Annotated in this window: 389 protein-coding genes, 1 tRNA gene, 12 pseudogenes and 1 riboswitch (2 of these 403 running past the window's edge); of the genes and pseudogenes, 211 read left to right on the top strand and 191 right to left on the bottom strand. The window is 60.0% G+C overall.

The window, feature by feature from the left end:
* Together mltF and LJ360_RS02225 are read right to left on the bottom strand one after the other, a co-directional pair.
* On the bottom strand, positions 1–245 hold the beginning of the coding sequence (gene mltF / locus LJ360_RS02230) for a membrane-bound lytic murein transglycosylase MltF (RefSeq protein ID WP_264995118.1). 1,141 nt of this gene lie to the left of the window's left edge; 245 of the gene's 1,386 nt are visible here — the first part of the coding sequence; the start codon lies at positions 243–245; its stop codon lies off the left edge, out of view.
* Between the two features lie 210 nt (positions 246–455).
* Positions 456–794 (bottom strand): thioredoxin family protein, encoded by a 339-nt coding sequence (locus LJ360_RS02225; protein WP_264995117.1) that lies wholly within the window; start codon positions 792–794, stop codon positions 456–458.
* Between the two features lie 119 nt (positions 795–913).
* Here LJ360_RS02225 and LJ360_RS02220 point away from each other — a divergent pair, with 119 nt between their 5' ends.
* The 11 genes and pseudogenes from LJ360_RS02220 to LJ360_RS02170 all read left to right on the top strand — a co-directional run bounded on the left by LJ360_RS02220 (position 914) and on the right by LJ360_RS02170 (position 12,384).
* The gene (locus LJ360_RS02220; protein ID WP_264995116.1) at positions 914–1,357 is read left to right on the top strand and encodes a hypothetical protein; all 444 of its coding nucleotides are present in this window, start codon (positions 914–916) and stop codon (positions 1,355–1,357) included.
* 171 nt (positions 1,358–1,528) lie between these two features.
* On the top strand, positions 1,529–1,921 hold the full coding sequence (locus tag LJ360_RS02215) for a globin (protein ID WP_264995115.1): 393 nt from the start codon (positions 1,529–1,531) through the stop codon (positions 1,919–1,921).
* A gap of 235 nt (positions 1,922–2,156) precedes the next feature.
* Positions 2,157–4,505 carry an EAL domain-containing protein gene (locus tag LJ360_RS02210; RefSeq protein WP_264995114.1) on the top strand — a complete coding sequence of 783 codons (2,349 nt, stop codon included), beginning with the start codon at positions 2,157–2,159 and terminating at the stop codon, positions 4,503–4,505.
* Positions 4,506–4,519: 14 nt separating this feature from the next.
* On the top strand, positions 4,520–5,623 hold the full coding sequence (locus LJ360_RS02205) for a PilT/PilU family type 4a pilus ATPase (protein WP_264995113.1): 1,104 nt from the start codon (positions 4,520–4,522) through the stop codon (positions 5,621–5,623).
* A gap of 87 nt (positions 5,624–5,710) precedes the next feature.
* Positions 5,711–6,442 carry a transporter substrate-binding domain-containing protein gene (locus tag LJ360_RS02200; RefSeq protein ID WP_264995112.1) on the top strand — a complete coding sequence of 244 codons (732 nt, stop codon included), beginning with the start codon at positions 5,711–5,713 and terminating at the stop codon, positions 6,440–6,442.
* A 258-nt stretch (positions 6,443–6,700) separates the two neighbouring features.
* Complete coding sequence (locus tag LJ360_RS02195; RefSeq protein ID WP_264995111.1) at positions 6,701–7,462, top strand: SDR family oxidoreductase; 762 nt, start codon at positions 6,701–6,703, stop codon at positions 7,460–7,462.
* A gap of 291 nt (positions 7,463–7,753) precedes the next feature.
* Complete coding sequence (locus tag LJ360_RS02190) at positions 7,754–8,497, top strand: ABC transporter ATP-binding protein (RefSeq protein ID WP_413774412.1); 744 nt, start codon at positions 7,754–7,756, stop codon at positions 8,495–8,497.
* Positions 8,487–9,206 (top strand): ABC transporter ATP-binding protein, encoded by a 720-nt coding sequence (locus LJ360_RS02185; protein ID WP_091848817.1) that lies wholly within the window; start codon positions 8,487–8,489, stop codon positions 9,204–9,206. Before LJ360_RS02190 ends, LJ360_RS02185 begins: the two co-directional genes overlap by 11 nt.
* A gap of 68 nt (positions 9,207–9,274) precedes the next feature.
* Positions 9,275–10,494 (top strand): annotated as a pseudogene (locus tag LJ360_RS02180) (ABC transporter substrate-binding protein).
* Positions 10,495–10,544: 50 nt separating this feature from the next.
* Positions 10,545–11,435: a branched-chain amino acid ABC transporter permease gene (locus tag LJ360_RS02175; protein WP_264995982.1), complete on the top strand. Its 891-nt coding sequence runs from the start codon at positions 10,545–10,547 to the stop codon at positions 11,433–11,435.
* 4 nt (positions 11,436–11,439) lie between these two features.
* Positions 11,440–12,384, top strand: a complete 945-nt coding sequence (locus LJ360_RS02170) for a branched-chain amino acid ABC transporter permease (RefSeq protein WP_091848820.1) — start codon at positions 11,440–11,442, stop codon at positions 12,382–12,384.
* A 12-nt stretch (positions 12,385–12,396) separates the two neighbouring features.
* On the opposite strand, the gene LJ360_RS02165 is transcribed toward LJ360_RS02170, so the two are convergent.
* Together LJ360_RS02165 and LJ360_RS02160 are read right to left on the bottom strand one after the other, a co-directional pair.
* Positions 12,397–13,404 carry an Ldh family oxidoreductase gene (locus tag LJ360_RS02165; protein ID WP_264995109.1) on the bottom strand — a complete coding sequence of 336 codons (1,008 nt, stop codon included), beginning with the start codon at positions 13,402–13,404 and terminating at the stop codon, positions 12,397–12,399.
* A 103-nt stretch (positions 13,405–13,507) separates the two neighbouring features.
* Positions 13,508–15,006, bottom strand: a pseudogene (locus LJ360_RS02160) (putative bifunctional diguanylate cyclase/phosphodiesterase); the annotation flags it as partial.
* 317 nt (positions 15,007–15,323) lie between these two features.
* Between LJ360_RS02160 and LJ360_RS02155 the strand changes: the two are divergent.
* Positions 15,324–16,070, top strand: a complete 747-nt coding sequence (locus LJ360_RS02155) for an SDR family oxidoreductase (protein ID WP_264995108.1) — start codon at positions 15,324–15,326, stop codon at positions 16,068–16,070.
* Between the two features lie 55 nt (positions 16,071–16,125).
* Here the strand turns inward: LJ360_RS02155 and LJ360_RS02150 are convergent, their stop codons facing one another.
* The 3 genes from LJ360_RS02150 to LJ360_RS02140 all read right to left on the bottom strand — a co-directional run bounded on the left by LJ360_RS02150 (position 16,126) and on the right by LJ360_RS02140 (position 20,111).
* On the bottom strand, positions 16,126–16,992 hold the full coding sequence (locus LJ360_RS02150) for an ABC transporter substrate-binding protein (protein WP_264995107.1): 867 nt from the start codon (positions 16,990–16,992) through the stop codon (positions 16,126–16,128).
* A gap of 29 nt (positions 16,993–17,021) precedes the next feature.
* Positions 17,022–19,067, bottom strand: coding sequence for a TonB-dependent receptor domain-containing protein (locus LJ360_RS02145; RefSeq protein ID WP_264995106.1), 2,046 nt, complete (start codon positions 19,065–19,067; stop codon positions 17,022–17,024).
* A gap of 93 nt (positions 19,068–19,160) precedes the next feature.
* The gene (locus LJ360_RS02140; protein ID WP_091848825.1) at positions 19,161–20,111 is read right to left on the bottom strand and encodes a LysR family transcriptional regulator; all 951 of its coding nucleotides are present in this window, start codon (positions 20,109–20,111) and stop codon (positions 19,161–19,163) included.
* A gap of 146 nt (positions 20,112–20,257) precedes the next feature.
* On the opposite strand from LJ360_RS02140, the gene LJ360_RS02135 reads away from it, so the two are divergent.
* The 6 genes from LJ360_RS02135 (at position 20,258) to nfsA (ending at position 26,540) form a co-directional block, all read left to right on the top strand.
* The gene (locus LJ360_RS02135) at positions 20,258–21,205 is read left to right on the top strand and encodes an ABC transporter substrate-binding protein (protein WP_091848826.1); all 948 of its coding nucleotides are present in this window, start codon (positions 20,258–20,260) and stop codon (positions 21,203–21,205) included.
* On the top strand, positions 21,205–22,227 hold the full coding sequence (locus LJ360_RS02130) for a FecCD family ABC transporter permease (RefSeq protein ID WP_091848827.1): 1,023 nt from the start codon (positions 21,205–21,207) through the stop codon (positions 22,225–22,227). Before LJ360_RS02135 ends, LJ360_RS02130 begins: the two co-directional genes overlap by 1 nt.
* A gap of 7 nt (positions 22,228–22,234) precedes the next feature.
* The gene (locus LJ360_RS02125; RefSeq protein WP_264995105.1) at positions 22,235–23,236 is read left to right on the top strand and encodes a FecCD family ABC transporter permease; all 1,002 of its coding nucleotides are present in this window, start codon (positions 22,235–22,237) and stop codon (positions 23,234–23,236) included.
* The gene (locus LJ360_RS02120) at positions 23,233–24,057 is read left to right on the top strand and encodes an ABC transporter ATP-binding protein (RefSeq protein WP_091848829.1); all 825 of its coding nucleotides are present in this window, start codon (positions 23,233–23,235) and stop codon (positions 24,055–24,057) included. Before LJ360_RS02125 ends, LJ360_RS02120 begins: the two co-directional genes overlap by 4 nt.
* A 100-nt stretch (positions 24,058–24,157) precedes the next feature.
* Positions 24,158–25,726 (top strand): hypothetical protein, encoded by a 1,569-nt coding sequence (locus tag LJ360_RS02115; RefSeq protein ID WP_264995104.1) that lies wholly within the window; start codon positions 24,158–24,160, stop codon positions 25,724–25,726.
* An 82-nt stretch (positions 25,727–25,808) separates the two neighbouring features.
* The gene (gene nfsA / locus LJ360_RS02110; RefSeq protein ID WP_091848831.1) at positions 25,809–26,540 is read left to right on the top strand and encodes an oxygen-insensitive NADPH nitroreductase; all 732 of its coding nucleotides are present in this window, start codon (positions 25,809–25,811) and stop codon (positions 26,538–26,540) included.
* Positions 26,541–26,639: 99 nt separating this feature from the next.
* Here the strand turns inward: nfsA and LJ360_RS02105 are convergent, their stop codons facing one another.
* Entirely contained in the window at positions 26,640–28,274 is a 1,635-nt protein-coding gene (locus tag LJ360_RS02105; RefSeq protein WP_091848832.1) for a long-chain-fatty-acid--CoA ligase, read from the bottom strand.
* Positions 28,275–28,511: 237 nt separating this feature from the next.
* Between LJ360_RS02105 and LJ360_RS02100 the strand changes: the two genes are divergently transcribed.
* A complete protein-coding gene (locus LJ360_RS02100; protein WP_264995103.1) occupies positions 28,512–29,477 on the top strand; it encodes an SLAC1 anion channel family protein in 966 nt (321 codons plus the stop codon).
* A gap of 19 nt (positions 29,478–29,496) precedes the next feature.
* Here LJ360_RS02100 and LJ360_RS02095 read toward each other — a convergent pair whose 3' ends face one another.
* The 4 genes from LJ360_RS02095 to LJ360_RS02080 form a co-directional block, all read right to left on the bottom strand.
* A complete protein-coding gene (locus LJ360_RS02095) occupies positions 29,497–30,222 on the bottom strand; it encodes an HNH endonuclease family protein (RefSeq protein WP_091848834.1) in 726 nt (241 codons plus the stop codon).
* Positions 30,223–30,335: 113 nt separating this feature from the next.
* A complete protein-coding gene (locus LJ360_RS02090; protein ID WP_091848835.1) occupies positions 30,336–32,588 on the bottom strand; it encodes an ATP-dependent DNA helicase in 2,253 nt (750 codons plus the stop codon).
* Positions 32,585–34,303: a VRR-NUC domain-containing protein gene (locus tag LJ360_RS02085; protein WP_091848836.1), complete on the bottom strand. Its 1,719-nt coding sequence runs from the start codon at positions 34,301–34,303 to the stop codon at positions 32,585–32,587. Before LJ360_RS02085 ends, LJ360_RS02090 begins: the two co-directional genes overlap by 4 nt.
* 94 nt (positions 34,304–34,397) lie before the next feature.
* The gene (locus LJ360_RS02080; protein ID WP_091848837.1) at positions 34,398–34,832 is read right to left on the bottom strand and encodes a DUF4864 domain-containing protein; all 435 of its coding nucleotides are present in this window, start codon (positions 34,830–34,832) and stop codon (positions 34,398–34,400) included.
* Positions 34,833–35,046: 214 nt separating this feature from the next.
* Between LJ360_RS02080 and recC the strand changes: the two genes are divergently transcribed.
* The 3 genes and pseudogenes from recC (at position 35,047) to recD (ending at position 44,562) form a co-directional block, all read left to right on the top strand.
* Positions 35,047–38,637, top strand: coding sequence for an exodeoxyribonuclease V subunit gamma (recC, locus tag LJ360_RS02075; protein WP_091848838.1), 3,591 nt, complete (start codon positions 35,047–35,049; stop codon positions 38,635–38,637).
* Positions 38,634–42,325, top strand: a pseudogene (gene recB, locus LJ360_RS02070) (exodeoxyribonuclease V subunit beta). The gene recC and the pseudogene recB overlap by 4 nt, the downstream one beginning before the upstream one ends.
* A complete protein-coding gene (recD, locus tag LJ360_RS02065) occupies positions 42,322–44,562 on the top strand; it encodes an exodeoxyribonuclease V subunit alpha (RefSeq protein ID WP_091848840.1) in 2,241 nt (746 codons plus the stop codon). Before recB ends, recD begins: the two are co-directional and overlap by 4 nt.
* A 123-nt stretch (positions 44,563–44,685) precedes the next feature.
* On the opposite strand, the gene LJ360_RS02060 is transcribed toward recD, so the two are convergent.
* Together LJ360_RS02060 and amt are read right to left on the bottom strand one after the other, a co-directional pair.
* On the bottom strand, positions 44,686–45,270 hold the full coding sequence (locus LJ360_RS02060; protein ID WP_264995981.1) for an EAL domain-containing protein: 585 nt from the start codon (positions 45,268–45,270) through the stop codon (positions 44,686–44,688).
* A complete protein-coding gene (gene amt, locus LJ360_RS02055; RefSeq protein WP_264995102.1) occupies positions 45,165–48,092 on the bottom strand; it encodes an ammonium transporter in 2,928 nt (975 codons plus the stop codon). The genes LJ360_RS02060 and amt overlap by 106 nt, the downstream gene beginning before the upstream one ends.
* Before the next feature lie 362 nt (positions 48,093–48,454).
* Between amt and LJ360_RS02050 the strand changes: the two genes are divergently transcribed.
* A complete protein-coding gene (locus LJ360_RS02050) occupies positions 48,455–49,342 on the top strand; it encodes an SDR family NAD(P)-dependent oxidoreductase (RefSeq protein ID WP_091848841.1) in 888 nt (295 codons plus the stop codon).
* Positions 49,343–49,372: 30 nt separating this feature from the next.
* Here LJ360_RS02050 and LJ360_RS02045 read toward each other — a convergent pair whose 3' ends face one another.
* Positions 49,373–49,990, bottom strand: coding sequence for a TetR/AcrR family transcriptional regulator (locus LJ360_RS02045; RefSeq protein WP_091848842.1), 618 nt, complete (start codon positions 49,988–49,990; stop codon positions 49,373–49,375).
* Positions 49,991–50,111: 121 nt separating this feature from the next.
* On the opposite strand from LJ360_RS02045, the gene LJ360_RS02040 reads away from it, so the two are divergent.
* The 8 genes from LJ360_RS02040 (at position 50,112) to LJ360_RS02005 (ending at position 60,930) form a co-directional block, all read left to right on the top strand.
* Positions 50,112–53,333: a bifunctional cytochrome P450/NADPH--P450 reductase gene (locus LJ360_RS02040; RefSeq protein ID WP_091848843.1), complete on the top strand. Its 3,222-nt coding sequence runs from the start codon at positions 50,112–50,114 to the stop codon at positions 53,331–53,333.
* A 124-nt stretch (positions 53,334–53,457) separates the two neighbouring features.
* Entirely contained in the window at positions 53,458–54,357 is a 900-nt protein-coding gene (locus LJ360_RS02035) for a chemotaxis protein (protein WP_091848844.1), read from the top strand.
* Between the two features lie 122 nt (positions 54,358–54,479).
* Positions 54,480–55,478 carry a glycosyl transferase family 90 gene (locus LJ360_RS02030; protein WP_091848845.1) on the top strand — a complete coding sequence of 333 codons (999 nt, stop codon included), beginning with the start codon at positions 54,480–54,482 and terminating at the stop codon, positions 55,476–55,478.
* A 112-nt stretch (positions 55,479–55,590) separates the two neighbouring features.
* Positions 55,591–56,529: a GGDEF domain-containing protein gene (locus LJ360_RS02025; protein WP_091848846.1), complete on the top strand. Its 939-nt coding sequence runs from the start codon at positions 55,591–55,593 to the stop codon at positions 56,527–56,529.
* Between the two features lie 84 nt (positions 56,530–56,613).
* Complete coding sequence (locus LJ360_RS02020; RefSeq protein WP_091848847.1) at positions 56,614–57,255, top strand: MBL fold metallo-hydrolase; 642 nt, start codon at positions 56,614–56,616, stop codon at positions 57,253–57,255.
* A 4-nt stretch (positions 57,256–57,259) separates the two neighbouring features.
* The gene (locus LJ360_RS02015) at positions 57,260–57,565 is read left to right on the top strand and encodes a SelT/SelW/SelH family protein (protein ID WP_091848848.1); all 306 of its coding nucleotides are present in this window, start codon (positions 57,260–57,262) and stop codon (positions 57,563–57,565) included.
* Positions 57,566–57,677: 112 nt separating this feature from the next.
* Complete coding sequence (locus LJ360_RS02010; protein WP_091848849.1) at positions 57,678–59,315, top strand: methyl-accepting chemotaxis protein; 1,638 nt, start codon at positions 57,678–57,680, stop codon at positions 59,313–59,315.
* Between the two features lie 202 nt (positions 59,316–59,517).
* Positions 59,518–60,930 (top strand): alanine/glycine:cation symporter family protein, encoded by a 1,413-nt coding sequence (locus tag LJ360_RS02005; protein ID WP_091848850.1) that lies wholly within the window; start codon positions 59,518–59,520, stop codon positions 60,928–60,930.
* A 37-nt stretch (positions 60,931–60,967) separates the two neighbouring features.
* Here LJ360_RS02005 and LJ360_RS02000 read toward each other — a convergent pair whose 3' ends face one another.
* Entirely contained in the window at positions 60,968–61,372 is a 405-nt protein-coding gene (locus tag LJ360_RS02000; RefSeq protein ID WP_091848851.1) for a PilZ domain-containing protein, read from the bottom strand.
* Between the two features lie 266 nt (positions 61,373–61,638).
* Here LJ360_RS02000 and LJ360_RS01995 point away from each other — a divergent pair, with 266 nt between their 5' ends.
* The 9 genes from LJ360_RS01995 (at position 61,639) to LJ360_RS01955 (ending at position 71,768) form a co-directional block, all read left to right on the top strand.
* Positions 61,639–62,427 carry an enoyl-CoA hydratase gene (locus tag LJ360_RS01995; RefSeq protein WP_091848852.1) on the top strand — a complete coding sequence of 263 codons (789 nt, stop codon included), beginning with the start codon at positions 61,639–61,641 and terminating at the stop codon, positions 62,425–62,427.
* A 67-nt stretch (positions 62,428–62,494) separates the two neighbouring features.
* Positions 62,495–63,874 (top strand): DHA2 family efflux MFS transporter permease subunit, encoded by a 1,380-nt coding sequence (locus tag LJ360_RS01990; protein WP_264995101.1) that lies wholly within the window; start codon positions 62,495–62,497, stop codon positions 63,872–63,874.
* Between the two features lie 110 nt (positions 63,875–63,984).
* Complete coding sequence (locus LJ360_RS01985) at positions 63,985–65,538, top strand: class I adenylate-forming enzyme family protein (RefSeq protein ID WP_091848854.1); 1,554 nt, start codon at positions 63,985–63,987, stop codon at positions 65,536–65,538.
* 69 nt (positions 65,539–65,607) lie between these two features.
* Positions 65,608–66,591 carry an MBL fold metallo-hydrolase gene (locus LJ360_RS01980; RefSeq protein WP_091848855.1) on the top strand — a complete coding sequence of 328 codons (984 nt, stop codon included), beginning with the start codon at positions 65,608–65,610 and terminating at the stop codon, positions 66,589–66,591.
* Between the two features lie 132 nt (positions 66,592–66,723).
* Complete coding sequence (locus LJ360_RS01975) at positions 66,724–67,806, top strand: TRAP transporter substrate-binding protein (protein WP_091848856.1); 1,083 nt, start codon at positions 66,724–66,726, stop codon at positions 67,804–67,806.
* A 198-nt stretch (positions 67,807–68,004) separates the two neighbouring features.
* On the top strand, positions 68,005–68,553 hold the full coding sequence (locus LJ360_RS01970; protein ID WP_091848857.1) for a TRAP transporter small permease subunit: 549 nt from the start codon (positions 68,005–68,007) through the stop codon (positions 68,551–68,553).
* Positions 68,550–69,851 carry a TRAP transporter large permease gene (locus tag LJ360_RS01965; RefSeq protein WP_091848858.1) on the top strand — a complete coding sequence of 434 codons (1,302 nt, stop codon included), beginning with the start codon at positions 68,550–68,552 and terminating at the stop codon, positions 69,849–69,851. Before LJ360_RS01970 ends, LJ360_RS01965 begins: the two co-directional genes overlap by 4 nt.
* A gap of 177 nt (positions 69,852–70,028) precedes the next feature.
* Positions 70,029–70,811, top strand: a complete 783-nt coding sequence (locus LJ360_RS01960; RefSeq protein ID WP_091848859.1) for an SDR family NAD(P)-dependent oxidoreductase — start codon at positions 70,029–70,031, stop codon at positions 70,809–70,811.
* A gap of 21 nt (positions 70,812–70,832) precedes the next feature.
* On the top strand, positions 70,833–71,768 hold the full coding sequence (locus LJ360_RS01955; protein ID WP_264995100.1) for a ketopantoate reductase family protein: 936 nt from the start codon (positions 70,833–70,835) through the stop codon (positions 71,766–71,768).
* Between the two features lie 162 nt (positions 71,769–71,930).
* Here LJ360_RS01955 and LJ360_RS01950 read toward each other — a convergent pair whose 3' ends face one another.
* Both LJ360_RS01950 and LJ360_RS01945 read right to left on the bottom strand, forming a co-directional pair.
* Positions 71,931–72,734 carry an SDR family NAD(P)-dependent oxidoreductase gene (locus LJ360_RS01950; RefSeq protein ID WP_264995099.1) on the bottom strand — a complete coding sequence of 268 codons (804 nt, stop codon included), beginning with the start codon at positions 72,732–72,734 and terminating at the stop codon, positions 71,931–71,933.
* Positions 72,735–73,188: 454 nt separating this feature from the next.
* On the bottom strand, positions 73,189–74,442 hold the full coding sequence (locus LJ360_RS01945; protein ID WP_264994805.1) for an IS256 family transposase: 1,254 nt from the start codon (positions 74,440–74,442) through the stop codon (positions 73,189–73,191).
* Here LJ360_RS01945 and LJ360_RS01940 point away from each other — a divergent pair.
* A complete protein-coding gene (locus LJ360_RS01940) occupies positions 74,441–75,190 on the top strand; it encodes a PEP-CTERM sorting domain-containing protein (protein WP_264995098.1) in 750 nt (249 codons plus the stop codon). The genes LJ360_RS01945 and LJ360_RS01940 overlap by 2 nt on opposite strands.
* Before the next feature lie 100 nt (positions 75,191–75,290).
* On the opposite strand, the gene LJ360_RS01935 is transcribed toward LJ360_RS01940, so the two are convergent.
* Complete coding sequence (locus LJ360_RS01935) at positions 75,291–76,364, bottom strand: TRAP transporter substrate-binding protein (RefSeq protein WP_264995097.1); 1,074 nt, start codon at positions 76,362–76,364, stop codon at positions 75,291–75,293.
* A 119-nt stretch (positions 76,365–76,483) separates the two neighbouring features.
* On the opposite strand from LJ360_RS01935, the gene LJ360_RS01930 reads away from it, so the two are divergent.
* Complete coding sequence (locus LJ360_RS01930) at positions 76,484–77,860, top strand: CHAD domain-containing protein (protein WP_264995096.1); 1,377 nt, start codon at positions 76,484–76,486, stop codon at positions 77,858–77,860.
* Between the two features lie 16 nt (positions 77,861–77,876).
* Here LJ360_RS01930 and LJ360_RS01925 read toward each other — a convergent pair whose 3' ends face one another.
* Positions 77,877–78,077, bottom strand: coding sequence for a hypothetical protein (locus LJ360_RS01925; protein ID WP_264995095.1), 201 nt, complete (start codon positions 78,075–78,077; stop codon positions 77,877–77,879).
* Positions 78,078–78,259: 182 nt separating this feature from the next.
* Between LJ360_RS01925 and LJ360_RS01920 the strand changes: the two genes are divergently transcribed.
* A complete protein-coding gene (locus LJ360_RS01920; protein WP_264995094.1) occupies positions 78,260–78,652 on the top strand; it encodes a thiol-disulfide oxidoreductase DCC family protein in 393 nt (130 codons plus the stop codon).
* A gap of 106 nt (positions 78,653–78,758) precedes the next feature.
* Positions 78,759–79,439 carry a type 1 glutamine amidotransferase domain-containing protein gene (locus tag LJ360_RS01915; RefSeq protein WP_264995093.1) on the top strand — a complete coding sequence of 227 codons (681 nt, stop codon included), beginning with the start codon at positions 78,759–78,761 and terminating at the stop codon, positions 79,437–79,439.
* On the opposite strand, the gene LJ360_RS01910 is transcribed toward LJ360_RS01915, so the two are convergent.
* Both LJ360_RS01910 and LJ360_RS01905 read right to left on the bottom strand, forming a co-directional pair.
* Positions 79,440–79,670, bottom strand: a complete 231-nt coding sequence (locus LJ360_RS01910; RefSeq protein WP_091848868.1) for a DUF3565 domain-containing protein — start codon at positions 79,668–79,670, stop codon at positions 79,440–79,442.
* 54 nt (positions 79,671–79,724) lie between these two features.
* Positions 79,725–80,180: a YchJ family protein gene (locus LJ360_RS01905; RefSeq protein WP_264995092.1), complete on the bottom strand. Its 456-nt coding sequence runs from the start codon at positions 80,178–80,180 to the stop codon at positions 79,725–79,727.
* Positions 80,181–80,312: 132 nt separating this feature from the next.
* Between LJ360_RS01905 and LJ360_RS01900 the strand changes: the two genes are divergently transcribed.
* Positions 80,313–81,056, top strand: a complete 744-nt coding sequence (locus LJ360_RS01900) for a sulfite exporter TauE/SafE family protein (RefSeq protein WP_264995091.1) — start codon at positions 80,313–80,315, stop codon at positions 81,054–81,056.
* 5 nt (positions 81,057–81,061) lie between these two features.
* Here the strand turns inward: LJ360_RS01900 and LJ360_RS01895 are convergent, their stop codons facing one another.
* The 5 genes from LJ360_RS01895 to LJ360_RS01875 form a co-directional block, all read right to left on the bottom strand.
* Positions 81,062–81,964, bottom strand: coding sequence for an acyltransferase (locus LJ360_RS01895; RefSeq protein WP_413774389.1), 903 nt, complete (start codon positions 81,962–81,964; stop codon positions 81,062–81,064).
* 26 nt (positions 81,965–81,990) lie between these two features.
* Positions 81,991–82,449, bottom strand: a complete 459-nt coding sequence (locus LJ360_RS01890) for an ATPase (RefSeq protein ID WP_091848871.1) — start codon at positions 82,447–82,449, stop codon at positions 81,991–81,993.
* A gap of 87 nt (positions 82,450–82,536) precedes the next feature.
* Positions 82,537–83,634 carry a lipocalin-like domain-containing protein gene (locus LJ360_RS01885; protein WP_264995090.1) on the bottom strand — a complete coding sequence of 366 codons (1,098 nt, stop codon included), beginning with the start codon at positions 83,632–83,634 and terminating at the stop codon, positions 82,537–82,539.
* Positions 83,631–85,865, bottom strand: coding sequence for an FtsX-like permease family protein (locus LJ360_RS01880; RefSeq protein ID WP_264995089.1), 2,235 nt, complete (start codon positions 85,863–85,865; stop codon positions 83,631–83,633). The genes LJ360_RS01885 and LJ360_RS01880 overlap by 4 nt, the downstream gene beginning before the upstream one ends.
* Positions 85,866–85,868: 3 nt before the next feature.
* Positions 85,869–86,519 (bottom strand): ABC transporter ATP-binding protein, encoded by a 651-nt coding sequence (locus tag LJ360_RS01875; RefSeq protein WP_413774388.1) that lies wholly within the window; start codon positions 86,517–86,519, stop codon positions 85,869–85,871.
* 155 nt (positions 86,520–86,674) lie between these two features.
* On the opposite strand from LJ360_RS01875, the gene LJ360_RS01870 reads away from it, so the two are divergent.
* Complete coding sequence (locus tag LJ360_RS01870) at positions 86,675–87,148, top strand: DUF6231 family protein (RefSeq protein ID WP_091848874.1); 474 nt, start codon at positions 86,675–86,677, stop codon at positions 87,146–87,148.
* A 12-nt stretch (positions 87,149–87,160) separates the two neighbouring features.
* Here the strand turns inward: LJ360_RS01870 and LJ360_RS01865 are convergent, their stop codons facing one another.
* Entirely contained in the window at positions 87,161–87,616 is a 456-nt protein-coding gene (locus LJ360_RS01865; RefSeq protein ID WP_264995088.1) for an META domain-containing protein, read from the bottom strand.
* Between the two features lie 240 nt (positions 87,617–87,856).
* Between LJ360_RS01865 and LJ360_RS01860 the strand changes: the two genes are divergently transcribed.
* The 4 genes from LJ360_RS01860 (at position 87,857) to LJ360_RS01845 (ending at position 91,415) form a co-directional block, all read left to right on the top strand.
* Positions 87,857–89,185 carry an FAD-dependent oxidoreductase gene (locus tag LJ360_RS01860; RefSeq protein ID WP_264995087.1) on the top strand — a complete coding sequence of 443 codons (1,329 nt, stop codon included), beginning with the start codon at positions 87,857–87,859 and terminating at the stop codon, positions 89,183–89,185.
* An 11-nt stretch (positions 89,186–89,196) separates the two neighbouring features.
* Positions 89,197–89,532 carry a DUF5368 family protein gene (locus LJ360_RS01855; RefSeq protein ID WP_264995086.1) on the top strand — a complete coding sequence of 112 codons (336 nt, stop codon included), beginning with the start codon at positions 89,197–89,199 and terminating at the stop codon, positions 89,530–89,532.
* A gap of 126 nt (positions 89,533–89,658) precedes the next feature.
* Positions 89,659–90,069 (top strand): YkvA family protein, encoded by a 411-nt coding sequence (locus LJ360_RS01850; protein WP_264995979.1) that lies wholly within the window; start codon positions 89,659–89,661, stop codon positions 90,067–90,069.
* A gap of 98 nt (positions 90,070–90,167) precedes the next feature.
* Complete coding sequence (locus tag LJ360_RS01845) at positions 90,168–91,415, top strand: acyl-CoA dehydrogenase family protein (protein ID WP_091848878.1); 1,248 nt, start codon at positions 90,168–90,170, stop codon at positions 91,413–91,415.
* 39 nt (positions 91,416–91,454) lie between these two features.
* Here LJ360_RS01845 and LJ360_RS01840 read toward each other — a convergent pair whose 3' ends face one another.
* On the bottom strand, positions 91,455–93,437 hold the full coding sequence (locus tag LJ360_RS01840; RefSeq protein ID WP_264995085.1) for an acetoacetate--CoA ligase: 1,983 nt from the start codon (positions 93,435–93,437) through the stop codon (positions 91,455–91,457).
* 332 nt (positions 93,438–93,769) lie between these two features.
* On the opposite strand from LJ360_RS01840, the gene LJ360_RS01835 reads away from it, so the two are divergent.
* The 14 genes and pseudogenes from LJ360_RS01835 to LJ360_RS01770 all read left to right on the top strand — a co-directional run bounded on the left by LJ360_RS01835 (position 93,770) and on the right by LJ360_RS01770 (position 107,689).
* Positions 93,770–95,029: a branched-chain amino acid ABC transporter substrate-binding protein gene (locus tag LJ360_RS01835; protein ID WP_264995084.1), complete on the top strand. Its 1,260-nt coding sequence runs from the start codon at positions 93,770–93,772 to the stop codon at positions 95,027–95,029.
* 71 nt (positions 95,030–95,100) lie between these two features.
* Complete coding sequence (locus LJ360_RS01830; RefSeq protein WP_264995083.1) at positions 95,101–96,045, top strand: branched-chain amino acid ABC transporter permease; 945 nt, start codon at positions 95,101–95,103, stop codon at positions 96,043–96,045.
* A 35-nt stretch (positions 96,046–96,080) separates the two neighbouring features.
* Positions 96,081–96,464 (top strand): ABC transporter permease subunit, encoded by a 384-nt coding sequence (locus LJ360_RS01825; RefSeq protein ID WP_264995082.1) that lies wholly within the window; start codon positions 96,081–96,083, stop codon positions 96,462–96,464.
* Positions 96,401–97,351, top strand: coding sequence for a branched-chain amino acid ABC transporter permease (locus LJ360_RS01820; protein ID WP_320108798.1), 951 nt, complete (start codon positions 96,401–96,403; stop codon positions 97,349–97,351). The genes LJ360_RS01825 and LJ360_RS01820 overlap by 64 nt, the downstream gene beginning before the upstream one ends.
* Positions 97,348–98,103 carry an ABC transporter ATP-binding protein gene (locus tag LJ360_RS01815; protein ID WP_264995081.1) on the top strand — a complete coding sequence of 252 codons (756 nt, stop codon included), beginning with the start codon at positions 97,348–97,350 and terminating at the stop codon, positions 98,101–98,103. The genes LJ360_RS01820 and LJ360_RS01815 overlap by 4 nt, the downstream gene beginning before the upstream one ends.
* Complete coding sequence (locus LJ360_RS01810; RefSeq protein WP_264995080.1) at positions 98,103–98,801, top strand: ABC transporter ATP-binding protein; 699 nt, start codon at positions 98,103–98,105, stop codon at positions 98,799–98,801. Before LJ360_RS01815 ends, LJ360_RS01810 begins: the two co-directional genes overlap by 1 nt.
* Before the next feature lie 54 nt (positions 98,802–98,855).
* Positions 98,856–100,655, top strand: a complete 1,800-nt coding sequence (locus LJ360_RS01805) for an acyl-CoA dehydrogenase (protein WP_264995079.1) — start codon at positions 98,856–98,858, stop codon at positions 100,653–100,655.
* Positions 100,656–100,923: 268 nt separating this feature from the next.
* Positions 100,924–102,231, top strand: a pseudogene (locus LJ360_RS01800) (3-hydroxyacyl-CoA dehydrogenase NAD-binding domain-containing protein); the annotation flags it as partial.
* A 485-nt stretch (positions 102,232–102,716) separates the two neighbouring features.
* Complete coding sequence (locus tag LJ360_RS01795; protein WP_264995078.1) at positions 102,717–103,901, top strand: acetyl-CoA C-acyltransferase; 1,185 nt, start codon at positions 102,717–102,719, stop codon at positions 103,899–103,901.
* A complete protein-coding gene (locus LJ360_RS01790; protein ID WP_091848888.1) occupies positions 103,901–104,680 on the top strand; it encodes an SDR family NAD(P)-dependent oxidoreductase in 780 nt (259 codons plus the stop codon). The genes LJ360_RS01795 and LJ360_RS01790 overlap by 1 nt, the downstream gene beginning before the upstream one ends.
* A gap of 138 nt (positions 104,681–104,818) precedes the next feature.
* Positions 104,819–105,400, top strand: a pseudogene (locus LJ360_RS01785) (AI-2E family transporter); the annotation flags it as partial.
* A 77-nt stretch (positions 105,401–105,477) separates the two neighbouring features.
* The gene (locus LJ360_RS01780; RefSeq protein WP_320108780.1) at positions 105,478–105,969 is read left to right on the top strand and encodes an AI-2E family transporter; all 492 of its coding nucleotides are present in this window, start codon (positions 105,478–105,480) and stop codon (positions 105,967–105,969) included.
* 43 nt (positions 105,970–106,012) lie between these two features.
* Entirely contained in the window at positions 106,013–107,113 is a 1,101-nt protein-coding gene (locus LJ360_RS01775) for a GGDEF domain-containing protein (RefSeq protein WP_245742454.1), read from the top strand.
* Between the two features lie 120 nt (positions 107,114–107,233).
* Complete coding sequence (locus LJ360_RS01770) at positions 107,234–107,689, top strand: potassium channel family protein (protein WP_091848890.1); 456 nt, start codon at positions 107,234–107,236, stop codon at positions 107,687–107,689.
* 40 nt (positions 107,690–107,729) lie between these two features.
* On the opposite strand, the gene LJ360_RS01765 is transcribed toward LJ360_RS01770, so the two are convergent.
* Genes LJ360_RS01765 through LJ360_RS01755 form a run of 3 tightly spaced genes read right to left on the bottom strand, consistent with a single transcriptional unit; the run spans position 107,730 to position 112,879 of the window.
* On the bottom strand, positions 107,730–108,491 hold the full coding sequence (locus LJ360_RS01765; protein WP_091848891.1) for a ParA family protein: 762 nt from the start codon (positions 108,489–108,491) through the stop codon (positions 107,730–107,732).
* An 18-nt stretch (positions 108,492–108,509) separates the two neighbouring features.
* The gene (locus tag LJ360_RS01760; RefSeq protein WP_264995076.1) at positions 108,510–111,641 is read right to left on the bottom strand and encodes an efflux RND transporter permease subunit; all 3,132 of its coding nucleotides are present in this window, start codon (positions 111,639–111,641) and stop codon (positions 108,510–108,512) included.
* Positions 111,638–112,879 carry an efflux RND transporter periplasmic adaptor subunit gene (locus tag LJ360_RS01755; protein ID WP_264995075.1) on the bottom strand — a complete coding sequence of 414 codons (1,242 nt, stop codon included), beginning with the start codon at positions 112,877–112,879 and terminating at the stop codon, positions 111,638–111,640. The genes LJ360_RS01760 and LJ360_RS01755 overlap by 4 nt, the downstream gene beginning before the upstream one ends.
* A gap of 392 nt (positions 112,880–113,271) precedes the next feature.
* Here LJ360_RS01755 and LJ360_RS01750 point away from each other — a divergent pair, with 392 nt between their 5' ends.
* From LJ360_RS01750 to LJ360_RS01740, 3 genes are read left to right on the top strand one after another with little or no spacing between them, the layout of a single operon-like run.
* Entirely contained in the window at positions 113,272–114,336 is a 1,065-nt protein-coding gene (locus LJ360_RS01750; protein ID WP_091848894.1) for an HlyD family secretion protein, read from the top strand.
* Between the two features lie 12 nt (positions 114,337–114,348).
* Positions 114,349–117,096, top strand: coding sequence for a ribosome-associated ATPase/putative transporter RbbA (gene rbbA / locus LJ360_RS01745; RefSeq protein ID WP_264995074.1), 2,748 nt, complete (start codon positions 114,349–114,351; stop codon positions 117,094–117,096).
* 2 nt (positions 117,097–117,098) lie between these two features.
* On the top strand, positions 117,099–118,220 hold the full coding sequence (locus LJ360_RS01740; protein WP_091848896.1) for an ABC transporter permease: 1,122 nt from the start codon (positions 117,099–117,101) through the stop codon (positions 118,218–118,220).
* 2 nt (positions 118,221–118,222) lie between these two features.
* Here LJ360_RS01740 and LJ360_RS01735 read toward each other — a convergent pair whose 3' ends face one another.
* From LJ360_RS01735 to LJ360_RS01715, 5 genes are all read right to left on the bottom strand, one after another.
* Positions 118,223–118,564, bottom strand: coding sequence for a zinc ribbon domain-containing protein YjdM (locus LJ360_RS01735; RefSeq protein ID WP_091848897.1), 342 nt, complete (start codon positions 118,562–118,564; stop codon positions 118,223–118,225).
* Positions 118,565–118,738: 174 nt separating this feature from the next.
* Positions 118,739–119,509, bottom strand: coding sequence for an ABC transporter ATP-binding protein (locus LJ360_RS01730; RefSeq protein ID WP_091848898.1), 771 nt, complete (start codon positions 119,507–119,509; stop codon positions 118,739–118,741).
* Positions 119,509–120,423: an iron ABC transporter permease gene (locus tag LJ360_RS01725; RefSeq protein ID WP_320108797.1), complete on the bottom strand. Its 915-nt coding sequence runs from the start codon at positions 120,421–120,423 to the stop codon at positions 119,509–119,511. Before LJ360_RS01725 ends, LJ360_RS01730 begins: the two co-directional genes overlap by 1 nt.
* A 46-nt stretch (positions 120,424–120,469) precedes the next feature.
* Positions 120,470–121,363 carry a cobalamin-binding protein gene (locus LJ360_RS01720; protein ID WP_264995073.1) on the bottom strand — a complete coding sequence of 298 codons (894 nt, stop codon included), beginning with the start codon at positions 121,361–121,363 and terminating at the stop codon, positions 120,470–120,472.
* A gap of 27 nt (positions 121,364–121,390) precedes the next feature.
* The gene (locus LJ360_RS01715; protein WP_264995072.1) at positions 121,391–123,085 is read right to left on the bottom strand and encodes a TonB-dependent receptor plug domain-containing protein; all 1,695 of its coding nucleotides are present in this window, start codon (positions 123,083–123,085) and stop codon (positions 121,391–121,393) included.
* 228 nt (positions 123,086–123,313) lie between these two features.
* Positions 123,314–123,531, bottom strand: a riboswitch (cobalamin riboswitch).
* Between the two features lie 129 nt (positions 123,532–123,660).
* Between LJ360_RS01715 and LJ360_RS01710 the strand changes: the two genes are divergently transcribed.
* The gene (locus LJ360_RS01710) at positions 123,661–125,532 is read left to right on the top strand and encodes a putative nucleotidyltransferase substrate binding domain-containing protein (RefSeq protein WP_264995071.1); all 1,872 of its coding nucleotides are present in this window, start codon (positions 123,661–123,663) and stop codon (positions 125,530–125,532) included.
* Between the two features lie 34 nt (positions 125,533–125,566).
* The gene (locus LJ360_RS01705) at positions 125,567–126,301 is read left to right on the top strand and encodes a 3'-5' exonuclease (RefSeq protein WP_264995070.1); all 735 of its coding nucleotides are present in this window, start codon (positions 125,567–125,569) and stop codon (positions 126,299–126,301) included.
* 1 nt (position 126,302) lies between these two features.
* Here the strand turns inward: LJ360_RS01705 and msrA are convergent, their stop codons facing one another.
* From msrA to LJ360_RS01680, 5 genes are all read right to left on the bottom strand, one after another.
* The gene (msrA, locus tag LJ360_RS01700) at positions 126,303–127,469 is read right to left on the bottom strand and encodes a peptide-methionine (S)-S-oxide reductase MsrA (RefSeq protein WP_091848904.1); all 1,167 of its coding nucleotides are present in this window, start codon (positions 127,467–127,469) and stop codon (positions 126,303–126,305) included.
* Positions 127,470–127,737: 268 nt separating this feature from the next.
* Positions 127,738–128,634: an SMP-30/gluconolactonase/LRE family protein gene (locus LJ360_RS01695; protein ID WP_091848905.1), complete on the bottom strand. Its 897-nt coding sequence runs from the start codon at positions 128,632–128,634 to the stop codon at positions 127,738–127,740.
* 12 nt (positions 128,635–128,646) lie between these two features.
* Positions 128,647–129,621: an NAD(P)H-dependent flavin oxidoreductase gene (locus tag LJ360_RS01690; protein ID WP_264995069.1), complete on the bottom strand. Its 975-nt coding sequence runs from the start codon at positions 129,619–129,621 to the stop codon at positions 128,647–128,649.
* A 143-nt stretch (positions 129,622–129,764) separates the two neighbouring features.
* A complete protein-coding gene (locus LJ360_RS01685) occupies positions 129,765–131,510 on the bottom strand; it encodes a carboxylesterase/lipase family protein (protein WP_264995068.1) in 1,746 nt (581 codons plus the stop codon).
* A gap of 216 nt (positions 131,511–131,726) precedes the next feature.
* Positions 131,727–133,109, bottom strand: coding sequence for a DUF1329 domain-containing protein (locus LJ360_RS01680; protein WP_264995067.1), 1,383 nt, complete (start codon positions 133,107–133,109; stop codon positions 131,727–131,729).
* A gap of 394 nt (positions 133,110–133,503) precedes the next feature.
* On the opposite strand from LJ360_RS01680, the gene LJ360_RS01675 reads away from it, so the two are divergent.
* Complete coding sequence (locus tag LJ360_RS01675) at positions 133,504–135,189, top strand: methyl-accepting chemotaxis protein (RefSeq protein WP_264995066.1); 1,686 nt, start codon at positions 133,504–133,506, stop codon at positions 135,187–135,189.
* A 48-nt stretch (positions 135,190–135,237) separates the two neighbouring features.
* Here the strand turns inward: LJ360_RS01675 and LJ360_RS01670 are convergent, their stop codons facing one another.
* Positions 135,238–136,833, bottom strand: a complete 1,596-nt coding sequence (locus LJ360_RS01670) for a diguanylate cyclase (protein WP_264995065.1) — start codon at positions 136,831–136,833, stop codon at positions 135,238–135,240.
* A 226-nt stretch (positions 136,834–137,059) separates the two neighbouring features.
* On the opposite strand from LJ360_RS01670, the gene LJ360_RS01665 reads away from it, so the two are divergent.
* Positions 137,060–137,683: a QsdR family transcriptional regulator gene (locus LJ360_RS01665; protein WP_245742457.1), complete on the top strand. Its 624-nt coding sequence runs from the start codon at positions 137,060–137,062 to the stop codon at positions 137,681–137,683.
* Positions 137,684–137,902: 219 nt separating this feature from the next.
* Here the strand turns inward: LJ360_RS01665 and LJ360_RS01660 are convergent, their stop codons facing one another.
* The 10 genes from LJ360_RS01660 to LJ360_RS01615 all read right to left on the bottom strand — a co-directional run bounded on the left by LJ360_RS01660 (position 137,903) and on the right by LJ360_RS01615 (position 150,532).
* The gene (locus LJ360_RS01660) at positions 137,903–138,658 is read right to left on the bottom strand and encodes an SDR family NAD(P)-dependent oxidoreductase (protein ID WP_264995064.1); all 756 of its coding nucleotides are present in this window, start codon (positions 138,656–138,658) and stop codon (positions 137,903–137,905) included.
* 367 nt (positions 138,659–139,025) lie between these two features.
* Positions 139,026–140,188, bottom strand: a protein-coding gene (locus LJ360_RS01655) for an IS3 family transposase (protein ID WP_264995063.1) whose coding sequence is annotated in 2 segments (ribosomal slippage) — positions 139,026–139,939 and positions 139,939–140,188 — 1,164 coding nt in all. Because the reading frame shifts where the segments join, the coding sequence is not laid out codon by codon here.
* 43 nt (positions 140,189–140,231) lie between these two features.
* On the bottom strand, positions 140,232–140,636 hold the full coding sequence (locus LJ360_RS01650; RefSeq protein ID WP_413774443.1) for a hotdog fold thioesterase: 405 nt from the start codon (positions 140,634–140,636) through the stop codon (positions 140,232–140,234).
* 139 nt (positions 140,637–140,775) lie between these two features.
* Positions 140,776–142,191, bottom strand: a complete 1,416-nt coding sequence (locus LJ360_RS01645) for an aldehyde dehydrogenase family protein (protein WP_264995061.1) — start codon at positions 142,189–142,191, stop codon at positions 140,776–140,778.
* Between the two features lie 50 nt (positions 142,192–142,241).
* Positions 142,242–143,351: a Zn-dependent alcohol dehydrogenase gene (locus LJ360_RS01640; RefSeq protein WP_264995060.1), complete on the bottom strand. Its 1,110-nt coding sequence runs from the start codon at positions 143,349–143,351 to the stop codon at positions 142,242–142,244.
* Positions 143,352–143,404: 53 nt separating this feature from the next.
* Positions 143,405–145,207 carry an acyl-CoA dehydrogenase gene (locus LJ360_RS01635; RefSeq protein WP_264995059.1) on the bottom strand — a complete coding sequence of 601 codons (1,803 nt, stop codon included), beginning with the start codon at positions 145,205–145,207 and terminating at the stop codon, positions 143,405–143,407.
* A 297-nt stretch (positions 145,208–145,504) separates the two neighbouring features.
* Positions 145,505–146,689 carry an acetyl-CoA C-acyltransferase gene (locus LJ360_RS01630; protein WP_264995058.1) on the bottom strand — a complete coding sequence of 395 codons (1,185 nt, stop codon included), beginning with the start codon at positions 146,687–146,689 and terminating at the stop codon, positions 145,505–145,507.
* A gap of 239 nt (positions 146,690–146,928) precedes the next feature.
* Positions 146,929–149,025, bottom strand: coding sequence for a 3-hydroxyacyl-CoA dehydrogenase NAD-binding domain-containing protein (locus tag LJ360_RS01625; protein WP_264995057.1), 2,097 nt, complete (start codon positions 149,023–149,025; stop codon positions 146,929–146,931).
* 224 nt (positions 149,026–149,249) lie between these two features.
* Positions 149,250–150,044: an IclR family transcriptional regulator gene (locus LJ360_RS01620; RefSeq protein ID WP_264996081.1), complete on the bottom strand. Its 795-nt coding sequence runs from the start codon at positions 150,042–150,044 to the stop codon at positions 149,250–149,252.
* A 230-nt stretch (positions 150,045–150,274) separates the two neighbouring features.
* Complete coding sequence (locus LJ360_RS01615; RefSeq protein WP_264995056.1) at positions 150,275–150,532, bottom strand: hypothetical protein; 258 nt, start codon at positions 150,530–150,532, stop codon at positions 150,275–150,277.
* A 475-nt stretch (positions 150,533–151,007) separates the two neighbouring features.
* Between LJ360_RS01615 and LJ360_RS01610 the strand changes: the two genes are divergently transcribed.
* Both LJ360_RS01610 and LJ360_RS01605 read left to right on the top strand, forming a co-directional pair.
* Complete coding sequence (locus LJ360_RS01610; RefSeq protein ID WP_264995055.1) at positions 151,008–152,318, top strand: hypothetical protein; 1,311 nt, start codon at positions 151,008–151,010, stop codon at positions 152,316–152,318.
* A gap of 118 nt (positions 152,319–152,436) precedes the next feature.
* Positions 152,437–153,285, top strand: a complete 849-nt coding sequence (locus tag LJ360_RS01605) for a hypothetical protein (RefSeq protein ID WP_264995054.1) — start codon at positions 152,437–152,439, stop codon at positions 153,283–153,285.
* A 118-nt stretch (positions 153,286–153,403) separates the two neighbouring features.
* Here the strand turns inward: LJ360_RS01605 and LJ360_RS01600 are convergent, their stop codons facing one another.
* From LJ360_RS01600 to LJ360_RS01590, 3 genes are all read right to left on the bottom strand, one after another.
* A complete protein-coding gene (locus LJ360_RS01600; protein ID WP_264995053.1) occupies positions 153,404–156,691 on the bottom strand; it encodes an acetyl-CoA carboxylase family protein in 3,288 nt (1,095 codons plus the stop codon).
* Between the two features lie 61 nt (positions 156,692–156,752).
* Positions 156,753–158,462 (bottom strand): AMP-binding protein, encoded by a 1,710-nt coding sequence (locus LJ360_RS01595; RefSeq protein ID WP_264995052.1) that lies wholly within the window; start codon positions 158,460–158,462, stop codon positions 156,753–156,755.
* Positions 158,463–158,508: 46 nt separating this feature from the next.
* Positions 158,509–161,808, bottom strand: coding sequence for a carboxyl transferase domain-containing protein (locus tag LJ360_RS01590; protein WP_264995051.1), 3,300 nt, complete (start codon positions 161,806–161,808; stop codon positions 158,509–158,511).
* A gap of 239 nt (positions 161,809–162,047) precedes the next feature.
* Here LJ360_RS01590 and LJ360_RS01585 point away from each other — a divergent pair, with 239 nt between their 5' ends.
* The 8 genes from LJ360_RS01585 (at position 162,048) to LJ360_RS01550 (ending at position 171,752) form a co-directional block, all read left to right on the top strand.
* Positions 162,048–162,689: a TetR/AcrR family transcriptional regulator gene (locus LJ360_RS01585; RefSeq protein ID WP_177185983.1), complete on the top strand. Its 642-nt coding sequence runs from the start codon at positions 162,048–162,050 to the stop codon at positions 162,687–162,689.
* Between the two features lie 80 nt (positions 162,690–162,769).
* Complete coding sequence (locus tag LJ360_RS01580; RefSeq protein ID WP_091848924.1) at positions 162,770–163,843, top strand: ABC transporter ATP-binding protein; 1,074 nt, start codon at positions 162,770–162,772, stop codon at positions 163,841–163,843.
* The gene (locus LJ360_RS01575) at positions 163,843–164,856 is read left to right on the top strand and encodes an ABC transporter ATP-binding protein (protein WP_091848925.1); all 1,014 of its coding nucleotides are present in this window, start codon (positions 163,843–163,845) and stop codon (positions 164,854–164,856) included. Before LJ360_RS01580 ends, LJ360_RS01575 begins: the two co-directional genes overlap by 1 nt.
* Before the next feature lie 54 nt (positions 164,857–164,910).
* The gene (locus LJ360_RS01570; RefSeq protein WP_091848926.1) at positions 164,911–166,494 is read left to right on the top strand and encodes an ABC transporter substrate-binding protein; all 1,584 of its coding nucleotides are present in this window, start codon (positions 164,911–164,913) and stop codon (positions 166,492–166,494) included.
* Between the two features lie 103 nt (positions 166,495–166,597).
* On the top strand, positions 166,598–167,533 hold the full coding sequence (locus tag LJ360_RS01565) for an ABC transporter permease (protein WP_218144763.1): 936 nt from the start codon (positions 166,598–166,600) through the stop codon (positions 167,531–167,533).
* Positions 167,530–168,408 (top strand): ABC transporter permease, encoded by an 879-nt coding sequence (locus LJ360_RS01560; RefSeq protein WP_091848928.1) that lies wholly within the window; start codon positions 167,530–167,532, stop codon positions 168,406–168,408. Before LJ360_RS01565 ends, LJ360_RS01560 begins: the two co-directional genes overlap by 4 nt.
* 106 nt (positions 168,409–168,514) lie before the next feature.
* Complete coding sequence (locus LJ360_RS01555; protein ID WP_264995050.1) at positions 168,515–170,092, top strand: AMP-binding protein; 1,578 nt, start codon at positions 168,515–168,517, stop codon at positions 170,090–170,092.
* Positions 170,031–171,752, top strand: coding sequence for an AMP-binding protein (locus tag LJ360_RS01550; RefSeq protein WP_264995049.1), 1,722 nt, complete (start codon positions 170,031–170,033; stop codon positions 171,750–171,752). The genes LJ360_RS01555 and LJ360_RS01550 overlap by 62 nt, the downstream gene beginning before the upstream one ends.
* Positions 171,753–171,977: 225 nt before the next feature.
* Here the strand turns inward: LJ360_RS01550 and LJ360_RS01545 are convergent, their stop codons facing one another.
* From LJ360_RS01545 to LJ360_RS01500, 10 genes are all read right to left on the bottom strand, one after another.
* The gene (locus LJ360_RS01545) at positions 171,978–173,114 is read right to left on the bottom strand and encodes an acyl-CoA dehydrogenase family protein (protein ID WP_264995048.1); all 1,137 of its coding nucleotides are present in this window, start codon (positions 173,112–173,114) and stop codon (positions 171,978–171,980) included.
* A gap of 11 nt (positions 173,115–173,125) precedes the next feature.
* The gene (locus LJ360_RS01540; RefSeq protein WP_264995047.1) at positions 173,126–174,334 is read right to left on the bottom strand and encodes an acyl-CoA dehydrogenase family protein; all 1,209 of its coding nucleotides are present in this window, start codon (positions 174,332–174,334) and stop codon (positions 173,126–173,128) included.
* Between the two features lie 192 nt (positions 174,335–174,526).
* Positions 174,527–175,675, bottom strand: a complete 1,149-nt coding sequence (locus LJ360_RS01535; protein WP_264995046.1) for a C4-dicarboxylate TRAP transporter substrate-binding protein — start codon at positions 175,673–175,675, stop codon at positions 174,527–174,529.
* A 144-nt stretch (positions 175,676–175,819) separates the two neighbouring features.
* The gene (locus tag LJ360_RS01530; protein ID WP_091848932.1) at positions 175,820–177,373 is read right to left on the bottom strand and encodes a long-chain-fatty-acid--CoA ligase; all 1,554 of its coding nucleotides are present in this window, start codon (positions 177,371–177,373) and stop codon (positions 175,820–175,822) included.
* Positions 177,374–177,565: 192 nt separating this feature from the next.
* On the bottom strand, positions 177,566–178,720 hold the full coding sequence (locus LJ360_RS01525) for a C4-dicarboxylate TRAP transporter substrate-binding protein (RefSeq protein WP_264995045.1): 1,155 nt from the start codon (positions 178,718–178,720) through the stop codon (positions 177,566–177,568).
* Positions 178,721–178,908: 188 nt separating this feature from the next.
* On the bottom strand, positions 178,909–179,625 hold the full coding sequence (locus LJ360_RS01520; protein WP_264995044.1) for an acyl-CoA dehydrogenase: 717 nt from the start codon (positions 179,623–179,625) through the stop codon (positions 178,909–178,911).
* Positions 179,626–179,639: 14 nt separating this feature from the next.
* The gene (locus LJ360_RS01515) at positions 179,640–180,185 is read right to left on the bottom strand and encodes an acyl-CoA dehydrogenase family protein (protein WP_264995043.1); all 546 of its coding nucleotides are present in this window, start codon (positions 180,183–180,185) and stop codon (positions 179,640–179,642) included.
* Positions 180,186–180,215: 30 nt separating this feature from the next.
* Entirely contained in the window at positions 180,216–180,635 is a 420-nt protein-coding gene (locus LJ360_RS01510; protein WP_091848935.1) for a DUF6285 domain-containing protein, read from the bottom strand.
* 61 nt (positions 180,636–180,696) lie between these two features.
* The gene (locus LJ360_RS01505) at positions 180,697–181,725 is read right to left on the bottom strand and encodes a phosphotransferase family protein (protein ID WP_264995042.1); all 1,029 of its coding nucleotides are present in this window, start codon (positions 181,723–181,725) and stop codon (positions 180,697–180,699) included.
* 57 nt (positions 181,726–181,782) lie between these two features.
* Complete coding sequence (locus tag LJ360_RS01500; RefSeq protein WP_264995041.1) at positions 181,783–182,550, bottom strand: enoyl-CoA hydratase/isomerase family protein; 768 nt, start codon at positions 182,548–182,550, stop codon at positions 181,783–181,785.
* Positions 182,551–182,717: 167 nt separating this feature from the next.
* On the opposite strand from LJ360_RS01500, the gene LJ360_RS01495 reads away from it, so the two are divergent.
* Both LJ360_RS01495 and LJ360_RS01490 read left to right on the top strand, forming a co-directional pair.
* A complete protein-coding gene (locus LJ360_RS01495) occupies positions 182,718–183,521 on the top strand; it encodes an SDR family oxidoreductase (protein WP_264995040.1) in 804 nt (267 codons plus the stop codon).
* A 9-nt stretch (positions 183,522–183,530) separates the two neighbouring features.
* Positions 183,531–184,406: a crotonase/enoyl-CoA hydratase family protein gene (locus tag LJ360_RS01490; RefSeq protein ID WP_091848938.1), complete on the top strand. Its 876-nt coding sequence runs from the start codon at positions 183,531–183,533 to the stop codon at positions 184,404–184,406.
* 374 nt (positions 184,407–184,780) lie between these two features.
* On the opposite strand, the gene LJ360_RS01485 is transcribed toward LJ360_RS01490, so the two are convergent.
* From LJ360_RS01485 to LJ360_RS01460, 6 genes are all read right to left on the bottom strand, one after another.
* Positions 184,781–185,806 carry an NADP-dependent oxidoreductase gene (locus LJ360_RS01485; RefSeq protein WP_264995039.1) on the bottom strand — a complete coding sequence of 342 codons (1,026 nt, stop codon included), beginning with the start codon at positions 185,804–185,806 and terminating at the stop codon, positions 184,781–184,783.
* A gap of 271 nt (positions 185,807–186,077) precedes the next feature.
* Positions 186,078–187,283 (bottom strand): branched-chain amino acid ABC transporter permease, encoded by a 1,206-nt coding sequence (locus tag LJ360_RS01480; RefSeq protein WP_264995038.1) that lies wholly within the window; start codon positions 187,281–187,283, stop codon positions 186,078–186,080.
* Positions 187,284–187,295: 12 nt separating this feature from the next.
* Positions 187,296–188,381 carry a branched-chain amino acid ABC transporter permease gene (locus LJ360_RS01475; RefSeq protein WP_218144765.1) on the bottom strand — a complete coding sequence of 362 codons (1,086 nt, stop codon included), beginning with the start codon at positions 188,379–188,381 and terminating at the stop codon, positions 187,296–187,298.
* A complete protein-coding gene (locus LJ360_RS01470; protein WP_091848941.1) occupies positions 188,378–189,103 on the bottom strand; it encodes an ABC transporter ATP-binding protein in 726 nt (241 codons plus the stop codon). Before LJ360_RS01470 ends, LJ360_RS01475 begins: the two co-directional genes overlap by 4 nt.
* Positions 189,096–189,884, bottom strand: coding sequence for an ABC transporter ATP-binding protein (locus LJ360_RS01465; protein ID WP_091848942.1), 789 nt, complete (start codon positions 189,882–189,884; stop codon positions 189,096–189,098). Before LJ360_RS01465 ends, LJ360_RS01470 begins: the two co-directional genes overlap by 8 nt.
* 71 nt (positions 189,885–189,955) lie before the next feature.
* On the bottom strand, positions 189,956–191,161 hold the full coding sequence (locus LJ360_RS01460; protein ID WP_264995037.1) for a substrate-binding domain-containing protein: 1,206 nt from the start codon (positions 191,159–191,161) through the stop codon (positions 189,956–189,958).
* A gap of 357 nt (positions 191,162–191,518) precedes the next feature.
* On the opposite strand from LJ360_RS01460, the gene LJ360_RS01455 reads away from it, so the two are divergent.
* Genes LJ360_RS01455 through LJ360_RS01430 form a run of 6 tightly spaced genes read left to right on the top strand, consistent with a single transcriptional unit; the run spans position 191,519 to position 196,177 of the window.
* A complete protein-coding gene (locus LJ360_RS01455; protein WP_091848944.1) occupies positions 191,519–192,163 on the top strand; it encodes a TetR/AcrR family transcriptional regulator in 645 nt (214 codons plus the stop codon).
* A complete protein-coding gene (locus LJ360_RS01450; RefSeq protein WP_264995036.1) occupies positions 192,160–192,936 on the top strand; it encodes an enoyl-CoA hydratase/isomerase family protein in 777 nt (258 codons plus the stop codon). Before LJ360_RS01455 ends, LJ360_RS01450 begins: the two co-directional genes overlap by 4 nt.
* A complete protein-coding gene (locus LJ360_RS01445; protein ID WP_264995035.1) occupies positions 192,933–194,447 on the top strand; it encodes an acyl-CoA synthetase in 1,515 nt (504 codons plus the stop codon). The genes LJ360_RS01450 and LJ360_RS01445 overlap by 4 nt, the downstream gene beginning before the upstream one ends.
* A gap of 3 nt (positions 194,448–194,450) precedes the next feature.
* A complete protein-coding gene (locus tag LJ360_RS01440; protein ID WP_091848947.1) occupies positions 194,451–194,846 on the top strand; it encodes a MaoC family dehydratase in 396 nt (131 codons plus the stop codon).
* Positions 194,843–195,217, top strand: coding sequence for a hypothetical protein (locus LJ360_RS01435; RefSeq protein WP_091848948.1), 375 nt, complete (start codon positions 194,843–194,845; stop codon positions 195,215–195,217). Before LJ360_RS01440 ends, LJ360_RS01435 begins: the two co-directional genes overlap by 4 nt.
* Positions 195,218–195,241: 24 nt before the next feature.
* The gene (locus LJ360_RS01430) at positions 195,242–196,177 is read left to right on the top strand and encodes an alpha/beta hydrolase (RefSeq protein WP_091848949.1); all 936 of its coding nucleotides are present in this window, start codon (positions 195,242–195,244) and stop codon (positions 196,175–196,177) included.
* Between the two features lie 238 nt (positions 196,178–196,415).
* Here LJ360_RS01430 and LJ360_RS01425 read toward each other — a convergent pair whose 3' ends face one another.
* The 4 genes from LJ360_RS01425 to LJ360_RS01410 all read right to left on the bottom strand — a co-directional run bounded on the left by LJ360_RS01425 (position 196,416) and on the right by LJ360_RS01410 (position 200,490).
* A complete protein-coding gene (locus tag LJ360_RS01425) occupies positions 196,416–197,720 on the bottom strand; it encodes a TRAP transporter large permease (RefSeq protein WP_264995034.1) in 1,305 nt (434 codons plus the stop codon).
* A gap of 15 nt (positions 197,721–197,735) precedes the next feature.
* On the bottom strand, positions 197,736–198,275 hold the full coding sequence (locus LJ360_RS01420) for a TRAP transporter small permease (RefSeq protein ID WP_091848951.1): 540 nt from the start codon (positions 198,273–198,275) through the stop codon (positions 197,736–197,738).
* Positions 198,276–198,367: 92 nt separating this feature from the next.
* Positions 198,368–199,552 (bottom strand): acetyl-CoA C-acetyltransferase, encoded by a 1,185-nt coding sequence (locus tag LJ360_RS01415; RefSeq protein ID WP_264995033.1) that lies wholly within the window; start codon positions 199,550–199,552, stop codon positions 198,368–198,370.
* 155 nt (positions 199,553–199,707) lie between these two features.
* Positions 199,708–200,490: an SDR family NAD(P)-dependent oxidoreductase gene (locus LJ360_RS01410; RefSeq protein WP_091848953.1), complete on the bottom strand. Its 783-nt coding sequence runs from the start codon at positions 200,488–200,490 to the stop codon at positions 199,708–199,710.
* 327 nt (positions 200,491–200,817) lie between these two features.
* Between LJ360_RS01410 and LJ360_RS01405 the strand changes: the two genes are divergently transcribed.
* Positions 200,818–203,529 carry a LuxR C-terminal-related transcriptional regulator gene (locus tag LJ360_RS01405; RefSeq protein WP_264995032.1) on the top strand — a complete coding sequence of 904 codons (2,712 nt, stop codon included), beginning with the start codon at positions 200,818–200,820 and terminating at the stop codon, positions 203,527–203,529.
* A 448-nt stretch (positions 203,530–203,977) separates the two neighbouring features.
* On the opposite strand, the gene LJ360_RS01400 is transcribed toward LJ360_RS01405, so the two are convergent.
* The 4 genes from LJ360_RS01400 to LJ360_RS01385 all read right to left on the bottom strand — a co-directional run bounded on the left by LJ360_RS01400 (position 203,978) and on the right by LJ360_RS01385 (position 208,519).
* Positions 203,978–205,126 (bottom strand): acyl-CoA dehydrogenase family protein, encoded by a 1,149-nt coding sequence (locus LJ360_RS01400; RefSeq protein WP_091848955.1) that lies wholly within the window; start codon positions 205,124–205,126, stop codon positions 203,978–203,980.
* A 27-nt stretch (positions 205,127–205,153) separates the two neighbouring features.
* Positions 205,154–206,269, bottom strand: a complete 1,116-nt coding sequence (locus LJ360_RS01395; protein ID WP_091848956.1) for a CaiB/BaiF CoA transferase family protein — start codon at positions 206,267–206,269, stop codon at positions 205,154–205,156.
* 78 nt (positions 206,270–206,347) lie between these two features.
* The gene (locus LJ360_RS01390) at positions 206,348–207,514 is read right to left on the bottom strand and encodes a C4-dicarboxylate TRAP transporter substrate-binding protein (protein ID WP_264995031.1); all 1,167 of its coding nucleotides are present in this window, start codon (positions 207,512–207,514) and stop codon (positions 206,348–206,350) included.
* Between the two features lie 150 nt (positions 207,515–207,664).
* A complete protein-coding gene (locus LJ360_RS01385) occupies positions 207,665–208,519 on the bottom strand; it encodes an acyl-CoA thioesterase (RefSeq protein WP_091848958.1) in 855 nt (284 codons plus the stop codon).
* A gap of 166 nt (positions 208,520–208,685) precedes the next feature.
* On the opposite strand from LJ360_RS01385, the gene LJ360_RS01380 reads away from it, so the two are divergent.
* From LJ360_RS01380 to LJ360_RS01360, 5 genes are all read left to right on the top strand, one after another.
* Positions 208,686–209,372 (top strand): nitroreductase, encoded by a 687-nt coding sequence (locus tag LJ360_RS01380; RefSeq protein WP_091848959.1) that lies wholly within the window; start codon positions 208,686–208,688, stop codon positions 209,370–209,372.
* A 109-nt stretch (positions 209,373–209,481) separates the two neighbouring features.
* Positions 209,482–210,774: a 3-hydroxyacyl-CoA dehydrogenase NAD-binding domain-containing protein gene (locus LJ360_RS01375; protein ID WP_177185984.1), complete on the top strand. Its 1,293-nt coding sequence runs from the start codon at positions 209,482–209,484 to the stop codon at positions 210,772–210,774.
* Between the two features lie 14 nt (positions 210,775–210,788).
* Entirely contained in the window at positions 210,789–211,580 is a 792-nt protein-coding gene (locus tag LJ360_RS01370; protein ID WP_091848961.1) for an enoyl-CoA hydratase-related protein, read from the top strand.
* 88 nt (positions 211,581–211,668) lie between these two features.
* A complete protein-coding gene (locus LJ360_RS01365) occupies positions 211,669–212,943 on the top strand; it encodes an acyl-CoA dehydrogenase family protein (protein WP_091848962.1) in 1,275 nt (424 codons plus the stop codon).
* A gap of 3 nt (positions 212,944–212,946) precedes the next feature.
* On the top strand, positions 212,947–213,726 hold the full coding sequence (locus LJ360_RS01360; RefSeq protein ID WP_091848963.1) for an SDR family NAD(P)-dependent oxidoreductase: 780 nt from the start codon (positions 212,947–212,949) through the stop codon (positions 213,724–213,726).
* Between the two features lie 224 nt (positions 213,727–213,950).
* Here the strand turns inward: LJ360_RS01360 and LJ360_RS01355 are convergent.
* A pseudogene (locus LJ360_RS01355) lies at positions 213,951–214,687 on the bottom strand (SDR family NAD(P)-dependent oxidoreductase).
* A gap of 151 nt (positions 214,688–214,838) precedes the next feature.
* On the opposite strand from LJ360_RS01355, the gene LJ360_RS01350 reads away from it, so the two are divergent.
* Positions 214,839–216,404 (top strand): AMP-binding protein, encoded by a 1,566-nt coding sequence (locus LJ360_RS01350; RefSeq protein ID WP_264995029.1) that lies wholly within the window; start codon positions 214,839–214,841, stop codon positions 216,402–216,404.
* Positions 216,405–216,497: 93 nt separating this feature from the next.
* Here the strand turns inward: LJ360_RS01350 and LJ360_RS01345 are convergent, their stop codons facing one another.
* Positions 216,498–217,718: an acyl-CoA dehydrogenase family protein gene (locus LJ360_RS01345; protein ID WP_264995028.1), complete on the bottom strand. Its 1,221-nt coding sequence runs from the start codon at positions 217,716–217,718 to the stop codon at positions 216,498–216,500.
* Between the two features lie 81 nt (positions 217,719–217,799).
* Complete coding sequence (locus LJ360_RS01340) at positions 217,800–218,837, bottom strand: phosphotransferase family protein (protein WP_264995027.1); 1,038 nt, start codon at positions 218,835–218,837, stop codon at positions 217,800–217,802.
* 313 nt (positions 218,838–219,150) lie between these two features.
* Between LJ360_RS01340 and LJ360_RS01335 the strand changes: the two genes are divergently transcribed.
* From LJ360_RS01335 to LJ360_RS01290, 10 genes are all read left to right on the top strand, one after another.
* The gene (locus LJ360_RS01335; RefSeq protein WP_264995026.1) at positions 219,151–220,686 is read left to right on the top strand and encodes a class I adenylate-forming enzyme family protein; all 1,536 of its coding nucleotides are present in this window, start codon (positions 219,151–219,153) and stop codon (positions 220,684–220,686) included.
* Positions 220,687–220,706: 20 nt separating this feature from the next.
* Entirely contained in the window at positions 220,707–221,879 is a 1,173-nt protein-coding gene (locus tag LJ360_RS01330; protein WP_264995025.1) for an iron-containing alcohol dehydrogenase, read from the top strand.
* A gap of 84 nt (positions 221,880–221,963) precedes the next feature.
* Complete coding sequence (locus tag LJ360_RS01325) at positions 221,964–223,202, top strand: ABC transporter substrate-binding protein (RefSeq protein ID WP_264995024.1); 1,239 nt, start codon at positions 221,964–221,966, stop codon at positions 223,200–223,202.
* A gap of 123 nt (positions 223,203–223,325) precedes the next feature.
* Positions 223,326–224,195: a branched-chain amino acid ABC transporter permease gene (locus tag LJ360_RS01320; RefSeq protein ID WP_264995023.1), complete on the top strand. Its 870-nt coding sequence runs from the start codon at positions 223,326–223,328 to the stop codon at positions 224,193–224,195.
* Positions 224,196–224,197: 2 nt separating this feature from the next.
* Positions 224,198–225,202 (top strand): branched-chain amino acid ABC transporter permease, encoded by a 1,005-nt coding sequence (locus LJ360_RS01315; protein WP_264995022.1) that lies wholly within the window; start codon positions 224,198–224,200, stop codon positions 225,200–225,202.
* Positions 225,189–225,962, top strand: a complete 774-nt coding sequence (locus LJ360_RS01310; protein WP_264995021.1) for an ABC transporter ATP-binding protein — start codon at positions 225,189–225,191, stop codon at positions 225,960–225,962. The genes LJ360_RS01315 and LJ360_RS01310 overlap by 14 nt, the downstream gene beginning before the upstream one ends.
* Entirely contained in the window at positions 225,949–226,653 is a 705-nt protein-coding gene (locus LJ360_RS01305) for an ABC transporter ATP-binding protein (protein WP_264995020.1), read from the top strand. The genes LJ360_RS01310 and LJ360_RS01305 overlap by 14 nt, the downstream gene beginning before the upstream one ends.
* Before the next feature lie 223 nt (positions 226,654–226,876).
* The gene (locus tag LJ360_RS01300; RefSeq protein ID WP_264995019.1) at positions 226,877–227,944 is read left to right on the top strand and encodes a BtrH N-terminal domain-containing protein; all 1,068 of its coding nucleotides are present in this window, start codon (positions 226,877–226,879) and stop codon (positions 227,942–227,944) included.
* Between the two features lie 26 nt (positions 227,945–227,970).
* Positions 227,971–228,399 (top strand): PaaI family thioesterase, encoded by a 429-nt coding sequence (locus LJ360_RS01295; RefSeq protein ID WP_091848966.1) that lies wholly within the window; start codon positions 227,971–227,973, stop codon positions 228,397–228,399.
* 310 nt (positions 228,400–228,709) lie between these two features.
* Positions 228,710–229,021, top strand: a complete 312-nt coding sequence (locus LJ360_RS01290) for a GIY-YIG nuclease family protein (protein WP_264995018.1) — start codon at positions 228,710–228,712, stop codon at positions 229,019–229,021.
* Between the two features lie 296 nt (positions 229,022–229,317).
* Here LJ360_RS01290 and LJ360_RS01285 read toward each other — a convergent pair whose 3' ends face one another.
* Together LJ360_RS01285 and LJ360_RS01280 are read right to left on the bottom strand one after the other, a co-directional pair.
* Entirely contained in the window at positions 229,318–230,358 is a 1,041-nt protein-coding gene (locus LJ360_RS01285) for a phosphotransferase family protein (protein ID WP_264995017.1), read from the bottom strand.
* A gap of 15 nt (positions 230,359–230,373) precedes the next feature.
* Positions 230,374–231,552, bottom strand: coding sequence for an acyl-CoA dehydrogenase family protein (locus tag LJ360_RS01280; protein WP_264995016.1), 1,179 nt, complete (start codon positions 231,550–231,552; stop codon positions 230,374–230,376).
* A 162-nt stretch (positions 231,553–231,714) separates the two neighbouring features.
* Between LJ360_RS01280 and LJ360_RS01275 the strand changes: the two genes are divergently transcribed.
* The 4 genes from LJ360_RS01275 (at position 231,715) to LJ360_RS01260 (ending at position 236,881) form a co-directional block, all read left to right on the top strand.
* The gene (locus LJ360_RS01275) at positions 231,715–232,653 is read left to right on the top strand and encodes an NAD(P)H-dependent flavin oxidoreductase (RefSeq protein WP_264995015.1); all 939 of its coding nucleotides are present in this window, start codon (positions 231,715–231,717) and stop codon (positions 232,651–232,653) included.
* A gap of 284 nt (positions 232,654–232,937) precedes the next feature.
* Entirely contained in the window at positions 232,938–234,089 is a 1,152-nt protein-coding gene (locus tag LJ360_RS01270; RefSeq protein WP_264995014.1) for a C4-dicarboxylate TRAP transporter substrate-binding protein, read from the top strand.
* Positions 234,090–234,127: 38 nt separating this feature from the next.
* Positions 234,128–235,684 carry a long-chain-fatty-acid--CoA ligase gene (locus LJ360_RS01265; RefSeq protein WP_264995013.1) on the top strand — a complete coding sequence of 519 codons (1,557 nt, stop codon included), beginning with the start codon at positions 234,128–234,130 and terminating at the stop codon, positions 235,682–235,684.
* Positions 235,685–235,723: 39 nt separating this feature from the next.
* Entirely contained in the window at positions 235,724–236,881 is a 1,158-nt protein-coding gene (locus LJ360_RS01260; protein WP_264995012.1) for a C4-dicarboxylate TRAP transporter substrate-binding protein, read from the top strand.
* Between the two features lie 65 nt (positions 236,882–236,946).
* Here LJ360_RS01260 and LJ360_RS01255 read toward each other — a convergent pair whose 3' ends face one another.
* The gene (locus LJ360_RS01255) at positions 236,947–238,566 is read right to left on the bottom strand and encodes a class I adenylate-forming enzyme family protein (protein ID WP_264995011.1); all 1,620 of its coding nucleotides are present in this window, start codon (positions 238,564–238,566) and stop codon (positions 236,947–236,949) included.
* 75 nt (positions 238,567–238,641) lie between these two features.
* A complete protein-coding gene (locus LJ360_RS01250) occupies positions 238,642–239,802 on the bottom strand; it encodes a C4-dicarboxylate TRAP transporter substrate-binding protein (RefSeq protein WP_264995010.1) in 1,161 nt (386 codons plus the stop codon).
* Between the two features lie 254 nt (positions 239,803–240,056).
* Here LJ360_RS01250 and LJ360_RS01245 point away from each other — a divergent pair, with 254 nt between their 5' ends.
* From LJ360_RS01245 to LJ360_RS01230, 4 genes are all read left to right on the top strand, one after another.
* Complete coding sequence (locus LJ360_RS01245) at positions 240,057–241,694, top strand: long-chain-fatty-acid--CoA ligase (protein ID WP_091851485.1); 1,638 nt, start codon at positions 240,057–240,059, stop codon at positions 241,692–241,694.
* Positions 241,695–241,776: 82 nt separating this feature from the next.
* A complete protein-coding gene (locus tag LJ360_RS01240; RefSeq protein WP_264995009.1) occupies positions 241,777–242,232 on the top strand; it encodes a MaoC family dehydratase N-terminal domain-containing protein in 456 nt (151 codons plus the stop codon).
* Positions 242,233–242,237: 5 nt separating this feature from the next.
* A complete protein-coding gene (locus tag LJ360_RS01235) occupies positions 242,238–242,663 on the top strand; it encodes a MaoC family dehydratase (protein WP_264995008.1) in 426 nt (141 codons plus the stop codon).
* 43 nt (positions 242,664–242,706) lie between these two features.
* Entirely contained in the window at positions 242,707–244,302 is a 1,596-nt protein-coding gene (locus LJ360_RS01230) for a class I adenylate-forming enzyme family protein (RefSeq protein ID WP_264995007.1), read from the top strand.
* Positions 244,303–244,606: 304 nt separating this feature from the next.
* Here LJ360_RS01230 and LJ360_RS01225 read toward each other — a convergent pair whose 3' ends face one another.
* Genes LJ360_RS01225 through LJ360_RS01200 form a run of 6 tightly spaced genes read right to left on the bottom strand, consistent with a single transcriptional unit; the run spans position 244,607 to position 251,227 of the window.
* The gene (locus LJ360_RS01225) at positions 244,607–246,409 is read right to left on the bottom strand and encodes an AMP-dependent synthetase/ligase (protein ID WP_091851498.1); all 1,803 of its coding nucleotides are present in this window, start codon (positions 246,407–246,409) and stop codon (positions 244,607–244,609) included.
* On the bottom strand, positions 246,406–247,215 hold the full coding sequence (locus LJ360_RS01220) for an ABC transporter ATP-binding protein (protein WP_264995006.1): 810 nt from the start codon (positions 247,213–247,215) through the stop codon (positions 246,406–246,408). Before LJ360_RS01220 ends, LJ360_RS01225 begins: the two co-directional genes overlap by 4 nt.
* A gap of 7 nt (positions 247,216–247,222) precedes the next feature.
* Positions 247,223–248,431, bottom strand: a complete 1,209-nt coding sequence (locus LJ360_RS01215) for an ABC transporter substrate-binding protein (protein ID WP_264995005.1) — start codon at positions 248,429–248,431, stop codon at positions 247,223–247,225.
* Between the two features lie 60 nt (positions 248,432–248,491).
* Positions 248,492–249,535, bottom strand: coding sequence for a branched-chain amino acid ABC transporter permease (locus tag LJ360_RS01210; RefSeq protein WP_091851507.1), 1,044 nt, complete (start codon positions 249,533–249,535; stop codon positions 248,492–248,494).
* A 1-nt stretch (position 249,536) separates the two neighbouring features.
* Positions 249,537–250,415, bottom strand: a complete 879-nt coding sequence (locus LJ360_RS01205) for a branched-chain amino acid ABC transporter permease (RefSeq protein WP_091851510.1) — start codon at positions 250,413–250,415, stop codon at positions 249,537–249,539.
* The gene (locus LJ360_RS01200; RefSeq protein ID WP_264995004.1) at positions 250,415–251,227 is read right to left on the bottom strand and encodes an ABC transporter ATP-binding protein; all 813 of its coding nucleotides are present in this window, start codon (positions 251,225–251,227) and stop codon (positions 250,415–250,417) included. The genes LJ360_RS01205 and LJ360_RS01200 overlap by 1 nt, the downstream gene beginning before the upstream one ends.
* Before the next feature lie 359 nt (positions 251,228–251,586).
* Between LJ360_RS01200 and LJ360_RS01195 the strand changes: the two genes are divergently transcribed.
* From LJ360_RS01195 to LJ360_RS01175, 5 genes and pseudogenes are all read left to right on the top strand, one after another.
* Positions 251,587–252,660: a phosphotransferase family protein gene (locus tag LJ360_RS01195; protein WP_218144803.1), complete on the top strand. Its 1,074-nt coding sequence runs from the start codon at positions 251,587–251,589 to the stop codon at positions 252,658–252,660.
* Positions 252,661–252,786: 126 nt separating this feature from the next.
* The gene (locus LJ360_RS01190; RefSeq protein ID WP_264995003.1) at positions 252,787–253,884 is read left to right on the top strand and encodes a hypothetical protein; all 1,098 of its coding nucleotides are present in this window, start codon (positions 252,787–252,789) and stop codon (positions 253,882–253,884) included.
* A gap of 72 nt (positions 253,885–253,956) precedes the next feature.
* The gene (locus LJ360_RS01185) at positions 253,957–255,270 is read left to right on the top strand and encodes a TRAP transporter large permease (protein ID WP_264995002.1); all 1,314 of its coding nucleotides are present in this window, start codon (positions 253,957–253,959) and stop codon (positions 255,268–255,270) included.
* 9 nt (positions 255,271–255,279) lie between these two features.
* Positions 255,280–255,813, top strand: a complete 534-nt coding sequence (locus LJ360_RS01180; RefSeq protein ID WP_264995001.1) for a TRAP transporter small permease — start codon at positions 255,280–255,282, stop codon at positions 255,811–255,813.
* A 26-nt stretch (positions 255,814–255,839) separates the two neighbouring features.
* Positions 255,840–256,980, top strand: a pseudogene (locus LJ360_RS01175) (acetyl-CoA C-acyltransferase).
* 60 nt (positions 256,981–257,040) lie between these two features.
* Here LJ360_RS01175 and LJ360_RS01170 read toward each other — a convergent pair.
* The 10 genes from LJ360_RS01170 to LJ360_RS01125 all read right to left on the bottom strand — a co-directional run bounded on the left by LJ360_RS01170 (position 257,041) and on the right by LJ360_RS01125 (position 267,304).
* Complete coding sequence (locus LJ360_RS01170) at positions 257,041–257,319, bottom strand: hypothetical protein (RefSeq protein ID WP_264995000.1); 279 nt, start codon at positions 257,317–257,319, stop codon at positions 257,041–257,043.
* A gap of 256 nt (positions 257,320–257,575) precedes the next feature.
* Positions 257,576–258,781: a hypothetical protein gene (locus tag LJ360_RS01165; protein ID WP_264994999.1), complete on the bottom strand. Its 1,206-nt coding sequence runs from the start codon at positions 258,779–258,781 to the stop codon at positions 257,576–257,578.
* Positions 258,782–259,059: 278 nt separating this feature from the next.
* The gene (locus LJ360_RS01160; RefSeq protein ID WP_091851529.1) at positions 259,060–259,884 is read right to left on the bottom strand and encodes a crotonase/enoyl-CoA hydratase family protein; all 825 of its coding nucleotides are present in this window, start codon (positions 259,882–259,884) and stop codon (positions 259,060–259,062) included.
* A 29-nt stretch (positions 259,885–259,913) separates the two neighbouring features.
* Positions 259,914–260,801, bottom strand: a complete 888-nt coding sequence (locus tag LJ360_RS01155) for an SDR family oxidoreductase (protein ID WP_091851533.1) — start codon at positions 260,799–260,801, stop codon at positions 259,914–259,916.
* Complete coding sequence (locus LJ360_RS01150) at positions 260,798–261,613, bottom strand: enoyl-CoA hydratase/isomerase family protein (RefSeq protein ID WP_091851536.1); 816 nt, start codon at positions 261,611–261,613, stop codon at positions 260,798–260,800. The genes LJ360_RS01155 and LJ360_RS01150 overlap by 4 nt, the downstream gene beginning before the upstream one ends.
* A 193-nt stretch (positions 261,614–261,806) precedes the next feature.
* Positions 261,807–262,955 (bottom strand): acyl-CoA dehydrogenase, encoded by a 1,149-nt coding sequence (locus tag LJ360_RS01145; protein WP_264994998.1) that lies wholly within the window; start codon positions 262,953–262,955, stop codon positions 261,807–261,809.
* Positions 262,956–263,023: 68 nt separating this feature from the next.
* Positions 263,024–264,076, bottom strand: coding sequence for an enoyl-CoA hydratase/isomerase family protein (locus tag LJ360_RS01140; RefSeq protein ID WP_264994997.1), 1,053 nt, complete (start codon positions 264,074–264,076; stop codon positions 263,024–263,026).
* Positions 264,073–264,966 carry a 3-hydroxyisobutyrate dehydrogenase gene (gene mmsB / locus LJ360_RS01135; protein WP_264994996.1) on the bottom strand — a complete coding sequence of 298 codons (894 nt, stop codon included), beginning with the start codon at positions 264,964–264,966 and terminating at the stop codon, positions 264,073–264,075. The genes LJ360_RS01140 and mmsB overlap by 4 nt, the downstream gene beginning before the upstream one ends.
* Before the next feature lie 42 nt (positions 264,967–265,008).
* Positions 265,009–265,782 carry an enoyl-CoA hydratase gene (locus LJ360_RS01130; RefSeq protein ID WP_091851548.1) on the bottom strand — a complete coding sequence of 258 codons (774 nt, stop codon included), beginning with the start codon at positions 265,780–265,782 and terminating at the stop codon, positions 265,009–265,011.
* Positions 265,783–265,798: 16 nt separating this feature from the next.
* Positions 265,799–267,304: a CoA-acylating methylmalonate-semialdehyde dehydrogenase gene (locus tag LJ360_RS01125; protein ID WP_091851551.1), complete on the bottom strand. Its 1,506-nt coding sequence runs from the start codon at positions 267,302–267,304 to the stop codon at positions 265,799–265,801.
* Between the two features lie 146 nt (positions 267,305–267,450).
* Here LJ360_RS01125 and LJ360_RS01120 point away from each other — a divergent pair, with 146 nt between their 5' ends.
* A complete protein-coding gene (locus LJ360_RS01120; RefSeq protein WP_264994995.1) occupies positions 267,451–268,362 on the top strand; it encodes a LysR family transcriptional regulator in 912 nt (303 codons plus the stop codon).
* Positions 268,363–268,407: 45 nt separating this feature from the next.
* On the opposite strand, the gene LJ360_RS01115 is transcribed toward LJ360_RS01120, so the two are convergent.
* Both LJ360_RS01115 and LJ360_RS01110 read right to left on the bottom strand, forming a co-directional pair.
* A complete protein-coding gene (locus LJ360_RS01115) occupies positions 268,408–269,577 on the bottom strand; it encodes a lipase family protein (protein WP_264994994.1) in 1,170 nt (389 codons plus the stop codon).
* Between the two features lie 2 nt (positions 269,578–269,579).
* The gene (locus LJ360_RS01110) at positions 269,580–270,116 is read right to left on the bottom strand and encodes a DUF6795 domain-containing protein (RefSeq protein ID WP_245742572.1); all 537 of its coding nucleotides are present in this window, start codon (positions 270,114–270,116) and stop codon (positions 269,580–269,582) included.
* A 348-nt stretch (positions 270,117–270,464) separates the two neighbouring features.
* Here LJ360_RS01110 and LJ360_RS01105 point away from each other — a divergent pair, with 348 nt between their 5' ends.
* A complete protein-coding gene (locus LJ360_RS01105) occupies positions 270,465–271,787 on the top strand; it encodes a lipopolysaccharide biosynthesis protein (protein ID WP_264994993.1) in 1,323 nt (440 codons plus the stop codon).
* A 6-nt stretch (positions 271,788–271,793) separates the two neighbouring features.
* On the opposite strand, the gene LJ360_RS01100 is transcribed toward LJ360_RS01105, so the two are convergent.
* On the bottom strand, positions 271,794–273,125 hold the full coding sequence (locus LJ360_RS01100; RefSeq protein WP_091851562.1) for a hypothetical protein: 1,332 nt from the start codon (positions 273,123–273,125) through the stop codon (positions 271,794–271,796).
* Between the two features lie 255 nt (positions 273,126–273,380).
* Between LJ360_RS01100 and LJ360_RS01095 the strand changes: the two genes are divergently transcribed.
* The 5 genes from LJ360_RS01095 to LJ360_RS01075 all read left to right on the top strand — a co-directional run bounded on the left by LJ360_RS01095 (position 273,381) and on the right by LJ360_RS01075 (position 279,603).
* Positions 273,381–274,586: a 3-oxoadipyl-CoA thiolase gene (locus tag LJ360_RS01095; RefSeq protein ID WP_091851565.1), complete on the top strand. Its 1,206-nt coding sequence runs from the start codon at positions 273,381–273,383 to the stop codon at positions 274,584–274,586.
* Positions 274,587–274,694: 108 nt separating this feature from the next.
* The gene (locus LJ360_RS01090) at positions 274,695–275,864 is read left to right on the top strand and encodes an acyl-CoA dehydrogenase (protein WP_091851567.1); all 1,170 of its coding nucleotides are present in this window, start codon (positions 274,695–274,697) and stop codon (positions 275,862–275,864) included.
* Between the two features lie 415 nt (positions 275,865–276,279).
* The gene (locus LJ360_RS01085; protein ID WP_091851570.1) at positions 276,280–277,476 is read left to right on the top strand and encodes an acyl-CoA dehydrogenase family protein; all 1,197 of its coding nucleotides are present in this window, start codon (positions 276,280–276,282) and stop codon (positions 277,474–277,476) included.
* Between the two features lie 10 nt (positions 277,477–277,486).
* Positions 277,487–278,629 carry an acyl-CoA dehydrogenase family protein gene (locus LJ360_RS01080; protein ID WP_264994992.1) on the top strand — a complete coding sequence of 381 codons (1,143 nt, stop codon included), beginning with the start codon at positions 277,487–277,489 and terminating at the stop codon, positions 278,627–278,629.
* A gap of 206 nt (positions 278,630–278,835) precedes the next feature.
* On the top strand, positions 278,836–279,603 hold the full coding sequence (locus tag LJ360_RS01075) for a class II aldolase/adducin family protein (protein ID WP_264994991.1): 768 nt from the start codon (positions 278,836–278,838) through the stop codon (positions 279,601–279,603).
* 71 nt (positions 279,604–279,674) lie between these two features.
* On the opposite strand, the gene LJ360_RS01070 is transcribed toward LJ360_RS01075, so the two are convergent.
* Complete coding sequence (locus tag LJ360_RS01070) at positions 279,675–280,415, bottom strand: enoyl-CoA hydratase-related protein (protein WP_091851576.1); 741 nt, start codon at positions 280,413–280,415, stop codon at positions 279,675–279,677.
* A gap of 103 nt (positions 280,416–280,518) precedes the next feature.
* Here LJ360_RS01070 and LJ360_RS01065 point away from each other — a divergent pair, with 103 nt between their 5' ends.
* The 5 genes from LJ360_RS01065 to LJ360_RS01045 all read left to right on the top strand — a co-directional run bounded on the left by LJ360_RS01065 (position 280,519) and on the right by LJ360_RS01045 (position 287,360).
* The gene (locus LJ360_RS01065) at positions 280,519–281,973 is read left to right on the top strand and encodes an amidase family protein (RefSeq protein ID WP_264994990.1); all 1,455 of its coding nucleotides are present in this window, start codon (positions 280,519–280,521) and stop codon (positions 281,971–281,973) included.
* Positions 281,974–282,232: 259 nt separating this feature from the next.
* The gene (gene dctP, locus LJ360_RS01060) at positions 282,233–283,273 is read left to right on the top strand and encodes a TRAP transporter substrate-binding protein DctP (RefSeq protein ID WP_264994989.1); all 1,041 of its coding nucleotides are present in this window, start codon (positions 282,233–282,235) and stop codon (positions 283,271–283,273) included.
* A gap of 81 nt (positions 283,274–283,354) precedes the next feature.
* Positions 283,355–283,909 (top strand): TRAP transporter small permease subunit, encoded by a 555-nt coding sequence (locus LJ360_RS01055; protein ID WP_264994988.1) that lies wholly within the window; start codon positions 283,355–283,357, stop codon positions 283,907–283,909.
* Positions 283,906–285,216 (top strand): TRAP transporter large permease, encoded by a 1,311-nt coding sequence (locus tag LJ360_RS01050; protein ID WP_264994987.1) that lies wholly within the window; start codon positions 283,906–283,908, stop codon positions 285,214–285,216. The genes LJ360_RS01055 and LJ360_RS01050 overlap by 4 nt, the downstream gene beginning before the upstream one ends.
* 281 nt (positions 285,217–285,497) lie before the next feature.
* On the top strand, positions 285,498–287,360 hold the full coding sequence (locus tag LJ360_RS01045) for a methyl-accepting chemotaxis protein (protein WP_091851589.1): 1,863 nt from the start codon (positions 285,498–285,500) through the stop codon (positions 287,358–287,360).
* Positions 287,361–287,904: 544 nt separating this feature from the next.
* Here the strand turns inward: LJ360_RS01045 and LJ360_RS01040 are convergent.
* From LJ360_RS01040 to LJ360_RS01030, 3 genes are all read right to left on the bottom strand, one after another.
* Positions 287,905–289,278: a sodium-dependent transporter gene (locus LJ360_RS01040; protein WP_264994986.1), complete on the bottom strand. Its 1,374-nt coding sequence runs from the start codon at positions 289,276–289,278 to the stop codon at positions 287,905–287,907.
* Positions 289,279–289,517: 239 nt separating this feature from the next.
* Positions 289,518–291,089: a PAS domain-containing methyl-accepting chemotaxis protein gene (locus LJ360_RS01035; protein ID WP_264994985.1), complete on the bottom strand. Its 1,572-nt coding sequence runs from the start codon at positions 291,087–291,089 to the stop codon at positions 289,518–289,520.
* A 179-nt stretch (positions 291,090–291,268) separates the two neighbouring features.
* On the bottom strand, positions 291,269–292,141 hold the full coding sequence (locus LJ360_RS01030) for an EamA family transporter (RefSeq protein WP_264994984.1): 873 nt from the start codon (positions 292,139–292,141) through the stop codon (positions 291,269–291,271).
* Positions 292,142–292,212: 71 nt separating this feature from the next.
* Here LJ360_RS01030 and LJ360_RS01025 point away from each other — a divergent pair.
* From LJ360_RS01025 to modC, 4 genes and pseudogenes are all read left to right on the top strand, one after another.
* Positions 292,213–292,680, top strand: a pseudogene (locus LJ360_RS01025) (DUF1415 domain-containing protein); the annotation flags it as partial.
* A gap of 184 nt (positions 292,681–292,864) precedes the next feature.
* Positions 292,865–293,611: a molybdate ABC transporter substrate-binding protein gene (gene modA, locus LJ360_RS01020; protein WP_320108779.1), complete on the top strand. Its 747-nt coding sequence runs from the start codon at positions 292,865–292,867 to the stop codon at positions 293,609–293,611.
* 6 nt (positions 293,612–293,617) lie between these two features.
* Positions 293,618–294,304, top strand: coding sequence for a molybdate ABC transporter permease subunit (modB, locus tag LJ360_RS01015; RefSeq protein ID WP_264994982.1), 687 nt, complete (start codon positions 293,618–293,620; stop codon positions 294,302–294,304).
* A complete protein-coding gene (modC, locus tag LJ360_RS01010; RefSeq protein ID WP_264994981.1) occupies positions 294,301–295,383 on the top strand; it encodes a molybdenum ABC transporter ATP-binding protein in 1,083 nt (360 codons plus the stop codon). The genes modB and modC overlap by 4 nt, the downstream gene beginning before the upstream one ends.
* 53 nt (positions 295,384–295,436) lie before the next feature.
* Here modC and LJ360_RS01005 read toward each other — a convergent pair whose 3' ends face one another.
* Together LJ360_RS01005 and LJ360_RS01000 are read right to left on the bottom strand one after the other, a co-directional pair.
* The gene (locus LJ360_RS01005; RefSeq protein WP_264994980.1) at positions 295,437–296,837 is read right to left on the bottom strand and encodes a DUF4397 domain-containing protein; all 1,401 of its coding nucleotides are present in this window, start codon (positions 296,835–296,837) and stop codon (positions 295,437–295,439) included.
* A 276-nt stretch (positions 296,838–297,113) separates the two neighbouring features.
* A complete protein-coding gene (locus LJ360_RS01000) occupies positions 297,114–297,377 on the bottom strand; it encodes a DUF2798 domain-containing protein (RefSeq protein WP_245742576.1) in 264 nt (87 codons plus the stop codon).
* A gap of 179 nt (positions 297,378–297,556) precedes the next feature.
* Between LJ360_RS01000 and LJ360_RS00995 the strand changes: the two genes are divergently transcribed.
* From LJ360_RS00995 to LJ360_RS00975, 5 genes are all read left to right on the top strand, one after another.
* Positions 297,557–298,420: a DUF6279 family lipoprotein gene (locus tag LJ360_RS00995; protein ID WP_264994979.1), complete on the top strand. Its 864-nt coding sequence runs from the start codon at positions 297,557–297,559 to the stop codon at positions 298,418–298,420.
* 126 nt (positions 298,421–298,546) lie between these two features.
* A complete protein-coding gene (locus LJ360_RS00990; RefSeq protein WP_264994978.1) occupies positions 298,547–299,956 on the top strand; it encodes an MATE family efflux transporter in 1,410 nt (469 codons plus the stop codon).
* Between the two features lie 82 nt (positions 299,957–300,038).
* Positions 300,039–300,800, top strand: coding sequence for a hypothetical protein (locus LJ360_RS00985; protein WP_091851638.1), 762 nt, complete (start codon positions 300,039–300,041; stop codon positions 300,798–300,800).
* Between the two features lie 67 nt (positions 300,801–300,867).
* Entirely contained in the window at positions 300,868–301,302 is a 435-nt protein-coding gene (locus tag LJ360_RS00980; protein WP_091851641.1) for a hypothetical protein, read from the top strand.
* 18 nt (positions 301,303–301,320) lie between these two features.
* Positions 301,321–301,689: a hypothetical protein gene (locus LJ360_RS00975; protein WP_091851644.1), complete on the top strand. Its 369-nt coding sequence runs from the start codon at positions 301,321–301,323 to the stop codon at positions 301,687–301,689.
* Positions 301,690–301,764: 75 nt separating this feature from the next.
* On the opposite strand, the gene LJ360_RS00970 is transcribed toward LJ360_RS00975, so the two are convergent.
* From LJ360_RS00970 to LJ360_RS00960, 3 genes are all read right to left on the bottom strand, one after another.
* Complete coding sequence (locus tag LJ360_RS00970; protein ID WP_091851647.1) at positions 301,765–302,022, bottom strand: type I restriction-modification system subunit M; 258 nt, start codon at positions 302,020–302,022, stop codon at positions 301,765–301,767.
* Between the two features lie 391 nt (positions 302,023–302,413).
* The gene (locus LJ360_RS00965) at positions 302,414–303,715 is read right to left on the bottom strand and encodes an IS1380-like element ISMaq3 family transposase (RefSeq protein WP_011784498.1); all 1,302 of its coding nucleotides are present in this window, start codon (positions 303,713–303,715) and stop codon (positions 302,414–302,416) included.
* A gap of 263 nt (positions 303,716–303,978) precedes the next feature.
* Complete coding sequence (locus LJ360_RS00960; RefSeq protein ID WP_264994977.1) at positions 303,979–304,608, bottom strand: HPP family protein; 630 nt, start codon at positions 304,606–304,608, stop codon at positions 303,979–303,981.
* Between the two features lie 193 nt (positions 304,609–304,801).
* Between LJ360_RS00960 and LJ360_RS00955 the strand changes: the two genes are divergently transcribed.
* The 3 genes from LJ360_RS00955 (at position 304,802) to LJ360_RS00945 (ending at position 307,445) form a co-directional block, all read left to right on the top strand.
* The gene (locus LJ360_RS00955) at positions 304,802–305,245 is read left to right on the top strand and encodes an acyl-CoA thioesterase (RefSeq protein ID WP_091851653.1); all 444 of its coding nucleotides are present in this window, start codon (positions 304,802–304,804) and stop codon (positions 305,243–305,245) included.
* A complete protein-coding gene (locus tag LJ360_RS00950) occupies positions 305,232–306,389 on the top strand; it encodes an HD-GYP domain-containing protein (RefSeq protein WP_264994976.1) in 1,158 nt (385 codons plus the stop codon). The genes LJ360_RS00955 and LJ360_RS00950 overlap by 14 nt, the downstream gene beginning before the upstream one ends.
* A 90-nt stretch (positions 306,390–306,479) precedes the next feature.
* Complete coding sequence (locus LJ360_RS00945) at positions 306,480–307,445, top strand: NAD(P)H-quinone oxidoreductase (protein ID WP_264994975.1); 966 nt, start codon at positions 306,480–306,482, stop codon at positions 307,443–307,445.
* A gap of 40 nt (positions 307,446–307,485) precedes the next feature.
* Here LJ360_RS00945 and fghA read toward each other — a convergent pair whose 3' ends face one another.
* Together fghA and LJ360_RS00935 are read right to left on the bottom strand one after the other, a co-directional pair.
* Positions 307,486–308,340: an S-formylglutathione hydrolase gene (fghA, locus tag LJ360_RS00940; protein WP_264994974.1), complete on the bottom strand. Its 855-nt coding sequence runs from the start codon at positions 308,338–308,340 to the stop codon at positions 307,486–307,488.
* Between the two features lie 65 nt (positions 308,341–308,405).
* On the bottom strand, positions 308,406–308,834 hold the full coding sequence (locus LJ360_RS00935) for a CBS domain-containing protein (protein WP_091851849.1): 429 nt from the start codon (positions 308,832–308,834) through the stop codon (positions 308,406–308,408).
* A 276-nt stretch (positions 308,835–309,110) separates the two neighbouring features.
* Here LJ360_RS00935 and LJ360_RS00930 point away from each other — a divergent pair, with 276 nt between their 5' ends.
* The gene (locus tag LJ360_RS00930) at positions 309,111–310,469 is read left to right on the top strand and encodes an alanine/glycine:cation symporter family protein (protein ID WP_264994973.1); all 1,359 of its coding nucleotides are present in this window, start codon (positions 309,111–309,113) and stop codon (positions 310,467–310,469) included.
* A 204-nt stretch (positions 310,470–310,673) separates the two neighbouring features.
* Positions 310,674–311,326: pseudogene (locus LJ360_RS00925) on the top strand (peroxiredoxin).
* A 112-nt stretch (positions 311,327–311,438) separates the two neighbouring features.
* On the opposite strand, the gene LJ360_RS00920 reads toward LJ360_RS00925, so the two are convergent.
* The 3 genes from LJ360_RS00920 to LJ360_RS00910 all read right to left on the bottom strand — a co-directional run bounded on the left by LJ360_RS00920 (position 311,439) and on the right by LJ360_RS00910 (position 314,173).
* Entirely contained in the window at positions 311,439–312,221 is a 783-nt protein-coding gene (locus tag LJ360_RS00920) for a MetQ/NlpA family ABC transporter substrate-binding protein (RefSeq protein ID WP_264994972.1), read from the bottom strand.
* A 279-nt stretch (positions 312,222–312,500) separates the two neighbouring features.
* Positions 312,501–313,166, bottom strand: coding sequence for a methionine ABC transporter permease (locus LJ360_RS00915; protein WP_264996080.1), 666 nt, complete (start codon positions 313,164–313,166; stop codon positions 312,501–312,503).
* Positions 313,166–314,173, bottom strand: coding sequence for a methionine ABC transporter ATP-binding protein (locus LJ360_RS00910; RefSeq protein ID WP_091851673.1), 1,008 nt, complete (start codon positions 314,171–314,173; stop codon positions 313,166–313,168). The genes LJ360_RS00915 and LJ360_RS00910 overlap by 1 nt, the downstream gene beginning before the upstream one ends.
* Before the next feature lie 236 nt (positions 314,174–314,409).
* Here LJ360_RS00910 and LJ360_RS00905 point away from each other — a divergent pair, with 236 nt between their 5' ends.
* The gene (locus tag LJ360_RS00905; protein WP_264994971.1) at positions 314,410–315,792 is read left to right on the top strand and encodes an HDOD domain-containing protein; all 1,383 of its coding nucleotides are present in this window, start codon (positions 314,410–314,412) and stop codon (positions 315,790–315,792) included.
* Between the two features lie 45 nt (positions 315,793–315,837).
* Here the strand turns inward: LJ360_RS00905 and LJ360_RS00900 are convergent, their stop codons facing one another.
* The 3 genes from LJ360_RS00900 to LJ360_RS00895 form a co-directional block, all read right to left on the bottom strand.
* On the bottom strand, positions 315,838–316,431 hold the full coding sequence (locus tag LJ360_RS00900; RefSeq protein WP_091851679.1) for a hypothetical protein: 594 nt from the start codon (positions 316,429–316,431) through the stop codon (positions 315,838–315,840).
* A 157-nt stretch (positions 316,432–316,588) separates the two neighbouring features.
* A complete protein-coding gene (locus LJ360_RS19940) occupies positions 316,589–316,852 on the bottom strand; it encodes an amidase family protein (protein ID WP_413774387.1) in 264 nt (87 codons plus the stop codon).
* Complete coding sequence (locus LJ360_RS00895) at positions 316,852–318,081, bottom strand: amidase (protein WP_413774386.1); 1,230 nt, start codon at positions 318,079–318,081, stop codon at positions 316,852–316,854. The genes LJ360_RS19940 and LJ360_RS00895 overlap by 1 nt, the downstream gene beginning before the upstream one ends.
* A gap of 165 nt (positions 318,082–318,246) precedes the next feature.
* Between LJ360_RS00895 and LJ360_RS00890 the strand changes: the two genes are divergently transcribed.
* From LJ360_RS00890 to LJ360_RS00880, 3 genes are all read left to right on the top strand, one after another.
* Positions 318,247–319,368, top strand: coding sequence for a lytic transglycosylase domain-containing protein (locus LJ360_RS00890; protein ID WP_264994970.1), 1,122 nt, complete (start codon positions 318,247–318,249; stop codon positions 319,366–319,368).
* Positions 319,369–319,378: 10 nt separating this feature from the next.
* Complete coding sequence (locus tag LJ360_RS00885; protein WP_091851686.1) at positions 319,379–320,149, top strand: sulfite exporter TauE/SafE family protein; 771 nt, start codon at positions 319,379–319,381, stop codon at positions 320,147–320,149.
* 116 nt (positions 320,150–320,265) lie between these two features.
* Positions 320,266–320,556, top strand: coding sequence for a ferritin-like domain-containing protein (locus tag LJ360_RS00880; protein ID WP_091851689.1), 291 nt, complete (start codon positions 320,266–320,268; stop codon positions 320,554–320,556).
* 65 nt (positions 320,557–320,621) lie between these two features.
* On the opposite strand, the gene LJ360_RS00875 is transcribed toward LJ360_RS00880, so the two are convergent.
* On the bottom strand, positions 320,622–322,586 hold the full coding sequence (locus tag LJ360_RS00875) for a diguanylate cyclase (RefSeq protein ID WP_264994969.1): 1,965 nt from the start codon (positions 322,584–322,586) through the stop codon (positions 320,622–320,624).
* A gap of 193 nt (positions 322,587–322,779) precedes the next feature.
* Here LJ360_RS00875 and LJ360_RS00870 point away from each other — a divergent pair, with 193 nt between their 5' ends.
* The 5 genes from LJ360_RS00870 to LJ360_RS00850 are packed head-to-tail and all read left to right on the top strand — an operon-like array spanning position 322,780 to position 325,829.
* Positions 322,780–323,532, top strand: coding sequence for a MotA/TolQ/ExbB proton channel family protein (locus LJ360_RS00870; RefSeq protein WP_264994968.1), 753 nt, complete (start codon positions 322,780–322,782; stop codon positions 323,530–323,532).
* Positions 323,519–323,929 (top strand): ExbD/TolR family protein, encoded by a 411-nt coding sequence (locus tag LJ360_RS00865; protein ID WP_091851698.1) that lies wholly within the window; start codon positions 323,519–323,521, stop codon positions 323,927–323,929. The genes LJ360_RS00870 and LJ360_RS00865 overlap by 14 nt, the downstream gene beginning before the upstream one ends.
* Positions 323,926–324,339: an ExbD/TolR family protein gene (locus LJ360_RS00860; RefSeq protein WP_091851701.1), complete on the top strand. Its 414-nt coding sequence runs from the start codon at positions 323,926–323,928 to the stop codon at positions 324,337–324,339. The genes LJ360_RS00865 and LJ360_RS00860 overlap by 4 nt, the downstream gene beginning before the upstream one ends.
* Positions 324,336–325,115, top strand: a complete 780-nt coding sequence (locus LJ360_RS00855; protein ID WP_264994967.1) for an energy transducer TonB — start codon at positions 324,336–324,338, stop codon at positions 325,113–325,115. Before LJ360_RS00860 ends, LJ360_RS00855 begins: the two co-directional genes overlap by 4 nt.
* Positions 325,116–325,139: 24 nt before the next feature.
* Positions 325,140–325,829 (top strand): hypothetical protein, encoded by a 690-nt coding sequence (locus LJ360_RS00850; RefSeq protein ID WP_264994966.1) that lies wholly within the window; start codon positions 325,140–325,142, stop codon positions 325,827–325,829.
* A 211-nt stretch (positions 325,830–326,040) separates the two neighbouring features.
* Here LJ360_RS00850 and LJ360_RS00845 read toward each other — a convergent pair whose 3' ends face one another.
* Complete coding sequence (locus LJ360_RS00845) at positions 326,041–328,737, bottom strand: nitrate reductase (protein WP_264994965.1); 2,697 nt, start codon at positions 328,735–328,737, stop codon at positions 326,041–326,043.
* A gap of 494 nt (positions 328,738–329,231) precedes the next feature.
* On the opposite strand from LJ360_RS00845, the gene LJ360_RS00840 reads away from it, so the two are divergent.
* The 5 genes from LJ360_RS00840 (at position 329,232) to nirB (ending at position 336,759) form a co-directional block, all read left to right on the top strand.
* A complete protein-coding gene (locus tag LJ360_RS00840; RefSeq protein WP_264994964.1) occupies positions 329,232–330,587 on the top strand; it encodes a CmpA/NrtA family ABC transporter substrate-binding protein in 1,356 nt (451 codons plus the stop codon).
* A gap of 26 nt (positions 330,588–330,613) precedes the next feature.
* Positions 330,614–331,609 carry an ABC transporter permease gene (locus tag LJ360_RS00835; protein WP_091851713.1) on the top strand — a complete coding sequence of 332 codons (996 nt, stop codon included), beginning with the start codon at positions 330,614–330,616 and terminating at the stop codon, positions 331,607–331,609.
* Between the two features lie 202 nt (positions 331,610–331,811).
* Entirely contained in the window at positions 331,812–332,645 is an 834-nt protein-coding gene (locus LJ360_RS00830) for an ABC transporter ATP-binding protein (protein ID WP_413774442.1), read from the top strand.
* A 343-nt stretch (positions 332,646–332,988) separates the two neighbouring features.
* Positions 332,989–334,209, top strand: coding sequence for an NAD(P)/FAD-dependent oxidoreductase (locus tag LJ360_RS00825; RefSeq protein ID WP_091851716.1), 1,221 nt, complete (start codon positions 332,989–332,991; stop codon positions 334,207–334,209).
* 36 nt (positions 334,210–334,245) lie between these two features.
* Positions 334,246–336,759: a nitrite reductase large subunit NirB gene (gene nirB, locus LJ360_RS00820; protein WP_264994963.1), complete on the top strand. Its 2,514-nt coding sequence runs from the start codon at positions 334,246–334,248 to the stop codon at positions 336,757–336,759.
* Between the two features lie 151 nt (positions 336,760–336,910).
* Here nirB and LJ360_RS00815 read toward each other — a convergent pair whose 3' ends face one another.
* On the bottom strand, positions 336,911–337,216 hold the full coding sequence (locus tag LJ360_RS00815) for a hypothetical protein (protein WP_264994962.1): 306 nt from the start codon (positions 337,214–337,216) through the stop codon (positions 336,911–336,913).
* Positions 337,217–337,328: 112 nt separating this feature from the next.
* On the opposite strand from LJ360_RS00815, the gene nirD reads away from it, so the two are divergent.
* On the top strand, positions 337,329–337,697 hold the full coding sequence (nirD, locus tag LJ360_RS00810; RefSeq protein WP_091851723.1) for a nitrite reductase small subunit NirD: 369 nt from the start codon (positions 337,329–337,331) through the stop codon (positions 337,695–337,697).
* 409 nt (positions 337,698–338,106) lie between these two features.
* Positions 338,107–339,213 carry a GGDEF domain-containing protein gene (locus LJ360_RS00805; protein WP_091851725.1) on the top strand — a complete coding sequence of 369 codons (1,107 nt, stop codon included), beginning with the start codon at positions 338,107–338,109 and terminating at the stop codon, positions 339,211–339,213.
* 47 nt (positions 339,214–339,260) lie between these two features.
* Here LJ360_RS00805 and yfbR read toward each other — a convergent pair whose 3' ends face one another.
* Both yfbR and LJ360_RS00795 read right to left on the bottom strand, forming a co-directional pair.
* Positions 339,261–339,860, bottom strand: coding sequence for a 5'-deoxynucleotidase (yfbR, locus tag LJ360_RS00800; RefSeq protein WP_091851727.1), 600 nt, complete (start codon positions 339,858–339,860; stop codon positions 339,261–339,263).
* Entirely contained in the window at positions 339,857–342,577 is a 2,721-nt protein-coding gene (locus tag LJ360_RS00795) for a DUF748 domain-containing protein (protein ID WP_264994961.1), read from the bottom strand. The genes yfbR and LJ360_RS00795 overlap by 4 nt, the downstream gene beginning before the upstream one ends.
* 93 nt (positions 342,578–342,670) lie before the next feature.
* On the opposite strand from LJ360_RS00795, the gene pdxH reads away from it, so the two are divergent.
* The 5 genes from pdxH to LJ360_RS00770 all read left to right on the top strand — a co-directional run bounded on the left by pdxH (position 342,671) and on the right by LJ360_RS00770 (position 345,491).
* Positions 342,671–343,306 (top strand): pyridoxamine 5'-phosphate oxidase, encoded by a 636-nt coding sequence (gene pdxH, locus LJ360_RS00790; protein WP_091851733.1) that lies wholly within the window; start codon positions 342,671–342,673, stop codon positions 343,304–343,306.
* The gene (locus tag LJ360_RS00785) at positions 343,275–344,039 is read left to right on the top strand and encodes a 4'-phosphopantetheinyl transferase family protein (protein ID WP_264994960.1); all 765 of its coding nucleotides are present in this window, start codon (positions 343,275–343,277) and stop codon (positions 344,037–344,039) included. Before pdxH ends, LJ360_RS00785 begins: the two co-directional genes overlap by 32 nt.
* A 20-nt stretch (positions 344,040–344,059) precedes the next feature.
* Positions 344,060–344,671, top strand: coding sequence for a DNA-3-methyladenine glycosylase I (locus tag LJ360_RS00780; protein ID WP_264994959.1), 612 nt, complete (start codon positions 344,060–344,062; stop codon positions 344,669–344,671).
* A gap of 68 nt (positions 344,672–344,739) precedes the next feature.
* Positions 344,740–345,045, top strand: coding sequence for a DUF6482 family protein (locus tag LJ360_RS00775; protein ID WP_091851739.1), 306 nt, complete (start codon positions 344,740–344,742; stop codon positions 345,043–345,045).
* The gene (locus LJ360_RS00770; protein ID WP_264994958.1) at positions 345,042–345,491 is read left to right on the top strand and encodes a DUF3429 domain-containing protein; all 450 of its coding nucleotides are present in this window, start codon (positions 345,042–345,044) and stop codon (positions 345,489–345,491) included. Before LJ360_RS00775 ends, LJ360_RS00770 begins: the two co-directional genes overlap by 4 nt.
* Here the strand turns inward: LJ360_RS00770 and LJ360_RS00765 are convergent.
* The 13 genes and pseudogenes from LJ360_RS00765 to LJ360_RS00705 all read right to left on the bottom strand — a co-directional run bounded on the left by LJ360_RS00765 (position 345,463) and on the right by LJ360_RS00705 (position 364,298).
* On the bottom strand, positions 345,463–346,446 hold the full coding sequence (locus LJ360_RS00765) for an RNA polymerase sigma factor RpoD/SigA (protein ID WP_264994957.1): 984 nt from the start codon (positions 346,444–346,446) through the stop codon (positions 345,463–345,465). The genes LJ360_RS00770 and LJ360_RS00765 overlap by 29 nt on opposite strands.
* Before the next feature lie 272 nt (positions 346,447–346,718).
* The gene (locus tag LJ360_RS00760) at positions 346,719–348,161 is read right to left on the bottom strand and encodes an aspartate kinase (protein ID WP_091851747.1); all 1,443 of its coding nucleotides are present in this window, start codon (positions 348,159–348,161) and stop codon (positions 346,719–346,721) included.
* A 128-nt stretch (positions 348,162–348,289) separates the two neighbouring features.
* A complete protein-coding gene (gene ectB / locus LJ360_RS00755) occupies positions 348,290–349,558 on the bottom strand; it encodes a diaminobutyrate--2-oxoglutarate transaminase (protein ID WP_091851750.1) in 1,269 nt (422 codons plus the stop codon).
* A gap of 156 nt (positions 349,559–349,714) precedes the next feature.
* Positions 349,715–350,230: a diaminobutyrate acetyltransferase gene (gene ectA, locus LJ360_RS00750; RefSeq protein WP_091851753.1), complete on the bottom strand. Its 516-nt coding sequence runs from the start codon at positions 350,228–350,230 to the stop codon at positions 349,715–349,717.
* Positions 350,231–350,362: 132 nt separating this feature from the next.
* Positions 350,363–351,328, bottom strand: a complete 966-nt coding sequence (locus LJ360_RS00745; RefSeq protein WP_264994956.1) for a hypothetical protein — start codon at positions 351,326–351,328, stop codon at positions 350,363–350,365.
* Positions 351,325–352,734, bottom strand: a complete 1,410-nt coding sequence (locus tag LJ360_RS00740; protein ID WP_091851759.1) for a sodium:solute symporter family transporter — start codon at positions 352,732–352,734, stop codon at positions 351,325–351,327. The genes LJ360_RS00745 and LJ360_RS00740 overlap by 4 nt, the downstream gene beginning before the upstream one ends.
* Positions 352,735–352,967: 233 nt before the next feature.
* A complete protein-coding gene (locus LJ360_RS00735) occupies positions 352,968–353,903 on the bottom strand; it encodes a radical SAM protein (RefSeq protein WP_264994955.1) in 936 nt (311 codons plus the stop codon).
* A 69-nt stretch (positions 353,904–353,972) separates the two neighbouring features.
* A pseudogene (locus LJ360_RS00730) lies at positions 353,973–356,170 on the bottom strand (FAD-dependent oxidoreductase).
* A gap of 225 nt (positions 356,171–356,395) precedes the next feature.
* Positions 356,396–359,461 (bottom strand): efflux RND transporter permease subunit, encoded by a 3,066-nt coding sequence (locus tag LJ360_RS00725; protein ID WP_264994954.1) that lies wholly within the window; start codon positions 359,459–359,461, stop codon positions 356,396–356,398.
* Complete coding sequence (locus LJ360_RS00720; protein WP_091851771.1) at positions 359,458–360,573, bottom strand: efflux RND transporter periplasmic adaptor subunit; 1,116 nt, start codon at positions 360,571–360,573, stop codon at positions 359,458–359,460. Before LJ360_RS00720 ends, LJ360_RS00725 begins: the two co-directional genes overlap by 4 nt.
* A 204-nt stretch (positions 360,574–360,777) precedes the next feature.
* Positions 360,778–361,629, bottom strand: a complete 852-nt coding sequence (locus LJ360_RS00715) for a universal stress protein (RefSeq protein ID WP_264996079.1) — start codon at positions 361,627–361,629, stop codon at positions 360,778–360,780.
* A gap of 76 nt (positions 361,630–361,705) precedes the next feature.
* Positions 361,706–363,193, bottom strand: a complete 1,488-nt coding sequence (locus LJ360_RS00710) for a SulP family inorganic anion transporter (RefSeq protein ID WP_264994953.1) — start codon at positions 363,191–363,193, stop codon at positions 361,706–361,708.
* A 259-nt stretch (positions 363,194–363,452) separates the two neighbouring features.
* On the bottom strand, positions 363,453–364,298 hold the full coding sequence (locus LJ360_RS00705) for a UDP-2,3-diacylglucosamine diphosphatase (RefSeq protein WP_264994952.1): 846 nt from the start codon (positions 364,296–364,298) through the stop codon (positions 363,453–363,455).
* A 212-nt stretch (positions 364,299–364,510) separates the two neighbouring features.
* Here LJ360_RS00705 and LJ360_RS00700 point away from each other — a divergent pair, with 212 nt between their 5' ends.
* The 3 genes from LJ360_RS00700 to LJ360_RS00690 are packed head-to-tail and all read left to right on the top strand — an operon-like array spanning position 364,511 to position 366,898.
* Positions 364,511–365,464, top strand: coding sequence for a sulfurtransferase (locus LJ360_RS00700; protein WP_264994951.1), 954 nt, complete (start codon positions 364,511–364,513; stop codon positions 365,462–365,464).
* A gap of 10 nt (positions 365,465–365,474) precedes the next feature.
* A complete protein-coding gene (locus LJ360_RS00695) occupies positions 365,475–366,686 on the top strand; it encodes a YeeE/YedE family protein (RefSeq protein ID WP_264994950.1) in 1,212 nt (403 codons plus the stop codon).
* Positions 366,687–366,703: 17 nt separating this feature from the next.
* Complete coding sequence (locus tag LJ360_RS00690; protein WP_264994949.1) at positions 366,704–366,898, top strand: hypothetical protein; 195 nt, start codon at positions 366,704–366,706, stop codon at positions 366,896–366,898.
* A 6-nt stretch (positions 366,899–366,904) separates the two neighbouring features.
* Here the strand turns inward: LJ360_RS00690 and LJ360_RS00685 are convergent, their stop codons facing one another.
* From LJ360_RS00685 to LJ360_RS00675, 3 genes are read right to left on the bottom strand one after another with little or no spacing between them, the layout of a single operon-like run.
* Entirely contained in the window at positions 366,905–368,080 is a 1,176-nt protein-coding gene (locus tag LJ360_RS00685; protein ID WP_264994948.1) for an ADP-ribosylglycohydrolase family protein, read from the bottom strand.
* Positions 368,081–368,128: 48 nt separating this feature from the next.
* Positions 368,129–368,992 carry a sterol desaturase family protein gene (locus LJ360_RS00680; RefSeq protein ID WP_264994947.1) on the bottom strand — a complete coding sequence of 288 codons (864 nt, stop codon included), beginning with the start codon at positions 368,990–368,992 and terminating at the stop codon, positions 368,129–368,131.
* A 14-nt stretch (positions 368,993–369,006) separates the two neighbouring features.
* On the bottom strand, positions 369,007–369,663 hold the full coding sequence (locus LJ360_RS00675; protein ID WP_264994946.1) for an ArsR/SmtB family transcription factor: 657 nt from the start codon (positions 369,661–369,663) through the stop codon (positions 369,007–369,009).
* A gap of 162 nt (positions 369,664–369,825) precedes the next feature.
* Between LJ360_RS00675 and LJ360_RS00670 the strand changes: the two genes are divergently transcribed.
* Positions 369,826–371,043 carry an MFS transporter gene (locus LJ360_RS00670; RefSeq protein ID WP_264994945.1) on the top strand — a complete coding sequence of 406 codons (1,218 nt, stop codon included), beginning with the start codon at positions 369,826–369,828 and terminating at the stop codon, positions 371,041–371,043.
* Between the two features lie 100 nt (positions 371,044–371,143).
* Here LJ360_RS00670 and LJ360_RS00665 read toward each other — a convergent pair whose 3' ends face one another.
* Positions 371,144–371,935 carry a YiiX/YebB-like N1pC/P60 family cysteine hydrolase gene (locus LJ360_RS00665; RefSeq protein ID WP_091851803.1) on the bottom strand — a complete coding sequence of 264 codons (792 nt, stop codon included), beginning with the start codon at positions 371,933–371,935 and terminating at the stop codon, positions 371,144–371,146.
* A gap of 264 nt (positions 371,936–372,199) precedes the next feature.
* Between LJ360_RS00665 and LJ360_RS00660 the strand changes: the two genes are divergently transcribed.
* The gene (locus tag LJ360_RS00660; protein ID WP_264994944.1) at positions 372,200–372,823 is read left to right on the top strand and encodes an RNA polymerase sigma factor; all 624 of its coding nucleotides are present in this window, start codon (positions 372,200–372,202) and stop codon (positions 372,821–372,823) included.
* Positions 372,817–373,050 carry a zf-HC2 domain-containing protein gene (locus tag LJ360_RS00655; RefSeq protein ID WP_264994943.1) on the top strand — a complete coding sequence of 78 codons (234 nt, stop codon included), beginning with the start codon at positions 372,817–372,819 and terminating at the stop codon, positions 373,048–373,050. Before LJ360_RS00660 ends, LJ360_RS00655 begins: the two co-directional genes overlap by 7 nt.
* An 87-nt stretch (positions 373,051–373,137) precedes the next feature.
* Here the strand turns inward: LJ360_RS00655 and LJ360_RS00650 are convergent, their stop codons facing one another.
* From LJ360_RS00650 to LJ360_RS00640, 3 genes and pseudogenes are all read right to left on the bottom strand, one after another.
* Entirely contained in the window at positions 373,138–373,761 is a 624-nt protein-coding gene (locus tag LJ360_RS00650) for a YbhB/YbcL family Raf kinase inhibitor-like protein (RefSeq protein WP_091851812.1), read from the bottom strand.
* 87 nt (positions 373,762–373,848) lie between these two features.
* Entirely contained in the window at positions 373,849–374,526 is a 678-nt protein-coding gene (locus LJ360_RS00645) for a TVP38/TMEM64 family protein (RefSeq protein ID WP_245742582.1), read from the bottom strand.
* A 163-nt stretch (positions 374,527–374,689) separates the two neighbouring features.
* Positions 374,690–375,248, bottom strand: a pseudogene (locus tag LJ360_RS00640) (carboxymuconolactone decarboxylase family protein).
* Positions 375,249–375,356: 108 nt separating this feature from the next.
* Here LJ360_RS00640 and LJ360_RS00635 point away from each other — a divergent pair.
* The 3 genes from LJ360_RS00635 (at position 375,357) to LJ360_RS00625 (ending at position 379,167) form a co-directional block, all read left to right on the top strand.
* Complete coding sequence (locus LJ360_RS00635; RefSeq protein WP_264994942.1) at positions 375,357–375,968, top strand: TetR/AcrR family transcriptional regulator; 612 nt, start codon at positions 375,357–375,359, stop codon at positions 375,966–375,968.
* A 33-nt stretch (positions 375,969–376,001) separates the two neighbouring features.
* Complete coding sequence (gene ilvD / locus LJ360_RS00630; RefSeq protein ID WP_264994941.1) at positions 376,002–377,678, top strand: dihydroxy-acid dehydratase; 1,677 nt, start codon at positions 376,002–376,004, stop codon at positions 377,676–377,678.
* Between the two features lie 181 nt (positions 377,679–377,859).
* Positions 377,860–379,167: an NAD(P)/FAD-dependent oxidoreductase gene (locus tag LJ360_RS00625; RefSeq protein WP_264994940.1), complete on the top strand. Its 1,308-nt coding sequence runs from the start codon at positions 377,860–377,862 to the stop codon at positions 379,165–379,167.
* 61 nt (positions 379,168–379,228) lie between these two features.
* Here the strand turns inward: LJ360_RS00625 and LJ360_RS00620 are convergent.
* A tRNA-Gly gene (locus LJ360_RS00620) sits at positions 379,229–379,302 on the bottom strand.
* A gap of 139 nt (positions 379,303–379,441) precedes the next feature.
* Here LJ360_RS00620 and LJ360_RS00615 point away from each other — a divergent pair.
* From LJ360_RS00615 to LJ360_RS00605, 3 genes are all read left to right on the top strand, one after another.
* On the top strand, positions 379,442–381,157 hold the full coding sequence (locus tag LJ360_RS00615) for a potassium/proton antiporter (RefSeq protein WP_264994939.1): 1,716 nt from the start codon (positions 379,442–379,444) through the stop codon (positions 381,155–381,157).
* A 238-nt stretch (positions 381,158–381,395) separates the two neighbouring features.
* Positions 381,396–381,854, top strand: a complete 459-nt coding sequence (locus tag LJ360_RS00610) for a L,D-transpeptidase family protein (RefSeq protein WP_413774441.1) — start codon at positions 381,396–381,398, stop codon at positions 381,852–381,854.
* A 224-nt stretch (positions 381,855–382,078) separates the two neighbouring features.
* Positions 382,079–382,360: an Lpp/OprI family alanine-zipper lipoprotein gene (locus tag LJ360_RS00605; RefSeq protein WP_091851828.1), complete on the top strand. Its 282-nt coding sequence runs from the start codon at positions 382,079–382,081 to the stop codon at positions 382,358–382,360.
* A 71-nt stretch (positions 382,361–382,431) separates the two neighbouring features.
* Here LJ360_RS00605 and LJ360_RS00600 read toward each other — a convergent pair whose 3' ends face one another.
* The 6 genes from LJ360_RS00600 to LJ360_RS00575 form a co-directional block, all read right to left on the bottom strand.
* Positions 382,432–383,247, bottom strand: a complete 816-nt coding sequence (locus tag LJ360_RS00600) for a slipin family protein (RefSeq protein WP_177186111.1) — start codon at positions 383,245–383,247, stop codon at positions 382,432–382,434.
* Complete coding sequence (locus LJ360_RS00595) at positions 383,244–384,689, bottom strand: NfeD family protein (protein ID WP_264994938.1); 1,446 nt, start codon at positions 384,687–384,689, stop codon at positions 383,244–383,246. The genes LJ360_RS00600 and LJ360_RS00595 overlap by 4 nt, the downstream gene beginning before the upstream one ends.
* 75 nt (positions 384,690–384,764) lie before the next feature.
* Complete coding sequence (locus tag LJ360_RS00590) at positions 384,765–385,913, bottom strand: L,D-transpeptidase family protein (RefSeq protein ID WP_245742724.1); 1,149 nt, start codon at positions 385,911–385,913, stop codon at positions 384,765–384,767.
* A gap of 103 nt (positions 385,914–386,016) precedes the next feature.
* On the bottom strand, positions 386,017–386,586 hold the full coding sequence (locus LJ360_RS00585; protein ID WP_413774440.1) for a TMEM165/GDT1 family protein: 570 nt from the start codon (positions 386,584–386,586) through the stop codon (positions 386,017–386,019).
* Positions 386,587–386,854: 268 nt separating this feature from the next.
* Positions 386,855–387,298 (bottom strand): MarR family transcriptional regulator, encoded by a 444-nt coding sequence (locus LJ360_RS00580; RefSeq protein WP_091855094.1) that lies wholly within the window; start codon positions 387,296–387,298, stop codon positions 386,855–386,857.
* A gap of 108 nt (positions 387,299–387,406) precedes the next feature.
* Positions 387,407–388,687, bottom strand: coding sequence for an MFS transporter (locus LJ360_RS00575; protein ID WP_091855092.1), 1,281 nt, complete (start codon positions 388,685–388,687; stop codon positions 387,407–387,409).
* A 311-nt stretch (positions 388,688–388,998) separates the two neighbouring features.
* Here LJ360_RS00575 and LJ360_RS00570 point away from each other — a divergent pair, with 311 nt between their 5' ends.
* Together LJ360_RS00570 and LJ360_RS00565 are read left to right on the top strand one after the other, a co-directional pair.
* Complete coding sequence (locus tag LJ360_RS00570; protein WP_091855090.1) at positions 388,999–389,910, top strand: WYL domain-containing protein; 912 nt, start codon at positions 388,999–389,001, stop codon at positions 389,908–389,910.
* Positions 389,911–389,959: 49 nt separating this feature from the next.
* Positions 389,960–391,702, top strand: coding sequence for an ExeM/NucH family extracellular endonuclease (locus LJ360_RS00565; protein WP_264994936.1), 1,743 nt, complete (start codon positions 389,960–389,962; stop codon positions 391,700–391,702).
* 17 nt (positions 391,703–391,719) lie between these two features.
* Here LJ360_RS00565 and queE read toward each other — a convergent pair whose 3' ends face one another.
* Entirely contained in the window at positions 391,720–392,397 is a 678-nt protein-coding gene (gene queE, locus LJ360_RS00560; RefSeq protein ID WP_091855086.1) for a 7-carboxy-7-deazaguanine synthase, read from the bottom strand.
* Positions 392,397–393,062 carry a 7-cyano-7-deazaguanine synthase QueC gene (gene queC, locus LJ360_RS00555; RefSeq protein WP_264994935.1) on the bottom strand — a complete coding sequence of 222 codons (666 nt, stop codon included), beginning with the start codon at positions 393,060–393,062 and terminating at the stop codon, positions 392,397–392,399. The genes queE and queC overlap by 1 nt, the downstream gene beginning before the upstream one ends.
* Positions 393,063–393,264: 202 nt before the next feature.
* Here queC and LJ360_RS00550 point away from each other — a divergent pair, with 202 nt between their 5' ends.
* The 3 genes from LJ360_RS00550 (at position 393,265) to LJ360_RS00540 (ending at position 394,997) form a co-directional block, all read left to right on the top strand.
* Positions 393,265–393,792, top strand: a complete 528-nt coding sequence (locus tag LJ360_RS00550; protein ID WP_091855101.1) for a hypothetical protein — start codon at positions 393,265–393,267, stop codon at positions 393,790–393,792.
* A 531-nt stretch (positions 393,793–394,323) separates the two neighbouring features.
* The gene (locus tag LJ360_RS00545) at positions 394,324–394,596 is read left to right on the top strand and encodes a hypothetical protein (RefSeq protein WP_091855082.1); all 273 of its coding nucleotides are present in this window, start codon (positions 394,324–394,326) and stop codon (positions 394,594–394,596) included.
* Positions 394,597–394,652: 56 nt separating this feature from the next.
* Positions 394,653–394,997, top strand: coding sequence for a hypothetical protein (locus LJ360_RS00540; RefSeq protein WP_091855080.1), 345 nt, complete (start codon positions 394,653–394,655; stop codon positions 394,995–394,997).
* Here LJ360_RS00540 and LJ360_RS00535 read toward each other — a convergent pair.
* Positions 394,983–396,569 carry a sensor domain-containing diguanylate cyclase gene (locus LJ360_RS00535; RefSeq protein ID WP_264994934.1) on the bottom strand — a complete coding sequence of 529 codons (1,587 nt, stop codon included), beginning with the start codon at positions 396,567–396,569 and terminating at the stop codon, positions 394,983–394,985. The genes LJ360_RS00540 and LJ360_RS00535 overlap by 15 nt on opposite strands.
* 229 nt (positions 396,570–396,798) lie before the next feature.
* Here LJ360_RS00535 and LJ360_RS00530 point away from each other — a divergent pair, with 229 nt between their 5' ends.
* On the top strand, positions 396,799–398,100 hold the full coding sequence (locus tag LJ360_RS00530; RefSeq protein WP_264994933.1) for an MFS transporter: 1,302 nt from the start codon (positions 396,799–396,801) through the stop codon (positions 398,098–398,100).
* Between the two features lie 57 nt (positions 398,101–398,157).
* Positions 398,158–398,625, top strand: a complete 468-nt coding sequence (ybaK, locus tag LJ360_RS00525; RefSeq protein WP_264994932.1) for a Cys-tRNA(Pro) deacylase — start codon at positions 398,158–398,160, stop codon at positions 398,623–398,625.
* A gap of 354 nt (positions 398,626–398,979) precedes the next feature.
* On the opposite strand, the gene LJ360_RS00520 is transcribed toward ybaK, so the two are convergent.
* From LJ360_RS00520 to LJ360_RS00500, 5 genes are all read right to left on the bottom strand, one after another.
* Positions 398,980–401,229: an NADP-dependent isocitrate dehydrogenase gene (locus LJ360_RS00520; protein WP_264994931.1), complete on the bottom strand. Its 2,250-nt coding sequence runs from the start codon at positions 401,227–401,229 to the stop codon at positions 398,980–398,982.
* A gap of 303 nt (positions 401,230–401,532) precedes the next feature.
* Positions 401,533–403,527 (bottom strand): acetoacetate--CoA ligase, encoded by a 1,995-nt coding sequence (locus tag LJ360_RS00515; protein WP_264994930.1) that lies wholly within the window; start codon positions 403,525–403,527, stop codon positions 401,533–401,535.
* 13 nt (positions 403,528–403,540) lie between these two features.
* Positions 403,541–404,320 carry a 3-hydroxybutyrate dehydrogenase gene (locus LJ360_RS00510; protein ID WP_264994929.1) on the bottom strand — a complete coding sequence of 260 codons (780 nt, stop codon included), beginning with the start codon at positions 404,318–404,320 and terminating at the stop codon, positions 403,541–403,543.
* Between the two features lie 150 nt (positions 404,321–404,470).
* On the bottom strand, positions 404,471–405,943 hold the full coding sequence (locus LJ360_RS00505; RefSeq protein ID WP_264994928.1) for a sigma-54 interaction domain-containing protein: 1,473 nt from the start codon (positions 405,941–405,943) through the stop codon (positions 404,471–404,473).
* A gap of 91 nt (positions 405,944–406,034) precedes the next feature.
* The gene (locus LJ360_RS00500; protein ID WP_264994927.1) at positions 406,035–406,397 is read right to left on the bottom strand and encodes a DUF6164 family protein; all 363 of its coding nucleotides are present in this window, start codon (positions 406,395–406,397) and stop codon (positions 406,035–406,037) included.
* Positions 406,398–406,480: 83 nt separating this feature from the next.
* Between LJ360_RS00500 and LJ360_RS00495 the strand changes: the two genes are divergently transcribed.
* The 4 genes from LJ360_RS00495 (at position 406,481) to LJ360_RS00480 (ending at position 410,986) form a co-directional block, all read left to right on the top strand.
* Entirely contained in the window at positions 406,481–407,860 is a 1,380-nt protein-coding gene (locus tag LJ360_RS00495) for a DUF2868 domain-containing protein (RefSeq protein WP_264994926.1), read from the top strand.
* Positions 407,847–409,301, top strand: a complete 1,455-nt coding sequence (locus LJ360_RS00490; RefSeq protein ID WP_264994925.1) for a GTPase/DUF3482 domain-containing protein — start codon at positions 407,847–407,849, stop codon at positions 409,299–409,301. Before LJ360_RS00495 ends, LJ360_RS00490 begins: the two co-directional genes overlap by 14 nt.
* A gap of 75 nt (positions 409,302–409,376) precedes the next feature.
* The gene (locus LJ360_RS00485; RefSeq protein ID WP_091850611.1) at positions 409,377–409,772 is read left to right on the top strand and encodes an ectoine synthase; all 396 of its coding nucleotides are present in this window, start codon (positions 409,377–409,379) and stop codon (positions 409,770–409,772) included.
* Between the two features lie 11 nt (positions 409,773–409,783).
* Entirely contained in the window at positions 409,784–410,986 is a 1,203-nt protein-coding gene (locus LJ360_RS00480; RefSeq protein ID WP_264994924.1) for a CynX/NimT family MFS transporter, read from the top strand.
* A gap of 7 nt (positions 410,987–410,993) precedes the next feature.
* Here the strand turns inward: LJ360_RS00480 and LJ360_RS00475 are convergent, their stop codons facing one another.
* The 3 genes from LJ360_RS00475 to LJ360_RS00465 form a co-directional block, all read right to left on the bottom strand.
* A complete protein-coding gene (locus tag LJ360_RS00475) occupies positions 410,994–412,598 on the bottom strand; it encodes a Na/Pi cotransporter family protein (RefSeq protein WP_264994923.1) in 1,605 nt (534 codons plus the stop codon).
* Between the two features lie 187 nt (positions 412,599–412,785).
* Positions 412,786–413,961 carry a type III PLP-dependent enzyme gene (locus LJ360_RS00470; protein WP_091850617.1) on the bottom strand — a complete coding sequence of 392 codons (1,176 nt, stop codon included), beginning with the start codon at positions 413,959–413,961 and terminating at the stop codon, positions 412,786–412,788.
* Between the two features lie 139 nt (positions 413,962–414,100).
* Positions 414,101–414,910, bottom strand: coding sequence for an ATP-grasp domain-containing protein (locus LJ360_RS00465; RefSeq protein ID WP_264994922.1), 810 nt, complete (start codon positions 414,908–414,910; stop codon positions 414,101–414,103).
* A 148-nt stretch (positions 414,911–415,058) separates the two neighbouring features.
* Here LJ360_RS00465 and LJ360_RS00460 point away from each other — a divergent pair, with 148 nt between their 5' ends.
* Positions 415,059–415,427, top strand: coding sequence for a DUF6746 family protein (locus tag LJ360_RS00460; protein WP_091850621.1), 369 nt, complete (start codon positions 415,059–415,061; stop codon positions 415,425–415,427).
* 389 nt (positions 415,428–415,816) lie between these two features.
* On the opposite strand, the gene LJ360_RS00455 is transcribed toward LJ360_RS00460, so the two are convergent.
* Entirely contained in the window at positions 415,817–416,791 is a 975-nt protein-coding gene (locus tag LJ360_RS00455) for an AraC family transcriptional regulator (RefSeq protein ID WP_264994921.1), read from the bottom strand.
* A 98-nt stretch (positions 416,792–416,889) separates the two neighbouring features.
* On the opposite strand from LJ360_RS00455, the gene LJ360_RS00450 reads away from it, so the two are divergent.
* The 6 genes from LJ360_RS00450 to LJ360_RS00425 all read left to right on the top strand — a co-directional run bounded on the left by LJ360_RS00450 (position 416,890) and on the right by LJ360_RS00425 (position 422,149).
* Positions 416,890–418,191, top strand: coding sequence for a flavin-containing monooxygenase (locus LJ360_RS00450; RefSeq protein WP_264994920.1), 1,302 nt, complete (start codon positions 416,890–416,892; stop codon positions 418,189–418,191).
* A 6-nt stretch (positions 418,192–418,197) separates the two neighbouring features.
* A complete protein-coding gene (locus tag LJ360_RS00445) occupies positions 418,198–419,100 on the top strand; it encodes a bile acid:sodium symporter family protein (RefSeq protein ID WP_091850627.1) in 903 nt (300 codons plus the stop codon).
* 5 nt (positions 419,101–419,105) lie between these two features.
* Positions 419,106–420,047: an SDR family oxidoreductase gene (locus tag LJ360_RS00440; protein ID WP_264994919.1), complete on the top strand. Its 942-nt coding sequence runs from the start codon at positions 419,106–419,108 to the stop codon at positions 420,045–420,047.
* The gene (locus LJ360_RS00435) at positions 420,044–420,877 is read left to right on the top strand and encodes an SDR family oxidoreductase (protein WP_264994918.1); all 834 of its coding nucleotides are present in this window, start codon (positions 420,044–420,046) and stop codon (positions 420,875–420,877) included. The genes LJ360_RS00440 and LJ360_RS00435 overlap by 4 nt, the downstream gene beginning before the upstream one ends.
* Positions 420,874–421,605: a sulfite exporter TauE/SafE family protein gene (locus tag LJ360_RS00430; protein ID WP_264994917.1), complete on the top strand. Its 732-nt coding sequence runs from the start codon at positions 420,874–420,876 to the stop codon at positions 421,603–421,605. Before LJ360_RS00435 ends, LJ360_RS00430 begins: the two co-directional genes overlap by 4 nt.
* A gap of 136 nt (positions 421,606–421,741) precedes the next feature.
* On the top strand, positions 421,742–422,149 hold the full coding sequence (locus LJ360_RS00425) for a CBS domain-containing protein (RefSeq protein ID WP_091850635.1): 408 nt from the start codon (positions 421,742–421,744) through the stop codon (positions 422,147–422,149).
* Positions 422,150–422,292: 143 nt separating this feature from the next.
* Here LJ360_RS00425 and LJ360_RS00420 read toward each other — a convergent pair whose 3' ends face one another.
* From LJ360_RS00420 to LJ360_RS00370, 11 genes and pseudogenes are all read right to left on the bottom strand, one after another.
* Positions 422,293–423,021, bottom strand: coding sequence for a hypothetical protein (locus LJ360_RS00420; protein ID WP_264994916.1), 729 nt, complete (start codon positions 423,019–423,021; stop codon positions 422,293–422,295).
* A 7-nt stretch (positions 423,022–423,028) separates the two neighbouring features.
* Positions 423,029–423,490, bottom strand: coding sequence for a DUF5675 family protein (locus LJ360_RS00415; RefSeq protein ID WP_264994915.1), 462 nt, complete (start codon positions 423,488–423,490; stop codon positions 423,029–423,031).
* 296 nt (positions 423,491–423,786) lie between these two features.
* Entirely contained in the window at positions 423,787–424,497 is a 711-nt protein-coding gene (locus LJ360_RS00410; RefSeq protein ID WP_264994914.1) for an aspartate/glutamate racemase family protein, read from the bottom strand.
* A gap of 74 nt (positions 424,498–424,571) precedes the next feature.
* Positions 424,572–427,054 (bottom strand): annotated as a pseudogene (gene hrpB, locus LJ360_RS00405) (ATP-dependent helicase HrpB).
* Between the two features lie 36 nt (positions 427,055–427,090).
* Positions 427,091–428,293: a YbfB/YjiJ family MFS transporter gene (locus LJ360_RS00400; protein ID WP_264994913.1), complete on the bottom strand. Its 1,203-nt coding sequence runs from the start codon at positions 428,291–428,293 to the stop codon at positions 427,091–427,093.
* 35 nt (positions 428,294–428,328) lie between these two features.
* On the bottom strand, positions 428,329–428,628 hold the full coding sequence (locus LJ360_RS00395; protein ID WP_091850642.1) for a putative quinol monooxygenase: 300 nt from the start codon (positions 428,626–428,628) through the stop codon (positions 428,329–428,331).
* Positions 428,629–428,679: 51 nt separating this feature from the next.
* Positions 428,680–429,342, bottom strand: coding sequence for an SCO family protein (locus tag LJ360_RS00390; protein WP_091850644.1), 663 nt, complete (start codon positions 429,340–429,342; stop codon positions 428,680–428,682).
* Between the two features lie 51 nt (positions 429,343–429,393).
* Positions 429,394–430,305, bottom strand: a complete 912-nt coding sequence (gene cyoE / locus LJ360_RS00385; RefSeq protein WP_264994912.1) for a heme o synthase — start codon at positions 430,303–430,305, stop codon at positions 429,394–429,396.
* Complete coding sequence (locus tag LJ360_RS00380) at positions 430,302–431,351, bottom strand: COX15/CtaA family protein (protein WP_264996078.1); 1,050 nt, start codon at positions 431,349–431,351, stop codon at positions 430,302–430,304. Before LJ360_RS00380 ends, cyoE begins: the two co-directional genes overlap by 4 nt.
* A gap of 104 nt (positions 431,352–431,455) precedes the next feature.
* Complete coding sequence (locus tag LJ360_RS00375; protein WP_091850650.1) at positions 431,456–432,091, bottom strand: hypothetical protein; 636 nt, start codon at positions 432,089–432,091, stop codon at positions 431,456–431,458.
* Positions 432,092–432,817, bottom strand: coding sequence for an SURF1 family protein (locus LJ360_RS00370; protein WP_091850652.1), 726 nt, complete (start codon positions 432,815–432,817; stop codon positions 432,092–432,094).
* 74 nt (positions 432,818–432,891) lie between these two features.
* On the opposite strand from LJ360_RS00370, the gene LJ360_RS00365 reads away from it, so the two are divergent.
* Positions 432,892–433,104: a twin transmembrane helix small protein gene (locus LJ360_RS00365; RefSeq protein WP_091850654.1), complete on the top strand. Its 213-nt coding sequence runs from the start codon at positions 432,892–432,894 to the stop codon at positions 433,102–433,104.
* A 64-nt stretch (positions 433,105–433,168) separates the two neighbouring features.
* On the opposite strand, the gene LJ360_RS00360 is transcribed toward LJ360_RS00365, so the two are convergent.
* From LJ360_RS00360 to coxB, 3 genes are all read right to left on the bottom strand, one after another.
* Positions 433,169–434,056 carry a cytochrome c oxidase subunit 3 gene (locus LJ360_RS00360; RefSeq protein WP_091850656.1) on the bottom strand — a complete coding sequence of 296 codons (888 nt, stop codon included), beginning with the start codon at positions 434,054–434,056 and terminating at the stop codon, positions 433,169–433,171.
* A 114-nt stretch (positions 434,057–434,170) separates the two neighbouring features.
* Entirely contained in the window at positions 434,171–435,757 is a 1,587-nt protein-coding gene (ctaD, locus tag LJ360_RS00355) for a cytochrome c oxidase subunit I (RefSeq protein ID WP_091850658.1), read from the bottom strand.
* A gap of 92 nt (positions 435,758–435,849) precedes the next feature.
* Positions 435,850–436,989 carry a cytochrome c oxidase subunit II gene (gene coxB / locus LJ360_RS00350; RefSeq protein ID WP_091851005.1) on the bottom strand — a complete coding sequence of 380 codons (1,140 nt, stop codon included), beginning with the start codon at positions 436,987–436,989 and terminating at the stop codon, positions 435,850–435,852.
* Positions 436,990–437,314: 325 nt separating this feature from the next.
* Between coxB and LJ360_RS00345 the strand changes: the two genes are divergently transcribed.
* The 5 genes from LJ360_RS00345 (at position 437,315) to LJ360_RS00325 (ending at position 441,693) form a co-directional block, all read left to right on the top strand.
* The gene (locus LJ360_RS00345; protein ID WP_264994911.1) at positions 437,315–438,655 is read left to right on the top strand and encodes an MATE family efflux transporter; all 1,341 of its coding nucleotides are present in this window, start codon (positions 437,315–437,317) and stop codon (positions 438,653–438,655) included.
* Between the two features lie 105 nt (positions 438,656–438,760).
* The gene (locus LJ360_RS00340) at positions 438,761–439,402 is read left to right on the top strand and encodes a hypothetical protein (protein ID WP_091850662.1); all 642 of its coding nucleotides are present in this window, start codon (positions 438,761–438,763) and stop codon (positions 439,400–439,402) included.
* Between the two features lie 196 nt (positions 439,403–439,598).
* Positions 439,599–439,982, top strand: a complete 384-nt coding sequence (locus tag LJ360_RS00335) for a DoxX family protein (RefSeq protein ID WP_091850664.1) — start codon at positions 439,599–439,601, stop codon at positions 439,980–439,982.
* Positions 439,983–439,991: 9 nt separating this feature from the next.
* Positions 439,992–440,210 carry a DUF1653 domain-containing protein gene (locus LJ360_RS00330; protein ID WP_091850666.1) on the top strand — a complete coding sequence of 73 codons (219 nt, stop codon included), beginning with the start codon at positions 439,992–439,994 and terminating at the stop codon, positions 440,208–440,210.
* A gap of 148 nt (positions 440,211–440,358) precedes the next feature.
* Complete coding sequence (locus LJ360_RS00325; protein WP_264994910.1) at positions 440,359–441,693, top strand: Na+/H+ antiporter family protein; 1,335 nt, start codon at positions 440,359–440,361, stop codon at positions 441,691–441,693.
* A 298-nt stretch (positions 441,694–441,991) separates the two neighbouring features.
* On the opposite strand, the gene LJ360_RS00320 is transcribed toward LJ360_RS00325, so the two are convergent.
* Both LJ360_RS00320 and prlC read right to left on the bottom strand, forming a co-directional pair.
* A complete protein-coding gene (locus tag LJ360_RS00320) occupies positions 441,992–442,246 on the bottom strand; it encodes a YheV family putative zinc ribbon protein (RefSeq protein WP_091850670.1) in 255 nt (84 codons plus the stop codon).
* Between the two features lie 12 nt (positions 442,247–442,258).
* The gene (prlC, locus tag LJ360_RS00315; RefSeq protein WP_264994909.1) at positions 442,259–444,310 is read right to left on the bottom strand and encodes an oligopeptidase A; all 2,052 of its coding nucleotides are present in this window, start codon (positions 444,308–444,310) and stop codon (positions 442,259–442,261) included.
* Between the two features lie 289 nt (positions 444,311–444,599).
* Here prlC and LJ360_RS00310 point away from each other — a divergent pair, with 289 nt between their 5' ends.
* Entirely contained in the window at positions 444,600–445,139 is a 540-nt protein-coding gene (locus LJ360_RS00310) for a gamma carbonic anhydrase family protein (protein WP_264994908.1), read from the top strand.
* Positions 445,140–445,478: 339 nt separating this feature from the next.
* Positions 445,479–445,934, top strand: a complete 456-nt coding sequence (locus tag LJ360_RS00305) for an Hsp20/alpha crystallin family protein (RefSeq protein WP_091850676.1) — start codon at positions 445,479–445,481, stop codon at positions 445,932–445,934.
* A 39-nt stretch (positions 445,935–445,973) separates the two neighbouring features.
* Here LJ360_RS00305 and LJ360_RS00300 read toward each other — a convergent pair whose 3' ends face one another.
* From LJ360_RS00300 to LJ360_RS00265, 8 genes are all read right to left on the bottom strand, one after another.
* Complete coding sequence (locus tag LJ360_RS00300) at positions 445,974–446,291, bottom strand: PA4642 family protein (protein WP_091850678.1); 318 nt, start codon at positions 446,289–446,291, stop codon at positions 445,974–445,976.
* 108 nt (positions 446,292–446,399) lie between these two features.
* Positions 446,400–447,239, bottom strand: a complete 840-nt coding sequence (locus LJ360_RS00295) for a flagellar motor protein MotB (protein WP_091850680.1) — start codon at positions 447,237–447,239, stop codon at positions 446,400–446,402.
* A 3-nt stretch (positions 447,240–447,242) separates the two neighbouring features.
* Complete coding sequence (locus LJ360_RS00290; protein WP_091850682.1) at positions 447,243–448,016, bottom strand: MotA/TolQ/ExbB proton channel family protein; 774 nt, start codon at positions 448,014–448,016, stop codon at positions 447,243–447,245.
* A gap of 110 nt (positions 448,017–448,126) precedes the next feature.
* Entirely contained in the window at positions 448,127–448,954 is an 828-nt protein-coding gene (gene aroE, locus LJ360_RS00285; RefSeq protein ID WP_264994907.1) for a shikimate dehydrogenase, read from the bottom strand.
* Positions 448,944–449,879 carry an oxygen-dependent coproporphyrinogen oxidase gene (gene hemF, locus LJ360_RS00280; protein WP_413774385.1) on the bottom strand — a complete coding sequence of 312 codons (936 nt, stop codon included), beginning with the start codon at positions 449,877–449,879 and terminating at the stop codon, positions 448,944–448,946. Before hemF ends, aroE begins: the two co-directional genes overlap by 11 nt.
* Positions 449,880–449,887: 8 nt before the next feature.
* Complete coding sequence (locus tag LJ360_RS00275) at positions 449,888–450,463, bottom strand: L-threonylcarbamoyladenylate synthase (RefSeq protein WP_091850686.1); 576 nt, start codon at positions 450,461–450,463, stop codon at positions 449,888–449,890.
* 44 nt (positions 450,464–450,507) lie between these two features.
* Positions 450,508–451,719 carry a DNA-processing protein DprA gene (gene dprA / locus LJ360_RS00270; RefSeq protein ID WP_264994906.1) on the bottom strand — a complete coding sequence of 404 codons (1,212 nt, stop codon included), beginning with the start codon at positions 451,717–451,719 and terminating at the stop codon, positions 450,508–450,510.
* 80 nt (positions 451,720–451,799) lie between these two features.
* Complete coding sequence (locus tag LJ360_RS00265) at positions 451,800–452,816, bottom strand: LysM peptidoglycan-binding domain-containing protein (protein WP_091850690.1); 1,017 nt, start codon at positions 452,814–452,816, stop codon at positions 451,800–451,802.
* Positions 452,817–453,162: 346 nt separating this feature from the next.
* On the opposite strand from LJ360_RS00265, the gene def reads away from it, so the two are divergent.
* From def to glyS, 7 genes are all read left to right on the top strand, one after another.
* The gene (gene def / locus LJ360_RS00260) at positions 453,163–453,669 is read left to right on the top strand and encodes a peptide deformylase (RefSeq protein ID WP_091850692.1); all 507 of its coding nucleotides are present in this window, start codon (positions 453,163–453,165) and stop codon (positions 453,667–453,669) included.
* A gap of 92 nt (positions 453,670–453,761) precedes the next feature.
* Positions 453,762–454,697 carry a methionyl-tRNA formyltransferase gene (gene fmt / locus LJ360_RS00255; RefSeq protein WP_264994905.1) on the top strand — a complete coding sequence of 312 codons (936 nt, stop codon included), beginning with the start codon at positions 453,762–453,764 and terminating at the stop codon, positions 454,695–454,697.
* A complete protein-coding gene (gene rsmB, locus LJ360_RS00250) occupies positions 454,697–456,007 on the top strand; it encodes a 16S rRNA (cytosine(967)-C(5))-methyltransferase RsmB (protein ID WP_264994904.1) in 1,311 nt (436 codons plus the stop codon). Before fmt ends, rsmB begins: the two co-directional genes overlap by 1 nt.
* Positions 456,004–457,377: a Trk system potassium transporter TrkA gene (trkA, locus tag LJ360_RS00245; RefSeq protein WP_091850698.1), complete on the top strand. Its 1,374-nt coding sequence runs from the start codon at positions 456,004–456,006 to the stop codon at positions 457,375–457,377. The genes rsmB and trkA overlap by 4 nt, the downstream gene beginning before the upstream one ends.
* A gap of 40 nt (positions 457,378–457,417) precedes the next feature.
* On the top strand, positions 457,418–458,866 hold the full coding sequence (locus LJ360_RS00240) for a TrkH family potassium uptake protein (RefSeq protein WP_091850700.1): 1,449 nt from the start codon (positions 457,418–457,420) through the stop codon (positions 458,864–458,866).
* 132 nt (positions 458,867–458,998) lie between these two features.
* A complete protein-coding gene (gene glyQ / locus LJ360_RS00235; protein WP_091851011.1) occupies positions 458,999–459,991 on the top strand; it encodes a glycine--tRNA ligase subunit alpha in 993 nt (330 codons plus the stop codon).
* 2 nt (positions 459,992–459,993) lie between these two features.
* Positions 459,994–461,373 carry the 5' portion of a glycine--tRNA ligase subunit beta gene (gene glyS, locus LJ360_RS00230; RefSeq protein ID WP_264994903.1) on the top strand. Its footprint extends 699 nt past the window's final position, so 1,380 of the gene's 2,079 nt are visible here — the first part of the coding sequence; it begins with the start codon at positions 459,994–459,996; its stop codon lies beyond the right edge, outside the window.

Raw genomic sequence — 461,373 nt, 5'->3', positions numbered from 1 at the left:
TCGACCTGCCAGCCGCGGGCTTGGGCGTACTCACTGACAAGCGTGAACTCAGGACCGACGGGGTTTTCATGTCGGTCCAGGTAGTAAGTGGTAGAGCCGTTACGTGTGGCGACATTCAATACGCCAGTATCAAACGGTGAGGCCAACGCCTCCGATTTGTGCGTTACTTCCGTAGCGGATTCGCTGCAGCCAGCAACGGCGAAAGAGAGTGCCAGAATAGTGGAAACAAATAGCCGGACAACCATGAACTACCCTTTGATCGGCTTTCTAGAATGATAACCTCCCTGGATTTACTTCCTTTGCGGCAAATCAGATTCATCACCATCCCCGACGTTCTGTATCAGTGGTGCCTGTTGACACCCGACCATTGTGGACAGCCTGCTTTACCAGGCCAGGCGCAGTGGCAAGAATCAGGTCGCGGCGGGCGCGCACGGGGACATCGGCTGATACCCCGGTCAACCTTCGGCCGAGAAGAGCATTTCATAAGGCCGCTCAATGGCCTGGCGCACGGCCGCCAGGGAAAAAGCCCGGACAAACCTGTCAAATGGCTGTCCCTCGAACCACAACTGCACCACCGGCAATGAAAATACCCGCTGAGCAGCACATGGCGGGCCTGCCGCCTCACAGTCAATCCAGACCATGGCAAGGTGTGGAAAGTCAGCCCTGGCCATCTCCATCAATCGTGGTTTGATGGCCTGGCATACGCCACAGTGGCTGCCGCCAAACAGCACCATAACGGCGGATTGCGCCGCAATCAGCTCATTCAGTTCAGATTCCGTGGCAATTTGACGCACCCGGTCCCCCCAGCGATGAAAGTTGCTCCTGGGCGTGACTTTATCACAGAGACTAAATCCGTCCGGCTCCTATAGTAATCATGGAAGTTCGATAAACCCGAGAAGCAAGGAGACGACCGATGCCGAAATTCCTGAAACTATTCCTTACTGCAGCACTGTTTGCCGGCGCGATTGCCGGCGCCCAGGCCGATAATCACAAGGGAGCCATAGACGAGGTGCTGGTCATTCTGTCCAGCGATTCCCTGCAGACCCAGGGTATGGCGATGGTGCTGTCCAATACCATGGCCGAAAAAGGTGCCAGGGTGAATGTCCTGCTGTGTGATGAGGCCGGGGACCTCGCCCTGAAAGCCTATGAGGACGATACCCTCAAGCCGAAGGACGTCACTCCAGGCCAGATGCTCCGTGGGCTCCTGAAGCAGGGTGGCACAGCCAACGTCTGTGCGCTGTATCTGCCCAACAGCGAGTACACGAAGGATGACCTGATCGACGGCGTTGGCGTAGCCACGCCACCGCAAAGGGCGGATCAGATGCTGAACCCGAAGATGCGTACCTTCAGCTTCTGAGCCCGTGCCGCTATGGGACACTAAGGGTTGCTGACCGACTTTGCGGAAGCCCCCAGGTCGGTCAGCGCTCACATATCTGCCTGCCCACTGAACTTTCGGATCTCACCTACACTTCCCCATACTTTGTATGGTTATAATGCGCGCCCTCATTATTCGACCTGCGGACCCAATATGAACGCGACAGACTCAGTGTTTCAGAGCTATGGCCGGTGTTGCCGTAACGAACAGTTTTTCAAGGATTTTTACAGTTTTTTCATGGACAGCTCTGACGAGATTCGCCAGCGCTTCGTGAACACCGACATGGCCGCCCAGCGCCACCTGCTTCGTAACGGCATCATGCAGCTGATTCTGGTGGCCCGTGGCATGTCGGACCGAAAACTGCGTGCCCTGGGAGAAAGCCATAACCGTCATAACTTCAACATCAATCCTGCGTGGTACACGCTATGGCTGAATGCCCTGATGAAGGCAGTCAACAAGCACGATCCGGAATTCAGCCGCGAACTCGACACCCAGTGGCGGGAAGTGCTCCACCCCGGTATAGAGCTGATCCGGGGGGCTTACTGAGCCTTGCATCCGCGGTTGCTGGTGAGAGTTTGCCTGAAACCGGATGCCCAGTGTGTCTGGCTGAAGCCTGGCAGGCCAGACTCCCCCTCGAAGGAAGATCGCAAATCAATGTAATGCCAACAAAAACTTCCGGGTTGACTGGCATTTGGCGATCAGCCGTCAATAATGAAGGCAGGCATCGGATTCAGTCTGACCCGGGTTCGCACTCTGATGCCGGCCCGACCCAGGAGTAATCGTGAAGTTATCGAGGACTGAACAACGCCGCCTGGAAGCCATAAGGCGCCTGGGCATTCTGGATACGCCCCCAGAAGAGCGCTTCGAGCGTCTGACCCGTATTGCCCAGCGTTTCTATCGTGTCCCCACCGCCTTGTTCACCGTGGTGGACGAGGAGCGCCAATGGTTCAAGTCCAGGCAAGGCCTGGAAGTCGATGAGACACCACGCTCCATAGCCTTCTGTGACCACGCCATCAAGCGCGATACGGTTTTTATCGTGGAGGATGCGACCAAAGATCCCAGATTCCGCCATAACCCCCTGGTTACGGGTGAAGACCACATCCGCTTCTATGCCGGCATGCCGGTGCGGGAACCCAGCGGTTACAAAATTGGCACCCTGTGCATCATCGACACAGAGCCCCGCAAGGTGCCCGAGTTTGAACTGGACGTGCTGCGCAGCCTGGCCAGCCTGATCGAAGACGAAATCGAGCGGGCCTACCTGTCGGTGCACAGGGAAGAGTACGTGTCCCTGTCACAACTGACCCGGGCCATCCACCGGGCCCAGAATATATTCCTTACCCACGATGACGAAACCGCCGCCTTCGAGCTGATGCTCAGCGACCTGTTGGCCCTGACCGGCAGCCAGTTCGGTTTTATCGGCGAGGTCTTGCAACGGGACAATGGCGATCGCTTCCTCAAGGTTGGCGCTATCACAAACATTGCCTGGAGCGCCGAAACGGAAGCCCTCTACCAGGAGGTGAAGCGCCGGGGCATGGTGTTTGACAACCCCCATAACCTGATCGGCGCCTCGCTGGAAAGCGGACAGATGGTACTCTCCAACGACTTTACCAGTGACCCCCGGCGAGGCGGGCTACCGGAGGGGCACCCGCAAATCACCACCTATCTGGGTATCCCTATTTTTGCCGGTCACAGCCTCATTGGCCTGGTTGGACTGGCCAATCGCGCTGGCGGCTATTCCGAAGCGCTGGCCGACGAGCTCGACCCCCTGCTGCAGACAGTCGGTCAGCTGATCGAGCGGAAACAGCTTTACCGGGAGAAACTTGAGCACAAGCAAAGCCTGGAACGTGCCGCCAACTACGATGCCCTGACAGGACTGCCCAACCGGCGCCGACTGACTGAAATCTTTGAGGAAGAGCTGGTGGAGGCCGATCGACGCAACGGGCTGGTCTCGGTCTGTTTTATCGACCTCGATGGCTTCAAGGAGATCAACGATGAGTTCGGCCACGCGGTGGGCGATATAGTCCTCAGGGTCGTTGCCGAACGACTGCAGGAGTCCGTGCGTGAACACGACATCATCGCCCGGCTCGGTGGTGACGAGTTCGTGGCAATTCTTCGGGATGTCAATGAGGACAAGGTTTACCACCGCATCCTCGAATCGGTGCGCCAGCCTGTCAGTCATCGCCAGCATAACCTGCAGCTGTCCTGCAGCATGGGCGTTACCGTCTACCCGGAAGACAACGCCGACCCGGACCTGTTGCTACGGCATGCTGACCAGGCCATGTACGCGGCCAAGGAATCCGGCAAGAACCAGTATCACCGGTTTGACCTGGATACCCATGTGTCGCGCAAGGAGAAGCTGAGAATCCTGGACCAGGTTCCCCAGGCACTGGAGGACAGCCAGCTTGAGCTCTTCCTGCAACCCAGGATGGACTTGCAGAGTAACACCGTGGCGGGCTTTGAAGCGCTGATTCGCTGGCAGCATCCAACACAGGGCCTGCTTGGGCCGATCGAATTCCTGCCCTACCTGGAATACACCGAGTATGCCGATGCCATCGGGCGCTTCGTCATGAAGGACGCGATCAACAAGCTCCGGCATTGGCACCAGGCTGGCCTGCCCTGGTCCATCAGCATCAACCTGAGCCCGTCCCATTTCCTCAGTTCCGGTTTCGAGGAAGACCTTGCGGAGGCACTGGATGGCTGCGACGAAACGATCCGGGGCAAGCTGATTCTCGAGCTGCTGGAAACCACGGCGCTGGACGATTCGGACACCGTCATCAAACGACTGCAGGCGTGCCGCTCCATAGGGGTAGACCTGGCCCTGGATGATTTTGGCACCGGTTACTCCTCCCTCGACTACTTCCGCCGCCTGCCGGTTCAGGAAATCAAGATCGACCGGTCCTTTGTCACGGACATGCTCAGCGATGAAGAGGACCAGATGGTCGTGGGGGCCATCATTGACCTGTCAGAAAACTTTCACCGGCGGGTGGTGGCTGAAGGGATTGAAGATGCAGACACCCGCGATCGCCTGCTGGAAATGGGCTGCCACGTGGCCCAGGGGTATTTCTGGGCCAGGCCGATGCCAGCGGATGAAGCAATGGCATGGGCGAAACGTTTCACCAGAGAAAAGTGAGCACGGACATTTGTATGGAATTACCAGCCTACCTGAAAGTCATGGCCGACAAGGGCGCCTCGGACCTTTACCTGTCCACCGGTGCGCCGGTGATGATGAAGATCGAAGGCAAAACCGGCCCCGTCACCCAGAAGCCCCTGCCTGCCGGTTCCGTCAAGGAGCTGGCCTACTCGGTTATGAGTGACCGCCAGCGGGCGGAATTCGAAAAGAACCTGGAGCTGGATATGGCTGTCGGTATCAGCCAGGTGGGCCGCTTTCGGCTCAACGTCTTCTGGCAGCGGGGTGAGGTAGCGATGGTCGTGCGCCACCTGAAGACGAATATCCCGTCCATCGAATCCCTGGGGCTGCCCCGGGTGCTGGAGCAGCTGATCATGCAACCTCGTGGGCTGATACTGGTCGTGGGCGCCACGGGTTCAGGCAAGTCCACGACCCTGGCATCCATGATCGACTACCGTAACACCCACCGCTCAGGGCACATCCTGACCATCGAGGACCCGATCGAGTACACCCATCACCATAAGCAAAGCGTGGTGAACCAGCGGGAAGTCGGTACCGACACCCTGTCCTACGGTGAAGCCCTGCGCCGAGCCATGCGGGAAGCACCGGACGTGATCATGATCGGCGAGATCCGTGACCGGGAAACCATGAAGCACGCCCTCACCTACGCCGAAACTGGCCACCTGTGCCTGGCTACACTGCACGCCAGTAACGTCAACCAGACCATGCGTCGCATCGTCAATTTCTTCCCGGAGCACGCCCACCGGGAGCTGCTGATGGACCTGAGCATGCACCTGCAAGCCGTCGTATCGCAGCGTCTGCTCAAGACCCTTGACGGCAAACGGGCCGCGGCAGTGGAAGTGATGCTTGCCAGCCCCTACATCCGGGAACTGATCAACAAGGGTGAACTGGAGGGCATCGGCGAAATCATGGAGAAGAGCCCGGAACAGGGCATGCAAACGTTCGACCACGCCATCCTGGAACTCTACCGCCAGGGCCGGATTAGCCGCGAGGAAGCCCTCGCCAACGCGGACTCCCGCCATAATCTGGAGGTCAGGATCCGCCTCGAACAGGGCGGCCTGGACTCCGGCAACGATCAGTTCAGTATTGACCCGTCCTGACGCCTCCGGAAAGACCCTGCATAATCTATGGTAATAAAGTGTTAATGTCCCTAAGCTGAATGCTGTATTTTCCGGGAGGCCACATCGTTGTCGAAACTCAGGATCTGGCTGATCATTATTGCCTTGGGCGCATGGACGCCTTCGCAGGCGCTTGCCCAGACCCTGAGTGTCGCGGTACCCAGAATCCAGCATTTGCTGACCGCCGACAATTCCGGTATCTACCAGCAAGTCATGGCGCTGGCGTTAGAGGGTTCAGGAATCGCGCTGGACCAGAAATTTCTGCCCTACCGACGGGCGCTACGGGAATTCGAGCTGGGTGAGGTTGACTGCATTTACTCGTTCACCGGTATCCTGCAAAGCAGGCTTGGCGTAGATAAGGTCATTTACACCTACCCCTTGGGGACGTTCCGTTTTTATCTCTTCACGGAGCCTGGCACGGCCATCATGACCTCTATTCCTGACACATTCGGTAAGACGATCGGCGGTATTATAGGCCACGACGTTTACCTGAAACCCTTCATGGAACAGGGAATGGTCATAGATTGGGTGCGCACAGAGGCGCAACTCGTCGAAATGCTCGAACTTGGCCGACTTGATGCCATCGTGGCCGCCCTGCCGGATATACAGCCCTTTACCAACCAGCTGGCCTACGCCGCAGACCAGCCGCTTCTGGAGGACTTCGACCGACTGAACTGCCACAACACCGAACAAAACCGCACCGCGATCAGAACCATCTCGGAAAAGCTGCGCCGACTGCACGGGCAGGGTCGCTACGAGGAGGTAGCCGGCGACTATTATTTGCCGTTCAGTCACCCCTGATGCCAGAAATCGGGAAGCCCCCCCGGTTGATGAACCCGGCTCCCGGGCCCGGCAACCCACTCATCGCCTCCATCATCGTTTTCTGCAAAGCCCCAAAATCGAGTCAAGTTCTGACAACCAGGCTCTCCAGGTAAACACAGAACGGGACGATTCCAGCAGGCAGGTGGTAACATCGACCGCTGTTCATAACGGCGTGCAGTCAATAAACACGGGGCACCTCCCGGACAAGAACGCTTATCACAATAAAAGGAGAGCACTATGGATATTCAGAATCGCATCGTGGTCGTCACCGGCGCCGCCGGCGGCATTGGCAAGGCCCTCGCCCTTCGTTTCGCGAAGGCCGGCGCAAAGACTGTCGTCTGTGCCGACCTGGACCAACAGGGCGCGGAAGCCACCGCGGCAGAGATCAACGGCGTGGCCCGGAAGGTCAACGTCGCCTCGGAAGAGGAGATCAAGGCCCTGATCGATGAGGTGGAAACGGAGCACGGCCCCATTGACCTGTTCTGCTCCAACGCCGGCATCATGGTACCGGGTGGCCCGGAAGCCTCCAACGATGACTGGCAGAAGATCTGGGATGTAAACGTCATGTCCCACGTCTTTGCCGCCCGCCATCTGGCACCGAGGATGAAACAGCGTGGTTTCGGTTATTTCCTGAATACCGCCTCCGCCGCCGGCCTGCTCTCCCAGGTCGGATCCGCACCCTACGCGGTCACCAAGCACGCGGCCGTGGCACTGGCCGAATGGCTGGCGTTCACCTACGGCGATGACGGCATCAAGGTATCGGTACTCTGTCCCCAGGCGGTACGGTCAGCCATGACCAAGGGCCACGAGGAAGGTGTTGCCAGCATTGATGGCATGCTGGAGCCGGAGCCGGTGGCCGATGCCTGCCTCAAGGCCATCGAGGAAGAGACCTTCCTGGTACTGCCCCACCCGCAGGTACTGAACTACTTCCGCAACAAGGCGGAGAACTATGACCGCTGGATCGGCGGCATGAAGAAGCTCAATCGCGCCTACAAGTAAGTTTCCGGAACACGTCCGCCGCCAGGGCCAGCCCCTGGCGGTGGCCCCCGCACCCTGCACCTTCCTGCCCCGCTGACACCTCAAAAGACACTTTTGCGCTGAATGAAAACTTCAGGTCATCAACTTGACAACCCAGTCAGGTTCCATCTTTACTAGAACAGGTTCAAGGCCGGCCGTCACAAACTGCAGTGATTCAAAGCAGTGGCCAGATAATAACAAGAACCCGTCGTCACACCGGCGGGCGAGACAGGGTGACGATCCGTGAGCGAAAACCAGCCTACCTCATCCGTGATTCTGGAAACCCGGGGCCTGACCAAGGACTTCAGGGGTTTCAAGGCGATCGAGGACGTCAATGTCAAGGTGCAGACCGGGCACATCCATGCCCTGATCGGTCCCAACGGTGCGGGCAAGACAACGTTCTTCAATCTGCTGACCAAGTTCCTCAAGCCGACCTCGGGCAAGATCCTCTACGACGGCGATGACATTACCAACCATCGCCCGGCGGACATTGCCCAGCATGGCCTTATCCGCTCGTTCCAGATCTCGGCAGTGTTCCCGCACCTGTCTGCCCGGGAGAACGTCCGCATCGCCCTCCAGCGCAAGCTGGGCATTTCCTATAAATTCTGGCGCTCTATCAGGGTGCTTGACCAGCTCAATGAGGAGGCCCAGCACCTGCTGGAGCAGGTGGACCTGGGTGCGTTCGGCGACACCAAGGCCGTGGAGCTGGCCTATGGACGTAAACGGGCGCTGGAGATCGCCACCACCATCGCCCTGAAGCCCCGACTAATGCTGCTGGACGAGCCTACCCAGGGCATGAGCGCAGAGGATGTACACACCGTTACCGACCTGATCCGGGAGGTGGTCAAGGACCGCACCATCGTGATGGTCGAGCACAACCTCAACGTGGTCTCTACCCTGGCGGACCGTATCACCGTGCTCAACCGGGGCCGGGTGCTGGCCGAAGGGGATTACGACACCGTCTCCACCAACCCTGCCGTGATGGAAGCCTATATGGGGACCACCGATGCCGCCTGAGAACGCCCGCGAACTGCTCAAGATCGAGAACCTCCACGCCTGGTATGGCGAGTCCCACATCCTCCACGGCCTGGACCTGACCGTGCACGAGGGTGAAGTCATTACCTTGCTGGGACGCAACGGCTCCGGCCGCAGCACCACCCTCAAGGCCATTCTCGGGCTGGTGGGCAAACGCACCGGGTCCATCCGGGTCAATGGTACTGAACTGATCAACCTGCCCACCCACCAGATTGCCCGGGTCGGCAAACTCGGTTACTGCCCCGAGGAGCGGGGTATCTACGCCTCCCTCAATGTGGACGAAAACCTTGTTCTGCCACCGGTGATTGCCGAGGGCGGCCTGTCCGTCGACGAGATCTACCAGATGTTCCCCAACCTGGAGGAACGTCGTAAAAGCCAGGGCTCCAAGCTCTCCGGGGGCGAACAGCAGATGCTGGCTATCGCCCGCATCCTGCGCACCGGGGCCACCCTGCTATTACTGGACGAGATCACCGAGGGGCTGGCGCCGGTCATCCTGAAGGCCCTGGACGATGTCATCCGCAAGCTGCGGGCCAAGGGTTTTACCATCATCCTGGTGGAGCAGAATTTCCGCTTTGCCGCGCCCCTCGCGGACCGCCACTACGTCATCGAGCACGGTCGCGTGGTCGAGCAGATCGCCGCCGAGGAGCTGGAAGCCAAACAGGACCAGTTGAACAGGCACCTGAGTGTCTGATCAAGGGTGAGGACCGGTGTCCCGCCCGGGACACCTCCCCACCAAATACAACAAGAAGGGGAAACAACATGCTCAAGAACTGGAAGACAGGTATCACCACCGTAGCGGCTGCCGCTGCGGTTTCACTACCCATGGCCGCCAGCGCGGAGCTGTCCGACGATGTGCTGAAGATCGGCGTCCTCAGTGACATGTCCGGTGTCTACAAGACACTGGAAGGTCCCGGCGCGGTCATCGCGGCGGAAATGGCTGTCGAGGATTTCGGCGGTTCCATCATGGGCAAACCCATCGAGATCGTCTCCGCAGACCACCAGAACAAGGCGGATATTGCCGCGAGCACGGCGCGCGAGTGGATTGATGCAGACAACGTGGACATGCTCACCGCACTGGATAACTCCTCCGTCGCCCTGGCAGTGCAGGGGCTGGCGGCCGAGCGCAAGGTAATCACCCTGAACACCGGCGCCGGCACGACTGCCCTCACCGAGGAACAGTGCACCCCCTACGGCATCCACTATGTCTATGACACCCACGCCCTGCCGGTGGGTACAGCCACCGCCATGGTCAAGAACGGCGGCGAGAAATGGTTCTTCCTGACCGCGGACTATGCCTTCGGCCATTCCCTGCGGGACAACACGGCGCCGTGGTGGAGAATCTGGGCGGGGAAGTCGTCGGGAGCATCCAGCACCCGTTGTCCACCAATGACTTCTCGTCCTACCTGTTACAGGCACAGTCGTCCGGCGCCCAGGTGATTGGCCTGGCCAACGCGGGCCAGGACACGGTAAATGCCATCAAACAGGCCAATCAGTTCCAGATCGTACAGGGCGGGCAGAAGCTGGCCGGCATGCTGGTGTTTATCACCGACGTGCACAGCATGGGCCTGGACATTGCCCAGGGCCTGCAGTTCACCACCGCCTTCGTATGGAACCAGGACGAAGAGGCCCTGGAATGGTCTAACCGCTTCTACGAGCGCCACGGCGCCATGCCCACCATGGTGCAGGCCGGGGTCTACTCCGCCGTCAGCAACTACCTGAAAGCCGTGGATGAGGTTGGCTCCGACGACAGCGACGCCGTTCGGGCAAAACTGGGTGAGATGGAACTGAACGACTTCTTCGTGAAGGGCGGCAAGATTGCACCCAACGGCTCCATGCTGCACGACATGTACCTGGTGGAGGTGAAGTCACCGGACGAGTCCGAAAGCGAATGGGACTTGCTGAACGTGGTTTCCCGCATTCCGGCAGACCAGGCCTACATTTCCATGGAAGACACCAAGTGCAGCCTGGTTAACAAATAACCTTACGCATCATTCGCCAATAACAAGAAAAGGGGATAACCGACGTGTCGATGCAGGTCATCCTGGCCCAGGCACTGCTTGGGCTGAACGTAGGTGTGTTCTACGCCATGCTGAGCCTTGGCCTGGCGGTGATATTCGGGCTGCTGAATATCATCAACTTCGCCCACGGCGCCATGTACATGCTGGGGGCGTTCATCGCACTGATCGGTTATTCCTACCTGGAACAATGGTTCGGCATCAGCCTGCAGATCGGCTTCTGGGGGTCGCTGATCGTGGCGCCCCTGGTGGTCGGCCTATTGGGCATTATCATCGAGCGCACCATGCTCAAACGCCTGGCCGACCTTGACCATATCTACGGGCTGCTGCTGACCTTTGGTATCACCCTGATTATGCAAGGGCTTTTCGCGAATTATTTCAATGTTTCCGGCACTCCCTATCCGGGCCAGCCGGAAGTGCTGGGCGGCGTGCTCAACCTGGGGTTCATGTTCTTCCCCACCTACCGCATGTTCGCCATCGTCTTTTCCCTGGTGGTGTGCTTTGCCACCTGGTATGTGATTGAACATACCCGCCTCGGCTCACGCTTGCGGGCGGGCGTGGAAAACCCGCAACTGACCCAGGCCTTCGGCCTCAACGTGCCGCTGATGGTAACGCTGACGTTTGGCTTTGGCGCCGCCCTGGCAGGGCTGGCAGGGGTGCTGGCGGCACCCATCTACTCGGTCAGCCCACTGATGGGCGCTGACCTGATCATCGTGGTGTTCGCGGTGGTGGTGATCGGCGGTATGGGCTCGATTATGGGGGCCATACTCTCCGGCCTGGCCCTGGGTCTGGTGGAGGGCCTGACCAAGGTGTTCTACCCGCCGGCGGCCAATACCGTGATTTTCTTCCTGATGGTGCTGGTGCTGCTGTTCCGCCCGGCCGGTCTGTTTGGCAAGGAGAAGTAACCCCATGATGAATAAAGTCCTGTTTGCCATCATGCTGGTCGCGGGCCTGGTTGCGCCCTTCCTGGCCTACCCGGTGTTCGTCATGGACCTGCTGTGCTTCGCCCTGTTCGCCTGCGCCTTTAACCTGCTGCTGGGCTATGCCGGGCTGCTGTCGTTCGGACATGCGGCCTTCTTCGGTGGTGCTGCCTATATCGCCGGTCATGCCCTGAAGGTATGGGGATTCCCGCCCTTGCTGGGTATTCTCGCCGGTACCGGCTTTGCCTTCCTGATCGGAACCGTTTTCGGCTTCCTGGCGATCCGCCGCCAGGGCATCTACTTCGCCATGGTCACCCTGGCCCTCGCCCAGATCATCTACTTCCTGTGCCTGCAGCTGCCCTTCACGGGTGGCGAGAACGGACTGCAGGGCATTCCCCGGGGCGAGCTGCTCGGGTTTATCGACCTGGGGAACGAGATAACCATGTATTACCTGGTGTTCGCCATCTTCCTGGTCGGTTTCGGCATTATCTATCGGGCCATCCATTCGCCCTTCGGTGAGGTACTGCAGGCCATCCGGGAGAACGAGTCCCGCGCCCTCTCCCTGGGCTACGACGTGGACCGCTTCAAGCTGCTGGCCTTCGTGCTGTCGGCCACCATGGCAGGCCTGGCAGGTTCCACCAAGGCACTGGTGTTCCAGTTTGCCTCGCTGACGTCGGCCCATTGGCAGACCTCCGGCGAGGTGGTTCTGATGACCCTGGTAGGCGGGATGGGCACGGTATTCGGACCGGTGCTTGGCGCCATCACCGTCGCTACCCTCACCCATGAGCTGGGCTCCTTCGGCTCCTGGGTCCAGGTGATACTGGGGACCATTTTCGTGGTGGTGGTGCTGGTGTTCCGCAGGGGCATTATTGGTGAGATCCACCATTTTGTGGAGCAACGCAAGGCAGCCCGGGCTTCCGCTGACAATGACTGAGGAGCCTCCTCCTCAGTCGAGCAACCCTTTCAGGTACGCCAGGTCAGCAGCGGTGATGGCCACACCCAGTCGTTGTGACTCGGCCCGCTGCCGGTAACGCCGGTCTCCGGGCTGGCGCGTCTGACCCGCACCTACCATTGCCTGTACCAGGGTCTCCGTCCTGTCGGCAAAGTTGCTGCCTGCACCACGGGCCGGATCAATAACGATCAGCAACTCCCCTGTCCAGGGGGTTTTGGCACCAGGGTGACCAGACCAGTCGAACTCGAAGGAAAAGTTGCCCCCGGTGAGCGCGGCTGCCATCAGTTCCACCATCATGGACAGGGCTGAACCCTTGTAGCCACCGAACGGTAGCAGGGCGCCCCCATCAAGGATCTTTTCGGGGTCGCAGGTAGGCTGACCGTCGGCGTCCACCCCGTAGCCTTCAGGCAGGGTCTTACCCTCCTTCGCCGCAATCTGCACATCGCCGTGGGCAATGGCACTGGTAGCCAGGTCGAACACCAGCGGGTCATGGCCGGTGCGGGGGGCGGCGAAGCTGATGGGGTTGGTGCCGAACAACGGCTTGCGGCCACCGGCAGGCACCACACAGGCCATGCTGTTGACCAGTGCCAGCGCCACCAGGCCCTGCCGGGCGAAGGGTTCCACGTCGGGCCAGAGCGCCGCAAAATGGTGGGAGTTACGGATCGCCATCAGCGCGATGCCGTTTTGCCGCACCTTTTCCAGCAACAGCTCCCGTCCCGCCTCAAGGGCGGGCTGGGCAAAGCCATTGCCAGCGTCCACCGCGACAAACCCCGGCGCACAATCCTCGACAACCGGCTGTGCATGGCCATCCACCCAACCGCTAGCCAGTGTCGACAGATAGCCCGGCATCCGGAAAACACCGTGGCTGTCTGAGCCGTCCCGCTGGGCGCTGGCGCAATTTCGGGCAAGCACATCGGCAGCGGTTTCAGAGGTGCCGTGTCGGCGAAAGACCTGGGTCAGCAAGGACACCAGTTCATCAAAGGGAATGCGTTCCTGGGACATGGCCTGACTCCTGCAGATTCCGGGATCCGTTAACCATGCGTTGATTACTGGTCTCTGTCAAAACCCTGATATGGCGATTAGAAGAACCCGAGACCCGCGCCGCTCAGGCAACCGACTCCAGCCGGTGGAAATGTTCAAGGAACCCCGGCAGATCTTCCGCAGGCATGGGGCGACCAAGGTGGTAACCCTGTACCATGTCGCATCCCGCAACCTTGAGATGCACCACCTGGTCCCGCGTCTCCACACCCTCCGCCACCACTTTCAGCGCCATGCGCTTGGCCAGGATAATGGTGGATGACACGATCGGGCTGTCGTCGTGGCTGTTGCAGATCGTGGAGATCAGGCTGCGGTCAATCTTCAGCTTGTCCACCGGTACGGCTTCCAGGTGGGCAAACCCCGCGTATCCGGTACCGAAATCGTCCAGCGCCAGGCGAATACCGGCCTTGCTGAGCTCGTGCAGATGGACGACCGCTTGTTTGTCCAGCATGGCGGTTTCGGTGATTTCCATCTCCAGCATACCGGGCGAGACCTGGCAGGCTTCCAGGATCTCCGCGACCTGCCCCGGGAATTCCGGCCGGCCAGCTGATGGGGCGATACATTCACAGCCACTGGCACCGGCTCCAGGCCTGCTTTCCGCCACTGGCCCACTTGTTCGCAAGCCAGGCGAATCACCTCCAGCCCCAGCGGTATCACAAACCCGCTGCTTTCCGCCAGGCCAATAAACCGGTCCGGATACAGCAGGCCAAACTCCGGGTGCTGCCACCGGACCAGGGCTTCCACGCTGGTCACCCGCATGGTTTCCAGGTCCACCTGGGGCTGGTAGTGGAGAACGAACTCCCGGTTGCCGAGTCCGTCAGCAAAGGACTGCTCCAACAGAAAGCTTTCCACGTCCTTGCGGTTCAGGGACTGATCAAAGAAACGGTATTGGCCCCGTCCGGCCTGCTTGGCCGAATACATGGCTGCGTCAGCGCCCTGGATCAGGTCTTCCAGGGACTGGCCATCCCTCGGACAGATTGCGATACCAATACTGGGACTGTTGTTGATCTCCACGCCATCCAGCTCGTAGGTGGAGGACAGCTTCTGGCTGAGGCCGACGACCCAGCTTTCTATGGAACCCTCCGTCTGATCCCCCGCCAGCATGACCACGAACTCGTCGCCGCCGAACCGGGCGGCCAGGTCTTCCTTGCCCAGTGACCGCTGTATCCTGCCGGCCACGGCCTGCAGCAACTGGTCCCCGACCTGGTGACCCAGTGAGTCGTTGATAGCCTTGAAACGGTCCAGGTCGATAAAGATCAGTGCACTCAGCCTCCGTTGACGCCGTTGCTCCGTCAGCAGGCTGTTCGCCAGATCGATAAACTGGCGCCGGTTAAGCAGGCCGCTGAGGTGGTCGATGGCCGCTGCCCGGCTGCTGCGGGCATGCTCGGTTTCCAGCCGTTCGATCAGTTCCGCATTGGCTTTCTGGGAGGCCTGCAGGGCCTGGAACGCCGCCTGTTGACTGCTCAGGGATCGCTTGAGCCAGAAGGTGATGGCGGTGACCAGCAGGGTCATAAGCAAATTGAGAATCAGCTGACGGAACTGCAACGCCTGCAACGGTGCAACGATTCCCGGTATATCACGGGTAGTCAGCTCAATGTAGGCAGGGTCCTGGCGAAGACTGAGCACCTGATAAAGGAACGACGACCAGATAAAGCCGACAATCAGGACACCCAGAAGAATGGTAGCGTAGCGAACATGGTTCGTAGGCGGCGGCTGGATTGGGGCCATGACTCTTGTCTCACTGAAAACCAGGCTGGAGAAAACACAACACACCCTCCAATGGCCATAATCCCGTTCCGGCGTTGGAACATTGACGCCGAGTGGCAAGACTACGCAAGCTGCATGTCATTCACGTGACAGGTCTTTGATAAAGGAAGGTTTCAATGCGCAAGAACATTCTGATTACCGGCGCCAGCACCGGCCTGGGTGAGGGCATGGCGAGGGCCTGGGCGGCACAGGGCTGCAACCTGGCCCTGTGCGCCCGCCGGACAGACAGGCTGGAGCAGTTGCAGGCCGAGTTACTGGAAAAGCACCCGGGCATACAGGTAACCGTGCGCCCACTGGATGTCTGCGATTACGACCGGGTATTTGACGTATTCCGGGAATTCCGGGATGAGCTGGGCACCCTGGACCGGGTAATCGTGAACGCGGGTATGGGCAGCAAGGCCGCCATCGGCCATGGTGATTTCGCCTCTAACCGGCAGGCGGCGGAGACCAACTTTGTTGCCGCCATCGCTCAGTGCGAAGCGGCCATGGAAATCTTCCGTGAACAGAACAGTGGGCACCTGGTGCTGATGTCGTCGGTCAGTGGCGTGCGGGGTTTCCGTGGACCGTTCAATGTCTATGCGGCCACCAAGGCTGCCGTGGCGTCCCTGGCAGAGGGACTGCAACTGGACACCCTGGGCACGCCCATCAATGTCACCAACATACTGCCCGGTTACATCCTTACCGATATCAACCGGGACGTGAAGAACGCCCCCTTCCGGGTGGACCTGGAGACTGGTGTGCGGGCACTGGTCAAGGCCATCGACAGTGAGAAGCGCCGGGCGTACGTGCCCTGGTGGCCATGGACACCGTTGAGCTACCTGCTAAAGGCCATGCCGTTCCGGCTGTTTGCCAGGACCATGTAATACCGGGAGAACAAACTGACTGACCGGGCGTTACGGTCCCGGCCAGTCACAGCGGCTATCGGAGCGCGTCGACGACTTCCTCCACCTGCAATCGCACACTCTGCAGCCCGCCACCGGAGAGGTACCACAGCTCCGGTGACAGCACGGTCACGTCGATCGTCCCGCCACCAGCAGCGTCCAGGTCACGGCGCAGCTGGTCGACGTCCAGCGGCTCGTCCCCAATAGCCGCACTGCGGTCGACCACGAACAGATGAGACGGCGCCATGGTTGCAAGGTTTGCCGGCGTGACCGGTGTGAATACCCGCGTACCCCGGGTCACACTCTCCACGCCTTCGGGAACCCGGGGCGCTTCCAGGTTCAGCAACTGGAACACCACCGGCTCGTCCCGCAGGGAGAACTTGCCCTGGTTGTGGGTTACAACAGCGACGGGGTCACTACCGGCCAGCCCATCCCGCTGTTCTTCCACGAACCGCCACAACTGATCCAGCTTCTCACCGGCTTCATCCAGTTGGCCATAAAGGGTCGCCAGCCCAAGCACCCGGATCTGAACTGCTTCGCGGTAGTCATCCCCCAGCAGGGAAACATCCTGTACCTGGGTGATGGCCTGCAACTCCTCCAGGCTCTCCGCCTGGCGGCCAGTGACCAATACCATATCCGGAGCCAACTCACGTACCACAGCCAGGTCCGGGGTTTTGAGGTTACCCGCATCCGGTCGACCGGCCGAAAGCCCGCTCAGGTACTCGGGCAACCCGGTTTGCGGAATCGCCACGATTTTTTCGTCGAACCCCAGGGCCACCAGGGTATCGGTGGCGCCGTGGTCAAAGCTGATCACATCCGGCCCGACGGGTTCCTGGCTCAACGAGGCGCAGCCCGTGAGAAAGGCGGTGCCCAGGGCAGCCGCAACAAATGATTTGATGGTCATATCCATGCTCTCCAATCCATATTTTCCAGTCAGAAGTCGACGGTCAGGCCGACATTAATACGCCGCCCGTCCAGTACGACGCCATAGGTGTCATTGGTCACTTCCTTGTCCGCCACGTTGTACAGGCCAGCCTTTACCCGGGCGCTGTCGTTAAGGGCGTAGACCATGCCCACATCGACGAAGGTGTAGTCGGGGGTGCCGTCGGCCATGCTGGTCCGGCTCAGGTAATCCGAAGTTTCGCCCCGGTAGTTCCCGTCCAGCCAGAGGTTCAGGCGCTCGGTCGTCTGCCAGTCCAGTCCGGCGTTCGCCATGTGTTTGGGAATCTTGTTAAGGGGCTCACCCTCGAAGTCACCCGACTTCTGCTCTGAGTCTGTGTAGGTATAGCTGGAACTGAACGTCAGGGTTGGCGTAATGCCGTAGTCAAGGGACAGTTCGACCCCCTGCATGGACGCTTTGTCGATGTTGTCCCGGGTGCTCAGGAAAAGATAGTTGTTGCCCTGGTAGGGGCACTGCCAAGTGGACGGATCGTCACGATCACCGCCCGGGTTACAGAAACGGTCCTCTGCGATCTTGTCGTCGAACTCGGTGTAGAACACCATGGCGCTGGCATCAAGGTCAGTCGCCAGGCTGTTAAACACAAAGCCGGCTTCATAGCTGACGCTGGTTTCCGGCTCCAGGTCCTCGTTGCCAATAATCAGTGCCCGGGGGTGCGGCGCAGGTGAACCACCGCCCCCGGTGCCCCGCCCAAAGCCTTCCGTAGCCTCCGGCAGGCTGGGCTGCTTGTAGCCTGTGGAAACGCCGCCCTTGAAGGTCCACTCCGGTGTCAGCCGATAGTTCGCGTAGACCCGGGGCGTCCAGTGCCCACCAAAGAGCTCGTCGTCGTTATAGCGAACGCCGGTGGTAATGCTCAGGTCATCCAGCACACCCCACTCCACCTCGGCGAACAGGGCGGCAATCCAGCGGTCAACGCTGCGGGTGGCGGTTGGAATACCCGTTCCCAGCAGACCGTTGGTTTCATCGGTCAGGTCTTCGTATTTGTACTGGCCGCCAAAGGTGACGATGTGGCGGCCCATCAGCCAGGTACCCTGGCTGTTGAGCGTGGTGATTTCCTCCTTTTTCTCCAGATCCTGCACACGCTCGGACTCATCCCTCTGCAGGTAACTGTCCAGGGTCAGGTTACCGTAGGTTCCACGGTGACCCAGCACATACACCTCCTTCTGGTATTCATAGGTACTGGCCTCGTTGGGGTTACCGCTGCTATCCGCCTCTGCGATACTCACGCCCGGGTTATGGGTGAACTCCAGTTCCGCCCGGTTATAGCCCAGCTCGATTTCGTTGTTGTCATCCGGCGTGAAAATCAGCGTGGCGCCGCCCTGGCGCCGGTCGCTGTCCGGCGTACTTTCTGCGTTGTCGTCACCACCGATGTAGTGACTTTCATCGGTTCCCTGCCAGGAGCCATTCACCTGGAGTCCGAGCAATCCCGGAATCAATCCGCCGCTGCTGTACAGGCTGACCTGCCGGGCATCCTCGTTTATATCATTCAGGGACTTGGTGTATTCGGTAGTGATAGACCCACTCCAATCGTCCGTCGCCTTTTTGGTGATGATGTTGATGACACCGCCCATGGCCTCTGATCCGTAGAGGGACGACATGGGGCCACGAATCACCTCAATGCGCTCGATAGCGGATACCGGTGGCAACGCGATCTGCTTCCCCCCGTCCTGGCCATTGGTGTTGATGTTGCGGCCTGCAGAAACCGGGCGACCGTCCACCAGGTAGAGTGTGTAGCCCTCGGTCATGCCCCGGATGGTTATATCCTGCGCATTGCCGCCACCGTTCACGAAAACACCTGGAATGTTCTTTACCGCATCGGTGATATCCGAATAGGACCGCTTACGCAGTTCCTCTCCGGGAATCACCGAAATACTGGCCGGCGCGTCGGAAATGTTCTGCTCAAAGCCAGAAGCAGTAACAACGATTTCCCCAAGTTCCAGGGGTGAGGACTGGGCCAGCAACGGCGAACCCCAGGTTGCCAGGGCAACTGAGGACGCCAGGAGGGTCACGGGACGACGCATGTAATTCTCCTTTGTGTTCAAGAGTGCAGCAAAAAACTCGCATTTAATGCGAATAAATATCATTTGCGACGGACATTAACACAAAGGCAATATTTATTGCGCGGAATGATATGTTCCGGATTCCGGAACGATCCGGGAGGTTCCGCTGGCCAGGCGCCATTCCGGTGGAACCGACGCCCTCAGGTGCTGGATAAACATCCGGCTACGGCGGGGCAGGATGCCGTGGGGGTAAAGCAATGATACCGGCAGGACCGGCCCATGCCATTCGGGCATGCACAGTTCGAACTGACGCGGGTGCGCGTCCAGCCGACGATCCGCAAGCCAGTGGGGCATCAGCCCGACGCCTCTGCCTGCAGCAATGGCATCGCCCTGCACACAATACTGGTCCACGCTGAACCGACCTGTCCGGCAACGTATTGTCCAGGGACCATTGACCGGATGATTCAACTCGACGCCCTGCTCATCGCCCCCCAACATATCAATCCAGGTGTGCTGGTCCAGCTCGGACGGCGATTGAGGGCAACCCCGGCTGGTGAAGTAAGACGGACTCCCATAGACACCCTGCGTCAGGTGCCCGAGCACGTCACAGCGGAAATTACCTTCCGGTACCGAACCCAGCCAGACACACACAGCGTCCGTCATCGCCTCCGGTGGTTGCTGCTGGGTCCGGATACTGACCTCCAGGCCCTCATGCTCTCCCATAAACCTGTCCACAACCCCGGCGAACCATCCCCGCACGAAGGCTTCATGGCAGCGTAGCTCCAGCACGCCGGTCACCCCTTCCCTCAGCTCGTCCAGCGCCTCATGCCCCTGGGATACCAGTGCCAGGATCTCGTGGCTGTACCGGTAGAACAGCCGGCCGGCGTCATTGGGGTAGATTCGCCGGGACTGGCGAAGCAGCAGCGGCTGACCGACCGCTTCCTCGAGCTGGCGGATGCGGCGACTGAGCGTCGACTTGGGCAGGTCAAGCTCCCGACAACTGGCGGTCAGGCTGCCGGTGCGGACAACAGAGGCGAAAGCCTCCAGTTCCCTGAGGTCGTACATTTCGCAATCGTTCCATTTTGTGCAACAGGTCGTGCCAATCTAGCACCTTTCAATATTTAATGTGAATCATTATCATTAAAAGAGTTGCTTGCTATATACTCTTGAGCGCATCGCAGGCCACCCGTCGTGGCCACTACGGAGAAACCATGCAGACATCCCTTATTCATCGCGTCCGTCAGGGGCTGGCGGCTGGCCTGGCCATGCTGGCGATCAGCCAGAACGCCCTGGCCGAGACCCGCACCATCGAAACCCTCTACGGAGACGTCATTGTTGAAGGCCAGCCGGAGCGCGTGGTAACCCTCTACGAAGGCGCGCTGGACTCGGCCATTGCCGTTGGCGTGCAGCCCGTGGGTGCCATCATTACCCGGGGCGGCCAGCATGTGGCGGGCTATATCCGGGAAGCGGCCGGCGATATCGCAATCGTGGGTGCACCGGGGGAGACCAACCTGGAAGCCGTCCTGGCCTTGCAGCCGGACCTGATCCTGGCCACCCGACAGACCAGCAGGGACCAGTACGAACTGCTGTCGCAGATGGCACCCACCATCGTGCTGGATGTGCCAATGTTCCGGCAGGACACCTGGAAGCAGGAATTGGCCGGCTTCGCCCGAGCCCTTGGCCGGGAGGGCCAGGCTAACGACGTCATTGCCCGGGTTGGGCAACGTGCGAAAGAAGTCCGCAAAAAGGTGACCGGCAGCATACCGGAGCAACAGCGCGATACCGCCCTGGTCCGCTGGATGCCCCAGGGTCCGCTGGTGATGTCAGAAAACCTCTTCTCCGCCACCGTGCTGGCCTCGGCAGGGTTCGAGGTCGAGGATGGTGATATCGTCAAGGAAGGTCGCCCCCACAGCCAGCCCCTGAGCCAGGAAAACCTGTCGCTCATGGACCAGGAGTGGATCTTCCTGGCCACCATTAATGACGACGGTCGCGAAGCCCTGGACGCCGCCCGCCAGTCACCCGCCTTCAAGCGCCTGAAGGCCCACAGCGATGACCGGGTGGTACCGGTGGACGGCCACCTATGGACCAGTGCGTCCGGCCCGCTGGCCGCCCTGGCCATTCTTGATGACATAGAGAACGCGCTGTCGCAGCAACCCTGATGACCGATTACGCCTGTCAGCGCACGCCTGAATCCCGTGCCCTTGTGCCGCCACTGCCTGTGGCGGTTTTTTTCGCTCTTGCCGCGGCAATGGCCAGCCTGTTGTGGGGCGCCGGCCCAGTTGGCCCGCTGGAAGCCTGGCAGGTACTCACGGGGAGCGGCGGTGACGAAGCCCGCTTCGTGGTCATGGAACTCCGACTGCCCAGGATGGCCACGGCGATGGCAACCGGCCTGGCCCTGGCAGTGGCCGGCGCCCTGCTACAGGCCCTGACCCGGAATCCGCTGGCTGAGCCAGGGCTGCTTGGGGTCAGTGGCGGAAGCGCCTTTGCGGTCACCCTCGCCATTTTGCTAGGGGCCAGTTCCGCCACCATGACCACCCTTGTTGCCCAGGCCGGCGCCCTGGCCGGGTGCTCCCTGGTGATGCTGGCTACCCGGTCCCGCGGGCTGGCAGCTGACCCGGTGCGCCTGGTGCTGGCCGGGGCCACGGTAACCGGCCTGCTGTTATCACTGACCTCAGTGATGATGCTGGCCGACCAGCGGGCCGCCGACGAAATCCGCTTCTGGATTACCGGCAGTATCGCCGGCACCTCGTTAGCCGACCTGGTTGCCGTTCTGCCGTCCATGGCGCTAGCGGGTGTTCTCGTCGTGATCGTGGCATCGCCGCTGGCGGCCCTGTCACTGGGCGAGCGTGCCGCCATGGGGCTGGGGCACCGCCCCGGGCGGATCCGCGCGCTGGTCGTCGTTTCAGTGGCATTACTGGTGGGAGGGGCCACCGCCCTGGCAGGACCGCTGGTCTTTGCCGGGCTGGTGGTACCGTTCATTGCCCGCGCCTTGGCCGGGCCGGATATTCGCAAAACCCTGAGGCTGTGCCTGCCCATTGGCCCGGGCATGATCCTGGTGGCCGATACCCTGGCCCGGGTCATCGGTGCGCCGGCGGAGCTCCCCCTCGGGGTCATTACCGCCATGCTGGGCGCCCCGGTACTGCTGATCATCGTGCGCTCCGGGCGCATACCCACCCTGTGAGGCTGTTATGTCAGAACTGCTGATACAGCACCGGAACATTGCTGCCAACCTGGTCCTGGCCGCCACTCTTTCACTGGCCATGGCCATGGCCCTGGCGCTGGGAACGGTCAGCGTTCCCCTGGACGGTCTGTGGGATGCATTGCTCGGACAAGGCAACGCCATGCACCGGTTCGTGGTTCAGGAACTGCGCCTGCCACGGGTGCTTGCCGGTGCCCTGACCGGCGCCGCGTTTGCCCTGGCCGGCTGCCTGATGCAGACCGTGGCCCGCAACCGGCTGGCCACCCCCGGCATTATCGGCATTGATAACGCCGCCACTGCATTCGCCGTTGCTTCCGTGGTGGGCACCGGTATCAGCCTCGCCCCTTCCGCCATGGCCCTTGGCGGGGCAGCAACCGCTACCGCACTGGCCTTTGGCCTGGCGGGGGCCAACGGCACCCGGGGTTATCGGTTTATTATCGCCGGTCTTGGTATCGGCGCCATTGCGGGCGCCACTACCCAGGTGATGCTCAGCCGGGTGGCCATTGATGCGGCCAACGCCGCCTTCCCCTGGACCGTGGGTAGCCTGAACGCCCGATCGGCGACAGCGGTATCTGTGCTCGCTGTTGGCCTGGTAACGGGCTGGATTGCGGCCCTGTTGCTGGGCCCGTCGCTGAATACCCTACAGTTCTCTGACCCGGTAGCCATTAACCTGGGCACGCAACTGAAGCGGGTGCGCACCCTGAGCCTGGCCTGTGCGGTGCTGCTCACCGGGCTGGCAGTGGCCGTAGCCGGCCCGGTGGGTATGATAGCCCTGCTGGCACCGGAGCTGGCCCGGGCCCTGTCCCGTCCCGGCAGGGTGCCGCTGACCGCCTCGGCCCTGGCCGGTGCCGGTTTCATGGTCACCGCTGACCTGGCCGGCAGGTTGCTGCTGGCGCCCCTGGAACTGCCTGTAGGCCTGATTACCGCTATCGTGGGCGCACCCTACCTGATCTTGATACTTGTAAAACCGTCCTCACGGAGCCTGACATGAGCCAGCCCCATGCCCTCCCGGCTAACGACCATTCCGAGCAGCCAGGCCTGGCAGTACAGGCGCTATCCCTTGCCCACGGACGCCACCCGGTGATCGATGCCCTGGACCTGGAACTGCCACCGGGAAAGGTCACCGCCATCGTCGGCCCCAACGGTTGCGGCAAGTCCACCCTGCTCAACGGCCTCGCCCGGGTGCACGCTCCCGCCGGGGGTGCGGTGCTGCTGGATGGCAGGGATATCCACACCCTGCCCAGCCGGGAGGTGGCGCGCCAACTGGCCCTGTTACCCCAGGACAACACCGCGCCGGAGGGCCTCACTGTTACTGACCTGATCCGCTTCGGCCGCCAGCCCCACCAGGGCTTTCTCAGGCGATGGACGGAACAGGACCAGGCGATCCTTGACCAGGCACTGGCTGCAGCAGATCTGGACGACCTGGCCGACCGTCCGCTGGATACCCTCTCCGGCGGGCAACGCCAGCGAGCCTGGATTGCCATGAGTATCGCCCAGCAAACACCGTTGCTGTTGCTGGACGAACCCACCTCGGCCCTGGACCTGGGCCACCAGATCGAAGTTTTCGAACTGATCCGCCAACTCGCCGGCCAGGGCAAGACCATTGCCATGGTGGTCCACGACCTGGTGAGCGCCTGTCGCTACGCCGATCACCTGGTGGCCATGGCCGATGGTCAAATCCTGGCCCGGGGTGCGCCCTCTGACATCCTCGACCCGGCCCTGATCCACCACCTGTATGGGGTCCACTGCGACATCCTGCAGGACCCGGCGGACGGCACCCCGGTGCTGGTAAACCTTCGCAAGTCATTATAAAAACGGATAATTACGGAAGGCGGTCGTCCGGGCTTGTCATCAAGCTGTAATCGCCCGGAGTTATAAATGCGGCCACATTTATTTCTCCGGAGATGCAGTAATGTCCGCCAACGCTTCCCTGCTTGTTGAACAACTCTGGCAACTCAAACGCCTGGTGGACCGGGGCGAGTGCGCCGACATTCAGTTTGTTCACCTGAACAACCTGTTGCGGGAACCCAACTATCGCGCCGACGTGCTGCGCCGGGCGGAGGCCTCCGGCTCCGAGAAAGTCCGTAAACTGGTCGGATCCATCCGCGACCAGGACTCCGGGATGCCCCTGATGGCCAATACCGGCCCGCAGTACATACCGGAGGCGGTCAAGTCAACACCACGCAAACGCCGTCACCTGATATGGCTGGCGCCGCTGGTGGCTGCTGGTGCTGCGGTATCGGTCGGGTTTACCGCACTGGAACCACAAACCATCCGGATCAGCGAAAACATCACCGCCCCGGCCACCTGGGAAGGCGGCAAGACCTACGTACTCGAAGACATAGTGTTCGTGGATAACACCACCCTGACCATCGAAGCCGGCGCCACCATCCTGGGTGAAAACGGCTCCGCGCTGATCGTAACCCGGGACAGCCAGCTGTTTTCCCGGGGCCGGCCAGGCCAGCCAGTGGTGTTCACCAGTGCCCGGCCAGAAGGTGCACGTAGCCGCGGTGACTGGGGCGGCGTGGTTCTGCTGGGTAATGCCCCGGTCAACCAGCCCTCCGCCCAGATCGAGGGTATACCCGCCAGCGATCAGCGGGGAAGTTTCGGTGGTCCCGACGCAACCGATAGCTGCGGGGTGGTGGAATACACCCGCATCGAGTTCGCAGGCTTCGAGGTCTACCAGAACAATGAACTCAACGGCCTGACCCTGGGTGGCTGCGGCAGCAATACCATCGTGCGCCATGTGCAGGTTCACCGTGCGCTGGATGACGGTATCGAGATGTTTGGCGGCACCGTGGACCTGAAGCACATCCTGGTGTCCGGCGCTGCAGACGACAGCATTGACTGGGACTGGGGCTGGCGGGGCCGGGTGCAGTTCGCGGTTATCCAGCAGCACGCCGATGTGGGCGACAACGCCTTTGAAGGGGACAATAACGGCGACCAGCACGAGACCACGCCCCGTTCAGAACCGGTATTCTACAACGTCACCCTTGCCGGTACCGGACATGGTGCGAAAGCCCATCGCGGCATGGTGCTGCGGGAAGGCACCGGCGGCCACTTCCACAACATGATCATCGACAGCTATGCCATGGAAGCCGTGGACACCCGGGATGAAGTCCGCGCCCTTGCCGCCGGAAAACAGCTCGTTTTCAGCGATAACATCATTGCCACCACCGGCACTATGGGCAGCCGTCAAGCGGAACAGGGAGCAGACGACGATGATTACGGCTTTGACGAAGAGGCCTGGCTCAGGAGCCCGGAGAACCGCAACCACCTCAGCATCAGCAGCGCCCTGCATCCGGCGGCTCGGCACCTGACCGCACCGGACTTCCGGCCCCGTATTCCCAGCCGGGACATGCCCGCCACTGCACCGCCCAAGAGCGAGTTCTTCGATGAGTCGGCCACCTTCTCTGGCGCCATCAACCCGAAGAACCCCGGCAGTTGGCTGGAGGGCTGGACCGCGTTCCCGGAATCCTGACCGGGAAAATTGTGTAGAATGCTCTCTTTTCGGTGACAGGACGTACACCCGTACACTCACGATCTGAAACCAGAGAGATACCATGAACGAGGTTATCGATTTACTGAAATCACACCGCTCGATCCGCAAGTTCACCGAGCAGAAGATTCCGCAGGAGACGTTCCTGGAGCTGATCCGTGCCGGTCAGAGTGCAGCCACGTCCAACCACGTGCAGGCCTATTCCATCATCCACGTGACCAGTCCGGAGAAGCGGGCGAAGATTGCCGAGCTGGCCGGCGGCCAGAAATACGTGGAAACCTGTTCCCACTTCCTGGTGTTCTGCGCCGATATGAAGCGCCCCACGGACTCCGCCGAGCGGGCCGGCGCCGAGGTCATCCGCGGCATGACCGAGCAGTTCCTAGTGGCCAGTGTGGATACCGCCCTGATGGCCCAGAATGTCGTAGTGGCCGCAGAATCCGAAGGCCTGGGCATCTGCTACATTGGCGGCATCCGTAACAACCCCGCCGAAATCAGCGATCTGCTGAAACTGCCTGAGCACGTCTACCCGGTGTTCGGTCTGTGCCTGGGCTACCCGGACCAGGACCCGGAGGTGAAACCCCGGCTGCCGGTGGAAAGTATCCTGATGGAAGACGAATACCGTGAAGACGCCGCCTCGGTGGACGGTTTCGATGATGTGATGCGCACCTACTATGGCGCACGCACCGGCGGCACCAAGGACACCAACTGGTCCGAGCAACTGAGCCCGTTGTTCAATGCCAAGCTGCGCCCACACATGCGGGAATTCCTGGTCAAGCGGGGCTTTGAACTGAAGTAAGCCGGCGTTCACCGCCAACAAAAAAGAGCCGCCGGGGTGACCCGAGGGCTCTTTTTGTGTTCAAGGCCCTGGCGAGACCTCGGGCCCCGCCATCCCGCCTTACTCGGTGGGCAGTTTATAGTCCTTGAAGTTCTCCCGCAGCTTGGCCTTCTGCAGCTTGCCGGTGGCACCGTGGGGCAGTTCGTCCACGAACACCACGTCGTCCGGCAACCACCACTTGGCCACCCGTTCCTCGAGGAACTGGAGCACCTCTTCCTTGGTGACTTCCGCGTCGGGTTCTTTCACTGCCACCAGCAGCGGGCGCTCCTGCCACTTCTCGTGGCGGATACCGATCACAGCCGCCTCTGCCAGCTTGGGATGGGCGATGGCTTCGTTTTCCAGGTCGATGGAGCTGATCCACTCGCCACCGGACTTGATCACATCTTTCACCCGATCCACGATTTCCATAAAGCCATCCGGCGAGATAACCGACACGTCGCCGGTATGGAACCAGCCGTCCGCATCGATGGCCTTCTTCGTGGCTTCCTCGTTTTCGTAGTAACCACTGATCACGGCGTTACCGCGAACCAGCAGCTCACCCTGGGACTCGCCGTCATGGGGCAGGTCGTTGCCTTCGGCGTCAACAATCTTCATTTCCACACCGAACATCAGACGGCCCTGGGTACCACGGAGTTTCAGTTCCTTCTCCCAGTCGCCACCACGCTGGCTCGGCCGCGGCGTGGCCACGGTGCCCAGCGGACTCATCTCGGTCATGCCCCAGCCCTGGATAGCCTCGACGTTATGCTTCTCCTTGAACTCCTGGATCATGGCCTTGGGCAGGGCCGAACCACCGATCAGGGTGCGTTTAAGGGTGCTGAAGGTCTCGCCCTTCTGGCGCTTGTGGGCCAGCAGCCCCAGCCATACGGTGGGTACGCCCCAGGCGTCAGTGACCTTCTCGTCCTCGATCAGGTTGGACAGGTTCTCACCGTCCAGTGCCGGCCCCGGGAACACCAGCTTCACGCCGGCGATCAGGCCAAAGTAGGGTGTGCCCCAGGCGTTGACGTGGAACATCGGTACCACCGGCAGGATGGTGGAGTTCTCGTCGATGGGCACCCCGGAAATGCTCAGCACAAAAAGGGCGTGGAGCACGTTGGAGCGATGGCTGTAGAGTACGCCTTTGGGGTTGCCTGTGGTGCCGGAGGTGTAGCACAGGGACGAGGCGGTGTTCTCGTCAAACTCCGGCCACTCGAACTGATCGGACTCGCCCTTGATCAGGGTCTCGTAGCAGTAAACCCGCGGCAGGCTGGTTTCCGGCATGTTGGCTTCATCGGTCATCACCACAAAGCCCTCCACATCCGGGAAGTGCTCGTAGAGCTTTTCCAGCAGCGGCAGGAAGGTCAGGTCCACGAAGATGAACTTGTCTTTCGCGTGGTTGACGATGTAGATCAGCTGGTCTGCCGGCAGGCGCGGGTTCATGGTGTGGCAAATGGCGCCCATACCGGAGCTGGCGTAATACACCTCCAGGTGCCGGTAGTTGTTCCAGGCGATGGTGCCAATCCGGTCTTCCTCGCTGGCACCCAGCTTTTTGAGGGCGTTGGCCAGCTGGCGGGTGCGCTGGGCCATCTCCGGATAGGTGTAGCGATGGATGCCTCCCTCGGTGGTACGGGAAACAATTTCCTGGTCCGGGTAGTTACCGGCAGCAAACTCCAGGATCTGGGAAATGAGCAGGGGGCGATTCATCATCAAGCCGTGCATGGCTTTTCTCCTTTATTCTTGTGCTCTGAGGGTGAATGTTATTACGGGCTGTTGTTATCGGTACGGATACGATATAGCGGTGGATTGGATGGAGGCAACCCGGATAATTGATTTTCTCAGCCATTGATGAACTTTTGGCCAACATCCAGGCTGGCAAGGTGACTTTGTCACTGTGTGCCCGTACCAGAGCGGCTATCTTTGAGGAAGGTAAACATTTCGAACAGAGGTAAGCGTCGTATGGAACAGGTGCACCCATCCAGGTTACAGAACTTTCCCATCTCGTGGTTTGCCATGGTGATGGGCCTCAGTGGTTTCACCATCGCCTGGCACCGGGCCGAAACCATCCTGGAACTGCCCTGGGGAATCAGCCCTGCACTGCTGGTCGTCACCATCGGGATTTTCGCCCTGCTGAGCCTGGCTTACCTGGCCAAGGCCCTCCGGTACTGGCCCCAGGTCAAGGGCGAGTTCGGGCACCCCATCAAGCTGAACTTCTTTCCCACCATTTCCATCGGGCTGATCCTGGTCAGCATTGCACTGCTCCCCTACAGTGAAGGGATATCGCTGGTGATATGGGCCCTGGGCACGGCCCTGCACCTGGCATTCACGCTCTACGTGCTGTCGGCCTGGATTCACCACACCCACTTTGAAATCAACCATATGAACCCGGCGTGGTTCATTCCCATTGTGGGTAACATCCTGGTGCCGATTGCCGGGGTGCACCACGCCTCGCCGGAGATCTCCTGGTTCTTCTTCAGTATCGGCCTGGTGTTCTGGCTGGTGTTACTGACCATCATCTTCTATCGGATGTTTTTCCATAACCCGCTGCCCGGAAAGCTGCTGCCAACACTGTTTATCCTGATCGCACCGCCGGCGGTGGGTTTCATTTCCTGGGTCCAGCTCACCGGGGCCCTGGACAGCTTCGCAAGGATTCTCTACTACACCGCGGCCTTCCTGACGCTGATGCTGCTGACCCAGGTACAACGGTTCCTGAAGCTGGAATTCTTCCTGTCCTGGTGGGCCTATTCGTTCCCTATGGCCGCTATCACCATCGCCACACTGCTGATGTATGCGCAGCTGCAGCTGCCATTCTTCCGCGGCCTGGCCATGGTTCTGCTTGGGTTGCTGTCGCTGCTGATCGCGGTACTGCTGTATCGCACCGGCATGGCAGTGGCACGGCGCGAGATCTGTATTGAGGAAGGATAGGACTCTTTCGAATCGGGCCTCAGCGTGAGGCCCGGATTCCACACTGCGCAACCTGACGACGCAGGTTATCCATTTCGCGGCTGGACGGCGCAAGCTTGTAAACCTTTACGATCCGCAGGAACCTGGCCACGTACTGGCAGCGGCCCGCAGGTGGCACCCACTGGTCCGGGCCCCGGGCGCCCTTGCTGCGATTGAGGCTGGCCTCCACCGGCATCAGGTTCACCGGATCATTGGCAAAGGCTTCACGGCGATCCCGGGACCAGTCACTGGCACCCCGCTCCCAGGCCCAGGCCAGCGGCACCACGTGATCGATATCCACGTCACCCGCGTTCTGCAGCACATTACCGGTGAACGGTGAAATCCAGCGGCCGGTGACCACCCGGCAACGGCGTTCGTCAGCAAACCGCACCCGGGTGGCGGAGGTGGCAATCAACGCCTCGGCCCGGCTGTCCTGGCAGTCGCCGTCCCGGTCGTCCCAGCCATGGCCGAACTCACTGCGCTGGTAACCCTTGCTGACCGGCTCGTTCCCCGACCGGCTGATGCCATCGGGCAAACGGCCACCCGCCGCCAGGCAGGCGTCGACATCCGGGTATGGGGTGAAGTCCCTGGTGCGTTCGTACCACGGGCTGTGTGGGGGATGACACAGGCCCGAGGAGGACTGCTTGATGGTGGCGACTGCATCCGCTGCCGGGATCAGCCCCAACAGGAATACCGCCACCAGGCTTCGACAACGAACTGAAACCATGGAGTTCCCAGATACAACAGGTAATTCGGAGGGCTAGCGGAGGGCAGCCCTCATCCTGGCGGGCATTCTACGGACGTGTTCGCCAGTCGTCACCTTACCGAACGCATTCTGTATCAGGTTTCAAACCACCAACCCGGAAGCATGGCCCGGTTGGCCGGCTGCAGGAAGCGGTCATCGATCAGCCAGATCACACCCTGGTCCTCCGGTGTGCGTATTACCCGCCCCGCCGCCTGGGCCACCTTCTGCAAGCCCGGGATGCGATAGGTGTAGTCGTACCCGGCGCCGAAGCGCTGCTCCAGCCGGTCCTTCAGGATGTCGTGCCACGGATCGAACGGTGGCAGCCCCAGGGTCGCCACGAAAGCGCCGATCAACTGATCCCCGGGCAGGTCGATGCCCTCGCTGAACACCCCACCGAGTACCGCAAAGGCGACCGCTGGCCGGGGCGACTGGAAACCCGCCAGGAAGTCCTGCCGCGCATGCTGGTCCATTCCGGGCAACTGCCGGCGCTGGGGCACGTCTGGCGCCTCGGTGGCCAGGGCATCCGCCACCTGCTTGAGGTAATCAAAGCTGCTGAAGAACGCCAGGTAGTGTCCAGGACGCTCGCGGAACTGCCGGGCAATCAGCGCTGCAATGGGGGAAAGGGATGCCTGCCGGTCCGGCTTGCGGGTGCTGATATGGGGCGTGAATTGCACCTGTAACTGATCCGCCCGGAACGGACTTGGCAGGGACGTGAAACGGGTATCCTCCGGCAGGCCCAGCAGGTCCCGATGGTAGACACCCGGCGTGAGGGTGGCGGAGAACAGCAGCACGGACGCCAGGCTGGCAAACCGCGGGGCGAGGTAATCTGCCGGCACCAGGTTCTGGATGGTGACACTGGCGCGCCCCCTGCCCGACCGGTGGAATTCGCACAGGGAGTGGTCGCCAAACTGCTCCGCCAGTTTCAGGAAGGCCACGCTTTCAAACAACAGTTCCTGCAGCGACAGGTCCGGTGGGTTGTCCGCCAGGTAGTCGGTAAGCCCCGATATCAAGCCCTGCAGGGCCGGGAGAAGACGGATCGGTAACTGCTCCAGGAAAACCGGCTGGGCACCGGCACCCTCCTGCTCCCGCACCAGCTCCTGCCAGGCCCGGGCGACGCGGTTCAGCGGACCTTTCAGAACCTTCGGGGCCCCTCGCTTCACCCGTAACAGCCGCTGCTGGTCCAGCCGCACCGAATACATGCCCCGGGCCCGGTCCACCAGGTTATGGGCCTCATCCACCAGCAGGCTGGCCCGCCACTGATTCTGCTGCACCAGGGCATGGAGCAGGGCTGACTGGTCAAACATCCGGTTAACGTCGGCAACAACCACATCGCACCAGCGGGCCATTTCCTGGGCCAGGAAATACGGGCAGATATCATGGCCAGCCGCGATGGTGGCCAGTCGTTCCCGGGTCAGGGGTTCGCGCACCTGTACTGCCTCTGCACGGGCCTCCGGCAGACGGTCGAAAAAGCCCCTTGCCAGGGGGCAGGAATCGCCGTGGCAGGCCTTGTCCGGGTGTTCGCAGGCATCGTCTTTCGAGACGAGCTCCAGGGTACGCAGGGGCCAGTGACCCGGTTCCTGCTGGGCCGCCCGCAAGGCTTTCACGGCGGACACCGCCAGCTGCCGGGCGGTATTGCGACAGGTGAGGTAGAACAGCCGGTCCTGCTTTGCCGTTGGCAGGGCCATCAGCGCCGGGAACAGGGTCCCCAGGGTCTTGCCCAGTCCGGTGGGTGCTTCCAGCAACAGGCGACGGGATTGCACGGCATTGCGGTAGACGGTCTCCGCCAGCTGCCGCTGCCCGGCGCGGAAATCCGGGAAGGGAAAGCGCAGGCTGGCCAGGTGCTCGTCCCGTTGCTCGCGGTGACGCTCCTCCTGCTCGGCCCAGTCCCTGAAGGCGTTGCACAGGGCTTCCAGCTCCTGCCAGAGTTCCTCTGCCGTGGCGGTTTCCGTAACTGCCGACTCCTTGTCCCGGACCGTATCGTAATAGACCAGTGACAGCTCGAGCTTTTGGCGGCCCTCCTGGCGACAAAGTAACGCCCCATAAGCCCGCAACTGCGCCCGGTGAAGGGCACGCTGGTGCTCCCGAATGCGCGACAGGTCACCCCGGTGGGTCTTGATCTCCTCCAGCAACCCCTTGTGCAGGTTGTAGAGGTCCGCGCGACCGGAGAGTTGCAAACCCTGGCACTCACCGGTCAGCAGGTACTCACTCTCGTAGCCATACCCTCGCCGGGCCTGCACTGACTGATGACCGGCGATACCCTCCTCCGCCGTGGGGGCCGGTGTATAGCGGAAATCCAGGTCGCCCTTGCGGGCCGCAAATTCACAAAGAGTACGTACGGCGACTTTCATAGGGAGGGATCGAGGACAGACTCAGAGGCGTCCTGCCAGCGCACGTAGCAAACCCGTGCGGCAATGCCCTGCTGCGCGAAGAAGGCCAGCCACCGGCGCTGATGATCCTGTAGCCGGTCGCCGGGACCTTTAACTTCAATCATCTCGTAGCGCTGACCAGGGTCTTTCTCGTGCGGCATAAAGCGGATCAGGTCCGGGAAGCCACTGCGATGTTCCTTCAGGTTATTCAGAAGGCGGCGGAACAGCGCTTGCAGATGACGGGCCGGCATGCAGTCAAGGGCCAGTTCCAGCAGGTCGCCGGTCACCACGTGCCAGTTCACGAAGGGATTGGCCAGGCCCTGCTTGCGTTGGTAGGTATCGACAATCATCCGCCTGTAGCCATCGCCCTCAAGGTTTGCCAGGGCCGTATCAAGCAACTCCCGGCGCCGGGGCACGAAATCCTCCCGGGTCAGGTCCGCCGGCCCCACATGGAAAGGGTGAAAGAAGGCTCCGGGCACCGGCGCGAAGATCACATCCCAGCACAGCAACCCGAACAGGGCATTGATCAGGGTATTTTCTACATAGAATACCGGCTGGTGATCCTGCCAAAGATGCTGCTGTACGGCCAGCTCTACCGGGGCGCCGGTGAAGGGTACTGTTATAAGGAACTCGTCAGGGGCCGGCGCTTGCGCCATGGTTGGCATCGGCTCGCCCACCTTGCGGGCCAGCCGTTTCAGGATTCGCGCCAGGCCCTGGACTTCGGCGTCGCTGAGTTCCCCGGTTTGCCACTGGTCAGCGATGGTCCAGGCTTCCTCAAACCGTTTCATTCGCTCCAGCAGACGTAACTGCTTGAGCCGGGCTTCCCGGTGACCGCTTTGTGTCAGCGCTGCCAGGGCCAGCTCCCGGTTGCCCTGGCGCTCCGCCTGGCGGCCAAGCTCCAGCAACAGCCGGTCCCGGCGACTGGTGAGCCAGGAGTTTTCCGTGGCTGCAGGCACCTGCAGCCACACATCCTCAGCGGCCCGGCCCTCATCCAGCCACTCACGGCAGTGATGCATGGTGAGGTAGCAATCCACGTCTTCCCGCCGCTGGAATGCCCGGGATTCCGGTGTGAAGGGCACCTCTTCGTATTGCTGGTAGCCCAACTCAACCAGTACAAAGTCCGACCAGCTCTGACGCAGGTTGCCAAAGAACATCAGGCGGATGCGGTCAAACAGGGCCATATGCCCCAGCCGCACCAGGTCGTTGCCCTGCTCCGGCAGCCAGTCGGCGAGGTCAATCTCGTCCAGGTGGTCCGCCAGTAACGCCTTCATACGCCCCTTGGGCATGGCAGGGGAATGGCCGAGATCCGTCAGCCGGTCTGCCAGGGCCGGGCGCAACTCCGCCAGGGTGAACAGGCGAAACAACTCATCGATGGTGACCCACTCTACTGATTTCACCCAGCCCGTTGACAGCAGCTCGGCCAGGCCCACCGACTCCGGTTCCGGCAGCTCGGGATAACGCAATTTGCCAGCCCGGAAAAGCTCGCCCGTACGCATCACCATGCGGGTCAGCAAGGCCCGGGCCGACACCGAAAGCCGGCCGAATCCGTCCAGGCGCCCGCGTTCTTCAGCGGTCAGCAGGTCGCCATGGTGATGGCGTACCCAGTTCACCACGGTTTCCATGTTTTCCAGGTAGTACAGGGGATTATCCAGGTCCGCTGCCCGCAGGCGCTGACCGGGAGATTCAGAGGGGCTCATCGATGACGGGAACGACCTGTAGGGAATGGCATCAATCAACAACTCTACGACGGACGGAGGCCCGCCTCAAGCTGAACACCGGGCCTGTAATACTTCAGATACCCATATCGACCGGCAGCAGCCGGACACCGCCCACTTTCCAGCCTTGTTCCACAGGCACCATCCGGTAATAGGCGTCCCAAAGGCGACCCTCGGGGCCCTGCAGGCGAACGACCTGGATATCGAAGTGATCATGGGGCACCCGCTGCCGAAAGCGGATCGCGGTCGCACGGTGGACCGGGGGGTAGACCAGCCGCACCATCCGCAGGAAGGTTTCCGGCGAGCGGAAGCGGCGCTGTATGCCCTCAGATGCCTGTTCCCAGGCGGCAAGCTCATCATCGTTGGCAAAGGCTTCGATCTGGGTGAGGATCACATCCTGGATGGCATCGTCCGCTTCATCGGCCAGGGGTGACACGGAGATCACCGCCAGTAGCCCGGTCAACACCAACAGGACTGGCAGTCCAACCCGCGCGCGCTGTCGTTTGTCCATCAGGTGACCCTCCGCTTTGGATCGTTTACGGATGTACGCGCAGTGCCCCTGACCGGATGGCAAGAATGAACACTTTTTGACCAATTATAGACCGGAACTTACCGTCGTATGCGACCGGGGTTGTCGCGCGGGCCATGGACAATCACATCGGCAATCCGCTGCCAGTTGCGGTAACCTTTGTGGCAGCATTCCGAACCACCCGACCGGGAGTACCATGACCGATCACGCCAGCATCCAGCCAGGCTTCCATGCCATTCACGCCAACCACCTGGAAGACCTGCGCCGGGCCGTGGTTTACCTGTGTCGGCAGACTCCCATGCCGCCGCTGGAGAACGAAACCTTCCTGGTCCAGAGTAACGGCATCGCCCAGTGGCTGAAGCTGGCACTGGCGGAGAAGGCCACCAAGGACGGCACCGACGGCGGCCTCGGCATTGCGGCCGGCATGGACTTCCTGTTCCCGGCCCGTTTTATCTGGCAGGCCTACCGGGCCGTGTTGCCGGAGGGCGAGGTACCGGAAACCTCGCCCTTCGACAAGCGCCGGCTGGTCTGGCGCCTCTACCGGCTGCTGCCGGAACTGGTCAGCGACGATGACGCCTTCCTGCCCCTGGGCCGGTTCCTGGAAGGCAGCGACCCGGACCTGCGGGCGTTCCAGCTGGCGGAGAAGGTGGCGGATCTGTTCGACCAGTACCAGGTATTCCGGGCCGACTGGCTCAGCGCCTGGGAGCAGGGCCGGGAAATCATGATCACCGCCCGCGGAGAAGAAAAGCCGCTGGATGCGGAAACCCTATGGCAGCCACGACTCTGGCAGGCCCTGGTGCAGGATGTGGACGCGCTGTCCCACACCAGCCGCTCCCGTATTCACACCCGCTTTATGGATCTGGGCCAGCAGTCGTCCGAGCTGTCGAATCCGCATCGTCTACCGAAGCGCATCGTGGTGTTCGGGGTCTCATCCCTGCCCCGCCAGGCGCTGGAAGCGCTCCATGTGCTCAGCCGCTTCAGCCAGGTGGTGCTGTGTGTTCACAACCCCAGCCAGTACTACTGGGCGGACATTATCAGCGACCGCGACCTGCTCAACGCCCAGCGCCGCCGGGGCCGCCTGCACCCCACCCTGTCCGCGGCCGACCCGGACCAGTTGCATCAGCACGCCAACCCGTTGCTGGCCGCCTGGGGAAAGCAGGGCCGGGACTATATCCGGCTGCTGGACGAGTTCGATAACCCGGAGGAGTATGGCGAGCGCTTCCGCACCCCGGATAACCGGATCGACATCTTCTCCGACCACGGCGCCCCGGAAGCTCCTCAACTACTGCATCAGTTGCAGAACGACATCTACAACCTGACACCGCTGCAGGAAATCCGTGCACAGCAGCGGACCCTGAACCCGGCCACGGACCGCTCCCTGGCCTTCCACGATGCCCACAGCCCCCAGCGGGAGGTGGAGATCCTCCACGACCAGCTGCTGGCCGCCTTCAACGCCGATACGTCCCTGCGCCCCCGCGACGTGATCGTGATGGTGCCGGACATCAACGTCTACGCGCCCCATATCCAGGCGGTGTTTGGCCGCCATGCCCCCGGCAACACCCGGCACATTCCCTTTACCATTTCCGACCAGGGCCAGCGTCACCATGAGCCGGTGCTGATTGCCCTGGAAACGCTGATGGGACTGCCCCGCAGCCGCTTTGCCGTCAGCGAGATCCTCAGCCTGCTGGAAGTGCCCGGCATCCGCCAGCGCTTTGGCATCACCGAAGAGGACATCCCCCTGGCCCGGCGCTGGGTGGAAGGCGCCAACATCCGCTGGGGCCTGCATCGCCAGCAGCGTGAAAGCCTGGAGCTGCCCGGAGACCTGGCCCGCAACACCTGGCAGTCCGGGCTTCGCGCCATGCTGCTGGGTTACGGCATGGGGGACGACGAACCCTGGTCCGGTGTGGAGCCCTACGCCGAGGTCGGCGGCCTTCAGGCAGACCTGGCCGGGCGGCTGTCCGACTTTGTGGGGCAGCTGGAGAATCTCTGGCAGGAACTGCTGACGCCCCGCACCCCGGAACAGTGGGAAGCCCTGTTCTCCGATATGCTGGGACATTTCTTCCAGGACCTCGAAGGCCACGACCTGTTGTTGCTCAACCGCTTCCGGCGGCACCTGGAACAGTGGCTGGACGACGCCCTGGCCGCCGGCCTCGCCGAGACACAGCTACCCCTCAATATCGTCAAGGACGTGCTGCTGGAAGGCCTTGACGAAAGTGGCCTGAACCAGCGTTTCCTGGCTGGCAAGGTCAACTTTGCCACCCTGATGCCCATGCGGGCCATTCCCTTCCGGGTGGTGTGCCTGCTGGGCATGAACGACGGTGACTACCCCCGTTCCCGGCCTCCGGTGGATTTCGACCTGATGGCCAACGACTACCGCCCGGGGGATCGCTCCCGGCGGGAAGACGACCGCTACCTGTTCCTGGAGGCCCTGCTGTCCGCCCGGGAGCAACTCTACATCAGCTGGGTGGGCCGCAGTATCCGGGACGACTCCGAGCGGCCACCATCGGTACTTGTCAGCCAGCTGCAGGACCACCTGGACAGTCTCTGGCGGGTCGAAGGTAAGCTGGACAAACCAGTGACGGCTGCCCTCACCACCTGCCATCCGCTACAGCCATTCAGCCGGTCCTATTTCCCACAGGCCAACGGCCAGCAACCGGAACCGGACAGCCCGCCCCGCCCGCTGGCCGAGATCCTGCGGGAGCGGAACCTGTTCACCTACGAGCAGGAGTGGCGGAGCGCCCATGGCATCGAAGCCACCGACACTACGGATGACAGCGCCCTGTCCTGGCAGCCACCGGAGGAACCCCTGACCTTCGCGGAACTGGCCAACTTCCTCAAGCGGCCGGTGGAAACCTTCTTCCAGCGCCGGTTGCAGGTGCGCTTTGAAGGCGTCGAAGACGACGATACCGACAACGAGAATTTCGACCTGGACGGCCTGGATCGCTGGCGTCTGGACCAGGAACTGATCAGCGAGGCCGTCCTCAAGTCCGGCGATGAGCAGGAACTGCACCAGCGCATCCAAACCACCCTGGACCGCATGGCCCGTCGTGGCGACCTGGGCATGGGGCTGACCGAACACCGCTTGCGGGAAGACCTGGCAGAACGACTGCCGGACCTCCACCAGCGCTACCAGCACGCCTTGCTGGAATGGCCGGAAGCGCTGCCGGAGCCGGTCACCTTCCAGCACGGTTTCAGCAATGCCACGGGCTCGGTGGAAGTGCTCGATCTGATCGACGGTTTGCGCCGCAACCCGGAAGGCCAGCTATGCCGGCTGGTGGTCTCCCGTTCCAGCCTGCTATCCGGTTCCGGTAGCCAGAAGAAAGTCCGCTACGCCAACCTGATGGCGGACTGGGTGGTCCACCTGGCCGGCCAGCTCACGGACCAACCCTTCCAGACCCTGATACTGGGCAAGGAGGAAGGCCGAGGCTTTACCTTCGCACCCCTGCCCGCGGAACAGGCCCGCCAGCACCTGGACGCTATCCTTGCCGGCTGGATGCAGGCCACCACCCGCGCGCTGCCGCTGCATTGCGAAGCGGCCTTCGCCTGGATCTACAGCTTCTACCAGAGCAAGAAATACCGGGGCGACCACGACAAGGCCATCGAAGACGCCAGTACCGCTTTCGACACCGCCCTCGGACGGGACCCGGGTTATCTTCGCCGGGCCTTTGACGCCCCGGAAGCACTGGTCAACGAGGCCTTTGAAGGCCTGCTGCACCAGCTCTACCTGCCCCTGTGGGAAGCCGAGCAGGGCAAGTCCGCCAGTGAACAGATCGAGGGCCAGTCATGACCCGTAGCGCCACCCTTAACCCCCTTGCCCTGCCCCTGAACGGCAGCACCCTGATCGAGGCCAGCGCCGGCACCGGCAAGACCTTTACCATTGCCATTCTCTATGTGCGCCTGGTGCTGGGCCATGGTCAGCCGGAGGGCAGCCCCCTCGGCAAGGGGATTGATCCCCCCAACCTGCTGGTGGTCACCTTCACCGAGGCCGCCACCAAGGAATTGCGGGACCGGATCCGTGCGCGGCTGACCCAGGCGGCAGAGGTGTTTTCCGACAACCCGGATGACCCCAACCCGCCCGCCGAGACCGCCCTGATCTACCAATGCGGGACCAGGATTACCCGGATCCGGCCACCTGGCCTGAATGCCGCAAGCGTCTGTTGCTGGCGGCGGAATGGATGGACGAGGCCGCCGTGTCCACCATCCACGGCTGGTGTAACCGCATGCTCAGCGAGCATGCCTTCGACAGCGGCAGCCTGTTCCGGATCAGCCTGGAGACGGATCAGAGCGAACTGCTGGATGAGGTGGTACGGGACTACTGGCGAACCTTCGCCTATCCGCTCCCTGCAGAGCTGATGGAGGAACTGCTGGATCACTGGAAGACCCCGTCGGACCTCCGCAAGGCCGTGCGCAACCTGCTGTCTGAAAAACCACCCGCGCCCTCCGGCAACATCCATAATGCCATCGACGCCGCCGTCCGCGAACGGAAGGAGGGAGCGGACGCCCTCAAGTCCCTGCCATGGAGCCAGTGGCAAACCGAAGTGGAAGACCTGCTCAAGGGTCTGGGCAAGAACCTCAATGGCAACAGCCGCAACGCCATGCTCAGGGCCTGGCCTAACCTGCTGCAATGGGCCGGGGACGACACCCTGCTGCCGGAAGGACTGGAGAAGGCGGGGTTTCAGAACCAGACTCCGGAGGGCCTTGCCAGCAAGGTAAAAGGCGAGGTACCCCACCACCCGGCCTTTGACGCCATTGCCGAACTGATGGACTTCAGCACCAACCTGCCCAATGCCCGAGCTGACATCCTGCGCCACGCCAGCGGCTGGATCGGTACCCGACTGGAAGCGGAAAAACAGCAACGGGCCGAGATGGGCTTCGATGATCTGCTGACCCGCCTGGATGAGGCGCTCAACGGCCCCCGTGGTCCGCAACTGGCGGCCACCATCCGTCGCCAGTTCCCGGTCGCGCTGATCGACGAATTCCAGGACACAGACCCGGTGCAGTACCGCATCTTCGACCGTATCTACCGGGTTGCCGACAACGACCCGGCCACCTGCCTGCTGATGATCGGTGACCCCAAGCAGGCCATCTATGGCTTCCGGGGGGCGGATATCTACACCTACCTGGAGGCCCGCCAGGGCGTTCAGGACCGCACCTGGACCCTGGGCCGCAACTTTCGCTCCTCCGACGCCATGGTGGCGGCGGTGAACCGGGTGTTCCAGCACGGCGACCAGCAGGCCCGGGACGGTGCCTTCCTGTTCGGCAAGGGTGACAACACGCCACTGCCCTTCCAGCCGGTGGCGGCCAACGGCACCAAACGCCAGTGGACGGTTAACGGTCAGGCTCGGCCCAGTCTCACCCTCTGGACCCTGGAGAGCGACGAAGAAAACAAACAGGGTGAGGCGATCACCCTCGCCAAGGGCCGCGCCACCGAACAGGTGGCCGACACCTGCGCCAGCGAGGTGGCAAAACTGCTGACGGCCGGTCAGCAGGGCCAGGCCGGGTTCGCCAAAGTGGAAGACCCGGCGGACGTGCAGCCGGTGCAGCCGGGAGACATCGCCATCCTGGTGAACAATCGCAACGAGGCCGCCGCCGTACGGGATGCCCTGCGCCAACGCCGGATCCGCAGCGTGTACCTGTCGGACCGGGACTCGGTACTCACTTCCCCGGAAGCGGCGGAAATCCTGTGCTGGCTCAAGGCCTTTGCCGAACCCCGGCAACTGCCCCTGGCCCGCACGGCCCTGTCGACGCCAACCCTGGCCCTGCCCTGGCACTACCTCGACCAGCTACTGACCGACGAGATTGCCCTTGAGCGGGAAATCGACCGCTTTATTGGCTATCACCAGCAGTGGCAAAGCCAGGGCATACTGCCCACCCTGCGCCGCTTCCTGATGGATTTCGAGGTGCCTGGCCGGCTGCTGCAACGGCCCGACGGGGAGCGACGCCTCACCGATATCCTGCACATTGCCGAGCTGCTGCAGCAGGACAGCCTGCAACTGGATGGCGAGCACGCCCTGGTGCACCACTACACCCAGGTCCTGCGGGCCGCCGATGAGGAGGACGAACACCGCACACTGCGCCTGGAAAGCGATGCGGGGCTGGTGAAGGTGATCACCGTGCACAAGTCCAAGGGTCTGGAATACCCACTGGTGTTCCTGCCTTTCGGCACCGCCTTCCGGGCCGAGAACGAGAAACAGGCCTTCGTACGCTACCACGACAATCAGGGGCGCCTGGTCACCATCTTCGATCCGGAGCCAGAGGATGTCGCCCGGGCTGACCGGGAACGGCTGGGAGAGGATATCCGCAAGCTTTACGTGGCCCTGACCCGCGCCCGCCACGCCACCTGGGTGGGTGCTGCGGCCATTCCGGACTGGCACAAGAGCGGGCTGGGATACCTGCTTGACGGTGTGGGCGAAGCCGACGGCGAACTGACCCGCTGCCTGCAGGCCCTGGCCGGGGACGAAGCCGCTATCACCGTCACTCCACTCCCGGCAGCCGAGGCCCTGGAATACCAGGAACCGGCACCGGAAAGCCTGGGCCCGGCACTGGTCTCCCACCGGCAGGCCCGGGAGGACTGGTGGATCGCCAGTTACTCCTCCATCGAGTACACCGCGCTCTCCGGCACGGGTATCGCCTTTGTGGACGAGGCGGAGAACGCCGAGGCCCAGAACCTGATGGAAGAAAGTCGCCAGCAGGAAGGCGAAGACACCTATCGCCCGGCCGCCACCGGGCCCCACCAGTTCCCCAGGGGCGCCGGGCCCGGCACCTTCCTGCACGAGGTTCTGGAGTGGTGCACCGGCCAGGGTATGGCTACCGTTGCCGCCAACCCGGACCGGCTACGGGACCAGCTTGCCCGCCGCTGCCGGGTGAGGGGCTGGGGTGACTGGGTGGAGCCGCTCACCGACTGGCTGGTGAAGGTGCTGACGACGCCCCTCCCCCTGGACCGTGATGGCGAGCAGACCGCCACCCTCGCCGAACTCACAAATCCTCGCCCTGAGCTGGAGTTCTGGTTCGAGAGCCGCAACGTCCCGACCGGCCGACTGGATGACCTGGTCACCAACCAGACCCTGAACGGCGCTGATCGCCCCCGGGTGGAGAAGCAACAGTTCAATGGCATGATCAAGGGTTTTATTGACCTGGTATTCGAGCATCAGGGGCGCTATTACGTGCTGGACTACAAGTCCAACACCCTGGGTGACGACGACCTGGCCTACACCCGCCAGGCCATGGGGGAAGCCATCCTGGAGAAGCGCTACGACCTGCAATATGTGCTCTACCTGCTGGCCCTGCACCGACTGCTCAAGGCCCGGCTGCCGGGCTACGACTATGACATCCATATGGGCGGCGCGGTCTACCTGTTTCTGCGGGGTATCGACGGCCCCGCCAGCGGTGCCTTCGCCGACAAGCCACCGAAGGACCTGGTCGAGACCCTGGACGCCCTGTTCGACGGCGACCTCAGCCGGGAGGTAGCAGCATGAGCCGCAAACAGAACCACGACCAGCAGTTCTCGCTGGACCTGAACGAAGCGCCTGCCAGCGAAGTACAACAGGCTTCGCGAGCCGCTGATGTGTCGCCGGCACCAGTGGATGCGGCAACGCCCTTCTCGGGGCTCGCTCAGATGGAAGAGCTGCTGACACAGTGGCAGGAAGCCGGCTGGGTCCGCCCCCTGGACCGGGAATTCGCCAGGCTGATTCGCACCCTTTGCCAGGAGCAGGGGGAGCAGCCGGAACCCTTGCTGATCCTGCTGGCGGCCCTTGCGTCACACCAGGTGGGCCGCGGCCATGTGTGTGTCCATCTGAACACCCTGCTGGAAGAGCCCGCCCGCACCCTGGCCCTGCCCCCGGAGGAGGCCGCCGGCACCGGGCCAGAGCCAACGCCCTTGCCCACCCCCGCGGACCTGATGGCCCGTTTTGCCCCAGAGGATTGTTACCAGGTACTGGAGAACTCCCTTGCCGTCAGCGACGGCAGCCAGTCCACGCCGCTGGTGCTGGACAGCGGCCGCCTCTACCTGCGTCGGTTCTGGCGCTATGAACAACGTATTGCCGAAAGCATCCGCCAACGCCTGGAGCAGCCGTCAGACCTGGACGACCCCGCCTTACCGCAGGGCGAGACGCTTCGCCAGGCTCTGGGCGAACTGTTCCGGCCCCAGCCCGAAGTGGACTACCAGAAGCTGGCCTGCGCCCTGGCCGCCCGCAACCGCTTTGCGGTCATCACCGGCGGACCGGGCACAGGCAAGACCACCACCGTGGTGAACCTGCTGGCCGCACTGCAAGCTGTCGCCGGCACCAGCCCACAGCGTCAGGCCCGAAAATACCGTATACGCCTCGCCGCACCCACCGGCAAGGCCGCTGCACGACTGAACGAATCCATCGGCGGTGCGGTCAGTCGCCTGCCGCTGGCAGCGTTACCAGGCAATGTGCAACAGGCCGATATTCCCACCCGGGTCACCACCCTGCACCGGCTGCTGGGCAGCCGCCCGGACTCCCGGCAGTTCCGCCATCACCGGGACAATCCGCTACTGGTGGATATACTGGTCATAGACGAAGCCTCCATGGTAGATGTGGACCTGATGGCCTCGGTGATGGATGCCCTGCCCGCCAGCGCCCATCTCATCCTGCTGGGGGACAAGGATCAACTGGCGTCAGTAGACGCCGGTGCGGTTCTGGGGGAACTCTGCCGACGCGCCCTGGCCGCTCACTACACCCCTGAGACGGCGGAATGGTTGGCCGCCCTGACCGGCGACCGCGTACCGGAAACGCTGGTGGACAATGCCGGCCAGCCCATGGACCAGGCCGTGGCCATGCTCCGCAAGAGCTACCGGTTCACCGAGGACAGCGGCATCCGCCAACTGGCCCAGGCGGTCAACTCCAACACACTGCACAGAAACACCCTGGCCGGCCTGGGTCGGGGTGAATTCAACGACGTGACCATGCTGCCCTGCGGCCCGACCCCGGAAGATACCCGGGCACTGATCTGCCGGCACGCGCTCACCGGTAGCCCGGAAGCCTTCAGCAACCAGGGACTCGGTCGCACCCTGAACGGTCAGGCACTGCCACCGCCAGTGGGCTACCAGCACTATCTCAACCTGATGCAGGACCACGACCTGGACGCCGACAGCCTCCGGGAGGACTGGGACCAGCTCGCCCGGCAGGTACTGTCGGCTTTCGGCGACTTCCAGGTGCTCTGCGCCCTGCGTCAGGGCCCCTGGGGTGTGGAAGGCCTGAATGACCTGATCGCCCGCGAACTGACCGCACGCGGCCTGATTCCGAAAGCCGAGGGCTGGTACCGGGGACGACCTGTGTTGGTGACCGGCAACGACTACAACCTGGGCCTGATGAACGGCGACATCGGCATCACCTTCAGCCTGCCCTGGGGCCAGCACGAAAACGGTCAGCCCTGCGAGACACTCCGGGTCGCCTTCCCTGCCAGCGATGGCAGTAACGACATCCGCTGGATCTCCCCCAGCCGTCTTCAGCACCTGGAAACCGTGTTTGCCATGACCGTCCACAAGTCACAGGGCTCGGAGTTCAACCACACGTGCCTGATCCTGCCAGACCGCCTCAGCCCGGTAATGACCCGGGAGCTGGTCTACACCGGCATCACCCGCGCCCGCAACTGGTTCAGTCTGATCGCCGGAGACGAAACGGTGCTGCTGGAGAGTGTGGCGCAACAGGTGGTGCGGGCTTCGGGGCTGGCGGAGAGACTGTGGTGCTGAACTGGACGGCTTTACCCTCTGCAGGGGGTAAACGCGGCTTTATCCCCTGCAGAGGATAACTGTGAGAACCATACCAGCGGTCCTAACCGCATCAATACTTTGACTTCCCGGGCCCATAGCTGCCTACCGGGGCATCATGCGCACTTCAACCTGCTCGCTAAGGGGTCTGGGCTTACCAAGGTGGAAGCCCTGGGCGTAGTCCACTCCCAGCTGCCTGAGCTCGTCGACGATGGCCTGGTTTTCGACGAACTCCGCCACGGTTTTCAGGCCCATTTCCTGGGCAATGTTGTTAATCGATGCCACCATGACCCGGGCGGTGGAATCGACGCAGATATCGCGGACAAAGCTGCCGTCCACCTTTACATAATCCACCGGCAGATTTTTCAGGTAGCCGAAGGAGGAGACGCCTGAGCCGAAATCATCCAGAGCAAAGGCACACCCAATGGCCTTGAGGCTGCGCATAAACTCAAGCGCCCGGCTGAGATTGGCGATAGCGTTGGTTTCGGTAATCTCGAAACACAAAGACTGAGGCGGCACCCGCTCCCGTTTTATCCGTTCGTGGACGAATCCCAGAAAATCCTCGTCGGTTAGCGAATCGGCGGTTAAATTGATGCTGTAGTGGCCGGGATTGCCACCACACCGGCGGGCATGGTCACCGATCCAGGCAAGGGTATTGGCGACCACCCACCGGTCGATGGCACAGGCCACGTTGTAGCGTTCGGCTGCCGGCATGAAGGCCCCGGGGGCACGATCCGACCCTGTTCATCGAGCATCCTCACCAGCACCTCGAATCGTTTCTGGCTTTCCGGTGGCGAGTTCAGTGACTGGATGGGCTGTACGAACAAACGTAACCGGTCATCGTCCAGGGCCTGCCTTATGCGGTTAACCCACTGCATCTCACCCTGGCGTTCCAGAAGCGCCTTATCATCGGTCTGGAAGACATGCACCCGATTGCGGCCGCTCTCCTTGGCGGCATAGCAGGCAGCGTCTGACGCCCTGAGCAATTCGGTAAGACCGTAGCCCTGGCCATCAATAGGCACCAGACCGATACTGACACCCACGGCGAAGGTACGGTCTTCCCAAGAAAACCGGAAGTTTTCCACCAGTTCCCGCACACTGTCCGCCATGGCCTGGGCTTCCTGGATACCGCAGTTCATCAAGATAATGCCGAACTCGTCACCGCCCAGCCGGGCCAGCACATCGGTATCACGAACCCGGACCCGAAACAGGGCCGCCAACTGTCGCAAAAGTTCATCGCCGGCGATATGCCCGCAGGTATCATTGACCACCTTGAACTGGTCGAGATCGAGGTAACAAAGAACATGGCAACTGCCGTGCTCGTCCGTATCCCGCAGGGAGTTGGAGAGACGCCGCTCGAACTCGGCCCGGTTGATCAGGCCGGTTAGGGCATCGTGGGCCGCCTGGTGCTGGAGTTCGCGGGCCAGCTCCCGGGTGACCGAGATATCGATAAAGGTCAGCACCACCCCCATCAGTACCCCCTCCTCATCACGGATCGGCGCCGCCGATTCCTGAACGGGCACCAGCACCCCATCCGCACGACGCAGGGCCCGATGGCGGGCACCGGCACTGGACGGCTGACGCCAGGGTTTGCGTAACACCGCGCGAACCGGGTCTGGCAAACGCTCCCCGCTGGCTTCATCCTCCAGCCGGAAAACATCGCTGACCGGGTGCCCCACGCCCTCGGACACCGAGAGACCGGTCAATTGCTGGGCTACCGGGTTCATATAGGTCACCAGACCGGTACGGTCAGTGGTAATGACGCCATCGCCAATGGACGCAAGGGTGACCTGGGCCAGAGTCTTCTCCCGATGCAGTTGCTCTTCCACCCGCTTACGCTCGGTAATATCCCGGATCATCCCTGTGTAGAGCACCCGGGCCTCCTCGGCGTCGCGGCTGACCGTCAGTTCCGCCAGGAAATGGGAGCCGTCCCAGCGTCGACACACCACCTCTCGACGGACCTCACCACCAGGCACAGGCAGCATGGCCGCCGGGTCCCAGTGACCCGGGTCCAGCAGGCGGGAAAAATGCACCGGGGCCGACTCCGACGGCAGGGCAAACAGGCGCTGTGAACCGGGGTTATAACTGGTCAGCAGCCCCTGTCCGTCAAAGGTCACAATACCGTCACGGATCTCCCGCACGATGGATTGGGTCTTTTCGACCGCCGCCCCCAGGGCGCGGATCACTCGGTTGTACTGGCTGGCGATCTGGCCCACCTCGGTAAAAGGCTCCACCGGCACCTCACCCTTGAACCCGCCAGCCTGAACATCCCCCTCCATGGCTTCCAGCAATTCGATCAGCTCGGTACGGGTGCCATGCTCGGAGATATTCAGGCCCAGTCGCTCTGCCTCAGCCTCTACCCGCAGTGGCCACCACCGGTTAATGAGCCGCAGGAAAACCCAGGCAACGCCAAAACTCCAGAGGCCACAGACCACAACGCCTTCGACCTGAACCAGCAATTGCTCACCAAAACCCAGGCCGGTACCCAACCGCCCGGGATCACCAAACAGCGCGACCGCCAGCGTGCCCCATATTCCGGCCGCCAGGTGAACCGGGATCGCGGCCACGGCATCATCAATCCGCAACCTTAGTAACAGGTCTCCCGCCAACAGCATTACCACTCCGCCCACAGCGCCGATGACCAGAGCGTCCAGGGCGGAAATGACGTGGGCCGATGCCGTTACCGCCACCAACCCCGCCAACAATCCGTTCATTGGCAGGACCACGTCCGTGTTGCCCCGCAGCGCCCAGCTCACCAGCAGCACCGCCAAAACGCCTGAGATGCCTCCCAGCAACGTATTAACGACAATGCCCGGAACGGTGTCGTCTGCGCCAAGGGTGCTACCACCGTTAAAGCCGAACCAGCCAAAGAACAGCAGCAGTGCACCCAACATGGCCAGTGGCAGGTTGGAGCCGGGAATGGCATGGCCATATTTTCCTGTCCCCTCGAAGCGCCCGATGCGTGGTCCGATCAGCAACAGCACCGCAAGCGCAACCCAGCCCCCCACACTGTGCACCACCGTGGCACCGGCGAAATCCACAAACCCCTGCCCGGCCAGCCAACCGGCACCCGTTCCCAGGACGCCTGCCCAGGCCCAGTGACCAAATACCGGATAAATCAGCCCTGCCACAAGCGCCCCCACCATCACATAGGCCGCAAACCGCAAACGCTCGGCGGTAGCACCAGAGATGACGGTGACTGCGGTAGCACAGAACATGGCCTGGAACAGGAAAAACGCGGACAGCCAGGCCTCTTGCTGGCCCACGGGAGGCAGAAAGTGGGTGGTACCGGCCCAGCCGCCGTGGCTGAGCCCGAACATGACACCGAACCCAAACAACCAGTACAGCATGACGGCCAGGGCAAAGTCGGTCATGTTCTTCATGGCAACATTGATGGCGTTCTTGCTGCGGATCAGTCCGGATTCCAGGCACAGGAAACCCAGCTGCATGTTGAACACCAGGGCAGCGCATACCACCAGCCAGAGCACATCAAACAGGGACTTCTCACTCATGTTTTTCTCTTTAGCCGTCGGTGCTGATCCATGACGGCAAGGTCACCGACCACTACCAATCGACGAAGGTTTAGCCATCCCTGGTCGGTACTTCCTTAACCGTCAGGTTGCTAAGCAGGAAGTGCGCCATTCCCGGTGCTGCCCCGGGAACGCCACTGCAGCGGGGGCCAGAGCGCAACACAATGCATGCCTTTACCTCGCCATACGCACCTTTATGGCGCAAATTGGCACCGCCCTGTAAAAGTGCACCATTTTGTTCCATTGCCACGGGCATCACGGAAAAGGGCAGCAACGAAACAACCCCTGTATACTCACTGCTCTCTCGAGAACCCGAACCCTATAAAGATGCAGGAGACTCCGATATGACCATCCGACTGAACGACCAGGTTGCCATTGTTACCGGTGCCGGCGGCGGGCTGGGCCGTTGCCATGCGCTGGCGCTGGCAGCCCGTGGTGCGAAGGTTGTTGTTAACGACCTCGGTGCCGAGCCGGCCGAGGCGGTTGCCGAAGAAATCCGGGCGGCCGGGGGCGAAGCCGTCAGCCACGCCTGTTCCGTGTCCGATTACGATGCGGTGGAAGCCATGGTCAGCAAGGTCATGGACCAGTGGGGCCGGGTGGACATCCTGGTGAACAACGCCGGCATCCTGCGGGACAAGACTTTCGCCAAGATGGAACTGGACGATTTCACAACGGTGCTGGACGTCCACCTGATGGGGTCGGTGAACTGCACCAAGGCGGTGTGGGAAATCATGCGTAACCAGCAGTACGGCCGTATTGTAATGACTACGTCGTCTTCCGGACTGTTCGGCAACTTTGGCCAGTCCAACTATGGTGCCGCCAAGCTGGCGCTGGTGGGCCTGATGCAGACCCTGAGCCTGGAAGGCCACAAGTACAACATCCGGGTGAACTCCCTGGCACCCACAGCGGCTACCCAGATGACCGAAGGTCTGATGCCTGCGGAAGTGCTGGAAAAGCTGAAGCCGGAGACCGTCTCTCCGGGCGTGGTCTTCCTGTGCTCCGAGGACGCCCCCAGCCGCACTATCCTGGCCGCTGGGGCCGGCTCCTTCGAGACCGCCCATATCACCCTGACCAAGGGTGTCTACATTGGTGACGATGAGGATGCCGCCGATCAGATCGCGGCCCACTTCGCGCAAATCTCTGACCGCACCGGCGACCAGGTGCCTGGCATGGGCAGCGCCCAGGGCCAGCAGGAGATCAGCAACCTGATTGCCAGCCAGCAGAAAGGCTGACCACACACGTTACTGATCAGGGATTCCTGGTCAGTGGCGTCCTTCCGAAACCAGGCTTTCAATCCCCGCCAGCATCATCTCGATACTGAACTGTGCATCCGTGTCACTCGTGCCATGGGCCGACGCTTCGTTTACGGGTTCCGGTTCACCGTACAGGGGGCGTAACCGCAGGCCATTGGCCGCCACATTGGCCATACCAATACCGAACGTATAGAGCGCGCTGGTAGCTCGAGGCATATCCTGTTCCGCCACGCCGGCCTTGTGCAGTGCCCGCTGGATATAGTGAAAAATCTCCCGCTCCCGTTCGGTCCCCCAGGGGCTGGTGATCATGGGTGGAAACACCCGTGGATAGCGCTGGGCCAGCTGATGAAATCCCTGCCCCAACTGCCGCAAGGCTTCCTTCCAGTCCGCCGGCATCGGCTCCGGCAAAACCAGTTCTTCCTGGACCGTCTGGAACACCCCCTGCAACAGCGCCTGCTTGTTCTCCACGTGATGATAGAGAGACATGGCGTCCACCCCCAGCGCCCCAGCCAGCTTGCGCATGCTCAGGTCATCGGCGCCGTTTTCCTCAATCAGCGCCAGGGCTGCGCGATAGATTCGCTCCGGGCTCAGGGGTTGTCGTCGTTGCCGGGGGCTGGTGCGTGGCATCACAGGTTTCCTTGCTACATATTGATCGGTTCAATGATGCCCGGATCGTCGGTGATTGACCAGCCTTACAGTGTAGGGTAGATTTTTATCAACCCTACACTGTAAGGCAACAATAACGACCATGAGCCATAACCCGGGCGCCTCCAGCCAGACCCAGCCAGAACAGAACCTGCAGCCTTTCCCCCACCCGCCACGACTGCCGTTGCTGGGTAACCTGCTGCAGATCCCCAAAGACCATATGGCCCAGTACTTCCTGGAGGTCTCCCGGGATTTCGATGGCATTTTCGAGATGGATTTTGCCGGCACCAAAATTCCCTTCGCCTTCTCGGCGGACCTGGTTGAGGAACTCTGCGACGAGACCCGCTTCCGCAAGGTGATCCGCCCGCCACTGTCACTGCTACGGGATATCGTTGGCGATGGCCTGTTCACCGCCAAAAGTGACGAGGCCGCCTGGGGCAAGGCCCATCGCATCCTGATGCCGGCCTTCAGCCAGCGGTCCATGAAGGGCTATTTCGAGGCCATGCGGGAAGTGGCCGAGCAACTGTGCAATCACTGGCAGGCCCATGAGGGCGAAGACCTGCTGGTGGCGGATGATATGACCCGGCTGACCCTGGATACCATCTCCCTGGCTGGCTTCAACTATCGCTTCGACTCCTTCCAGTCCCGGGACCTGCATCCGTTCCTGGGGTCCATGGTGCGGGTACTCGCCGCCAATATGGCCAAGCTGACCCGTTTGCCGATGCTCGAGCGCTTCCGCAAGGACCCGCCGGACTACCTGGCCGATATCGATACCATGAACGAACTGGTGGACGAGGTGATCCGCCAGCGCCGTGAAAACCCCACCGACAGCAATGACCTGCTCAACCTGATGCTGACGGCGGAAGACCCGGAGACCGGCGAGCCCCTGGACGACCTGAACATCCGCCACCAGGTGCTCACCTTCCTGGTCGCCGGCCATGAAACCACCAGCGGGCTGCTGACCTTTACGCTCTACTTCCTGCTGCGCAACCCCCATGTGCTGGCCCGGGCCTATGCCGAAGTGGACCGGGTACTGCCCGGCGACACGGCTCCGGAGTACCGCCACCTGGCACAACTGGACGTGATTGAACGGGTGCTCAAAGAGTCCCTGCGCATGTGGCCCACCGCGCCGGCCTTCATGGTGGCGTCCTACGAGGATGAAGTGATCGGCGGCCGATACCGGCTGCCCCGCAACCAGGGCATCTCCATTCACCTGCCGTCCCTGCACCGGGACCCGAAGGTGTGGGACAACCCGGATGTGTTCGATATCGACCGCTTCCTGCCGGAAAACGAGGCGAAGATCCACCCCCACGGCTACAAGCCCTTCGGCAATGGCCAGCGGGCCTGCATCGGGCGGCAGTTTGCCCTGACCGAGGCCAAGCTGGCCCTGGCCATGATCCTGCAGCGCTTTGCCCTCTATGATCCCCACGATTACCGGCTGGATATCAAGGAAACCCTGACCCTCAAGCCCGATCACTTCTATCTGCGGTTGCGCCGCCGCAAGGAACATGACCGGCTGGTGACCCATACCGCCAGTTTCGCAGTGAGCGAAGCCACTACACCGGAACACCACGGGGTCAGCGGCGAAGGCGAGCCCTTCACCGTTGCCTGGGGTTCCGCCCTGGGCACCGCCCGGGACATCGCCGAGGAGCTGGCCAACCGGGCCGGTGACCTGGACTTCGACGCCCGCAGCGTGCCCCTGGACGAGCTGTCGGAGAACCTCCCAGAAAGCGGAATACTGGTGGTGGTCACCGCCACCTACAACGGGTATGCACCGGACAGTGCCAGGGCCTTCGAGGCCCTGCTGGATGAAAAGGGCCTTTCCGGGATAAAACGCCCGGGGCTGCGCTTTGCGGTCCTGGGTTGTGGTAACACCCAGTGGGTCAACTACCAGGCCTTCCCCCGTCGGGTGGATGATGCCCTGGCAACCACGGGCGCCACCCGCCTGCTGGAACGGGGTGCTGCTGACGGTAACGGCGACTTTGACGGGGCGGTCGAGGACTGGCTCGGCGACTTCTGGCAGACACTGGGAGAGTCGTCACAGCGCGATCCGGCCAGCATTGCCCGGCCCATCACCTTGGTGGACAGCCGCAATACCCGTGCTCAAGTGCTACCCGCGCGGGCGCAATGGCTGACTGTCATCCATAACCGTGAACTGGTAAAAGACGCGGATGCACTCCCGGACTTCACCGGCACCCGGACCCGGGCTTCGACCAGGGACATCCTGCTGGAGCTGCCGGAGGGCATGGACTACCAGACCGGGGACCACCTCGCTGTCTACCCCACCAACCGGGAGGACCTGGTCAACCGGGCCTGCCGACGCCTCCACGTAACGCCCTCGGAGCTGGTCCAGACCGACAACCAGCACTGCCCCGCTCACCTGCCCACAGGCACCACCCTGAGCGTCGGCCAATTACTCGGCCAGTTCCTGGAGCTGCAGGAGCCCGCCAGCCGCAGGGATCTTCGGGTGCTGGCCGCTCACAGCCCCTGCCCCCATACCCGGGAATCACTGACGCAATTGGCCGAGAACAACGATCGCTATCACCAGCAGATCCATGACCAGCGCCAGTCGGTTCTGGACCTGCTGGAACACTATCCGGCGGTGGAGCTGCCGCTGGAGGTCTTCGCCGCCCTGTGCCCGCCGCTGCGGCCCCGACTCTATTCCATTTCTTCCAGCGCCCTGACCCACCCGGGGCAAATACGCCTGACGGTAGGCACCGTCGCCGCGCCAGCCTGGTCCGGCCGCGGAGAATACCGGGGCGTGGCCACCAGCCTGCTGAAAGACCTGGACCCCGGCGATGAGGTTCTGGCGGAGATCCGCACGCCAACCCCGCCCTTCTCTCCGGTGGCCGATCCGGCGCAACCCATGATCCTGGTCGGCGCCGGCACCGGTCTTGCCCCCTTCCGGGCCTTCCTTGAGGAACGGAACCTGCAACGTCAACAGGGACAGGGCGTGGCCAGCAACCGCCTGTTTCCGGGCTGCCGCCACCCGGACCACGACCGCCTGTATGCCGACGAAATGGACCACTGGCAGGATCAGGGGGTCGTCACAATCTACCCGGCATACTCGGCGCTCGCGAACTACCCGCACCGCCACGTGCAGGACGCCCTCTGGGCGCAACGGGAAGAAGTCTGGCAATTGCTGGAAAGCGGCGCCCCGGTGTATGTCTGCGGCGACGGCGCCCGAATGGCGCCTGCGGTTCGGGACTGCCTGATCCGTATTGCCGAAGCCTGCGGCAGCCGATCCCGGGAGGAAGCCTCCCGGTGGCTGCAGGACCTGATGCAGAACGGCCGCTACCACCAGGATATTTTCGGTACCGGCTAAAGATTCCCGGTCCGGGACCGACAACCTGAGGACGTACAAACGGAAACAAAGGTAGCCTGCAGTGTTACACCGCAATCAGCTACCCTGTTACGTCCAAAAGATGGCTGAAACCACCGGAAGTGCCATGACTGAAGCCAGCGCCGTACCCCAGAAACTCCTGCTGTTCCGACTCGCCGGTAACCGCCTGTCGGCCCTTGGCACCCTGAAGATCCGGGAGATCATGCCGATCCAGCGGCTGACCCAGATCCCCCACAGTCATCCGGCGGTTATGGGCACCATGAACTTCCGGGGTTCCGCGGTGCCGGTGATCGACATGGCCGCTGCCGTGGGCTACCCGGCCCTGGATGCCGAGGCCCGCAAGACCGCCTCGATCATCGTCACCGATATCCAGCGCCAGGAAATCGGCTTCCTGGTGCGCAGCGTGGACCGCATTGTCGAGGCCAACTGGAAGCAGGTTCAGGCGCCACCGCGGGCCCTGGGCGACCAGGCGTTTATCACCGGCCTGCTGCAGATCGACAACGACCTGGTACAGCTGATGGACGTGGAGTTGCTGCTGGCCCGGGTATACCCGGAATCCATGCGCGCCAACCCCACCCAGCTCACCGACCTGGAACGGGAAACCCTCCGGGAGCAGCGCATCCTGGTGGTGGACGATTCCCAGGTGGCACGGCGCCAGCTCGCCGACGCCCTGGACCGGGAAAACATCCCCTACGAAGTCACCGGTAACGGCCAGACCGCTCTGGACCGAATCACCGAGGGCAACCGGGACCAGAACCCGGTCACCATCCTGGTCAGCGATATCGAGATGCCGGGCATGGACGGCTATGAACTCACCTTCCACCTGCGTGATGACCGCTCCATGCATCAGCCCTACATCATCCTTCACACATCACTGAACAGTGAGATGAGCGTCAGCTACGCGCAGCAGGTCGGCGCCAATGAAGCACTCACCAAGTTTGATGCGGAAGAGCTGCTGCACGCCATGTTGCGCGGCGCCAGTCATTCAGCAGTGGTTAGCGAGTAAGGTTGAGCAGTCGCACCTGTTGGGTCTTTCCTGAACTTTTGATGACAGTCAGCTGAGACACAGGCCTGTAACGTTCGTCGTGTGCAATAGGCACCTATCGGGGCAACCCATGGGACACGACGATGTTCAGCAAACTGTCAAAGCAGCTCCACAAGGCCAGCTTTTATAGCCGCAACCAGCTTCGATCGCTGGTACCACGGGAAATCTGGCAGGCACGTCGCCGGGCATTGCTTGCCTGGTACAGCCGTATGGACCCGCAAAAACGGGCCGACATTGACGCACGTGTCAGCTATTACAATCGCCTTGAGCGCCCGGTCTTCCCGTCAGGCCAGTGGGAAGCAATCAACCGCTTCAGCAGCAGGAACAAGAGCAGCGCCTACTGTGCCGACTTTCAGCACCTGATACGCCACTTCCCTGGCCACCTCCTGGTCAACTACCGGTTTGGTGATATCACCGAGTTTCAGCAAGAACCCACCCTGGTCAAAAGCCGGCCGGTGACCTCACCCAGGCTCAACGAAAACAGTCTGCTGCTGAAGCTGAATTCTGTCCGCCACTATCGTTTCTGTAAGGACCCGATCGCCTTCCGGGACAAGCAACCCAGGGCAGTCTGGCGTGGCAAGTCCAACCGGGAGCACCGCATCGACTTTGCCCGGCGGTTCATGGATCACCCCCGATGCAACATAGGCTGCACGCGACACAAGGAGCCCGCGCCCCAACCCTGGCACAAGCCGTTCATGTCGATACCCGAGCAACTGGGTTACCAGTTTATCGTCAGCGTGGAAGGCATTGATGTCGCAACCAACCTCAAGTGGATCATGGCATCCAACTCCCTGTGTCTGATGCGCCGGCCACGCTACGAAACCTGGTTCATGGAGGGCACCCTGGTCCCCGGCTATCACTATGTGGAACTCCGTGACGATCACTCCGACCTCCCGGACAAGATCGATTACTATTATCGCCACCCGGACGAGGCCGAGGCCATCATTGCCAACGCCCAGCGACACGTGGCCCGCTTCAGGGACCGGGGTATTGAGGACCTGGTCGGCTTACTGGTCATGGAGCGCCTGTTTCAACTGTCCGGCCAGGTTGGGCCTGCCCGCCTCCCGATAGCGGCAGGCTGATCCAGGCGCCCCGCTGAAAAACCCTGTTATAGACATAAAACATACATATCGGCCTGATCAAAAATGGTACACTTCGTCCCGCACTATCAATATTACCGACGAATCCTTTGCCATGACCCTGCCAACACCAGACCCTGCTGATGCAGCGCGCCCCGAAGATATCAGCTACCAGGCCATAGCCACTGTGCTCAACAGTCTCGACGCCCTCGTGTACGTGGCGGACATGCAAACCCATGACCTGATTTTCTTTAATGACTACGGCAGGAACTACTGGGGTGCTCCGGGGGGCAGGAAGTGTTGGCAGGTACTGCAGAAAGGTCAGACCGGGCCTTGCAGTTTCTGCACTAACCCGCAGCTGGTAGACGACGATGGCAACCCGACCGGACCGCTGGTCTGGGAGTTCCAGAACACCGCCAACAAACACTGGTATCAGTGCCGGGACCAGGCCATTCGATGGATCGACGGGCGCCTGGTCCGCATGGAAATCGCCACCGACATTACTGACCGCAAGGAAATGGAGCAGGCCCTGAAGGCAGCCAAGGCAGAGGCGGAAAAGCTCGCGGATACCGACGAGCTTACCGGCCTGAACAACCGCCGGGCCTTCTTCAACCTGAGCAACCAGGTCATAAGCCAGGCACTGCGAACGGGGGAGCCGGTCGCTGTCATCATGTTTGACCTGGACCACTTCAAGCAAGTGAATGATCGCTGGGGCCATGCTGCTGGTGACACCGTCCTTCGTGGCATGGCAGCCACTGCCCAACGGACAGTGCGGGACTCGGACATCCTGGCCAGGCTCGGTGGTGAGGAGTTTGCCATTCTGTTACCCGCCACGGACCTGCCCAAGGCACGCTACCTGGCCCAGCGTCTGCAACAGGCGTTCAGCAGCCAGATTTTCCCTGTCGCTGACGGCACGGTCCGCTGCACGGCGAGTTTCGGAATTGCGGCCTCCACGGCCCGGGAAATCACCCTTGATGACCTGCTCCGGCAAGCAGACAAAGCACTTTTCAGGGCCAAGGAAGCCGGCCGGAACCGTGTCGACAGCCGCTGCTGAGAGCGAGCTTTTACCACCCTTCCACAAGCCGATATACTCCTGCCAACCAAGCCACACTCGTCAAATCTGATCCGGGGCCAGCCCATGAAAGTCCGCGTTATTCCCGTTACTCCCTTCCAGCAAAACTGCACCCTGCTCTGGTGTGAAGATTCCGGCAAGGGTGTGGTCATTGATCCAGGTGGCGACATGGACCAGATCATGGCGGTGGTTAACGAGGAAGGCATCGGGCTTGAGAAAATCCTGGTCACCCATGGCCATATCGACCATGCCGGCGGCGTGGCGGCTTTGATGGCACAGACCGGCTTGCCGGTTGAAGGCCCCCACAGGGATGACGAGTTCTGGATTGAAGGCCTGCCCATGCAGAGCCAGCGCTTTGGCTTCGCCCACGCCGACCGCTTTACGCCGACCCGCTGGCTGGAGGACGGCGACCGGGTCACCTTTGGCGACCAGGAGCTGGAAGTGCTGCACTGCCCTGGACACACACCCGGCCACGTGGTTTTCTTCCACCGGCCTACCGGCTTTGCCCAGGTAGGAGACGTACTGTTCAACGGTTCCATCGGCCGCACCGACTTCCCGAAAGGGGATTACCAGCAGTTGATCCATTCGATCCGGGACAAGCTGTTTCCCCTTGGAGATGAGGTGAAATTTGTCCCCGGGCACGGCCCCATGTCCACCTTCGGCCACGAGCGCGAGACCAACCCGTTCGTTTCTGACCACCGGGGGTGAAACCATGTCAGAAGAAAGCCGTCATCGCGTCGATATCCACTACTGCACCGGCTGCCGCTGGCTGCTGCGCTCCGCGTGGATGGCCCAGGAACTGCTGACCACCTTCGAGGATGAGATCAACGAACTGACCCTTCACCCGGGCTCCGGTGGTATCTTCGAGGTATGGGTGGACGACGCCCGCATCTGGTCCCGTAAAGAAATGGGCGGCTTCCCCGAAATTACCCGGCTTAAACAACTGGTACGAGACCAGGTCTCCCCGGAACGCTCACTCGGGCACAGTGATCGGAAACCTTCGGGCAACGTCCCTTAACCTTCTGATACAAAAACAGACATAGATCAACCCCTGAACAGTTTCCAAAACAACTCTTCCGGTTATACTTCTCGAACAATTATTAAAAAATATACAGAACCGGAGTAAGCCAATGGCTATCGGTAACGCACTGGGTTTTCGTACCAAGATTGCCCTCCCCTTTGTCATAACTGCCATCGCCGTCATTGTTCTCGGCGTTCTCAGTGTTATCACCGCCCGCAACCTGGTATCGGATACCGATTTCCTGGCGGAGAACCTGCTACCCGCGTCCAGTGAGGTCCTTAACGGCGACCGGGACCTGTACCAGGCCCTGGTGGCCCAGAATGGCTATATCCGCGCCCGGGAAAGCAACGCGGCCGCTGAAGACCTGCTGGCAGCGTTCCATGAAAATGCCGATCAGGCACGGGATCGTATCCATGCTGCCCAGGAACGGCTTACAGGCACGGGAATCGATGCCGAAATGGAAGGTTTTGACGCTACCTTCGAGCAATGGCGAACCTCAGCGGAAACCGCCCTCGAGCGCGCAAGGATCGGCGATACCTACGGTGGACGCGAGCTGATCCGCGAAGAAACTGGTGAACTGTTCGAAGCGGTCCGGGGTTACTTCGACCGCACCGGCCAACTGGCCGACGAGCTGGCCAAGACGCGCGCCGCTGAAGCCTCTGGAGAGGCGAACCAGGCGGTTGTCATCACCATCGTTGTCACCCTGGCAGCGCTGATAATTGCCGTAGTGGTTTTCCTCGCAGTCATGAAACTGATTATTGCCTCCATCCGCACCCTGCGTGCACAACTGGACAATATCGCCCAGGGCGAAGGCGACCTGACCCAGCGGGTGCCGGTGGAAAACAACGATGACCTGGGCCAGCTGGCGGAATCCTTCAATGCCGTGCTGGCCAATCTGCAAGGCATGGTCAGCAATATCCAGCAGCTGTCAGAGCAACTCTCCAGTGGCGCCAACCAGCTTGAGCAATCAGCGGCGGATAACCGGGATGGCGTCTCCCGGCAGACCGAGTCGATCAATATGGTGGCCACTGCCATCAATGAAATGCAGAGTGCGGTCGAAGAGGTAGCTGGTAACGCCTCCCGTGCGGCCGAAGTCACCCGTACCGCTCAGGGCAACGCAAGCAAGGGTGGTGAAATTGTTGAGCAGTCGGCTCAGCAGGTTCGCCGGCTTGCCCAGCAAATCAGTAAAGCGGTGGAGGTCATTCGCAAGCTGTCGGCGGATTCCGATAACATCACATCGGTACTGGACGTGATCCGGGGTATTGCGGAACAGACCAACCTGTTGGCGCTGAACGCGGCCATCGAAGCGGCCAGGGCCGGCGAGCAGGGGCGCGGTTTTGCGGTGGTTGCCGACGAAGTGAGGACCCTGGCCCAGCGCACGCAGCAGTCCACTGAAAACATCCAGGGTATGATCACGGCTCTCCAGTCAGGGGTATCCGACATCGTCTCGGTGATGGAAACCGGCAGTGACCAGGCGCAAGCTACTGAAAAGCTGGCCGCCGACGCCGAAACCGAGCTGGCCTCGATCCTCCAGGCCATGAGCGATATTACCGACGTCAACTCCAGCGTGGCCTCTGCCACCGAGGAGCAGACCCAGGTCATTGACGAGATCAACCGGAACATCACCGACATCAATGACCTGGCCAATGAGAGTGATACCCGCTCAGCGGACCTTAATTCACTCAGTGAGTCCATGGCCGGCTACGCCCGCCAATTGACAGACCAGGTGGGCCGCTTCCGGGTCTGAAGAACCCGGCATTTCCTTACCACAACGGACCTCACTGCCCCGGCATCAGCACCTGCGCCGGGGCAGTCACTCTATTGCCCCATCGCCTTGCCCAACCTGTCCTGAACGTCACATTTGTGGTTCAGTGGTATCGGGCACCAGCCCGATAACAGCTGCTACACTTGCTCCCGACTCACTGTTTTCTTTCCGGAGCATCCGCGCTATGACCGCCATTGTGGACTTCCTGAACAACATCCTCTGGGGCTACGTTCTGGTCTACGGCCTGCTGGCTGTAGGCGTGTTCTATACCATTCGCCTGGGCTTTCTGCAGTTCATCAACTTCAACGAGATGATCCGGGCGATCCGGGGCTCCCGGGAAAGCGATGTGCACGGCATTTCACCCTTCCAGGCACTGTGCACCAGCCTGGCCTCCCGGGTGGGCACCGGCAACCTCGCCGGTGTGGCGGTGGCCCTCTACCTGGGGGGCGCCGGTGCCATCTTCTGGATGTGGATGGTGGCGCTGGTGGGTATGGCCACCGGTTATGCGGAAAGCACCCTTGCCCAACTCTACAAGGTCCGGGACGGCAAGGGGCAGTACCGTGGTGGACCTTCCGTGTATATCAGTAAGGGCCTGAACGCACCCTGGGCAGCGGTTATCTTTGCCATCTGCCTGATCCTGTCTTTCGGGCTTGTATTCAACGCCGTGCAGGCCAATTCCATCGCAGACGCCATGCAGGGCGCCTTTGGTATCCCGAAACTGTGGATGGGTATTGCAGTGGCCATCTTCGCAGGCATTGTCATTTTTGGCGGGCTTCGGTCCATTGTCCGGTTTGCCGAATTCGTGGTGCCCTTCATGGCCGGGGCCTATGTTCTGGTCGCCCTGGGCATCATGGCCTGGAATATCACCGAAGTGCCGGGCGTCCTGGTGGCCATCGTAAAAAGCGCCTTCGGCCTTGAAGAGGCCGTCGGTGGTGCGACCGGCTCCATTACCGCAGCCATGCTCAACGGCATAAAACGGGGCCTTTTCTCTAACGAGGCAGGTATGGGCAGCGCTCCCAATATCGCGGCAACTGCCACACCCGCCCCGCATCATCCCTCATCCCAGGGACTGGTACAGGCCTTTGGCGTGTTCATCGATACCATTGTGATTTGTACCGCGACGGCGGTGATGATCCTGCTGTCAGGTGTCATGGGGCCAGATTCGGAGCTGACCGGAACCCGGCTCACCCAGGCCGCCATGGAAGCTCACATCGGCGAAGCCGGGGGTTACTTCATCGCCATCGCCATCCTGTTCTTCGCCTTCACCTCCATCGTGGCCAACTATACCTATGCAGAAAACGCAGTGGTTTACCTTGGGGGAGGAAACAACCTGGGTATCGGCCTGTTGAGGATAGCAGCACTGGCCATGGTGGTTTGGGGTGGTTACGAGGCTGTGGTGACGGTATTCAACACCGCCGACGCCTCCATGGGGCTGATGGCCGCCATAAACCTGGTTGCCATCGTGTTGCTGTCGGGCACGGTGGTGAAGTTGACGAAGGATTACCTCGCCCAGCGCAAAGCCGGAGAAGTCCCACATTTCAAGTCAAGGGATTACCCGGAACTGCACGAGAAGATCGACAGCAACATCTGGCACTGACCGTTCACTGCCGGGTGCGGGAAAGGGCCTGCGCCCGTCACACTGCCCTGCGATCCTCACGGTGGCGGAAGATGCGGGTACTCAGCTCCTTGTAGCGCTTTACGATGCCTTCAATCTGATCAAGGCTTCGGCGGGTGGCATCCGGGTTGTCGTCGCTGAAGCGGGCACCGTAGATACGTCGTTCCGAGAGGTCACGCACATTGGCCACAGAGGCAGAGGCCTTTTCCACGACAAAGTCACCGGTTTCGGTGGTCAGTCGCAGGCTCATCTGGAAACTTTCTCCCTGGGCCAGCGGCACATCACCGGTAAAAGCAACGCCCCGCTCAGTGACGTCCAGCACCCGTACCGTCAGCCAGTCACGGCCAAATAGCCCTCGCTTGATGCCCACCCGGGCGCTGACCCGGATCGATGGTAAACGCTGCCGGCTCCGACGTTCCTGCATACTGCCCCCTTACTGCACTTGTCGTTATTTCGGGACCTTTTCACTGAGTGTCTCAATTTATCAGAGTCCCGGGCGGGTTAAACCGGGTAATCACGGATACAGGTCACGAATTACGACATTACTTCCCGGGGGCGCCGTAAACCGGGAAACCGTTCCGCAGTCGCATTCCTGACTTTGCGAACGGCCCCACAAGTGGCAAACTGATCCGCTTAGCATCGTAACGAATACGCAACAACCCAATAACAAACCACACAAGGAACGACACGATGAGTAATTCCGTGCTTCTGGAAAAACACGATAACGGCGTCGCCGTGGTGACCCTCAACCGTCCGGATGCCATGAACGCCCTGTCCGGAGAGCTGCGCGAGCGCCTGTACGATGTCATGCAGGAAGTACGGGGCGACGACAGCATCCGCGCCGTAGTGCTCACCGGCGCCGGGCAGAGAGCCTTTACCGCCGGACTCGACCTGAAAGAGCTGGGCTCTGACACCAGTGGCATGAACGCGGCTACCGACCAGAACCCCCGATCCAACCCGGTGACCGCCATCCGCAGCTGCGGCAAGCCGGTGGTCGGCGCCATCAACGGCGTTGCCATCACCGGGGGCTTCGAGGTTGCCCTGGCCTGCGACATCCTGATCGCCTCTGAAAACGCCCGCTTTGCCGACACCCACGCCCTGGTCGGCATCATGCCGGGCTGGGGACTGTCCCAGAAACTGCAACGCATCATCGGCCAGTCCCGGGCCAAGGAACTGTCTTTCACCGGACGTTTCCTGAATGCTGAGACGGCCTGCCAATGGGGCCTGGTGAACCGGGTGGTCGCGGCGGACAAGCTGATGGATGAGGCCCTGGCGCTGGCGGATGACATTACCGTAGTAGAGCCGCCTTTCCTGGCCAAGTACCGCCACCTGATTGAACATGGTGCCAACCTGTCCATGGACGACGCCCTTAACTACGAAACCCTGTTCTCCTCCATCGAGAACGACAAGGTCACCCCGGACGATATCGAACGTCGCCGCCTGGCTGTGATGGAACGTGGCCGCGCCCGCAAGGGGTAACGTGGCCCATGCCGACCTCTATGGAACAGCTTCAGGAGCGCTACGGACAGCGCTATAATGGTGGGTGATGATCACGGTCATGACCGGCACCATGACCATGTCGTTGTCATCTACCATCGTAAACGTAGCCTTGCCGGACATCATGGCAACCTTCTCGGTCAGCCACACGATGGGGCAGTGGCTGGTCACTGCCTTCCTTGCCAGCATGGCCATTGGCATGCTGCTCAATGTGTGGATGGTGGACCGGTTTGGTCCCCGTACCACCTATATGGGCGCACTGGTCGTGTTCGTGGTAGCCGCCATAGCTGGCGGCCTGGCCATGAATTTCGGCATGTTGGTCGTGGTGAGGGTACTGCAGGGCCTTATCGCCGGTATGGTACAGCCCCTGGCTATGTTGATGCTCTATGCGGTATTCCCCGTTAACCAGCGGGGCCAGGCCATGGGGCTGTATGCCATGGGCGTGGTACTCGGGCCCACCGTCGGCCCGGTGGTGGGTGGCGTGCTGGTGGACTGGTGGTCCTGGCGTGCGGTATTCCTGGTGGTACTGCCCTTCTGTATCGCCGCCTTCTGGCTTGGCAGCACCTTCCTGTCGCGGCCGTCCAGTGCCCCCCCGGTGCACCGTCGCCTTGACGGCGTTGGTCTGCTGTTGCTCACCGGTTGGATGGTAGCGCTGTTGTGGGGACTGTCGGAAGGCCCTCACCTGGGCTGGGGCAGCCTGCCGGTCACCCTGGGATTGCTTGCTGCCGCTGCCCTGTTTGCAGGGTTCACGCTGCACCAGTTACGCAGCCGGTCACCCCTGCTGGCCCTGCGCATCTTCCGTCATACTGGCTTTACGCCCGCCTTCCTGGTCGCCATGCTGACCGGTGCCGGCCTCTTTGGCTCGGTGTATCTGCTGCCCATGCTGGTGCAGACGGCTATGGGGGAGTCCGCCTCAGCGGCTGGCATGTTGCTGATGCCCGCCGGCCTGGCGATGGCTTTCTCCTTTCCGATTATTGGCCGGCTCACTGACCGGGTACTGCCCAAGCTGCTGGTGGCAGTCGGCCTGGTGCTGTTTGCCCTGTCCAGCATCGTGCTGAGCGAGGCACGGGCCGATATGTCACTGGTACTGATTGCGATGATGGCCGCACTGGGCCGGGTCGGGCTGGCCATGACCATGCCCCCGGTGGTGATCGGTGCGGTGAGCATCGTGCCCCAGAACATGATCAACCAGGCCACCGGCCTGATCAGCTTTGCCCGTCAGTTCGGCGGCTCACTGGGGGTCAGCCTGTCCGCCATACTGCTGCAGGAAAATACGCTGTGGACGGCTTCGCTCGGCGTACCCGAAGCCTTCCCCGGCTACCAGGATGCCTTCGCCCTCATGGCGCTGCTCTATCTGATCGGGCTCTACCCCATGGCCCGGATGCAATCACCACCGGCAGAGGACCGCAAACGGCCGCAACCTGCCTGACAGATGTCAGGAAAGGTTCCGTCCCCGTGAGACTTTGTTGTAAGGTGACCCTACGCTCCAAGAGAAACGCCTCGACAATTCGTCTCATCAATAACGAAGGAACAATAATAATGATCCTCACTGATTTGCCGGAACAGAGCCTCGAACGCTTTGGCGAATACACCATGCTGTACGCCGGCGAGCGGGAAGTCACCAACCTGGAACTCCAGGACAGCGCCAACCGGCTGGCCAATGGCCTGCATAACCTGGGCGTCAAACCCGGTGACCGGGTGGTGGTGTGCATGCCCAACAGCCCGGAGGTCTTCATCGCCTACCAGGCAGTACTCCGCGCTGGCGCCATCGTACTGCCAGTGATGTTTGTGCTTCATCCGCGGGAGATCGGCTTTATCCTGCAGGCCTCCGGCGCCAGCGCCGTGATCACCAGCCAGGCCATTCTGCCGTCTATCGAGCAGGCAACTTCCGGCATGGAGACACCACCGAAACTGGTGGTGGCGGGCATCGCCCAGAACCAACCGAGTCCCAACGCCGGCATACCCTGTAACAGCCTGTGCTCACTGATGGCCGCTGCCGACCCGGAAATCGAGCTACCGCCGATCAAGGAAGACGACGTCGCCGTTATCCTGTTTACCTCCGGCACTACCGGGCAGCCCAAGGGGGTGATGCTCACCCACCGTAACCTCTACAGCAATGCAGCTTCCGCCGTGCAACTGGCCGAGGAAGCCGGCGACGAACCCGGTACCACCATTGGCGTGCTGCCACTGGCGCACATCTATGGTTTTACCATGGCCAACACCCTGTTCCTGCGTGGTAGCAGCGTGGTTATCCTGCCCAAATTCGACGTGCGGGAAGTGTTCGAGGCTGTCCAGAAACACAAGGTAACGGCATTCAGTGCGGTTCCGGCCATGATCTACGCCCTGACAACCGCTCCGGAAGCCGAGGAATACGACCTCACCTCGCTGGAATCGGTCGGTTCCGGGTCCGCGCCCCTGCCGGTGTCGCTGATCGAAGCATTCCGCAAGCGCTTTAACGCCGAGATCTATGAAGGCTATGGCCTGTCCGAAGCCGCGCCCACCGTTTCCGCCCACCGCAAGGGCGAGCCCGTCAAGGCCGGCTCGGTCGGCCGCGCCTTCCCCGGTGTGGAACTGCGCATTGCTGACGAACTGGGCAACCCGCTGGCCGTCGGTGAAGTGGGTGAACTGCTGGTGCGGGGCGAGAATATTACCCCCGGCTATTACAACAACGAGGAAGCCACCCGGGCTGCCCTGAAAGATGGCTGGCTGCATACCGGTGACGTAGCCCGGCTGGACGAAGACGGCTACCTTTACATTGTCGATCGCAAGAAGGACCTGATTCTTCGGGGCGGTTTCAACATCTACCCCCGGGACCTGGAAGAGCTGATTTCCCGTCATCCCGCCGTGGCCGAAGTGGCAGTCGTAGGTGTTCCGTCGGAGCGTATGGGTGAGGAAGTCGTGGCCGTAGTCGTTCGCAATCCGGACACCGACATCACCGAGGAGGAACTGCTCGCCTTCTGCCAGGAGCGACTGGCCAAGTACAAAACGCCCCGCAAGGTGGTCTTCATGGAGGCCATGCCCCGCAACGGTGTTGGCAAGATCCTGAAGAAATCCCTGCGAGAGCAGGTTGCGGAACAGGTGGAGATCGATTAAACCGTAACGACACCACCCCGGCCACCAAAAGGCCGGGGTTCAATAATAAAGAACAAGAAGCGGATTCCCATGAGCGCTGAAGCCCCTACGATTATCCCCTTTAGCCATGGCATCTACGCCATTGATACCGAATTTGCCGGCAGCCAGATGATGGATGCCAGTCATCTGATCGTCGACAGCGGCGAAGCCGCGTTTGTGGACGTGGGCAGCAACTTTTCCATTCCCATCCTGCTGGCCGCCCTCGACAAACTGAATATTGCCCGGAACCAGGTGCGCTACGTCTGTATTACCCACGTCCACCTGGACCATGCCGGCGGTGCCGGGCAAATCATGCGGGACCTGCCGGGGGCCACCCTGGTGGTCCATCCCCGGGGTGCCAGGCACATGATTGATCCCAGCGCCCTGTACGAAGGGGCGCGCCAGGTCTATGGCACCGAAACCATGAAAAAACACTACGGTGAACTGATACCGGTTCCTGCTGAGCGCATCCTGGAAGTCCACGACGGCGACACCCTGCCACTGGGCCAGCGCACCCTGACCTTCCTCGACACCCCGGGCCATGCCCTGCATCACTACTGCATCCACGACAGTGAAGCCGGCGCCGTGTTTTCCGGGGATACCTTCGGCATCTCCTACCGGTCACTGGATACAGACAAAGGTCCCTTCATGTTTCCGGCGGCCACGCCGGTGCAGTTCGACCCGGACAAGGCCCACGAATCCGTGGACCGGCTGTGTGCCCTCAAACCCCGTGCCATTTACCTCACCCACTTCAGTGAGGTGACTGCCATTGACGACCTGGCCGCCCAGCTCCATGGCGACCTGGATGCCTATGCGGCCATCGGACGCAAGTACCGGGCCGAGGAGCCGGACATCCAGGGCATCCGCGCCGACCTCAAGGCACTGTTTGCCCGCAGGCTGGCCGAACACGGCTGCAACCTTGATGACGAGGGACTCGAGCAGGCCCTGGGCATGGATATCACCCTCAATACCCAGGGGGTTGCCGTGTGGTCAGCCAAGCAATTCAGAACGTCCACGTCTACGACCAAAGTCTAGGTAGCATATTGAATTAATTCACCCTTCACCTAATCCATGCTACGTTTACCGCGTAAGAATGCAGGTCCCGACCCTGTCGCCGGGACCAAACGTTCGCCATCCTGAACAACAACAAACAGAGGAACGCGCATCATGAAACGTCGTTCATTGTTCAAACGCGCCGCCGCGGCGGTAGCGCTGTCTGCTCTCATGGCCTCTCCGCTGGCCAGCGCCCAGGAAAAATTCACCCTCCGCCTCGCTGAAACCTGGGGCCCGAACTTTCCCATCTTCGGTGAAGCCACCAAGAGTATGGCCAAGATGGCCGAGGAAATGTCAGACGGGCGCCTGCGGATCCGTATCGATTCCGCCAACAAGCACAAGGCCCCGCTGGGCGTCTTTGATATGGTCAAGGCCGGCCAGTACGACATGGGCCACTCTGCCTCCTACTACTGGAAAGGCAAGGTACCCAATACCCTGTTCTTCACCAGCATGCCCTTCGGCATGACCGCCCAGGAACAGTACGCCTGGTTCTACTACGGTGACGGCATGGAGCTGATGCAGGAAGTCTACGAGCCCCACAATATGCTGTCCTTCCCCGGCGGTAACACCGGCATCCAGATGGGTGGCTGGTTCCGTAACGAGATCAACTCCCTGGAAGACCTGGAAGGCCTGAAAATGCGCATTCCCGGCTTTGCGGGTGAAGTGTTCGCGGAAGTGGGCGTCAACCCCACCAACATTCCGCCGGGCGAGCTGTACACCGCCCTGGAACGTGGCACCATCGACGCGGTGGAGTGGGTCGGACCGGCCCTGGACCTGCGTCTCGGGTTCCAGCAAATTGCTGACTACTACTACACCGGCTGGCATGAACCAGCCACCGAGCTGCAGTTCCTGGTCAACAAGGACGTCTGGGAAAAACTGCCCAAAGACCTCCAGCAGATTCTCCGGGTGGCCATGCGCACCGCGGCCTACGACATGATGATTCAGTCCGTGCACGAAAATGCCAAGGCCTGGGCCTCTATCCAGGAGGAACACCCGAACGTGAAGGTGAAGAACTTCCCGGATGAGGTGTTCCAGGCCATGGTCGAAGCCAACAAGAAGCTCCTGCGCGAAGCCGCAGAGGGTGACGAGCTGGCCGCGAAAATCATCGAGTCCCAGGAGAAGTATCTGAAGGACGCCCGCGCCTACATCGACATCGCCGACCGTGCCTACCTGAACAACATGGCTGAAGTCGAGTAAACAGACCGATAAGGCAGGCACAGGTTGTCATGCCCGACGCCGGAGTCTCCCAGCGAGACTCCGGCGTTGTTATCTGTGGGGGAAGTTTGTGAAAAAGACACCGCGTTCGCGTAAACTACCGGCGTTTTTTCCACAGGCCTGCCCCAAAACCGGAACCTGAAGCCGGGTGGCCGTATTCCCGGAGCACGAGGATTCATCATGCGATGGCTCAGACTGATTGATAACGGGCTAGGACGCATAGCTTACATGTGTGGCTGGATTGCCAGTGTGGCGTTCATTCTGCTGACATTGAACGTTTTCTACGACGTGGTCGCGCGCTACGCCTTCAACAATGTCTCCATTGGTATGCAGGAGATGGAATGGCACCTGTATTCGGTGGTATTTCTGATGGGTATTCCCTATGCCCTGCGCACCGACGGCCACGTCCGCGTGGATGTGCTGTACACCAAATGGAGCGAAACCTTCAAGGCCTGGGTCAACCTGGTGGGCGCGCTCCTGCTGGTCATCCCTTTCGCGGCCTTTATAGCCTGGCTGGGTATCGACTTCGCCGTCGAGTCCTACAACCTGGGCGAAAGCAGTGGTGATCCCGGAGGCCTGCCCCACCGATGGATCATCAAGAGCCTGATTTCCTTTTCATCCTTCTTTACCGCCATCGCGGGTATCAACATGGTGACCTACGCCATTCGCGTGCTGAAACGCGATGCCCACTATGAGAACAGCGAACACAGCGCCGGAGGTCTCGCATGATCGGTATTATTATGTTCGGCGTGTGCTTGCTGATGCTGCTGTGGGGTTTCCCGGTAGCGTTCACCTTTGGCGGTGTAGCACTGCTGTTTGGCCTGATCGCCGAGGGCCCCAGCCTGTTCGCGTTCATGCCCTACCGCATCATGAGCATCATGACCAACACCACGCTCATGGCGGTCCCCCTGTTTATCTTCATGGGCCTGGTGCTGCAACGGACCAAGCTGGCAGAGCAGTTGCTGGAGTCCATGGGCAAGTTGTTTGGCGGTGTACGCGGCGGCCTTGCCATTTCAACCATCCTGGTCGGTGCATTGCTTGCCGCCTCTACCGGCGTGGTCGGCGCGAGCGTGGTAGCCATGGGGCTGATCTCCCTGCCGGTCATGCTTCACCACGGCTACAAGACCGAGCTGGCCACCGGCACCATCTGCGCCTCCGGCACCCTGGGACAGATTATCCCCCCCTCAATCATCCTGATTATCCTCGGGGATGTGATGGGGCTGCCGGTAGGCGACCTGTTCAAGGCCGCCGTGGTGCCCGGGCTGATACTGATCGGTCTCTACGTGGCCTACATTCTGATCATGTCCTTCCTCAAACCGGAAATCGCCCCTGCCATGCCCCGGGATGAAAACCAGTCCAGGGCCCAGGAGGTGCGTAAAGCTCTGCTGGCGGTTATCCCGCCCCTGGCCCTGATCATCGTGGTACTGGGCTCCATCTTTGCCGGGGTGGCCACGCCAACCGAATCTTCTGCCCTTGGGGGCGTGGGTGCGGTTATCCTGGCACTGCTGTACCGCCAGTTCTCCTGGCAGATTATCTGGGATTCGGCGAAGGATACGGTCAAGGTCACCGCCATGGTGTTCGCCATCCTGGTGGGCGCCACGGCCTTCTCCATGGTGTTCAGCTACACCGGCGGCGACTACCTGCTGGAAGAATGGATGCTGGCGCTCCCCGGCGAAAAATGGGGCTTCCTGATCCTGTCGATGCTGATCATCCTGTTCCTGGGCTTCTTCATCGACTTCGTGGAAATCTCGTTTATCGTGGTGCCTATCCTGGCGCCGATTGCGGAACTGCTTGGCATCAACATGCTGTGGTTCGCCATCCTGATCGCCATGAACCTGCAGACCAGCTTCCTGACGCCTCCGTTCGGGTTCAGCCTGTTCTACCTGAAGGGCGTGGCACCACCAGGGGTAGCCACTACCCAGATCTACCGGGGCGTGGTGCCGTTCATCCTGATCCAGATCGCAGTGGTCATTACGCTGTTGGTGTTGCCCGAATGGTTCGGGCTGAGCGCGACCTCCGGATACTGATCAATGTGCGTTCAAGGGGTCGGCACATGCCGGCCCCTTTTTTTTGCCTGCAACCCTATCCAACCTTCGCAATGATTGATGTGTTCCGCAGAACGAGAGAAGATACCGTTTTCAGCATTCACGGATGAACCCTGCTGCCCCTCTATTCAAACCAACAAACACAAAAAGGGACATGCCATGAAACTCAAAGATTCCGTCGCCATCGTAACCGGCTCATCGTCCGGCATCGGCGCTGCCATTGCCCGCCTGTTTGCGGAGCACGGCTGCCATGTGGTGATCAACTACAGCAATAACGAGGACGGCGCCCGTGCCGTTGCCTCTGACTGTGAACAGCACGGCGTACAAACCCTCGTCTGCAAGGCCAATGTGGCCGAAGATGCCGATTGCAGGACCCTGGTGGATGCCACCCTGGAGAAGTTCGGCCGGGTGGATATCCTCATCAACAACGCCGGCACCACCAAGTTCTGCGACCACAACAACCTGGACGGCCTGGACAAGCAGGACTTCCTCGATCTTTACGCTGTTAACACCGTGGGCGCCTATCAGATGACCCGGGCCGCGGAAAAAGCGCTGCGCGCCAATGGTTCCGGCCACATCATCAACATGGCTTCCATCGCCGGCCTGGCAGGCATCGGCAGCTCCATTGCCTACGCTGCTTCCAAGGGCGCGCTGGTCACCATGACCCGTTCCCTGGCCCGGGTGATGGGACCGGAAGTCAGGGTAAACGCCGTATGCCCGGGCTTTGTTCAGGGTGAGTGGCTGAAAAAGGGTCTTGGCGAGGATAAATACAACGCCCTGCTGGAGAAAACAAAGGGCGCCGCGCCCCTGCACGACGCCGCCTCACCGGAAACCGTGGCGGACGTCTGCCTGGGTCTGATCATCGGCGGTGACCTGACCACAGGCGAAACCATTCTGATCGACGGCGGCGCGCACCTGGGTGCAGCCCCGGTCCGTCGATAAAACCAGGGAGCAAGCAATTCCATGAGTGACAAACCCAGCATCCTGATCGTTGGCGCCGGCGCTATTGGCAGTTTTTACGGTGCCATCCTCAAGAAGGCCGGCTGCAAGGTCAGCACGGTCCTGCGGTCGGAATACGACGCCGTGAAGGCCAACGGCATCCGCATCTCCAGCCCCCTGGGGGACCTGTCCTACCGGCCGGATCACGTTTATCGTGACGGCGACAGGCCGGAAGAAACTCCCGATTACCTGATTCTCTGTGTGAAGGTGCTGCCCGGTGTGGATCGCGCGGCGCTGGTCCGTCCATGGATGGGCGCCAATACCCGCCTGGTACTGATCGAAAACGGCCTGGATATCGAGCGGGAACTGGCGGACGCCTACCCGGACAACCCCATTATCAGCTGCCTGGCGTTTATCGCCGCCAGCCGCACCGAGCCCGGGGTGGTCGAACACAAGGCCTATGGCAAACTGGTGATGGGCCGCTACCCGGAAGGCATCGACGAAAACTGCCGCGAGCTGTCCCAGTTGTTTATCGACGGCGGTATCAACATCGACCTGACCGAGCAGGTGGTGGGAGAACGATGGCGCAAATGCCTGTGGAACACACCCTTCAACCCGCTCTCCGTCATCGCCAACGGTGCGGATACCCGGACCATCCTGGACACCGAGGGCGGCGAACAGCTGATCCGCTCCATGATCCGGGAAGTGATGAACGTGGCCGAGGCCGAGGGCTACCCCATGGATGACGATGTGATCGAGCAGAACATCGAAGGCACCCGCAAGATGCCCCCCTACAAGAACAGCATGGCCCTGGACTACCTCAACGGACGCCCCATCGAACGGGATGCGGTTCTGGGCAACGTCGTGGCGATTGCCGAACGCCACGGTATTCCGGTGCCTCACCTGAATACCGTGCTGGTTACGCTGAAGATGCGGGCTCGCCTGGAGAACCGGGACTGACCGGGGAACCAGAGCGAGCTCGCGTCGGGATGTATCACCTGCTTCCACCTAGGGAACCTGGCTAACCAGTTCCTGGGCTCTAAGTGCTGCGAGACGTAGTGTCGGTTTTTTTTACATACTCTCCGGGAGGGCTCCGTCCCTCCCTTTTACTTTCAGAAACGGTCAGCCGGATTTTTCGTTGAACATGGAAATCCGGCCACCGTCTACCACCAGGTCGTGGCTGTTAATAAACGAGCCCTCGTCGCTGGCCAGGAATACCGCGGCATTGGCAATATCCAGCGCCAGCCCCGCCCGGGGAAGCGGCGTTGCCTTCGCCAGGTTCTTTTCAAGCTTTTCCATCTTGGCCTGATTTTCCTCGTCACTCAGCGTGTTAGCCCTTTCCGAACCGCCCCAGAAGATCGGCGTTGCCACCGCCCCGGGAGAGATCGCGTTCACCCGGATGCCCTCAGGCCCCAACTCTACACCAGCCAGCCTCGTCAGGTGACTGACCGCCGCCTTGGCACCGGAATACAGGTAGCCACCCTGACCCAGACGGTGGGCTGCAATACTGGAGTTGTTGATAATGCAGCCGGAGCCCTGCCCCCGCATCACCCGGGCGGCATGTTTGATGCCGAAAACCACGCTGCCGGTGAGCAGGCGCATGATATGGCTAAACTCCTCCTCGGTGACCGAATCGAGCGTCGTGCGGTCACCCGCTCCGGCGTTGTTGAACAGACAATCCAGCCGTCCGAACTGCTCAACGGTGCGGTCCACCAACACCTCGATATCGCGCTCATTCATGACGTCAGCTTTCATGAAAACCGCGTTTTCGCCCAGCGCATCAGCCAGCTTCTCGCCTTTCTCAACGCTGCGACCCGCAATCACAACCCGGGCACCCTCTTCCACAAAGCGGCGGGCCGTGGCCTCACCGATACCGCTGGTACCACCGGTGATGACAGCGACTTTGCCGTCCAGGCGTTTACTCATGTGCGTCCTCCTTTTTACCAAGTTTATGAACCGGCACAGGATGTCCCGCGCTCAACGATTGAAACACTACCTCAATAGTTGGTGATCCACACCTAATAAGCTGCAACATTACCGGACAACATTGCACCTAAGTACCCCTCCACCTGATAAGTTTATTCCTAAGACCGGCTCTGCCGCACTTCACCACCTACGTCGAAGCAGGCTTACATTGGGCCATGCACCATTCAAAAAATGCGACCTATGGACGAATTTATATCTACCACCCAAGGCTAGTTTTATGTCAGTAATTTTTACAGTTATAGATCTTTTGGTGCACCTGATATCGCTAATCCATTGCCAAAAGGTATTTTTTCCGATTTGGCACATTTAATGCTTAAAATAACCCAAAGCGCTCATCACAGGCGCCGTGCTAAATTCGGGAGAAAGAGTTATTGTCAAATCTGGTGTATGACCATCAGGCAGCGTTCCTGTCAGATTGATCTTCCACCTGTATTCCATCCTGAAACTGCACGTTGTCCACGACCAGCTTCAGTTGGTCGAACCCCTTGATCCGCTTCCAGCGCTTTTGGGCGGACTGTAGCAGTTTGAACACCATCGATAACGTGGTGTCGCGGTTGCCGCAAGAGCGGCTTCGCTTGGTTCTCAGTCGCACTGTGGCGAAAGTGGATTCAATCGGATTGGTCGTCCGTAAGTGAATCCAGTGAATCGCCGGAAAATCGTAGAAGGCCAGCAGCTCGTCACGATCCTTCTCCAGGTTTTCCATGGCCTTTGGGTACTTGTCCCGGAACCGCCTCAAGGTGCTATCGAACGCCTTGTGAGCGCTGTCTCGCGTCTCGGCCAGATAGATCTCGTGCAGTGCCGATTTCACCTTTGGCTGCACGGACTTGGGCAGTTTGTCCAGCACGTTAGCCGTCTTGTGGACCCAGCACCGCTGGTGCCGGGTGTCCGGAAACACCTTGCTCAGGGCCTTCCAGAAGCCCAGTGCGCCGTCGCCAACAGCTAGCTTGGGCGAAGGCTCCAGGCCTCTTTCCCGTATGTCCGTGAGCAGCTCTCGCCAGCTGGCTTCGGACTCCCGGTGGCCATCCTCGACCGCAACCAGCTCCTTGTGGCCGTGCTCGGTCACGCCGATGATCACCAGCAGGCAGAGCCGGTCATCCAGGCGGACGTTGCTGTACACGCCGTCCGCCCACCAGTAGACGTAACGCTTCTGGCTCAGGTCTCGTCGCTGCCAGTCCTTGTGCTCATCAAGCCACTTCGCCTTGAGCCGAGACACTGTGTTGGCCGACAGGCCATTGGCTTGTTCACCAACCAGCGCACTCAGGGCCTCCTGGAAATCACCAGAGGAAACACCTCGCAGGTAGAGCCAGGGAATCAGTTCCTCCAGGCTCCGGGCGCGCTTCAGGTACGGTGGCAGCAGGTGGCTGTTGAAGCGAATGCCAGAGCCACTGCGATCCCGGACCTTGGGAACCTGCACTTCCACGTCACCGACGCCTGTCTGGACGGTGCGCTTGGGAAGGTGCCCATTACGCACCACTGCCTTGCGACCATCAGGTGCCTTAATGTCCTCATATTGCCTCAACAGACTCTCCAGCTCTGTCTCGACAGCCTGTGCAATCAGGTCCCGGGCACCCTGCCGGATCAACTCGTGCAACGGATCGTTGCTGGCTACCTCTGGTTGTGAAAGAGCATGCAGGTTAGACTTGGGCATGGCGTATCATTCCTCTGTTGGTTGTGATCTTGGCGGTGATCAACCAACAGGATACGCCACCCCTTCAGCCTGCTTCCATACACCAGAAATCACCATAACTCCGGGAGAAAGGGATGAATACTACAAAATTTTTCAGGCTTTCTGCGTCGCCGGGGCGTTCATCTTCTCGCCAATGGTCTCAGCCGGCATCATTGTGCAAGAAGGAGTCGCAGGTGGCAGTGGAGATGTCGACAACCTGCTTTCCAACGCCTGCTCCGGCAACATTACGGGACCTGCGCTGACCGTTCAGGGCTGTCTGAACAATAATCATGACATTTTCGTCGACCTAACCAGTGACGAGAACCTTTTTATATCGGGTGGGCAGGCTTCGCTTGTGGCTGAAGACGGCGGGTTCAGTTTTCTCGATATCGCGCTGAGCACTGAAGGGTATACCTTCGGCAAACTCCAGTTGAACATTGACGCCAGTGATGATGGTTTTGTCTATTTTACGGGAGATCCAGGTGGAGACAGTGACTCCTTTGAGCTATCCAAAAATGGACAGAACAAGTTCACCATTACCGGCGAAAATTTCAACTCAGTTTCCTTTTTTACTGATGTTGACAGCCTCTCTGTAGACCTCGTCGCTGACCTGAAGCAGATTCGTCTCGGAGGAATTGAAGTACCTGTGCCTGAGCCCGGCTCGCTGGCCCTTCTCGGACTTGGCCTGATCGGCCTGCGGTTTGCCCGTCGGCGCAGCAAGGCTTCCTGAGCCTCGGGAGCAACCTGCAAAAACAACAAACCCCGCTCAAGGCGGGGTTTGTTGTTTCAGGGAACCGGTCAGCTGGCCGGTTCCCGAAAGGTACCCAGACTTACTCGACGTCCGAGTTGTTCAGGTACGCCCGGTCAGAGATGTTGGTCCAGGGGCGAATCTGCTCCATGTACTCACGCTGGGAATCAACGATCTTCTTGGTGAGCGGGTCTTTCTCGGCCATTTCGGCCAGCAGCTTCTTGGTAGACGCACGCAGCGCTTCCATGACTTCATCCGGGAAGGTACGGAACTTCACGTTCGGGTACTCTTCCTGGATGCTGCTCCAGGCCTTGCCGCTTTCGTGCATGGTCTGGATGTACATGTCATAGGCGGCGGTGCGCATGGCGACCCGGAGCACTTCCTGCAGGTCTTCCGGCAGCTTGTTCCAGGTGTCCTTGTTGATGAGCCACTGCAGTTCTGCAGACGGCTCCTGCCAGCCACCGTAATAGTAGTCAGCAATCTGGTGGAAGCCCATGGGCAGGTCCAGTGCCGGGCCGACCCACTCCAGTGCGTCGATGGTGCCACGCTCCAGGGCGGTGAACAGCTCACCTGGCGGGATGTTGGTGACGGCAACGCCGATATCGGACATGACTTCACCGGCAAAGCCAGGCGTGCGCATTTTCAGGCCCTGCAGGTCTTCCAGAGACTCGATCTCTTCACGGAACCAGCCGCCCATCTGGACACCGGTATTACCCCCGGGGAAGGACAGCATGTTGTGCTGGCCATAGACTTCCTGGGCAAGGTCAAAACCTTCACCGTAGTAGAACCAGGCGTACTGTTCCGGTGCGGTCATGCCGAAGGGTACGGTGGTGAAGAACATGCTGTTGGGGATCTTGCCCTTGTAGTAGTAGGACGCGGTGTGGCCGATGTCGTATTGACCCGCCTTCACCATGTCGAAGATACCAAAAGGCGCCTTGTGCTTGTTGGAGGAGTCGATGCGGATCTTGATACGACCCTCGGACATCTTTTCAACCATGGCCTTCAGGCTACGGTTGGTATCCCCCAGAATCGGGTAGTTGGGTCCCCAGGTTTCCGCCAGTTTCAGCGTATAGGTTTCCTCGGCGACAGCCTGGCTTCCGGCAAAGGAGAGGCCCAGAAGCAGCGCTGCTGCCGTCAGCTTGGAGCGTAATGTCATAATAGTTACTTCCAGCAGTGATTTTATTATAGGTTGATTGAGCAACCGGTCCTTCAGGCAGACCGGTATGACCGGGTAATGATAGCCTCCCCGGACGGCCAATGCACATGGGGAAGTCCATGAAACACCTGTTCCTGATCCGACATGGCAAATCCAGCTGGAGCGATGCATCGCTGAGCGACCTGGATCGTCCCCTCAACACTCGGGGCCAGCGCCAGCTCAATGCCATGGCCCGCCCGCTCAAGGCAATGGGCGCACTGGACGGCGAGGTGCATGTCAGCCAGGCCTGCCGTGCCCGACAGACCATCGAGGGCCTGCTGGACCTGCTGGCTGAGCCGCAGCTGATTGGCCGGGTTCACTTTGACCCGGATCTCTACACCTTTCGCTATAAAAGGCTATTGCGGTGGATCCGGCACCTGCCCGGAGAACCAGAGAACCTGACCATCATCGGACACAACCCGGCCCTTTCAGACCTGGCAACCCGGCTCACGGGGCAAGAGACACCGGATATGGCCACCGGGTCCGTCCTGCACCTGGAGCTGCCCATTGACAGCTGGGCAAAGGTCGGGAAAGGGCAGTCCAGGGTTGTGGCCTACCTGCCTCCGAAACTGGCCAGCTATGAGCTGTTCCAGCGCAAGGCCTCGCCACCCCCGGACAAGGGCCGGGATCTGCGAAAGCAGCTACCCGCAATGTTGCACCATTTGCTGGAGCGACTACGGGCTACGCAACCGGGAGTGGTGGCAGGCGTCGACCCGGAGTTCCTGCACCAGTCCCGTATCGCCCTGCGAAGAAGTCGGGCCATCACTGAAGCGGTTTCCACCATCACCGGTGATGAATACCTGAAAAAAGCACTGCATCCCTTGAAATCCATGGCCCGCCAGACCAGTACCTTGCGGGATCTGGACGTGTTCCTGATGGAGCTTGAGGCCCGCTCCCTGGAAGATCGGCGATTACGCCAGTCCCTGCGGGCATCCGGCGCAGGGGCTTTTTTCAGGCAGTGGCAAGCCGAGTGTCAGCGGCAACTGTGCGAGCAGCTCGAGGGGAAGAACTGGCGCAAGGCCCTCGCAGCCTGGGAAACGGCTATCAATGGGAAGACGCTTTCACGCCCGCTGAAAAAGCTGACATCCAGGGCCATTCACGACACTGTCAGTGGACGGGCCGCAGTCTGCCACCAACTCTTCTCCCGCCTGGCGCCTGAGTCGCCGGACGAGCCTTTCCACGAACTACGCAAGGCCCTCAAGCGACTTCGGTACCTGGCAGAACTGGATACTCAGAGCTACCGGAGACTGCTTGACGAACTCAGGGAGCAACAGAAACTCTACGGACGGTTCCAGGATCGCCACGTCCAGCTGACCCTGCTAGACAACCTCGCTGACAACCGCAGGGACCATCAATTGCCACCGGCGCTGGCAGAAATGGCAGCAGCTCTGGATCGGGACAAAAAAAATGCCCGGGCAATCATCCTTGCCCGCCCACCAGAACTGAAGCTGGCCTGACCCCGGCAAGGGCGGCTCACACCAGCCACCACAAGAGCACCGTACCGAGGCCGACCAGCCCGGCAGCCAACAGCAACCAGGCACCCCACCCCGGGGTGACGCCACCGTCATTACTGCGGGCCCGCATGATCGTCGCCCAGGTATGGTCACCGGCAAAGGTGACATCCGTATCCTGCATACCTGGTGCCCAGGTGCACTCCTTTTCCTTATGCTTCATAAAGCTCTCCCTGAAAACCGGCCATCAAGACTGGTTCGACAGCTTACTGGTATGCGCGTACCAGCACCAACGGCTGGCACGGAACCAGCGCACAGCAAGGTGATCTGACGACCACGGCGATCGTAAGTTTGTGCAGACCACATCCACGACACCGCACATCCGAACGAGGGCAAACCGCCACCATGGATATCCTGTTCTACGACGGCCAATGCCCGTTGTGCCGAAAGGAAATTGAAACCCTGAAGCGACTGGAACAAGGTGGCCTGGGGTTCGTCGACATTCACCACCAACCGGATGATGGCCCCTTGGCCCCCGGTAAAGAGGCCCTGCTTCGACGCTTGCATCTGGTAAGCCGCCAGGGCGAGTGGTTCACGGGACTGGACGCGACCGTGCGGGCCTGGTCCCACACTTCCGTGGGCTGGCTCTTCCGCCCGCTGGCCTGGCCCCTTTTACGTCCCCTGGCCCGGCGTTGCTATGAACGGTGGGCAGACAGGCGCTATGACCAACGATATGCCTGCTACCGTTGCAACGATACGACGACCGAAACGGTTACAACGGAGCAACCGGGGTTGTAATCCGACCCCGGCATACCAACCCTTGGTAAGACGCAGTAAATGATTACGGCGACGCCAGTCGAACCGAAGCGTCACCACATTTCGCTCTCACACGGGAGGCAAGCACATGAAGGTTCTGATGGTACTGACATCCCACAGCGCAATGGGAGACACCGGACACAAGACCGGCTTCTGGCTGGAGGAATTCACTGCGCCCTACTATGTTTTCCGTGACGCCGGGGCCGACATCACCCTCGCCTCACCCAAGGGAGGACAGCCTCCGGTGGACCCCAACAGCGAGGCAGAAGACGCACTCACTGACAGCACCCGCCGGTTCAGCGAGGACGAACAGGGGCGCCAGGCCCTGGCAAGCACCAAAAAGCTCAGCGACGTCAACGTGCATGAATTTGACGCGGTATTCTACCCGGGCGGCCACGGCCCGCTGTGGGACCTGGCTGAAGATGGCGACTCCATCCGCCTGCTGGAAGACGCCAACAAGGCCGGCAAGGTCATTGGCGCGGTCTGCCATGCGCCCGCCATTTTCCGACACCCGGAATCCCCCAACGGCGACTGGTTTGTCCGTGGGCGGGGCGTGACCGGCTTCAGCAACAGCGAAGAGGAAGCCGTGGGCCTCACCAGTGTGGTGCCCTTCCTGGTGGAAGACATGCTCAAGGAAAAGGGCGGCCACTACAGCCGCGGTGACGACTGGGCTCCCCACATCGTGGTGGATGGCAACCTGATCACCGGCCAGAACCCGGCCTCCTCCGAGGGCGCAGCCAAGGCCGTACTCCAGGCCCTGGAAGACTGATCAGTCTGACGGGCTTTCTGCAGGGGGGCGCTCGTCCGCTGGCGCGCCCTCCTCGCACTTCACGCAGTTCAGCCTGAACCCCAGCATCCCCCGTCGCCCTTCCTCGGTGACCACCCAGGGCCGATTCACCCAGGGGGGTTGATGGCGCACATGCTGATTGTGGCCGCAAGCCAGCTGGGCCACCCAGTGACCCTCTTCATCACAGTGGTAACCGGTAATCGGCTGTTTCATCAAAGCCCCTTTCCGAATGCGCCCTGGTTTGTCATCACAGGCTGTCAGGCAGCCTTACCTTTTCAGGCAACAAGCCTTGAACTTGCGACCACTGCCACAGGGGCAGCGGTCATTGCGGCCGGGTTCGAGGCGACCCTCACGGGTCTCACCACTGACGTAAAGCCAGCGGCCATCCTCGCGAACAAAGTCTGACGCTTCCTCCAGATAGCCGAAACCACCCGGTAGCCGGTAGACCGCCCGGAAATGCACCTGCCCGCTGTCCCCCTGCTCACCGGAGGACAAGACCTGGAGGCTTTTCCAGTCCGGCGAATCGTCCAGCGGCAAAGACGCGGGCCGGGTATCCGGATGCCAGGTGGTCAGCAGATAGTTCGTGAGCTTCAGGACGAAGGCGCTATAACGGGAGCGCATCAGCGCCTCCGGCGTGGGAGCCGCTTCGCCCTGATGGTATCGCCGGCAGCAGTCCCGATAGGGGCGGCCGCTACCACAGGGGCATTCTGGCGTCTCAGGCATAAAGAGCTCCTCTTCCTCCGGTCACAGGCCTATCCGCTGACGGTTGTCGTGATGGGCCAATAGCTACCTATTTTGCCGTGTGTTATAACTGCCTGCTTTCTCATGCTAACCGTCGCAAGGACAGGCCCTGCCGTGCCAGCCGATATCACGATCTACCATATCCTCCTGGCCAACCTGGTGATCCTGGCCGGTTCCTGTCTGCAAGGAGTGGCCGGGTACGGTATCGGCACACTGGCGGCACCACTGCTGTTCCTGATTTCGCCGGCCTTCATACCCGCACCACTGACGCTCAATGCCGGCATACTCACGATCCTGATGCTGATGCGCAACCGCACCGCCCTGCAAGTGCGGGAGGTGCGCTACGCCATCGGCGGCGGCCTGGCCGGCGCAGCACTGGCCGGTGGCACCCTGCTGGTGATCACCGCCCAGGGCTTTGAACTGATATTTGGCACCCTGATCCTGCTGGCCGTGGTTCTCAGCGTAGCCGGGCTGAAACCCCGGCTTAATCCCCGCAACAGCATTATTGCCGGCCTGGCTTCCACCTATATGGGCACCATCACCGCCGTAGGCGGGCCACCGATCGCGATGATCTACCAGAACGAGAAGGGACCGATGGTGCGGGCCAACCTGTCCGCCTTCTTCCTGTTTGCCAATGTGTTTGTGCTGGCCACCCTGATCGTTTCCGGCTACCTGGGGATGACTGAATTGTGGCTGTTCGTGGCCACCATGCCGGGCGTTTTCATCGGCTTCTGGCTGTCCGCTGGCCTGGTTAACCGACTGCCCTTCGAGGCCCTGCGGCCCATTATCCTGGGCGTCGCGGCCATTGCCGGACTGGCAGCCCTCATACGGGGCCTGATCAACCTGAACCTCGGCTAATGGTGTCAGCGGGTCGTTACTTCCCGGCGAAGCTGCTCGATACGCTCGTCTTTCTCGGCCCAGAGCTGGCTGACCCATGCCTGGAAGGTCTCCCGGAAGGCCGGGTCATTGGCGTAGTCGCCGACAAACAGGTCGGCGGGTACCGTACGTCGCCGGATATCCACCACCACCCGCGATACCTGGCCACTGATCAGATGCCAGAAACCGGGGATGCGCCCCTCCGGATACATGATGGTGACGTCAAGAAGGGCGTGCATCTGGTCCCCCAGTGCAGCCATCACAAAGGCGACGCCGCCGGATTTTGGCTTGAGCAGGTGCCGGTAAGGTGATCCCTGTTGCCGGTGCTTGGCGGGGGTGAACCGGGTGCCTTCCAGGAAGTTCACTACCGTGACCGGCAGGTTATGGAATTTCTCGCAGGCCTGGCGGGTGATTTCCAGGTCCTTGCCCCGATCCTCCGGGTGCCTTGCCAGGTGCGCCTTGCTGTAGCGCTTCATGAAGGGGTAATCCAGGGCCCAGAAAGCCAGTCCGATCAGCGGAACCCAGATCAGTTCCTTCTTGAGGAAAAACTTGAAAAAAGGTGTCTGGCGGTTGAATGCCTCTACCAGTGCCGGTATATCCACCCACGACTGGTGATTGCAGATCACCAGGTAGGGCTGATCCCGGCCCAGGTCTACATCACTGCGAATATCCCAGACGGTCGGCGTCAGCAGGCGGAACAGCCATTTCAGCCCTTCCGCCCAGGTTTCTGCAATCCACATCACCCCCAGGGAACAAACCCGCTGCAGCGGCTTTAACGGCAGCAGGGCCTTGATCAGCCCCATGACCAGCATGGGGCCAATGCCGATCAGGGTAATCAGCAGAACCAGCAGGCAAAAGCTTGTTGCCCGGACAAGATGCAAAGCAAACACGTACCACCACCCCGCCTGGCCGGCCCTCAGATATCCTGGCTGTTGGAAACCTGGCGGGCCAGGCGCATGGCCTCGTGCTCTTCCATCTCCTTGAGGGAATCCATCAGTTCCTTGGCTTCTGCGATTTCCGCCTTGCCCGCCAGGCTGTCATACAGGTCGATCACCTGGTCATGGAACGCGAAGATTTCACGGGCAATTTCATCGAAAGACAGGGAAGCAAAGTGGGTATCGGCCGGATCCGTTACCTTGACCGGCTTATGTTTCATGTAATCGTATAAACGGGTTTTCAGGGCCTTGGGGTCTGCCTGACGTTCAAATTCTTCAGTAATCCGCACAAGCTCCTGCTCGTGGTCGGCCAGGTAGGTCAGCAGCGCGCTTGCCTGATCATTGGCATTACCGGCAGCACTCTCCCGCAGGCTGCGGGAGAGAAAACTGTGCATATCACGAACCCAGTCGACCAGGTCTTCAAACGTCTTGATTTCCATAGGCTTCCCTTTTTATGAGATCAGCAACTTTTGGTCTTGCTATACAGGAATCCTACCTCACCATCCCGGTTTCATCCATCAATGCAGTCATTCTGCCGACTCGCCATAGCCGGTCAGCTCCATGTAGCCACTGCCGTCAACGGAGCCTGAAACCGATACCGGGCTCTCCCAGTATGGGTACAGGCCGTCGTTCCAATAGGTCCCCGGGGGTGCGCTTACCCTGAGGGATAAGCCCATGGCCGGGATATCCAGCTGCCAGGCCACGGGCACGCGGCCCGGTTTTATATCCCGGTAATCCAGTGCAGCGAGCTCGATCTCATCCGTGCCCAGGGAGTGAGCCTCTCCCTGTGGATCGACCCAGGTACCAGAGCGGAAGGCGCCGTCACCGTCACCCACCTGGAACACCATCAGCCGGCTGCCGTCGTCCAGGCGCAGGGCAAACCAGTCCCAGCCCCGCTGGTCGGACCGCAGGAACTGACTGCTCCACTCCCGGTCCAGCCAGCCCAGACCGGCGACCTTGTAACTGCGCCCATCCAGGACCACTTCACCCTGGATGGCGATATCCGTCAGGCTGAAGTACATGGAACCCTGCCCGTCCGGGGTCTTGGCACTGAAGCCCTGTTCACCATGGCGCACGACCTGCTGCCCCGGGATCAAAACAAGGTCATAGGACCAACCGTCACCCGAAGCGGAGAGTTGCCATCTCCCTGCTGCCATTTCGCTCAGCTGCCAATGGTCCAGCCAGACCTGCAGGGGCGCCGTCGTGGCGCCTGCCTGGCCAATGTCGCCACGTGCAAACCGCTCATCAAACCAGTGTTGTCCATCAAATGAAACGGCACCGTGGGCCATCCAGGCTGACTGCAGCGGCCAAAGCGTGGCATCGGGGGCTGGTGCGCCTGGCGGGCGGGGTTCCAGGCCTTGCCGGAACTGGGTCCACTGCAGTCCCAGCGGGAGGCCCTCGGCGGTTTCCAGGTTGGCGGTCAGGTACCACCATTCAATGCGGTAGTCGGGGTGAGCACCCCAGTCTTCCGGCAGGCTGATGTGGTCCCCCGGGCCGGGCTGACGGAACCCGTGTTCCTGTCCTTCATCCGCCAGGCCCGCGAAACCGGCGTCAGACGGTTCATCAGAACAGCCGGCAATGGCCAGCAAGGCCAATAAACCAATAAACAGATGGACGGCTTTCATCGCTCCCCCCCGTTGCCCAGGGCTGGCGCAATACCGGTCGCCGGCCGACGCAGCCAGAATGCCCCGGCAATCATCAACGCAGCCAGCGCCAGCAAAGCCATCAACTCCAGCCAGAAACCGGGATAAATCGCCATGGGCAACGACCAGCCAAACGCCAACGGGTTAATGCGCTGTACCAACACCCAGGTCAGCGCGATACCCACCGGGACGGCGGCGGCCCAGATCGAAACCATAAGCTCGGCAGCCAGGGTCAGGATTACCCGAAACCACGATTTGCCAGCCAGTCCCCAGACAACAAGCAACTGGTAATACCATTGCCGTGACCCCAGCACCACCCAGCCGGTCAGCAGCAGGGCCACCGCCGCAAGCCCGAGGGTCAGGTAACTGATGGCACGGGTTAAGGCAAAGGTCTGGCGGAAGATCCGGTTGGCGAGCTGATGTACGGTTTCATTGTTACGCACCTGCAGGGTGTCCACCTGCCAGGCATGTTGCAGCGAGGCCAGCAGTTCCTCCCGACGGCTGTTGGCGCTTCCTTCTGGAAGGGTCACCGTGAGTGATTGGAAGGCGGGCGCGAAGTCCTGCGGAAGGTGCTCCACATCCATCATCACCTCACCCGCCGGGCGACCATAATCGGCGTAGATCCCGGCCACGCTGACCTCCCGGGTTTGTTCGCCGAACCCCAGGATCAGCCGGCTGCCAGGTGTGAGGCCCTTGCGCCGGGCGAGTTGCTCGTTCACCAGTACAGCTCCCCTGCCTACTGCCAGCCAGGGCGAGTTCACGCCCTCAATCAGGGACCAGTTCTGCACGAGTGAGGAACGACTGTCAGTGGCCATCAGGTCAAGGCTGCTGCTCGTATCAGCTCCGGCCAGGATCACCTGCCCGCGTAGGACAGGATGCCAGTTTGCGACCAGCTCCCGTTGCGACAATACCGGGACAACGTCCACGATCGCTTTGCCGTCGGGGACTTCCACAAACAGATCCCCGGCCAGGCGCTGGTCAAGCCACTGGTTGAAGGTGCCCTCGAACGTATGCACCAGGGCATGAACGGCGATGACAGTGCCGGCGGCGAGCTGTAACGCGACCAGCGGCAGCGCCAGGCGCCGGATGAGCACACTCAGTTCACGGCGACGCCAGAGGCGCAGGGGTGCCATGTCACGGTGCGGAGCTGCCAGTCGTTGCAACAACCCGGGAGTAACCAGGCCCGCCCCGAGCAACAGCAATGCCGTGGCCAAAAACGCTGACACCAGGGAGCCGGCCACCAGTACTGTGACGGCGCCGGCGATCAGTGCACCAAGCGCCAGGGGCACCTGAAAACGGACCATGCCGGTCTGGCCACGCCCTCCCTTGAACAGGTCAAGACCGCACCAGAACACCACCAGGGCCATCACCGCCACCGTAACCAGAAAGCCGGTCACTGAGTGGGGGGTTGCCAACAGTGCGGTATCGAAAAGGTTGGCCATGGCGGAACCAAACCCGGAACCCAGGACCTCGGCCAGCAACAGCCCCAGTCCGTAACCGGGCACCGCCCCCAGTACGGCGAGGATACTGAGCTCCAGTAACAGGTAACGACGCAACCGGCGGCGCTGCACACCGTATCGCTCCAGCTGCTGCAACCCGTGCCGGCGCTGGTCGAGGCCCAGCGTGTAGACACTGCGAATCAACAATGCCGAAACGAGTACGACCAGCACCGCCAGGGCATTCAGGTTCAGCAGGAAGCTGTCCGCCAGTTCACCCGTATCCAGCGCTGCAGGATCGACCTGACGCTGCCAGCCTTCGGGGAGGTGACCGATCTCTGTGGCCAAGTACAGCCGCAATACCGAAGGACGGTCCTTCGCCAGTCGGGCAGCCTCTGAGATATCCACGAAGGGTTTGCCGTCCAGCACAGGACCGGACCCTGATGGGGCAGCTTCAGCGCAGCTCATGGCCAGCGGATCCACCCCTATTACGCGGGCACCACCACTATCGGAGGCGACTTCGAGCCAGGGCACCACGCAGAGGCCGTTCCGGCGCAAGTCGGCGAAGTCCTGTACCGATACGGCTTTACCATCCTGCCGCACCAGCACTTGCTGCCCGGCCAGCTGGCGATCTCCCGCTGCCATGCTGTCCCGAGCCTGGCTTGTCAGCGTCCAGACGCCAGACCAAAGGGCTGTGGCAAGGGTGAGAATCGCCCACAACGCCAATAACTGCAGGGGATGGCGACGGTAATGACTGAGCATGGCCCCCAGCAACATGGCTCAGGCCCCGCTCGCCAGGTCCAGGTGCTGGTCACAGCACGCTGCCAGCGAGAGGTCATGGGTGGCAAGTACCAGGGTGCAGCCGCTGTGCCGCTGCCACCGGAACAACTCATCGGCCACGGCACTGGCTGTATGACGGTCCAGGCTTCCTGTGGGCTCATCTGCCAGGATCAGGTCCGGCGCCATGGCAAACACCATCGCCAGCGCCGCGCGTTGCCGCTGCCCACCGGAGACCTGGTCCGGATACCGCTGCCCCAGCCCTTGCAGCCCCAGTCGCTCCAGCCAGTCGCGTACCGGACCAAAGGACTGGCCGGCCAGGTCGGCACGCAGGCGTACATTCTCTTCCAGGGTAAGGGCCGGCATCAGGTTGCTGTCCTGGAACACCACTCCGATCCTGCTCCGGCGCAGGTCCGCCCAGTCATCCGGGCCTAGGAGGCCGGCGGGCTCACCCAGCAATGCAAGCTGCCCAGCATCCGCTGAATCGAGCCCGCACAGGATGTTCAGCAGGGTGCTCTTGCCTGAACCCGACGGACCGGTCAGGGCAAGCGAACCACCCTGCTCCACGGTAAAAGTCAGTCCCTCGAAAACCGGCACCCGGCCTGCAGCTGTCCGGTACGACTTGTGGAGATCTGTTACCTCAATCGCCTTCACAATCCACTCCTTCAAGCGGGTACTGGAGCCCCCCTGGCCGTTGGACTCAGGCTATAACGGGATTCAATGATGACCGGGGCGCCTGGCCCAGGGGAGGCTGAACCCGGTCCGGGGGCGTATGATGACAGATCACAGCCACCGGGGAGGACACTGACATGAATACACAGGCCATCTTCGAGTCTGTCATCCGGGACGCCCGGCCCTCGACGCTGCTGGTCACTGGCGGTGCCGCTGAAGCGGCTGCCAGGGGATGGCAGTCGTCGGCCAGCGACGTGCGAATTCATGTTCTGGACACGGGCCAGGGTGAGTTGGCCGGCCCCGGTGCAGAACCCCACGACCTCGCCCTGGTAGCCGATACGCTGGAGTCCATGGACCGGACTACGGGAACGCAGTTACTGGGCCAGCTACGCAACCTGGGTAACCGTCAGATTGCTGTGCTTGTGTCGAATACCAGCGAATGGAGATTGACCGACCTCGTTGCCCTGGGTTTTACCCGCCAGGCTGGTGGCGATGGGCGAAGCAGTCATAGCCTGTACACCTACAATATCGACACCTACAACCACAAGCGGGACTGGAACAACCCGAAATACTGGGCCAATCCGGAAATGTGGGACAAGGCGCGGTGGTAACGCCCACAGCCCTCAAGGCAACGCAACCGCCTCGAAACGGGCCAGCCCATGGCCCTGCTCATCCAGCAACTTGAGCACCTTGCCTTCCAGGAACACCCCGGCTGTATCGGCAAATACGTCGTACAGAACAGACTCATTGTTATCATCCGGGCAAGCCATGCGGGTGCTGGCCATGGAATCGAACAGCAGGTTGGCACCGGTTACTGTGTACTCACCCACAAAACGGTTGCAGCCGCTGAAGCCGTTAACCCTGCCATCATCCCGGAAAATCATGTGGGGCTCGCCCTGTTGCCCCTGCGGGACGTTCACCGCGTTGCCCCGAAGCTCCACAAGCTTCCAGTAGGTATTGGTCAGGGGCGCTGTAGGCACTGGCCCGCCCTGCTGTGATCCGGGTCCGGAAGCACAGGCAGCCAGCACCGCCAGGCAACCGAGCACGATAATCCGGCCAGCTACGCTCATTCCTTTCATGTTTGCTATCCCTCCTGAGTCTGCGGCCCGGGCCGCCCTTTCGAAAACGCCATCATACCAGTGCCGGCGGGAAACCGTCCGTAGCCCACATGACAATCCCGAAAATCAGCACACCAGCCCGCGGCATAGTGTCGCACAGGGCAGGATAAGCCTGTACGCAAGGAGGTCATACCCATAAAATTAAACCTATAAGCATATAACTAAAAATTACAAGAGAATCTCCCCTAAGGAGGACTTGCCATGTCCCGAAACCAGGTTTCATCCCACGACCTCAGCCGACGCCGCTTCCTCCAACTTGGTGCCGGCGCTGGCACTGCAGCCCTGCTGACGTCTACCGGCCTGCAAGGGCAAACCGTCAATACCCGCGCCCATGTGGTGATCATCGGCGCCGGTGCCGGTGGTATGGCCGTCGCCAACCGGCTGTCTGACCGTCTGCGCGGTGGCAGGATTACCGTGGTGGAAGCCCGTGAGGTCCACCACTATCAGCCCGGCTGGACCCTGGTGGCATCCGGGGTATGGAACCCGGACAAGACCACCCGCCCCAACAGCCAGTTCATGCCGCCCAACGTTGACTGGATTCGCTCCAGCGCAGCCGCCTTCGACCCGGATAACCGCACCGTCGACCTGGCCAATGGTGACCGGCTCAGCTACGACTACCTGGTGGTGGCTACTGGCATCCAGCTTAACTACGAACAGATCGAGGGCATGTCCGCCGACCTGGTTGGGCAACACGGTATCGGTAGTGTCTATGCCAGCCTGGAGGGAGCCACCCGCACCCGCGATGTGATTGACCAGTGGATCGCCACCGGCGGCGGCCAGGGCATTTTCACCCACGCCCCGACCCCGGTGAAGTGCGCCGGCGCCCCCCTGAAAATGACCTTCACCACCCTGTCGCGACTGGAAGCCTCCGGTAAGCGGGACAGCTTCGACGTGGACTTCTTTGCTCCAGGTGGCGGCCTGTTCAGCCAGCCGTGGGTCAACGATTTCGTCAAGCAGCGCTTTGATGAGCAGGGCGTCCAGCGGCATCACTTCCATACCCTGACCGCTATCAGCCCGCAGGATCAGCAGGCCACATTCACCCAGCAGGATGGCAGCAGCATCACCCGGGATTACGACTTCATCCATGTGGTGCCGCCTATGAGCGCGCCGGATGCAGTGCGCAACAGTGACCTGATTGCCAAGGAGGGCAAGTTCACCGGCAACTGGCTCGACGTTGATATCTACACGCTCCAGCACAACCGTTACCCGGAAGTGTTCGGCATCGGCGATGTTATTGGCGCCCCGCTCAACAAGACGGCCGCCAGCGTGAAGGCCCAGGCACCCATCGTGACCGAGAACCTGTTAGCGGCCATGCAGGGCAAACCCCTGCCCCGCAAGCACAATGGCTACACCTCGTGCCCGCTGATCACCAGTATCGGCAAGGCCATGTTGGTGGAGTTCGGCTACGACCTGGAGTTCCTGCCGTCGTTTCCCTTCATTGACCCGAAGGAAGAGTCCTGGGTGACCTGGACCCTCAAGGACAAAATGCTGCAGCCGGCCTACTACGCCGTTCTGGAAGGCCAGGCCTGAGGAGTGACATCATGACCATTGCCAGCATTCTCACCATTGTTCAGTATGCCCTTGCCCCCTACCTGTGGCTGATCGTCCTGGCCGCTGTGGCACTGCTGGGGGCCCAGGTGATCGCCCGTCTGGGCGGCTATCGTTACCTTCGACACAAAAGTGCCGTCGCCAACGGGCTCGCCCTCGTTGCCGGCCTGTCAGGTCTGGCCTGGATACCCGCATTTACCCACTCGCAACTGGCCTACGTTGCCACGACCTTTGACTGGGTCGTGATGATCGCCGCGATTATCGGCGTCGCCATTTTTGCCCTGTTGGTGTTCCATCCCCTCAGCTATCTGCTGCGCGCCCGTCACTGACGGGGCCAGCGGTCGTATTCCCCTGTGGCAGCCAGGTGCTAGAATCATCGGACAGCCCCCTGACCGACCAGCAAGGCTGAGCGGTGGGGGGCAACCGACATGAATTCCAGCAAACACGAGGATGCCATGGCAGCCATCAGCCAGGAGCGCGCCCGGGAGGAACTTGACCGGGAAAGCAGCAAGGTAAACCGGGACGACATCGAAACCCTGCTGGAACGGCAGAAAAAGATCGAGGCCAAGGTGCAGGCCGGGGGCAAGCTTGAGCGGTTTTCCACGGATATCCGCCTGATGTTTTCGCTGCTACGGGATTACTGGAACGGCCGGTACAGACAGATTCCCTGGAAAAGCGTGGCGGCCATAGCCGGCGCCCTGCTCTATGTACTGAACCCCCTTGACCTGATTCCCGATGTGCTGATCGGCTTTGGGCTGCTGGACGATGCCGGCGTGGTGGCCCTGTGCCTGAAAATGGTGGAATCGGACCTGCACCGCTACGCTGCCTGGAAGGAGTTGGACGCCGAGGCGGCTGCCCGCGCCTGAAAGCCGGTTTGATGTGCATCAACGTCCTGACCGGCGCCATGGCGTAGGGTGAACGCACATCAGTGTCAGCCATCGTCCAACAATTATCAGGGCCCGCCATGGATTTTGATTATTCGGAAGACGCCCGCCAGGTCCAGGACCTGATGCGGCGATTCATGAAAAAACACGTACTGCCCCGCAACAGCGACTGGTTGCGCAGCGCCGAGGACGGCGTCTATCCGCTGGATATTATCGAGCCCATCAAGGCCCAGGCCCGGGAAGACGGCCTCTGGAACCTGTTTCTGCCAGAGCTGAAAGAACACGAACCGGGCACCCCCATGTCCAACCTCGACTACGCCCCACTGGCCGAAATCATGGGCCGGCTGCCATGGGCCGCCGAACTATTCAACTGCAGCGCCCCGGACACCGGCAATATGGAACTGCTGCACCGGTTCGCGACCGATGAGCAGTACGAGACCTGGCTGAAACCCCAGCTGGACGGCACCATTCGCTCCTGTTTCGCCATGAGCGAGCCGGACACGGCCTCCTCCGACGCCACCAATATCAGCACGACCATCCGGCGCGATGGTGACGAGTATGTGGTGGATGGCCGTAAATGGTTCATTACCGGCGCCAATCACCCCAACTGCCGCTTTGCAATCGTACTGGGCCGTTGCGATGACGGCCCCGGTGACAGCCGCCACCACGAGCACTCCATGGTCATCGTGCCCATGGACGCCCCCGGCCTTGAGGTTGTCCGCAACATTCCCATCATGCAGCACCACTCCCCAGAGGGACATTGCGAGATCGCCTTCCGCAACGTGCGGGTACCGGCGAAGAACCTGCTGGGCAAACCCGGCGAAGGCTTTGCCATGGCCCAGGCACGCCTGGGACCCGGCCGGGTGCATCACTGCATGCGTACCATCGGGCAGTGTGAACTGGCACTGGAAATGATGACTGAGCGAGCGCTGGAGCGCCGCACCTTCGGCAAGTTCCTCAGTGAGTTCGAAAACGTGCGGGACTGGATTGCGGAGTCACGACTGGAAATCGACCAGGCCCGCCTGTTGGTGTTACAGGCGGCCTGGAAGATGGATCAGTACGGCAACCAGGCAGCGAGAGTGGACGTATCCGCCATCAAACTGGTGGCCGCGCGCCTTCAGACCCGTGTCGTGGACCGGGCGATGCAGGTGTTCGGTGCCATGGGCCTGACACCAGACACACCCCTCGCCTACCTGTGGACCTGGGGAAGGGCCCTGCGCTTCCTCGACGGCCCGGATGAGGTGCACCTGCGCACTGTGGCCCGGGCTGAAATCGAGAAGGCCAAGGAGCACCGGGGCTCAACGGCGGCTTACTACAACCTCCGCTGAGCCTCTGATGCCCTGTCAGGGGATCGCTGCCAGTCAGCCTCACTCTGCTGGCGCTGTTCCCCTTTCCTCGGCAAAGCGGATGTAGAAATCCAGGCTGCCCGGGTTAGCCATGGCATCCGGACTCGCCACCTGGGACAGGGGCTTGCCGAGCAACAGCTTGCGGATGGGCAGCTCCATTTTCTTGCCGGTCAGCGTGTAGGGAATCTCCGCTGTCGGGATGATCTCATTGGGCACGTGACGGGCTGACAGGTTGTCCCGGATGGCCGCGCGGATTCGCCCTTTCAGGTCATCGTCCAGGGTGACACCTTCACGTAACACCACAAACAGTGGCATGTAGGACTCCCGACCCAGGTATTCCAGGTCAACAATCAGCGAATCCATCACTTCCGGAATCTCTTCCACCACCCGGTAGATTTCACCGGTGCCCATACGCACGCCCTGGCGGTTGATGGTGGTGTCCGAACGGCCATAGATGATGGCGCCACCCCGTGGCGTAATGCGAATCCAGTCACCGTGACGCCAGATCCCCGGATAGGTATCGAAGTAGCTGTCATGATAGCGATGGCCACCTTCATCACCCCAGAAGTAGAGGGGCATGGAAGGCATGGGCTTGGTGACAACCAGCTCACCCACCTCGTCTTCCAGCGGCTTGCCGTCTTCATCAAAGGCATACACGGCTGTACCCAGGGTGCGACACTGCATCTCACCGGCATAGACCGGCATAATCGGGTTACAGCCCACGTAGAAGGCGGCGACGTCGGTACCACCGCTGATGGGTGCCACCAGCACGTTGTTACCGATCTCGTTCATGATCCACTTGTAACCTTCATCCGGCAGCGGCGAGCCGGTGGAGCCGACAGAGTGAATTCCACTGAGATCCGCATACTCCCGCGGGTGAATCTCTGCCTTCTTGCAGTTGAGGAAGTACGCAGCACCGGCGCCGAAGAAGGTTACGCCCGCCTCCCCGGCAAATCGCCACAGGGTACCCAGATCCGGATAGCCGGGATTGCCGTCGTAGATGCAGATGGTGGATCCCAGCAGCAAGCCGCCGATCTGGGCATTCCACATGATCCAGCCCGTCGTGGTGAACCACAGGTACCGGTCATCCGGCTGCAGGTCCATGTGCAGGCCCTGACCCTGCAACCCTTCCAGCAGGGCGCCGCCATGGCTGTGCACAATGGGCTTGGGCATGCCGGTGGTACCGGAGGAATAAACCACCCACAGAGGATGGTCAAAGGGCAGCTGCTCGAAGCTCATGGGCTCGTCATGGGCCAGCATATCCGGCCAGGCCACACTGTTATCCAGGGCGGCCCCGGCGTCCAGGTAAGGCAACAGCACCACCTGCTCCAGGGTGGGCAATTCCTCCCGCAGCTGCTTCACAACATCCATGCGACTGAAATCCTTGCCGCCATAGCGATAGCCGTCTACCGCAATCATGACCTTGGGATCGATCTGACGGAACCGGTCAATCACGCTACGGGTGCCCATATCCGGCGAGCAGCTCGACCAGATGGCACCGATGCTGGCACAGGCATAGAAGGCGACAACCGTTTCAGGAATATTCGGCAGATAGGCCACCACTCGATCGCCGGACTTTACACCCATCTGGCGCAGGGCATGGGCGAAGGAAGCGACCTGTTTCTTGAGATCACCCCAGGATAGCTCCTGCAGCTCACGGATCTCGGAGCGGGATATGATCGCGGGGCGCCCGGGTTCATCTTCATGGTAACGGAAGGCCTGCTCGATCATGTTCATTCGTGCGCCGTCAAACCAGGTAGCTCCCGGCATCCTGTAGTCGCTGAGCACGCTGGAGTAGGGCGCGGAATGGCGGATATCGAAATAGTCCCAGAAGGCAGCCCAGAACTCTTCCAGGTGATCCACTGACCACTGCCAGAGCGAATTATAGTTATCGAAGGTCAGGCCTTTGTTGTCCGTCAACCACTGCATAAAATCATGCATGCGGCTACGTTCGATACGGGCCTGGTCGGGTTGCCAGAGGCATTCGGGGGTCTGGTCTGTCATGGCTATCTCCATTGTTGTTGGTTATCGTGAGCTTGCCCGGGGCACAGGTTGCTTTCATCTCACTGTGATTTTCTGGCGTCGCCGGCTACAGTAAAAATCCGGTAAACGCGAATTTACCGGTTGAACTGATTGAGTAAATCAACTATACCTTTGATTCGAGGGGCAAAACGCAACTGCCTGAATCGTTCACCAATTTCAGGAGGTATTTTCATAGTAAAAAATAATGAAAGTCCAGATTGAATAGAACAAGCGCTCGCTATACAGTCTGAACCACTCAGAAACAAATACAAGAAGACAGCTGCCGTGTTGGCAGCGAATATCAGGAGAAAATCATGCTACGAAACAAGAAGACCGGACTGTTCACCGGCACCATGATCGGCCTTTCCATGGCCATTTCATCCATCACCTACGCCCAGGAAGGTCCGATCCGGATCTCCTACATTGAACCGCTCTCCGGCCCCTTCGCCAACGTGGGTGACGCCGGCCTTAAGCACTTCCGGTTCACTGCAGAAAAAATGAACGCGGAAGGCGGCATCCTGGGCCGCGATATCGAAATCGTTGCCATGGATAACAAGCAGAGCCCCTCTGAGTCAGTACAGCTGGTTCAGCGGTCCATCGATGAAGGCATCAACTTTGTCACCCAGGGCAACGGCTCCAACGTGGCCGGCGCCATGATCGAGGCGGTGGATCGCAACAACCGCCGTAACGAAGACAACAAGGTGCTTTACTTGAACTACGCCGCGGTGGACCCGGCCCTCACCAATGAGCGCTGCAGCTTCTACCACTTCCGCTTTGACGCCAACAGCGCCATCAAACTGGAAGCACTGTCCAACTACATGAAGACCCGTGACGATGAGGTCGACAAGATCTTCCTGATCAACCAGGACTACTCTCACGGCCAGTTCATCTCCAAGCGTATGAAGGAGCTGGTGGACGAGAAGGGCATCGACGCAGAAATCGTCGGTGACGTACTGCACCCCATCGCCCAGGTTCGCGACTTCTCTCCGTACATCTCCCGCATCCAGCAGTCCGGTGCCGATACCGTGGTATCCGGCAACTGGGGTAACGACCTGTCCCTTCTGGTCCGCGCCATTGACAGCGCCGGCCTGGACGTAAACATCTACACCTACTACGGCGGTGGCCTGGGTACTCCGGCAGCCGTTGGTCCCCGTGGTGAAGGTATCCTTTACCAGATCACCGAATGGCATGCAGACGTTAACGTCGATGAAGGCCTGACCGAGTACGAGAAGTGGTTCCAGGAGTTCAAGGAGCGCTACCCGGAAATCGACTGGTACTATCACCGCGTCTATAACCAGATGCAGATGCTGAAAGCGGCCATCGAGGAAGTGGGCAACGCCGAGGATGTCGATGCCATTGCCAAAGCCCTGGAAGGCATGGAATTCGAGTCCCAGACCGGCACTATCACCATGCGCGCCCAGGACCACCAGATCCTGCAGCCCATGTACATGTCTGTGATGGATACCAACGCCAAGTACGATGCTGACAACTCAGGCGTCGGCTTCCGCACCGTAGCCAACATCCCTGTTGAACAGGCCACGGACGAAACTTCCTGCAACATGAGACGTCCATAACCCCCAGCCATACTCCGGTGGCGCAATGCCACCGGAGCTTTTCAGAAAAATAAACCAGGATTCGTCTCACCATGCTCGAAACCATCGCTTATTCGATATTCAATGGCGTGCTCTACGGTACGCTGCTGTTCATGATGTCCAGCGGCCTGACCCTGATCTTCGGGATGATGGGTGTCTTGAACTTTGCTCATGCCAGCTTCTATATGCTGGGTGCCTATTTCGCCTATACCTTTGGCCTGGGAACCGGCTTCTGGGTGGCGCTGTTCCTCGCCCCGATTGCCGTCGGCGCCATGGGCGCCCTGGTTGAACGCTATGGCCTGCGCCGCGTTCACCAATACGGCCATGTGCCGGAACTGCTGTTCACCTTCGGCCTCGCCTATGTGATCGAGGAACTGGTGGCACTTTTCTGGGGTACGGTACCGGTTCCCTACAAGGCCCCTGCTGCCCTGAACACCACGGCATTTACCATGTTCGGCCTGGACTATTCCTGGTTCAAGGTATTCATCCTGCTGGTCGCTATCGCCATGTTCGTGGGCCTCTGGGTTCTCATCAAGAAAACCCGTGCTGGCCTGATCATCCAGGGCGCCCTGTCCCGCCCGGATATGGTTGGCGCACTGGGTCATAACGTACCCATGGTCTTTACCCTCGTTTTCGCCTTTGGCTGTGCACTGGCTGGCCTCGGCGGCGTCGTCGGTGGCATTCACTTTGTTACCGACCCCGGCATGGCGTTCATGATGGGCCCGATCGTCTTCGTTGTGGTGGTGCTTGGTGGTCTGGGCTCGGTTCCCGGGGCACTGGTCGCCTCGCTGATCATCGGCATCCTGCAGACCTTCTTCCTGTCCGTGAACTTCTCGCTGGCCGAAAGCATTGGCTCCCTCGGTATCGAGAATTCCGGCTTCTTCGGTGTGCTCTGGCATATGGAAGCCACCCGGATTGCTCCCGTACTTCCATTCCTGCTGCTGGTACTGACCCTGATTTTCAGACCCCGTGGCCTGTTCGGGAAGCGTGAAGCATGACAACCACAACAACAACGCAACAGGAAACCAAATCTATGGCTACCAATACCGCAGCAGGAAGCAACAACCTGCTGAAGTTATGGCCCTGGGTGGTCGTACCGCTTGTGGCGATCGTGCTGCCCTTCATCTTTGACTCGGGCCATGCCATCAACCTGCTCAGCCATATGGGCGTGGCGATCATCTTCGCCCTGTCCTATAACATGCTACTGGGCAATACCGGCCTGCTGTCCTTCGGGCACGCGGTCTACTATGGTCTGGGCGCCTACGTGGCCATGCACCTGCTGCGCAGCATCAACGATGCGGGCGGCGAAGGCCTGCCCATTGAACTGCTGCCCGTCGTGGGTGCGGCGCCGGCCTGTTCTTCGGCATCATCTTCGGCACTTTCTCGGTTCGCCGTGCCGGTGTCGTATTCGCGATGATTACCCTGGGCCTGGGCGCCCTGGTGCATTCCAGCTCGCTGATGTTCACCGACTTCTTCGGTGGTGAAGCAGGCCTGTTTGGTGATCGTACCTACGCGCCTTCCCTGCTCGGTGTCGATTACGCCTCAAGCCGTAACGTCTACTTCCTGGTGGTGGCGTGGGCCCTGATTGCTGCCATCCTGATCTACCTGCTCAGGAAAACTCCCCTGGGCTGGATGGCCAACGCCGTACGGGATAACCCGGAGCGTGCCCAGTTCGTGGGCTACGACCCTACCATTGTGCGCTTTATCCAGTTTGCCTTGTCGGCAGCGTTTGCAGGCCTTGCGGGTGGCCTTTTCGTGATCACCGACGAGATCGTCAACGACGAAGCTGTCAACGCGCTCACATCAGGTGCTGTATTGCTGGGCACCTATATCGGTGGCATCGGCTACTTCATCGGCCCGATCGTGGGTGGCACGCTGGTGACCTTCCTTGAGAGCTCCCTCTCCGCCTACACCGAGGCCTGGGTACTGTATTTCGGCCTGATGTTCATCGCCATCGTCATGTTTGCTCCGATGGGCCTTGTAGGTATCGTCCATACCCAGTACCTCAACTGGAAAGCGGGCGGCTGGAAAGGCAACACCGGTGCCCGGCTGTATATCCTGCTGACCGGCCTGGTAGGCATATTTGGACTGGTCTGCGTGATCGAGCTGGCCTACCACTACTTCCGTAGCTGGGATCCGAGCGCTCCCTTCGCCCTGATGGGTGTCACCGTTGATGCAACCAACGCCCTGCCCTGGCTGGTGTCCTTTGGTATCGCCATCATCGGTTTCGGGCTGATGCTGTTCCACGGCAACCCGATGCTCAAGCGTAAACTCGGCGCCAAGTCAGACGGAGGTAAGGCATGACTACCCGTAACGCACTCGAACTCAAGGGCGTAAAGAAGAACTTCGGGCGCGCCGAGATCATCCGCGGTCTGAACCTCGAGGTTCATGAACACGAACGCCACGTAATCATCGGCCCCAATGGTGCCGGCAAGTCCACCATGTTCAACCTGATCAGTGGACGGATGAAGGTTTCCGACGGCTCTATCAAGCTGTTCGGTAACGATATTCACAACCTGCCGGCCCACAAGGTCAACCGCATGGGCCTGAGCCGCAGCTTCCAGGTGACCAACCTGTTCCAGAACATGACGGTTATGCAGAACCTGCGTTGCTCGCTGCTCTGGTCGGAAGGTCATAAATACGCCTTCTGGAAGAGCGTCATGGGCCAGCAGGCGGTGACGGATCGGGCCTACGAACTGGCCGAGCGCCTGAACCTGACCGAGCAGGCCGAGATTCCGGCGTCCCTGCTCACCTACGCCCAGCAACGGTCACTGGAGATCGGCTGTACTGTCGCTTCCGGTGCCAAGGTGATCCTGCTGGATGAGCCCACAGCGGGCATGAGCCGTACCGAAGCCAACGATGTCATTCAGCTGATCCAGCGTATGACCGGCGAAAACACCCTGGTGGTGGTAGAGCACGACCTGAGCGTGGTCTTCGAACTGGCAGACCGCATTTCCGTACTGGTGTATGGCGAAATCATCGCCACCGGCACCCCGGAAGAAATCCGCAACAACGCGGCCGTTCAGGAAGCCTATCTCGGTACGGAGGTCCACTGATGCTCAAGATCCAGGATTTACACGCCTACTATGGCAAGAGCCACGTGCTTCGTGGCGCCAACATGACCGTCAACCGGGGGGAGATCGTCAGCCTGCTGGGCCGTAACGGCGTTGGCCGTTCCACCCTGTGCAAGGCAGTGATGGGCCTGGTGCCGCCGGTGGGGCATATCGAGTTCGATGGCAAGACCATCAGTGGCAAGCAATCCCATGAGATTGCCCACGCCGGCATTGGCTATGTTCCCGAAGACCGGGCGATTTTCCCGGGCCTCTCGGTGGTACAGAACCTCGAACTGGGTATGAAGAAAAAGGGGCAGACCGGTGAGAAGTGGACCCTCGACAAGGTTTACGAGTGGTTCCCCCGCCTGAAGGAACGAGAGCATACCCCGGCCGAGGTGCTGTCCGGCGGTGAGCAGCAGATGCTCAGCATGTTCCGCGCCCTGATGGGCGACCCCCAGTGCATACTTGTGGACGAACCCACAGAAGGCCTGGCGCCAAAGGTGGTAGCCGACGTGGCCGCCATCCTCAAACAGATGGCAGACGATGGTATTGCTGTGCTACTGGTGGAGCAGAAGCTGTCCATCGCCCTGGACATTGCCGACCGCATCTACATCATGGGTGACGGGAACATTGTCTACGAAGGCACACCTGAAGAACTGAAAAACAACGCTGAAATCCGCAAAGAATGGCTGGAGGTCTAGGAAGCAGCCCACCCGGAGCAACTCGCCCCGGGTGGGCCGCCCCGGAAACTGTCAATGGCAAAACTGCTTAACGATCGCGATCTCGAATTCCAACTCTACGAAGTCCTCGACACCGAATCCCTGCTGCAACGGCCCCGCTACGCGGAGCATGACCGTGCCATTTTCGATGCCACGCTCAACACCGCACGGGATATCGCTGCCGAGTATTTCGCGCCCCACAATCAAAAGGGTGATGCCAACGAACCCACGTTCGACGGCGAAAAGGTTACCCTGATTCCGGAAACCCAGCCGGCCTGGAATGCCTTCGCCGAAGCCGGTTTCCTGGCATCCCACCACGACTTCGACGACGGCGGCTCACAGCTGCCGGAAGTGGTGCTGCGGGCCAGCATGGCCTATTTCAACGCCGCCAACGTCTCCAGCACCGCCTACTCGTTTCTCACCATCGGCGCCGCCAACCTGCTCAAGAGCTTTGGCAGCGACGAGCTGAAAGGCAAGTACCTGCCGTCCATGCTCGATGGCCGTTACAGCGGCACCATGGCACTGACCGAGCCAGGCCAGGGCTCTGCCCTCGGCGATCTGCGCACCATGGCGAAGCCGGCCGATGACGGCAGCTATCGCCTGTTCGGCAACAAGATGTACATCTCCGGCGGTGACCATGAGCTGACCGACAACATCGTCCACATGGTACTGGCCCGCATCGAGGGCGCACCAGCCGGTGTTCGCGGCATCTCCCTGTTCCTGGTACCCAAGTTCCACGTCAACGACGACGGCACCCGGGGCGACCGCAACGATGTCGCACTTGCTGGCCTGCTGCACAAGATGGGCTACCGGAACACCACGTCCACCGTACTGAACTTTGGCGAGAAAGACGGTGCCGTCGGCTACCTGGTGGGCGAGCCCCACAAGGGCCTGGGCTACATGTTCCAGATGATGAACGAAGCCCGCATTGGTGTCGGGCTGGGCGCTGCCGCCATGGGTTACCAGAGCTACCTGGAAGCCCTGGACTACGCCCGCGACCGCCCACAGGGCCGCCTGCCCGGCAACAAGAACCCGGACGCACCCCAGGTCAAGATCGTCGAACACGCGGACGTGCGCCGCATGCTGATGATGCAGAAGGCCTACGCCGAAGGCAGCCTGGCCCTGTGCCTCTACGCCAGTACACTGGTGGAAGACGCCCACACCGCAAAAGATGAAAGCGAACGCAAAGCTGCCGCTGAACTGCTTGACCTGATCACCCCCATGGTCAAGACCTGGCCGTCCAAGTACGGAGTCATCGCCTCGGACCTCGGCATCCAGGTTCTCGGTGGCGCCGGCTATACCCGGGAATACCCGCTTGAGCAGCTTTACCGGGACAACCGCCTGAACCCCATCCACGAGGGTACGGAAGGCATCCAGGGCATCGACCTGCTGGGTCGCAAACTGGGACCGAAGGGCGGTGACGGCTACGCCGAATTCCAGCGTCGCATCCAGGCAACGCTGGATGAAGCCGCCAACCTGGACACCTGCGGGCCACTGGCCAGCCAGCTGACACAAGCACTGGACACCCTGAAATCGGTAACCTCTGACCTTCAGAAGCAACTGGCGGCCGACCCGGACCACGGCCTGTCCAACGCCACCATGTACCTGGACATGTTTGGCAAGGTACTGGTGGGCTGGATCTGGCTCAAGCAGGCCATGGCGGCCGAGAAGGCCCTCGCTGCCGGCGCATCCGGTTCGGAGGAGCAGTTCTACCAGGGCAAGGTCCATGCGGCCCGCTATTTCATGAACTGGGAACTGGCTCCGCTCGACGGCTACGCCCGGCTACTGGCTAACGGTAACCGCGACAACCTGGATATGCAGAACGACTGGTTCTGATGTTCGCCAGATTTTGAGTTTGCCTTCCGGAGCCTGATCATGCCCCAAGGCGGTTACCCGAAAGCCTGAAGCAAGGTGGCGGGTGTGGCTTTCCGGGACCTTCAAAAACATGGACGTTTTTGAAGAGCCTACATGGATGTATTCACGGCGTGTCCCGGAAAGCCATGCCCGCCGGCTTGCCTTCCCCGAAATCCCGATATTCAAACTCCAAACTACGCCACTGGAGCAGTAAGCAATGACAAGCCCCCAAGACCACTACACCCCGGAACAACAGCAAGCCCTGGACCATGTAAAACAGGCCGAGAAAGTCGCGAGCGACATCCCCGGCATCAGCCCGGATATCCAGTTGCGCCCCATCAAGAAAGTGGCCGTTATCGGCGCCGGTACCATGGGCGGCGGCATTGCCATGAACTATGCCAATGCCGGCATCCCGGTAGTAATGCTGGAGCTCAAGCAGGAAGCCCTGGACAAGGGCCTGGACATCATCCGCAAGAACTACCAGCGCACCGTCAGCAAGGGCAAACTCAGCCAGGACGAAATGGACCAGCGCATGGCCCTGCTCTCCGGCACCCTCAGCTACGATGACCTGGGCGATGTTGACCTGGTGATCGAGGCTGTCTTCGAGAGCATGAACGTCAAACGGCAGGTGTTCGGCACCCTCGACAAGGTCTGCAAGCCCGGCGCCATCCTGGCCTCCAACACCTCCACCCTGGACGTGGACGAGATCGCCGCCGCCACCAACCGCCCCCAGGACGTGATCGGCCTGCACTTCTTCAGCCCGGCCAACGTCATGCGACTGCTGGAGATCGTTCGGGGTGAGAAAACGGCGGACGATGTGCTGGCCACCTGCCTGGATATGGCGAAGACCATCAAAAAGGTCGCGGTGGTTTCCGGGGTATGCTTCGGCTTTATCGGCAACCGCATGCTCGAGCCTTACGCCCGTGAAGCCCACCGCCTGGTACTGGAAGGCGCCACCCCGGCCCAGGTGGACGGTGTGATGACCTCTACCGGCCTGGCCATGGGTGTACTGTCCATGTACGACCTGGCCGGTATCGACGTGGGCTACCTGGTACGGGAATCCCGCCGGGATGAAATCAGCCAGGACCCGGGCTACTGCAAACTGGCGGACGAGCTCTATCACCTGGGCCGTTACGGTCAGAAGACCGGTCGCGGGTTCTATATCTATGAAGACCGTGAAAAGAAAGAAGATCCCGAGGTCCTCGAGCTGGCCCAGAAGATCGCCGCTGACCTGGGCATTGAGCGCCGGGAAATCAGCAACGAGGAAATCCATGATCGCTGTCTGTACATGCTGATCAACGAGGGTATCCAGATTCTGGACGAGGGCATTGCCCTGCGCAGTGGTGACATCGACCTGGTTTGGATCAACGGCTACGGTTTCCCGGCCTGGCTGGGTGGTCCCATGCATTACGCCGAGCAGATCGGGTTGGAGAAGATCCTGGACACGATCCGCCACTATCGCGATACCCTGGGTGATTACGGCACAATGTGGTTTGAGCCGGCGCCGCTGTTGGAAAAGCTGGTTGCGGAAGGTAAGACAAAGATCGAAAAAGTCTGAAGCTGAAAAGCGATCTGGCAGGGTAACCAAAAAAGTTTTAAAGGCGGACAGCACGGAGTTCACACGGACTTCCGGTGGGGGTACTTCCGCAGCAGGGCCAGGGATGGCCCGGTGCAAGGTCGGTCCAGGACGGACCGTGAATTGCAGCGGAGGAAGTACCCCCACCGGAAGGCCAGGCACCTCATTCACAGTCTGGGTGAGCATGCCTGGAACCGCTGATCAAGCCGGAACTGATTTGCTGAATTCACGAGGGACAAGGTAGTCCGTCGCTCGCCCGCCGGGACAGGCTTTCTCCGCTGCAATTCACGGTCCGTCCTGGACCGACCTTGCTCCGCGCCATCCATGGCGCTGCTGCGAAAGCCTGTCCCGCAGGTCGATCGACTCCGTGCGGGGCCCTGGCCTACTGCGTGAACGCTGAAAACAAAACCTGACCCGGATTTAACGGAGCCAGGAAAGAAAATTTTTTACACCAAGAGGAAGAGATCATGAGAGAAGCAGTCATTGTATCCACCGCACGTACCCCAATTGGCAAAGCATTCCGGGGACTGTTCAACAACACCAAGTCACCCACCATGGCCTCCTTCGCCATCAAGGCTGCCGTTGAGCGCGCCAAGGTTGACCCGGCAGAGATCGAAGACCTGGTGATGGGTACCGCTATGCAAGGCGGCACTGCCGGTATGAACCTGGGACGCCTGGCAGCATTGGCCTCAGGGCTCCCCCTGAACGTCAGCGGCATGACCATCGATCGTCAGTGCGCCTCTGGCCTGATGGCAATCGCGACCGCCGCCAAGCAGATCATGTATGACGGCCAGGACGTCGCCATTGGCGCCGGACACGAGAACATTTCCCTGGTTCAGCAGAAGAACTTCGAGTGGATGGCCAGCGAGCGTGACGAGACCGTCATCAAACATGCGGCTCACGCCTACATGCCCATGCTGGAAACCGCGGAGAACGTGGCCAAGGTCTACGGCATCAGCCGTGAGGCCCAGGACGAATATGCGCTTCAGTCCCAGCAGCGCACCGCTGTCGCCCAGGAAAAGGGCCTGTACGATGACGAAATTGTACCGGTCACCACCACAAAGGCGGTGATGAACAAGGAAACCAAGGAAGTCACCTACGAAGAAGCCACCCTCGACAAGGACGAAGGCAACCGTCCGTCCACACAGCTGGAAGGCCTGGCAGGCCTCAACCCGGTCATCGAAGGCGGCTGCATCACTGCCGGCAACGCCAGCCAGCTCTCCGATGGCGCCAGCGCCTGCGTGCTGATGGACTCCAAGCTGGCCGAACAGCGTGGCCTGCAGCCCCTGGGTGCCTACCGTGGCATGGCCGTCGCGGGCCTCAAGCCCGAAGAAATGGGTATCGGCCCGGTCTACGCCGTACCCAAGCTGCTCAAGCAACATGGCCTGAAAGTGGACGATATCGGCCTGTGGGAGCTGAACGAAGCCTTCGCCGTACAGGTGCTGTACTGCCGCGACAAGCTGGGTATCCCCGATGAGCGCCTGAACGTCAACGGTGGCGCCATCTCCATCGGTCATCCCTACGGCATGAGTGGTGCCCGGATGGTAGGTCACGCGCTGCTGGAAGGTAAGCGTCGTGGCGTCAAATACGTGGTCGTTACCATGTGTGTCGGCGGCGGTATGGGCGCAGCTGGTCTGTTCGAGGTGCTGTAATGAGCCATCCCCTTGATGCATTCTCGCTCAAGGGCAAAACCGTCATGGTCACTGGTGCTTCCAGTGGCCTTGGCGCACACTTTGCCCGTATCTGCAGCCAGGTAGGCGCCCGTGTTGTCATCGGCGCTCGCAGGGTAGAAAAACTCAATCAGCTCGCTGACGACATTCGTGGCAATGGTGGCGATGTCCTCGCCGTTGCCATGGATGTTACCTCCCGCGACAGCGTCGAAGCCGCCTTCGACGCCGCCGAGGAAGCCTTCGGCGTGGTGGACGTGGTACTCAACAACGCCGGTGTCGGCGGTGCCGCCCGGGCGCTGGAAATCAGCGAAGAGGACTGGCGTTTCATGCTGGGTACCAACCTTGATGGCGTCTGGCGTGTCGCACAGTGCGCCGGCCAGCGCATGGCGAAGGCCGGCAAGTCCGGCAGCATCGTCAATATCGCGTCGATTCTTGGCCTCCGTGTGGGCAAGGGGCTGAGCCACTATGCCACCTCCAAGGCGGCCGTGGTGCAGCTCACCAAGTCTCTCGGTATGGAACTGGCCCGCTACAAAATCCGGGTCAATGCTATCGCACCGGGTTACTTCCGCACCGAGATCAACGAAGACTTCTTCGACACCGACCAGGGTCAGGAGTTTATTCAGAAAGGCGTACCCATGCGCCGTCTCGGCCAGCTCGACGAGCTTAACGGCGCCATGCTGTTGCTCGCCAGTGATGCCGGTCAGTTCATGACTGGCTCTGTGGTCACAGTGGATGGCGGCCACGTGGTCAACCCGCTGTAACCCATTCCGGCCACCTTCCGGTGGCCGGCCCTCTCCTGCCAACCTTACGAAAGCATTAATCTCCTGCCGGTTTGCTGTACCCCCGGGCAACCCGTTGCCATCATGTAGGGACGGATCACCCACCAGAGCAGGGATGGAATGCAGAGTCATCCAGGAAACACCCCGCCATCCGGCGACGATCAGAAAGGCAGGTCCGTTGCGGCCAATGCCATCAACTTCGCCCACATCGCCCCCGTGCTTATTGCCGGCATGGGCTTGATCGTTTTCCTCGACTGGGCGCAGGACGTACTGTTGCCACTGGTAGCAGGCATCATGATCAGCTATGCCCTGGACCCGGTGGTCTCGTCACTGGACCGTCTGCGTATTCCCCGCCCGATTAGCGCCGCACTGGTACTCAGTAGCCTGCTGGCGATCCTCGCCCTGGCGGCCATGCCCTTGCAGAGCGAAGCCATGAAAATGCTGGAGCGCATCCCGGCCGCCGTTCAGCAATTCGAGCGGGAGAGCAGCCGCCAGCCCAAATCTGAAGGGTTGATGGAGAAAGCCCAGGAGGCAGCCAAGGAGATCGAGGAATCAGCGTCCAAATCCAGGGAGGAGCAACGCAGCCGTGTACAGGCGACAGCCGTGCGTGTCGTTGAAGAGCCCTTTAACCTCAGGGACTACCTTATGGAGCGCGCGGCGGGCGGAACCATGATGGTTACCCAGCTGTTCTCCGTGCTGTTCCTCGTCTACTTCGTACTCGCTATCGGCAAGCTCTACAAGCGCAAGATCGTACGCATGTCCGGTCCGGATTTCACAGCATGCGCAAGGTTGCTCGCATGCTCAATGAGTTCCACTACCAGATGCGCCGGTTCATCTTCGTCATGTTCCTGGGCGCGGTGTTCGTTGGTGTTCTCACCTGGCTGGCATTCATGTTCATTGGCGTTGAACAGTCCCTTCTGTGGGGTGTCCTGGCAGGTATTGCCAGTGCCATCCCCTATCTGGGTCCGTTTCTGGTCTTTATCGGTTCCGGTGCAGCAGCCTTTATCCAGTTCGGTTCCATGGATATGGCGATTGCCGTGTCAGGGGCATCACTGGTGATTACCAGTATCCAGGGCTACCTGCTGACGCCATGGCTCACCAGCCAGGTATCCAGTCTCAACGCCGTAGTCATCTTCATCGGCCTTCTGTTCTGGGGCTGGCTGTGGGGCCCCGTGGGGCTGATTCTGGCCACGCCGATCCTGATGATGACCAAGACACTGTGCGACCATGTGAAGAATCTGCAGGGGCTGGGGGAGTTGCTCGGAAAATAACCGGTGAGAGTATTCTAACGACAGGTAATATGTGATCAAATTCATGCACAAAAATTACCGGATCGCAGAGCCCATGGACGCCCACCCGGATACTCTCACACAGCTGGCCCGCCCCCACCGCAAGGCAGTACTGGTCGCCCTGCTCTGGATCACCATCAGCGGGGGCATTCTTTTCGGCTTCCTCAATGCCATGAAAGGCACCTGGGCCCTGGCCGGCGTGGAATGGGGTATGGGTCTCTACTCAGCTGTCCTGCTGTACTACGCCCACCGGACCCGGCACCTGGAGCGGTGGATACTGGCGTATATCTTCCCCTTCTTCACTGCCATGATGATCGCCCTCGCCACACCAACGGCCAGCGTGACCATATTCGGCTGGGTACTACTGATCCCGCTGGTGAGTCACCTTCTGCTGGGTCGCCGTGCAGGCCTGGCCATCTCCCTGCTGTTTATCGTCGTCGCCGCCATTATCTTCCTGTGGAGGTTCATGGATGACACGGCCGTCATGGATGCTCGCTCGGTTGCCAACATGATTGTCCTGACGGCATGCATCACGGTGTTTTCCCATGTTTACGAAGTCAGCCGTGAGCGCAGTGAGACCCAGTTGCTGCATATGGCGCAGACCGACTTCCTCACCGGGTTGCCCAACCGGTCCCGTATCAAGATGTTCTTCGAACGGGAAAAAAGCCGTGCGGTGCGTGAGGGGCAGCCATTGTCACTGCTGGTCATCGACCTGGACCACTTCAAGCAGGTGAATGACCACCATGGCCATGAGGCGGGTGACCGCGCCCTGATCTTCTTTGCCGACCTGCTTCGCCGTCGCCTGCGGACCACCGACCTTGCAGGCCGGCTGGGCGGTGAGGAGTTTGGCGTCATCCTGGTTAACACCGCCACGGTCACAGCCAGCCAGGTGGCAGAAGAACTTCGGCAGGCCCTGGCCACAGCCAATATCGAACACTCCGGTGAAGCCATACCCTTATCACTGAGCGTCGGCGTTGCCGAACTGGGGGTGGATGGTGAAACTCTCCAGGACCTGCTGGCGGTTGGCGACAGCCGCCTTTACCAGGCCAAGGAACAGGGGCGTAACCGGGTAGTGCCCCCACCAGTGACCAGCCGGGCAGCAGCATCATCTCAGTCTGATCGCTGACCGGAAGGCGTCGGTTGGTGCCGACAATCCGCCCGGACAGGCAGACACCAGCACCGTGACCAGCTAACATTACCCCTATTGGTATTGCCCTCAATTCATAAACAGAGATAGTGCCTGCGGATGGAGCTTGCTGACCACGCCAGCCTGATCAACGTGACGCTGTTAAACAGCTTGATTGTGGTCGCCGTAGTGCTTATTCATCATGAGAGCCTGGTCCGGCTCAGCGGGATACTGGAAAGCCTTCACCACACCCGCACACGACACTTCCGGCTCATAGTGGCGGTGTTCGGAATACTGATTGCCCACACGGTCCAGGTCTGGCTGTTCGCGAGTGTGTACTACTTCATGCACCACGCCAAGGGATGGGGCGAACTTGCCGGAAACTTCTCCGGAGCATTTATCGATGCCGTGTACTTCTCCTACACCACCTTTACCACGTTGGGCTTTGGCGACATCGAGCCGCTGGGGGCACTGAGGTATCTCACCGGGATCGAAGCATTGGCCGGGCTGGTACTAATCACCTGGAGCGCCTCTTTCCTCTACATGGAAATGCAGCGGTACTGGCCTACCCGATAGTAGCATCTCGCATGGTAGACGGTGCCGTGCAAATACCGGCTCAAAGGTTGAGGGACCGTTTTCCCTTGCTGAAACTACGCCACAGGAGCCGGTACGCCAGCGCCGCCGGTGAGCGGGGCGCAAACCAGTGGACGGGCTGGCGCAGTTCACCCATGCGTTCCACGTCACTGGCATAGGGAATGTAACCCGGCATCAGTTGTTCCAGTTCTTTGGGGGGCTGCTCCAGCAGTTGCCGGTGAAGCCTTTTACGGCGGTCGACCATGGTCCAGAACGGATAGAACTTGCGTCGATCGACCTTCTTGTCGGCAATGAAAGCCTGCATCTGGTGCCAGCTGTTGAGTGACAGCCAGGTGGGCACCAGTGGAACCAGCACCCGGTCCGAGACCCGGAATACCTGTTCCGCCAGCCGCGACAGGGAAGGCGGGCAGTCCAGGACGACCAGGCCGTAATCCTCCCCCAGGGGCTCCAGCCAGTCCGCCAGGGTGTTGCGGTCGCCGTGCTTTTCCAGTTGCAGGTCAATATTGCGGAAACTGACGTCCGCGGGGATCAGGTCCAGGTTATCAATCCCGGTCGGCACAATGGTCTTGCCGATCGGCGTCTTGCCCTTCACCAGCTTGCCCGCCTTGGGCACACGGGCGTCGCCGTCACCGGTGTTACCGAAATACCAGCTGACCGCTCCCTGGGGGTCCAGGTCCCAGAGCAGGGTGGGAATTCCGGACTCCGCAGCCAGGGCGGCAATGTTGGAGGCAGCGGCTGTTTTACCGACACCACCCTTGAGATTATGAAACGCAATGATCTTCACTGACCGAGCCTCGTCCGTTCAGGTTTCTGGCCCTTCGACCTGCCTGGTTGGGGCTCGCCACTCGTGAAACTGCTCCAGCAGTGACAGAAGGGCGGGAATAACAACCAGCACCAGCACGGTTGCCAATGCGAGACCGAAGGTGATCGACGCCGCCATGGGTATCAGGAACTGGGCCTGCAGGGACGTCTCGAACATCAGCGGCAACAGACCGCCGATGGTAGTAAGAGAGGTCAGTATAACGGCCCTTACCCTTTGTACCACCGCTTCGTTCAGTGCTTCATTAACCGCAAGCCCCTTCCGTCGCTCTGCCTGGTAGAAAGACACCAGGATAATGGCATTGTTCACCACGATACCGGACAGGCCGAACAGGCCGAACAGGGACAGCACCGTCAGCTTCAGCCCCATCAGCCAGTGCCCCAGCATTGCACCAATCAGGGCAAAGGGAATAATCGCCATGACAATCAGCGGCGTGGTCCAGGAGGCGAATACCCACACCAGCACCACGTACATCAGCGCCAGGCCGGCAATAGCGCCAACTTTCATGTCATTCAGGGTCTGTCGCTGGTCCGCCGAGCGCCCCTCAAAGCTGTACCGGACGCCCCAGGTGTCCGCCAGTTCCGGCAAGGTGTGGGTACGCAGGGACTCCAACACCTGGCCGGCGGTGGTTTCCGCCGGGTCCAGCTGGGCCGTCACTTCCACCGCCAGCTGGCCGTCGGCATGGCGCAGCGCATCAAAGCCCTGGCGGGGGCTGAGGGTGATCACCTGTTCCAGCGGCACGAAGCGACCATCAGGGAGGCGGATGGTCAGCCGTGACAGGGTGCTGACCCGCTCGCGTTGCTCCCGGGGTAACTGGACCCGGACCTCGATCTCGTCCCGGTCATCCTGGTAGATCTGCACCACCCGGCCATCAAAGGCCGCCCGCAACTGTCGCCCAACATCCAGGGTGGTCAGCCCGAGGCTCTCACCCCGGGGCGAGACTTCGTAGATCAGCTGCTGCCGCCCCCAGGGCAGGTCGTCCTCGGAATCCAGCACACCCGGCAGGGAGCGCATCGCTGCGGCGAGAGACTCTGCTGCCCGCTTCAGATTAACGGTATCAGCACCGGTAAGGCGGACATTCACATCCCGGCCCGGCGGACCCGCCTGCCGTTCGGTAATGGTCAGGTTCTCCATGCCCGGGGGTAGCTGGATCCGCTCTCGCCATGCCCGTACGAACCGGGCATTGCGGACGGTGCGATCGTCCGGGTCGACCAGCTCCAGCATCATGGAACCCACATCGTCACCGGAGCGGGCGGTACCGTCACCGGACTGGGCACTGCCATGGGTAGTGACCGCATGCAGGATCAGGTTACCCCCCAGGGCTTCCTCGGTTTCATTGAGGGTTTCTTCCAGGTGGGCAAGGAAGCGGTCCACGGTCTCCCGGTCGGTACCGGCGACGAAATTGGCATTGGCATAGAGCACGCTTGGCTCAGGCGTCGGAAAGAAACTGAAGCCGATTCGGTCCCCCGCCCACAGGCCGAAAGTGCCTGCGGTCAAAGTGAACAGGCTCGCCAACACGATGGAACGGTGCGCCAGTGTCCAGCGGGAGAGCCTCCGGCAGGGCCCCTGGCGGAACGCCTCGAAACGCCGGTCGAACCCCTGCCTGATCCGTTCCAGCCCCCCAACCCGGGCGTCCGGTTTACCCGGGGTAAAGGCATGGCGGAGATGGGCCGGCAGCACGATAAAGCACTCAAGCAGGGAGGCCACCAGCACACAGATCATCACAACGGGTATGTCTCCCAGGATGTTGCCAATCACACCGCTGACCACCAGTAACGGCATGAACGCCGCCACCGTGGTCAGGGAAGAGGCCACCACCGGCCACACCATGCGCTTGGCAGCCCCCTCGGACGCATAGGCGGACTGCTCCCCCATGCGGGCATGGGCATCGGCGTCCTCTCCCACCACGATGGCGTCATCGACGATGACACCCAGGGCCATGATCAGGGCGAACAGCGACATCATGTTGATGGAGCCGCCATACAGCCAGAGCGCACCCAGTGCCGCCATGAAAGCCGTGGGAATACCCACTGCCACCCACAGGGCAACCCGCCCCGGCAGGAACAGGTACAGCAATATCAGCACCAATACCAACCCGCCCAGGCCGTTACTGGTCAGGAGCGAGATCCGCTGGTCGATCAGCTCCCAGGTCTGGTCATAGACTTCCAGCGACACCGTCGAGGGCAACCGGGGCCGGGTTTCGGCCATCCAGTTTTCCAGTACCTCCGCAGCCCGTAGGGAATGTCCCTGCTCGGTCCTTAGCAGGCGCAGCTCCACGGCAGGCTTGCCGTCCCGGGTCAGGGTCACCTGCTGGTCCCGGGCTTCCTGGCGGATAACGGCAATATCCCCCAGGCGGATTCGCTCCCGGTTGCCGGCGATGATCGAAAGGTCGGCAAAGTCCTCCGGGGAGCGCCCCTGGCTGGTTGCCCGCAGCTCCCGGGTAGCATCCTGCTGCCCCATCAGTCCGGCGGGCAGGTCCCGTGACTGGGCCTGAACCCGATCAGCAATGTCATCCAGCGACAACCCCAGGGCCTGCAACCGCTCCACCGGCACATCGATGCTCATCTGCACGTCCGGCAGGCCGGTGATCTCGATGCGGTCGATGCCGGCCCGCAGCAACTCGTCCTCATAGCGGTAGGCCAGACGACGCAGTTCCTCCGGCGCCAGGTCACCGTAGATCAGCAGACGGGCTACTGGTTCATAGCGGCCAACCCGGCTGACCCGGGGCGTCTCGGCATCTGCCGGCAGGTTACTGAACTCCTCCACCTGCTGGCGTACATCATCCACAGCCTGGATGGGCTCGGTGCCTTCCTCGAACTCCAGGGTGATACTGGCCACCCCCTGGGCAGAGGTTGACGTCATCTTTTTCAGGCCGTTGATACTCCGGAAGCGCTGCTCCAGGGGGTCTGTAATGCCCTGCTCGATGTCTTCCGCCGCAGCCCCGCTCCAGACCACCTGGACATTGACGATATCCAGGGCAAAGGTGGGAAAGAACTGGATGTTCATGCGCATCAGCCCCAGGGCGCCGGCCAGCAGCATGAGGATCATCACCAGGTTGGCGGCAACCCGGTGGTGCACAAAGAAGCCGATAATTCCCTTGCGGCGACGGCTCATTCAGTCTCTGCTCCCGGTGCTTCCGCCACGGTGACTTTCAGGCCCTCGATGGCATTGGGCAGGTGAGTGGTGATTATGAGGTCACCCTCCTGCAACCGTTCGCTACGCACCAGGGCGTCGTAATAGCCACCTTCCCTGAGGGCTTCGCCCACCTGCTCGACCGGCACCCGGTGCATACGACCTTCTTCGGTCATCACATACAGGCTGTCGCTTCCATACAGGGCGCTGTAAGGCACAGCCACCGCCGAATCTACCGCCGGACGAAGCACCACCAGGGGCACCATGTCGCCTGGTCGGAGGCCAGACTGGTCTTCCCGGAGGCGGAAAATACCCAATGGCCCCCGGGGATCGCTCTCGCCCGCGAAGCCGGTCAGTGCCAACCGGTAACGTTGGTCTTCAGAAGTTGCTTGCACTGGCTGGCCGCCCTCCAACGACTTCTCCAGCGCCTGCGCAAACCGGGCAGGAATACGGGCGCGCACTTCCAGGGCCCGGGGCTGGTAGAGGGACAACAGCGGCGAATTGGCGGTCACCCGGTCGCCCACAGCCACTTCAACCCGTGCTACCACACCATCGAAAAGGGCCGTTGCGGTGGCCCGCTCAGCATCCCGCCGGGCCGCCGCCAGGGCTGCCTCGGCACGTTGCAACCTGGCTTCCAGGCTGTCCAGCCGGGCCGGGTGCTCTGCCAGGTTCTGCTCCCGCAGGGTAACCGCCAGCTCTGCTTGCTCCATGGCGTCCCGGGCAGTGTCCAAATCCCGCTGGGAAGCCAGGTTGCTACCCTGCAGCGACCGGGTACGTTCAAGTTGCCGGCGGGCGTTTTCACGAATGGCCTGTTCCCGAGCCAGCGCCTTGCGGTCGGTTTCCACCCGGATCTGCTCACTGCGTATCTGGGCTCGCAGGTCAGCCACTTCCGCCTCCGCCTGCTGCAATACCGGTTCCACGTCAGCGGGATCCAGGGCCACAAGCAGGTCACCCCTGGCAACACGGCTTCCCTCACTGACCGGTCGTTCCGCTATCCGGCCCGAAACCGGTGCAGTAACAGTCATCAGGTCGGGAGCCGCCACCTCGCCATAGACCGGCAGCGCCGGCTGCCAGGCGTCAAACTCGGCTTCCATCACCTGCACAGGCCAGGAGCGTTCGGTCTGACCGGCGGGCTCAGGCTCCGGACGGGTCAGCTTGAGCAACTGGAAAATGGCGATACCGGCAATGATGATAAACAGGGGGATCAGGCGTCTGATCATGGACAGGCACTCGTTGGAAAAGCGATTGCACCAGGAGACAGGTACCCGGTGCCTATTACGAACTGCACAGTATAGGTCAGCGGGCTTTAATGGAGGACAGGGGCACCTTGACCCGCATCATAAAAAAAGCCCTGAACGGAAAATCCGCGCAGGGCTGAATCGGTTATGCCCGCTCTGTGGATACGGACAACCGCCATTACCGGGTCAGTATATAACCTTCGCCGGCCCCGGGAATGAGGCAGAACGTCGCAGGCCAGCGGCGATAGTTGCGCCGGTAAACAAATGATCCCGGACAGAAACCTGGCGGGTTCCGCTGGCATTACAGGGTATAGCGCCCTTAAGCTTGGCATAATGGTTTTCGAACCCTCGACCAATCACACACGGACTGCGTTATGTCGGCAAAGAAATGGCTCCCCTGGATCCTGGTGGCATTACTGGCAATTGCCGCAACCTGGGCCTGGAACCAATACCGTCCCGGCGAATTGCCGGACTACGTCGTCAGTGGCAATGGCCGCATTGAAGCTACGGAAATCGACATTGCCACCCGGTCCGGTGGACGATTGCTGGAGGTGATGGTCCGGGAAGGTGACTTTGTTGATGCCGGACAGTTACTTGCGCGAGTCGATACCGAAAGCCTGCAGGCCTCACTGGCGGAAGCGCAGGCCCAGGTCCAGCAAGCCCGGCATTCCGAAATGGCCGCCGAAGCCCTGGTGTCACAAAGGGAAAGTGAAAAAGCGGCCAGCCTGTCCGTGGTGGCGCAGCGCCAGACTGAGCTGAACTCCGCCCGCAATCGCCTGAAGCGCTCCCAAGCCCTCGCTGACCGCGGCTCCATCTCCACCCAACAGCTGGAGGATGACCAGGCCGCCGTAGCCGGCGCTACAGCCGCCCTGAATGCGGCAAAGGCCCAGGTCTCCTCCATGGATGCCGCGATCGCCGCAGCCAAGGCACAGGTAGTCCAGGCGCAGTCCCTGATCAGGGCAACCGAAGCGACCGTGGAAAGACTGCAGGTAGAGATCGACGACGCGGACCTCAAGGCACCCCGTGCCGGCCGCGTACAGTACCGGGTTGCGGAACCCGGTGAGGTGCTGGCCCCCGGGGGCCGCGTGCTGAACATGATCGACATCAGCGAGGTGTTCATGACCTTCTACCTGCCGACCACCGCTGTCGGGCGGGTGGCCCTGGGCACAGAGGTGCGGCTGGTACTGGATGCCGCACAGGATGTCATCGTACCGGCCAGGATTTCCTTTGTGGCGAGCGAGGCCCAGTTCACACCAAAGACCGTCGAGACCCAGAGCGAGCGGCTCAAGTTGATGTTCCGGGTGAAGGCCAGCATTGATCCGGCACTTCTCAAAAAATACGCCCGTCAGGTGAAGACCGGGCTGCCCGGCATGGCTTACCTGCGGCTGGATGAGTCCCGGGACTGGCCAGCGGAGCTCCAGATGCCACAAGTGCAATAACCGGTGAGCCCCATGAATGGCCGCACGGACGCCCGACCCGCTCCAGTGATCCGGCTTGACGAAGTCACCCTCCACTACCGCAAGCACCCTGCCCTGCAGGACATCACCCTTGAGGTCCCAGGCGGCTGCATGGTGGGGCTGATCGGGCCGGATGGTGTCGGAAAGTCCAGTCTGCTGTCCCTGATTGCCGGCGCCCGCGCGATCCAGCAGGGCTCGATCCATGTGCTTGGCGGTGAGATGGCGGACGCCCGCCACCGCAGGCTCACGGGTCCGCGGATCGCCTACATGCCCCAGGGGCTTGGCAAAAACCTCTACGCCACCCTGTCGGTTCAGGAGAACCTGGATTTCTTTGCCCGGTTGTTCGGCCATGAGCGGCAGGAGCGCGACCAGCGCGTCAATGAACTCCTTGCTGCCACCGGCCTGCTGGAATTCCGTGACCGGCCCGCCGGCAAGCTGTCCGGCGGCATGAAGCAGAAGCTGGGGCTGTGCTGTGCATTGATCCATGACCCGGACCTTCTGATACTGGACGAGCCCACCACCGGGGTCGACCCGCTCTCCCGCTCCCAGTTCTGGGCACTGGTGGAACGGGTGCGAAGCCGCCGCCCGGGCATGAGCGTGGTCATTGCCACTGCCTACATGGAAGAGGCCGAGCGCTTTGACTGGCTGGTCGCCATGGACGAAGGCCGGGTACTGGCCACAGGGACCGCAGAGGCACTGCGGGAGCGCACCGATACAGACACGCTGGAAGCGGCATTTATCCGCCTGCTGCCGGAAGAGAAAAGCCGCAAACACCAGGCAGTCACCATCCCGCCACGCACCAATGGAGCGGACGGACAACCCGATATCGCCATCGAGGCCGAAGGGCTGACCATGCGATTTGGCGACTTTGTGGCGGTGCAGGGCGTTAACCTGCGGGTGGAGCGGGGCGAGATCTTCGGCTTCCTGGGCTCCAACGGTTGCGGCAAGACCACCACCATGAAAATGCTGACGGGCCTGTTGCCAGCGTCGGAAGGCAATGCCCGACTGTTCGGGCACCCGGTGGATGCCACGGACCTGGATACCCGCCGCCGGGTGGGCTATATGTCCCAGTCCTTTTCCCTGTACTCGGAGCTGACCGTACGCCAGAACCTGGAGTTACACGCCAGGCTGTTTCACCTGCCACCGGGCAGCATTCCCTCCCGTGTTGCGGAAATGCTGGCGCGTTTTGGCCTCGAGGGTGTAGAGGACGAACTTCCCTCCGCCCTGCCCCTGGGGGTCCGGCAGAGGCTGTCCCTGGCGGTGGCAGTGATCCATCGCCCCGAGCTGCTGATACTGGATGAACCCACCTCCGGGGTGGACCCCATCGCCCGCGACCAGTTCTGGCAACTGCTGATCGACCTGTCCCGGGAAGACAGGGTAACCATCTTTATCTCCACCCATTTCATGAACGAAGCGGAGCGCTGTGACCGGGTCTCGCTGATGCATGCCGGCCAGGTCCTGGCCAGCGACACACCCACCGCCCTCAGGGAAACCAGGGGCGCAGAAACCCTCAACGATGCCTTCGTTGCCTGGCTGGAAGAGGCCGCCGGCAAGGCTGATGAAAGCGTGGCTCCGCCAGTGGCCAGGGGCAATGAAAACGGCAGGACACCCGGACGCTTCAGCCTGCTGCGCCTGTTCAGCTACAGCCGCCGGGAAAGCCTGGAACTGCAGCGTGATCCGATCCGCGCAACCCTGGCCTTACTGGGATCGGTAATCCTGTTGGTGATCATGGGTTACGGCATCAGCATGGATGTGGAAGACATCCGCTTTGCCGTGCTGGACCGGGACCAGACCAGCACCAGTCGCCAGTACCTGCTGAACCTCAGTGGCTCAAACTACTTTATCGAGCGCCCCCCGATTACCGACTACGGTGAACTGGACCGGCGCATGCGCAGCGGTGAACTGGAACTCGCTCTGGAGATACCGCCGGGATTCGCCCGTGACCTGCAACATGGCCGCCCGGTTGCCATGGGTGCCTGGGTGGACGGCGCCATGCCCAGCCGGGCAGAAACCGTAGCCGGCTATCTGCAGGCGCTGCATGGCGGCTGGTTGCAGGAGCAAATGCGTTTCCAGTCCACACCCGTCAGTCAGTCTCTCTCCATCAATGTCGAAACCCGTTACCGCTACAACCCTGACGTCGCCAGCCTGGTGGCCATCGTGCCCACGGTCATCCCGCTGTTGCTGATGATGATTCCCGCCATGCTGACGGCCCTGAGCGTAGTACGGGAAAAAGAGCTGGGCTCCATTATCAACTTCTACGTTACACCGGTGACGCAGCTGGAGTTCCTGTTGGGCAAGCAGATCCCCTACATCGCACTGGCCATGGCGAACTTCCTGCTGCTCACCGCACTGGCGGTTTTCGCCTTTGGCGTTCCCTTCAAGGGCAGTTACCTCGCCTATGTAACCGCCGCCCTGCTCTATGTAATGGCCGCCACCGGCCTGGGGCTGCTGGTGTCCAGCTTTATGCGCAGTCAGACGGCAGCCATCTTCGGCACCACCATAATCACCCTGATACCTGCTGTGACCTTTTCCGGTATGACGACACCTGTATCGGCGCTGGAGGGTATTCCCCGGGTAATTGGTGAGATCTATCCCACCTCCCACTTCCTGACCATCAGCAGTGGCACTTTTTCCAAGGCGCTGGGCTTTGCCGACCTGTCCGGCTCGTTCTGGCCGCTGGCGTTGTCCGTTCCCGTCATCCTGGGTCTCAGCCTGATAGCCCTGAAGAAGCAGGAGCACTGACCGTGGAACAACTGGGCAACATCTTTCACCTGACCATCAAGGAATGGCGCAGCCTGGGCCGGGACCGGATCATGCTCGCGCTGATCCTGTTCGCTTTCAGCGTCAACATCTACATCAGCAGTGCCAGCATCCCCGAAACCCTGCACATGGCACCGATTGCCATCGTCGATGAGGACCGCTCCCCCCTGTCGATTCGCATGACGGGGGCTTTCTACCCACCCTGGTTCCTTCCCCCGGCCAGTATCGAGCAGCGCCAGATCGATCCGTTGATGGACGCCGGCGACTATACGTTTGTACTGGATATCCCTCCCGGCATGCAGCGGGATCTGCTCGCCGGCAACCAGCCCACTGTGCAACTCAACGTGGATGCCACCAAGCTGACCCAGGCATTTCTCGGAGCAGGCTATATCCAGGCGATTCTCTCTGATGAAACCCGGGCGTTTGTACAGGGAGACCGCAGCGTCACGTCTCCCGTGGAACTGGAGATCCGCAACCGCTTCAACCCGGCCCTTAGCCAGAGCTGGTTTGGTGCGGTGATCGAACTGATCGACAACATCACCATGTTGTCGATCATCCTCACCGGCGCGGCCCTGATCCGGGAACGGGAACACGGCACCATCGAACACCTGCTGGTGATGCCGCTGCGGCCGGTGGAGATCATGGTAGCCAAGGTGGTGGCTATGGGGCTGGTGGTACTGCTCGCTTCCAGTACCTCCCTGGCACTGGTGGTAAAAGGATGGATGCAGGTGCCTGTTGAGGGGTCAACACTGCTCTTCGTTCTGGTGGCGGCCCTGCATCTGTTTGCCACCACCTCCATGGGAATCTTCCTGGCAACGGTGGCCCGGTCCATGCCACAGCTGGGGATGCTGATCATTCTGGTGCTGATCCCCCTGCAACTGCTTTCCGGCGGCGCGACGCCTTTCGAAAACATGCCTGCCTTCATCCAGGTCATCATGCAGCTGGCACCCACCACCCACTTCATCAGCCTGGCCCAGGCCATCCTCTTCCGGGGGGCGGGGCTGGCCATCATCTGGCCATCCCTGCTTGCCCTGTTGGTGATCGGCGGGGTGTTCTTTGCCCTGTCGTTGCGGCGTTTCCGCAAGAGTATTGCCACAATGGCCTGATATCAGGCCTTCTTGACGAACTCGGACTTCAGCTTCATCGGGCCGATGCCGTCGATCTTGCAATCGATATCATGGTCGCCGTCTACCAGGCGGATGTTCTTGACCTTGGTACCAACCTTGACCACCAGCGAGGAACCCTTCACCTTCAGGTCCTTGATAACGGTCACCGTATCACCATCCGCCAGTGGGTTGCCGTTGGCGTCGCTGACGGAAAGCCCGCCAGATACTTCGGACGGCTCGCCACCGGCTTTCCATTCATGCCCACACTCCGGGCAGACAAGGAACTCACCATCTTCATAGGTGAATTCGGACTGGCATTCAGGACAACTCGGTAAAGTGCTCACGATAAGCCTCGCTCTGTGGAAGGTCACAAGCGCTGGATGAGACAGACGGGACACTAGACGCCTGGCCACTCAGTACCCAACACTTCAAGGGGCGGGCATTATAGCGTATGGAGACAACTCAATGGGGGGCACACCCCACATGGGTGCCTGGGGACTGTGGGTTGCCTCCCTGAACTACCCCTTTGCCGGCACAAAAACCGGCGCACCGTCGGCTTCCACGGTGATCAGTTTCTGGTTATACAGGCTCTCCAGGGCAGACGGGACCAGCATCTGGCTGGCATGGCCCCAGCAGGCCTCACCATTCGGAAAGAGTAACAGAAGGTGGTCGCACCAGCGGGCGGCCAGGTTCAGGTCATGCAGGCACATGAAAATGGCCCGGCCGGCCTCGGCCTGCTGCTTCAGCAACTGCATGACGGCAACCTGGTGGTGAAGATCCAGGTGGTTGGTGGGTTCATCCAGCAACCAGGTATCCGGGTTCTGGGTCAGTACCGTGGCGATGGCTACCCGCTGGCGCTCACCTCCTGAAAGCGTGCTGACCAGCCGATCCTTCAGGTGAACCACATCCAGGGCCTTTAGCGCTGCCTCAGCGCGGTTCAGGTCATCGCCGCTTTCCATCTGCCAGAGGGACAGCCACGGATGGCGTCCGATCAGGGCGGTTTCCAGTACGGTGGCCGGAAAGCCATCCTGCCGGTCCTGGAACACCAGGCCCAGCTGTTGGGCCACGCTGCGCCGACGCACCTCCGTAAGCGGGTACTCACCCAGGCGAACCTCACCCTCCCGCGGCAGCCGCAGGCCCGCCAGCGTATGCAGCAAGGTGGTTTTGCCGGCACCATTCGGCCCCAGCACACCCCACACCTGGCCCGCTTCAACCGTCAGGTTCAGCGGGGAACCACCCGTCCGCCCCGGAATGTCGATCACCAGCTGACGAGCCTGCAAGGTGTCCATCAGCGACTCCGGTACAGCAGATAGAGGAACGTGGGCACGCCCAGCAACGCCGTAATGACACCGACTGGCAGTTGTTCGGGGGAAATCACCACCCGGGCCAGGGTATCTGCCAGTACCAGCAGGGCGCCGCCGCCCAGGGCGCAGGCAGGCAGGATAATGCGCTGATCATTGCCCAGCACCAATCGGAGCATATGGGGCACCACCAGCCCGACGAAGCCGATGCTGCCAGCGGTGGTAACCGCAGTAGCGGTCAGCAGGCTGGCGCCAATGTAGATGGTCCATTCCATGGGGCGCACGTTTACCCCCAGGGCAGCGGCCTGCAAAGGCCCCCGGGCGAGCACATTCAGACTGCGGCCCGCAGGTATAACCAGAAGGCAGGCGAGTACCAGAAGCACAAAGGCCGGCCAGGGGGACCCCGCATAAGCCACGTCTCCCATCAGCCAGTAGAGCATGCCCGGCAGCTCACGGGTCGGAGCGAGCGCCAGCAACAGGGTAATAATTGCGCCCCAGCCCGCCGCCACAACCACGCCGGTCAGTAACAGCCGGGTGGGCGTCCAGCTTCCGGTACCGTGGGCCAGGCCGAAAACCATTAGCGTTGACAACAGGGCGCCACCAAAGGCGGAAGCGGTGACAATAACGCCGGCCACCCCCGCGAGCATACTCAGCAAGGCACCCACCGCTGCGCCGCCGGACAGCCCCAGCACATAGGGATCTGCCAGCGGGTTACGCAGCAATACCTGCATCAGCGCGCCGGCAACCGCAAGCAGGCCGCCGGTAGCGAAGGCGGCAAGGGTTCGGGGCAGGCGCAGTTCCAGTACCAGCGTCCGATTCAGTTCGCTGCCGCTACCCGTGAGAGCCGCCAGGGTATCCGCCAGCGACAGGCCGGCGCTGCCCACGCTGACCGATAACACCATGGCGCCCAGCCCTGCCAGGGCCAGCAGTGCCAGGGGGCGAAAGGCGTCAAAGGCGGGCACGGGCCTGCTCCAACAGGTCGCACAACTCACGGGTGCCATCCAGCATGCGGAAGGTGGCTCGCTGCAGCAGGTCCGGGGAAACCTGGAAGAGATTGTCACTGGCCACTGCCGTCAGCGAGGGATAGTCCCGCCAGCGTTGTAGCCAGCCCTGTTCGGTATCGCCACGGCCGGCGGTAACGATTACTTCCGGGTCCACCATCAGCAGCGTCTCCACCGATATGCGGGGGACGAGGCGGGGCAGGTCACCGAACACGTTGGTGCCACCACAAAGCTGTATGGCCCTGCTGATCAGTTCATCGCCATTAATGGTCATCAGCGGCTGGTCCCACACCTGGTAGAACACCCGCACGGGCCTGGCCGTTTCATACTGCGATTCGATGGCCCTGATACCTGCCAGAAATTCCCCGGCACGCTGTTCTGCCAGCGGCTGGTGGCCGGTAAGCAGACCCAGCGCCTTCACAGTGGCGGCGATATCCTCGAACGTTCTGGGCGCCAGCCAGAACACGGGGATACCCAGCTCTGCCAGGCGGTCCAGCTGAACCCTGGAGTTTCCGTCGGTCCAGCCAATCACCAGATCTGGCTCGAGGGTCAGGATGGCTTCCAGGTCTACCCGCTTACTGTCGCCTACCCGGGGCAGCTCCCTCGCTTCAGGCGGATAGTCGCTCCAGGCGCCGGCACCCACCAGTTGGTCGCCAGCGCCAGCGGAATAAACCAGCTCGGTTGCACCGGGCGACAGGGATACAATCCGGACGGCCCGCTCCGACAGGCAGACCTCCCGTCCAAGGGCATCAACCGCACATAGTCCACCCGCCTTGCTGCCTGCTGCCAGCATAAGCAGTAACAGAAAACCAGCTATCGAGCTTAAGCGCCACGATAGCATTACCGGGTCACCTGTCTGGACCGGGACTTACTGAAGGAAATCATAACGTACTGACAGCATTGCGGTCCTGCCGGTGCTGATGAAATATTGATCACCACTGTACTGTGCCAGACGATGCTCCTCATCGAGTACATTATCCACCGTCAACTTGACCGACCACTGATCTGCCAGACTCACGCCAGCACGAAGATCCCAGTTGCCATACCCCGGGATACGCTTACGCTCGTAACTGTACCGGTGACTCTCCGCCCGAAGGGTCGTGCCGACGTACCAATCGTCGAAATGACGGTCGACATCAAGCCTGACGGTCTGCTCCGGTCGCCGGATCAGTGTGCTGCCGTCTTCCCTGTCTTCATAATCTCCAGCACTGGCACCAGCGCGCACAGTCCAATCGCTATTCTGCCAGCCCGCTGAAACTTCAATACCCCGAAGCCGCGCCTCCTTGACATTCAGAGAACGAAACTGGGTATTGTCGAAGATGATAAGCTGATCTACATCACTCTGGTAAAGGGCGACATCCCAAAACCAGTTTCCATAGTTACCTTCCATACCGATTTCGTAGCTGGTTGACTCTTCTGGCTCCAGGTCCGGATTACCGCCCCAGGCTGGTGGGGCGTACAGATCCAGAAAGGTTGGTACCTTGAAAGCTGTGCCAACACTGGCACGTAGCCGATGGCTGGAATCAATCCGGTAGCCGTAGGATGCGCCCCATGTCTCATGGGTGCCAAACGCATCATTGTCGTCACTGCGAGCACTCAGATGAAGCTCTGTTGGGCCGAAATTGAACAAGGCCTGACCAAAATAGGCATCGTTGCCGCGTTTGTCTTCGGTGAAAGACTGGGTCGAATCCAGCCGATCGGTCATGGTTTCTGCGCCAAGCACAAACTCATGCGTGCCAACCGTAAACCAGTTTTCCAGGCGAGATGTACGGGTGTTGGTATTGTATTCACCCGGGAAGGCACTCACATCATCCAGTTCATCCCTCGCATCAGAGAACTGCAGGCTTGTCCGCCAGTGGTCGGTAAGCGGAAAGTCGACGCCCACGCCTGCCACCTGGAACAAATAATCGTTGTACCCTCCTTCATACTCTGAGCGACCTTCGGCGCCAAGATAGGTCATATAAGCGCGAACGCCATTGGAAAACTCGTAACTTGCATTGAAGCTACCGGAGGTATTGTCGTAGGACTTGTCGTCTCCATTCTCCACCACCGGGGCGCCATCTGTCCGGAACCGGTTAATACCGACACCAAGAGAACTGTTTTCCTCGACGGAGGAAAGTCCAAGGGTGTAGTTCTGGGTGTCCAGGTTCCCGGCGCCGACCTCAACCCACCCTTTGGAACCCTCACTCTCTGGCGCGGTGTATGCCTGAACTACCCCACCCATTGCATCTGCACCGTAAAGACTGCTCCGACTACCCCTGACGATTTCCACCCGGTTGATCAGTTGAGGTGGCAGGTAGTGCCAGGCTGGTGAGCCAGATGTTACTGAACGAATACGAATACCGTTAACCAGCAAAACCGTCCCGTCAGACTCGTGCCCACGAATAAGTACCGTCGCATTTTTGCCGAGAGAGCCGTTTGCAGAGATGGCTATGCCGGGGCGCGAAACAATGACATCCTGGAAGTCTTTAGGTTGCTGCCGGCGTATTTCGGCTTCTTCAATCGTGGTAACAGACGAGAGACTTTCACCAACCGTTTTCGGACCCAGGGTGGCGGTCACCACGATAGGATCCATTGGCCGGGTATCGGTCTCTGACTGGGCAAAGGCATTCAGGGAAGGGGCGAGCAGGGACGCGCCTGCTACGAAAACGGGAACCTTGAGCATCATACTACTCCACAAACCGCGCGCACCCGCACGGGTTCAAGACATGCATTACGGAGTAGTCAGCGGGGCAGGCAGGACGGAGAGCGGAAAGATGCCGGGAGTCGCCTACCCGAGCCGCCCTCCGCAACTCCGGGTGTGTTCCCAGGCCGGTCTCCGGGCTTTTGAGCGAACCGCGGTGCGGTTACGGGCAACCGCCTTCCCACGACAATGCGCAGTGGCGGATTGGTTACCCTTATCTCAATTACCGTTGCGGGGGCAGCGTCGGACTGGCCCGAAGGCGCACCGACTTCCCGTTTCATCCCGCGCCATACTGGCAGCAGGACACCTGAAAACAGGGCGCAAGGCTAGCAACACCCCTTGTGGTGGTCAATGTAATTCATCAAGTGTTGCAGGCCACCCGTTCGCGAACCGCCTTGCTGCCCTGCTATATTGCAGTGGTTACCCTCAATGACACCATAGCAACAGGGCGGCCCATGCAAGCGGAACTGATCGACATCCGTAACCACTTACAGCAGCACGCACCCTTCGATGAACTGCCGGATGAGGCGCTGGACCGGGTGGCCGGCAGTATCGAGATTGCCTATTTCCAGGGCGGGGAAAAAATCCTGGAGCTGGGCCAGAAGAATACCGACCTGCATTATATCCGCAGCGGTGCGGCAGAACTCTACCGACGCTCCGGGGAGCTGTACAACCGGCTCGGCGAGGGCGAAATCTTCGGCCAGATCGGTCTTTTGATGGGTCGCCAGGTGCGCTTTCCTGCCACAGCCCTGGAGGACACCCTCATCTACCTGATCCCGTACCCGGTGTTTCAGGACCTGTTCGATAACCATGATGTCTTTGCCGACTTCGTGGAGGTAGAGGACAAGAGCCGCCTGCGCCAGGCCGTCACCCGATCGGACCAGGTCAACGACTCGATGACGGCGAAGGTCTCCCGGCTGATCTCTCGCCAACCGGTAACCGCCCCCTCCACCGTGCGCCTGCAGGAGGCCGCCCGCATCATGACCGATAACCGGGTATCGTCCCTGCTGCTGGTTGAGGGCAGCGGGGACGACGAGGGCAACCTGGTGGGTATCATCACCGATCGTGATCTGCGCACCCGGGCCGTGGCCGACGCCCTGCCGTCGGAAACCCCGGTGGCCGATATCATGTCACCGGATCTGATCACCATCCGGCCCGATGCGCTGGTGTTCGAGGCCATGTTGCAAATGCTGCACAACAATGTGCACCACCTGCCGGTCATCGAAAAGGGCAAGCCCCGGGGTGTGGTGGCCCTGTCCGATATCGTCAAGTATGAATCCCAGAACAGCCTGTACGTGGTCAGCAACATTCACCGCCAGCCCGATGTGAAAGGCCTCAAGGCCATCAGCCAGGAAGTCCGCAACAGCTTTATCCGGATGGTAAACGAAGACGCCAATTCCCACATGATCGGCAGTGCCATGGCCGGTATCGGCCGCAGCTTTACCCAGCGACTTCTGGAGCTTGGAGAGGAGAAACTTGGCCCGCCACCGGTGCCCTACTGTTTCCTCGCCCTGGGGTCCATGGCCCGGGATGAGCAGCTTATTGTCACCGACCAGGATAACGCCATGGTACTGGATGACAGTTTCGACCCGGCTGAGCACGACGCCTACTTCCTCGCCCTGGCAAAGTTCGTCAGCGATGGCCTGGCCGAATGCGGCTATGCCTACTGCACCGGCGATATCATGGCGACCAACCCCAAGTGGCGGCAGCCCCTGAAAGTCTGGAAGGACTATTTCACCGACTGGATCGATAATCCCAAGGCGGAAGCCCTGCTCAACAGTAATATCTTCTTTGACCTGGACGGGGTGTACGGTGAGGAGCGCTACGCCGAAGCCCTCAAGGAGCTGATCGCAGAAAAAGCACAGAACAGTCAGCGATTCCTGGCCATGCTGGCCCGCAATGCCCTCAATCGAACGCCACCCCTGGGCTTCTTCCGCCAGTTTGTGATGGAGGAAGATGGCAAACAGCAGAAAACCTTCAACCTGAAGCGTCGGGGTACGGCGCCGGTATCCGACCTGATTCGGGTGCATGCATTGGCCTGTGGATCCCGGGCCCAGAATTCCTTTGACCGGCTGCGGGACATTGGCAAGACCCGCTTACTGCCGGAAGACGGCGTGGGCAACCTGAGGGATGCCATGGAGTTTATCGCTATCGTCCGTATCCGCCACCAGGCCCTGGCCATGGAAGACGGGCGCGAACCGGACAACAACGTGCGCCCGGAAGATCTGTCCCCCTTCGAGCGCAGCCACCTGAAAGACGCCTTCCAGGTCGTCAGCCAGGCCCAGAAGTTCCTGCGCTATCGTTACAACGCCCAGATTCCCCGGTAGTCCCCGTGATAACAACGTTGTACACAGGAGAGCCATGAGCACCAGACGTAGAGCATCCGGTGACGGCCATCGGCCAACCGGCGACTGGCCAGATAGAATGTCGTCACTGGCAAGGGAAACCAGTGACCCGCGCCTGAGGACCTTCTATGAGGCCTTCTCCATCACGCCCGACACCACCGTGGAAGAGGTCCCGATGGTCGCCATGGACTTCGAAACCACCGGGCTGGACCCGAACCAGCACTCCATCGTCAGTATCGGCCTGGTGCCCTTCACGTTCCGACGAATTCGCCTGGCCGAGGCCCGTCATTGGGTAGTGCGTCCGCAGTTGCCACTGCACCAGACGTCGGTCACCATCCATGGCATCACCCATACCGATATCCAGGAGGCACCAGATTTGGGGGATATCCTGGATGAGTTATTGCCGGCCCTGGCCGGCCGTATTCCGGTCGTTCACTACCGGGCCATAGAGCGGCCGTTCCTTGATGTGGCATTGCGGTGGCGTCTGAAGGAAGGGATAGACTTCCCGGTGATCGACACCATGGCCATCGAAGCCCACCTTCACCCGGACCGGAACCCCACCCGCTGGCAGCGGTTATGGGGCAAGAAGCCGGTGTCCATCCGCCTGGCGGACAGCCGGCTGCGCTATAACCTGCCCCACTACCCGGGCCATAATGCGCTGATTGATGCCATCGGCACGGCGGAGCTGCTGCAGGCACAGATTCGCCATCATTTTGGCCCGGATACGCCGATTCGGGATCTCTGGCTGTAAATCAGTCCTCCCGGACCTTTTCAATGTAATCCCCGTAGCCGGCTGCTTCCATCTGGTCCAGGGGGATAAACGCCATGGCCGCCGAATTCATGCAGTAGCGCAGGCCCGTGGGCTCCGGACCATCGTTGAATACGTGCCCCAGGTGCGAGTCGGCATAGCGGCTGCGAATCTCGGTGCGGGTCATCCACAGCTTGTTGTCTTCCCGCTCCACCACCGCCTCCGGGTTGATGGGACGGGTAAAGCTGGGCCAGCCGGTGCCTGATTTGTACATATCCCGTGACGAAAACAGGGGCTCACCCGAGACGATATCCACATAGAGACCTGGCTCCTTGTTATCCCAGTACTCATTATTGAACGCCCTTTCGGTACCGTCTTCCCGGGCCACCTCGTACTGGAGGTCGGTGAGTTCAGCCCGCAGCGTCGCCTCATCCGGCATCCGGAAACTCTCCGGATCGAAGCCGGGGCCAGCCACGATGCGGTCAGTCACCGAACTGGTGGTGCCAGCCGCCTGGCCCTGGCGATCCGGCCGGAACTGTGAGAAATCCAGCTCTTGGTCTTCACCCCAGACCTTGTCAATAAACTGGAAACGGCCGCTGTTGAAGGTGTAGACCTTGTAGCGGATGGGGTTCTTCTCGTAGTAGTCCTGGTGGTATCCCTCGGCGTCCCAGAACTTGTCCAGGGGCACGATTTCGATCACAACCGGGCCGTCGTAGCGGCCGGAATCCGCCAGCGCCTGCCTTGAGGCTTCGGCGATTTCCCTTTGCGCGTCGTCATGATAGAAAATCGCCGGGCGGTACTGCTGCCCCCGGTCCACGAACTGGCCGTTGGCATCCGTTGGATCCATAAAGCGCCAGAAACCTTCCACCAGGCCCTCGTAGGTGATCTCTTCCGGATCGTAATACACCTGGACTGCCTCGGTATGACCGGTACGGCCTGAGGACACCTGCTCATAGGTGGGTGAAGGCTCATCCCCCCCGGCGTACCCGGAGACAGCTTCGACCACACCTGGAATCTTTTCGAACCCTGCTTCCACACACCAGAAGCAGCCGCCGGCAAAGGTCGCTACGGCGAGACCCGGGTTTTCCGGTGCGTAGGCGGACTGCTCGGGCTCATTCTGGGCGACGGCCACTGCCCACAGGCCCAACGCACCTGTGATTAACAGCGCCATCCATCCTGTTCGTTTTTTCAAAACACTATCCCCTTTGCCACATCGGTCAACAAACCGCCGTGCCCTGGCAGCACCAGGGGATTCAAGCGGCCTTTCAGGCTTTGAGGGGTAACGGCCCAATGGGTTCCCCTCGAGTGAATGCCACGCCGGCTGGCGTGGAGAAGTCTGGGAAGGTATACGAACGAGCGCACTGGATAGTGCATAGGGGAAGGCCGAAAACCGGCTCCCGGGCCGTTGCAGCCCGGGAACCTGGCACCTGAATGACAGGTCAGGGGTTTCCAGCGTGAGGAACCGCCACCCGGGCGGTGTACAGGGTGGCCTCGTTGGCCTGTTTGCGACGTTTCGCGGAGGAGTCCGGCGCACAGCACATCAGCAAGGTGCGGCCATCGGTATCACCCAGCATGCAGGCGAACACGCCCTGGCCTTCCGGGGCCTTGATCTCGTCGGTGATCTCGCCGCCTTCAGCCACGCGGATACAGCGCTGGTTGAAGGCATCGGCAATCCAGATCTGCCCTTCAGCGTCCAGACAGCAGCCGTCGGGGCCGATGCTGAGCTGTTTCAGCATATCGGCACGGGGGCCGGGCGCTGGCCTCGGGCCGAACTCGGCCCAGTCCCGGCGGTCATAGAGTTCGCCGTCGTCCGCGATGGTGAAAGCGGTCATGCGGTTGCCGAAGGTTTCGCCCACCACCAGGGTTTTCTGGTCCGGTGTAATCACCATGCCGTTGGGGAAGTACAGGTCTTCCGCCGCGACACTGAGCTTGCCTTCCGGGTCAATACGCATGAGCTTGGCCGGCTGCAGGTCGGCCCCTTCCATCAGGTCGAAGCCGAAATTGCCCACCCAGACATTGCCGTCATTGGCTGCCACCAGGTCATTTACATGCCCTGTTGCGTAGCCTGACAGGTCAGCATACACGCTGGTCTCACCCTCGGGTGAACGACGCATGACCTTGCGATCCACCATCGACACGTAGACCAGGGAACCGTCCGGCAACCAACCCAGACCGGATGACTGCTCCGGCGCATCCAGTACCTTTTCCACCAGGCCGTCGGTGGTAACCGTGTAAACACCGTGGCGGTAGAAGTCGGACACCCACCAGCGGTCATCTCGCCAGCGGGGGCCTTCGAAGAAACTGCCACCATCAGTAAGAAGGTTCAGTTCTGCCATGGTTGTGTCTCCTCAGAGAGCGCCCATCAGGCGATCACGAATGATGCTTTCCGCCTCGCCCATGATGCGGTTGATCAGCTCTTCACAGGATGGCACATCGTGGATCAGTCCGGCCACCATGCCGCAACTCCAGGCGGCCTCGTCCATCTTGCCCTCGTGCAGCACCATCTTGCCCTTGGCACCGGTGACCAGGTGACGGATGTCGTCGATCTGGGTGTCTGCGCCCTTCTCTTTCTCGATCCGCAGGATCTCATCCACCGCGGCGTTCTTCATCACCCGTTCGGTATTGCGCAGCGGGCGCATCACCAGCCGGGTCTGGAGCTCGTCGGCTTCCACGATGGTCTGCTTTACCGTGTCATGGACCGGGGCATCCTTGGTAGCCAGGAAGCGGGTACCCATATTCATGCCGTCCGCGCCCAGGGCCATGGCCGCCACCAGGCTACGTCCGTCAGCCATACCACCGGATGCCACGAACGGAATATCCAGCTCCTCGGCCGCCCGGGGCAGCAGGATGAAGTTGGGAACGTCATCCTCACCCGGGTGACCGCCACATTCAAAGCCATCGACGCTGACAGCGTCGCAACCGATCTTCTGGGCCTTGAGGGCATGGCGCACCGAGGTGCACTTGTGAATCACCTTGATACCGGCGTCCTTGAGGGCCGGCATGTACTTCTCCGGGCTGCGACCGGCGGTTTCCACGACCTTTACACCACCGTCGATAATGGCCTGGATGTACTCGGGATAGGGGGGTTCCTGGAACGACGGCAGGAAGGTGAGGTTCACGCCGAAGGGCTTGTCGGTCATCTCCTTGCAGCGGGCGATTTCCTTCGCCAGGTCTTCCGGGGTGGGCTGGGTCAGCGCAGTGATAATGCCCAGGCCGCCCGCGTTGGAAACGGCGGCTGCCAGCTCTGCATAACCAACCCAGTGCATACCACCCTGGATGATCGGGTGCTCGATACCAAACAGTTCAGTGATTCTTGTCTTCATGGAACTCCCCTGATGAATATCAGTGTTGTTTATCGAAATGGCGTTCCATTATTCATCAGGGAAAAGGGATTTACAAAGGCGGTGGCGATTCAGTGCAGGAACCCATGAGACGCCACCCTGCCACACCCCTGGCTGACCTGTTATCAGGTCCCGTCCGTTGCCAGAGGAGGATCCGCCCAATAGGCACAGTTGTGGACATCCGCCGCCACCTCTACAGCTATCAGGGCTTCCGATGCAGGCATATTTGGCGACAGCTCCATGAGCTGTTTTCCGGTGCCGAAGTCCGGCCAGGCTGCGGTGCCATCCGCAGAGCTGGGGTCGCCATAGCGAGCAAACTGCACCCAGTGGTCGATCATCCGCTCCGACAGCGCAAGCTGCTGATCGTTGGCGCCACGGGCTTGCATTGTCGCTTCACTGTTGAGCACATACTGGATTTCCAGCGCATGGGCGGCGCCCAGGTCAAAGCTCAGCATCGGCGTTAGTTCAGGACCAAACAGGCTGGGTGCCTCTTGATCGGTGAACCAGTAACCATAGGTTGGAACGTCCTGATCCGCCAGGCTTTCGGCCTGGTCCAGCTGATTGCAGGCAAAGCGCCAGGATGTCTGGATGGACGCCAGCGCCAGGCTGAACCGGTCGGGATCATCGGGATCAGTGACTACCGGTGTGCTGAGAGGCCCACTGCCATCGGCAACCAGGTAGTCAGCCGCAACCTGGCCAGCATCGAGTTCCCTGGGATCAGACGCGAGCAGAATGCCGACTTCAGCCTCGTACTCTTGCGGTGTATCCACCGGGTCCGGTGCGCCCGCCAGTACCGCTGAAATCTCGTCCAGCGCCAGGAACAACCGTCCCTCATTGAGGTTGTTGCCGGTCATTACAGGGATGCCTTGCGGGAAGGACGCGCCCCCGACCTGGCTCAATGCTGACTGAATGGAGTAAGGCAGCATCCCCTGCCCCCAGGTTGGGTTGAACCACATGTCCCCCTGCACTTCGAGGATCCCGGCAGTGGTCACTGCTTCGTCACGCAGACACGCGGCGACGTCGGCGGCATCAGTGCAGCCCAGCGCTGCAACGACCGGCGCACCGATGAAGGCCTCGCCATACTCCTGAGGGATCTGGGTAGGCTGGTAGGCCCCACTTTGCACAATGGCCTTGTGAAACAGTCCTTCAGAACCAGTACCAGCCCCTGCTGAAACCAGTTGTGACAACACGCTGTGACCACCGGCTGACTCACCGAAGATGGTGACGTTACCGGCATCACCACCGAAGGCATCAATATTGTCCTGAACCCACTTTAATGCCAGTTGCTGATCCAGCAGGCCGAACTGGCCGTTACCTTCCGGCAACCCCGCCGCCGGCAGGAAACCCAGCACTCCCAGCCGGTAGTTCATGGTTACCACGACGACACCCTGCTCCACCAGCCGGGACGGTTCATAGGATGCTCCTCCGGAGCCGGTGATAAAGGCACCACCATGGATCCAGACCATGACCGGATGATCCTCTCCCTCGGTGGGTGTGTACACGTTCAGGAAGAGACAGTCCTCTTCCAGGCTGTCGGTAAAACCATTAAATGCGCTGCCGCCCTGGGGGCAACTGTTACCGAACTCACTGGCATCAAGCACCCCTTCCCAGCCCTCGGCTGGCCTGGGTGGTGCAAATCGCAGCTCTCCTACCGGTGGTTTCGCGTAAGGGATACCCCTGAATGCAAGCACGCCGTCCAGCTCAGTGCCCTCTACCTGGCCCAGCTGGGTCTGGCGCACATTGGACGGCAATTCAGCGCTGGCATCATCGTCAGAGTCCGAGGACGAGCCGCCACAGCCAGCCAGCAGGGTGGCCGCCAGCACGGTTGTCATCGACATGCGCCAGAAATGGTGATGCGGAAGGACATTCATGGTTGTTCTGCCTTGTCTGTTGTTGTCGTTATCCGGCGGGCTTCATAGCGGGACGCCAGAGGCGTTTTCGGCAAGGCAGATCCAAGGACCAACCCGTCGAAAACCTGTACACAGATTAAGGGCAGCTGGGGATACCTGTCTGGCGCCCCGGGGAAGAACTATGGGAAAGAAAGGTGTGTCGTGTCACTTCCATGTGACACACTTTCATGAATCGTCTCAGTAGTCGGAAAGACGACGTCGCAGGGTAAAGGGTGAGAAGTAGCGTTTGCCGGGGAATTCGTTCTTGAAGGTACGGGTACCTTCCGACTCATTGATCAGGCCAGTGGCATGGTAGATGCCTTTCGACAGGTCATGGTAAACCTCAAGGTCTGCCCACACCCCCGGCATATCATAGAAGTTCTTCAGCATGGCCATGGTAACCCGGTACAGGTTGCCCTGATCGTCGTATTGATCAACCAGCGCTATGTTCCAGCTGTCCTCGTCAGTATAGAACACCCGCTTGTGGTATAGATGGCGGGCATCTTCCCGCAGATTCGCTTCCACAACGTGGACACGGTGCAACTCCCAACGCATCAGGTCAGAGTTAAGGTGCTGCTTGTCCAGCACGTCATCGTAGGTGTACTTGTCGCTGGTGATCTCGAAATTGTTGTAGGGAATCAGCATTTCCTTCAGCCCTTTATACTCCCAGTTGTACCGGTCGAGGGCGCCGTTGAAGGTATCCGTGTCATCCACCGTGCGCAGATTACCCGCAGAGGCAATAGGGGCATCGTAACCAAGGCTGGGGGCACGGCGGACTTCGCCAGCGCTGAATCCCCAGGCCTTACGGGGTTCTTTTACCTGGTCGAGCGTCTCATGCACCAGGATACCACCGCCGGCATACTGCTCCGGCGCAATAACCGTGGACAGGTAGTAGTTAACAATGTTGTCCAGGTCTTCCGGAGAACCGCCTTCCTTGTTCCAGTTGAAGAAGACCTCCTGGCGCATGGTGACCCCACGATACTGGCCGTTCACCACGACGACTTCGGTGTACTCACGCTCGGCCCAGCGCCCCCGCCAACGGGTAAGGTGATTCCACATGGCCTGCATGGCCTTCTCTTCGCTGGTGCCGTGAAGAATCGGGAAAGGGTGTCCGCCAAAGGCATTCTGCACACCGTTACCACCATCTATCAGGCTCGCTCTCACAGCGTTCTTGCGGGTGTTCTCTGCGATGTGGTCCGGCGCTGTATGGGTACGCCGGGTGGGGAAGACCCTGAGCCGGAAAGTCTCTGGGTAGGCTTCCATCATTGCCACGACACCATCCGCCAGTACCTCACGATATTCAGCCACATTTGCGGCGGTCACCTCGTACCGGGGCTCATCGTCAGGATAAGGGTTAACGTGGTGGTCCCCCGTGCCCTCGTAACCATCCGGCCTGGTGGTGTCACCACCCGTCCAGCGGGGAATGGTGCCTGCCGAGTTACCGGAACGAACAGCACCAAACGGCGTCAGGCTATTGCCCAGCCGATTCGCCTCGGCCTGCGATACGGCAGCCTGGGTGAATGACGCACTGGTGAGGGCCAGCAGTGAAACACATAAGGCGGGGATCAGTTTTTTTTGCATAGTCTCGTACATCAGGGCCGACCATCTTATTGTTTTGACTGCCTGGCAGAACTCCGGAAGTCGGAATGCCTGCCGCGTGGATCTTCTGGGCATAATGGAATTTCGTCTCATTCTTTACCATTTACCGGGAGCTTGCCACCCCGGGACCGGCGGGTCGTGAATGGCCACTCAATCTTTGGTGAAAGGTCACATTGATTTAACGGATTTTTACAATTCCGCACCAGATTTCCGGCGCTCCCGGACGAAGCCCTCAAGCTGTAACCTCATCGGCCGTTAATAAGGGCATGACGAGAGTCCGGTTACATTTCGGAACGGCATTCCTTCCGCACATCCGGATAATTCGCAACCAACCTGTCTTGACCCGATGTCTTTTCCGATTGTCTGGAGTTTTACCATGAAACTGATGGAGCGACTGCGCATCCGTTCACGTCTGCTGATTGCTGTGCTGGTGCCGGTGCTGGTTACCGCCGGCGTGATCGCCTGGATTACCGCGAGCCAGCTTAAACAGAGTGGCGAACAGGAGGTGGAACGACTCAGGGAAAACCTGATCGAAGCCCACAAGGAAGGCCTCAAACACATCGTGCAGGCCGCCAGGAACGCTATTGAAGCAGATTACTCCAACCCGTCCCTGAGTGAAGAGGAAGCCAAGACGCGCGTCCGGAACACCATCCGTTCCATAGGCTACGGCAACAACAACTACATCTTTGCCTACACCCACGACTCCTTCAACCTGGCCTTCAGGCCCAAGCCGTCGGCGGAGGGGTACGTAAAAGACAGTACACCGGAAACCAAGGCCCTGCTGCGCAACCTCTTTGATGCCGGCAAGTCCGGAGATGGTTTTCATGCCTACGAATGGAAGAATCCCGCAAGTGGCAATGTTGAGCCGAAGCTTTCCTACTCGGTTCACCTTGAGAAATGGAACTGGGTCATCGGCTCGGGCATCTATGTAACCAGTGTCGACCAGACCATTGCTGCCGCCCGCGCCGAAATCGAAGCACAGATCGACAGCGCTTTGCTGAGCATTTTTGCCATCACCCTGGTTATTGTCATTCTGGCGGTCACTTTCGGGGCATTCATGGGCCGCAGCGTCACCGTTCCCCTCAACCGGGTCACTCGCACCATGGAAGATATTGCCAGGGGCGAAGGTGACCTCACCCGCCGACTTCCGGCTGAGGGCAACGATGAGCTGGCCGACCTTGGGACCCAGTTCAACGCCTTCGTAGCCAAGATTCATACCACCATTCGCGAGGTGGGAGACACCACCGACCAGGTGGCCTCAGCGGCGGAAGAGCTGAGCCGGGTGGCGGAAGAAACCCGCGCCTCGGTGCAGACACAGGGCTCCGAGACCGACCAGATAGCCTCGGCCATCAACGAAATGGCCGCCACCATCCACCAGATCTCCAGGAACGCTAACGAGGTCCAGAGTGCCGGGGCAGACGCAGACCGACTGGCGAAGGACGGTGGCCAGACCATGGCGGGCTCCCAGCAGTCGGTCAACGAGCTGTCACGGAACATCCTGCAAAGCGCCGAAGCCATCGAAGCACTGGCCTCCCGCAGCGACGAAATCCAGAAGGTACTGGACGTGATCCACGAGGTCACCGACCAGACCAACCTGCTGGCCCTGAACGCCGCTATCGAAGCTGCCCGCGCCGGTGAGCATGGCCGTGGCTTTGCGGTGGTGGCCGACGAGGTGCGCCAGCTGGCCAAGCGCAGCGGTGAGTCCGCAGGCCAGATCCGCGAGATGATTGAGGGCTTCATTAACGAATCCCGCAGCGCGGTAGAGCGGATGCGTTCATCCCAGGGACTGTCCGAGGAGACCGTAGAGCGGATCAACCATGCCAGCTCGGCCCTCAATACCATCGAGCAATCCGTGGAACATATCCACGACCAGGTAACCCAGATCGCCACGGCCGCCGAGCAGCAAAGCCAGGTGGCCGAAGAGATCAACCAGAACGTGGTACGCATAGTGGAAGCAGCCCAGAACAGCGACACCGGTGTTACCCAGACCAACGAAGCCAGCCAGGAGCTGGCACGCCTGGGCGAGCGGTTAAGGGAGCTGGTCTCTCAGTTCAGGGTATAGGTTCCCGGCTTTTTAACCGGTACTGTGGGGAGTCTGCGCGGCAAGCACTCAGGCAGACTCCCCGCTCTCCAGGTTGCCGTCGTCCGCAGTTGCAATAACGACCCGGTCCCGACCTTGCTCCTTGGCCTGGTAGAGTGCCCGGTCGGCCATCCTGAACAGGGTTTCCCGGTCTGACGCGTGGCCCGGGACGCAGGCGAGTCCTGCGGAGAATGTCAGCCGCACTGGCCCTCCCGGACTGAAGTCCATGTCCGAGAACGCACTCCTGAGGCGCCCTACCACCTCCAGGGCACTTTGCGGATCGATCCCCGGCAATACGAGCACAAATTCCTCACCACCGAAACGGGCCGCTACATCCTGCTTGCGGCTTCCGTCCTGCAGCAACTTCGCCAGGGCCACGAGGATGCGATCGCCCACATCGTGCCCCCAATCATCGTTCACCCGCTTGAAGTGGTCCAGGTCCATGATGCAGAAAGTTAGTGGTCGCTGCTCCCGTAAGGCCCGGGGAATTTCGCGCTCCAGCACCTCATCCAGCCAGCGTCGGTTGTAGAGCCCTGTCAGCGGATCGCGGATGGACTCTTCTTTGAGGGCGTTACGCAACTCCTCGATGCGTTCAAGTTTTTCCCGCAGATCGGCTTCGGTCCGCTTGAGTTCGGTGACGTCCCGGAAGACATAGACAATACCCCGCAGCTTTCCCGTTCCAGTACGAAAAAGGTTGCGCTGGACGCTGAGGATGCGGCCGTTGGCCTCAAGTTCGGGGGTGAACTGATGCCCCTGCAGTAAACCGGGAACCAGCTCACCGACCATCTCGCCCCTGAGCAGCCGGCGGCCATCTGACTCAAAGAACTGCCGGGCAGCGGGGTTTCGGTCCACCAGGCGGCCGCGGGCATCAGCAACCAGCACACCATCGGCCATATGTTCAAACACCAGCGAGCGAGCAATGGGCATGACATCCAGGAAGCCCTGCTTGCGGATGTTCAGCAGCATCAACACCGCCGTCACCAGGAACCCGAAGGGGCTGATATCCAGCCCCTGCAGAGGCTCGGGAAGGGCGCGCAATATGGTCAGGATATTGGCGAGGGAAGAAACCATCCCCCCGAACAGCAACAACGCGGCCTGTTTACGGTATGACCGGGACTGGATGATAAAGCGGATCAGCAGCACATAGGCTGCAAGGGTGACTACGTAGGAATAGAGGGCATGCAACCAGAAAGCCGGCCCGCCCCTGAAGGGCTGACCACTGTCTGAGGTAAAGCCTGCCAGGAACCAGTCATGGAAGGTGCCGTCCGTCAGGGCAACCAGGACGACCAGAACAGGTTCCACTGCGAGCAAGGTTATCAGGCTGGCACTGATACGCTCTTTTACGCCGGTGTACAGCAATACGAACACCAGGAAAGATGCCGGCAAGAGCACAACGCCGATAAACATCAGACGAAACCAGAACAGGGGCAAGGCGCCCGGCTCCGGAGCTAGCCCGGGGGCGGAAGAATGGAGCAGTTCCAGGGCATAGCACAGGGTCCACCAACTGACGCCTGCCATCATCACCGCAACAGCCCTGGCCGTCGGCGCATCCCGCCGTACCCAGGCGTAGCGAGCAAGCAAAAGCGTGACCAGGCAGGAGACGAACAGCGCCGCAATAAACAGCATCAACGGGCTCCGGATTTCAGTTTGCTAAATTGGTTATTGTTTTTATCGCCAATATGTTGGAAAGTCGTACCCATTCTCGAGACGTTACCGGGGAAGGTATCGTCCATTTATAGAGCGCTGGCTCTATTCCAACAGACTCACGTAGTCTATGAAACAAAAACAATGTCAAAAAAGGTAGCGACAAGGATGCTTTTAGTACCTTTTTAGTTCCAGAAGTGAGACCCCTGTGGCAGTTACCCATTCTCCATTGCAGCGTGAACTGCAGAAAACCCGTAAACGCTCCTCCGGGGCAACGCCTGCTGACGCTTTCAGTCGCGCCCGCCGCATCTGGCTGAAGGGCGATCGCCTGCACCTGGCTGACCTGGCAGAGGATCTCGGGATCGGGCGAGCCACCCTCTTTCGCTGGGTAGGCAACAAGGATCTGTTACTGGGGGATATTCTCTGGTCCCTGTATGCCCCGATCAGGGCTTCGGTGGTGGCATCTACCCCCGGCACCGGGGTGGATTTCGTTGTTGAGGTGTACCGGCGGATTACCATCGAACTGGTGAGTGCCAAGCCTCTGCGGGACTTTATCAAGCAGGACCCGGAGCATGCGTTGCGGGTGCTGACCTCTTCGGCCTCTACCATGCACAGTCGGGTGGTGGAAGCGAACACGCTGATGATCCAGGACCAGATTGACAAGGGATACCTGAAGAAGCCGCCTATGCGGGTGGAGAGTTTGTCGTACTTTATGGTGCGGCTGGCGGAGTCCTGCCTGTATTCCGATGTGATTATCGGGCGGGAGCCCAACATCGAGGAGGTGGAGGAGGCCTGCCTGGCGGTGAAGATTTTGCTTGGCGGGAAGCCTTAGCCCTGGTCCGGGTCCCGGTAATGATCTCCAGATGCCGGGTCTGCTGGTTTTGGAACATACGCCCGCAGGCCGAGAGGGCTTTCCGGCCCACGGGCGCCCCAACAATTCAGTAGTCCTCGAGCGAATCGATAAGCTAGCCCACAAACTCTCCCTTCCACTTGTGCAAGACCTCAGGTTAAGCACTCTGGCCTGGCGTATTGAGTGGCAGGCATTGGACAGTCACATATTTGACCGGTGCTGTGCCCCGTCTACCGGAATGCAGGCGCCGGTTACCCAGCTGGCCGCGTCAGAGGCCAGGAAGACAGCGACGTTGGCCACCTCCTGCGGTTTGCCGAAACGGCCCCAGGGGATGCGGTCGAGGGTACTCTGGTAGCGAGGAGAATTTGCTTTCTCGGCCTTGTCCCAGACACCACCGGGGAACTTGATGGAACCGGGGGCTATGCTGTTGACGCGGATGCCGTCCGGGCCGTGGTCTACCGCCAGGGACTTGGCGTAGCTGATCAGCGCGGCCTTGGTGGCAGCGTAGGGCTGGGTGGTGCCCACTTCGATGCCGGAGATGGAGGACAGGATGATGATGTTGCCGCTGCCGGCTTCTTTCATCCAGGGCAGCACCTTGTCCACGGCGCGTACGGTGGACATCAGGTCAAGGGTGACGTTCGCGTCCCAGGCTTTCAGGTCGTTACCGGCGCCAAGCGCGGAGACGTTGCTGACCAGGATATCCACGCTGCCCAACTCTTGGCGGGCACTGTCCAGGAACCCGTCAAGACTGGCCTTGTCGCCTACATCGCAGGCTTCCCGGTAGCCTTTTACACCCAGCGCTTCGATTTCTTTCAGAGTGTCATCCAGCGGACCTTCGCTGCGGGCGCAGATGGCCACGTTGACGCCCTCGGCAGCCAGCTCCAGGGCGATAGAGCGGCCGATACCTTTGCTGCCGCCGGTTACGACGGCGTTCTTGCCTTTCAGTCCAAGTTGCATGGGGATAGCTCCTTTATTGTATTTATTTGCCACGGAATCCACGGCCCTTCGACAGGCTCAGGGCGAACGCAAAAACACGGACAAAACAAAAGATAAAGACACTATTGGCCACGAAAACCACGAAAACCACGAAAACCACGAAAACCACGAAACTTAAAGCCAAAGACAGTCTCTCCAGTAACCATTTTCCTTTTTTCTATGGCTTAGTGACTAAGTTATCTTCTCTTTCCGTCTTCTTTCGTGGGTTTCGTGGATTTCGTGGCTGAAAATCTTTTCATCTTTTCTTTCCGTGCCCCCCGCTCGCCCTGAGCCTGTCGAAGGGCCGTGGCTAACCCTTAAAGATTAATAACTGTAGTGGTCAAGTGTTTTAGGCCACCGTCTTTTGAGTTTTCCAGTAGGCCTTCTCTGCCACATTCGGCGGCAATCCACCGTTGTGTTTGTGCGGTCTCAGTGCGCTGTAATATCCGATCATATAGTCCGTGACCGATTGCTTCGCCGAGGCAAAGCATGGATATCCGATTTCCGGCACCCATTCTGTTTTCAGACTCCGGAAGAAGCGCTCTGTCGGGGCGTTATCCCAGCAATTCCCTCGTCGGCTGAGGCTTTGTCTCATTTGATAACTCCAGAGCAGCTGCCGGAACCTCAGGCTGGTGTATTGGCACCCCTGATCCGAATGGAACAAGACTCCTGATGGCTTCCCACGGGATTCATACGCAATCGTCAGAGCCTTCTTCACCAGGTCCGTATTCGGCGACAGGGATATGGCCCACCCCACCGGTTTACGGGAGAACAGATCGATCACAACAGCCAGATAAGCCCAGCGCGCACCAGTCCACAGATAGGTTATGTCTCCAGTCCATACTTGATTGGGCCCCTCTACGTCGAACTCCCTGTCAAGAAGATTCGGAATATCCAGGTGCGGCTGATCGGCCTTCTTGTAAACGTGGCTTGGCGGCTGCGTACTGACCAGTCCCAGCTGCTTCATCCGTCGGCTGGCACGGTAACGGCTCAGCGGTATTCCGGCCTGTGTCACCATGCTGGCAATCGTCCGTGCCCCGGCTGAACCATTGCTGGTCTCGTGGGCCTCAATAACCTGCTCCTGGAGCGCTTGCTCAGCGTCACAGGGCGTTCTATCCCGGTCACGCCATGCCCGGTAGCTGCTGCGATGCACCCCAAACACCTGACACAGGCGCTGCACCGCATAGCTCTCTTCAAGTCGCTCGATTATCGAGAATTGCTCAGGGAGTCCGACATCAAGAGAGCGGTAGCCTTTTTTAAGATTTCCTTTTCTTCCTCCGACCGACGAAGGCGGCGCTTCAGTTCCTGAATCTCACGCTGCTCTGTGGTCAGGGCCTCGCCTCTGGGTGCTTTGCCTGCCCGTTCGGAACGAAGTTTACGGACCCAATACTCCATGGTGGATTTACCGACACCCATGGCATCGCAGGCAGCTTTCACCGTGTATCCTTGGTCGACCACCAACTGGGCAGCCTCCAAACGGAATTCCGGACTGAAGTTTCTAGTTTTCGCCATCGTCTTCACCTGATTCATTATGTGAGTGATCATACACTCAAAATCAGGTGGCCAGATTCACTATGCCACTACAAACCGCCATGGTGATGCGAGATACGCACACCAGCTTACCATCCTCGGTCTCGATACGGATTTCCCACACCTGGGTGGATCCGCCGGTGTGCAGTGGCCGCGCGGTGCCGTGAACCCAGCCCGACTTTACCGAGCGGATGTGGTTGGCGTTGATTTCCAGGCCGACACCGGCGGTGCCGTCTTTTTTCAGGCAGTGGTTGGTGGCCACACTGCCCAGGGTTTCGGCCAGTACCACCGAAGCGCCACCATGCAGGATGCCATAGGGCTGCACAGTGCGGGTGTCCACCGGCATCCGGGCGCTGATGTAGTCGTCACCCACCCCGGTAAACTCGATACCCATGTTGTCCACAGCGGTGTTCTTTACTCGCTCCTGCATGCCTTCGATGGTTGGGGTAATTGTCCAGATACTGCTCACGAATGGTTCCTCTTCAGTCCTGTAAACCAAAAGCGGGCATTCCCTGTGGGATATGCCCGCTTTCGTTAGCCTTCTATATTTACCTTATCGGTATCAGCCATTACAACTGCAAAGCCCGAACCTCGAGGAACTCTTCCAGGCCCCACTTGCCAAACTCGCGGCCGATGCCGGAGTGACCGAAGCCGCCGAAGGGCGCCAGCGGGTTGAAGGCACCGCCGTTAACAAACACCTGGCCGGTGCGCATCTTGCCGGCGACTTTCTTCGCCTTTTCCTGGTCGCCGGAGAAGACCGCACCGGACAGACCATAGGCTGTGCCATTGGCGATGCGGATGGCTTCTTCCTCGGTCTCGTAGGGGATCACGCACAGTACCGGCCCGAAGATTTCTTCCTGGGCGATGCGGCTGTTCGGATCCACATTGCCGAACACGGTTGGCTTGACGAAGTAGCCGTTCTCCAGCCCTTCAGGGGCCTCGGCACCGCCGGCCACCAGGGTGGCGCCTTCTTCGATACCCAGCTTGATGTACCCACGCACCTTGTCACGCTGATCGGCGGAGGCCAGCGGGCCGAGGCGGGTATTCTCGTCCAGGGGATCACCCAGCTTGACGCCGTTGGCAATGGCACCAGCGATTTCACAGGCCTGGTCGTGCTGATCCTTGTGCACCAGCAGGCGTGTCAGCGCGGTACAGGTCTGGCCGCTGTTCTGCAGGCAGTTCATGAAGGAGCCCTTCACGGAAGCCTCCAGGTCGGCGTCCGGCAGGATGATGGATGCGGACTTGCCGCCCATTTCCAGGGCGATGCGCTTGAAGTCGTCCGCCGCCGCGTGGGCAATCAGGTGACCAGTGCGGGTCGAGCCGGTGAAGGACACCATACGCACTTTCGGGTGCTTGATCAGGGTATCGCCCACTTCCTGGCCCAGGCCACAGACCATGTTGAACACGCCCTTGGGCAGGTCGGTACCGTCCAGGATTTCTGCCAGGATAAAGGCGCTTTGCGGGGACACTTCACTGGGCTTTAGTACGATGGTGCAGCCAGCGGCCAGGGCCGGGACCACTTTCAGGATGACCTGGTGAAGCGGATAGTTCCATGGGGTGATACAGCCAACCACACCCACCGGCGCGTACTGAACCTCGGAGTTCCCGGACTGCTCGGTGAACGGGTAGTCCGGCAGCATGTCCAGGTAGGTCTCGGTGACCTTGATGGGCATACCAGCCTGGATGATGCCAGCCAGCTTGATGGGCATGCCCACTTCCCGGGCTACGACCTGGGCAATTTCCGGGGCACGTTCTTTCAGGCCGGCATGCAGCTGTTTGATGACGTCAATGCGCTTCTCCAGCGGGGTTTCACTCCAGCTGTCGAAAGCCGCGTCGGCGGCGTCGATGGCCTGCTCCATGGCGGCACGATCGGAAGACGGCACCTTGGCAATGACGTCGCCGTTGGTTCCTTCGTGGACGTCGATGGTGTCGCCGGACCAGTCAACCCACTGGCCGTTGATGTAGTTCTTGCTCAGATTGTTCATGGTAATGCTCCTTTCGGGAGTCGATTTGTTGGATTCCCTGGCCTCAGCCATTATTCGAAAACGATCACGCCACGGGCGTTCTTGCCGGCAATCATGTCTTCGAAGGCCTGCGGCGCCTCGTCAATGCTGTAGGTCTGGGTGATCAGCTCATCCAGCTTCAGGCGATTGGCCTTGTACAGGTTCAGGATCTTCGGGAAGTCGTACTGGGGCCGTGCGGAACCCAGCCAGCTACCCTTGAGTGTGCGCTCATCCGCCGGCAGGGCAAAGGTGCTGATGGAGGTCTTGTCCTTCATATCGGCAACACCGACCACTACCACGGTACCGGCCCGGCCCAGGGCCTTGTAGGCCTGCTCGACCACCTTGCCGTTGCCGACGCACTCGAAGGCATAGTCTACGCCACCGGCGGTCATTTTCTTGATGGCCTTGCTGACGTCTTCCACTTCGTTGATGTTGATGGTGTGCGTCGCGCCGAATTCCTTCGCCATCTCCAGCTTGGCCTCGTTGGTGTCCACGGCGATGACCATTTCAGCACCAGCAGTCACACAGCCCTGAATGGCATTCAGACCGACACCACCAATACCGAATACCGCAGCACGTGAGCCTGGCTCCAGTTGGGCAGTATTGAACACCGAACCCACACCGGTAATGACGGCGCAGCCCACCAGCGCAGCACTGGGCAGGGGCACACCTTCGTCGATCTTGACGCAGTTGTCCTCGTGCAGGGTGGCGTATTCCGCCATCACGCCGCAGGCGCCGAACACATACAGGTCTTCGTCGTCCTTGCCATGGGTGCGAACCGTACCGTCCGGCAGGGTCACCATGGACTTCTTCGCATTCTCGCAAAGCACCGGGCGGCCGCGCACACAGTTGCGGCACTTGCCGCACATGGTGATGAAGGTGGTCACCACGTAGTCACCTTCCTTGAGACCGGTTACGCCCTCGCCTACTTCAACGACAACGCCCGCCCCTTCATGACCAACCACCAGGGGTGGCGGATACTGGATCTTGCCGGTGGTGGCGGAATGGTCACTGTGGCAGACACCACAGGCTGCAACCTTGATGGTGACTTCGCCCCGCTTGGGGCCATCTACGGTGATGGTTTCCACCTGAACAGGTTTGCCCCATTCACGGCAGACCACTGCTTTTGCCTGACGGCTCATGGTGTATCTCTCCTGGTATCGATTGTTGTGTAGTTTCGGTCTCGAGCGGTTTATCAGAAGCCCTCGGCTTCAATCTCCAGGGCGGTGGCGTCGACCTCCCTGAGTAATTGCGTCAGCCCCTGTACCCGGGGCAGTTCATAGCGGCTGAAGAAGTCACAGGCTTTCAGCTTGCCCTCGTAGAAAGCAGCGGGCTGGGGACCGCCTGCGGCGAGGCCCTTTGTCGCCGCCAGCGCCTGGCGGAGCCACAGCCAGCCCACTACGGTGTGCCCGAAGGCCTCAAGATACAACGAGGCATTGGCCAGCGCACGCTCTACCTGACCTTCCTGCTTTACCGCCTGGATGCAGTCGGTGGCCTCTTTCAGGGCTTCCACGGTGTCTGCCAGGCGACGAGCGTTGTCCGCCAGCTTCGGATCACTACTTGCTTCCTCCACCGTTGCGGCGATACGACGCAGCAACTCCTGATAATATCGGCCGCCGGCCATGGAAACCTTGCGTCCCAGCAAGTCCATACCCTGGATGCCGTGGGTACCCTCGTGAATGGGGTTCAGGCGGTTGTCACGATAGAACTGCTCCACCGGATACTCACGGGTATAGCCGTAGCCACCGTGCACCTGGATGGCGAGGCTGTTGGCTTCCAGGCAAAACTGGGACGGCCAGGACTTGATCAGCGGCGTCAGCAGGTCGAGCAACCCTGCGGCCATTTCCCGTTCTTCGTCAGTCTGCGCCACCTTCTTTTCGTCCACCAGGCGGGCGCCCTGCAGGGCCAGGGACAGGCCGCCTTCCACGTAGGCCTTCATGGTCAGCAGCATGCGGCGGATGTCCGCGTGCTCAATCAGTGGCACCTGGGGTGACTGCGGGTCCTTGTTGCCCACCGGGCGGCCCTGGCGACGTTCCCTTGCGTATTCCAGGGCGTGGAGGTAACCGGTGTAGCCCAGCATGACTGAGCCCAGGCCAACGCCAATGCGGGCCTCGTTCATCATGTGAAACATGGCGGCCAGGCCGTTATGGGGCTCGCCCACCAGGTAGCCAACCGCACCCTCTTGCTCACCAAAGTTGAGCATGGTGGAGGTGGTGCCCCGGTAACCCATCTTGTGAATCAGGCCGGCCAGGGCAACGTCGTTGCGCTCGCCCAGGGAGCCGTCGTCGTTCACCAGGAACTTCGGCACGATAAACAGGGAGATGCCTTTTACGCCCGGGGGCGCATCTGGCAGACGTGCCAGTACCATATGAACAATGTTATCGCTCAGCTCATGGTCACCGGCGGAAATAAAGATCTTGTTGCCCTTGAGGCGATAGCTGCCATCACCGGCCGGCTCGGCCCGGGTGCGCAAATCCCCCAGGGAGGAGCCGGAATGGGGCTCGGTCAGGCACATGGTTCCGAAGAAACGCCCGCTGAGCATGGGTTCGGCATAACGGGTCTTCTGCTCCTCACTGCCCTGCGTCAGGATCAGGTTGGCGGCCGCGATGGTCAGGCCCGCGTAGGCCTGGGTGCCCACATTGGCGCCCTTGAGCAAGCCCACACACATCTGGCCCACAGCGCTGGGCAGTTGCATGCCACCCCGCTCATAATCCTGGCTGGCTGCCAGCAGGCCGGTTTCCCGCAGTACGTCCAGGGCTTTCTTCACTTCCGGACGCATCACCACCCGCCCGTTCTCGAAAATGGGCTCCTCCTCGTCCACCAGCCGGGCATGGGGAGCAAACTCCTCTGCCGCCACCTTCAGCGCCAGGTCCAGGGCCGCCTGCAGGGTTTCGCGGTTGTGGTCAGCGTAGCGGTCGTACTTGAGGAAGTCGTCGACCTGGTGTAGTTCAAACAGCTGGAATTCGAGATCGCGGGTGTTGATGATGTTCTGTTGCACGCGGGTATGCCTTTCTGAAATAACTGATTTGCCAAGGAATCCACGCAAAACACGGAAGGAAAAGATGAAGAGCTTTTTTAGCCACGAAACCCACGAAAGAACACGAAAAAATGATCACTGATAAAGTGATCTTTGGTTTTCAAATTTCGTGGGTTTCGTGGATTTCGTGGCAAGTTCTCTTTTTTTGTCTTTTCCGTGTTGTTCCGTTCGCCCTGAGCATGTCGAAGGGCCGTGGATTCCGTGGCTAAAACCAAAAAGGGGGCGAACTCTCGCCCGCCCCCTCCTGATTCCGCCTGTTTATACCACTTCAAACAGGCCGGCTGCGCCCTGGCCGCCGCCGATGCACATGGTGACCACCACGTACTTGGCGCCACGGCGCTTACCCTCAATGAGGGCATGGCCGGTCAGGCGTGAGCCGGTCACACCGTAGGGGTGACCCACGGCGATGGAGCCGCCGTTCACGTTGAGCTTCTCCATGGGGATGCCCAGACGGTCGCGACAGTACACAACCTGGGAGGCGAAGGCTTCGTTCAGTTCCCACAGGTCGATGTCGTCCATGGTCAGGCCGTTACGCTCCAGCAGGCGCGGGATGGCGAAGACCGGGCCGATACCCATCTCGTCAGGCTCGCAACCGGCAACGGCGAAGCCACGGAAGATACCCATCGGTTCGATGTTGTTCTTCTCGGCGTAGGTGCTGTTCATTACGGTGCACACAGAGGCGCCGTCAGACAGCTGGGAGGCGTTGCCGGCGGTGACGAAGTTGCCTTCACCACGTACCGGGTCCAGGCCCTGCAGCCCTTCAATGGTAGTGTTCGGACGGTTGCACTCGTCCTTGTCCAGGGTGACCTGCTTTTCGCTGACCTTTCCGGTTTCCTTGTTTTTCACCAGCATGGTGGCGTCGTAGGGAACGATCTCGTCAGCAAACTTGCCGGCTTCCTGACCCGCAGCGGTGCGCTGCTGGGAGATCAGGGCGTACTCGTCCTGGGCTTCACGGCTGACGTTGTAGCGCTGGGCTACGATGTCAGCGGTCTCGATCATGGACAGGTACAGCTCCGGCTTGTTCTTCATCAGCCACTCGTTGGTGGCGTGGAACTGGTTCAGCTTGTCGTTCTGCACCAGGGAGATGGACTCCACACCACCCGCGACGATCGCCGGAACCTTCTCGGACACAACACGCTGGGACGCAATGGCGATGGACTGCAGGCCGGAGGAGCAGAAGCGGTTGATGGACAGGCCAGCGGTGGTCACCGGCAGGCCGGCACGGATAGCTGCCAGGCGGGCCATGTTCTTGCCCTGGGCACCTTCGTGGAAGGTGGCGCCGAGGATCACGTCCTCAACGATGTTCGGATCAATACCCGCGCGCTCGACGGCGTGCTTGATCACGTGACCAGCGATATCAACGCTGTGGGTGTTGTTCAGGGCGCCCCGGTAGGACTTGCCCAGACCGGTACGGGCGGTGGAGACGATAACTGCATCAGACATTCGAGTGTCCTCTTGAACTTGAGTTGGCTGCGGACGAGGCTCTTCACGGGAGCTGGAGGGCGTATACCAGATCCAGCGCCCTGCATTCCCTCTCCCCAACGAGGGAGAGGGCCAGGGTGAGGGGGAGCACCCGAAGGGTGCCGGAATTCAAGTCCAGGCGTTTGCCTGCTTCCCCTCACCCCCAACCCCTCTCCCGCCAGGGGAGAGGGGAGGTAACGCCGCAGCGGATCGATAAAGGTTTACAGGTCGCCGAACTTCTTGCCTTCAGCAACCAGCTTTTCCAGAAGCGGAGACGGCTCCCACTGCTTGCCGCCAACTTCCTTTTGGTACTTCTTGATGGCATCCAGGATCTTGTCCAGGCCGATCTGGTCAGCCCAGAACATGGGGCCACCACGGTAGGCCGGGAAGCCGTAGCCGTAGATCCAGGTAATGTCGATATCCAGGGAGCGATCGGCAATGCCCTCGTCCAGGATCTTGGCGCCTTCGTTGATCATCACATACATGCAGCGCTCCAGGATTTCCTGGTCAGACACCTCACGGGGCGTGATGCCCTGTTCCTTGCGGAACTCGGCGATGAGCTTGTCGGTTTCCGGATCCGGAATCGGCTTGCGGTTGCCTTCTTCGTACTTGTAGGTACCGGCGCCGGTCTTCTGGCCCAGACGGCCCTGCTCGGCCAGCTTGTCCATCCAGCTCGGCGGGACATCCTCGCCAGCCTTGCGACGCTCTTCACGGATGCTGTAGCCGATATCGATACCGGCCAGGTCACCCATGGCAAACTGACCCATGGGGAAGCCAAGGTCAGTCAGTACCTTGTCCACCTGCTGCGGGGTGGCACCATCGTTCACCAGGGCCATGGCTTCGGCACCACGCTTGTGCAGCATGCGGTTGCCCACGAAGCCGTGGCAGTTGCCAACCAGTACGCCCACCTTCTTGATGCGCTTGGCCAGGTTCATGGCCGTGGCCTTGACGTCGTCAGCGGTTTTCTCACCACGGACGATTTCCAACAGCTTCATGACGTTGGCCGGGCTGAAGAAGTGCAGGCCGATCACGTCTTCCGGACGCTTGGTGGCAGAGGCAATCTCGTCGATGTCCAGGGTAGAGGTGTTGGAGGCCAGGATGGCGCCCGGCTTACACTTCTCATCCAGCTGACTGAAGATGCTCTTCTTGATATCCATGCGCTCGAACACGGCTTCGATCACCAGGTCGACGTCTGCAAAGTCGTCATAGGTGAGGGTGCCGTTGATCAGGCTCATACGCTCTTCCACCTGCTCCATGGTGAGGCGGCCTTTCTTGGCGGTGTTCTCGTAGTTCTTGCGGATGATGGCCAGGCCCTTGTCCAGGGCTTCCTGCTTCACTTCCGCGATGGTGACGGGAATGCCGACGTTGGCGAAGTTCATGGCGATACCTCCGCCCATGGTGCCAGCACCGATAACACCGACCTTCTTGATGTCACGGATCGGGGTGTCTTTCGGCAGGCCCGGAACCTTGGAAACTTCACGCTCGGCAAAGAAGGCGTGGATCAGCCCGGCGCGCTGGTCGGATTCCATCAGATCTCCGAACAGTTCACGTTCGCGCTTCATGCCTTCCTCAAAAGAGGAGGAAGTAAACGCTGCTTCAACTGCGTCGGTGCACTTGAATGGTGCCAGCAGGCCACGGGCCTTCTTCTTCAGGCCTTCACGGAACTTGTCGAAGACATCGCTGCCCTTCTCCGCTTCCAGCTTGTCGGTCAGCTCGCTCACGCGACGTACCGGCTTGCCTTCATCAATCACTTTCTGGGCAAATGCCAGGCCAGCCGCCTTCACGTCCTCGCTGCCGGCCACTTCATCAACAATACCGGCCGCCTGGGCATCTTTGGCCGCAACAAAATCGCCAGTGGTAATCATTTCCAGTGCCTTCTGGGCACCGGTCAGGCGCGGCAGGCGCTGGGTACCACCAGCACCGGGCAGCAGGCCCAGCTTCACTTCCGGCAGACCAACCTTGGCACTGGGTACCGCTACGCGGTAATGACAGCCCAGGGCCACTTCCAGGCCACCGCCCAGGGCAGTGCCATGAATGGCGGCAACAACCGGTTTGTCAGAGGCTTCGATAAAGTTGACCACTTCCGGCAGCCCGGGCTCCTGCATGGGCTTGCCGAATTCACGGATATCAGCGCCGGCCATGAAGGTACGACCTTCGGCCATGATCAGGAGGGCCTTGGCGTCCGCATCATCCTGACCCTGTTGTACGGCGTTCTGGATACCGGAGCGAACCGCGTGCCCCAGGGCATTCACCGGCGGGTAGTTGACGGTGATAACGCCGATGGCGCCTTCGCGGTTATAGGTTACGACGTCGGACATAGATCCTCCTTGCGCAAACATGGAATGGAGTTTTATTCAGCGAAACAGACCGGTGATTTAATACAAGTTTGCGGAATGTTTCAACCTTGGACTGGCTGAACATCGACCAGATTGTGTTTGGGGAGATTGATTGTACGCCTGATGGAGCGGGAGGGGAAAACCCGGGAATCCGGGGATCAGTGCAAGGCGCCCCAGCCCCTGGGGCGCCTTGCCACTTGCAGGGCTTAAACCCCGAGCGACTCAATATCACTCGCCAGCATCGCCAGCTGATGGGCAATGGAACTGCGCAGCTTGTCACCAGACACCAGGTAGGACGGCGCCGCACAGGTCAGCGCCATGGTGGTGCCATCCTGCAGACGCACCGGCACCCCGGCAGCATTGATATTGCGGTCCCATTCACCAAGGGACAGGCAGAAGCCATGCTCCCGGTAATCCTCCAATGCCTGGTCCAGGCCCTTCTTCTTTTCCGGCCAGCCTTCCGGACCGTATTTCTCGGCCAGGGCTTCCATCAGGATCTTGCGGCCGTCCTCGGTCAGGGAGGAGCAGTAGGCCCTTCCTGCAGCGGTCGTCGCCATGGGAAGCTTGAGGCCGATTTCCATGCGCAGCAGGGAAGCCTCCGGGGGCATGCGGTTCTCTACATAGATCATATGCAGACGATCCCGGCAGGTCAGGCCGACCGACATATTATTACGGCGGGCGAACTCGTCCATGTAAGGCTTGGCCAGCTGGCGCACCTTCAGGTTGGAGACGTAGGCATAGCCCAGGGCCAGCACGCCGGAACTGAGCTGGTACTTTTCCAGCACCGGGTTGTAGCTCAGGTAGCCAAGCTTGGTGAGGGTATAGGTCATACGGGAGACAGTGGGCTTGGGGAGCCCGGTCAGCCGTGCGATGTCCTGATTGCCCAGGATCACAGAACCCTGACTGAAAGCCCGCAGTACATCCAGGCCCCGGGACAGGGCTTCGACAAACTTGCGGTCTTTCTCGGGCTTGTCCGGGGAATCGGCGGACGCTTCGACCAGATCTGCTTTTGTTTTAGTGCTCAAGGTCATAGTTTCCGGTGCCTCAAAAAGCCCCGTGACAGCCACCGGCACGCACCGGGTTGTGGCAATGCCCACAGGGCAACTCAGAAATAGATGAAAAAGTCAGAAACCCGCGCATTTTACTTGTGGGTTTTCGTCCCGACCATGGCCTGTTCCGAATTTGTTTCAAAAAACCTGCCAAACCGGAACGCGTTGCGAAACTAAAGCCATCACCCCGCCATTAAACGCAACCTGCGGAACACAGCCCACAAGAAAAATATTTTTTCGGTACGAAGTTCTGCTTTGCGGAACAGCTTAGTCAATTCCGAAACAAGTTGCCAACCAGAATTGAATAGGCCTGACACCGTGCGTCCCCGGGCAAACCGCGCCATGACCGGAGACGCGGGGAACGACGCACCAATTTGCGACTCCTGCCCCGAACCATTGCAGGCAAAGCCTGCCAATCCAGCCATTTCACTGTGCAGCACAAAATCATTACAAATCCTGTAAAAAAGTCACCGAGGCTATTGCATGACAAAAAATTTATTCCTACTATCCGGGAGACTGCTAAATGGAAGGCGTCCTGACTGAGCGGCTGGTGACAGGCTGCGGTCGGAGCAGAGAACAAAAAAAGCACCATGGAAGTGTGATTCTCATCAGACACACGAAAAAAAGTGTGATCCTGTCCCACCAAGGCCCTTGCCTTTGTTGGATTCTCTGCTAAGACTGTACTTGATCATTCGCCCATAACCGCCTTGATAGAATTGCAAAATGCATTCAGCCAGGGTGGCAGTCGACCAGAATAACTGCAGGCTTTATACGGCCTGGCATCAACTGGCCACAGGGATAACAACCGGAGGTTTGATCAGGCAGCAAGGAATAATCACAAGCAAAAACAAGCAGTAAAAGCGTCACTGAGTCCAACAATCGAGTCGATTAGACATAAAAAAAGGGTTTAAAACCATGGCACAACAAAGCAAGATCACTTCCCGCCCGCTGACCAAGGCACTGGGAACCGCTTCCATCCTGGGCATGGCAATCGCCGGCGCTAACTTCGCGAATGCCCTGCAAACTGATTTTGGTGTTACGTATCAGGCTGATGCCTTTGCGATCAGTTCAGACGCCTACGAAGATGCTGGCGCGTCATCCTCCACTGACAACGGCTTCGCCAACCTCCTGCGCGTGAAGGCTGATTTCAAGGACGAGAACACCGGCATTTCTATTCATACCAGCACCGAACTCGCGTCTGACCGCTGGAGCGGTGACGGCAAAAGCCTTCCCAGCGGCACCGCAAGCAGTGAGTCATACACAGGCAATGCCAACGAAGACGTGACCCTTGACCTGGGTTATGTTCAGGTACCCTTCTCCAACGGCACCATCCTGCGCGTGGGCCGCCAGGCGGCTAACTGGAGTAACTGCTTCCTGACCTGCGACGACCGTCGTGATCGTATCCTCACCCTGACACCCACCAGCCTGGGTACCGTCATCGCCCTGTATGACCGTCGTAGCGATACGGCCTCTTTCGCTAACCGTGACAACGGTGACCAGGTAGCCTTGGGTCTTGTGACCAAAGCCGCCGACTTCAACGTTGGTCTTCTTTATGTGCACTGGCTGCAGAACACCGCAACTCCGGGCGGCTACCCGCTGCAGGGCACCCATCTGTTCTCCCCATACATCAGCGGCATGATTGGCGACGCAGTCAAACTGGACGTCGGTGTTAACTACTTCGACGGCAACGAAGTCGACCTGGGCGATGGCCGGATCTACGCCGACGCCAGCTTCGGCACCTACGTGCGTGGTGGCTTTGATCTCGGCGCCATGAACCTCCAGGTTCAGTGGGCAGGCACCCAGGATGGCGGTTTCATCGTTCCGGGCTTTGACACCTTCTCCAGCCTGATCAACAACAACCCGGATTCCACCCAGAACCCGACCAGCCTGTATCGTATGGGTGGTCAGTCTGGCCTGGAAGACCACGAAGAGAACCTGTTCATCGCCAAGGCTACCTTTGACGTCACTCCGCGCATGAGCCTGCACGGTTCTGTGGGTACACTGCAGATCGACAACGGTACTGATGACGATGACTCCATGATCTATGACCTGGGTGCCAGCTACAAGCTGAACGAATCCGTCACCACCTCTGCTACCTGGGGCATGGTCACTGAGAATGACGTTGCTACAACTACTGGCAACGGCCTCGTTCCGGCTGCTGGCGGTGTTGCTTTCGCCGATGACGACCTGATGGCCGCCAAGGTATCACTGAACGTAGCGTTCTGAGACCGCTGTTGACCAGGTAATTTAGCGACCCTCGGGCGGTCAGGGCATTGCCCTGACCCGCCCTTTTTGTTTTTATGTCAGTAATATTCGAAGCAATTTTCCGCAAAGGTTCTTCAACATGATAAAGAAATGCCGCGCGTCACTCGGGATATGGTTAACAGCGGTGCTCGCCACTGGTTGTGTTACCTCAGAACAGGCCCAGCGTCAGATAGAAGCTGTAGACTCGGAAGCCGGCCTGAATCGGACCAAGAGCGAGTGGACCACTCCGTTCTGGGAAAAGGGCAGCGGCGATGCTGATGAGTCTGGTCAAGAGGTATCTTCATCGTCTGTCCAGGCGGCACCCGCTGCCGGCCAGCTTCGTACCAACCTGGCCATTATCGGCGCCTCCGATTCGCTCTACCGGGAGCTGGATAACACCGCGGCAGACTATGGCTACCGCCTGATCCCCAGGCCAGAACTGCAAGACGCGCTATCCAAGACCCCGGCCTGTGAAGACACCACTTCCGAAGCCTGTGCCGAAGCCCTGGCCGCTTACCCTGGCGCACGCATGGTGGTCACGATTGAACGTAGCAGCTCCGTCACCGTCACCGTCACCGATGCTGCCAGTAACGCCCGCTGGGGCGCTACTGAGCTGACCTCCGGCAAGCAAGGCGAGGAACTGCTGGAACTGGTTTCGCAGCGCGCGGACATCGCGCCGTGGGCCATGAAAGCCTTCCGCGCGGATGATGGCCGCCTTTACCTCTCGGCCGGTCGCGCCAATGGCCTGGAAACCGGTGACGAACTGGCCATCCACGAGCCAGGCACCCTGGTCCGCGCGCCCAATGGCCAGCCCATCACCTGGCGTGTAGGCGAGCGTGTGGGAACGGTACGTATCGGAGAACTGTTCGGCAGCGACCTGGCCGCCCTGGTACCCCTAGCGGGCCAGCGTCCAACTCCAGAGCATGACCTGATTTTACTCGACAACTAACCCAACCGGATTCGTTCATTAGAGCCTGGCATCAGATCACCTGACGGCACCCTGGCAAATAACTGATTGCCCGGGTGCCGTCAAAACCTGGAGCCAGAGATCCGGTGTGCAATTCGTTTTATGGACGCAACCCGAATGCTGGCTTCCCCAGCTGTTTTGGTAGCGTGCGATAAGCGTCCTCGACCCAATCGCAGAGCAGTATGCGACTCTCCCTGGGATCGATCATATTCTGCACGCCAAAGCTCTCGGCTGTGCGCAACGGCGAGGCAATCTTTTCCATTTCCTGACTGATGCGCTCCAGTTCCTGCTCCCGATTTTCCGCCTGATTCAACTGTGCACTGAAGGCTGCCTCAATACCGCCCCGTGACGGCAATGAACCCCAGGTACCCGACGGCCAGGACCAGCTGGGTGAAGCCCGATGGCGGTTCACCATACCCGCACCGCCCACACCGAATATTCTGCGTAGAATCAGTTCTGCCTGGGGCACGCGAGCCTGGTAGATGGCAGATATAGCCCTCACTCCGTGGCGTATTGTGCCTCTGCGCTCCGCCGCAGAACCGATGGAAACGCCACCCTGATCCGTCAGGCTGACAATAGGCAGGTGGAACGTGTCACAGAGATCCACCAGACGAGTAACAGCCTGAGCGCCCTCTACGGTCATAGTGACACCCTTGAGCGGATTCGTTGCCAGTACACCTACCGGATAACCATTCAGCCGGGCCAGAGCGGTAACCGTCGAGCCTCCATATTCAGAGTAAGTGAAGATAGATCCCTGATCGAAGATGGCTTCCAGAATCGCATGGATGTCATAAGGTTTTCTGGAATTCCGGGGTATGGCGTTGAGCAGTTGCTCTTCGCGCCGCTCTATCGGGTCACTGCAAACCTGTCTGGGGGGCAGTTCGTCCACATTGCGTGGCAGGTAGGAGAGAAACTTCCGAATAACGTCGAAGGCTTCCTGCTCTGTTTCTACAAGACGTTCAACCACTCCGCTCTCAGCATGGATTCCAACCCCACCAAGCTCTTCCAGGGAAAGGTCCTCACCAGTGCTACCTTTTACAACGGGTGGACCTGCAGTAAACGCCTGGCCGATGCCCCGCACCATCACAGCAAGGTGCGACATGGCAAGCCTGGCGGCGCCAAGCCCCACGGTTGGTCCGACGGCTGCAGCGACCACTGGTACCAGGGAGAGGTTGTCGACTACGGCATCCCAGCCAGGATTGATGGGAACGTAATGAAAGCCATGCTTCAGCGCCATCTTGACGCTGCCACCGCCGGAGGCACCATCAAGCAAACGGACAACTGGCAGACGCATATCCCTGGCATAGTTTTCCAGGAATATCTGCTTGCCATGAATCGCGGCATCCCCGGAACTCGCCCGCAAGGTGAAGTCATCAATGCCGAGGGTTACCTTTCTTCCGTCAAGGCGAGCTGTGCCACCGATAAAGTTAGCGGGTTGTACGTTGATCAGATTGCCCTGCTCATCGTATTCAGCAAACCCTGTCAGTGCACCGACCTCCGAAAACGAGCCCTCGTCGACCAATGCCTGGACTCGTTCACGGGCGGTGAGCTTGCCTTTAGCTTTTTGCTTACTGACTTTGTCCTTGCCGCCCATCTGTTGCGCCATGGTCAGGCGCTGCTGGATTTCTTCAACTTCGACACCCCAGCCTGCGTCTTTTTCGCCAAACGGTAAAGCGGAAGCTTTAATACTGTCGCCAGTTGATGAGTCTGCGTCATCGGGCTCAATAATGGCGAGTATGTCATTTTCCTTGATGACATCACCAACCCTGGCCGTCACTGCATTAACCCGGCCGCTGTATGCCGCCCGGACAGACTGCTCCATCTTCATAGCCTCGATCACCACGAGCGGCTGGCCCTGTTGGACAAGGTCACCGACCTCCACATCGACTGTTACGACCATACCCTCCATGGGTGCATGGAGTGCTTCATCAGGATCGTAACCCATCGGGAGAGCTGAGGGCGCCTGACTACTGTGAGACTTGTCGTAACCCGCGCCTTCTGCTGCAGGGGGTGTAAGCGGTGAAAAGGTGCCAATTGCTGCCTGGATGTCCGACTGATGGGTTTCAATAAAGGAAGTGTTGTACTCCCCCTGAAGAAACGTTGGATGACCCAGAATTGCCCCGAGAAGCGGAATATTCGTAGGCAAGCCGGTGATGTGGAATTCGCGCAGGGCACCGGTGAGGGTTCCGGTAGCGGATAGAAAGCTCTCCCCCCGCGCAATCACTTTAGCGATCAACGAATCGTATCGGTGACTGGTCTTGTAACCCGCATAACCAAAGGTGTCGACACGTACACCGGGCCCTGAGGGCGGAATAAACCCGGTAATCAGCCCGGATCTGGGCATACTTGTTCCGTTTTCCATGAACTCTTCCAGGTTGACCCGGGCCTGGATTGCAAAGCCCTTGGCTTGCGGCGCCGATACCAAACCCAGGTCTGAAAGGGACCTCCCTGCAGCAATTCTGATTTGCGTCTGAACCAGGTCGACCCCGGTGATCTCCTCCGTAACTGTATGCTCAACCTGCAGACGAGGGTTTGCCTCCATAAACCAGAAGCCTTCGTCGGACACCAAAAACTCAAAGGTGCCGATGTTTTCGTAACGGGCGTGAGACGCCATTGTCTGTGCGGCTTCCAGTATCTGTTCACGCATCGACTGAGGCAGCACCGGGCTTGGCGCGATTTCCAGCAATTTCTGGTGACGCCTTTGCACCGTACAGTCCCGCTCCCAGAGGTGGGTAACTTTTCCAGACCCGTCACCGACAATCTGCACCTCGATATGGCGCGCGTTATGGAGCAGCCTTTCAACATAGAGGTCACCATTACCAAAGGCTTGCTCTGCCTCGGACCGACAACGCTGGTAGGCCTCATCGAGGTCATCCAGTGACCTCACGACTCTCATGCCCCGGCCACCACCGCCAGCCAGGGCTTTCAACATTACTGCGCCACCATTTTCCTGGGCGAACGCCCTGGCCTGCTCCAGAGACGTCGGCTCTGACGTGCCCGGCATAACCGGCACCCCAAGATCAGAAGCCAGCTTCAGCGCTTGCACCTTACTGCCGAACAAGTCCAGGGTTTCTGGCCGAGGACCGATAAAACGGATGCCCCCATCCTCACAACGTCTTGCAAAATCACCGTTTTCACTGAGGAACCCGTAACCAGGATGGATGGCCCAGCATTCATTGTCCTGGGCAGCAGAAACCATGGCCCCGATATCGAGATAAGCAGCCGCACCCTCCCCGGGCAGTTCGCAGGCATCATCAGCGTAGCTGACATGCAGGGCTTCGGAATCATCAGGCGCATACACTGCGAGCGTCTGAAATCCTAACTGACGGGCCGCCCGAATGATCCGGATGGCAATCTCGCCACGATTGGCGATCAGAATCTTCTCCATTATTTATTTCACCTTTATCTTGTTATCGGTCTTCAGGCAACCTGCAGGACTGTTCCGGCCCTCAACGAGCCTGAGATTCAGTAAGCATCTGCTTCAGCTTGTACTTCTCTATTTTGTTCGTCGGTGTCACTGGTAGCGCATCCACAATCCGGACGTGGCGAGGACGCATATATTTCGGCATGTTCTCAGTAGCAAAGGCAGCAATATCGCTCTCTGTACAGGTGCCAGCTTCCTTGAGCTCGATGAACACCGCGATATCATCTTCATTACCTTCCTGGGCCGGCACCGGTACGGCCGCAACGGCCCGAACGTCCGGATGATCCACAAGCAGGGATTCCACCTCATAGGAAGAAACATTTTCACCTCGCACCCGGAAATAGCCCCCCATTCGGTCAACAAACCGGAAGGTGCCATCGTTCTCTTCAACCACGGCATCGCCGGTATGAAACCAGAGATTTCGCCAGGCTTTGAGGGTGGCCTCAGGTTTGTTCAGATACTGTTGAAGCAGCAGCCCGGGGAATCGTGGTCGGAACGCCAGCTGACCAACCTGGCCTGGAGAGAGGCGATTGTCATCCTCGTCCAGAATGGCAACATCCACCAACGGCGATGGCCTGCCCATAAAACCCGGCGGCAGGGTGGTTTCACCGCTGACAACCAGTCGCCCTGATGCTTCGGCGGACGCCCTGAGCTCGGCCTTCGCCAAGCCTTTATAGAGTTCAGGTGGTGTACCTGCCTGGTCACCAAACTGGTCGATAATGGCCATAAAACCGGCCCCCGACTCCGTCTGACCGAATCCACAGGTGACAAAGTCAAACCCGAACCGTTTGGCGACCTCGTGGTGGTTCGCCGGGAGCGGCTGCATGTGCACCTTATTGAGGGTGTTATTACGGTCGCCTTCCGAGGGCGGTGCGGACATCAGCCATGGGATCATGACATCCAGGAGAATTCCGGCGCTTGCACCGCACTCGCGGATCCGGGACCAGAACTCCGAGGGACTGAACCGGTTCCACATGCCCACGGTGTTACCCTTCCAGACCGCTTTTACCAGGAGCGCGTAGGCTCCACCAACGTGATACATCGGTAAATCGCAATACACCACATCCTCTGATGTCCATTGGCTGCGCCCCGCAAAGGCGTACTGATTGATCCAGCGGAAAGGCAGCAAAACGCCCTTGGCGGGCCCGGTCGTTCCGGATGTATAGATAATGGTCGCCGGATCAAATGGACCAAGCTCAGGATCAGCCAGTGATACGTCGGACGTCGCCAGGGTATCCAGCCGATGAACCGCTGAGTTTGGCAACCCCACACCAGACTCACTGGTCTCGCCGGAGGAGTCCGGACCGATTACGACATGGTCCGGCGTAATGTCTGGACCGATTTTGTCCAGTTCCGGCCCAAAGGACGGGTCAGTAATCAGGACAGGAGCCGCGGTATCGTTGATCTGATAGCTGAGCAGCTTGCCCCTGAGGTTGAAGTTGATCGGCGCGTAGATGGCCCCGACCTGCCAACAGGCAAACATTGAAATCGCGGCGAGTAATGAATTACTGGTGAGTACACTTACCGGCTGACCCCGTCCGATGCCGAGGGAAACCAGCCCACGGGCGATCTCCTCGCTCCGGTCATGCATCTCCCTGAACGTCAGCTTTTCGCCCGTTTCCCCGTAGTGGATAAATACCTTGTCGCCGTTTTCAGAGGCATGCCGTTTCAACTGATAGAGCGGCACATCCCCTTCCGATACCATCTGATCAAAGATTTCTTGTGGCTGCTTCATGCTGGTCTTCCTTTTGTTGTTGTTACTCTCAGCGTTTCTGACGACGTTACCAGGTGTCTACCATCGGGCGTCGGCGTCCGATGCGTGGACCAGGTTTCCTGACCGATTTGAGGCCACGAAGGATCCAGTTGCGGGTCTCGGCTGGATCAATAACCGCATCAATCTCCAGGGAGACCGCCATACTCAGGGCCTTACCCTTCTCGTACTGTTCCGCCACCAGCTTCTCGAACATGGCTTTCTGCGCGGCCTCATCACCGGCATTGGCAATTTCATTGCGATAGCCAAGGCGAACGGCACCTTCGAGCCCCATCCCGCCAAATTCACCGGTGGGCCAGGCCACGTTGAAGAAAGGCGCATGGAAAGAACCTGCTGTCATGCCCATGGCACCCAGGCCATAACCTTTGCGAAGAACAATGGAAAGCACGGGAACCTGGAGGCTGGCAGCGGTTACGAACATCCGGGTGGTATGACGAACCAGGCCGGTTTTCTCAGCCTCGGGACCGACCATGAACCCCGGCGTATCACACAGACTGACCAGCGGCACATCATAGGCATCACAAAGCTGCATGAAGCGGGAGGCCTTATCAGCTCCATTCGCACAGATTGCTCCGCCCAGATGGCGTGGATCGTTGGCAATCAGACCAACCGGGCGCCCCTCGATACGAGCGAAGGCCGTTACCATACCTGGTGTAAACTCCGGCCGGAGTTCAAGGTAGCTGTCGGTATCGACCAACGTACGAATCAATGACCGGATGTCGTAGGAGCGCAGCCTGTTCTCCGGAATACTGGATCGAAGCAGCCGCTGATCTGCACAGGTCCACTCCGGCAGCTTGCCCTGGAAGTAAGACATGATCTGGCGGGCGACCTGCGCGGCCTCCCGCTCGTCCTCGACCAGGCAATCCACAACGCCATTGGCAACCTGTACCGACATGGGGCCGACCTCTTCTGCCGAATAGACGCCGAGCCCCCCGCCCTCGATCATGGCTGGGCCGGCCATCCCCAGGCTGGCGTTCCTGGTTGCAATCAACAGGTCGCTGGAGCCAGCAAATACGGCGTTCCCCGCAAAACAACGACCAGAAACAATCCCGATACGAGGTGCCAGTGCGGTTAACCTTGCGTACTGCAGGAAGCTGGGCTGATCGAGGCCGGCCACCTTGGTGCCGTTATCCGTATCGCCTGGTCGCCCGCCCCCCCCTTCGGCAAAAAATATGACCGGTAGCTGCTGCTCTTCGGCCACCTGTAACACACGGTCCGTTTTCTTGTGGTTCATGGTCCCCTGAGTGCCAGCCAGCACGGTGTAATCGTAGGCCAGTACAGCACACCGGGCCTGGTCTTCATCGAACATTTCACCATTCACTGCACCCACACCGGCCACCAGGCCGTCAGCCGGGGTCGAGCGAATCAGGTCCTCGACTGAACGCCGGCGCCGCTGAGCGGCAAAGGTCAGGGCCCCGTACTCCATGAAGCTGCCTGAGTCGCAGATGTTGTCGATGTTTTCGCGCGCAGTGAGCATGCCCAGCTTGTGACGCTTGGCAACGGCATCCGGTCGCGCCTTGTCCAGTGTCAGGTCGTGACGCTCCATGGCTTCAGCCAGATCCGGACGAATGTAATCAAAGTCGATTTTCTGCTCAGTTATCTCTTCGTCCAGGTCCGTTTCGCCAGGCTCAATAAAGGCGACGGCCTGCCCTTCATTGACGTAGTCACCCTCAGCCAAGGGCAACCGCCGGATAAGGCCAGCTGTCGGCGACTTTATTTCATGCTCCATCTTCATTGCTTCAAGGATCGCCAGAGTCTGTCCTTTGGACACGAGTTCACCTTCAGCCACCAACGTGGTTACCAGCTGGCCTTGCATGGGAGCGGAGGCAGGCTCGCTCCCTTCCGGAACGTGTTGCCGAACAGCGGATTTGTTCGTGTCTTTGGAGGCTTCGGAAGTACGGAACAACTGTGGATGGCCCTGCCCTGCCTCGGCGACAAGGTCCGCCATATGATCATCAACGAAGCGTGTGTATATCCGGTTTTCAGCAACGTCCTCGCGACTCAGGAGCGCCTGCAGAAAAGAGGCGTTCGTCTTCACGCCCTCAACCCGGAACTGACAAAGGGCGCGGTAGGCCTTACGGACGGCCTGCCGATAGTTCCCCGCTCTCGTGTGAACGATCAGCTTTGCTAACAGTGAGTCAAAGTGCGGGCTGGTGGTGTACCCCCGATACCCGAAGGTGTCGACACGAATACCTGGCCCGGAAGGTGGCTCGAACGTCTCAAGGGTGCCGCCACTGGGGCGGGTGGAGCCATCAGCATCCATGGATTCCATGTTTACCCGGCACTGAATCGCGTAGCCTTTCGGGTCAGGTATTTCAGCCTGCGAAAGATTGAGTTCTGCCAGGCTGGCACCACCCAGCACCGCGATCTGTGACTGGACAAGGTCAACACCAGTAATTTCTTCGGTGATCGTATGCTCTACCTGAAGCCGGGGATTCGCTTCTATAAAGAAAAAGTCCCGGCCATTTTCATCCACCAGGAATTCAAAGGTACCCAGTCCGGCATAGTTAACATGTCGCGCCATTCGCAATGCCGCATCCAGAAGCCTTTCTCGGGTGGCAACTGCTAATGTCGGGCTTGGGGCGACTTCGACGAGTTTCTGGTTACGACGCTGCAGGCTGCACTCCCTTTCCCATAGGTGAACCGCGTTACCGCGTCCATCTCCGAGTACCTGAACTTCAATATGCCTGGCCGTTCGGACCAGGCGCTCAACGTAAAGCCCCTCGTTCCCGAATGCAGCTTTGGCTTCGCGGGCACATGCCCGGTAGGCCTCTTCCAGGTTTTCGCCTGGCAACACAATCCGCATACCACGACCGCCACCACCGGAAATGGCCTTGATAACCACCGCCACATCACTGCCAAGGCTCGCTGCAAACTCGCGAGTATCGTTTAATGAAGTACGGCCCTTGGTACCAGGGACGACGGGCACGTCACAGTGCTCTGCAAGCGCTCGCGCAGCCGCCTTGTCACCCAGCTCTTCCAGCGTAGCGGGATCAGGTCCAATAAAGGTGATGTTGTGTCGGCCACACTGTCTTGCCAGTTCGGCATTCTCACTGAGGAAGCCATAACCCGGGTGCAGGGCATCCGCCGATATCTCCCTCGCGGCCTGAATAATCGCGTCGATATCCAGATAAGCGCGAGCGCCTTTTCCGGGCAAGCATACTGTGTAGTCCGCATGGGCAAGGTGGAGGGAATCCCGGTCATCCTCGGAATAGATGGCCACGGTTTCCAGCCCCATCTCAGAGGCGGCCCGGGCAATCCGGATAGCAATTTCACCACGATTGGCAATCAGCAGTTTTTTGAACTTCACAGGATGACCTCTTCCGATTATTGGCTTTGTTATCAGATCGGCAGCCAAGGCCAGGCAAACCAGACGCCTCTCCCCGCTTCGCTGGTATTATTGAGGTGATTCACTTGACGCCCAGCGGAACAGCTACCATTCTCTCACTTACTTACACGTCAGTCAGTTTTATCCAAAAAAAACTGACTTGCAAGTAAGTCAGTAATTGGCAATGATAAGGGATGCCGAGAACCGCTAACGGAGAATTCATGCCAGCAACTGTCACGTCCCCTGCACCATCACGCGCTAAAGCGAGCGACACCCGGGCACGCATCCTGGAGGTCGCCAGGCGCCTGTTCATCACCCGGGGGGTCGATGCAGTCAGTTACGGCGATATTGCAAAGGAAGTCGGTTCAACCCGCGCAAACCTGCATTACCACTTCGGCAATAAGGCCGAACTGGTCAAGGAGGTATTTGCAGACACCTTTGAGGAAGTACGCCAAAAGCTCGAAGGCATTTGGCTGAAGCCCGGGCTCTCACTGGAGGACCGGATTGACCTTTTATTCGAAGACGCCCGGGATCGGTTTCACGAATTCAACCAACCAGGTGACGAACGAACTCCCTGGAGCCTTTCCTCCCGTGCTCGATTTGATTTCAGCTCGGTGGACACGGAAGTGGTTGAAGGTATTGGTGAAATGTCCCGCTTCTTTGAAGAATGCGTGACACACGGCGTAAAGATTGCCATTGGTGCCGGCGAGTACCGAACCGACACCCCGGTAAAGGATGTGGTTCTGATGATTACCCCACTATGGTATTTCGGTTCACCGATTACCCAGTTCTCGGGAATCAAAAGACTGAAAAACCACTACGCAGCGACGAAGAGAACGATAAAGGCTGCCTACGGTGCCTGAGTGATCTGACCGCTCACTCGACACTACTCTACGAAACAAGAACAAACAGCCCGGACTGGATTCGGGTGCGTGGAGGAAACATGTTAGTTGCATCGAACGAGCAGGCTTCGGGCTTCGATGCCCGGCCTGCGGGATCGCCGGCGGAGGCCGGGCAATCCACCAATGCTAGTGTGACGCCCATTCTCGATGTGCGTGGTTTGAGCATTTCTTTCCGGGGCCGTGACGGAATCACCCATGTGACCCGCGACGTCTCCTTTACTGTCGCCCCCGGCGAGCGGGTCGGCGTCGTCGGAGAGAGCGGCTGCGGCAAGTCGGTTACCGGCCTTTCCCTACTCCGCCTGTTACCCGAGCGCACAGCGATCATCGACGGAGAAATCCGGTTTGATGGCCGTGACCTTATGTCCATGCGCCCCAAAGAAGTCCGTGCCATCCGGGGTCGCGACATCAGCATGATATTCCAGGAGCCGATGACTGCGCTGGATCCTGTATTCACTGTTGGGCAGCAACTTGTCGAGACGCTTCGCACGCACTACCCGGTACCCCCGGCAGAAGCCAGGGAGCGTGCCATCCAGGCACTGAAGGATGTCGGGATACCTTCGCCCGAAACCCGGGTGGACGAGTACCCCCACCAGTTCTCCGGCGGGATGCGCCAGCGAGTCATGATCGCGATGGCGCTGATCTGCAAGCCAAAACTGATTATCGCGGATGAGCCCACCACGGCGCTGGACGTTACGGTACAGGCGCAGATCATCGATCTGCTGACGGAACTGAGCGAAAACACCGGCGCCGCCTTGCTGTTCATTACACACGACCTCGGTGTTGTGGCTGAAACCTGCAGCCGGATGATCACCATGTATGCCGGCGAGGTCGTCGAGACCTCCCCCGTGGACGACGTACTCCGGCGCCCGGGCCACCCTTACACGTCCGGCCTCTTGCGTTCACTCCCCCGGCTCAGCGACCGTGGCGGAAGACTTCCGTTCATCCCCGGTCGGGTCCCCTCACCGAACGCCATGCCTGAGGGGTGCCGCTTTCAGGCTCGATGCCCGCACGCCAGTGAGGGTTGTGAGCGATACCAGACCATGACGGAAATCGATCGGCAACGACACGCCCGATGTCACAAGGCAACGCAGCTGAAACTCGAGGGGGCGGTCTAATGGGTGTCACTGTCAGTCAGTCCACGGGGCCGAACACCGACAATATCGTGACGGTCGACAACCTGAAGATTCATTTTCCGCTCAAGGGCGGACAAACCGTTAAAGCGGTGGATGGAGTGAGCTTCCAGATACGCTCCGGTGAAACGCTGGGGATTATCGGAGAGTCCGGTTCGGGAAAATCCACGGTGGGTCGAGCGCTCGTTGGTCTTTTGAAGCCCACAGACGGCACCCTACGCTATGGGGAGACCGATATTTCCGAGTTATCGGCCAACGAGTACAAGCGACTTCGCAAAAACTACCAGATCATCTTCCAGGACCCCCATGCAGCTCTGAACCCCCGCATGACCATTCTGCAGAGCCTGGTTGAGCCCATGGAGATCCAGAACGAAGGCACCCGTGAATCCCGGCGCAAAACGGCGCTGGCCTCACTTGAGCGGGCGGGCCTGGCTCCTGAAATAGCCCTTCGTTATCCCCACGAGCTGTCCGGGGGACAAAAGCAACGCATTAATATTGCGCGAGCGCTGACCGTCCACCCCCAGTTCATCGTTTGTGACGAAGTAGTGGCAGCGTTGGACGTGTCAGTACGCGGCTCGATACTAAACCTTTTTGCGGATCTGCAAGAAGAGCTGGGCCTGACCTACGCGTTTATTACCCACGACATCTCAGTGGTCGCCCATGTCAGCCAACGGGTGGGAGTCATGTACCTTGGCAACATGATGGAGCTGGGGCCCACTGACACCGTCATCGAAAAGCCGCTACACCCTTACACCCAGGCATTGTTGTCGGCTGAGCCCCGCCCGGTACCCAGCGATATGCGAGAAGACAGGCGCATCCATTTGCAGGGAGAAATACCAAGCCCGGTCTCCCCACCCAGCGGCTGCCGCTTCCGTACCCGTTGTCCGTTCGCCACCGACAGGTGCCAGACAGACGTTCCTGAATGGCGTGAAATCGCTCCCGAACATTGGGTCGCGTGCCACTACGCCAAACTGGAAGGCCTTGAGCAAGAAGTGTGACAACGAAAGCAGTTCACAGAACCCACAGAACAATCACAAAAAGGGAGTACCCCTATGCGAAGTAAAGACAAATCCGTAGTTGCAAAAGGTAATGGTTTTACACTTGGGCGCCGGGAATTCCTGGGGCTGATGGCGGGAACCGCTGCCGTTGCCAGCATGGCGGGCCCCTCGGCCTTGCTCGCGAAAGTTAAAGACAATGGGGGGACGCTCCGTGTCGGCGCCGCGGCCAATCCTTCCAGCATGGATCCCGCTACCGGCGGGTCCGGGTCCGATCACGTCTTTTTGTTCCCGGTCTTTGCCACGCTGGTCGATTGGGAGTACGACACTCTCAAGGCGATTCCCGGCCTCGCAAAAAGCTGGGAGTATCCGGACCCACAAACGCTCGTCCTGAACATCCGCGAGGGGGTCACCTTCCATGACGGTACAACCCTCGACGCCGAAGCGGTGAAGTTCAACCTTGATCGCAACCGCACCGATCCCCGTTCCAATATTCGCGCAGACCTGGCCTCCGTAGAAAGTGTCGAAGTCAGTGCGCCTTACCAGGTCAAACTGAACCTCAAGGCACCCGACACCTCACTGCCGCTGGTTCTTTCGGACCGGGCCGGAATGATGGTCTCACCGAGCGCCATTAAGAAATTTGGCGAAGACTCTGATCGCAACCCTGTCGGTGCCGGTCCGATGAAATTCGTCGAATGGAACGATGGGGACAGCATTACCCTTGAGCGCAACCCTGATTACTGGAAAAACGAGCGCCCCCTGGTAGACGGCATTACTTTCCGGATCATCACAGACAGCTCTACGCGCCTGCGATCGGTCATGTCCGGGCAAAACGACCTGGCGTACCAGCTTGAGGGGCGCCAAAAGCCATTGATTGAGCGTGGCGGATCCGTCGAAGGCGTATCAGGCTCGACGGTTTATTGTTTCCAGATCTACCTGAACCATTCCAAAGGTCCGCTGAGCAACGTGAAGGTACGCCAGGCGCTCAACTACGCTATTGACCGAGAAGCCCTGGTCAGGGCCTCAATGCATGGTGCAGGCGAGCCAGCTTATATGAACCTGCCATCTTCGCATTGGGCCTATGATGCCGACGTGGCGAAACTCTATCCCTACGATCCCGATAAAGCCCGCCAGTTGCTGACTGAGGCCGGGTACCCCGACGGAATCGACCTGGATATGCGCGGTTACAACGATCAGGGATCGGTTCAACGACAGGAAATCCTTATGGCCATGCTCAAGGACGTGGGAATCCGAGGCCGCTTCAAGACCGGAACTATCTCGGATATGTCTGCCGCGTACTTTGCCCGGGGTGAAGGTGACTTCCTGGTCTCCGCCTGGACCGGTCGTCCGGACCCCTCATTGACCTATGCGCTGCTGTATGCCGGTGATTCGTACTTCAATGCTGGCAAGGTAGAACCGCCAGAAGGGTTGATGGATGCTATCCGTGCCTCCCGCAGCACCAATGATATTGAGGAACGGAAGAAAGCCTTCTCTACCGTACAGCGCATCGTCATGGAGAACGCGCTGGTTGTTCCCCTCGCCTTCCGCCAGGACATCATGGCGCACACGGACAAGGTCAATAACCTGCAGACCAATTTGCTTGGTAAGCCCAAGTTCGAACACGTTTATCTGGAAAGCTAACAAGTGTGATCGGTCAGGGTAAGCGGCATTGCCCCCCTTACTCTGACCGCTATCTACTCTTTTTCACGTCGGACTGATTATGATGTCTCGGACCAAACAGCTTATGCTGCTGAATCGCTTGGTACAGGCGATTCCCATCATGATTCTCGCCACCTTCCTGGTGTTTTCGTTATTGCAACTGGTACCAGGTGACGTTGCGATCACCATCGCTGGCGAAAATGCCAGTGAGAAGCGAATTCAGGAAATTCGTGAGCTTTACGGCCTGAATCAGCCGTTTCTTGTCCAATATGGAAACTGGTTGGTTAACGCAGTACAAGGCGATTTCGGTGAGTCGCTGCTTAGCGGCGAACCCGTGCTCGAAACCATATCGCGGGTATTTCCCAACACACTGTTCATAGTGGCTTATGCCGTACTTCTCTCAGTTGTTATTGGTGTACCCCTTGGCATTATGGCGTCAAGTCGTCCGAACTCGAAGCTGGATGGCGCCATTATGGGCGCGTCTTCCCTTGGTGTGGCCGTCCCCAACTTCTGGCTGGGTATGGTCCTGGTTTCCCTGTTCGCGCTGACCTGGAACTGGTTCCCCGCAACAGGTTTTACAAGCCCAGGCGAGAGTTTTACCTCCGCCATCTGGTTTGCCACCTTGCCTGCTATCGCACTTTGCACCAACGGTATTGCCGAAGTTGCCCGCCAACTGCGGAGCTCCCTGGTTGAGATTCATAGCTCGCAGCATGTCCGTACGTTACACGCCAAGGGCTTATCGCCTGGCGCCATTCTCTGGAAACACGGTCTCAAGAACGTCAGCGTAAACCTGCTGACCGTTATCAGCCTGCTATTTAACAAAGCCCTGGCAGCGACAGTGGTCGTTGAAACCGTATTTGCCATTCCCGGAATGGGAAACACCATCGTAAAAGCGGTGCTGGAAGGCGACTTCCCTGTGGTTCAGGGTGCGGTGCTGGCCATGGTCATCACCGTCATCCTGGTAAACCTCGTGACTGACCTGCTCTACACGGTTCTGGACCCAAGGATTCAACAGGTATGACGACACAAGCCCTTGAAATGTCAATCAGAGAAGATTCTCTGTTCAGCAAGTTTGGCCAGTGGTGCCGGCGGGACAAGCGGGGAGTGGTTAGCCTGCTGGTACTGACGATCATCATTGGGATCGCAATCTTCGCACCCTGGATTGCTCCGTACTCCCCGACAGAGCAGGACTTCAGCAAAATGCTGATGGCGCCCAGCGCAGAGCATTGGCTTGGCACTGATGATCTGGGGCGTGACGTACTCAGCCGTCTTATCCATGGCACATCCAAATCAGTGTATGCCGCGTTTCTGGCCGTGGGGGTAGCCTTGCTGATTGGCGTACCTATTGGCCTGCTGGCCGGCTTTCTCGGCGGCTGGGTCGATGTCGGTATCAGCCGTGTCATCGATACCTTGCTTTCGTTCCCGGCTATTGTCTTGGCTGTGGCTGTCACCGGGGCCATGGGTATAGGCCTGACGAACGCGATGATCTCGGTGGGCATCGTATTCTCACCTCACCTGGCCCGACTGATAAGGGCGAGGACACTGGTCATCCGTGAAGAACTGTATGTAGATGCAGCCAGATGCTTTGGTGCGTCGACCACCCGTCTATTGGTCAAACATGTGACGCCAAACGCCATTCAGCCGGTGATTGTTCAGTGCACGCTACTCCTGGCGGTCGCCCTTCTCGCCGAAGCCAGCCTCAGCTTCCTGGGCCTCGGTGTCCAGCCCCCCGATCCAAGCTGGGGCCAGATGCTTGCCCGCGCCTATATGTATATGGAAATCACGCCTGAACAAATGTACGCCCCGGGCTTGATGATCATGATCACCGCGCTGACCTTCAATACGCTGGGAGAATCCCTGAGGGTAGCACTCGATCCAACCATGAAAGGCCTTTGATCCTGAATAAATCCCACAATAACAAGGAGCAAAAACGATGAGTCTCCCGAACGCCCACTTTGCCGACGCTGCCAATGAAATTACCTATCGCAACGGTGCCCGGCCGATGCACGATTACCTGCTTCTGAATGCGAAAGAGGCACCAGACCAGGCCGCGTATATTTTCTATGGCCGCGAAGTCCCCTGGAGGGAATTGGCAGACTCAACCAGGAGGCTTGCCGGATTCCTGCGAGAGAAGGGCATTGGCAAGGGAGATCATGTCGGACTCTATCTCCAGAACTGTCCACAATACGTGATCGCTCATTACGCCATTCAGATGCTGGGGGCGGTCATTACACCCCTTAATCCCCAGTACAAAACTGCCGAAGTCGAATACCAGCTTGATAACGCCGAGGCCAAGGCTGTTATTTGCGGAACTGACCTGTATCCCATGGTTGAGGCTGTCAGAGACAAGCTGTCTCAGCTGAAACTGGTCATCACTACCCGCTATGCAGATTACCTGCCCGGCTTGCCGACTCTTTCGGTTCCTGATGACCTGACACAGGCGCCTGCGACCCCTGAGAACACATTTGACCTGGTGTCCGCCATTGATGAAACTCAGCCGATCAATGAGCCCGAACCTGTCGATTTCGACAATGACATTGCCCTGATGACGTTTACCTCTGGCACCACCGGCCGCCCTAAAGGCGCCATGTTGCCGGTTGGTGCCGCGACGTTCAAAACAGCTGCGCTATTCCAGTCCAATGGGCTGGAGCAGGGTAGCACTTCTCTCGCAATCGCCCCTTTCTGCCACATAGCCGGTATGTGTCTAGGTGTCTATGCGGGCGTCTATGGCCGCTGGACAACCATTATCTTGCCAAGATTCGATCCGGAGACCACCGTCCAGGCCCTCGAGAAGTATAAAGTCGATATGTGGTACAGCATCGCCCCGATGAACCGGGCGATCCTCAGCTTGCCGAACGTTCAGTCCCGCGATCTGAGCTCCCTGCGATTTAACCCGGCCACGAGCTTCGGCATTCCCGTTACCGAAAGCCTCGCCGAGGAATGGAAAGCACTCACCGGTTGCCAGATGCACGAAGCGTCATACGGTTTGAGCGAAACTCACACCATGGACACCTACATGCCCCGTGACGCTATCGTCTGGGGTAGCTGTGGTCGGCCTATGCCGGGAAATGACATCCGCATTGTCGACATTGAAACCGGAAAAGAACAGCCACCAGGCCAGTCTGGCGAAATTGCAGTCGGCAACCCCTACGTATTCAAGGGCTATTGGCAGCGCCCCGATGCGACCAATGAAACCCTGAAAAACGGATGGGTCTTCACCGGCGATGTGGGTCACTTCGATCAAAACGGTTACCTGTTCTTCACCGGTCGGATCAAGGAGATGATCAAATGCTCCGGGTACAGCGTTTTTCCGGAAGACGTTGAAGCCCTGATGTTGAACCACCCGGCCATTGCCCAGTCTGCCGCGATCGGAGTGCCTGATGAGAACCGGGGTGAAACCGTGAAGCTCTTCGTGGTCCTCAAGCCCGACTATGACGGCAAGGTCTCGGAGCACGACATCATCGATTGGGCCAAAGACAACATGGCAGCCTACAAATACCCCAGATACGTCGAATTCCGTGATTCTCTGCCCGCCACAGGTGCCGGTAAGGTGCTGCGACGTCTGCTTAAAGATGAATAAAGGACCCGCTATGAACACCAAGAACACGGATTACTGGCCCCCCGGGCTTCCCCGGGAGGTTTCCTATCTCAATGGCGAGAAGCCCATTCATGAATATCTGTTCGATAACGAGCGGGATATTCCGGATAGACCAGCGTATATCTTTTACGGCAGGGCGGTGACCTGGAAAGAGTTAGGTCAGTCAACGCGAAAACTGGCAGCTTTCCTCAAGGAAAAAGGGGTTAGCAAAGGAGACCGGGTCGGCCTGTATATGCAGAACTGCCCCCAGTATCCCATTGCGCACTATGCGATTCAGATGATCGGTTCCATCGTTTCCCCACTGAACCCCCAATACAAGGATGCGGAAGTCGAGTATCAGCTTGGCAATGCTGAAGCCCGTGCTGTCATCGCTGGCGCTGACTTGCTTGCCACCGTCCAGCGGGTTCAGTCAAGTGTGCCCAGCCTTGAAGTCGTCGTATGTACAGCCTATGCGGACTACCTTCCAGAGAGCCCGACCCTGGACGTGCCCGCTTTTCTGAAAGAGCGACCCTCGGTCGCTAATGGCGCGGTCGATCTATCGCAGATACTGGCCGAGTACCAACCTCTGGAAGAACCGGAGCCAGTCGACCTTTGGAATGACATTTCTCTGATGACATTTACATCCGGCACAACCGGCCGGCCAAAAGGTGCCATGCTGAGTTTCGGAAGCGCTCTCTACAAGACCGCCGCCTCCATGATGGCAAACAAGGTCGAACCTGACGGGTGCTCGTTAGCCGTGGCGCCGTTCTGTCACATTGCTGGCATGAATTCCGGCGTTTACATGCCGGTCTACACACGCAGGACAACGGTTATTCTGCCCCGGTTCGATCCGGAAACGGTGGTGCGGGCGTTTGAGGTTTACCGTTGCGACATGTGGTACAGCATTGCCCCAATGCTGCGTGCAATTCTCGATATGCCCGGTATCGAACAACGGAACCTGCGATGCATCCGCAATAACCCGGCAACAAGCTTTGGCATTCCGGTAACAGAGAAGTTGGCCGAAGAATGGAAAGCACTAACCGGTGCCCAGATCCATGAAGCTGCCTTTGGTCTGAGCGAAACCCATACATCTGACACTTTCATGCCAAAAGAAAGAATCAAGTGGGGCAGTTGCGGTATACCGATGCCAGAGAACGAGATCCGTATCCTGGACCTCGAGTCGGAAGAGCCTTTACCCAAGGGACAGAGCGGTCAGATCGTAATTCGTAACAAAGGTGTTTTCAAAGGCTATTGGAAACGACCGGATGCGACGGCCGAAACGCTGCGCGATGGCTGGGTCCATACCGGGGACGTTGGCTATTTTGACGAAGACGGCTACCTGTTCTTCACGGGCCGAATCAAGGAAATGATCAAATGTTCCGGGTATAGCGTGTTCCCGGAAGATGTCGAGGCACTGATGCTTCGTCACCCCACGGTCACCCAATGCGCAGCCATTGGGGTCCCTGATGAAAAGCGAGGAGAAACGGTAAAGCTCGTTGCGGTGCTCCATCCCGACCATAAGGGACAGGTGACCGAACAGGAGTTAATCGACTGGGCCCGGGAGAATATGGCGGCCTACAAGTACCCTCGCATCATCGAGTTTCGGGACTCCCTGCCGGCTACGGGTGCCGGAAAGCTCTTAAGGAGACTTTTGAAGGATTAATGTGACCACTTTGACCTGACCGCCCTGGTACCCGACACCGGAGCATGACCTGATTCTTATCGAAGATTGATCCGGACTTATTGTCCTGTTTGCTGCAAACGCCCGGGCCGGATATCCCCTTCCGAAACGAGAACCCTGTTCTCTGACTGGTTCGGAAGGGGATATCCGGCCCGGACTTTCATAACAAGGGGACAGACCTCGCCAGACGACAAGATTGCGTTCTGCTCAGGCCGCATGCTCCCGCCACAACCGCTTCCGGTGCCACTCGGCATTACCCAGTTGCAGCTCTATAGACGTCAGTCGCTTGAAATAGTGACCGATATCCAGCTCGTCGGTCATACCGATACCGCCATGAAGCTGAATGGCCTGCTGGCCCACATAGCGGGCGGCCTGGCCCAGGCGGGCCTTGAGTTTTGAGGCGAGGATGGCCTGCTGGTGACCGTCGGCCCCTGTCCAGCGCTGGGAGGTCTGGGTCAGCAGGTTCGCCAGACTGGTGGTTTCGATATACATCTCTGCCATGCGGTGCTGCAGCACCTGGAACTCTGCCAGGGCGACGCCAAACTGTTTGCGGGTGCGGGTATAGGCGACGGTTTTCTTCACCAGGGTTTCCATAATGCCCACCGCTTCCGCCGCCAGCATCAGCAGGCTTTCACTGTGCACCTGCAGGATAAGGGTGGCGGCTTCACCCTCGTCAGTCAGGCGCTGGGCAGCACTGACCGCCACCCCGTCAAATCGTATGTTGGCACCCTGATGACCGTCAATCATCGGATACCCGGTGACGTCCACACCCGGCGAGTCCAACTCCACCAGGAACAGGTCGATACCCTCGTGGTCGGTATAATCGCCTTCGCTGCGGGCAGACACGAGCACGTGGCTGGCTGTCAGACTGTGCATGACGGCGATTTTTTCACCACTGAGGCGATAACCGCTACCATCAGGTTCGGCACGGGCTGCCACTGCCAGGGGGTTGCCCCGGCTCTGAGGTTCTTCGCAGGCAAACACTGCCTGGCGGGCGCCAGAGATAATGCCTGCTAATAACTCAGCACCCTCGCCTTTCGCTTCAGCAAGCGCCAGCAGGCGTGCCGCCGCCAGCACGCCCAGGTAGGGTTCCGTCACCAGGCCCCGGCCGAAGCCTTTCATCACGCCCAGGGTGTCGGTGTTGTCACCGCCCAGGCCGCCCTGTTCTTCAGCAAACGGAATAGCCAGCCATCCCATCTCGGCAAAGGTCTGCCAATGACTCGGGGATTGCCCCTGATGCTCCTTCAGATTGCGTTTGCGGTCGTCGAAGGTGTACTCCCCCTGTACGAACCGGTTGACGCTGTCCTCCAGCATGGAGCGGGTTTCCTGGTTGAGGGTACTCATGGTCCGTCTCCTTACCGCAACAGGGTCTTGGCGATGATATTGCGCTGAATTTCGTTACTGCCACCAAAGATAGAGGCGGCACGGTTGTTCAGGTACTTGGGCATCAGGGTTACAGCATCGTCGTCACCGATGGGTTCCACGCCACTGGCCACGGTCAGGGCGGCGAGCTGCAGTGCGAGTGACGGGGTTCCCGCCACATCGATGGCCAGTTCGGTGATGCGCTGGATGGTCTCCATGGAGGTAATCTTGATCATGGAACTCATGGGGCCGGATTCCGGCGAGCCTTTCTCCATGGCTGCAAACACTTCCTCGGTAGCCTCCAGGGTGTCCACCTCCAGGTGCAGCCGGACGTAGCGGTCCTGGAATACCGGGTCATCCGCCAGGAAGCCGCCGAAGCCGTCACCGGTGCGGCCAGCCAGCCGACGGATGGTGGCCAGTTCATGACGGAAGGTGGTGGCAAAGGAGGTTCCACCACCCCGCTCGTGCTCCAGCAGGTATTTGGCCACGGACCAGCCGTCATTCTCCTCCCCGAGACAGCAATCCACCGGAACCCGGACGTTGGTAAAGAACACGTCGCACTGCTCCGGTACACCATCAAGGCCGATGATGGGCCGGATCTCGATGCCCGGGTCGGTCAGGTCCTCGATGAGGAAAAAGCTGATGCCCTGTTGCGGCTTGCCAGCACCACCGGTTCGCACCAGCAGGAACAGGCGATTGGCGTGGTAAGCGTAGGTTGTCCAGGTCTTGGAACCATTAATGACGTAGTGATCCCCGTCTCGCTCAGCCCGGCATTTCAGGGACGCCAGGTCGGAACCGGCATTGGGTTCGGAGTACCCCTGGGCCCAGAAATTCTCACCGGACAGGATGCCCGGCAAGTGCTTGCGTTTCTGCTCATCGGTGCCGTAATGGATGATGGCAGGGCCCACCATGGAAATGCTTTGGGGCAACAGCAGGGGCACCCCAGCACGCCGGCACTCTTCCTCGAAGATCAGCTGCCGCGCCACATCCCAGCCAGTACCGCCGTATTCCTCTGGCCAGCGGATGGCGGACCAGCCCTGACTATGGAGGATACGATGCCACTTCATCACCTGGTCGAAGGGCGGGAAAAAGCTGGTGGTCTTGCGGCCAGCTTCCAGGATCTCATCATCCGCGTGCTGTTCGATGAACTCGCGGATCTGGTGGCGGAAGGTGTTGAGTTCGACTGGTTCGTGGATGGCCATAGATACCTCTGGGGCAGTTGCCGGGGATGCTTCGGGTGCAAAGCTGACTCGCTCACTATTCCCTCTCCCCTGGCGGGAGAGGGTTAGGGTGAGGGGGGAGCGACCAAACTCCGAAGGTGAAGTCTCCCCCTCACCCCCAGCCCCTCTCCCGCCAGGGGAGAGGGGAGCAGACCGGCGAGAGCTTTGCGGTGATTACAGTGCGTAAGAGCTCACATCCACCTTGGAGTAAAGCTCATCCCAGTACAGATCGGCAAGGTCATCCACATTGTCGATGTCGCGGGTCAGCTCTACCCACTTGCCCAGCAATTCACGGAAGGTGGCAGCCAGTTCTTCAGCGTTTTCAATGCCGTGACGCTCCTTGTAGTTAGCGGCAATCTTTCCGATATCGCTGCGGACAAATTCACTGGAAGCCTGCTGCAGCTCTTCGGAAGCTTCGTGCACAGTGATGCCATTACCTTCGGCAGCCTCGAGCTCTTTGGCCGCACCTACCTGGTAATCCCAGCTGATCACAGCGCCCAGAACAGCGGTCGCCTTGAGCACGTCGCGGCGCTGCTGCTCACTCAGACCGGCCCAGACATCCCGGTTGACGTTGTTGACCGCGGTACCGCCATAGACACCCCCGGGGACCTCGGGAGTGATGTCTGTCACCACTTCCTTCAACTTGAAGATGTCGAGGTCAACACTGGAACTGATGCTGCAGTCCAGCACACCCTGGTTCAGGGCCTCATAGGAGTCACTGACCGAAAGGGTAACCGGCGTGGCACCCAGGGACTCTGCCCAGCGAGCCCACTGGGGGCCGGCACTGCGGATGCGCTTGCCCTGCAGCTGATCGAGGGTGGATACCTCTTTATTGCACAGCAGCATATAGTCAGAGCTGGCCGATGCGCCGGTGAAGACCTGGTTCTGGCCGGCAAATTCATCGACGCAGGTATCACAATGGTTGAAAACAAACTCCGCCAGGGCGCCCACATAGGCCAGGCCCGAATGGCTGGGCGGAACATCCTCAAGATCCACCAGCATACTCAGCTCACCGGCCAGGTTGGCCGCAGGAAATTCACTGGGGTAGTAGGACAGCAGTACAAAACCTGAATCGGCCATGCCATCCCGGATACCCGGCGAGGTCTCCGAGAAGCTCAGCAACGAGCCTGCATAGACCTTGGCCGTCATGTCGCCACCGGAGATTTCCTTCAGGGCTTCGGCAAAACTGTTTGCTGCGTCGGCGCCAATGGAATTGGGCGGATATCCGGTCGCGTGGGAAATGGTCTCTGCGGTGGCCGCACCGGCCGCCAGGATGCCTGCAGCCGCAACGGACGTGAGACCGGTTTTGATCAGTTCTTTCATGGTGCTTTTCTCCAAACCGGGGCGCGACTGCGACAGCGCGCCACCGGTAATGTTCTTGTGGATAGAATCGTGGGGGGCAATGTAGAACGATGGCCGTCAGGAACCATCGTCTTTTAGGACGATTTGGCTGCCCATGCTGGCTGGTCAGCCAATGTTTCGGCCCTTGCCTTTCCAGTGCTCTTCCTTGATCTTGAATTTCAGCAGCTTGCCGGCGCCGGACATAGGCATCTCGGTCCGTACCTCAAAGCTGCGGGGGCACTTGTAGCCGGCAATGTGTTCCTTGCAGAAGGCAATAACATCAGCCTCATCCAGCTCGTGACCGTCCCGCAGGACAATGGCCGCATGCACCCGTTCACCCCACTTCTCGTCGGGCACGCCGATGACGGCGCACTGGGATACGGCAGGGTGTTGCAGCAGGACATCTTCCACTTCCACGGAATAGACGTTCTCGCCACCGGTAACAATCATGTCCTTGATCCGGTCCACCAGGAACAGGTAGCCGTCATCACTCATGTACCCGGCATCGCCGGTGTGCATCCAGCCGTCGCGGATCGCGTCACGGGTCTGCTCTTCCTTGTTCCAGTAGCCCTGCATGACCATGGGCCCGCGGGCGCAGATTTCACCAACCTGTCCCCGCTCCACCTCGTTATCCATTGGATCGACAATGCGAATCTCGGCGATGTGAGTGGGGTTACCCGCAGACATCAGCTTGTCGTGCTGGGCCGGGTCGGCGTGCACTTCCGGCAGCAGCATGGTGACCGTGGGCGAAAGCTCGGTCATGCCGTACATCTGCAGGAAATCCGCATTGGGCAGCTTGGCCATGGCTCGCTTGAGCAGGGCGCTGTCCATGGGCGAGGCGCCGTATATCAGGCAGCGCAGGGAGCTGGTGTCGTGCTTGTCAAAGTCTGGGTGGTCCAGCACCGCTCGCAACATGGTAGGCACCAGGAAGGTCTCCACTACCGTTTCCCGTTCGATAGCCTCGATCACCGGAAGCGGCTCGAAGCGAGGCAGGATAACGTGGGTGCCACCACGAATGGAAAGCTGAACGATAAGGCCTATGCCTGCCACATGGAAGAAGGGTGCCGCTTGCAGCCCCACAATGCGGTCGCGGCGGCAGGCCGGGATGACCGTGCTCAGGGCGCTCAGGTAAAGATTGCCGTGGCTGAGCATGACACCCTTGGGCTTGCCCGTGGTGCCACCTGTATAGAGGATGCCGGCCAGGTCCTTGTCACGACGACCGGCATCCGGCACCGGGCTGGCACCAGCCATCAGGCTTTCCAGGTCTTCACAACCCTCCGGCGCTGTGCCCTCTCCCATATAGACTACGGTCTTGAGGGCAGAGGATTTCGCCTTGACCGTCTCGATTAACGGCGCGAACTCGTCATCCACGAACAGAATCTGCGTGTCGCAGTCATCCAGGGAGTAGGCAATCTCCGGGGCGCTCCAGCGGATGTTGACGGTATTGAACACGCCGCCACCCCAGAGTGAGGCGAAAACCGTCTCCATATAGCGGTCTGAATTCAGGCCAAGGATACCTACCCGGTCACCCTCGCCCATGCCGAGCTTCTGCAACACACCCGCGAGGCGAGCAACGCGGTCGGTGAGCTGGGCCCAGGTCTGGCGGCGGTTTCCGAATACCACCGCCTCGTCATTGGGGTATTCACGAACGGCCTTATGGAGAAATTGCGTCAGGTACATGGGTGAGCTCTCTTGCTGTTTTTGTAAAGTGCTGGAACGGTTGGGAGTGATAGTGCCAAGGGGGAACGCAAATCGGCGTCGTCGGTACAGACGAAATTGGACCGGAAATAAGGGAAGGGCAGGCAAAAGAGGTTGGGGAGTGAGGCTTCCCCTTCTGCCAGAGAAGGGGAAGCAAACGCGATGGGGCCGGTATTACTGGCTGTACTGACTCACATCCACTTTCGAATAAATCTCGTTCCAGTACAGGCCCGCCAGGTCATCGGCGTTATCGATGCCTTCCACCAGGCCTGCCCACTTGGTCAGCAGGGAGCGGAAGCTGTCGATGACCAGGTCTGCACCTATAACACCGTACCGCTCTTCATAGCGCTCTACGATCGTGTCCAGGTCATTGCGGATGAACTCCTCTGTCACCTGAACCAGCTCTTCGGAGGGCTGATGTACGGTAATGCCGCTGTCACCCGCATTTTCCATCTCACGGGTGGCACTGAGCTGATATTCCCAGCTGATGTCGGCCCCCAGAACCGCCGTGGCCTTGAGGACATGGCGACGCTGCTCTTCCGTCAGGCTGTTCCACACATCCTGGCTGACATTGTTGACCGCGGTTGCCCCATAGACACCACCAGGAACCTTCACGGTAATGTCGGAAGTCACTTCCTTCAGCTTGAAGATGTCCAGCTCCGTCGGGGAGCTCAGGGTGCAGTCAAGCACACCCTGGTTGAGGGCTTCGTAGGTTTCGGCAATGGACATGGAAACCGGTGTGGCGCCGACCTTTTCCGCCCACCTCGCCCAGTGGGCGCCAGCCGTACGGAAACGCTTGCCCTTGACCTGCTCCATGTTGGTTACCGGCTGGTTGCACAGCAGGAAATAGGCCGTACTGGCCGAGCCACCGGTAAATACCTGGTTCTGGGCAGCAAATTCCTCGATGCATTCCGGACAGTCGTTCATGATGAATTCAGACATGGCCCCTACATAGGCAAGGCCGGCGTGACTGGGCGCCACGTCCACCAGTTCGGTCAGCATGCTCAGCTCACCAACGAGGTTGGTAACCGGGAACTCGCTTGGATAATAGGACAGCAGGATAAACCCGGAATCCGCCATGCCATCCCGGATACCCGGCGAAGTTTCCAGGAAGCTGAGTAGCGAGCCGGCGTAGACCTTCGCTTTCAGGTCACCACCGGAAATTTCTTCCAGGGCCTTGGCGTAGACCTCGGCAGAGTTGGCACCAATAGAGTTGGGGGGATAGCCCGTTGCGTGGGAGATGGTGGTGGCGTTGGCACCAGCGGCAAGCATCATGCTGCCAAGCGCCAGTGGCGCTGCGAATTGCTGAATGGCCTTGCGTAATGTCATGGGAACCTCCGGGGTCATCTTCGGCGCGTTTTGGTTACGGCGCCTGTTTGTTGTTTTTCGAACAGCCTGCTTCAGCTTATTACTGACATCCTGAACCATCCCTCGTCGGATACGACGAATTATTGAACAGATAAAAAAACGATGCCGGCGAACCGGCATCGTTTTCATTACCCGACTTCGGATGGGTACTAGTGCTTGTTCGGCCCCAGGTAACCAAACAGGAAGGCCCCCACCTTGCGCTTCTGGATTTCCTCAGAGCCTTCGGTAATGCGGTAACGGCGGTGGTGCCGGTAGATGTGCTCGAACGGCTTGTGGCGGGAATAGCCAATGCCACCATGGACCTGCATGGCCTGGTCGGCTGCCTGGCAGCACAGTCGGTTGGACCAGAAGTTACACATGGCCACCTTGTCTGAGATCTGCTTGGCCACTTCCGGCTTGGACATCTGGTCCATTTCCCAGGCAGTCTTGCGGATCAGCAGACGGAGCATCTCCACCTGGGTGGCCAGTTCCACCATGGGGAACTGGATACCCTGGTTGCGGGCCAGCTCCTGGCCGAAAGGTTTACGTTCGCGAGCGTATTTCACGCTCTCGCGGATGCAATAGTCCGCCGCGCCAAGGCTGGAGGCTGCCTGGCGGATACGGTTCTCATGGACAAAGTGCTGCGCAATGGCCAGGCCACCGTCCATGGCGCCGAACACGGCGGCTTCCGGCACCCAGACGTTGGTGAAGCTGACCCGGGGATGGTCGGTGGGCATATTGAAAGTCCACAGATACTCTTCCACCTTTACCCCGTCGGCATCAGACGGCACGATCAGGGCGGTGATTCCCTTCGCATCGCCATCCTTGCCACTGGTGCGCACGAAGGTGACACAGTGGGTGGCGGTGTGCATGCCGGTGGTCCACATTTTTTCGCCGTTGATCAGCCAGCCATCAACCCCGTCCCGCTTTTCGGGTACGCGCGGGTTTCCATATGGGTGGCGTCCGAACCATGGTCCGGCTCGGTGAGGCCGAAAGCCAGCTGATACTCTTCATTAAGCATCTTGTCGACGAACTCGGCGTACTGCTCCTTTGTACCAAAATCGCGGAATAGCAGAACGAAGGGGTTATTGGCCACGATGGAGTGCTCGTTCTGCAGGTCGTTATGCAGGCCGAGACCCTTTGCGGCGAGGTGCTCTCGGATCACCGTCATTGCCAGGTTGGAACCGTCCTTGCCCCCGAAATCCGATGGCAGCGGGAAGCGCAGGTGACCCGCTTCGTCAGCCACGCGCCGCGCTTCCTTGAGCAGGTCCTCCCATTCTTTACGAGGCAGGCCACCGCCCTCGAAATCGGTACGGGCCCATTCACGACGGTGATCGAAGAAACGGATATTGTCGTCTTTCTGTTCCAGTGGCTTGATCTTCTGGTCGATAAACTGGTCCAGTTCCGCCAGGTAGTCAGTCAGTTCTTTTGGCAGGTTAAAATCCATCAGAGCTCTCCAGGGATGTTAGAAAAGCTTTTACAAATGAGGGTGCTGTGCGGGTGTCGCCGCACGGAACGCGGCCCATTCCTCGCGGGCACGCCGGTATCCGGAATATTTCGGCTGGTCTACTCCCACCTTTGCCAGGGTAGTGAGCCACAGGTAATCCCGCAGGCGGGGGTCGTCCGGCGTCAGGTTGCCTGAGGCAATCAGCTGACACAGCTCGGCCGTCTGGCCGGCCAGGGTGCCCTTCTTGCCGATCAGTTGGGTTAGCAGTTCACGTTCATCGTGAACGCCATCCCTGCCGGCCTGTTCCAGGTGCCGACGGACCATGCCCAGCACATTGGTGGATACCCGTGCACGAAAGGCCCCGGCAGCGTCCAGTTGTGGCATGACTTCGTCTTTCAGGAAGGCCTCCACGGAGGCCAGCAAGGCGGTGTTGTCCGGTAGATCCTGCATGGGTTCACTCTTTCCAGGGTTCAGGCCTGTCAGGGGTTCAGGCCGTTCAGGGGTCAGGGGATCAGGAATTCAGGGGTACCAGCTCACGAAGCAGGTCCACCTCGGTTTCTGACGCCCGGCGCCCGATGGCACCCCGCTCCGGGGAAGTGTCATGGCCGGCCACGAACGACGCAGCCATGCTCTGGCACATGATGCCCCAGCGCAGGGTTCCCAGGATTTCCCAGAAACGAACACGTTGCGGATCAGGCCGCTGCCCACTGGCGGCTTCGTAGCCATCAAACAGTTGCTCGCGGGTGCCGAAGCCACCGACCGGCTGATCGATGTTGCCGAAACGCCAGGAGTTCACACACAGCCAGCCAAGGTCGGCCATGGGGTCGCCAAGGAAGGCCAGCTCCCAGTCCAGCACAGAGGCCAGGCCGCGTTCATCCACCATCAGGTTGCCGTGGCGGAAATCGCCATGAACCAGGGTCAGTGCCTTCGGTGTTTCAGGCAGGTTGTCCCTCAGCCAGCGAAAGGCCAGTTCGAAGATCGGCCGTGACTCGCCGTACCCCTGATATTCCCGATAAAGGCTTTCCACCATGTCTCCGGGAGTCAGGGAGTTGAGGAAGGTGAAGTCATCCACCGGCAAGCGATGGATCTCGGCCAGGACCTCGCCGCACTGGCGCGCCAGTATGTCCCGGGCTGCTGCGTACTGTTCGCCTTTAAGGATCTTCGGCGGCAGGGTTTCACCCTCCACCCGGGCCATCAGGTAGCCACTGCCCAGCCTGTCACCTGGCTGCAGTATCTCGTGGACCCGGGGCACCGGCACACCGCCCTCCCCGGCCCGTATGACCAGGCGCGCCTCGTCGTCCAGCTGCATGACGTTTTCAGCATCCTGGTTCCAGCTACTCGCCTGGCGCAGGATCATGGACAACCGATCCGTATCCGTTACCACATCGAAGGACCACATCTGCTGATTGGCACCACCGGTGAGACGACTCAGGTTCTCGACGCGGGCACCAGGGTGCAGGCGTTGCACCACCCGGGTCAGCTTCTGAGCCATATCATCCCCGTTGGCGGGGCCTTGCAGATCATGTGCGGGTTCGGCCATGGCTTGGTTACTCCCCGTGGTTACGATGGTAAACAGGTCGTCGGATCCGGTAACCGGTCACTTACCCTTGTTCTTGAAGCGGGCAATAGCCTCACGGGATTCGTCGCTCTGCAGGCAACGTTTCTGCACGATCGCTTCCGCCTGGAAGATCTCATCGTAGGATGCGGTGGCCGCCTGGCGCAGTAGCGCCTTCGCTTCGGCCGTCGCGATGGCTGAGCGCTCGCACAGGGTCGCGGCAATTTCCGCGGCAGCCTGCTCGGTCTGGTCCTGGGGCACCACGGTTCGGGCCAGGCCCAGCGTCAGGCATTCCTGGGCACTGATGCTGCCACCCTCGGTAATCAGGGCAAAGGCGCGGTGGTAACCCAGCGTCTGGAACAGCAGCCAGGTGGCGCCGCCATCCGGCACCAGCCCGATATGGCTGAAGGCCATGTAGATGCGCGACTCTTCCGCCATGACCACCTGGTCGCAGCTCATCAGCACTGAGGCGCCAACGCCGGCAGCAACGCCCGGGGCCACGCCGATCACCGGCTTGGGCATGTTCTGGATGGTATCCAGGATGGGTTTGTAAGACTCCAGCAACTGCTGGGTGACATCGGACTTGTCCGGAGAGTTGTCCTCCAGCAGGTCAGCACCGGCGCAGAAAGCACGACCATTGGCGGCCAGTACCACTACCTTGATGGCGTCGTCATCGGCGGCCTGACGCAGGGCAGCAGCCAGGTCACGGCGCAGATCTTCATTGAAGGCATTGAGGGAGTCCGGGCGGTTCATATGAATCCAGGCGACGGCATCACGGGCCTGGTATTCGACGGCGGTGTAGTTGCTCATGGGGCATTCTCCTTGTTTTTCTCCATCCTCGGCCCGAAGCGCTTTCGGGGCATCGTCTGAACCGACGAATCCGGTCGGGAGCGTGTTTTCGTCGCAAAGGACGATGTCTCCGGACGCTGGCTGCGTCACGGTGTCACGATCACAAAAACCACAAGAGGATTGACACCATGAGCGATTCCCCCGCACGTAACGTGCAGCAACTGTTCGACCTGAAAGGCCGCACCGCACTGGTGACCGGCGGCTCCCGGGGGCTTGGCCTGCAGATGGCCCATGCCCTGGGCGAAGCCGGTGCAAAGCTGGTGATCAGCTCCCGCAAGGAAACCGACCTCAACGAAGCCGCTGAGGAACTGCGGGCCGCCGGCCACGATGTCACTCCCATCGTCGCCAACCTGGCCAATGAGGACGACGTTATCGCCCTGGCCGACCAGGCCATTGCCACCCTGGGCCATATAGATGTACTGGTGAACAACGCCGGAGCCACCTGGGGCGCGCCCGCCGAAGACTACCCCATGGACGGCTGGGACAAGGTGATGACCCTTAACGTGCGCAACCTGTTCCTGCTGACCCGTGAAGTGGCGAAAAAGAGCATGATTCCCCGCAAGTATGGCCGCGTCATCAATATCGCGTCCAACGCCGCCATTGGCGGCAACCGGGACCTGATGACCGCCATCGGCTACAACACCAGCAAGGGTGCGGTAGTGACCTTCACCCGTGCGCTGGCCGCGGAATGGGGCATTCACGGCATTACCGTCAACGCCATCGGCCCGGGCTATTTCCCCAGCAAGATGTCGAAGGGCCTGAAGGACCAGCACGGCGACGAAGGCCTGATCCGCAACGTGCCCCTTCGCCAGACCGGCGACGACGAGGCCCTCAAGGGCGCCACCGTCATGTTCGCCTCCGACGCCGGCAAGCACACCACCGGTCAGGTTCTCTACATCGACGGCGGCTGTTCCGCCATGATCGCCGGATAAGGAGTTTCCATGAGTCAGTTTGAAACCATTACCCTTGGCGTCGAGGACGGCATTGCCACCATCACCCTCAACCGGCCGGACCGGATGAACGCCTTCACCCTGCAGATGATGGATGAGCTCATTGCGGCCTTCGACCAGACCGATGCCGACGACAACGTGCGTGCGGTAATCGTCACCGGTGCCGGCAAGGCGTTCTGCGCCGGGGCGGACCTGTCTGGTGGCGCCGACACCTTCAACTACGAGGAGCAGAAAGGTAATGCACCGGACCCGCTGGCTAACGGCGTCAATCGCGACGGCGGCGGCATGGTGTCGCTGCGAATTTTCCGTAGCCTGAAACCGGTGATTGGAGCCATTAACGGCGCTGCCGTCGGTGTGGGGGCCACCATGTCCCTGGCCATGGACATTCGCCTGGCCTCCGAAAAGGCCCGCTATGGCTTCGTCTTCGCTCGCCGGGGTATCGTACCGGAAGCAGCTTCGTCCTGGTTTATCTCCCGGGCCGTCGGGCTGTCCACCGCGCTGAACTGGTGTATGAGCGGACGACTGATCAACGCCGATGAGCTGGAAAGACGAGGCCTGGTGGAATCCGTCCATGCGCCGGAAGACCTCTACCCCGCCGCCGTCGCCATCGCCCGTGAAATTGCCGACAACACCGCCCCGGTGTCCGTCGCCATGACCCGCCAGATGCTGTGGCGCATGGCCGGCGCCAGCCATCCGATGGAAGCCCACCAACTGGACAGCCGCGCGGTCCAGGCCCGTGGCGCGTCAGCGGATGCCAAGGAGGGTGTGGCGTCGTTCCTGGAGAAGCGGCCAGCGGAATATCCCAACAAGGTGTCCACCGACATGCCGGCGTTTTTTGACTGGCAGGGGGAGCCGGAGTTTCGGTGATTGGACTCCGGTGCAAGCCGCTCCGAGGCGGGGAGGTCTTTCGCCGCCGCGTCGGAGGGGCGTCCTGCCACCCCAACCGAATGAAGGGGGCGTGTCCGGCCAACCATCACAGATGGTTGGCGTTCGCCTGCGCATGAAGCTTTGCTTCATAAACGCTTGTCTCACCCATGCCCCTGCTCTGAAAGACCTCCCCACCCCGGATCGCCCCAGACCCTGAGTGTGCTTCCAGAGCTAACCTCCCGACAGATCATGCCAACTCCCTAAGCAAAAAAACCGGAGTACCCACTAAAGGTCTCCGGTGACAGTATGGTGGCTGTCTATCGCCTCCGCTCGAGGTTCGCTCGCTTTACAGGAGAAGACTCATGGCCTGGAACTTAGGGCTCTTCTGACACCCTGACCATCAGCTTGCCGTCGTTACCGCCGGTGAACAGCAGTGAAAGACCATCCAGGGCATTATCCAGGCCCTCGACCACATGGTTCTTCCACTTCAGCTGATCCTTGCTGACCCACTCGGTCAGTGCCTCCAGGGCTTCGGGGAACCGCTTCTGATAGTCGATCACGATAAAGCCCTTCACCGTCAGGCGCTTCATCAGCACGCGGCCAAAGTCCTTCGGACCGGGCATCACGCCCTCATCGTTATAGCGGGAAATCATGCCACACAGGGACAGCCGGCCATTGAGATTCAGGCGATTGTAGATGGCGTCCATGATGTCGCCGCCCACATTCTCGAACTGGATATCCACACCGTCCGGACACAGGCGGTCCAGCGACGCCGGCACGTCGTCATTGCGATAATCAATGGCACCGTCAAAACCCAGCTCGTCGGTCAGCCAGCGGCATTTTTCAGGACCACCGGCAATACCGACGACCCGACAACCTTTCAGCTTGCCAATCTGACCAACAATGGAGCCCACGGCACCGGCAGCGGCGGACACCACCAGGGTTTCACCCGGCTGGGGATTACCGATATCCAGCAGGCCAAAATAGGCGGTGATCCCGGTCGAACCCAGCACCGACATATAGGCCGACAGGGGAATATCCGGATGCCGGTCCACCGGCCGCACCATCTTGCCATCGGCAACAGTGAAAGCTTCCCAGCCTCCAACGACGGGTTTGACAATATCCCCGGCCTTGAAGCGGTCGGAACGGGATTCCTCCACCACGCCCAGGGTACCGCCACGCATAACGTCACCCACCTGGACCGGCGGCAGGTATTGCTCGCGGTCGCTCATCCACAGGCGGTGGGTGGGATCCAGTGACAGATAGATATTACGAATAAGGACCTGACTGTCCTCAAGGTCCGGAACCGGCTGGGTAACCAATTCCAGGTGCTCAGCGGTAATGTCCGCTTCCGGGCGCTTGCGCAGCACCCAGCGCTGGTTCTGACGCTTGTCGGTCATGGGAGCATCCTGTTGTTCTTGTATGTGATAACAGTTTGCGCCCTATGCACTATCCGGACATCGTCCGTTACGACGAATATGGACTTCGCTCTCCCTGAACAGTGGCGTATCCAGGCCACTGGAAACTCTGGGGCGTCACGGTGGTGGGGAGGTCTTTCAGAGCAGGGGCATGGATGCCCCGGAAGCGTTGGGGTGGCAGGACGCCCCTCCAACGCGGCGGCGAAAGACCTCCCCAGCGCCGGGACGTCTTGCACCGCCATCGACACCTCTCTCAAGTCTGCACTACAGCCTCCGCCTCCGGCCCGGAAGGCGGTGGCGACTTCCGATTACGCCGCTGCAAAGCCCAGATCCGCAACTGCCCCACCACCCCGGCAGGAAAGAAGTACACACTGAGCACAAAGAGCACGCCGAACCAGAGCAGCCAGTGGTCCTCACCCAGCAGGTTCTCCACCAGCGGAATCCCGGCGGTGTACTGACCGACCCAGCCCAGCAGGTCCTGCAGGTAGTTCTGGGCCAGGATGAACAGCGTGCTCCCCACAATCGCGCCATACAGCGTACCCATGCCCCCGATAACGCACATCAGCAGGATGAACACCATCAGCTCGAAGTTCAGGGTGTTCTCCGGGTTCACATACCGGTTGATCAGCGCAAACCCCGCACCCGCCAGCGTCGCCACCAGGGCAGACAGGATCACCACCGCGGTACGGTAAACCACCGTACGATAGCCCAGCGCCTCCGCCCGGAACTCATTCTCCCGGATCGCCTGCAACACCCGGCCAAACGGCGAATTCACCAGGCGCAGCAGGAACAGGAACACCCCGGTTGCCATGGCCACCAGCACGTAGTACATCACGTTGCGACCATTAAAGCGCACCTCGAACGTGGCTTCCTGCCACACCTGCCCGATATTCCAGGGCTGGGTCAGCAGTCCCTTCAGCAAGGTGGGAACATCGATACCGGGCAACGAATTCTCAAAGGGCCGGAACGCAGGGCCCAGCTCACGGGGCACCCGTACCCGCATACCATCCTCACCGCCGGTGATGTTATACAACTGGGTAACCAGGCTGAGGAAGGCAAAGGCCACCGCCAGCGTCACCAGGGCAAAGAAGATGGCCTTTACCCGCAGGGACAACAGCCCCAGCAACAGAGACAACACAAAGCTGACCGCCAGGGCGCCAATAATGCCCACCAGTACAGCCCCGAACGAATTACCCATGCCGTCTACCGCCATGGCGACACCATAGGCTCCGATACCAAAGAACATGGTGTGCGCAAAGGACACGATGTGGGTGTATCCCAGCATCAGGTCATAGGCCGCCACCACCATGATGAACACGCAGATCATGCCCAGGGTGGTAAACGCCCGGATACCGTCAAACAGGAAGGGCCCGAGCGCCAGGCTCACCACGATGACCAGCAGCAACGCCGTCAGGGTTTTGCTGCGGGGGAAGTCTTCCGACAGAATTCGACTTAACATCTTTGCTTCTCCCTAAACCTTGATCACCGGGATCAGCCCCTGGGGCCGCCACATAAGTACGCCTACCATCAGCCCCACCGTGGCCACGGCCGCCAGCCGGGGCTCGACAAAGCCGATGTAGAGGTTGATCAGCCCCACCAGCAGGGCGCCATAGAAACAGCCACGGATGGAACCGAGACCGCCGAGGATGATCACCACAATCACCGAGATCATCATTTCATCCCCCATATGGGGCGTGAGCAGCTCCTTGTACATACCCCACATGACGCCGCCGAGTCCCGCCAGCGCCGAACCCGCAATAAACACACCCAGGAACAGCAGGTGAATCCGGTAGCCCTGGATTTCCACCATCTCCCGGCTTTCCACGCCAGCCCGGATCAGGATGCCGATACGAGTGCGGTCGATAATCCACAACATGCCGGCGTAAATCGCCAGCCCCAGTACCACGGCCACCAGGCGATATTTCTCCAGCACAATACCGCCAATCAGCGGCAGGGCCTCTGGCACAAGGAACGCACCCTGCAGGGCTTCCGGGCGGGTAACCGGGATCTCGTTGGGCCCCCAGATCACCTCGATCAGCTGCATCAGGATGATGGAGCCGCCAACCGTCACGAGGATCTGTTTCAGGTGGTCACCGTAGACCGGTTTGATGACCAGCTTCTCAAACACCAGGCCCACCACACCGGCAATGAACGCGGCAAAGAGGAGCGCGGGTATTATTGCCACCAGGTTGGTGAGGAACGAGGGCGAACTGGCGAATCCATCCAGCCAGAAGGCCAGCACGGTGCCGCCGGCAAAGGCGCCAAGCGAGATAAAGGCACCGTGGGCAAGGTTCAGCACGCTCATCAGGCCAAACGTCAGGGTCATACCAGACGCCATCAGGAACAGCACGGCACCCATGGCTACACCGCTGATGGTCAGCACCAGCCAGGTGCGAAAGTCGATAACGGCTATCGATGCGAGCAACATGATGGCCAGCAGGAACAGGTGGGCCCGGTGCTCTCGCTGGTCCCTCAGCCACTCAATGGGACTGCGGCGTTCCCGCTCGCTACCGGAACCGGTTTCGGACAGCGGCATGGCAGTGGTCTCCTCAGTCATTGGTGTGCTCCCAGTCCAAGGCCCAGCAGGTCCTGCTGGAGCTCTTCATTCTCCGCCAGCTCGGCCATGGTGCCGGCATGCACCACCGCACCATCGTTCATCACGGCCACGGTCTGGCCCAGGCGGCGGGAGAAGTTGAAATTCTGCTCCACCAGCAGGATGCTCACCTGCTGCTCTTTGAGCTGATCAAAGGCATCCGCCAGGTCATTGATAATCGCCGGCGCCAGGCCCTTGGTGGGCTCGTCCACCAGCAACAGGTCCCGCGGTTCGATCACCGCCCGGGCGATGGCCAGCATCTGCTTCTGGCCGCCGGACAGGGTGCCCGCCGGCTTGTCCCAGAACTTCTTCAGGGGCGGGAACAGGTCGAATATCCATTGCAGCCGTGCCTCATCCATGGGGCCGCTGACGGCAGCAAGAACCAGGTTCTCCCGCACGGTCAGCAGGCCAAAAATGCCCATACTCTCCGGCACGAAAGCGATTCCGGCCCGGGCAATTTTCGGGGTCGGCCAGCGGCTGATGTCCTGCCCCTGGTAGGTCACGGTGCCACCGGTCAGGGTGGTCAGACCCATGATGGTCCGCAAAGTGGTGCTCTTGCCGGCGCCATTGCGGCCCAACAGAACCGTGAGCTCACCTTTTGGCACCACCAGGTCGACACCGTGGAGAATATGGTACTGGTCAATGTCCGCCTTCACGCCGGACAGTTTCAGTATGGGTTCAGCCATGGGCCACCTCCGGCTGCTGATCCGGTGAGGCACCGAGGTAGGCTTCCTGCACGACGGGAGAGGCAATCACCTCCGCCGGCTCGCCATCGGCGACCAACTCACCGTTATGCAGGACAACGATGCGATCGGAGAGCGACCGCACCACGTCCATTTTGTGTTCTACCAGCAGGATGACCTTGTCCTGCTGTTTCTTGATATCGGCGATCAGGTCGAGAATGACCGGCACTTCGTCGACGCTCATACCCGCTGTTGGTTCGTCGAACATGAACACTTCCGGCTCCAGGGCGAGCATCAGGGCTACTTCCAGCTTGCGCTGATCACCGTGGGGCAGGCCCGATACCAGGTAGCCTGCACGGTTAGCCAGGTTGACCCGGGTCAGGTACTCCATGGCCCGGTCCGTCAGGTCCCGGCGGTGGCTGGCCATCTGCCAGAACACATGACCGATATGGTGACGGGCGGCGACGGCCAGGCGCACATTTTCCAGCGCCGTCAGGTTGGGAAACAGGTTGGTCAGCTGAAACGCGCGCCCCAGGCCCTTGTCGGCCCGACGTGCTGCCGTCAGCCCGGTCAGGTCCTCGCCATTGAGAAGGACCTGGCCTGCGGTGGCCTTCAACTGCCCGGAAATCAGGTTGAACCAGGTGGTCTTGCCGGCGCCATTGGGACCGACAATGGAGGTCAGGGTCCCCTTGTGGAACTGGCAGGAGACCCGGTTGACCGCCACGTGCCCACCAAAATTGATGGTGAGATCACGGGTTTCAAGCACCGCTTGTTCGGATGACATGAACAACTCCGGCTGTCTGCTCTTCATTGTGTGGCCCCCGGGGATCCGGGGGCCTTCCAGGAGGGAATCGTTCAGTTACGGACCGGGATGTCCATTTCACTGCGATCAATAATACGGATCAGCTTGGGCACGCCCGCTTCGACAGTGCGACCTGCAAACCAGTCATCACGCTCTTCCACTTCAATCTCGAAGTGATACATGTCCTGCATGGCCTGGTGGTCCTCGGCACGGATCTCCATTTCACCTTTCGGGGTCTGGAAGGTGAGGCCCTCAAAGGCGGCGATCAGATCCTCGGTGTCTGTGGAGCCACCGGCCTTGCGAATGGCTTCAGTAATCGCCATCGCCTGGGCAAAGCCCTGGGCGGTGAAGAAATCCGGGGCCGCGTTGTGGCGATCAAAGTGCTGCTCCACAAGCCAGTCGTTGATCTCGTTATCCGGCGATTCGAAATAATAGAAGCCGGCACCCTGCATGCCCGGGAAGTCCGAGTATCCAACCAGTGCTGCCAGAATATTGCCCCCGGTAGCCAGTTTGATGCCGAACCGGCTCGGGTCCAGGTCCTGGATACGGCCCAGCGGGTTGGAAGAGCCAGCCCAGATGGCAAAGATGTACTTGCCCTTTTCACAGTCACTGCGATCCTTCAGGGAGTCAAACAGGCGCTGAGCCGCCGCGGTAAAGTCGGTAGCATCGGTGGGCAGGTACTCCTCGTGGACAATCTTGCCTCCTTCGCCTTCCATCGCTTCTTTATAGGCGGCAACACCGTCACGGCCAAACGCGTAGTCCTGGGCAATAGTGGATACACACACACCGGGCTCACCCAGGGCAACCGCATTGGAGACGGCATCCTGTGAGGAGTTACGGCCTACCCGGAACACGTAGCGGTTCCACTCGGCACCGGTGATGGCATCCGCCACCCCTTCCGGCATGATGATGCGCTCGTAGTCCTGGGCCAGCGGCAAGGTCGCCAGGGCGACACCGGAAGACACCGGTCCCACCACGATGTGCGCGTCATCCTCTGCATAGGCTTCCTCTACCAGCGCGCGGGCCCGGGCCGGGTCCAGCTGGGTGTCCTTGCGGGAGATCTCGATCTGACGGCCCTCGATTTTCATGGTGCCGTCGGTGGCGTACTCAAAACCCATGTTCAGACCAATATCCAGCTGCTCGGCGTAGGGCGCCAGCGGTCCGGTAAAACCGGTGACATGGGCAATGCGGATGGAGTCGGCTGCCTGGACGGAAACCGCCCCCATGGAAATGGCGGCTGCAAGCATGATGCGCTTCATAACACTATCCCCTGTTCTTGTTGTCGGGCGTTACTGTTAGGCGAGCGGTGAACCTGTCGGACACCACACCTTTTGTCGTTGTTCGGGATAAAATATGACAACTGATTCAGGTTTTATCAAGAAAAAAGTGCAGGTTTTTGCCTATCAATCACTCAACTATCGATAGAAATAAACTAGAAAATAGCCTGTAAGACCACTAATAAGGGGACTATCCGCCTTGACAGGCTTACCGCACCTTTCTAAATTAGTTGACGACCGATTCATGTTTCGTGATGATAAATCATCAGAAAAGTCACCCACTCTACCCGGGGAGCGGACACTATTCCGCCCTGCCACCGACGCGAAAGGAACAGGCTGATGAGTACAACAACACAAGCCCCGCAGTCTCCGGGCGCACCAAAAACCGCCCGGGGCGCGCGCACCCGGGCAAAGATACTGGTAGCCGCGGAAGAGACATTCGGCAGCCTTGGCTATCACCGCGCCGGCGTCACTGACATCACCAGGGCCGCCGGGGTCGCCCAGGGCACCTTCTACACCTACTTCACCAGCAAGGAAGAAATCCTGCGGGAGCTGGTGATGGACCTGGGCCACAAGCTGCGCGCCCACCTGGCGGCCCAGGTAATCAGCTCCGGTGACCGGCTGGAAGCGGAAGAACAGGGCCTGCGAGCCTTCCTCCAGTACCTGGCTGACCACCCTTCCCTCTACCGGGTTCTGCAGGAGGCCCAGTTCGTAGACGAAGCCATCTACCAGGAGTACTACGAAACCTTTGCCCGGGGTTACACCGACATGCTCAATGCTGCCGCCCGCAAGGGCGAGATCCGCGCAGGCAACAACCAGCACCGGGCCTGGGCCCTGATGGGCCTGTCCCATTTCCTCGGGCTGAAGTACGCCCTGTGGGATCAGCGCGCGAAACAGGGTGACGGCGCCTTCGACCCCATCGTGGAAACCATCTCGGACCTGTTCCGTAACGGCCTGGCGCTGAACGGGAGGGACAAGGGATGAGTGAGAATCGCTACCGCCACGTTATCTACCGGGTAGAAAACGGTATTGGCAGGCTGACCCTGAACCGTCCTGAACGGCACAACGCCCTGGTACCTGAACTGCTCGAAGACCTTGAACGCGCGCTCAACCAGTGCCGACAGGATTTGCCGAATGTGCTAGTGATTGATGCGGCCGGCAAATCCTTCTCCACCGGTGGCGACGTGGCCGGTTTCTACGATACGCCGAGAGCGGAGCGGCACACCTACGCCAGTACCGTGGTAGGCACCCTTAACAAGGTGATCTGTCAGCTGCTGGAGCTGCCAGTTCCTACCATCACCGCAGTGCACGGCATGGTCACCGGGGGCTCCATCGGGCTGGTGCTGGCCAGTGACATCGTGGTGGCCGGGCCTAAAGCCAGCTTCGCACCCTGGTACACCGTCGTAGGGTACAGTCCGGACGGCGGCTGGACCGCCCTGCTCCCGGAACGTATAGGCCGGGGTCGGGCCCTGGACGTGCAACTCACCAACCGCACCATTACCCGAGACGATGCCCTGAGCTGGGGGCTGGCCCAATACGGGACCGCAGCCGGGGAAGAACTGGCCACGGCGCTATCTCTCGCAACCACCCTGAGCGGTCACAAGACAGGAAGCATTGCCCGCACCCTGCGGCTGAACCGGCCCGATCCGCAACATACAGCCGTCGCACTGGAACGGGAGCGACAGGAATTCCTGGAACAGATCACAACCGATGAGGCCGATCGCGGTATGGCCGCCTTTCTCGGGAGGAGTGCATGAACTGGTTTGACCTGGCGGGCCACCGGGCCCGCGTGACCCCCGACCGCCTGGCCCTGGAAGACCTGGCGTCAGGATCCTCGTATAACTACCGGCAGCTCAACGAACAGGCTGCACGGTTTGCAGCAGCCGCCCGTGGCACCTGGGGCCTGGGTGAAGGCGACCGCATTGCCTTCCTGGGCCACAGCCGGGCAGAGTTCTTTGTCATGCTCTTTGGCTGCGCCAAGGCCGGCCTTGTCCTGGTCCCCCTGAACTGGCGCCTGGCCCAACCCGAGCTTGAGCAGTTGATGGAGGACTGTACTCCCAAAGCGCTGATCTTTGGCGAGGAATTCACCGACAGTGCTCAAGAACTCATGGCGTCCGGCCACGCCGCGGTACTCGTAGACCTTGATGGCAAGGCGGAAGGTTGCCGCCACTATGACACGGACCTTGCGGAAACCACCCCGGAGCTCACACCACACCCCGACCGGGACCCGGACACACCCTGGTACCTGCTCTACACCTCCGGAACCACTGGCCGCCCCAAGGGGGTGATCCAGACCTTCCGCATGATGATGAGCAACTACCTGAACATTGGCCTGGCGGTGGACCTGACGGGACAGGACACGCTGCTCAATGTGCTGCCCCTGTTCCATACCGCCGGCATTAACCTGTACTCGTCCGCCGTGTTCCTTGCTGGAGGCACGGTGCTGGTGGCCAGGACTTTCGAACCCGACCAGGCCATGGACGTACTGGAGAACCGCGCCACTATCTTCTTCGGCGTACCGGCGGTGTACCAGGCCATCCTGGAACACCCCGCGTTCAGCGGTGACCGGTTGCGCAATGTTCGCTCCTGGGGCTGTGGTGGCGCCCCGCTGGCCTTGCCGGTGGCCCGCCGGTTCGTCGAACAGGGTATCCGCGTGCGTACCGGTATGGGCATGACCGAAACCGGCCCCACTGTCTTCCTGCTGGACGAGGCCGATGTGCTGGACAAGATTGGCTCGGTGGGTCGCCCGCAACTGCTCACGGAAGTGCGCATCGTCGGCACTGACGGCAAGGACGTTGCTCAGGGAGAGTCCGGCGAACTGCTGATCCGTGGGCCCAATGTCACCCCCGGCTACTGGAACCGTCCGGACGCAACAGCCGATGCCATCGAACCCGACGGCTGGCTCCACAGCGGTGATGTGGCCCGCTGCGATAAGGACGGCTGCTACTACATCGTCGACCGCTGGAAAGACATGTTCATTTCTGGCGGCGAGAACGTCTATCCCGCCGAGGTAGAGCGGGTCCTGGTGGAGCACCCGGCAGTCAGCGAAGTGGCTGTGGTGGGTGTTGCGGACGAAAAGTGGGGCGAGGTAGGCAAGGCCTTCCTGTGCCTCCGACCCGACAGCCAGGAACCGGATCCTGCCACCCTCAATGCCTGGTGCCGCGAGCGCCTGGCCGGTTACAAGGTGCCCAAGTATTTCCAGGTGGTGGATGAACTGCCGCGCAATGCGCTGGGCAAGGTTACCAAGCAGGTACTCAGACAGGACTGAACAATGAGTGATGCCAATATCCCCTGTGAGCAGAATTTCATGCTTACCCAGGAAGACTTTGACCGGTTCGCCAGGCTCAGCGGCGACCACAATCCGATCCATGTAGACCCGGAGTTCTCCGCCCGCACCAGCTTCGGCCGCACGGTATCCCACGGCATGTTGCTGTTCAGCGTGGTTCGCAGCCTGCTGGCCCAGACATGGCCGGGGTCGACACTCAACCGCCAGAGCCTGATGTTCCCCTCCCCTGCCTACGCCGGCGACACCCTGGCGTTGGTGGTGGAGCAACAAAAAGCGGAAGGAGACCGCCTGGTTCTGAAAACCACCATCACCCGACCGGACGGAGAAACCTGCCTGACCGGCGAGTGCGAACTGACTGTGCCTGAAAAGGAGGCATCATGAACCTGGACCGCTTTGATGCCCTGAAAGAAGGACAGTCAGCCAAGCTGAACCGGACCTTCACCGCAGAAGATGTCCGCGAATGGTGCGAGCTTTGCCAGCTTGACCAGGACTGGCCGGGGGTTCCCGAACCGCTGATCGCCGGCCTGTTCTCCTGCCTGCTTGGAGAAGACCTGCCTGGCCACGGCACCAATTACCTGAAACAGGCCATGACCTTTCACACCGCCGCCGACACCAGTGAAGCCCTGCAGGCCAGCGTGACTATCAGCCGCCTGCGGCGGGACAAAGCGCTGGTGAACCTGACAACCGTCTGTACCGGCCGCGATGGCCGCCTGATCTGTGACGGCGAAGCGCTGGTCCTGTTCCAGCACTGACCCCGCCCGCACCGGAGCAACCTGATGACCGACGTACATCCCAACCTGCGCGCCTGGCTTGACCAGCTCAACCCCATGGTCGCCGAACAAAAAGCCCGCGGCGTGGAAGCCACCCCCCAGATGGTCCGGGACAGCCTGGCCGGTCTGACGACCACCTTTGTCACCAGGGCACCAGAACTGCCTCTGGTCCGGGACCTGCTGGCAGAAACCCCGGACGGTCCAGTACCGGTGCGGCTCTATCACCCCCAACCGGATACCGCCAGGCCCGTTATGGTGTTCTTCCATGGTGGCGGCCATATGGCAGGCAGCGTCGCTGTCTACGACCCCATAGCCCGGAAGCTGGCCGAGGCCACGGGCATGCTGGTGCTTTCGGTGGATTACCGGCTCGCGCCGGAAACGCCTTATCCGGGCGGACTTACTGACTGCCTCAATGTTACCCGTCAGGTATGGGCGTTCCTGGAACAGGCGCAAGTTCCCTTCGAGCGGCGGCTGGTACTTGCCGGCGATTCCGGTGGGGCCACCTATGCGGCCACCGTCAGCCGGCAACTGGCAGGCAACACGGAGCTGAACCTCTCCCATCAGGTACTCATCTATCCGAGCCTGGACTACACCATGGACCACCCATCCATTACCGGGCATGGTGACGGTTACCTGCTGGAGGAACCCCGTATTCGCTGGTACTTCGACCATTACTTTGCCGATGGCGAAGACCGCAGGGCGGCCTCGCCGCTGCATATGCCGGTACCTGACGGCATGCCTGCCACACTGGTCATCACCGCCGGCTACTGCCCCCTGCACGATGAAGGTGTGGCCTATGCCCGCAAGCTCGAGGGTGCCGGTGTGGCGTGTCAGCTAAAAGACTACGCCGACATGATCCATGCCTACCTTAACCTTGAAGACCTTGTGCCTGAGACCTGTTCGGATACCTACAATTTGATTAGCGAATTTGTTGGTCGATAACACCAGGCCCTCAGGCTTGGGATGAAGCTCCGCGCCGGGGGTGGTCTTTCGCCGCCGCGTCGGAGGGGCGTCCTGCCACCCCAACGCTTCCGGGGCTTCCCTGCCCCTGCTCTGAAAGACCACCCCCACCCCGGAGCCCGAACTCTGCAGACGGGCCTCTTGCGCTAAAGCAAAAAGCCAGACCGGATATCCCGGCCTGGCCTTCGTTTTTCACATTACAGGGCTAGCTAATCAGCGACTACCCAAGTCCCGGCAGGAACAGAATGATATCCGGGAAGGTCATCAGCAGGAACAGGACGAACAGGTCCATGATGAGGAACCAGAAGATCCCTCTGAACACCTGCGCCGTGGTGACCAGCTTACCCACCACACTCTTAATGACGAACACGTTCATGCCAATCGGTGGCGTGATCATGCCGATCTCCAGCAGCTTGGTCAGCACCACACCGAACCACAGCAGGCTCAGGCCCAGGTTGTCGATGATCGGCAACACGATGGGCAGGGTCAGCAGCATGGCGCCGATGGGCTCCAGGAACATGCCCAGCAGCACGTAGATCAGCACGATGGCCAGCAGGATGATCACCACACCGGCATCCAGGCCGATGATCCAGTCGGACAGGAAGTCACCGGCACCGGAGAGCGCCAGGAAGCGGGTCAGCAGGCTGGCACCCACGGCGATGATGATCAGCGCACTGGTGGTCAGCAGGGTTTCCAGGATGGCATCCCGGAACCGCTGCCAGGTCAGGCTGCGCTTGATGGCAGCCACCACCAGCGACAGGAAGGCACCCACGGCACCGGCCTCGGTCGGCGTGAAGATACCGCCAAACAGGCCCCCGAAGATACCGATCATGATCAGGATCACCGGCCAGGTGTCCTTCAGGGCCCAGACCTTGTCTGCGAACGGAATATGTTCGTTGGTGTCCGGCGCCAGTTCCGGGTTCAGTTTCACCCGTATCAGTACCACGGCGATATAGCCGATGGCGGTGAGGATACCGGCGGAGATACCACCAAGGAACAGCCCGGTGATGGACTCCTGGGCGATGATGCCGTACAGGATCATGATGATGGACGGCGGAATCAACGCCCCGATCGTACCCGCTACCGCCACGGTACCGGTGGCCAGTTCCGGGTTATAGCGATACTTAACCATCTCCGGCACTGCGATCCGGCCCATGGCCGCCGAGCAGGCCACCGAGGAACCGGACACCGCCGCAAAGCCGGCGGAACCGAAAATAGCCGCAATCGCCAGCCCCCCGGGGATACCGGACAGCCACATCCGCGCTGCCCGGAACATGCCCTGGGTGAGCTGGGTGTGATAGCAGATAAAGCCCAGCAAGAGGAACATGGGCACCGAGCTGAGCACCCAGTTGGCGGCAAACTGGTAGGGAATGATGCCAATGGAGCCCCAGGCCACATTGAAGCCCATCAGATACCACAGGCCACCGAAGGACACGCCAATCAGCGTGACACCAATAGGAATGCGCAGCGCAATCAGGAAGATAATCAGGCCAAGACCGGTGAGGCCAATCTGTACGTCACTCATTGTTGTTATCTCTCGTCAGTCCGGGTCGAGTTCGTCGGCTTCAGCACGTTCCGTGTCCAGGCCGCTCTCATGGGGCAGGAAGCTGTTGATCAGCTTATACAGCACCACCAGCGTCATCAGACCGGCGCCCAGGGGCAACATGTAATAGGTCACCCAGATGGAAATATCCGAGTTGCCCTGAACGATGGAGGCACCCATTGAGTACTTTTTCTGGGCCTCGCCAAAGGTACGGACCGCCAGGAAGCTGAACACCACCAGCGAACACAGCATGGCGAAGCGCTCCAGGTTGTGGCGCAGCCAGGCCGGCATGTGTTCGGTAATCACCTCAACAGAGATGTGCGCATCCTTTTGCTCCGCAAACGCCAGCGGAATAAAGGCCGCGATGGACATGTAGTAGTAGGAAACGATGGTGATGGTGCCCGGGATGGGCGCGTTGAAGAAGTAACGCCCGACCACATCAGCGGTGATGTGGAACATCATCAGTGCGATCGCCAGACCGCCGATAATGGATATCACGTTGGTTATCTTCGACAGGAACCGACCGATTGCAAACATAGTGCAACCTCCTTGCCCATGGGGGCTGATTGTTATTGTATGGCTGCGGGCGGAGGAAATGAGGGTGGCCCGAAGCAGCCACCCTCAGACCGTCAGAGCCGCTCGATGATGGTCACGTTGGCCATGCCGCCACCTTCACACATGGTCTGCAGACCATAGCGACCGCCTCGGTCGTGCAGGGCGTTGACCAGTGTAGTCATCAGCTTGGTGCCGGATGCACCCAGCGGATGACCCAGCGCGATAGCGCCACCATTCACGTTAAGACGCTCCGGATCCGCGCCGGTTACCTGAAGCCAGGCCATGGGCACAGGAGCAAAGGCCTCGTTGACCTCAAACAGGTCAATGTCATTGATGCTCAGGCCTGTCTTTTTCAGTGCAGCCTGGGTAGCAGGTACCGGGGCTTCCAGCATGATTACGGGGTCATGACCAATCACGCTCATATGATGGATACGGGCCAACGGCTCAACGCCCAGTGCTTTCAGGCCTTTCTCACTGACCACCATGACGCCGGTGGCGCCATCACAGATCTGGCTGGCCACGGAAGCACTGATAAAGCCGCCCTCCTGAATGGGCTTCACTGACGCAATGCCTTCCAGGGTCGCGTCGAAGCGGATGCCCTCGTCCACCAGGTGCATTTCATCCTGCAGTCCACCTTCAGCGGTATTGACCTGCACCGGCAGGATCTCGTTCTTGAACTTTCCGGCTTCAGTGGCTGCAATGGCGCGCTTGTGGCTTTCCAGGGAGAACTTGTGAAGGTCTTCCCGGCTGAAACCATATTTCTTGGCCATCATTTCGGCGCCCATGAACTGGCTGAACTCAGGCACGTCCGGGTAACGCTCGCGGATCGCCGGGCCCATGTAATGGTCTGCCATGTTGGCTTTCTGGGCCAGGAACAGGGCGGAACCCATGGGGGTACGGGTCATGCTTTCCACACCAGCTGCGATCACAACGTCCTGGCTGCCGGACATTACGGCCTGAGCCGCAAAGTGAAGGGCCTGCTGTGAGCTGCCACACTGACGGTCAACAGAGGTGCCAGGTACAGATTCCGGCAACTTGGAAGCCAGCACCGCGTTACGGGCAATATTGGTGGACTGCTCGCCAACCTGCATGACACAGCCCATGATAACGTCGTCGATCAGCTTGGGGTCTGCATCGACACGGTCCACCAGGTCATTCAGCACAAGACCGGCCAGGTCGGTGGAATGCCAGCCTGAAAGACGGCCACCACGGCGGCCGCCAGCGGTACGTGATGCGGCTACAATATATGCTTCTGCCATTTTACTATCCTCGTTTTGGCCGCCCTGCGGCGCATTTGATTCAGCTACGGTCCGGCCAGCTCTGGGCCGGATTGTGCCGGAACGTGTGGCGCCATTCTTGCGTTCACACACTGCCCCGGCGTCGTCGAAAGCGACGAAATGCGAGCCTGACTGTCTTAACGGGGCGCCATACGGATGGCGCCGTCCAGGCGAACGCTTTCACCGTTGAAGTAGCCGTTGGTGACCATCAGCTCTACAACGGAGGCGATCTCGTCCGGTTCACCCAGCCGCTTGGGGAATGGCACGGAAGCGGCCAGCGCTTCTTTCACATTGTCCGGCAGGCCGTTCATCAGCGGCGTGTTGATCAGTCCCGGCATGATGGTGTTGACCCGCACGCCTTCATTCATCAGATCCCGGGCCATGGGCAGGGTCATGCCTACCACACCGGCCTTGGAGGCGGAATAGGCGGCCTGGCCAATCTGGCCATCCTGGGCGGCGACGGACGAGATATTGACGATAACACCACGCTCACCGTCTTCCATTCCCTCAAGGCTCAGCATCCCGGCGGCACTCTTGGCGGCACAGCGGAAACTGCCAATCAGGTTGATCTGGATGATCTTCTCGAACTCAGACAAGGGAAAGTGCTTGATTTCACCAGTCTGCTTGGCGCGGCTGGCTGTCTTGTGGGCATTACCGGTACCGGCACAGTTAACCAGGATACGCTCCTGGCCGATGGCAGCGCGGGCCTTCTCCAGGCCTGCGTCAACCGCTTCTTCAGAGGTCACATCCACCTTGCAGAACACGCCGCCCAGCTCGGCAGCGATGGCTTCACCGCGCTCCTCATTGAAGTCAAAAATCGCCACCTTGACGCCGGATGCCGCCAGCCGGCGGGCCACGGCCTCACCAATACCGGATGCACCGCCGGTTACCACCGCACTGATAGAAGAGTCGAGCTTCATAGCGTTTCCTTTTTATCCTGATATCTGGTTTGTTCAGCTATGTGAGGGAATACACACTGGTTTTGCCCCGGAGGCAGGGCGCGAACCTTGGGCACAGATTAGGTACTCCCCCCGGAGCCAGCATCGTCGTATCCGACGAATTGCCGGAGGAAACCCGGGGGCACAAAAAGATGCCATTTGCACAGGATTGATTTACAAGCAATTATTGACCTTGCTCAGCACTTGCGGGGCACTCGCCAGTCGGCATAGACTGTCGGACCTGTGGTACGCATATCATTCTCCCAACAACAGAGTGCGACCACGACCCAGAATAAGGACAAATAGCCGATGGCAGCCGCTTCCCCCAATCGGGTCCTGATGACCAGCAAACTCAACCCGCCAACATCACGGGCAGTACAGGTGCCCCGTACCGATGTGGTGGACAAGATACTGGGCGCCTCCGCTGCACGCCTGGTACTCGTTCGTGCGCCCGCCGGATTTGGCAAGACCACCGTCATGAGCCAGTGCATGAATCGCATGGAAGAGCAGGGCATGGTCACGGCCTGGCTGACCCTTGATGATGCCGACAACGACGTATCCCGTTTCCTGTGGTACCTCAATGCCGCCGTCTCGAGACTGACCGAAGATGGCAAGGACACCGGGTCTCCCGAAGACCGCACCTTTACCTCTACCGGTGATGCTGCGCTGGATATCGTGGCGCGACTGTCAGAACACCAGTCCGCTTTCGCGCTCTTTCTGGATGACTTTGAACGGGTGCAGGATACCGCGGTTCTGGGCCTGATACGGGAGATCGTTGAACACCTACCCAGACGTGGCCAGTTCGTCATCGGTACCCGCAATTTACCGGAGCTGGGCCTTGGACGGTTGCGGGCCCGGGGCCAACTCCTGGAGATCGACGCCCGCCAGTTGCGGTTCACTGTGGAGGAAACCACCGATTTCCTGATTTCCCGCAGGCACCTGGCACTGACCCAGGAAGACCTGATCCGCATCCATGACCGCACTGAAGGCTGGGTGACCGCCCTGTGGCTGGCCTCTCTGGCGCTTGAGAGCCACGACTCCCCCGAGGCGTTCATAGAACGCTTCTCCGGCGCCGACCAGACCATCTCTGACTACCTGGCCTATGACGTACTGGCCCTGCAACCGCCGGCAGTGCGAGACTTCCTGCTGCGAACCAGCATACTGCGCCACCTGAACGCATCCATCTGCCAGGCCCTGCTGCCGGGGACCGACGCCGAGGCCATGCTGTCACACCTGGCAAGCAGCCATACCTTCCTGACGCCACTGGATAACGAAGAAAACACCTATCGATACCACAGCCTGTTTGCGGAATTCCTCAAGGCCCAGCTGAATGCCGAGCACCCGGAAGAAATTCCCACCCTGCATCGCGCTGCATCCCAGTGGTACGAGAACGAGAACCGGCCGGTACCAGCGATTGACCATGCCCTGGAAGGCGGCGATTACGACCGGGCCCTGGGTCTGTTGCGAATCCATGCGTCAAACCTGCTATCCCAGGGTCGCATGCGGCTGCTGTCAAAGTGGTTCAGCACCATTCCGCCAGAACAGCTGAAACAGGATGAAGAACTTCAGATGACCTGGGTATGGGCCCTGTGCTTTACGCGCGGCCCGACGGAAGCCCTGGAGATGCTTGAGGAAACCGGGCTGGAGCAGTCCACCAACCCGCATATCCGCCCCCATGTCCTGGCGATAAGGCCGCTGACCCTGTCCATGATGGACCGCCAGGAAGAGGCCATCGAAATCGGTGAGCGCGGCCTGCCAGAGTTGCCGACCTGTCAGCCCTTTGCCGACATGGCGCTGATCAACTCCATGGCAAGCAGCTACTCGGTCATGGGCCTTTACAACAAGGCCAGGCAGCTTCTGGACGGTGCCCGGGATGCCCAGGGCACCTATGCCAGCTCGTTCAATGTGATGTATTCGGAAACCGTGGAAGGCATCATCGATATGCAGGAAGGGCGCCAGCGCCAGGCTGCCGCCCGCTTCCGCCTGGCCGTAGGCGCCACCCGCCAGGCCTCATCCTTCAGCCAGGCCAACGGCAACGCCTGGGCTGGCGTGCTCCATGCCGGTGCCATATACGAACAGAACCAGCTGGACCTGGCCGCCCGCCTGCTGCACGTCTACGGCCCCCTGGCCCGGGACGTGGGCCTGCCGGACCATATGCTGCTGAGCGATATCATGCTGGCACGAATCGCCTTCTCCAAGGGTGAAATTGACCAGGCATTCCGCATCCTGACCGAACTGGAACACCTGGGCCACATTCGCAACCTGAGCCGCGTAGTCGCAACAACACGGCTTGAACGCTCCCGCCTACTTCTACTGCAACAGCGTTATGACGCGGCCCGCCAGGAGCTGGAGCGGGCCGGAGACAAGGATCTCTGGCAACGGGTCCAGACCCTGCGGCTACCGGCTAATGACCTGGAGTACCGGGAGCTGGCCGAGATCCGGATGGAAATCGCCAATGGTGATCCGGACAAGGCACTGGCCGAACTGGAGCGGGAACTGACCTACGCCAATGACGAACAGCGCTTTCGCCGGGCCCTGAAACTGAAACTGCTCAAGGCCATCGCACTGCACCGGTGCGCCCGCTTGCGAGACGCACTGGAGGTTATGGCGGACGTCCTGCACGTGGCGTCTTCGGAGGGCTACCTGCGACTGATCGTCGATGAGGGGGCGGCAGCGGGTACACTCGTGCTGCTCTATTCGCAGAGCCTGAAGGAACAGGGGGAACGCACAGATCCGATCCTGGCTGGCTATATCCAGTCACTGCTGGATGCCTTCGGCCCGGAAATCCAGGAGCAGGCCCCTTCCTCCGAGCCTGAAAACACTCTGCTGGACCCCCTCACCCGCAAGGAAATCCGGGTTCTGCAGTTATTGTCGGAGGGGTATTCCAACAGTGCCATGGCGGAGAAGCTTTTTGTCTCTGACAGTACTGTGCGGACCCATCTGAGGAATATTAACTCCAAGCTGAATGCCAGTAGCCGGACCCAGGCTGTGGCTATTGCGCGGCGTCTCGGTATTGTCTGAGGTTTCGCACTAAGGGCGTATTTCTATCGAATTTCTGGGGTGGCGGTTTGTTTGGGCCCCGGGGGCTGGAGGCATGGTGGGGGGGGGGGTGTTTCCTCCGCTGCAATTCACGGTCCGTCCTGGACCGACCTTGCACCGCGCCATCCCTGGCGCTGCTGCGGAAACACCCCCCACCACACCTCCGTCAGACCTTGGCGGGGAAACGCTTAAACAAAACCAGACTTCCCTCGGTAGTTTCGTCCCTTACAGACACGAGCCCAATCAATAATGCGATCAGCAACTCAGTCTGACGGATCCGGGGTGGTGGTCCTTGCAGAGCAGCGCCAGGGATGGCGCGGTGCAAGGTCGGCCCATGGATGGGCCGTGAATTGCAGCGGCGAAAGGACCACCACCCCGGAGCCAGCCCCCAAGCTTTCCAGTCTGGGAGCTGAACCCAGCAAAGCAAGCTTCAGAGAGACCGGGAAATCACCTCTTTCATGATTTCGTTGGTACCACCGTAAATCCGCTGAATACGGGCATCGGTATACATCCGACCGATCATGTACTCATTCATGTAGCCGTAGCCACCAAACAGCTGCAGGCACTCATCAATCACCCGGCACTGGTTCTCACTGCCCCAGAGCTTGGCCATGGACGCCTTGGTGGTGTCCAGCTTGCCTTCCAGCATGTCCCGCACACACTCATCCACAAACGCACGCCCCACCTTAATGGTGGTGGCAATCTCCGCCAGCTTGAACTTGGTATTCTGGAACTCAGCGATGGGCTGACCGAAAGCGGTACGCTCACGCACATAGTCCAGGGTGGCGTGGTAGGCACCTTCCATCGCAGCTTGAGCACCAACGCCGATGAACAGACGCTCATAGGGCAGGTCACCCATCAGCTGGAAGAAACCACGGCCTTCTACGCCGCCGAGCAACTGGCTTTCGTGGACACGGACGTCCTCGAAGAACAGCTCGGAGGTGTCCTGAGCCTTCAGACCAATCTTGTCCAGTACGCGACCCACCTTGTAGCCCGGCTGGTTCTCGGTCTCCACGATCATGATGGACATGCCCTTGGCGCCCTGGCTGGTGTCCGTCTTGACCACAACCAGTACCACGCCGGCCAGGAAACCGTTGGAAATAAAGGTCTTTGATCCGTTGATCACATAGTGATCGCCGTCCTTCTTGGCGTGGGTGCGCACACCCTGCAAGTCCGACCCGGTGCCCGGCTCAGTCATGGCGATGGCGCCCACCAGCTCGCCACGGGCCATGCGGGGCAGGTACTTTTCTTTCTGCTCGTCGGTACCGTGGTTGAGGAAATAGTGGGCCACAATGCTGTGAACCGAATGGTTGAGACCGGTCAGGGCGCGCTTGCCCATTTCCTCGGCCACAACCGCCTCGTGACGGAAGTCGCCGCCGGCACCGCCGAACTCTTCGGGAATGTCCGTACACAGCAGGCCCATCTCACCGGCCTTACGCCACAGCCCGTGGCCCACGTTACCCTGTTTGCGGGCCTCTGCATCATGGGGCGCCACTTCGGCTTCCAGGAAGCGACTCACGCTGTCACGGAACATGGACAGCTCTTCGTCTTGCCAGCTCGGCGTCAGATCAATCGACATAATTCAGTCCTCGGTTCATCAATCGGTTTAAAGGGCGCGGATCAGGTCATCCGGAAGGCCCCAACTGGAAAGCACATCCGCGGGATTCTCCACCGGCGCAGTGGGTGCGGCAGGCGTATCCGAAGGTGTTCTGCTGAAACGGGGCGCGGGCGCCGGCTGGGTGTAGCCTCCGGACTCCACGAAGGTATTCCTGGCCTTGTTGTGGGGGTGCAGGGGCGCTTCGTCCCAGTCCAGTACCGGCGCAAAGCAGGCGTCGGTGCCCTCCAGGATCTCGCACCATTCATCCCTGGTACGGGTCCGGAACACATCCGCCAGCTTGAGTTTGAGCATGGGCCAGCGACGAGGGTCCATCTGGGGCTCGAAGGCCTGCTGTTCCAGACCGCAGCGTTCGAGCAGTTCAGCATAGAACTTCGGCTCGATCGCCCCGACCGCCACGTACTTACCGTCGGCGCAGGTGTAGACATCGTAGAAGTGGGCGCCACCATCGAGTAGGTTCTCACCCCGGTTATTGCTCCACTGCCCGGCGGCCTTGAAGCCGTACATCATGGAAGACAGCAGCGCGGCACCATCGGTCATGGCAGCATCGATTACCTGGCCCTTGCCGGAACCGGCGGCTTCCAGCATGGCCGCAAGGACCCCTACCGTCAGCAGCATACCGCCCCCGCCAAAATCACCCACCAGGTTCAGGGGAACCACCGGTGGCTCATCCGCGCGGCCGATAGCGTGCAAGGCGCCGCTGATGGCGATGTAATTCATATCGTGGCCAGCGGCATGGGACAGCGGACCGTGTTGCCCCCAGCCGGTCATCCGACCGAAAACCAGCGCCGGGTTGCGTGCCAGGCATTGGTCAGGGCCCAGCCCGATCTTCTCCATCACGCCGGGCCGGAAGCCCTCGATGAGCGCATCCGCCTTCTCCACCAGCTTCAGGACGGCCTCTACGCCTTCCTGCTTTTTAAGGTCAATGCAGATGGTGGTGCGGTTGCGGGAGAGGATGTCGTATTTCCAGGCACCATCCTTGCCAGCACCGGGACGGTCAATGCGGATCACCTCCGCTCCCATGTCCGCCAGCATCATTCCGCAGAAGGGAGCCGGGCCCAACCCGACCATTTCTATAACGCGTTTACCTGTCAGTGGACCTGCCATTGTTCCCCCGGATCACATTGGGTATTCAATAACCCGGGTCGCGTGGCGACCCGGTTGATAACGGATGTCGGGTATTGCTCAGAGCCCGTGCTTTGACACATCCACCTTGGCGAAGATTTCGTCGTAGTAGATCTCGGCCAGTTCATCAGCGCTTTCGACGCCCTGAACCAGGTCAACCCACTTGTCCAGCAGGACCGCGAACTCATCCAGCATCTCGCCGCCACGCTCTACACCGTGACGCTCCTTGTAATACTCGACGATCGTCTCGAGATCCTTCTTGACGAAGGCTTCTGTCGCCTCGTGGAACTCCTTCGACGCGTTGTGGATGTTGCCACCGTTCTGGCGCACAGCCTCGAGGGCCTCATCCTGGGTCTGCTCATAACGCCATGGCGTGATGGCGGTCAGATAGGCACCGGCCTTGAGCATGGCACTGCGCTGGTCCTCGGACAGTGACGCCCAGACGTCCTTGTTGACACTGGCGCCACTGGAGCCGGCATAGATACCGCCCGGCAGATCTACGGTGACATCTGTAACGACTTCGGTCAGGTTCAGGTTGGTGATTTCCGGCAGCGAGGAGATGGTGCAATCCAGTACGCCCTGGCTGAGACCCTCACGAATTTCGCTGATAGTCATGGACACCGAGGAACCGTCAAACTCCGATACCCAGCGGGACCAGTGCGACCCTGCAACCCGCATCCGCAGGCCTTCCATATCTTCCGGGTTAACCACCGGTTCATTACAGATCATGCCATAGCCACTACTGGCTACGTTGCCGGTATACACATGGTTCTGTTCCGCCAGTTCCTGCAGACACTCCGGGCACTTGAAGAAAATGAACTCGGTGATGGCGCCTTCAAACGCGTAGGTGCCCAGCCCGTTGAGCCGGTCACGGTCTTTCAGGTTGACCTGCATGGCGGACTCATTAAGCAGGTTGATATGGGGGAACTGGGCCGGGAAGTACACGGTCAGCAGGTAGCCCACATCCGCCATACCATCCCGCACACCCGCGGATACTTCGGAGGCGCTCAGCAGTGACATGGCGAACACCTTGGCCTTGAGGTCACCACCGGAGTATTCCTCCAGTTTGTCTGCCCACTCGTGGACAGCCTTGTCAGCTTCCGACCCGGCCGGATAGACCGACGCGTAGGACAGGGTACGGGCCTGGGCAGGCGCGGCGAGCATTGCAGCGGTGAGAACGGATGCGGACAGGCCGCCGAGGGAAAGCAGGGATTTGCGTGAAAACATGTGGATCTCCTGATCTTTTTTATTGTTGTACCGATATCGGGGCAACGTAGTGTGGAGATCAGTGTAGGTAGCCGCACAGGGGGTCACCATCGTCGAAACCGACGAACTGTTCGTGGTTTTCAGCTGGGGTCCGACGATGGTGATGAGTGGTTACAGGCGAAGTTTTTCCAGCTGTGTCCGGATGTTATCGGTGATGGGTGCAGGCCGGTTGGTGTCCAGGTCCACAACGACCATAACGCTGTTGGCAATGGCATGGACGCCGTGGCGACTCTTTGCACCGCCGGTCAGGTGGAAGGAGGTGTTTCCGATATGACTGACACCGGTTACCAGTTCCACGGGGGTCGAACTGGGACGGAAATGGAGGTAGGTAATGTCCATGGCAGCAATCAGCAGGCCCAGGTTGCCGATATCCACGTTCTGCAGGGTGCCGAAACGCGCCTGCTCCATGTAGCGCGCAAGGGCGGCCTCGCTGCGCTGGCTGTCCGCGTCCATGTCGGCATAGCGGGGCGTCAGTTCCCGGTGGACCGGGAAGTGTGCGAAATCTTCGGCAAACTGGCGGTAGCCGTCATCCGGCATGGCCGCCGGATCGGCATCCACATCATTCCGGAAGCTGCTGAACATAGCCTGCGGCAAAGCCACCCGCTCATGGTTCAGGAAAGCGCCCAGCCAGGCATCCTGAATGCCTACGAGCTGGTCATTCTGGTGCAGCTCGGTGCGCAGCTGTACCTGGTCGTGACTGGCGCCCATGAGGGTGACCACGAAATGGATATCGCTGCCGTAAAAGCTCATTTCCCGGAACTGGGTGATGGCCCGCAATGGACGCAGGCGCTCGGCGTCGGAGAACCACGCGTCGGGGCCAAAGCGGTTAACCAGGGCCTGCATCCGGGCCTCGATGTGCAGCTGGTAGGCGCGGGAGTTATTAACGTGGCGCCAGGTATCCTGGTCGGTGTAGCGGGGTGTCAGGGCACCGCGAAAGACGGCGCCGGATGGGGATTCTGCATTCATGGTGAGACGATTTTCCTGCAAGTGATGAACCTTCTAGGATCCATTTTCCACGCCGGCATCGCAAGCTACTTCGTCGTAAGCGACGATTGCCAGCGGTTTACCTGAACGCCAAGATGAGTGGCAATAACCCGTTTTCCAGACAACAAGACCAGCAGGGAGATGTCCCATGAGAAGCAAGGCCAGTACCGTTTCCGAAGCCGTCGACACACGCATGTCGGTGCGCGGCTTCACCGACCAGCCGGTGGACGGCGCCGTCATCCGGCGAGTGCTGGAAAAGGCCGCGCGCTCACCTTCGGGCGGCAACCTGCAGCCCTGGCAACTGTATGTCGTTGGTGGCGATGACCTCAGGGCATTCAAGGAGATCATGGCCACACGGGTAAAAGAGGCACCTACCGGGGAAGACCCGGAATACAGTGTCTATCCGCCGAGCCTCAAGTCCCCTTACCGGGATTACCGTTTCCAGGTCGGGGAAGACATGTACGGCTTGCTGGGCATTCCCCGGGATGACAAGGCCGGCCGTATGGGCTGGTTTGCCAGGAACTATCAGTTCTTCAACGCGCCTCTGGCCCTGTTCTGCTACGTGGATCGGCAGATGGGCCCGCCCCAGTGGTCCGACCTGGGCATGTTCCTGCAGACGGTGATGCTACTGCTTCGCGAGGAAGGCCTGGACTCCTGCGCCCAGGAGTGCTGGAGCCTCTATCACAGGTCGTTACAGGATTTCCTGAATCCCCCAGACGACCTCATGCTGTTCACCGGTATGTCCATCGGCTACATGGATGAGGAAGACCCGGTCAACGAGCTCCGCACCCGCCGTGCCGCCCTGGAAGACTTCGCCAGCTTCCGGGGTATCTGAGCCAACAGCCCTGTCCAGCAGCGCCCCTGCTTCGTCGGTTCGGACGACGACAGCAGGGCCCCGCCACGTTATTTGTTCCAATAGACTTCAGACAACAGGAGGCAAACACATGTCCGGACTTTCCGCCGAACTCAAACAGGTTTTCAAGGAACACGGTGACAAAGCTCGCCCGGTGAAGCAGGCAGCGGTACTCGGCGCCGGCATCATGGGTGGTGGTATCACCATCACCAGCGCCGCTCACGGCGTACCGGTGATCATGAAGGATATCGCCCAGGAGCAGCTGGACCTGGGCATGAAGACAGCCACCAGCCAGGTGAATCGGCTGGTCAAGAAAGAGCAGATGACGCAGGAACAGGCCAACCAGGTGCTGGCCACTATCGAGCCAACCCTGGAGTACGAGGGCTTCGACAAGGTTGATGGCGTCATCGAAGCGGTGGTGGAAAACCTCGGCCTCAAGCACAAGGTACTGGACCAGCTGGAAGCGGTGGTTCGTAAGGACACCCTGATTGCCACCAACACCTCCAGCCTGCGCATCGATGATATTGGCCAGCACATGAAGCACCCGGAGCGCTTTGTGGGCATGCACTTCTTCAACCCGGTGCCCGTCATGCCCCTGGTGGAAATCATCCAGGGCACACGCACCTCGGATGAGTCCGTCTCCACCGCCGTCACCTGGGCCCTGAAAATGGGCAAGACACCGATCGTGGTACAGGACTGCCCTGGCTTCCTGGTGAACCGTATCCTCACCGCCTACACCCGTGCCTTCCTGCAGCTGATTGAAGAAGGCGCCGACTTCGAGCACGTGGACAAATCCATGGAGGCCTTCGGCTGGCCCATGGGCCCGGCCTACCTGGAAGACGTGATCGGCATCGACACCGGCAGCCACGTCTCTGACGTTATTTCCGCCGGCTACCCCGAGCGCATGCCCCACATCGAGAACGACGCTTTCCGCCTGATGAAGTCAAAGGATCGCCTCGGCCAGAAGAACGGCAAGGGGTTCTACGAATACACGCCGGACGACAGCGGCCGGCCCCAGAAGCATTCCAGCGCCGAGGTCCATGAATTGCTGAAGGCGATCCAGCCCAATGGCCAGAAAGACGTCAGCGTCGAGGAAATCCAGCAACGCATGATGCTGGCGATGATCACCGAAGCGGTGCACTGCCTGGAAGACAAGGTGGTCAACTCCGCCGAGGAACTGGACACCGCCCTGCTGATGGGCGTGGGCTTCCCCCGGGACAAGGGCGGCGCCATCCGCTACGCCGACAGCCTGGGCGCAAAGGCCATCCTGGAACAGTGTGAGCAATACCGTCACCTGGGCACCCAGTACGAGCCCACGGCCACCATCCGCAAGCTGGCCGAAACCGGTGGCAGCTTCTACGACGAATTCCCGGCGGGTAACTGACAGGAGATCCGGCCATGAGCTACGAACGCATCCACCTGGCCATTGAGGATGGCATTGCCACCCTGACCCTGGACCAGCCCAAGACCATGAACGCCATGTCAGTGCCACTGCAGCAGGAGGTGATGGCCGCCCTGGACGAGATTGCCGGGAATTCCGACATCAAGGCCCTGGTCATCACCGGCACCGGCAAGGCGTTCTGCTCCGGCGCCGACCTGGGTTCCATGAGCCCGGACTCGGACGGACCCAGCCTGGGCACCCAGGTGAAAAACCTGATGGAAGAACTGTCCAATCCGATGGCCCTTAAACTGCGGGAGCTGCCCTTCCCAGTGGTCTCCGCCGTCAATGGCGCCGCAGCCGGTGCCGGTGCCAGCATTGCCCTGGCCGGGGATGTGGTTTTGGCGGGCAAGTCTGCCTACTTCCTGTTCCCCTTCATTCCCAAGCTGGGCATCCTGCCGGACCTCGGTGCCACCTGGATCCTGCCGCGGCTGATCGGTCGAGCGAAGGCCATGGCCGTCAGCCTGCTGGGTGAACGCATGTACGGCGAAGATGCAGTCCGCGAGGGTCTGATCTGGAAGTGCGTGGCGGATGAAGACCTCCAAAGTGAGGCGGTTGCGACCGCACGCCGGCTGGCGGCCGGACCAAACCATGCGGCGCCGGAACTGCGGGAAGCGTTCGACCGGGCTGACACGGCCACCCTTGCCGAACAATTGTCCTATGAAGCAGAGCGCCAGCAGGAACTGATCGACAGCCCGACCTTCCAGGAAGGTGTTCGCGCCTTCCTCGAGAAGCGGGATCCGAAATTCTGACCCCTGGGTCAGACACCGTCTACCTTCCCAATAACCGAGCCCCATCCGGCAAACCTTTAACGGACGGGGCCACGGAGCGAGGCACGCCATGTGGAGCTTTGAGACAGACCCGGATTTCCAGCAGGAACTGGACTGGATCGACCAGTTCGTCCGTAACGAAGTGGAACCCCTGGACCATGTACTGGGTAGCCAGTGGAACATCCATGACCCGGAGTTCCAGCGCCTGGTAAGACCGCTGCAGAAGCAGGTGCAGGAGCGAGGCCTGTGGGCCTGCCACCTGGGACCGGAGCTGGGCGGCAAGGGCTACGGCCAGCTCAAACTGGCCCTGATGAACGAAAAATTCGGCCGATCCCGCTTCGGTCCGATCGTATTTGGCTCTCAGGCCCCCGACACCGGCAACGCCGAAATCCTCGCCCATTACGGCACCCCGGAGCAGAAAAAACGGTTCCTCGACCCGCTGCTGGATAACGAGATTGTTTCCTGCTTTACCATGACCGAGCCCCAGGGCGGTGCGGATCCCCTGGTGCTGGAAGCCTCGGCGGTCCGGGAAGGCGACGAATGGGTGATCAACGGCGAGAAGTGGTTTGCCTCCAATGCCCGTTTCGCCAGCTTTTTCATCATCATGGCGGTCACCGACCCGGACGCATCGCCCTACCGGCGCATGTCCATGTTCATCGTGCCGGCGGACACCCCTGGCATCGAGATTGTTCGCAACTACGGTTTCTATGGCGAGCCGGAGGACACCCACGCCCACCTGCGCTGGACCAATGTGCGGGTACCGGCCGAGAACATGCTGGGGGAACAGGGTGACGCCTTTGTCGTGGCACAGGTTCGCCTGGGTGGCGGCCGCATGCACCACGCCATGCGCACACTGGCCCAGGCCACCCGGGCCTTCGACATGATGTGTGAACGGGCGGTATCCCGCTTCACCAAGGGTGAGCAGCTGGCAAAGAAACAGATGGTACAGGAGAAAATTGCCGATTCCTGGGTGGAGCTGCGTCAGTTCCGCCTGCTGATCCTGGAAACCGCCTGGCTGCTGGACCAGGGACATGACTACAAGGCCACCCGCAAGAACATCGCGGCGGTCAAAACCGTCATGCCCCGCATCCTCAATGACATTGCCGCCCGCGCCCTGCAGATCCATGGCTCTCTGGGCATTTCACACGACATGCCCTTCGCGGAGTGGATCATCAACTCCTTCCACGTCGGCCTCGCCGATGGTCCCACCGAGGTACACAAGGTCACGGTCGCTCGGGAAGTACTCAAAGAAGTACAACCGGCCAAGGGTCCGTTCCCGGATTACCTGAAATCGGAACAGACCCGCCGCGCCCGGGAAAAATTCGGGCTGAAAGGAGAGGAGTGAGCCATGACCGGAATCACTGAGCTGAGCCGCTCCCTCAAAGGCAGCCGCGTACTGGTAACCGGCGCGGCCAGCGGCATGGGACGAGCGACGGCGGCGGTTTTTGCCAGTGAGGGTGCCCGGGTAGCCGTAACGGATTACGACTCCGATGGCGCCCGGTCGGTGGCGGAGCAGCTAACCAGTGCCGGCTGTCAGGCCCAGGCCTGGCACCTGGATGTCGGCGACCCCGAAGCCATTCGCAGCGTTGTTAATGACGTAGCAGATACTTTCGGCGGGCTCGATATCCTGGTCAACAACGCCGGGATTTCGGGTTTTGCAGCGATCGACGACGACCAATACGACACGGTCTGGGGCCGTTGCCTGTCCGTGCTGCTAACCGCCCAGCAGCAACTGGTCCGGGCCGCCCTGCCCGCCCTGCGGCAGTCATCCCACCCACGTATCGTAAACATTGCATCCACCGAGGCCCTGGGAGCCACGGCAGAGAATAGCCCCTATGCAGCAGCCAAGGCCGGTGTTACCGGACTGACCCGGGCCCTTGCCGTGGAACTGGGCCCGGAAGGCATTACCGTTAACTGCATCTGCCCGGGGCCCATCGACACCGCAATGACCGAATTCGTGCCACCGGAACACAAGGTCATCTTCGCGAAACGGCGCACGGCGCTGAGACGCTATGGCACCCCGGAGGAAGTCGCCCACATTACGGTCAGCCTTTGCCTGCCCGCGTCTTCATACCTTACAGGGGCAGTGATTCCGGTGGATGGTGGCCTGATGGCTCGTAATGCCTGAATTTGCTGCGGAGTTTATCGCCCTTCGACAGGCTCAGGGCGAACGGGACAATTAAGGGAAAGCTGCCTCGCCAAGAAATCCACGAAAATTAAGTGATTGATAAGGTCTAGATCGTCACTTTTTTTTCGTGTTTTTCGTGTTTTTCGTGGCTAAAAACCTCTTTGTATTTATCCGTCCGCCCTGAGCCTGTCGAAGGGCCAAGGATTCCGTGGCAAAAACCTTCGTCAGGAAAGTGTGAGCCCCCCATCCACAATCAGCGTCTGCCCCCGCATGTAGGAAGCCAGCGGTGAGGCCAGGAACAAGGCAGGTCCCGCCATTTCGTGGGCTCGCCCATCCGCCCTACCGGAATGGCTGCCTCGGCCATCTGCTTTCGTTTCGGGTTGTCGGTGGTCACTTTCGTCATCTTGGTGGCGACAAACCCGGGCGCAATGCCGTTTACCGCGATACCCTCCGGTGCCCAGGCCTCGCCAAGGGTACGCACCAGTGCCACCGCCCCTGCCTTGGAGGCGTTGTAGGCCGGGTTACCCTTGGTGGAGTGGAACGCCGCCGTGGAACTCACAATGATCAGCGAACCCTGGCTTTCGGCTAGCTGGTCATGGAACTTCATGGCACAGGCCCGCAGGCTGTTGAGGTTTACGTTGATGACATGGTCCCACCCGGCACGCTCGAACTCGCCGCGCTTGTAGACCACCACGCCCTGACACAGGATCAGCACATCGAGTTTGTCGAAGGCAGGCTGGACACGTTCAATCGCATCCATATCGCCCACATCGACCTGGGTATAGTGCAGACCGCCAAGATCCGAACCTTCAGCCGCGTCATAATCGTCCGCCGACGCCCGCGTGCCCCAAACGTGTACTTCCGCGCCCCGGGCACGAAAGGCCTGGGCGATGCCGTTGCCGATGCCGCTGGAGCCGCCCACTACCAGTACTGTCTTCCCGGTGTAATCGAGATCGTTCATTGTTGTTTTCTCCTGCCATGATGGGTCGTGGGTATAACGATCCACGTTAATCAGCGTTTCAAGGCAGAGCATCGTCCGATCCGACGATGCTCGGGCAAACGGCGCCCGTTAAGGTGAAAATCAACAACAATAAAAGGATTCCTGTCACGCCATGATGCCCTCCGCCATGCCTTCAGACTTGCTCACGCTCAAATCCCTTTACACCGGCGCCCTGAGCCGTTTCGGTAGTCGCTGCGCCCTGACCATGAACGGGGAGAGGCTCACCTACGGGGACTTGTTGGAACAGTCAGTTCGCGCCGGCAATGGCCTGATTGACCTTGGTGTTCGCCCCGGCACACCGGTAGCCATTGCCATGGCCAACTGCCTGGAATTTGCCATTGCTGATCAGGGCGTGATCCAGGCTGGAGCCATCAAGGTTCCCCTGAACGATATGCTCAGCGATGATGAGGTCCTCTACATACTGGCAGACGCTGGCGTGCGGGTAGCCATTGTGGATGCGCGCCGGGTGTCGCTGCTGGAAGCAAAACGCTCGCAACTGCCAGACCTGGAAACCGTTATTGTCGTCGGCGACAGCGCACCGTGCCCGAATGGAATGCTCCCCTGGCGAGGCTTCCTCGCCGGCGCACGCCCGGAATACACCCAGGTAGACATCACTCCGGACCAGCTCGCCTTTATTGGCTATACCGGTGGCACCACCGGCAAACCCAAGGGCGTCATGCACAGTCAGCAGAACATGTACCTGAACCTGTTTTCTCACCTGACGGAACTGGGCCTGCAGGACGATGAGCGCTTGTTGCTGACCTCCCCGCTGCCCCACGCCGCCGGTATGATCCTGCTGACGGGGCTGCTCAAGGGGGCTACCCATTTTATCGAACCCGGATTCGACCCGGCGACGGTGATCCGCCGGATCAGCAACGACCGGGTAACCCTCACCTTCATGGTGCCCACCATGATCTACCGGTTGCTGGACTGGCTCGATGAGCAGTCCGGACCGGCACCAGACCTGAGTGCTCTGAGAACCATGCTGTACGGCGCCGCGCCCATTACCGTGGACCGGCTGCAACAGGGCCTGGCCACCTTCGGCCCTGTATTCATGCAACTCTATGGCCAGACGGAGGCGCCCAATTTCATCACCCGGCTGCGCCGGGAAGACCACGACCCCGGAAACCCCGAACGACTGCTCAGCTGCGGCCAGCCGGCGACCATGTCGAGGGTGCGGATCGTTGATGACCAGGGCAATGACGTTCCCGAGGGCGCAAGCGGCGAAGTCACAACCCTCACCCCCTATAACATGCTGGGGTATCATCGGTTGCCGGAGAAAACCGCTTCCACGCTGGTGGACGGCTGGGTGCATACCGGGGACATCGGACGGCTGGACGGCGATGGGTATCTTTATCTGCTCGACCGCAAAAATGACATGATCATCAGTGGCGGCATGAATGTGTACACCTCCGAAGTGGAGAACGCGCTACAGCCCTGCGAGGGTGTCGCCCAGGTGGCTGTGGTTGGACTGCCAGATCCGGATTGGGGTGAGGCGGTAACTGCCTTTGTGGTACCCCAGCCCGGCGCATCACCGGATACAGCCGAGCTGCTGGCTCACTGCAAGGCAACCCTATCGAAATACAAGGTCCCCAAGGCCATTCACCTGGTGGACAGCCTTCCGGTAACGGCCTACGGAAAACTAGACAAAAAAGTCCTTCGTCAAAGAGGAGGCTAGCAGGAACTTATCAATCGCTATGCTGAAGCCAATAAGAGTGACCTTGTAAGTTGAGGGTTTTTCCACAAGGTCACTCCTGAGCTCTTTGCTGCTTTAGCTCGACTGACTATATTCCTTGATCTTGAGCTTCGCCAATTGAGACATATGAACCTCATCAGGGCCATCGGCGAGGCGCAAGTACCTGTTTATGGTAAGGAAGTGTGCAATTGGAGTGTCGTCACTTACGCCCATGCCACCATGGGCTTGTATTGCACGGTCAGCTACCGTCTGGGCCATCTGCGGGGCCACGATCTTGATTGCAGCAATCAGGTCGCGGGCCGCAACATTCCCGTACTTATCCATATGGGACGCTGCCTTAAGCGTAAGCAGGCGTGCCTGCTCAATATCGCAGAATGACTTCGCAATATCCTGCCGGATACTACTTTGACTGGACAACTTCTGGCCGAAGGCAACACGACTTTCTACACGCCGCGCCATGATCTCTAAAGATCGCTGGGCCTGACCTATGGACCGCATACAATGGTGAATTCGTCCCGGCCCAAGACGCCCCTGAGCGATCTCAAACCCGCAACCCTCACCGAGAATGAGATTAGATTTAGGCACACGCACATTCTCAAGCCGAAGCTCTGCTTCACCGCCAGGCGAATTGTGATTGCTAAAAACCGGCTGATTACGGACTATAGTAATGCCAGGGGTATCACGAGGAATGATAATTGTCGACTGCTGGCGATGTCGCTGTTCATCTGGGTCCGTCTTCCCCATCAGGATCAATAACTTGCAACGGGGATCCATGATGCCGGTTATCCACCATTTACGACCATTGATAACGTATTCATCACCATCGGCACGAATTTCTGTTTCAACATTAGTGGCATCAGAAGAAGCTACTTGCGGTTCCGTCATCAGGTAAGCAGAACGGATTTCCCCGTTCAGCAGCGGTTTTAGCCAAGCCTCCTGCTGCTCAGGAGTTCCATACTTGGCCAACACTTCCATATTTCCCGTATCAGGTGCAGAGCAGTTGAAAACCTCAGGTGCCCAGGGAACCCGGCCCATAATCTCTGCCAATGGCGCATATTCCAGGTTAGTCAGGCCGGGACTAAACTCGCCGTATTCCTCCGGGAGAAACAGATTCCACAAGCCTTGATCCTTTGCCTTCTGTTTGAGTTCATCCAGTCCTGGCCAGTATTTCCAAAGATTCTCATGGTTGTTCACCCATTCATGGTATTCCTTTTCGAAGGGGTAAATATGCTCATCCATGAACAGTTCAAGTTTAGCCATCAATTCCTGCACTTTATGCGAATGTTCAAAATCCATTATCATTCTCTCTTTTGTTTTTAGTACAGTTGCTGCTAGCCCAGGTTGATTGGACCTACCGCAACCCCGTGAATGAAATGTTTAACGAATCCAGTTTAAAGCTCGCTCGAAAAGGCTAATGGTGCTGGCATGCAGCAGATCACCACTTTCTTTAGTAGCCTTACCAGCGCACGCTCGGGCGTGCGTTCCTTCAAGAATAATACCGAGCTTGTAGCAGGCCAGCACCGCGTACCAATCAATGGCCTCAACGCTGCGCTTAGAGTGATTACGGTAGTGTTCAACGAGCTCGCTGCCGGAAGGAAAGCCCTCCCAGGGGTCCACCGTGAGAGTTTTGACCGTGGACACCCCATCCTCTGGCCAGGTAGCCAGGAGCCAACCCAGGTCCAACAATGGATCACCAACAGTCGTCAATTCCCAGTCCACTATGGCAGCAAGCTCTGGACCACCAAACTGGTACATAACATTTCCCAGATGATAGTCGCCATGGATGATTCCTGGCTCGAAAGAAGCGGGAACGTGTTTTTCCAGCCAGTCCGCAACCTTTTTGACTCCGGGAATTCTTTCTGGCCCTGGCCAACCGGCCAGGTCATGGTAGCTCTCCAACTGGGACTTCCAGCGTTCGACTTGGCGGCCAAGGTAATTGTCCAAATTGCCAAAACCATCAAGCCCCACAGACAGGTAATCTACCGAACCAAGCGCGGTTATCCCTTCTACCAAGTTAAGTCCCATCTGGTAGCGAACCGAGGGAACACCCGCATGCAGTTCAGGAAGTTCAATAGTGGGGGTAAAGCCTTCAACGGGCTCCATCAAGTAGAAGGACACGCCAAGAACGCTTTCATCCGGGCACCCAAGAATCAGGCGTGGGTGTGGAACTGAAGTCCCCGACAGTGCTCCAAGCATGCGCATCTCACGCCGCATGGTCTCATTGGAATTTTTCCGGGGGTGGACTGGTGGACGACGCAGGACAAAGTGTCGACCGTCTCGCTCAAATTTCAGGACTACATTCTGCGTCCCCCCACCCAAAAACTCTGAATTCTCGATCTTACCTGACCCGAAACCCTCACTTTTCATCCAGTTTGAGAGTTTCTCGAGGTCAATCGCAGCCCTCCATTCTTCCACGATCCCTCCCAACACAATTTATTTTGCGAGCGAATTATTAGTATCGTTTGACGCTAGCAGAAACCTAAAGACATATGATCGTCGAAAGCGACGAAACTTCTAACATGCTAATCAGCATTGATAAGGAGAGGAATTTGGGCGAACGGAGAAATCGTCGTTTCCGACGATACAAAGCCACAGGCTCAGCATCTAGGTTTAACCTAGGTGGGGCATAGGTCACAAAATCAGAGGCCCGAAAATTAGATCAACACAATAAGGACTGACAAGGGTCAGGGGCTTCGACAAATTCCAATAACAATGAAGAGAGGCACAAATGTCCTTGCTAGTCATGCACTACGGTCTTGAATTATTCTCCCGTCGCTATCCTGAAAAAAAAGCGATTCAGTTCCAGTCCCAAAACCTGAGCTTTAGAGAACTGAACTCTCGGGCAAACAAAGTTGCTAACTATCTGTCATCACTCGGTCTCAGCAAAGGGGACCGGGTAGCGGCTTTCCTGGACAACTGCATACAATATCCCGAGATCATTTACGGATGCTCAAAAGCTGGCCTGGTTATTGTCCCTATCAATTTTCGCCTGACTCCAGCTGAAGCGTTGGCACTGGTGAAGCATTCTTCATCAAAGATCCTTTTTATTAGTAACCGACTAGAAAATACCTTGAAGGATACCTATCAGTCTTTTGAAGAAACACTGAAGCATGGAATTATCAACGTCGATGGTAACAGCCCGAAATCTGGCCAATATGAACAATTAATCAATGGTCAAGCCGAATCCAACCCAGATCTGGACGTTTCGGAGAAGGACCTCTTCTGCATCGGATATACGTCCGGAACCACCGGTGTACCTAAAGGTGCGAAAATATCGCACCGATCCAGAGCGCTGCTTTTGTTAGCTGCAGCGGTCGAATATGGCCTGACTGAAGAAGACGTCAATCTCACCCCAGGTGCCATCTATCATGCAGCCCCAATAATATTTATGCTGCTAGCGGTTAACATTGGCGGAACAAGCATAATAATGGAATCTTTTGATCCTGAGGAAATGCTCCGCTTAATAGAAAAGAATAAAGCTACCAATGCATTTGTCGCACCGACAATGCTTCAATTCATTCACCAACTGCCCGAAGAGACTAAAAATAAATACCAACTAGGCAGCATGAAGTGCCTGATTTCTGCAGGTGCACCACTTTCCACGAACGCCAAGACAGAAACTGCCAACCTTTTCGGCGGAAATGTGCTGCATGAATTCTACGGATCTACAGAAGCCGGATGGAATGCCAATCTAAGACCTCGGGACCAGATAAGAAAGCCCCGATCCTGTGGGCAGGCTGTGATGGGCTGGGAAATCAAGCTACTGGGCGAAGATGGCAGCGAGATCAGAAATCCGGAAGAAGTCGGAGAAATCTTTGTTCGTGGTGACTACATGTTCGATGGTTACCTGGACAACCCCGAAGCGACTGCCGCTGCTTTTCGCGATGACTGGTTTTCTGCAGGAGACCTGGGGCTTTTTGATGAGGATGGATACCTCTACATCGTCGGGCGCAAGAAAGACATGATTATAAGTGGGGGCGCGAATGTATATCCTGAAGAGATCGAGGACTGTCTCCATGCCTGTCCCGGGGTCTCTGATGTCGCAGTTATCGGTATAGCCGATGAAACATGGGGGGAAATAGTAACTGCTGTTGTTCAGGCTAGTCCCGGAGAACAGTTAAGCGAAGATGATATCGCAAAATTCTGCGAGGGGCGTATAGCTAGCTACAAAAAGCCAAGGCAGGTTCACTTCATTGATCAAATTCCTCGAAATCCTTCAGGGAAAATAATGAAAAATGAACTACGTGAGATTTATTCGAAATAAATCCAGAACCGGAGAAATCTATGAACGGTGGCCTGTACAACTACATCTCGCAGGACAGAGTTATATGGGGAACGCCGGCGGGCACCGCCATTCTTGAAGAAGCAGCACGCCGGAATAGCGAAAAACTTTTCATAATCGCAAGCAAGACTCTGAACCGTAAAACTTCTGTCATTTCTGATATTAAAGCCGTTCTTGGCGATAAGTTAGTAGGAACGTTTGACGAGTGCCAAGAACACGCACCGCGAGATACCATCATAGCTGCAGCCAATGCTGTCCGGGCAAGCAACCCAGACCTGATTATCTCAATTGGAGGTGGCACGGTCATTGACACCACCAAGGTTGTTCTCGTTGCACTGGCTGAAAACGTGACGACCGCTGACGGCCTTGACGGCTTACATCTGAGCATCAACCCGGACGGATCGCGCAGAACTCCAGCCATTTCTGCACCACCCATTCGCCAAATAGCAGTGCCTACAACTCTTTCGGGTGCGGAATACTCATGCCTCGGCGGCTCGTCAGACCCGAAACGGAAAATCAAGGATGGGTTCTATGGATCAGAGATTTGCCCGGCTGCTGTGATCATTGATCCTGCAGTGACCCTCCCTACGCCTGAGTGGCTGTGGCTATCGACCGGCATCCGAGCAATAGACCATGCGATTGAATCAATTTGTTCTCCAGGGGCAGTACCACTGGTGGATGCCTGCGCCCTGCACTCACTTTCCTTACTAAGCGAGGCTCTTGGAGACTACCACAATAACCCCGAAGACCTCGGGGCCAGACAAAAGGCATTACAGGGAGCCTGGCTGGCAAGCCAAGGGATACTCAGGGTCGATTATGGGGCCAGCCACGGGATTGGCCACAGCCTCGGCGCAGTAACTCAATTGAGTCATGGCTACACCTCCTGCGTCCTTCTACCTGCCGTGCTTCGGTGGAACCGTGAAGACCCACAGAACAATGTCCGCCAGCGCCTGATTGCTGAACGAATGGGACGTGAGGACGGAGACGCTGCTCAAGCAGTTGAGAATCTGATTTCCTCTCTTGGACTCCCAACCAGACTTAGAGATGTCAATGTAAGTAAAAATGACTTTGCCCAGGTGGCAAAGGGTGCAATGGGAAATATTTGGGTTAACACCAATCCACGCCCAATAACGTCAGAGGAAGACGTGATGGAAATATTACTACAAGCGTACTGATAGAGCAGCCCAAAATAGCTTCCGGCGAGATGGGACCCCCCCCTTAAACCGAAGGCAGGCATAAAACAATAAAGGTGAATCGTCATGAAGATAATCAAGAGAAAATTCCGCACACTAATCCTATCCTCCTTACTTTCGGCTGGAGTTGCAGGCAGCGCTACCTTAGGAGCCGAAGAGCTTGCCCAGGGTATAACTGATAATGAAATTCTGGTTGGTCACCTTGGTCCACAGACAGGACCGGTAGCCACCTATGATAAAATTCGAATGGGCATAGAGTCCTATTTCAAATATATCAACGAAAACGGAGGGGTACATGATCGTCAATTAAGGCTTGTCGCTTATGACGATCAATATCAGCCCGGCCGAACTGTCCAGTTAACCAAGCGCCTTGTCGAGGAAGATCAGGTCTTCGCGATGCTGGCCAACGTCTGCACACCATGTAACGTCGCGACGCGTGCACGTAACGAACGATCGGGTATCCCGATGATAATGACTAGCTCGGGTTCTCGCCAGTTCGTTGACCCGCCCATCCCAAACTATATGGGTTCAAGTGTCGCCAACTACGAGTTCGAAGCCAGAGTGTTGACGGATTACGCCGTCAATCAACTGGACGCCAAACGTATTGCTATTGCCTACCAGAACGATGACTATGGCAGCCCACTAGCTGAAGCTGCGGCTGAAGCTTTAAAACAGTTCGACGATGTGGAATTGGTACAAGAGGTTAACTTTCAGTCCTCAGATTCCGATCTTAGTACACAAGCTCAACGAGTTCGCCAGTCTAACCCTGATGCCATAATTACTTTCTCAGTACCCGCGCCAGCTGCTCAGTTCAAGAAGGCCCTTCACAACGTTGGCGTAACGGAACCTCACTTCCTGGTTTCCTCGGTGGGAGGTGACTCAGAAACTCTTTTCAATCTGGCAGGAGAAGATGTATGGAATGGCACAATTTCCAGCGCAGTAATCCCGAAGCCAGATCAAGGCAGTGATGAGAGTATCGACCGATATGTAGAGCGGTTCAGTGCGGACTTCCCGGATGAGCCAGTGTCTGACTGGGGGCAGACTGGCTGGGCAACTGCTGAGGTGTTTGTTGAAGCACTCAAAAGGACTGACTCTCTAACCTGGGATTCGTTCCTGGATACTTTCTATTCATTCAACAACTGGCAGGGCTCGATGTACGCGGGGGTGACATTTTCTGAAGATAATCACTATGGTCTGACGTCAATGTTTATCACAGAAGCTAGAGACGGAAAGATCATTCCAACTTCAGAACCGATAACCTTTGATCCGGCCTCTGGTGAGATCACTTACGGTGCAGGCAATTAATTAAGCACTCATTCTGACCGGCTCCCGATCGAGGTAAGGATTACTTAATCACCGTTAGTGCGGTCCTAATCGCGAGCCGGTCAGCTCGTAAATAAACAAACCCTGAGCCATGGGAGCTTAATTGTGGAACAAATCGTTATCAGCGGCCTGATCTTCGGCTGCGTATACGGTCTGGCAGCCTTGGGGCTGGTCCTGATATTCCGGACAACTGGCCTGGTTAATTTCGCTCACGGCGAGATGGCAATGGTGACGACATTTGTCGCTTTTACATTCCTGAGTACTTTTGAATTACCTTTCTTCGTCTCGTTCCTCCTAGCTATCCTATTTGCAGCATTATTTGGTGTTTTAATCTATTTAGTATTAATACGCCATGTGGGAGATGCCTCACACCTTAACCAACTCGTATTGACACTTGGGATTTTCCTAGCAGTCCACGGTGGTGCTGGCCTAATATGGGGCCATACCCCCACGAGCTTTCCGCGTGCACTTGACGGCAGCTCCATACAACTTGGACCAATCTTCATCTCTCCAAACGAATTGTTCGTGCTGGTTGTAACATTTATTCTGGCAATGGCACTTTTCGCTCTGTTTCGGTTTACACAAGTTGGCCTTGCCATGAGGGCGTCTTCTCAGGACCTGACTGCCGCCAGGTTAATGGGCATTAATGTGAATTTCGTATTCATGGTTACGTGGGCATCCGGGAGTGTTTTGGGGGGCATCGCAGGATTATTAACAGCACCCTTCACATTCCTTGGCGTTTCAATGATGTTCAATGTTTTAATTATGGCTTTTGCAGCGGCCGTACTTGCAGGATTTTTGAGCCTGCCAGGTGCCGTTATTGGCGGGCTTATCATTGGCATATTTGGCAACCTGGTTAGTTATTATTGGGCACCTGAAATGGCGCTGGTATGCACCTTTGTGTTGATTATTGTCGTGCTATACATTCGTCCTCAGGGCATTTTCAGCGCACCCGAAGCTATAAAAAAGGTTTAGCCATGAAAGATAGCATTATGAATAGACGTACCCTGGTTGTTATATTTGCCGTCTTCTTATTAGCATATCCATTTTTGGTTGGTCAGTCCTCTTATTTCATGAGCCTGGTAGCCATGACTGCCATATATGCGATCGCGGCAATGTCCCTGAACCTTCTCACAGGCTACGGGGGCCAAATTTCTGTCGGTCAGGGCGGGTTCCTTATGCTAGGCACTTATACAGCTGCGGTGCTCTCCGCCAAACTGAATATGCCAATCTGGATAACTATCCCCGCTGCCGGAGTGGTGGCTGGCTTGGTTAGCCTGGTTATTGGCCTCCCTGCTGTCAGACTGAAAGGGCACTTCCTCGCAGTTGCCACTCTGGGATTCGGACTTTCGATACCTGAGATCGCTCTTAACTGGAAATCTGTCACTGCTGGTTATTCAGGGTTGCCAATGATGCGTCCTGAGGCCGTGTCCAGCGACCTCGCATTCTTCTATGTCATTCTAGTGGTAACAATGGTTATCACCTGGATTTTACTGAACATCGCAAACAGTCGCTTGGGACGAGCCTTTTTGGCGATTCGAGACAGTGAGATCGCTGCCGCAGCTACCGGAATTAATGTCGCCGGCTATAAAACCATCATGTTCATGATTGCCGCCTTTTTTACAGGTATCGGCGGGGGACTGTATGCGTACTGGATTGAATATGTTAGCCCAAACGATTTCACAATCATGACCTCCTTCTTTCTTCTGGCGATGATTGTTGTCGGTGGCCTAGCCTCAATATGGGGAGCAATCGTTGGTGCTATTTTGTTCACAGTTATACCTCACTTTGCAGACTCTTACGTTGGTGTAACCAACCTTATTATTGGGGTCGCGGTTATTTTGATAATACTGTTCCGCCCATCCGGACTCATCTCGATTGGCGAGCTTTTCGGACGAAACCTCAAAACTAAAGAGCTGGAATCAGCACCAGTTAAACCCGAGCAAAAACAGTCCAGTGAGGCAACCGATGCTAAATTTTAACGAACTTACTGTGCGGTTCGCGGGACTTACTGCCGTTTCCCGTCTATCACTGAATATTCCAGAAGGTAAAATCTACTCGATCATCGGTCCGAATGGCGCAGGGAAAACGACCGTATTCAATTGCATTAGCAGGTTCTATACACCAACAGAGGGAACAATAGAGTTTGAAGGTTTTGATCTTTCCCGCCTTAAGCCTCATCAAATTATCGGACTCGGGATTGCTAGAAGCTTCCAGAATGTGGAACTATTTTCTAAAATGTCGGTGATTGACAACTTACTCACGGGGTTACACTCAACGCTTGACCATAATATTATCAGCATCTCTCTGAAACTCCCCTCCATTAGGAAGACTGAAGCAAACGCCCGTAAAAAAGCAGAAGAAGTACTAGATATGTTTGGCCTCACCCAATTCGCCGATGAAAAGGTAGAGAATCTACCATACGGCTATCAGAAAATGGTTGATATCGGCCGAGCGATCATGGTCAATCCTAAACTAATACTCTTGGATGAACCTGTGGCAGGTATGAACTCTGCGGAAACTGAAAAATTATGCGAACTAATCCTTCACCTCAGGGATAAAATGGGCATTACAGTACTTTTAATTGAACATGACATGTCACTGGTAATGAAAGTTTCCGACCACATCAGTGTTATGAACTTCGGTGAAAAGATTGCAGAAGGTACGCCCACCGAGATTCAGCAGAATCCTGCAGTAATAGAGGCGTATCTCGGGGAGGTTGAAGCCGATGCTCAAGCTTAATAATATCCATTTGAACTATAACCATATCCAGGCACTGAGGGGAGTTTCACTGGAAGTGCCTGACGGCAAGGTAGTATCTCTGCTAGGCGCTAATGGCGCTGGTAAATCGAGTACACTAAAAATCATTTCCGGCCTTCTGCCCCCGACTCGGGGGAGCATAGAACTTAACGGCCACGCAATACAGGGAAAATCCTGTAGCCATATGGTAAAGGCCGGTATCATACACTGCCCTGAGGGGCGCCGGGTTTTCCCTGATTTCACTGTTGAGGAAAACCTTCGCATTGGGGCGTATCGCCGGCCCGCTGATCAAGAGGTCGAAGATGACATGGATCGTGTCTTTACGTACTTTCCAAGGTTAAGAGAGCGTTTACGACAAAAAGCCAGCACATTAAGCGGTGGGGAGCAGCAGATGCTTGCGATTGGCCGCTCCCTGATGGGTAAACCAAAACTTTTGTTACTGGATGAACCGTCTCTGGGTATCGCTCCAAAACTTGTAATGGAAATATTTGATATTCTGAAGGCGATCAATGAAGCAGGAACTTCAATTCTCTTGGTAGAACAGAATGCCCACATGGCGATAAAAATTTCCGATTATTCCTATGTTCTTGAGAACGGCAGGATCGGTCTTGAGGGCGCCTCGCAGGAAATTAAGGACAGCCCTCAACTCAAGGAACTCTACCTCGGTGGTTAAGCCGAGTAACACCTGGCTGAACGTTCCAAGGAAGCCCCGTACCTATTTCTAGACGCTCTAAATCAAAGGCTACTCGCCCAGTCTCGGAATGAATTGGGGGTGGGCATAAACGAGGGCGAGTTATACTTCGCAACTATGAATCCAGCAATGGCTTTTTCTGGCCTAGTGACCGTGAAAGATAACGTGCTTTTGGAAATTATCTCCCATTTTCAGTGATAACTTTATGAGCAAAAGATGCATTAGCCCATACCCCCATCAACTCGGCGGCCACTGCGGCTCAGGTGCCCTGCGGGACCTGCTGCACTGGGCTGACCTCGGCTGGGAAGAGCTGCCTGGCCGGTTGCCGGGTGAAGGTTTGGTCTTCGGCCTGGGGGGCGGCCTGTCGTTCATGTACACCCGCTATCCCGGCCTGACGCCGCCCATGTACCTGGTGGGTCGTAACGCCGATATGGAGCTGGATTTCTGCCAGCGCCTGAACATTGATACCCGCCGTCAGCAAACCGAGGATCCGGATGAGGCGTGGCACTGGGTAAAGGCGGAGATCGACGCTGGCCACCCGGTCATGGTCTGGTGCGATATCGCCGAGCTGCCCTACCTGCGGGTCAGGCTTTCCAATACCCGCCATGATGTGGTCATCATCGGTTATGACGACGACCAAAACACGGTCTTTATCGTGGACAACGATCGGGAAGAGGTGCAGGAAGTCCCCATGAACGCTTTCCGAAGCGCCCATGGCTCCAATGGCTTCCCGGGGCCCAACCACTTTGCGACCTATCCCATGCGTTTTCCGGCCCGATTACCCGACCTGCTGACCTGCGCCCGTGAGGCGGCGGCATCGGCTGCGCGGGTACTTGGTGGCGAAGACGCCCTGTTGTTCGATGTATCGACCCTGCCGAAAGGCAGCCTGGTCGCATCCGGCGTCGAGGGCGTCCAGGCATTCGCCGATGACATCATCACCTGGCCCTACCGCCTGGATCCCGAAGAACTGACCGCTGCCGTGAGAAGCATACCGGTGTTTGTGGAAAAAGCCGGCACTGGTGGCGGCTTCTTCCGCCGGCTGCAAGCCAGCTTCTGCCGGGATGTGGCGCAGGCCACCGGCGAACCTGACTTCGCGACCGCTGCGGACGCCTGCCAGCGCAGCGCCGATGCATGGAGTGCTCTCGGGGAACATGCCCGGGCAGAGCAAATGGACATCCGGGCCGTCAGCGAGGCCGCCCAACAGCTACCTGCCCTGGAACTGGCCATGCAACGGGCACTGGAACAGGCCGGCGAGACCGGACCGGCGAAGTAACCAACCAATCAACAAGGAATCAACCGATGGCAATCCAGGCCAGTGCTGACGAGCTACAGGCATTCATGAGCGGCGAATTTCCCCAGGCCACCATCACCGTGGAAAGCGTGGATGAAAGCGAAGCCTGGGTGCGCCAGCCAGTGGATGAATCCCACCTGCGCCCCGGCGGCACCGTGTCCGGCCCCACGATGATGGCAACAGCGGATACCGCCGCCTACGTGGTGGTGCTGTCCCATATCGGCATCGTGCCCCTTGCGGTCACCAGCAACCTGAACATCAACTTCCTGCGCAAACCGGAATCCGGCAAGGCCCTGCTGGCAAAGGGCACCCTGCTCCATCTGGGCCGCCGCTCTGTGCTTACCGAGGTGAACATCTACTCCGAAGGCCACCTGGAGAAGCCCGTCGCCCATGCTGTAGTGACCTACGCGATTCCTTCCTCCCACAAAACCACCTGAAAGGGTGCCGCCATGCCCTCAGGGCTTGGTGTAGAGAGCTGGAAAATGGCACCGCGGAATATGTGTGATCTTGCGGCGTTTCAGACGCCGGGCATATAGCCTATTCTTCCGATCACCAGCCGGCTCTTTGATTTCCGTTCGCCCTTCGACAAGCTCAGGGTGAACGGAGCCCGGAACAAAGGGGGCCGAAACGAGATTCGTACTACCAAACCTCGCTCGCCCTGAGCCTGTCGAAGGGAGCCTGTCGAAGGGAGCCTGTCGAAGGGAGCCTGTCGAAGGGCCTTTAACAAGGAAAACCAACGAGGAGTTCATGACGTTCTGGGTCTACATTCTTCAGTGTGCAGACAACAGCTACTACACTGGCCACACTGATAATCTCGATCAACGTATTGAGCAACACAAGTGCCGCACTTTCGCCACCTGCTATACCGCCAGCCGACTGCCCGTTAAGTTGGTGTTCAGCCAGCCATTCCCTACCCGGGCAGAGGCCGTGACGTCTGAACGGCAGATAAAGGGCTGGAGCCGGAAAAAGAAAGAAGCAATGATCGCTGGTGACTGGGATAGGGTCTCGGCGCTGGCGAGAAGCACCCTTCGACAAGCTCAGGGTGAACGATACCGGTGATACCGAGCAGAGTAATGCAGGAGCGACCAGCTACAGGACACCCGCCCCTGCTTGCCCTGCGCCTGGAACAACGGGGGGCAATGCGAGGTTCGCACTCCCAAGCCCCGTTCGCCCTGAGCTTGTCGAAGGGAGCTTGTCAAAGGGAGCTTGTCGAAGGGCGCCTGACTACGGCTGAGCGGGAGAGGAGGGTGGCAGTACCTGGCGGAAACACCCTTCGTCAAGCTCAGGGTGACCGGAACCTGTACCAGGAGGGGGGGTATAACCCTGAAGCTACAGGTTTCGGGTCATCGCCCGGATCAGCGCACCCACCCAAGAGCCCGCTCAAACAGCGCCACGGTGCTAGCATGTAGCTGGTCACCGGTGGCCTTCGGCGCCTTCCCTGCGCAGGCTCGGGCGTGGGTTCCCTCCAGGATAATGCCGAGCTTGTAACAGGCCAGTACCGCATACCACTCGATACTGGACGTATCGCGATGGGTCCGGGAGCGGTAATGCTCCACGAGTTCCCCGGCCGCCGGGAATCCTTCCCAGGGTTGCACACGGAAACCTTCGATGGTGTCGTCGGCCGGTGTCTCCCCGGGCCAGGTGGCCAGCAGCCAGCCCAGGTCCAGCAGCGGGTCACCGATGGTGGTCAGCTCCCAGTCCACAATGGCCGCCAGTTCGCCGCTGTCGTGACGGTACATGACGTTACCAAGGTGATAGTCGCCGTGGATGATACCCGGCTCAAACGACGAAGGCCGGTGACGTTCCAGCCAGCCAGCGACCGTCTCCACACCGGGAATTGCCTGCGGACCGGACCAGCCGGGGAAGTCCCCGTAACTCTGAAGCTGCTGGCGCCACCGATTCACCTGGCGCTCAAGGTAGTTTTCCGGCTTGCCGAATCCGGCAAGGCCGACAGCTTCGTAATCCACCGCCCCCAGGGCTGTGATGCCTTCCACCAGCGACAGCCCCATGCGGTGGCGAACGGCGGCATCCGAGGCGTGGAATGCAGGCAGGCCATTCACCGGGGCAAAGCCCTCCACTGGCTCCATCAGATAGAAAGCGGCCCCAAGCACCGTTTCGTCAGGGCAGCCAGCAACCAGGCGGGGATGGGGCACGTCAGACTCCGCCAGCGCCTCGAGCATGCGCATTTCCCGGCGCATGGTTTCATTGGAATTAGCGCGAAGATGAGGCGGCGGCCGCCGAAGCACCAGACTTCGCCCGTTGTAGTCAAAACGCAGGAGAAGGTTCTGGGTACCGCCGCCGAGCAAGTGCGCACCGGTGACCTCGCCGTCGCCAAGCCCCTGTCCGGCCATCCATTTGCCGAGTTTTTCGGTATCGATATATGCCTGCCAGTCCATAGGTATCACCCCCGGTTATTGCGTACGGCCCAGCATGTCGCGGGCAATGACTTCCTTCATGATTTCCGAAGTACCGGCATAGACTGTCTGCACCCGGGAATCCACATAGAACCGGGAGATAGGATATTCGAGGGTATAACCGTAACCGCCAAACAGCTGCATACAGCGATCAATACAGCTGCACTGCATCTCGGTGAGCTGCAGCTTGATGACAGCCGCGTCCACCGCTGTCATTTCACCCGCCAGATAGCGTTGCAGGCACTGGTTGTAATACCCGCGCCCCATATCCAGGTCCGCCCGCACCTGGGCAAGGGTAAACCGGGTATTCTGGAAATCCGCGATGCGCTGGCCAAATGCCCGGCGATCCTGGACGTAGTCCAGGGTCAGTTTCAGAGCACCCTCGATGGCTCCCAGTGCCTGGGCAGCGACGCCCAGACGTTCACGGGGCAATTCCTGCATCAGGTAACCAAACCCTTTGCCTGCCTCACCCAGCAGGGCATCGTCAGGAACGACCAGGTCATCGAAGAAAAGCTCAGCGGTATCGCTGGCATGCTGGCCAATCTTGCGGATCGACTTGCCACGGGCAAAACCCGGCAAGGTGGTGTCGACCAGAAACAGCGACACACCACGAGCCCCGGCGCCCGGATCGGTCTTGGCACAGACGATGACCATGTCTGCGAGGATGCCATTGGTAATAAATACCTTGGCCCCGTTGATCTTCCAGCCCCCATCCACTTTCTGGGCTGAGGTACGCATACCCGCCAGGTCACTGCCGGCACCCGGTTCCGTCATTGCAATCGCGCCCAACACCTCGCCACTTGCCATCCGCGGCAGCCACTGCTGCTTTTGCGCGTCGGTGCCCAGCCGCTCAATGTAGGGAATGACAATATTTGAATGGATGTTGTAGCCACCGGTCAGGCCCCCGAAGCCCTGCCGTGATATTTCCTCAACGATCATCAGGCAGATATCCGGCCCTGCATCAGAGCCGCCATATTCCTCGGGAAGGTCCACGCCAAGCAGGCCGGCCTCGCCCAGTTTGTTCCAAAGTTCCCTGGGAACCTGGTGGGCTTCCTCCCAATCCTCATAAAAGGGCGCCACTTCCTGCTGAAGGATGCGCCGCACCATATCGAGGAACAGGGTGCTGTCTTCACGTTCCATGGCGGAAACTCCGGGGGTAGCCTTTGCAGTGGTCATGGTTGCTGGTCCTTGTCTTTATTATGGGCAAACACTCTTGACCGATTATCTTATTCGTTCTGTCCATCGGAATAACTCGTCAGAATCGACGAATGGCAGGGCCGGCAATCGTGCCACTATGCAGGCGAATGCGTTGAAACAATAAACCTGGAGATTTTCATCATGGCTATTCCCGCTTCCTTCCAGGGCCGGCTCAAAGTTCCGGCCATCGCTGCCCCCATGTTCCTCACATCCGGCCCGGACCTGGTGGTAGAGACCTGCCTCAACGGTGTCGTAGGCACCTTCCCGGCCCTTAACCAGCGCTCTACCGAAGGCTTCGTGGAGTGGCTGGAGGAGATTGAAGGCCGACTTGAAGGCAAGGATGCTGCGCCCTATGGGGTCAACCTGATTGTCCATCGCTCCAATCCCCGGTTGCAGGCCGACCTGGAGCAGGTGGTCAAGTACAAGGTCCCCCTGGTGATTACCTCACTGGGTGCAGTACCGGAAGTGGTGAAAGCGGTGCATTCCTATGGCGGCCTGGTGTTCCATGATGTGATCAACCGTCGCCACGCGGAGAAGGCGGCTGAGGCCGGTGTGGACGGCATTATCGCGGTGTCTGCAGGCGCTGGCGGCCATGCCGGCACCGTGAGCCCGTTTGCGCTGGTACAGGAAATCCGCCAGGTGTTTGACGGCACGGTCATCCTGGCAGGCAGCATCAGTACCGGCGCCCAGATCGCTGCATCACGGCTTATGGGCGCTGACCTCGCCTATCTTGGCACTCGTTTCCTGGCAACAAAAGAGTCAATGGTGCAGGCCGAGTACAAGGCGATGGTTCGCGAAACCCATGCTGCTGATATCGTCTACACGCCCAAGGTCTCCGGTGTTAATGCCAACTTCCTGCGCCCGAGCGTGGAAGCCGCGGGCCTGGAACTCGCCAGCGACGAAGCCCATGGAGGCCTCGATATGGAGAACGAGGCCAAGGCCTGGAAGAACGTCTGGTCCGCAGGCCATGGTGTCGGTGCCATCGAAGATGAGCCGTCCGCAGCGGAGCTGTGCCAGCGCCTGACTGCGGAATACCGGGAAGCCATGAGGCAAGCCTGCAACGATGAGTTCGCTGGCTGATCCCGGTCCATCACCCGGTCGCCCCCTGCAGCGGGGGCGACAGGTGCCCTTGCCTACTGTCACCGTGCCAGCTCCCCCATAGCCTCCCGATGTTCCGCCGTGGCAAAGGTGCACAACTCGTCGGTTCCGACGATAGCTGACTGCTCAGTCGTGACCTAGCTTGTTGGGAGCTGTTTACAACTCAGACAACGACAATAAAAAACAGCACCCAAGCCCACGCTCGACGCTCCATCCCACAACAAAAAGCGGCACCCGGATTGCCGCAATCACCAGGAGATGACCCGATGCGTAAAACCCGACACCTGTCCGCCATGGTTTCAGCCGCGGTACTGACAACCGCCATGCTGGGCCAGGCCCAGGCCACCGAACTGAAGTACGCCACCGGCTACCCGCCCAACTCCATCGGCTCCAAGGCCGCCGACCGTTACGCGGAAGCATTGAAGGAACATTCAGGCGGCACCCTGACCGGCAAGGTTTACCCCCAGACGCTACTCAACTTCATGGAAATGTCCGATGGCCTGCGGGATGGCATGGCGGATGCTGGCGCCGTACTACTGACCTATGCCTCGACCCAGTATCCACGGGTCAACCTGGTGGGTGAGTCGTCGATGCTGCTCGAGTTCACCGACCTGGAACAGCACCGCGCCGGAATGGCGTTCGGGGGTGCCATGGCGGAGTATATGTTCAATCACTGTGAGTCTTGCCTGGATGAATTCACCGAGCAGAACCAGGTATACGCCGGCGCCGGCGCCAGCACCCGGTACATGTTGCTGTGCAATGAACCCGTGACCACCGTCGAGGACCTCAAGGGCAAGCGCCTTCGCCACGGCGGCGCCAACTGGTCACGCTGGGCCGAAGCCATGGAAGCCTCGCCGGTGTCCATGTCAGTGAATGAAATGTATGAGGGCATCAGTCAGGGGGTTCTGGACTGCACCATCCAGTCCACACCGGAACTGACTATTTTCAAGATGATGGAAGTGGTCACCCATATCACCACAGACGTGCCGGGCGGGGTTTACGGCACATCCAGCAACAGTATCAACCGGGACTTCTGGCAGTCGCTGGACAGCAAGCAGCGGGAGGCGGTGATGTACGCCACTGCGGTGACGTCTGCTGACATCACTTGGGCCTATGCGAAGGCCAGCCTGGACAACCTGGAGACTGCCCGCAAACTGGAAGAGATCACCGTTCATACACCTTCAGAGGGTCTCGTCGAAGCCAACCGGAACTTTATCCGGGCTGACCTGGAGCGGATCGCCAGCGCTTACCAGGAACGTTACGGCATTGCTGACGGCGAGAAGATGCTGGCGGAGTTCCGGCCCATCGTCGAGAAGTGGGCCGGCATGGTTGATGACATCGACTCCCCCGAGGCCCTGACCAAGCTCTACTGGGATGAAGTCTACTCAAAGGTCGACGTAGACAAACACGGCTTCTGATCCAGCACTGACAAAAAGAAACAAGGAGACCCGAACACATGTACCTGACGCAACCCCTGCACAAAGCCCTGATCGAGGCGCCGGACAAAACGGCCACTGTCTGCCAGGGCCGCCGCCACACCTACCGGGAATTTGTCTCCCGCATCGCCCGGCTGGCCGCAGGTCTGAAAAAGCTGGGACTGAAAGAAGGCGACCGGGTAGCCATCCTGAGCCTTAACTCGGACCGCTACGCCGAAGCCATCTACGCCACCTTCTGGGCCGGGGGTGTGATCAACCCGGTGAACATCCGCTGGAGCCCGGCGGAGATCATCTATTCCCTGGATGACTGTGAAAGCACGTTTCTGGTTGTGGACGATACCTTCAGTCCCATGATCACCCCGCTGACCGAGGGTTCGAAATCCCTCAACACCGTCATCTACGCCGGCGACAAGGAAACCCCCGCCGGCACCCATAATCTCGAGGACCTGGTCCGAGACAACGACGAAGTGGAAGACACCCTGCGCAGCAAGGACGACCTGGCGGCGGTGATGTACACCGGTGGCACCACCGGCAAACCCAAGGGCGTCATGCTCAGTCACATGAACCTGTTCAGTAACGGACTGGGCTCCCAGGCGGTGGCCAACATGCCGATCCGCTCCGTGACCCTGCATGCGGCCCCCACCTTCCACGTTGCCGGTACCGGCCTGATCCTGCAGGCGGTCGCCCGCCACAGCACCAACGTGATCATTCCCATGTTCGAACCCAAGGCGGTCCTGGAGGCCATTCAGAACGAGGGCGTGATCGAGACCTTCCTGGTGCCCACCATGCTGAGGATGGTGCTTGCCCATCCGGAGTTCAGCAACTATGACCTCAGCGGCCTGCAGCACATGATGTACGGCGCCTCCCCCATGGACAGCACCCTGCTCAACAAGGCCCGCCAGGCCATGCCCAGAGCCGGCTTTCTGCAGGCCTACGGCATGACCGAACTGTCTCCGACGGTGACCATCCTCACCAAGGACTGGCATACCGATGAGGGGTTTGAAAGCGGCAAGATGATGTCCGCCGGCCGGCCCCTGCCCATGGTGGAAATCCGCATCGTGGATGGCGAGGACAATACAGTACCCAATGGCACCCGGGGTGAGATCGTCGCCCGAGGTCCGGTGGTCATGCAGGGTTACTGGAACAAGCCTGAGCAGACCGCCCAGGCCCTGCGTAACGGCTGGATGCATACCGGCGATGCCGGCTACATGGATGACGACGGCTTTGTCTATGTGGTTGACCGCATCAAGGACATGATTGTCACCGGTGGCGAGAACGTCTATTCCGCCGAGGTGGAGGAAGCCCTGCTGCAGATGCCCCAGGTGGCCCAGTGTGCGGTCATTGGCGTGCCGGACGAAGACTGGGGCGAGCGGGTCCACGCCACGGTGGTGGTGAACGACGACGCCGAGCTGACCCTGGATGAAGTCATGGCCCACTGCAAGACCCTGATCGCCAACTACAAGATCCCCCGCAGCCTGGAAATCCGTAACGAACTGCCCCTGTCTCCGGCGGGCAAGCTGCTCAAGTACAAGCTGAGGGAAGAGCACTGGTCCGACCGGGACCGCAAGGTGAGCTGAGCCACCAGACAATACAAAAACAATCAACAGGAGTACCCCATGACTTACCTGAAAACCCCTCTTGCCGGTTTTATCGCCGGTGCCGCGCTGACCGGTATGCTGGCCGCCGGCAACGTGGAAGCCCGCGAGCTGAGCTTTGCCTCCGGCGCCACTCCCAACTCCATCGGTTCCAAGAGTATCGAGGTCTTCGCCAATGCGATTACCGAGCGCAGCGGCGGTGACCTGACGGTCAAACCCTATATGCAGTCCCTGCTGAGCTTTATGGAAACCCCTCCGGGCCTGCGGGACGGCATGGCGGACTTCGGCGCGGTACTGACACCCTATTTCCAGACCGAATTCCCCAGCACCATCATGCTCACAGAGCTGACCATGCTGCTTGAACTGGATGACATCTCCGCCCGGGAAGCCACCTTCGCCTTCGGCGGCGCCATATCGGAGTACGTGTTCAACGATTGCCCCGAGTGCCTGGATGAGTACACCAACAGTAACCAGGTGTTCCTGGGCATCTCGGGCAGCACGCCCTATACGCTGATCTGCAACAAGCCTGTCGTTACCAGGGAGGATATCGAAGGCAAGCGTATCCGCATTGGTGGCCCCCAGTGGGCCCGCTGGGCTCAGGCCATGGGCGCGTCACCGGTTTCAATGGCAGTCAACGAGGTCTATGAAGGGCTAGGCCAGGGCGTACTGGACTGCACCGCCCACAACCTGCCGGACCTGACCAACTTCAACTTCATTGAAGTGACCAGCGACATCACGCTCGGTGTGCCGGGAGGCATCTTCGGGGGCATTGCCACCCATATGAATGCCGACGCCTGGAAAGGCCTGTCAGCAGAGAACCGTGAGGCCGTGCTCTACGGTTCGGCTGCGATTATCGCTGAACTGGCCCGCCTGTACGTAAAGGAACACGACGAAAACCGGCAGCTGATTGAAGACAAGGAAGACATTACCGTGCACGAGGCTGGCAGTGAACTGAAAGCGGCTACCCGCCAGTTCATTGAGCAGGATGCCGAAACCATCGCCACCCGCTACCAGGAAAACCATGGCCTTGAGCGCTCAGGCGAGATGATCGCCGAATTCAGGAAAAGCCTGAATCGCTGGGTCGACCTGGTACAGGACGTGGAAACCGGCGAAGAGCTGCAGCAGCTTTACTGGGATGAAGTCTTCTCGAAGGTGGATGTAAACCAGTACGGCATGTAAAGGGACCGTGAAGCAGCAACAAAAGGGCCGGGAGGCGACTCCCGGCCCTTTTTTATGCGGACGTTTTACGCCGACCGCAATTCTTTCTTAAGGATCTTGCCCACCGGATTTCGGGGAATGGCGTCAATCAGCTTCATCTTTTCGGGAAGCTTGTAGACACTCATCCCCTGCTCCTTCAGGTAGTCATTGATTTCTTCCAGGGTCGGCGGGTTATCCTCATCCACAGGCACCACGCAGATGCAGACCCGCTCCCCCATGATGTCGTCCGGCTGGGGTATCACGGCCACGTCCTGCACCTTGTCGAAGCCCAGCACCGCGTTCTCTACCTCCACGCTGGAAATATTGAAGCCGCCGCGGATCACCATGTCTTTCTTTCGGTCGTAGAAGCCTACGTGGTTGGCGTCCTGCACGATGAACAGGTCACCGGTACGGAAGAAGCCGTCGTCAGTAAATGAACGCTCGGTGATATCCGGGCGCTGGAAGTATCCGGCAAACAACCCGGGGCTGCGATAGCACAGCTCACCAATGCCGCCCGGCTCGGTAATTTCCTCATCCTGGTCGCCGAGGATCTTCACCTCGACGCCATAGATGCCGGAAGGCCACTCGACGCCCTTCTTGCCCCACCAGGGCAGGTGGTCCACCCGCATGTCCAGGTCAGGCACATCAGCCGGGCCGGCCACCAGGCTGGTGCCCTCGTTCTGGCCCCAGATATTGACGATGTCGATATCCCAGCGACGCTTGAACTCCTGCATGGACCAGGCAGAGGGCGGCGCTGAACCGGTAGTGATCGTCCGCACGCTGGACAGGTCCAGCTGGTCCACGTTGGGCAGCTTGGCGATCATATTCAGCATTGCCGGCACCAGGATGGTGTACTGGATACGCTCTTCGGTCAGCTGGCGCAGCAGGATCTCCGGCGTAATGGGATGGTGCAGCACCAGGGTCCCCGCCGCCGCCAGCCAGGGTACGTAGTTCACCCCCACCGCAGTCATATTCACCAGGGGCGCCACACACAGGATGCGGTCGCCCTTTTGCAGGCCACAGGTGGTGAATACCAGGCTGATCAGGTACTCCCAGTTGTTATGGCTCATGGGGCAGCCCTTGGGGTCTGCCTCGGTGCCGGAAGTCCAGCACAGCGTAAAGATGTCGTTGGCGTCTACCGGCACTTCAGGTACCTGGCCGGGCTTGGTGCGGGCAATATCGGTCAGCTCTTTAAGGCCGATGTAATGGTCGAAACCCAGCTCCTGGCCCAGGGCCTGGTAGTCAAAGCCGTGGAAGCTCTCGGCCGAGGCATAGAACCGGGCCCCGGTCATGTCTTTCACATAACCCACATCCTTGCGTCGCCATTGCATGGGCAGAGCGGAAAGCAAGCCGCCGGCCTTTGCCGCAGCCAGGTACAGCATGGCCAGCTCCCATACGTTGGGCAGCTGAGCCACCAGTACGTCGTCCTTGCCAAATCCGCGACGCGACAGTTCTGCGGCCGTGGCATCCACCGCCTCGCCAAACTCGGCCCAGGTAAGGCGCTGGGCGGGCGTGCCCACCAACTCGTCCCTGTTCGGGGGATCCACAACTGCCTCGCGGTCCGGGTGGGCGACGCAGTTGGCGGCAAAGCGTTCCAGCAGGGTTTTATCGCCCCAGTATCCCTTGCCGATGTATTCCTCGATCAGTTCAGGTTTGTGCAGGATCATGATTCAACGCTCCTGTTTCTGGCAACCTGGATCAAGCCAGCCAGGCTGCCAGTGTTTCTTGTTGTTGTCGTATGGTTACTGCCCGTATCGGGTTACATCCACTTTGGAGAAGACTTCCTCCCAGTACAGATCGGCCAGTGCCTCACCACTGTCGACACCATCCACCAGCGACACCCACTTTTCCAGGATCGGCTTGAAGGTCCCGATCATCTCGCTGGCATTACTGATGTCGTATTTATCCGCGTAGGTGGCGGCCATGGCATCCAGGTCCTGCTGGATAAACTCACGGGTCCGGGCCTTCATGTCATCACTGGCTTCGTGTATCTCGATCCTGTCCAGGTCGTCCGCAGTCTTCATGTTCTTCTGGGCGGCCTCGGCATAGCCCCAGCTCAGCTCCGCCGAGAGCACCGCAGAAGCATGCAGCACCGCGCGCCTTTCGTCTGCGCCCAGGCTACTCCAGGTGTCCTTGTTAACGGTGTTGGCCACACCGGCAAACACGCCACCCGGCGCCCCGGTCGTCAGGTCTGACACCACCTCCATCAGCTTCACGATGGTCAGCTCTGGCGCAGAGTGGACAGAACAGTCCACCACACCCTGGCTAAGGGCCTCGTAGGTTTCATGCTGGGGCACGGATACCGGGGAAGCTCCCATGCTCTCCACCCAGCGGGACCACTGGGCACCGCCAATCCGCATGCGCTTGCCCTGCAGCTCCTCCATGGTACGAACCGGCTTGTTACACAGCAGGAAATAGGGGGACGTGCCGCCCCCACCAATGAACACCTGGTTCTGGGCATCAAACTCGTCGGTACATTCCGGGCAGTGGTTGAAAAGGTACTCGGACATGGCCCCGGCATAGGCCAGGCCAGCGGTTTCCGCCGGCGCACCGGTCAGCTCCAGCAGCATGGAGATTTCCGCTGCCAGGTTGGTGCTCGGAAACTCCGCCGGGAAATACGGCGTCAACACCAGGCCACTGTCTGCAAGCCCGTCACGTACACCAGAGGGGGTCTCCGAGAAGCTAAGCAGGGACTGGGGATAGACCTTTGCGGTCAGTTCGCCGCCGGAGTACTCGTCAAGCGCCTCAGCAAAGGCATCACCCGCTACGGCGCCGATGGACTGGGCCGCATAGCCCGTGGCGTATCGAATTGAGCGGGCGTCTGCCGCGGTGGCCATCAATGTTCCGGCGATAGCCAGGGGCAGGGCAAGGCGGGTAAGTCGGGGTATGGTCAGATAACGCATTACAGCTCCTTTGTGCACCAGCTCCGGGTGCGCTTATTGTTGTGGACTTGCTGTCGGGAAATGGCCAGGCGATTCCAGCCATCATCCAGCGTAATAATCCCCCCGGGGAAGGGCCTCGTCCGTTCCGACGAGTTCAAGGGGGGACCAGCGCCCCAAATCGTCGAATCAGACGAGGTCGCTGTTTTCACGTTGCGAGACACTGATGCTCACATCCTGCGACAACCACAACAACTTCAGGAACTCAGGAGAGCTCCATGCAAGCACTGATGCAAGACAAGCCCCTGCTCATTTCATCACTGATCGAGCACGCAGCGACCTTCCACCCGGAAACCGAGATCGTCACCAAGACCGTGGAAGGTCCGATGCACCGCACCAACTACCGGGAACTGCGCAATCGCTCCAAGCAAATGGCCAACGCCCTCAAGACCCTGGGCGTGGATTTTCAGGACCGGGTAGGCACACTGGCCTGGAACACCTACCGCCACTATGAACTCTACTTCGGTGTTTCCGGCAGCGGTGCCATCCTGCATACGGTTAACCCGCGCCTGTTTCCGGAACAGCTGACCTATATCATCAACCACGCCGAAGACAAGGTGCTGTTCTTCGACATCACCTTTGCCGACATGGTAAAGCAGCTGGCGCCGCAGCTGGAGACGGTAGAGGCCTTCGTGGCCATGACGGACCGGGAGCACATGCCGGACATCGACCTGCCCAACCTCTATTGCTATGAAGAGCTGATGGAAGCGGCCAGCGACGACTACGAATGGCCGGAGTTCGACGAGCGTACGGCTTCATCCCTGTGCTACACCTCCGGTACCACCGGCAACCCCAAAGGGGTTCTCTACGGACATCGCTCCACCGTTCTGCACTCCCTGATGCAGGTCGCACCGGACGCCTTTGAAATCAGCAGCCGGACCACGATGTTGCTGATCGTGCCCATGTTCCATGCCAACGCCTGGGGCGTGCCCTATTCCGCACCCATGGTCGGTGCCAAGATGGTCCTGCCCGGCCAGCACCTGGACGGCGCGAGCGTCTATCAGTTGATGAAGGAAGAAAATGTCACCTTCTCCATGGCGGTGCCCACGGTCTGGCTGATGCTGTTCCAGTACCTGGATTCCACCCAGGGGGCCAGCCTGGATAACCTGAGCCTGACCGGCGTGGGTGTGGGCGGCTCCGCACCCCCGATTGCCATGATCGAACGTTTCCGCAAGTCCGGTATCGACATGGTTCAGGGCTGGGGCATGACCGAGACCAGTCCGCTGGGCGTTATCAACAAACCGCTGCCCAAGCATGACAGCCTCAGCGATGAGGACATGGCGAAACTCAAGACCAAGGCCGGCCGTGGCATCTGGGGCGTGGAAATCAAGATTGTCAATGATGATGGCGAACGCCTGCCCTGGGATGGCAAGACCTCCGGTCACTTCTATGTGAAAGGCCCGTGGATTGCCAGCGGCTACTTCCGCCAGGAAGGGGGCAGCAAACTGGACAGCGAGGGCTTCTTCCCCACTGGCGATATCGGCACCATCGACCCGGACGGTTTCCTGCAACTGGTGGACCGTTCCAAGGACGTGATCAAGTCCGGCGGGGAGTGGATATCCTCCATCGAGCTGGAAAACGCCGCTGTATCCCATCCGGAGGTGGCAGAAGCCGCGGTTATCGGTATCGCCCATCCCAAGTGGCAGGAGCGGCCCCTGCTGATTGCAGTGCTCAAGGATAACGCCACCATCGGCAAGGACGAGCTGATGTCCTTCCTTGAGGAACACGTGGCCAAGTGGTGGCTGCCAGATGACATCCTGTTTGTAGACGAACTGCCCCATACCGCCACCGGCAAGCTGCTCAAGACCAAGCTCCGGGAAGAGTACGGCGACTTCAAACCGGTCACCACCGGCTGAGCCCATACCCCGCCAGCCTCAGGGCTGGCGGGGTTTTCACAGGGCTCTCCGTGCACGTTACTTCCCACGCAAGGTACTTCCCATGATCGACCCGAGCTTTATCGGATTCCGGTTGCCGGTCCATACCCAACTGGTTGAGGCCGGCCGACTGCGCTTCTTTGCCAGGGCCATTGGCGAGACCAATCCGGTTTACCTGGAGGAAGACGCTGCAAGGGCGGCTGGCTGGCGGTCGCTACCGGTACCTCCCACCTTCCTGTTCTGCCTGGACATGGAGCGGGATAATCCCTACGACTACATGGACACGCTGGGTATCGAACTGGGCAAAGTGCTGCACGGTGAGCAACACTTCAGTTACCACCAGGTGGCCTGTGCTGGCGACCGGTTGACCTTTGACTCCCGGATTACCGACATCTATCAGAAAAAGGCCGGTGCCATGGAGTTCGTGGTGCGGGAGACCGCCGTTTTCCGGGAAACCGGCAACCAGGAACCGGACAAGCTCGCCGACCTTCGTTCCATCATCATTATCCGTCACAGGTAAGACCCATGCGCCCTGATGTCGACACCAATGCCATCAAGGTGGGGGACGAGATTCCCCCCCTGTCCACGCCACCCATTTCGCGACTGACCCTGGCGCTATATGCCGGCGCTTCCGGCGACCATAACCCCATTCACGTGGACCTGGACTTCGCCCGTTATCATGGCATGGATGATGTCTTTGCCCATGGCATGCTGGCCTCCGCCTACCTGGGCCGCATGCTCACCAACTGGCTGCCCCAGGACGCCCTGGTCAGTTTCGGCATGCGCTTTGTGGCAATATCACACGTTCACGATGAGCTGAGCTGCAGCGGGCGCATCACGGAACGCTTCGAGGAAGCCGGCGAACAGAGGGCACGGCTGGAACTCAGCGTCGTCAATCAGCACGGCGAAACCAAAGTGGTTGGTGATGCCGTAGTCCGCCTGGATCCATAACGCCATTCTGCTACCGACCTACAAATACCGGAGATTTACCCCGATGAGCACCACCCCGAACTTTGCCATCCGCCATGAGCACCATTTCGGCGACCGTGTTGTACGCTGCTATCAGGAGCGTCCGGCCAGTGTGCTGGATTCGTTCCTGGCATCGGTGGAACGGGCACCGGAGGCAGACTGTATCGTTTGTGAAGGGCAGCGGCTGAGTTACCGGGAAGTGGCCGACCGGGCCGAGGCCATGGCTGCCCAGCTCCGGCACCGGGGTGTCGAGCACGGTGACCGGGTCGGCCTGCTGATCGGAAACAGCACCGAGCTGGTACTGACGGTACTCGGCGTTCTGCGGGCAGGGGCCATTGTCATGCCCCTGAACATCCGCGAACAGGGACCCGGGCTGCGTTACATGCTGGAGCATTCCGATGCAAGGGCGGTCGTCTTTGCCGGCGACCAGGGCAGTAAACTGCCCACGCCCGATGAACTGCCCAGCCTGAAACACCGCTTTGCCATCGGTGGCGGCGATGAGCACAGCGAGCCTTTCGAGAACCTGCTGAAGGATACCGGAACCACGTTGCCCCTGCCGTCAATCAAAGAGGAAGAACCGGCGGTCATCCTCTACACCTCCGGTACCACCGGCAAGCCCAAGGGCGTGATTCTCACTCACTTCAACATCATCCACTCGGTGATGCACTTCCAGCACACCATGGCGCTCGGAGACGGCGAGCGCACCTTGCTGGTAGCGCCGGGCAGCCACGTCACCGGGCTGGTGGCCAATATGCTGACCATGACCCACGTGGCCGGTGCCATCGTGGTCATCCCGGCCTTTGATGCGGTGGAAGCGGTGAGGTTGCTGGCGAAGGAGAAAGTGACCCACACCATCATGGTGCCGGCCATGTATAACCTGTGCCTGCTGCGCACCAACTTCCGTGACCATGACCTGAGCGCCTTCCGCATCGGCGGCTTTGGTGGCGCGCCCATGCCGGAAAGCACCATTGCCCAATTACGGGAGCAGCTACCAGACCTGGAGCTGATCAACGCCTACGGCGCCACCGAGACCACCTCCCCGTCCACCTGCCTGCCCCTGGGCGACGCCGGCGAGCATGCTGACAGCGTGGGGCAGCCTGTGCCCTGCGGTGATATCCGCATCATGGACGACCACGGCCGCGAGGTGGCCCCGGGGGAATCCGGCGAGTTGTGGATCAGTGGGCCCATGGTGTCACCGGGCTACTGGAACAACCCGGAAGCCAACGCCCGGGAGTTCACGGCCGGTCACTGGAAATCGGGGGATATTGGCTCCATGGACGAGCAGGGCTTTGTGCGGATATTCGACCGCAAGAAGGACATGATCAATCGGGGTGGCTACAACATCTATAGCGTGGAACTGGAGAACCTGATCATCAGTCACCCGGCGGTGGTGGAGTGCGCGGTGATTCCCCATCCGGATGAGGTACTGGGGGAGAAAATCCATGTGTTCGTCACCCAGGTGGACGGCGAGGAACTGAGCGAAGACGATATCCGCCAGTTCTGCCGGGAGAACCTGGCGGACTACAAGACACCAGACTACGTGACCATCCAGGACGAGCCTTTGCCTCGCAATGCCAATGGCAAACTGGTGAAGGCTGGGTTGAAGGAGCGGATTGCCTGAGATTTCGCGTTATGGAGTAAGGCCTGCGGTCGGAGGAGCTTAGGGTTCTGGAGTCCGGTCTGCGGCCGGGGGGCTTTCTCCACTGCAATTCAGGGGCCGTCCTGGCCCCCCTTGCACCGCGCCTTCCCTGCCGCTGTTCCGAAAGCCCCCCGGCCACAGCCCCCCGAACAGCGGTGATCACCTGACAAAACGACTATTCAGAATCCGGTATTTATGGAGCAGGCTGGCAGGAATTCACCCTCTCCCCTGGCGGGAGAGGGTCAGGGAGAGGGGGAAGCAGGCAAGCGAATAAGGTCAGATTCCCTCACGCATACAGCGACTCAATAACCTCCGTGTACTTCTCATAGATCTTGCTGCGCCGCACCTTCATGGTGGCCGTCACTTCGTCATCATCGTGGTCCAGCTCCTTGGTCAGCAGTGAAAAGCGCTTGATTTGCGCAACCTGGGGCAACTTGTCGTTACCCTTGTTGACTTCCTGCTGGATCAGCGCGTTGACCTGCTCATGCTCGGACAAGCTGCGGAAAGTCGTGTAGGCCACCCGCTCCTGCTCGGCCCACTTGGCCACCGTGTCGAAGTCGATCTGGATCAGCGCAGACACGTACTTGCGGGCCTCGCCAATGACGATGCACTCCTTGATATAGGGGCTCGCCTTGATGGTGTTTTCGATCTCCGTGGGTGACAGGTTCTTGCCCCCGGCGGTGATCATGATGTCCTTCAGGCGATCCACGATGCGCAGGTGTTCACCCTGCCACTCCCCGACATCGCCAGTATGCAGCCAGCCATCCTTCAGGGTCGTCGCGGTGGCTTCGTCGTTCTTGTAGTAACCCTGGAACATACTGTCGCCACGCAGGAGGATCTCGTTGAAGTCGCCGAGCTTGACCTCGACGCCCTTCACCGCCTTGCCTACGGTACCCAGCTGGATATCGTCAACCGGTTGGGCGGTCGCTACACCGGTACTTTCCGTCTGACCATAGACTTCCACCAGCGGCACGCCGATGGTGCGGAAGAACTCCAGGATACCTGAAGATATGGGCGCGGCACCGGTCATGGCGATGTGGCAGCGGCGCAGGCCCACATAGTTCTGTAATGCCCGGAATACCAGCCAGTACCAGAGGCCATAGCGGGCCTTGTCTGACAGGCTCCACTGCGCTTTCGGCCTTGTGGCCAAGGGCGCGCAGGCGGCCATGGCCCGGTTGAACAGGGACCGGCGCAGACGACCGGTTTCCTGGATCTTGATATAGATGGACGAGTGCAGCTTTTCCCAGATCCGGGGCACCCCCAGGAAGAAGGTGGGCGCAATTTCCCGCAGGTCCTCCTGCACGGTGCGCAGGCTCTCACCGAAACTCACCGTGCTGCCAACATACAATGGCCCGATATTGGTAAAGGCCTGTTCCGCAACATGGCACAGGGGCAGGTAAGAAAGGCTGGTGTCGTGTTCGCCGATATCCAGCAACTCGATCAGTCCCGGAGCGGCCGCATGCAGGTTACGCCAGGAAATCATGGCGCCCTTGGGCCGGCCGGTAGAGCCCGAGGTGTAGATCATCAGCGCGGTCTCATCCATTTGCTGGCCGTCCAACAGCTCGTCGACGATGCCCGGATGATCACGTTCGTAGGCGGCGCCCATGGCCTCCACATCCCCAAAGAACGTGGGAGGGTCCGGATAGTGGCGCAGACCCTTCATGTCGATAACAATGTTGTGCTTCAGGTGAGGCAGCTGGGACCAGGCTTCCAGGATCTTGTCGGTCTGTTCCTGGTCCTCACAGATCACCATGGTGGAATCGCTGTGCTCCAGGACATAGGCCACTTCGTTCCAGGGGCTGGTGGGGTAGACCCCAACGCAGATACCCCGCACCAGGCCGATGCCCATCTGGGCAATGACCCATTCCTCTCGGTTTTCGGAAATGATGGCTACGTGGCCACCGGGTTCGAGCCCCAGTGACCGTAGCCCCAGGCCAAACTGCCAGGCCCGGCGATAGTAGGTCTGCCAGTCAATGGCCTGCCAGATACCAAAATCTTTCTGGCGCAGGGCCAGGTCATGGGGCCGCTGGCGAGCATGCTCCCGCAGCATCTGCGGCAGGGTCAGTTCAGGTAGTGCAGGCGCTGTCATGAAAGCCACCGTTTGCGACGCTTGTAGTGCTTGATATCCCGGTAACTGCGGGCTTCGCCTTCCTTGCCACCAACGCCCAGGTAGAATTCCCTGACATCCTCGTTGTCGGTGAGTTTATCGGCCGGTCCATCAATTACGATCTTGCCGTTCTCCATGATGTAACCGTAGGAGGCTATGGCCAGTGACACTGCGGCGTTTTGCTCCACCAGCAGAATGGCCGTGCCCTGCTCCCGGTTGATACGGGCAACAATCTCGAAGATTTCCTCCACCAGCAGGGGCGCCAGGCCCAGGGATGGCTCGTCCAGCATGATGAGTTCAGGCTGGGCAATCAGCGCCCTGCCCAGGGCGAGCATCTGCTGCTCACCACCGGAAAGGTAACCCGCCAGCTGCCGCCGGCGTTCCTTCAGACGGGGAAAATAGTCATAGACCATTTCCTGCCCCCCACCGGCACCCTGCCCACGACCGGTCAGGGCGTAGGTGGCCGCCACCAGGTTTTCCTCCACGGTCAGGTCCTCGAACACCCGCCGGCCTTCCATGACGTGGAACAGCCCGTCCCGCACCATTTTTTCCGGGGGGCGTCCTTTCAGACTCTGCCCATTGAAGCGAATGTCCCCGGCCGTGACTTCACCATCCTCCAGGGACAGCAGCCCGGAAACACTCTTCAGGGTGGTGGACTTGCCGGCCCCGTTGGACCCCAGCAGTGCCACGATGGCACCGCGGGGAACCCTCAGGGACAGGCCCCGGAGGACCTGCACCGTCTTGTTGTAGACCACCTCGATGTTGTCGACTTCCAGAACGGCGTCCATAGTGGCCTCAGTCGAGGTGGATCCAGTCAGACACCGGCTCGTAACGACCTTCGCTGGCATTCACGCGCCAGATACGGCCCACCGGGAAGGACATATTCTTCACGGTCACCGGAATACCGATGATGCCGCCGGTGTCCCAGTCCTCGATGGAAGCCAGGGCTTCCGCCATATTGTCCCCGGTCAGCTCCTTGCCGGCGTCCAGGGTGCGCTTGACCACCTCGGTCCAGACCATGGCATTGAACCAGCCCTGCATGTAACCGGTCGGACGGTAGCCCGCTTCGGGGTCACTCTTCTCGGCCTGGGCACGAAGCGCATCCAGCATGGGTCCGCCTTCTTCACTGTCGTAGTAGTTGTAGGGCATGACACCCATGTAGCCGTCGGCATCCTCACCCATCTTGTCGATGATCAGCTTGTCAGACGACCAGAAAGTACCCATGAACTGGGTGTCCAGGCCCATCTGGCGCATCTGCACCATGAACTCGTTGATGGGCGACAGCACATAGCCGTGGAACACCACATAGTCCGGGCGGGCGCGGCGCATCTTCAGCACTTCGGCGGAGACATCCACACTGCCGGGCTTGGTGACGATCTCCTCAACTACTTCGATGCCCAGCTCGGCGGCCCGGGCCTTGCCGTTTTCAATGGGGTCCTTGCCGAACTCGGTATCGCTGTAGACGAACGCTACGGTGGGCATATCCCCCTCTTCACCCTGGCTGGCAATGTACTCCAGGATAATGCCGAACATCTGGCTGTAGTTGGGCCCCGGAATAAATTGATAGGGGTATTGCTCGTTGTTGGTCAGGGCCGTGGCGAACGAAGCACCGCTCATAAGCACGGAGTTCATTTCGTTCACTTCGGCTGCAATGGCCTTCATGAAACCGGTGCTGTCACCATAGTAGGTGGCCAGGTTCTCGTTACCGGAAATCTTCTTGAAGGCCGCCACGGAACGATCCACCTCGTAGGCCGTGTCTTCCATCACATACTCCACCGGATGGCCGTTGATACCGCCTTGATCGTTAAGCCAGTTGGTGTAGTCAGTCAGGCCGGCGTGGAGGTGAATACCGGCAAAGGCAAACACCCCGGACAGCGGAATGGAGCCGCCGAATACGATGGGGTCCTTGTCCTGGGCCATGACCGGTGCGGCCAGTCCCAGAGCGGCCACCACGCTGCCAATACCGGCCAGCCGGCGACCCTTTTGCATCAGTTGGTTGAACATGGGTCTTCTCCTTGCTTCTTGTTGTTGGTGTTGTCGGGTCTGTAATGGCCGTAGCGGTGTTCAGCTACGGAATGGCCACAGGTGGAAGAACCGGCGTACGCGCCGCCAGATCTCCGCCAGCCCGTGGGGCTCGAATATCAGGAAACCTACAATCAGGGCACCGAAAATAATCTCCAGCATGGGCGACATGAACACGGGCGCATTGGGCCAGATGGGGGTCATCACCGCCGTCAGCAGTTTCAGTGCTTCCGGTACCAGGGTCATGAAGGCCGCACCCAGTACGCCCCCCAGCAAGTTCCCCATACCGCCGACGATCACCGCTGCGAGGTAGAAAATCGACATGGACAAGGGGAAGCTCTCCGGGGTCACCACCCGGTAGAAATAGGCGAACAGGCCACCGGCGATGCCCGCATAGAAGGAACTCAGGGCAAAGGACATCAGCTTGTACTTGAGCAGTGGGATACCCAGGATTTCCGCCGAAATGTCCCGGTCACGGATAGCAATAAACGCCCGCCCGACCCGGGTGCGAAACAGGTTCTTTGCTCCGAACAGCGCCAGGACCGCCAGCGGCACGATGATGAAGTACATGGCGAAGTCACTGCGAAACTCCAGCCCGAACAGATGGGCCGGTTCCAGGCTAAGGCCTTCCATACCGCCCGTCACCGGCTCCCACTCGGCAAAGATAAAGTGCAGGAACACACTGGCCGCCAGGGTGGCAATGGCCAGGTACAGACCTTTCACGCGCAGGGATGGCAGGCCCACCAGTACGCCCACCGCTGCCGCCAGCAGCCCGGCCGCCAGCAGGGTGACGGGGAAAGGCAACCCGGTATTCAGGGAAAGCCAGGCCACGGTATAGGCGCCAACCCCCATAAAGCCCGCCTGTCCAAGGGATATCAGCCCGGTGTAACCGGTCAGGATATTCAGGCCAGTGGTGCTGATGACGGCGATGCCCACCAGGCATCCCAGATACAACAGATAGGAACTGGCCATGAAGGGGAAGGCCAATAATACGGCCAGCAGAAGGGCAAACCAGATTTTCTGGGTACTGCTCGTCCAGATGGCCTCGTCGGCCAGATACGTCTGTTTGGCGTCGCCGATGCGCATTTTATACCCGTTCTATCTCGTGAGTGCCGAAGAGGCCATAAGGTTTGAACACCAGGATCACCGCAAGTACCGCAAAGGTCGCCGGCATGCGGTACTCCCCGCCCAGGTAGGCGCCGGCCACGGTTTCCAGCCAGCCGATAAACACCCCGGCGATCAATGCGCCGAGGATGCTGTCGAGACCGCCGACGATAACCACCACCAGCACACTCAGGCCGATAATCCCGAACTGCGGACTCAGACCCCCGGTAGCCGCCACCAGGATGCCTGCCAGGGAGGCCGCCAGGGAACCAAATACCCAGGCCAGGTTGAACACCCGGCGCACATTGATACCCATGGAATAGGCCGCCGCCTGGTCTGAGGCCGTAGCCCGGAGCGCCACGCCGCCCCGGGAGAAGCGGAAATACAGCAAATAAAGGATCAACATGGCCATGCCGATCAGGAAGCCATAGGCGATCTTGGGGGCCAGGTAGAGTTCGCCGATGAACACCGGTTCACGGGGCAGGAAGGAGGGCAGCAACTGGGGATCGGCCGTCCAGATCAGCTCCACCAGCCCCACCAGGATACTGGCGATACCGATGGTGACCATGACCACGGAAATCGGGGACTCCCCCAGCATAGGCCGGATCATGGTTTTCTCGATCACACCGCCGAGCAGCGCACCGCCAAGGACCGCCAGTGGCACCGCCACCCAGGGGGATATTTCCATGCCACCGGCAAAGGCCAGGAACAGGTAGGCAGCAAACATCATGATTTCGCCGATGGCGAAGTTGATGACTCGCGTCGCCTTGTAAATGATAACGAACCCCAGGGCGATCAGGGCATAGAGCCCGCCCATGGCCAGGCCGGCCAGGCTGATCTCACCGAAAAACAGCCAGTCCATCAGGCGGCCTCCCGGTCCGGGTTGAGCCGCTTGCGCAGGTCATCAATGTCGCTGTTGCCCAAGTAGGCCTTGATCACGTCCGGGTTCTGCTGGACGTCTTGCGGCTTGCCTTCGGCGATGACCTGGCCGAAGTTCAGCACGGCGATATGGTCCGAGATATCCATCACCATGCCCATGTCGTGCTCCACCATCAGCACGGTAACGTCCCACTCTTCCCGGATATCCAGGATAAAACGCGCCATATCCTCTTTTTCTTCCCGGTTCATGCCTGCGACCGGCTCGTCCAGCATGAGCACCTTCGGCCGCATGGCCAGGGCCCGGGCCAGTTCGACCCGCTTCTGCAGGCCATAGGGCAGGCTGGCCACTGGCTGGCGCCGGATATGGTCAATTTCGAGGAAGTCGATAATGCGCCGCTCCACCTCTTCGCGGATTTCCATTTCCTCCCGACGGGCGCGGCCATAATAAGCCAGTGATCCCAACAGGCCGGTTTTCATATGGACGTGGGCGCCAAGCTTGATGTTATCCAGCACAGTCATACCCCGGAACAGGGCAATATTCTGGAAAGTACGGGCCAGGCCGAGGGCCGCCCGCTTCGGGGGTTTGATACCCCTGAGGGGGTCACCCTGGTAACGGATTTCACCCTGCTGGGGTTTGTAGAAACCGGAGATACAATTGAACAGCGAGGTCTTGCCAGCACCGTTGGGACCGATCACGGTGGTGATAGTGTCCTTTGGCACGTGGAAGCTGACATCCTGCAGGGCATGCACGCCACCAAAGGACAGTGACAGCTGGCTGATTTCCAGTATGTTCACAGCGCCTCCATGTACTGACCCGCATCCACCCTTCGGTTACTCAACCGGGCGGATCAATACCAGGAGCGGATCTGTAGTTGTTGTTTTTATCTTTCCGGTAGATTGCGGGGGCGTCTCATGGAAAAAATCGTCCATTCCGACGATATTTCAGATAGTGGCGTTGAGAAGTCGATCCCGGAACTGAAACGCATAAGAGAGAAGGACAAAATCGTCTATTGCGACGATTGGGGGGCACACAGGGTGGCCTATTGTCGACCCAACCCCAGAAAACAATCATCCGCCGTCGCCAGCGTTCCCCGCAGCCCTTTGCACCCGGGCCGGGCAGAAGCGCCGACACCCGTACCACAAGGGCCTTGCCAATGAGTGACCGCAGTAACACGCAAGCCAGCCAGTCTGACCGCAAAACCGATTTCGAGCCAGGGGCCCTGGTTGACTACCTGAACAACCAGGTCCCGGGCATGGCCAATCTGGACGCCGGACAGGTCGAGATCACACCCATCTCCGGCGGCCAGTCCAACCCCACCTATTTCGTGACGGTTGGTGAGCGCAGACTGGTTCTGCGCAAGGCACCCAACGGCGAATTGCTGCCCGGCGCCCACCGGGTAGACCGGGAATACCGCATCATGGATGCCTTGGCCGGCTCCGGGGTACCGGTGCCCGAGATGGTGCGACTGGAACAGGACAAGTCTGTGCTGGGCGCCCCCTTCTACCTGATGGAGCGCCTGGATGGTCAGGTGTTCCATGAAAGCACCCTGCCCGATCACACGCCGGAAGCACGGTCCGCCATCTACAAACACAAGGCCCAGGTGCTGGCCAACCTGCACCGGGTGAACCTGGCTGAAAAGGGCCTGGAGGATTACGGCCGCACCGGACCCTTCTTCACCCGCCAGATCCACCGCTGGACCAAGCAGTGGGAACTGTCCAAGACCCGGGAAATCCCGGAGATAGACCAGCTCGCAAAATGGCTGGCGGAAAACGACGACGGTGATGAAACCTCCACCCTGGTGCACGGCGACTACCGCATCGGCAACCTGATGCTGCATCCCAGCGAGCCGCGAATCGTCGGCGTTCTTGACTGGGAGCTGTCCACCCTGGGCCACCCGCTGGCGGACCTGGCCCATGCTACCGCCATGTGGCACATCACACCGGAAGAGTACGGCGGCCTGATGGGCGCCGACCTGAAAGCCCTGGGCATTCCCGAACGCCAGCAATTTGAAGAGACCTACCTGGCGGCGGCCGGATTCAGTAACGGGCTGACCACCTTCCACCATGCCTTCGCCCTGTTCCGCTGGGCCGTGATATTCCAGGGCATCGCCAAGCGCGCCGAGTCCGGTAACGCCGCCTCGGAGAATGCCGCCACTGTTGGCGCCCTCGCCGTTGCCCTGGGCCGCCGGGGCGCAGAGTTATTGTCAGGCGATCGCCTGTCGAGCTGACGCTGTATCTGTTTTAACGGAGTCACTTGCCCCCGGCCCGAACGGCCGGGGAAGCACGGAAGCCGCACACAACAAATACAACACGCAACAGCAGGTGGCCCTGACCGGGGTCACAGGAGGATCGTAATGAGCAGCAATCTTGTCAGAATAACCGCCGCCGGCCTGCTCGCCGGCTCAGTGGCACTGGCTGGCGCAGCCAGTGCCGAAACCCTGCGAATTTCATCGGGTATCGGCCAGCAGCATTTCTGGGCCGGTGAGCACATGGACCCGTTCATGGAGGCGATTGAGGCAGCCGATATCGGCATTGACTTCGAAGCCTATTACTCCGGCTCACTGGTAACACCCGGCCAGGAACTGGGCGGCCTGCAGGACGGCATTATCCACGTAGCCGCCCCGCTGCTGGCGCCCTACCATGAAGGCCGCTTCCCGCTGTCCGATGTAACGCAACTGCCCACACTGGAAACCACATCAGAGCTGGTCACCGATGCACTGCTGGAGCTGATGGACTCCGACCAGGAACTGAAAGACGGCAAGTCCTTCTATGAATATGAACTGGGTGATAAAGGCATCCGGGGCTGGCCGGTAGGTGCCACTTCCGCCTACTCACTGGCCACCACCGGTATCGAACTGAAAGAGCCTTCCGACATCAAGGGACTGCCCATCCGCGCCGGCTCCCCGCTGCATACCATCCTGCTGGAAGAGCTGGGCGCAACACCGGTTACCATGACCAGCGCCGACTCCTATGAGGCGCTGTCGCGGAACACAGTGGAAGGCACCATCCTGTCAGTGGCCGACTGGCCGTCCTATTCCTTTGAGGACCTGCTTGAATACGCCATCACCGGCATTTCCATGGGTCACTGGGAAAGTTATCTGTCGATGACCGAAGAGACCTGGCAGGGGCTCACCCAGGAACAGCGCGAGACCTGGGATCGCATTGCAAGGGAAGTCGCCATGGAGAACGCCCGCTACATCGACAAGCGGGAAGTCACCGTTCGTGAGAACACCAGCGCAGACGGCACCACCTTCGTGGAAGTCAGTGAGCTCTCCGAGGACATGCAGACCCATATGTCCAACGCAGCCAGTCAGACCTGGATCCGCTGGATCGAACAGCTTGAGGGGAATGGTCACCCTGCCAAGGCAGCCGCCCGGCAGTGGGCAGAGCTGATCATCGAGCGCGGCGGGAAGATCCCCGAAGGCGCTGCAGAATACCTCCAACTCAACTGACCTGGTCAAGGGTGCGGTGATGGCCCGGCCATCGCCGTACCGCCTTTTCCCAAACCCTGCGGGTGACTTGCTGTGTCTGCAACGACTGCTATCTGGATTGTCATTGCCTGGTTTGCCATCTTTCTGACCCTGGGTCAGAACGTCGCTACCGTGCTGTTTGGGGCCGGCATTGTCGGCATTGCCCTGTACATTGGCACCGGCCCATTGGGGGGTATCATAGGCCCCGACACATTCTACACTGCCTCCATCTATTCCCTGTCCATTGTCCCACTGTATCTGCTAATGGCGCAGATGCTGTTACGGGGCGGGATCATCAATGACCTGTTCCAGGTCGGCCATCGCATGTCCGGTTATCGGCGCTTTCCGCTGGGCGTGGCGACCATCGTTACCGGGTCGCTGCTTGGCGCCGTGTCCGGTTCCGGCGCAGCCAGCTCTGCTTCACTGGCCGCGGTAGCCTCCCCGGAACTGGAAAAACTGGGTTATACCCGCCGATTTTCCCTGAGTATCGCCGCCGTTGCGGGATCGCTGTCGGCCATCGTTCCGCCGAGCCTGATCATGATTATCTATGGCTCACTCACGTCGGTACCCATTGGTCATCTTTTCATTGGTGCCATCGGACCCGCCGTGCTGTGCATTCTGATCTACGTGGTATGTCTGAAGGTGTTCGGCGAAACCCGCCACGACGCCCAGGCAGACGGCACCGTGCCCGACGAGCCGGAGCCGGCGGACAGCCGCCGCAAGAGCCGCAATGCATTCCTGTTCGTGGTTACCCTGATGGTGGTGGTGTTCGGCGGCATCTACGGCGGCATCATTACCGTCGCCGAAGCCGGCGCCATTGGCGCCTTCACGGCCATGTTGGGCATGATCGCCATGCGCCGCGTCAGCCGCCAGGATATCTTCCTGGCCCTGTCCGAGTCTGTGAAGATAACTGCCGCGCTGATGATGCTGGTATTGGGTGCCAAGATCTTCGCCCGCTTCCTCACCTTCTCGCGACTGCCAAATGAACTGATTGCCGTTATGGAACCGGTGCTGGCAAACCCGGGCCTGGTGGCAGTGATTCTGCTGGCCGTTTTCTTCCTTGCCGGCATGTTCCTGGAGTCCGCCGCCGTTATCGTGCTGCTGGTTCCCATCATCCTGCCATTGCTGCAAGCTGCCAATATCGACCTGTTGTGGTTCGGGGTCAGTGCCTCGACCATGATTGCCCTGGGCCTGCTAACACCACCAGTGGGCCTGGCCAGTTTCGCGGCAGCCAGTGCAGCCAACCACCCGGCCTCACAGGTTTTCCGTGGCGCCACCATCTTCGCCGTGGCAGCAGGGGTGATCGTGACGGCCTTGCTGCTGGTGTTCCCGTCCGTCGTGACCTGGCTACCGGCACAGATGCGCTAAGGAGGTTTTATGGGATTCTGGCAAAGACTCGGCAAACTGGAAGGTGGCCTGGCCTCGGTCGGGGCCGGCTTCTGCCTGTTCGCGATTATGATCATGACCGTGCTGAGCGTTCTAGGGCGCTACGTTTTCAACGTAGACCTGATACCCGGCGGTTATAACCTGATTGAGCGTGTGGCCTTCCCGCTACTGGTTTTCTGGGCCATTCCCCTGGCCCACCGGGACGGCATGTTCCCGAAGTTCGATATGTTGCAGGCCAAGTTGCCGCCCCTCGTTCACCGCATTCTGGCGTCCCTCGTGCTGCTGGTGGAGATCATCATTTTCCTGGTGGTGATGTGGTACGTCACCGAGTTCGCCTGGAAGTCGGCAGAGAGCGGACGGCAATTCCAGATCAGCTCGACCCACTGGCCCATATGGCCGGTAATCCTTATGGTGCCGCTGGCGTTCGGGCTCATGCTGCTGGAGATGTTCCGCCTGCTCTGGGTTACCGCCACAGGCCGCGATACACTGAATCAGACGACTGAACACAAGGGTGAATCACCGTGAGCAATGATCCGATTGTAATTACCAGTATGGCCCGCACCCCCATGGGGGCTTTCAGGGCGACCTGAAAACCTGTCCGGCACCGACCTGGGTGCAATGGCACTCAAGGCCGCCATTGAACGTTCCTCGCTGGGCAGCAAGGATGTTAGTGAAGTCATGATGGGCAACGTGCTGCCTGCCGGCCTGGGCCAGGCCCCTGCACGCCAGGCCGCCCTGGGCGCCGGGCTGGATCTGTCCACCCCCTGCACCACCATCAGCAAGGTGTGCGGCTCCGGCATGAAAGCAGCCATGCTGGCCCATGATCTGATTGCCGTGGGCAGCGCCAACATCATCGCCGCCGGCGGTATGGAAAGCATGACCAATGCTCCCTACCTGGTCCCTAAAATGCGTAGCGGCGCCCGCCTGGGCCACGCCGAGATGCTCGACCACATGTTCTTCGACGGCCTGGAAGACGCCTACGAAAAGGGCCGGCTGATGGGCACCTTCGCCGAGTCCTGCGCGGACCACTACAGCTTCACCCGGGAGCAGCAGGACGAGTACGCCCTGGCCTCCCTGGACCGGGCCCTGAAGGCCATCGAGAAAGGCCATTTCCGCAACGAAATCGTCACCGTGGATACGGGCCGGGGCACCGTGGACACCGACGAGCAACCGGGCAAGGCCCGGCCCGAGAAAATCCCCACCCTCAAACCCGCTTTCCGCAAGGATGGTACGGTAACTGCGGCCAACGCCTCCTCCATTTCCGATGGTGGCGCCGCCCTGGTGCTGATGAGGCAGTCAGAAGCTGAGAGACGGGGCCTGAAACCACTCGCCGCCATTCGCGGTCACAGCAGCCACGCCCGGGCCCCGGAATGGTTTACCACCGCACCGGTGGGTGCCATTGGGCAACTGATGGAAAAAACCGGCTGGAACGTGTCGGATGTGGACCTGTTTGAAATCAACGAAGCCTTCGCGGTGGTTCCGCTTGCAGCCATGAAGGAACTGGACATTCCCCACGACAAGGTCAACGTCCACGGCGGCGCCTGCGCGCTGGGTCACCCACTCGGAGCATCCGGAGCGCGTATTATCGTGACCTTGCTGGGCGCCCTGGAAACCTATGATCTGAAGCGGGGTGTGGCGTCACTGTGTATTGGTGGGGGTGAGGCTACGGCTATTGCGGTGGAGCGGTTGTAATCGTCGGAATGGTTTACTGCCAACCCCCGGCTCCTTTTAAACGCGGGGTTTGGCAGCAAATTACAACTTCCATCGGCTTTTGAGAGCATCGACAAGCGCTACCAGATCTTCCCTCGACCACTCGAATTCAGGCCCCATATCCATGAGCGCGAGAGAGTCCAGAAGGTCGAGAAGTTCTGTATCCAGGTTCCTCAAGGAATCAAGCCGTGCTTCATAAGCCCAGCGGGCAATCTCAGAAACAGAGCTCTTCTCTCCCCGAGCAACGAGATACTCAAGCTGCTCCAAGACCTCATTTTCATCCAAAGCAACCTCGAAAATTACAGCTCGACCAACATCCACTCGCCGCTGCGGGCCTCATCCTGCGATAAGAGTACCTCATCCGTAGTCTCTAACGCCCGCTGGTCCAGCGCATCTGCTTTTCTGAGCATATGCCTCTCACCCGATATTATGAGGGTCTGCCGGATATCATCTCCATTCTGCAACCTGAGACTTTTCCCTGTAAGAGCGCCACTAACACTGCCACCAGAGCACGAAAGTATGGTAGTTCCGTCGGACAGATTAAACTTTTCGCGTACTATCATTCTCACTCCCATCTCTACAGACCTTTATTCTTAAGTATCTCGAGAATTGAGACATCTTCTTGACCTATGCCCAATATCCGCCTATGCCGTATCATAAAATCCTTTACGTGTGTCTCCGCACTGCCAAACCCGCTTGTCCCTAAGCGCTCGGTGATTCCCAGCCTGGTTTGCGTGCCGTGTAAGAACTCCTCCAACAGCGCCGCCTTGCTCGGATTTTCACGTAAAAGTATATGAGTATTATTGACTCCGCCTACAGACGCTTCAGCACCGAAATAATCCAGCATACGAAGCTCTTCCGACTCCGGCTGAGCGATTACCACATCGCGTTTTTTGGATACCGCTGAAATTAGTTCTGGCGAGGCGGGTTCCACTCCTTTTAAGTCGTCGACACTACGCATCCTGATTATGTCGGGAACCTTTTTGGTGACAAAAATACTCGCCACAGCCGGCGTAATTTCGCCAGCAGCACGGCCGTCACCGCCCACCGCATCTACCACCTTGCTACCCAAGGCTCGGAAACTCTCGCCGATCCCCTGCCAGTACTCGGCGACTTTCGGGTTCATGCCCTTGGGCGACAACGCAGACACCAGGCCTACGGTGTTCCCTATGAAGCTTCCGAAGTTTTCCACTGGTTTGAACACGGGGTACATGACATTACCCCAGCCAGATGTATTGTTGTACAGCTCGGTCTGTTCGGCGGCAATGTCCGATGAGATTGCCGACACGGTGTCCGTCAGCCCACTCGCGTAGTCCTCTCCCCAAGTGCCGGGCCTGTTGACCGGCCCGGGGCCCGAGACCCTGGGTCGATCCATCGGGAGGCCCGGTCCGTTCAGGACACCGATATCCAAAAATTCCGCCTCCCCTTCTGGCGGACCGTCTTTTAAAAGACTCGGAATATTCCGCTCCAGGTTAGGCTCGAGATAAACAAACAGCTCACCCCGATGGATCTTGTCCGTCAGGTCGGAAACCAGTTCACTGAGATTGCGCGGGCGGGTCCAGGGCTTCTGGAAGACCAGTTGCCAGACGTCGAGCAGACGGTAATTGAAGGGGTCGCCGGTGACTGACCGGCTCAGGCGTAGCAAATGGTCGCGGGCGTAGGCGCGGTCATGGTGGAAGGCCAGGCGGGGGCCTTCGAAGCAATCATCGCCGTGGTAACGCCGGGTGAAGGAATAGATACGGCCCAGCGGGCCCACTATCCGGATGGGGTCCTGATATAACATCCCTGTCGTCCCTGTGTGGATTGAATCCTTGATACTCCGTCCAGACTCCCTGGTCCGGAGATGGTATGAAACCCCTTTTGGCTGATTTCGTCAACTTGGCTGAGGAACCGAGTGCACAGTTCGAGCGACTGAGGCGGTACGCCTGGGCAGCAGGTTATCAAGAGGTTACCGGGACGCCCCGGGATTCGCCGCTCCACCCTCTACCCAACCCTCTCCCATCGAGGGAGAGGGGGTACTCTTTGCTAATCCTGTCAGTCAGGGGGCGACGAGGGCAATGATTATAGCTTCGGATCAGCAAACTTCGGTGCCCGCTTTTCCAGATTGGCGTAGACCGCCTCGACCTGGTTAGGGCTGCCGATGATCCGGTCCTGCTCCCGGGACTCCTCCAGCAGGATGCGAGCGGCCTGTTCCTTCGGTGTGATGGCATTGTTGAGCATACGCTTCATGGCACGGATGGCGTCCGGGCTCTTGCCGGCGATGGTCTGGGCCATGGCCAGGGCTTCTTCCCTGGGATTACCACCGATATGGGTCACCATACCCAGCTCGCCGGCCTCCTGGCCACTCAACACACGGCCGGTATAGCACAGTTCCCGGAACACATCGGCGCGTACCAGCTCATTGAGCAACACCATGCCGCCCATATCCGGCACCAGGCCCCATTTGATTTCCATGACGGCCCACTGGGAGTCCGGGGTGGCGAAGCGTACATCTGCCCCCAGGGCGATCTGCAGCCCGCCACCGAAGCAGACACCGTGCACGGCCGCAATCACCGGCACCGGCAACTCCCGCCACACCATGGCCACGTACTGGGCCAGGTTGGAGTCACCGTGGGTGCGTGGCTCAAGGCCATTGCCGCCCACACCGGCACCACCACCCTCGGCCATTTTCGAGAAATTCCCCATATCCAGGCCGGCACAGAAACAACGACCTTCACCGCTGATCACCACCGCCCGCAGGGTGGGATCCTTCTTCAGTTCCTCACCAACGTTGGCCAGGTTTGTGAACATGCCGGTGTCCAGCGCGTTCATCTTGTCAGGGCGGTTCAGGCGAACCTCCACCACACCTTCGTATTCGGTACGAATGACCTGTACGGTTTCGGACATAGTGAGTTCCTCAATAACAGCAGGCCGGCTCAGGTAGAGCGCTTGGCCTTGTCCTGGTTGTTGACTTCGGTAATGGCTTCCCGGGCCCGGCGCCACTCGTCATCGCCCCATGCCGACAGGGCTGAGAAATTGGCACCGTCGGCCTGGTACTGGCCACCATCGATTGCAATGGTCTGACCGTTCACGTATTCGGCGCCCGGCCCCAGCAGGAACACGGCGAGGTTGGCCAGTTCGGGATAGCGGCCAGGCCGGCCCATGGGGCTGTCGCCCAGGTCCATCTTGCCCAGCGGCCCCAGCCGCTTGCTCATGCCCTCGGTGGGGAACAGGCCCGGAGCGATGGCATTCAGGCGGATGCCCCGGTTGCCCCACTCTACCGCAAGTGACTGGGTCATGGCATTAATGCCGGCCTTGGACATCGCCGAAGGCACCACAAACGGTGAGCCGTTCCAGACCCAGGTGGTGACAATAGACACCACCGACGCCGGCTTGCCCTCCGCCAGCCAGCGCTTGCCGCAGCTCTGGGTGACCAGGAAGCTGCCCCGGAATACGATATTGGCGACGGCGTCAAAGGCCCGGTGGGAAAGGTCCTCGGTACGGCTGACGAAGTTGCCGGCCGCATTGTTGACCAGGCCGGTCAGTGCCCCGCCGTCATCCCAGATCTGCTGGACCATGTCATCAATGGCCTCGGGACTGCGGATATCACAGGGAATGGGAGTCACCTTGCCACCGTGCCGACCCATCAGCTCGTTGGCGGTTTCTTCCAGCACGCTGCCACGACGGCCGCAGATATAAACGTGCGCCCCCAGGATCAGGCAGGCCTCCGCCATTTCCTTGCCCAGACCAGTGCCACCACCGGTCACCAGGATACGCTCCCCGTTCAGGAGGCCTTCGCGGTACATCAGTTCTTCTGCTTTCATGATTGTTCTCCGTCAGCGGAATATCGGGGTTCACGTTTCTCGAGGAAGGCACTCACACCCTCACGGAAGTCATCGTCCTGGATACACAAGATCTGGTTGCGGTCTTCCAGGGCGACGACGGCCTCCAGGCTCTGGGCATCGATTGCCAGCCCCAGGGCCTCCTTGGTCAGCCTCAGCCCCAGGGGGGTGGCCCGCAGCATGTCGGCGACCAAACCTTCAGCGTGGTCATGGAGCTGCTCCAGGGGGGCCACCAGGCTGGTAAGACCCAGCTCCCTGGCCCGCTCCGCGTCAATAAATCGGCCGGTCAGCAGGTATTCGGCAGCAACGGAGGCCCCCACCATGCGGGGCAGGAAGTAGCTCACGCCCACATCACAGCCACTGAGGCCCAGCTTGATAAATGCCGCGTTCATGCGGGCATCGGGCGTCAGCAGACGAATATCGCTGGCCAGGGCGATGGCAAAGCCACCACCACTGGCGGAACCCTGGACAATGCTGATGATCGGCTGCGGGCAGCGGCGCATGGCCACCATGATGTCCCGCACGGCCCGCTGCTCATCCAGCGCACCGCCGACCCTCGGGTTAATAGGCGTCTGGGCCTGTTCCTTGAGGTCCAGCCCGGCGCAGAAGGCCCGGCCTTCCGCTGCCATTACCACCACCCGGATATCACGGCGGTAATAGAGTTCATTGAAATAGCTTCGCAACGCCTGAATCAGAGGACGATCCAGTGCATTCAGGGCATCTGGCCGCGCCAGGGTCAGCCGGGCGACGCCGCCGGACTCTTCGATTTTCAGGGATGGGGGTAGATCAGACATGGTCGGGTTCCTCGCCAACGGGTGCTGCAACACAGGGCAGGCAACGGGTAAAAGGACAGTTATGTCATGATCATTTGGTGAGCATGCTTATACATCGTCGGAACAGACGAACCGTCATGTCAGGATGAAAAAGGCAGGAAAACCGCCTCATCCATGAGGCTGGACGACTAGTGTCCCGACGGGACACTTGCGGTCAGAGCAGGTTCTTGAGTTCCCGGGCAATCAGCAGGCGTTGCACCTCACTGGTGCCTTCGTAGATCTGGGTGATGCGGGCATCCCGGTACAGCCGCTCGACGGTGTAGTCTTCCAGGTACCCATAGCCACCGTGAATCTGAATGGCGTGGGAGCAAACCTCTTCGGCCAGTTCGCTGGCAAACAGCTTGGCCTGGGAGGCTTCCGACAGGCAGGGCTGGCCGGCGGTTTTGAGGCGGGCAGCGTGGACCACCAGCAACCGGGCTGCATTAAGGCGCGTGTGCATATCCGCCAGCATGTTGGCGATGCTCTGGTGCTCGGTCAGTGGTACACCGAACTGCTGCCGCTCACGGGCGTATTTCAGGGCCGCTTCGAAGGAGGCGCGGGCCACGCCCACTGCCTGGGCCGCAATACCGATACGCCCCCCTTCCAGATTGGACAGGGCAATGGACAGGCCCTTGCCCCGCTGTCCCAGGAGGTTCGCCTCGGGAATACGGCAATCGTCCAGGGTAATGGCGCAGGTATCAGAGCCACGAATACCCAGCTTGTGCTCCATCCGGTCCACTTTAAAGCCGGGGTTGTCGGTGGGCACCAGGAAGGCAGACAGGCCTCGCTTGCCCTGATCCGGGTCGGTCACCGCGAAGACCACGGCAAGACCAGCCCGCTTGCCATTGGTGATGAACTGCTTGGCACCGTTCAGCACCCATTCACCGTCCTTCAGCTCGGCCCGGGTCTTCAGGGCATGGGCTTCGGAACCGGCCTGGGGCTCGGTCAGGCAGAAGCAGCCGATGGTCTCACCACTGGCCAGGGACGGCAGCCACTGTTTTTTCTGCTCCTCGGTGCCATAGTTGAGCACCGGGGCACAACCTACGGAATTGTGGACACTCATCAGGGTGCTGGTGGCACAGCAGCCCGCTGCCACTTCCTCTACGGCGAGGGAGTAGGCGACATAATCCACGAAGCTTCCACCCCACTCTTCCGGCACCACCATGCCCAGCAGGCCCAGTTCGCCCATCTGCCGGATCACGGCGTCATCAATGTAGCCGGACTTGTCCCATTCCGCCGCCCGCGGGGCCAGTTCACTCTGGGCAAACTGGCGGGCCATGTCGCGGATCATCCGCTGGTCTTCGTTGAATTCAATGTCCTGCATGGTGGTGATCTCTTTTTTGTTCTCTGCAATGGTCAGTGGTCAGATGTAACCAGACACTGTCACAAACGTCAGCCTCTGACCTCGTCGAAAAAGACGGAAACCTGCTCCGGTTTCAGGTCGTCGATGCTGGGCACACGCCATTGCGGCGACTTGTCCTTGTCGACGATCAGGGCACGGATACCCTCGACAATATCGCCCTTGTCGAACCACAGGTAATCCAGCGCGAGCTCCAGTTCGAACGCCTGCGGCAGGGACAGGTCCCGACCGCCACGCACCAGCTCCAGGGCCACGGCCATGCCAATGGGAGAGCGACCTTCGATTGCACCCAGGGTCTCTTTCGCCCAGTCCGCAAACTCGGGACGCTGCTCCTGGCGCAGGGAGTCACGCAACGCCTTGAGGTCGGCTTTGGCAAAGTGTTCATCGATAGCGGGTTGCAGCGTGGCCAGCCGGGATTTGCCGGGGTCGCCCTGCAGCTCGCCCAAGCCGGCTTTCACAGGCTCATCACTGCCAGCAACCGCGCCGGCCAGGGCGCTGCCCAGGTTTTCCAGCGCGCCTTCCGGTATGTACAGATCCGCAAGTCCGGCGTAGATCGCATCGGCAGCGTTAAGCTGCGTTCCGGTGACCGCCAGGTACTCCCCGAGCCGGCCAGGCAGCCGCCCCAGAAAATAGGTCGCTCCCACGTCCGGAAAGTAGCCGATGCCTGTCTCGGGCATGGCCAGCTTCGCCCGATCACTGACGATACGCAGGCTGGCGCCCTGCGCCACACCCATGCCACCGCCCATAACGATCCCGTTCATGACGGACAGCACCGGTTTGGGATACTGGTGGATGGCCTGGTCGAGGGAGTATTCCTCCTCGAAGAAGACACGGTGAAGGGTGTCGCCGGACTGGTAGCTGTCGTACAGCGCCCGGATATCGCCGCCGGCGCAGAAAGCCTTGTCGCCGGCACCGAGAAACACCACCGCCTCGATGGCATCGTCACCGGCCCAGCTGTCCAGCTGCCGGTGTATCTTCTGCACCATGTCCAGGGTCAGGGCATTCAGGCCCTTGGGCCGGTTCAGGGTCAGGTAGCCGTAACGACCCCGAACCTCGACAATCACTTCTGGCTGGTTGTCACTCATTCCTCACCCTTCATGTATCGCTTGATGATGGCCGAGAAGTCCAGGTGGCCATGCCCTTCAAAACTCATGGACTGGTATAGTTGCTGCGCCAGGCCGCCCATCACCACCGGCTGGCCGGTGGCCTTGGCCGCCTCGGTGGCCAGCCCCAGATCCTTGATCATCAAATCCATACCAAAGCCACCGGTATAGCCACGGTTGGACGGTGCGGTTTCGATCACTCCCGGGTAAGGGTTATAGGTATCGGTGCTCCAGCAGCGGCCGCTTGAGGTGTTGATGACCCCCGCCAGCACTTCCGGGTCCATACCCATGGATACGCCCAGGCTCATGGCCTCGGCTGCGCCGATCATGGAGATGCCCAGCAGCATGTTATTGGCCATCTTGGCCACCTGGCCGTTACCGGCGGCGCCACAGTGGACAATGTTCCTGCCCATGTTTTCCAGCACGGGGCGGGCGAACGCAACTTCCTGGTCTTCGCCACCCACCATAAAGGTCAGGGTGCCCGCCTGTGCGCCACCGGTGCCACCGGAGACCGGCGCATCCAGCATGGGGTTACCCTGGGCCGCCGCCTTTGCGGCAACGTCCCGTGCGGTCATAGGGTCAATGGTGGAGCTGTCGATCAGGTGAACACCTTTGGGAACGTGGGCCAGCAGCCCGTCGTCCTCCAGGTAAACCCCTTTTACATGGCGCGCCGCCGGCAGCATGGTGATAATCAGCTCGGCGCCGCTGCGGGCCACGGTGGGGATGTCAGCCGCGGCGGTAGCGCCTTCGGACACTGCCTTGTCGACAGCGTCCTGCATCAGATCAAATACCGTCAGTTCGTGACCCGCCTTCAGCAGGTTGCTGGCCATGGGCGCACCCATATTGCCCAGGCCGATGAATCCGATTTTCATGGTTGTGCCTCCAATGTTGTTCTTGTGCGGGGCGTTGCTGGCCTATTGGTGTTTGAAGTCCGGCTTGCGCTTCTCCACGAAGGCGTTCATGCCTTCCTTCTGGTCGTGGGTCGCAAAGATGGCGTGGAAGATCCGCCGTTCGAAGCGCACACCTTCCGCCAGGCTGGTTTCGAACACCCGGTTGATCGCTTCCTTGGTCATCATGGTGCTGGGCAGGGATTTCTCGGCAATGGTGTTGGCAGCCTTCAGGGTTTCCTCCAGCAGCTGGCCCACCGGGAACACCTGGGCGACCAGGCCAGCGGTTTCCGCTTCCTTCGCATCCATCTGGCGACCGGTGAGGCACATCTCCATGGCCTTGGCCTTGCCCAGGGCCCGGGTCAGGCGTTGGGTACCGCCGATGCCCGGCAGCACGCCCAGGTTAATCTCCGGCTGACCAAAGCGGGCGTTATCGCCGGCATAGATAAAGTCGCACATCAGCGCCAGCTCACAGCCGCCACCCAGGGCATAGCCTGCCACCGCAGCAATCAGTGGCTTGCGCCGCTGGCCAATACGATCCGCCTGGGCAAAGAAGTCATCCAGGTAGATCTGGGGATATTCCAGCACCGACATCTCCTTGATGTCAGCACCGGCGGCAAAGGCCTTCTCGGAACCGGTCAGCACGATGCAGCCGATATCCGGGTTGCGCTCGTAATCGTCCAGCGCGAGGTTCAGCTCCTCGATCAGCTGGCTGTTCAGGGCGTTCAGGGCCTTGGGGCGGTTCAGGGTGATGACACCAACCCGGCCTTTTACCTCGGTGAGAATCGTTTCGTATGCCACGTCGTATCTCCTTGCCTTATCGCAGGTTGATGGTGGTGTTCACAGAACCGACCTGCTCGTCTTCGTCGAACCAGCGGGAGGTCACGGTCTTGGTCTGGGTGTAGAACTGCACGACCTGCTTGCCATAGGGGCCCAGGTCGCCCAGCTTGGAACCCCGGGAACCAGTGAAGGAGAAGTAGGGCACGGGCACCGGAATGGGCACGTTGATGCCGACCTGACCCACATCGATATGCTCCTGGAAGCGATGGGCCGCAGCGCCGGAGCGGGTGAAGATGGCGGTACCGTTGCCATTGGGGTTGGCGTTGACCAGGTCAATGGCCTCATCCAGGGTTTCCGCCTCCAGCACGCACAATACCGGACCGAAGATTTCTTCCTTGTAGATGGTCATTTCAGGGGTAACGCCTGAGAAGATGGTGGGCCCGATAAAGTTACCCTTCTCGTAGCCCCGTACGTTCGGATCACGGCCATCGAGAACCAGCTTGGCGCCTTCGCTGACACCCTGCTGGACCAGGCCTTTCACCCGTTCCAGCGCCTGGGGCGTGATCAGCGGGCCTACATCAGTACCCTCTTCGGTGCCGGCGTTCACGTTCAGCTTCTCGGCCCGACGGGCCAGCTCCGGCAACCAGTTGCGGGCCTCGCCCACCAGCACCAGGGCGGTGACGGCCATGCAGCGCTGACCGGCGGCACCAAAGCAGGAGCCTACCAGCGCGTTGAGGGTCTGTTCCTTGTTGGCGTCGGGCATCACCACGGCGTGGTTCTTGGCGCCCATCATGCACTGCACCCGCTTACCCGCCTGGGAAGCACGGTTGTAGACATGGGTACCAACAGGCGTGGAGCCAACGAAGGACACGGCCTTGATATCCGGATGATCACAGACACCGTTAACCATATCCGGCCCGCCGTGGACCACGTTCAGCACGCCCTTGGGAACACCCGCTTCCACGGCCAGTTCCACGAGGCGCATGGTCACCATGGGATCACGCTCGGAGGGTTTGAGTACAAAGGTGTTTCCTGTGGCGATCGCCATGGGGAACATCCACAGGGGAATCATGGCCGGGAAGTTAAAGGGGGTAATACCGGCACAGACGCCAATGGGCTGGCGCAGGGTGTAGGTGTCCACATCGCCGGCCACATTGTTGGCGTACTCACCCATCTGCAGGGTGCCCACACTGGCCGCATGCTCCACCACTTCCAGGCCACGGAACACGTCGCCTTCCGCATCCGGCAGGGTCTTGCCCTGCTCAGCGGTGAGAATGGCCGCCAGCTCTTTCATGTTCTCACGGATCAGTTGCTGGTACTTGAGGAAGATACGGGAACGAGCACCAAGAGAGGTCTTGCGCCAGGTCTTGAAGGCTTCCCGGGCCGCACTGACCGCGGCTTCCAGCTCATCAGCCGTCGCAAAGGGAACTTTCGCCAGCACTTCCTGGGTAGCCGGATTGGTCACGTCCCGCCATTCAGTGGTCTTTGATTCGACAAATTCGCCGTCAATCAGCAGTTTGACGGTGGGTACCTGTGTGCTCATGGGGATCTCTCCGGTGTTTTTCTTGTGTTGATGTTTGATTACCGGATAGTAGCAGTGCATTTTTAAGAGCTACAATGGCGCTCGATGCAACCCTGTTCTGCAAATATGCACAAGCCGTCTATTAAACCACCAGATCGGAGCTCTTGATGGACTGGGATAACCTGAAGTTCTTCCTGGAACTGAGCCGTGCCGGCAAGTTGACGGCGGCCGCCAGGCGCATGGGTGTGGACCACACCACCGTGTCACGGCGCATCCACGCCCTGGAAAAGAGCCTGGGCATGACCCTGTTCATCCGTGAGCAGACCGGCTACAGCCTCACCGAAGCGGGCCGGAGGCTGCTTCCACAGGTGGAGCAGATGGAGAGCGCCAGCGTCCGCATCGAACAGAGCCTGCCCGAAGCGGACGAGCAGCTATCTGGCCAGGTGCGCATCGGCGCCACCGAGGGCTACGGCACCATCATGCTGGGACGGGAACTGGGCCACCTTACCCGCCGCTACCCCCACCTGCACCTTGACCTGCTGGCCATGCCCCGGGCCCTGCGCCTGTCACGCCACGAGGCAGACATCGTTATCACCCTGGAGCGACCGGAGCGCGGCCCCTTTATTGTCACCAAGCTCACCGACTATGTGCTGAGGCTGTACGCCAGCAGGGACTACCTGGAAGCGCACGGTCCCATCACCAATCGCAGCCAGCTCGGCAGGCACAAATTCGTCAGTTATGTGGACGACATGGTGTTCAGCCGTGAGTTGCTGTTCCTGGACGAGATTGCCAGTTCCGGCGAGATCAATATACGCAGCACCAGCGTCCTGGCCCAGCAGGAAGCCATCGCCACCGGCGCCGGTATCGGCATACTGCCCTCTTTTTCCGCCGACATCGACGACCGGCTACAGGTGGTCCTGCCGGACCAGATTCGCTTTATCCGGACCTTCTGGATGCTGATGCCGGAAGAGCTACGGCATATTGCGCGGATGCGGGTAACCTGGGATTTTCTGCGGGAACGGGCGGAGGAGAATCGGGGGCGGCTGATGGCCACCCCCGCCCCAACTGCGCCCTTATAACGGCCGTTAAAGGAATCACAAGGCCGCCGTCAATCAGACGTGCCCTCACGTGCGCTCGACCGCCTGCCTCACAGCGTCGTATAACGCCCCTGCTGTCCGGTCAAACACCCAACGTATGAACTGGAAGCTCAGGTCAACCACTGTCGTTACCGCCACCCTGGCAAAGGCCAGCATGTGCCCGAGCAGGCCGCGGGTTTGCTCGGCAAATTTTTTCGAGGCTTTTGCAATGTCTTCCAGGGTATGAGCAAGGAGATCATAGAAGGTTAAAGACGTGCTAATGGCCGCCTGGGCGAGCACAGCCGAATAGTAGCCGGCATCTTTCAGCAGCGTCACAAGAGCCGACGAGAGTCTTTCAGCCCAGTATGTGGAGAAGTGGGCCTCGTGGCGCCTTTTATAATCCAACCTGACCGGATTGTTGAGGTACTCCATGGAATTCTGATGGAGTTGGTCCCAATTACCTTTTTTGGCGGTATTGCGATAGCCAGGGATATCATCTTCACCCATGCCATGGGCCGAGGGGCTCAGGCCATCACTTCGGTCGAGCCGGTATTCGATCCCGTTGACCGGCGCATGCATGAAGGGCCAGAGAGGTACCGCCGGCACGGGATCGGCACCATGCGTACAGCGATACAGTCTATTAACCTCAAAGCTGGATTTGGTGGCGAACCCTTTCATTCCCACCCGGGGCGCGCCAAAGGTATACAGGTTGGCATCGCGGCGGTAACGCTTGTGAACCCAGTCAGACACAAGCGACGCCAACGCGCCTCCCAGACTGTGGCCGATGCAGTGAATGCCAGCCACAGTGCCGCGGCTCAAACGGGGCGTCAGCAATGCTTCCAGCCCGGGTTTCATACTTTCAAAGGTCTCGTTAAAGCCAGCGTGGACCAGCGCCCCGCCCGTACTTGGCGAAAGTCCAACATTGCCATTGGTTAGCCAGTCATGCGTGGTTTTTGTTCCCCGAACTGCAATTACATGGTGTCCTTCGTACTCATGCTTGCCATCCGCAACCATTGCGAATCCGGAAGCTCGCTGAAAGAAACCGAATATCCCGCCACTTTGGCCGACTACCGGCCCTGTTGACAGGTTGATATCGAATGACCGCGAAAGGGAAAGTCCTCTCGTTTCAAGACGATAGTCTCCTCGCACATTAGGCTGCCGGACTTGGTATACCAGCTCTGCAAATTCAGAGGCCATCCTTGGTGATACTGGCTTCATTTTTAATCCTCTAGTTCATCCATTTCCAGACCGTCGTTCCAGCGACAAATACTGAACGCAGCATGCGGAAAGTCAGGTTTTTCAAGATTTCGGAACAATAGCTCCTTTTCGGGTGTAGTAAGATCACAGTGGAGGTTACGTAACCTCCTTGTGACTGCGGTCCGCTCGTTAATACCTCCAGGCGTGTGGTACCAAAGCAGGTATTTTTTCCCATCAACGACCGCCCCTATAACCTGGCGGACACGAGTTTCATCCATGAGCTTACTGGGGAGACCGGAGCGAACATTCGTTTCTGGAAACCCGAATCGTCCCTCTTTGTCAGTGAAGGTTTGCTCGAAGTACTCTTTGTCGTAGTCGAGCGTGCGATAGACCTCTGCCCCCGGCACTGGTTCACCGTTCCGAGTAATCGACCCCTTCACCTCAGGCGAAAGATGAACCTCTGTTTTCTTCCCAAATCCAAACATCCCCGCGCTAACCTCGCTGCTCACCAGAAACAAGCCGACAACAGACAACACCAGAAAACGACCAACGGACGTCATAGCCACTCCCGGTTGGGTGGGTTTCAGGAAGGAGGGCATTAACAGGGAAGTAAAATCACGAAGGGTACAGGCACCATGCTGAGCGCCGCCGGCCTTATTGTTTCTTCCCTGAATTGCCGAATTCCGTCCTGACAAAATAATCGCGCTGTGGCGTCCCGGGGTCAATGGCGCCAGGTCACAAATTCTGTCCTGTCTGTCATGGCAGGGCCTGGTGGATTTCCTTAGACTCGTATAGCCCAGCGACGTAAACAGCCTTTTATCTGGCGCGTCTTGCTGAGTCAGCAGGTCCAGGGAGCTGTCGGGCCGCACGCTACCATCCACGCCTTTGTTCACGGTGATCTTCAGGGAATGAAACTACTCCACCCGGTACAGCGGATGTTCGACGGCTCTGCGGGGCAGGTTTTTCGTGGCATGGTAACCATGGCGCTGGGCAGCGGTGCGGCCAAGGCCATCGCGTTGCTGGTGGTTCCGCTGCTGACCCGCATCTACACGCCGGATGACTATGGCGTGCTCTCGGTATTCACCGCGCTGATTTTCCTGCTGGTGCCGTTTCTAACCTTCCGCTACGTGATGGCCATTCCGTTGCCGCGGCGGGATGGCCTGGCCATGAACCTGCTGGTGTTGTCCGGCCTGCTGATGCTTGTGACCACCAGCCTGGTCACCCTGGCCCTCGGGCTGTTTGGCGAGACCCTACTTGCGCCCTTTTCCATGGAGGCGCTCGTGCCCTGGTGGTGGTTGCTGGGACTGGGAATGCTGGGTACTGCCGGCTACGAGACGGCCACGCTCTGGGCGTCCCGCCGGCGCGCCTACAAGCCCATAGCCCGCTCGCAGATCACCCAGAGTATCGGCGGCGCTCTGGCAAAACTGGGGCTGGGACTGGCCGGATTTACCTCTGTGGGGCTACTTGTGGGCCAGGTGGTGACCCAAAGCGCAGGCACTGGCTCACTGTTTCGTCGCTTTCGCACGGATCTCCGGCAAAATTGGCGCTACGTCAGCTGGTCCCGCCTGAAAAAAACCGCTTCGCTGTATCGCCGGTTTCCCACCTGGCGAATGCCTTCACAGGTGCTGCTGGCCTTTTCAATACAGGCACCGGTATTGCTGACCGCATTAATCTACGACGCCGGCACCACCGGCCAGCTGGGCCTGGCCATTATGGCGATCTCATTGCCCATGGCGCTGATTGGCGACAACATGAGCAAGGCCTATTACGCGGAGATGTCCGCGATCGGCAAGAAGCATCCCCGGAAGATCCGCAGGATCACCTGGTCGGTGATTCGAACGCTCACAGTGCTTTCCATTGCACCGGTGGCCGTACTGGCGTTGTTCGGCGAGCCACTGTTCACCCTGGTGTTCGGCGAGCAATGGGGAGCGGCCGGGCAGTACGCGGCCATTCTGTCGCTGTTCCTGCTGAGCCAGTTTGCCACCTCGCCGGTGGTTCGGGTGTTCTCGGTAATGGGGCGGGAGCGGGTATTCCTGTTTATCAATATCCAGCGGGCGCTGTTTATCCTGCTGGCGTTCGCGCCGGGCTGGCTGCTGGGCTGGCCCATTGAGGCGACGCTCTGGGCCTACAGTATTCTGTTATCCGTGCACCGGGTGCTGACCGTGGTATTCGTATTCCGGGCGTTGAACAGTGAAATCCGCAACCAGGACACACTGACGGCAAGCACCTGACTACGCTCAGACCAGCAGTGCCAGGAACAACAACAGAAGGGGCAACGCGGCCGCTACAAACAAGCCATTCCAGCCAAAGGCCACCTTCAGCTGGGAGACCCGCCCGAACCGGGCCAGCAAGCTGACCGCCGGGCCCATCGGGGAAAGCATCATGGCCAGGGAGAAGCCGATAATCAGCGCCACCGCGATCGGCATGATGGCCATACCGGCGGCTTCCAGCTGAGGCAACAGGCCACCCACAATACTCAGTGAGGTGATAGGAATGACACCGATGGCCGATAATAGTGGCAGCAACAACATGCCCGCCACCGCCACCAGGTAGACTCCGGCCTCCCGGGCCGCAACGCCGGAGATGAGGTCATCCGGCACCAGGGTCATCAGGGCCACACCCAGGCAGGCAGACGAGGCAAAGATCGCCATCTCGTTACTCATACCCGCGACGTTCTGGGTAGCCTCCCGGAACACCGCCAGCGGATCACGCTCCTTCCAGAGCATATAGAGGATCGTCACCGACGGTACCGCGATCATCGCCGCCCGGGAAACATTGAACCCGGCGGTGTAAACCAGCAAGGCCATGCAGCCGAGAATCAGCGACACGACCACGACCAGCGTGCGGGTACCCTGGGGCCAGCCTTCCAGCTTTACCCGCTCCTCGCTGATCTTGCGGAACCGGCCCTGTTCCAGCACCCAGCCGACGCCGATCAGCAAGGCCGCTGCGGCTATGCCATAGGGCAGCAGGCCGGACCAGGAAATGTCCGGAACCTCCCGGGTGATAATGGCGACAGCCACGCTGGTGGGAGCCACCAGCGGGACCAGGGAGAAGCCCCGCAGGGCGCTTATCAGTACACTGCGAATCCAGTTCAGGCGGGACTCCCCTTGAATGTTGCGTTCATCAAGCGTGGAGGTGAGCGTTCCGCACAGCAGATTCATCACGCCAAAATTGAGCACCGAGGCGATGCTCAGGGTGGTAACGGCGTATTTGGGGTACAGCAGAAACGGCGGCCCACCCAGCAGTACGTCATGGATACGGCGAAGCACCTCGAACCGCCGCACCAGGCACTGCATCATGCCGAGGCTGCCCAGAAAGGCACCATAGAAACCGGCGGAAGCTGCGGCATCCAGGAGACCGGCGCCCGTCAGTTTACCGGTGGCCGCCAGGGCGGCGACAATGGCGAGGGTGATCAACAACAGGGAGCGGGAATACAGGGTGATACGCCCCATAAACAGGGTGAAATAGCCGATAAACAGGCAGCCGGCAGCTATACTCAAGGCACGTGCGGACGTCATCAGCGCCAGCAGTTCGATGACAACGGCCAGCGACAGCAGGTAACGGCTCATAGAAGGCGGACTTCCCCGGAAATCGGGTGGCGGTGTGTGCGGCCCTGACAGCTTGCAATTGCCCATCGGCCGGATTAATCTTTAGCCACCCTGAAGTTTGGATAAAATTCAGTTTCGCTTGATGAAACTACATCATCATTTTTGCCAAGACAAGCGCCTGGCATTTTCCGTTATCATAGGGCGGCACAAACTGGATTCCTTATTCACCGCCCGGAAGGTTAACTTCCCAGGCGGATTATCAGCACAGGAGAGAACATGAGCGCCTATATCTACGACGGCTTGAGAACCCCCTTCGGACGCCACGCCGGCGCCCTGGCCAAGGTACGCCCGGACGACCTGCTGGCCAGCGTTATCAAGGCCGTTATCGAGCGCAACGGATTCGAGCGCAGCGCTTACGAAGACGTGATCGCCGGCTGCACCAACCAGGCTGGCGAAGATGCCCGTAACATAGCACGCCACGCGGGCCTCATGGCGGGCCTGCCGGTTGAAACTGGTGGCCTGACGGTTAACCGCCTGTGCGGTTCCGGTCTTGCAGCCATTATCGATGCGGCCCGTGCTGTACGCTGTGGCGAAGGCGAGCTGTTTATCGCCGGCGGCTCCGAGAGCATGAGCCGTGCGCCCTTCGTTATGGCCAAGAGCGAAGCGCCCTACTCCCGTGACTTCCGCATGTTCGACAGCACCATCGGTGCCCGCTTCCCCAACCCGCGGGTAGAAGCAGAATTCGGCAACGACACCATGCCGCAGACCGCTGACAACATCGCCAGGGACCTGGGCCTTACCCGTGACAAGGTTGACGAGTTCGCAGCCCAGAGCCAGGCCCGCTATGAAGCGGCTCGCAAGCTGGGCTTCTATGACGAGGAAATCCTCGGCATTGAAGTACCCCAGGGACGCAAGAAGCCGCCGGTTACCGTGGACCAGGACGAGCACCCGCGCCCGCAGTCTGACCTGGCCGCCCTGTCTAACCTGCGCCCGCTGTTTGAAGGCGGCGTGGTCACCGCCGGCAACGCTTCTGGTGTCAACGACGGTGCCGCTGCGCTGATCATCGGCTCCCTGGAAGCGGGCGAAAAGGCCGGCATCAAGCCCCGCGGTCGCATTGTGTCTGCCGCCATTGCCGGCGTTGAGCCCCGGGTGATGGGTTATGGCCCGGTACCCGCATGCGAGAAGGCCCTGGCCCGCGCCGGCCTGTCCATCAACGATATGGACGTGATCGAAATCAACGAGGCATTCGCTGCCCAGGTACTCGGCTGCACCACCAAGCTGGGCATCGACCAGACCGACCCGCGCCTGAACCCCAACGGTGGCGCCATTGCGGTAGGCCACCCGCTGGGTGCTTCCGGTGCGCGGATCGCGCTGACGGCGACCCGTCAGCTGGAGCGCATGGAAGGCCGCTACGCCCTGATCAGCATGTGCATTGGCGTTGGCCAGGGGATCGCCGCCGTTATCGAGCGGTACCAGGACTGATCCCCAACCATAAGGGCGGCCGGGCTCCGGCCCTGCCGCCTACACCAAACCCCCAACAGGGCGGTGCCGAATGCCGACACCGCCCGCCAGTACTTCAGGAGACACACTATGGCTTCCGCTCCCTGGGACGACCTGCTTCAGTTTGACAAGCAGCTTGACGAAACCGAACGCCAGGTTCGGGACAGCATCCGCAGCTTTTGTGACCAGCGCCTGATGCCCGGCATCACCGAGGCCAACCGTCACGAGAAATTCGACCGCAGCATCTTCAACCAGATGGGCGAACTGGGCATGCTCGGCGCAACCCTGCCGGAAGAATACGGCGGCCCGGGCCTGAACCATGTCTGCTATGGCCTGATCGCCCGTGAAGTGGAGCGTGTGGACTCCGCCTACCGCTCCGCCCTGAGCGTGCAGTCTTCCCTGGTCATGTACCCGATCTTCTCCTACGCCCGGGAAGAGACCAAGAAGCGCATCCTTCCCAAGCTGGCCTCCGGCGAATGGGTTGGCTGCTTCGGTCTGACCGAGCCCAACCACGGTTCCGATCCCGGCGGCATGGAAACCCGTGCCAAGAAAGTGGACGGCGGCTACCTTCTGAGCGGCTCCAAGACCTGGATCACCAACGCGCCGATTGCAGACGTATGCGTAGTCTGGGGCAAGCTGGACGGCAAGGTCACCGGCTTCATTATTGAGCGCGAAGGCGCCAAGGGCCTGGATACCCCGAAGATCGAAGGCAAGTTCTCCCTGCGCGCGTCTGAAACCGGCTCCATCTTCATGGACGAGGTCTTCGTACCGGAAGAGAACAAGCTGGACGTGGAAGGCCTGAAAGGCCCGCTGAGCTGCCTGACCAAGGCCCGCTACGGCATCAGCTGGGGCTCCCTGGGCGCCGCCGAGTTTTGCTGGCACGCCGCCCGCACCTACACCCTCGAGCGTCAGCAGTTTGGCAAGCCCCTGGCCGCCAATCAGCTGATCCAGAAGAAGCTGGTAGACATGCAGACCGAGATCACCCTGGGCCTGCAGGCCGTGCTCCAACTGGGTCGCATGATGGACGCGGGCGAAGCCACACCGGATGCGGTCTCCCTGCTCAAGCGCAACAACTGCGGCAAGGCCCTGGACATTGCCCGGGTATCCCGTGACATGCATGGCGGCAACGGTATCTCTGACGAATACCACGTCATCCGCCACGTAATGAACCTGGAGGCCGTCAACACCTACGAGGGCACCCACGACGTTCACGCCCTGATCCTGGGCCGTGGCCAGACCGGACTGCAGGCGTTCAAGTAACACCAGGTGCAGTAGCGTTCACAAAACAGGGCCTTCGGGTCCTGTTTTTTTGTTTCAGGGTCGCCATAATGCCCCATTTAAGTCTCAGGCGAGCAATATGCGCCTCAATCCACTAGAATGGGACCGCCTGTTTCAGTGACCTCCGCCTGCCGGCAGCGACCTTGCCGCATATCTTTCTGATCACTTTTGATCAACCTGTTTCACCAGGCGGACCCACTCCTACAAAAACGACCTCGGCCTGCGGGTCCGTATCACTGGACCCTCCCTCACCAGGCTCCACAGGCACACTGGAGTTACGCGTACTCCGGCGCCGTTCAGCGCCCGGGGAATTGACACGTCAATGGCGTTCCTCCATCATAGGTATATTCTGCTATGCGGTATATGTTTTCGCTAGAACGAACCGAGAGGTTGATTCATGAACATGAACTACACGGCTGAAGAGCTTGCCTTCCGCGACGAAGTGCGCGCTTTTCTGGACGAAAAACTGCCGGCTGATATCGCTGCCAAGGTCAAGGGCTTCCGTCGCCTGACCAAGGAAGACCACCAGCGCTGGCAAAAGATTCTCAGCGAACAGGGCTGGTACGCCACCCACTGGCCGGAAGAGTACGGCGGTGTGAAGTGGACCCCGGTTCAGAAGCACATTTGGGACGAAGAGTCCTGCGCCTACGGCGTACCCCGCTCCATTCCCTTCGGCGTGAACATGGTAGCCCCGGTTATCATCAAGTTCGGCAACGAAGAGCAGAAACAACAGTACCTGCCCCGCATCCTGTCCGGTGAAGACTGGTGGTGTCAGGGTTACTCCGAGCCTGGCGCCGGCTCCGACCTGGCCTCCCTGAAGACCCGCGCGGTCCGTGACGGCGACCACTATATCGTCAACGGCCAGAAGACCTGGACCACCCTGGGCCAGCACGCCAACATGATTTTCTGCCTGGTGCGGACCAACACCGAGGTGAAGGCCCAGGAAGGCATCTCCTTCCTGCTGATCGACATGAACACCCCGGGCATCACCGTACGTCCGATCATCACCCTGGACGGCGAGCACGAAGTCAACGAAGTCTTCTTCGAAGACGTGAAAGTGCCGGTCGAGAACCTGGTAGGTGAAGAAGACAAGGGCTGGACCTACGCCAAGTACCTGCTCACCTATGAGCGTACCGGCCTGGCTGGCATCGGCCTGTCCAAGGCGGCCCTGTCCCACCTCAAACAGCTGGCCAGCCGCCGCCTGAAGAACGGCAAGCCGCTGCTGGAAGACCCCACCTTCAGCCAGCGCATTGCCCAGGTTGAAATCGACCTGATGGCGGCTTCTATCAGCAACCTGCGCATCATCGCGGCCGTAGAGGGCGGTGGTGTTCCGGGTGCCGAGAGTTCCATGCTGAAGGTCAAGGGCACCGAAATTCGCCAGGCCATCAATGACCTGGCCCGTCGCGCCCTTGGTCCCTACGCAATTCCGTTTGTTGAAGAAGAAATGAGCTACGACTACGAAGGCGACTTCCTGTCTGACGAGAACGCGGCCCCACTGTCTTCTCAGTACTTCAACAACCGCAAACTGTCGATTTTCGGCGGATCCAACGAGATCCAGAAGAACATCGTATCCAAAATGATTCTGGGACTATAAGGAGGCGACCATGGACTTCACTCTGAGCGAAGAGCAACAGATGTTGCAGGACACCGTGGCGCGCCTGGTCCGCGGTGAGTACAGCTTTGAAAAGCGCCTGGAATTCAGCGAAACCGAGCTGGGCTTCAGCGAAGATTTCTGGAAACAGCTCGGCGAGCTGGGCCTGACAGCCGTTCCCTTCCCTGAGGAGCTGGGCGGCTTTGGCGGCGGCGGTGTCGAAATCCAGTCCGTTATGACCGAGCTGGGCCGTGGCCTGTGCCTGGAGCCATACCTGCAGTCCGTGGTTCTGGGTGGCGGCATCCTGAGCCAGGCGGGTAACGACGAGCAGAAAGAAAAGTACCTGGCCGGCGTGGCCAGCGGTGAACTGAAAGTGGCTGTTGGCCTGCAGGAGCCGCAAGCGTTCTACAACCAGAACGAGGTAGCCACCAAGGCCGAGAAATCCGGCGACGGCTACACCCTCAGCGGGCGCAAGGCCGTTGTGATCGGTGGTCACTGTGCCGACCTGATCATCGTGTCTGCCCGCACTTCCGGTGATGTGAACGATGCCGACGGTATCAGCCTGTTCGCCATCGACCCGAACGCCGAAGGCGTTGAGCGTCGCACCTACCCCACCGTTGACGGTGCCAAGGGCTGCGACGTCTTCCTGAACAACGTGCACGTAGGCGCTGACGCCCTGCTGGGCGAGGAAGGCAAGGCAGCTGACGTTATCGAATACCAGACCGGCCGCGCCATCGCCGCCCTCTGCGCCGAAGCCGTGGGCTGCATGGAAGAAGCCAACGAGCTGACCCTGGAGTACCTGAAGCAGCGTAAGCAGTTCGGAGTGCCCATCGGCAAATTCCAGGTCCTGCAGCACCGCATGGTCGACATGATGTCCGAGCTGGAGCAGGCCCGCTCCATGGCCATCCTGGCCGCCAGCTACGCGGATGCCGAGCAGAGCGACGAGCGCCGTCGTACCCTGGCCGCCGCCAAGAACGTCATTAACCGTGCCGGCCAGTTTATCTCCGAGAAGGGCATCCAGTCCCACGGCGGTATCGGCATGACCTGGGAATACAGCTTCGCGCACTATGCCAAGCGCCTGGTCATGATCGGCCACCAGCTGGGCGATGACGACTTCCACCTGGAGCGTTACGCGTCCCTGCTGCAGGCAAGCTAAGCACGGCAAAGAAAAGGTAGAGAAGAACCTGTCGGGTCTCTCCTCCAGTTGGAGAGCGTTCGGGGCGGCCCCACAAAGGCCGCCCCTTTTGTGGTGAGACACCAAGCGGTATCTCCCTATCCCATTAACGAGCTACACTGTCATTCACCCCCAGAACACAGGGAGCCCGAGACTCCCGATGTCCAACAACAAGAGGATCACGCAGTATGAATGCATCCAACATCACCGGTACCAACACGATGGATACCGACGAGCTGAAGAAAGCCGAATGGAAAGTCCGCACCGAGCTGGCTGCCGCCTATCGCCTGGTCGCCCTGTATGGCTGGGAAGACCTGGTGTTTACCCACCTGTCTGCGCGGGTACCGGGTCCGGACCACCACTTCCTGATCAATCCATATGGCCTGCTGTTCCACGAAATCACCGCGTCATCGCTGGTAAAGGTGGACAAGGAAGGCCAGGTGGTGGAAGCGGGCGGTATCGACCGGGTCAACCCGGCGGGCTTCACCATTCACAGCGCCGTCCACATGGGTCGTGAAGATGCCCACGCGGTGATGCACGTGCACGCAGCAGACAGTGTTGCCGTATCCGCTCACAAGGAGGGCCTGCTGCCCCTGAGCCAGACCGCCATGCTGTGCCTGGATCACCTGGCCTACCACGACTATGAAGGTGTTGCCCTGAACCTGGATGAGCGGGAGCGACTGATCCGGGACATCGGTGAAAAGAACATGCTGATGCTGCGCAACCACGGCATCCTGACCGCCGGTGGCTCCGTACCGGAATGCTTTACCTATCTTTACTTCCTGATGAAAGCCTGTGAAATCCAGGTGCGCACACCGGCGCCCTATTGCCTGCCTTCACAGCAAGCCATCGAGACCACCCGGGAACAATCCCAGTCACTGGGCAAGGCTGCGGCCCTGACCTGGCCGGCGCTGATCCGTCTGCTGGACAGCAAGAACCCGGGTTACGCGGTCTGATCAACCTGCCCGCCCCACTGGCAGGCGCATAAAGGGGTAGCCACCTGCTACCCCTTTTCCTGTCTGCAGGCTTACTTCTTTCCCATACGAGCCAGTGCTGCATGGCAATCGTCTGAGCGCAGTCGCTCCGAGAAGACCTCACGCTCGCGCTCCAGCGCATCCTTGGTCATGGCCTTCCACGGCGCTTTCATCAGTCGCTTGCTCGCCCTGAGGGCCTCACGGGGCTTGCCGGCAAGCTTTTCGGCCACGGCGAAGGCTTCATCCAGGGCTTTACCGTCAGCCACTGTGCGACTGACAAGGCCGATCTCGGCCGCTTCGGCAGCGCTCAGCACATCCCCCATCAACAACAGGTCCGCCGCCTTGCGGGCACCCAGGTGGAGAGGCATGGTCACGGTTGAAGCCGCCTCCGGCACCAGGCCCAGGTCCACAAACGCGGTCTTGAAGCGGGTAGACTCACCCGCGTAGACCCCGTCTACATGCAGCAGCATGGTGGTTCCGATGCCGATGGCCAGCCCCTCGGCAGCAATCAGAACCGGTGTGTCACAGTTCATCAGGGTTTCAATAAAAGCCAGGCCGGCGGACGGCTTGGGGTTGGTATCCGTGGCGCGGGCACGGAAGTCATCCAGGTCATTGCCCGCGGTAAACACACCACCATCACCGCTGATCACAATGGCGTTGACGGATTCATCCGCCGCCGCCTTCTCCACGCCTTCAGCCAGGGCAGAATACATATCCCGGGTCAGGGCGTTTTTCTTCTCCGGGCGGGAAATCAGCAGGTGAACAAAGCCGTTCTTCTTTTCAGTCTTGATCATGGAGCCTCCAGGCGGCATCAAAATTTCGAAATACTGTTTCACAAAACGACTGGATATTCTATGTTCGTGACTCCCACACGAAAACAACCACAATGGAGATATCATGGACTTCCACAAACTATCCGCCTTTGAGCTGGCCCGGGGCATCAAGGCCCGCGAATACACCAGCGAACAAGTGTTGGAGCACTTCCTGGAGCGCACCCGTCGATACAACCCGGCCCTGAATGCCGTTGTGGTATTGAAGGAAGAGCAGGCAAGGGAGCAGGCGCGTGCTGCTGACAAGGCCGCGGAGGATAGCCGTGACCTGGGACCGCTCCATGGCGTACCCATGACCATCAAGGAAACCTTCGAAATCGAGGGCTGGCCCACCACTGCCGGTCACAAGGGCTACCAGGACCATATTTCTCCCCGCACCGCTGTTGCGGTGCAGCGACTGCTGGATGCCGGTGCCATTATCTTCGGCAAGACCAATGTGCCGGAGTTCGCTGGTGACCTGCAGTCCTTCAATGAAATCTACGGCACCACGAATAACCCCTGGAACACCAATCTGACCCCGGGCGGCTCCTCCGGTGGTGCAGCAGCAGCCCTGGCCGCAGGTCTGACACCGCTGGAACTGGGCAGTGATATCGGCGGCTCCATCCGCACGCCAGCCGCCTTCTGCGGCATCTATGGCCTGAAAACCACCTCTGGCCTGGTCCCCATGCGCGGCCACGTTCCGGGCGCGCCCGGCAGCGTCGCCAAGCGGGACATGGGCGTGGGCGGCCCCCTGGCCCGGCACCTGGATGACATAGAGGCCGAACTGGACCTGCTGTCCGGTCCCGACGACGACATGGCCCCCTGGCAGGTGAACCTGCCCCCGGCCAGCAAGAAAGCCCTGGAGGAATACCGCTTTGCCACCTGGCTCAATGACGACTGGGCACCGGTGGACAACGAAGTACTGAGCGGGCTGGTGGGTTTCTGCGACGAACTGAAATCCCTTGGCGCCCGCCTTGAAGATGCCCAACCGGAAGGACTGACCCTGGAGAAAAGCCATCGCCTCTACTACCACCTGCTCGGTGGCGTCATGAGTCAGGGCCTGCCCCCGAAGGTTCGGGATCGCCTGGCGAAACTGGCCGGGGAACAAGGCGATGACTACCCCCACCGCTTTGCCCGGGGAGCCCTGCAAAGCCATGGCGAATGGCTACAGAAAGACGAGGAGCGGGCACAACTGCAACGGACCTGGGCCCGGTTCTTCGAGGACCATGACCTGATGATCTGCCCGGTGACCAACACCCTGCCGTTCCCCCATGACCAGGAAACCTCGGCTATGGCGCGCACCCTGACCATTAACGGAAAGCAGGAACCGTACCTGGATGTCACCGTATGGGCCGGCGTAGCGATGGTAGTGGGACTGCCTGCCATCAGCTTTCCGGTGGGCTTCGGCGACGACGGCCTGCCCCGGGCGGTCCAGATTATTGGCCCCGCCTGGAGCGAGAAGACCCTTATAGACGTCGCTCGCCAGGTCCAGGCCCGGCTCTTCCCGGAGGGGTTGCCCTGGCCGGAGCTGCAGGAAGGCTAGGGGCCGATCTGCCTGACCGGCAGGACAAAACCCCTTGCATAAACTATCTTTTCAACTGGGTCCGACGGGCATCATGCAATGCCGGGCCTTGCCGTCCATGGCCCGGTTGCGACCAATGGCCAGACGACTGGTATTGCAAACGCTCGCTCGAATGCGATAAATTTGGGAAACGTGGATCCGTTCTGCAGTCACAAGTTTCGCCTGATGAAATTAACGACAGGATGTCCCCACAGGAAAACAACAAAGAGGTTAAGAAGTAATGCTTAACAACGTTCGCAAAAAACTCACGGTATTTGCCTCGGCACTTACCCTCGGCGTCTCCGCCGCCCTTGCTGTAACGCCCGCCGCCGCCCAGGAAACCTTCACCTGGAAGGTTCAGTCTCACTGGCCGGGTGCTTCCAGCTCCTACAAGGACAGCCTGGGTCGCCTGAAAGAGCAGCTGGAAGAGCGTTCCGACGGCCGCCTGAAGCTTCAGCTGTTCGAAGCCGGCTCCCTGTTCAAGGCCCAGGAGACCTTCAACGCGGTCAGCCGTGGCATCCTTGAGATGGGTACCATCTCTCCGTCCTACGCCTCTGACAAGATGACCCTGGCGGGCATCGCTTCCGGTCTGCCCTTCGCATTCCGTAACGTCTGGGAAGCCGCCTATTTCCACCAGGCCCTGGGCTTTGAGGAAATGCTGCGCGAAGAAGCTGCCCAGCACGGCGTCTACTGGGCGACCGACAAGGTTTACCCCACCGAGATGGTCGTCAAGGAGCCGATTGAAAGCCTGGAGGACTTCAAGAGCCTGAAGATCCGTTCTTCCGGTGCCCTGCAGAAGTTCCTGACCGAAGCCGGTGCTGCCGCGTCCTATATCCCGGGCGGCGAGCTGTACACCGCGCTGGACTCCGGCATTGTTGACGGCGCCCACTGGGGTGCTGCCCAGGGTGCCTACTCCATGGCCCTGTACGAGATCGCCAAGTACCACGTTCAACCGGCCCTGAACATTGCTGGCACCGACGTTATCATCGTCAGCCAGAAGGCCATGGACAAGCTGCCGGAAGACCTTCAGCAGCTGGTCAAGGACGTTCTCCAGGAGCAGTTCTGGTACCGCACCAACGAGTACCTGTACAAGGAGCGCATCACCCTGGCCAAGGCTATCGCTGAGGAAGGTGTTGAAGTGAACACCCTGCCCCAGGACGTACAGGACCACCTGGTCCAGGTTGGCCAGGCCATGTGGGACGAGGAAGGCGAGCGCAGTGACAAGGCTGCTGAAGCCCTGTCCATGCTCAAGAGCTTCCTGAGCGACCTCGGCTACCTGTAAGTCAGTCCAAACCGGCCGGGGGCTCCCTAAAGGGCCCCCGGCTTTTTATTGTAAGCCATCAGATTCCTCCCGGAGGATGCCATGCGTGCCATCAGAGCATTCATGAACGGCGTCACCAGAATGAACAAGGCCATCGGCGTGGCCGTGTCCTTCCTGGTGTTTGCCATGTTCCTGTTCATATTGCTGGAAGTCTTCCTGCGATATGCCTTCAACGCCCCCACCGTCTGGACCAACGAGCTGACCCAGCTGCTGTTTGGTGCCTATGCGGTCCTCTCCGGCGGATATCTCCTGGCCCACCGTGGCCACGTCAATGTCGACCTGATCTACAGCCTGTTCGGTCCCCGCATGCAGGCCGCCATTGATGTGTTCACGTCTATCCTGTTCTTTATCTTCACCCTCGCATTGCTGTACTTCGGCGTCGATATGGCCCAGGAGTCCATCAGCAGCTGGGAAACCTCCTATTCTGCCTGGAACCCGCCCATCTGGCCGGTGAAGGCCTGTATCCCCATAGGCACTGCCCTGCTGGTACTGCAGGGGATCGTCAAACTGCTGGAAGACATCGCCATCGCGTGCAACCTGAGCTACTACCGGCCCGAGGACCATCCCGAGCATGATCCCAAGGGAGAGCAACTGTGAGTACTGAAATCCTGACCCTGCTGTTTTTCGGCTCTCTCCTGCTTTTCGTTTTCCTGGGCTTGCCGCTGGCATTTGTACTGGGTGGCGTATCGGTCGTCTTTCTGTATTTCACCTGGGGCTTTGACTCCTTCTACATGGTGGCTTCACAGATCTGGAGCACCATGGGCAGTTTTACCCTGGTGGCCATCCCACTGTTCGTCTATATGGCGATGATCCTGGAACGCACCGGGGTCGCCAAGGACCTTTACCGGGCCATGCACCTGTGGTTCGGCGGCCTGCGCGGCGGCCTGGCTATCGGCACCCTGGCCATCTGCGCCATCTTTGCCGCCATGGTCGGTATCAGCGGCGCCGCCGTCGTGGCCATGGGCACCATCGCCCTGCCGGCCATGCTGGCCCGGGGCTATGACCGGAGCATGTGCCTCGGTGTTATCAACACCGGCGGTGGCTGGGGCATCCTGATTCCCCCCAGCATCATGATGATCCTCTATGCCCTGATCAGTGGCGTCTCTGTGGGCAAGATGTTTGCTGCCGGCATTTTCCCGGGCATCCTGCTTATGGTGCTGACCGCGGCTTACATCCTGATTCGTAGTAACCTGCAGCCCCACCTGGCACCAGCACTACCCCCGGAAGAACGCGGCACCTTGAGGGAAAAGCTGGTTTCCCTGCGTTCCGTGGCGCTGCCCATCCTGATCGTGGTGATGGTACTTGGCTCTATCATGGGCGGGATTACCACGCCCACCGAGGCAGCCGCCATGGGTGTGCTTGGTTCCCTTATCGCGGCGGCGGTCTATCGCAAGCTGGATTTCGCGCTGCTCAAGGAAGCGTCCATCCGCACCTTCAAGCTGTCCGGCATGATCATGTGGATCCTGTTCGCTGCCCACGCCTTCAGCGCCGCCTATCAGAGCATGGGCGCCCAGAGCATGATCGAGGGCTTTATCACCCAGATTCCGGGCGGCCCCTGGGGCATTATCATTGCCATGATGCTGATCACCTTCATACTGGGCATGGTACTGGACCCCGTAGGTATCATGCTGATCACCCTGCCGGTGTTCCTGCCGATCGTGGAATCCCTGGGGTTTGATCCGGTCTGGTTCGGCATCCTGTTCGTGATCAACATGGAAATCGGCTACATGACGCCACCCTTCGGCTTCAACCTGTTCTACCTGAAGGGTATTGTGCCGCCGGACATCACCATGAAGGATATCTACAAATCGGTGATCCCCTTCGTGATCGTCGAGATTATCGGCCTTGTCCTGCTGATGATCTTCCCGGAGATTGTCACTTACCTGCCCGAGTTGCTGTTCTGACGGGTAACCCGTGATGACGATAACGCCGGCACCCGCAAAGGGGCCGGCGTTTTTTTATGGCCAGCGGTTAGCAAATCGTTACCAAAACCTACCAAACTCGTCTTGAGACCCGGCCCCCTCTGGCTTTAACTGGCGCCTGGATTGACTCTGCCGCGAACAAAACGCCGGATTTTGCACAAGTTCACAGGCCAAGTGGCTGTCCCAACCTAAAAAATAACCCAGACAGCCGATAACACCATCATCATTCGTTTCACCTGCAAGAATACTGGCTGGAGCCGTACATGCGTCTGCTGCAAAACCCTTCCAAACTCAAACTCTCCCTGGGCATGAAAATGGCTTCGGGGTTCGCTGTACTGATCCTCCTCACCATGCTGGTTGGCGCTACCGGTTACGTCGCCCTCGCGCAATTTGGTGACCGGGCAGCGATTGTTGCGGATGCCTCGGCCATTGAAGCCGACCTGCTACAGGCACGGCAGGATGAGAAAAACTTCCTGATCCGTGGTGAGCAGAGCTATGTCGAAGAAGCAATCGCCAATACCCGCCAGGCATCAGATCGGGCTGAAGCCCTGAAAGACAGGCTGGTTGTGCCCGAAGACCATGACCGTATCGATCAAATCCGCCAGGGTGTACACGCCTACGAGCAACAGCTACAGGACCTGGTGCAAGTACGCGCATTACGGGATGAGCGCCTTGAAGAGCTTGAACTGGCCGTACGCGGAGTAACCGGCGGCTTTGCCTCCGAAGACAGCCTTTATGCCACCAACGCGGCCATCCAGCAGATGCGTCGAAACGAAGGTAACTTCCTGGTGGAGAACGAGCAGGAAGCCGTGGAAAGATTCCGTGCCTCCGGTGAGCGGGCGGTCCGTACCATTGATTCGTCGTTCCTGGATAAAAACGTCAAAAGTGCCCTGAAGGACCTGCTGGTTCGCTACATCGAGGTGTTCAACAAGGTCGTGGAAGCCGAGAACCAGACCCAGTCCCTGCAGGAGCAAATGGTGGGAACGGCACGGGATACCCTGGCAACAGCCGTGGAACTCCAGGAAACACAACAACAGAAGATGGAAGACGAGCGTGAAACAGCATCCATGGTCATTATTGCCGTGGTGCTGGTCATCGTTATACTCGGTGCACTCATCGCCTGGATCCTGACCCGCAGCATCACCCGCCCGATCCACCAGGCCGTCGCCCTGGCGACCCGTGTGGCCGATGGCGACCTGCAGGAGACCGTTACCAGTGATCGGGGTGACGAGCTGGGACAGCTGCTGTCTGCCCTCGGCACCATGGTCACGAGCCTGAGGGAGCTGGTAAGACACATCAATGCCAGCGCTACCAACATAGCGTCCTCCGCCGAGGAGCTTTCCACAGTGACCGCTGAGACCAGTCAGGGCGTCACCCAGCAGCGGGACCAGACCGACCAGGTAGCCACGGCAATGAATGAAATGGTGGCGACCGTTAATGACGTGGCCCGCAGTGCCGAAGACGCCTTCAGCGCTGCCAATACCGCGAACGAAAAGGCCGCCGCTGGTGAATCAGCGGTAGAGGAAACCCTTTCCTACGTCAGCGAACTGAATACCCAGGTTGAACAGGTAGCCGAGCGTCTGCGGGGACTCCAGAAGGACAGCGAGAATATCGGCACGGTGCTGGATGTGATCAAGTCGGTGGCCGAGCAAACCAACCTGCTGGCACTGAACGCCGCCATCGAGGCTGCCCGGGCGGGCGAGCAAGGGCGTGGGTTCGCGGTTGTCGCTGATGAGGTCCGCTCCCTGGCCCAGCGTACCCAGAGCTCTGCATCCGAGATTGAAACGCTGATTTCCAACCTGGTGAACAGCACCGAGGATTCGGTAACCACCATGGAAAGGGGCACCACCCTGGCCGGACAGACGCTGGACAGCGCCCGCACCACTGGTGAGACCATTCGCGAGATTGCGGCAGCGGTCGGCAATATCAGCCAGTACAACAGCCAGATAGCAACGGCGGCTGAACAGCAGACCTCGGTGGCTGAGGATATCAACCAGAACGTCACCCAGATTCGCGATGTGAGTGATCAGTCCGCCACGGCAGCCGAGCAGATTTCCAGTTCCAGTAATGAGCTGGCCCGGTTGGGCGAGGATCTGAGTAGTCAGGTCGCGCGCTTCCGCCTTTAACGGCCAAGACTTGGAGAGCCGTGGGTCCAAGAATGGACCCGCGGCTTTTTTGTGCCCGAGCACCCAAGACCGAACTCCGTGCAGAAGCCTCCGGGTAACCACTTTCGAAACGAGAACCCTGTTCTCTGACTGTTTCGAAAGTGGTTACCCGGAGACTTCCCATCCTCTTGCCTAGCCTGACCAAGGCCGACCCGCGTCTTCCCGCCAGAGGCTTCGGGGACCTTTCTTCGAAACAGGGTTTTCGTTTCGAAGAAAGGTCCCCGAAGCCGCTGTACCGCCGAACACCTCCTGACTATTCCCGCCAGAGGGTCCGGGTAGTGTCCTTCGAAACAGTCAGGAAAACGAAGTTTTTCGTTTCGAAGGACACTACCCGGACCCGATCCATCAGGAAGCACCCGCTATAGACTTGCAGGTATTTTCCTGTGTCTGGTGCAAAACGCCGGAGGCCCGGCACCCCCTTCCGAAACGAGAACCCTGTTCTCTGACTGTTTCGGAAGGGGGTGCCGGGCCTCCGGCGTTTCAGGCTTATTGCTTGCCTGCTTTTTTACATCAGGTTGTAGATGAAGACTGCGAGTACTGCTATCGGCGTTACATAACGCAGCAGGTTACGCCACAGGTTGAACAGGCCGTCGGACATGGCCATGTCATCCTGCAGGGATTCCTTCGCCACACACCAGCCAACGAACAGTGCCGTCAGCAGACCGGACAGCGGCAGCATGATGTTCGCAGTAAAGAAGTCCAGCAGATCCAGGATGCCAGTTTCCGCAAAGCGATCGAACATGCCCAGCAGGTAGACATCGGACCAGATGTTCAGGGACAGGATGGATGCGATGCCCAGCAGCCAGCAGGCAACGCCGGACAGAATGGCCGCACCGGTGCGGGACATGGCGAACTTTTCCTCGACCCATTCAGTAACCGGTTCAAGCAGGGAGATACCGGATGTCCAGGCGGCGAACAGCAGCAAAATGAAGAAGGCTGTTGCAAACACCACACCCAGGGGCATTTGACCAAAGGCCAGCGGCAGGGTAACGAAGATAAGACCCGGACCCTGGCCGGCTTCCAGACCGTTGGCGAATACAAACGGGAAGATCGCCAGGCCCGCCAGCAGGGCTACCAGGGTATCCATGATCCCCACGCCTACTGCAGCACGGCCGATGGAAATATCCTTACCCAGATAGGAACCGTAGGCCATCATGATGGCCATACCCAGACTCATGGTGAAAAACGCCTGGCCGAGGGCCTGCAGGGCGGTGTCCCAGGTGACTTTGCTGAAGTCCGGGGTAAACAGGAAGTCCAGGGCCTGCCCAAAATGACCGGTAGTCGTTGCATAGGCGACGACCAACAGCAACAGAATGAACAGCGCCGGCATCAGGGTCTTGGCGGCACGTTCCAGGCCGGACTTCAGGCCACGGGAAACCACGAAGATGATCAGGCCCATGAACACCGTATGCCAGAACAGCAGGATGCCCGGACTCGCCAGCAGGTCGCCGAAGATGGCACCTACGGCTTCGGCATCCTGGCCGGCAAAGTCGCCAACGGCCGAGTGCATGACGTAGGAGGCCGACCAGCCGCCAATCACGGAGTAGAAGGAGAGAATGATAAATGCCGCCAGCACACCAATGATCGCGGAGATACGCCAGGCCGGGTTGCTGAGGTTACGCTCGGCCACCAGGCGCATGCTGGCAACCGGGTTGCGGCGGCCATTACGGCCTACAAACACTTCCGCCATCATGATGGGGATACCGATGATGGCGATACAGGCGAGGTAGATCAGTACAAAGGCACCGCCGCCGTTTTCCCCGGTCATGTAGGGGAATTTCCAGATATTGCCCAGACCTACGGCAGAGCCCGCAGCAGCCAGGATAAAGGCCATGCGGGAAGACCAGTTACCGCGGCTGGCCAGGTTAGTGTCAGACATAGTGAAACCTTGTCATCGTTCAATGGAATTCAGTTGAAAAAAGAATAGGTCACTGGTCGTGGCTTTCCCTGACGATTCCGGGCATCCCCTGCCTGTTACCAGCAATTGGCGGCGAATTTTGCCAGTCTGGCGCCGCCGATGCCAGCGAGAATGGCGAGATCATGATCAGTTATTGGGAAGGACCGTAAAAAGCGAGGACAGGGCCGGCATCAAACCGGCCCGTTCTGGATGGAGTTTACTTACTGACGGCTGACAAAGCGGGCCACCAGGTCACTCAGGCCACTGGCCTGACGACTGGCCTCGTTGCTGGCACTCTTGGCGCCCTCTGCCTTCTCGGTGGATGAATCCGCCAGCCCGGCAATACTGACGACCTGGCGGTTGATCTCGTCGGACACCTGGCTCTGTTCCTCGAAAGCCGCCGACATGGTCATGAAGCTATCCGAGATACCCTCGATGTTCTGAACGATATCCTTGAGTGCCTCTTCGGTCTCCCTGACCTTCGCCAGGCCCTGGTTACCGATTTCCTCGCCGTGCCGGGTGGCAGCGACTACCTCGTCCACCTGGGCGCGAAAGTTCTCGATCACCTCATGGATGGACACCGTGGACTCACGGGTGCGCTGTGCCAGGGAACGGACTTCGTCGGCCACGACCGCAAAGCCCCGACCCTGTTCACCGGCCCGGGCCGCTTCGATAGCAGCGTTCAGGGCCAGCAGGTTGGTCTGCTCGGCAATATCGGAGATCAGCTGGGCAGCATCACCAATCTTGTCGGTGGACTCGCCCAGCCGACTGACAGACTCACCGATCGTGGCCCCCTGTCTCACCAGTTGCTCGATGGCCTGGAGTGCGTCATGGCTGAGATCGCCGCCGCTATGGGCCAGTTGACTGGCCTGCCGGGCACCATCGGCGTTCCGGTTCACAGCATCGGTGACTTCCTGGATAGAAGCCGTCATCTCATTCATCGCCGAGGCCACCTGATCGGTTTCCTGGCGCTGCCGCTCGATGGCATCCGCGCCTTCGGCGATTTGTTCATAGCCCCTCCTGGCGGTACGCATCAGGTCATCGGCGCGGTCCTCTATGCGGGCAAGGGCGGTGCGAATGCGGGCTTTCTCGCTCATCAACACCATGCCCATTTCGGCAAAGTGGCCACTCTCGTCAGAATAGGTCCGTGCCACCAACGGATCGCGAAAGGCCTCCGGGCGCAGGTCGATCAGTGACCTCAGGCGTGCATTGACCGCGGCCATCTGGATGAAGCCGCCGGCGATGATACCGCCAGCAATGAGTGCCACCCCGGGCCAGAACGCCCCCCATCCCAGTGCCAACAGGCTGGTGATCAACGGGATCACCAGGGGCCAGCCGGCCCGCACCATGGATCTGATATGGGTACCGACCGACAGGGGCTGTTTGCCTGCGGAAAGCCGGCTGTACAGCCGGGAGGCCCTGTCCACCTGCTCCCGGGTCGGCTCAACGCGAACCGACTCGAAGCCGGTCATCTCGCCATTCTCAAGAATGGGTGTCACATAGGCACTGACCCAGTAGTGGTCACCGTTCTTGCAGCGGTTCTTGACTACGCCCATCCACGGCTTGCCGGCACTGATGGTGTCCCACATGGCCTTGAACACGCTCTGGGGCATGTCCGGGTGCCGGATAATGTTATGGGCCTGGCCAATCAGTTCATCGCGGCTGAAACCACTGATCTGGACAAAGTCATCGTTGCAGTAGGTGATCACACCTTTAAGCGTGGTGGTGGTAATCAGCCGGCTGCCGGGCTTCATCCTGGCTTCGCGTTGAGTGACGGGGCCGTTGTTGCGCATGGTGGACAAACTTCCTGGCTCGTAGGGGTTCCGGTAGCTGGCGCTGCCGATAATGGACTGGTGGCGTATCGGCAGGGGTGCTCTTGACTTTAGTCAACTGAGGCGGATGTTAACAATTAGATAGCACACAGACTGTAAGGAAATGTCACTAATACCCACCTGTTGAGCGCCATGCGACATCAGGTCGCAAGATCAAGCCTTGCCCTTGGATGGAACCTCGCATTCATCCATAACGAGAAGGCGATAACCGCTCCCCCGATAAGCAACCGCAGCAGGTCAGCCTCCCGGTTCCAGATCACCAGGTTCACCAGCAAACCGGCAGGTACCAGCATGTTGTTCATTACCGCCAGGGTTCCGGCATCTACCTGGCAGGCACCCCGGTTCCACAGGTACAGCCCGAGGCCGGAAGCCGCGGCGCCCAGCCAGGCAAGTACGCCCCACTGCAGCCCCGTAGCCGGTAACCGGCTGACATCCCCGAAAACAAGGAACGACGGCGCAGCAATCAACAGTGCCCCGAAGAAGAAGTAGCCAAAGGTGCGCCAGGCAGGCACTGGCAACGGGAAGGCCTGCATGAGGTGCTTGTAACCCACCTGGCCCGCGGCAAAGGTGAAGTTCGCCAGCTGCAGCAACAGGAAGCCTGTCAGGAAATCCTGGCTCAGGCCGTCATAGCGGATGATGCCGGCACCCACCGTAGCCACCGCGGCTGCCAGCAGCGCTACCGGGGAGAAACGGCGATAGAGGGCATCGTCAATCAGCGTCACATACAGCGGGGTGAACACGGTGAACAGCAGTACTTCGGGTACCGTGAGATAGGCAAAGGAGCGATACAGGCACAGGTAGGTGATCCCGAATTGCAGAGCCCCGGTCACCATAATGCCCAGCTTCAGGCGCCCCGGCACACCGGCCCAGCGAGTCACGGGCAGGAACAGCAACGTCGCCAGCAGCACACGGCTGAGTACGGCAAAATCACTATCCACATGACCGGCCAGGAATTCACCAATCAGGCTGAAAGAAAACGCCCAGAGAACGGTTACCAGAATCAGCAGCGCCATAGGATCCACCCACCTTTCAGAGGGCGGGCACTGTATCATAGCCTGCCAGTAAATTGACCTGACAACCCGGAATGCCAGCCTCCATGAACAAGCAAGCTATTATCGATACCACTCGCCAATGGGTGGAAAAGGTCGTTATCGACCTGAACCTGTGCCCCTTTGCCCGGCGTGAGCTGGTCAACAACCGGATCCGCTTCACCGTAACAGGCGCGCAGACACCGGACGCATTGCTGATGGAACTGCAGCAGGAACTGCTGCGACTTGCCGACGATGACAGTATCGAAACCACGCTACTGATCCACCCGGAAGTACTGCGGGACTTCCCGGACTATAACGATTTCCTGGATGTGGCGGACGGCCTGGTGCAGTTACTGGAGCTGGAAGGTGTGTTGCAGATCGCCAGTTTTCACCCGCAATACCAGTTCGCCGGCACCACAGAGAATGCGGTAGAGAACTACACCAACCGCTCGCCCTGGCCGATGCTCCATCTGCTCAGGGAGTCCAGCCTGGAACGGGCCATAGCCAGCTATCCGGATACAGCCGACATCCCTGCGCGAAACATTGAGCGGGTAGAGGGCCTGGGCCTGGCGGCGATGGAAGCGTTGCTCGCCTCCTGCCAGGCAAAAAGTGACGGGACAGACCAAACAGCTCCCCCGGTGGGGTTGTTTGAACCAACCGTTAAATACGGTAGTCTGGGCCAAATCAAGGAGATCCACCCGGCCCATGCGTATCGCCCTGCTCTGTTGCCTCCTGTTGCTCACCGCTGGCCAGGCCCATGCCCTGACCATTGCCGCCGCTTCCAGCCTGCGCCAGGCCATGCCTGCGCTGGAGACTGCTTTCCTTCAACAGGCACCCGGCATCAGCCTGCGGGTTATCTACGGGGCCTCTGGCAAACTGGCTACCCAGATCCTCAACGGTGCACCCTACGATGTCTTCCTGTCCGCCGACACCGGCTATCCCCGGCAACTGAGCGATCAGGGCGCTGTGGCAGGCGAGCCGGTGGTGTACGGGGTTGGAAGGCTGGTTGTCTGGCCCGCCAACCCTGAAATGGGAACCATGTCCCCGGAAGACCTCGCCGACGACAATATCCAACGTGTCGCCATTGCCCAGCCCCGCCATGCCCCTTACGGTCAGCGTGCACGGGAGGCGCTCCAGGCGCTGGGCCTCTGGCAAGCTGTCGAGCCGAAACTCGTCTATGGCGAGAACATCGGCCAGACAGCTGCCATGGTGGAGTCCGGGGCAGCAGAGGCCGGCCTGATCGCCTGGTCGCTGACCTTCGCTCCTGAGTTGGAGGGGCGTCCCTTTACCCTTGTCGACCAGCGTCTTCACAGCCCGCTGGCCATGGCCATGGTGGTCACCCGCCAGGGTGAGGACAATCCCGGTGCCAGGGAGTTTCATGCCTTCATGCAATCGGAAGCGGCACGGACCGTTCTCCGTCAGTACGGTTTCGAATCCCCGGATACGGACTGAGCGCCGATGCCCGAGCTTTCTCCCCAGGACTGGCAGGCCATCGCAGTTACCCTGAAGCTCTGCGCCCTGACGACGGCCATATTGCTGGTGCTTGCAACGCCCCTGGCCTGGTGGCTCGCCCACCGGCAATCGCCCTCGCGAACCGTGGTACAGGCGCTGGTGGCCCTGCCGCTGGTACTGCCGCCAACGGTGCTGGGTTTCTACCTTCTTATTGCCCTCGGGCCCAGGGGACCGGTAGGCCAGGCCCTGGAGGCCATGGGGCTGACCCACCTGGCCTTCAGTTTCGAGGGCATCCTGGTGGCATCGGTCATCTATTCCCTGCCCTTTGCGGTTCAGCCGTTGGTGGAAGCCTTCCGTCATCTCGGCACCCGACCGGTGGAGGTGGCCGCCTCTCTGGGTGCGGGCCCGCTGGACCGCCTGTTCACCGTGATCCTGCCCTTGTGCAGGGGCGGCTTCATCGTGGCCGCCACCCTGACCTTCGCCCACACCCTGGGGGAATTCGGCGTCATCCTGATGCTCGGCGGGAGCATTCCCGGTGAGACCCAGGTGCTGTCCGTGCTGATCTATGACTACGCCGAGGCCATGGACTACGCTGCGGCACACCGGCTGTCCCTGGGACTGCTGATCTTTGCCTTTGTAGTGCTGGTGGCGGTGTACAGCTTCAACCGGCGCTTCGACGGGGTGCGGCCATGACGCTGCAGGTTCGGGCCCGAGTGCAGCGGGGAGACTTCTCGCTCACCATTAACGATACCCTGCCCAGCAACGGCATTACCGCCCTGTTCGGCCGTTCCGGCTGTGGCAAAACCACCCTGCTTCGGATCATCGCGGGGCTTGAGAAACTGCGGGATGTCGACGTCTCGTTCAATGGCGAAGTATGGCAGGCGGGCCGCCGCAGGGTGCCGGTAAACCGGCGCCGACTGGGCCTGGTGTTCCAGGAGCCCAGCCTCCTGCCTCACCTGTCCGTGGAAGCAAACCTGCTGTATGGCTATCGCCGAACGACGGAAGGCCAACGGCGCCTCCACCCGGAAACGGTTCGCCCCCTGCTGGCCCTGGATGATTTGTTGCAACAACCGGTTCACACCCTGTCCGGGGGCCAGCGCCAGCGGGTCGCCCTCGGTCGTGCCCTGCTCACCAGCCCGCAACTGATGATGCTGGACGAGCCCCTGTCGGCGCTGGACACAACCGCCAAGCGGGAGATCCTGCCCTTTCTGTCCGGGCTGTCGACCACTACCGGCGTGCCCATGCTGCTGGTGACCCACTCCGCGCGGGAGGTGGAGCAACTGGCCGATCAGGTGGCCTTTATGGAACAGGGTCGCATCGAGCGCGTGGAGCCCTTGAGGGAAGCACTGACACGCCCGGAGTCCCCCCTGTTCAGCGACGAGGGGCCGGCGGCCGTATTGCAGGGGGATCTCCGGGAGACTGGCGAAGGGCAATGGCAATTCGTCACCCGGGGTGGCAACAGTCGGCCTTCGGTAGTTCTCCAGGTCAGCGGTCAGTCCAGCCACCATACCAGCCTGCACCGGCTGCGCATTCTCGCAAGCGATGTCAGCCTGGCCCTGACCCAACCGCAAGGTATCAGTATCCGCAATATGATGCCGGTGAGGGTCGAACGCATCGAACAAAGCGATGAGCACCGCTGCACAATCAGCTGCCGGCTGGCAGACGGCCAGCTGCTGCTGTCACGGATCACCCTACAGTCGGTTGTAGAACTGGGGCTGGCGCCTGGGGATTCCGTCGTGGCTCTGGTGAAGTCTGCGGCGTTGATGGAGTAGGCATGCAAGCAGATATGCCCGGGTTCCTGCGGGCATATCTGCTTCGTGTTGGATTAAAAAACGGCCAGGTCATCCAGCAGGATCAGGCCAAAATCGGTCAGCGCCGATTCGGATGTTTCTCGACCATCCCGGGCAACCACCGTGTAAACACCGCCGTTGGTCATGGCAACACCGTCGGTGCTGATGGCAACGTTACCATCCAGGTCCGTTACCCGCAGGTTGTAGGTTCCCTCAGGAATGGCCAGGTAATCGGTCACCGCCTTATAGGGCACATCCGCCAGGGCCGGCTCGGCGTTACCAATATCCGTCTCGCTCTCAGGCAGCAGGTAGATATTGACATTACCCGCCTGGGTAGAAGCATGAACCACGCGCAGGGTTGCCTGGGTGGCAATGCTGCGAACACTGTCTTCCAGAACCAGCGCCTCAATGGCAGGGTCGCTATTCAGCAGGCCTACAGCGAGGACCGAGTAGCCCTGCCCGCTGGTCAGACTCAGGTCAGTATCGATCGCTACGATAGCGTTGTTCCCATTGGCGGCCACCTTGACGTTATAGTCGCCACCGGGCAGGACAGCGTACTCATCAAGTGCAGGCGAAGGTGATGCCTCGCCAAAGGTAATGTTGGTCAGCGCAGGCTGATCATCCACCAGCACATCCACAGCCGGCGCATCGCCTGATGCATGCACCACCCGCACGCCGGCGCCCTGGTCCGCATCATAGATCTCGGCAACCTCAGCACCATTCACCACGATCAGACTCACCGGGCTGGCACCATCCACAGAGAAGTTGGCCCCGGTGTTCTGCACCGCACCCACGAACAGGTCAGCGCCGGCCATCAAAGCCACATCACCGCTGTCGAACACCGCTGTCGAGGCTCCGGCTGCGGTTATCTGGATACGGTAGTCACCGGCAGGGACTTCCAGGGGCTCGGCCACGGTTTCAAAGGCCACGTCTGAAAGCAGCGGGGCTATCGCAGACAGGTCATTACCTTCGCCCGCAGCGGTGACATAGATATCGACATTGGGCGCATTGGGCGCAAGGTGGCCGATGCGAACCCGCACCTCGTCACTGGAACTGAAGCCTGGCTCATCCTGGAAGACAACCGCATCGATATTCGCCACGGTATTTACCGCCACGACGTTGTAGCGAACGTTCTCTTCAAAGGTAAAATCCGCCGGCCCTATGACCGTTGCATTTCCTCCGGGCACAATACCCTCAACCGCAATCTCGTAACTGCCCACTTCCGGCGTCAGCACGGCAGCCTGCTTATAATCAGCCCCTTCAACGGCCGCGTCGCCATTGACCAGGATATTAACGGGCGGTGCATCCGGTGAGGCATGGATAATCCTCACCTCCGAACGAACCACGTCATCGGAACTGTCGGAGTCCCCATCAAAGCAACCCGAGAGCGCCACCGCTCCCGCAACCACCATCGGTAAAACCACAAAACGGTTCATAGCTCTGCTCCTCATCGTGCAGATATTATTGAAGACCTGAAAAAAGTGGTTCGAACCTGCATAGTTTCATTCCATGAACTATGCGTCAGAGCGATTTACGGGGAGGACACGAAAACGGATGCGAATGGTTTGACATTTTTTGACGCTTATTCCTGCAGGCAGCACACAACAGCCTGCTTATGTCATAAAAATGACAACTCGTACTTTCGATAATAACCGTGGGCCGTTTATGAAACCTGATTGCCAGCAGCATAAGGACCGCCAGCAGGGCCAGCCTCACTGGGCGCCCCGGCCTCGAAGCCGGGACAGGGCCCGGATGGTCGCATCCGTCATTTTCCGTGCGAGGGGAGCTACCAGCACCACCAGCGGAAATGCCACCGCCCAGGCAACGACCCAGGCCGGCAGCCACCGCTGCACGAACCCTGACGACAACCCTGTGTTAATGGCCGTTATCACGCCGGACATCAGCAAGGACATGAGTCCGGACATGTAAAATGCAAAAACCAGCTGCTGAACTTTCATGGAAGGTTGGTTGGCCAAACTTCATCTCCTGCTGTTGTAAGCATCCATCAGCCCGACCGGGCCGTACAATCTTCTGGGTACACCTGAATTACCATGGCCAGAACACCTGTCGCATTCCAACCTGGGGGCTCCCTGGCGGAACTCGCTCAGCTCCCGGGAATCCACAGGGTAGCGAAATTTCGAAAGGACGTCCGCCAGTGCAAGCCATTATCCCCGTTCACGTTCTCCGTATTTCCTGCATTGTGCTGGTTGCAGTTGTGCTGGGCGCCTGCAGCTCCACCCGGCTGGCCTACCGTTTCGCCGACCAGGGTGTGCTCTGGTGGGTGGACGACTATGTCACCCTGACGGGTGACCAGAAGTCGGCGCTACGGAACGACCTTGAGGTACTCAAAGCCTGGCACTGTGAGACGGAGTTACCCCGTTACTCCGCCTGGCTGGGCGAGCTGCGCCAGGAAATGGCTAATGGCGAGCTGCCACCGGAGCGTATCGAGTTCCATCGCCAGCAGGTGGCCGACTTTGCCGAGCCCCTGGCCACACGGATCGTACCCATGGCCACCAGAGTACTGACTGGCCTGAGTGACGAGCAGGTGACCGAGCTCAAAAGCAATATGGACCGTGAACAGGAGGAGCGAAAGCAGGAGTACCTGGGGGCAGGCAGCCGGGAAAAATCCGCTGAGCGGGTCACTGAGCGCGCCGAACGCTGGCTTGGCACACTCAATGAGCGCCAGCAAGCCATTATCAAAGACTGGACAGCAGGCCGCCAGGAGCAGACTCGGACCTGGCTGGAAGGGCGGGGGCGCTGGCAAAAGGCACTGGCCGGGATGCTTGAAGACCGCAACCAGCCAGACTTCGACGCCCGCCTGCGGGACCTGATCCTGAATGCTCCGGACTACCAGGGCGAGGCCTACAGGAACATGCTGGAAACCAACACCCACGACCTTACGCAGCTGGCTCACGACTTGCTCCAGGCCGCCGACGAGCGACACTGGCAAACCCTGCAGCAAAATACCGCCAGCCTGAAACAGGATGTCACGGCCCTCGCCTGTACCTTACCCGACTGACGTCATCGAACCCTGCCCCGGAGTTACAGGAATGCAGGCTTAACGAATACTCCCGGCCGACCACACCTGCCGTCTGAAGGTGTATAGTAGGGCGCTTTCCCGACCTGCCGGATAATCCGCTACACCATGCTCGACCACGAAAACCAGCCAGTCCCCGATACCCGGGCACCACTGATTCCCCGTATTCTGGGCGAATGGCGCACGCTCGCCCTGCTTGGCGGGCCCATCCTGGTGGCGCAGATTGCCCAGATGGCCAATGGCGTTATCGATACGGTGATGGCCGGCCATGCCAGCGCCGAGGACCTGGCGGCGGTAGGCATTGGCAGCAGCATCTGGATGCCCCTGTTCTTGTTCTTCATGGGTCTGCTGGGGGCGCTGCAACCCATCATTTCCGGCTACAACGGCGCCCGCGCGGTGCAGAAGATCATGCCCGCCACCTGGCAGGGCTTATATATCGGTGCGATCAGCTCGGCGATCATGATCCTGCTGGTGGTCAACGTGCGCCCTGTGTTCAATATGCTGAACCTCGACGCGCAGACCTCCGATATTGCTGAAGGTTACCTGGACGCCTTTGCGTGGGGTATCCCCTTCATGCTGTTGATGGTTGCGCTGCGGGGTCTCACCGACGGCCTGGGCCACACCCGGGTGATCATGGCGTTCTCGGTGCTGGGTACGCTGATCAACCTGCCCCTGAACTGGGCGCTGATCTACGGCAAGTTCGGCCTGCCGGAAATGGGCGGCATCGGCTGTGGCTGGGCCACGGCTATCTCCAATGCCATTGCCGCCGTTGCCATGGTGTTCTACCTGAACCGCAGCCCCATCTACAAACACTTCCACCTGATTGCCGACTGGGTGAAACCAGATCCGGAAAACATCCGTTACATCCTGCGCATCGGCCTGCCCATTGGCTTCACGATCTTTGTCGAAGCCAGCATGTTCTCGGTGATCGCCCTGTTCCTGGCGCCACTGGGACCGGTGGTGGTAGCCGGCCACCAGATTGCACTCAACGTTACCTCACTGCTGTTCATGCTGCCCCTGAGCATCGGCATGGCGCTGACCCTGCGGGTTGCGTTTCTGGTGGGCGCCAGCACCCCGAATACGGCCCACCTGCTGTCCCGTAGTTCCCTGCTTCTGGCCTCCGCCACGGCGCTGGTATTTGCTGTTACCCTGTTCCTGTTTGCCGGCCCCATTTCCCGTCTGTATACCGGAGATCCGGAGGTACAGGCGGTAACAACCCTGCTCCTGAAATTTGCCGCTGTCTTCCAGATAGCCGACGTCATCCAGGTCAGTTGCATCAGCGCCCTGCGGGGTTACAAGGACACCCGCATCCCCATGTTCATCATGCTGTTCTCCTTCTGGGGCGTGGGCATGCCCCTGGGTTATGTGCTGACCTTTACCGATACACTGGTTGCCGCTATGGGAGCGCCGGGCTTCTGGGTGGGCATCACTGCGGGGCTGGCTACCGCTGCCCTTCTGCTGGGCATGAGGCTTTTCCTCTACACCCGCACCCGACCGGTTAACCCCGAAATGTCGTGAAGTTTACAAATCCAAACGGAAATTCCCGGCCTGGCCGTCTACGCTGTTAAGACGTATTCCCATTATTTTTTGGCAGACGACCATGTGGGCGAAAAGCATCATCCTGTCACTGCTGGTTGCCAGCCCAGGGGCAGCCCTTGCTGAATCAGCTGATCCACCGGGTGAGTTGCGCTTCGCCAGCATTGCGGACCTGCCCAGCACCACGCTGGCTGTGCAATTGCTCAGCGCCGCCTATGACGACCTCGGAATTGATGTGACCGCCCGGGAAGTGCCCTCCCGGCGGGCCCTTATGATGGCCAGTATCGGTCAGTTGGATGGTGATCTTTTCCGTATTGCCGAAGTCGCCGACCGCTACCCAAACCTGATCCGCGTGCCCTACCCCCTGCTGGAAGGCAAGCTTCATGCTGTGTCGAAATTCCCTGACAACCGCCTGCTGGCAGGCAAAGGGGACTGGAGACCCAGGGTGGCAGTGCGCAGGGGCGTACTGATCGCTGAACAGACTGCCGACGACCTGAACATGATCCCGGTCCACGCCGACAGCTACCAGCAGATGCAGGCCATGCTCGACTGGGGCCGGGTTGACCTGGCGCTGGTATCAAGCATTGAGGGCATCTCCCCCCTGCAAAACGAGCGCTGGGACCATCTTTACATCCTCCCGGAACCGGTCACCCGCTTCACCCTCTACCACTACCTTCATCGCCGCCACGCCAAGCTGGCAGAACCGCTGGCGAACGCTCTGGAGCAACTGGATCGCAGTGGGGAAAAGGCCGGTATTGCAGATCGGCTGCAGAAGACCTTCAACGTGGCGGATACCCGTTCTGAGAAGGACAGCGCGCGGGAGTGAGAGAAGCATCCTTGACTACCTAGGGAGGCTCAATACACTCCCCATCAGGAACCTCAAGGAGAGACATATGGACGTTGTCGTAAAGCTTGACGGTATCGCCGTCGGTATCCCCAGGACAGGATTGGGCCTTAACGCCTTTTCCGCTTCTTACATTCAAGTCAACGCAGCTCCGAACCAACCACTGCGCACCTATGGGGTTGCGGAAAGTTTTTCAGTAGGCGGAGACAACAGCACTCTGGTCTACGGGACTATCACCACAGCCCCAATCAATCTGAGCCCGGAAGAGTTCCAGGCATTCTCGGTCGATAACGTATCCGGAAAATCGTTCGATATTCAGGTTAGCGGAACCGTACTGGTTTCCGGTAAGGCGGACATTACGATCTCTCTTATCGATGACCAGGGGCGCGTCGAGGAAGTTATCCAGCGCAAGGATATCAAGGTTAAAGGTGGCCAGCTTGCATCGACCAATGTTCGCGGGCGCGCGCGCCTGATGCCGCATTAAGCTGCAGGAGAATCGGTTATGGTAGTGGCATTCCCCATTACAAGGGCCATTGGCCGTGGCCTGATCTGGTTAGTCCGAATATCGGCGGTTATTTTCTCACTGGCGCTGCTCGCGTTCCCTTTCCAACGTGAAGCCTTCCTTTCTGCACGACCGAATGGGCCATCAGGCAAAGGCGTGGGCTCCGTCCTTTTCGACCTACTCATGCAACCCTGGCTCTCCGCACTGCTGGCGGTCACCATGGTCGTTTTTCTGATCGCACGCATCCGCCTGATACCCGATCGCTACTACCGACTCACAGATATGATTTACTTTGGCATGGTGACCGCCCTGCTTGCAGCCCTGCAGGCCCTGGCGTACCTGCCTGCATTATTGGCGCCACCCGTATGACTCAACGTCACGCAACCCACTTCCGGCCACTAGCCGCAAACTCTACTACCAGCTCGAAGACGTTGTCACACTCGTTCAGCTCTTCCGGCTTCGCGGTATAGCAATCCAACACATTGAAGCTGTGCAGCGGGAAAATCCAGTAAGGCCGGAAATTCCAGCCAGGAAGAACTCGTAGATTTTGCCAAAGATGTCGCCATTGGCATCGGCGGGAATACGGGAAAAGTTCTTGAGCAGTTCCACAAGCAGGGTGTTGCTGGTGCGGGTAAGGGCAAAGTATTCGTCCTTGGGCAGGATGCCATCCAGCTCGGGTTTGTATTCCTCGATGGCTTCCATGGCCTGCTTGATCTTTCGTGCCGGGTACCTCCGAATTCCGCGAACTCTCTGCTGATGTCCGACTCGGCACGTTTTGTATATGTCATCGGCGAATTTCAGGAAGATCAGGCCGAGTACCGGCGTGGCGCATTCGCGGGACTTGAGATCGGAGTTCGCCCGCAGGTTATCGGCGGCAGACCAGGGGTCATCTTCGAGCTATTTGGGCTGTTCAGCATTCATGTCGGTTTAGCCCGGATTTCTCATAGTGCTCCAACAACCTTCGCAGACCAAGCCTGGTAGTGCCAGATCCGAGTGGTCATGGTCGAAGTTGGCGATTATTTAGCCAGTTTCCGGCATTCAGGCACAACTCCCCCTTTCCCCCATTGGTATCGGGCCGGGGGAGCCCGATTATCTACTGGGGCACCAAGCGCTGAACCAGTGCTGAGAGATCGTTCTTGTGTGGATAGCTATCACTCATCAACACCCGTATTCGGCGGGTGTTGCGGATGATGACTGCGCCAACCTTGATCAGCTTCAAGCGCAAGGTGCCGGCACTCATACGTTCGAAGGGCGTGTTTTTCAGATGCACCCGCAAACGCTCGAACAGGGTGTAGGCGAAGCCGGATAAGATCAGCCGCCACTGGTTGGTCCACCAGTGTGTGCTGGAGGTGCGACCGGCAAACAGATCCAGTTGTTGATCCTTGATCCGGTTCTCCATATCACCCCGTGCGCAATACTGTTCGTAGTAGAGCTTGAATCCGTCATCGTAGCGGGAGCTGATAACGAACCGGGGGTTCGGGCCTTGAGGGCCATATTCCAGGCGCGCAACCACCCAGCGTGGCTTATGCCAGCTTCGGGCTTTGTAGCGGAAGCGGAAGGTGCTGGCGAGCTTATGGCCATGAGCCTCGTAGTAGGTCCGGACTTTGTCCATGGCTGGGGCGGCAAGCGCCTCCAGCCGCTGGTTGCGGGCCATGCCTACGATGTAATCCACCTGGTTGCGATCGCACCAGGCCAGCAGTCGGGGCTTGCTGAAGTGGGAGTCGCCCCGGAACACGATCCGGGTCTGTGGCCAATACTCGCGAATAAATCGCACCAGCAGCGCCAGAATGGCCCAGCTGTGCCGGGCATCACCTCGATTGCTGGTGCGCAGATAGCTCACCAGCAAGTGCCTACCGCAGAAGACGTAAAGCGGGAAGTAGCAGTGATGGTCGTAATACCGGTTAAAGAACTTACCCGGCTGGTCGCCGTGCACCGGAATATCGGTGCCGTCAAAATCCAGCACGATTTCCTTGGGCGGCTTCTCATGCTGCTCGATAAAGTGGTGCCAGAGCAACTCATGCGCTTTGACAATGGTTTGCCGATCCATCGCCTGCTCCATTCGACAAAGCGTGGACTTGCCGGCCAGAGTCGAGGCATTCCCCGTGGCGGTTTGTAGTGCCTGATCAAAGCGAAGCGCTTCATGATCATTCAGATCTTCGTAGCCACCGGCCACACCGTAGACCCGTTGCCGGACCAGGGACTTGAGCTCATGACGAATCATCCGGGGATCCCGCTGGTCGGTCAGAGTCTCGGCCAGCCGTTGGGTTAACCGGTGTTGTTTGTCGACTTCGCGCAGTAACAGCAAGCCGGCATCGGAGGTGATATGGCCTCCGGAGAAGTCGGTTTCAATCTGGCGGCGGGAAAGTGGCGAGAAGGTCAGTTTTTGAGGTACCATTTTGGATAGCGGTTGTTGGTGTTGATTGATGGTGTAAGGTCCTGAAATTTTAACACTTTCAGCCGCTTTCTTTTATCCCCTCATGAGAAATTCGGGTTAGGCTCCCACCAGTCCAGATAGCAATAGGAGAGCCGACTTTAAACGACTACCTGGCGCCGGCCAAGCCTGACGCATCACTTTACCTGAAAGGAGCCCCGGCACGTTCGATCCAAGTGGCTGATTGCCCGGTTTATTATAGGATCTGAAGGCTGCCGCGCAGACTCTTACAGAGGCCTCGCCAGCGCTGCTCCAGCCACCCCATTACTCCGGGAGCGCCACAGCGGATAGGGAATACCGGACAGGCGGTTCATGACGAACGCATGGGCCAGCAGGATCAGCACCCCGGCCATCAGAATGGGCAGTTGGGCAGGATCCGGCATCAATCCCAGGGACACGATCAACGCTGTGGCACCCGCCGGCGGATGGGGCACCCTGAACAGCACCATCAGGCAGCCAGTGAGCCCCAGGGACAAGGCCGCCGCCCCGACCCGGGCGCCATCGACTCCTTCCAGGAAAGCCGAAGGATGACTCTGCAAGTCAAACACGTACAGACTCAGCAGCCCCATCACCGCGCCCAGAAAGTGACCGCACAGGGTGTTCCGCGGTGAGGCCGGCTCCGCCATGGGCACATGAAACAGAATAAACGCCGTGGCTCCGAGGGAGGGAAAGATAAACGCTTCCTGGGTGACCAGGGCTACAAACGCCACCAGCGCAATGCTCACCCCGCCATTGATCAGGCTGAACCCGGCCATCACCGTCTTGCGGCTGTACCGGGAAGCCAGGCTCTCCAGGTGAAGTGCCCGCAGCACTCCGGCCGCCAACTGCCAGCGTAATCGTTCGTTCCGTGCCCCCATGAGCGCCCCTGCACCAAAAAAGGGCGTAATGGTAAGGGGCGGCTATCGCAGTGACAAATATCAAATATCGATAAGGTTAATCGGCTCGCCGGGAAGCATACGTCAATGGCATTTCCCATGCCGAGCGGGGTCACTAATGACAAACCGTTACTGGCGAGTACACTGTGGGCTTACCGATACAACAGGAGAGGTTATGAGCGATAACCCCATGGAATTCCGCTTTCGGGTCCGCTATGCCGAATGCGACGCCCAGCAAGTGGTCTTCAATGCCCGCTACGCCGACTACGTGGACATTGCAGTAAACGAATACATCCGTGCGGTATTCGGCCATTACCAGAACATGCTGGATGCCGGGCTGGATATGCAGGTGGTCAGCATGACCCTCAACTGGTCCGCCCCCGCCCACTTTGATGACGTACTCTGTGCCCGCATCAGCGTGAAACGCCTGGGCAACACCTCGTTCACCCTTGAGGTGAACTTCGTGCGGTATCCGGATGCGTCGCCGATTGCCACGGCAGACGTGGTCTATGTCATGATTGACCCGGCCACATCCAGCAAGAAAACCATTCCTGACGACGTCCGCGAGCGGATGGTCACTGCCGGCCAGGGTGTCGTGGTCAGCCATGCCGGAGAGTAAGACCGCTGACGCCGGCCAGAGCCTGGTCCGGGTCGCCCCGGGCGTCCTGGTCGTGGGCAAGCCCTTGCCCTGGCCGGTGTTCGATAACCAGGGTGAGGTCCTGCTGGCCCAGGGTTACGTTATCCAAGGGGACGCCCAGCTGGAGCAGCTCTACAAACGGGGCATGTTCTATCCCCGCCAGGCGGAAAACCCGGACGAGGAAGTCCAGGAAGACGTCGCCGAAGGGGAGCGCAATCCCTTCTCCGACTATCGTGCCCTGCTGAAAACCCTCAAGCGTACCCACCAGGCCATCTCGGCCCGGGACCCGGAGGCCCGCCTCAAGCTGCTCGGCTTCGCCCGGCTGATCGACCGCATCTGCCGTGAAGCGCCGGACCCCACCCTGGCCCTGGTACACCTGTATTCGGTGGAGCCCACCGCGACGGAGCAATCGCTGTTCTACGCCATTGTCTGCCACTTCACCGCGACCGAGCTGGGCATGGACGAAGGCCGGCGAGTGGTACTGATGGCGGCCGCGCTTTCCGCCAACCTGGCGCTGATGCCGATCCTTGACCGCCTGAACGCCTCCACCCATGGCCTCACCGACCAGCAACGCACGATCATCCGCCGCCACCCCCAGCTGGCCGCGCGGGCACTGCACGATGCGGGCATCGAAAACCGCCTGTTACTGAAGATCATCATGCAGCACCATGAGCGCTCTGATGGTAGCGGCTACCCCGAGGGCCTGGAGGGAGACGCTATCCTGCCAGAGGCCAGTATCCTGGCCCTGTCGGAACACTACGTCGCCCTGATCAGCCGTCGTGGCTACCGGCCCCGGCACAGTATCACCCAGGCCCGCAAGGCTATCGCTGATGCCGCCCGGGAAAGTACACGACCCAAACTGTTCCAGGCGTTGCTTAATGCACTGACCCCCTTTCCCCCGGGCGGGCTGGTGCGTCTGGCCAATAACGAGATTGCGGTGGTCACCCACCGACCACTTCTGCGCAACGGCCATGCCGTGAAGGCCATTACCGACCCCCGGGGCAGCGCCTACCTGACCGGGTTCCGTCGCACGACGGATCTGCTGGAGTTCAACATTCGCGCTGTTGAGGTGGTGGATGTAATGCCGCCCATGGACTTCCAGGCGCTTTGGGACTACCAGGTATAAACCGGACGTTTCAACCAACCTTTCTTGCCCTGCCGGCAACCATGAACCGTGCTAGGCTGTAACCATCTCGCGAAACCGGAGCCGACATTCATGAAAGCCATTACCATTGAAAAGCAGTCCCTGAACTGGAACGACGTGGATGACCTGCCCTCACCGGAACCAGACGAGGTCGCCATCGACGTGGTCTGGGCAGGCATGAACAGGGCCGACCTGATGCAACGCAAGGGCGCCTACCCGCCACCCCCCGGGGCTTCAAAGATCCTCGGCCTCGAGGTAAGTGGCCGCGTGGCAGCCGTCGGCGAGAATGTGTCACACCTGGAACCGGGTGACGAAGTCTGCGCCCTGCTTACCGGTGGCGGCTATGCCAGCCGGGTCAACGTCCCCTCAGCGCAAGTCCTGCCCGTACCCAGGGGCTTCACGCTGGAACAGGCCGCTGCCCTGCCGGAGGTCTTTGCCACCGCCTGGATGAACCTGTACATGGTTGCTGGTGTCAGGCCCGGAGAACGGGTGCTGGTCCATGCCGCCGCCAGCGGTGTCGGCACGGCCACCATCCAGCTGGCAACAGCCATGGGCAACCCGGTGTTCGCCACCGCCGGCGGCGACGACAAGCTCGCCTTCTGCCGGGAACTGGGGGCTGATGGCACCTGGAACCGCCACAACGGCTCCTTCGCTGATGCAGTGAAGGAGTGGGGCGGCGCCGACATGGTGCTGGACCCGGTGGGAGGTGACTACATCGCCGAAGACCAGAAGTGCCTCAACATGGAAGGCCGCATTATCCTCATCGGCCGGATGGGCGGCGCCGACGCCCACATCGACACCGGGGTGATGCTGATGAAACGCCAACGCCTGATCGGCTCCACCCTTCGGGCACAACCGGTAGGCCTGAAGGGCGAAGTCATGGACGCCCTTTACGAACATGTCTGGCCAAGGCTGGAAAGCGGTGAAATAAGGCCGATCATCGACCGCACCTGGCCGGTGGGACAGGCCGACGAGGCCATGGCCTACCTGGAAAGCAACGAGAGTACCGGCAAGGTTCTGTTGCAGGTCAGCGAATAGGGTGAGCTGCCCCGACAAAAGGGGCCGCCAGTTGCCCCGCTCAGGCTGATCGGCTCAGACCCAGTGCCCGGGCGTGATGGTTCAGGTGGTCATCGATAAACGAGGCAATAAAGAAATAGCTGTGGTCGTAGCCACGGTGCATGCGCAAATCGATATGGTGGTGGGCTTTCTCGCAGGCATCCGCCAGGGCCTCCGGCGCCAGCTGCTGTTCCAGGAAATCATCCGCCGTTCCCTGATCCACCAGCAGGGGCAGCCTTTCCTTTGCCTCGGGGATCAGCAGGGTGGCATCCCACTCTTTCCAGGTTTCCTCATCATCACCGAGATAACCACTGAAGGCCTTGCGCCCCCAGGGGCAGTTGGTGGGATTGGCGATGGGCGCAAAGGCGGAAACGGACTGGTACCGCCCCGGATTCTTCAGCGCGCATATCAGGGCGCCGTGCCCCCCCATGGAATGACCACTGATGCTGCGCTTGCCGGTCAGGGGCAGTTCCCTTTCCAGCAACTCCGGTAACTCTGACACCACGTAATCGTACATGTGGTAGTGACGGGACCAGGGCTCACGGGTGGCATTGAGGTAGAATCCGGCGCCAGAGCCGAAGTCATAGCTGTCATCCTCGCCAGGCAGGTTCACCCCACGGGGACTGGTGTCCGGGCATACAATGGCGAGCCCCAATTCTGCCGCGCGGCGCTGGGCGCCCGCCTTCTGCATGAAATTCTGGTCCGTACAGGTAAGACCGGAGAGCCAGTACAGGGCCGGAACCGGCTTCGGCTGGCCAGCAATGGCCGCCGGCGGCAGGAACACGGCAAACTCCATGTCGCAGTCCAGCACCTCAGAGCGATGACGATAACGGCGATGCTCACCACCAAAACAGACATTGCTTGCCAACAGTTCCATACCTAACCTCCCATCGCTTATCGACAATACTCCGGCGGAGGACAGGCCAGACAGAATGGCCCTGGTCAGTCAGCCCCGGCAAACCGGCCCACATCAATGCCGGCACCGACCCGGGCCAGCTCCGCCAGAATGGACGTGCGGGTGACAATACCCACCAGCCGGCCATGATCCTCCACAGGATAAACCTTGGGCTTGCCGTGACCAAGGTTCTGGGCCAGGTCCACCACGGACATTTCCGGACTGATGGTGACCGGCTCCCGCTTCATCACGTCATCTACCGAGGGCTCACCCTCGCCGTGATAATTACTGACCAACAGCGCATGGATGCAGTCCTGCTCTGACACAAAGCCCACCACCTTACGATCCTTATCCACTACGGGAAGACCCGTAACATGGTTCTGTAACAGGTGCTTGACCACCACAGGCAGTGGTGCACCAAGGCGCACCGGCTCAATATGGTTCCACATGATGTCCGAGGCTTTCAGTGATCGCATCATGACCGTCTTCCTGTTCCTGTTGCGCCCTGTTGAGGCCACACCCGTCGCGCTACCTGAGGCAAGCGGTGCAACCAACTCAACTATAACCTTAGCAAGAAGCGTGGAAAACGAAATGTTCACTTTCTCACCAAAATCGGGAGAAGTTCCCAACTCACTGATTTGAAACATTTACATCCCCGGCTCAGTAGCTAAACTTCATGCGGACCTGAAAAAGACTCACTAACGCCCCCTGTAAAGCCGCTCTCCGGCAGGGGGGGTGCCACGGAGACACCCATGGAAGCGATTAGCAATTTCGTATCTGCCATAAATGGCCTGGTGTGGGGCCCACCCATGCTGGTACTGATTCTTGGCGTAGGGCTGTTCCTCAGCCTGGGCCTGAAACTGATGCCTATCCTCCACCTGGGGGAAGGGTTCCGCCTGATGTGGCAAGGGCGCACCGGGGGGGACGCCGTAAGTGAAGGTGAAATCCCACCTTTCCAGGCACTGATGACAGCCCTGTCCGCTACCATCGGGACTGGTAATATTGCCGGGGTTGCCACGGCCGTATTCCTTGGCGGCCCCGGCGCCCTTTTCTGGATGTGGCTGACCGCACTGGTCGGCATGGCCACCAAGTATTCAGAAGCGGTACTGGCGGTAAAATTCCGGGAAGTGGATGAGCGTGGCGCCCATGTCGGCGGGCCCATGTACTACATCCGTAATGGCCTCGGCAGGAAATGGGCATGGCTGGGCGTGCTGTTCGCCATCTTTGCCGCGATCGCCGGGTTCGGCATTGGCAACACCGTTCAGGCCAATTCAGTAGCTGACGTATTGCACACCAACTTTGCACTGCCCCACTGGGCGACCGGCCTGATCCTGATGGTGCTGGTGGGCATGGTACTGATTGGCGGCATCCGGCGGATCGGCCACGTAGCCAGTGCCCTCGTGCCGCTCATGGCCATTTCCTACGTGGTCATCGGCCTCGCGGCCCTGGCCGCCAACGCCAGTGAGTTGCCCGCCGCCTTTGCCATGGTCTTTACCGATGCCTTTACCGGCACCGCTGCAGAAGGCGGTTTTGCCGGCGCAGCCGTGTGGGCTGCTATCCGCTTTGGTGTGGCACGGGGCGTATTCTCCAACGAAGCCGGCCTGGGTTCAGCCCCCATCGCCCACGCCGCCGCCCAGACCCGCGACCCCATCAACCAGGGCATGGTGGCGATGCTGGGTACGTTCATCGACACCATTATTGTGTGCACCATCACTGGTATGGTGATCATTACCTCCGGTGCCTGGACCAGTGGTGAATCCGGCGCGGCACTGACCTCGGATGCCTTTGCCCTCGGCATTCCCGGTGGCAACTACCTGGTGGCAGTGGCCCTGGCCATCTTCGCCTTTACCACCATCCTGGGCTGGTCTTTCTATGGCGAGCGCAGCGTCGAGTTCCTGTTCGGGGTCAAGGCCATCGTGCCTTACCGGGTACTATGGATCCTCGCGATTCCGGTCGGCGCCACCCTTAAGCTGGGCTTTGTCTGGTTGCTTGCCGACACCCTTAACGCGATGATGGCACTACCCAACCTGATTGCCCTGGTGCTGCTCAGCCCGGTGGTTTTCCGGCTGACCCGGGAGCACTTCGAGAATCAGAGAAAGGTCGGGGTCTGATGCCACTGGTGGCATATCACGATTACCAAATCGTATAACACCGGCATGCCTGCCCCCTTGAGGAGTGAGGCGGCCGGTCCCATAACTGAGTGGTATAAGACAACGCTGAAGGTCGCCACGGCGACCGGGAAGCAATTTACGGATAACCAAACAGAGCCTTGCAGACTATTGTAAGGCTGTAGTACCGACAACGGAGGAGAAGGTATGAGTTTACGTCTTGGTGATACCGCGCCTGATTTCGAACAGCAGTCCAGCGAAGGCACCATCGCTTCCACGAGTGGCTGGGGGATGGCTGGGGCATTCTGTTCTCACATCCGGCCGACTTCACACCGGTGTGCACCACCGAACTGGGCCTGACCGCCAAGCTCAAGGACGAATTCGCCAAGCGCAACGTCAAGGCAATCGCCCTGAGCGTCGACCCGGTGGACTCCCACAAGGAGTGGATCAACGACATCAACGAAACCCAGGGTTGCTCGGTGAACTTCCCGATCATCGCCGACGAGGACCGCAAGGTGTCCGAGCTGTACGACATGATCCACCCCAATGCCGACAACAGCCTGACCGTGCGCTCCCTGTTCGTGATCGATCCGAACAAGAAGATTCGCCTGATCATCACCTACCCTGCCAGCACCGGTCGTAACTTCAACGAAGTGCTGCGGGTCGTCGACTCCCTGCAGCTGACCGATGAACACAAGGTCGCCACCCCGGGCAACTGGGAACGCGGCGAAGACGTTGTCATCGTGCCGTCCCTGCAGGACGAGGACGAAATCAAACAGCGCTTCCCCAAGGGTTACAAGGCCGTGAAGTCCTACCTGCGCATGACCCCGGACCCCAAGTCCAACTGGTCAGGCGACTAAACCCCGCCAGCACTGCACCGAGCTACCAGCTGAGTGCGGCGCTCAACCAGGTATAAAAAAACCGGCCCGCTGCAACGCGGGCGGTTTTTGGGTATGAACAGAGCGGACCGGATCAGAATGCCGGCACAACCGCCCCTTCATACTTCTCTTCGATAAACGCACGCACATCCTCGGATGTCAGCGCTTCCGCCAGCTTCTGCATGGCCTCGGAGTCCTTGTTGTCCGGACGGGCAACCAGGATATTCACGTAGGGAGAGTTGGCACCCTCAATCACCAGCGCATCTTCCGCCGGGTTCAGACCCGCTTCCAGGGCGTAGTTGGTATTGATCAGCGCCAGGTCCACCTGGTTCAGGATACGGGGCAGCGTGGCAGCCTCCAGCTCCTTGAAGTCCAGGTTCTTCGGATTCTCGGCAATATCCCGCGGCGTGGCGGTAATCTTGCTCTCATCCTTCAACTTGATCAGCCCGGCATCCTGCAGCAGCAGAAGCGCACGGCCACCGTTGGTGGGGTCATTGGGGATAGCCACGGTAGCACCCTCTTCCAGCGCGTCCAGTGAATCCACCTTCTGGGAGTAAGCTCCAAACGGCTCGATATGAACACCGGTCACCGTCACCAGGTTGGTGCCCTTGCCATCATTGAACTCATCAAGGTACGGCTGATGCTGGAAAAAGTTCGCATCCATCCGCTTCTGATCCACCTGGATATTCGGCTGCACGTAATCGGTAAACACCTTCACCTGCAGGTCCACACCGTTCTCCTTCAGAGCCGGCTGGATAAACTCCAGAATCTCCGCATGGGGAACCGCCGTCGCCGCAACGGAAAGCGTTTCTTCCGCCTGCGCGCCGGAAAAGGCCGCGAAAGCGGTCAAACCAACCAGTGTTTTCTTGAAATTCATAAAACTCTCCCAATTGACGACAAAAAATTATTCAAACCCAAAGGCAACTCCCAACTATGGGAGTCTTCCGGCTGAGAAGTTTTCCCCGGACCCTGGAGCGCCATGGATGGCGCGACGGAGCCCTACATGGACGTACTTGCGAGGCGTGTCCGGGGAAAGCTTATCGGCTGGAAGGCTTCTCCACCAAAGCCAGGAATCGCGAGCGCCTCCGGAAAGATCACCGTGGCGGGTGCCCCTCCACCGAAGCCACCAATCAACTCACCAAAAAAATCGTCACAGTCACTTCCGGCTAAAATACAAAACCAGCCAATCCCCAAGCATCTGCAACAGCTGCACAAACACCACCAACAACGCTACAGTAATCACCATAACGTCCGTCTGGAACCGCTGATAACCGAAACGAATGGCCAGGTCACCGAGACCACCGCCACCAACCACACCGGACATCGCCGCATAGGACACCAGCGTAATCGCCGTCACCGTTATACCCGCGATAATCCCCGGCAGCGCCTCCGGCAACAGCGCACCAAAAATAATCTGCCGCACATTGGCCCCCATCGCCTGGGTCGCCTCGATAATCCCCCGGTCCACCTCCCGCAGGGACGTCTCAACCAGCCGGGCAAAGAACGGGGCACCACCGGCTACCAGCGGCGGAATCGCCCCGGCCACACCCAGCGAGGTACCGATAATCATCACCGTCACCGGAATCATCACAATAAGCAGGATAATGAACGGCACCGACCGCAACACATTCACGATAAACGACAGGATGGCATAGGCCACCGGCTGCTCCAGCAACTGACGCTTGCCGGTCAGAAACAGCAGCACCCCCACCGGCAGACCGATCAGCACACTGAACAGCAGCGACATACCCACCATCACCAGGGTATCCCAGCTGGCCCAGCCGATTTCCACCCAGTCCACGTTCGTCAGCAGGGACTCCATCATCGCACCACCTCCACATGGACATCCGCCGCCTCGAACTCGGCCATCGCCTGTTCCAGGTTACCGCCCACCAGTGACAAGGTCAGCTGGCCGTAGGGCGTATCCTTGATATGGTCGATACGGCCCGAGAGGATGCTGAAATCCACACCGGATTGCCGGGCAACATGGCCCAGCAATGGCTTATAGGTCGATTCACCCCGAAACGTCAGGCGAAGAATCCGGCCGGCCGCATGCTCGAAATCCTGCTGCAACTCATCCCGGTCCACGTTCTCGCTCTCAAACACAAAATCCCGTGTGGTGGGATGTTCCGGGTGCAGGAATACATCGGTGACCGCTCCCATTTCGACGATCCGTCCGCCGTCCATCACCGCGACCCGGTCGCAGATACGCCGCACCACATCCATTTCATGGGTAATCAGCACAATGGTCAGCCCCAGCTCCCGGTTGATCTCCGCCAGCAGGCGCAATACCGACTGGGTGGTCTGCGGGTCCAGGGCACTGGTCGCTTCATCGCAAAGCAGGATGGACGGCCGGCAGGCCAGTGCCCGGGCGATACCGACACGCTGCTTCTGGCCACCGGATAGTTGGGACGGGTACTTGTTGCCCTGGTCGGTCAGGCTCACCAGTGCCAGCAGTTCCGCCACCCGGTCGCGAATCTGTGCCTTCGAATAGATTCCGGCCAACTTCATGGGGAAGGCAATGTTATCGGCCACGGTGCGGGATGAAAGCAGGTTGAAGTGCTGGAAGATCATGCCCACCTTGCGACGGAAGGCCCGCAGCTCGGCAGCATCGTAGTGGGTAACGTCCTCACCATCCACCAGCACCCGGCCACCAGTGGGCCGTTCCAGCAGATTGATCAGTCGCACCAGCGTGGATTTGCCGGCACCGGAATGACCGACAATGCCGAACACCTCGCCGGTGTCGATGGTCAGGTCGGTGGGTTGCAACGCGGGGATCGCCCGGCCGCCCACCTGATAGGATTTCTGAACCTGGTCGAGTTCAATCACAGAGCACAAACCTTCCGTCAGGCACTGGCCGACACCTTGTGGGTACGGCACGAAAAGCCGCTGATTATAACGCACTCAAACCTGAAACCCGAATGTTCGTTTTTGTATCCGCAAGCACTGTCCGGCTGGGGCAACGACAGAAGTGTAGTACCATGAATCAATTGTGACATTACCGATCCACCATTGATCCAGAGGCTTTGCGCACTGTGAGTGACCCCACACCGCCAGGCTCAAGGATGACATCCACCCAGGCATGGGTTTCCTATCTGAGCCGCGTCGAGCTGCCGGTGCTGGCCAATACGCTCAAGCGTATCAACGAGCTTACCGACAGCAACAGCAGCACCGTCAACGAGTTGGCCGAGGTCATTATCAACGATGCCCAGCTCACGTCGCAGGTGCTGCGGCTTTCCAATACCGTGTTCTACAACCAGACCCGGGTACAGGTCAGCACCGTCAGCCGTGCCATTACCCTGATCGGTTTCGATTCGGTGAAATCCATGGCGATTTCGTCGCTGATCGTGGACTCCCTACTCAGCCGCAGCTCCCGTCCCCAGCTTCTCAAGTGCCTCGCACGGGCCATTCACGCCGCTGTGCAGGCCCGCAGCCTGTTGCCCAAACGCAACGAGCAGGCCCTGGAAGAAGTGTTTATCGGTGCGCTGTTGATGACCATCGGTGAATTGGCGTTCTGGGCCTGTGACACAGAACAGGCGGGCGAGCTCGCCCAGCGCCTGCGGGCCGGTGAGGATCCGACTGACGCTCAGAAGGCGGTGCTTCACACCACCTTCCCGGAAATTACCCGGGGGCTTGCAGAAGCCTGGGCCCTGGGGCCGTTTATCCGGGATGTGGTGTCTGCCAACCGGGCCAACTCTCCGGCAAGCAGTCTCGCACGCCATGCGGTAGCCATGGCCGAACTGGCGGAGGAAGGCTGGCGAACACCCGACATGGACCAACTGATGAACACCCTGGGCGAGGAGCTGGACGAAAGCCCCGCGGCGATCCGGGACCAGGCGCGCCTGAATGCCGGTGAGGCCGGCAAGGTGGCTGTGTCACTGGGCATACCACAGGTACAGGCACTGCTGCCCGGCGGCAGTGGTGACATGGAAGCACCGGCACCACCAGCCATCGACGCTGATCTTCAGCTGAGGATACTCAGGGAACTGGCCCAGAGCCTGACCGAAAAACCCGACCTCAATACCGTTTTCCAGCTGGTACTGGAAGGGCTTCACCGGGGTATTGGGCTGACCCGGGTTGCATTGTTGATGTCCGACCGTGATGCCCGCCAGCTGGTATTGCGGAAATGCATGGGACCACAGACGGAAAGCTGGCGCGATGGCTTACAGATCAACCGCGACGGCAGCGGTGCCCTCGGCCAGCTACTGCCTCACGGCAGCAGCACGGTTTACCGGCCACCCCGGAACACCACCGAGCAGGATTTCGACCCATGGCTGGGGCGGGTGCCGGCGCTGACCGGCCCCTTGCTGGCCAATGGCCGGATGCTTGGAATGTTCTATGCCGACTTCGGCGCAACGGGCAGCGAGCCCGCCGACGAACACCTGCAAGCGTTCAACCATTTCCTCCAACATGCCCAGTTGTGCCTGACGCTGCTGTCCAGTCAGTGAGTGGACTCACTGGCTGGCAGCTTGTCAGTCAGGGCAATACTTACCTCAATGAAGGGCGCGCATCTGCCTTGGATAGAGCGCGGCACTCACTTCCGGCTCTTCCAGCAGGTCCGCCAGTTCACGATCCACATCGGTTTCCTCGCCCTCTTCCGGCAGCGGCTCGAACAGGGTGTTGAGCCAGGAGGTCACCGAGGGGGCCTCTTCCCGCTCATAGTCATTGGACAGGGCACCAATGCTGCGAAAACCTATGATGCGCTGATGCCGGGGATCACGGATCTGCTCGAAACCGCGCCAGTAGATACGGTCCCGGGTATGAAGCTGGACGAACAGGGTATCGATGGGTTCCGGGGTGTCTTCCTTTTCCCGGCGTGCTTCTGCCTCGGCTTCGGCGCTGCGTTGGCGAATGGTGGTCCAGGCCGGGTACAGCAAGGCCACGGCGTCGGCCTCCACATGTTCCCGGGCAGCGCGCAGAATCAGGGCCCAACGGGCCTTGTCGGCATCGGTCTCAAGGGAGTTGATGGGAAGGTCGTAGCTTTGCTCACTGGACAGCACGATGGCCATGATTGGCGCATCCAGCTCACCCATGGCTTCCGCCTGTGCTACTGAAACCAGTTCTTCGATTGCCATCGGTTGGTTCATGGTACTCGCCTCCTCGATGCCATCTGAAAGGGGAGCCGGTGCGGATGCCGGCCCCGGAGAACGGGCAGCCTGGCCAGCTGCCCGTTAAACACAGCATAGCCTGTTCCACCCTCAAAAATAAACGTGGGAATGAAGGCAGCAGATCACAAGTCCACCATTAAACCTTACCAATACCCCGGTCCCACAGGCTTTCATACCGGTTGTACCAGGGGGCAGCTTCCTCCAGTTGTGCCGCCAGCTGCAGCAAGCGACCCTCGTCGCCATGTGGGGCTCCGAACTGCACGCCCACTGGCAACCCCTGCTCACTCCAGCTTAAAGGTAATGAAATCGCTGGTGTGCCGGTCAGGTTGGCCAGCTGGGTAAACGGCGTGCGGGCCAGGCTCTCCATGGCCAGCTGGTCGACGATGCCGCTTTTCAGCATCAGCTTGCCCGCGCGGCCCGCACCAGCAGTTTCGATACCATCTGCATGGCTGGCGGCAGGTCCAGCTCGCCAATGCGGGCCGGGGGTTGTGCCGTTGTAGGACAGAGATAGAGATCATACTGGCCAAAATACTGACCCAGGTTACGGGCAAACTCATTCCATTGCTGACGCATACCCACATACTCCGGCAGGGGGAAACTACGTCCCAGCATGGCGAGCAGGCGCGTATCGAGCTCAAACTCGTCGTTTGCGGCGCCCCGGGCCTTTGCTATATCCATAAATACCGGCACTTCGCCGAAGTAAATGCCCAGGTAGCATCGCGCCAGGGCGTCACCATCCAGTTGTGGCCCGGCCTCCTCCACATGGTGGCCCAGCGCTTCCAGCTGGCGGGCGGTTGCTTCCACCGCAGCAACGTGATCGGGATGTACCTCGCCACCATAGGGTGATCGGGTGAAGAAACCAATGCGCAAGCGGCCCGGCGCCTGGGCGGCCAGTTCGGTCCAGGGCGTTGCCGGCGTAGCTATGTTGAAGGGCTCACCGACAGCGCCCCCGGCCAGCACGTCCAGCATACCCGCCGCATCCCGCACGGTGCGGGTGACCACGTGGTTATCGGCCGCGCCGATCCAGCTCTCACCAGCATAGGGCCCCCAGGAAACCCGACCTCGGGACGGCTTGAGCCCTACCAGGCCGTTGTAGGCTGCCGGTATGCGGATAGATCCGCCGCCATCGTTGGCGCCGGCCACGGGCACCACCCCGGCTGCCACGGCTGCTCCGGACCCGCCACTGGAGCCACCCGGCGTCAACCCGCTATTCCAGGGGTTACGGGTTGGCCCCCAGAGCTGAGACTCGGTGACTGCCTTGAGTCCGAATTCCGGCGTCGCCGTACGACCAAGAAATACCAGGCCAGCGTTCCTGGCCCTCACTACATAGTCGGAATCCTCCGGCATCAGCCGGTTTCGCAGCCCACGACTACCCATGGTACAGGGCTGACCCGCCTGTTCCTGCCCCAGGTCCTTCAGCAATATGGGAACACCAGCGAACGGACCATCATTGATACCCTGTGTCCTTGCCTCCTGGTACTGGGGCAGGCAGATCGCATTCAGGGTTGGGTTTACAGACTCGGCCCGGACGATCGCGGCTTCAGTGACCTCAGGGGCCGACACTTCACCCCGGCGTATCAGGTCCGCCAGTCCCGTGGCATCGTATTGCAGATAGTCGGAAACTTTCATGGTGTTAATCCGTTGTTGTTTTGATTCCGCGAGGTGTTGCGGTATAGGTAGCGGAGCGAACATCTTTTTGCTGTTAGGAGTTTAGCAGCACCAAACTCACACGCCGACGAATACGACACACAACTCACCAATCCCGTCGGCCTGTTACCCATTCAGAGGAGTCACATGGCTGCCCGGTCCATTCGCAATCCGATGCTGAAGGTGCTGCTGTTTGTGCTTTGCACCCTGCCCACGGTGGCCCGCAGTGAAGCACCGGCGCCCGTGGAAGACTGGCAGGCGATCATCCGCAGTGCGCCCTACTGGAGCAGCCAGGGTGTCTTCAACAATATCCTGGATATCCGCCGCTGGGTGCTGGAAGAATCAGCGTATTGCTCCGACTCCGATCGCCACCTGCTGTTCGATCACCGCGGCCGGTTCATCGGCTATATCAGCGACGGAGAAACCAGCGAAGAAACCCAGAAGAAACTGAACCAGCAACGGGAAAAGCTCGCGCGCCAGGGGCGCGCCACCGGCTGGACACCAGGGGATGCCTCCACGACAGGCTACCCCTTTGCCCTGGGCTGTAATCAGCCACATGCCCGCCTCGGCGAAGCCCTGGATCGCTACCTGGGCAAGGCGCCCTCCGATCTCCTCTGGGGACGCTGGGACGACCTGGATTTCGCCAGCCAGGCCAAGCCAGGAAACCTTCACGAGGCACTGACCTATGTGTACGACACCCGGCGCCAGCAGCAGCGGCTGTCGCTGCCCGCGGAGCTTCCCCGCTACCTGGCCGGCATGCTGCTGATTGAGAGCGGGGGACAAAGCCGCGCCCATTCGGCGGCGGGTGCCCGCGGCATCATGCAACTGATGCCCGGCGTACTCGTCGATTGTGGGGTGGCAGAACGTAATCACTGGCACCGGCTGGCCCAGCTCGACTGCGCCATGAAGCTGATGAACCGCAATGCCCGCCTGCTGGAACCGGTTATCAACGAACACTTCCCGGAACTGCCGGAAGCCAAGCGTCAAAGGCTATTCACCCTGCTACTGATCCAGGCCTACCACGGCGGTGCCGCACGCATTGATCGGCTGATGACGGACGAGGAGCTGAATGGTCCGGCCAGGTACTTTGCTGAACACCACGAGCGCTTCAGCGCCGGTGACATTGCCTTCGGCATGGTGTTCCACAACCTGGGCCGGGATCGACTGGGCCTGGCATCCCTGTATTATGTAGCCGATGTTGAACTGGCAACCCGGGCACTCTGCGACCACTCTTCGCTGAAAGATACTGTGTTCTGCCAGTCCCCCTGACGGCCTACCCATGGAGGATGTCTTGCTGTCATTCCTGCCGCCGGGCCTCGCTCCGGAAGTCGCGCTGATACTGCTGGCCTGCTCGACCCTGACATCGCTGATCACCGCCGCCCTGGGCGCCGGCGGCGGAGTCATGCTGCTGGCCCTGATGGCCATGTGGATACCGCCAGCGGCGATCATTCCGGTCCATGGCATGATCCAGCTGGGTTCCAATGCAGGCCGCATGGCAATGACCTGGCGCCATATTGACTGGCGGGTGATCGCGGCCTTCCTGCCCGGCGTCATTCTCGGCGCCGTAGCTGGCAGCCTTCTCCTGGTACGCCTGCCCGCCTGGGTATGGCAGGTGACCATTGCCGTGTTCGTACTTTACCTGTGCTGGGGGCCGAAGCTCCCGCCACTGGCCATGGGCCGGGCCGGCATTTTCGTGGCCTCGGCCATCACCAGCTTTATCTCACTGTTCGTGGGTGCCACCGGCCCCCTGGTCGCAGCGTTCATCAAGCAGATCCATACCGACCGGTTCACCACCGTGGCGACCTTTGCCACTTCCATGACCCTTCAGCACCTGCCCAAGGCCCTGGTATTCGGCCTGGCGGGCTTCGTATTCCGTGACTGGCTGTGGTTCCTGGCTGCGATGGTCGGCATGGGTTTCCTGGGGACCTGGCTGGGGCTGCGGGTGCTGGGCCGACTGGGCAACCAGACCTTCCAGCGGGTGTTTAACCTGCTGCTGACCCTGCTGGCCCTGCGACTGCTCTGGCTGGCCTGGCTGCAGTGGGCGGCATAAGCCCTGGCGGCCGGACGGACTGGCCAGGGGTCGGCAGTCCCGGCTATGCTTGTTACCATCAGGAATAACCTCAAGCACAACGAGCCAGGATCAACCCAACCACGACAGGAGGCCCCATGGCCAGCGATAACCTGCACGCCCCACGCGAGAAACTTTCAAAGAAAACCCTGCATATGCACCATGCCATCGTGTCACTGATGGAAGAACTGGAGGCGGTTGACTGGTATCAGCAGCGCGCGGATGACTGTGACGATGAGTCGCTGAAGGCCATCCTGCTGCACAACATGCGGGAAGAGATGGAACACGCCGCCATGGTGATCGAATGGCTGCGCCGCAATAACGACGACTTTGCCGGGTTCCTCAAGGAATTCCTGTACAGCGAAGGGGATATTGCCGACCACCACTGATCGTCGGTGGCAGCCAATACCAGCAGCCAGCCAGGCCAGTCGGCACTGCCGGCGCCGTTTACCGTTCAGGCTTCCGTAGACGGCACCGCAACCACCTGGTTCCGGCCCCGGGCCTTGGCGGCATAGGCACCTTCATCGGCCCGTGCCAATGCCTCCCTCGGGCTGCTGTCCCCGGCGTTCAGGTCGGTCAGCCCGATACTCGCCGTCACACCAAACCGGCGCCCGTCCTGCTCCAGTTGCAACGCCCCGATTCCACTACGAACCTGTTCCGCCAGGTCTGCTCCCCGTCCCAGCCCACAGGCAGGCAGCAGAATGGCAAATTCATCACCACCAAAACGTGCTACCGCATCCGTCTTGCGGACCACACCCTTGAGGATCTCCGACAACTGACGCAGCAGCTCATCCCCCAGCAGGTGACCCCCTTCATCATTCACCGGCTTGAAGTGGTCCAGGTCAATCAGCATCAGTACGGTGGGAACTTCCAGGGCGGAAGCCTGGGCGAGCCACTTCACCAGTTCGGTGGAAAAGGCCCGCCGGTTGAGCAGGCCTGTCAGGCTGTCATGGGTCGCCTGCCAGGACAGCTGCTGTTCCTGGCGACGACGCTCACTGTCATCACGGATCACAAAGATCAGGCGCTCATCCACTTCACCCCGACTGACATGGAGCATGGTGATCTCCACATCCAGGGCCTGACCGCTGCGGTTACGCAGAATCCCGTCCATACCATGGATCTCATCGCTGCCGAGGAAATGACCAGCACTCCACTGGTCGTGCTCGGTCTCGAACGACACCAGCTCGAAAAGGTGCGCTCCCACGAGCTCGTAGCCGCGGCCTAGAAAGTTCCCGGCAGCCGGGTTTGCATAGCGGATATTGCCCAGGGTGTCGGTCATCACCACCCCTTCCTGCAATGCCGCCAGGATACTGTCACCTCGCTGCTGCTCTGCGCGCAGGCGGGCCTCAACTTCGGTACGGTCGGAGATCACCCGGTTGAAAACCACGGCCAGCTCCCGTATTTCCTGGTACCCGGCCTCCTCCACCGGCTGCTCCCGGGTACCCAGGTGGCGGGCGTGGATCTGCTCTGCCAGCTCCCGCAGCGGGTTCAGGTAACGGCGGAACAGGAAGAACGAGAACGGCAACATTCCCAGCACCACCATGGCGGCGATCCATGCCAGGTCTTCTCCCAGCCGGTTAGCCGGCCCAAAGGCATCGCTCAGTGGCCAGGAGGCAGACACAAACCAGGGCGCCATATCCAGCTGCTGGATCGCCACCATCGCTGGCTCGCCATCCCTGGTCACACCCCGGGTTACGCCTTCAAAGCCGTCGATCGCCGCCTGGTCAGCCGGGTTATTCCTGGCCACGGTTTCTATGCCACCGATCTGACCCTTCCGCACCAGCACCAGCCCGGAGCGGGAAGCCAGGGTGACGTACCCCTCGTTACCAATACCGGTGGCGCTGATTTCACTGAGAAAATTATTGGATGTCAGCACAATGGAACCGGCCAACACACCCACCAGGGAACCGTTGTGGTCAAACACAGGAGCAGTCATGACGACCGTGGGCAGCTCGCGCACAAAGGAGGTAAAGGGTTCTGATATCTGTGGGGTAAGCTGATCAACTGTATCCTGGAAATAGGTCCGCCCTGACAGGTCGGCACCCGCCAGCTCACCAACTTCCGGGTAGCTTTCCAGTACCAGGCCTTGCCTGTCGAACAGAAACAGGTGCTCGAACAGGTGGGAAATGGGCCGCTGCCGCTCCATGATCAGGCCGGAAAACTGACGGAACGAAATCTCATCCATCCGCACGGAATCTGCGGCTCCCGTGAGCACCCCAAAACGCTCGATCAGCTTGCGATCCAGCTCATAGCGGAGCATTTCAGCAACGGTGGCAACCTGGCTCCGGGCCTGCTGTTCCAGCTCCTGGCGGCTGATTACCATGTTCACCAGGCTGACCACCACCACCGTGACGACGATAGCTCCGACAAACAGCACCAAGCCGCGATTGGCAAGTCGGTCAAACCACGCCCGGATCAAACGAACCCTCCACTGACGGCCTTTGGACCTTGTCTCTTCCGAACCCCATGAATCGATAAACTGTCTTCGGATTTGCGTCGCATTTGCGACAGTTTAGCAGACCGGGCAGGCCGGGTCCGGCCCCCAATAGCACTAGATCTTACTAATAAAAATTGTTATCGTTTGCGTTAAATTATCCATCAGGACGGACACCATGCCTGACTCTCCCCAACTTGCTGTCGCACAAAACCCCCTGGCGTCCCTGGTCGATATGGGCGGGCCGGTCATGTACGTACTGGTCGCGCTGGCCGTACTGGGCTTGCTGACATTTTTTTACCTGATCATCACCGGCACCCTCTTCTCCCCACGCTCCGGCGGTCGCGTTCGCCGTGATGTCGCTCAGTGGGAGCAGGCCGAACGGGCAACCATACCGGACCAGCCGGCGGGCTTTTTCGCTCGCTGCAACCCGATGCACGGCCTGGCACGCCGGGCAATGAGCGGTATCACCCAGGGTGAACCGGACGACATGCTGCGGGAGAACCTGGCTCAGGGCGCACAGAAGGCGCTGCAGCCATTTGAAGCGCCCCTGAAAATCATCGAAGTCATCGCCGCCCTGGCCCCACTGCTGGGCCTGCTTGGTACGGTCATGGGCATGATGGAAGCCTTCAGCGCCATGGCCACAACGGAAGGGCGTGCCAGTGCCAGCCAGCTCAGCGGTGGCATTTACGAAGCCCTGACCACCACCGCCGCCGGCCTGGTGATCGCGATTCCCTTCGCAGCCATCGCTGCCTGGTGTGAATTCCGGCTACGTCGCCTGAACAGCCAGATGAATGAACGCCTGCTGGGCATCCTCAATTCGGCCCCGGCTAAAACCATGGCCAATGCCGCCCGGGGCACCGCCCGGACTAACGACAGTGCCCGCCAGGACACCTATCAGCCGGCCCGTGTCGCCCATGCCGCTGGTTAAGCCCAGGCCTGCGCGCCCCATGCCCATCCGGATGACGCCACTGATTGATGTGGTGTTCATCCTGCTGGTGTTCTTCATGGTCACCAGCTATTTGCTGCCCACCGGGTATCTGGAACTGGAGAACGACACCGCAGAGGGTCGAGGTGGTGACGGCGAGCCTCTGCCCCAGCTGCAACTCCAGGCGGATGGCCAGCTGCAGTGGGACAGCCGGGACTGGAGCCTTGCCGAGGTAACTGAACGCCTCGCCAGCCAGGGGCAACAGGAGGTACGCCTGGCCACCGACGGCGATGTACCCCTGGATCGGTTCACCCGGACCCTGAGTACCCTCGACAGCGCCGGCATCAAGGCTCACTGGAAACGCACCGCACCGGACAGCTCTACTACGCCACAACCATGACACCACTGACCCCGGAACCCTTCGAAGACAGCAAATCACTGCTGGAGCGTGTCGAAGACAGTCTGCTGCCGCTGATCAACCTGGTCTTCCTGCTGTTGATGTTTTTCATCGTGGCCGGGCAGCTGACCGATACTGTCTTGCCCGAACTGCCGGAAATGACGGCGGAAAACACCGACGAACAACCCGAGGCGGACCTGGTGGTGAATGAACAGGGGCAGTACCTGGTGGCCAACAAGCCCGTCACCCGAGAGGCCCTGGCGGATGCACTGCCTGCCCCTGATGAGGTGATGGAGCCGCTCCGGGTTGGGGCAGCAGGCGTTACCGCCATGAATGACCTGGAAGCGCTGTTCCGCGCACTGGAAGAGCTGGGGTACAGCGAGGTAATCCTGCTGACGGAGCCCGCGGAATGAGCCAGACCGCCAGGGCCATCATCCTCGCCGCCGCCATCGCCCTGACCGCCATGACCCTGTGGCTGGCCTTGCCCGGTGTTCCCACCCTGGAACTGCGCACGGAAGGCAATGCCAGTACCACGGCACCCGCCCTGAAGATCCAGCTGGCCGGGGCGCCAGCAGCCGAGGCATCCTCGGAGCCTGCCCTGGAGCCGAAACCTGTACCGGAACCCGAACCCGAACCCGAACCCGAACCTCAACCTGAGCCAGAGCCAGAGCCAGAGCCAGAGCCAGAGCCAGAGCCAGAGCCAGAGCCAGAAAAGGCTCCGTCACCGGAGCCCGCACCGCAACCTGAACCTGAGCCTGAACCCGATCAGGCTGAAAGGGCCAGCAGTGAACGCACCACCGACACGGAAGCGGAAGCCGATGTGGATACCACCGAGCCCAACGAAGGCGCGGACGAGTCCACCCAGCAGGAACAGGTGGAACTGGTCGCCGGCGATGACAGCTCGGTGGACGAGTACCTCAGTAAGCTGACCCGCCACCTGGCCCGGTACCACGAGTACCCGCGCCGGGCCCGGCGATTGGGACAGGAGGGCACGCCGGTGGTCATCTTCGAATTCGACCGTAACGGACGCCTGCTCGATACCCGCTTGCGGGATTCATCGTCCCACGACTTACTGGACCGCGCAGCCCTTAAGCTGCTGCGGGATGCCAGTCCACTGCCGGAGGTTCCTGACAATATGAAGGGCCAGAGCTTTACCTATGCCCTGCCGGTGGGGTACAAGTTGCGGTAAAACCCAGGCCGCAGTTTCCGATCGATGACCTCCAACCTGCAAACCTGCCGGGCTATTGCCCGGCTGATGTGTACCACCACCGAGCAGGTGCTGTGGGATCACTACCGCCATCAGTTACACCCGAAGGCCGACCTTGCCTGCCGTGCCGGTTCCGGCCGGGCCACCTACCATCGATTTGATCACCGTGACAGGTGCCACCAGATCACCTATGGGGTACGCATGGTGGCCGCCAAGCAGGATCCCGTCACCGCTGCCGGCTGGTTGTCGACCCGGGAGATCCGCAGCCGGGGGTATTTCGGGGGCACGGTGTCGGTGCTGAACCTGCTGGCCCACACCTGTACCCATGAGTTTGCCCACCTGCTCCAGCAGCACGATGGCAAGCGTTACCACGGTTCGGTGCATAACCGTCATTTTTACGAGCTGCTGGATCAGCTCAACGATAATGGCATGGCAGAGAGTGTGCGCCGGCACCTGGCACGCTCGGCCCATGATCTCGGGCTACCACTGGATAACCAGCCTATGGCGCTGGCCAGCCCTGGTCACCAGGCGCGACAGTGGCACCCTGGGGAAGCGGTCCGGTTTGGTGAGGGTGCCGCGGCGCGGGAAGGCATCATTCTGCGGATTAATCGCAAGACCTGTACGGTGGATGGCACCGGGCGCTCGCGGGGGCTTCGGTTTCGGGTGCCTTTTGTGATGCTTTCTGCCGTGGACTGAGGTTGTTTGTGTTCCTTGGGAAATTTTTCTCCCAGACTGCTGGCTGTGGGGGCGTGAGTTGCGCGGGGGGAGGCTTTTGTTCCGGGAAAATTTAAACTCGCTTCGCTCAGACAGATTTTCCCTGCACAAAAGCCTCCCCCCGCACACCTCTTGGGACTTTTTGCTGGACGCCGGTCGCTGGACACTCATTGCCTCGCTTGATTCGCCTGAATTAGACCGGGGCTGACGAAAGCCGGTGCTTTTCGATAGCCGCCTTGAGCTCTGGTGTGCAGGAGCCGCAGTTGGTGCCGCATCGGAGTTTTTCCCCCAGGGCTTCTACCGTTCCGGCGCCCGCTCCTATGGCTGCTGCAATCTGTTTCTCGCCAACACCGAAACAACTGCATACCACGGCACCGATATCTTCCGTTTCCACACTCCGGGCCGATAACAGGCCGCGCCGCTCCTTGCGGGAGAGCTCCCGGCCGTCGAACAGGGACGCCAGCCAGGCGGTGTCCGGTAAGTGGCTGGCGTCCCTGGCGACCAGCAGTACGCCGTCCAGTTGGCCATGCCTGATGCGGGCGGCGCGGAAGGTGCCTGCTGCGCTGTCTTCCAGCACCAGGTCCGGGGCGCCGCCCAGCCAGCGAGTTATGGTCCGGTGCCAGTCTTCCGGCTGTTTGCCTGCCAGGTACCAGGTGTTGCAGTGATGCTGGGGGACCAGGGTGTGGTAGTCCGCCTGCCAGCCCCTTGATGCCTCCCGGTGTCGCAAAAGGCGGGCGTGCCATCGGGCGGAAAGTGACGTCACGGTGACGAGACCGTTTTTGGAGTCCGGCTGGCCGGAGAACGGGTCCGTTACCGGGGTGATCAGGGCGCTGGCAAGCCCCTCGCCGGTGAATTGATGGCTCCAGTGAATCGGCACAAACACCTCCCCCTGCCGCTGCCCGGGCTCAGCTCGCACACGCCCGGTGAACTGGCCTCCACGCTCTTTACCCAGGGTCACCAGCTCCCCTTCCTTGATACCCAGGCCACGCAGGTCGCCCGGGTGCATATCCACAAAGGGCTCCGGTCGATGCTGGACCAGCCGTGGCGCCCGGGCTGTGCGGGTCATGGTGTGCCATTGATCCCGGATTCGGCCGGTGTTCAGCCGCATTTTTTCGGGGCTCACATCAGTCTGGTCCAATGCGGTTGCCCGAACCGGTATGAAGCGGGCGCGGCCGTCCGGCGTGCTGAACCGGCCATCCCCGAACAGACGCTTGCTGCCTCCAGGCTGCGCCGCTGTAACCGGCCACTGGACGGGTGCAAGCTGGTCATAGGCTTCGTCGGTCAAGTCCGCCAGGCCGGACAGATTGAACTGGCGGGTTCCGTGGTTATCCAGGGCCGACAGCCGGGCGTGTTCCCGGAATACCGCGGCGGGCGACGGCCATGCAAAGGCTTTCTCATAGCCCAGGCGCCGCCCCACTTCGGCGAGAATCTGCCAGTCCGCACGGGCTTCCCCGGTGGGTGGCCGGAAGGCGCGCTGGCGGGAAATACAACGCTCGGAGTTGGTGACGGTACCGTCTTTCTCGCCCCACCCCCTGGCCGGCAGCAGGATATCCGCCAGGGCCGTAGTGTCGGTGTGACTAACGCAATCGGAAACGATCACCACCGGACATCGGCTCATCGCTTCTCGCACCCGGCGACTTTGCGGCAAACTCACGGCCGGGTTGGTACCCATGATCCACAGCACCTTGATCTCGCCCCGGTGGACGGCGTCGAACAGGTCCACGGCCTTGTACCCGGGTGCCTGCGGCAGGCGGTCGGTTCCCCAGAATTGCGCCACCGCTTCGCGGGCGCCCGGGGTGTCATAATCCATATGGGCCGCCAGGGTGTTGGCCAGGCCGCCCACCTCGCGACCGCCCATGGCGTTGGGCTGTCCGGTCAGGGAGAGCGGACTGGCTCCGGGTTTGCCCACACGCCCCGTGGCCAGGTGGCAGTTGATAATGGCGTTGCCTTTATCCGTACCCGCCACACTCTGGTTGATGCCCTGGGAGAAGGCCGTGACGGTGCGGGGTGTTTCCGCGAACCACTGATAGAAGCGCACAACGTCGGCCACTGGAATATCACAGGCCTCGGCCACGTTCTCTGGTGCAAAGGCCCTGGCCCGGGCCGATACCAGGGTTTCGTCGAAACCGCTGCAATGGGCGTCCACGTAGGCACCATCCACCGCCCCCGCGTCCGCCAGCCAGACCAGCAAACCATTGAACAGCGTGGTATCGGTACCCGGCCGGATGGCCAGGTGCAGGTCTGCCAGCTCTGCGGTAGCTGTGCGGCGGGGGTCAATAACTACCACACGGCGCCCGGGCCGGCCCGCCGCTTTCATTCGCTGGTACAGCACCGGGTGATTCCAGGCAGTATTGCTGCCGGCCAGCACCAGCAAGTCCGCCAGCTCCAGGTCTTCATAGCAACCCGGCACTACATCCTCGCCAAAAGCCCGTTTATGGGCGGCCACCGCCGATGACATGCACAGGCGGGAATTGGTATCGACATGGGGCGTTCCGATAAAACCCTTGGCAAGCTTGTTGGCGACGTAGTAATCCTCGGTCAGTAACTGACCGGACAGGTAGAAGGCCACCGAGCCCGGTCCATGCTGAAACATGGCCTGCCGGATAGCCCCGGTGACCTCATCCAGCGCCCGATCCCAACTGACCCGGCTACCCAGCACGCGGGGATGATGCAGGTTACCTTCAGAGTTCGTGGTTTCGTGCAGGTTGGCCCCCTTCACGCAAAGGCGGCCGCGGTTCGCCGGATGAGCCAGGTCACCGGATACAGGTCGCTGGTCCGCCATAGGATCAGCCTTGCCGGGAGCGGCCAACAAGCCACAACCCACGCCGCAGTATGGGCAGGTGGTCCGGAGGGGAATTAAATCGGGAGTATTCACGGTAATAGCAGCCATTCCTGTGGTCAGTTAACAGACAATAAAAAAGCCTGACCGGCACATTCCCCGGAAGGATGCGCCCGTCAGGCTTCATTGCCCGCTGTTACCCTTCCCGGAACCCTGACCCAGGAAGGGACTCTGGATTTTCTGCTAGCAAGATCGGGGCCGGGCGACTGCCTGACCCCAAGGTCCCTTTGACCAGCGCCATGCAGCGCCTCCGGGGTCCGCTTTTATGGCAGCTGATTCGCACCCGGCTGGTGCATGAAGCACGAAAATGCACCGTCAGGTTCAGGCACTCCCCGCTCAAAAACCCTTCCAACTCTTTAAACGATTGTTTTTAAATAGTTTTGGAACCTGGCACGTTAGCTGCAATACCAGATTCAGGAGCGGTCCCCTTATCCTGGGATCACTTCCAGCACATTCAGAGTGATCTGCAGACATTGGCGTCTGCTTCCCGGTAACGGGGGGCAGGCGTTTTTTTTGCGGTTAACAAAACACCTTCGGGGGTAGAGATGACAAGGAATCACGTACTGGCCATCACCCTGGCCCTGGGCCTGGCGGCGAATACAAACGCGGACATTGGCCCGGCGGAAAAGCCCGACCTGAAACTGGGCTTTATCAAGCTGACGGATATGGCGCCCCTGGCGGTGGCGTGGGAACAAGGCTTCTTCATGGACGAAGGGCTTTTTGTGGAACTGGAAGCCCAGGCCAACTGGAAGGTCCTGCTGGACCGGGTCATCGACGGCCAGCTCGATGGCGCCCACATGCTCGCAGGGCAGCCTCTGGGAGCCAGCATTGGCTACGGCACCCGGGCGGATGTGATTACCGCCTTCAGTATGGACCTGAACGGCAACGGCATTACCGTCTCCAATGACGTCTGGGAGATGGTAAAAGGCAACCTGGACCAGACTGACGACGGTAAGCCGGAACATCCGATCAGCGCCAGCGCCCTGAAACCCGTGGTGGAGCATTACCGGAACCGCGGTGAGCGCTTTCGCATGGGCATGGTGTTTCCGGTATCGACCCACAACTACGAGCTACGCTACTGGCTGGCCGCCGGCGGCCTGAACCCCGGTTACTATGCGCCCCAGCGGGGCGATACCAGCGGCACCCTGCAGGCCGATGTGCACCTGTCCGTTACGCCACCCCCACAGATGCCAGCCACCCTGGAAGCCGGGACAATCCAGGGTTACTGCGTGGGCGAACCCTGGAACCAGCAGGCGGTGTTCAAGGGCATCGGCGTGCCGGTGATTACCGACTACGAGATCTGGCCGAACAATCCGGAAAAGGTCTTCGGCGTGACCCGCCAGTGGGCCGAGGAAAACCCGAACACCCACCTGCGCCTGCTCCGGGCAATGATCCGCGCCGCCCACTGGCTGGATCAGGATAACAATGCCAATCGAGAGGAGGCGGTAAAAATCCTCGCGCGCTCCCAGTACGTGGGGGCCGACGAGGAGGTCATCGCCAATTCCATGACCGGCACCTTCGAGTACGAAAAAGGGGATGTACGAGAAGTGCCGGACTTCAACGTGTTCTTCCGTTACTACGCTACCTACCCCTACCCCTCGGATGCCATCTGGTACCTGACCCAGATGCGCCGCTGGGGCCAGATTGCCGAGGCAAAGCCGGACGACTGGTACATGAAGACTGCCCAGGAGGTCTACCGGGCGGATATCTACAAGGAAGCGGCCCGTTCACTGATCGAGGATGGCACCCTGCCGGCGGACGCCTTTCCGGACCTGGAGGCGGAGAACTTCGAGCGGCCACACCAGGGCGAGCTGATTGATGGCGTTCCTTTCACGCCCCGTGAGCCCAACGCCTATATCAACAGCTTCGACATCGGCCTGAAAGGCGACGACACGCCCTGAAGCCCATCTGAAGACGGAGAACGGCCATGAGCACCCTGAGTGAAACCACGTCATCCACCCTGGTCGGCCGCAGGCTGGCCCGCTTGGCGAGCCTTCCCAGTCCGGGCCAGCTGGCCACCAGGGCACAGCAACTGCTGCTGCCGCTGGTGGGCATTCTGCTGTTCCTGGGGTTCTGGCACCTGGCCGCTCCCCAGGTTCAGACTTCCCTCGGGGCTTTCCCGGGCCCGGTTGCCGTAGCGGAGCAGGCCAGAGCGCTCTGGCAGGAGCACCAGGACCAGCGAGCCCGGGCGGACAAGTTCATCGCCATGCAGGAAGAGCGCAATGCGCGGATTCTGGCGGATAACCCGGAGGCGGAGGTCAGAATCCGTGACTATCCCGGGGCGCCCACCTTTATTGACCAGGTCGGTACCAGCCTGTTGACGGTGCTGGCGGGGTTTCTGCTAGCCACGGTTATCGCGGTGCCCCTGGGGATACTGGTGGGATTGAACCGGTACTTCAACGCGGCAGTGAACCCCCTGATCCAGGTGTTCAAGCCGGTATCGCCCCTGGCCTGGCTGCCGCTGGTGACCATGGTGGTGTCGGCCACCTACGTCAGTGACGACCCGATGTTCGAGAAGTCGTTTCTGACGTCGATGATCACAGTGACCCTCTGCAGTCTCTGGCCGACGCTGATCAATACCAGCGTGGGGGTGGGCGCGGTCAGCCAGGACCTGGTGAACGTGTCGAAGGTGCTGCGGCTGTCGTTCTGGACCCATGTTCGCAAGGTGGTGTTGCCGTCTTCAGTGCCGATGATCTTTACCGGTCTGCGGGTGTCGCTGGGGATTGCCTGGATGGTGCTGATTGCGGCGGAGATGCTGGCGCAGAATCCGGGGCTGGGGAAGTTTGTTTGGGATGAGTTCCAGAATGGGAGTAGCCAGTCCCTGAGCCGGATCATGGTGGCGGTGCTGGCGATTGGTTTCATCGGGTTTTTGCTGGATCGCGGGATGTTGGTGGTGCAGCGGCGGGTGGCGTGGGACCGATAACAAACCCTGGTGAGATTCAGGCTTCGGTGCCGGAGCCCCGGGCAGGTACCTCTTTCCGGGACACGCGGTGAATACATCCCTGTACGCTCGACAAAAACATCCCTGTTTTTGACGGTCCCGGAAAGAGGTACCTGCCCGGGACTCTCCAACTATTGAGGTGACCTTCATGAGCAAAGCACATTTGGAACTGACCGGTGTTCAGATGGCGTTTGATACGCCAGCAGGGCCTTTTATTGCCCTCGATGATTTGAACCTGAAGATTGATAAGGGCGAATTCGTATCCCTGATCGGTCACTCAGGTTGTGGCAAGTCCACCGTGCTGAACATCGTCGCTGGCCTTTTGAAGGCGACCAGGGGCGGTTGTGTGCTGGACGGGCATGAGGTGAATGAGCCGGGGCCGGAGCGGGCGGTGGTGTTTCAGAATCATTCGCTGATGCCCTGGCTGACCGTATACGAGAACGTGGAACTGGCGGTGCAGCAGGTGTTTCGCAAACGTATGAGCAAGCGCGAGCGCAAGGAGTGGATTCTGCACAACCTGGCCCTGGTGCATATGGACCATGCGCTGGACAAGCGGCCCGGGGAGATTTCCGGGGGGATGGCTCAGCGGGTGGGGATTGCCCGGGCCCTGGCGATGAAGCCCAGTGTGTTGTTGATGGATGAGCCGTTCGGGGCTTTGGATGCGCTCACCCGGGCGCATCTGCAGGATTCGCTGATGGAGATCCAGCAGGAGCTGAACAATACGGTGATCATGATCACCCATGATGTGGATGAGGCGGTGCTGTTGTCGGACCGGATCATCATGATGACCAACGGGCCGGCGGCGACGGTGGGTGAGGACCTGGCCATTGAGCTGCCTAGGCCCCGGGATCGGGTGACGCTGGCGGACGACCCGGCCTATGTTCGTTACCGGCAGGCGGTGTTGTCGTTCCTCTATGAGAAGCAGCGGTTTCCCGGCAAGGAGCCGGCTTCCGAGAAGGATGACGGCCAGCAACAGCGTACAGGCGAAACCCGTCGCGGTTTGCGGGCTATCGCATGATGGCGGTGTTCAACGACGGTGCACAAATCCAGGGCGGTGAACGATCCGGGGGCATCACTGGTCAGCACCAAAACGCCACGAAACAGATAAGCCATTGTTTTAAAATTAAATAAACCTACTGGCACAGTACTCGCTTTAGCTAAGGCAAGGATGATCGTCCCGGCCATGGAGCGGCCGGACCATCAGGGGCACGTCAGCCGAAGATGGCTAGAGTATCCCGAAGTCTTCGGACTTCACCGAACATCGTTGTTGGCATTGGCGCCGGACCATCAATTCCCCTTTCGGGGATAGATGCTCCGGCTTTTTTTTGTTTCGCCAACATCAACCACCCGGGAGCACAGCGATGAGCAGCGGAACACTGGTGATTTGCGGGCACGGCATGGTGGCCCAGCGGCTGCTGGAACACCTGTGTGAAGGTGGCCACCCCTTCAGCCGGGTCGTAGTGCTTGGTGCCGAGTCGGAGCCGGCCTACAACCGGGTGTTGCTGTCATCCGTGCTGGCCGGAGATGCCACGCTGGATCAGCTTCGGCTAAGGGACGACGCCTGGTTCGACGCGAACGGTGTCGAGCGCTATTACGGTGACCCGGTCACCACCATCGACCGAACCTATCAGCAGATCATCACTGCAGCAGGCAGGGAACTGGCGTACGACACGCTGGTGCTGGCCACCGGTGCCAGGCCGGCGCCCCTGGGCATCCCCGGTGATGACCTGGAGGGCGTGCTGACCTTCCGCGACCTGCGGGACACCCATCAGCTGATCGAACTGAGCCAGCGTCATGGTCGCGCCGTGGTCATTGGTGGCGGGTTCCTCGGACTGGAAGCAGCCGAGGGACTGCGTTGTCGGGGTATGGCAGTCACCGTGCTGCATCGCAACCCGCACCTGCTCAACCGGCAGTTGGACACCACGGGTAGCAAACTGCTGGCCGCCAGCCTGATGCAACGTGGCCTGAGCATCCGCACCGGCGTCAGACCTTGTGCGCTGCTGGGCAAGCGCCGGGTACGGGCGGTGCAGCTGGATGACAGCAACCTGGTCAGTACCGACCTGGTCATTACCGCCGCCGGTATTACACCCAATGCCGGGCTGGCCATTACTGCCGGGCTGGACTGTGGACGGGGTATCCGCGTCAGCCGCCAGCTCCGAACCAGTGATCCCGCCATCTTTGCCCTGGGGGAATGTTGTGAAATCGACGGGCAGACATTCGGCCTGGTGGACCCGGGCTATGAGCAGGCCCGTGTACTGGCGCAGGTGCTGAAAGGTTCCGACCAGGGCGCGGTTTTCCGGAGCACCACCCAGCCCACCCGACTGAAGATCAGCGGCATTCCCATCTTTTCCTGCGGCCAGACCCGACCGGATGAAAACACCGAATCCATCGTCTGGCAGGACCATGGCCAGAACCGTTATTGCCGTCTGCTACTGCGGGACGGTCGTCTGGTGGGCTCTGTGCTGTTCGGCGAAACCCGTGACGGCCCCTGGTATGCGGAGCAGATTCACAAAGGCAATGACCTTACCCCGTGGCGGGCGACCCTGGCCTTCGGCCGGGACTACTGCGAACAGGCTGCCTGAGCGACGGCGCCAACGTATTTGAGAGAGGACAGACCCATGAGCAACAAAACCCTGATCGTCATCGGTAACGGCATGGTCGGCCATCACTTTCTGGAGCAGTTCGCCGACTCCCCGGCCGCTGCCGGCTTCAACGTCCTGGTTTTCGGAGAGGAAAAGCAGCTGGCCTACGACCGGGTGCACCTGTCCGAATACTTCAGTGGCTCCACCCACGCTGACCTGGCCATGGGCACCGCCGACTGGTACCGGGAAAAGGGCATTGATCTGCACCTGCAAGAGCCGGTTACCGACATCGACCGGGAAGGTCGCGTCGTCACCACCCCTGAAGGCACATACCACTATGATGAGCTGGTGTTGGCCACCGGCTCCTATCCGTTCGTGCCGCCCATCAACGGCAAGGATAACGCCAACTGCTTTGTCTATCGCACCCTGGAAGACCTCGACCGTATCCGCGCCTGCGCTGAGGGCGCCCGTACCGGGGTGGTTGTCGGCGGAGGTCTGCTGGGGCTGGAAGCGGCCAATGCCCTGAAAAGCCTTGGACTGGATGCCCATGTGGTGGAATTCGCCCCACGCCTGATGCCGGTGCAGCTGGATGACGACGGCGGCGCCCTGCTCCGCCGCAAGATCGAACAGCTGGGCGTACAGGTGCATACCGAGAAGGCGACCACCGCGATTGTGGACGGTGAAAGCAGCCGCCTGCGCATGGACTTCAGTGATGAATCCTTCCTGGAAACGGACCTGATCGTGTTCTCCGCCGGCATCCGCCCCCAGGACACCCTGGCCCGTTCCTGCGGCCTGGAAATCGGTGATCGCGGCGGAGTCATCATCAACAACCAGTGCACCACCTCCGATCCGCATATCCACGCCATCGGCGAATGCGCCTTGTGGAACCAGCAGGTTTTTGGCCTGGTGGCACCAGGCTACACCATGGCCCGCACCCTGAGCGCCTTCCTCAATGACGACCGGGATGCAGCCTTCACCGGTGCCGACATGAGCACCAAGCTCAAACTGCTGGGTGTGGATGTGGGCTCCATCGGCGATGCCCACGCCCGGACCCCGGGCGCCCGCAATATCCGCTTTAACGACGAAAAGGCCGGCCACTACCGCCGCATGGTCATCAACGAGGATGGCAAGAAACTGCTCGGGGCCATCCTGGTGGGGGACAACAGCCATTACGATACCCTGCTGCAATACTGCCTAAACGGCATCGACCTGCCGGAAAACCCGGAGTCGCTGATCCTGCCGGAAAGTCAGGGGGGTGCCCCCACCCTCGGCCCCGACGCCCTGCCGGACTCCGCCTCCATCTGCTCCTGCCACAACGTCACCAAGGGCGACGTGTGCTGCGCCATCGATGCCGGCGCCACCGACCTGGGCGCGGTTAAAGCCGGAACCAAAGCCAGCACCGGCTGCGGCGGCTGTGCCGCCCTGCTCAAGAACCTGGTGGACAGCGAGCTGGAGAAGCGCGGCGTGGAGGTCAGCAAGGATATCTGTGAGCACTTCCCCTACAGCCGCCAGGACCTGTTCAACATTGTCAGGGTCAACGGCATCCGAACCTTCCGCACGTTAATCCGGCAGCATGGCAAGGGGCATGGTTGCGATATCTGCAAACCCACGGTGGCGTCCATCCTGGCGACCTGCTGGAACGAGCACATCCTGGCCACGGACCATGTTCCGCTGCAGGACACCAATGACACCTTCATGGCCAACATGCAGAAGAACGGTACCTACTCCATTGTGCCCCGCATACCCGGGGGAGAGATCACACCAGACAAGTTGATTGTGTTGGGAGAGGTAGCGAAGGAGTACGACCTGTATACCAAGATCACCGGCGGCCAGCGGGTGGACCTGTTCGGCGCTACCCTGGGCGAACTGCCGGAGATCTGGGAGAAGCTCATTGCCGCCGGTTTCGAGACCGGCCACGCCTACGGCAAGTCCCTGCGTACGGTCAAGTCCTGTGTTGGCAGTACCTGGTGCCGCTATGGCGTGCAGGAAAGTGTGGGCATGGCGATCCATCTGGAGCACCGCTACAAGGGCCTGCGCGCGCCCCACAAGGTCAAGATGGCGGTGTCAGGCTGCACCCGGGAATGCGCGGAGGCCCAGAGCAAGGACATCGGTGTGATCGCCACTGAAAACGGCTGGAACCTGTATGTATGCGGCAATGGCGGCATGCGCCCCCGCCATGCGGACCTGTTTGCCACCGACCTGTCTGATGACGAGCTGATCCGCATCATCGACCGGGTCCTGATGTTCTACGTGCGCACTGCCGACAGGCTGCAGCGCACCAGTGTGTGGATGGAGAACATGGAGGGGGGCCTGGATTACCTGAAGCAGGTTGTTCTGGAGGACAGCCTGGGGATCTGTGCGGAACTCGAGCAGCACATGGCGGATATTGTGGGCACCTACCAGTGTGAGTGGAAGTCTGCGGTGGAGGATCCGCAGAAGCGCAAGCGGTTCCGGGAGTTTGTGAATGCCCCTGGGCAGAAGGATCCGGTACAGCAGTGGACTACGGAGCGGTTCCAGCGGCGGCCTGTTTTGGCGTCCGGGGAGGCCTGAGGCTTCGTCGTTAGTCTGCGGGTTGGGGCGGGTCGTTGGCCTGCCAGTTTGGGGCTGGGTCGCTAGCCTACGGGTTTGAGGGCTGGGGTCGCTAGCCTGCCAGGTTGGGGGGCTGGGGTCGCTAGCCTGGCCAGGTTGGGGGCTGGAGTCGCTAGCCTGCCAGGTTGGGGGCTGGAGTCGCGCGGGGGTTCTTTTCTTCCGGAAATCGAAAACTCGCTTCGCTCAGACAACGATTCCCTGCAGAAAAGAACCCCCACACACCTCCGGCGGACTTAAGGGGTGACCCAAGGTAAAGGACAAGGACAAAGACAAAGACAAAGACAAAGACAAAGACAAAGACAAAGACAAAGACAAAGACAACGAAAGTAAAACCCGGTTTCTTGTTGAGAGCTGCAACCAATTCGATCACGGCGGGGTGGGGGTGGTCTTCCGCAGGGAAAAAAGGTGTCTGAGCCAAGCGAGTTCTTTTTTCACGGAGGAAGACCACCCCCACCCCGGCGCAGGCACGATATCAAACAGCGGTCTCCCAAAGCGCAAGGGAGCCGAACCGAAGAAAAAGGATACAAGCCATGAAAACCACGACCCAATGGAACATCGTCTGCACCGTAGACGACCTGGTACCAGAATCCGGCATCGCGGTATGGACCGATGATGGCCCGGTGGCCATTTTCTACCTGCCGCACCGACTGCCGGCGCTGTTCGCCATCAGCCACACCGACCCGTTCAGCGGTGCCAATGTCCTGGCCCGGGGTATTACCGGCGACCTGAAAGGCCAGCCCGTGGTGGCCTCCCCGTTGTACAAGCAACACTTCAACCTCGTCACCGGCCAGTGCCTGGAAGATGACACCGTGAGGGTAAACAGCTACCGGGTCCTGCTGGACGGCAACGCAGTGAGGCTGGAAGTCAGCAAGGCAAGGTCCATGGCGAAAGCCGCCTGATCACAGCATCACCTCCCTTCATTGCACGTGCTGCAACGCAGCGCGTAGAGGTCTTACCGGGGTTCGTTTCTGCAGTGAATCGTTGTCTGAGCGAACCGAGTTTTCGATTCCCGGAAGAAACAAACCCCGGCTGAGACTCCTGCACCGTAGCTATAACCAACCCGTTCCCAAAACCATCCCGGACACGCCGGATACAACCTTTAACACAACGCTCTGGTCACTTTCTGCTACAGTAATCAAACAATACCGTAGGCACTGATTAATTAGCGTGACACATAAATACAAATTAATCGGACTGTAGGGTTCAACCCCCTATTTGTAATCCGATGAAAACTCATTCAAACCATTTCGTGGTAATCTTGGCGCACTTTAAAACAACCGTACAAGAACTGACCAAGTCAGCGGAAAGATGACGGCAGAAAGCATCGAGCAAAGGATACAGCGAGCCCAGTCCCTGCGCCTGAAGCGAATGATCTGGGGCTTTGCGAACCACGCCTGTACGGCCCTTGCGGTAATCGGCCTCTACCTTGGTGGCTTCCTGCCAATGGAGCCAGTGCTCGTATTCTTCGCCAGCAGCCTGCTGTGCGGAACCCTTCTGGTGCTTGTACTGCAGTTCGGCATTAACCTGCGGTTCAAAGATCCCAGTATGACCATGATCCAGATCATCTGGCCGGTCATTCCTTCCCTGTATGTCATGTTCTTTGTCGCCCTTCCCCAGGGACGCATCCTGTTCCTGTTGCTGGCCACCGGCGGCATTATGTTCGGCGCCCTGGCCCTGAACCGGCGGCAGATGCTGACCATCGCCTGGCTGTTCTGGCTGGGCTACCTGGGGTTGGTACTGGTGCTGGGCTGGCTGGCTCCAGAGCGAATCTACTGGCCGCTGGAAGCGGTTACCCTGTTTGCCTACGCCTCGGTGTTGTCCATCGTTGCCTACCTTGGCAGCTTTATTTCCGAGCTAAGGCACCAACTCAGTATCCGCAACCGGGAACTGAAGCACGCCAACGTGGAGCTGGTGGAACTGGCGACACGCGACTCCCTGACCAGTCTGCCCAACCGCCGCACAGTGATGGAACAATTCGAACGGGAAGTCGCCCGCAGTGAACGGCAGTCTCCCGGCCCCAAGGCGCTGGGCATCAGCGTGCTGGATATTGACCACTTCAAACGCATAAATGACACGTTTGGCCACCAGGCCGGGGACGAAATCCTGCGCAAGGTCAGCCGCACCATTCAGGCGACCATTCGTAAAGGCGATTACGTGGGACGCATTGGCGGGGAGGAATTTCTGCTGATTTTCCCGGATACATCGCCAGACCATGCCGTGCCCGCAGCGGAGCGCATCCGCAAGGCGGTAGAAGCGCTACGCTTTGATGAATTGCCTGAGGGATACCGGGTCACCGTGTCCCAAGGCGTGACAATTCACCAGGTCGGTGAAACCCTGCAGACCACCTTCAAGCGAGCCGATGAGGCACTCTACCAGGCCAAGAACAGCGGCCGTAACCAGGTTCTTGCGGCCTGAGGCGATTGCTGCCGCCACCCGACCAGGAACAACCCCAGTCCAGGGAATCACCCCCCCAGCAAATGATCCAGTGGCTGACTGTAACCCGGTGCAAACACTTCCAGGAAATACCTCACTTCCGGCAGGCCTTCCTGCTCCAGCCGTTCACGGATCTGCTGGGCGGCGGGCTCAAATTCCCGGTTGCCGGCCTGGATTTCCGCCTCACATTTGAGCAGGGCCGACAACCGGTCTGCTGCCTTCACCAGCTCCGCCACATCCGGCTGCCAGCGTGATTCCTGGATATAGAGGGCAAAGTCAGACTGCAGGCTTTCGGGCAGCAGCGCCAGTAGCTCATCGGATGCCTTGTGCTCGATGTCCCGGAAGGCTTCGCGCATCACCTTCGAGTGATACTTTACCGGGGTCGGCATATCACCGGTGATCACTTCGGAGGCGTCGTGGTACAGGGCTGCGGTGGCGACCGTTTCAGGATTGACCTGGCCGTCAAAGTGCCGGTTACGGATCACCGCCAGGGCATGGGCCAGCGTCGCCACTTCCCATGAATGGGTAGCAACGTTCTCTTCAATCGCGTTGCGCATCAAGCCCCAGCGGCGAATCCACCGCAACCGGCCAATATAGGCAAAGAAATGACTCAGGCCCTGCCCGCTCATCGGGACTCCAGTTCGAACTCGATGGTCACAGGTCCCTCACCACCCTCGCCGGGACGTACCTCCGGTTCCCGCAGGAATATCTGTTCTTCGGCAACGCCGTACTCTTCTACCAGCAGGCTTTTCAGACTGGTCCCACGCTGGGATGCCAGCGACTCCAGTGCGTTATCCGGCAGGGATTCATCTTCTCCGAGCCTGGCTTCAAGGGCAGGTCTGTCCACCGACTCCAGCGCAACACCGCGGATGGTCAGGACAATTTCCTCCCGGGCTTCAAGGGCCTTTGCCACACTCTCCATCTTGGTGTATTCACCCATCACCAGGGTCGTCTCACCAGCCAGGAACGCAACGCCACCCAGCTCCTCCGGGGAGTAATCCCCCAGGTCAGCGATGGAGCCCAGCAGGTTGAAGGGGGACATGGCAGCCTTGACAAGGGATGTCCTAAGGGTGCGCATCATAACCGGTCCCAGGCTGAATTCAGGGTCTGCCAGGTCTCCGCTGACCGGAATTTCCAGGCTTACCCGGTTGTCTTCATCCCGCAGCAAGGCAAGGCCAAGGCGGACCGGGGCGGTAATCTCGGCATCGCTCTGGACCGCCTCCCCGAGTTCGAGCCGCTCCAGCACCAGGTGGTTGGTGGCGTCCAGCTGCGTGCCTTGCAACTCGTAACGCCCCTCACCGGAAAGCTTGCCACTATCGACCCGGTATCCCAGATAGAAGCCGAAATACGAGTTGAGCGCCGGCATGGACAATCCTTCCAGGGTGGCGTTTATTTCTGAACGCCCATCGGTTCCCAGGGTGGCGATGGTACCGTCGGCGCGGAAATCGCCGGAATCGTCCAGCGTGCCGCGCAGGCTGAATCGGCCCTGCTGGGGCGTGATATTGCTGAGGCCGGAAACCGAAGCCTCCAGGTCATGCAGGCGACTGGTGAAGGAAGGGCGGGGTGTATGATCGGTGTAGCGGACCTCTCCGTTGGCCAGGTCTAGCTGGCGGAGCCTGAAGATAAGCGCGGGCGCGCCTTCTGCTTCGCTGTCAGCGCTGCCTGCTGGCTCACCGCTGGCCGGACCAAGGAAACGGACCAGGTTCAGGGGTTGGTGCGGGTATTGGACCACCCCCAGTTCCGGCTCGGAGAGCGTCACGGTACCCAGTTCAAGCCGGGCCGGGGAAAAATTGTATTCGATGGGGTCGAGGCGCAATTCTCGCCAGGCCAGGATGCTGTCGTCTTCATCGGGCAGCCGGCCGTCAAACTGACTGATACTGCCACGACCGCTGAAAGTACCGGTGAGCGGATCGTCCTGCACATCAATGTCGATATTGCCCGACAGATTAAGGCGCCCTTCCAGGACCTCGAGTTCGCTGACTTCCCTCAGATAACCGTTGAACGGAGCCAGCATCAGCTGATCAAGGTTCAACCCTCCCTCAAACGTCAGTGGGGCCAGGGTGAACTGGCCGTTGGCCGAAACTGTCCCGCCCTGCTCAAGCTCCCCGCGGGCCTGGTAGGTGATGGCCTCCTCCAACTGCTCAGTCATTGCCCCGAGGCTCAGCTCCACGTTCTGCAGGGCAAGCCGGACCGCGCTTTCCGGGCGTTCGTCAAGCCAGTCGATCGTGCTCTTGTTGATATCCAGCCGGCCCACCGACCAGCGCAGACCACGTCCATCCCCGCTATCACCTTCCGGGCTGGTTTCGCCGCCACCCCTGAGCGAACGGGTCAGATTCAGGGTGCCGTCCCGGGACACCACTGCGTCCAGGTGGAGCGATTCACCGGTGACGGCGGAAATCACCAGCTCCGGCCCATCCAGGTTGAAAGCCACCCCCTGCATGGCCAGGGTATCGGCACTGGCCAGGACCTGGTCCGGTTGTTCGTGGTCGGCCAGTTCCAGCCGCGTGGCGCTGAGTTGACCATCCCGGGTCGCCAGGGCGATACCCTGGTTATCATGGGCAAACTGGTAGGCGGTTTCGAAGGTCAGGCGGCCACTCTTGACCGACCAGGGCAGGTGGCCACCAAGCCAGGCCCGCAGTGTGTCGGCGCTGACATTATCGAGCAAAAGACGGCCGTTGGACCACACCGGTGACAGGCTGAGGGTCCCCTCGGACTCCAGTACCTGCTCACCCATGACGGCCTGCAGGCTGTAGCTGCCCGCCTCATCCTGATCTGTGGTGGCCACATCGGTCACAGTCAGCCCAAGGGCTTCCAGGGTCAGGGTGTGAGGTTCATTGTCATCCCCCGCTGGCAGTCGTCGCAGCTGCAGTCGCCCGCCGTTGACCACACCTTCGCCCAGCATCCACTGAACCGATGAGCGGTCGCCCTCGTTGCTCCCGGTCGCACCATGCTCGCGCCAGTCTTTGACCAGGTTTGTTCTGCCATCGCCCAGCAGGTCGACCCGCAGGAACGGGTTGTCCAGCGTAAGCTGCTGTGCATTGAGGGAGCCCCGGATCAGCTGCAAAAATCCCAGGTTCAGCGTGACGGCATCTGCTTCGAAGACCGGGGCGCCCTCACCGTCTTTGGCCTTGACGTCTTCTGCGGTCAGGGTAAAGGTGAAGGGGTTGAAACTGACGTCCCCGGTGTCGGCCGTCCAGCCGAGGTACTGCTGCACCCGTTCGGGGATAGCGGAAGCAAGGTAAAGGGGAACCAGGCCGAACCCGGTGACCAGCCAGGCCAACGCCAGCACCAGCAGCCAGAACCACCAACGGCGGTAGGCAGGTTTGCGTCGGACGGTTTCGGTCACTTCGTTCACTCCTTAGAGGTTCTCAAGCGCACGTGATCCTGAAAGAATATAGAAGCGTAGATTCGAACCCAACCTTTATATCAGGAATCCCCGATGGATATAGGTGATATGCGCCGCGATTTCGAGAGCGAAGGCCTCGACCGCGAGCACCTGGACGATGACCCCTTCCGGCAATTCGAACTCTGGTTCAACGATGCCAGGACAGCCGGTATCCTCGAGCCCAATGCCATGTCGCTGGCGACTTCCGGCGCGGATTCCCGACCTGACCTGCGTACGGTGTTACTGAAATACTTCGACCAGGACGGCTTCGTATTTTATACCAATTATGGCAGCCGCAAGGCCCGGGAGCTTGAGGAAAACCCGAATGCCGCCTTGTTGTTTCCCTGGATCGGCCTGAACCGGCAAGTGATCGTGCAGGGCTCGGTAACCCGGGTCAGCCAGACCGAATCGCTACGTTACTTCGCCAGCCGCCCCCGGGGCAGCCAACTCGGCGCCTGGGTGTCGGAACAGAGCAAGGTGATCCGTTCCCGGGGCCTGCTGGAGCAGAAAGTCGCCGAGATCAAACGCAAGTTCGGTGATGGCGAAATCCCGCTGCCGTCATTCTGGGGCGGCTACCGGGTGGTTCCCCATCGCATCGAATTCTGGCAAGGTCGCCCGAGCCGCCTGCATGACCGTTTCGAATACCTCAGGAGCGACAATGGCTGGACTATCCAAAGACTCCAACCCTGATCGGGCCGCCGTTTCCGTCTGGCTCGGTCGTCAGCCCCTCGAGCCATACGACTTCCCGGACTGGCTGGGAACCTACGAACGCGAAGTCGCCTCCGGGATGGCCACGGGCCGGTTGATGGAGTTTGTCCACAGCCGCTGGCTGGTACGGCAGTCCCTTTATGGCGTAAGCGGCCACGCCCCCCACCTGTGCCGCCCGGTACACGGTCGCCCGGTGGCCTCGGCCGAGCCCGAGGGCTGGCATCTTTCCCTGAGCCACAGTCACGGCATGTCTGCCTGTGCGGTGTCCTCCCGCCAGGGTATCGGCGTCGATATCGAGCCGCTGTACCGTGATACCAACTGGAGGCGCATCGTGCGCCGCTGGTTCACCGAACGGGAGCAGGACTGGTTGCTCGCCCAGCCAGACCAGGACACCTTCCTGCAGGTCTGGACCCTCAAGGAGGCCTGGCTCAAGGCCACAGGCCGTGGCATTGCCAATAACCTGCAAACCCTGGAAGTCAGCGCCAACCTTGATCTGCTTGGTGACCGCCCCGGTGAAACATGGCACGCGGCGCTGACCCAGGCAGAAGGCTACATGATTGCGGTTGTCTGGCAGGATGAAAGTACCGAGGCCGCACCGGCCCTTCACCTGGTCCACACCAGTGACGAAGCCCACCTGGTGCCGGCGGAGCTGGAGCGCCTGTCCGAGCAGCCCTGGATGATTTGCCCCATGGCCCAGAGGACCTCGGCGCGCTGAACAACAGGAGAACCAGCACCATGGACCATAATGCCGAACGATGCCCCTGGTGTGGCAACGACTCACTCTACGTGGACTATCACGACAATGTCTGGGGCCGACCGGAAACCGACGACCTGGCCCTGTTCGAAAAGCTCTGCCTGGACGGCCAGCAGGCAGGCCTGAGCTGGATTACCATCCTGCGTAAACAGCACAACTACCGGGCTGCCTATGACGCCTTTGATCCAGAGAAGATTGCCCGCTATGACCAGCAAAAAATTGAATCGCTGCTGGCAGACCCCGGCATAATCCGCAATCGCCTGAAAGTTGAGTCGATCATCCGCAATGCCCGGGCCTGGCTGGCCATGGAAGAGCAGGGCGAGTCCCTTAGCCAGTTGCTGTGGTCCTTTGTGGACGGGCTGCCCATCCAGAACCGCTGGCAAAGCATCAGCGAGGTTCCCGTCACCACGCCAGAGGCCGAAGCCATGTCAAAGGCGCTCAAGCAGCGCGGCTTCAACTTTGTCGGTCCCACCATCGTATACGCTTTCATGCAAGCCACTGGCATGGTTAACGATCATCTGGTGCAGTGCCATGCCCACGAACCCTGCCGGGAACTGGGCTCGCCGGACCGCTTTTTCTTGCCGCCACACTGATCCTTCCCTCCGGTCACGGCGTAAAGTCGGGTATCGAACAACCACCTCGACCCGATGGGGACCTACCCGTGCGCATTACCCTTGCTGAACTGCACAAGGCCGGAACCGGCCCGGTGACGCTGCTGGAAATCCTGTCCATCGAAGGACAAAGATACATGGCCCGTATTTACCTTGGTGAGCAGACCCTGATCCTGTCGGACCCCCGTGGCCGAACCCGACTCTTCCGCAGTAGTTGGGAGATTCTCGACACCCTAAAGGAAATTGACATTCAACGCACCGATGTGGTCCACGGCTCCGCTTACAATGAGATGGTTGGGATGGCGCCGGCACCGGTGGATCCGCTGCGAATCCGGATTCAGGGGCAGCAGCAGTGATTTCCGTCGAAAGACTTGCCATCCTGGTGGGGGTGGCCGGGCTGGTCCCTTTCCTGGCCGGCGTCATCGGACTGTTTCTAATGCCGGCGCACGCCAGCTGGCTGATATCATGGTTCCATATCTATAGTGCCGGCATCCTTGCCTTTATGGCGGGGGTCTACTGGCCGGTAGCCATGCAACTGGAAAACCGGTGCTATCCATTGTCACCCGTTGTCACGCTGGTTATCAGCCAGGTGCTTTTCCTGGCCGGTGGGCTGGCCCTGCTATTGCCGCTGGAGTGGCGGGCCCTGGTGTATCCGGTGGCGTATATTGCGTTGTGCCTGATAGACGTGCGCTGGCTCTATAACTACTGGCCCTTGTGGTATCGGCGCCTGCGGATGGGGCTAACCACCGTGGTGGTTATCTGTCAGCTTGCGGTCATTGGCTGGATGTCCCTTCACCCCTGACATTATCCCCGTTTCCGGGAAGGGTGAGCTGTTTCAGTTTGCGGATGGCCGTCTTCTCGATCTGGCGCACCCGCTCTCGACTGATGCCCAGATCCTCAGAAATGACCTGTAAGGTATGCCCGGAGTTCATGCCCAGGCCGAAACGACGAGTGAGCACCTCCTGCTCGCGGTGGCTGAGGTGGCCCATCAGGGACTCCAGGGTCCGCTTATGGTCGTCTTCCTGCACCAGGGAAGCAGGATCTGCCCGGTCATCCGACAGCGTATCTCCCAATGATGTATCGGTATCCTCGCCCAGAGTCAGCTCGGTAGACAGCTCGGTCGCCGCGTAGCCCCGGATCTCGCTGATCCGCGCCGGATCCACCTCCATTTCCTGTGCCAGCTCACTCTGACGGGGCGGACGGGCGAGGCGATGATGCAGGCGCATGGTGACGGCCTGTAACTGGCGGATTTCATCGATGATATGGTCCGGGGTGCGAACCACCCGATAACCCCGCTTCCGGGACCGGCGCACCTCCTCGGTAATCCACCAGTATGCATAGGTGGAAAAACGGAACCCGCGGGCCGGGTCGAAACGGTCCACCGCCTTGATCAGACCGATATTGGCCTCCTGGATCAGGTCACCCATTGCAGTGCCAGTGTAGTCATGGCGTCGGGCAATGTGGACGGCAAGCCGAAGGTTACTGCGGATTAACCGTTCCCGGCTACCCTCGAGCAACGCTCTCAGGCGCTGCCCCCGGCTGCTACTCAATGGGAGATCCGTGTAACAGTCGCGGGCCTCGCGGATGGTTGCCGGTACGGGCCGGCCGGTGAGAGCGGCCAGTCTGTCGAACAGGCGGGTCAACCGGGCCGACAGCCGTTGTTCCTGGGCCGGGGTCAACAAATCATGATCGGAAACATCCCGGAAATACCGGGAAACGAGGCTCTCGGAAAGCTCGTTGAAGGAGTCATGTCGCATGGGCACTCCACAGGGGCCGGACCATACCGGTCCCGGTTCAGGTTCTGTCAGTGTTTACGGACAGAAAGCCGGCGCGGATTGCCACAACAGTGAGGTCAGCGGAGGTTAAACGAAGGTTCGGTATGCGGAAAAAAGTCGTCATCAGGGGACCGGAAGGCACCCGGCACAAAGTGCCGGGCACCCCGATCAGGAGGCAAGACATCCCCCCTTACCAACGGGTGAAGCGACCGGTTTCACCCGTCGATAACCGGTTGCCGTGAGGAAGGGCCTCCTCAGGCGGCGACGATGGCGTATTCGTGGTTGTGGGGCTCGATCAGCACACCGTGGAGGGCCACGATGGCCTTCTCGTAGTTGTCCTCGTCCACCACAAACTGGATGTCCACCTGGCGCATGCACTGGTGAACCGCCAGCACGCTGATTTCCTCATCCGCCAGTGCCTTGACCGAACGGGAAAGGATACCGGGCACTTTCATGTCGGAACCGATGGCCGACACCAGCGCCACCTTGCGGGTATTGAGTTCCGCATTGGGGAAGGTTTCCTCCAGCGCCTTGACCACCCGCTTCACGTGCTTGAGAGTACTGTCCACGTAATGGGTAATGGTGTTGGCGTTGGTATCCTTGGACACAAACCGCACCTTGAAGCGGCTCAGCACTTCCAGGATCCTGCGGTCATAACCCGGCTCGCCCTGCATGTCCTGGTCGAACACCTCGATGGCGAAGATGCCCTTGGCGCCGGCAATGATTTCAACCCGGGGCTTCTCACTGACATAGTCGCCGGTGATCAGGGTGCCGGTATGTTCCGGCTCGAAGGTGTTCTTCACCCGCAGGGGAATCTCATTCTGGCGCAGGCCCTTGCCGGCACGTGGGTGGATTGCTTCCATACCCAGGTTGGCCAGCTGGTCGGCCACATCGTAGTTGGTCCGACCCAGGGGCACCACCTTGTCGGCACCAACGATGTTGGGGTCGGCGGAACTCAGGTGATATTCCTTGTGAATGACGGCCTCGCGAGCATTGGTGATCACCGCTACCCGGCTGAAGGTCATCTCGCTGTAGCCCCGGTCGAAGGTACGCATCAAACCTTCCTTGCACTGGGCATAGCCGGTCACAATGGGCAGCTCACGGGTCAGGTCGACAGCGTCGAACGCCTGCTTGAGTTTTTCATCCAACGGCAACAATTCATTGTCGCGCCAGCCGGTCAGATCCACGAAACGGGCGTTAATGCCTTCCTGCTGAAGCTTGAGAGCGGTATTGAAGGCACTGTGGGCCTCGCCGATACCCGCCAGCATCTCCCGCACGGTCAGCAGGTGCTCTTCCAGCTGGAACTGGCCGTAGGAACACAGCCGCTGGAGATCGATCAGACAGCCGCGAACGCCTTCGATACGGTCGGTGATGAACTGGTCGGCCTGCTGCTTGAGCATGGGGTCGACGAACAGTTCGCCGTTGATGTCGGTGAGGAACTTCACCAGCTTGGTGAGATCGTCACCCCAGGCCCAGTCAGACTCGGCATCGGCAAACAGGGCATAGACGCCCGGCTCACCGGTTTTCTTGTGCTCCAGAAGCTCATTGGTCACGCCACCGTAGGCGGAGACCACAAAGATGCGCTGATACAGGTCATCTTTCTTGCGGTCACCGATGATGATGTTATCTCGGACCGCCTCGTAGTTGCTCATGGAGGTACCGCCGATCTTCTCGACGGTATGCAATTGGCTAGTCATGGTGTTTCCGTCATTATCCTGCAGAATGAATGGCCAGGGAGGTCAACAAGTGCCCGTCCCGCGAGATTTGCAGTTTCCCGGGACCAGCCCGGGAAACCACCAAATCAACCAGCCGGGTCACTGGCGTCTTATGACGCTTTGCTGATCCCTTCCTGCATGATTTCGTCCACACTTTCAGACAGAATCTTAGCACCTTTTTTCAGGTCATCCTCACTGGTGGTCAGCGGCATCAGGCACTTGATGACCTCGTCGTTGGGACCACTGGTCTCGATGATGAGCCCCTTCTCGAAGGCGCGGGCGGTGATGGCATCGGTCAGCTCGGCGTTTTTCGCCTCGATACCACGCATCAGGCCACGGCCCTTGACGTGGAACTCACCGGGATACTTGTCGCAGATGGCCTGCAGGGCATCGCCCAGAACCTTGGTCTTGGCCTTCACCTCATTGGCAAAGGCGTCATCCTTCCAGTAGGTCTCGATGGCGGTGCGCGCGGTCACAAACGCCATGTTGTTACCCCGGAAGGTACCGTTGTGCTCACCAGACTCCCAGATATCCAGTTCCGGCTTGAACAGCACCAGCGCCATGGGCAGGCCGTAGCCGCTCAGGGACTTGGAGACGGTCACCATATCAGGCTTGATGCCGGCGAATTCGAAGCTGAAGAACTCACCGGTGCGGCCATTGCCCGCCTGGATGTCATCCAGAATCAGTAGCATGTCGTGCTTCTTGCACAGCTTCTCCAGGCCCTGCAGCCACTCGGCGCGAGCCGCGTTCAGACCACCTTCACCCTGGACGGCCTCGACGATCACCGCCGCCGGGGTTTCGTAGCCCGAAGAGCCGTCAGACAGCAGCTTGTCCATGATCGCCAGGCTATCCACGTCTTCACCCAGGTAGCCGTCGTAGAACATGAAGTCCACATTGGCCAGGGGCATACCCACGCCACCACGGTGATGTTTGTTACCAGTAGCCGCTACGGCACCGGTGGTCACGCCGTGGAAGCCGTTAGTGAAGGAAATGATGTTGGTACGACCCTTCACCTTGCGGGCCAGCTTCAGGGCGGCCTCGACACAGTTGGTACCGGTAGGCCCGGTGAACTGCATCTTGTAGTTCAGGCCGCGGGGCTCAAGGATGTACTTCTTGTAGGACTCAATGAAGTCGTGCTTGGCGGTGGTGAACAGATCCAGGCCCTGGCTTACGCCGTCAGCCTCGATGTATTCCAGCAATGCTTTCTTCAGGACATCGTTGTTGTGGCCGTAGTTCAGGGACCCGGCGCCAGCCAGGAAGTCCAGGTATTCCTTGCCGTCTTCGGTGTACAGGTGCGCGTTCTTGGCCCGGTTGAAAATGACCGGAAAGGCCCGTGAATAAACGCGAACTTCGGATTCAGTAGACTTGAAGATTTCCATTGTCTTGCCTCTTAGCATGTCAGGTTCGAGGTGGAAATGCGGGGTGCCGGACGGGGTTCGGTCGCGACCGGCACAACGCACAGTTTCAGGGGCGCTGAAGGCAGGGGTTCCTCTTACCCCCTGCCGGCCCGTCAAACAAAAGCGATGTCGGTGCGATCAGCCCTTGCGGGTGAAGGGGCCTATACGCAGCAGGAATTCGGAGTCGTGCTGACCACCAAAATGCAGCTCTTTTTCGAAGTGCTCGTGGTATTTCACTTCCGCGTCCATATCCCGGGCGAAAGAACGGAACAATGCCCACGAGGCTTCGTTGTCTTCGGTAATCGTGGTTTCCATGTGGGTAACCTGCTTGCACGCATCCCGGGCCACGATTTCCTTGAGCATTCGCTTGGCGAGACCCTGGCCGCGACCCTTTTCATGGACGGCGACCTGCCAGACGAAAATAGTGTCAGGCTGGCTGGGCGGGATATAACCGGAGATAAAGCCGACGAGTTCGCCGTTCATCTCCGCTGCCACGCCAGTTTCGGCAAAGTGGCTGCACTGCAGGAGGTTGCAGTAGATGGAGTTGGGGTCCAGCGGCGGGCACTCTGCCACCAACTGGTGGAGTCGGAAGCCATCATCCTTGACCGGAGTGCGGAGGGTGATGGCGGTGGTATTTGAACCTTCGGTTGTCATGTTCAGTCTTTTCGCTGCAAACGTTAGTGGTGAATTATATAGACCACGAAATAAAAATCAACCGGGCACCCATGCCACAGAACACCCAGTCTTCCGCCGGAGCCCAAAAGCCGTTAAAGATACACTTTTATATTAGGCCAATTTCTCACCGATTCCATTAACACCCATCAATTGTTCCACGGAGAGCAAGGTACCGTTAAGAATACGATGACGATATGACAAGGCAGCGTCACTGCCCGGTGGCCATAGATGGTCAAACCGGACGAGCCAGTCAACCAGGGGAAAGTCTACCGGCACCAGTGCGCCGTGCAGCGGGAGGGAATATTCAGGCGCCAGGCCCTCTGATGCCGGGCTGGTCAGGGACAGGCGCGCAACCAGTCCACGGGAATCACCGAGCAGATTACCCATGCCGGCAGCGCCATTATTCAGGAATAGCCGGGCCCGATCTCCCACGACCAGGTTACGAATAACAGGGAGGCAGGTATGGGTGCTGACAATCACATCTGCATCGGTTTGCCAGAACCATTCGGCGAGCTGGTCATCACCCGCCTGCGCAAGGACCTCATGGGCCAGCCCCCAGCCGGCCAGGGACTCCGGATCGCCGTGCAAAATAACAACCTTTAGTCCTCCAAAGATCAGACAACGATAACGGGGCAAGTCAGCAAGCCTTTGCTGCAGATCCGGGTGGTTTTCCGCCACCCGCTGCAGGCGCTCCATGATGCGATTGGAGCGCTCTACCACTGCGTCTTCCACGAAGTCCGGATACGCACAGCCACACCCGGCACCATCGCCGGGACGGGCAAGTTCGTATTCCACGTTACCGGTAATCGCGTCGTGCGACAGCACCCGGTCATTGATCTCCCGGAAAAGCGCATCGTCGGCATTGAACCAGTTGAAATCGCCGTTAAAGAGCAGTTTTACACGCAAACCGCCTCGCTGCTCCCGCTCCGCCATGGCTTCGATTTCATCCAGTGCGCAGGGGTTTCCGTAGAGGCCGCCGATCACATAGAGCACATCGGCATCACAGGCTTGCGGCTCCGCGGTAAGCTGCTCCGGACGATACCGATACTGCAGCGGACAGCTGCGGCCTTCGGTCATGACCCCGCCCCGGTTGTGGCCAGCGCACGACCCGCAAGGCGGCGCAACACCAGCGGCAGGAAGAACCCGAAGGTACAGATCAGGATGCCCCAGGCATTGGTACCCAGCAGCAGTGCATAGGCGCCCTCGCCGATGGCCCAGGAATCCGGTATCCAGCCGACGGTGAGTAATACACCCAGCCCAAGCCCGGTCCAGAAACTGAGATGGAAGCTCCAGGGCGACCAGCGGGTAAAGCCGTAGAACAGGAAAACCGGTGCCAGGCCCATCACCATGGTGCCGGAGATGGTGGTTGCCTTGAGAATGTCGGTGCCGGCAAACATGGGCAGGTTACCGAGAATGGCGAAGATGATCATCACCGCAGCACCCACCTTCATACTCGGCAGTCGCTCCGCCGCGCGCTTTGCCAGCCGTGGCAGATCCACCGCCAGGGACTTGGAGAATGAGGTAAAGGTGGAGTCCAGGGTCGATCCGGCTGAGGTCATCATCACCACACTCATCAGGAACAATGCCGTCAGCCCAAGCGCCTGGCCTACTGCCGCCGGGGCATTACCACCGGCGTCAATGCCATTGAGCCGTGCGTGCACACCCACCAGGCTGAAGATAAACACGGCCACGAAGCCCAGCAGGCCCGCCACCACGAAACTCTTCAACATGGTCTTTTCCCGGTTCACAAAGCCCCGATCGGTCAGTACCGGATCGTGGAACGGATAGCTGAACAGCTGCAGGCCGGCTACCAGCAACAGATCCATGCCAGCCTCCAGCCGGAACTCACCGGTAGTGAGCAGGGTTCCGGTATCGTTGGCAGGAATGATCAGGAACAGCACCGCTGCCACAAAGAACACGAAGAGCACCGCCTGAATGACATCCGTGAAGATGGAGCTGCGCAGGCCCCCCTTGAGGCTGTAGGCGAGGGTAAAGGCGGTAAAAACCATGGCCGCCGTGTAGTAGGGCCATTCCCCGACATTGCCGAAGTAACCTCCCACGACCGCCGTATTACTCCACACTTCGTTATAGAGGCGAATCAGGATAGCGGCCGCAAAGCTCAGCGCCGCCAGCCGGCCAAAGCGGGAGGTAAGGAATTCCTGCAGGCTCCCGGCACCGGTCTGGGTACGGATCAGGTAGATGATGTAACCGGCAACCGGTATGGACAGCCAGTAAGCGGCATAGGCCAGGCCACCGGTAACACCGTAGGCGGCGCCCAGATTGGCGGCGTTGGTCACGGACTTGGCGAAGATCCAGCTGATGAAGATGGATGCGGTGAGTGACCACTGACCTACTGGCCGCCCCTGATCATCGGCGCCTTTATAAAAGGACTCAGCGTTGCGACTCTTCGGTGACAGGACATACATTACCACCCCGTAGACGATCAGAAAGCCCCAGAACAGGGTGGCTTCAGTGCCGGTCATCGATTGTTATCTCCTTTGTAACGGTCGTAACTGACCCATTGCTCAACGTTCAGCCACGCGGAGAGCAGCACACTGCTTGCGGAGTCTGTGGTGGGGTGCCTTTCGCAGCAGCGCCATGGATGGCGCGGTGCAAGGTCGGTCCATGGACGGGCCGTGAATTGCAGCGGAGAAAGGCACCCCGGCGCAGGCTCCCGCTCCGGACCGCAAAGGCCTACTCAACGTCGCGGGCAGCATCAAGCAGGCGCGCTACAACTCGCCCCAAACCGGTAACAGGAAAAGCACCGGTGATGCCGCAGCATAATGCGTTCATCCATACTCTCCGCCAGGGTGCCACCCAGGTCGTACTGGGGGTCGTCGTCCACCAGGGTGCAGGCGAAAACCCGCACCTGATCGTTCTTCTTCACCAGCATGCGGGTGTAGGTGCACATGAAGTGGGCCCTGCTTTCCCGGGTGGGGTATTTCTCCATGCAGTTTTCGGTGATTTCCGGACTGCCATCGTCAGAACCCGGGGTGCCCAGATCCGGAAACGCCGTGAAGGCCAGGGTCTCCGGAATCCCCCATTCCCGGAAAATACCCCGGAAAGCATTTTCCACCTGCAGCGGGTCCTCCATGGGATCGCTCTGCCGGGCAATGGATACTTTGAAACCCTGGTCGACAAGCCAGCGGATGCCTTCCAACGCCTTGTCGAAACTTCCCTCACCCCGGTCCACATCGTGGCGGGCAGCATCCGGGTAGTCCAGGCTGACCCTAAAATGGATCGGATGGGGATTATCCAGCAACGGCAACACCTTGTGCCGACGCTTCAACAGAGGGTCAGTCGCATTGGTGAGGACAAAGCAGGGGCGGTGCTGGCTGGCGTAATCGAGGATATTCACAAAATCCCGGATGACGAAGGGCTCGCCACCGGTAAAGGAAAACTGCTCTACACCCATATCCAGTGCTTCATGGATAAAGGGCTCGACATCGCTGAGCTTCATCCCCGGGATACGCCCATCTCCCGGATGGGACCCTTCAAGGCAGAAGGGGCAGGCCAGGTTGCAGGCGGTGCCGGTGTGTATCCACAACTCCCGCAGACGGTCAGAGTCGATGTACCCACGGTGTTCACCCTCCCGGGTGTGGGTCCAGCTGTCCCTGGCTCGCGGCTCCAGTACTTCAGTGACGGGTATCATTTCTCGGCAGTCAGGGGCATAGGGGCTCCATCACAACGTTTTGTTAGTCCTCAGACACGACAATGTCCATTATGTTACAGATCTGTCCTGTTTACGTTGGGCCTTGCCGGTATGGCCACCACCCAATCGCCAGCGGTGAAATCGTTCCAGCCAGGCCAGGACGCCTTGGGGCGCATGGGCCTGTTTCCACTGTCCGGCAGCGGCCTTGGCAGATTCATTCCAGGTGGGATAGGGGTGGATGGTACCGAGGATTTTGTTGAGGCCGATGCCATGCTTCATGGCCAGGGTAAACTCCGCCAGGATCTCACCACCGTGGGCGCCCACCACTACCGCGCCAAGGATGCGGTCCTTGCCAGGCACCGTCAGCACCTTGATAAAGCCGTGGTCCTCGTCCTCTGCGATGGCCCTGTCCAGGTCGTCCAGGCCATAGCGGGTAACCTCATAGTCAACACCCTGCGCCCGGGCTTCCGCCTCACTCAGGCCCACCCGGGCCACTTCCGGCGCTGTAAAGGTCACCCAGGGCAACACCCGGTAATCCACCCGGAACCGCCGGAACTGACCAAACAGTCCGTTGACCGCGGCGTACCAGGCCTGGTGGGAGGCGGCGTGGGTAAACTGGTAGGGGCCGGCCACATCTCCGCAGGCGAACACATTGGGGAAGCCCACACTCAGGTCTTCTTCCACCGGCACGGTGCCATTGTCACGAGGCTCGATACCCAGTGCTTCGAGGTTCAGTCCGTCGGTATTACCAGCCCGGCCAACGGCCACCAGTACCCGGTCAAAGGGAATCCGCACCCGCTCGCCATGGTGCTCACACCAGGCGACGCGCTCGCCGTTCTCCTCAGCAAATTCCACGGCCTTGTGACCTGTTCGCAGATCAATGCCTTCCCGGTGGAACTGCGCCTGCACCAGCTCCGAGACCTCGACGTCTTCCTTCGCAAGAATCCGGTCGCCGGCCTCAATCTGGATTACCCGGCTACCCAGCCGGGCGAAAGCCTGGGAGAGCTCGCACCCGATGGGACCCCCGCCCAGAACCAGCAACCGCCCTGGCTGCTCTTGCAGGTCCCACAGGTTCTCCGAAGTGAGCGGGTCCATGGTGTTCAGGCCGGGAATCGGAGGCACAAACGGCTTGCCGCCGGTGGCAATGACGATGCTGCGGGCGCTGAGCCTTTCCCGGCGACCATCGTTACGGACCACATCGACTTCCCAGGGAGACACAAAGGCCGCGCCGCCTTCGATAACATCCACGCCCAGGCCGCGATAACGCTCCGGGGAGTCATGGGGTTCAACCTTTGCAATGATTTTTTTACTCGACCCATGATGCTCGAAAAGTTGCCCGATACCGGCACAGAGTCCAGCCCGTAGCGATCAGCATGGCGCAGGGTATCGGCGGCCTTCGCACTGCGGATCAGCGCCTTGGACGGGACACAGCCGGTGTTCAGGCAGTCACCGCCCATCCGGTCCCGCTCGATCAACGCCACTTTCGCTTTCACAGCCGCTCCAATGTACGCCGAGACCAGTCCGGCCGATCCGCCACCAATCACCAGCAGGTTATAGTCGAACGAATCCGGTTTCCGGAAGCCCCGGTATGCCCGACGACGCCGGATAAAGCCCACCACGAACTTGGCCATGAGAGGGAACAGGCCCAGCAGGGCAAACGACAGCAGCAGGTCGGCCGAGACAATATCGCCCATACTGCTCACCTGTCCCAGCTGTGTGCCCGCGTTCACATAGACAAAGGTGCCCGGCAACATGCCCAGCCAACTGACCAAGGCATAGGTGCGCAGTTTCATCCCCGTCAGGCCCATGGCCAGGTTAATCAGGAAGAAGGGAAACACCGGTACCAGGCGCAACGTTGCCAGGTAAAAGGCACCGTCCTTTTCGATACCCTCATCAATCCGGCGGATGGTTTTGGCGTACTTGCGCTTTAGGGTATCCCGCAACAGGAAGCGCGCCACCAGGAAGGCCAGGGACGCACCGATGGTGGAGGCCACCGAGACAGTCAACAGCCCGACCAGGTTACCCAGGAACGCCCCGCCCGCCAGGGTCAGCACAGTGGCGCCGGGCAGGGACAAGGCCGTACTGACCACATAGACCAAGGCGTAAAGCGACACCGCGAGCACCAGGTTGTCCGCAATCCACGCCTCCAGCTGTGCCTGGTTCTGCTTCAGGTTCTCCAGGGTCAGCACGTCCGGCCCACCCAGCGTGATAAAGGCCGCCACGAGCAGGGCAATCAGGGTGAGGACAATCAGTTTCGGTTTTGACATGGTCTACAACGTCCGGAAGAAAAATGACGGGTATCAGACACGGATACGGCCGATCTGTTACAGGGTAGCGTGCAACGGATGCCGGAAGTACTGAGGCATACGAAAACCAGCGATATACGGGCCAGTCAGGGCAACAGATTGTCCGGCATCCGGCCCATACGGGAAAGGGGACCGAAGTCCCCTTTCTCATTACTACAGATCTCGTTAATTCCGTGCTACCAACCCTCAGGCAGTGGCGGTGCCCTTTTCTTCATCATGACCACCGGCATTGTGATCCCGTGCCAGCAGTATGTAGAAGGCCGGCAGCACAAAGATGGTGAACAGGGTGCCAATGCCAAGGCCTGCACTGATGGTGAGACCGATGGCAAACCGGCTTTCGGCGCCCGGACCCACGGCGATCAGCAACGGCACCATGGCGAAGATCAGCGCCAGGGACGTCATGATGATCGGTCGCAGGCGAATCGCCGCCGCTTCCAGTACTGCCTCCCGTTTGCTCAGGCCGCGCTCTACCTGCAACTGGTTGGCGAACTCCACGATCAGGATACCGTTTTTCGACACTACGCCAATCAACGTGATCAGCCCCACCTGGGTATAGATATTCATGGTGGCAAAGCCAAGCACAATAAAGGCCATGGCCCCCGCCACCGACATGGGCACCGATACCAGGATGATGAACGGGTCACGCCAGCTCTCGAACTGGGCTGCCAGCACCAGGTAAATCACCAGAAGCGACAGGAAAAAGGTCACCATCAGCGCGCTGCCCTGGGTGGCCAGTTGCCGGGACTGCCCGGTGTAATCATGGTTGAAGCCCTGCGGGAACACACCAGCAGCCGCTTCCTCCATCCAGGCCATGGCATCACCGTCGGTCACGCCCGGCATCACCACTCCCTGCAACGTCAGGGAGTTGAGCTGGTTGAACTGGGTGCGTTGTGATGGCTCAACATCCTTCTCGAAACTGATTACACTGCCCAGAGGCACCAGCTCACCGGTCCCGGTACGGATGTAGTAGTCATTGAGCGCCTCCTCACTGACCCGGAAATCCTGGTCCACCTGGGGAATCACCTGGTAGGACCGGCCTTCCATACTGAAGCGATTGATGTAACCGCCGCCCAGCATACTGGACATGGCCTGCCCCACATCCTGCATGGACAGCCCCAGGTCCGCCACCCGGTCACGGTCCACCTGAATACGGGTAACCGGCCGGTCGAAGTCGATGGACTTCTGCAGGAACATGAAGTTACCGCTCTGCATAGCCTTGCCAAGCAGCTCATCGGCCACTTCATTCAACTGCTCGTACCCGGCGCCGGTGGTGATCACAAACTGGAAGGGAAGACCGCCGCCCGAGCCCGGCAGGGACGGTCGCGGGAACACCGCCGTCTGGAGGCCGGTGACCTTGTTCAGCTCGGCGTTGAGGAGTGGCTGGACCTCGAACTGGGTAATGTCACGCTCGCTCCAGGGTGCCAGTTTGAAGCCACCGAAGACCGCATTGGGGCTGGTGATGCCCAGGATCATGAAGTCCTCCTCGTAACCCGGCACCGTGGTCATGCGCTGCTGGACTTCATCGCCATGCTCGCGGAGGTAGTCCAGCGTGGACGTTTGAGCACCCAGCCCCTGGTAGAACAGGATGCCCTGGTCTTCTGTGGGGGCGAGCTCGTTCTGGCTCATGGCCACCATGAAATAGATGGATCCCAACACCACCAGCGCGAAGAAGATCACCACGCTGATGGTCTGCATCATGGAATCGAGCGCCCGTTTGTAGCCGTTGGCCAGGCCATTGAAGGTACGCTCAACCCGGGTCTCGAACCAGCCCGGGTTACCGTGGGGCTTGAGAATCTTGCCGGACAGCATGGGCGACAGGGTCAGGGCCACGATGCCGGAGATTACCACGGTTCCGGCCAGGGTGAAGGCGAACTCGGTGAACAGGGAGCCCACCAGCCCACCCATGAAGCCGATGGGCGCGTAGACCGCCACCAGGGTAGTGGTCATGGCAATGATCGGTGTGGCCATTTCCCGGGCGCCGTTCAGGGCCGCATCGAAGCGGGACTCACCCTGCTCGATATGGCGATGCACGTTCTCCACCATGATGATGGCGTCATCCACTACCAGGCCGATGGCCAGCACCATGGACAACAGCGTGAGCAGGTTCAGGGAGAAGCCCATCATCAGCATCACGAACGCACCACCCACCAGGGACAGGGGTACCGCCACCGAAGGTACCACCGCCGCCCGGATAGAGCCCAGGCACAGGAAGACCACCACCAGCACAATCACCAGGGCTTCCAGCAGGGTCTTGATGACCTCGGCGATGGAGTCCTCGATAAAGCTGGAGGCATCGTAGGCCAGACGCACATCGAGGCCCGATGGCAGCTGCCGCTCGATGTCCGGCAGCTCATCCTTGACCAGTCCCGCCACCGTCAGCGGGTTGGCGCCAGGAGACAGCTCGATCGCCACATAGGTCGCCGGCTGGCCCTTGTACAGGGCGAGCTGGTCGTAGGTTTCCGAGCCCAGCTCCACCCGCGCGATATCCCGCAGCCGGATGATGGAGCCATCGGCTTCCTTGACCACCAGATCCCGGAAGCTCTCCAGGTCCGATACGTCGGTATTACTCGTCATGCTGATCTTGGTGTACTTGCCCTCGGTATTGCCCACCGCGGCCTGGTAGTTGTTACGCAGCAGTACACTGACCACTTCCTGCGGTGTCATGTCGACAGCCGCCAGGCGCTCCGGGTCCAGCCAGGCCCGCAGGGCGAACTTCCGCCCCAGCAGTTCCGCCTTGCCAACGCCGGCCAGTGCCTGCAGCCGCGGCTGCACCACCCGGGTCAGGTAGTCGGTAATCTGGGGCACATCCAGCTCGTTGCTGTAGAAGGCAATGTACATCAGCGCTGTGGAGTCGCCAGTGGTGGAGGAAATCACCGGGTCCTGGGCGTCCGCTGGCAGCACGTTACGCTGGCTGGCCACCTTGGCCTGGATTTCCGCCAGGGCCGCGTTGGCGTCGTAGTTCAGTACCATTTTGGCTTCGATGGTTGACCGGCCCTGGGAACTGGTAGAGGTCAGGTAATCAATACCGCTGGCCTCAGCCATGGCCTGTTGCAGCGGCGTTGTGATGAAGCCCTTGACCAGGTCAGAGCTGGCGCCCGGATAGGCCGTGGTTACCGTAACCGTGGTGCTCTCCAACTGCGGATACTGACGGATTTCCATTTCCATGGCGGCCCGTGCGCCAAGCAGCAGGATCAGCAGACTGACCACCGTGGCCAGTACCGGCCGGTGGACAAAGATATCAGTGAATTTCATGACTCGGAGGCCTCCGCGGCCTGCTCACTGTCAGCAGCCTCTTCCTGGATGGTCACCCGCTGCCCGGCCCGCAGGCGCAACAATCCCTTGGACACCACCTGGTCACCCTCCTCAAGACCACTGAGAATTGCGACACGGTCATTGTTGACGTCACCGGTGGTGACGGAACGACGGGTCACTGTTTTCTCACCCTGGTCGTTCTCTTCGATCAGGAACACATAGTCACCGTACGTGTTGTAGGACACTGCCGTACGGGGCAGGGTAATCACTTCACGATCTTCCGGCTGCCGGGTCATGATGGTGGCGAACATGCCCGGACGAAGCTTGCCTTCCGGGTTATCCAGGGTGGCCCGTATGCGCACAGTGCGGGTTTCCGGATTCACCGAGGTATTGATGGCACTGACCTGGCCGGAAAAGGTCTCTTCCGGCACGGCAGCGACCGTGGCTTCCACTTCATAGCCCTGTGCCACCCGGGGGAGGTTACGCTCCGACAAGGTGTAGTCCAGGTAGATGGGGTCCAGCATGTTGATTTCGACAATGGGTGTACCGGTGGCGATGTACTCACCCTGGTCTACCAGCCGCAGACCCAGCTTGCCGTCGAAAGGCGCCCGGATCACTTTCTTGTTGAGCTGGGCCTCTGCCTCGTTGACCCTCGCCCGCGCCGCATCGTAGTTGGCCTTGGCCTCATCGAACTGGGACTGGGACACGGCCCGCCGGGGCAGCAGGTTTTCAATCCGTTTAAATTCCTGCTGGGCCAGCTGCGCCTCTGCCCGGCGGGTCCGCAGCGCGGCCTCGTCAATCTGTGAATCCAGGCGGATCAGCACATCACCCTGCTTGACCATATCACCGGACTCAAACGCGATTTCCTGGATCACCCCGGGCACCTCGTTGGCCACCTGGATGCCATTGACAGCCTCAACGCTGCCAACGGACTTGATCGCCGGGGTCCAGCTCTGCAACGTCGCCACGGCAGCCGATACCTCGGCCGGCGGCTGTGGCTGGGACATCTGCTCTTTCATCTGCCCGAACTGATAGAACTTGTAGCCAAATATGCCCCCGAGCACGATGCCCAGAAACACGAGAACAATGAGGAAGCGGCGAAACGTGCGCATAGCGAGTAATCCCTGACAATAACCGGAACGGACCCCGTAGATACCGATGCCCAGGGCAAGGATACGGAGAAGGTACAACAGTAGATGGGAATTATTTCACTTTATAAGCAAGCGAAACAGTCTTGTTTTAAAGATTATTTTCTGTACAAAGCCGCGCAAGGGGAAAGCCCCTGACGCCCCGGCAAGGCGTCAGGGCCAGTACCGTCAGCGCAGGATAACCAAGGGCTTTTCGGCGGTCTTGAGCATGGTCGTCGTGGTGCTGCCCACCAGGAACTGACGGATACGGGAGTGGCCATAAGCACCCATCTCCAGGATATCGATATCGTGTTCTTCCTGGTAGGCGTGCAGGGTCGGCTCCACATCGCCGGCCCGGATGGCCACCTGGATGTCCACACCCATTCCGGACAGCATGGTTTCGGCCTTCTTCAGCTGTTCACGACGGTCCGCCGTGTCAGCACCCACCATGACCACGTGCAGGGGCATGCCCCGGAACACCGGGCTACCGGCCAGCAACTCCACACTGCGGAAGGCGGTCTTGCTGCCGTCGAACGCCAGCATGGCGCTCTTGGGTATGGTGAACTCATCCGGTACCAACAGGATCGGCCGTTGCAGGCTGCGGATCACGGTTTCCAGCTGGCTGCCGATGTGCACATCCCGGTCGGAACTGCTTTCACCATGCAACCCCATCACCAGCAGGCGGGTCTGGTTTTCAAGGGCCAGCAGGGACTCGGTCAGGTCACCATGACGCTGGCGTTTGATGACATCTTCCACGCCCGCGTCCTTCACCCGTCGTTCGGCGTCATCGAGCATGTGATGACCATGCTCCAGCGCCAGCTTGCTGCGGCGGGCGTCCAGGTCTGCCAGCTCTTCCAGCAGGTGCTCACGGCTGCCCAGGCCGATATTTCCCGCCAGGTCCGGCGCCACCGGGTAGCGTTCCTCGTCCAGCACATGCAACAGGGTGACCGGGACTTCCATATGGCCACTTGCCCAGGCCGCGTAATCGCATACCGCCGGGGCAGCACGGGAGCCGTCGATACAGGCAACTACTCGTAGCATGGTGTCCTCGCCTTCGTTGTCATTATGGTTATTGTTGTGACCGCGATTGCTGTCGATCGGTGTGTTCTCGTTCATGTCAGTGCCCCATCAGCTGGTCAACAGCGTCAGGCTTGTCGTGCACGCCAAAACGGTCAACGATGGTGGCGCTGGCCTCGTTCAGGCCGATCACCTCGACCTCGGCCCCTTCCCGGCGGAACTTGATCACCGCCTTGTCCAGGGCAGCTACCGCCGTAATGTCCCAGAAGTGGGCCCGGCTCAGGTCAATCACCACCTTATCCAGCGCCTCCTTGAAGTCAAAGGATTCGGTGAATTTTTCCGACGAGCTGAAGAAAACCTGACCGACCACCCGGTAGGTGCGGGTTGCGCTGTCTTCGTCGTAAGCCGAGGTAACGGCCATGTAGTGCCCCACCTTGTTGGCAAAGAACAGCGCGGCCAGCAATACACCCGCCAGCACACCAAAGGCGAGGTTGTGGGTAGCCACCACCACGATCACTGTCACCACCATCACAATATTGGTGGACAGCGGATGCTCCTTGAGGTTCTTGATGGAACCCCAGCTGAAGGTACCGATGGATACCATGATCATCACAGCCACCAAGGCCGCCATGGGAATCTGCACCAGCCACTGGTCCAGCACCAGCACCATGATCAGCAGGAATACCCCTGCCGTTAATGTGGAGAGCCGGGTACGACCGCCGGACTTGATATTGATGATGGACTGGCCAATCATCGCGCAACCCGCCATGCCACCGAGCAGGCCCGAGCCGATGTTGGCGATGCCCTGGCCCTTGCACTCCCGATTGCGGTCAGACGTTGTGTCGGTCAGGTCGTCCACAATGGTCGCCGTCATCATGGACTCCAGCAGACCCACCACAGCGAGGCCGACGGAATAGGGCAGGATAATCATCAGGGTGTCCAGGTTCAGGGGCACGTCCGGCCACAGGAATACCGGCAGGGTATCCGGCAGCTCACCCATATCCCCCACCGTGCGGATATCCAGGCCGAACCACATGGCCACACCGGTCAGTACCACGATGCAGACCAGTGGCGAGGGGATCAGCTTGCCCACGGCCGGCAGGTACGGGAACAGGTAGATAATGCCCAGCCCGGCGGCGGTCATCGCGTAGACGTGCCAGGTCACATTGGTCAGCTCCGGCAACTGGGCCATAAAGATAAGAATCGCCAGGGCGTTCACGAAGCCGGTCACCACCGAGCGAGACACAAAGCGCATCAGTCCGCCCAGCTTCAGGTACCCGGCGACGATCTGCAGCACCCCGGTGAGCAGCGTGGCAGCCAGCAGGTATTCCAGGCCATGTTCCTTGACCAGGGTGACCATCAACAACGCCATGGCACCGGTGGCAGCGGAAATCATGCCCGGGCGACCGCCCACAAAGGCAATCACCACGGCAATACAGAAAGAGGCATACAGACCCACCTTGGGGTCCACGCCGGCGATAATGGAGAAAGCGATGGCTTCCGGGACCAGGGCCAGGGCCACGACGATGCCGGCGAGCAGGTCACCACGAATATTGGAGAGCCAGTTGGCTTTGAGGGTTTTCACCATAACAACGAAATTCCATGGATTGCAGATTCATCAGGCACAGGCATGTGCTCTTGCGACAAACAACACTCCATGTCTGCCGGAGGCGACCGGCGACGCGGCAATGCAGCGTGTCGAAACAAGTCGGAAGGGGGGCTGAGCGCTAGGGCGGAGTGATCGTCACAGTGGGCAGCGTAGTGTCTGGTTGATGAATATCAGCAGGGCTGATGAATAAGGGTCGCGGAGCATACCAGAAGCCCGGTCACAAAGTAACCGGGCCGGGCTATATACGATTCACCTGGTCCAGGAAGGCCGCCGGCAGGATATCGATTACCGGGCGCCTGTCTCCGCAAACCTCTGGCGCGGGCGCCTCTGGCTCGGTGGCTATGATCGCCGGCTGCTCGGACCAGTGCAGCAATTGCAGCTGGCCGTCAGCCTGTTCCACAAGCGCCGTGCAGTGTTCTACCCAGTCACCGTCGTTGCAGTACAGGCCCTCCGGGCTGCGCAGAAAACCGGCGGAGTGAATATGGCCACAGATAAAGCCGTCATAATGCCCTTTCTCCGCCGCAGTCAGTGCCGCCAGCTCGAACCGCCGGATAAAGGTACGTGCCGACCCGATGCGCCCCTTGATCCAGGCCGCCAGGGACCAGTATGGCTTACCCTGCAGTCTACGCCAGGCATTGAACCAACGGTTCAGACGCAACATCAGGCCGTGGGCCCGATCCCCCACCAGCAGCATCAGCGGACTGCAACGCACCACCTGGTCGAACTGGTCGCCATGACACACCATGAACCGCCGGCCGTCTGCCGTGGTGTGCACCACCTTCTGGTGCAATTCGACGCCGGCCACCGTCTGACCGCAAAAACGTCGCAGGAATTCATCATGGTTGCCCGGCACATAGATCACCCGGGTATCGCCGGCAGCGATCGAAAGAAGCTTCTGGATCACCGCCCCGTGGGCCGGTGACAGATGCACCCGCCGCTGCATGGCAATCAGGTCGACGATATCCCCGACCAGGTACAGGGTGTCGCAATGAACCTGCTCCAGAAAGTCCAGCAGGTACTCTGCCTGACAATCCGCCGTTCCCAGGTGAACATCAGAAATAAAAACACTGCGGTAGTGTGGCATGGCCCGCCCTGTTGCTTGCCCTGTTGTGACTCAAGGCTGCCGGGACTCAGTGAAATCCCGGTGACAGTTAGCGGTCAGTTTGGTGACGCCTTCCAGGAATTGGGAAGTTTTGGAAATTTATATATGCAAAAACGGAATAGGTCAGAGCCTGTTAATTCCGTTACCTGAAATTCATAATAGGCCGCCAAGAATTCCCTGTCAGGAGAAGCCCCATGTCCCGCCTCATGTCTGTACTTTTTATTGTCTTCAGTTCGCTGGCAGTGGCCGACGACAACACACCAGCACTGGTGGACGCTGACTGGCTGGCTGCCAACCTGGAGCGCGATGACTTGGTGGTACTGGATGTGCGTTCGGGTATCGATAACGGTGGCGACCGCAGTACCTTCGAACAGGGCCACATCCCGGGTGCCGTCTACAGCAGCTATACCGGCGATGGCTGGCGCGAGAACCGTGACGGCGTTACCGGCGTTCTGCCACCGGTCCGTTCCCTGGAGCGCCTGATCAGCAGCCTGAGTATCGCTAACGACAGCACTGTCGTTGTGGCGCCAGCCGGCACCGGACCAACAGATTTCGGTAGCGCGGCCCGGGTTTACTGGACTTTCAAGGTACTGGGCCACGATGACGTCACCATTCTCAACGGTGGCTTCGCTGGCTGGAAAGCCGCCGGCCAGGAAATCGCCGAAGGCCCGGGGGAGCGCCGCGAGGTAACGCAGTTCACCGCCAAACTGCAGAATGAGCTGCTCGCCACCCTGCAAGAAGTACAGGCCGCCCGTGACAGCCAGGCCCAACTGGTAGACGCACGGCCCGAAGACTACTTCCGGGGTGAAAACCAGTCTCCTGCCGCCAGGGCCCCCGGCACCATTCCCGGCGCCCTCAACCTGCCCCACCAGTCTTTCATCGACGAACAGGACCAGGTGTTCTACCTGAACGACGCCGTGGTATCCGAGCAGGTCAACGTAGCCGAACTGGATCCGCAGGCCCGTACCATTGCCTTCTGCAACACCGGCCACTGGGCCGCCACCGACTGGTTTGTGCTAAGCGAGCTGGCCGGCTTCGAGGAAGTGGCCATGTACGATGGCTCCATGGCCGAGTGGTCCCAGGACAGCGACCGGCCCATGCAGGTTGCCAAGAAAGGCCTGGGCAAGCTTCTTGATCTGTTCAACTGAGTAAACACCCATGTCGAACACTGCTGTTCTCCAGCCTGGCACTCAGCCAGGCTGGAAGATTGACCGTTTTATTGTCACCACGGCCCTCGCCGGCTTTGCCCTTCTTGGCCTGCTGATCTGGCTGGAAACCGCACCGTTCATGGTGGCCCTGTTTGCCATTGGTACGGTGCTGGGTATGGCCCTGTTCCATGGGGCCTTCGGCTTTACTGCCGGCTGGCGCAACCTGGTGGTCAAAAAGCGCGGGGCCGGCATGCGTGCCCAGCTGCTGTTGTTCGCGCTGTCTTCCCTGGTCATGGTGCCAATGCTCAACAGCGGCCAGCCCGGGCTGACCGGCAACATCGCACCAGTTGGCACGTCGCTGGTGGTTGGTTCCTTCCTGTTTGGTATTGGCATGCAGCTGGGCGGTGGCTGTGGCTCCGGCACCCTGTTTACGGTGGGCGCCGGCAATATCCGCATGGTCGTGACGCTGATCTTCTTTATCGCCGGCGCGGTACTGGGTTCCATTAACCTGCCCTGGTGGCTGGACCAACCCGGCTTTGATCCGGTGCCCCTCGTTAATACCTTCGGGGTCAGCGGCGCCATCCTGGTGCAGTTTATCGGGCTGGGACTGATTGCCTGGTGGGTCAACCGCATCGAACGCAAGGCCCACGGCTCAGTGGAGCGGGATGAATTGCTGTGGAAAGGGCAGTCTCACGGTCCCCTGAGAACCCTGGTCAGCGGCCGCTGGCCGTTCACCTGGGCCATCCTGATCCTGGCAGCCGGTAACGCCCTGACCCTGGCTATTGGCGGCGCCCCGTGGAGTGTCACCTTCGCCTTCAACGTCTGGGGCGCCAAGGCCCTGGAAGTGGTTGGTGTGAACATGTCCCAGTTTGAGTTCTGGACCTGGGATTACCCGGCCATGGCCCTGAAAGATTCGGTACTCACCAACATCCCCTCAGTGATGAACATCGGCCTGCTGCTCGGTGCCATGCTGGCGGCCGGCCTGGCCAACCGCTTCAACGAGGCCAGCCGCAACCGGCCGGAAGGTCGCCAGTTCCTGGCGGCGGTAGTGGGCGGCCTGTTGCTGGGCTACGGCGCCCGGCTGGGCTTCGGCTGCAATATCGGCGCCCTGTTCTCCGGCATTGCCTCTGCCAGCCTGCACGCCTGGATCTGGTTCGCCTGCGCCTTTGCCGGCTCGCTGATTGGCATCCGCTTGCGGCCCTGGTTCCGGCTGCCAAACTGATACGGGGGAACTGAATCATGGAACGCGCCTACAACCGTACCCGTATCCTGATCGCGCTGGGCATCATCCTGGCGCTGATCCTGGCAGATCATCTGCGCAGCCCGACCTTTGCCTTCAATTCCGGGCAGGGCAATGTGCAGACCGCCCTTAGCCAGCGGGACGACTCCGCCTGCGCACCCTGTGGTGCGCCCTGTCCGTCAACCCGGGAGTAATCGCTTTCAGGACAGGGACGTCAGCGCTTCAATATCAGCAAGGATAGCAGGGGCATCGGTAACACGGGCCAGCCAGCTCAGCGGAATTCCCCGCTCCCCGCCAACGCCGTATATCGCTGCCATCGCTGGACCAATGATCCAGGCTCGACCACAGGAGTCACCGCCACAGTGAATGTTGGCGCGCACGGCCTCGGAAAAGCTGCCGGCGTGCGCCAGGATATGGAAGATCACCGGCATTGCCTCATTCAGGTAGCAGGTGCGGCCAAAGGTGCCACCTGCACCTGTGGGGTCCAGCCGGTCACCGGTGCGTGCCGTCGCGAGGTCATCCTGGTGTGGGGCTTCAAAGGCCGCTGCATCCAGTGCTGCTGACATCGGCTTACCCTGGAAAAGGCCCTCAAGGAGTCTTGCTGCGCATCTTGCCCAGGCAACGGCCTCATCGTTATGGTTGGTCACCCGCACAGCCGCTTCTGTCTTCTCCAGAAGGTCATCAAGACCGCAATAACAGGCCACCAGCGGTGGCAGCTTGGAGACAGCCGGCAACTGCATGTCATCGGCACCACTTTCCGGCAACAGGTAACGATCAATGGCCTGGGCCAGGTGGACGCCTGCTTCCTGGACCTCGGGCTCGTGATAGGTCAGGTCAATGGCCTTTCGGACTGGCCCTGCCAACTGTTCGCCACTGAGGCGACTCGTGTAGGGCAGCACTTTCTGGACCAGTATACGTTTTTGCTGATCCGTGAGACTGGCAGTCGTGGTGGCCCGGGCCTGTTCAATGGCCTTGCGCTCAATGGTATCCAGGTTACTCAGCGTCACACGGGTAGGGTTGTCGATATAACCCTGCCACTGGCCGCCCGGGCCGAAGAAAGCCCGGAACCGACGCTGATAGTCACGAATATCCAGGCGCCCTTCACAGGCCAGCAGGCTGTCGGTAAGCACGCCAGTCGCGGCACCATAGTGGCTGATATCGCCGGCCTTTTTCCCTTCATGGGCGAAATAACCAAAGCTGCCACGGAAGTAGTCAAGCTTCGGAGGCAGGAACTCCGGGCGTTCGCCACCAACCTCCCAAATGCGATCGCTGTCATACAGCCAGTGCAGGCCCAGACTCGCTGCATCGGCAACCCAGCCCCCGGCAAGGGCATTGATAAAGGCCGTTGATCTGCCGGCCGGCATACGCTGTTTCATGGCCCTCTCCCGCGAAAAACCGGATCCTGCTGGATAGCAATACTGGTTTCATTCGACCTTCCCGGAACTAACCATTCCGTTCGACATCACCTTGCTACCACTAGACAGTACACTGTTTCTCAGCGGCTGGATCAACATCTGATCCAGCCTCAGATCCCGCCTGGTGCGAAAGTCCTCAATACCGATGGTCATGCCAAGATGGCCTTTTTCCGGCTGGTCCCGGTAGGTGCCGAACAGCCGGTCCCACCAGGGCAGGTTGAAGCCGAAGTTACTGTCGGTTTCCCGGCGGATGATTGAATGGTGGACCCGGTGCATGTCCGGTGTGACGATGATCAGCCGCAACCACTTGTCGAGCCACAGGGGTAACCGGACATTACCGTGGTTGAACATGGCCGTGGCGTTGAGCAGAACCTCGAAGATCAGGACGGCCAGCACAGGGGCACCCAGCAGAACGACGATGGCCACCTTGATCATCATCGACAGCACAATCTCAACCGGGTGAAAACGCAGGGCTGTGGTGACATCAAATTCCAGGTCCGCGTGATGCATCCGGTGCAGGCGCCATAGCCAGGGCACCGCATGAAATACACGGTGCTGGAAGTAGATGGCGGCGTCGAGCATCAGTACCGCGAGCACCACAGAAACCCAGGCAGGCAAGGCCACCAGGTTCAGCAAACCCCAGCCATTTTCTGACGCCATCAGCGCAGCGCCAACGGCGGCCACCGGGAACAGCACCCTAACCGCCAGCGTATCCAGCACCACGATCATCAGGTTGGCCGGCCACCGTGTCCGGCGGCCAACCGCCTGGGGGCGGCGAGCCGCAAAAACCTCCCACAGGGCCATGGTGACCAGCACCGACAGGAAAAAGCCAAACCGGATCACCGGTTCATGGGCAAGCAGGGTTTCGGTCATGGCAGTGCCTCGCCTTATTGGACCGGCAAGCCGGCGGCTTTCCACTCGGGAAAGCCTTCGTCAAAACGCCGCACCTGATAGCCCAGCGCCCGCAATTTCTTGACCGCCTCGTGGGACAGCACGCAGTAGGGACCCCGACAGTAGGCGACGATTTCCCGGTCCTTGGGCAATTCGTCGAGCATGGCTTCCAGTTGTTCCAGTGGAATATTGATGGCGTCGGGCAGGTGCCCTGACTCGAACTCGTCTTCCGGTCGCACATCCAGCAGTGCAACAGAGCCGTGCCGGAGCCCTGACAAGAGTTCTCCCCGCGAGATGGCCTCCAGGGCGCCATCGGGGTTGTCGTCGGCAAACAGCCGGCTGACCAGACGCTCCATTTCCGCCAGATTGGTTTCCGCCACGTCCCGCATCAGGCTCAGCAGGGTGACGGTTCGCTGGTCTGTCAGGCGGTAGATCATTTGCTTACCGGCCCGCCTTGCGGTCACCAGGCCCGCCCTGCGCAGATGCTGCAGGTGCGCGGAAGCATTGCCTACCGTCAGCCCGGCAGTTTCAGCCAGGGTTTCGACTGCCGCCTCCCCTTGCGCCAGTCGCTCCAGCAAGGCAAGCCGGTGGCCATTGCCCAGCGCTTTGCCAACCTGGGCGAGGGTGTCGAGCAGATCCTCTCTGATGGTCATCGTTCTTTTCTCTCCAGAGTTTCCAGGGGTACCCAAACCTGGGCCGGACTTGGCAGACCGGCATATTATTTTATTCTAACGTTTATTAGAATGTTGGCAATAGCAAGGCTTGCGGTATGGTACATTTACGCGCGCCCGGCTCACTCGTGGAGAAACTTTCAGATGGCCCCTTATCACCTCGAAAAACGCAACGTCGCCATCCTGGTGGTCAGTCAGACCTTTTTCATGGTGGCTGCCATAACGGTCATGACCCTCAGCGGCGTCGTGGGGCAGCAGCTTAGCCCCGACCCCGGGCTGGCAACGCTGCCCATTGCCATCATGATGCTGGGCACGGTGGTGTCTACGTTGCCGGCCTCCCTGTACATGAAGCGGGTCGGTCGTCGTCGCGGGTTCATGACCGGTGCCAGCATTGGCGGCGCTGCCGGTGGCCTACTGAGCTTTACGGCCATTGCGATGGAATCCTTCTGGCTGTTCTGCCTCGCCAGCGTTCTGCTGGGCCTTTACCAGGGATTTGCCATGTATTACCGCTTCGCGGCGGTGGACGTTGCCAGCCCGGCCTTCCGTAGCCGGGCCATTTCCTTTGTGCTGGCCGGCGGTGTGGCCGCCGCCTTTCTGGGCCCCTGGAACGCCAGCATGGCGACCGGGCTCATCGAAGCCGTGCCCTCCGGTGGCCCCTATCTGATCATCGCCATCCTGGCCCTTCTCGCCATGGGTTTGCTGAGTCAGCTGAAGGTTCCTCCCGCGGGCGAACCCCAACCCGGAGAAACCACTCGTCCCATGTCGGCCATCGCAATGCAACCACGGTTTCAGGTGGCGGTGATCGCGGGTGCCGTGGGCTACGCCATCATGATCCTGGTGATGACAGCCACACCGCTGGCCATGCGCAGTCGCGGCTTTGAGATGGCACAGGTGGCCATGATCATGCAGTGGCACGTACTGGGCATGTATGTACCCTCGTTCTTTACAGGTGGCCTGATTGCCCGGTTCGGGGTAGGTCGTATCCTGCTCACCGGCTGCCTGCTTCTGGTAAGCACCGTGTTGATCGCTACGCTGGGCGCAAGCCTGGCCCACTTCTGGTTCGCACTGGTGTTGCTCGGTGTTGGCTGGAACTTTCTGTTCATCGGTGGCAGTACACTGCTTTCGACCGTCCACGCGGAGGCCGAGCGAGGCAAGGTACAGGGGGTCAATGACCTGGCCATCTTCGTACTGGTGGCCATTGGCTCACTAATGTCCGGGTCACTGTTGCACCACCTGGGCTGGGAGACACTCAACCTGATGATGCTGGCCCCCATAGCCCTGGTAGTTCTGGCAACTGTCTGGCTACGGATGAATATGCGAATGGCGCCGGTATCCGCGGCTGCGGGAGCAGGTGAGTCATAGCCGGGCGGGACCTTGTTCCTGGCGATCAACATAAAACTGCTGCTGCCGCAGCCCACATCCAGAATCCTGTCCCCAGGCCGAAAGCCCAGGTTCTTCTGCTTCAGAGCCAGTTCGGTCTCACCGAGCCAGCGCCCTTATCGGAGGATGGCATCCATGCCAGGGCCCGGTAATCGAACCCCTGTGCAATAGTGGGCTTGATGACCTCGAAATAGGGCGAGGCATCGAAGTCCCTTGGCGCGAACAGCGAATGGTGACGAATCCGGTACAGCTCCCGCTCACACTCCCGGCACAGGGGATCATCAGAGGGCAAGGGGATCACTTCTGGCAGAATGGGGTACGGGATACGCTGAAATCCCTCGGCGATAAAGGATGAACAGATCGCCCGGGTGGGGTCACCACTGCCCAGCGCCAGCATTCTTCGCCGGTACCGGACGGGCACCGGCGGTGTTGGCAACAGGTATCGGGCAAGGTCCACAATATTCTTCAGGTCATACTGATGACCAAGTCTTTCACGGGAATACCTCGTCAACGCGTCGAGATCGTCGGGCCCCAGATCAACCGGACGACAGATTCGGGTATGGCTGTGCCGGTAAAAAGACAGTGGCAGGGCCCGGATACCGTCCTCAAGGTCCGCTTCCACCAGGGTATTGGCCTCACCGTTATCGTTGTGGCCCAGTCCTGCCGAATCTCCCAGGTACAGGGCGGCATGCGACCAGGTGGACTGGGTCAGGTACTTGATAGCCACGCTGACCCGCGTGTTACCTTCCACCAGCAACACGTCTCCAGGCCTGATGGTGGCCACCAGCGCTTCCCAGGTTGAGGTTCTGACGGAAAAGTCTGCCACAGGCTTGGACAGGTAGTGGGCGAGGGCCCTGGAAATCCAGTTGAACATTGTTCCGGCTCTTCTTGTTGTTGGTAGCGACGATTCCGAGATGCGCGTCACTTTTGGGCACGCCAGCCAGGCGTTCGTTACATCAGATGATCGCGCGTTTTTCTGAACAAGTTCAACAAATTATCCCGACTTTTCGCATTTCCGGAACCAGGGTCATGAAGTGCCAGAAGTTGAGCAATTGCTCAGCTAATCGGGAACCAGGAGCTTAAAAGGCCGTCCCAGAGACTGGAGTGACTTGACGGGAACAGGTGACGGAGACGCGTTATGGCATTGCCAACGGAAAGAATCACTGACGACAGCAACCTCGTCTCCGCCCTCCAGGCGGGTGATCAGCAGGCCTTTCACCAGGCTGTCAGGGAGTTTTCTCCCGGTATGCTGGCTGTTGCCCGTTACTACCTGGACCCATCCAGTGCCGAGGATGTGGTACAGGAAACCTGGGTCAATGTGGTAGAAGCCGTCAAGAAGTTCGAAGGCCGCTCTGGTCTGAAAACCTGGCTTCACCGGATCGTTGCCAACCGTTGCAAGAACCGCCTTCGTACTGCCAATCGCGAGGTATCCAGCGAATTTGGAGAAGCGCTGGAACCGGGAATTGCCAGCCGCTTTGAATCGGGAGGTCGGTGGGCCACCCCTCCCAGGCTGCGGCTTGAGGAGCATGCTGAGTTGCTTATGGAAAACGGTGCGCTGAATGACTGCCTCGACAAACACCTGTCCGCCCTGCCTGAACAACAACGCTCTGCCGTTATGCTTTACGAAGCCCATCAGCACAAGGCAGAGGTTGTCTGTAATATTCTGGACATCAGTGCGTCTAACCTCAGGGTACTGGTGCACCGTGCCCGCCAGAAAATTTACCTGATGGTGGAAGACTTCCAGGAGACCGGCGAATGCTGATGTGTCGAGATCTTGCCAGGATTGGCAGTGACTACATTGACGGGCAACTAAGTACGGCGGACAACTTCTCTGTGAAAATGCATTTGCTGATGTGCAGGCACTGTCGATCCTTCATCGGCAACCTGCGTGAGAGCGCTCAGCTGATGAAAGGCCACTCGGACTACCACCTCGACGAGGAGTATCTGCGGCGACTGGAAAGCTCAATCGATGAGGCATTGAAAGGCTGAGCTTGAGGTTGTCTCCCCGGACTCTTTGCATACATTCGTACACAGGTCCGGAGAGAGCAGGGCTTTTCCGCAGGAAGGAAAAACCGATCAGCGAAGATCCGGATTCAGTGTGTAAGTGGCCGTAACCCGCTCGCTGGCCAGTACGTGTCCTTCCATCGCCTTGCGGACAGCCTCACCATCGAACTCGCCGTCCAGGCCGAGGGTTTCCACATCCAGGGCATAGACCTCGTAGTGATAGTGGTGCACCAACTCGTCGTTCCAGGGCGGGCAGGGGCCGTCATAGCCACCGTAGGTGCCAGCCATGTCCGGGTTACCGGCCAGGAACTGGGTGAAATTGTTGACGCCGCGGATGCCAATGGGGCCAGGGCCCGCCTGCTTGCCCTTGGGGCTGACGCCATCGCTGTCCTCGCCTTCGGGAATACAGCTGGTGGTAGCGGGAATATCCACCAGCAGCCAGTGGAAGAAATCCACCCGGGGAATGTCTTTCGAGACTGTCTTGCCTTCCTGGTTGACGTCGTCTGCCACGCTGGGAACGTCGGAATCAAACATCACCACGGCAAAGCTCTTTGTACCTTCAGGCGCGTCCTGCCAGGTGACTTCCGGGTTGCGGTTGGGACCGAAGCTCATGTGGTCTTCTTCGCTGTACACACCAAACGCAAACTTCTCCGGGACCGGCTGGCCCTCGGTAATGCCGTTAAACTGAACCTTCATGGTTTGCTCCTGTTGGCTGTCACAAATACTCCCCGGTTTTAGCAGTTGCGTGGCGGACTTGTCCAGATCAGCGAACCCTGATGCAGGTCAGCGGGAAGGCCCGGAGTGACTGCGCCGGCGCCACAACAAGGGGGTCAGCGCCATCGCCAGCAATAGCACCCCCGCCGCCAGGACAGTCCATACCGGATGAACCTCCAGGGTGTGTCCCAGTCCGGCGAATACAAAGGTCATGGGCATCATGCCAATCACTGACGCCAGCAGGAATCGCAAGGCTGTGACGGAGGTAAGCCCGGCAGCATAGCTGATCAGCGCAAACGAAAATAACGGCACCAGCCGCGTAAACAGAATGCCCCAGAAAAGTGATCGCTGCGGTGCGTCAGAAGCAAAGACAGGGTGATTCGACAGCTTGCGCCGGAAGTAGTCCCTGGCGAGGATACGACTGCTCCAGAAGGCCACCATGGCGCCCAGCGACGCGCCCGTCACTGCAATCAGGGTTCCCTGAAGCATGCCAAAGGCCAGCCCCGAAGCTGCGCTGACTGGCAAGGTAGGGATGGGGCCCACTACGACAGCCAGTACCATCAGCAGAACCAGCAACAATGGTCCCCAGTGGCCTTCACCCTGCAACCAGGAGGACAGGCCTGATGGAGAGAGGGAAGCTGGTGCCCCCAACGCCTGAAGCACAACCCAGATTCCCGCCATCAACACGGTCAGCCCGGCAATGGCCAGCAATCGGATCAGCAGGGTCTGGCGTTGCAGGGGTTTCAAGATGGACACCGCTCCGGGGGAAATAAAAAAGGCGCGCTACTATACCGCAACGCGCCCGAAGGGGTTTAGTACCCTGAGTCAGAGAGCTTGCAACCCTGAGTCATCAATCGAGGATCACTCCCCATTTTTTGGACGCTCAGGGAGCCCCAGGATTACAGCAGCATCAGGAATTTTTCTTCCACTCAAACTTTTTGAATGGCTCGTCGATGGGCGTCTCGGCAATGTGGTTGACATAGTTACTCATGGTCTTCTGGGCCACACCGAGGATCACTTCCAGCACCTGCTGTTGCCCGTAGCCGGCATCATAGATAGAAGGCCTGCAAATCATCCTTCGTGACGTTACCGCGCTTGCGGACAACCGCCAGGGTAAAGTTGCGCAGCGCTTCCAGCTTTTCATCCGACAGTGGCGTTTCGTTACGCAGGGCTTCTGTGATCTCTTCCGGCACTTTCATCATGTTGGCGATGCCGGTGTGGGCGGGAACGCAGTAATGGCACTCGTTCTCCACATTGATGGTCTGCCAGACCACCGTCTGTTCGTTGGCATTGAAGCTGGTGCTGGTAAACAGGCCGTAGAGGGTCTGGTAGCCCTCGAGCAGGCCCGGTGCTTCCGCCATCACCGCGTGCAGGCTGGGAATCATGCCCATGTTCTTTTTTGAGCCTTCCAGCAGGGGTTTGGCGCCTTCGGGGGCAGAGTCGACATCGTGCAAGGCAAAGTCAGTCATAGGAACCTCCGTTTTTGAATAATCGCTCAATTTCAACCTCACCCTAACTATATTTGAGTGACTATTCAAGTTATAATCGCACAAATTCTGACCGGCGGATGTTATTCCATGCCAAGAATCGCCAAGTATGACCGGGAAAAAGCCCTGGATGATGCCGTTAGACTGTTCTGGGAGCGGGGCTACGGCGGTGCCTCAATGAAACAGATCGAGCAGGCGCTAGATATGCGGCCCGGCAGCCTGTATGCCACCTTTGGCAACAAGGATGGTCTGTTCCGGGAAGCGTTGGCGGTGTATACAGGGCGCATGTCCAACTCCATGGGCAGAGCACTGGAAGAGTCGCCAACCATCATGGAGGGCATCTTCACTTACCTGAGATCCCTCACAGAGCAGATTACCGCCCCGGATTCTCCCGCAAGGGCCTGCCTGGTCGTGAAGACCCTCCTGGAAGTGACTTCCGACCAGCCGGAACTTCGGGACCTCGTTAACCGACGCCTCCGGGAAGTCGAAGACTACCTGGCCGAACTGTTCGAACGGGCACGGGAGCAAGGTGAGCTGAAACCGGGCGTAGACAGCCGCCGGCTCGCCCGGCTGGTCCAGGCCCAGATCATGGGGTTACGCTCGCTGGCCCAGCGGGACATCGACACAGGCAGCGTTAAAAACCTGACCGAAGACATCATTACCGCCCTGGGCGCCTTTACGCAGCACCCCACCACGCACTAACCTCTTGGGACACCACGTTTCAGGAGAGAGACCATGACCGACGACAAGCGACGTCGCCACTCTGCCCCGGTGGTTGATGGCCTGGGCAAGTCCGCCAGCCGCGCCATGCTGCGGGCGGTGGGCTTTACCGACGAGGATTTCCGCAAGCCACAGGTAGGCATTGCCTCCACCTGGAGCAACCTCACCCCCTGCAACATGCACATCGACGGCCTCGCGCGGGAAGCCGCCAAGGGCGCCGACCAGGCCGGTGGCAAAAGTTTGATTTTCAATACCATCACGGTTTCTGACGGCATCGCCAACGGCACCGAGGGTATGAAGTATTCCCTGGTGTCCCGGGAGGTCATCGCCGACTCCATCGAAACCGTGGCCGGCTGCGAGGGCTTTGACGGGTTGGTGGCCATCGGCGGCTGCGACAAGAACATGCCCGGCTGCATGATGGGCCTGGCGCGTCTGGATAGGCCGTCGGTATTCGTCTACGGCGGCACCATCCAGCCCGGGGAGAATCACACCGACATCATCTCCGTATTCGAGGCGGTGGGCGCCCATGCGCAGGGCAACATGGACCTGATCGAAGTAAAACAGATCGAGGAAACCGCCATCCCGGGTCCCGGCTCCTGCGGTGGCATGTATACCGCCAACACCATGGCCTCAGCTATCGAGGCCATGGGCATGAGCCTGCCGGGCAGCTCTGCCCAGAATGCGGTGTCTGACACCAAGCTGGCGGATTGCGAAGCGGCGGGGGCCGCGGTGCTGAAGTTGCTGGAGGGAGACATCAAACCCTCCGACATCATGACCCGCAAAGCCTTCGAGAACGCCATTACCGTGGTCATCGCCCTGGGGGGGTCCACCAATGCGGTGCTGCACCTGCTGGGCATGGCCAGCACCATTGGCGTGGAGCTGAGCCTGGACGATTTCGTGCAAATCGGTAAAAAGGTGCCGGTACTGGCAGACTTGCGGCCGTCTGGTCACTACATGATGTCAGAGCTGGTCGCCATTGGCGGTATCCAGCCGCTGATGAAGATGCTGCTGGACCGGGGCCTGCTGCACGGCGACTGCCTGACAGTGACCGGCAAGACCCTGGCCGAGAACCTGGCCGGCGTGGATCCCTACCCGGAAGGCCAGGACATCATCCATGCCTTCGAAAACCCCATCAAGGCGGACAGCCATTTGCGGATTCTCTTCGGCAACCTGGCCCCAACGGGTTCGGTCGCCAAGATTACCGGCAAGGAAGGCACTCACTTCACCGGCACAGCCAAGGTGTTCCACTCGGAGGAAGAGGCCCAGGAACGTATCCTGGACGGCTCAGTGGTCGCTGGTGATGTGCTGGTCATCCGTTACGAGGGACCAAAGGGCGGCCCCGGTATGCGGGAGATGCTCAGCCCCACCTCTGCCATCATGGGCCGTGGCCTGGGCAGTGACGTGGCACTGATCACCGACGGCCGCTTCTCCGGTGGCAGCCACGGTTTTGTCGTGGGTCACATCACGCCGGAAGCCGCCGAGGGCGGTCCCATCGCGCTGGTGGAGAACGGTGATACCATTACCATCGACGCCGTGAGTAACACCATAGAACTGGCTGTGTCTGAGGAAGAAATGGAGAGACGCCGCAAGGCGTGGCAGCCCCCGGCCCCCAGGGTGACCCGTGGGGTGCTGGCCAAGTATGCCCGCACCGTCAGTTCCGCTTCCACCGGCGCAGTTACCGACCTGCCCTGACAAATAGAGAGATACGCCGGGCCTGCTAAACAACGGCCCGGCAGCAAGCTCCACTGGCTCCAAAGAGCCCCTAAATCAGACTAACTGCCTGCCAGTGATGAGAGGCAGGCGTCCTGCTACCGGTTACCCGCCCGGGTAACGGAAGGACTCCTGCCTGTCCTCACTTACAGGAACACTTTCTATGGAACACAAACACCATATCGTGGTGGTTGGCGGTGGTGCCGGCGGCCTGGAACTGGTTACCCGCCTGGGCAACAGGCTCGGGCGCAAGGGCAAGGCCCGTATCACCCTGGTGGACGCCGGTCTGACCCATGTCTGGAAACCCCTGCTGCACGAAGTCGCTTCCGGCTCGCTGGATGCCAGTGCCAACGAGATCAACTACCGGGCCCATGCCCGCAAACACCACTACGAGTTCCAGCTGGGCCGCATGACTGGCCTGGACCGGCAGGATCACCGTATCGTCATTGCGCCGTTCCATGACAGCGAAGGCAATGAAGTCGTGCCGGAGCGTCACATCCGGTACGACACCCTGGTGCTTGCCGTGGGCAGTACGGCAAATGACTTCGGCACCCCCGGCGCCCAGGACCACTGCCTGTTCCTGGACAGCCTGCCCCAGGCCCGGCGCTTCCATAACCTGATGCTTAACGCCTTCCTGCGCAAGAACCACTATGCGAAGGAGGGCCATGACCACCAGTTGCCCATCACCATCATCGGCGCCGGGGCTACTGGTGTGGAGCTCGCCGCCGAGCTGCGCCTTGCATCCCGTGAATTACCGGTCTATGGCATGAACCATCTCAGCCCCGAAGATATCCGTGTGTCGGTTATCGAAGCCGCGGACCGCATCCTGCCTGCGCTACCCGCCCGGCTTTCACTGGCTGCCACCCGTGAACTGCAGAATCAGGATGTACAGGTGCTCACTGGCCAGCCGGTAGCAGAAGTACGGAAGAATGTGGTGGTAATGAAAGATGGCACTGAAATCCCTTCCGAAATGACCATCTGGGCTGCTGGCATCAAGGCACCGGAATGGCTGGGCAGGCTGGACGTGGAAACGACCCGGGGTAACCAGGTCGCCGTCAAGCAGACCCTGCAGTCCGTCACCGACCCGGATATCTTTGCCTTTGGCGACTGCGCGGCCTGCCCGCAACCAGGTTCGGACCGACCGGTACCACCTCGGGCCCAGGCCGCCCACCAGCAGGCCGACACCCTGTTCAAGACACTGCGTCATCGCCTGGAAGGTGGCGAGCCAGTACCGTTTGTCTACCACGACCATGGCTCACTGATTAACTTCAGCCGCTACACCACGGTGGGCAACCTGATGGGCAATCTCTCCGGGCGTTCCATGTACGTGGAAGGCAAGGTAGCCCGGCTGTTCTATGCGTCTCTCTACCGGATGCACCAGAACGCCCTGCACGGGCCAGTCCGTACTGCCATCATATGGGCCATGGACCGGGTCAGCCGGGCCATGCAGCCGAGGTTGAAGCTGCACTGATTTCCAACCAGTGCTACACCAGTTTAAGAGAAGGTCCGACCAGGTGGGGTGTGTGAAATTCTGGAGCGGGTGAAGGGAATCGAACCCTCGTCTTAAGCTTGGGAAGCTTCTGCTCTACCATTGAGCTACACCCGCGTTGGCCTCAATATAGGCCTGCATGTGAAAACAGGCAATACCCACCGGCATTCATCCCTGTGGCACCTGTTGTGACGCGAAAGGTACCCGGGGTTTTCGGGACAGCTGTTATTGATCGTATAACCTGAACGGAGAGTGCATGGATCCCTACCTCATATTGATCGGCGCCGCCATGCTCGTAATGAGCATACTGCTCAGCCCGCTTTCCAGTCGGGTGGGCGTGCCGGTGCTGCTGATCTTTCTCGGGGTGGGGATGCTGATGGGCGAGGACGGCGCCGGTGGTATCCGCTTCGATGACTTTGAGCTGGCCTTTGTCATCGGCAACCTGGCGCTGGCCGTCATCCTCCTGGATGGCGGTATGCGTACCCGGGCCGAAACCTTTCGGGTGGGCCTCAAGCCGGCTATGCTGCTGGCGACGGTGGGTGTCCTCATAACCGCCGTGCTGGCCGGCCTCTGTGCCTGGCTGGTTTTCGACCTGCACTGGATGGTCGCGCTGCTGATCGGTGCCATCATCTCCTCCACCGACGCGGCTGCCGTATTTTCCCTGCTACAGGGCCATGGGCTTCATCTGAACGAGCGTGTCAGCGCCACGCTGGAGATCGAGTCCGGCAGCAACGACCCCATGGCCATCTTCCTGACCCTGATGCTGGTCAGCATGCTCAGCGCCGGGGGTGCCTCTTCCCTGACGGACGGACTCACAATGCTGGTCAGCCAGTTCGGTATTGGCGCCGTCATTGGCACCCTGGGCGGATTCCTGGTTGTCGAAATGGCCAACCGGGTCCGCCTGACCGCAGCACTTTACCCGCTCATGGTGGGTGCCGCAGGCCTGTGCGTCTTTGCCGGCACCAATATCCTCGGTGGCAGTGGCTTCCTCGCGATCTACCTCGCCGGAGTCATTATCGGCAACCGGCCGGTGCGTATGATGCCCATGATCCTGCAGGTTCATGATGGCCTGGCATGGCTGGCACAGCTATGCCTGTTCCTGATGCTGGGCCTGCTGGTGAGTCCGTCGGACCTGTTGCCGCTGGTCGGCGGCGGCCTGATCCTCGCCCTCGCGCTGATCTTCGTGATCCGCCCGCTGGCTGTTTTCAGTACCCTGTGGCCTTTCGGCTTTAACCGGCGCGAACTGCTGTATATAAGCTGGGTCGGTCTGCGGGGAGCAGTGCCCATCGTGCTGGCCCTGTTCCCGATCATGGCGGGACTGCCCGAAGCCCGTGACATCTTCCATTTTGCGTTCTTCATTGTGCTGGTATCACTGGTGGTTCAGGGCAGCTCGCTCGCACCCCTGGCCCGCAAACTCAAACTGGAAGTACCGGCCACTGGCGAGCCCTATCGCCGCCTGCCCCTGGATGTCCCCGCCGCCGGCGACCATGAGCTGATGTTGTTCCCGTTACGCGGGGATCGCTGGGACGACCCCCGCCCCCTGGGGCAACTACAGCTGCCTGACAACACCTCGATTGCTGGCGTCTTCCGCAACCGACAGTGCCTCGCCCCGAGCCCCGACCTGGTTATCTCGAAAGGTGACGTGGTCGCCGTATTCGCTGTGTCCGGCGCCCTGTCGGAACTGGGCAAATCCCTGTCGGGCAAGCAGGCGCCGCGTCACCTTGCTGAACGCGCCTTCTTCGGCGACTTCGTACTCAATGGTGATGCCCTGTTGGGGGATGTGGAGCAGGTCTATGGTATTGAATTCGACGAGCTGCCCCCGGAACTCTCCCTCGCAGAGTGTTTTGCAAAGCGCACCAAGGGCCACCCTGTTGTCGGTGACAAGGTCACCCTGGGGCCGGTCGTACTGGTCGCCCGGGCAACTGAGTCAGACCGGGTCACCAAGGTGGGCCTGAAGATGACCGACTCCTGAACCGGGAAATAGACTGCGGGTCATTGAAACCTTCTGTGACATATGCCCACAAATGTTACCTACGCGTAACCTCAACAATGTGCTATAAAGTGGCGAAATTATGATCATTTCAATCAACACCTGACGGACCATGATGGATACACTGACTATGTTGCGCAGCTACCTGACAACAGCGTTGCTCGCTACACTGGCACTGCTTGCCACAACGACCCAGGGGGCGGAATTACGGACGCTGGCCATGGCAGAGCCCCAACCGGCCATCAGCAAGATCGGCACGGTCAGTGAAGTCGTAGTACGAAAGGCAGAGCGGCGCCTGTACCTGCTGTCCGGCGAGCGGGTGGTTCGCGACTACCGGATTTCCCTCGGCAAGACGCCGGAAGGCCACAAGCTCTACGAGGGCGACAGCCGGACACCCGAAGGCGACTACACCCTCGACTTCCGCAATCCCAACAGCGACTTCTATAAGTCGATCCGTGTTTCCTATCCCAGTCCCAGGGACCGGAAACTGGCCGAAGCCTGGGGCCTGCGCCCCGGCGGCAACATCATGATCCACGGCCTGCCCAATGACGTGGGCGATATGGCCTTCGCCTATAAGGGGCTGGACTGGACCGATGGCTGCATCGCGGTCAACAACGAAGAAATGGATGAGATCTGGCAACTGGTAGAGGTGGGCACGCCCATCCGGATTCTGCCCTGAAATCGGCCGAAAAACCCAGATATTCAAAAAGTTCCTGACAACAGACTTACGTTTATGTAATTACCTAAGAATTTTTACGTATCCCGAGTTAACATTTTTATCGGGAGTGTTTTACACTGTCATTGAATCCGGCGGTAAGCCGTCGGACCCGATTTAACAGGATGTTATTTATTCAGAACTTCTGCACCACAGGAAGTATAACGACCAATAAGGGGATTCTAGACATGCGTAAGTTGACGATCGCAGGGTTTGCACTGGCCACCGCACTGACTGCTGGCTGTGCCACTACTGACCAGGCTGCCATTGATGAGGCAAATGCAACTGCAAGCTCTGCTGAGCAGACTGCAAGCAACGCCCTGAGCACTGCCAACAACGCTGACCGCAAGGCCAACACTGCCCTGCGTCGCGCCGAGCAGGCCCTGGCAGAAGCCAAGGAAGCCAAGCAAGCTGCAGACGAAGCCAACGAGCGCGCTGCTCGCATGCTTCAGCGTTCCAGCCAGAAGTAAGGCCGGATAGCTTCGTTGAAAAAGGCCGGCGATTGCCGGCCTTTTTTGTCTCTGAACACTCTTGAGCCTTGTTACAAGGCTGCCCCGGGCGAGTTCTCCGGTTTCGGTCCATCCTGCGAGGACCCGGCGCTTTCTCCGGCTTTCTTCCTGAACGCCTCCATGATGTCCATCGGTAACGGGAACACAATCGTGGATGCGTTGCTGGTACTCATGTCAGCCAGGGTCTGCAGGTAACGCAGCTGCATCGCCCCTGAATCCACTGACATCACCTGGGCGGCTTCAACCAGCTTCCTGGATGCCTGCAGTTCGCCTTCCGCATGGATCACCTTCGCGCGACGCTCCCGCTCGGCTTCCGCCTGACGGGCGATGGCGCGGATCATCGACTCATTCAGATCCACGTGCTTGATCTCAACGTTGGCCACCTTGATACCCCAGTCCTCGGTCTGGGCATCGATGATTTCCTGGATGTCAGAATTGAGCTTGTCCCGTTCGGAAAGCATCTCGTCCAGGTCATGCTTGCCCAGCACCGACCTCAGCGTGGTCTGGGAAAGCTGACTGGTCGCCGATCCGTAGTCCTCCACCCGCAGGATAGCCTTTTCAGGATCCACAACCCGGAAATAGAGCACTGCATTTACCCGAACCGTCACGTTGTCCTTGGAGATCACGTCCTGGCTGGGGACATCCAGGGTTATAACCCGCAAATCAACCCGCACCATCTGTTGGATGCCCGGGATGATAATGATCAAGCCGGGGCCCTTTACCCCCTGAAAGCGGCCCAGGAAAAAAACCACGCCCCGCTCATATTCCGGCAGAATCCGGATAGCAGAGCCAAGAATCAGTAATAGCACCACAATGGGTGCAATCCACGGAATCAGTTCACCTATCATAATGCCTCCTGACGGCCATGATCTGGTTGCTCCGGGGCCACCTTCACAGTGAGGCCCTCTACCGACTGTACACGAACCCACTGGCCATCGGTGATGGCCTCGTTACTGATGGCATTCCAGCGTTCGCCGGAAAGCCTGACATGGCCACGATAGTAGTCGCCATCCCGGGAAAAGTCTTCCAAAGACCGGCAGCGTTCCTCGGGCATGTGTTCGGTGCCCACAGCGGGGGCCTTTCGCCTTAACCCTATAAACCGGGTGACTGTCCACAGTATGAAACCACCGGCCACGGCCGCAGTACCACCCACGGCTGGCAAGGAGATTGCTTGGTGGGAGCCATCCATCAGGATTACCGAGCCCAACACAAAGGCAACGATCCCGCCAACCCCCAACATCCCGAAGCTGGGCATGAAAGCCTCACCAACGATAAAGGCAAGCCCGAGCAGGATCAGCGCCAGGCCAGCGTAATTAACGGAGAGCACCTGGAAGGCGAACAGCGCCAGCACCAGGCAGATGGCACCAATCACCCCGGGGTAGAGGCTACCGGGGTTTGCCAGTTCGAAAATGATGCCGTAGAAACCGATGATCATCAGGAAGTAAGCCACGTTGGGATCGGTGATCACCGATAGCAGACTGGTACGCCAGTCAGGTTGCTGGCGCACGATGGCGAGGTTTTCGGTGTCCAGGGTACGGGTTCCGGAAGCCATCACGACGTCACGCCCGTGAACCTGGCTGAGCAGGTCGTCCAGGTCCGTGGCGACCACATCGATGACATTCTGATCGAGCGCCTCTGTGGCACCCAGGTTTACGGCTTCCCGTACCGCCCGCTCGGCCCAGTCCCCGTTGCGTCCGTGGCGATCCGCCAGGCCACGGATGTAGCTAACCGCATCTTCCATGACCTTGCGTTCCATCGCGGTGCTGTTCTTGTCCGAACGGGACTCGTCTGTCTGCTCCTCGCCAGTCCTGGATTCACCGCTGGGCTCACCGGGGGTCTCCTCGCTTCCGGGCATGCCCCCCATCTGCACTGGCGTGGCTGAACCGAGGTTGGTGGCCGGGGACATGGCCGCGATATGGCTGCCGTAGAGTATGTAGGTACCGGCGCTGGCCGCCCGGGCACCGGCCGGCGTCACCCAGGTGGCCACGGGTACATCGGATGCCAGTATCGCCTTGATGAGTGTACGGGTGGAGTCCATCAGCCCGCCAGGGGTGTCCAGCTGCAATACCACGATTGCAGCGCCGTTTTCTTCGGCGTCCTCAATTCCCCGCACCACGTAGTCCATGGTTGCAGGGCCGATCGCACCGTCAATCGTCAGGACGACGGCTTTCCGCTCTTCGGAGGACTGTGCGAATACCCACTGCCCGACACTCAATACAAGGCCAAGCAGCATCAGACCCAGCCACAGGCCGTATCGATGCCGTCCCGTCGGGGCTTTAATTCGTTCCATGGCCTGCTCCCTTCGATAAGCATCCCCTGTCCCTCATGGGTCAGGGGGCGTTGTCCCAGGCCTGGCCTCCCGCCGTCAGAACCAGCGCTGCGGGGAGGTAGAGCCGGGGTTATCGGACGACCGGCCTACCGGTTCGGTACCCACGCTTTTGGTGGGCCCCGCCGAATCATCGTCGCGGCTGGCCAGCTGCGTCACCCTCTCTCCAATCATACGCGGAACACCGTCTGCCTGATCAACGGCCTGTTCCACAACCCGCCGCTGGATCTCAAGTCCCTTGTTATCTTCGGAATAGGCCTCGAGCACCTTGTTCACCTGTTGCCAGAGACGCTCTTTTTCATCGTCCGGGTACTCTTCCTTGGCACGGTGCACCTCCAGCCACAGCTGGCCGTTACGCAGCCCTACCTTGACCGGCTGATGAATGACCTGAACCGGGGTGCCCTTTGGAACTTCCTTGACGAAGCGCGAGATATCATCGTTATACATGCGGAAACAGCCATGGCTGACCTGCATGCCCACGCCGAATCCCTTGTTGGTGCCATGGATCAGATAGCCGTCTTCACTCAACATCAGGGCGTGGCTGCCCAGAGGATTCTCCGGCCCCGGCGGGATCATCCGCGGCAGATATTCACCGCTGGCTTCGTATTCGGCCCGGATACTCGCCGGCGGGTACCAGGCTGGCGATTCCAGGCCCATGGTGACTTCCGCATCGGTCAGGGGAGAGGGGTTATCTTCGGTCCCTACCCCGACCGGGAATACCTGAACGCCGCCATCGCGGAAATAATACAGGCGGTACTCGGCCAGGTTGATGACGATGCCTTCCCGGCGGGAGTCCGGAAGCACGTACTTGCGCGGCAGAGTAATGCGGGTGCCGTCTCCGGGCAGCCAGGGGTCTACTTCAGGATTTGCCTTCACCAACTCCAGGTAACCCAGGCTACGCTGAGTGCCTATTTCCGCAAAGGTATCCTCGTAGCGGGTCGTCATCATCTGTAACTTCCCTGCGAGATCACCTTCCAGCACCCATACCGGCGAGCGACTCCGACTATCCTTCGGGCCGGGGTTTTCCTCGCTGGCATTGTCGTTCGCCTGTGCTGGACTCTCCAGTGGCGTACCACCACGAGCCTGGCCGGTTTGCGGGGTTTCCTGGGCCGAAACGCAAAGGGCAGCGCTCCAGGCCAGCAGGCCAGTGATCATCAGTGCAAAACCAGAGTTCAGGTTTTTAACCATTTGGGTATTCCCGATCGAAACCCAGCACCACGTTGCGGGCCGGGCAAGACTTGTTGCTAACTTGGACGCCGCCGTCTCGGCGGAGTTCCGTTCACTATCGATACTAAAGGCCATTGAATGCCGCCAGCACGGTGATCACAGCCAATACCATGAACAGGATACTGGCACCGATCCTGGCCGTTGCCATGGGCATTCGTTCCATTATCCATTTGCCAGCGAGGATGACCGGCACGTTGGCCAACAGCATACCAACGGTAGTGCCCACGATCACCCAGAAGGTTGCATCGTAACGAGCTGCGAGCACAACGGTGGCAATCTGCGTCTTGTCACCGATCTCCGCCAGGAAGAACATGAGGGTAGTGGCCGCAAAGGCCCCCAGCCCAAGCAGTTTGGAATCTTCGCCACCTTCCTTGTCCGGAAATAATAACCAGAGCGCAATCGCCACGAAACTGCCCGCCACCAGCCAGGGCACCCAAGCCTGCGGTAGCCAGCTTGCCACCCACGCACCCAGCAGGGCCGACAGCCCGTGATTCACCAGGGTGGCAATCAGTATGCCGAGAATAACAGGGGTACGACGATGGAAACGGGTAATCAGGAAAAGTGACAGCAGCTGGGTCTTGTCGCCGATCTCGGCAATAAAAACAGAGAGTGTGGAGGCGAGGAAAGCATCCATAACATTGGCAGTCCGGGGCGGAACGTGACGACATGAGGAACGACCACCCTCCGCCCTTGGAAGTGGCTGTTCCCCAGGTCTTGTCAGTTCCGCCTGCTGCTGCCAGGTCCCGGCATTCTCGCAGCACCACCAGAACGTGATGGCCACGGAGATGTGCTCCGATTATGTTGACCATCACCCGCAACGGTATATCGTTACGGAGACTACTCCCCTGAAGGAGAAGCAAGCATAGCGATCCACCCGATAAAACTCAACCGGGCAGTAAAGGCTACTTCTTGAGGTCTGCGGCGTTTTCCATAACCCGTTGGAAGACGCTCAGCGCAACTTCCAGGTCCTTGTCCTCAATGCCCTTGAGCATTTCATCGCGCAGCAGGTTGCCTCGCTCATTGAGGTCACTCATGAAGCGCTCACCAGCACCGGTGAGGTACAGGCGACGAGCCCGTCGATCACGCTTACAGGGCCGGCGTTCGATAAGACCCTGCTCCTCCAGGCTGTCAAGCAGGCGCACCAGGGTGGGGTTCTCGATCGCCATCAGGTGAGCCAGCTCCCGCTGGGTCAATCCCTCACCACCGCGTTGCAGGTACACCATGGTGGACCAGCGTGCCTGGGTCACCCCCAGATCCTTCAGGCGCTCATCCAACAGCTTGCGCCAGCGCCGGGTCACCCGGGCGACGGCAAATGGAAACTGGTCTCGAAGTGTTTGCGGGTCCATGTCTCTGTCCTGATTACTGAAGATTCAGCAATAGTAAGCTAATCATTGAGACGAACACAAGTTACACATTGATCAGGTTTGCGCCAGGTCAATATGTAATTTGCAATGTCATGCCGATTCCCGTGCCAGTTCGTCAGCCTCCGCTTCCGGAGACGCATGAAACTCCTCGTTCCGGGGGTCGATTTCCACCAGCACAGGCGAGGCTTCGGGCATGGCAGCGACAAAGTGCTCCTGCTCCTCCACCGGCACATCGGGGGTATGGCTGATACGGTAACTGGTGGCAATCGCAAGCATGACCAGGAAACCCGCACTGCCCCAGAACAGGCCTGATGGCCCGAGAACACCCATCAGTTCCGCCATCACAACGGGACCGATTACGCTGCCTATGCCATAACTCAGCAGCAAGGTGGCACTGGCGGCGACGATACGGTGGGATTCCATGCGGTCATTGGTGATAGCCACCGCTATGGGATAAAGCGTGGCGGAGAGACCGGTAAAAAGGCCCACCAGCAACATCAGCAGCATCAGGTTGGCACTGCCGACTATCGCCACGGCCACCGCAGTTGCTGCAGCACCCACCGCCACGATAAACATCACCCGACGCCGGTCAAAGGTGTCGCAGATACGCCCCAACGGCCAGGCCAGGATCATTGCCGCCACGATAGCTGCCGCCATGAAAAATGACGTGCGGGATACGTCCAGCCCCGCCATGGTGGCGTAAACCGGCCCCAGCGCATAGAAACCACCGATCAGTACACCACAGGTCAGCGCCCCCGCCATCCCGGTGAACGACTCCCGCGCCAGGGTAAAGAACGACATTCGCTCCGCCGTTTCAATGTGAGGCGCTTCCATACGTGTCAGCGACAGTGGAATCAGTGCCAGCGTCAGCAGGATGGCAGCCAGGGTGAAAGGCATGAAGTTGGCAGGGTCACCCAGGTTGACCACCAGTTGCCCCCCGGCGGCGGCAATGTAGAACACAATCTGGTAGACCGCGAACAGCGCTCCCCGGTTACTGTTGGTGGCCCGGCTACTGAACCAGCTTTCGATAACGACCAGCACGCCGGCAATGCTGAAACCGGAGAGGGCCCGGAGCAGCGCCCATAACACCATGGTGACTGACAGTGGATAGACCAGGGCAGTAACCGCGGCCAGGGCCGCAAAGACCGCGAACGCGCGGATATGGCCCACACGGGCAATAATGCGGCTCACATACAGGGTGCCCAGCACAAACCCAACGGAATAACAGACCAGCACCCAGCCGATCACCGAAGGCTCCACCGACTCGATACTAAGGCGGATACCCAACAGTGTTGTCAGGAAGGCGTTGCCACTGACCAGAAGAATAATACTGATGATCAGCGCCGACAGGGACGCCACCATTCGGGTCATCGGGAAATCTCCGGGATTGTGTTCTGGAGGGGGCTCAGCGGCCGCCAGGGTGAATATTCAGCTGACTAAACGACAGCAAACTTGATTTAAGCATCCGATAGCGACAACAGCCATTACGCAGTTGCCGAAACGGCTCCGGATTGAACAGAAAAACACCGCTGCAAGTCGCGCCACGACTGCATTTCACAAAATTTTACATTAATCGCCCGTAACACACTGACCTGTGGTAATACTGCTAACATCGGTCGGGTGATCATGGATCGGTCGCTGTCGACCAGACCTCTGTTAGCCATCACCAAGAGCCCGACATTATGAAAAAAACGGAATGGCCCATTCGCTGGGATCTGCTGCTGCGTTACCGCCTGATAGAAATTGTTGCACTTTGGGAAGGTCGCCTTACCACCAACCATATCTGCCACGGCTTCGGCATTGGCCGTCAGCAGGCGTCAAAGGACATCAATACCTATCTGCGGGAACTGGCACCCGGCAACCTGGTATACGACAGGCATCTGAAAGGCTACATCCCGGCTCCGGATTTCCAGCCCGTAGTGACCCGGGGTGAGCCTGAAGAGTACCTCGAGCTTGCTTGCCGGCATCAGTCGCTGAGCGACTGCTTTGAAAACCTCGATATCGGACTGCCTGACAGCTGTGTGGTGCGGGCCCCCTGTGGCCAGGCCAGCCCCGAGGTTACCCGCGCGGTGATTACCGCCTGTCGTCAGAAACGCAAACTGGAAGCACGCTACCTCACCCTTGAAAATCCGGACGGGGAAACCCTGGTACTGGAGCCCCACACCCTGGTGATGACCGGGCAGGGCTGGCATGTTCGGGCCTGGAACGATCGCCGGCAAGGCTTTGGTGACTATCGCCTCAGCCGGCTCACCGGACAGGTGCGGGTCGCCCGAGACAAGTCCCGGCACCGGGAAGAGCATGATGAGCGCTGGAACCGGATGATCAGCCTGAAAGTACAACCGGCAGCGGGACTGGATGCGGCCAGTCGTCGCCTGGTCTGTGCCGACTATGGCATTGAGGATACGCCCCTGGAAGTACGTTGCCGTGAGGCCATGGCGCCCTGGTTGCTGCCGATGCTGGGGCTACCCTCCGGGGGCCGGGAAGGCGATATAGACAACTGCCAGCTCGAGCTGTCCAATGCCGACGCCTTGCCGGCGTGGATGAAGGCGCCGGACCGTCGGGAGACAAGTGCAACCCAGGCTGATACCGTATAATTGACGTCTCCCGGCCTGCTACGGCCAAGGCCTGACCAGGTAACGGTCTATGCAGAAAGCGGTTGTTGTCATGGTCATGCTGACCATCGTCACTCCGGTCCAGGCGCTGACATGTGGTGCGCCATCTACACCCATATCCACTGTCCAGGGAAAGGCGGATAAGACACCCCTGTCCGGGCAGACGATGACGGTGGAAGGCATAATTACCCTCGACCTCCGCCAACCCGGCGGCTTTGAGGGTTTCTACCTCCAGCAGGCCCCAACTGAACAGGACGACAACCCGGTCACCTCGGAAGCCATCTTCGTGCACACGCGGGTCAGCAGCGGCCGCTCCGGCGACCGGGTCAGATTACGCGGCCGTGCAGGCGAGTACTATGGCCTGACCTCACTGAGCCAGGTGAACGCGGTTTCCGTCTGTGGCTCACCAGGGCTACCGCCCCCCGTCGTATTTCACCCCGGTGAGGCGCCCGCCGACATCCGTGAGTCTCTTGAAGGCATGCTGGTCCACGTTGATCAGCCCCTGGCGGTCACGGACACCTGGAACCTGGCCCGTTACGGTGAGCTTGTACTGGCACCGGAAGTGCAGTGGGTACCCACCCAGCTCCAGCCACCCGTGCCCGGGCTGACACGCCACCTTGACGCACAGGAGCAGGAGAGATTGCTGCTCGATGACGGTCAGCGACGCCAGGATCCCCGCCCCGTGCCCTGGCCAACCGGCAACCTGGCACCGGACAACCCGGTGCGGGTGGGTGACCGGGTTGGCCCCCTGACGGGTATTCTCGACTACCGGTTCGGACATTGGCGACTGCAGCCGCTGGAACCACCTGGGTTCCACTCAACAGAACCACGCTCACCAGCACCTGTGAGGCATGAAAACGCCAACCTGAGGGTCGCATCACTTAACCTGGGTAACCTGTTCAATGGCAACGGCCAGGGTGGCGGGTACCCTTCCCCTCGTGGCGCACGAAGCCATGACGCTTACCAGCAACAGCTGGCCCGCCTGACCGCCCAGATAGCAGCAATGGATGCAGACATCCTCGCAGTATCCGAGTTGGAGAACGACGGTTACGGAGCGCAAAGCGCCATAGCGCAGCTGACAGAACAACTCGGAGAACACTGGCGATTTGTGCAAGGTTCTACCGATTCTCACAGCGATGCAATCCGCAACGGACTGCTCTATCGCCCTGACCGGGCACGCCCGGTGGGAGCGCCCCAGCTGATCAGCCAGGGCGCGTTCACGGACTGGCATCGGCCCGCGCTGGCGCAGACGTTCGAGCTTCCAGATGGCAGCCAGCCCCTTACCATTATCGCGGTGCACCTCAAATCCAAGAGCTGCCGCAATGCTCCACCCATGCAGCAGGCCACGGGAGACGGCCAGGCATGCTTTGCCCGGGCCAGGGCCGATGCCGCCCGGGAACTGGCCCGGTGGGTAGCAAACCGTATCACCGACCAGACCGCGGTGTTATTGACGGGGGATTTCAACGCCTACGCCATGGAAGATCCGCTCCGGATCCTGGCCGAATCGGGTTACCAGGACCTGGTTCGTGATTTTCACGGCCTTCATACCCGGACATTCCGCTTCCATGGCCGGCAAGGCACCCTCGACTATCACCTGGCCAACCACTCGGCGAGGAAGACTGTGCTGGCCAGCCACCTCTGGGCAGTCAACGCTGAAGAGCCAAGAGTCTGGGCCTACGACGCACACAGCAGCTTTGAACTGCCTGCGGGCTATATCTGGCGGGCGTCAGACCATAACCCGGTAATTACCGACCTGCGCCTTGCCCCCAGGTAACACCAGGCTGCCAGGGCTCAGTCAATACCAACGACCTTGTGCATCTGGATGGTCAGGCGCCAGCGGGGATGGCGCAGGCAGTAATCCACGGCCTTTCGGGTATTACTTGCCTTGACCGGATCAGCACCGCTTTCCGGCATTGCCGGCGATGCCATGGGGGACAGAAAATAGTGCCGGGCCCGGATGGAAAGGAAACGTTCCGGCATAGCCAGGGGTTGGGGATAGACCAGCTTGAGCTCATCACATTCACGGATTACCACCTTTGCGTCCGCCTTGGGACTCACGCACAGCCAATCGATGCCTAAAGGTGCCGGCAGGGTACCGTTGGTTTCCACACCCACCTCGAACCCCTGGTCATGGAACGCCGCGATCAGGGGCGCATCAAGCTGCAACAAGGGCTCGCCGCCCGTGCAGACCACATAGGGCACGACACCCTGTTGCCGACCCTCGGCAATATCAAAGGGCCAGAGTGACGCGACATGTTCCACCAGGGCCTCTGCCGTCTCGAACTGCCCGCCATTCTGGCCGTCGGTACCCACGAAGTCGGTATCACAGAAGTTGCACACAGCATCGGCCCGATCCGCTTCACGACCATTCCACAGGTTACACTTGCTGAAACGGCAGAAAACAGCGGCTCGACCAGCCTGTGCGCCTTCACCCTGCAGGGTGTAAAAGGCTTCCTTGACCCGATACATCAGTTGCGCGCCTCGTATGGCAGCGGATCGGTGACACCATGGGCCGCAAACGCTTCCAGGCGCTCCACACACGAGCCACAGACACCACAGGCCTTTTCGCGCCCGTTATAACATGTCCAGGTCTGGCTGTAATCGAGGCCCATGGCAAGGCCATCCGCCAGGATGTCTGTCTTGCTGGCGCGGATGTACGGAGCTTCGATGCGGACCGGTTCGTAGTTGGCAATGCGACACACGGCGTCCATTTTTTCAACGAACTCCGGGCGGCAATCCGGGTAGATGGCATGGTCACCACCGTGGGCACCGAACCAGACCGCATCTGCTTCCACTGTGACCGCATAGCCGGTGGCCAGTGAGAGCAGGATCATGTTGCGGTTTGGCACCACAGTGGATTTCATGGACTCTTCCTCGTAATGACCTTCAGGCACATCACCACCGCCGGTCAGGGCGGAACCGGCCATAACCGCCTTCATGGAGCGGATATCAATTACCTTGTGGGGAAGGCCAAGCTGCTCGCACACGTCTGACGCCGATTTCAGCTCACGGACATGCCGCTGGCCATAGTCGAAGGACAAGGCATGAACCTCGTGACCCTCTGACAGGGCACGGTGAAGCAGGGTGAATGAGTCCATTCCCCCCGAGTAGATCACAACAACACGTTCAGGCACCGGTCCTCCTGCTTGCCAATCGAACATTCTTGCCGAACGGACACTGGTGATTCATCCAGATGTCGTTCAGCATAACCGCGTCTGCGGTGCCAGCCAGGCCCACAGACTTCCTATTGTAACAGCCAGCCGCCAGCATGGGTTCGCGTCAAACCACAGGGACGGTTACACTTTGCAGACAGCCCAGCTACTGACCGAATTGCCGATGACCCATGCCTCCACACCGGCCTTTATCGACTTCGAGGCCTCGAGCCTCGACCTGATTGCCAGTTATCCCATCGAGGTGGGGGTGTGCTTGCCGGACGGCGCGGTATACAGTTGGCTGATCCGCCCCCACGTTCTCTGGCACGACTGGTCTGAAAGTGCGGAAGCCATTCATGGCATCCCGCGCCAGGCATTGATGGAGAAAGGCCATGCTGTACACCAGGTTGCGGGCTACCTCAATGACCTGCTGAGTGGCCAGGTATTCTGTGACGCATGGACGTTCGACAGTTTCTGGCTGCACCGACTGTTCCGTGCTGCTGATATGCAGCCAGCCTTCCAGCTGGAATCCATATCCCTCCTTCTGAACCCCTCCCAGGTGCGCCACTGGACGCCAGCACGACAGAAAGTGATCGCCGAACTGGGACTGCCGGTACATCGGGCCGCCAACGATGCCCGCATCCTGCAGGCTACCTGGCAACTGGTTACCACAGCCGACCAGGACCGTTCCGGCTCTGTCCAGGGCAGATGATCCGCTGTTCGTGGATAAAAAAAGGCGCTGCGGAAGACCCGGAGCGCCAAGACAATAAAGGAGAGATCACACAGTAACCAACTCGCCACTGCGGATTGCACAACGTAAAACACGTGACAGCGAGAATTATCTCCGGCCTGCAGCCCGCAGTCTGTAGGGGTTTGCCGAAGCCAGGGTTAATGCGTATCGGGCAGGAGCTGCTACCCATTTTAAAAGCAGACCGTCCACGCTACACTGGCCAATGCTGGCCTCGATCTGGCCGGCTTTTACTGAATAGTGATACCTGAACGAATACTTGTCAGAGCCAGGCCGGAGAGTCCCGATGGGCTTTAAGAAACAAAGTCATCTCATCCACACGAGCACACGGAGTGAGGCGTGCACGCCTGTCCGTGGCATGGTGAGTTTCAGGTAACGCTTTCGGCCCTGCCCGGAAGCTTCAGGCGACCGGGCATGCAATCTCCCGCATGAGAACCCGGTCCCGTGAGGCCGGGTTTTCTGGTTTTGCAGCCGCAAAACGGTAAGGAGAGTGCCATGAACAGACCCACAACCAGACGTGCCGCCAATATACCGGCCAGCCGCCGGCCGGGCCCCATCCGCCGTCCGGATAAATTGCCGCTGCTGGATGCCATCTGCAAAAAGCTCAACCAGCGGGTTAACCTGGACGACGAACGCAGCGTACTTGGCCTGTATGAACGGGGCTGGATCTTCAATGGTGTGCTTGCCTCCCTGGGCGGGTCAGAGGCCCGGTATGTGAAGGCGTTGGCGAGCCGCTATGATTCCTGGATCGCCCGCCAGGTGGCATAAAGGCCTGATTGCGGAGGAACTGCTATAGTCTGGCTCATGTAACCAAGGAGTGTGCCATGAGCCAGACATCCGTTGCCGATACCCTCCGGGAATACCTGTCCCTGCTTGAGCTACTCGATGATGCCTACTGGGAAGCAGGCAGCATCGCCCACAAGGACCTTCTCTACGACATCATCACCATTTTTCACCAGGAAGTGGCAGAGCTGAATAAACTCAGCATCCAGGATCATCACTATCCCTATGAAGTGATTACGGAAGGTGTGCGGCGAGTCGTGCCACAACTCGAACGCCTGGACGAACAACGCCATGAGGTCATCCAGCGTACCCAGACCCTGACCGACTTCCGGGATATCGTCTCGTCTGTTCTGGGCATCCTGGAAGCCCAGTTACGTACGATCTGAGGTGGCGTCTTCGGCGGAGCCCGGTGCGTATACCTCAATCCGGTTGCGCCCCAGATTCTTCGCCAGGTACATAGCCTTGTCAGCCCGGTTACACAGTTTATCGGCGTCCCCACCGTGGTCCGGGTAGACTGCCACCCCGATGCTGACCGTCATTTCCAGCGACTGACCTTCCGCCACCTGAACAGGCTCCGACGCAACGCGCCTGCGCAAGCGTTCAGCAGTATCACAGGCCTCGTCCACTGACATTTCTGGCAACACCACCAGGAATTCCTCACCACCGAAGCGGCCGAGGGTATCCACGGTCCGGATGCTGTCCGCCAGCCGGAGGCTCACTGTACGCAACACCTGGTCACCTATGGCATGCCCCCAGGAATCATTGACCCGCTTGAAGTGATCCAGGTCCACCCACAGGATCGCCAGCTGCCGTCCATAGCGTTCCGCCCTGACCAGCTCTTCCTGGAGGATACGTTCGGTTTCCCGCCGGTTGAACTGGCCGGTGAGTGGGTCCAGGGTTGCCAGTTCGGAGAGCCGCTCTTCCAGTCCCTTGCGCTCGGTAATGTCGAGTATGATGCCTTCCAGCACCATTCCCTGGTCACCCTCAACTCCACGACCTCGTTCCCAGACCCAGATGAACTCTCCGGTGGCGCGCCGGATACGATACTCCACCGAGAACGTCGAAGCGTTACCAATGGCCTCTTCCACCTGCCGGAGCAGGCCCGGGGAATCAGTGGAATCAATCAGTCCTGCCCAGGAAACCCTCTGATTATCGATCAGATCCTCCGGCTTATAACCGGTGAGTTCCACGCAACCACTGGAAACAAACTTCATGGTCCAGAACTCATCATAGAGACAGCGGTAAGCCATGCCAGGCAAGCTGTCCATGAGATTGGCCAGTTGCCTCTCCCTGGCCTTCAGGGCGTTCTCGGCCGCCCTTTGCTCGGTAATGTCCACACCGATGGCTATAGCGCCAGCCACCTCGCCCCGGGAGTCCTTCAAGGCCCGGGAGTTCCAGGCGATCAGGCGTTCACCGTTATGTTTCGCCAGGATGCGGGTCTCAAGGCCTTCGACCTCTTCCTGTCCTGTAACGATGCCCCTGGCCTGATCCATCACCCAGGCCCGGTAGTCCGGGTCAGGGTAAAGTTTCTGCCAAATCTCGCTGTTTCCGGTAATCTCATCGCTGGTATAGCCGCTGATGCGTTCGGCAGCCCGGTTCCAGATGAGTACTTTTCCTGCCGGGTCGAGCACATTGAGCCAGACATTGGCATTATCAATGACACCTTGCTGGAACTGGCTCAGGCGCAGAATTTCCTCCTGCTGGGCCTTGCGCATGTGGAGCTGCTCCCGGTCCCGCCGCAACTGGCGCAGCAGCACCAGACAAAGCACGGTAGCGGTAACCAGGACGAAGGCCCAGCCTTTCCAGGTCTGCAGTCGGCTGAGGGCGACCGGGTCGCTGACCAGCCTTTCGACTGCAGCGTCGGAGAACAGTATCCACAGCGCTCCTGCCAGCAGGTAAGCCATGGCTATCTTGAGTGAACGCCCCAGTGCCGTTCCCTGTGTCTGGTTATTGTCCATGGGTATTACTTTGTCCTGATAGATTATGGGCTGGCAAGAGATACGCAGCCGGCGCCCGCCTGGCCTGCAAACCTGCCTGACAAGTCGTTGTAATGAAAGTAGTGTGTCACAACAGTCACGTCGACTACTTCAACAATCTTTTACGACTGTCATACTTATTGCGATAGTCTGACAGGTCGGCGAGCTGGCGGGGCGCGCCGATGACCTCCATTAAGCAGGAATTCCAGGCATGGCAGCAGGCCCACCCAGAACGGCACAACAGGAAAACCGCAGGGCACTATGGTCCTGGGCGCTCTACGACTGGGCCAACAGCGCCTTCTTCACCATCATCCTGACATTTATCTTTGCCCGGTATTTCAGTCAGTCAGTGGTACAGGACGACATCGCCGGCACCAATGCCTGGGGCAACATCGTAGGTGTATCCGGAATTGTCGTGGCACTGCTGGCCCCGGTTCTGGGGGCCATTGCCGACCAGTCCGGCCGCCGCAAGCCCTGGCTGATCGCCTTTACCCTGTTGTGTGTGGTTGGCAGTGGCATGTTGTGGTTCGTGGAACCGGGCAGTGGCGATCTGTGGTTCTCTGCCTTCTGGGTTAGCGTGGGCATCCTGGGGGCTGAGTGTGCCTTCATCTTCTATAACGCCATGCTCCCGGATCTTTCATCGCCCAGCCGGCTTGGTCGCTGGTCAGGCTGGTCCTGGGGGCTGGGCTATGTCGGCGGCGTTACCTGTCTCGTGGTGGCCCTGTTCGGGTTTATTGAGGGAGATACCAGCTGGCTTGGGCTGGACCGCGACAACCTCGAACACGTGCGAGCCACCTTTGTACTGGTAGCCCTGTGGTATCTGCTGTTCTCCCTGCCGGCGTTCTTCTTCATCCCGGACCAGCCCTCCCGGGGCCTGTCCATGGGCCAGGCAATCCGGTCCGGCCTTGGCCAGCTGAAGGACTCCCTGGGCAAGGTCCGGGAGCTGGGCCATATTCTCCGCTTCCTGGTCGCGCGGATGCTCTACACGGACGGACTCGCCACCATCTTCACCTTCGGTGGCGTCTACGCCGCCGGCACCTTTGGCATGAACCAGACCCACGTACTGCAGTTTGCCATTGCCCTCAACGTAACCTCCGGCCTGGGGGCGCTGGGGTTTGCGTGGGTGGACGATGCCCTCGGCGGTCGCAATACGGTTCTGTTGTCGCTGGTCGGGCTGGGCACCAGTGCGCTGGCCATCCTGCTGGTGGATTCGACGCTCTGGTTCTGGATCTGGGGCATGGTTCTGGGCATCTTCGTGGGGCCACTGCAGTCTGCCAGCCGGTCCTACATGGCTCGGGTGGTTCCAGCGGACCTGCAGACCCAGATGTTTGGTCTGTTCGCCTTTTCCGGCAAGGCCACCGCCTTTGCCGGCCCCCTGCTGGTGGGCTGGGTAACGGTAGCCACCGGCAGCCAGCGTTGGGGGATGGCAACCATCCTGGTATTCCTGGCGGCAGGGTTCCTGATCATGCTGACGGTGCCCCAGGCCTCCAAAGTGCCTCATCAGCAGCCCTGACTTCTCACAGCTTCAGGGTTATCCTGCACAGTCGAAACCCAGCGTATCGGAGATTCCATGACCCCGGCTGTTGACCTTGTGCGCAAGGAAGGTATCGCCCATACCCTCCACGAGTACGCCCACGATCCCAAGAGCGAATCCTACGGCACCGAGGCGGCCGAAAAGCTGGGCCTGGACCCGGACCAGGTGTTCAAGACCCTGGTAGCAGAAACGGACACAGGCGAACTCGTGGTGGCCATTGTCCCGGTATCCGGCAGCCTCAACCTGAAACAGTTGGCAAAGGCTGCCAGGGCCAAGAAAGCGGCCATGGCGGACAAGCAGAAGGTGCAGCGTACAACGGGGTATGTACTCGGGGGCGTCAGCCCAATGGGGCAGAAAAAGGCACTGAGGACCGTTATCGATGAGTCTGCGCAGGCCTTTGACTCCATCCACGTCAGCGCCGGCCGGCGGGGGCTGGAAATCGAGCTGGCGCCGGCGGACCTGGCGGACCTGACCAGGGCTTCGTTTGCGCCTATAAAAGGATGAATTTTTGCCACGGCCCTTCGACAGGCTCAGGGTGAGCGGGAGAGCACGGAAAAAAGACAAGGAAAAAAAGGGCTGGCCACGAAACCCACGAAAGAACACGAAAAACACGAAAAACACGAAAAACACGAAAAACACGAAAAACACGAAAAAATGATCACAGAATAAAAAGCGTTTGGTTTTTATATTTCGTGTTCTTTCGTGGATTTCGTGGCTAAAACAATCCTTTCATCTTTTCCTTTCGCGTTCTCCCTCTCACCCTCTTTCCCGCTCACCCTGAGCCTGTCGAAGGGCCGTGGCAATAAAAAACCCGGAGAACGTCGCCGCTCCCCGGGTTCTTTTCAGCCTGCCAGTGTATTACTTGCTGGCGCCTTCCTGGCGGGCTTCCTCAAGGATCGCATTGAGGGTCTCGCTGGGCTGCATGACCTTGCATACCTTCTCTGCGGGCGGGTGGTAGTAACCACCGATATCCGCCGGATGGCCCTGGATCACGCTCATTTCTTCCAGGATCTGGTCCTTGTTCTCTTCCAGCTTCTTCGACAGTTTCTCGAAGAACGCTTTCAGGTCCTTGTCCTTGTCCTGGTTGGCCAGCTCTTCCGCCCAGTAACGGGCCAGGTGGAAGTGACTGCCCCGGTTGTCCAGCTCACCGGTCACCCGTGATGGCGACTGGTTATTCTCCAGCAGACGGCCAGTGGCCTTGTCCAGCGCTTCGCCCATCAGGCGGGCACGGTCGTTGCTCTGCTTTTCACCGAGTTCTTCCAGGGAAACCGCAATAGCAAGGAATTCACCCAGGGAATCCCAGCGGAGGTGGTTCTCTTCGAGCAGCTGCTGTACGTGCTTGGGTGCAGAGCCGCCGGCACCGGTTTCGTACAGGCCACCACCGTTGAGCAGCGGTACGATGGACAACATCTTGGCGCTGGTGCCCAGTTCCAGGATCGGGAACAGGTCAGTCAGGTAGTCGCGCAGTACGTTACCGGTTACAGAGATAGTGTCCTTGCCACGGATCAGGCGCTCCATGGTGTGACGGATAGCCATTACCGGCGGCATGATGCGGATGTCCAGCCCCTCGGTGTCGTGCTCCTTCAGGTAGGTTTCCACCTTCTTGATCAACTGGGCGTCGTGGGGACGCTCGTCATCCAGCCAGAACACCGCCGGCATACCGCCGGAGCGTGAACGATTGACCGCCAGCTTGACCCAGTCGCGGATCGGCAGGTCCTTGGTCTGGCAGGCGCGCCAGATATCACCCTGCTCCACCTTGTGTTCGGTGAGTACGGTGCCGTCTTCGGTAACGACGCGGACAATACCGTCTTCGGGAATTTCGAAGGTCTTGTCGTGGGAACCGTATTCCTCGGCCTTCTGGGCCATCAGACCCACGTTGGGTACGGTACCCATGGTGGTGGGATCGAAGGCGCCGTGGGTCTTGCAGAAGTTGATCACTTCCTGGTAGATGGTGGCGTAGGTGGACTCGGGCATGACGGCCTTGGTGTCCTTCAGCTTGCCGTCACGGGCCCACATCTTGCCGGAGTTACGGATCATCGCCGGCATGGAAGCGTCGACGATCACGTCACTGGGCACATGCAGGTTGGTGATGCCCTTGACGGAATCCACCATGGCGATTTCCGGGCGGTGCTCGTAGGTCTTGTGCAGGTCTTCCTGGATCTGCTCCTGCTTGGACTCCGGCAACTGCTTGATCTTCTCGACCACGGACGACAGGCCGTTGTTCGGGTTAACGCCGATTTCCTGGAACAGGTCGCCGTACTTGTCGAACAACTCCTTGTAGAAGACCTTTACCGCATGCCCGAACACGATCGGGTGGGAGATCTTCATCATGGTGGCCTTGACGTGCAGGGAGAACATCACGCCGGTCTTTTCGCAGTCTTCGATGGCATCTTCGAAGAACTTCACCAGCTTCTTCTTGCTCATGAACATGCCGTCGAGCACTTCACCTTCCAGCAGGGGCAGGTCAGACTTCAGCACGGTCTGCTCGCCCTTGGTGTTTTCAAACACGATGCGGGCATTGGTGGCCTTGTCCAGGGTCACAGACTGCTCGCTGGAGTAGAAATCACCACCACGCATATGGGCTACGTGGGTGCGTGAGGCCGGGCTCCACTCACCCATGGTGTGAGGGTATTTGCGGGCGAAGGCCTTGACCGCGGCCGGGGCGCGACGATCCGAGTTGCCTTCACGCAGCACCGGGTTTACCGCGCTGCCCAGTACCTTGGAATAACGGGCCTGGATATCCTTCTCTTCGTCGTTTTCCGGGTGTTCCTTGTACTCAGGAACCTTGTAGCCCTGATCGTTCAGTTCCTTGATCGCGGCACGAAGCTGGGGAATGGACGCGCTGATGTTCGGCAGCTTGATGATGTTGGCTTCCGGATCCTTGGTGTACTCGCCCAGTTCAGCAAGGGCGTCGGGAACACGCTGGCCTTCTTCAAGGTAGTCGGGGAACGTAGCCAGGATACGGGCGGCCAGGGAAATATCGCTGGTCTCGAAGGTAATACCCGCCGGCGTAGTGAACGTCTGAAGAATAGGCAGAAGAGAGCGGGTCGCCAGTGCCGGAGCTTCGTCGGTCAGTGTGTAGACAATCTTAGGGTTTGATTCTGTCATGTGCGTCCTCAAGGTTGGTTGTCAGTTCAGGACGGTCAGGGCTGATACCGGCGTCTTGTGGACTCCGGATTCAGGAAGCTCTGTTGCACGGGGCATCAGATAGGTCAGAGCCTCCATACGCAGACACTGATTACGAACTTTTTATTGGAGCTAGACAATATACCAGTTTTTAGGTCACTCAGGTTACGATTTTAGTCTAAAGTCGCAGCGCCCGCCGGTTGACAGACCGCACTGAAATCGACCCACAAGCCAGCTTGCAGGCCGTTCCTGACAACAGTATGACGGTCGGTTACGCTGTCCCCGTTACTGATCTGGCGCCAGCAGCCCCGCCTCGGCCAGCGTTTCGCGGATGCTGTCGAGGGCTTCCGGGTTGGCCAGCGCATCCCGGTTATCCGAGCGGGCCGAGCCGTTGAGTAACCGGGCCACCGCCAGCTCCACTTTCTTGCCACTGCGAGTGTAAGGGATATCCGAAACGGCGAGGATATGCTTCGGCACGTGGCGCGGGCTGGCCCCCTCCCGGATACGCTGTCGCAGGGTCTTGGTGAGCTCCCCTGTGAGCTGATGCCCGGGCGCCGGCACGAGCAGCAGCACGATCTCCACGTCACCCTCCACCTGCCGGCCCACCACCAGGCTGTCGGCAACCTCGGCGATGGTTTCTACCTGTCGATAGATTTCCGCGGTACCGATACGGACCCCACCGGGATTCAGGGTAGCGTCGGAGCGGCCGTAGATGATCGCACCACCATGCTCGGTGAATTCGATAAAGTCGCCATGGGCCCATACGCCCGGGAAGGTATCGAAGTAGGCACTGCGATAGCGCTCACCCGCCGGATCATTCCAGAATCGCACGGGCATGGAAGGCAGAGGCTGGCGGCAGACCAGCTCGCCCCGCCCTTCGCTCACCGGCTTGCCGTCATCGCCGTACGCCACGGCATCTACCCCCAGGAAGCGGCACTGGATCTCGCCACGACGGACCGGCAATAACGGACAGGCGCCGACGAAACACCCGCAGATATCGGTACCACCGGCAATAGAGCCAAGCAGGACCGCCGGAGCTCCGTCGCTGTAGACCCAGTCATAGTCCTCGGGCAGCAGCGGCGAGCCGGTGGAGAAAATCACCCGCAGGTGACTCTGGTCCAGATCCCTGGCGGGCCGGATTTCCGCCTTTCGGCAGCCGGCCAGGAACTTCGCGCTGGTGCCGAAGTGGGTTATACGTTCGCTGGCAACCACCTCCCACAACATGCTGATATCCGGATAGCCCGGGGAGCCATCAACCGTTACCACGGCAGCGCCGGTCATCAGCGCCGAAACCTGCCAGTTCCACATCATCCAGCCGCAGGTGGTGAAGTACAGGAAACGGTCGTCCGGGCCAACGTCCCCGTGCAGCATCAATTCCTTGGCGTGGTTCACCAGAATGCCCGCACTGCCATGGACGATGCACTTGGGCTTGCCGGTAGTACCCGAGGAATAGAGGATGTAAACCGGATGGTCCGGTGGCAACGGCACAAAGGACGGGGCTTCGCCCCCGCCAGCGGCCAACGCATCGTCCCAGGTGGTGACCTTGTCGCCGGCCAGGGGCTCACCATCGGGCAGCTGTGGGATGCTGACCACGCATTTCAGGGATGGCAGCTGTGCTACCAGTTCCGCGAATTCGTCTTGGCGACGGAAAACCTTGCCGCCGTAACCGTAACCGTTGACGGTAATCAACGCCGCCGGCTCAATCTGGCCAAAACGGTCATTGATGGCGCCCACACCAAAGTCCGGTGAGGCCGAGCTCCAGATGGCCCCCATGCTGGTAGCGGCCAACATGCCGACAATAGCCTCGTAGCCGTTGGTGACGATACCCGCGACCCGGTCGCCCTGTTGCACCCCCTTACTCCGCAGGAAGGCCTCCAGGGCCCCCACATCGGCTTTCAGGCGGCGGTAGCTGCGGCGCAGGACCGGGCGCGTCTCGCAATGGGCGACAACCGCTTCGCTGTCGGCATGGTCGCCTTCCGCCATGCGCAGCAGGTTGGCGGCAAAGTTCAGTTTCATGCCCGGGAACCACTGGGCACCCGGCATTTCACGACTGCCCAGCACCGTGTCGGCAGGCGTATCGCAGACCAGTCCGCAGAAATCCCAGACCTGCTGCCAGAAGACGTCGAGGTGCTCGATGGACCACTGATGCAAGGCGTGATAATCGGTAAACGGGCCATAGCCCTGCTGTTCCAGGGAGGCCTTGAAGCGGCCCATGCGCGACTGCTCCCGGGTCTCCGGCGATGGAGTCCAGACAACACGGGATTGCTCTGTTGTACTCATCCGAATCTCCTGTTTACTGCATGTGCCAGCCGTGACTGACCACGATGGACTGTCCAGTCAGGGCAGAGGAGGGAAAAGCGGCCAGGTGCACAGCCAGTTCCGCCACATCTTCAACGGTAGTGAACTCGCCATCCACCGTGTTCTTGAGCATGACGTTGCGGATAACCTCCTCTTCGGAGATACCCAACTCCTTCGCCTGTTCCGGGATCTGTTTTTCCACAAGCGGCGTACGCACGAAGCCCGGGCAGATGATATTGCTGCGAACCTTGTGTTCGGCGCCCTCTTTTGCCACGGCCCTGCAAAGTCCCAGCAAGCCATGCTTGGCGGCGACATAGGGAGATTTGAGGGGCGAGGCCTCTACCGAGTGCACCGACCCCATGTACAGCATGGCGCCGCCCTTGCCGGCGTACATCTGTCGCAGCGCAGCCCGGGTTACGAGGAAGGCACCGTGAAGGTGGACATCGATGACCTTCTGCCAGTCAGCGTAGGCCAGCTTGTGGATGGGATCGATATGCTGGATGCCGGCATTGGCCAGGGCGATATCGACGCCGCCCCACTGGTCAGCCACCGCCTTGAAGCCGTCATCCACGGCCTGCTCGTCGGTTACATCCATGGCCAGGGCAATCGCTTCGCCACCGGCCGCCCGGATGGCGTCAGCCGCTTCAGTGGCGGTTTGCAGGTCCAGGTCGGCAATGGCAACCCGGGCGCCTTCCCGGGCGTAGTGTTCGGCAATGGCGCGGCCAATGCCCCGGCCAGCGCCGGTGATGAGGGCCGTTCTGTTCTTGAGTCGCATAGCGGATACCCCTTGTTGTTGCATTGTTGGTAGTCGGGACCCGGGTGTAGCAGCATCTGTGCCGGTTATTATTTTTATTTTATATCAATGAGTTAATGTTAAAGCTCTGAATTCATGGCGAATGGTATGTCCTGTTTCCTGGACAAATCGTCAATCCGGTGTCCGGCTTCCAGGACAAGTGTCCGGTTTGCAGGACATTCTGCCAAGCCTCTCATAAAGGGCCGAGCGGGACACACCCAACAACCTTGCCGCGCGCGTCCGGTTACCACCCGTTGCATCCAGTGCAGCAGTAATGGCATCGGCTTCAGCCCTGGCTAACACGTCGGCGAGAGGCCTCACAGGCAACGCAGCCGCGTCCCCAGGCCCCACACCAGGGTTCCGGCCGGTTTCGGCCGTCCCCAGCCGCGGCAACGCCTGGGCCAGTGCCCGCACATCCAACACTGAAGCATCCTCCGCCAGCGTCAGTGCCCGCTCCAGGACATTACGAAGCTCACGTACATTACCTGGCCAGCTGTGGCGCCCCAGCAGTTCCAGCGCCTCACGGGTAATGCCCGCTTCCGGGCCAGCTCCGCCGGCAAGTTCTGCCAACAGCCCCTCACACAATATGCCGAGGTCAGCAGGCCGTTCGCGCAGTGGCGGCACAAGTATCTCCAGCACATTCAGACGATAGTAAAGATCGGATCTGAACTGTCCCGCGGCAATCATGGCCGGCAGGTCACGGCTGGTCGCGGCAATGACCCGAACATCCACCGACTGAACCTGGCCCGAGCCCAGTGGCTCCACCTCACCTTCCTGCAGGGCTCGCAGAAGCTTTGCCTGCATCGGCAACGGCATGTCACCGACTTCATCGAGAAATAGGGTACCACTGTGGGCCAGCTGAAACCGGCCGTCACGATACTTGCCCGCACCGGTGAACGCCCCGGGGGCCACACCAAAGAACTCCGCTTCCAGCAGTGTTTCCGGCACGGCGGCCACGTTGACGGCAACAAAGGGGTTTTCTGCTCGGCGCGACGCGGCATGGATAGCCTGGGCCAACACCTCCTTACCGGTGCCGGTTTCTCCCCGGATAAGCACAGGCATGTCCCGCCCCGCCGACAGCCGTGCCTTGCGCTTGACCTCCAGTGCCTGCGGTGTCGCACCAACAAAGTCAGACAGGCTGTACCGGGCACTTCGCGAGCGCCTGGCCAAAGCCTTGCGCGCGGCCTGCAGGTCCTGGTGCAACCGGCGATAGCGGGCAACCAGTGGCGTCAGCGGTTGCAGGTCATCATAGAGAACGCACGCGATAGCGCCGTTGGCGTCTCCCTGCCCGTCGTACCAGGGCAGGCGCGTGACCACCAGTTGCTGTCCCTCATGCTCCATGATGTCCAGCAACAGGGGGTCGCCGCTTTCCACCACTTCCGGCATACGACTGTGGGGGATGATGCGCCGGACCGGTTGCCCGATAACGTCGCTCTGACGTTTGCCGAGCAGCTGGCAGTAACTGTCGTTGATCCAGGTAATCCGGGATTCCCGATCAACAGCAATGGCACCGGCACTGGCCTTCTCGAACATCGCCATTAGCGCGTCGATCATTTCCCGGGTCAGCCCTTGTATACGGCCGGGCTCATAGGCTTCTGATGACATACCTTTCTCTTGTTGTTTCTACTTAACGCTTTGCCCAGGAACACCGGTATCTGACCCAGCTCCGTGACCTGCAGTGATCTCACGCCTACCGTCATCCCAGCCGGAGAAACGGGGCCAGCGAGATACCCAGAATGAACAGCAACGCCAGCAGTGCAGCAATGACGGTCACGGGCTTGCGCAGGAACTGGTGCCACACCCCCGTACCCCTGCCTTCCTGCACAGCCTCTTCCCAGGCCTGACGCTGGGTGCTCAGACGCCTGGATTGATACGCCTTGAGCAATTCCTTCGCACGCTCTGCCTCTGCCGCATCATGCACCCAGAAGCCGCCCATACTGATGCCCCAGAACGAGGGCGGCGTTTCGTAGTAGTTCACCTCGTGCTCCTCGAACAGGGCGCGGATTTCATCGGCCTCGTCATCGGGCACATGGCGCAGATTCATCAAATGGTGGGGCATCGGTTACACTCTCCCAGGAGTCTGCACGGCAAAAATCGTACGGACTCCAAGCCTGTTCGGTGTCATTCATACAAGGATACTCCATGCCCGGCCACCTTGAGACCCTGCTGGCCTTTGATCGTCAGTACCAGCGCGACCAGCAGCAGTCGCCGGTCTTTCTTCACCGCCGGGATCGTCGTTACGCACTGGATAGCAGTGAGGGACAGGCGCCCGACATTTCCCGGTGGCTGGCCCAGCTTCACGCCATTGGCAGCCACGGTGCTGACCGGTACGACTTTCCGGAAATCCGCTTCTGGCGGCGCTTTTCCAACGGCTTCATTGCCGCAGGAGCCCTGCTGGGTGTCATTACCATGTCCGGCCTGCTGTTCTATGACGGCGGCCAGCAGATCAATGTCACAGTCATTCTGGGCTTTGTCCTGCTGCAGCTGATGCTTGCCCTGTACACCGCCGTCCAGGGCCTGGCCGGATGGCAGCCCTGGGCGCCGTTGATACACAGCCTGCAGCAACGCTTACAGAAGCAACAGCCCTCGCCAGCACTGTCGCCCCTGCTGGGCCCGATGATGACCAGGACCGCCCAGACAGCCGGACTTGTTTTCGGGGCCACTGCCCTGATCACCCTGCTGCTTTCGGTGGTGTTCCAGGACCTTGCCTTTGGCTGGAGCACCACCCTGGACACATCCGCTGAGGCATGGCACCGGGTAGTCAGCTGGGTGGCCTTGCCCTGGTCAGGCTGGCTGCCGGTGGCCAGCCCCTCGCTGGACCTGGTGGAAGATACCCGGTTCTTCCGGCTGGAAGGAAGCGGGGTGGACACAGCGTCGGCCCGCTGGGGCGCGTGGTGGCCCTTTGTGGCCATGACCTGGCTGGCCTGGATCATCCTGCCCCGCGCCATCCTCCTGGCCGTTGCCACCGTGGACCTGCGTCGCAAGGGTCGCCGCGCCGTGACGCGACACCCGGGGTACCAGGCTCTACTATGGCGTATGGAAACGCCCGCCGTCGATACTGGCGCCGACACCCGCGACAGTGGAAAGCTACCCGAAGATCACCATTCGGCCACAGTGACGGTTCCCCACTCTCCACTGGCGGTCAGCTGGGCAGGAGCAACGGCCGACGCCCTGCTGCCGGGAGTCGACAAGCCCCTGCCCAGGGCTGGCGGCGCCCAGAGCCTGCAGGCGGACCGGGACACGCTGGCGAACCTGGCTCATCAAATCACTGAAGGTCGCCGCCAACTGGTGGTGGTGACCCGCAGCTGGGAACCACCCACTGCAGAACTGGCGGATTTTCTGGAAGACGCCAGCGAACAGCTACCCGGTGTCACCATCACCCTGTTGCCAGTCGCTACAGAACCCGGCCAGCGACCGGATGAACAGAAGCTGGGTCAGTGGCTACGGTTCGCCGAGCGAGTCGGGCAGGGGGTCCGCGTAGCCGCGGCTGAAACACGGGAGGCCGCCCATGGTCTCCAGTGATGAGGCGCCGGTATTCGCTGTTGTGGGCCACCCCAACCGGGGCAAGTCCAGTGTCGTAGCCACCCTTTCCCAGAACGACAGCATCGCCATTGCCCTGGAACCCGGTACAACCCGGGAGAGCCAGACCTACCCCCTGCAGGTGGACGGCCGCACGCTCTACACGCTGGTGGACACCCCCGGTTTCCAACGTCCCCGGCGGGTACTGGAGTGGCTGGAAGCCCACAGTCTGTCCGCCTCGGACCGCCCGGATACCGTAGCCGCCTTTGTTCACCAGCACCGGGACAACCCGCGCTTCCGGGACGAGTGTGAACTGCTGGCCCCGATCATCGAGGGCGCCGGGATCATTTACGTAGTGGACGGCTCGGTGCCTTATACCGCGGAACAGGAAGCGGAAATGACGATATTGCGCTGGACAGGTCAACCCAGCCTGGCGCTCATCAACCGCATCGGCCCGGACGATCACACCGCCAGCTGGCAATCCGCACTGGGACAGTTCTTCCAGATTGTCCGCAATTTCGATGCGGTTCGCGCCCCGTTTGAGCAGCACCTGGGTCTGCTGAAGGCATTTGGCCAGCTGCGCCCGGACTGGGAGCAGCCGCTGGAAGACGCCGTGGGTTTCCTGACCCGGCAACGGGAAGACCGGCAATGGCGCTCGGCCCATCTGATTGCGTCGGCACTGACCGAGATGATGACCCACCAGGAATCGCGCGCACTGCCGAAAACCCTGGCCACTGCAGGCAGCGATAGCCGGCAGGCCCTGGAAGCGCGCCTGCGGGAACGCTGGTACCAGTACCAGCGGGAACGGGAGGAGACGTTACGGAAGGACGTCGAGACGCTCTACCAGCATCACCAAATCGCCCGCCAGGAAGCTGCCCTGAGCTGGCACCATGACCACGACCTGTTCAGCGAGGAAACCCGGCAGGTCTGGGCCGTCAGCAAGGCCTACCTGGCCACCGCCGGTTTTGGCGCCGGGGCGGTCGGGGGTGTCGGTATCGACGCCCTGACCCTGGGGCACTCCCTTGGCGCAGGCGCCCTCATCGGAGGTTTGCTGGGGGCGGCGGGCAGCTACTTCTATGGCGACCGACTGGCCATACGAGCACTCAACCTGGGCTCTCTCAAGGGCGCAGGTGACCTGCAAACTGCCACCTTTGGTCCGGTGCAGGACCTTCAGTTCGGCTATATTGTCCTGGGGAGGGCCGTGGATCACTGGTGGCATATCAGCCAGCGTAACCATGCCGGTCGTGAGCCGCTGGAGTTACCGCCATCAGAAAGCCACTGGCTGGAGAACCTCCATAGCGAAACCCGCAAGGCTCTCCAGCAGGCCCTCACCCGGCTACGCAAGAACCGCAAGCTCAGCCACGGTGAACAGCAGGAACTTGAAGTGGCCCTGCACAGTGCTCTGGAAGGGTATAGCCACTGGCGCCTGGAAAGCATCGCTTGAAATGCATAGAGGTCTAATGTTTATACTATAAAGCTGTTTCACCCGATTCTGGCCAATCAACCATGAGGTACGCCCATGAAAATCGTTAGAGTTCAGGACATCATTGGTACCGAGCGTGAAGTCAGCGACAAGCAGTGGACCAGCCGCCGCCTTCTGCTCAAGAAGGATGGAATGGGATTCTCCTTCCACGAAACCATCATCAAGGCAGGCTCCGAGCACACCTTCTGGTACAAGCACCATCTGGAAGCGGTTTACTGCGTTGCCGGTAATGGTCGCATCAAGGACCTGGCCACGGGTGAAGTCCATGAGATCACCGACGGTACCCTCTACGCCCTCGACAACCACGACAAGCACACCCTGTACGGTGGCACCGAGGACATGCGCCTGATTTGCGCCTTCAACCCGCCGGTGACCGGCCAGGAAGTCCATGACGAGGACGGCGCCTACCTGCCGGACACCAGCGATAACTGATCCGGTCTGATATGGCGGCTGACCCGACCGCTGACACACCGCCACCGCCAGCGCGCCTGCTGCCGGTGGCGGTGTTGCTTTGGCTTGCAGGGCTTTACCTGCGGGTCCCGATCCTGGTGGCGCCGCCGCTGGCACCGTTTATCAGTGCCGACCTGGGGCTGAACCAGGCCCTTACCGGGGCGCTCACTACCCTGCCCATCCTGATGCTCGCCATCGGCGCCATGCCTGGCTCCCTGGCCATATCCCGCCTCGGACCCCGCAATACCCTGGTACTGGCCATGGTCATTATGGCGCTTGGTTCCGCCGCCCGCGGCATGGCACCCGAGATTGTCACCCTGTTAGCCGCCAGCACCGTCATGGGGCTTGGCATTGCAATGATGCAGCCAGCTTTACCGGCACTGCTGCCACGATGGCTCCAGCCCCACCATGTTGCCATGGGCACGGCAATTTACATGAACGGGATGCTGATGGGGGAGTTCGTAGGCGCCGGCGTCACCCTGCCGGTTCTGGTACCCCTGATGGATAACAGCTGGCGCCTGACACTACTGGCCTGGTCACTTCCGGCCCTGCTGGTAGCCGCTGCCCTGTTCCTGCCGAAACGGGACCTGGCCCGCCCGGCACAGCGTGCCACCTGGCTGCCGGACTGGTCCAACCCGCTGACCCTGAAAATCGGCGTGTTGCTGGGCCTGTCCGCATCCATGTTCTTCGGGCTCAACGCCTACATGGGCAACCTGCTCGAGCAGACCGGGCACTTCGACAAACTCTCCCGGGCCCTGTTCTTCTACAACATTGCCCAGGTGTTCGCCTCACTGGTGATGCTGAAAACCGCACGCCGATGGGTCGGCCGTCGCTACCTGATCGGGGTGATGGCGGTGGTCAGCGTGGTGGGCACCATCGGCGCCATTGTTCTGGAAGGCTGGTGGGCCATTGCCAGTGCCACGATGATGAGCTTCGTGGCCGGCATACTGCTGATCCTGCTGGTGGCACTGCCACCACTGCTGACCCGCCCCGGAGAAACCGGCCGGCTGTCGGCAGGTACCTTTCTGGTGGGTTACACCATTGCCTTCGTTGTGCCCATGATCGGCGGAGCCGTAGCCGACATGACCGGCGATGTTCGTCACAGCATCCTGGTAATGATTGTCTATAGTGTTCTGGTACTGCCGGTGATCCGGACCCTGGACCTTACGCCTGCAAGGCGCGCCCAGGAAAGTTGATCCCGATTCAGGGTTCGGCCTGGGGCGATTCACCGCCTGAGTCTGAGCCGGCCAGCATGGCCTTTGCCTTGATACCCTGATCCAGCATCCGTCGCAGGGCGCTCAGGTCATCCAGTGCTGCCTGGCCCCGGTCTTCGTCCACCTCACCGTTCACGATGGCCCGTAATACGGACACCTTGAGCTTCTGGTAAAGAGCTTCCACTTCCCTGACGGCTTCACTGTCGCGGTCTTCCGAAGTCAGCAGTCGGTTGAGCGCTTCCAGATATCGGTCCATCAGCAGTCTGACCGTCTGTTCCGGCATCGCACGACGTAGTTCGCGTAGCCGGATGGCACTGCCAGCCTGTCCGGCCACTTCCGACAGGTAACGGGCGGTGCGCACCGCCACGGTCAGTTGTTCCACCAGCTCCGGAGACATTTTCTCCGCCCGGGTCCTGGCGGCAAATCCGGTTATGGCGTTATACAGGCTATGGATAGCCGAAGTCTGGCGGGCACCCGCCGCCACCGTCATACCCTCCCGGGTGAGGGCGGCGTGAACCAGGCCGGTGACCAGCTCTTCCATCCGCTCCAGCTCCTGTTGCAACGCACCCACCGCCAGCTCCGGGGTCGAGGCCACGGTACGGTCCAGGTAGCGGGGCCGTGACAGATCCTCCTCGGCACTGCGGAAGAACCGGTCCAGCCGACGGGCCAGCCAGGGCACCAGGGGCAGGAGCAGGGCAATACCGATGAGTTTGAACAGGGTGTGGAAGGCCGCCAGCAGAATGGCCGGGCTACCTTCCAGGTCCAGCCAGTCCGCCAGCAGGCCGGCAAGGGCCAGCACAAGGGGCATCACCGCCAGGGCGATAACGCCGGCGACGAGGTTGAACAGGATATGACTCACGGCCAGGCGACGGGCATTGGCAGTGGCATTGAGCACCGCTACCGCCGCGGTTGAGGTGGTACCCAGGCTGGCACCAATCACACCGGCAGCGCCGGCTTCCAGGCTGATCACGCCGGTACCGGCCGCCGTCAACACAATGGCCAGGGTCGCCGACGAAGACTGGGTAAGCAGGGTGATCACAAAGCCGATACCCAGGTACATGGCCCAATGGGCACCTGCACCGCCTTCAACGGTGGAACTGAAGCCCGTGGCAAAGCCCCCCAGGGAATCCTTCAGCAGGTCCAGTCCCAGGAAGAACAGCCCGAAACCAGCCAACGCTTCACCAAGCGAAGCCCAGCGGCTACCGGAGCCGGCAATGCGGAGAATGACACCCACGGTCAGAATGGGCAGCGCCAGCGCACTGATCTTGAAACCACTGCCCACCAGCGCTACCAGCCAGCTGGTCACCGTGGTCCCCAAGTTGGCCCCGAACACCACGGCAATCGCCTGGGACAAGGTCAGCATCCCGGCGTTGACGAAGCCGATGGTAGCCACCGTCACCGCACTGGAGGACTGAACCAGGCCGGTGATCAGGATACCAGTGGCCAGCCCCCGCAGCGGGCGGTCTGTCCATCGCTCCAGCAGGCGTTTGAGCCCGGCACCGGCAAAGGTTTTCAGGCCATCGGTCATCATGCCCATGGCCAGCAGGAACAGGGCGAGGCCGCCAGCGGCCTGGACAATCACTGAAAAACTCAAGAAAAGGACTCCATGTCAGGTGGGTCGAGGCCAATTCCGGTTTGCTTCTTCCAGAGCAGGCCACCCCATGGATAACAAGCCGTGGGGTGGGGGCAGGTTTCTGTAGGGAACAATTGTCTGAGCGAAGCGAGTTTTTTGTTTCCGTAAGAAACCTGCCCCCGCCCTGCGGCTTACACCGAGAGTGACCTCAGATGTAGTAGTCTTTCAACGGAGGAAAGCCGTTAAATTCCACCGCACTGTAAGTCGTAGTATAGGCACCGGTGGACAGCCAGTACATCCGGTCACCGATAGCCAGGTTCAGCGGCAGCGGGTACTTGTGGTGCTCATACATGATGTCAGCACTGTCACAGGTCGGCCCCGCGATCACACAGTCCTCGCCTTCACCGGTTTTCTCGGTCCAGATAGGGAACTTGATGGACTCGTCCAGGGTTTCGATCAGCCCGCTGAACTTGCCCACATCGGTGAACACCCATCGGTGCAGCGCTGTACGGGATTTACGGGAAATCAGCACCACCTCGCTTACCAGCACACCGGCATTGGAAATCAGTGAGCGCCCCGGCTCAATGATGATCTCCGGCAGGTCATCGCCGAAATCCTCCTGCAGGAAGCGGGCGATTTCCTCGGCATATACACGCAATTCGTTGGTGCGGGTGATGTAGTTGGCCGGAAAGCCCCCGCCCATGTTGATCATCTTCAGCTCGATGCCGTCTTCTTCCTTCAGGCGCTCGAAGATGACCTTTACCTTGCCAAGGGCCGCATCCCAGGCACCGATTTCCCGCTGCTGGGAACCCACGTGGAAAGATACACCGTAAGGTACCAGGCCCAGGTCGCGGGCCAGGATCAGCAGATCCATGGCCATATCCGCCTGGCAGCCGAACTTGCGGGACAGGGGCCAGTCTGCAGTCAGGGTGCCTTCGGTCAGAATGCGCACATAGACCTTCGATCCGGGCGCCGCCTTGGCAATATTACGCAGGTCTGCCTCGGAGTCAGTGGCAAACATGCGGACACCCTTCTCGTAAAAGGTGCGCACGTCCTTCGCTTTCTTGATGGTATTGCCATAGCTGATCCGGTCACCGGTCACCCCCAGTGCCATCACCTTTTCCAGCTCGTACACCGATGCAATATCGAAATTGGCACCCTTGTCCCGCAACATGGTCAGAATCTGCGGAGCCGGGTTCGCCTTCACTGCGTAGTAGACCCTGGCATAGGGAAAACCTTCCACCAGCTCATCGTACTGACGGTTGATTGTGGCGGTGTCGATGACCACGAATGGCGTTTCCTTCGTGTTTGCAAAATCCTTGATGCGTTTGAAGGTCTCGGCGTCGTAGTAATCGGCGATGTTGGCGTTGGCGAGGTCGGTCATGGGTGGTGTTTCCCTCCACAGGGTATACGCGCAATAAAAAAGGGTGACAGTCTGGCTGCCACCCCGTAATTTGCGCGATCATCGAGCTTTTTCAGATACCCGGATATGAGCAGAAGTACCCATAACCGAAGGTGTTAATTCACACGGCAACCGGCCACAAAGGCGCTGGCCCATCCGGGTCTTCCGGCGCACTCTTGCTACGCAGGTAACCCAGAATGGCGTCTTTCAGCTCAGAACCCTGCCCAAGCCCCTGATTGCCGAATAACCTGTTGAATTCGAGCACGTAGGGATAGCCCTCAACCAGGGCAATATCAAAACCCGCATGGTCCACACCCAGCCTCTGGGCCAGTCGTAACGCCAGGTCCGTAACAACCGCCGGCACCGGCGCATTATCAATGCCCCCGCCACGGGCCACATTGTTATAAAACCCCTGCTCCGCCTGGGTCCGCCAATAGGCAGTCACCACCTGGTCACCGACAACCACTACCCGCACATCCCGGTCGATCGGCAGGTATTCCTGCACATACAGCACCGGCGTCTTCTCGCAGTAAGAAAGCCAATCCTTGCGGGATTCAATCAGCCACACGCCTTCACCCATGGAAGCCTTTGGTAGCTTGGCGACAAATGGCAGCGGCATGGTGTTCCAGATCTGGTCACGTTCTTCCGGGCCGTTGGCCTCGATAAGGGTCCAGGGGGTGTGCTCGGGCGCCACCGTCTGGAACGCCCGGGTCATCTCCACCTTGTCATGGCCAATGCGGTAGCTCGCCTCACTGGGGAAAACCCGGCAGCCCAGGCCGTAGACCAGCGCGTTCAATTGCCAATACTCCGGAAACAATACCCAGTCCGCATCCTGCAACAGCGGTTTATGGTTCAGGAACTGTGCTGGCTTGAGCACAGTGGTATCTGGGAAGCCGAGGGTTCGGAAAATATCAAAGGAAACCAGGTGCATGGGACCAGGGCACTCGAATGGAAAGTGTGCATTTTATGCGCAACCCGGGAACTGGCAAGAATTATTTACTGAAGCTTGATCTGCGTCATTTAATAGGACTATGATGCGGATGATAATGCTTATCACTTAATAAACGGAGATGAATTCCATGAAAACCCTGATCCAATGCACCACCCTGACCGCCGCCCTGGCTTTCTCTGGCCTGGCTGTTGCCACTGACGTTGAACACTTCGAAGGCAAGGACTCCAATACATTGCCGGAAGCTGTCGCCAACTTCTCTGAGTACAATGACAAGTTGGAGGCGGTTCTGGACGGCGAGCTGACGCCGGAGGCCATGAATGAGGTTCACCAGCTGACCTATACCCTGGAGAAAGCCATTGCCAAAATGAGTGAGGAGCTGGATAACCTGGCGGTGACCCTGGAGGAAGTGCACCTGGCTTCCGAGAGTGCCGACGGTGACACGGTATCTGAGCAGGGCGCTGCCTATCTGGAGAAGTCCCGGCAGTTGGTGAAGTAATTCTCAGGCCAGTGGCCAGCGTAGGTAGCCGGATTGGCTCGGAGTCTGGCGGCAGGGTGAGGGGGTATTTTCTTCGCCGCAATTCACGGTCCATCCCTGGACCGGCCTTGCTCCGCGCCATCCCTGGCGCTGCTACGAAAATACCCCCTCACCCCACCGCCGACGATTTACTCGGTAGTCCGCCAGAAAAAACAGTCAGCGCCTTGCCTCGATATCAGAAATATCTCTTACGTCGATAACACGGAGGTGCTGGAAGGTCTTTTTAGAGCAGGGCCATGGATGGCCCGAAGCAAGGCCGGCCCAGGGATGGGCCGTGAATTGCGGCGGCAAAAAGACCTTCCAGCACCTGCGTGCAGGCACCCAACCAAGCAGGCTACAATAATCCAGCACTAATCGAGCAAAGAAGAACGAAACCGGGAAGGACTAACCCCCTCCCACCGCCGAAAAGCCCGCGAAAAAGCCGCCTCCTCAGAAAAACCAAGTTGCTCGGAAACCGAAGTCACCGAGCCCCCCGACCGAAGCAATCCAACCGCCAGCCGATGCAATTCCCGCTCGCGCAAAACCTTGAAGGAAAGCCCCTCCTCGGCGAGCAACCGGGTCAAGTGCCGCCCGCTCATATGTAGGTCCGACGCAACCCGCTCCTTGCCCCAGCCGGGATGCTGCCGGACCAGCTGACTCACCTGACCACTCAGACTCTGATGACCAAGCGCCTCCAGCGTATGATCCGCCAGCTGCCGCAAATGGTCCCGCAGGGCGCTGTTGGCCTGGATCAGCGGCAGCTGCCCCTGGTCCCGATGGAACTGCAGACAGTTACGACCAGCGCCGAACGCCACCGCCATACCCAATCGCTCACGATAGACTGACTCACCGACCTCCGGCTCATGGGCAAACAGGAGGGTTTCAGGCATAAAGGCCTCCCCCGTTGCCCAACCGGCCAACCGCACCAGCGACGCCATAACGGCTTCAACCCGCTCGGCCACCCGCACCCGGAATTCCGGGTGATAACACAGCAACAGCTGCTCCCCTTCCTCCGACAATGAAAACTCGCCACCATCGCCCACCACCGGCGCATACTCCACCAGTGCCTCCAGGCCATCCCGCAAGGTATCGCAGCTGACCAGCAGCATGCCGGCGCTGTCCAGATGCCCAACCTGCAAACCCAGACCAATATCGAGGCCCGCCAGCGGATCATTGGCCTGGCGGCAGTACTCCTCCCACAGCTGATCCTGCACCGCCAGCGGCACCCGTTGACCTGGCACCACCTCACAGGTAATAGATTCCGGCAGGGTAAGTCCACGGCGTTGGGCCGCCTGCAGGATCGCCTGGGCATAGAGGTGGGTTACACTGGGGGAGGTTCCGATCATGGCCCGAATTGTCGTGGTTTGTGTCCCGTCCGGTCAGGAAAACCGGCGCATCAAATCGTAAGATACGGGATCATAACAACAAAATCAGGAAAACCATCATGTATGCAGTGATCGGCGCCGGCCCCATGGGCCTGGCCTGTGCCCGCAACCTTCAGAAGCAGGGTATTCCCTTTACCGGATTCGAGCTCCACAACGATGTGGGGGGCCTGTGGGACATCGATAACCCCCACAGCACGATGTACGACACCGCCCACCTGATTTCGTCCAAGCGGATGACGGAGTTCACCGAGTTTCCCATGAAAGATTCGGTGGCCCAGTATCCCAGCCACCACGAGCTGAAAACCTACTTCCGGGACTTCGTGGACCATTTCGGCCTGCGGGAGCATTACGAGTTCAATACCCGGGTCATCAACGTCGAGCCCGATGGCGACCAGTGGCGGGTGACCACCGAGCGGGATGGCCAGCAACAGACCCGGGCCTTTGACGGGGTGATGATCGCCAACGGCACCCTGCATACCCCCAACAGGCCGGAGCTGCCCGGTGACTTTGCCGGCACGGTGATGCATTCCGCCGACTACCGTAATCCGGAGGTATTCCGGGACAAGCGGGTGCTGGTGGTGGGCTGTGGTAACTCGGGGGCGGATATCGCCGTGGATGCAGTGCACCATGCCCGCTCCGTGGATATGAGTCTGCGCCGGGGCTATTACTTCCTGCCCAAGTTTCTCAAGGGCAAGCCCATTGACACCATCGGCGGCAAGCTGAAACTGCCCCGGCCCATCAAGCAGCGTATGGACGCCCTGCTGATCCGTATGGTGATGGGCAAGCCGTCCGACTATGGCCTGCCGGACCCGGACTACCGCATGTACGAGTCCCACCCGGTCATCAACTCGCTGGTACTCCACCACCTGGGCCATGGCGATATTCGCCCACGGCGCTCCATTGACCGCATCGAGGGGCACACGGTGCACTTCAGCGACGGCGAGTCCGGGGACTATGACCTGATCCTGATGGCCACCGGCTATTTGCTGGACTACCCGTTCATCGACCGCAAGCACCTCAACTGGCCGAAGAACGAGGACGCGCCCCGGCTGTACCTGAACATGATGCACCCGGACTACGACAACCTGTTCCTGATGGGCATGATCGAGGCCACCGGCCTGGGCTGGGAAGGCCGTAACCAGCAGGCGCGGCTGGCTACCCTGTTCATCCGTGAACAGCAGAAAGGGTCGACAGCGGCCGGTGCCCTGCGCCAGAAAAAGAAAACCCATGCCGGTGAACGGCTGGATGGCGGCTATAACTACATCAAGCTGGCCCGCATGGCCTACTATGTGAACAAGGACGCCTACCTGGACAGCCTCGCCAGCCATATCGCGGACCTTGAACCCGGCAGCAAGGGGTAAGCGGTCATGACGGTGCAGTTCGACCCCGCCAGCCTGATCACCCTGAACGTTATCCTCGCATTGATGATGTTCGGGGTGTCGCTCAACCTCAGACCCGCGGACTTCCAACGGGTACTGACTATCCCCCGCGCACCGGTGGCCGGGCTGATCGCCCAGTTCCTGCTGCTGCCACTGGGCACCTGCCTGTTTACCTGGGTTTTCCGCATCGACCCGGAGCTGGCCCTGGGCATGATCCTGGTGGCCTCCTGCCCCGGCGGCAGCTTCTCCAACATCATGACCTGGCTGGGCAAGGGCAGTGTGGCGGTATCGGTGAGCATGACCGCGGTCTCCAGCCTGGCGGCGACGGTGATGACGCCATTCAACTTTGCCCTGTATGGCTGGCTCAACCCCCATACCCGGGCCTACCTGCAGGAAATCGCCATCGAACCCGGCAATATCCTGCTGCTGGTATTGCTGGTACTGGCCCTGCCACTGATACTGGGCATGGTCACTGGTGGGCGCTTTCCCAAACTGGCGGTACGCAGCGAAAAGCCCCTGCGCCTTATCTCGCTGTTGATCTTCCTGGCCTTTGTGGCCATCGCTTTCCTGAACAACGTCGAACTGTTCCTGGCCCGATTCCACACCTTCTTCTGGTTGGTGGTGGGGCATAACCTGCTGGCCCTGGGGCTGGGCTACGCCATGGCCCGGCTGATGAAGCTGTCGGTCCCGGACCAGCGGGCAGTCACCATGGAAGTCGGTATCCAGAACTCCGGTCTGGGACTGGTCATCCTGTTTACCTTTTTCCCGGATGCCGGCGGCATGATGCTGATTACCGCCTTCTGGGGCGTCTGGCACCTGGTTTCCGGGCTGACCCTGTCGCAGATCTGGGCCCGCCGGCCCATTCCCCATCCAACAGAACAAGCAATCTGACCCCCATGACCCAGGAAAAACGCATTCTCATCACCGGCGCCGCCGGCTACATTGGTCACCAGCTGGGCAACCGGCTGGCGAAGGACTATTTCGTCTTCGGCACCGACATCAACAAGCGGGACGGCCTCACGTTTCCCCTGGAAGTGCTGGACGTGCGCGACAACAACCTGGTGCTGACCCTGGCGGAATACCGCATCACCCATGTAATACACCTGGCCTCGGTACTCCAGGCGTCCCCGGACCGGCAGCGGGACTACGACATCGACGTCAACGGTACCCGCAACGTGCTGGAAGCCTGTGTCGCAGCGAAGGTAAAGCACATCACCGTCACCAGTTCCGGTGCCGCCTACGGCTACCACCCGGACAACCCGGCCTGGATCGACGAGGATGACCCGCTACGAGGCAACCCGGAGTTTGCCTATTCGGACCATAAACGCCAGGTGGAGGAGCTGCTGGAGAAATACCGGAACGAGCACCCGGAGCTGCAACAGCTGATCTTCCGGCCCGGTACGGTACTGGGGGCCGAAACCCGCAACCAGATTACCGGCCTGTTCCTGGCGCCCCGCCTACTGGCCATCCGCGGGAGTGACTCACCGTTCGTGTTTATCTGGGACCAGGACGTGATCGGCACCATGGAGCAGGGCATCCGTGAGGACAAAACCGGCCGCTACAACATGGCCGGCGATGGCGCCCTTACCATCCAGGAGATTGCCCGCAAGCTGGACAAGCCCCTGCTGACCCTCCCGGCCAGCGTGGTGAAGGCGGGCCTGCAGGTCGCCAAGTGGCTGGGCAAGCCGGTGGGGCCGGAACAGATCAACTTCCTTCGCTACCGCCCGGTGCTGAGCAATCGCCGGTTGAAGGAAGAATTCGGTTATCGGCTGCAGAAAACCTCGGCGGAGACCTTCGAATACTTCATCGAACAGGCGAGAAAGAAGGGGGATCTGTGACCGTTACCCTGATCACCGGCGCCGCCAGTGGCCTGGGCTGGGCCATGGCGCAACACTGGTACAAGGCCGGGCACTGCCTGGTACTGGCGGATATCGACGCCGAAGCACTGCTGCGCCGGCGGGATGAACTGGGCGACGACACCCGGGTGCATATTGTCACCGTGGACGTCACCCACACACCGGACCTGGAGCGACTGGTACGGGAAACCGAAGACGTGTACGGACGCCTGGACCTGCTCGTGAATAACGCTGGCATTACCCACCGTTCCCCGGCCGCGAGCACCCACCCGGGCGTATTCCGCAAGGTGATGGCTGTCGACTGGCAGGGGCCGGTGGAGCTGACCCAGCTGGCACTGCCACTGCTGGAACGCAGTAAGGGACAGATCGTGTGCATCGGTTCCATGGCCGGCTGGATGCCGGTACCGGGCCGGGCTGGCTACTGCGCCGCCAAGGGTGCCCTGACCCAGTTCTTCGAGGTGCTGCGACTGGAACTGGAACCCCGGGGTATACACCTGCTGATGGTCTACCCCAGTTTCCTGGACACGCCCATCGAGCAGAACGCCCTGGGAGCCGATGGCCGCAAGGCTACCCACGCCCGCTCCACCATCGGTGGGATGGGCAGCGCCGATGAGATGGCCCGGATGATCGATGGCGCCCTGGCCAGGCGTAAACGCTGGCTCCTGCCCGAGCCTGTCTCCCGCTTTGGCAGCCTGCTGTGGCGAATTGCACCGGCACTGTACCTCAGGGCCGTGCGCCGCAGATTCGCCGCTGACATTGCCGACAGCTCAGCTCCGCTGACTGACACCTCCAGCGGGAACCCGGCAACATGATCGACCCCTGGCTCTGGCTCGGCCTGGCCATCCTGCTGGCCTACACCATTGAAGCCATCACCGGTTTTGGCTCCATAGTGATCGCCCTGTCCCTGGGGGCCATAATGCTGCCTATCCCGGAGATGCTGCCAGTGCTGGTGCCGCTGAACGTGTTCATGAGTGGCTACCTCACCTGGAAGCACCGCCAGCACATCCACTGGCGACTGCTGGCCACACTGATCCTGCCATTGATGGTGGCCGGCACCCTGACCGGCTATGTGCTCACCCCCTGGCTGGGAGCCAGTATCCTCAAAGTGCTGTTTGGCGTCCTGGTAGTGTGGTTTGCCGGCAAGGAGCTGTGGCGTCTGTTCGGCGGCCATGTGGCGGAACCCCACGGCCTCATGACCAGCCGCATCATCACCTTCGGCGCAGGCATCACCCATGGCCTGTTTGCCTCCGGCGGCCCCTTGCTGGTCTATGCCCTGGCTGGCATACGGCTGGACAAGGGGCGCACCCGGGCCACCCTGCTGACGGTCTGGTTCACCCTGAACCTGACACTCAGCGTGCTCTATCTGTTCGACGGCAGCCTGGTAGCCAGTTCCGGTCGCCTGGTGTGGTACCTGCCGTTACTGGTCGTCGGGGTGTTGGTGGGGGAACTCCTCCATCACCGACTCAATGAAGAGCGGTTTCGGCAAGCGGTATACAGCGTGTTACTGGTCACCGGGTTACTGCTCATACTGCGGGCATAAAATTCCAAAAAGCTATCGAATTTCATCTACTCATAGCTTTAACGAATCAAAAGCATTGGAAAGCCCCATTGGGCATTGGACAGCGCCTTGAGGATACTGAGAGTCAGACGCATCAACTGATTCCCAGGAGGTACCCATGCGCACCGTAAAAGACCTGATGTCCAAGTGGACTCCCGCCCTCCACGAACGGGATTACCTGAGCCGTGCCGTGGACCAGATCCTCTCCAGTGGTCATACCGGCCTGCCGGTCGTGGACGATAACAACCGCCTGGTGGGGTTCCTGTCTGAGCAGGACTGCATCCGCTCGCTGGCCAGCAGCAGCTATCACTGCGACAACTGGGTCCGGATCAGCGATATCATGTCCCGCAACCCGGTATCGGTTACCCCGGAAATGTCAGAACTGGCCCTCGCCAACCTGTTCTCCGAGCAAAAGCCCAAGGTGTATCCGGTGGTGGACAAGAACGACCGCGTACTCGGCGTACTCACCCGTTCCCGGGTCATGGCCGCCCTGAACGACCAGCTAAAGGCCTGCCGGGTGGCCTAGTGTCCCGTCAGGCTACTTCATGAACCTACTGAGCTGCTGGACGCCTTGAGAGCCAGGCGCGAAGCTGGCAGACTGAGCCAATGTAGGCCGGGACAGAGAGCTGGCAAGGCTCCTGCTGGACCAGGGCGAATGTGTGAGGGTCGTTAAAAGTCCTGCCACCCATGATCACGGTAGTCAGGATTAACGGAGAATTCCCCAGCGCCAATATCCAGCTCAGGACGTGCAAAGGGAATACGATACTCGCCCCAGTTAACCGTAACCGGGTCTTTCTCTAAGTCGCGCTGCCAGACGCCGGCATACTGGTTATCTCCGTGGAGAAAGCGGACGTTGCCAATGTCGTTACGCTTGACCGAGCCGTCGTCCATCAGCATCCAGCTGACCCTGTTGCGTCCCGCCAGAGAGCCTTTACAGGGCTTATCGCCGGAAGTCTTAAGCTCATAGGAGCCGAAAAGCATTCCCTGACGCTTTATCCCCGCATCGCGATGCTTGTTGTCGACACCATAGTCCAGCTGTTTCAGGTCATGGCTACGTTCCGCCCTGATCAGACCATCCATTTCACAATAAACATCATCCACCCTCAGGTATCCCGAAACCCGAACAGCAGGGCGACCTTCCTTCTCTGGATGAAGCTCGGTAAAACCAATATGCAACCGGGTGTAATCAGGACCGATGTAGCCCAGAAATTCTCTTTCTGCCGAAATCAGTCCAGCAAAATCCCTTGCGGTCAGAAATGCAGGGTCGCGGGCTTCACCGAATCTCGCTTTCTCCTCTGACCCCATATCGAAATAAACCGGCACCCCTCTGGAATCCGCAAAGCCAGAAAGCGGTGTAAAAGCCAGACAAATTAACCAAAGCATTCCATACTTCATCATGGTCCTGTTAACCCTCCGATGGTTCGAAACAGTTCTCGATGACTATCGAGGCACCGCCCCTTATCCGGGCATTGTTCTGTGGTCCGCCGCCACCTTCAAAGCCGATCGACTTGACGTGATCCCGGATACGCTTCATGGCTGTACCGCTGTTCCACACGACGTCAGTCTCTCTCGTCAGCCCTGGAAGAAGGCAACCGTCGGTATCTCTCGGATAGTTTCCAATATGGATCAGTATCGCCCGCTCCTTCGGTACCTCGCTGTTATAGAGCTTGAGAACATTCTGAAAGGCTTCACCGATGTGCCAGCAAAGTTGGTAGGTTCCCTCGGGTACCCGCTTCCTCAGACCTGGCTCCAACGTATCGGGGCCCGGTCGTTCAAGCATATAGCCTTTGATGTTAGTGCCTTCGATTGCGTATTGCCCGATCGTGGACTGCTCCGTCTTCCATTTGCGCTTCAGCCGAATAAGCAAGACAAATCCCTCCTTGTTGTCTTGTAACCAAATACTCAGTGAGCTGAATAGTACGGCAGGCGGGAAAAGAGCGGGGTGTTTCTGAACGAATCTTAAGTCAAAAACCTACTTGTTCGAGAAAATAGTCACATTTTCAGCGCACAAGAAACCCAGAATTTCATGCCGCTATCATGACTCAACGGAATCAACCAGCGGTACGGCCAAACCGAACGCCTGCGGCTCCGTCCCGGAATCGTGCCGCGTCTGAACCAATGCCTGTTTTTCTGAACCTCAGATGTCAAAGCGCATCTTTTCCATCAGTGGCCCCGGTGATCAGTGCCATTCAGGGCATGCGCCACTGCCTGATGAGCATGAATTGCCGTGGTGTCGTAGAGCCTGACCGGGGTATCGGGTGCCTGGATCAGCAGCCCGATCTCGGTGCAGCCGAGGATGACGCCCTGGGCGCCCCGGTCAGTCAGGGAGGATACCACCTCCAGGTAGGCCTGCTTCGAGGCGGGCCGGATATCACCCAGGCACAGCTCCTCGTAGATGACCCGGTGAACCAGTTCCCGCTGGGCCTTATCCGGAACCAGCACCTCGATCCCCCGGGCCTCCAGTCGTTCACGGTAGAAAGCCTGTTCCATGGTAAACCCGGTTCCCAGCAAGCCGACCCGGGTTACGCCGTCACCCTGCAGAACATCTGCGGTCGCATCCGCGATGTGCAGCAAGGGCAGTTCCGAGGCCTGCTCAATCCTGGGCGCTACCTTGTGCATGGTATTGGTACAAAGCACGAGGAAGTCAGCGCCGGCCGAGCGCAGGGACCGGGCAGCCCCGGAGAGGATAGCGGCGGTGGCTTCCCAGTCACCCTGATGCTGGAGCGCCTCAATTTCCGCAAAGTCGACACTGTAGAGCACAAGCTGTGCGGAATGCAGCCCTCCGAGCTGTTCCCGGACTGCCTGGTTGATAAGCCGGTAATAGGTTTGGGTGGACTCCCAGCTCATACCGCCGATCAGGCCCATGGTTTTCATCTGAACGTCTCCTTGTTCTGTTATGCAGACAACCAACGTAGCAGAACACGCGGAATTTACTAAGGCCGACGCGGCTACCTGCCCGACTTTTTGGTCCCCATCTTCGCCTCCGCCGTCAGGGGATCTTCAGGCCAGGGATGTTTGGGGTAACGGCCACGCATTTCCTTGCGGACTTCCGGGTATACCTGCGTCCAGAAGTTCTTCAGGTCGGCTGTGACGGCAAGGGGTCGCTGGGCCGGCGACAGCAGGTGAATAACGACCGGGATGCGGCCATCGGCGAGCCTGGGGGTTTCCCTCCAGCCGAACAGGGCTTGCAGTTTTGCCGCCAGGACCGGGCCGTTCTCGGCGGTGTAATCCAGTCGCAGGTGCTGGCCGGTGGGGATCGCCAGGGTGGTGGGCAACACCCTGGACAGGCGCTGTTGCTGATCCCAGGACAACAGGGACTGCAGGGCATTGACGATCGGAAGCTGCTGCAAACCTTTCCAGTTGCGCACACCGGCAAGAAACGGCGCCAGCCATTGATCCAGCAGAACCAACAGGCCCTCATCGGAAACATCGGGCCATTGCTCTGGCTCCAGCCGTCGCATTTGCTGAACCCGGGCCTGCCATTGCCTGGCAGCCTCGTTCCAGGGCAGACTTCCGATGCCCTTCTGGCGCACGGCATTGAGCAGCCCTTGCTGAATCTGCTCCGGCCCCGGATCCGGCAGGGACTGCTCTGCCAGCACCAGTGCGCCCAGGCGGGTTACCCGACGGGCAACAACCGTGCCCCGCCTGTCATCCCATAAGGCTTCTTCAGTCGTTAGTATATGGGCCGCAAGGTCGGCTTCCAGGGTGGTGCGATCAGTAGCGGCGGCCAGGAAGACCTGGGCCTCCCGGGCCTGTCCGTCCAGGTCCGCGGCGACAATCCACTGCTGGCTGCCCAGGGCATCATCGTCAGCCAGGCGTGCCCCCCGACCATTGCTCAGCTGGTAACGGTTGGCATCACCGGTCCGCCGTCGACCAATCCGGTCCGGGTAAGCGAACGCCAACAGACGGCCGGCCGGCATGGCGTTGTCCTCGTCTTCCGCCTTCCTGTGTGGCAACAGGCGTTCCGCCGCTCGTCGAATGACATCCAGCCGGTTGCTGTCCAGCCCCGGTGCACGATAATAGCCGGCCAGCGCCTGTAGCCGGTACACAACATCTGCCCCGGCGCCGCGACCCAGTACATCGCGCTCTTCAAACAACGCAGCGAGGCGGGCAGCGGTTCTCGGGTACCCCAGCTCCCGGCCCTTCAAGACCATATGGGCCAGCCGCGGATGGATGCCAAGCTGCCGAGCCTGGCGACCATGGTCGGTAATGCCGCCATCTCCGTTCAACAGGTCCAGCCACTGCAACAGGTCTACTGCCTGCGCCCAATGGGCTTTCGGGGGCAGGTCCAGCCACTCCAGGTCGTCGGGGGCCCGGGCGCCCCACTGGGCCAGTTCCAGGGCCAGCGGTGCCAGGTCGGCTTCGAGGATTTCCGGCGGCGTGTAATCCGCCAGGCTGTGCTGTTCCGTCTCACTCCACAAGCGGAGGCACACACCAGGCTCGATACGTCCGGCGCGGCCCCGGCGTTGCTCTGCCGCAGCGCGGGAAACCCGCCCCGTCACCAGGCGGGTCATGCCGCTGTTGGGGTCGAAGACAGCCCGACGGGCCTGGCCAGCGTCGACCACTACCCGAACACCCTCAATGGTCAGGCTGGTTTCGGCAATGGCAGTGGCCAGCACCACCTTGCGCTGGCCCTCCGGAGCCGGCTCGATGGCCTGGTCCTGGGCATCTCCTTTCAGATTACCGTATAGGGGCGCGAGCCGTGTGTCGGCTGGCAGGTGAGGCCTGAGCAACTGTTCCACCTTGCGGATTTCACCGGCGCCCGGGAGAAAGACCAGGATCGAACCGGGTTGTTCGGCCAGGGCCTCCCGGATCACCGTGACCACGTGGTCCAGCAAGCGGGGCGGGCGCCCTGCCAGCGTCCTGGGGGGACGATAATACACCTCAACCGGGAAGGCCCGGCCCTCGCTCGATACCACCGGGGCATCCCCCAGCATACTGGCCAGCGGTCCTGTGTCCAGGGTGGCGGACATGACCAGTACTCGCAGATCCGGCCGCAACACCTGCTGGGTTTCCCGTACCAGTGCAAGGCCAAGGTCCGCCTGGAGGGAACGCTCGTGGAATTCATCGAACAGGATGGCGGCGTAGTCCTCCAGCAACGAATCGCCCTGGATCAGCCGGGTGAGAATACCTTCGGTCACTACTTCAATAATGGTGTCAGCGCCGATTCGCGAGTCCAGGCGGGTGCGATAGCCGACGGTCTGCCCGGGCTTCTCGGCCAGCTGCCGGGCCATGTAGCCGGCAGCAGAGCGGGCCGCAAGGCGACGCGGCTCCAGCATCAGGATCTTGCGGCCATCCCGCCAGGAGGCGTCTTTCAGGGCCAAGGGAACCCGCGTGGTCTTGCCGGCCCCCGGGGTGCCTGCAGCAGCACCGTGGTGTGCTGGTCCAGCTCGCGGATCAGTTCGGGCAGGGCCTGTTCGATGGGTAGCATGGCGTTCAACCTGGCAGGTGCGAGCCAGCGTCGCCGTCAACGGGCATGCCAGTCCTCCGGCCGGGGCACAAACAGCGCCAGCAGGAGCCCCCATCCCAGCGCTACCGCCCCCAGGGTAAAGGCGCCCACCAGGGTGCCACCAGCATCCAGCCACTGGCGGGTCAGCCAGGGGCCAGCCATCTGGGTCACGCTGTACAATGCGACCATCGCAGCTGAGAGTCTCGGCCCCTGATGGGGGTGCAGGGCACGGCCAATGCGCTGGGTAAGCAGCACGGTGCCCACAAAGGTACTTCCCACCAGCAGTGCACAAAGCACAATACCCAGCGGTCCGGGCCAGACCACCACCGCCAGGGCACCCAGGAACTGGATCAGGTAGTTGAGTCGCAGGGCCGGTAAGTCACCGAAGCGGGACCCCAGGAAACTCCAGATAATGGGCGTGGGTATGGTCACCACAGCCACCAGTAACCAGGACCCGTCCACCAGCCAGTGACCATCGGGCAACTGGGTCTTGGTCAGCAGGGGCAGGAAGGTCATGGGCAGGATATAGCCCAGGCCAGCGCCAGCGTAGGAAAAGAACAGGGGGATGCTGGCCCGGTCCAGCAAGGGCCCTTTATCCGCATAGGAACCATCATCCCGCTGGATACGGGCCGGCACATCCAGCCCGACCAGTCGCCAGGTGGCCCAGAGCGCCAGCGGAATGGACAACAGCGCAGCCGGCCACCAGCGGGCCGGGCCAGAGAGCATGTCTGCAGTGCCGGAGACCAGGAAGCTGGACACCAACAAGCCCACACCCACGCCCACATACACCAGGCCACTGGCACCGGTACGGTTACGTCGCACCAGCCATTCCAGGATCAGTGCCGGCGCCTGCACAAACACCACGCCATTGGCAATTCCATTGATCAACCGCAGGCCGGACAGCGCGGCCACAGGCTCCACCTGGGTCTGGGCGAGCGTCGTGAGCACGTGAACACCCATGGCGACAGGCAGGGAGATGCGGATCTGGTCAGGGCGGTACCATCGAACCGCCAGCAGGGCACCGATGAGATAGCCCAGGTAGTTCCAGGTGGCGACGGACGCGCCTTCGCTGGCGGTCAGCTGGCCATCGCCGACAAGGTAAGGCAGCAGGGGCGTATAGATAAAGCGGCCCAGGGCGTGGACCACCAGCAGGATAGTGGCACCGGCCAGCACGACCGACATGAGCTGCCTGGCGTCCGAGGCTGGCCGATGATCTGTCATTGTTACTCCAGGGGATAATTCCGGTACAGGTGCGGTTACTTAACGTCAACCTTGGCCGGGGTAATGTACTCGATCCGGGGAGGTCCTGCCAGGCAGCCGGCGGCGACCTTGCCAAAGGCCTTCATGTGATCACTCTTGCCATGGGGCCCCAGGTGTTCTGCGGATTCCCATAGTTCGAGGAATACCAGGCGATTGGGATCGGACAGGCTGGTATGCAGCTCGTACTCGACACAGCCGGGCTCTTTCAGGGTGGCTTCGATGCAGGGCTTGGCCGCTTCAATCAGGGTTTCGCGCTGATCGGGTTTGACGTTCAGAATGGCACGTACGTATAGCATGGTTTTCCTCAGGTATGGTGCGCCCGTCCGGGCGTTCTTGTTACAGGACCCTCAGCCAGACCGCGCCTGGTTCTGTCGGGTCCACTCGTAGATTTGCCGGTAGGCCTTTACCAGTTTATCGGGATCGTGGGGCGGCTGGATAACGGCTGCCATGCGACCATCCGGGTTGATCAGCGCCAGGTGGCCGCTGTGGTCGACCAGGTTGTTGCCATTGCCATCATCCCGGTGAACAAAAACAGCACCTACGCTTTTTGCCAGCGCCCGCAGCACATCAATATCGCCGGTCAGGCCATGAAAATCGTCACCGAAAAAGCCGAGGTAATCCCGCAACTGTTCGGGTGTATCCCGTTCCGGGTCTGCGCTTACCAGCAGGTAGTCCGGCTGGGGCAGTTCTGCCGGCATGCGGCTGTCAGCCTGACGCAGGGTGGCCATGGTGGCAGGGCAGATATCCGGGCAATGGGTATAGCCTACAAACACGAAGGTCCAGCGGCCACGCAGGTCCTGGCGGGTCATTTCCTCACCTTGTTCACTGGTCAGGGTGAACTCTGTCAGCTCCCGGGGCTCTTCGTAGACAAAGGTATTCATGGCACTGAGGTCAGGCGCAGGCTCCGGCTCCCGGGCCTGCATGCTCATCTGCTGATAGATGACGAGTGAGAAAATAGCGGCAACAACAAGCAGAAGCAGCACCAGCGTGCGCCGGACCGAGCGAGTCATGAAATCTCCTGTCAGTGGTCACGAGCGGCCCCTGAAAGGGCCGCAGGAACATCAGAAATAGAAAAAGTGGTCGACCAGCAACACCACGAACAGGGCCATCAGATAGGTTATGGAGTATTTGAAGGTTGCCAGCGCGACACGCCGGTCGTCGCCCCTGAGCAGACGTACCGAGTACTGGAGGAAGCGTAACCCAAGTGCGGTAGCACCTGCCAGATAGATCCAGCCCGACATGCCTGTGGCAAAAGGTAGCAGGGTTACTGCCAGCAGCATGAAGGTGTAAAGCAGTATATGCAGCTCGGTATACCGGTTGCCATGGGTCACCGGCAGCATCGGAATACCTGCCTTGGCGTACTCCTCCTTGCGGTGGATGGCCAGGGCCCAGAAATGGGGTGGGGTCCAGGCGAAGATAATCAGCACCAGCAGCAGCGCATGGCCTTCGACCTGGTTGGTCACAGCAGTCCAGCCCAGCAAAGGTGGCATAGCGCCGGCAAGGCCACCAATGACGATGTTCTGGGGCGTGGCCCGCTTGAGGAAGAGGGTATAGACGCCGGCATAGCCCACCAGCGAGGCCAGCGTGAGCCAGGCGGTCAGGGCATTGACCTGCCACATCAGGATCATCATGCCTGCCAGCGCCAACACCGTGGCGAACAGCAACGCGTCCAGCTGGCTGACCCGGCCGGTGGCCACTGGCCGGCGGCGTGTACGGGCCATGACGGTATCGATCTTCTGGTCCACCACGTGGTTCACCACGGCCGCCGCTCCGGCCAGCAGGGCAATACCCAGGTTACCAAAGACAAGCACATCCCACCCCGGCACCCCGGGCGCGGCAAGCAACATGCCGATCACCGCCGTCAGGATCATCAGCGCAACCACACGGGGCTTGGTCAGCTCCAGGAAGTCACGCCAGGAAACCGACCGGGTTGTGGTCGGGCGGGCCGTAAGGGCCTTGGCCTGGTCAGTCATGCGGGTACCTCGCGATTTGTTGTTGTTTGCACCGGTTCTGCGACCGGCTGGCGTGCATATCCGTGAACCTGCCATAGCATGTGGATCACGGTCAGTAACAGCCCGGCGCCCATGGCGTTATGGGCCACGGCCACCGACAGCGGAATATGAAAAACGACATTGGCAATGCCGAGGCCAATCTGCATGACAAGCGCCCCGGCGGTCAAGAGCACCATGGACTGTGCCGGTGTGTTCCGGGTATGGCGCCAGAGGGCAAGCAAAAGCAATACAAAGTAGGCCAGCACAATCACGGCACCGAGGCGGTGGGTTACGTGGATGGCAATCCGTCCGTCAGCGGTAAGCTGGCCGCCGAGGTAGTTGGGGCCAATAGTTTGCAGCAGGTCAAAGCCATGGCGGAAGTCCATATTCTCTGGCCACCACTGGCCCTGACAGGTGGGCAGGTCGGTACAGGCCACGGCCGCATAGTTCGCGGCAGTCCATGCCCCGAGGGCAATCTGCAGGATAACCAGCGCCAGGGCACCATAGATAAAGGGTCTCAGTCGGGCTACCACACTGGCACGGTCTGCAGGAAGGGATTTACGGCGGCCCCGCAGGCGCAATGTCAGCAGGGTAAGCAGACTCAACGTGGTAAACCCTCCCAGCAGGTGCAGGGCGACCACCTTTGGCCACAACTGAAGGGTCACCGTCCACATGCCGAACAGGGCCTGCAACACGATGAAGCCGGCAATAAAGAGGGGCAGTTTTACCGGCACCCCTTCACGGCGATGCCTGACCGCAAAGGCCGCAATGCCAAACACGATAAGCCCCAGGGTACCGGCCGCATAGCGATGGATCATTTCGGGCCAGCCCTTGGACACGTCCACGGGGGATTCAGGAAAGCGGGCGTTGGCAACAGCGATACTGGACTCACTCTGGGGTACCGTCAGAAACCCATAACAGCCGGGCCAGTCAGGGCAACCCAGCCCCGCATCCACCAGCCGGGTCCACGCGCCCAGCATGACCACGACGATGGTAAAAAGAGTGGCAATCAGCGCCCAGCGTGCCATCACGCGGCGGGCCCTGCCTTGCGGTGTCCGGGTGTCTTGTTGTTGTTCTTGCACGATCCGTTACCTTGTCTGGTTGGCCCGGGGGACAGTGCCCGGCCAGGCGGCTAGCCTATCTGGGACAGTTTCATCAGATGCTTGAGGTCTTCAAGCATCTCCTTCCCGGTATGCCCGCTGTTGTAATGCATCATGACGTTACCGAACGGGTCTACCACCAGGATACCAGGGGCATCGGCAGGGTCAGACCGGGGCGGCCATGAAGGCCGGGCCCCTGGCGCTACCTGCAACCGTTCCATTGAACGGTATTCCGAGTGCCAGCGCTGCTGGAGCGCCGGGGGAACCTCGCCAAGCCAGGCAGCGCGTCCAACCCGATTGGCATGTTTCCCGAGGGCGATATTCACCTGGCGGGCAAGGTAGAGCAGTTGTTCACAGTCCTCACCACAGGTCTGCGCAGTCACGATCAGTAGCCATTTTGGCTCCTGCAGCTGGGGCCCGAACCGGTTTTCAAGAGGGGTGCCGTCAGCGTCCAGCAGATTCAGTTCGGCCACTGGAACGGCCGGCTGGATCAGCTCGCCGTGATTACTGCGTGTTTCCGGGTGGAGCCAGCCGGTGTAATACATGACGGTGGCGAAGATCATGGGGCCGAAACCAATGGCAAACAGAAGCAATGCGGTGCGGCGACCACGACGGACCTGTTCCGGAGTCGGCTCGGCTTCTTGTAGCTCGGCAGTGGTGTCAGTCATTCAGGACTCCTGCTTACGATAGCTCGCTATTATTGTCAGTATGATGAGCGCCGCTGCCAGGGAAAACCATTGCAGGGCATAACCATAGTGAGTCTGAGGTCCCATCATATCCGGTTCCCAGTCCGCCCGGAAGGCACCCGGTTGATTACTGTCATCCAGTTTCAGGATGTTATTTGCTATAGACGGCTCGATAACCGCTGCAAGCGCTTTCGGCAGCGCCTGTACCCGTTGCACCCCATTGCCCGAGGGCGACTCTGCCGCGGGCTCGCCGGCCAGCACCGGTGGCTCCGGATAGGCTGCGATACGTCCCAGTAACAAGACTTCTTCTTCCGGGGTGCTCACCTCCGGTAACTCTGACCGTTTTCGCTCGGCGGCTATCCAGCCCCTGTTGACGACCACCGGAGGCCCTTTCGCAGGCTGAAACAGGGTCAGTACCTCATAGCCGGGAACACCATCGCGAGTGCGGTTATCCAGCAGCCATGTAGTGGACCGATACCGGCCACTGACCGTGACAGGCTGCCCAGTCAGCGGGTCAGTCTCTGTCAGCGCGCTCCAGTCAACAGCACCCGCCGGGTCCTGCCACTGCGCAAGGAGCTGTTTTTTTTCACCGGCGCGGTCCAACTGCCACAAGCCGAGGCCAAGCAGAACCGGCAGAAAGGCGCCGGCAAAGAGCAACAGCCGCCAGTCGGGTGCCCACACCCGACGGCGGGATTCATGTTCGGACATGCTCTGTTATAGTCACAGGTTCATTGCCTTCATACAGACAATAATAAAGACCTTCCAAAGCGGGGACGAGGCTCATGCTTCTCAAAATCCTGATCGTGGTACTGATGCTGGCCGTAATCGTCAGTCTGTTCAGCGGTTTGTTCTTTCTGATCAGGGACGACGGAGGCCGACGGCGGGTGGTGAATTCGCTGGCGGTCAGGGTGGCACTCAGCGTACTGCTGCTAGCCGTTATCCTGCTCGCACTCTGGCAGGGCGGGCTGGATCTGAACCCCACGCCCTATCACTGAATTGCCACTGGGCGCCTGGGTGGCCCGGAAGGGGCTCCGGGCCCACCGCCCGGAGCCGGGTACATCAGATTACATAGACGAAGACAAACAGTCCCAGCCAGACCACATCAACGAAGTGCCAATACCAGCTGGCCGCCTCGAACCCGAAGTGATTGTCGCCGGTAAAATGCCCTTTCTGGATGCGAAGGAACATCACGATCAGAATGATCGTACCCAGGATCACGTGGGCACCATGAAACCCGGTGAGCATGAAGAAGGTGCTACCGTAAATACCGGACTGCAGGGTCAGGTTCAGGTCCTGGTAGGCGTGGACGTACTCCTCGGCCTGCAGGCCCAGGAAGACCAGTGCCAGCACAATGGTGGCGCCAAGCCAGATTTTTACCTTTTTGCGATTGTCTTCCTTGAGCGCATGGTGGGCCACAGTGACCGTAAACGATGACGTGACCAGCAGGATGGTGTTCACCAGCGGCAGGCCCCAGGCACCGATAACACCTTCCGGCGCCGGGTAAGCCTCCGGGTCGGGGTTATTGATCAAAGGCCAGGTTGCCTGGAAGCCTTCCCAGAGCATGGCGCTGGAGCCCTTGTCGCCTGCGCCGCCCAGCCAGGGCACCACAAAGACGCGGGCATAGAAGAGCGCGCCAAAGAAAGCGGCAAAGAACATCACCTCTGAAAAGATGAACCAGCTCATGCCCCAGCGGAAAGACCGGTCCATCTGGGGGCTGTAGAGCCCCGCCCGGCTTTCACGGATCACCGATCCGAACCAGCCAAACAGCATGTATGCCATGACCAGCGCGCCGATAAGGAAAATAAACCAGGACCCATCAGTGGATTCCCCCTGGGACCCGTTTACCATCACGGATGCCACGCCGTAGAGGGTGAGGAACATCCCGATCGTGGCCACGATAGGCCACTTGCTCTGTTCAGGTACGTAGTACGTCTGGTTGTTCGCCATGCTCGTCTCCAGAGGCCACTCCGCTGGCCTGTCCGTTCTCGTTTATTGTTGTCAGTTCACTCGCTGTCCCGGTCGGCCCCGGCACCGACCATAGGTGGCACCGGGGCTGATCATTCACTTGACTTCCGGCGGTGTCGCAAAGGTGTGGTAAGGCGCGGGTGACGGCACCGTCCACTCCAGGCCTTCGGCCCCCTCCCAGGGCTTGGCGGCCGCTTTCTCGCCATGGCCGCGGGCGCATTTCACCACAATAAACAGGAACAACAGCTGGGTAACACCGAACATGAACGCCCCGATACTGGAGATCATGTTGAAGTCCGCAAATTGCAGGGCGTAATCCGGGATACGGCGTGGCATGCCGGCCAGGCCCAGGAAGTGCATGGGGAAGAACGCGAGGTTCATGCCGATAAATGAAAGCCAGAAATGGGTCTTGGCCAGGGTTTCGTCGTACATGGTTCCGGTCCACTTGGGCAGCCAGTAGTAGGCAGCGGCAAAGATGCCGAAGATAGCGCCCGGCACCAGTACGTAGTGGAAGTGAGCCACGACAAAGTAGGTATCGTGGTACTGGAAGTCCGCCGGCGCGATGGCCAGCATCAGACCAGAGAAACCACCAATGGTGAACAGGATGACGAAGGCCACCGAGAACAGCATGGGTGCCTCAAACGTCATGGAGCCACGGAACATGGTGGCGACCCAGTTGAACACCTTCACCCCTGTGGGTACCGCGATCAGCATGGTGGCGTACATGAAGAACAGTTGCCCGAAGATTGGAATACCCACGGTGAACATGTGGTGTGCCCATACCAGGAAGGAAAGCAGGGCGATGGCACCCACTGCGTATACCATGGAGGCATATCCGAACAGCTTCTTGCGGGCAAACGCCGGGATGATGTGGGACACCACACCAAAGGCCGGCAGGATCATGATGTACACCTCGGGGTGACCGAAGAACCAGAACACGTGCTGGAACAGGACCGGGTCACCACCACCGGCGGCGTCGAAGAAGGAGGTACCGAAGTTGATGTCCATCAGCATCATGGTGACCACACCCGCCAGTACAGGCATGACAGCAATCAGCAGGAAAGCGGTGATCAGCCAGGTCCAGACGAACAGGGGCATCTTCATCAGGGTCATGCCCGGTGCCCGCATATTGAGAATGGTGGCGATCACGTTGATGGCGCCCATGATGGACGACACACCCATGATATGGATGGCAAAGATAAAGAAGGTGGTACTCGGCGGCCCGTAGGTCGTCGACAGCGGTGCGTAGAAGGTCCAGCCGAAGTTGGGAGCCCCGCCCTGCATGAACAGGGTGGACACCAGCATCAGGAAGGCGGCCGGCAGCAACCAGAAACTCCAGTTGTTCATCCGGGGCAGGGCCATGTCAGGCGCACCCACCATCAGTGGCAACATCCAGTTCGCCAACCCCACAAAGGCCGGCATAACCGCACCAAACACCATGATAAGTCCGTGCATGGTGGTCATCTGGTTGAAAAATTCCGGCTCCACGATCTGCAGGCCGGGCTGGAAAAGCTCGGCCCGGATCACCATCGCCATACTGCCCCCGAGCAGGAACATGGCGAAACTGAAGATCAGGTACATGGACCCGATGTCTTTATGGTTGGTGGTTAACAGCCACCGGGTAATGCCCTTGGCGGGACCATGGTGGTGGTCCTGGGCGTGGGTATCTGCGACCGCACTCATTTGAAACCCCCGTTGCCGCCTGTTTCTTGTAGCTGGCGTGTTTGTTATCTGGCGAACCTGACGGTGGGATTACCCCACCGTCCGGCTGTCTCTTATTGATTCTTGTAGTCGAAGACTTCCTTGGGTGTCACCATCTCGCCGGTGTTATTACCCCAGGCGTTACGTTCATAGGTAATGACCGCCGCGAGATCAGCCTCGCTGAGCTGACTACCGAACGCCTGCATGGCAGTGCCACTGACCCCGTTGACCACTATATCCATATGCGCATCAATGTCTTCGGTAACCACTGGCGTTCCCCGCAGCGATGGGAACGGCCCACCGCCGGAACCGTCGTCACCATGGCAGGCGGCACAGGACGTGGCATAGACACCCTCACCGCGCTCCACCAGCTCTTCCAGGGTCCAGTCCTTCTGTGTCAGCTCGCGCTCTTTCTCTGCCGCTTCACGCAGGTTCGCCGCCCATTGGGTGTATTCCTCCTCCGGCACAGCCTCAACCACTACCGGCATAAAGCCATGGTCCTTGCCACACAGCTCGGTACACTGGCCGCGATAAATCCCGGGCTCGTCTACCTTGAACCAGACCTCATTGATAAAACCGGGGATGGCGTCTTTCTTGATGGCAAACTCAGGAACCCACCAGGAATGGATAACGTCATTGGCCGTCAGGAGCAGGCGCACCTTCTTGCCCACTGGCACAACCATGGGGTTATCCACGTCCAGCAGGTAGTTCTCGTTCTTGTCCATCCGGTTGTAGATTTCGTCGCGGGAGGTGGACAGGTTTGAGAAAAAGCCGAATTCAGGATCACCCTCTGTACCCGGATTCTCGAGATACTCATAGCGCCAGCGCCATTGATAACCGGTGACCTTGATGTCGACCTCAGCTTCCGTGGTGTCGTACATGTCCACCAGGGTAGCTGTCGCGGGAATAGCCATGATGACCAGGATGGCAAAGGGTATAATCGTCCAGAGTATTTCCACGACGGTGTTTTCGTGGAAATGGGCCGGCTGGTGGCCCTTGGACTTACGGTGAGCAAAGATTGACCAGAACATGACCCCAAAGACCACGACGCCGATAACGACGCATATCCACAGGATGGTCATGTGGAGGTCAAAGACCTGGTTACTCGTTTCGGTGACCCCGGGGGACATGTTCATTGTCCAGTCGGCTAACGCCGGCGCAGACAATAATGTTCCCGCAATAAGGGCACCTGCCCGTTTAACGTGCACGTGCATACCGCGTCTCCACAGAATGTTGTTCTTGTTCATGACAGACACGCTTGTGAGCCGTCTTTCCTGCGACTGCTACCTGTCATGTCTGGCGGATCTGCGTGACACTTCCAGAAACTGATGGAAGTACGTCCTCCCGGGCGTCAGAAAATCCAGTTACGCTCGCACACGCAACCAGTGATGCCGGGAAGTCTGTTCACGGATAACCAGAACCCAGTATAGACAGAGAGTTAGGTGACACTCAAAAACTTGGGCACATTTTGAAAAATTTTATAATTATAAGCTTATTCGATATTGACATAAATCATTGCACCCGGGCTTTACAGACCCTATGCGCAAACTGACCCGATATCAGCTCACCCGCTCGGACCGGCACCTCTGGCGCCTGGCCTGGCCACTGATGCTGACCAACCTCACGGTTCCCCTGCTGGGACTGGTGGATACTGCAGTGCTCGGCCACCTTGAAAGTCCGCTGTACCTGGGGGCCGTGGCGGTGGGCGCCAACCTGTTCAGCATCCTTTACTGGTCGTTCGGCTTTATGCGCATGGGCACCACCGGCCTGGCCGCGCAGGCCTACGGGCGCCGGGACGCCACAGCCCAGACTGCGCTGTTACTACGTTCGCTTCTGTTCGCCCTCGCCATCGCCTTGATCCTGATTGCCCTGCAGGTGCCCCTGATCCGTATAGGCCTTACGCTGATGAACCCCGGCCCGGAGGTGGCAGAACTGGCCGCAGAGTATGCCGCCATCCGCATATGGAGTGCACCAGCAGTGCTGGCACAATACACGCTGGTGGGCTGGCTGATCGGTTGCCAGCTGCCCCGGGGACCGATGGTCATGCTCATAGCCGCCAACGGCATGAACATCGTGCTCGATGTGTTGTTCGTCACGCTGCTGGGGTGGAACAGCAGGGGCGTGGCCCTGGCCACCGTGATGGCCGAATATTCCGCCGCCGGTCTTGAGCTATGGCTGGTCTGGCAACGGCTACCCGATCACCGGGCGTCGTTCCGCTCGCTCCTGGGCCACCTGTCAGACTACCTGGCCCTGATCCGGGTCAATCGCTACCTGATGGTAAGAACGATCGCCCTGCTGCTGGTGCTGGCGTTCTTCACCGCCCAGGGGGCTCGGCAGGGGGAAGTCATTCTCGCTGCCAATGCGGTCCTGCTGACCTTCCTGCTGGTGATCTCCAACGGACTGGACGGTTTCGCCAATGCGGCCGAGGCCCTGGTCGGGCAGGCTGTGGGCGTCGGCTCGCACCAGCGCTTCCTGGTAGCTTGCCGCACCGCCGCACGCTGGTCGCTGATCGGGTCCCTGGTGCTGACCGTTTTGTTCGTTACCGGCGGCCACTGGCTTATTGGCCTGTTAACCAGCATCGAGGAGGTACGCGCCAGCGCCCGCCAGTTCCTGCCCTGGCTGTGGTTACTGCCCTTTACGGCGGTCTGGGGTTACCTGTTCGATGGCATTTTCATCGGCGCCACCCGTACCCGGGATATGCAGAACACCATGCTGTTTTCCGCCCTGGTGGTCTTCCTGCCCGTCTGGTGGCTAACCACCAGCTGGGGGAATCACGGGCTCTGGTTTGCCCTGATTACCCTGATGCTGGCCCGGGCCGGCAGCATGGCGACAGTGTTCATGGTGCGGACACGAAACCGTTCATGGTTCCGACATGAGTGATTATTAATCCCGAACGCACACCTTCAAATCTCAACTACACTGCAAATCAAGGGGCGTCCGGCGCCGGATACCCTGCGATACCCAACAAACCCGGCATTGTCTGACATGACTCCAGAGGCAGTATTGAACATCATTGATCAGGCCCGTCGGCAGGAAGCCCATTCCGGTGAGTTTCTCCGCCAGATGCGTGAGAAGGCAGCCCAACTGCCCGCCAGCGTAACCATTGAAGGCTACCAGCCTGCCATGTGCCTGTTCCAGTTCGCCATCGAGTACATCGAAATGGCGCCCCGCCTCATTGATTGTATTGATGCCTGTGCCCGCAAATCCGGCAGGCGCCGGCTGTTCGACCCGTTCATCCAGACCGCCGTCTGCTACTTCACCCAGCCGTCACTGATCTTGACCCGGTACGAGGGCCTGGATGGTCTGCTGGTCAAGGCTTACCTGTGCCACCGCCTGATGGAGGAAATGTACGAGAACAACCTGTCTACCCGGCGCAGCAAACTGGTGGAGCTGGAAGCCACACAGGCCAACCTGCTGGCCCACCAGCTGATCGGCGAGCCCTTTGCCAACGAACTGGACGAATCCGTAACCCTGACGGTTATGAACCTCGCCGGCTCGCCAGACTACTACGAATTGAACCTGGATCCCTTTGTTACGGAGTTACGCAAGGCCGCCCATGACTGGATGCGGGAATACTGGGAAAACCTGCTGACCCGCAATCACATCCGCTTCACCCTGATGCCCTGAACCGTCAACCACCCTACTTGCCCTGGCGTTTCTCCCGTTAAGTCCGTTCCAGGGATGTGACCCGGTTTTGCTCTGACGACAGCCAGCCTTGGCGGCAGCCACCGTCAACGGTAAGCTTGCCTGCGTTCCACGGCCCATGGCCCCCGCAGGGGCGACCGAAAGCCACTTACCACATCGTCAACGGAGTACCATCACCATGGATAATGCCGATCTCGGAAAGCTGATTATTCGCCTGACCCTGGGGGGGCTGTTGCTGTTTCACGGCATCAGCAAGCTCCTCAACGGCACTGGCTTTATCGAGGGGCTGCTGGCAAGCCATGGCATTCCGGCATTCTTCGCCTATGGTGTATTTATCGGTGAGCTGCTGGCTCCACTGATGGTGATTCTGGGCTATCACACCCGCATTGGCGCGTTGCTGATTGTATTCAACATGCTGGTAGCCATTGCCCTGGTGCATACCCATGAACTGCTCAAACTCGGCGGCAACGGCGGGTGGGCCCTGGAACTGCAGGGTTTCTTCCTGTTTACCGCACTGGCGCTGATTTTCCTGGGACCGGGCCGTTACAAGCTCAAGAACTGAGGCACACCCATGAGCCGCACTGTCGAACCCGGGCGCTACCGGCACTACAAGGGCAAGGATTACCAGGTAATCGGTACCGCCCGCCACAGCGAGACCGAAGAGTGGCTGGTGGTCTACCGTTGCCTGTATGGAGACCACAGCCTTTGGGTACGCCCTCTGGATATGTTCCGGGAATCGGTAGAGGTTGCTGGCGAGCAGGTACCCCGATTCACCCGTATAAGTGATTGATCCTGCATGCCCGGATGCCAGACAGCCCGGGCATTTTTGACTCTGACACCGGTTTCCTGCAAATTAGCGCCCCTTCCGAACCTGTCCCAACTGTCACCAAACGCGCATAAAGCCCCAAAAGGGCTTTAGCCTGTCACGGAGTCTTACCATGAACGCCGTTGTCGCTGCGGTCGCCGTCATGCTCGTACTGAGCCTGCTGCGCATACACGTTGTCGTTGCCCTCATCATTGGCGCCCTGACCGGGGGGCTCATTGGTGGTATGTCACTGGAAGCCACCATCGAGGCCTTCAATAGCGGTCTTGGCGGAGGAGCCACGGTCGCTCTGTCCTACGCCACCCTGGGCGCGTTTGCCGTCGCCATCGGCAAATCCGGCCTGGCCCACGCCCTGGCGGACCGTGCGCTGGCGCTGATTGGCCGCCAGGACAGTGGTGATGCCAGCGGGGTCGCCAGCAAGGGCGTCCGCTTCCTGATCATCGGGCTACTGCTGGCAGTGGCCATGTCCTCCCAGAACATCCTGCCGATCCACATCGCGTTCATTCCACTGATCGTGCCGCCGCTGCTGTACGTGATGGCGAAGCTCAACCTGGACCGGCGGCTGGTGGCCTGCGTGCTGACCTTTGGCCTGATCACGCCCTACATGTTCCTGCCCATAGGCTTTGGCGGTATTTACCTAAACGAAATCCTGCTGGCCAATGTCAGCGATAACGGCATAGTTACCGATGGTCTGAATGTTATGTCGGCCATGGCATTGCCGGCACTGGGTATGCTGGTTGGCCTTCTGGTTGCCGTATTTTTCACTTACCGGAACGGCCGCACATACGACCTGTCCAAAATCGAGCAAACCGAGCGGGTCGATACCCAGTACAACAGCTGGACCCTGTTCATGGCCCTGGTGGCTATTGCGGCGGCCTTTGTGGTCCAGCTTTGGCTAGGCTCGATGATCCTCGGCGCCCTGACCGGCTTTGTGCTGTTCAATCTGTCTGGCGTGGTGCGTTGGAAGGAGTCGGACGACCTGTTCACCGAAGGCATGAAGATGCTGGCCATGATCGGCTTCATCATGATCGCCGCCAATGGGTTTGCGGAAGTGATGCGTGAAACCGGCCAGATCGCCACCCTGGTCCAGGGCTCGGTGGAAGCCATTGGCGATAACAAGGCGCTGGCAGCGTTCCTGATGCTGGTGGTGGGCCTGCTGATTACCATGGGTATCGGGTCGTCGTTCTCGACCATTCCCATTATCGCCGCGCTCTATGTGCCGCTGGCCCTGGAGCTGGGTTTCAGCCCGCTGGCCATCGTTGCCCTCGTGGGCACGGCTGGTGCGCTGGGTGATGCGGGGTCACCGGCGTCCGACTCCACCCTGGGGCCCACTGCCGGCCTGAACGTAGACGGCCAGCACAATCACATCTGGGATACGGTGGTGCCCACGTTCCTGCACTATAACCTGCCGTTGCTGGTGTTTGGGTGGTTGGCGGCTATGGTGCTCTGACTCGTTTTATTGGCCTGTTGGTTTTGGGGGATGTGAGGGTTTGGTGGGGTGGTTTCAAAACGAAAAACTTCGTTTTCCTGACTGTTTTGAAACCACCCCACCAAACCCTCACGGCAAACTCCAGGCTGGCCGTAAGCCAAAAGAACTACCCAGGGCAATATTCAAAAAGCGAAAACGAAAGGGTCCGGGTGGGGGTTCCGAAACAGTCAGAAAACAGGGTTTTCGTGTCGGAACCCCACCCGGACCCTTGAAGCCCCCATAACCCGCAGGCTACAGAGTCAAACCATAATCCAAAGAATCAGTCCTCAGAGCGGGCCTTAAAGAACACCACCTGCTTGACCGTATGATCCTCCTCATTAGTCCGCTTGTTCACCCGGGTCTCCAGCTCCGGGTTGCCGGAAGGGCCGTCGCCCCCCTGGCTGTCGGTAAACCCGCAGGACACACACTCCCGGTGCTGAACCCCATCGTCATCGGTAAACATGGTCAGCCGGTCCATGGCCGCGCACCGGGGGCACACGGCCCCGGCGATAAAACGTTTCGGTGTACGGGCCATCAGTCTGACTCCTCAGGCTGCGTGATCGTGGTCGGTAATACCGGACTGACGGAGCAGGGCATCCACATCCGGGTCACGGCCACGGAACGCCTTGAACAGCTCCGCCGGCTCCCGGGAACCACCCATCTCCAGGATATTCTCCCGGAAGGAATGGCCAGTCTCCGGGTCAAAGATACCGTTCTCCTCAAACAGCGAGAAGGCATCGGCCGCCAGCACTTCTGCCCACTTGTAGCTGTAGTAACCGGCCGCGTAGCCACCGGCAAAGATATGGGAGAACGCGTTGGGGAACCGGTTGAACTCCGGTGACTCCACCACCGCGATTTCCTTGCGGACCTCCCGGTGCATCTCCAGCGGGTTGGTGGGTGCCTCCTCAGTGAATTCCGCATGCAGGCGGAAGTCGAACAGGGAGAACTCCAGCTGCCGAACCATCTGCATGCCCGCCTGGAAGTTCTTTGCAGCCAGCATCTTGTCCAGCAGATCCTGGGGCAGGGGCTCGCCAGTCTCGTGATGGGCGGCGATCAGTTCCAGGGATTCCGGGTTCCAGCACCAGTTTTCCAGGAACTGGCTGGGCAACTCCACCGCATCCCAGGCGACGCCATTGATACCGGAGACATCCGCCACATCCACCTGGGTAAGCATATGGTGCAGACCATGACCGAACTCGTGGAACAGGGTGGTTACCTCATCGTGGGTCAGCAGGGACGGCTTGCCTTCCACCGGTGGGGTGAAGTTACAGGTGAGAAAGGCCACCGGCAGCTGCAGCTGGCCACGCTGGTTTTCCCACCTTACCCGGCAGTCCGCCATCCAGGCGCCACCACGCTTGCCCTGACGGGCGTAGGGGTCCAGGTAGAACCACGCAATGGCTTCACCATTACGGGAGATACGGTAGGCGGTGGCGTCCTTGTGCCAGGTTTCCACCTGCGGCTGCTGCTCGATCTGGACGCCGAAAAGCTTCTCGGTGACCTGGAACATGCCAGAAATCACCCGCTCGGCGGGGAACCAGGGACGCAGGGTTTCCGGGGAGATATCGTAACGCTTCTGACGCAGCTTCTCGCTGTAATAGCCGATATCCCAGGCCTGCAGATCCTCGACGCCATACTCGTCCTTTGCGAACGCCTTCAGCTCTGCGACTTCCTTCTCCGCGACAGGCTTCGATTTCGCGGCCAGCTGGTGCAGGAACTCGAGCACCTCATCCACGCTGGACGCCATCTTGGTGGCCAGGGAACGTTCTGCATAATTGTTGAAACCCAGCAGCTTCGACTGGCCGTGGCGGCGTTTGAGGATCTCCGCCATGATCGGGGTGTTATCCCACTTGCCGGCATCCGGGCCCATGTCAGACGCCCGGGTAACAAAGGCTTCGTACACTTCCCGGCGCAGTTCCCGGTTGTCGCAATAGGTCATCACCGGGAAGAAGCTGGGGAAATCCAGGGTAATCACGAAACCATCCAGGTCTTTCTGCTTTGCGGCCTGGCGGGCGCCATCAAGGGCCGACTCGGGAACGCCGGACAGTTCCTTCTCATCGGTGATGTGTTTGAACCAGTTCTGGGTGGCGTCCAGTACGTTATCACTAAAACGGCTGGACAGGTCGGCCATTTCCCGGGACAGGTTGGCAAAGGTTTTCTTCTTGTCCGCAGGCAGGTCAACACCACCCAGGTGGAAGTCCCGCAGGGTATTGTTCACCATCTTCTGCCGGGCTTCACTGAGATCCTTGAAGTCCGGCCGTTCGGCGACTTTCTTGAACGCCGCGCACAGCTGCTCGTTCTGACTGACCTCAGTGCCGTATTCGGTCAACTTCTCCAGGCACCGCTTATGGACCGCGCGGATCCCCTCGTTGTTCATCACACCGTTGAGGTGGGAGATCACCGACCAGGCATTATTGAGCCGGTCGTCCAGGGACTGCATGGGCTGTACCAGGGTGTCCCAGGTAGGATCGTCCTGGCCGGCAAGGTCCTGGATCTGGACGCGGTTGTCGCTGAGGATCTGGTCAATCGCGGGCTCCATGTGTTCGACACGGATGTGGTCGAAGCTGGGGAGCAGTTCTTCGGTGAGCAGTGGGTTGTTCATGTGGCCTCTTCTGTGCTGACAAATTTGGACATTGACGTTCAGGTAGCCTGTAAATTCGGGGGCGGGCCAGGTATGGGGGAGTATTTTCTTCGCCGCAATTCACGTCCATCCCTGGACCGACCTTGCTCCGCGACATCCTGTCGCTGCTGCGAAAATACTCCCCCATACCTGTCCTTCCGGCATTTCTGATACCGCCAAGGCTAGGCTTGCGATACCGGCACCCGTGATATTGTGAGGTTTATCTGTGAAGATAACCTCAGACAAACCTCCTGGCTAATAGGTGTATGTAATGGCGAGCATACGTTCTCACAAGGGTTACACCCCAAAATTCGGTGCCCGGGCGTGGGTGGATGAGTCCGCGGTCGTCATCGGCGACGTGGAAATGGGTGACGACTGCTCCGTCTGGCCCATGACCGTGGTACGCGGCGACATGCACCGGATCCGCATCGGTGACCGCTGCAGCACCCAGGACGGTACCGTCATCCACATCACCCACGCCTCCGACTACAACCCCGGCGGCTGGCCCACAACACTGGGTAACGACGTCACCGTTGGCCACAAGGCACTGATCCACGGCGCAACCATCGGCAGCCGTGTGCTCGTAGGGATGAGTGCCATCATCATGGACGGCGCGGTGGTGGAAGACGACGTCATAATCGCCGCCGGCTGCCTGGTCCCGCCCGGCAAGACCCTGGAGTCCGGACACCTGTATGTTGGCTCCCCCTGCAAAAAGGCCCGGGCACTGACCGACAAGGAGAAAACCTTCTTCAAGTACACGGCTGCCAATTACGTGAAGCTGAAGGACGACTACCTGGCTGAGCATGAGTGAGCGCTCTCCCTCAGCTGCTCGCTCTACGGGGGCCGGGGAAGAGCTTCCGGAACAATCAGAAAAACCTGAGTTTTTCGTTCCGGAAGCTCTTCCCCGGCCCCCGTAGCACCCGCAAACCTACAGACTACAAGTGATCAAATCTCCAAGCCCAAACCTACAACCCTGACTCAGATCAAAAAACAACCAGAACAACGCTTGAAAATCCCCAATCCGAACCTAGATTCAAAGGCAGCAGACGTTCACGGATAACCATCCGACTGGCGCCACCGTGATGGGGCTGTTCCGCGACTGAAGCTGAATAAACACCTGTTATTCAGATTCATAAGGAGGAGTTTCATTATGAGTAACCTTACCCGCTGGAATCCGGTCAGTGAGTTCGAAGACCTGATCAACCGTTACAACCGCTACTTCGGCCTGCCCGCCACCAATGGCGACAAGGAGGGCAAGGACCTGTTCCGTCGCAACGACTGGGCGCCGGCCGTAGATATCAAGGAAAACAAGGATGCCTTCGTGATTGATGCTGAATTACCCGGCATGAACAAGGAAGATGTCAAAGTCACCGTCCATGACGGGGTACTTACCATCCAGGGTGAGCGCAAGCAGGAAACTGAAACCGGCGACGACAAGCATCACCGTGTGGAACGGGTCTACGGCAGCTTCATGCGCCGCTTCACCCTGCCCGACAACGTAGATGCTGACAGCATCAAGGCGAAGTTCAAGGATGGAGTGCTTTCTCTGACCCTGAACAAGGTCGAGCCGCTGGAACCTAAAGCCATTGAGGTCAATGTCGACTGACACTGCAGATTTTTACAAGAGTGCGGTGAGAGTGGAAGCTCAGGCTTCCACCTCAGCTGCTTTCCTTGCACCCGCTGCCTCCAGCGCTTCCGCATAGGCCGTCATGCGCCGATGGCGAGCCACATGATCCAGCATGGTCTCGCCGTTCTCGTCCCGGGCGTTGACATCCCGGCCAGCTTCCACGAAGAACCCCAGGAACCGCTCGAAATCCTCGGCCCGCATGGCTTCATAGGCCTTGATCAGCACATAGTGGTCGGGATTGGTACGGGCGTCGAAAGGGCTCAGGAACAGGAAGCTCTTTACCCGCTCGTCGCTCCATTCCTCACCGATAACTTTCGGCTTCTCCGGTCCGCTCATGGTCTCTCTCGTTATAAGGGTGTCAGAAAATTAAGAGAGAATAGTATAACGACAGGGCGCCAGGGCTACCTAGACGAATTGTGTCTTAGGTTCTAGCCGGCGGGAATATCAGGGCAGGATTTCCACTGGCAGGTCGCCGGTGGGCACCGAATCATCACACTCAGGTTCGCGAATCGAGATTTCCACCCGACGATTCAGGGCCCGATTGGCTGCGGAGTTGTTCGGCACCAGCGGCTGGGTTTCAGCCCGCCCTGCCGCGATGACCCGCTCAGCGGGTATCTTGCGGTTCAGCACCAGTTCATGCACCACGGACACCGCCCGGGCCGCCGAGAGGTCCCAGTTCGATCGGAATCGGCTGCTGGTGATGGGGACATCATCGGTATATCCGGCCACGATAACATCGCCCATGCACCCTGCGACGACCCCCACAACCCGGTCAATGATAGGGAGCATCTCGGCCTTGATCTTCGCCTCCCCGGAGTTAAACGTGGCTTGCTCGGAAAAACGGATCACAACCTGCTGTTGATCGTAGTTAACGCTAAGGGACTCATCAGCCACCTCTTCCTCAAGCTCGCCAATCAGTCGCCGGGACAGCTCTACAATACCCTCCGGAATGGTAGTCAGTTCCGGGGATGTGCCCCGGTCGTCAATGAACTCCGCCTCTTCCCTGGGGCTGTCCGGCGGCTCGGGCAGGGATACCGTGTCCGATTCGATCAGCGTCAGCGGCGACCCGCCTATGTCATCTGCCATCACGTTAGCCGTGCCGAAGGCGACCGCCATTGACTGGGCCATGGCCCGGTACTTTTCCACGTCCATTTCCGCAAATGACAGCAGCAGGATAAAAAACGTGAGCATCAGGGTCGCCAGGTCCGCAAAGGTCACCAGCCACGCCGGGGCACCGGTGGAGCCTCCTTTCCTGGATCTTGGCGCCAGGGGGCGTAGTGCCACCGGTCAGGCCTCCTGGCTCGCTTCCGGGGACGGCTGCTGGCCAGGGTGCACGAAGGAGGAGAGGATCTCGGTGATCACACGTGGATTCTGGCCGCGCAGGATATTCTGGATGCTGGTGACAATCAGCACCTGGTTGCGGCGTTCGTCCTCCGCCTTCAGTTGCAACTTGTCCGCGAGGGGGATGGCAATCAACTGGGCGATGAATGCCCCGTACAGGGTAGTGAGCAAGGCGATCGCCATGGCTGGCCCGATGGAAGCGGGATCATCCAGGGTGTTCAGCATCTGCACCAGGCCAACCAGGGTACCGAGCATCCCGATTGCCGGGGCGGAGTCACCAATACCCCGGAATACCCGCTCAGCCACGTCGTAGCGCTCGCCGGTCTGCTGAATATCCTGGGCCAGGGTTTCCTCGACCATTTCCGGTGGATGACCGTCCACACAGAGATTGATGGCCTTCTTCAGGAAGGGGTTCTCGGTTTCATGGCTTTCCAGTCCCAGAATGCCGTCCTTGCGAACTACCCGGGCCAGTTCGCTTACCTCACGGATGAGGTCATTGGGACGATCGAGCCGGTCGGTAAAGGCCGTGTGCATGGCGAGCTTCACCGATGTGGTAACCGTGGGCAGGCGAAAACGCACCAGGGTGACGGCAAAGGTTCCCCCGAGCACAATGGCCAGGCCCGGAAGGTTTAAAAAGGTCAGTACCGAGGCATTGGCCAGCATGGCGATAATGACGATGGCAATGCCTGCCACCAGACCGACCAGGGTAAGGATATCCATGTAGCGCCTTATTATTGACGGATGCCAAAATCAGCTCACAGCCTGCAACCAGTTTCGCCGGCCCGGGCGGCTCACTCAAACCGCAAATGGTAACGATGCGTAACCATCTGTCAGTGGTTGCGCAGTTCCTCGATCACTGGCGCAGTTTCAGGCTTCACACCCCGCCACACCCTGAAGGACTCTGCCGCCTGTTCCACCAGCATACCCAGGCCGTCGAGGACCTTGCCGGCCCCCTGTCCCCTGGCCCAGGCATTGAACGGGGTATCACCGGCGGCGTACATCATGTCGTACACCACGGTTTCAGGTGAGATTACACCGGCCGGCACCGGCGGCAAATCGCCCTGAAGGCTCGCACTGGTGCCGTTGATAATGACATCGAACGGATCAGTGGCCGCCTCGAATCCACAGGCACTGAGTTCCGTCGCGACGGCCTCAGGGCGAAACAGGGACACCAGTCCGTCCGCCTTGATGACCGTGCGGTTGGCCACCACCAACTCCCCGGGGTTTTCCGCCAGCAACGGCCCCAGCACGCCCCTTACCGCCCCACCGGCACCGAGCACCAGGACGCGACCACCTGACAGACTGACACCAGCGTTCACCTTAAGGTCCGTTACCAGGCCAACGCCGTCCGTGTTATCAGCCACCAGCCGGCCCTGCTCATCCTGGTAAAGGGTGTTTGCCGCACCGGCCTTTTCCGCCCGCTCACTGCGGCGGTCTGCCAGACTCCAGGCCTGTTCCTTGAAGGGAACAGTAACGTTCAGGCCCTTGCCACCCTTGGCGAAGAATTCCCGGACTGTCTCAGCGAACTCCTCCAGGGGAGCCTGAATGGCCGTGTACTCCACCGCTTCGCCGGTCTGCGCCGCAAACAGGCTGTGAATCCTGGGAGATTTACTATGGCTGATGGGGTTGCCCACCACCGCGTAGAGATCATTGTTCATCTTCATCCTCCAGCCAGTTGCGCCCGGTCAGGAAGTGCTCGGTAAGGCGAGCCTCCTCCGAACCTGGTTCCGGGCGGCGGTCATAGTCCCAGCGCACCAGCGGCGGCAGGGACATAAGGATGGATTCCGTGCGCCCACCGGACTGCAGCCCGAACAGGGTGCCACGGTCGTACACCAGGTTGAACTCCACATAGCGGCCCCGGCGGTAAAGCTGAAATTCCCGTTCCCGTTCGCTCCAGGGGGTGTCCTTGCGCCGCCGGACGATCGGCTCGTAGGCAGCAATATAACTGGAGCCCACCGACTGCATCAGGCCAAAGTCATCGTCGAAGTTGCCAGTATTATGATCATCGAAGAACAGTCCGCCTATGCCCCTGGGCTCCTGCCGGTGCTTCAGGTAGAAATACTCGTCGCACCATTTTTTGTAACGGCTGTACACATCGGCGCCAAACGGGCGGCAGGCATTGCGGGCGGTCTCATGCCAGTGGGTACAATCTTCATCGAAACCATAATAGGGGGTCAGGTCATAGCCGCCACCGAACCACCACACCGGGTCGCCATCCTTGGGGGTAGCGACAAAGAACCGTACATTCGCATGGGAGGTGGGTACATAGGGGTTGTGCGGGTGCATCACCAGCGAAACACCCATCGCCTGCCACGGTGCTCCCGCCAGGTGAGGGCGGTGCGCCGTAGCCGAAGGCGGCATCTGCTCGCCCATTACCCGGGAAAAGTTCACCCCGCCCTTTTCAAATACGCCACCCTCGGTGATTACACGACTGATACCACCCCCACCTTCCGGGCGGTCCCAGGAATCGGTGACAAAGCGGGCCTTGCCATCCAGGGCTTCCAGTCGCTCACAAATGCTTTCCTGCAGGCGCAGCAGGTATTGGTGGACGGCATCGGAATCCGGCATTGCGGAATCGGTCATCAGGCCTCCTATCGCAGAGTCTCGCCAGTGGTGATATCGATAATGGTACTGGGCTGGCGGGCGCCACCCAGGGCGCCGGACACCATCAGGTCGATGCCTGCCGGGAAGTAGCGGCTGACCTGCCAGGGCGCCCGGGCCGGCTCGCGGCCGGCGGGGTTGCAGGAGGTAGACACCAGTGGCATCCCCGCCAGGATACACAGTCGCTGCACCAGGGGATGCGCGCTGACCCGAACGGCAATGGTGTCGTGGTCACCCCGCACCCAACGGGGGATCTGCTCCAGCGGATCGGGCACAACACAGGTCACCGGCCCGGGCCAGTGTTGCTCGGCTCTTTGCCGCAGATCTGAGGGCAGGGGATCCAGCAGAAAGCGCACCTGCTCCACCGAGGCAGCCACCAGGATCAGCCCTTTGTGCATGGGCCGCTGTTTCAGCGCCAGTATGGTATCAACGGCAAACTCGCTCCAGGGGTTACAGCCAAGCCCCCACACCGCTTCGGTTGGATACGCAATGACGTCATTGCCTTCGACGGCACGGACCAGCCGTTGGCGGCCCCATTCGGTGGCAAGGTTGATGGTTGCAGTCATGACACTCCGCTTCCAGTGTCGACCACCATGATTGCCAAAAGCCGTCAGGCCGGTGCCTGCAGTACCCGAAGGTATCCTCCGGGCGCCGATTCCACCAGTCCTTCCATCTCCAGCAACAGCAGGGACTGCAGTAGCTGGTCGGCGGGCAACCCCGTGGCAGTACAAAGTTGGTCAGTTGAGCGTGGATCATACCCTAAAGCCTGTAATACCGCGATTTCCCGCTCCGCCAGGTGGTCCGGCACGGGAGCTGCCGCAGGCTCGGCCGCAAAGAAGTCTGGTACCACCGCCGGGGGTTTGCAGGCAGGGCGGGGTTTTGGCGTCACCGGCTCGTTCCGCCACGCAGTGAGTTCCTCTTCGATATCCTCTACCGTTTCCACCAGCCTGGCACCCTGGCGAATAAGGGAATGACAACCCCGGGCGAGTGGGTTGTGGATAGAACCGGGGATGGCGAACACTTCCCGCCCCTGCTCCAGGGCGAGACGGGCGGTAATGAGGGAGCCGGACCTGAGCCCGGCCTCGATAACGAGGATGCCCCGGCTCAGGCCACTGATGATGCGATTGCGTTTGGGAAAGTGGCCGGACTTCGGCCCGGTACCCGGCGGAAACTCCGAGACCAGGACACCCTGTTCGATGATTTTCCGGGTCAACTCGCCATGGCCTCTGGGATAGATGACATCTGCACCGGTTCCCACCACCGCCACGGTATCACCACCCGCTGACAGTGCTCCCGCATGGGCGGCACCGTCAACTCCCTGGGCCAACCCGCTGGTCACACCATAACCCTTGCCGGCCAGTGCTGCTGCAAATTGCCACGCATGGTCGAGGCCGGCACGGGTGGCATTGCGGGAGCCCACAATGGCCAGCTGGGGACGGGACAGAAGTTCCACCCGACCGCGGACATACAGCACCGCAGGGGCGTCCTGGATGTGGCGTAAGGGCTCGGGGTACTCCGGCTCGCCCCAACCCACCAGCCGGATCGATTTTTGCTGGCAGCTACTGAAAACCCGGGCCACCCCGGCAAGGGGTGGGTAAGCCAGGTCCCGGCACTGCCAGGCGGCAATCAGGGCCCGGGCTTCCGACCCCGCACCAAAGGACTTGTGAGTGGCCGCCGATGCATCAAGGAACTCCAGCGGGTTGGTGAACGAGTCGCACACCGCCAGCCAGCGTTTACCGCTAAAACGGGGCAGCATGGCCAGCAACAGCCAGAGCGCGGAAGGAGAGGCAAGGAAAGCAGTATCGGATGAAGTTGCCGCCATCACGGCCAACCTCCCTGTCGTAAAAGGGGCTGCCATCCTGGCAGCCCGGTCATCATTTCAGGGCAAGAAGCCCCTCTGGCTCAGGGGTTGGTGACCTTGTCACCAATGGAGAGGGCGCGAGTCGCCTTCAGCACCAGGCCATAGCTGAGTTTCTCATAGGTCTGGAACACCATCAGCAAGCCAGCACGCTCATCCGGCAGCTGAACGATTTCATCCGTTACCGGGTCCCTCGCCTGGTTGCCAGCCTTGAGCACCGCCAGGACATTGCCCACCTCAAGGCCATCACGGGCACCACGGTTAAGCACCACCACGTTGTATTGACCAATCTGGGTCACGCCTGTCTCCACCGCAATCATCTTGCCCTCAATGTCACCGTCCGGTGCGCTCGGCGTAAAACTGGTGTTGATGCGACGATCTTCACGGGCCAGCAGACGATCCTCGATACGGACTTCCTCTCGGGTCCTGGTCAGCTGTACGGTGAGGATATCCCCTTTCTCGTCGGTGACATTACCATCACCGATAGAGCGGGCTTCCAGGCCCAGGAATTCGCCGGTATCCGGGTCCACATGGGCCCGGCTCTTGCGGAAGATGCCAACACTGCGGGCAGGGGCCTCGCCACGGGCGTATACCCGGTCGCCAGCGCCGGTCACGATGCGACTTTCCTCACCCTCAAGCACATAGGGGGCATTTTCCAGCTCTTCCTGCGACACGATCCGGGTCTTGGTCAGGAAGCTTTCGATGGCATCCAGCGGAATGGCGGGGATGGGGGTATCGATAGGTTCGGAGCGCACCTTCGGCGACAGCTTGATCACGCCGCTGCCAGCCTTGGTCAGGCGGGGCTTGCCATCGATGTAGACCAGCGCAAGTTCATCCCCGGGGTAGATCAGGTGGGGGTTATTGACCTGCGGATTCACATGCCAGATTTCCGGCCAGTACCAGGGGTTGCTCAGGAAGCGGGATGAAATATCCCACAGGGTATCGCCCTTTTTCACGGTGTAACGCTCGGGGTGATCAGACCGGAACTCCGGGCCCTGTGCCTGTGCCCAGGAGGCGGACAGCAGCATTACGGCTGCCAGAGCGTACAGCAGTTTCCTCATTGTAGAATCCTTCATCGCGCGTGCCTTGATAGCGTGCTTCCCCCGTACAGAGAGAGTATCGAGAAAGCGGCTGAGCTTCCCGACCCCTCTAATATAGAGGAAAGTAAAGAAATTGTGACCTTATATTCTTGTCTTGTAGTAGTTTCTGGCTATCACCTGATCAGTTTGTATTCAATCGATCTTCGGGGGATAATATCAGCCAGATTAGGCTGTCTTCCCTTGAATACGGGGTTTTCGCTCCGATTATCATAGCCAGTAGACAGCAAAAGTCGCGGTACGCGATCGCATTTTGTGACACCAGCCAGAGATCTTTCCGAGATCATGGCAACTCAGGCAAGTACAGGCAATTATGATTCTGAACATTCTTGAATATCCGGACCCCAGGTTGCGGACCATCGCCAAACCGGTGGAAGAAGTCACCGACCGGCACCGCAAGCTGATCGATGACATGTTCGAAACCATGTACGACGCTCCGGGTATCGGCCTGGCCGCCACCCAGGTCAACGTCCATGAGCAGATCATCGTCATGGACCTGTCGGAGGACAAGAGCGAGCCCCGGGTATTTATCAACCCGGAAGTGGAAGTGCTCGACGGCGACTATCAGCCGATGCAGGAAGGCTGCCTCTCGGTACCCGGCTTCTACGAAGATGTGGAGCGTATTGAGCATGTTCGTATCAAGGCGCTGGATTACGATGGCAAGCCCTACGAGCTGGAAGCCACCGGCCTGTTGGCGGTGTGCATCCAGCACGAGATGGACCACCTCAACGGCAAGCTTTTCGTGGATTACCTGAGCGCCCTCAAGCGCAACCGCATTCGCAAGAAGCTGGAGAAGCTCCACAAGAAAAGTGCCTGACCACACCGGGTCAGAGCCTGAAGAACCGGGTGTAAGCACCCGGTTTTTTCGTTTGCTGCCGTCGACAACGCAGCCAGAAACAGGAAATTGCTGTGCGAATCGTCTTTGCCGGAACCCCGGACTTTGCCGCCGTCGCCCTCCGGGCGCTGCTGAAAACCGACCACGAGGTTGTCGCGGTCTACACCCAACCGGATCGCCCCGCTGGCCGTGGTCGCAAACAACAGTTTGGCCCGGTCAAACAGACCGCCGTTACGGCCGGCATCCCGGTTTACCAGCCCACATCACTGAAATCACCAGAAGAGCAACAGCAACTGCGGGAGCTGGCGCCGGATGTCATGGTGGTGGCGGCCTACGGCCTGATCCTGCCACAGGCGGTACTGGATATCCCCAGGATGGGCTGCCTGAATATCCATGCATCCATACTGCCCCGCTGGCGTGGCGCCGCCCCCATCCACCGGGCCATCGAAGCCGGTGACGCGGAAACCGGCATTACCATCATGCAAATGGATGCCGGGCTGGATACCGGCGACATGCTGCTGAAACATCGCACTCCGATCCATGACGACGATACCGGCGGCAGCCTCCACGACAGGCTCGCCGATATGGGTGGGGCTGCCATCGTCGAAGCCCTGGCCGCACTGGACTCCCGGGGCCTGGCCCCGGAACCCCAGAACGACAACGACGCCACCTACGCCCACAAGCTGAGCAAGGATGAAGCCCACATCGACTGGCAAGCGGACGCCGCGAGCATCGCCCGCAAGGTTCGCGCGTTCAATCCCTGGCCGGGGACTGATGGCGAGCTGGAAGGCCAGCGCATCCGCATCCACGAGGCACGTGACATTGATGAAACCAGCCACGCCGACGCCGGAACCTTATTGGCACGGGAGCGCAGTGGCGTCGACATTGCCTGTGGCAAGGGCATCCTTCGGGTCACGCGGGTGCAGCTACCCGGTACCCGGGCCATGTCGGTATCCGACCTGATCAATGGCGGCAAACCGGTGCTGGAACCCGGCCAGGTGCTGCAGTGATGGCCCGGGAACTGCCCCTCAGGGCCGTCGCCGCCCAGATCATCCAGGCAGTGGAGCAGGGGGAGTCCCTGAGCCAGTGCCTGCCACATACCGCTGCCGACCTGGATCCGGACCTCCGCCCACAGCTCCAGGCACTTTGCTACGGAACCTGCCGGTGGTTCCACCGCCTCGATTCCGAGCTTAACGGCCGCCTGCGCAAGCCCCTTCGCAGGCAGGACCGGGTGATCCATCACCTGATGCTGGTGGCCCTGTTCCAGTTGCGGTTCAGTGATAACGCCACCTATGCCATCCTCAATGAGACCGTAGAAGCCTGTAAGGCACTGGGCAAGACACCCCTGGCCGGGCTGGTCAACGGTGTTTTGCGAGCGGCAGAACGGGAAGGTGCACCAGAGCCGGCCACCGATGAGGCCCGATACAGCCATCCCGGCTGGATGATCGCCAAGTTGCAGCACAACTGGCCGGATCAATGGGCTGCCATCCTCGATGCCAACAATATCCAGGCGCCCATGACCCTGAGGGTAAATACCCTGCACGGCACCCGGGATGAGTACCTGGAAAGGCTTCGCGAAGCCGGCATTCCCGGGGAGGCGACCCGCTTCGCGCCCCATGGCATCCAGCTTGAACGCCCGGTACCGGTGGACCTGTTGCCCGGTTTCAATGATGGTGATGCCAGCGTCCAGGACGAAGCAGCCCAGCTCTGTACCCAGTGGCTGCAGCCCGAACCGGGCCAGCGTATCCTTGACGCCTGCGCCGCGCCCGGTGGCAAGACCTGCGCCATCCTGGAGGTGACAACCAACCAGGCGGAGGTGATCGCCATCGACGAGTCCGCCCAGCGCCTGCCCCGTATCCAGGAAAACCTGGACCGCCTGCACCTGTCTGCCACACTGAAAGAGGCTGACGCAGGTGATACTGACAGCTGGTGGGACGGCGCCCTGTTTGACAGCATTCTGCTCGACGTCCCCTGCAGTGCTACCGGGGTCATCCGCCGGCACCCGGATATCAAACTGCTGCGCCGGGAGACGGATATCACGCCACTGGCGGGGATCCAGTCCGGACTGCTTGCGAACCTTTGGGCCACCCTGAAACCCGGTGGCCGGCTGGTTTACGCGACATGTTCCGTGTTTCCCCAGGAGAACAGTCGTATAATCCGTCGGTTCCTGGACCAGCAGACGGATGCCTCCCTGCTGCCAGCCGACGCACCATGGGGGCTGGACACCGGGTATGGCCGGCAGCTGCTGCCGGACCCTCAAAGTCACGACGGATTTTTCTACGCCTGCCTGGTCAAGGGCAGGCCGGAGGAGTGCCAGTGAAGATCATTATCCTCGGTGCGGGGCAGGTGGGCGGCAGCCTGGCCGAGAACCTGGCCAATGAGGCCAACGACATTACCGTGATCGACAGTGACGGACTGCGCCTGCGGGAACTCCAGGACCGACTGGATATCCGCACCGTTCAGGGCCTGGCCTCCTACCCCACCGTTCTGAGACAGGCCGGCGCCGAAGACGCGGACATGCTGATTGCCGTCACCAACTCCGACGAAACCAACATGGTCGCCTGCCAGGTGGCGTTTTCCCTGTTTCGCACGCCGTCAAAGATCAGCCGGGTGCGGGCAAACGCCTACCTGGCCCGCAAGGAACTGTTCGGCGAGAACGGCTTCCCGGTAGACGTACTGATCAGCCCGGAGCACCTGGTAACCCAGCACATCACCAGGCTGATCGAATACCCCGGGGCCCTGCAGGTGCTGGAGTTCTCCAACGGCCTGGTGCGGCTGGTGGCCATCCGCGCCACCGAGGGCGGTCCGCTGGTGGGCCATGAGCTGTCCTACCTGCGCACCCACATGCCCCGCATCGACACCCGCGTTGCCGCCATCTTCCGCAAGGACCGGCCCATCATTCCCCAGGGTGATACCGTGATCGAGGACGGCGACGAAGTCTTCTTCATCGCCGGCACGGACCATATCCGCTCGGTGATGAGCGAGCTACAGCCCCTTGAAAAGCCCTACAAGCGCATCTTTATCTGCGGTGGCGGCAACATCGGCCAGCGCCTGGCCCACACCCTGGAGAGCCGTTACCAGGTCAAGCTGCTGGAGCGTGACCGGGACCGTTGCGTGATGCTCTCGGAAAACCTGCGCAAGACCATCGTGCTGGAGGGCAACGCCGCCAACAAGGACATCCTGCTGGAAGAGAATATTGAAAGCACGGACGTCTTCTGTGCGGTCACCAACGACGACGAGGCCAACATCATGGCCTCATTGCTGGCCAAGCGCCTGGGTGCCCGCAAGGTCCTCACCCTGATCAACAACCCGGACTACGTGGACCTGATCCAGGGTGGCGAGATCGACGTGGCCATTTCCCCCCAGCAGACCACCATCGGCAGCCTGCTCACCCACGTACGCAAGGGCGATGTGGTCAACGTGCACGCGCTGCGGCGTGGTGCCGCTGAAGCCATCGAAGCCATCGCCCATGGCGATCACCGCTCATCCCGGGTGGTGGGCAAGCGGCTGGACGAGATCAAGCTGCCCCAGGGGACCACCATCGGCGCCATTGTTCGCCACAACGAGGTGCTCATCGCCCATGACCACCTGCGGGTGCAGCCGGACGACCACGTTATCCTGTTCCTGGTGGACAAGACCCGTATCCGTGAGGTGGAAAAACTGTTTCAGGTGGGGCTGACCTTCTTCTGATGATGACCAGGCCAATCGCAACCCAGGAGCGACGCTGACCATGCGCCTGCCGGTAATCGCCAAGGTACTCGGGCTGCTGATGATGCTTTTCAGCCTCACCATGCTGCCGCCCCTTGGTATCTCCCTGCTGTATGACGACGGCCAGTGGCAACGCTTCAGCAACGGCCTGCTGATGGTCATGATCGGCGGCCTGGTGGTGTGGCTGCCGTTCCGCAAGGTGGCGGGGGACCTGCGGGTACGCGATGGCTTCCTGATTACCACCCTGTTCTGGGTGGTGCTCAGTGTGGCAGGCTCCATCCCCTTCTATCTGAGCAACAACGCGCCCTACACCTATGTGGACTCACTGTTCGAGGCGGTGTCGGGCCTCACCACCACCGGCGCCACGGTGATCACCGGCATCGACTCCCTGCCCGAATCCATGCTGTGGTATCGACAGCAGTTACAGTGGCTCGGTGGCATGGGGATCATCGTGCTGGCGGTCGCCATACTGCCCATGCTCGGCATCGGTGGTATGCAGCTGTACCGGGCCGAGGTGCCAGGGCCAGTCAAAGACAACAAACTGACCCCTCGCATCGGGGAGACCGCCAAGGCCCTCTGGTACATCTATGTGGCCCTGACCGTGCTATGCGCGCTCGCTTACTGGGCCGCCGGCATGAGCTGGTTTGATGCCATCGGCCACAGCTTTTCCACCATCGCTATCGGCGGCTTTTCCACCCACGACGCCAGCATTGGCTATTTCGACAGCGCCCTGATTGAAATGATCGCCGTGGTCTTCATGATCATCGCCGGCGCCAACTTCGCCCTGCACTTCATGGCCTTCCGCCAGCGCAGCCTGAAATCCTACTGGCAGGACTCGGAGTTCCGGTTCTATTTCAGCATGCTGGCCGGGGTCAGCCTGATTACCGTACTGGTGCTGATCTACACCGCCACACTGGACCCCTCGACAGCGATCACCAAGGGCATCTTCGAGGTGGTTTCCATTGCCACCACCACCGGTTTTGGCGCGGCAGATTTCAGCCAATGGCCGCTGATGCTGCCGTTCATGCTGTTCGTACTGGCGTTTATGGGCGGCTGTGCGGGCTCCACCGGCGGTGGCATGAAGGTTATGCGTGTTTTGCTGATCTACCGCCAGGGCTCCCGGGAAGTGAAACGTCTGTTACACCCCAATGCGGTCATCCCGGTGAAGCTGGGTAACCGACCGGTATCCGACCGGGTGCTGCAGGCGGTATGGGGCTTCTTCTCGGTGTACATGTTCATGTTCGTCGCCATGCTGATCATCCTGCTGGCCACCGGCCTGGACCAGGTCACTGCCTGGACGGCCGTCGCCGCCGCCATGAACAACCTTGGCCCCGGCCTCGGTGAGGTGGCCTACCATTACGGCAACATCAATGACATCGCCAAGTGGGTACTGTGCTTTGCCATGCTGCTGGGCCGGCTGGAGGTTTTCACCCTGCTGGTACTGCTCACCCCCGCATTCTGGCGAAGATAACGTCACAGTCTTAGAAATACCCGGCCTTGACGCGTATAATACCGGCCTTTCGATGCGGGCCGGCTCCGTGCTCCTGTCTTCCAGCCTCCCCGCAACACTCAGACCGAACAGCAGGCAAACGTCGTGACAACCATGGCATCACAACCGTCAAAACCGGATCTGAAGACCTTCCAGGGTCTGATCCTGGCACTGCAGAATTTCTGGGCGCAGCACGGCTGCGTGGTTCTCCAGCCGCTGGATATGGAAGTGGGGGCCGGCACCTTTCACCCCGCCACCTTCCTGCGCTCCATTGGTCCGGAAACCTGGAACGCCGCCTACGTGCAGCCCAGCCGCCGCCCCACTGACGGCCGTTACGGCGAGAACCCCAACCGCCTGCAGCACTACTACCAGTTCCAGGTTGTGCTCAAGCCGTCCCCGGACAACATCCAGGAGCTGTACCTGGATTCCCTGCGGGCGTTGGGGCTGGACCCGCTGGTGCACGACATCCGCTTCGTGGAAGACAACTGGGAATCCCCCACCCTTGGGGCCTGGGGCCTGGGCTGGGAAATCTGGCTGAACGGCATGGAGGTGACCCAGTTCACCTACTTCCAGCAGGTGGGTGGCCTTGAATGCTACCCGGTCACCGGCGAACTGACCTACGGCCTGGAGCGCATCGCGATGTACCTGCAGGGTGTGGACAGCGTGTACGACCTGGTGTGGACCGAGGGCCCGGACGGCGTGGTCACCTACGGTGACGTGTTCCACCAGCAGGAAGTGGAAATGTCCACCTACAACTTCGAGCATGCGGACACCGAGTTCCTGTTCCACAGCTTCGATGTGTATGAACGCGAGAGTGCCCGCCTGATCGAAGCTGGCCTGGCCCTGCCTGCCTATGAGCAAGTGCTCAAGGCGTCCCATACCTTCAACCTGCTCGACGCCCGCCACGCCATTTCAGTCACCGAGCGGCAACGCTTTATCCTGCGGGTTCGTACCCTGGCGCGGGCCGTGGCACAGGCTTACTTTGACAGCCGCAAGGCCCTGGGTTTTCCGCTGGCGCCGGAAGCACTGCGCAAGGAAGTCCTGGCCGCTGACGAGAACGCCGGCAAGGGCAAGAAAGGCAAAAATGCCAAGAAGGGGAACGCGTAATCATGGCTACTCAGGATTTTCTGGTCGAGCTGGGCACCGAGGAGCTCCCTCCCAAGGCCCTCAAACCCCTGTCTGATGCATTTGCCGAGGGTATCCGCAGCGGTCTGGAGGAGGCTGGCATTGTTTTTGACAAGGTCGAAGCCTTCGCTGCTCCACGTCGACTGGCTGTGCGAGTGCGCAAGCTGGAAGACGCCCAGCCGGACAAACCGGTGGAGAAGCGTGGCCCGGCCATCAAGGCCGCCTTCGACGATGATGGCAACCCCACCAAGGCCCTGAATGGGTTTGCCAGCTCCCTGGGCGTTACCCCGGAGCAGCTGGATACCCTGGAAACCGATAAGGGCGCCTGGGTCGTCTACCGCACGGTAGAGCAAGGCAAGGCCACCGTTGAATTGCTGCCACAACTCGTAGAGCAGGCCCTGGCCGGCCTGCCGATTCCCAAGCGCATGCGCTGGGGCGCCCACCGTACAGAATTTGTCCGGCCCGTCCACTGGCTGGTCTTCATGTACGGCAATACCGTGATCAACGCACCCATCATGGGCCTGGAGCCGGGCAACACCACCCGTGGTCATCGCTTCCATTGCCCACGCACGCTGATCGTACCGACCCCCAACGATTACGAGATCGTCCTCAAGCAGGAAGGCTATGTGATCGCCGACTTTGCCGAACGCCGGGCAGTGATCCGCCAGGGCGTGGCCGAGATCGCCGAGAAAGAAGTTGGTGGCAAGGCCGTGATCGACGAGGACCTGCTGGATGAGGTCACCGCCCTCAACGAGTGGCCTGTGCCCCTGCTGGGCCGATTCGAGGAGCGCTTCCTGGAAGTACCCGCCGAGGCGCTGATCTCCTCCATGAAGGAACACCAGAAGTACTTTCACGTGGTGGACCGCGACGGGAAGATGCTGCCGGTCTTCATCACCCTGGCCAACCTGGAGAGCAAGGACCCGAGCCAGGTCATTGCCGGCAATGAAAAGGTTATCCGCCCACGCCTGTCCGACGCAGCGTTCTTCTATGAGACCGATCGCAAGACCCGGCTGGAAGATCGTATCGACCAGCTCAAGCCGATCGTGTTCCAGGAAAAGCTGGGCAGCATCCACGACAAGTCCGTCCGCGTCGCAGCCCTGGCCGGCAGGATTGCCGAAGCCATCAACAGCGACCCGGCCCTGGCCGAACGTGCGGCCATGCTGGGCAAGACCGACCTGGTTACCGAGATGGTGCTGGAGTTTACCGACCTGCAGGGCATCATGGGCCAGTACTACGCGGCCAATGACGGTGAGCACCAGGACGTGGCCAAGGCCCTGAACGAACAGTACATGCCCCGCTTTGCCGGAGATGACCTGCCATCCACCCTGACCGGCTGTGCCGTGGCCATCGCCGACCGGATTGAT

Origin of the sequence: Marinobacter sp. AN1 (assembly GCF_026013985.1) — a bacterium.
GTDB lineage: Bacteria > Pseudomonadota > Gammaproteobacteria > Pseudomonadales > Oleiphilaceae > Marinobacter > Marinobacter segnicrescens.
Note: the sequence above shows the minus strand (reverse complement) of the source record. Positions and strands in the feature narration are given on the sequence as shown.

Excerpts from the sequence above, each read along its gene's own strand:
- LJ360_RS02220 (WP_264995116.1), top strand. The coding sequence starts at position 914 with ATGCCGAAATTCCTGAAACTATTCCTTACTGCAGCACTGTTTGCCGGC.
- LJ360_RS02215 (WP_264995115.1), top strand. The coding sequence starts at position 1,529 with ATGAACGCGACAGACTCAGTGTTTCAGAGCTATGGCCGGTGTTGCCGT.
- LJ360_RS02205 (WP_264995113.1), top strand. The coding sequence starts at position 4,520 with ATGGAATTACCAGCCTACCTGAAAGTCATGGCCGACAAGGGCGCCTCG.
- LJ360_RS02195 (WP_264995111.1), top strand. The coding sequence starts at position 6,701 with ATGGATATTCAGAATCGCATCGTGGTCGTCACCGGCGCCGCCGGCGGC.
- LJ360_RS02185 (WP_091848817.1), top strand. The coding sequence starts at position 8,487 with ATGCCGCCTGAGAACGCCCGCGAACTGCTCAAGATCGAGAACCTCCAC.
- LJ360_RS02175 (WP_264995982.1), top strand. The coding sequence starts at position 10,545 with ATGCAGGTCATCCTGGCCCAGGCACTGCTTGGGCTGAACGTAGGTGTG.
- LJ360_RS02170 (WP_091848820.1), top strand. The coding sequence starts at position 11,440 with ATGATGAATAAAGTCCTGTTTGCCATCATGCTGGTCGCGGGCCTGGTT.
- LJ360_RS02165 (WP_264995109.1), bottom strand. The coding sequence starts at position 13,404 with ATGTCCCAGGAACGCATTCCCTTTGATGAACTGGTGTCCTTGCTGACC.
- LJ360_RS02155 (WP_264995108.1), top strand. The coding sequence starts at position 15,324 with ATGCGCAAGAACATTCTGATTACCGGCGCCAGCACCGGCCTGGGTGAG.
- LJ360_RS02150 (WP_264995107.1), bottom strand. The coding sequence starts at position 16,992 with ATGACCATCAAATCATTTGTTGCGGCTGCCCTGGGCACCGCCTTTCTC.
- LJ360_RS02145 (WP_264995106.1), bottom strand. The coding sequence starts at position 19,067 with ATGCGTCGTCCCGTGACCCTCCTGGCGTCCTCAGTTGCCCTGGCAACC.
- LJ360_RS02140 (WP_091848825.1), bottom strand. The coding sequence starts at position 20,111 with ATGTACGACCTCAGGGAACTGGAGGCTTTCGCCTCTGTTGTCCGCACC.
- LJ360_RS02135 (WP_091848826.1), top strand. The coding sequence starts at position 20,258 with ATGCAGACATCCCTTATTCATCGCGTCCGTCAGGGGCTGGCGGCTGGC.
- LJ360_RS02130 (WP_091848827.1), top strand. The coding sequence starts at position 21,205 with ATGACCGATTACGCCTGTCAGCGCACGCCTGAATCCCGTGCCCTTGTG.
- LJ360_RS02125 (WP_264995105.1), top strand. The coding sequence starts at position 22,235 with ATGTCAGAACTGCTGATACAGCACCGGAACATTGCTGCCAACCTGGTC.
- LJ360_RS02120 (WP_091848829.1), top strand. The coding sequence starts at position 23,233 with ATGAGCCAGCCCCATGCCCTCCCGGCTAACGACCATTCCGAGCAGCCA.
- LJ360_RS02115 (WP_264995104.1), top strand. The coding sequence starts at position 24,158 with ATGTCCGCCAACGCTTCCCTGCTTGTTGAACAACTCTGGCAACTCAAA.
- nfsA (WP_091848831.1), top strand. The coding sequence starts at position 25,809 with ATGAACGAGGTTATCGATTTACTGAAATCACACCGCTCGATCCGCAAG.
- LJ360_RS02105 (WP_091848832.1), bottom strand. The coding sequence starts at position 28,274 with ATGCACGGCTTGATGATGAATCGCCCCCTGCTCATTTCCCAGATCCTG.
- LJ360_RS02100 (WP_264995103.1), top strand. The coding sequence starts at position 28,512 with ATGGAACAGGTGCACCCATCCAGGTTACAGAACTTTCCCATCTCGTGG.
- LJ360_RS02095 (WP_091848834.1), bottom strand. The coding sequence starts at position 30,222 with ATGGTTTCAGTTCGTTGTCGAAGCCTGGTGGCGGTATTCCTGTTGGGG.
- LJ360_RS02090 (WP_091848835.1), bottom strand. The coding sequence starts at position 32,588 with ATGAAAGTCGCCGTACGTACTCTTTGTGAATTTGCGGCCCGCAAGGGC.
- LJ360_RS02085 (WP_091848836.1), bottom strand. The coding sequence starts at position 34,303 with ATGAGCCCCTCTGAATCTCCCGGTCAGCGCCTGCGGGCAGCGGACCTG.
- LJ360_RS02080 (WP_091848837.1), bottom strand. The coding sequence starts at position 34,832 with ATGGACAAACGACAGCGCGCGCGGGTTGGACTGCCAGTCCTGTTGGTG.
- recC (WP_091848838.1), top strand. The coding sequence starts at position 35,047 with ATGACCGATCACGCCAGCATCCAGCCAGGCTTCCATGCCATTCACGCC.
- recD (WP_091848840.1), top strand. The coding sequence starts at position 42,322 with ATGAGCCGCAAACAGAACCACGACCAGCAGTTCTCGCTGGACCTGAAC.
- amt (WP_264995102.1), bottom strand. The coding sequence starts at position 48,092 with ATGAGTGAGAAGTCCCTGTTTGATGTGCTCTGGCTGGTGGTATGCGCT.
- LJ360_RS02050 (WP_091848841.1), top strand. The coding sequence starts at position 48,455 with ATGACCATCCGACTGAACGACCAGGTTGCCATTGTTACCGGTGCCGGC.
- LJ360_RS02045 (WP_091848842.1), bottom strand. The coding sequence starts at position 49,990 with ATGCCACGCACCAGCCCCCGGCAACGACGACAACCCCTGAGCCCGGAG.
- LJ360_RS02040 (WP_091848843.1), top strand. The coding sequence starts at position 50,112 with ATGAGCCATAACCCGGGCGCCTCCAGCCAGACCCAGCCAGAACAGAAC.
- LJ360_RS02035 (WP_091848844.1), top strand. The coding sequence starts at position 53,458 with ATGACTGAAGCCAGCGCCGTACCCCAGAAACTCCTGCTGTTCCGACTC.
- LJ360_RS02030 (WP_091848845.1), top strand. The coding sequence starts at position 54,480 with ATGTTCAGCAAACTGTCAAAGCAGCTCCACAAGGCCAGCTTTTATAGC.
- LJ360_RS02025 (WP_091848846.1), top strand. The coding sequence starts at position 55,591 with ATGACCCTGCCAACACCAGACCCTGCTGATGCAGCGCGCCCCGAAGAT.
- LJ360_RS02020 (WP_091848847.1), top strand. The coding sequence starts at position 56,614 with ATGAAAGTCCGCGTTATTCCCGTTACTCCCTTCCAGCAAAACTGCACC.
- LJ360_RS02015 (WP_091848848.1), top strand. The coding sequence starts at position 57,260 with ATGTCAGAAGAAAGCCGTCATCGCGTCGATATCCACTACTGCACCGGC.
- LJ360_RS02010 (WP_091848849.1), top strand. The coding sequence starts at position 57,678 with ATGGCTATCGGTAACGCACTGGGTTTTCGTACCAAGATTGCCCTCCCC.
- LJ360_RS02005 (WP_091848850.1), top strand. The coding sequence starts at position 59,518 with ATGACCGCCATTGTGGACTTCCTGAACAACATCCTCTGGGGCTACGTT.
- LJ360_RS02000 (WP_091848851.1), bottom strand. The coding sequence starts at position 61,372 with ATGCAGGAACGTCGGAGCCGGCAGCGTTTACCATCGATCCGGGTCAGC.
- LJ360_RS01995 (WP_091848852.1), top strand. The coding sequence starts at position 61,639 with ATGAGTAATTCCGTGCTTCTGGAAAAACACGATAACGGCGTCGCCGTG.
- LJ360_RS01990 (WP_264995101.1), top strand. The coding sequence starts at position 62,495 with ATGATCACGGTCATGACCGGCACCATGACCATGTCGTTGTCATCTACC.
- LJ360_RS01985 (WP_091848854.1), top strand. The coding sequence starts at position 63,985 with ATGATCCTCACTGATTTGCCGGAACAGAGCCTCGAACGCTTTGGCGAA.
- LJ360_RS01980 (WP_091848855.1), top strand. The coding sequence starts at position 65,608 with ATGAGCGCTGAAGCCCCTACGATTATCCCCTTTAGCCATGGCATCTAC.
- LJ360_RS01975 (WP_091848856.1), top strand. The coding sequence starts at position 66,724 with ATGAAACGTCGTTCATTGTTCAAACGCGCCGCCGCGGCGGTAGCGCTG.
- LJ360_RS01970 (WP_091848857.1), top strand. The coding sequence starts at position 68,005 with ATGCGATGGCTCAGACTGATTGATAACGGGCTAGGACGCATAGCTTAC.
- LJ360_RS01965 (WP_091848858.1), top strand. The coding sequence starts at position 68,550 with ATGATCGGTATTATTATGTTCGGCGTGTGCTTGCTGATGCTGCTGTGG.
- LJ360_RS01960 (WP_091848859.1), top strand. The coding sequence starts at position 70,029 with ATGAAACTCAAAGATTCCGTCGCCATCGTAACCGGCTCATCGTCCGGC.
- LJ360_RS01955 (WP_264995100.1), top strand. The coding sequence starts at position 70,833 with ATGAGTGACAAACCCAGCATCCTGATCGTTGGCGCCGGCGCTATTGGC.
- LJ360_RS01950 (WP_264995099.1), bottom strand. The coding sequence starts at position 72,734 with ATGAGTAAACGCCTGGACGGCAAAGTCGCTGTCATCACCGGTGGTACC.
- LJ360_RS01940 (WP_264995098.1), top strand. The coding sequence starts at position 74,441 with ATGGCGTATCATTCCTCTGTTGGTTGTGATCTTGGCGGTGATCAACCA.
- LJ360_RS01945 (WP_264994805.1), bottom strand. The coding sequence starts at position 74,442 with ATGCCCAAGTCTAACCTGCATGCTCTTTCACAACCAGAGGTAGCCAGC.
- LJ360_RS01935 (WP_264995097.1), bottom strand. The coding sequence starts at position 76,364 with ATGACATTACGCTCCAAGCTGACGGCAGCAGCGCTGCTTCTGGGCCTC.
- LJ360_RS01930 (WP_264995096.1), top strand. The coding sequence starts at position 76,484 with ATGAAACACCTGTTCCTGATCCGACATGGCAAATCCAGCTGGAGCGAT.
- LJ360_RS01925 (WP_264995095.1), bottom strand. The coding sequence starts at position 78,077 with ATGAAGCATAAGGAAAAGGAGTGCACCTGGGCACCAGGTATGCAGGAT.
- LJ360_RS01920 (WP_264995094.1), top strand. The coding sequence starts at position 78,260 with ATGGATATCCTGTTCTACGACGGCCAATGCCCGTTGTGCCGAAAGGAA.
- LJ360_RS01915 (WP_264995093.1), top strand. The coding sequence starts at position 78,759 with ATGAAGGTTCTGATGGTACTGACATCCCACAGCGCAATGGGAGACACC.
- LJ360_RS01910 (WP_091848868.1), bottom strand. The coding sequence starts at position 79,670 with ATGAAACAGCCGATTACCGGTTACCACTGTGATGAAGAGGGTCACTGG.
- LJ360_RS01905 (WP_264995092.1), bottom strand. The coding sequence starts at position 80,180 with ATGCCTGAGACGCCAGAATGCCCCTGTGGTAGCGGCCGCCCCTATCGG.
- LJ360_RS01890 (WP_091848871.1), bottom strand. The coding sequence starts at position 82,449 with ATGGAAATCAAGACGTTTGAAGACCTGGTCGACTGGGTTCGTGATATG.
- LJ360_RS01885 (WP_264995090.1), bottom strand. The coding sequence starts at position 83,634 with ATGAAAGCCGTCCATCTGTTTATTGGTTTATTGGCCTTGCTGGCCATT.
- LJ360_RS01880 (WP_264995089.1), bottom strand. The coding sequence starts at position 85,865 with ATGTTGCTGGGGGCCATGCTCAGTCATTACCGTCGCCATCCCCTGCAG.
- LJ360_RS01870 (WP_091848874.1), top strand. The coding sequence starts at position 86,675 with ATGAATACACAGGCCATCTTCGAGTCTGTCATCCGGGACGCCCGGCCC.
- LJ360_RS01865 (WP_264995088.1), bottom strand. The coding sequence starts at position 87,616 with ATGAAAGGAATGAGCGTAGCTGGCCGGATTATCGTGCTCGGTTGCCTG.
- LJ360_RS01860 (WP_264995087.1), top strand. The coding sequence starts at position 87,857 with ATGTCCCGAAACCAGGTTTCATCCCACGACCTCAGCCGACGCCGCTTC.
- LJ360_RS01855 (WP_264995086.1), top strand. The coding sequence starts at position 89,197 with ATGACCATTGCCAGCATTCTCACCATTGTTCAGTATGCCCTTGCCCCC.
- LJ360_RS01850 (WP_264995979.1), top strand. The coding sequence starts at position 89,659 with ATGGCAGCCATCAGCCAGGAGCGCGCCCGGGAGGAACTTGACCGGGAA.
- LJ360_RS01845 (WP_091848878.1), top strand. The coding sequence starts at position 90,168 with ATGGATTTTGATTATTCGGAAGACGCCCGCCAGGTCCAGGACCTGATG.
- LJ360_RS01840 (WP_264995085.1), bottom strand. The coding sequence starts at position 93,437 with ATGACAGACCAGACCCCCGAATGCCTCTGGCAACCCGACCAGGCCCGT.
- LJ360_RS01835 (WP_264995084.1), top strand. The coding sequence starts at position 93,770 with ATGCTACGAAACAAGAAGACCGGACTGTTCACCGGCACCATGATCGGC.
- LJ360_RS01830 (WP_264995083.1), top strand. The coding sequence starts at position 95,101 with ATGCTCGAAACCATCGCTTATTCGATATTCAATGGCGTGCTCTACGGT.
- LJ360_RS01825 (WP_264995082.1), top strand. The coding sequence starts at position 96,081 with ATGGCTACCAATACCGCAGCAGGAAGCAACAACCTGCTGAAGTTATGG.
- LJ360_RS01815 (WP_264995081.1), top strand. The coding sequence starts at position 97,348 with ATGACTACCCGTAACGCACTCGAACTCAAGGGCGTAAAGAAGAACTTC.
- LJ360_RS01810 (WP_264995080.1), top strand. The coding sequence starts at position 98,103 with ATGCTCAAGATCCAGGATTTACACGCCTACTATGGCAAGAGCCACGTG.
- LJ360_RS01805 (WP_264995079.1), top strand. The coding sequence starts at position 98,856 with ATGGCAAAACTGCTTAACGATCGCGATCTCGAATTCCAACTCTACGAA.
- LJ360_RS01795 (WP_264995078.1), top strand. The coding sequence starts at position 102,717 with ATGAGAGAAGCAGTCATTGTATCCACCGCACGTACCCCAATTGGCAAA.
- LJ360_RS01790 (WP_091848888.1), top strand. The coding sequence starts at position 103,901 with ATGAGCCATCCCCTTGATGCATTCTCGCTCAAGGGCAAAACCGTCATG.
- LJ360_RS01780 (WP_320108780.1), top strand. The coding sequence starts at position 105,478 with ATGCGCAAGGTTGCTCGCATGCTCAATGAGTTCCACTACCAGATGCGC.
- LJ360_RS01775 (WP_245742454.1), top strand. The coding sequence starts at position 106,013 with ATGCACAAAAATTACCGGATCGCAGAGCCCATGGACGCCCACCCGGAT.
- LJ360_RS01770 (WP_091848890.1), top strand. The coding sequence starts at position 107,234 with ATGGAGCTTGCTGACCACGCCAGCCTGATCAACGTGACGCTGTTAAAC.
- LJ360_RS01760 (WP_264995076.1), bottom strand. The coding sequence starts at position 111,641 with ATGAGCCGTCGCCGCAAGGGAATTATCGGCTTCTTTGTGCACCACCGG.
- LJ360_RS01755 (WP_264995075.1), bottom strand. The coding sequence starts at position 112,879 with ATGATCAGACGCCTGATCCCCCTGTTTATCATCATTGCCGGTATCGCC.
- LJ360_RS01750 (WP_091848894.1), top strand. The coding sequence starts at position 113,272 with ATGTCGGCAAAGAAATGGCTCCCCTGGATCCTGGTGGCATTACTGGCA.
- rbbA (WP_264995074.1), top strand. The coding sequence starts at position 114,349 with ATGAATGGCCGCACGGACGCCCGACCCGCTCCAGTGATCCGGCTTGAC.
- LJ360_RS01730 (WP_091848898.1), bottom strand. The coding sequence starts at position 119,509 with ATGGACACCTTGCAGGCTCGTCAGCTGGTGATCGACATTCCGGGGCGG.
- LJ360_RS01725 (WP_320108797.1), bottom strand. The coding sequence starts at position 120,423 with ATGGTGTTATCGGTCAGCGTGGGCAGCGCCGGCCTGTCGCTGGCGGAT.
- LJ360_RS01720 (WP_264995073.1), bottom strand. The coding sequence starts at position 121,363 with ATGCTATCGTGGCGCTTAAGCTCGATAGCTGGTTTTCTGTTACTGCTT.
- LJ360_RS01710 (WP_264995071.1), top strand. The coding sequence starts at position 123,661 with ATGCAAGCGGAACTGATCGACATCCGTAACCACTTACAGCAGCACGCA.
- LJ360_RS01705 (WP_264995070.1), top strand. The coding sequence starts at position 125,567 with ATGAGCACCAGACGTAGAGCATCCGGTGACGGCCATCGGCCAACCGGC.
- msrA (WP_091848904.1), bottom strand. The coding sequence starts at position 127,469 with ATGGCGCTGTTAATCACAGGTGCGTTGGGCCTGTGGGCAGTGGCCGTC.
- LJ360_RS01695 (WP_091848905.1), bottom strand. The coding sequence starts at position 128,634 with ATGGCAGAACTGAACCTTCTTACTGATGGTGGCAGTTTCTTCGAAGGC.
- LJ360_RS01690 (WP_264995069.1), bottom strand. The coding sequence starts at position 129,621 with ATGAAGACAAGAATCACTGAACTGTTTGGTATCGAGCACCCGATCATC.
- LJ360_RS01685 (WP_264995068.1), bottom strand. The coding sequence starts at position 131,510 with ATGAATGTCCTTCCGCATCACCATTTCTGGCGCATGTCGATGACAACC.
- LJ360_RS01680 (WP_264995067.1), bottom strand. The coding sequence starts at position 133,109 with ATGCAAAAAAAACTGATCCCCGCCTTATGTGTTTCACTGCTGGCCCTC.
- LJ360_RS01675 (WP_264995066.1), top strand. The coding sequence starts at position 133,504 with ATGAAACTGATGGAGCGACTGCGCATCCGTTCACGTCTGCTGATTGCT.
- LJ360_RS01670 (WP_264995065.1), bottom strand. The coding sequence starts at position 136,833 with ATGCTGTTTATTGCGGCGCTGTTCGTCTCCTGCCTGGTCACGCTTTTG.
- LJ360_RS01660 (WP_264995064.1), bottom strand. The coding sequence starts at position 138,658 with ATGCAACTTGGACTGAAAGGCAAGAACGCCGTCGTAACCGGCGGCAGC.
- LJ360_RS01650 (WP_413774443.1), bottom strand. The coding sequence starts at position 140,636 with ATGCAGGAGCGAGTAAAGAACACCGCTGTGGACAACATGGGTATCGAG.
- LJ360_RS01645 (WP_264995061.1), bottom strand. The coding sequence starts at position 142,191 with ATGAACAATCTGAGCAAGAACTACATCAACGGCCAGTGGGTTGACTGG.
- LJ360_RS01640 (WP_264995060.1), bottom strand. The coding sequence starts at position 143,351 with ATGAGCCGTCAGGCAAAAGCAGTGGTCTGCCGTGAATGGGGCAAACCT.
- LJ360_RS01630 (WP_264995058.1), bottom strand. The coding sequence starts at position 146,689 with ATGTCTGATGCAGTTATCGTCTCCACCGCCCGTACCGGTCTGGGCAAG.
- LJ360_RS01625 (WP_264995057.1), bottom strand. The coding sequence starts at position 149,025 with ATGTCCGACGTCGTAACCTATAACCGCGAAGGCGCCATCGGCGTTATC.
- LJ360_RS01610 (WP_264995055.1), top strand. The coding sequence starts at position 151,008 with ATGGCACAACAAAGCAAGATCACTTCCCGCCCGCTGACCAAGGCACTG.
- LJ360_RS01605 (WP_264995054.1), top strand. The coding sequence starts at position 152,437 with ATGATAAAGAAATGCCGCGCGTCACTCGGGATATGGTTAACAGCGGTG.
- LJ360_RS01600 (WP_264995053.1), bottom strand. The coding sequence starts at position 156,691 with ATGGAGAAGATTCTGATCGCCAATCGTGGCGAGATTGCCATCCGGATC.
- LJ360_RS01595 (WP_264995052.1), bottom strand. The coding sequence starts at position 158,462 with ATGAAGCAGCCACAAGAAATCTTTGATCAGATGGTATCGGAAGGGGAT.
- LJ360_RS01585 (WP_177185983.1), top strand. The coding sequence starts at position 162,048 with ATGCCAGCAACTGTCACGTCCCCTGCACCATCACGCGCTAAAGCGAGC.
- LJ360_RS01580 (WP_091848924.1), top strand. The coding sequence starts at position 162,770 with ATGTTAGTTGCATCGAACGAGCAGGCTTCGGGCTTCGATGCCCGGCCT.
- LJ360_RS01575 (WP_091848925.1), top strand. The coding sequence starts at position 163,843 with ATGGGTGTCACTGTCAGTCAGTCCACGGGGCCGAACACCGACAATATC.
- LJ360_RS01570 (WP_091848926.1), top strand. The coding sequence starts at position 164,911 with ATGCGAAGTAAAGACAAATCCGTAGTTGCAAAAGGTAATGGTTTTACA.
- LJ360_RS01565 (WP_218144763.1), top strand. The coding sequence starts at position 166,598 with ATGCTGCTGAATCGCTTGGTACAGGCGATTCCCATCATGATTCTCGCC.
- LJ360_RS01560 (WP_091848928.1), top strand. The coding sequence starts at position 167,530 with ATGACGACACAAGCCCTTGAAATGTCAATCAGAGAAGATTCTCTGTTC.
- LJ360_RS01555 (WP_264995050.1), top strand. The coding sequence starts at position 168,515 with ATGCACGATTACCTGCTTCTGAATGCGAAAGAGGCACCAGACCAGGCC.
- LJ360_RS01545 (WP_264995048.1), bottom strand. The coding sequence starts at position 173,114 with ATGAGTACCCTCAACCAGGAAACCCGCTCCATGCTGGAGGACAGCGTC.
- LJ360_RS01540 (WP_264995047.1), bottom strand. The coding sequence starts at position 174,334 with ATGGCCATCCACGAACCAGTCGAACTCAACACCTTCCGCCACCAGATC.
- LJ360_RS01535 (WP_264995046.1), bottom strand. The coding sequence starts at position 175,675 with ATGAAAGAACTGATCAAAACCGGTCTCACGTCCGTTGCGGCTGCAGGC.
- LJ360_RS01530 (WP_091848932.1), bottom strand. The coding sequence starts at position 177,373 with ATGTACCTGACGCAATTTCTCCATAAGGCCGTTCGTGAATACCCCAAT.
- LJ360_RS01525 (WP_264995045.1), bottom strand. The coding sequence starts at position 178,720 with ATGACATTACGCAAGGCCATTCAGCAATTCGCAGCGCCACTGGCGCTT.
- LJ360_RS01520 (WP_264995044.1), bottom strand. The coding sequence starts at position 179,625 with ATGTGGACCACCGGCATGCACACCGCCACCCACTGTGTCACCTTCGTG.
- LJ360_RS01515 (WP_264995043.1), bottom strand. The coding sequence starts at position 180,185 with ATGGATTTTAACCTGCCAAAAGAACTGACTGACTACCTGGCGGAACTG.
- LJ360_RS01510 (WP_091848935.1), bottom strand. The coding sequence starts at position 180,635 with ATGCAGGATCTACCGGACAACACCGCCTTGCTGGCCTCCGTGGAGGCC.
- LJ360_RS01505 (WP_264995042.1), bottom strand. The coding sequence starts at position 181,725 with ATGGCCGAACCCGCACATGATCTGCAAGGCCCCGCCAACGGGGATGAT.
- LJ360_RS01500 (WP_264995041.1), bottom strand. The coding sequence starts at position 182,550 with ATGAGCAACTACACCGCCGTCGAATACCAGGCCCGTGATGCCGTCGCC.
- LJ360_RS01495 (WP_264995040.1), top strand. The coding sequence starts at position 182,718 with ATGAGCGATTCCCCCGCACGTAACGTGCAGCAACTGTTCGACCTGAAA.
- LJ360_RS01490 (WP_091848938.1), top strand. The coding sequence starts at position 183,531 with ATGAGTCAGTTTGAAACCATTACCCTTGGCGTCGAGGACGGCATTGCC.
- LJ360_RS01485 (WP_264995039.1), bottom strand. The coding sequence starts at position 185,806 with ATGACCGACAAGCGTCAGAACCAGCGCTGGGTGCTGCGCAAGCGCCCG.
- LJ360_RS01480 (WP_264995038.1), bottom strand. The coding sequence starts at position 187,283 with ATGTTAAGTCGAATTCTGTCGGAAGACTTCCCCCGCAGCAAAACCCTG.
- LJ360_RS01475 (WP_218144765.1), bottom strand. The coding sequence starts at position 188,381 with ATGACTGAGGAGACCACTGCCATGCCGCTGTCCGAAACCGGTTCCGGT.
- LJ360_RS01470 (WP_091848941.1), bottom strand. The coding sequence starts at position 189,103 with ATGGCTGAACCCATACTGAAACTGTCCGGCGTGAAGGCGGACATTGAC.
- LJ360_RS01465 (WP_091848942.1), bottom strand. The coding sequence starts at position 189,884 with ATGTCATCCGAACAAGCGGTGCTTGAAACCCGTGATCTCACCATCAAT.
- LJ360_RS01460 (WP_264995037.1), bottom strand. The coding sequence starts at position 191,161 with ATGAAGCGCATCATGCTTGCAGCCGCCATTTCCATGGGGGCGGTTTCC.
- LJ360_RS01455 (WP_091848944.1), top strand. The coding sequence starts at position 191,519 with ATGAGTACAACAACACAAGCCCCGCAGTCTCCGGGCGCACCAAAAACC.
- LJ360_RS01450 (WP_264995036.1), top strand. The coding sequence starts at position 192,160 with ATGAGTGAGAATCGCTACCGCCACGTTATCTACCGGGTAGAAAACGGT.
- LJ360_RS01445 (WP_264995035.1), top strand. The coding sequence starts at position 192,933 with ATGAACTGGTTTGACCTGGCGGGCCACCGGGCCCGCGTGACCCCCGAC.
- LJ360_RS01440 (WP_091848947.1), top strand. The coding sequence starts at position 194,451 with ATGAGTGATGCCAATATCCCCTGTGAGCAGAATTTCATGCTTACCCAG.
- LJ360_RS01435 (WP_091848948.1), top strand. The coding sequence starts at position 194,843 with ATGAACCTGGACCGCTTTGATGCCCTGAAAGAAGGACAGTCAGCCAAG.
- LJ360_RS01430 (WP_091848949.1), top strand. The coding sequence starts at position 195,242 with ATGACCGACGTACATCCCAACCTGCGCGCCTGGCTTGACCAGCTCAAC.
- LJ360_RS01425 (WP_264995034.1), bottom strand. The coding sequence starts at position 197,720 with ATGAGTGACGTACAGATTGGCCTCACCGGTCTTGGCCTGATTATCTTC.
- LJ360_RS01420 (WP_091848951.1), bottom strand. The coding sequence starts at position 198,275 with ATGTTTGCAATCGGTCGGTTCCTGTCGAAGATAACCAACGTGATATCC.
- LJ360_RS01415 (WP_264995033.1), bottom strand. The coding sequence starts at position 199,552 with ATGGCAGAAGCATATATTGTAGCCGCATCACGTACCGCTGGCGGCCGC.
- LJ360_RS01410 (WP_091848953.1), bottom strand. The coding sequence starts at position 200,490 with ATGAAGCTCGACTCTTCTATCAGTGCGGTGGTAACCGGCGGTGCATCC.
- LJ360_RS01405 (WP_264995032.1), top strand. The coding sequence starts at position 200,818 with ATGGCAGCCGCTTCCCCCAATCGGGTCCTGATGACCAGCAAACTCAAC.
- LJ360_RS01400 (WP_091848955.1), bottom strand. The coding sequence starts at position 205,126 with ATGTCGATTGATCTGACGCCGAGCTGGCAAGACGAAGAGCTGTCCATG.
- LJ360_RS01395 (WP_091848956.1), bottom strand. The coding sequence starts at position 206,269 with ATGGCAGGTCCACTGACAGGTAAACGCGTTATAGAAATGGTCGGGTTG.
- LJ360_RS01390 (WP_264995031.1), bottom strand. The coding sequence starts at position 207,514 with ATGTTTTCACGCAAATCCCTGCTTTCCCTCGGCGGCCTGTCCGCATCC.
- LJ360_RS01385 (WP_091848958.1), bottom strand. The coding sequence starts at position 208,519 with ATGAATGCAGAATCCCCATCCGGCGCCGTCTTTCGCGGTGCCCTGACA.
- LJ360_RS01380 (WP_091848959.1), top strand. The coding sequence starts at position 208,686 with ATGAGAAGCAAGGCCAGTACCGTTTCCGAAGCCGTCGACACACGCATG.
- LJ360_RS01375 (WP_177185984.1), top strand. The coding sequence starts at position 209,482 with ATGTCCGGACTTTCCGCCGAACTCAAACAGGTTTTCAAGGAACACGGT.
- LJ360_RS01370 (WP_091848961.1), top strand. The coding sequence starts at position 210,789 with ATGAGCTACGAACGCATCCACCTGGCCATTGAGGATGGCATTGCCACC.
- LJ360_RS01365 (WP_091848962.1), top strand. The coding sequence starts at position 211,669 with ATGTGGAGCTTTGAGACAGACCCGGATTTCCAGCAGGAACTGGACTGG.
- LJ360_RS01360 (WP_091848963.1), top strand. The coding sequence starts at position 212,947 with ATGACCGGAATCACTGAGCTGAGCCGCTCCCTCAAAGGCAGCCGCGTA.
- LJ360_RS01350 (WP_264995029.1), top strand. The coding sequence starts at position 214,839 with ATGATGCCCTCCGCCATGCCTTCAGACTTGCTCACGCTCAAATCCCTT.
- LJ360_RS01345 (WP_264995028.1), bottom strand. The coding sequence starts at position 217,718 with ATGGATTTTGAACATTCGCATAAAGTGCAGGAATTGATGGCTAAACTT.
- LJ360_RS01335 (WP_264995026.1), top strand. The coding sequence starts at position 219,151 with ATGTCCTTGCTAGTCATGCACTACGGTCTTGAATTATTCTCCCGTCGC.
- LJ360_RS01330 (WP_264995025.1), top strand. The coding sequence starts at position 220,707 with ATGAACGGTGGCCTGTACAACTACATCTCGCAGGACAGAGTTATATGG.
- LJ360_RS01325 (WP_264995024.1), top strand. The coding sequence starts at position 221,964 with ATGAAGATAATCAAGAGAAAATTCCGCACACTAATCCTATCCTCCTTA.
- LJ360_RS01315 (WP_264995022.1), top strand. The coding sequence starts at position 224,198 with ATGAAAGATAGCATTATGAATAGACGTACCCTGGTTGTTATATTTGCC.
- LJ360_RS01310 (WP_264995021.1), top strand. The coding sequence starts at position 225,189 with ATGCTAAATTTTAACGAACTTACTGTGCGGTTCGCGGGACTTACTGCC.
- LJ360_RS01305 (WP_264995020.1), top strand. The coding sequence starts at position 225,949 with ATGCTCAAGCTTAATAATATCCATTTGAACTATAACCATATCCAGGCA.
- LJ360_RS01300 (WP_264995019.1), top strand. The coding sequence starts at position 226,877 with ATGAGCAAAAGATGCATTAGCCCATACCCCCATCAACTCGGCGGCCAC.
- LJ360_RS01295 (WP_091848966.1), top strand. The coding sequence starts at position 227,971 with ATGGCAATCCAGGCCAGTGCTGACGAGCTACAGGCATTCATGAGCGGC.
- LJ360_RS01290 (WP_264995018.1), top strand. The coding sequence starts at position 228,710 with ATGACGTTCTGGGTCTACATTCTTCAGTGTGCAGACAACAGCTACTAC.
- LJ360_RS01285 (WP_264995017.1), bottom strand. The coding sequence starts at position 230,358 with ATGGACTGGCAGGCATATATCGATACCGAAAAACTCGGCAAATGGATG.
- LJ360_RS01280 (WP_264995016.1), bottom strand. The coding sequence starts at position 231,552 with ATGACCACTGCAAAGGCTACCCCCGGAGTTTCCGCCATGGAACGTGAA.
- LJ360_RS01275 (WP_264995015.1), top strand. The coding sequence starts at position 231,715 with ATGGCTATTCCCGCTTCCTTCCAGGGCCGGCTCAAAGTTCCGGCCATC.
- LJ360_RS01270 (WP_264995014.1), top strand. The coding sequence starts at position 232,938 with ATGCGTAAAACCCGACACCTGTCCGCCATGGTTTCAGCCGCGGTACTG.
- LJ360_RS01265 (WP_264995013.1), top strand. The coding sequence starts at position 234,128 with ATGTACCTGACGCAACCCCTGCACAAAGCCCTGATCGAGGCGCCGGAC.
- LJ360_RS01260 (WP_264995012.1), top strand. The coding sequence starts at position 235,724 with ATGACTTACCTGAAAACCCCTCTTGCCGGTTTTATCGCCGGTGCCGCG.
- LJ360_RS01255 (WP_264995011.1), bottom strand. The coding sequence starts at position 238,566 with ATGATCCTGCACAAACCTGAACTGATCGAGGAATACATCGGCAAGGGA.
- LJ360_RS01250 (WP_264995010.1), bottom strand. The coding sequence starts at position 239,802 with ATGCGTTATCTGACCATACCCCGACTTACCCGCCTTGCCCTGCCCCTG.
- LJ360_RS01245 (WP_091851485.1), top strand. The coding sequence starts at position 240,057 with ATGCAAGCACTGATGCAAGACAAGCCCCTGCTCATTTCATCACTGATC.
- LJ360_RS01240 (WP_264995009.1), top strand. The coding sequence starts at position 241,777 with ATGATCGACCCGAGCTTTATCGGATTCCGGTTGCCGGTCCATACCCAA.
- LJ360_RS01235 (WP_264995008.1), top strand. The coding sequence starts at position 242,238 with ATGCGCCCTGATGTCGACACCAATGCCATCAAGGTGGGGGACGAGATT.
- LJ360_RS01230 (WP_264995007.1), top strand. The coding sequence starts at position 242,707 with ATGAGCACCACCCCGAACTTTGCCATCCGCCATGAGCACCATTTCGGC.
- LJ360_RS01225 (WP_091851498.1), bottom strand. The coding sequence starts at position 246,409 with ATGACAGCGCCTGCACTACCTGAACTGACCCTGCCGCAGATGCTGCGG.
- LJ360_RS01220 (WP_264995006.1), bottom strand. The coding sequence starts at position 247,215 with ATGGACGCCGTTCTGGAAGTCGACAACATCGAGGTGGTCTACAACAAG.
- LJ360_RS01215 (WP_264995005.1), bottom strand. The coding sequence starts at position 248,431 with ATGTTCAACCAACTGATGCAAAAGGGTCGCCGGCTGGCCGGTATTGGC.
- LJ360_RS01210 (WP_091851507.1), bottom strand. The coding sequence starts at position 249,535 with ATGCGCATCGGCGACGCCAAACAGACGTATCTGGCCGACGAGGCCATC.
- LJ360_RS01205 (WP_091851510.1), bottom strand. The coding sequence starts at position 250,415 with ATGGACTGGCTGTTTTTCGGTGAGATCAGCCTGGCCGGCCTGGCCATG.
- LJ360_RS01195 (WP_218144803.1), top strand. The coding sequence starts at position 251,587 with ATGAGTGACCGCAGTAACACGCAAGCCAGCCAGTCTGACCGCAAAACC.
- LJ360_RS01190 (WP_264995003.1), top strand. The coding sequence starts at position 252,787 with ATGAGCAGCAATCTTGTCAGAATAACCGCCGCCGGCCTGCTCGCCGGC.
- LJ360_RS01180 (WP_264995001.1), top strand. The coding sequence starts at position 255,280 with ATGGGATTCTGGCAAAGACTCGGCAAACTGGAAGGTGGCCTGGCCTCG.
- LJ360_RS01165 (WP_264994999.1), bottom strand. The coding sequence starts at position 258,781 with ATGTTATATCAGGACCCCATCCGGATAGTGGGCCCGCTGGGCCGTATC.
- LJ360_RS01160 (WP_091851529.1), bottom strand. The coding sequence starts at position 259,884 with ATGTCCGAAACCGTACAGGTCATTCGTACCGAATACGAAGGTGTGGTG.
- LJ360_RS01155 (WP_091851533.1), bottom strand. The coding sequence starts at position 260,801 with ATGAAAGCAGAAGAACTGATGTACCGCGAAGGCCTCCTGAACGGGGAG.
- LJ360_RS01150 (WP_091851536.1), bottom strand. The coding sequence starts at position 261,613 with ATGTCTGATCTACCCCCATCCCTGAAAATCGAAGAGTCCGGCGGCGTC.
- LJ360_RS01145 (WP_264994998.1), bottom strand. The coding sequence starts at position 262,955 with ATGCAGGACATTGAATTCAACGAAGACCAGCGGATGATCCGCGACATG.
- LJ360_RS01140 (WP_264994997.1), bottom strand. The coding sequence starts at position 264,076 with ATGAGTGACAACCAGCCAGAAGTGATTGTCGAGGTTCGGGGTCGTTAC.
- mmsB (WP_264994996.1), bottom strand. The coding sequence starts at position 264,966 with ATGAAAATCGGATTCATCGGCCTGGGCAATATGGGTGCGCCCATGGCC.
- LJ360_RS01125 (WP_091851551.1), bottom strand. The coding sequence starts at position 267,304 with ATGAGCACACAGGTACCCACCGTCAAACTGCTGATTGACGGCGAATTT.
- LJ360_RS01120 (WP_264994995.1), top strand. The coding sequence starts at position 267,451 with ATGGACTGGGATAACCTGAAGTTCTTCCTGGAACTGAGCCGTGCCGGC.
- LJ360_RS01115 (WP_264994994.1), bottom strand. The coding sequence starts at position 269,577 with ATGAAGCCAGTATCACCAAGGATGGCCTCTGAATTTGCAGAGCTGGTA.
- LJ360_RS01110 (WP_245742572.1), bottom strand. The coding sequence starts at position 270,116 with ATGACGTCCGTTGGTCGTTTTCTGGTGTTGTCTGTTGTCGGCTTGTTT.
- LJ360_RS01105 (WP_264994993.1), top strand. The coding sequence starts at position 270,465 with ATGAAACTACTCCACCCGGTACAGCGGATGTTCGACGGCTCTGCGGGG.
- LJ360_RS01100 (WP_091851562.1), bottom strand. The coding sequence starts at position 273,125 with ATGAGCCGTTACCTGCTGTCGCTGGCCGTTGTCATCGAACTGCTGGCG.
- LJ360_RS01095 (WP_091851565.1), top strand. The coding sequence starts at position 273,381 with ATGAGCGCCTATATCTACGACGGCTTGAGAACCCCCTTCGGACGCCAC.
- LJ360_RS01090 (WP_091851567.1), top strand. The coding sequence starts at position 274,695 with ATGGCTTCCGCTCCCTGGGACGACCTGCTTCAGTTTGACAAGCAGCTT.
- LJ360_RS01085 (WP_091851570.1), top strand. The coding sequence starts at position 276,280 with ATGAACATGAACTACACGGCTGAAGAGCTTGCCTTCCGCGACGAAGTG.
- LJ360_RS01080 (WP_264994992.1), top strand. The coding sequence starts at position 277,487 with ATGGACTTCACTCTGAGCGAAGAGCAACAGATGTTGCAGGACACCGTG.
- LJ360_RS01075 (WP_264994991.1), top strand. The coding sequence starts at position 278,836 with ATGAATGCATCCAACATCACCGGTACCAACACGATGGATACCGACGAG.
- LJ360_RS01070 (WP_091851576.1), bottom strand. The coding sequence starts at position 280,415 with ATGATCAAGACTGAAAAGAAGAACGGCTTTGTTCACCTGCTGATTTCC.
- LJ360_RS01065 (WP_264994990.1), top strand. The coding sequence starts at position 280,519 with ATGGACTTCCACAAACTATCCGCCTTTGAGCTGGCCCGGGGCATCAAG.
- dctP (WP_264994989.1), top strand. The coding sequence starts at position 282,233 with ATGCTTAACAACGTTCGCAAAAAACTCACGGTATTTGCCTCGGCACTT.
- LJ360_RS01055 (WP_264994988.1), top strand. The coding sequence starts at position 283,355 with ATGCGTGCCATCAGAGCATTCATGAACGGCGTCACCAGAATGAACAAG.
- LJ360_RS01045 (WP_091851589.1), top strand. The coding sequence starts at position 285,498 with ATGCGTCTGCTGCAAAACCCTTCCAAACTCAAACTCTCCCTGGGCATG.
- LJ360_RS01040 (WP_264994986.1), bottom strand. The coding sequence starts at position 289,278 with ATGTCTGACACTAACCTGGCCAGCCGCGGTAACTGGTCTTCCCGCATG.
- LJ360_RS01035 (WP_264994985.1), bottom strand. The coding sequence starts at position 291,089 with ATGCGCAACAACGGCCCCGTCACTCAACGCGAAGCCAGGATGAAGCCC.
- LJ360_RS01030 (WP_264994984.1), bottom strand. The coding sequence starts at position 292,141 with ATGGCGCTGCTGATTCTGGTAACCGTTCTCTGGGCGTTTTCTTTCAGC.
- modA (WP_320108779.1), top strand. The coding sequence starts at position 292,865 with ATGCGTATCGCCCTGCTCTGTTGCCTCCTGTTGCTCACCGCTGGCCAG.
- modB (WP_264994982.1), top strand. The coding sequence starts at position 293,618 with ATGCCCGAGCTTTCTCCCCAGGACTGGCAGGCCATCGCAGTTACCCTG.
- modC (WP_264994981.1), top strand. The coding sequence starts at position 294,301 with ATGACGCTGCAGGTTCGGGCCCGAGTGCAGCGGGGAGACTTCTCGCTC.
- LJ360_RS01005 (WP_264994980.1), bottom strand. The coding sequence starts at position 296,837 with ATGAACCGTTTTGTGGTTTTACCGATGGTGGTTGCGGGAGCGGTGGCG.
- LJ360_RS00990 (WP_264994978.1), top strand. The coding sequence starts at position 298,547 with ATGCTCGACCACGAAAACCAGCCAGTCCCCGATACCCGGGCACCACTG.
- LJ360_RS00985 (WP_091851638.1), top strand. The coding sequence starts at position 300,039 with ATGTGGGCGAAAAGCATCATCCTGTCACTGCTGGTTGCCAGCCCAGGG.
- LJ360_RS00980 (WP_091851641.1), top strand. The coding sequence starts at position 300,868 with ATGGACGTTGTCGTAAAGCTTGACGGTATCGCCGTCGGTATCCCCAGG.
- LJ360_RS00975 (WP_091851644.1), top strand. The coding sequence starts at position 301,321 with ATGGTAGTGGCATTCCCCATTACAAGGGCCATTGGCCGTGGCCTGATC.
- LJ360_RS00970 (WP_091851647.1), bottom strand. The coding sequence starts at position 302,022 with ATGGAAGCCATCGAGGAATACAAACCCGAGCTGGATGGCATCCTGCCC.
- LJ360_RS00965 (WP_011784498.1), bottom strand. The coding sequence starts at position 303,715 with ATGGTACCTCAAAAACTGACCTTCTCGCCACTTTCCCGCCGCCAGATT.
- LJ360_RS00960 (WP_264994977.1), bottom strand. The coding sequence starts at position 304,608 with ATGGGGGCACGGAACGAACGATTACGCTGGCAGTTGGCGGCCGGAGTG.
- LJ360_RS00955 (WP_091851653.1), top strand. The coding sequence starts at position 304,802 with ATGAGCGATAACCCCATGGAATTCCGCTTTCGGGTCCGCTATGCCGAA.
- LJ360_RS00950 (WP_264994976.1), top strand. The coding sequence starts at position 305,232 with ATGCCGGAGAGTAAGACCGCTGACGCCGGCCAGAGCCTGGTCCGGGTC.
- LJ360_RS00945 (WP_264994975.1), top strand. The coding sequence starts at position 306,480 with ATGAAAGCCATTACCATTGAAAAGCAGTCCCTGAACTGGAACGACGTG.
- fghA (WP_264994974.1), bottom strand. The coding sequence starts at position 308,340 with ATGGAACTGTTGGCAAGCAATGTCTGTTTTGGTGGTGAGCATCGCCGT.
- LJ360_RS00935 (WP_091851849.1), bottom strand. The coding sequence starts at position 308,834 with ATGCGATCACTGAAAGCCTCGGACATCATGTGGAACCATATTGAGCCG.
- LJ360_RS00930 (WP_264994973.1), top strand. The coding sequence starts at position 309,111 with ATGGAAGCGATTAGCAATTTCGTATCTGCCATAAATGGCCTGGTGTGG.
- LJ360_RS00920 (WP_264994972.1), bottom strand. The coding sequence starts at position 312,221 with ATGAATTTCAAGAAAACACTGGTTGGTTTGACCGCTTTCGCGGCCTTT.
- LJ360_RS00915 (WP_264996080.1), bottom strand. The coding sequence starts at position 313,166 with ATGGAGTCCCTGCTGACGAACGTGGACTGGGTGGAAATCGGCTGGGCC.
- LJ360_RS00905 (WP_264994971.1), top strand. The coding sequence starts at position 314,410 with ATGACATCCACCCAGGCATGGGTTTCCTATCTGAGCCGCGTCGAGCTG.
- LJ360_RS00900 (WP_091851679.1), bottom strand. The coding sequence starts at position 316,431 with ATGAACCAACCGATGGCAATCGAAGAACTGGTTTCAGTAGCACAGGCG.
- LJ360_RS19940 (WP_413774387.1), bottom strand. The coding sequence starts at position 316,852 with ATGCTGAAAAGCGGCATCGTCGACCAGCTGGCCATGGAGAGCCTGGCC.
- LJ360_RS00895 (WP_413774386.1), bottom strand. The coding sequence starts at position 318,081 with ATGAAAGTTTCCGACTATCTGCAATACGATGCCACGGGACTGGCGGAC.
- LJ360_RS00890 (WP_264994970.1), top strand. The coding sequence starts at position 318,247 with ATGGCTGCCCGGTCCATTCGCAATCCGATGCTGAAGGTGCTGCTGTTT.
- LJ360_RS00885 (WP_091851686.1), top strand. The coding sequence starts at position 319,379 with ATGGAGGATGTCTTGCTGTCATTCCTGCCGCCGGGCCTCGCTCCGGAA.
- LJ360_RS00880 (WP_091851689.1), top strand. The coding sequence starts at position 320,266 with ATGGCCAGCGATAACCTGCACGCCCCACGCGAGAAACTTTCAAAGAAA.
- LJ360_RS00870 (WP_264994968.1), top strand. The coding sequence starts at position 322,780 with ATGCCTGACTCTCCCCAACTTGCTGTCGCACAAAACCCCCTGGCGTCC.
- LJ360_RS00865 (WP_091851698.1), top strand. The coding sequence starts at position 323,519 with ATGCCGCTGGTTAAGCCCAGGCCTGCGCGCCCCATGCCCATCCGGATG.
- LJ360_RS00860 (WP_091851701.1), top strand. The coding sequence starts at position 323,926 with ATGACACCACTGACCCCGGAACCCTTCGAAGACAGCAAATCACTGCTG.
- LJ360_RS00855 (WP_264994967.1), top strand. The coding sequence starts at position 324,336 with ATGAGCCAGACCGCCAGGGCCATCATCCTCGCCGCCGCCATCGCCCTG.
- LJ360_RS00850 (WP_264994966.1), top strand. The coding sequence starts at position 325,140 with ATGACCTCCAACCTGCAAACCTGCCGGGCTATTGCCCGGCTGATGTGT.
- LJ360_RS00845 (WP_264994965.1), bottom strand. The coding sequence starts at position 328,737 with ATGGCTGCTATTACCGTGAATACTCCCGATTTAATTCCCCTCCGGACC.
- LJ360_RS00840 (WP_264994964.1), top strand. The coding sequence starts at position 329,232 with ATGACAAGGAATCACGTACTGGCCATCACCCTGGCCCTGGGCCTGGCG.
- LJ360_RS00835 (WP_091851713.1), top strand. The coding sequence starts at position 330,614 with ATGAGCACCCTGAGTGAAACCACGTCATCCACCCTGGTCGGCCGCAGG.
- LJ360_RS00830 (WP_413774442.1), top strand. The coding sequence starts at position 331,812 with ATGGCGTTTGATACGCCAGCAGGGCCTTTTATTGCCCTCGATGATTTG.
- LJ360_RS00825 (WP_091851716.1), top strand. The coding sequence starts at position 332,989 with ATGAGCAGCGGAACACTGGTGATTTGCGGGCACGGCATGGTGGCCCAG.
- nirB (WP_264994963.1), top strand. The coding sequence starts at position 334,246 with ATGAGCAACAAAACCCTGATCGTCATCGGTAACGGCATGGTCGGCCAT.
- nirD (WP_091851723.1), top strand. The coding sequence starts at position 337,329 with ATGAAAACCACGACCCAATGGAACATCGTCTGCACCGTAGACGACCTG.
- LJ360_RS00805 (WP_091851725.1), top strand. The coding sequence starts at position 338,107 with ATGACGGCAGAAAGCATCGAGCAAAGGATACAGCGAGCCCAGTCCCTG.
- yfbR (WP_091851727.1), bottom strand. The coding sequence starts at position 339,860 with ATGAGCGGGCAGGGCCTGAGTCATTTCTTTGCCTATATTGGCCGGTTG.
- pdxH (WP_091851733.1), top strand. The coding sequence starts at position 342,671 with ATGGATATAGGTGATATGCGCCGCGATTTCGAGAGCGAAGGCCTCGAC.
- LJ360_RS00785 (WP_264994960.1), top strand. The coding sequence starts at position 343,275 with ATGGCTGGACTATCCAAAGACTCCAACCCTGATCGGGCCGCCGTTTCC.
- LJ360_RS00780 (WP_264994959.1), top strand. The coding sequence starts at position 344,060 with ATGGACCATAATGCCGAACGATGCCCCTGGTGTGGCAACGACTCACTC.
- LJ360_RS00765 (WP_264994957.1), bottom strand. The coding sequence starts at position 346,446 with ATGCGACATGACTCCTTCAACGAGCTTTCCGAGAGCCTCGTTTCCCGG.
- LJ360_RS00760 (WP_091851747.1), bottom strand. The coding sequence starts at position 348,161 with ATGACTAGCCAATTGCATACCGTCGAGAAGATCGGCGGTACCTCCATG.
- ectB (WP_091851750.1), bottom strand. The coding sequence starts at position 349,558 with ATGGAAATCTTCAAGTCTACTGAATCCGAAGTTCGCGTTTATTCACGG.
- ectA (WP_091851753.1), bottom strand. The coding sequence starts at position 350,230 with ATGACAACCGAAGGTTCAAATACCACCGCCATCACCCTCCGCACTCCG.
- LJ360_RS00745 (WP_264994956.1), bottom strand. The coding sequence starts at position 351,328 with ATGACCGAAGGCCGCAGCTGTCCGCTGCAGTATCGGTATCGTCCGGAG.
- LJ360_RS00740 (WP_091851759.1), bottom strand. The coding sequence starts at position 352,734 with ATGACCGGCACTGAAGCCACCCTGTTCTGGGGCTTTCTGATCGTCTAC.
- LJ360_RS00735 (WP_264994955.1), bottom strand. The coding sequence starts at position 353,903 with ATGATACCCGTCACTGAAGTACTGGAGCCGCGAGCCAGGGACAGCTGG.
- LJ360_RS00725 (WP_264994954.1), bottom strand. The coding sequence starts at position 359,461 with ATGAAATTCACTGATATCTTTGTCCACCGGCCGGTACTGGCCACGGTG.
- LJ360_RS00720 (WP_091851771.1), bottom strand. The coding sequence starts at position 360,573 with ATGCGCACGTTTCGCCGCTTCCTCATTGTTCTCGTGTTTCTGGGCATC.
- LJ360_RS00715 (WP_264996079.1), bottom strand. The coding sequence starts at position 361,629 with ATGCTACGAGTAGTTGCCTGTATCGACGGCTCCCGTGCTGCCCCGGCG.
- LJ360_RS00710 (WP_264994953.1), bottom strand. The coding sequence starts at position 363,193 with ATGGTGAAAACCCTCAAAGCCAACTGGCTCTCCAATATTCGTGGTGAC.
- LJ360_RS00705 (WP_264994952.1), bottom strand. The coding sequence starts at position 364,298 with ATGCCACACTACCGCAGTGTTTTTATTTCTGATGTTCACCTGGGAACG.
- LJ360_RS00700 (WP_264994951.1), top strand. The coding sequence starts at position 364,511 with ATGTCCCGCCTCATGTCTGTACTTTTTATTGTCTTCAGTTCGCTGGCA.
- LJ360_RS00695 (WP_264994950.1), top strand. The coding sequence starts at position 365,475 with ATGTCGAACACTGCTGTTCTCCAGCCTGGCACTCAGCCAGGCTGGAAG.
- LJ360_RS00690 (WP_264994949.1), top strand. The coding sequence starts at position 366,704 with ATGGAACGCGCCTACAACCGTACCCGTATCCTGATCGCGCTGGGCATC.
- LJ360_RS00685 (WP_264994948.1), bottom strand. The coding sequence starts at position 368,080 with ATGAAACAGCGTATGCCGGCCGGCAGATCAACGGCCTTTATCAATGCC.
- LJ360_RS00680 (WP_264994947.1), bottom strand. The coding sequence starts at position 368,992 with ATGACCGAAACCCTGCTTGCCCATGAACCGGTGATCCGGTTTGGCTTT.
- LJ360_RS00675 (WP_264994946.1), bottom strand. The coding sequence starts at position 369,663 with ATGACCATCAGAGAGGATCTGCTCGACACCCTCGCCCAGGTTGGCAAA.
- LJ360_RS00670 (WP_264994945.1), top strand. The coding sequence starts at position 369,826 with ATGGCCCCTTATCACCTCGAAAAACGCAACGTCGCCATCCTGGTGGTC.
- LJ360_RS00665 (WP_091851803.1), bottom strand. The coding sequence starts at position 371,935 with ATGTTCAACTGGATTTCCAGGGCCCTCGCCCACTACCTGTCCAAGCCT.
- LJ360_RS00660 (WP_264994944.1), top strand. The coding sequence starts at position 372,200 with ATGGCATTGCCAACGGAAAGAATCACTGACGACAGCAACCTCGTCTCC.
- LJ360_RS00655 (WP_264994943.1), top strand. The coding sequence starts at position 372,817 with ATGCTGATGTGTCGAGATCTTGCCAGGATTGGCAGTGACTACATTGAC.
- LJ360_RS00650 (WP_091851812.1), bottom strand. The coding sequence starts at position 373,761 with ATGAAGGTTCAGTTTAACGGCATTACCGAGGGCCAGCCGGTCCCGGAG.
- LJ360_RS00635 (WP_264994942.1), top strand. The coding sequence starts at position 375,357 with ATGCCAAGAATCGCCAAGTATGACCGGGAAAAAGCCCTGGATGATGCC.
- ilvD (WP_264994941.1), top strand. The coding sequence starts at position 376,002 with ATGACCGACGACAAGCGACGTCGCCACTCTGCCCCGGTGGTTGATGGC.
- LJ360_RS00625 (WP_264994940.1), top strand. The coding sequence starts at position 377,860 with ATGGAACACAAACACCATATCGTGGTGGTTGGCGGTGGTGCCGGCGGC.
- LJ360_RS00615 (WP_264994939.1), top strand. The coding sequence starts at position 379,442 with ATGGATCCCTACCTCATATTGATCGGCGCCGCCATGCTCGTAATGAGC.
- LJ360_RS00610 (WP_413774441.1), top strand. The coding sequence starts at position 381,396 with ATGGCAGAGCCCCAACCGGCCATCAGCAAGATCGGCACGGTCAGTGAA.
- LJ360_RS00605 (WP_091851828.1), top strand. The coding sequence starts at position 382,079 with ATGCGTAAGTTGACGATCGCAGGGTTTGCACTGGCCACCGCACTGACT.
- LJ360_RS00600 (WP_177186111.1), bottom strand. The coding sequence starts at position 383,247 with ATGATAGGTGAACTGATTCCGTGGATTGCACCCATTGTGGTGCTATTA.
- LJ360_RS00595 (WP_264994938.1), bottom strand. The coding sequence starts at position 384,689 with ATGGAACGAATTAAAGCCCCGACGGGACGGCATCGATACGGCCTGTGG.
- LJ360_RS00590 (WP_245742724.1), bottom strand. The coding sequence starts at position 385,913 with ATGGTTAAAAACCTGAACTCTGGTTTTGCACTGATGATCACTGGCCTG.
- LJ360_RS00585 (WP_413774440.1), bottom strand. The coding sequence starts at position 386,586 with ATGGATGCTTTCCTCGCCTCCACACTCTCTGTTTTTATTGCCGAGATC.
- LJ360_RS00580 (WP_091855094.1), bottom strand. The coding sequence starts at position 387,298 with ATGGACCCGCAAACACTTCGAGACCAGTTTCCATTTGCCGTCGCCCGG.
- LJ360_RS00575 (WP_091855092.1), bottom strand. The coding sequence starts at position 388,687 with ATGACCCGAATGGTGGCGTCCCTGTCGGCGCTGATCATCAGTATTATT.
- LJ360_RS00570 (WP_091855090.1), top strand. The coding sequence starts at position 388,999 with ATGAAAAAAACGGAATGGCCCATTCGCTGGGATCTGCTGCTGCGTTAC.
- LJ360_RS00565 (WP_264994936.1), top strand. The coding sequence starts at position 389,960 with ATGCAGAAAGCGGTTGTTGTCATGGTCATGCTGACCATCGTCACTCCG.
- queE (WP_091855086.1), bottom strand. The coding sequence starts at position 392,397 with ATGTATCGGGTCAAGGAAGCCTTTTACACCCTGCAGGGTGAAGGCGCA.
- LJ360_RS00550 (WP_091855101.1), top strand. The coding sequence starts at position 393,265 with ATGACCCATGCCTCCACACCGGCCTTTATCGACTTCGAGGCCTCGAGC.
- LJ360_RS00545 (WP_091855082.1), top strand. The coding sequence starts at position 394,324 with ATGAACAGACCCACAACCAGACGTGCCGCCAATATACCGGCCAGCCGC.
- LJ360_RS00540 (WP_091855080.1), top strand. The coding sequence starts at position 394,653 with ATGAGCCAGACATCCGTTGCCGATACCCTCCGGGAATACCTGTCCCTG.
- LJ360_RS00535 (WP_264994934.1), bottom strand. The coding sequence starts at position 396,569 with ATGGACAATAACCAGACACAGGGAACGGCACTGGGGCGTTCACTCAAG.
- LJ360_RS00530 (WP_264994933.1), top strand. The coding sequence starts at position 396,799 with ATGGCAGCAGGCCCACCCAGAACGGCACAACAGGAAAACCGCAGGGCA.
- ybaK (WP_264994932.1), top strand. The coding sequence starts at position 398,158 with ATGACCCCGGCTGTTGACCTTGTGCGCAAGGAAGGTATCGCCCATACC.
- LJ360_RS00520 (WP_264994931.1), bottom strand. The coding sequence starts at position 401,229 with ATGACAGAATCAAACCCTAAGATTGTCTACACACTGACCGACGAAGCT.
- LJ360_RS00515 (WP_264994930.1), bottom strand. The coding sequence starts at position 403,527 with ATGAGTACAACAGAGCAATCCCGTGTTGTCTGGACTCCATCGCCGGAG.
- LJ360_RS00510 (WP_264994929.1), bottom strand. The coding sequence starts at position 404,320 with ATGCGACTCAAGAACAGAACGGCCCTCATCACCGGCGCTGGCCGGGGC.
- LJ360_RS00505 (WP_264994928.1), bottom strand. The coding sequence starts at position 405,943 with ATGTCATCAGAAGCCTATGAGCCCGGCCGTATACAAGGGCTGACCCGG.
- LJ360_RS00500 (WP_264994927.1), bottom strand. The coding sequence starts at position 406,397 with ATGCCCCACCATTTGATGAATCTGCGCCATGTGCCCGATGACGAGGCC.
- LJ360_RS00495 (WP_264994926.1), top strand. The coding sequence starts at position 406,481 with ATGCCCGGCCACCTTGAGACCCTGCTGGCCTTTGATCGTCAGTACCAG.
- LJ360_RS00490 (WP_264994925.1), top strand. The coding sequence starts at position 407,847 with ATGGTCTCCAGTGATGAGGCGCCGGTATTCGCTGTTGTGGGCCACCCC.
- LJ360_RS00485 (WP_091850611.1), top strand. The coding sequence starts at position 409,377 with ATGAAAATCGTTAGAGTTCAGGACATCATTGGTACCGAGCGTGAAGTC.
- LJ360_RS00480 (WP_264994924.1), top strand. The coding sequence starts at position 409,784 with ATGGCGGCTGACCCGACCGCTGACACACCGCCACCGCCAGCGCGCCTG.
- LJ360_RS00470 (WP_091850617.1), bottom strand. The coding sequence starts at position 413,961 with ATGACCGACCTCGCCAACGCCAACATCGCCGATTACTACGACGCCGAG.
- LJ360_RS00465 (WP_264994922.1), bottom strand. The coding sequence starts at position 414,910 with ATGCACCTGGTTTCCTTTGATATTTTCCGAACCCTCGGCTTCCCAGAT.
- LJ360_RS00460 (WP_091850621.1), top strand. The coding sequence starts at position 415,059 with ATGAAAACCCTGATCCAATGCACCACCCTGACCGCCGCCCTGGCTTTC.
- LJ360_RS00455 (WP_264994921.1), bottom strand. The coding sequence starts at position 416,791 with ATGATCGGAACCTCCCCCAGTGTAACCCACCTCTATGCCCAGGCGATC.
- LJ360_RS00450 (WP_264994920.1), top strand. The coding sequence starts at position 416,890 with ATGTATGCAGTGATCGGCGCCGGCCCCATGGGCCTGGCCTGTGCCCGC.
- LJ360_RS00445 (WP_091850627.1), top strand. The coding sequence starts at position 418,198 with ATGACGGTGCAGTTCGACCCCGCCAGCCTGATCACCCTGAACGTTATC.
- LJ360_RS00440 (WP_264994919.1), top strand. The coding sequence starts at position 419,106 with ATGACCCAGGAAAAACGCATTCTCATCACCGGCGCCGCCGGCTACATT.
- LJ360_RS00430 (WP_264994917.1), top strand. The coding sequence starts at position 420,874 with ATGATCGACCCCTGGCTCTGGCTCGGCCTGGCCATCCTGCTGGCCTAC.
- LJ360_RS00425 (WP_091850635.1), top strand. The coding sequence starts at position 421,742 with ATGCGCACCGTAAAAGACCTGATGTCCAAGTGGACTCCCGCCCTCCAC.
- LJ360_RS00420 (WP_264994916.1), bottom strand. The coding sequence starts at position 423,021 with ATGATGAAGTATGGAATGCTTTGGTTAATTTGTCTGGCTTTTACACCG.
- LJ360_RS00410 (WP_264994914.1), bottom strand. The coding sequence starts at position 424,497 with ATGAAAACCATGGGCCTGATCGGCGGTATGAGCTGGGAGTCCACCCAA.
- LJ360_RS00400 (WP_264994913.1), bottom strand. The coding sequence starts at position 428,293 with ATGACAGATCATCGGCCAGCCTCGGACGCCAGGCAGCTCATGTCGGTC.
- LJ360_RS00395 (WP_091850642.1), bottom strand. The coding sequence starts at position 428,628 with ATGCTATACGTACGTGCCATTCTGAACGTCAAACCCGATCAGCGCGAA.
- LJ360_RS00390 (WP_091850644.1), bottom strand. The coding sequence starts at position 429,342 with ATGACTCGCTCGGTCCGGCGCACGCTGGTGCTGCTTCTGCTTGTTGTT.
- cyoE (WP_264994912.1), bottom strand. The coding sequence starts at position 430,305 with ATGACTGACCAGGCCAAGGCCCTTACGGCCCGCCCGACCACAACCCGG.
- LJ360_RS00380 (WP_264996078.1), bottom strand. The coding sequence starts at position 431,351 with ATGGCACGCTGGGCGCTGATTGCCACTCTTTTTACCATCGTCGTGGTC.
- LJ360_RS00375 (WP_091850650.1), bottom strand. The coding sequence starts at position 432,091 with ATGACTGACACCACTGCCGAGCTACAAGAAGCCGAGCCGACTCCGGAA.
- LJ360_RS00370 (WP_091850652.1), bottom strand. The coding sequence starts at position 432,817 with ATGTCCGAACATGAATCCCGCCGTCGGGTGTGGGCACCCGACTGGCGG.
- LJ360_RS00365 (WP_091850654.1), top strand. The coding sequence starts at position 432,892 with ATGCTTCTCAAAATCCTGATCGTGGTACTGATGCTGGCCGTAATCGTC.
- LJ360_RS00360 (WP_091850656.1), bottom strand. The coding sequence starts at position 434,056 with ATGGCGAACAACCAGACGTACTACGTACCTGAACAGAGCAAGTGGCCT.
- ctaD (WP_091850658.1), bottom strand. The coding sequence starts at position 435,757 with ATGAGTGCGGTCGCAGATACCCACGCCCAGGACCACCACCATGGTCCC.
- coxB (WP_091851005.1), bottom strand. The coding sequence starts at position 436,989 with ATGCACGTGCACGTTAAACGGGCAGGTGCCCTTATTGCGGGAACATTA.
- LJ360_RS00345 (WP_264994911.1), top strand. The coding sequence starts at position 437,315 with ATGCGCAAACTGACCCGATATCAGCTCACCCGCTCGGACCGGCACCTC.
- LJ360_RS00340 (WP_091850662.1), top strand. The coding sequence starts at position 438,761 with ATGACTCCAGAGGCAGTATTGAACATCATTGATCAGGCCCGTCGGCAG.
- LJ360_RS00335 (WP_091850664.1), top strand. The coding sequence starts at position 439,599 with ATGGATAATGCCGATCTCGGAAAGCTGATTATTCGCCTGACCCTGGGG.
- LJ360_RS00330 (WP_091850666.1), top strand. The coding sequence starts at position 439,992 with ATGAGCCGCACTGTCGAACCCGGGCGCTACCGGCACTACAAGGGCAAG.
- LJ360_RS00325 (WP_264994910.1), top strand. The coding sequence starts at position 440,359 with ATGAACGCCGTTGTCGCTGCGGTCGCCGTCATGCTCGTACTGAGCCTG.
- LJ360_RS00320 (WP_091850670.1), bottom strand. The coding sequence starts at position 442,246 with ATGGCCCGTACACCGAAACGTTTTATCGCCGGGGCCGTGTGCCCCCGG.
- prlC (WP_264994909.1), bottom strand. The coding sequence starts at position 444,310 with ATGAACAACCCACTGCTCACCGAAGAACTGCTCCCCAGCTTCGACCAC.
- LJ360_RS00310 (WP_264994908.1), top strand. The coding sequence starts at position 444,600 with ATGGCGAGCATACGTTCTCACAAGGGTTACACCCCAAAATTCGGTGCC.
- LJ360_RS00305 (WP_091850676.1), top strand. The coding sequence starts at position 445,479 with ATGAGTAACCTTACCCGCTGGAATCCGGTCAGTGAGTTCGAAGACCTG.
- LJ360_RS00300 (WP_091850678.1), bottom strand. The coding sequence starts at position 446,291 with ATGAGCGGACCGGAGAAGCCGAAAGTTATCGGTGAGGAATGGAGCGAC.
- LJ360_RS00290 (WP_091850682.1), bottom strand. The coding sequence starts at position 448,016 with ATGGATATCCTTACCCTGGTCGGTCTGGTGGCAGGCATTGCCATCGTC.
- aroE (WP_264994907.1), bottom strand. The coding sequence starts at position 448,954 with ATGAACAATGATCTCTACGCGGTGGTGGGCAACCCCATCAGCCATAGT.
- hemF (WP_413774385.1), bottom strand. The coding sequence starts at position 449,879 with ATGACCGATTCCGCAATGCCGGATTCCGATGCCGTCCACCAATACCTG.
- LJ360_RS00275 (WP_091850686.1), bottom strand. The coding sequence starts at position 450,463 with ATGACTGCAACCATCAACCTTGCCACCGAATGGGGCCGCCAACGGCTG.
- dprA (WP_264994906.1), bottom strand. The coding sequence starts at position 451,719 with ATGGCGGCAACTTCATCCGATACTGCTTTCCTTGCCTCTCCTTCCGCG.
- LJ360_RS00265 (WP_091850690.1), bottom strand. The coding sequence starts at position 452,816 with ATGAGGAAACTGCTGTACGCTCTGGCAGCCGTAATGCTGCTGTCCGCC.
- rsmB (WP_264994904.1), top strand. The coding sequence starts at position 454,697 with ATGGCCCGGGAACTGCCCCTCAGGGCCGTCGCCGCCCAGATCATCCAG.
- LJ360_RS00240 (WP_091850700.1), top strand. The coding sequence starts at position 457,418 with ATGCGCCTGCCGGTAATCGCCAAGGTACTCGGGCTGCTGATGATGCTT.
- glyQ (WP_091851011.1), top strand. The coding sequence starts at position 458,999 with ATGGCATCACAACCGTCAAAACCGGATCTGAAGACCTTCCAGGGTCTG.